The 461,373-nt window shown below is 41.5% G+C and carries 448 protein-coding genes, 2 pseudogenes and 4 riboswitches (2 of these 454 cut by a window edge); of the genes and pseudogenes, 314 read left to right on the top strand and 136 right to left on the bottom strand.

The annotated features are described in order from the left end of the window. Both MHH61_RS08395 and bglA read left to right on the top strand, forming a co-directional pair. Positions 1 to 432: the end of a beta-glucoside-specific PTS transporter subunit IIABC gene (locus MHH61_RS08395; RefSeq protein WP_368004470.1), read on the top strand. The gene continues 1,467 nt to the left of window position 1, outside the view; only the last 432 of its 1,899 coding nucleotides appear in the window; its start codon lies beyond the left edge, outside the window; it ends in the stop codon at positions 430 to 432. A gap of 9 nt (positions 433 to 441) precedes the next feature. After that, positions 442 to 1,881 (top strand): 6-phospho-beta-glucosidase BglA, encoded by a 1,440-nt coding sequence (bglA, locus tag MHH61_RS08390; protein ID WP_125586973.1) that lies wholly within the window; start codon positions 442 to 444, stop codon positions 1,879 to 1,881. A gap of 51 nt (positions 1,882 to 1,932) precedes the next feature. Here the strand turns inward: bglA and MHH61_RS08385 are convergent, their stop codons facing one another. Beyond that, entirely contained in the window at positions 1,933 to 2,094 is a 162-nt protein-coding gene (locus MHH61_RS08385; protein ID WP_024423995.1) for a hypothetical protein, read from the bottom strand. 160 nt (positions 2,095 to 2,254) lie between these two features. Between MHH61_RS08385 and MHH61_RS08380 the strand changes: the two genes are divergently transcribed. The 4 genes from MHH61_RS08380 (at position 2,255) to MHH61_RS08365 (ending at position 7,639) form a co-directional block, all read left to right on the top strand. Beyond that, positions 2,255 to 3,490 (top strand): TerD family protein, encoded by a 1,236-nt coding sequence (locus MHH61_RS08380; protein ID WP_125586971.1) that lies wholly within the window; start codon positions 2,255 to 2,257, stop codon positions 3,488 to 3,490. Between the two features lie 203 nt (positions 3,491 to 3,693). After that, complete coding sequence (locus tag MHH61_RS08375; RefSeq protein WP_241218577.1) at positions 3,694 to 5,298, top strand: T7SS effector LXG polymorphic toxin; 1,605 nt, start codon at positions 3,694 to 3,696, stop codon at positions 5,296 to 5,298. 2 nt (positions 5,299 to 5,300) lie between these two features. Next, the gene (locus MHH61_RS08370) at positions 5,301 to 5,552 is read left to right on the top strand and encodes a hypothetical protein (protein WP_125586968.1); all 252 of its coding nucleotides are present in this window, start codon (positions 5,301 to 5,303) and stop codon (positions 5,550 to 5,552) included. Between the two features lie 893 nt (positions 5,553 to 6,445). Continuing rightward, entirely contained in the window at positions 6,446 to 7,639 is a 1,194-nt protein-coding gene (locus MHH61_RS08365; protein ID WP_024427594.1) for an MFS transporter, read from the top strand. Between the two features lie 166 nt (positions 7,640 to 7,805). On the opposite strand, the gene MHH61_RS08360 is transcribed toward MHH61_RS08365, so the two are convergent. From MHH61_RS08360 to MHH61_RS08350, 3 genes are all read right to left on the bottom strand, one after another. Further along, positions 7,806 to 8,708 (bottom strand): shikimate dehydrogenase, encoded by a 903-nt coding sequence (locus tag MHH61_RS08360; RefSeq protein WP_024423990.1) that lies wholly within the window; start codon positions 8,706 to 8,708, stop codon positions 7,806 to 7,808. An 18-nt stretch (positions 8,709 to 8,726) separates the two neighbouring features. After that, complete coding sequence (locus MHH61_RS08355; protein WP_024423989.1) at positions 8,727 to 9,908, bottom strand: MFS transporter; 1,182 nt, start codon at positions 9,906 to 9,908, stop codon at positions 8,727 to 8,729. A 445-nt stretch (positions 9,909 to 10,353) separates the two neighbouring features. Next, on the bottom strand, positions 10,354 to 11,373 hold the full coding sequence (locus MHH61_RS08350; RefSeq protein WP_024423987.1) for a LacI family DNA-binding transcriptional regulator: 1,020 nt from the start codon (positions 11,371 to 11,373) through the stop codon (positions 10,354 to 10,356). A 264-nt stretch (positions 11,374 to 11,637) separates the two neighbouring features. Continuing rightward, a riboswitch (glycine riboswitch) is annotated at positions 11,638 to 11,717 on the top strand. 164 nt (positions 11,718 to 11,881) lie between these two features. Between MHH61_RS08350 and MHH61_RS08345 the strand changes: the two genes are divergently transcribed. After that, a complete protein-coding gene (locus MHH61_RS08345) occupies positions 11,882 to 13,228 on the top strand; it encodes an amino acid permease (protein WP_061110315.1) in 1,347 nt (448 codons plus the stop codon). Between the two features lie 41 nt (positions 13,229 to 13,269). Here the strand turns inward: MHH61_RS08345 and MHH61_RS08340 are convergent, their stop codons facing one another. Both MHH61_RS08340 and MHH61_RS08335 read right to left on the bottom strand, forming a co-directional pair. Beyond that, positions 13,270 to 13,950 (bottom strand): DUF3169 family protein, encoded by a 681-nt coding sequence (locus MHH61_RS08340; protein WP_024427588.1) that lies wholly within the window; start codon positions 13,948 to 13,950, stop codon positions 13,270 to 13,272. After that, positions 13,947 to 14,153, bottom strand: a complete 207-nt coding sequence (locus tag MHH61_RS08335) for a helix-turn-helix transcriptional regulator (protein WP_003215336.1) — start codon at positions 14,151 to 14,153, stop codon at positions 13,947 to 13,949. The genes MHH61_RS08340 and MHH61_RS08335 overlap by 4 nt, the downstream gene beginning before the upstream one ends. A 170-nt stretch (positions 14,154 to 14,323) precedes the next feature. On the opposite strand from MHH61_RS08335, the gene MHH61_RS08330 reads away from it, so the two are divergent. Further along, complete coding sequence (locus MHH61_RS08330; protein ID WP_125586966.1) at positions 14,324 to 14,947, top strand: CoA pyrophosphatase; 624 nt, start codon at positions 14,324 to 14,326, stop codon at positions 14,945 to 14,947. A gap of 11 nt (positions 14,948 to 14,958) precedes the next feature. On the opposite strand, the gene MHH61_RS08325 is transcribed toward MHH61_RS08330, so the two are convergent. After that, on the bottom strand, positions 14,959 to 15,441 hold the full coding sequence (locus MHH61_RS08325; protein ID WP_056765249.1) for a DUF4188 domain-containing protein: 483 nt from the start codon (positions 15,439 to 15,441) through the stop codon (positions 14,959 to 14,961). Positions 15,442 to 15,445: 4 nt separating this feature from the next. Beyond that, positions 15,446 to 15,997, bottom strand: coding sequence for a PadR family transcriptional regulator (locus tag MHH61_RS08320; protein WP_056765252.1), 552 nt, complete (start codon positions 15,995 to 15,997; stop codon positions 15,446 to 15,448). Between the two features lie 180 nt (positions 15,998 to 16,177). Here MHH61_RS08320 and MHH61_RS08315 point away from each other — a divergent pair. The 4 genes and pseudogenes from MHH61_RS08315 to MHH61_RS08300 all read left to right on the top strand — a co-directional run bounded on the left by MHH61_RS08315 (position 16,178) and on the right by MHH61_RS08300 (position 21,629). After that, positions 16,178 to 17,071 (top strand): annotated as a pseudogene (locus MHH61_RS08315) (hypothetical protein). Positions 17,072 to 17,419: 348 nt separating this feature from the next. Then, positions 17,420 to 19,279: a beta-glucoside-specific PTS transporter subunit IIABC gene (locus MHH61_RS08310; protein ID WP_125586964.1), complete on the top strand. Its 1,860-nt coding sequence runs from the start codon at positions 17,420 to 17,422 to the stop codon at positions 19,277 to 19,279. 4 nt (positions 19,280 to 19,283) lie between these two features. After that, complete coding sequence (locus tag MHH61_RS08305; protein WP_024423979.1) at positions 19,284 to 20,750, top strand: glycoside hydrolase family 1 protein; 1,467 nt, start codon at positions 19,284 to 19,286, stop codon at positions 20,748 to 20,750. Positions 20,751 to 20,780: 30 nt separating this feature from the next. Continuing rightward, positions 20,781 to 21,629, top strand: a complete 849-nt coding sequence (locus tag MHH61_RS08300; protein ID WP_125586962.1) for a PRD domain-containing protein — start codon at positions 20,781 to 20,783, stop codon at positions 21,627 to 21,629. 96 nt (positions 21,630 to 21,725) lie between these two features. Here the strand turns inward: MHH61_RS08300 and MHH61_RS08295 are convergent, their stop codons facing one another. From MHH61_RS08295 to MHH61_RS08275, 5 genes are all read right to left on the bottom strand, one after another. Continuing rightward, entirely contained in the window at positions 21,726 to 22,904 is a 1,179-nt protein-coding gene (locus MHH61_RS08295) for a Rap family tetratricopeptide repeat protein (RefSeq protein WP_125586960.1), read from the bottom strand. Positions 22,905 to 23,559: 655 nt separating this feature from the next. Next, positions 23,560 to 24,321, bottom strand: a complete 762-nt coding sequence (locus MHH61_RS08290) for an ABC transporter ATP-binding protein (protein ID WP_125586958.1) — start codon at positions 24,319 to 24,321, stop codon at positions 23,560 to 23,562. A 13-nt stretch (positions 24,322 to 24,334) separates the two neighbouring features. Beyond that, positions 24,335 to 26,662, bottom strand: a complete 2,328-nt coding sequence (locus MHH61_RS08285; protein ID WP_125586956.1) for an FtsX-like permease family protein — start codon at positions 26,660 to 26,662, stop codon at positions 24,335 to 24,337. After that, positions 26,659 to 27,912, bottom strand: a complete 1,254-nt coding sequence (locus tag MHH61_RS08280) for an MFS transporter (RefSeq protein ID WP_125586954.1) — start codon at positions 27,910 to 27,912, stop codon at positions 26,659 to 26,661. The genes MHH61_RS08285 and MHH61_RS08280 overlap by 4 nt, the downstream gene beginning before the upstream one ends. A gap of 69 nt (positions 27,913 to 27,981) precedes the next feature. Further along, on the bottom strand, positions 27,982 to 28,632 hold the full coding sequence (locus tag MHH61_RS08275) for a TetR/AcrR family transcriptional regulator (protein ID WP_024427578.1): 651 nt from the start codon (positions 28,630 to 28,632) through the stop codon (positions 27,982 to 27,984). A gap of 127 nt (positions 28,633 to 28,759) precedes the next feature. On the opposite strand from MHH61_RS08275, the gene MHH61_RS08270 reads away from it, so the two are divergent. The 7 genes from MHH61_RS08270 (at position 28,760) to MHH61_RS08240 (ending at position 35,511) form a co-directional block, all read left to right on the top strand. Beyond that, positions 28,760 to 29,872 (top strand): sugar diacid recognition domain-containing protein, encoded by a 1,113-nt coding sequence (locus tag MHH61_RS08270; RefSeq protein ID WP_025093736.1) that lies wholly within the window; start codon positions 28,760 to 28,762, stop codon positions 29,870 to 29,872. A 118-nt stretch (positions 29,873 to 29,990) separates the two neighbouring features. Beyond that, positions 29,991 to 31,262, top strand: a complete 1,272-nt coding sequence (locus MHH61_RS08265) for a GntP family permease (RefSeq protein WP_025093737.1) — start codon at positions 29,991 to 29,993, stop codon at positions 31,260 to 31,262. 28 nt (positions 31,263 to 31,290) lie between these two features. After that, on the top strand, positions 31,291 to 32,430 hold the full coding sequence (locus MHH61_RS08260; protein WP_125586952.1) for a glycerate kinase: 1,140 nt from the start codon (positions 31,291 to 31,293) through the stop codon (positions 32,428 to 32,430). Positions 32,431 to 32,523: 93 nt separating this feature from the next. After that, positions 32,524 to 32,862, top strand: coding sequence for a zinc ribbon domain-containing protein YjdM (locus tag MHH61_RS08255; protein ID WP_024423969.1), 339 nt, complete (start codon positions 32,524 to 32,526; stop codon positions 32,860 to 32,862). Between the two features lie 319 nt (positions 32,863 to 33,181). Further along, positions 33,182 to 34,111: an ABC transporter ATP-binding protein gene (locus MHH61_RS08250; protein WP_125586950.1), complete on the top strand. Its 930-nt coding sequence runs from the start codon at positions 33,182 to 33,184 to the stop codon at positions 34,109 to 34,111. Further along, entirely contained in the window at positions 34,108 to 35,058 is a 951-nt protein-coding gene (locus MHH61_RS08245; RefSeq protein WP_125586948.1) for an ABC transporter permease, read from the top strand. The genes MHH61_RS08250 and MHH61_RS08245 overlap by 4 nt, the downstream gene beginning before the upstream one ends. Positions 35,059 to 35,082: 24 nt before the next feature. Next, positions 35,083 to 35,511, top strand: coding sequence for a DUF4064 domain-containing protein (locus tag MHH61_RS08240; RefSeq protein WP_041087470.1), 429 nt, complete (start codon positions 35,083 to 35,085; stop codon positions 35,509 to 35,511). Positions 35,512 to 35,552: 41 nt separating this feature from the next. Here the strand turns inward: MHH61_RS08240 and MHH61_RS08235 are convergent, their stop codons facing one another. From MHH61_RS08235 to MHH61_RS08205, 7 genes are all read right to left on the bottom strand, one after another. Next, a complete protein-coding gene (locus MHH61_RS08235) occupies positions 35,553 to 36,881 on the bottom strand; it encodes a CitMHS family transporter (protein WP_024427570.1) in 1,329 nt (442 codons plus the stop codon). 278 nt (positions 36,882 to 37,159) lie between these two features. Then, complete coding sequence (locus tag MHH61_RS08230; protein ID WP_125586946.1) at positions 37,160 to 39,229, bottom strand: beta-galactosidase; 2,070 nt, start codon at positions 39,227 to 39,229, stop codon at positions 37,160 to 37,162. A gap of 23 nt (positions 39,230 to 39,252) precedes the next feature. Next, entirely contained in the window at positions 39,253 to 40,461 is a 1,209-nt protein-coding gene (locus MHH61_RS08225) for a glycosyl hydrolase 53 family protein (protein ID WP_125586944.1), read from the bottom strand. Between the two features lie 11 nt (positions 40,462 to 40,472). Beyond that, the gene (locus MHH61_RS08220; RefSeq protein ID WP_024423962.1) at positions 40,473 to 41,315 is read right to left on the bottom strand and encodes a sugar ABC transporter permease; all 843 of its coding nucleotides are present in this window, start codon (positions 41,313 to 41,315) and stop codon (positions 40,473 to 40,475) included. A gap of 1 nt (position 41,316) precedes the next feature. Beyond that, positions 41,317 to 42,534 carry a carbohydrate ABC transporter permease gene (locus MHH61_RS08215; protein WP_283241896.1) on the bottom strand — a complete coding sequence of 406 codons (1,218 nt, stop codon included), beginning with the start codon at positions 42,532 to 42,534 and terminating at the stop codon, positions 41,317 to 41,319. A gap of 167 nt (positions 42,535 to 42,701) precedes the next feature. Further along, positions 42,702 to 43,967 (bottom strand): extracellular solute-binding protein, encoded by a 1,266-nt coding sequence (locus tag MHH61_RS08210; protein ID WP_125586942.1) that lies wholly within the window; start codon positions 43,965 to 43,967, stop codon positions 42,702 to 42,704. A 172-nt stretch (positions 43,968 to 44,139) separates the two neighbouring features. After that, on the bottom strand, positions 44,140 to 45,135 hold the full coding sequence (locus tag MHH61_RS08205; protein WP_125586940.1) for a LacI family DNA-binding transcriptional regulator: 996 nt from the start codon (positions 45,133 to 45,135) through the stop codon (positions 44,140 to 44,142). Between the two features lie 172 nt (positions 45,136 to 45,307). Here MHH61_RS08205 and MHH61_RS08200 point away from each other — a divergent pair, with 172 nt between their 5' ends. Continuing rightward, complete coding sequence (locus tag MHH61_RS08200; RefSeq protein ID WP_024427566.1) at positions 45,308 to 46,207, top strand: LysR family transcriptional regulator; 900 nt, start codon at positions 45,308 to 45,310, stop codon at positions 46,205 to 46,207. A gap of 15 nt (positions 46,208 to 46,222) precedes the next feature. Here the strand turns inward: MHH61_RS08200 and MHH61_RS08195 are convergent, their stop codons facing one another. From MHH61_RS08195 to MHH61_RS08185, 3 genes are all read right to left on the bottom strand, one after another. Then, entirely contained in the window at positions 46,223 to 47,899 is a 1,677-nt protein-coding gene (locus MHH61_RS08195) for a hypothetical protein (protein WP_024423958.1), read from the bottom strand. Between the two features lie 82 nt (positions 47,900 to 47,981). Beyond that, positions 47,982 to 48,392 (bottom strand): hypothetical protein, encoded by a 411-nt coding sequence (locus MHH61_RS08190; protein WP_025093748.1) that lies wholly within the window; start codon positions 48,390 to 48,392, stop codon positions 47,982 to 47,984. A 12-nt stretch (positions 48,393 to 48,404) separates the two neighbouring features. Further along, complete coding sequence (locus MHH61_RS08185; protein WP_125586938.1) at positions 48,405 to 49,889, bottom strand: DUF2974 domain-containing protein; 1,485 nt, start codon at positions 49,887 to 49,889, stop codon at positions 48,405 to 48,407. A 134-nt stretch (positions 49,890 to 50,023) separates the two neighbouring features. On the opposite strand from MHH61_RS08185, the gene MHH61_RS08180 reads away from it, so the two are divergent. The 6 genes from MHH61_RS08180 (at position 50,024) to MHH61_RS08155 (ending at position 56,793) form a co-directional block, all read left to right on the top strand. After that, on the top strand, positions 50,024 to 50,530 hold the full coding sequence (locus MHH61_RS08180) for a DUF1433 domain-containing protein (RefSeq protein WP_125586936.1): 507 nt from the start codon (positions 50,024 to 50,026) through the stop codon (positions 50,528 to 50,530). 94 nt (positions 50,531 to 50,624) lie between these two features. Continuing rightward, complete coding sequence (locus tag MHH61_RS08175; protein WP_125586934.1) at positions 50,625 to 51,560, top strand: nucleoside hydrolase; 936 nt, start codon at positions 50,625 to 50,627, stop codon at positions 51,558 to 51,560. 93 nt (positions 51,561 to 51,653) lie between these two features. Continuing rightward, complete coding sequence (locus MHH61_RS08170; RefSeq protein ID WP_024423955.1) at positions 51,654 to 52,511, top strand: MurR/RpiR family transcriptional regulator; 858 nt, start codon at positions 51,654 to 51,656, stop codon at positions 52,509 to 52,511. Positions 52,512 to 52,696: 185 nt separating this feature from the next. Beyond that, a complete protein-coding gene (gene gntK / locus MHH61_RS08165; protein ID WP_125586932.1) occupies positions 52,697 to 54,241 on the top strand; it encodes a gluconokinase in 1,545 nt (514 codons plus the stop codon). A 24-nt stretch (positions 54,242 to 54,265) separates the two neighbouring features. Further along, positions 54,266 to 55,594 carry a GntP family permease gene (locus MHH61_RS08160; RefSeq protein ID WP_125586930.1) on the top strand — a complete coding sequence of 443 codons (1,329 nt, stop codon included), beginning with the start codon at positions 54,266 to 54,268 and terminating at the stop codon, positions 55,592 to 55,594. 257 nt (positions 55,595 to 55,851) lie between these two features. After that, positions 55,852 to 56,793: a hypothetical protein gene (locus MHH61_RS08155; protein WP_241218579.1), complete on the top strand. Its 942-nt coding sequence runs from the start codon at positions 55,852 to 55,854 to the stop codon at positions 56,791 to 56,793. A gap of 31 nt (positions 56,794 to 56,824) precedes the next feature. Here MHH61_RS08155 and MHH61_RS08150 read toward each other — a convergent pair whose 3' ends face one another. Continuing rightward, the gene (locus MHH61_RS08150; RefSeq protein WP_041108467.1) at positions 56,825 to 58,162 is read right to left on the bottom strand and encodes an amino acid permease; all 1,338 of its coding nucleotides are present in this window, start codon (positions 58,160 to 58,162) and stop codon (positions 56,825 to 56,827) included. A 314-nt stretch (positions 58,163 to 58,476) separates the two neighbouring features. On the opposite strand from MHH61_RS08150, the gene MHH61_RS08145 reads away from it, so the two are divergent. After that, entirely contained in the window at positions 58,477 to 59,991 is a 1,515-nt protein-coding gene (locus tag MHH61_RS08145; RefSeq protein WP_087975962.1) for a PAS domain-containing methyl-accepting chemotaxis protein, read from the top strand. 39 nt (positions 59,992 to 60,030) lie between these two features. On the opposite strand, the gene MHH61_RS08140 is transcribed toward MHH61_RS08145, so the two are convergent. Together MHH61_RS08140 and MHH61_RS08135 are read right to left on the bottom strand one after the other, a co-directional pair. Next, entirely contained in the window at positions 60,031 to 61,014 is a 984-nt protein-coding gene (locus MHH61_RS08140) for a Gfo/Idh/MocA family protein (protein WP_125586926.1), read from the bottom strand. A 128-nt stretch (positions 61,015 to 61,142) separates the two neighbouring features. Beyond that, entirely contained in the window at positions 61,143 to 61,502 is a 360-nt protein-coding gene (locus MHH61_RS08135) for a MerR family transcriptional regulator (protein ID WP_039182663.1), read from the bottom strand. Between the two features lie 301 nt (positions 61,503 to 61,803). Here MHH61_RS08135 and yidA point away from each other — a divergent pair, with 301 nt between their 5' ends. Next, entirely contained in the window at positions 61,804 to 62,616 is an 813-nt protein-coding gene (yidA, locus tag MHH61_RS08130; protein ID WP_125586924.1) for a sugar-phosphatase, read from the top strand. Between the two features lie 35 nt (positions 62,617 to 62,651). On the opposite strand, the gene MHH61_RS08125 is transcribed toward yidA, so the two are convergent. After that, the gene (locus MHH61_RS08125; protein ID WP_125586922.1) at positions 62,652 to 63,659 is read right to left on the bottom strand and encodes a helix-turn-helix transcriptional regulator; all 1,008 of its coding nucleotides are present in this window, start codon (positions 63,657 to 63,659) and stop codon (positions 62,652 to 62,654) included. Between the two features lie 129 nt (positions 63,660 to 63,788). Between MHH61_RS08125 and MHH61_RS08120 the strand changes: the two genes are divergently transcribed. After that, positions 63,789 to 64,496, top strand: coding sequence for a class I SAM-dependent methyltransferase (locus tag MHH61_RS08120; RefSeq protein ID WP_024427557.1), 708 nt, complete (start codon positions 63,789 to 63,791; stop codon positions 64,494 to 64,496). Next, a complete protein-coding gene (locus tag MHH61_RS08115; protein ID WP_125586920.1) occupies positions 64,493 to 65,590 on the top strand; it encodes a saccharopine dehydrogenase family protein in 1,098 nt (365 codons plus the stop codon). Before MHH61_RS08120 ends, MHH61_RS08115 begins: the two co-directional genes overlap by 4 nt. Positions 65,591 to 65,742: 152 nt before the next feature. Here the strand turns inward: MHH61_RS08115 and MHH61_RS08110 are convergent, their stop codons facing one another. After that, positions 65,743 to 67,566: an acyltransferase family protein gene (locus MHH61_RS08110; RefSeq protein ID WP_125586918.1), complete on the bottom strand. Its 1,824-nt coding sequence runs from the start codon at positions 67,564 to 67,566 to the stop codon at positions 65,743 to 65,745. Between the two features lie 225 nt (positions 67,567 to 67,791). Between MHH61_RS08110 and MHH61_RS08105 the strand changes: the two genes are divergently transcribed. The 11 genes and pseudogenes from MHH61_RS08105 (at position 67,792) to MHH61_RS08055 (ending at position 78,119) form a co-directional block, all read left to right on the top strand. Continuing rightward, positions 67,792 to 68,667, top strand: coding sequence for an aldose 1-epimerase family protein (locus MHH61_RS08105; RefSeq protein WP_125586916.1), 876 nt, complete (start codon positions 67,792 to 67,794; stop codon positions 68,665 to 68,667). Between the two features lie 60 nt (positions 68,668 to 68,727). Beyond that, positions 68,728 to 69,672 carry a sugar-binding transcriptional regulator gene (locus MHH61_RS08100; protein WP_034624115.1) on the top strand — a complete coding sequence of 315 codons (945 nt, stop codon included), beginning with the start codon at positions 68,728 to 68,730 and terminating at the stop codon, positions 69,670 to 69,672. 84 nt (positions 69,673 to 69,756) lie between these two features. Further along, entirely contained in the window at positions 69,757 to 70,428 is a 672-nt protein-coding gene (gene deoC, locus MHH61_RS08095; RefSeq protein WP_125586914.1) for a deoxyribose-phosphate aldolase, read from the top strand. A gap of 166 nt (positions 70,429 to 70,594) precedes the next feature. Continuing rightward, positions 70,595 to 71,776, top strand: a complete 1,182-nt coding sequence (locus MHH61_RS08090; protein ID WP_024427552.1) for a NupC/NupG family nucleoside CNT transporter — start codon at positions 70,595 to 70,597, stop codon at positions 71,774 to 71,776. Between the two features lie 25 nt (positions 71,777 to 71,801). Then, positions 71,802 to 73,103 (top strand): pyrimidine-nucleoside phosphorylase, encoded by a 1,302-nt coding sequence (locus MHH61_RS08085; RefSeq protein ID WP_024427551.1) that lies wholly within the window; start codon positions 71,802 to 71,804, stop codon positions 73,101 to 73,103. 151 nt (positions 73,104 to 73,254) lie between these two features. Continuing rightward, positions 73,255 to 73,739, top strand: a pseudogene (locus MHH61_RS08080) (MarR family winged helix-turn-helix transcriptional regulator). 13 nt (positions 73,740 to 73,752) lie between these two features. After that, positions 73,753 to 74,391: a nitroreductase family protein gene (locus tag MHH61_RS08075; protein ID WP_024427550.1), complete on the top strand. Its 639-nt coding sequence runs from the start codon at positions 73,753 to 73,755 to the stop codon at positions 74,389 to 74,391. A 25-nt stretch (positions 74,392 to 74,416) separates the two neighbouring features. After that, positions 74,417 to 74,710 (top strand): putative quinol monooxygenase, encoded by a 294-nt coding sequence (locus MHH61_RS08070; protein ID WP_024423933.1) that lies wholly within the window; start codon positions 74,417 to 74,419, stop codon positions 74,708 to 74,710. A 189-nt stretch (positions 74,711 to 74,899) separates the two neighbouring features. Continuing rightward, positions 74,900 to 77,281, top strand: coding sequence for an immune inhibitor A domain-containing protein (locus MHH61_RS08065; RefSeq protein WP_024427549.1), 2,382 nt, complete (start codon positions 74,900 to 74,902; stop codon positions 77,279 to 77,281). A gap of 206 nt (positions 77,282 to 77,487) precedes the next feature. Continuing rightward, positions 77,488 to 77,742: an ORF6C domain-containing protein gene (locus tag MHH61_RS08060; RefSeq protein WP_024427548.1), complete on the top strand. Its 255-nt coding sequence runs from the start codon at positions 77,488 to 77,490 to the stop codon at positions 77,740 to 77,742. Positions 77,743 to 77,747: 5 nt separating this feature from the next. Then, the gene (locus MHH61_RS08055) at positions 77,748 to 78,119 is read left to right on the top strand and encodes a DUF1304 domain-containing protein (RefSeq protein WP_125586912.1); all 372 of its coding nucleotides are present in this window, start codon (positions 77,748 to 77,750) and stop codon (positions 78,117 to 78,119) included. A gap of 34 nt (positions 78,120 to 78,153) precedes the next feature. On the opposite strand, the gene MHH61_RS08050 is transcribed toward MHH61_RS08055, so the two are convergent. Beyond that, positions 78,154 to 78,318 (bottom strand): hypothetical protein, encoded by a 165-nt coding sequence (locus MHH61_RS08050; RefSeq protein ID WP_003214630.1) that lies wholly within the window; start codon positions 78,316 to 78,318, stop codon positions 78,154 to 78,156. A 254-nt stretch (positions 78,319 to 78,572) separates the two neighbouring features. Here MHH61_RS08050 and MHH61_RS08045 point away from each other — a divergent pair, with 254 nt between their 5' ends. The 11 genes from MHH61_RS08045 (at position 78,573) to MHH61_RS07995 (ending at position 90,993) form a co-directional block, all read left to right on the top strand. Next, positions 78,573 to 79,229: a type 1 glutamine amidotransferase domain-containing protein gene (locus MHH61_RS08045; RefSeq protein WP_024427546.1), complete on the top strand. Its 657-nt coding sequence runs from the start codon at positions 78,573 to 78,575 to the stop codon at positions 79,227 to 79,229. Positions 79,230 to 79,369: 140 nt separating this feature from the next. Then, positions 79,370 to 80,497 carry a hypothetical protein gene (locus tag MHH61_RS08040; RefSeq protein WP_025093766.1) on the top strand — a complete coding sequence of 376 codons (1,128 nt, stop codon included), beginning with the start codon at positions 79,370 to 79,372 and terminating at the stop codon, positions 80,495 to 80,497. A gap of 56 nt (positions 80,498 to 80,553) precedes the next feature. After that, positions 80,554 to 80,657, top strand: a riboswitch (TPP riboswitch). A gap of 87 nt (positions 80,658 to 80,744) precedes the next feature. After that, positions 80,745 to 81,431, top strand: coding sequence for a thiaminase II (gene tenA / locus MHH61_RS08035; RefSeq protein WP_125586910.1), 687 nt, complete (start codon positions 80,745 to 80,747; stop codon positions 81,429 to 81,431). Continuing rightward, on the top strand, positions 81,428 to 82,027 hold the full coding sequence (locus MHH61_RS08030) for an ECF transporter S component (protein ID WP_125586908.1): 600 nt from the start codon (positions 81,428 to 81,430) through the stop codon (positions 82,025 to 82,027). Before tenA ends, MHH61_RS08030 begins: the two co-directional genes overlap by 4 nt. Beyond that, a complete protein-coding gene (locus tag MHH61_RS08025) occupies positions 82,002 to 83,600 on the top strand; it encodes an ABC transporter ATP-binding protein (protein WP_125586906.1) in 1,599 nt (532 codons plus the stop codon). Before MHH61_RS08030 ends, MHH61_RS08025 begins: the two co-directional genes overlap by 26 nt. Further along, on the top strand, positions 83,590 to 84,324 hold the full coding sequence (locus tag MHH61_RS08020; RefSeq protein ID WP_125586904.1) for an energy-coupling factor transporter transmembrane protein EcfT: 735 nt from the start codon (positions 83,590 to 83,592) through the stop codon (positions 84,322 to 84,324). The genes MHH61_RS08025 and MHH61_RS08020 overlap by 11 nt, the downstream gene beginning before the upstream one ends. A 149-nt stretch (positions 84,325 to 84,473) precedes the next feature. After that, positions 84,474 to 85,313: a methyl-accepting chemotaxis protein gene (locus MHH61_RS08015; protein WP_025093771.1), complete on the top strand. Its 840-nt coding sequence runs from the start codon at positions 84,474 to 84,476 to the stop codon at positions 85,311 to 85,313. A gap of 170 nt (positions 85,314 to 85,483) precedes the next feature. Next, positions 85,484 to 86,299 carry a YwqG family protein gene (locus MHH61_RS08010; RefSeq protein WP_125586902.1) on the top strand — a complete coding sequence of 272 codons (816 nt, stop codon included), beginning with the start codon at positions 85,484 to 85,486 and terminating at the stop codon, positions 86,297 to 86,299. A 235-nt stretch (positions 86,300 to 86,534) separates the two neighbouring features. After that, a complete protein-coding gene (licT, locus tag MHH61_RS08005; RefSeq protein WP_025093772.1) occupies positions 86,535 to 87,368 on the top strand; it encodes a BglG family transcription antiterminator LicT in 834 nt (277 codons plus the stop codon). A gap of 327 nt (positions 87,369 to 87,695) precedes the next feature. Next, on the top strand, positions 87,696 to 89,603 hold the full coding sequence (locus MHH61_RS08000; RefSeq protein ID WP_125586900.1) for a beta-glucoside-specific PTS transporter subunit IIABC: 1,908 nt from the start codon (positions 87,696 to 87,698) through the stop codon (positions 89,601 to 89,603). Continuing rightward, positions 89,575 to 90,993 (top strand): glycoside hydrolase family 1 protein, encoded by a 1,419-nt coding sequence (locus tag MHH61_RS07995; protein WP_061110275.1) that lies wholly within the window; start codon positions 89,575 to 89,577, stop codon positions 90,991 to 90,993. The genes MHH61_RS08000 and MHH61_RS07995 overlap by 29 nt, the downstream gene beginning before the upstream one ends. A 491-nt stretch (positions 90,994 to 91,484) precedes the next feature. Here the strand turns inward: MHH61_RS07995 and MHH61_RS07990 are convergent, their stop codons facing one another. The 6 genes from MHH61_RS07990 to MHH61_RS07965 all read right to left on the bottom strand — a co-directional run bounded on the left by MHH61_RS07990 (position 91,485) and on the right by MHH61_RS07965 (position 99,690). Beyond that, positions 91,485 to 92,474 carry a GNAT family N-acetyltransferase gene (locus MHH61_RS07990; protein WP_034667859.1) on the bottom strand — a complete coding sequence of 330 codons (990 nt, stop codon included), beginning with the start codon at positions 92,472 to 92,474 and terminating at the stop codon, positions 91,485 to 91,487. 1,063 nt (positions 92,475 to 93,537) lie between these two features. Beyond that, positions 93,538 to 94,659 carry a 5-methyltetrahydropteroyltriglutamate--homocysteine S-methyltransferase gene (locus MHH61_RS07985; RefSeq protein WP_024423919.1) on the bottom strand — a complete coding sequence of 374 codons (1,122 nt, stop codon included), beginning with the start codon at positions 94,657 to 94,659 and terminating at the stop codon, positions 93,538 to 93,540. A gap of 88 nt (positions 94,660 to 94,747) precedes the next feature. Then, positions 94,748 to 94,860, bottom strand: a riboswitch (SAM riboswitch). An 82-nt stretch (positions 94,861 to 94,942) separates the two neighbouring features. After that, on the bottom strand, positions 94,943 to 96,262 hold the full coding sequence (locus MHH61_RS07980) for a gluconate:H+ symporter (protein WP_125586898.1): 1,320 nt from the start codon (positions 96,260 to 96,262) through the stop codon (positions 94,943 to 94,945). Positions 96,263 to 96,311: 49 nt separating this feature from the next. Next, positions 96,312 to 97,733, bottom strand: a complete 1,422-nt coding sequence (locus MHH61_RS07975) for a four-carbon acid sugar kinase family protein (RefSeq protein ID WP_251215194.1) — start codon at positions 97,731 to 97,733, stop codon at positions 96,312 to 96,314. 7 nt (positions 97,734 to 97,740) lie between these two features. Next, entirely contained in the window at positions 97,741 to 98,634 is an 894-nt protein-coding gene (gene garR / locus MHH61_RS07970) for a 2-hydroxy-3-oxopropionate reductase (RefSeq protein ID WP_034624128.1), read from the bottom strand. A gap of 198 nt (positions 98,635 to 98,832) precedes the next feature. Beyond that, on the bottom strand, positions 98,833 to 99,690 hold the full coding sequence (locus tag MHH61_RS07965; RefSeq protein ID WP_024427535.1) for a MurR/RpiR family transcriptional regulator: 858 nt from the start codon (positions 99,688 to 99,690) through the stop codon (positions 98,833 to 98,835). A 161-nt stretch (positions 99,691 to 99,851) separates the two neighbouring features. Here MHH61_RS07965 and MHH61_RS07960 point away from each other — a divergent pair, with 161 nt between their 5' ends. Next, a complete protein-coding gene (locus MHH61_RS07960; RefSeq protein WP_024427534.1) occupies positions 99,852 to 100,529 on the top strand; it encodes a DUF3298 and DUF4163 domain-containing protein in 678 nt (225 codons plus the stop codon). A gap of 84 nt (positions 100,530 to 100,613) precedes the next feature. On the opposite strand, the gene MHH61_RS07955 is transcribed toward MHH61_RS07960, so the two are convergent. Both MHH61_RS07955 and pepT read right to left on the bottom strand, forming a co-directional pair. After that, entirely contained in the window at positions 100,614 to 100,793 is a 180-nt protein-coding gene (locus MHH61_RS07955; RefSeq protein ID WP_008345664.1) for a hypothetical protein, read from the bottom strand. A 289-nt stretch (positions 100,794 to 101,082) separates the two neighbouring features. Next, positions 101,083 to 102,315 carry a peptidase T gene (gene pepT, locus MHH61_RS07950; RefSeq protein ID WP_070326191.1) on the bottom strand — a complete coding sequence of 411 codons (1,233 nt, stop codon included), beginning with the start codon at positions 102,313 to 102,315 and terminating at the stop codon, positions 101,083 to 101,085. A 226-nt stretch (positions 102,316 to 102,541) separates the two neighbouring features. Between pepT and MHH61_RS07945 the strand changes: the two genes are divergently transcribed. From MHH61_RS07945 to MHH61_RS07925, 5 genes are all read left to right on the top strand, one after another. Next, positions 102,542 to 102,865 carry a WXG100 family type VII secretion target gene (locus tag MHH61_RS07945; RefSeq protein ID WP_024427532.1) on the top strand — a complete coding sequence of 108 codons (324 nt, stop codon included), beginning with the start codon at positions 102,542 to 102,544 and terminating at the stop codon, positions 102,863 to 102,865. A gap of 4 nt (positions 102,866 to 102,869) precedes the next feature. Beyond that, on the top strand, positions 102,870 to 104,066 hold the full coding sequence (locus MHH61_RS07940; protein WP_098677197.1) for a glycine zipper domain-containing protein: 1,197 nt from the start codon (positions 102,870 to 102,872) through the stop codon (positions 104,064 to 104,066). Positions 104,067 to 104,078: 12 nt separating this feature from the next. Further along, a complete protein-coding gene (locus MHH61_RS07935) occupies positions 104,079 to 104,837 on the top strand; it encodes a hypothetical protein (RefSeq protein ID WP_024427530.1) in 759 nt (252 codons plus the stop codon). A 21-nt stretch (positions 104,838 to 104,858) separates the two neighbouring features. Further along, on the top strand, positions 104,859 to 105,386 hold the full coding sequence (locus tag MHH61_RS07930) for a YfjD family protein (protein ID WP_024427529.1): 528 nt from the start codon (positions 104,859 to 104,861) through the stop codon (positions 105,384 to 105,386). A gap of 99 nt (positions 105,387 to 105,485) precedes the next feature. Further along, positions 105,486 to 105,950 carry a helix-turn-helix transcriptional regulator gene (locus tag MHH61_RS07925; RefSeq protein WP_024423909.1) on the top strand — a complete coding sequence of 155 codons (465 nt, stop codon included), beginning with the start codon at positions 105,486 to 105,488 and terminating at the stop codon, positions 105,948 to 105,950. A 54-nt stretch (positions 105,951 to 106,004) separates the two neighbouring features. Here the strand turns inward: MHH61_RS07925 and MHH61_RS07920 are convergent, their stop codons facing one another. After that, complete coding sequence (locus tag MHH61_RS07920; RefSeq protein ID WP_039182556.1) at positions 106,005 to 106,352, bottom strand: helix-turn-helix domain-containing protein; 348 nt, start codon at positions 106,350 to 106,352, stop codon at positions 106,005 to 106,007. Positions 106,353 to 106,557: 205 nt separating this feature from the next. Here MHH61_RS07920 and MHH61_RS07915 point away from each other — a divergent pair, with 205 nt between their 5' ends. The 6 genes from MHH61_RS07915 to MHH61_RS07890 all read left to right on the top strand — a co-directional run bounded on the left by MHH61_RS07915 (position 106,558) and on the right by MHH61_RS07890 (position 112,282). Continuing rightward, positions 106,558 to 107,547 (top strand): asparaginase, encoded by a 990-nt coding sequence (locus MHH61_RS07915; protein ID WP_024427527.1) that lies wholly within the window; start codon positions 106,558 to 106,560, stop codon positions 107,545 to 107,547. Positions 107,548 to 107,575: 28 nt separating this feature from the next. Then, positions 107,576 to 108,997, top strand: a complete 1,422-nt coding sequence (gene aspA, locus MHH61_RS07910) for an aspartate ammonia-lyase (protein WP_034624136.1) — start codon at positions 107,576 to 107,578, stop codon at positions 108,995 to 108,997. Between the two features lie 143 nt (positions 108,998 to 109,140). After that, positions 109,141 to 110,547, top strand: a complete 1,407-nt coding sequence (nhaC, locus tag MHH61_RS07905; protein WP_034281362.1) for a Na+/H+ antiporter NhaC — start codon at positions 109,141 to 109,143, stop codon at positions 110,545 to 110,547. Between the two features lie 295 nt (positions 110,548 to 110,842). Next, on the top strand, positions 110,843 to 111,268 hold the full coding sequence (locus MHH61_RS07900; RefSeq protein ID WP_025093782.1) for a DUF5082 family protein: 426 nt from the start codon (positions 110,843 to 110,845) through the stop codon (positions 111,266 to 111,268). Between the two features lie 37 nt (positions 111,269 to 111,305). Further along, positions 111,306 to 111,569, top strand: a complete 264-nt coding sequence (locus tag MHH61_RS07895; RefSeq protein WP_024423905.1) for a YwqI/YxiC family protein — start codon at positions 111,306 to 111,308, stop codon at positions 111,567 to 111,569. A 287-nt stretch (positions 111,570 to 111,856) separates the two neighbouring features. Continuing rightward, entirely contained in the window at positions 111,857 to 112,282 is a 426-nt protein-coding gene (locus tag MHH61_RS07890) for a DUF5082 family protein (protein WP_024423904.1), read from the top strand. Between the two features lie 47 nt (positions 112,283 to 112,329). On the opposite strand, the gene MHH61_RS07885 is transcribed toward MHH61_RS07890, so the two are convergent. After that, entirely contained in the window at positions 112,330 to 112,533 is a 204-nt protein-coding gene (locus tag MHH61_RS07885) for a hypothetical protein (protein ID WP_024427523.1), read from the bottom strand. A 137-nt stretch (positions 112,534 to 112,670) separates the two neighbouring features. Here MHH61_RS07885 and MHH61_RS07880 point away from each other — a divergent pair, with 137 nt between their 5' ends. The 6 genes from MHH61_RS07880 (at position 112,671) to MHH61_RS07855 (ending at position 119,093) form a co-directional block, all read left to right on the top strand. Next, positions 112,671 to 114,629, top strand: coding sequence for a BglG family transcription antiterminator (locus tag MHH61_RS07880; RefSeq protein ID WP_125586894.1), 1,959 nt, complete (start codon positions 112,671 to 112,673; stop codon positions 114,627 to 114,629). 89 nt (positions 114,630 to 114,718) lie between these two features. Continuing rightward, a complete protein-coding gene (locus tag MHH61_RS07875; RefSeq protein WP_125586892.1) occupies positions 114,719 to 116,029 on the top strand; it encodes a PTS sugar transporter subunit IIC in 1,311 nt (436 codons plus the stop codon). A gap of 31 nt (positions 116,030 to 116,060) precedes the next feature. Further along, positions 116,061 to 117,494, top strand: a complete 1,434-nt coding sequence (locus MHH61_RS07870; RefSeq protein WP_125586890.1) for a glycoside hydrolase family 1 protein — start codon at positions 116,061 to 116,063, stop codon at positions 117,492 to 117,494. Between the two features lie 12 nt (positions 117,495 to 117,506). Beyond that, positions 117,507 to 117,830: a PTS sugar transporter subunit IIB gene (locus MHH61_RS07865; protein ID WP_024423899.1), complete on the top strand. Its 324-nt coding sequence runs from the start codon at positions 117,507 to 117,509 to the stop codon at positions 117,828 to 117,830. Between the two features lie 19 nt (positions 117,831 to 117,849). Next, complete coding sequence (locus tag MHH61_RS07860) at positions 117,850 to 118,179, top strand: PTS lactose/cellobiose transporter subunit IIA (RefSeq protein ID WP_024423898.1); 330 nt, start codon at positions 117,850 to 117,852, stop codon at positions 118,177 to 118,179. Between the two features lie 65 nt (positions 118,180 to 118,244). Further along, a complete protein-coding gene (locus MHH61_RS07855) occupies positions 118,245 to 119,093 on the top strand; it encodes a polysaccharide deacetylase family protein (RefSeq protein ID WP_024423897.1) in 849 nt (282 codons plus the stop codon). Between the two features lie 1,004 nt (positions 119,094 to 120,097). Here the strand turns inward: MHH61_RS07855 and fosM are convergent. The 4 genes from fosM to MHH61_RS07835 are packed head-to-tail and all read right to left on the bottom strand — an operon-like array spanning position 120,098 to position 123,293. Beyond that, positions 120,098 to 120,523 (bottom strand): FosM family fosfomycin resistance protein, encoded by a 426-nt coding sequence (fosM, locus tag MHH61_RS07850; RefSeq protein ID WP_081125082.1) that lies wholly within the window; start codon positions 120,521 to 120,523, stop codon positions 120,098 to 120,100. A 59-nt stretch (positions 120,524 to 120,582) separates the two neighbouring features. Next, a complete protein-coding gene (gene ribD, locus MHH61_RS07845; RefSeq protein WP_125586888.1) occupies positions 120,583 to 121,674 on the bottom strand; it encodes a bifunctional diaminohydroxyphosphoribosylaminopyrimidine deaminase/5-amino-6-(5-phosphoribosylamino)uracil reductase RibD in 1,092 nt (363 codons plus the stop codon). Next, complete coding sequence (locus MHH61_RS07840) at positions 121,661 to 122,422, bottom strand: GTP cyclohydrolase II (protein ID WP_125586886.1); 762 nt, start codon at positions 122,420 to 122,422, stop codon at positions 121,661 to 121,663. Before MHH61_RS07840 ends, ribD begins: the two co-directional genes overlap by 14 nt. Positions 122,423 to 122,438: 16 nt before the next feature. Next, on the bottom strand, positions 122,439 to 123,293 hold the full coding sequence (locus MHH61_RS07835) for a VOC family protein (protein ID WP_044334348.1): 855 nt from the start codon (positions 123,291 to 123,293) through the stop codon (positions 122,439 to 122,441). 177 nt (positions 123,294 to 123,470) lie between these two features. On the opposite strand from MHH61_RS07835, the gene MHH61_RS07830 reads away from it, so the two are divergent. The 15 genes from MHH61_RS07830 to cydC all read left to right on the top strand — a co-directional run bounded on the left by MHH61_RS07830 (position 123,471) and on the right by cydC (position 139,997). Further along, the gene (locus MHH61_RS07830; RefSeq protein ID WP_024423893.1) at positions 123,471 to 123,803 is read left to right on the top strand and encodes a helix-turn-helix domain-containing protein; all 333 of its coding nucleotides are present in this window, start codon (positions 123,471 to 123,473) and stop codon (positions 123,801 to 123,803) included. A 369-nt stretch (positions 123,804 to 124,172) separates the two neighbouring features. Continuing rightward, positions 124,173 to 124,631: an NEAT domain-containing protein gene (locus tag MHH61_RS07825; RefSeq protein ID WP_044334343.1), complete on the top strand. Its 459-nt coding sequence runs from the start codon at positions 124,173 to 124,175 to the stop codon at positions 124,629 to 124,631. 20 nt (positions 124,632 to 124,651) lie between these two features. Beyond that, a complete protein-coding gene (gene isdC / locus MHH61_RS07820) occupies positions 124,652 to 125,305 on the top strand; it encodes a heme uptake protein IsdC (RefSeq protein ID WP_125586884.1) in 654 nt (217 codons plus the stop codon). A gap of 19 nt (positions 125,306 to 125,324) precedes the next feature. Next, the gene (locus MHH61_RS07815) at positions 125,325 to 127,187 is read left to right on the top strand and encodes an NEAT domain-containing protein (RefSeq protein ID WP_368004469.1); all 1,863 of its coding nucleotides are present in this window, start codon (positions 125,325 to 125,327) and stop codon (positions 127,185 to 127,187) included. 76 nt (positions 127,188 to 127,263) lie between these two features. After that, a complete protein-coding gene (gene isdE, locus MHH61_RS07810; RefSeq protein ID WP_125586880.1) occupies positions 127,264 to 128,151 on the top strand; it encodes a heme ABC transporter substrate-binding protein IsdE in 888 nt (295 codons plus the stop codon). 33 nt (positions 128,152 to 128,184) lie between these two features. After that, the gene (locus tag MHH61_RS07805; RefSeq protein WP_024427509.1) at positions 128,185 to 129,171 is read left to right on the top strand and encodes an iron ABC transporter permease; all 987 of its coding nucleotides are present in this window, start codon (positions 128,185 to 128,187) and stop codon (positions 129,169 to 129,171) included. Next, positions 129,158 to 129,928, top strand: a complete 771-nt coding sequence (locus tag MHH61_RS07800; protein ID WP_024423886.1) for an ABC transporter ATP-binding protein — start codon at positions 129,158 to 129,160, stop codon at positions 129,926 to 129,928. The genes MHH61_RS07805 and MHH61_RS07800 overlap by 14 nt, the downstream gene beginning before the upstream one ends. A gap of 26 nt (positions 129,929 to 129,954) precedes the next feature. Continuing rightward, positions 129,955 to 130,707 carry a class B sortase gene (srtB, locus tag MHH61_RS07795; RefSeq protein ID WP_034281345.1) on the top strand — a complete coding sequence of 251 codons (753 nt, stop codon included), beginning with the start codon at positions 129,955 to 129,957 and terminating at the stop codon, positions 130,705 to 130,707. 18 nt (positions 130,708 to 130,725) lie between these two features. Continuing rightward, positions 130,726 to 131,664 (top strand): ABC transporter substrate-binding protein, encoded by a 939-nt coding sequence (locus MHH61_RS07790; RefSeq protein ID WP_125586878.1) that lies wholly within the window; start codon positions 130,726 to 130,728, stop codon positions 131,662 to 131,664. Continuing rightward, positions 131,661 to 132,674, top strand: coding sequence for an iron ABC transporter permease (locus MHH61_RS07785; protein ID WP_125586876.1), 1,014 nt, complete (start codon positions 131,661 to 131,663; stop codon positions 132,672 to 132,674). Before MHH61_RS07790 ends, MHH61_RS07785 begins: the two co-directional genes overlap by 4 nt. A gap of 1 nt (position 132,675) precedes the next feature. After that, the gene (isdG, locus tag MHH61_RS07780; RefSeq protein ID WP_024427505.1) at positions 132,676 to 133,797 is read left to right on the top strand and encodes a heme oxygenase; all 1,122 of its coding nucleotides are present in this window, start codon (positions 132,676 to 132,678) and stop codon (positions 133,795 to 133,797) included. Positions 133,798 to 134,119: 322 nt separating this feature from the next. Beyond that, positions 134,120 to 135,535, top strand: coding sequence for a cytochrome ubiquinol oxidase subunit I (locus MHH61_RS07775; RefSeq protein ID WP_024423881.1), 1,416 nt, complete (start codon positions 134,120 to 134,122; stop codon positions 135,533 to 135,535). After that, positions 135,522 to 136,538 (top strand): cytochrome d ubiquinol oxidase subunit II, encoded by a 1,017-nt coding sequence (gene cydB, locus MHH61_RS07770; RefSeq protein ID WP_024423880.1) that lies wholly within the window; start codon positions 135,522 to 135,524, stop codon positions 136,536 to 136,538. Before MHH61_RS07775 ends, cydB begins: the two co-directional genes overlap by 14 nt. Continuing rightward, the gene (gene cydD / locus MHH61_RS07765) at positions 136,538 to 138,274 is read left to right on the top strand and encodes a thiol reductant ABC exporter subunit CydD (protein ID WP_125586874.1); all 1,737 of its coding nucleotides are present in this window, start codon (positions 136,538 to 136,540) and stop codon (positions 138,272 to 138,274) included. The genes cydB and cydD overlap by 1 nt, the downstream gene beginning before the upstream one ends. Next, on the top strand, positions 138,264 to 139,997 hold the full coding sequence (cydC, locus tag MHH61_RS07760; protein WP_125586872.1) for a thiol reductant ABC exporter subunit CydC: 1,734 nt from the start codon (positions 138,264 to 138,266) through the stop codon (positions 139,995 to 139,997). Before cydD ends, cydC begins: the two co-directional genes overlap by 11 nt. Positions 139,998 to 140,054: 57 nt before the next feature. On the opposite strand, the gene MHH61_RS07755 is transcribed toward cydC, so the two are convergent. Beyond that, a complete protein-coding gene (locus MHH61_RS07755) occupies positions 140,055 to 141,092 on the bottom strand; it encodes a polysaccharide lyase family 1 protein (RefSeq protein ID WP_042995243.1) in 1,038 nt (345 codons plus the stop codon). 461 nt (positions 141,093 to 141,553) lie between these two features. Between MHH61_RS07755 and sigY the strand changes: the two genes are divergently transcribed. The 11 genes from sigY (at position 141,554) to MHH61_RS07700 (ending at position 150,762) form a co-directional block, all read left to right on the top strand. Further along, on the top strand, positions 141,554 to 142,087 hold the full coding sequence (gene sigY, locus MHH61_RS07750) for an RNA polymerase sigma factor SigY (protein WP_056765404.1): 534 nt from the start codon (positions 141,554 to 141,556) through the stop codon (positions 142,085 to 142,087). Then, the gene (locus MHH61_RS07745) at positions 142,084 to 142,395 is read left to right on the top strand and encodes a YxlC family protein (protein WP_041108357.1); all 312 of its coding nucleotides are present in this window, start codon (positions 142,084 to 142,086) and stop codon (positions 142,393 to 142,395) included. The genes sigY and MHH61_RS07745 overlap by 4 nt, the downstream gene beginning before the upstream one ends. After that, a complete protein-coding gene (locus MHH61_RS07740; RefSeq protein ID WP_041108354.1) occupies positions 142,392 to 142,604 on the top strand; it encodes a hypothetical protein in 213 nt (70 codons plus the stop codon). Before MHH61_RS07745 ends, MHH61_RS07740 begins: the two co-directional genes overlap by 4 nt. 311 nt (positions 142,605 to 142,915) lie before the next feature. Then, entirely contained in the window at positions 142,916 to 144,286 is a 1,371-nt protein-coding gene (gdhA, locus tag MHH61_RS07735) for an NADP-specific glutamate dehydrogenase (protein WP_125586870.1), read from the top strand. 82 nt (positions 144,287 to 144,368) lie between these two features. Beyond that, complete coding sequence (locus tag MHH61_RS07730) at positions 144,369 to 144,482, top strand: hypothetical protein (protein WP_223251037.1); 114 nt, start codon at positions 144,369 to 144,371, stop codon at positions 144,480 to 144,482. Positions 144,483 to 144,831: 349 nt separating this feature from the next. Next, a complete protein-coding gene (locus tag MHH61_RS07725) occupies positions 144,832 to 146,775 on the top strand; it encodes a BglG family transcription antiterminator (RefSeq protein ID WP_125586868.1) in 1,944 nt (647 codons plus the stop codon). 122 nt (positions 146,776 to 146,897) lie between these two features. Further along, entirely contained in the window at positions 146,898 to 147,203 is a 306-nt protein-coding gene (locus MHH61_RS07720; protein ID WP_024423869.1) for a PTS sugar transporter subunit IIB, read from the top strand. A 14-nt stretch (positions 147,204 to 147,217) separates the two neighbouring features. Beyond that, entirely contained in the window at positions 147,218 to 148,567 is a 1,350-nt protein-coding gene (celB, locus tag MHH61_RS07715) for a PTS cellobiose transporter subunit IIC (RefSeq protein WP_025093803.1), read from the top strand. Between the two features lie 26 nt (positions 148,568 to 148,593). Further along, the gene (locus MHH61_RS07710; RefSeq protein WP_125586866.1) at positions 148,594 to 148,920 is read left to right on the top strand and encodes a PTS lactose/cellobiose transporter subunit IIA; all 327 of its coding nucleotides are present in this window, start codon (positions 148,594 to 148,596) and stop codon (positions 148,918 to 148,920) included. Beyond that, positions 148,917 to 150,245, top strand: a complete 1,329-nt coding sequence (locus tag MHH61_RS07705) for a 6-phospho-beta-glucosidase (protein ID WP_125586864.1) — start codon at positions 148,917 to 148,919, stop codon at positions 150,243 to 150,245. Before MHH61_RS07710 ends, MHH61_RS07705 begins: the two co-directional genes overlap by 4 nt. Before the next feature lie 118 nt (positions 150,246 to 150,363). Then, positions 150,364 to 150,762: a hypothetical protein gene (locus MHH61_RS07700; RefSeq protein WP_087977942.1), complete on the top strand. Its 399-nt coding sequence runs from the start codon at positions 150,364 to 150,366 to the stop codon at positions 150,760 to 150,762. Positions 150,763 to 151,078: 316 nt separating this feature from the next. On the opposite strand, the gene MHH61_RS07695 is transcribed toward MHH61_RS07700, so the two are convergent. Then, a complete protein-coding gene (locus MHH61_RS07695; RefSeq protein WP_024426445.1) occupies positions 151,079 to 152,170 on the bottom strand; it encodes a branched-chain amino acid aminotransferase in 1,092 nt (363 codons plus the stop codon). Between the two features lie 367 nt (positions 152,171 to 152,537). On the opposite strand from MHH61_RS07695, the gene MHH61_RS07690 reads away from it, so the two are divergent. The 5 genes from MHH61_RS07690 (at position 152,538) to MHH61_RS07670 (ending at position 158,761) form a co-directional block, all read left to right on the top strand. Continuing rightward, entirely contained in the window at positions 152,538 to 153,965 is a 1,428-nt protein-coding gene (locus MHH61_RS07690) for a right-handed parallel beta-helix repeat-containing protein (protein WP_125586862.1), read from the top strand. A 97-nt stretch (positions 153,966 to 154,062) separates the two neighbouring features. Beyond that, positions 154,063 to 154,172: riboswitch (SAM riboswitch) on the top strand. A 166-nt stretch (positions 154,173 to 154,338) separates the two neighbouring features. Next, positions 154,339 to 155,457: a sugar ABC transporter substrate-binding protein gene (locus MHH61_RS07685; protein ID WP_125586860.1), complete on the top strand. Its 1,119-nt coding sequence runs from the start codon at positions 154,339 to 154,341 to the stop codon at positions 155,455 to 155,457. 69 nt (positions 155,458 to 155,526) lie between these two features. Further along, positions 155,527 to 157,023 (top strand): sugar ABC transporter ATP-binding protein, encoded by a 1,497-nt coding sequence (locus tag MHH61_RS07680; RefSeq protein ID WP_125586858.1) that lies wholly within the window; start codon positions 155,527 to 155,529, stop codon positions 157,021 to 157,023. Continuing rightward, positions 157,020 to 158,033 (top strand): ABC transporter permease, encoded by a 1,014-nt coding sequence (locus MHH61_RS07675; protein ID WP_041108333.1) that lies wholly within the window; start codon positions 157,020 to 157,022, stop codon positions 158,031 to 158,033. The genes MHH61_RS07680 and MHH61_RS07675 overlap by 4 nt, the downstream gene beginning before the upstream one ends. Positions 158,034 to 158,128: 95 nt before the next feature. After that, a complete protein-coding gene (locus MHH61_RS07670; protein WP_003215004.1) occupies positions 158,129 to 158,761 on the top strand; it encodes a GTP pyrophosphokinase family protein in 633 nt (210 codons plus the stop codon). Between the two features lie 44 nt (positions 158,762 to 158,805). On the opposite strand, the gene MHH61_RS07665 is transcribed toward MHH61_RS07670, so the two are convergent. Both MHH61_RS07665 and MHH61_RS07660 read right to left on the bottom strand, forming a co-directional pair. After that, a complete protein-coding gene (locus MHH61_RS07665) occupies positions 158,806 to 158,949 on the bottom strand; it encodes a hypothetical protein (RefSeq protein ID WP_368004468.1) in 144 nt (47 codons plus the stop codon). Positions 158,950 to 158,965: 16 nt separating this feature from the next. Continuing rightward, the gene (locus MHH61_RS07660; protein WP_025093810.1) at positions 158,966 to 160,051 is read right to left on the bottom strand and encodes a Rap family tetratricopeptide repeat protein; all 1,086 of its coding nucleotides are present in this window, start codon (positions 160,049 to 160,051) and stop codon (positions 158,966 to 158,968) included. A gap of 518 nt (positions 160,052 to 160,569) precedes the next feature. On the opposite strand from MHH61_RS07660, the gene MHH61_RS07655 reads away from it, so the two are divergent. From MHH61_RS07655 to MHH61_RS07645, 3 genes are all read left to right on the top strand, one after another. Next, on the top strand, positions 160,570 to 161,334 hold the full coding sequence (locus MHH61_RS07655) for a transporter substrate-binding domain-containing protein (protein ID WP_024423857.1): 765 nt from the start codon (positions 160,570 to 160,572) through the stop codon (positions 161,332 to 161,334). Between the two features lie 70 nt (positions 161,335 to 161,404). Next, positions 161,405 to 162,049: an amino acid ABC transporter permease gene (locus MHH61_RS07650; RefSeq protein WP_024423856.1), complete on the top strand. Its 645-nt coding sequence runs from the start codon at positions 161,405 to 161,407 to the stop codon at positions 162,047 to 162,049. After that, complete coding sequence (locus MHH61_RS07645; protein ID WP_024423855.1) at positions 162,046 to 162,774, top strand: amino acid ABC transporter ATP-binding protein; 729 nt, start codon at positions 162,046 to 162,048, stop codon at positions 162,772 to 162,774. The genes MHH61_RS07650 and MHH61_RS07645 overlap by 4 nt, the downstream gene beginning before the upstream one ends. A gap of 84 nt (positions 162,775 to 162,858) precedes the next feature. Here MHH61_RS07645 and MHH61_RS07640 read toward each other — a convergent pair whose 3' ends face one another. Continuing rightward, positions 162,859 to 163,242 (bottom strand): VOC family protein, encoded by a 384-nt coding sequence (locus MHH61_RS07640; protein ID WP_024423854.1) that lies wholly within the window; start codon positions 163,240 to 163,242, stop codon positions 162,859 to 162,861. A gap of 118 nt (positions 163,243 to 163,360) precedes the next feature. Here MHH61_RS07640 and MHH61_RS07635 point away from each other — a divergent pair, with 118 nt between their 5' ends. Then, complete coding sequence (locus MHH61_RS07635; protein WP_125586856.1) at positions 163,361 to 164,542, top strand: class I SAM-dependent rRNA methyltransferase; 1,182 nt, start codon at positions 163,361 to 163,363, stop codon at positions 164,540 to 164,542. A gap of 60 nt (positions 164,543 to 164,602) precedes the next feature. On the opposite strand, the gene MHH61_RS07630 is transcribed toward MHH61_RS07635, so the two are convergent. From MHH61_RS07630 to MHH61_RS07620, 3 genes are all read right to left on the bottom strand, one after another. Further along, positions 164,603 to 165,753 (bottom strand): IS3 family transposase gene (locus MHH61_RS07630; RefSeq protein WP_098677243.1). Its coding sequence is split into 2 segments (ribosomal slippage): positions 164,603 to 165,480 and positions 165,480 to 165,753, totalling 1,152 coding nucleotides; the frame shifts between segments, so codons are not numbered across the junction. A 113-nt stretch (positions 165,754 to 165,866) separates the two neighbouring features. Further along, positions 165,867 to 166,547 (bottom strand): CidB/LrgB family autolysis modulator, encoded by a 681-nt coding sequence (locus MHH61_RS07625; RefSeq protein ID WP_024423852.1) that lies wholly within the window; start codon positions 166,545 to 166,547, stop codon positions 165,867 to 165,869. Continuing rightward, on the bottom strand, positions 166,541 to 166,924 hold the full coding sequence (locus MHH61_RS07620) for a CidA/LrgA family holin-like protein (protein ID WP_034621912.1): 384 nt from the start codon (positions 166,922 to 166,924) through the stop codon (positions 166,541 to 166,543). Before MHH61_RS07620 ends, MHH61_RS07625 begins: the two co-directional genes overlap by 7 nt. Before the next feature lie 165 nt (positions 166,925 to 167,089). Between MHH61_RS07620 and MHH61_RS07615 the strand changes: the two genes are divergently transcribed. From MHH61_RS07615 to MHH61_RS07600, 4 genes are all read left to right on the top strand, one after another. Next, the gene (locus MHH61_RS07615) at positions 167,090 to 167,977 is read left to right on the top strand and encodes a LysR family transcriptional regulator (protein WP_024426436.1); all 888 of its coding nucleotides are present in this window, start codon (positions 167,090 to 167,092) and stop codon (positions 167,975 to 167,977) included. Positions 167,978 to 167,994: 17 nt separating this feature from the next. Beyond that, a complete protein-coding gene (gene thiM, locus MHH61_RS07610; RefSeq protein ID WP_125585778.1) occupies positions 167,995 to 168,819 on the top strand; it encodes a hydroxyethylthiazole kinase in 825 nt (274 codons plus the stop codon). Further along, positions 168,806 to 169,474, top strand: a complete 669-nt coding sequence (gene thiE / locus MHH61_RS07605; RefSeq protein ID WP_125585780.1) for a thiamine phosphate synthase — start codon at positions 168,806 to 168,808, stop codon at positions 169,472 to 169,474. Before thiM ends, thiE begins: the two co-directional genes overlap by 14 nt. 133 nt (positions 169,475 to 169,607) lie before the next feature. Further along, positions 169,608 to 169,982 (top strand): nuclear transport factor 2 family protein, encoded by a 375-nt coding sequence (locus MHH61_RS07600; protein WP_125585782.1) that lies wholly within the window; start codon positions 169,608 to 169,610, stop codon positions 169,980 to 169,982. A gap of 27 nt (positions 169,983 to 170,009) precedes the next feature. Here the strand turns inward: MHH61_RS07600 and MHH61_RS07595 are convergent, their stop codons facing one another. The 5 genes from MHH61_RS07595 to MHH61_RS07575 all read right to left on the bottom strand — a co-directional run bounded on the left by MHH61_RS07595 (position 170,010) and on the right by MHH61_RS07575 (position 173,761). Further along, a complete protein-coding gene (locus tag MHH61_RS07595; protein ID WP_024423846.1) occupies positions 170,010 to 171,551 on the bottom strand; it encodes a cation acetate symporter in 1,542 nt (513 codons plus the stop codon). After that, on the bottom strand, positions 171,548 to 171,862 hold the full coding sequence (locus MHH61_RS07590; protein ID WP_125585784.1) for a DUF485 domain-containing protein: 315 nt from the start codon (positions 171,860 to 171,862) through the stop codon (positions 171,548 to 171,550). The genes MHH61_RS07595 and MHH61_RS07590 overlap by 4 nt, the downstream gene beginning before the upstream one ends. A gap of 107 nt (positions 171,863 to 171,969) precedes the next feature. Next, a complete protein-coding gene (locus MHH61_RS07585) occupies positions 171,970 to 172,638 on the bottom strand; it encodes a glycosyltransferase family protein (RefSeq protein ID WP_125585786.1) in 669 nt (222 codons plus the stop codon). Further along, complete coding sequence (locus MHH61_RS07580) at positions 172,631 to 173,320, bottom strand: bifunctional 2-polyprenyl-6-hydroxyphenol methylase/3-demethylubiquinol 3-O-methyltransferase UbiG (RefSeq protein WP_125585788.1); 690 nt, start codon at positions 173,318 to 173,320, stop codon at positions 172,631 to 172,633. The genes MHH61_RS07585 and MHH61_RS07580 overlap by 8 nt, the downstream gene beginning before the upstream one ends. A gap of 300 nt (positions 173,321 to 173,620) precedes the next feature. Then, positions 173,621 to 173,761 carry an anti-repressor SinI family protein gene (locus MHH61_RS07575; protein WP_008345506.1) on the bottom strand — a complete coding sequence of 47 codons (141 nt, stop codon included), beginning with the start codon at positions 173,759 to 173,761 and terminating at the stop codon, positions 173,621 to 173,623. A 455-nt stretch (positions 173,762 to 174,216) separates the two neighbouring features. On the opposite strand from MHH61_RS07575, the gene MHH61_RS07570 reads away from it, so the two are divergent. Together MHH61_RS07570 and MHH61_RS07565 are read left to right on the top strand one after the other, a co-directional pair. After that, on the top strand, positions 174,217 to 174,600 hold the full coding sequence (locus MHH61_RS07570) for a GtrA family protein (RefSeq protein WP_012011676.1): 384 nt from the start codon (positions 174,217 to 174,219) through the stop codon (positions 174,598 to 174,600). Between the two features lie 27 nt (positions 174,601 to 174,627). Continuing rightward, positions 174,628 to 174,885, top strand: a complete 258-nt coding sequence (locus MHH61_RS07565; RefSeq protein ID WP_024423842.1) for a hypothetical protein — start codon at positions 174,628 to 174,630, stop codon at positions 174,883 to 174,885. Between the two features lie 34 nt (positions 174,886 to 174,919). On the opposite strand, the gene MHH61_RS07560 is transcribed toward MHH61_RS07565, so the two are convergent. Then, positions 174,920 to 175,765, bottom strand: a complete 846-nt coding sequence (locus tag MHH61_RS07560; RefSeq protein WP_024423841.1) for an AraC family transcriptional regulator — start codon at positions 175,763 to 175,765, stop codon at positions 174,920 to 174,922. 175 nt (positions 175,766 to 175,940) lie between these two features. On the opposite strand from MHH61_RS07560, the gene MHH61_RS07555 reads away from it, so the two are divergent. The 8 genes from MHH61_RS07555 (at position 175,941) to qoxD (ending at position 185,221) form a co-directional block, all read left to right on the top strand. Beyond that, the gene (locus tag MHH61_RS07555) at positions 175,941 to 177,128 is read left to right on the top strand and encodes a galactokinase (protein WP_125585790.1); all 1,188 of its coding nucleotides are present in this window, start codon (positions 175,941 to 175,943) and stop codon (positions 177,126 to 177,128) included. Further along, positions 177,128 to 178,120 (top strand): UDP-glucose 4-epimerase GalE, encoded by a 993-nt coding sequence (gene galE / locus MHH61_RS07550; RefSeq protein WP_122631595.1) that lies wholly within the window; start codon positions 177,128 to 177,130, stop codon positions 178,118 to 178,120. The genes MHH61_RS07555 and galE overlap by 1 nt, the downstream gene beginning before the upstream one ends. Positions 178,121 to 178,155: 35 nt before the next feature. Continuing rightward, positions 178,156 to 179,667, top strand: a complete 1,512-nt coding sequence (gene galT / locus MHH61_RS07545; RefSeq protein ID WP_024426427.1) for a UDP-glucose--hexose-1-phosphate uridylyltransferase — start codon at positions 178,156 to 178,158, stop codon at positions 179,665 to 179,667. Between the two features lie 12 nt (positions 179,668 to 179,679). Next, on the top strand, positions 179,680 to 180,762 hold the full coding sequence (locus tag MHH61_RS07540) for a Xaa-Pro peptidase family protein (RefSeq protein WP_024426426.1): 1,083 nt from the start codon (positions 179,680 to 179,682) through the stop codon (positions 180,760 to 180,762). Between the two features lie 517 nt (positions 180,763 to 181,279). Then, positions 181,280 to 182,236 carry a cytochrome aa3 quinol oxidase subunit II gene (gene qoxA, locus MHH61_RS07535; protein WP_087977856.1) on the top strand — a complete coding sequence of 319 codons (957 nt, stop codon included), beginning with the start codon at positions 181,280 to 181,282 and terminating at the stop codon, positions 182,234 to 182,236. A 27-nt stretch (positions 182,237 to 182,263) separates the two neighbouring features. Next, a complete protein-coding gene (qoxB, locus tag MHH61_RS07530) occupies positions 182,264 to 184,222 on the top strand; it encodes a cytochrome aa3 quinol oxidase subunit I (RefSeq protein WP_024423835.1) in 1,959 nt (652 codons plus the stop codon). Then, positions 184,222 to 184,839, top strand: coding sequence for a cytochrome aa3 quinol oxidase subunit III (gene qoxC, locus MHH61_RS07525; RefSeq protein ID WP_024423834.1), 618 nt, complete (start codon positions 184,222 to 184,224; stop codon positions 184,837 to 184,839). The genes qoxB and qoxC overlap by 1 nt, the downstream gene beginning before the upstream one ends. Before the next feature lies 1 nt (position 184,840). After that, on the top strand, positions 184,841 to 185,221 hold the full coding sequence (qoxD, locus tag MHH61_RS07520; RefSeq protein ID WP_012011667.1) for a cytochrome aa3 quinol oxidase subunit IV: 381 nt from the start codon (positions 184,841 to 184,843) through the stop codon (positions 185,219 to 185,221). 78 nt (positions 185,222 to 185,299) lie between these two features. Here qoxD and MHH61_RS07515 read toward each other — a convergent pair whose 3' ends face one another. Beyond that, on the bottom strand, positions 185,300 to 185,563 hold the full coding sequence (locus MHH61_RS07515; RefSeq protein WP_008345491.1) for a spore morphogenesis/germination protein YwcE: 264 nt from the start codon (positions 185,561 to 185,563) through the stop codon (positions 185,300 to 185,302). 476 nt (positions 185,564 to 186,039) lie between these two features. Between MHH61_RS07515 and MHH61_RS07510 the strand changes: the two genes are divergently transcribed. From MHH61_RS07510 to MHH61_RS07500, 3 genes are all read left to right on the top strand, one after another. Then, positions 186,040 to 187,251: an FtsW/RodA/SpoVE family cell cycle protein gene (locus MHH61_RS07510; protein WP_125585792.1), complete on the top strand. Its 1,212-nt coding sequence runs from the start codon at positions 186,040 to 186,042 to the stop codon at positions 187,249 to 187,251. Between the two features lie 110 nt (positions 187,252 to 187,361). Beyond that, on the top strand, positions 187,362 to 188,111 hold the full coding sequence (gene nfsA, locus MHH61_RS07505; protein WP_024426423.1) for an oxygen-insensitive NADPH nitroreductase: 750 nt from the start codon (positions 187,362 to 187,364) through the stop codon (positions 188,109 to 188,111). Between the two features lie 56 nt (positions 188,112 to 188,167). Continuing rightward, positions 188,168 to 189,169, top strand: coding sequence for an LLM class flavin-dependent oxidoreductase (locus MHH61_RS07500; RefSeq protein ID WP_125585794.1), 1,002 nt, complete (start codon positions 188,168 to 188,170; stop codon positions 189,167 to 189,169). A 320-nt stretch (positions 189,170 to 189,489) separates the two neighbouring features. On the opposite strand, the gene MHH61_RS07495 is transcribed toward MHH61_RS07500, so the two are convergent. Then, on the bottom strand, positions 189,490 to 191,916 hold the full coding sequence (locus MHH61_RS07495; RefSeq protein WP_125585796.1) for a S8 family serine peptidase: 2,427 nt from the start codon (positions 191,914 to 191,916) through the stop codon (positions 189,490 to 189,492). A 500-nt stretch (positions 191,917 to 192,416) separates the two neighbouring features. On the opposite strand from MHH61_RS07495, the gene MHH61_RS07490 reads away from it, so the two are divergent. The 6 genes from MHH61_RS07490 to MHH61_RS07465 all read left to right on the top strand — a co-directional run bounded on the left by MHH61_RS07490 (position 192,417) and on the right by MHH61_RS07465 (position 198,381). Further along, positions 192,417 to 192,695 carry a hypothetical protein gene (locus MHH61_RS07490; protein WP_024423829.1) on the top strand — a complete coding sequence of 93 codons (279 nt, stop codon included), beginning with the start codon at positions 192,417 to 192,419 and terminating at the stop codon, positions 192,693 to 192,695. Positions 192,696 to 192,747: 52 nt separating this feature from the next. Next, entirely contained in the window at positions 192,748 to 193,581 is an 834-nt protein-coding gene (locus MHH61_RS07485; protein ID WP_024423828.1) for a PRD domain-containing protein, read from the top strand. 256 nt (positions 193,582 to 193,837) lie between these two features. After that, complete coding sequence (locus MHH61_RS07480) at positions 193,838 to 195,226, top strand: sucrose-specific PTS transporter subunit IIBC (protein ID WP_125585798.1); 1,389 nt, start codon at positions 193,838 to 193,840, stop codon at positions 195,224 to 195,226. Between the two features lie 19 nt (positions 195,227 to 195,245). Beyond that, positions 195,246 to 196,703, top strand: a complete 1,458-nt coding sequence (locus tag MHH61_RS07475; RefSeq protein WP_251215183.1) for a sucrose-6-phosphate hydrolase — start codon at positions 195,246 to 195,248, stop codon at positions 196,701 to 196,703. A 190-nt stretch (positions 196,704 to 196,893) separates the two neighbouring features. Next, positions 196,894 to 197,148: a hypothetical protein gene (locus tag MHH61_RS07470; protein WP_024423823.1), complete on the top strand. Its 255-nt coding sequence runs from the start codon at positions 196,894 to 196,896 to the stop codon at positions 197,146 to 197,148. 156 nt (positions 197,149 to 197,304) lie between these two features. Next, positions 197,305 to 198,381: a chitobiase/beta-hexosaminidase C-terminal domain-containing protein gene (locus MHH61_RS07465; protein WP_125585802.1), complete on the top strand. Its 1,077-nt coding sequence runs from the start codon at positions 197,305 to 197,307 to the stop codon at positions 198,379 to 198,381. 47 nt (positions 198,382 to 198,428) lie between these two features. Here MHH61_RS07465 and MHH61_RS07460 read toward each other — a convergent pair whose 3' ends face one another. Together MHH61_RS07460 and MHH61_RS07455 are read right to left on the bottom strand one after the other, a co-directional pair. Beyond that, entirely contained in the window at positions 198,429 to 199,238 is an 810-nt protein-coding gene (locus MHH61_RS07460) for a bifunctional hydroxymethylpyrimidine kinase/phosphomethylpyrimidine kinase (protein ID WP_024426411.1), read from the bottom strand. 125 nt (positions 199,239 to 199,363) lie between these two features. Then, on the bottom strand, positions 199,364 to 199,678 hold the full coding sequence (locus MHH61_RS07455; protein ID WP_024423820.1) for a general stress protein: 315 nt from the start codon (positions 199,676 to 199,678) through the stop codon (positions 199,364 to 199,366). Between the two features lie 128 nt (positions 199,679 to 199,806). Here MHH61_RS07455 and MHH61_RS07450 point away from each other — a divergent pair, with 128 nt between their 5' ends. Beyond that, positions 199,807 to 200,634, top strand: a complete 828-nt coding sequence (locus MHH61_RS07450; RefSeq protein WP_125585804.1) for a glycosyltransferase family 2 protein — start codon at positions 199,807 to 199,809, stop codon at positions 200,632 to 200,634. After that, on the top strand, positions 200,631 to 201,311 hold the full coding sequence (locus MHH61_RS07445; protein WP_024426408.1) for a uracil-DNA glycosylase: 681 nt from the start codon (positions 200,631 to 200,633) through the stop codon (positions 201,309 to 201,311). The genes MHH61_RS07450 and MHH61_RS07445 overlap by 4 nt, the downstream gene beginning before the upstream one ends. Before the next feature lie 33 nt (positions 201,312 to 201,344). Here the strand turns inward: MHH61_RS07445 and MHH61_RS07440 are convergent, their stop codons facing one another. Next, positions 201,345 to 202,703 carry an aldehyde dehydrogenase gene (locus tag MHH61_RS07440; RefSeq protein ID WP_125585806.1) on the bottom strand — a complete coding sequence of 453 codons (1,359 nt, stop codon included), beginning with the start codon at positions 202,701 to 202,703 and terminating at the stop codon, positions 201,345 to 201,347. 170 nt (positions 202,704 to 202,873) lie between these two features. Between MHH61_RS07440 and MHH61_RS07435 the strand changes: the two genes are divergently transcribed. The 3 genes from MHH61_RS07435 (at position 202,874) to MHH61_RS07425 (ending at position 204,988) form a co-directional block, all read left to right on the top strand. After that, positions 202,874 to 203,206, top strand: coding sequence for a YwdI family protein (locus tag MHH61_RS07435; RefSeq protein ID WP_125585808.1), 333 nt, complete (start codon positions 202,874 to 202,876; stop codon positions 203,204 to 203,206). Between the two features lie 32 nt (positions 203,207 to 203,238). After that, on the top strand, positions 203,239 to 204,546 hold the full coding sequence (locus tag MHH61_RS07430) for a purine/pyrimidine permease (RefSeq protein ID WP_024426406.1): 1,308 nt from the start codon (positions 203,239 to 203,241) through the stop codon (positions 204,544 to 204,546). Positions 204,547 to 204,616: 70 nt separating this feature from the next. Next, positions 204,617 to 204,988, top strand: coding sequence for a DUF423 domain-containing protein (locus tag MHH61_RS07425; protein WP_003215282.1), 372 nt, complete (start codon positions 204,617 to 204,619; stop codon positions 204,986 to 204,988). A gap of 41 nt (positions 204,989 to 205,029) precedes the next feature. Here the strand turns inward: MHH61_RS07425 and MHH61_RS07420 are convergent, their stop codons facing one another. From MHH61_RS07420 to MHH61_RS07410, 3 genes are all read right to left on the bottom strand, one after another. Next, positions 205,030 to 205,647, bottom strand: coding sequence for a cupin domain-containing protein (locus MHH61_RS07420; protein WP_125585810.1), 618 nt, complete (start codon positions 205,645 to 205,647; stop codon positions 205,030 to 205,032). A gap of 129 nt (positions 205,648 to 205,776) precedes the next feature. Continuing rightward, a complete protein-coding gene (gene gerQ / locus MHH61_RS07415) occupies positions 205,777 to 206,307 on the bottom strand; it encodes a spore coat protein GerQ (RefSeq protein WP_024426405.1) in 531 nt (176 codons plus the stop codon). A gap of 193 nt (positions 206,308 to 206,500) precedes the next feature. Further along, the gene (locus MHH61_RS07410; protein WP_024423813.1) at positions 206,501 to 207,175 is read right to left on the bottom strand and encodes a YIP1 family protein; all 675 of its coding nucleotides are present in this window, start codon (positions 207,173 to 207,175) and stop codon (positions 206,501 to 206,503) included. 175 nt (positions 207,176 to 207,350) lie between these two features. On the opposite strand from MHH61_RS07410, the gene MHH61_RS07405 reads away from it, so the two are divergent. Genes MHH61_RS07405 through MHH61_RS07355 form a run of 11 tightly spaced genes read left to right on the top strand, consistent with a single transcriptional unit; the run spans position 207,351 to position 217,504 of the window. Next, on the top strand, positions 207,351 to 208,121 hold the full coding sequence (locus tag MHH61_RS07405) for a glycosyltransferase family 2 protein (RefSeq protein WP_164512155.1): 771 nt from the start codon (positions 207,351 to 207,353) through the stop codon (positions 208,119 to 208,121). A gap of 6 nt (positions 208,122 to 208,127) precedes the next feature. After that, on the top strand, positions 208,128 to 209,540 hold the full coding sequence (locus MHH61_RS07400) for a CDP-glycerol glycerophosphotransferase family protein (protein ID WP_073207818.1): 1,413 nt from the start codon (positions 208,128 to 208,130) through the stop codon (positions 209,538 to 209,540). A 21-nt stretch (positions 209,541 to 209,561) separates the two neighbouring features. Continuing rightward, positions 209,562 to 210,740, top strand: a complete 1,179-nt coding sequence (locus tag MHH61_RS07395) for a DegT/DnrJ/EryC1/StrS aminotransferase family protein (RefSeq protein ID WP_125585814.1) — start codon at positions 209,562 to 209,564, stop codon at positions 210,738 to 210,740. Continuing rightward, positions 210,737 to 211,612, top strand: coding sequence for a GNAT family N-acetyltransferase (locus MHH61_RS07390; protein ID WP_034621873.1), 876 nt, complete (start codon positions 210,737 to 210,739; stop codon positions 211,610 to 211,612). Before MHH61_RS07395 ends, MHH61_RS07390 begins: the two co-directional genes overlap by 4 nt. Before the next feature lies 1 nt (position 211,613). Next, a complete protein-coding gene (locus MHH61_RS07385; protein WP_368004467.1) occupies positions 211,614 to 212,738 on the top strand; it encodes an N-acetylneuraminate synthase family protein in 1,125 nt (374 codons plus the stop codon). After that, positions 212,728 to 213,468: an NTP transferase domain-containing protein gene (locus tag MHH61_RS07380; protein ID WP_029707507.1), complete on the top strand. Its 741-nt coding sequence runs from the start codon at positions 212,728 to 212,730 to the stop codon at positions 213,466 to 213,468. The genes MHH61_RS07385 and MHH61_RS07380 overlap by 11 nt, the downstream gene beginning before the upstream one ends. After that, positions 213,465 to 214,493 carry a PseG/SpsG family protein gene (locus MHH61_RS07375; RefSeq protein WP_025093840.1) on the top strand — a complete coding sequence of 343 codons (1,029 nt, stop codon included), beginning with the start codon at positions 213,465 to 213,467 and terminating at the stop codon, positions 214,491 to 214,493. Before MHH61_RS07380 ends, MHH61_RS07375 begins: the two co-directional genes overlap by 4 nt. A 2-nt stretch (positions 214,494 to 214,495) precedes the next feature. Further along, the gene (locus tag MHH61_RS07370; protein WP_125585818.1) at positions 214,496 to 215,236 is read left to right on the top strand and encodes a sugar phosphate nucleotidyltransferase; all 741 of its coding nucleotides are present in this window, start codon (positions 214,496 to 214,498) and stop codon (positions 215,234 to 215,236) included. Further along, positions 215,233 to 216,198, top strand: coding sequence for a dTDP-glucose 4,6-dehydratase (rfbB, locus tag MHH61_RS07365; RefSeq protein ID WP_125585820.1), 966 nt, complete (start codon positions 215,233 to 215,235; stop codon positions 216,196 to 216,198). Before MHH61_RS07370 ends, rfbB begins: the two co-directional genes overlap by 4 nt. A gap of 3 nt (positions 216,199 to 216,201) precedes the next feature. Continuing rightward, complete coding sequence (gene rfbD / locus MHH61_RS07360) at positions 216,202 to 217,056, top strand: dTDP-4-dehydrorhamnose reductase (RefSeq protein WP_125585823.1); 855 nt, start codon at positions 216,202 to 216,204, stop codon at positions 217,054 to 217,056. Then, a complete protein-coding gene (locus tag MHH61_RS07355) occupies positions 217,049 to 217,504 on the top strand; it encodes a dTDP-4-dehydrorhamnose 3,5-epimerase family protein (RefSeq protein WP_034281274.1) in 456 nt (151 codons plus the stop codon). Before rfbD ends, MHH61_RS07355 begins: the two co-directional genes overlap by 8 nt. A gap of 66 nt (positions 217,505 to 217,570) precedes the next feature. Here MHH61_RS07355 and MHH61_RS07350 read toward each other — a convergent pair whose 3' ends face one another. Next, a complete protein-coding gene (locus tag MHH61_RS07350; protein ID WP_125585824.1) occupies positions 217,571 to 218,773 on the bottom strand; it encodes an MFS transporter in 1,203 nt (400 codons plus the stop codon). Between the two features lie 145 nt (positions 218,774 to 218,918). Here MHH61_RS07350 and MHH61_RS07345 point away from each other — a divergent pair, with 145 nt between their 5' ends. Continuing rightward, the gene (locus tag MHH61_RS07345; protein ID WP_024423795.1) at positions 218,919 to 219,398 is read left to right on the top strand and encodes an Lrp/AsnC family transcriptional regulator; all 480 of its coding nucleotides are present in this window, start codon (positions 218,919 to 218,921) and stop codon (positions 219,396 to 219,398) included. Positions 219,399 to 219,411: 13 nt separating this feature from the next. Here the strand turns inward: MHH61_RS07345 and MHH61_RS07340 are convergent, their stop codons facing one another. Both MHH61_RS07340 and hemQ read right to left on the bottom strand, forming a co-directional pair. Next, complete coding sequence (locus MHH61_RS07340) at positions 219,412 to 220,572, bottom strand: MFS transporter (protein WP_125585826.1); 1,161 nt, start codon at positions 220,570 to 220,572, stop codon at positions 219,412 to 219,414. A gap of 67 nt (positions 220,573 to 220,639) precedes the next feature. After that, complete coding sequence (gene hemQ, locus MHH61_RS07335) at positions 220,640 to 221,410, bottom strand: hydrogen peroxide-dependent heme synthase (RefSeq protein WP_024423793.1); 771 nt, start codon at positions 221,408 to 221,410, stop codon at positions 220,640 to 220,642. A gap of 240 nt (positions 221,411 to 221,650) precedes the next feature. Between hemQ and pta the strand changes: the two genes are divergently transcribed. The 17 genes from pta (at position 221,651) to MHH61_RS07250 (ending at position 235,332) form a co-directional block, all read left to right on the top strand. Then, positions 221,651 to 222,622 carry a phosphate acetyltransferase gene (pta, locus tag MHH61_RS07330; RefSeq protein WP_024423792.1) on the top strand — a complete coding sequence of 324 codons (972 nt, stop codon included), beginning with the start codon at positions 221,651 to 221,653 and terminating at the stop codon, positions 222,620 to 222,622. Positions 222,623 to 222,753: 131 nt separating this feature from the next. After that, the gene (locus MHH61_RS07325; RefSeq protein WP_056765504.1) at positions 222,754 to 223,605 is read left to right on the top strand and encodes a MurR/RpiR family transcriptional regulator; all 852 of its coding nucleotides are present in this window, start codon (positions 222,754 to 222,756) and stop codon (positions 223,603 to 223,605) included. 153 nt (positions 223,606 to 223,758) lie between these two features. Then, positions 223,759 to 224,430, top strand: a complete 672-nt coding sequence (locus tag MHH61_RS07320) for an RraA family protein (RefSeq protein WP_024423790.1) — start codon at positions 223,759 to 223,761, stop codon at positions 224,428 to 224,430. A gap of 13 nt (positions 224,431 to 224,443) precedes the next feature. Further along, positions 224,444 to 225,322, top strand: coding sequence for a prephenate dehydrogenase/arogenate dehydrogenase family protein (locus MHH61_RS07315; RefSeq protein ID WP_098677137.1), 879 nt, complete (start codon positions 224,444 to 224,446; stop codon positions 225,320 to 225,322). A gap of 43 nt (positions 225,323 to 225,365) precedes the next feature. Then, positions 225,366 to 226,700, top strand: coding sequence for a TRAP transporter large permease subunit (locus MHH61_RS07310; protein ID WP_125585828.1), 1,335 nt, complete (start codon positions 225,366 to 225,368; stop codon positions 226,698 to 226,700). A 13-nt stretch (positions 226,701 to 226,713) separates the two neighbouring features. Further along, positions 226,714 to 226,980: a hypothetical protein gene (locus MHH61_RS07305; protein ID WP_024423787.1), complete on the top strand. Its 267-nt coding sequence runs from the start codon at positions 226,714 to 226,716 to the stop codon at positions 226,978 to 226,980. Positions 226,981 to 227,155: 175 nt separating this feature from the next. After that, positions 227,156 to 227,554 (top strand): DUF5082 family protein, encoded by a 399-nt coding sequence (locus MHH61_RS07300; RefSeq protein WP_024426388.1) that lies wholly within the window; start codon positions 227,156 to 227,158, stop codon positions 227,552 to 227,554. A gap of 4 nt (positions 227,555 to 227,558) precedes the next feature. Then, positions 227,559 to 227,837 carry a YwqI/YxiC family protein gene (locus tag MHH61_RS07295; RefSeq protein WP_024423785.1) on the top strand — a complete coding sequence of 93 codons (279 nt, stop codon included), beginning with the start codon at positions 227,559 to 227,561 and terminating at the stop codon, positions 227,835 to 227,837. A gap of 11 nt (positions 227,838 to 227,848) precedes the next feature. Next, positions 227,849 to 229,516 (top strand): T7SS effector LXG polymorphic toxin, encoded by a 1,668-nt coding sequence (locus MHH61_RS07290; protein ID WP_251215181.1) that lies wholly within the window; start codon positions 227,849 to 227,851, stop codon positions 229,514 to 229,516. 15 nt (positions 229,517 to 229,531) lie between these two features. Next, positions 229,532 to 229,894 carry a hypothetical protein gene (locus MHH61_RS07285; RefSeq protein WP_125586242.1) on the top strand — a complete coding sequence of 121 codons (363 nt, stop codon included), beginning with the start codon at positions 229,532 to 229,534 and terminating at the stop codon, positions 229,892 to 229,894. A 174-nt stretch (positions 229,895 to 230,068) separates the two neighbouring features. Further along, the gene (locus MHH61_RS07280) at positions 230,069 to 230,341 is read left to right on the top strand and encodes a hypothetical protein (protein WP_098677142.1); all 273 of its coding nucleotides are present in this window, start codon (positions 230,069 to 230,071) and stop codon (positions 230,339 to 230,341) included. A gap of 69 nt (positions 230,342 to 230,410) precedes the next feature. Next, complete coding sequence (locus MHH61_RS07275; RefSeq protein ID WP_098677143.1) at positions 230,411 to 230,680, top strand: hypothetical protein; 270 nt, start codon at positions 230,411 to 230,413, stop codon at positions 230,678 to 230,680. Between the two features lie 19 nt (positions 230,681 to 230,699). Further along, the gene (locus MHH61_RS07270) at positions 230,700 to 231,095 is read left to right on the top strand and encodes an SMI1/KNR4 family protein (RefSeq protein WP_098677144.1); all 396 of its coding nucleotides are present in this window, start codon (positions 230,700 to 230,702) and stop codon (positions 231,093 to 231,095) included. A gap of 240 nt (positions 231,096 to 231,335) precedes the next feature. Beyond that, positions 231,336 to 232,181 (top strand): lipoate--protein ligase family protein, encoded by an 846-nt coding sequence (locus tag MHH61_RS07265; protein WP_024423778.1) that lies wholly within the window; start codon positions 231,336 to 231,338, stop codon positions 232,179 to 232,181. 40 nt (positions 232,182 to 232,221) lie between these two features. Next, positions 232,222 to 232,707 carry a tetratricopeptide repeat protein gene (locus MHH61_RS07260; RefSeq protein WP_125585832.1) on the top strand — a complete coding sequence of 162 codons (486 nt, stop codon included), beginning with the start codon at positions 232,222 to 232,224 and terminating at the stop codon, positions 232,705 to 232,707. 118 nt (positions 232,708 to 232,825) lie between these two features. Further along, the gene (locus tag MHH61_RS07255; protein WP_125585834.1) at positions 232,826 to 235,102 is read left to right on the top strand and encodes a glycosyltransferase; all 2,277 of its coding nucleotides are present in this window, start codon (positions 232,826 to 232,828) and stop codon (positions 235,100 to 235,102) included. Further along, on the top strand, positions 235,099 to 235,332 hold the full coding sequence (locus MHH61_RS07250) for a DUF5970 family protein (protein ID WP_125585836.1): 234 nt from the start codon (positions 235,099 to 235,101) through the stop codon (positions 235,330 to 235,332). The genes MHH61_RS07255 and MHH61_RS07250 overlap by 4 nt, the downstream gene beginning before the upstream one ends. A 33-nt stretch (positions 235,333 to 235,365) precedes the next feature. On the opposite strand, the gene MHH61_RS07245 is transcribed toward MHH61_RS07250, so the two are convergent. After that, a complete protein-coding gene (locus MHH61_RS07245) occupies positions 235,366 to 236,175 on the bottom strand; it encodes an RsfA family transcriptional regulator (protein ID WP_024423774.1) in 810 nt (269 codons plus the stop codon). 245 nt (positions 236,176 to 236,420) lie between these two features. Here MHH61_RS07245 and MHH61_RS07240 point away from each other — a divergent pair, with 245 nt between their 5' ends. From MHH61_RS07240 to MHH61_RS07230, 3 genes are all read left to right on the top strand, one after another. Further along, a complete protein-coding gene (locus tag MHH61_RS07240; RefSeq protein ID WP_003215259.1) occupies positions 236,421 to 236,642 on the top strand; it encodes a DUF1450 domain-containing protein in 222 nt (73 codons plus the stop codon). 170 nt (positions 236,643 to 236,812) lie between these two features. Beyond that, complete coding sequence (locus tag MHH61_RS07235; protein WP_007497716.1) at positions 236,813 to 238,114, top strand: HD domain-containing protein; 1,302 nt, start codon at positions 236,813 to 236,815, stop codon at positions 238,112 to 238,114. 30 nt (positions 238,115 to 238,144) lie between these two features. Further along, the gene (locus MHH61_RS07230; protein ID WP_024426378.1) at positions 238,145 to 238,645 is read left to right on the top strand and encodes a YwgA family protein; all 501 of its coding nucleotides are present in this window, start codon (positions 238,145 to 238,147) and stop codon (positions 238,643 to 238,645) included. 92 nt (positions 238,646 to 238,737) lie between these two features. Here MHH61_RS07230 and MHH61_RS07225 read toward each other — a convergent pair whose 3' ends face one another. From MHH61_RS07225 to ssuE, 8 genes are read right to left on the bottom strand one after another with little or no spacing between them, the layout of a single operon-like run. Then, complete coding sequence (locus tag MHH61_RS07225) at positions 238,738 to 239,481, bottom strand: amino acid ABC transporter ATP-binding protein (RefSeq protein WP_024426377.1); 744 nt, start codon at positions 239,479 to 239,481, stop codon at positions 238,738 to 238,740. After that, positions 239,478 to 240,188, bottom strand: a complete 711-nt coding sequence (locus MHH61_RS07220; RefSeq protein ID WP_025093854.1) for an ABC transporter permease subunit — start codon at positions 240,186 to 240,188, stop codon at positions 239,478 to 239,480. Before MHH61_RS07220 ends, MHH61_RS07225 begins: the two co-directional genes overlap by 4 nt. 16 nt (positions 240,189 to 240,204) lie before the next feature. Next, positions 240,205 to 241,047 carry a transporter substrate-binding domain-containing protein gene (locus tag MHH61_RS07215; RefSeq protein ID WP_024426375.1) on the bottom strand — a complete coding sequence of 281 codons (843 nt, stop codon included), beginning with the start codon at positions 241,045 to 241,047 and terminating at the stop codon, positions 240,205 to 240,207. Positions 241,048 to 241,064: 17 nt separating this feature from the next. Then, positions 241,065 to 241,826, bottom strand: a complete 762-nt coding sequence (locus MHH61_RS07210; RefSeq protein WP_024426374.1) for an amino acid ABC transporter permease — start codon at positions 241,824 to 241,826, stop codon at positions 241,065 to 241,067. A gap of 13 nt (positions 241,827 to 241,839) precedes the next feature. After that, the gene (locus tag MHH61_RS07205; protein ID WP_025093856.1) at positions 241,840 to 242,403 is read right to left on the bottom strand and encodes a GNAT family N-acetyltransferase; all 564 of its coding nucleotides are present in this window, start codon (positions 242,401 to 242,403) and stop codon (positions 241,840 to 241,842) included. Positions 242,404 to 242,429: 26 nt separating this feature from the next. Beyond that, positions 242,430 to 242,684, bottom strand: coding sequence for a glutaredoxin family protein (locus MHH61_RS07200; protein WP_025093857.1), 255 nt, complete (start codon positions 242,682 to 242,684; stop codon positions 242,430 to 242,432). Beyond that, a complete protein-coding gene (locus MHH61_RS07195; protein WP_098677148.1) occupies positions 242,684 to 243,709 on the bottom strand; it encodes an LLM class flavin-dependent oxidoreductase in 1,026 nt (341 codons plus the stop codon). Before MHH61_RS07195 ends, MHH61_RS07200 begins: the two co-directional genes overlap by 1 nt. Next, on the bottom strand, positions 243,693 to 244,244 hold the full coding sequence (ssuE, locus tag MHH61_RS07190) for an NADPH-dependent FMN reductase (RefSeq protein ID WP_098677149.1): 552 nt from the start codon (positions 244,242 to 244,244) through the stop codon (positions 243,693 to 243,695). The genes MHH61_RS07195 and ssuE overlap by 17 nt, the downstream gene beginning before the upstream one ends. Positions 244,245 to 244,393: 149 nt before the next feature. Between ssuE and MHH61_RS07185 the strand changes: the two genes are divergently transcribed. After that, positions 244,394 to 245,284 carry a LysR family transcriptional regulator gene (locus MHH61_RS07185; RefSeq protein ID WP_025093859.1) on the top strand — a complete coding sequence of 297 codons (891 nt, stop codon included), beginning with the start codon at positions 244,394 to 244,396 and terminating at the stop codon, positions 245,282 to 245,284. A gap of 39 nt (positions 245,285 to 245,323) precedes the next feature. Here the strand turns inward: MHH61_RS07185 and MHH61_RS07180 are convergent, their stop codons facing one another. After that, entirely contained in the window at positions 245,324 to 246,652 is a 1,329-nt protein-coding gene (locus MHH61_RS07180; RefSeq protein ID WP_098677150.1) for an LLM class flavin-dependent oxidoreductase, read from the bottom strand. 373 nt (positions 246,653 to 247,025) lie between these two features. Here MHH61_RS07180 and MHH61_RS07175 point away from each other — a divergent pair, with 373 nt between their 5' ends. From MHH61_RS07175 to MHH61_RS07155, 5 genes are all read left to right on the top strand, one after another. Beyond that, positions 247,026 to 247,838, top strand: a complete 813-nt coding sequence (locus tag MHH61_RS07175) for a zinc-dependent metalloprotease (protein ID WP_024423771.1) — start codon at positions 247,026 to 247,028, stop codon at positions 247,836 to 247,838. A gap of 328 nt (positions 247,839 to 248,166) precedes the next feature. After that, the gene (locus MHH61_RS07170; protein WP_098677151.1) at positions 248,167 to 248,484 is read left to right on the top strand and encodes an uberolysin/carnocyclin family circular bacteriocin; all 318 of its coding nucleotides are present in this window, start codon (positions 248,167 to 248,169) and stop codon (positions 248,482 to 248,484) included. Positions 248,485 to 248,569: 85 nt separating this feature from the next. After that, a complete protein-coding gene (locus tag MHH61_RS07165; RefSeq protein WP_098677152.1) occupies positions 248,570 to 250,309 on the top strand; it encodes a hypothetical protein in 1,740 nt (579 codons plus the stop codon). Continuing rightward, complete coding sequence (locus MHH61_RS07160; protein ID WP_098677153.1) at positions 250,306 to 250,827, top strand: stage II sporulation protein M; 522 nt, start codon at positions 250,306 to 250,308, stop codon at positions 250,825 to 250,827. Before MHH61_RS07165 ends, MHH61_RS07160 begins: the two co-directional genes overlap by 4 nt. 583 nt (positions 250,828 to 251,410) lie before the next feature. Further along, a complete protein-coding gene (locus MHH61_RS07155; RefSeq protein ID WP_098677155.1) occupies positions 251,411 to 252,070 on the top strand; it encodes an ABC transporter ATP-binding protein in 660 nt (219 codons plus the stop codon). A 320-nt stretch (positions 252,071 to 252,390) separates the two neighbouring features. Here MHH61_RS07155 and MHH61_RS07150 read toward each other — a convergent pair whose 3' ends face one another. Continuing rightward, positions 252,391 to 252,576, bottom strand: a complete 186-nt coding sequence (locus MHH61_RS07150; RefSeq protein ID WP_003214939.1) for a 2-hydroxymuconate tautomerase — start codon at positions 252,574 to 252,576, stop codon at positions 252,391 to 252,393. Positions 252,577 to 252,689: 113 nt separating this feature from the next. On the opposite strand from MHH61_RS07150, the gene MHH61_RS07145 reads away from it, so the two are divergent. Both MHH61_RS07145 and MHH61_RS07140 read left to right on the top strand, forming a co-directional pair. Continuing rightward, positions 252,690 to 253,346 (top strand): site-2 protease family protein, encoded by a 657-nt coding sequence (locus MHH61_RS07145; RefSeq protein ID WP_024423770.1) that lies wholly within the window; start codon positions 252,690 to 252,692, stop codon positions 253,344 to 253,346. Positions 253,347 to 253,358: 12 nt separating this feature from the next. Continuing rightward, positions 253,359 to 253,877, top strand: a complete 519-nt coding sequence (locus MHH61_RS07140) for a YwhD family protein (protein ID WP_024423769.1) — start codon at positions 253,359 to 253,361, stop codon at positions 253,875 to 253,877. 124 nt (positions 253,878 to 254,001) lie between these two features. Here the strand turns inward: MHH61_RS07140 and MHH61_RS07135 are convergent, their stop codons facing one another. Beyond that, complete coding sequence (locus MHH61_RS07135) at positions 254,002 to 256,071, bottom strand: transglycosylase domain-containing protein (RefSeq protein ID WP_125585838.1); 2,070 nt, start codon at positions 256,069 to 256,071, stop codon at positions 254,002 to 254,004. A gap of 224 nt (positions 256,072 to 256,295) precedes the next feature. Between MHH61_RS07135 and speE the strand changes: the two genes are divergently transcribed. The 5 genes from speE to argS all read left to right on the top strand — a co-directional run bounded on the left by speE (position 256,296) and on the right by argS (position 260,709). Continuing rightward, positions 256,296 to 257,126, top strand: a complete 831-nt coding sequence (speE, locus tag MHH61_RS07130) for a spermidine synthase (RefSeq protein ID WP_025093862.1) — start codon at positions 256,296 to 256,298, stop codon at positions 257,124 to 257,126. Positions 257,127 to 257,195: 69 nt separating this feature from the next. Further along, on the top strand, positions 257,196 to 258,068 hold the full coding sequence (gene speB / locus MHH61_RS07125; protein ID WP_039182190.1) for an agmatinase: 873 nt from the start codon (positions 257,196 to 257,198) through the stop codon (positions 258,066 to 258,068). A gap of 79 nt (positions 258,069 to 258,147) precedes the next feature. Further along, complete coding sequence (locus MHH61_RS07120; protein ID WP_025093864.1) at positions 258,148 to 258,492, top strand: hypothetical protein; 345 nt, start codon at positions 258,148 to 258,150, stop codon at positions 258,490 to 258,492. A 124-nt stretch (positions 258,493 to 258,616) separates the two neighbouring features. Further along, positions 258,617 to 259,039, top strand: a complete 423-nt coding sequence (locus tag MHH61_RS07115) for a DUF1934 domain-containing protein (protein WP_125585840.1) — start codon at positions 258,617 to 258,619, stop codon at positions 259,037 to 259,039. Continuing rightward, entirely contained in the window at positions 259,036 to 260,709 is a 1,674-nt protein-coding gene (gene argS, locus MHH61_RS07110; protein ID WP_034281247.1) for an arginine--tRNA ligase, read from the top strand. Before MHH61_RS07115 ends, argS begins: the two co-directional genes overlap by 4 nt. A gap of 295 nt (positions 260,710 to 261,004) precedes the next feature. Here argS and MHH61_RS07105 read toward each other — a convergent pair whose 3' ends face one another. Continuing rightward, positions 261,005 to 261,976: a S66 peptidase family protein gene (locus tag MHH61_RS07105; protein ID WP_125585842.1), complete on the bottom strand. Its 972-nt coding sequence runs from the start codon at positions 261,974 to 261,976 to the stop codon at positions 261,005 to 261,007. Between the two features lie 152 nt (positions 261,977 to 262,128). Between MHH61_RS07105 and cls (MHH61_RS07100) the strand changes: the two genes are divergently transcribed. The 3 genes from cls (MHH61_RS07100) to MHH61_RS07090 all read left to right on the top strand — a co-directional run bounded on the left by cls (MHH61_RS07100) (position 262,129) and on the right by MHH61_RS07090 (position 266,694). Continuing rightward, positions 262,129 to 263,631 carry a cardiolipin synthase gene (cls, locus tag MHH61_RS07100; protein WP_024423762.1) on the top strand — a complete coding sequence of 501 codons (1,503 nt, stop codon included), beginning with the start codon at positions 262,129 to 262,131 and terminating at the stop codon, positions 263,629 to 263,631. A 105-nt stretch (positions 263,632 to 263,736) separates the two neighbouring features. Then, positions 263,737 to 265,452, top strand: coding sequence for an ABC transporter ATP-binding protein (locus MHH61_RS07095; protein ID WP_125585845.1), 1,716 nt, complete (start codon positions 263,737 to 263,739; stop codon positions 265,450 to 265,452). A gap of 243 nt (positions 265,453 to 265,695) precedes the next feature. Further along, the gene (locus MHH61_RS07090) at positions 265,696 to 266,694 is read left to right on the top strand and encodes a S66 peptidase family protein (RefSeq protein ID WP_025093867.1); all 999 of its coding nucleotides are present in this window, start codon (positions 265,696 to 265,698) and stop codon (positions 266,692 to 266,694) included. Positions 266,695 to 266,923: 229 nt separating this feature from the next. On the opposite strand, the gene MHH61_RS07085 is transcribed toward MHH61_RS07090, so the two are convergent. From MHH61_RS07085 to cls (MHH61_RS07075), 3 genes are all read right to left on the bottom strand, one after another. Continuing rightward, positions 266,924 to 267,178, bottom strand: a complete 255-nt coding sequence (locus MHH61_RS07085) for a hypothetical protein (RefSeq protein ID WP_024423759.1) — start codon at positions 267,176 to 267,178, stop codon at positions 266,924 to 266,926. Between the two features lie 73 nt (positions 267,179 to 267,251). Further along, positions 267,252 to 268,214 carry a UV DNA damage repair endonuclease UvsE gene (gene uvsE, locus MHH61_RS07080; protein ID WP_125585847.1) on the bottom strand — a complete coding sequence of 321 codons (963 nt, stop codon included), beginning with the start codon at positions 268,212 to 268,214 and terminating at the stop codon, positions 267,252 to 267,254. 12 nt (positions 268,215 to 268,226) lie between these two features. Next, positions 268,227 to 269,423 carry a cardiolipin synthase gene (gene cls, locus MHH61_RS07075; protein ID WP_125585849.1) on the bottom strand — a complete coding sequence of 399 codons (1,197 nt, stop codon included), beginning with the start codon at positions 269,421 to 269,423 and terminating at the stop codon, positions 268,227 to 268,229. A 143-nt stretch (positions 269,424 to 269,566) separates the two neighbouring features. Between cls (MHH61_RS07075) and MHH61_RS07070 the strand changes: the two genes are divergently transcribed. From MHH61_RS07070 to pyrG, 8 genes are all read left to right on the top strand, one after another. Then, positions 269,567 to 271,678, top strand: a complete 2,112-nt coding sequence (locus MHH61_RS07070) for a heterodisulfide reductase-related iron-sulfur binding cluster (protein ID WP_125585851.1) — start codon at positions 269,567 to 269,569, stop codon at positions 271,676 to 271,678. Between the two features lie 103 nt (positions 271,679 to 271,781). Beyond that, complete coding sequence (locus MHH61_RS07065) at positions 271,782 to 272,975, top strand: acetyl-CoA C-acetyltransferase (RefSeq protein WP_087977767.1); 1,194 nt, start codon at positions 271,782 to 271,784, stop codon at positions 272,973 to 272,975. Beyond that, entirely contained in the window at positions 272,975 to 273,838 is an 864-nt protein-coding gene (locus MHH61_RS07060; RefSeq protein WP_024426355.1) for a 3-hydroxybutyryl-CoA dehydrogenase, read from the top strand. Before MHH61_RS07065 ends, MHH61_RS07060 begins: the two co-directional genes overlap by 1 nt. Positions 273,839 to 273,849: 11 nt before the next feature. Continuing rightward, positions 273,850 to 274,962: an acyl-CoA dehydrogenase family protein gene (locus MHH61_RS07055; RefSeq protein WP_125585853.1), complete on the top strand. Its 1,113-nt coding sequence runs from the start codon at positions 273,850 to 273,852 to the stop codon at positions 274,960 to 274,962. Between the two features lie 16 nt (positions 274,963 to 274,978). Further along, on the top strand, positions 274,979 to 276,121 hold the full coding sequence (locus MHH61_RS07050) for an acyl-CoA dehydrogenase (protein ID WP_125585855.1): 1,143 nt from the start codon (positions 274,979 to 274,981) through the stop codon (positions 276,119 to 276,121). A 146-nt stretch (positions 276,122 to 276,267) separates the two neighbouring features. Beyond that, complete coding sequence (locus MHH61_RS07045) at positions 276,268 to 276,465, top strand: hypothetical protein (RefSeq protein ID WP_024423752.1); 198 nt, start codon at positions 276,268 to 276,270, stop codon at positions 276,463 to 276,465. A 216-nt stretch (positions 276,466 to 276,681) separates the two neighbouring features. Beyond that, on the top strand, positions 276,682 to 277,221 hold the full coding sequence (gene rpoE, locus MHH61_RS07040) for a DNA-directed RNA polymerase subunit delta (protein ID WP_024423751.1): 540 nt from the start codon (positions 276,682 to 276,684) through the stop codon (positions 277,219 to 277,221). A 239-nt stretch (positions 277,222 to 277,460) separates the two neighbouring features. Next, positions 277,461 to 279,068, top strand: a complete 1,608-nt coding sequence (pyrG, locus tag MHH61_RS07035; RefSeq protein ID WP_024423750.1) for a glutamine hydrolyzing CTP synthase — start codon at positions 277,461 to 277,463, stop codon at positions 279,066 to 279,068. Positions 279,069 to 279,108: 40 nt separating this feature from the next. Here pyrG and MHH61_RS07030 read toward each other — a convergent pair whose 3' ends face one another. Continuing rightward, positions 279,109 to 279,639 (bottom strand): DUF2529 domain-containing protein, encoded by a 531-nt coding sequence (locus tag MHH61_RS07030; RefSeq protein WP_056765558.1) that lies wholly within the window; start codon positions 279,637 to 279,639, stop codon positions 279,109 to 279,111. Positions 279,640 to 279,819: 180 nt separating this feature from the next. On the opposite strand from MHH61_RS07030, the gene MHH61_RS07025 reads away from it, so the two are divergent. The 10 genes from MHH61_RS07025 to MHH61_RS06980 all read left to right on the top strand — a co-directional run bounded on the left by MHH61_RS07025 (position 279,820) and on the right by MHH61_RS06980 (position 290,215). Continuing rightward, positions 279,820 to 280,194 carry a response regulator gene (locus tag MHH61_RS07025; RefSeq protein WP_003214681.1) on the top strand — a complete coding sequence of 125 codons (375 nt, stop codon included), beginning with the start codon at positions 279,820 to 279,822 and terminating at the stop codon, positions 280,192 to 280,194. A gap of 178 nt (positions 280,195 to 280,372) precedes the next feature. Then, complete coding sequence (locus MHH61_RS07020) at positions 280,373 to 281,230, top strand: class II fructose-bisphosphate aldolase (RefSeq protein WP_024423748.1); 858 nt, start codon at positions 280,373 to 280,375, stop codon at positions 281,228 to 281,230. Between the two features lie 111 nt (positions 281,231 to 281,341). After that, complete coding sequence (gene fsa, locus MHH61_RS07015) at positions 281,342 to 281,980, top strand: fructose-6-phosphate aldolase (protein WP_024426351.1); 639 nt, start codon at positions 281,342 to 281,344, stop codon at positions 281,978 to 281,980. Positions 281,981 to 282,227: 247 nt separating this feature from the next. Next, on the top strand, positions 282,228 to 283,517 hold the full coding sequence (locus MHH61_RS07010) for a UDP-N-acetylglucosamine 1-carboxyvinyltransferase (RefSeq protein ID WP_024423746.1): 1,290 nt from the start codon (positions 282,228 to 282,230) through the stop codon (positions 283,515 to 283,517). Positions 283,518 to 283,549: 32 nt separating this feature from the next. Next, positions 283,550 to 284,515, top strand: a complete 966-nt coding sequence (gene glpX, locus MHH61_RS07005; protein WP_012011567.1) for a class II fructose-bisphosphatase — start codon at positions 283,550 to 283,552, stop codon at positions 284,513 to 284,515. A 365-nt stretch (positions 284,516 to 284,880) separates the two neighbouring features. Next, on the top strand, positions 284,881 to 286,164 hold the full coding sequence (gene rho, locus MHH61_RS07000) for a transcription termination factor Rho (RefSeq protein ID WP_008354975.1): 1,284 nt from the start codon (positions 284,881 to 284,883) through the stop codon (positions 286,162 to 286,164). 132 nt (positions 286,165 to 286,296) lie between these two features. Continuing rightward, positions 286,297 to 286,497 carry a 50S ribosomal protein L31 gene (rpmE, locus tag MHH61_RS06995; protein WP_003215407.1) on the top strand — a complete coding sequence of 67 codons (201 nt, stop codon included), beginning with the start codon at positions 286,297 to 286,299 and terminating at the stop codon, positions 286,495 to 286,497. 87 nt (positions 286,498 to 286,584) lie between these two features. Further along, positions 286,585 to 287,187 carry a thymidine kinase gene (locus MHH61_RS06990; protein ID WP_024426350.1) on the top strand — a complete coding sequence of 201 codons (603 nt, stop codon included), beginning with the start codon at positions 286,585 to 286,587 and terminating at the stop codon, positions 287,185 to 287,187. A 279-nt stretch (positions 287,188 to 287,466) separates the two neighbouring features. Next, complete coding sequence (gene malS, locus MHH61_RS06985; protein WP_024426349.1) at positions 287,467 to 289,167, top strand: oxaloacetate-decarboxylating malate dehydrogenase; 1,701 nt, start codon at positions 287,467 to 287,469, stop codon at positions 289,165 to 289,167. Positions 289,168 to 289,258: 91 nt separating this feature from the next. Further along, positions 289,259 to 290,215 carry an AEC family transporter gene (locus MHH61_RS06980; protein WP_024423743.1) on the top strand — a complete coding sequence of 319 codons (957 nt, stop codon included), beginning with the start codon at positions 289,259 to 289,261 and terminating at the stop codon, positions 290,213 to 290,215. Between the two features lie 35 nt (positions 290,216 to 290,250). Here MHH61_RS06980 and racA read toward each other — a convergent pair whose 3' ends face one another. Beyond that, positions 290,251 to 290,799: a chromosome-anchoring protein RacA gene (gene racA / locus MHH61_RS06975; protein ID WP_024426348.1), complete on the bottom strand. Its 549-nt coding sequence runs from the start codon at positions 290,797 to 290,799 to the stop codon at positions 290,251 to 290,253. A gap of 210 nt (positions 290,800 to 291,009) precedes the next feature. On the opposite strand from racA, the gene prfA reads away from it, so the two are divergent. The 21 genes from prfA (at position 291,010) to MHH61_RS06870 (ending at position 307,957) form a co-directional block, all read left to right on the top strand. Further along, on the top strand, positions 291,010 to 292,077 hold the full coding sequence (prfA, locus tag MHH61_RS06970) for a peptide chain release factor 1 (protein WP_024423741.1): 1,068 nt from the start codon (positions 291,010 to 291,012) through the stop codon (positions 292,075 to 292,077). Then, positions 292,067 to 292,951, top strand: a complete 885-nt coding sequence (gene prmC / locus MHH61_RS06965) for a peptide chain release factor N(5)-glutamine methyltransferase (RefSeq protein WP_024426347.1) — start codon at positions 292,067 to 292,069, stop codon at positions 292,949 to 292,951. Before prfA ends, prmC begins: the two co-directional genes overlap by 11 nt. Before the next feature lie 141 nt (positions 292,952 to 293,092). Continuing rightward, positions 293,093 to 293,572 (top strand): hypothetical protein, encoded by a 480-nt coding sequence (locus MHH61_RS06960; protein ID WP_024423739.1) that lies wholly within the window; start codon positions 293,093 to 293,095, stop codon positions 293,570 to 293,572. Between the two features lie 119 nt (positions 293,573 to 293,691). Further along, the gene (gene spoIIR, locus MHH61_RS06955; protein WP_125585857.1) at positions 293,692 to 294,348 is read left to right on the top strand and encodes a stage II sporulation protein R; all 657 of its coding nucleotides are present in this window, start codon (positions 293,692 to 293,694) and stop codon (positions 294,346 to 294,348) included. A gap of 63 nt (positions 294,349 to 294,411) precedes the next feature. After that, on the top strand, positions 294,412 to 294,855 hold the full coding sequence (locus MHH61_RS06950) for a GNAT family N-acetyltransferase (protein WP_125585859.1): 444 nt from the start codon (positions 294,412 to 294,414) through the stop codon (positions 294,853 to 294,855). Positions 294,856 to 295,016: 161 nt separating this feature from the next. Further along, positions 295,017 to 296,069, top strand: coding sequence for an L-threonylcarbamoyladenylate synthase (locus tag MHH61_RS06945; RefSeq protein WP_125585861.1), 1,053 nt, complete (start codon positions 295,017 to 295,019; stop codon positions 296,067 to 296,069). A gap of 60 nt (positions 296,070 to 296,129) precedes the next feature. Beyond that, positions 296,130 to 296,684, top strand: a complete 555-nt coding sequence (locus MHH61_RS06940; protein ID WP_024423735.1) for a manganese efflux pump — start codon at positions 296,130 to 296,132, stop codon at positions 296,682 to 296,684. A gap of 63 nt (positions 296,685 to 296,747) precedes the next feature. Continuing rightward, positions 296,748 to 297,206 (top strand): low molecular weight protein arginine phosphatase, encoded by a 459-nt coding sequence (locus MHH61_RS06935; RefSeq protein WP_024423734.1) that lies wholly within the window; start codon positions 296,748 to 296,750, stop codon positions 297,204 to 297,206. 133 nt (positions 297,207 to 297,339) lie between these two features. Then, positions 297,340 to 297,789 carry a ribose 5-phosphate isomerase B gene (rpiB, locus tag MHH61_RS06930; RefSeq protein ID WP_003214714.1) on the top strand — a complete coding sequence of 150 codons (450 nt, stop codon included), beginning with the start codon at positions 297,340 to 297,342 and terminating at the stop codon, positions 297,787 to 297,789. A 12-nt stretch (positions 297,790 to 297,801) separates the two neighbouring features. Further along, the gene (locus tag MHH61_RS06925; RefSeq protein WP_024423733.1) at positions 297,802 to 298,341 is read left to right on the top strand and encodes a TIGR01440 family protein; all 540 of its coding nucleotides are present in this window, start codon (positions 297,802 to 297,804) and stop codon (positions 298,339 to 298,341) included. A 177-nt stretch (positions 298,342 to 298,518) separates the two neighbouring features. Continuing rightward, on the top strand, positions 298,519 to 299,766 hold the full coding sequence (gene glyA, locus MHH61_RS06920; RefSeq protein WP_024423732.1) for a serine hydroxymethyltransferase: 1,248 nt from the start codon (positions 298,519 to 298,521) through the stop codon (positions 299,764 to 299,766). Positions 299,767 to 299,913: 147 nt separating this feature from the next. After that, complete coding sequence (gene upp, locus MHH61_RS06915; protein ID WP_003214553.1) at positions 299,914 to 300,543, top strand: uracil phosphoribosyltransferase; 630 nt, start codon at positions 299,914 to 299,916, stop codon at positions 300,541 to 300,543. A gap of 497 nt (positions 300,544 to 301,040) precedes the next feature. Then, on the top strand, positions 301,041 to 301,424 hold the full coding sequence (locus MHH61_RS06910; RefSeq protein ID WP_024423731.1) for an ATP synthase subunit I: 384 nt from the start codon (positions 301,041 to 301,043) through the stop codon (positions 301,422 to 301,424). Between the two features lie 7 nt (positions 301,425 to 301,431). After that, complete coding sequence (gene atpB / locus MHH61_RS06905; protein WP_087977757.1) at positions 301,432 to 302,166, top strand: F0F1 ATP synthase subunit A; 735 nt, start codon at positions 301,432 to 301,434, stop codon at positions 302,164 to 302,166. 48 nt (positions 302,167 to 302,214) lie between these two features. Continuing rightward, a complete protein-coding gene (gene atpE / locus MHH61_RS06900) occupies positions 302,215 to 302,427 on the top strand; it encodes a F0F1 ATP synthase subunit C (RefSeq protein WP_003214968.1) in 213 nt (70 codons plus the stop codon). 120 nt (positions 302,428 to 302,547) lie between these two features. After that, positions 302,548 to 303,069: a F0F1 ATP synthase subunit B gene (gene atpF, locus MHH61_RS06895; protein ID WP_008354935.1), complete on the top strand. Its 522-nt coding sequence runs from the start codon at positions 302,548 to 302,550 to the stop codon at positions 303,067 to 303,069. Beyond that, positions 303,066 to 303,611 (top strand): F0F1 ATP synthase subunit delta, encoded by a 546-nt coding sequence (locus tag MHH61_RS06890; protein WP_024426340.1) that lies wholly within the window; start codon positions 303,066 to 303,068, stop codon positions 303,609 to 303,611. The genes atpF and MHH61_RS06890 overlap by 4 nt, the downstream gene beginning before the upstream one ends. A 16-nt stretch (positions 303,612 to 303,627) precedes the next feature. Beyond that, positions 303,628 to 305,136: a F0F1 ATP synthase subunit alpha gene (atpA, locus tag MHH61_RS06885; protein WP_024423728.1), complete on the top strand. Its 1,509-nt coding sequence runs from the start codon at positions 303,628 to 303,630 to the stop codon at positions 305,134 to 305,136. Positions 305,137 to 305,224: 88 nt separating this feature from the next. Beyond that, positions 305,225 to 306,091, top strand: a complete 867-nt coding sequence (locus MHH61_RS06880) for a F0F1 ATP synthase subunit gamma (RefSeq protein WP_034622534.1) — start codon at positions 305,225 to 305,227, stop codon at positions 306,089 to 306,091. 24 nt (positions 306,092 to 306,115) lie between these two features. Continuing rightward, positions 306,116 to 307,537, top strand: coding sequence for a F0F1 ATP synthase subunit beta (gene atpD / locus MHH61_RS06875; RefSeq protein ID WP_008354929.1), 1,422 nt, complete (start codon positions 306,116 to 306,118; stop codon positions 307,535 to 307,537). A gap of 24 nt (positions 307,538 to 307,561) precedes the next feature. Next, positions 307,562 to 307,957, top strand: coding sequence for a F0F1 ATP synthase subunit epsilon (locus MHH61_RS06870; RefSeq protein WP_003214592.1), 396 nt, complete (start codon positions 307,562 to 307,564; stop codon positions 307,955 to 307,957). A 42-nt stretch (positions 307,958 to 307,999) separates the two neighbouring features. Here the strand turns inward: MHH61_RS06870 and MHH61_RS06865 are convergent, their stop codons facing one another. Then, on the bottom strand, positions 308,000 to 308,476 hold the full coding sequence (locus MHH61_RS06865) for a hypothetical protein (protein WP_125585863.1): 477 nt from the start codon (positions 308,474 to 308,476) through the stop codon (positions 308,000 to 308,002). A gap of 170 nt (positions 308,477 to 308,646) precedes the next feature. Here MHH61_RS06865 and MHH61_RS06860 point away from each other — a divergent pair, with 170 nt between their 5' ends. From MHH61_RS06860 to MHH61_RS06835, 6 genes are all read left to right on the top strand, one after another. Continuing rightward, entirely contained in the window at positions 308,647 to 308,877 is a 231-nt protein-coding gene (locus MHH61_RS06860; protein WP_024423724.1) for a DUF1146 family protein, read from the top strand. A 129-nt stretch (positions 308,878 to 309,006) separates the two neighbouring features. Continuing rightward, positions 309,007 to 309,741: a YwmB family TATA-box binding protein gene (locus MHH61_RS06855; RefSeq protein ID WP_047202548.1), complete on the top strand. Its 735-nt coding sequence runs from the start codon at positions 309,007 to 309,009 to the stop codon at positions 309,739 to 309,741. Between the two features lie 32 nt (positions 309,742 to 309,773). Next, positions 309,774 to 311,081, top strand: a complete 1,308-nt coding sequence (murA, locus tag MHH61_RS06850) for a UDP-N-acetylglucosamine 1-carboxyvinyltransferase (protein WP_024423722.1) — start codon at positions 309,774 to 309,776, stop codon at positions 311,079 to 311,081. A 255-nt stretch (positions 311,082 to 311,336) separates the two neighbouring features. Continuing rightward, the gene (gene spoIID / locus MHH61_RS06845; protein WP_125585865.1) at positions 311,337 to 312,362 is read left to right on the top strand and encodes a stage II sporulation protein D; all 1,026 of its coding nucleotides are present in this window, start codon (positions 311,337 to 311,339) and stop codon (positions 312,360 to 312,362) included. A gap of 323 nt (positions 312,363 to 312,685) precedes the next feature. Continuing rightward, on the top strand, positions 312,686 to 313,384 hold the full coding sequence (locus MHH61_RS06840) for a VWA domain-containing protein (protein ID WP_125585867.1): 699 nt from the start codon (positions 312,686 to 312,688) through the stop codon (positions 313,382 to 313,384). An 82-nt stretch (positions 313,385 to 313,466) separates the two neighbouring features. Beyond that, a complete protein-coding gene (locus MHH61_RS06835) occupies positions 313,467 to 314,144 on the top strand; it encodes a VWA domain-containing protein (RefSeq protein ID WP_024423719.1) in 678 nt (225 codons plus the stop codon). A 51-nt stretch (positions 314,145 to 314,195) separates the two neighbouring features. On the opposite strand, the gene MHH61_RS06830 is transcribed toward MHH61_RS06835, so the two are convergent. Further along, positions 314,196 to 316,544 carry an FdhF/YdeP family oxidoreductase gene (locus MHH61_RS06830; protein WP_125585869.1) on the bottom strand — a complete coding sequence of 783 codons (2,349 nt, stop codon included), beginning with the start codon at positions 316,542 to 316,544 and terminating at the stop codon, positions 314,196 to 314,198. An 82-nt stretch (positions 316,545 to 316,626) separates the two neighbouring features. Further along, on the bottom strand, positions 316,627 to 317,892 hold the full coding sequence (locus tag MHH61_RS06825; protein WP_024423718.1) for an OFA family MFS transporter: 1,266 nt from the start codon (positions 317,890 to 317,892) through the stop codon (positions 316,627 to 316,629). 134 nt (positions 317,893 to 318,026) lie between these two features. Between MHH61_RS06825 and fdhD the strand changes: the two genes are divergently transcribed. Both fdhD and moaA read left to right on the top strand, forming a co-directional pair. After that, positions 318,027 to 318,815 carry a formate dehydrogenase accessory sulfurtransferase FdhD gene (gene fdhD / locus MHH61_RS06820; protein WP_125585871.1) on the top strand — a complete coding sequence of 263 codons (789 nt, stop codon included), beginning with the start codon at positions 318,027 to 318,029 and terminating at the stop codon, positions 318,813 to 318,815. A gap of 10 nt (positions 318,816 to 318,825) precedes the next feature. Then, positions 318,826 to 319,833: a GTP 3',8-cyclase MoaA gene (moaA, locus tag MHH61_RS06815; protein ID WP_029707486.1), complete on the top strand. Its 1,008-nt coding sequence runs from the start codon at positions 318,826 to 318,828 to the stop codon at positions 319,831 to 319,833. 171 nt (positions 319,834 to 320,004) lie between these two features. Here the strand turns inward: moaA and MHH61_RS06810 are convergent. The 5 genes from MHH61_RS06810 to MHH61_RS06790 all read right to left on the bottom strand — a co-directional run bounded on the left by MHH61_RS06810 (position 320,005) and on the right by MHH61_RS06790 (position 323,666). Next, positions 320,005 to 321,155, bottom strand: a protein-coding gene (locus tag MHH61_RS06810) for an IS3 family transposase (RefSeq protein ID WP_125587610.1) whose coding sequence is annotated in 2 segments (ribosomal slippage) — positions 320,005 to 320,885 and positions 320,885 to 321,155 — 1,152 coding nt in all. Because the reading frame shifts where the segments join, the coding sequence is not laid out codon by codon here. A gap of 220 nt (positions 321,156 to 321,375) precedes the next feature. Then, the gene (rpsN, locus tag MHH61_RS06805) at positions 321,376 to 321,645 is read right to left on the bottom strand and encodes a 30S ribosomal protein S14 (protein ID WP_025093900.1); all 270 of its coding nucleotides are present in this window, start codon (positions 321,643 to 321,645) and stop codon (positions 321,376 to 321,378) included. A 16-nt stretch (positions 321,646 to 321,661) separates the two neighbouring features. After that, positions 321,662 to 322,858: a GTP-binding protein gene (locus MHH61_RS06800; RefSeq protein ID WP_125585873.1), complete on the bottom strand. Its 1,197-nt coding sequence runs from the start codon at positions 322,856 to 322,858 to the stop codon at positions 321,662 to 321,664. A gap of 82 nt (positions 322,859 to 322,940) precedes the next feature. Then, a complete protein-coding gene (rpmG, locus tag MHH61_RS06795; RefSeq protein ID WP_003214771.1) occupies positions 322,941 to 323,090 on the bottom strand; it encodes a 50S ribosomal protein L33 in 150 nt (49 codons plus the stop codon). A gap of 153 nt (positions 323,091 to 323,243) precedes the next feature. After that, positions 323,244 to 323,666, bottom strand: a complete 423-nt coding sequence (locus MHH61_RS06790; RefSeq protein ID WP_024426331.1) for a DUF5362 family protein — start codon at positions 323,664 to 323,666, stop codon at positions 323,244 to 323,246. Positions 323,667 to 324,190: 524 nt separating this feature from the next. On the opposite strand from MHH61_RS06790, the gene MHH61_RS06785 reads away from it, so the two are divergent. After that, the gene (locus MHH61_RS06785; RefSeq protein ID WP_024423711.1) at positions 324,191 to 324,586 is read left to right on the top strand and encodes a hypothetical protein; all 396 of its coding nucleotides are present in this window, start codon (positions 324,191 to 324,193) and stop codon (positions 324,584 to 324,586) included. Positions 324,587 to 324,632: 46 nt separating this feature from the next. On the opposite strand, the gene MHH61_RS06780 is transcribed toward MHH61_RS06785, so the two are convergent. Further along, a complete protein-coding gene (locus MHH61_RS06780) occupies positions 324,633 to 325,139 on the bottom strand; it encodes a hypothetical protein (protein ID WP_025093903.1) in 507 nt (168 codons plus the stop codon). A gap of 98 nt (positions 325,140 to 325,237) precedes the next feature. Here MHH61_RS06780 and MHH61_RS06775 point away from each other — a divergent pair, with 98 nt between their 5' ends. The 3 genes from MHH61_RS06775 to MHH61_RS06765 are packed head-to-tail and all read left to right on the top strand — an operon-like array spanning position 325,238 to position 328,123. After that, complete coding sequence (locus MHH61_RS06775) at positions 325,238 to 327,037, top strand: ABC transporter ATP-binding protein (RefSeq protein WP_125585875.1); 1,800 nt, start codon at positions 325,238 to 325,240, stop codon at positions 327,035 to 327,037. Between the two features lies 1 nt (position 327,038). Further along, positions 327,039 to 327,596, top strand: coding sequence for a MauE/DoxX family redox-associated membrane protein (locus MHH61_RS06770; RefSeq protein ID WP_044333378.1), 558 nt, complete (start codon positions 327,039 to 327,041; stop codon positions 327,594 to 327,596). Next, positions 327,593 to 328,123, top strand: coding sequence for a thioredoxin fold domain-containing protein (locus MHH61_RS06765; RefSeq protein ID WP_125585877.1), 531 nt, complete (start codon positions 327,593 to 327,595; stop codon positions 328,121 to 328,123). Before MHH61_RS06770 ends, MHH61_RS06765 begins: the two co-directional genes overlap by 4 nt. Before the next feature lie 32 nt (positions 328,124 to 328,155). On the opposite strand, the gene MHH61_RS06760 is transcribed toward MHH61_RS06765, so the two are convergent. Beyond that, positions 328,156 to 328,665: a GNAT family N-acetyltransferase gene (locus tag MHH61_RS06760; RefSeq protein WP_029706351.1), complete on the bottom strand. Its 510-nt coding sequence runs from the start codon at positions 328,663 to 328,665 to the stop codon at positions 328,156 to 328,158. Positions 328,666 to 328,781: 116 nt separating this feature from the next. On the opposite strand from MHH61_RS06760, the gene MHH61_RS06755 reads away from it, so the two are divergent. Continuing rightward, positions 328,782 to 329,678, top strand: coding sequence for a peptidoglycan DD-metalloendopeptidase family protein (locus MHH61_RS06755; protein ID WP_034281210.1), 897 nt, complete (start codon positions 328,782 to 328,784; stop codon positions 329,676 to 329,678). A gap of 84 nt (positions 329,679 to 329,762) precedes the next feature. Here MHH61_RS06755 and MHH61_RS06750 read toward each other — a convergent pair whose 3' ends face one another. The 5 genes from MHH61_RS06750 to MHH61_RS06730 form a co-directional block, all read right to left on the bottom strand. Beyond that, the gene (locus MHH61_RS06750; RefSeq protein ID WP_024423704.1) at positions 329,763 to 330,110 is read right to left on the bottom strand and encodes a P-II family nitrogen regulator; all 348 of its coding nucleotides are present in this window, start codon (positions 330,108 to 330,110) and stop codon (positions 329,763 to 329,765) included. Between the two features lie 18 nt (positions 330,111 to 330,128). Beyond that, positions 330,129 to 331,337 (bottom strand): ammonium transporter, encoded by a 1,209-nt coding sequence (locus tag MHH61_RS06745; RefSeq protein ID WP_024426325.1) that lies wholly within the window; start codon positions 331,335 to 331,337, stop codon positions 330,129 to 330,131. A 192-nt stretch (positions 331,338 to 331,529) separates the two neighbouring features. Further along, positions 331,530 to 332,270 (bottom strand): amino acid ABC transporter ATP-binding protein, encoded by a 741-nt coding sequence (locus tag MHH61_RS06740; protein WP_034622553.1) that lies wholly within the window; start codon positions 332,268 to 332,270, stop codon positions 331,530 to 331,532. A 10-nt stretch (positions 332,271 to 332,280) separates the two neighbouring features. Continuing rightward, positions 332,281 to 332,958, bottom strand: coding sequence for an amino acid ABC transporter permease (locus MHH61_RS06735; RefSeq protein WP_080652918.1), 678 nt, complete (start codon positions 332,956 to 332,958; stop codon positions 332,281 to 332,283). Positions 332,959 to 333,000: 42 nt separating this feature from the next. Beyond that, on the bottom strand, positions 333,001 to 333,846 hold the full coding sequence (locus tag MHH61_RS06730; RefSeq protein ID WP_224426795.1) for a transporter substrate-binding domain-containing protein: 846 nt from the start codon (positions 333,844 to 333,846) through the stop codon (positions 333,001 to 333,003). Positions 333,847 to 334,045: 199 nt separating this feature from the next. Between MHH61_RS06730 and MHH61_RS06725 the strand changes: the two genes are divergently transcribed. Continuing rightward, the gene (locus MHH61_RS06725) at positions 334,046 to 335,434 is read left to right on the top strand and encodes an MFS transporter (protein WP_125585881.1); all 1,389 of its coding nucleotides are present in this window, start codon (positions 334,046 to 334,048) and stop codon (positions 335,432 to 335,434) included. Between the two features lie 38 nt (positions 335,435 to 335,472). Here the strand turns inward: MHH61_RS06725 and MHH61_RS06720 are convergent, their stop codons facing one another. From MHH61_RS06720 to MHH61_RS06710, 3 genes are all read right to left on the bottom strand, one after another. After that, complete coding sequence (locus MHH61_RS06720) at positions 335,473 to 336,072, bottom strand: undecaprenyl-diphosphatase (protein ID WP_024423699.1); 600 nt, start codon at positions 336,070 to 336,072, stop codon at positions 335,473 to 335,475. Positions 336,073 to 336,186: 114 nt separating this feature from the next. Continuing rightward, entirely contained in the window at positions 336,187 to 337,374 is a 1,188-nt protein-coding gene (locus MHH61_RS06715) for an MFS transporter (RefSeq protein WP_125585883.1), read from the bottom strand. Between the two features lie 15 nt (positions 337,375 to 337,389). Then, entirely contained in the window at positions 337,390 to 337,803 is a 414-nt protein-coding gene (locus MHH61_RS06710; protein ID WP_024423697.1) for a MarR family winged helix-turn-helix transcriptional regulator, read from the bottom strand. 347 nt (positions 337,804 to 338,150) lie between these two features. Between MHH61_RS06710 and spoIIID the strand changes: the two genes are divergently transcribed. The 4 genes from spoIIID to MHH61_RS06690 all read left to right on the top strand — a co-directional run bounded on the left by spoIIID (position 338,151) and on the right by MHH61_RS06690 (position 341,428). Beyond that, positions 338,151 to 338,429 (top strand): sporulation transcriptional regulator SpoIIID, encoded by a 279-nt coding sequence (gene spoIIID / locus MHH61_RS06705; RefSeq protein ID WP_008343327.1) that lies wholly within the window; start codon positions 338,151 to 338,153, stop codon positions 338,427 to 338,429. A 184-nt stretch (positions 338,430 to 338,613) separates the two neighbouring features. Beyond that, positions 338,614 to 339,615, top strand: coding sequence for a cell shape-determining protein Mbl (gene mbl / locus MHH61_RS06700; protein ID WP_007497573.1), 1,002 nt, complete (start codon positions 338,614 to 338,616; stop codon positions 339,613 to 339,615). Positions 339,616 to 339,739: 124 nt separating this feature from the next. Continuing rightward, complete coding sequence (locus tag MHH61_RS06695) at positions 339,740 to 340,579, top strand: flagellar hook-basal body protein (protein WP_039182029.1); 840 nt, start codon at positions 339,740 to 339,742, stop codon at positions 340,577 to 340,579. Between the two features lie 30 nt (positions 340,580 to 340,609). Next, entirely contained in the window at positions 340,610 to 341,428 is an 819-nt protein-coding gene (locus MHH61_RS06690) for a flagellar hook-basal body protein (RefSeq protein WP_125585885.1), read from the top strand. Between the two features lie 14 nt (positions 341,429 to 341,442). On the opposite strand, the gene MHH61_RS06685 is transcribed toward MHH61_RS06690, so the two are convergent. After that, a complete protein-coding gene (locus tag MHH61_RS06685; protein WP_125585887.1) occupies positions 341,443 to 342,498 on the bottom strand; it encodes a tetratricopeptide repeat protein in 1,056 nt (351 codons plus the stop codon). Positions 342,499 to 342,717: 219 nt separating this feature from the next. On the opposite strand from MHH61_RS06685, the gene fabZ reads away from it, so the two are divergent. Beyond that, on the top strand, positions 342,718 to 343,152 hold the full coding sequence (gene fabZ / locus MHH61_RS06680; RefSeq protein WP_012011512.1) for a 3-hydroxyacyl-ACP dehydratase FabZ: 435 nt from the start codon (positions 342,718 to 342,720) through the stop codon (positions 343,150 to 343,152). 127 nt (positions 343,153 to 343,279) lie between these two features. After that, positions 343,280 to 343,675, top strand: a complete 396-nt coding sequence (gene mscL / locus MHH61_RS06675) for a large conductance mechanosensitive channel protein MscL (protein ID WP_041115532.1) — start codon at positions 343,280 to 343,282, stop codon at positions 343,673 to 343,675. Between the two features lie 222 nt (positions 343,676 to 343,897). On the opposite strand, the gene MHH61_RS06670 is transcribed toward mscL, so the two are convergent. Next, on the bottom strand, positions 343,898 to 344,308 hold the full coding sequence (locus MHH61_RS06670; RefSeq protein WP_024423692.1) for a YwpF-like family protein: 411 nt from the start codon (positions 344,306 to 344,308) through the stop codon (positions 343,898 to 343,900). 117 nt (positions 344,309 to 344,425) lie between these two features. Here MHH61_RS06670 and MHH61_RS06665 point away from each other — a divergent pair, with 117 nt between their 5' ends. The 3 genes from MHH61_RS06665 to MHH61_RS06655 all read left to right on the top strand — a co-directional run bounded on the left by MHH61_RS06665 (position 344,426) and on the right by MHH61_RS06655 (position 346,991). Further along, the gene (locus MHH61_RS06665; protein ID WP_024426317.1) at positions 344,426 to 344,782 is read left to right on the top strand and encodes a hypothetical protein; all 357 of its coding nucleotides are present in this window, start codon (positions 344,426 to 344,428) and stop codon (positions 344,780 to 344,782) included. Between the two features lie 406 nt (positions 344,783 to 345,188). Then, on the top strand, positions 345,189 to 346,049 hold the full coding sequence (locus MHH61_RS06660; protein ID WP_024426316.1) for a Cof-type HAD-IIB family hydrolase: 861 nt from the start codon (positions 345,189 to 345,191) through the stop codon (positions 346,047 to 346,049). 153 nt (positions 346,050 to 346,202) lie between these two features. Next, on the top strand, positions 346,203 to 346,991 hold the full coding sequence (locus tag MHH61_RS06655; protein ID WP_029706346.1) for a PAS domain-containing protein: 789 nt from the start codon (positions 346,203 to 346,205) through the stop codon (positions 346,989 to 346,991). Positions 346,992 to 347,059: 68 nt separating this feature from the next. Here the strand turns inward: MHH61_RS06655 and MHH61_RS06650 are convergent, their stop codons facing one another. Together MHH61_RS06650 and MHH61_RS06645 are read right to left on the bottom strand one after the other, a co-directional pair. Further along, positions 347,060 to 349,837 (bottom strand): DEAD/DEAH box helicase, encoded by a 2,778-nt coding sequence (locus MHH61_RS06650; RefSeq protein WP_125585889.1) that lies wholly within the window; start codon positions 349,835 to 349,837, stop codon positions 347,060 to 347,062. Continuing rightward, positions 349,824 to 351,431, bottom strand: coding sequence for an SWIM zinc finger domain-containing protein (locus MHH61_RS06645; RefSeq protein ID WP_041115535.1), 1,608 nt, complete (start codon positions 351,429 to 351,431; stop codon positions 349,824 to 349,826). Before MHH61_RS06645 ends, MHH61_RS06650 begins: the two co-directional genes overlap by 14 nt. A gap of 186 nt (positions 351,432 to 351,617) precedes the next feature. On the opposite strand from MHH61_RS06645, the gene MHH61_RS06640 reads away from it, so the two are divergent. Both MHH61_RS06640 and MHH61_RS06635 read left to right on the top strand, forming a co-directional pair. Beyond that, a complete protein-coding gene (locus MHH61_RS06640) occupies positions 351,618 to 351,761 on the top strand; it encodes a hypothetical protein (protein ID WP_003214884.1) in 144 nt (47 codons plus the stop codon). 116 nt (positions 351,762 to 351,877) lie between these two features. Next, positions 351,878 to 353,197 (top strand): UDP-glucose/GDP-mannose dehydrogenase family protein, encoded by a 1,320-nt coding sequence (locus MHH61_RS06635; RefSeq protein ID WP_125585891.1) that lies wholly within the window; start codon positions 351,878 to 351,880, stop codon positions 353,195 to 353,197. A 33-nt stretch (positions 353,198 to 353,230) separates the two neighbouring features. Here the strand turns inward: MHH61_RS06635 and MHH61_RS06630 are convergent, their stop codons facing one another. The 5 genes from MHH61_RS06630 to alsS all read right to left on the bottom strand — a co-directional run bounded on the left by MHH61_RS06630 (position 353,231) and on the right by alsS (position 357,500). Next, on the bottom strand, positions 353,231 to 353,767 hold the full coding sequence (locus MHH61_RS06630) for a chromate transporter (RefSeq protein ID WP_024423686.1): 537 nt from the start codon (positions 353,765 to 353,767) through the stop codon (positions 353,231 to 353,233). Then, a complete protein-coding gene (locus MHH61_RS06625; RefSeq protein WP_051149970.1) occupies positions 353,767 to 354,318 on the bottom strand; it encodes a chromate transporter in 552 nt (183 codons plus the stop codon). Before MHH61_RS06625 ends, MHH61_RS06630 begins: the two co-directional genes overlap by 1 nt. Before the next feature lie 46 nt (positions 354,319 to 354,364). Next, a complete protein-coding gene (locus MHH61_RS06620) occupies positions 354,365 to 354,841 on the bottom strand; it encodes an Lrp/AsnC family transcriptional regulator (protein ID WP_024426311.1) in 477 nt (158 codons plus the stop codon). Positions 354,842 to 354,993: 152 nt separating this feature from the next. Beyond that, positions 354,994 to 355,764, bottom strand: a complete 771-nt coding sequence (gene budA / locus MHH61_RS06615) for an acetolactate decarboxylase (RefSeq protein WP_024423683.1) — start codon at positions 355,762 to 355,764, stop codon at positions 354,994 to 354,996. Between the two features lie 35 nt (positions 355,765 to 355,799). Beyond that, complete coding sequence (gene alsS, locus MHH61_RS06610) at positions 355,800 to 357,500, bottom strand: acetolactate synthase AlsS (protein WP_024426310.1); 1,701 nt, start codon at positions 357,498 to 357,500, stop codon at positions 355,800 to 355,802. A 150-nt stretch (positions 357,501 to 357,650) separates the two neighbouring features. Between alsS and alsR the strand changes: the two genes are divergently transcribed. Then, on the top strand, positions 357,651 to 358,538 hold the full coding sequence (gene alsR, locus MHH61_RS06605; protein WP_024426309.1) for an acetoin biosynthesis transcriptional regulator AlsR: 888 nt from the start codon (positions 357,651 to 357,653) through the stop codon (positions 358,536 to 358,538). A 58-nt stretch (positions 358,539 to 358,596) separates the two neighbouring features. Beyond that, positions 358,597 to 359,214 carry a flavin reductase family protein gene (locus MHH61_RS06600; protein WP_024423680.1) on the top strand — a complete coding sequence of 206 codons (618 nt, stop codon included), beginning with the start codon at positions 358,597 to 358,599 and terminating at the stop codon, positions 359,212 to 359,214. Between the two features lie 36 nt (positions 359,215 to 359,250). Here the strand turns inward: MHH61_RS06600 and rbsB are convergent, their stop codons facing one another. The 9 genes from rbsB to MHH61_RS06555 form a co-directional block, all read right to left on the bottom strand. Further along, positions 359,251 to 360,168: a ribose ABC transporter substrate-binding protein RbsB gene (rbsB, locus tag MHH61_RS06595; RefSeq protein WP_024423679.1), complete on the bottom strand. Its 918-nt coding sequence runs from the start codon at positions 360,166 to 360,168 to the stop codon at positions 359,251 to 359,253. A gap of 13 nt (positions 360,169 to 360,181) precedes the next feature. Further along, positions 360,182 to 361,135 carry a ribose ABC transporter permease RbsC gene (rbsC, locus tag MHH61_RS06590; RefSeq protein ID WP_024423678.1) on the bottom strand — a complete coding sequence of 318 codons (954 nt, stop codon included), beginning with the start codon at positions 361,133 to 361,135 and terminating at the stop codon, positions 360,182 to 360,184. A 1-nt stretch (position 361,136) separates the two neighbouring features. Next, positions 361,137 to 362,618, bottom strand: coding sequence for a sugar ABC transporter ATP-binding protein (locus MHH61_RS06585; protein WP_125585893.1), 1,482 nt, complete (start codon positions 362,616 to 362,618; stop codon positions 361,137 to 361,139). Between the two features lie 15 nt (positions 362,619 to 362,633). Continuing rightward, positions 362,634 to 363,026, bottom strand: a complete 393-nt coding sequence (gene rbsD / locus MHH61_RS06580) for a D-ribose pyranase (RefSeq protein ID WP_125585895.1) — start codon at positions 363,024 to 363,026, stop codon at positions 362,634 to 362,636. Continuing rightward, positions 363,023 to 363,901, bottom strand: coding sequence for a ribokinase (gene rbsK, locus MHH61_RS06575; RefSeq protein WP_125585897.1), 879 nt, complete (start codon positions 363,899 to 363,901; stop codon positions 363,023 to 363,025). The genes rbsD and rbsK overlap by 4 nt, the downstream gene beginning before the upstream one ends. Continuing rightward, positions 363,898 to 364,884 carry a LacI family DNA-binding transcriptional regulator gene (locus MHH61_RS06570; RefSeq protein ID WP_024423674.1) on the bottom strand — a complete coding sequence of 329 codons (987 nt, stop codon included), beginning with the start codon at positions 364,882 to 364,884 and terminating at the stop codon, positions 363,898 to 363,900. The genes rbsK and MHH61_RS06570 overlap by 4 nt, the downstream gene beginning before the upstream one ends. Positions 364,885 to 365,002: 118 nt before the next feature. After that, on the bottom strand, positions 365,003 to 366,145 hold the full coding sequence (locus tag MHH61_RS06565) for a Ger(x)C family spore germination protein (protein ID WP_024426304.1): 1,143 nt from the start codon (positions 366,143 to 366,145) through the stop codon (positions 365,003 to 365,005). Then, positions 366,135 to 367,232, bottom strand: coding sequence for a GerAB/ArcD/ProY family transporter (locus MHH61_RS06560; protein ID WP_024426303.1), 1,098 nt, complete (start codon positions 367,230 to 367,232; stop codon positions 366,135 to 366,137). The genes MHH61_RS06565 and MHH61_RS06560 overlap by 11 nt, the downstream gene beginning before the upstream one ends. Further along, positions 367,222 to 368,703, bottom strand: coding sequence for a spore germination protein (locus tag MHH61_RS06555; RefSeq protein ID WP_024426302.1), 1,482 nt, complete (start codon positions 368,701 to 368,703; stop codon positions 367,222 to 367,224). The genes MHH61_RS06560 and MHH61_RS06555 overlap by 11 nt, the downstream gene beginning before the upstream one ends. Before the next feature lie 746 nt (positions 368,704 to 369,449). Here MHH61_RS06555 and pgsB point away from each other — a divergent pair. The 5 genes from pgsB to MHH61_RS06530 all read left to right on the top strand — a co-directional run bounded on the left by pgsB (position 369,450) and on the right by MHH61_RS06530 (position 373,780). Further along, complete coding sequence (gene pgsB / locus MHH61_RS06550; protein WP_024423670.1) at positions 369,450 to 370,631, top strand: poly-gamma-glutamate synthase PgsB; 1,182 nt, start codon at positions 369,450 to 369,452, stop codon at positions 370,629 to 370,631. 15 nt (positions 370,632 to 370,646) lie between these two features. After that, the gene (pgsC, locus tag MHH61_RS06545; RefSeq protein ID WP_024426301.1) at positions 370,647 to 371,096 is read left to right on the top strand and encodes a poly-gamma-glutamate biosynthesis protein PgsC; all 450 of its coding nucleotides are present in this window, start codon (positions 370,647 to 370,649) and stop codon (positions 371,094 to 371,096) included. 18 nt (positions 371,097 to 371,114) lie between these two features. After that, on the top strand, positions 371,115 to 372,281 hold the full coding sequence (locus MHH61_RS06540) for a CapA family protein (RefSeq protein WP_024426300.1): 1,167 nt from the start codon (positions 371,115 to 371,117) through the stop codon (positions 372,279 to 372,281). Beyond that, positions 372,278 to 372,448 carry a hypothetical protein gene (locus MHH61_RS06535; RefSeq protein ID WP_087976066.1) on the top strand — a complete coding sequence of 57 codons (171 nt, stop codon included), beginning with the start codon at positions 372,278 to 372,280 and terminating at the stop codon, positions 372,446 to 372,448. Before MHH61_RS06540 ends, MHH61_RS06535 begins: the two co-directional genes overlap by 4 nt. Positions 372,449 to 372,556: 108 nt before the next feature. Then, positions 372,557 to 373,780: a C40 family peptidase gene (locus tag MHH61_RS06530; protein WP_024426299.1), complete on the top strand. Its 1,224-nt coding sequence runs from the start codon at positions 372,557 to 372,559 to the stop codon at positions 373,778 to 373,780. A 56-nt stretch (positions 373,781 to 373,836) separates the two neighbouring features. Here MHH61_RS06530 and MHH61_RS06525 read toward each other — a convergent pair whose 3' ends face one another. After that, positions 373,837 to 374,718 carry a Cof-type HAD-IIB family hydrolase gene (locus MHH61_RS06525; RefSeq protein WP_024426298.1) on the bottom strand — a complete coding sequence of 294 codons (882 nt, stop codon included), beginning with the start codon at positions 374,716 to 374,718 and terminating at the stop codon, positions 373,837 to 373,839. A 361-nt stretch (positions 374,719 to 375,079) separates the two neighbouring features. Continuing rightward, positions 375,080 to 376,045 carry an LCP family protein gene (locus tag MHH61_RS06520; protein ID WP_025093927.1) on the bottom strand — a complete coding sequence of 322 codons (966 nt, stop codon included), beginning with the start codon at positions 376,043 to 376,045 and terminating at the stop codon, positions 375,080 to 375,082. A gap of 258 nt (positions 376,046 to 376,303) precedes the next feature. On the opposite strand from MHH61_RS06520, the gene MHH61_RS06515 reads away from it, so the two are divergent. Together MHH61_RS06515 and MHH61_RS06510 are read left to right on the top strand one after the other, a co-directional pair. Then, entirely contained in the window at positions 376,304 to 377,668 is a 1,365-nt protein-coding gene (locus MHH61_RS06515; RefSeq protein ID WP_101676542.1) for a sugar porter family MFS transporter, read from the top strand. Positions 377,669 to 377,804: 136 nt separating this feature from the next. Next, on the top strand, positions 377,805 to 379,202 hold the full coding sequence (locus tag MHH61_RS06510) for a bifunctional glycosyltransferase family 2 protein/class I SAM-dependent methyltransferase (RefSeq protein WP_125586244.1): 1,398 nt from the start codon (positions 377,805 to 377,807) through the stop codon (positions 379,200 to 379,202). A gap of 13 nt (positions 379,203 to 379,215) precedes the next feature. Here the strand turns inward: MHH61_RS06510 and MHH61_RS06505 are convergent, their stop codons facing one another. From MHH61_RS06505 to kduI, 5 genes are all read right to left on the bottom strand, one after another. Then, positions 379,216 to 380,361 carry a Ger(x)C family spore germination protein gene (locus MHH61_RS06505; protein ID WP_125585901.1) on the bottom strand — a complete coding sequence of 382 codons (1,146 nt, stop codon included), beginning with the start codon at positions 380,359 to 380,361 and terminating at the stop codon, positions 379,216 to 379,218. Continuing rightward, positions 380,358 to 381,458 carry a GerAB/ArcD/ProY family transporter gene (locus MHH61_RS06500; protein WP_125585903.1) on the bottom strand — a complete coding sequence of 367 codons (1,101 nt, stop codon included), beginning with the start codon at positions 381,456 to 381,458 and terminating at the stop codon, positions 380,358 to 380,360. Before MHH61_RS06500 ends, MHH61_RS06505 begins: the two co-directional genes overlap by 4 nt. 3 nt (positions 381,459 to 381,461) lie before the next feature. Beyond that, positions 381,462 to 382,928 carry a spore germination protein gene (locus MHH61_RS06495; protein ID WP_024426293.1) on the bottom strand — a complete coding sequence of 489 codons (1,467 nt, stop codon included), beginning with the start codon at positions 382,926 to 382,928 and terminating at the stop codon, positions 381,462 to 381,464. A gap of 103 nt (positions 382,929 to 383,031) precedes the next feature. Continuing rightward, complete coding sequence (gene kduD, locus MHH61_RS06490; RefSeq protein ID WP_125585905.1) at positions 383,032 to 383,805, bottom strand: 2-dehydro-3-deoxy-D-gluconate 5-dehydrogenase KduD; 774 nt, start codon at positions 383,803 to 383,805, stop codon at positions 383,032 to 383,034. Between the two features lie 5 nt (positions 383,806 to 383,810). After that, positions 383,811 to 384,638 (bottom strand): 5-dehydro-4-deoxy-D-glucuronate isomerase, encoded by an 828-nt coding sequence (kduI, locus tag MHH61_RS06485; protein ID WP_125585907.1) that lies wholly within the window; start codon positions 384,636 to 384,638, stop codon positions 383,811 to 383,813. A 259-nt stretch (positions 384,639 to 384,897) separates the two neighbouring features. Here kduI and MHH61_RS06480 point away from each other — a divergent pair, with 259 nt between their 5' ends. From MHH61_RS06480 to manA, 11 genes are all read left to right on the top strand, one after another. Then, the gene (locus MHH61_RS06480; RefSeq protein ID WP_125585909.1) at positions 384,898 to 385,908 is read left to right on the top strand and encodes a LacI family DNA-binding transcriptional regulator; all 1,011 of its coding nucleotides are present in this window, start codon (positions 384,898 to 384,900) and stop codon (positions 385,906 to 385,908) included. Between the two features lie 122 nt (positions 385,909 to 386,030). Beyond that, positions 386,031 to 387,011 carry a sugar kinase gene (locus MHH61_RS06475; RefSeq protein ID WP_051149969.1) on the top strand — a complete coding sequence of 327 codons (981 nt, stop codon included), beginning with the start codon at positions 386,031 to 386,033 and terminating at the stop codon, positions 387,009 to 387,011. After that, the gene (locus tag MHH61_RS06470; RefSeq protein ID WP_125585911.1) at positions 386,983 to 387,582 is read left to right on the top strand and encodes a bifunctional 4-hydroxy-2-oxoglutarate aldolase/2-dehydro-3-deoxy-phosphogluconate aldolase; all 600 of its coding nucleotides are present in this window, start codon (positions 386,983 to 386,985) and stop codon (positions 387,580 to 387,582) included. Before MHH61_RS06475 ends, MHH61_RS06470 begins: the two co-directional genes overlap by 29 nt. 121 nt (positions 387,583 to 387,703) lie before the next feature. Then, a complete protein-coding gene (locus MHH61_RS06465) occupies positions 387,704 to 388,159 on the top strand; it encodes a GNAT family N-acetyltransferase (RefSeq protein WP_125585913.1) in 456 nt (151 codons plus the stop codon). Positions 388,160 to 388,228: 69 nt separating this feature from the next. Beyond that, positions 388,229 to 389,230, top strand: coding sequence for a sugar-binding protein (locus MHH61_RS06460; protein ID WP_125585915.1), 1,002 nt, complete (start codon positions 388,229 to 388,231; stop codon positions 389,228 to 389,230). Next, a complete protein-coding gene (locus tag MHH61_RS06455; protein ID WP_125585917.1) occupies positions 389,227 to 390,669 on the top strand; it encodes a sensor histidine kinase in 1,443 nt (480 codons plus the stop codon). Before MHH61_RS06460 ends, MHH61_RS06455 begins: the two co-directional genes overlap by 4 nt. Continuing rightward, complete coding sequence (locus tag MHH61_RS06450; protein WP_125585919.1) at positions 390,663 to 392,081, top strand: response regulator; 1,419 nt, start codon at positions 390,663 to 390,665, stop codon at positions 392,079 to 392,081. The genes MHH61_RS06455 and MHH61_RS06450 overlap by 7 nt, the downstream gene beginning before the upstream one ends. Positions 392,082 to 392,184: 103 nt before the next feature. Then, complete coding sequence (locus tag MHH61_RS06445; RefSeq protein ID WP_101676531.1) at positions 392,185 to 393,450, top strand: ABC transporter substrate-binding protein; 1,266 nt, start codon at positions 392,185 to 392,187, stop codon at positions 393,448 to 393,450. A gap of 56 nt (positions 393,451 to 393,506) precedes the next feature. Further along, positions 393,507 to 394,478, top strand: coding sequence for a carbohydrate ABC transporter permease (locus tag MHH61_RS06440; protein WP_034624582.1), 972 nt, complete (start codon positions 393,507 to 393,509; stop codon positions 394,476 to 394,478). Then, positions 394,475 to 395,296 (top strand): carbohydrate ABC transporter permease, encoded by an 822-nt coding sequence (locus MHH61_RS06435; protein ID WP_024426281.1) that lies wholly within the window; start codon positions 394,475 to 394,477, stop codon positions 395,294 to 395,296. The genes MHH61_RS06440 and MHH61_RS06435 overlap by 4 nt, the downstream gene beginning before the upstream one ends. Before the next feature lie 147 nt (positions 395,297 to 395,443). Then, on the top strand, positions 395,444 to 396,394 hold the full coding sequence (gene manA, locus MHH61_RS06430) for a mannose-6-phosphate isomerase, class I (RefSeq protein ID WP_034624580.1): 951 nt from the start codon (positions 395,444 to 395,446) through the stop codon (positions 396,392 to 396,394). Positions 396,395 to 396,459: 65 nt separating this feature from the next. Here manA and MHH61_RS06425 read toward each other — a convergent pair whose 3' ends face one another. After that, positions 396,460 to 400,071, bottom strand: a complete 3,612-nt coding sequence (locus tag MHH61_RS06425; RefSeq protein WP_125585921.1) for a CDP-glycerol glycerophosphotransferase family protein — start codon at positions 400,069 to 400,071, stop codon at positions 396,460 to 396,462. Positions 400,072 to 400,394: 323 nt separating this feature from the next. Here MHH61_RS06425 and MHH61_RS06420 point away from each other — a divergent pair, with 323 nt between their 5' ends. Further along, entirely contained in the window at positions 400,395 to 403,025 is a 2,631-nt protein-coding gene (locus MHH61_RS06420; RefSeq protein WP_335374377.1) for a glucosaminidase domain-containing protein, read from the top strand. Between the two features lie 17 nt (positions 403,026 to 403,042). Here the strand turns inward: MHH61_RS06420 and MHH61_RS06415 are convergent, their stop codons facing one another. Both MHH61_RS06415 and MHH61_RS06410 read right to left on the bottom strand, forming a co-directional pair. Beyond that, positions 403,043 to 404,233, bottom strand: a complete 1,191-nt coding sequence (locus MHH61_RS06415; RefSeq protein WP_125585925.1) for a CDP-glycerol glycerophosphotransferase family protein — start codon at positions 404,231 to 404,233, stop codon at positions 403,043 to 403,045. A gap of 11 nt (positions 404,234 to 404,244) precedes the next feature. Beyond that, on the bottom strand, positions 404,245 to 405,015 hold the full coding sequence (locus MHH61_RS06410) for a WecB/TagA/CpsF family glycosyltransferase (protein WP_024426277.1): 771 nt from the start codon (positions 405,013 to 405,015) through the stop codon (positions 404,245 to 404,247). Positions 405,016 to 405,374: 359 nt separating this feature from the next. On the opposite strand from MHH61_RS06410, the gene tagD reads away from it, so the two are divergent. The 12 genes from tagD (at position 405,375) to tagH (ending at position 423,704) form a co-directional block, all read left to right on the top strand. Continuing rightward, positions 405,375 to 405,764 carry a glycerol-3-phosphate cytidylyltransferase gene (gene tagD / locus MHH61_RS06405; RefSeq protein ID WP_008343212.1) on the top strand — a complete coding sequence of 130 codons (390 nt, stop codon included), beginning with the start codon at positions 405,375 to 405,377 and terminating at the stop codon, positions 405,762 to 405,764. 97 nt (positions 405,765 to 405,861) lie between these two features. Further along, positions 405,862 to 407,328, top strand: a complete 1,467-nt coding sequence (locus MHH61_RS06400) for an alpha-glucosyltransferase N-terminal domain-containing protein (RefSeq protein ID WP_125585927.1) — start codon at positions 405,862 to 405,864, stop codon at positions 407,326 to 407,328. Positions 407,329 to 407,376: 48 nt separating this feature from the next. Continuing rightward, on the top strand, positions 407,377 to 409,644 hold the full coding sequence (locus tag MHH61_RS06395) for a CDP-glycerol glycerophosphotransferase family protein (protein ID WP_125585929.1): 2,268 nt from the start codon (positions 407,377 to 407,379) through the stop codon (positions 409,642 to 409,644). Positions 409,645 to 409,954: 310 nt separating this feature from the next. After that, positions 409,955 to 411,160 carry a glycosyltransferase family 4 protein gene (locus MHH61_RS06390; RefSeq protein WP_125585931.1) on the top strand — a complete coding sequence of 402 codons (1,206 nt, stop codon included), beginning with the start codon at positions 409,955 to 409,957 and terminating at the stop codon, positions 411,158 to 411,160. Positions 411,161 to 411,162: 2 nt separating this feature from the next. Then, the gene (locus MHH61_RS06385) at positions 411,163 to 412,458 is read left to right on the top strand and encodes a glycosyltransferase (RefSeq protein ID WP_125585933.1); all 1,296 of its coding nucleotides are present in this window, start codon (positions 411,163 to 411,165) and stop codon (positions 412,456 to 412,458) included. Further along, positions 412,455 to 412,757: a hypothetical protein gene (locus tag MHH61_RS06380; protein WP_125585935.1), complete on the top strand. Its 303-nt coding sequence runs from the start codon at positions 412,455 to 412,457 to the stop codon at positions 412,755 to 412,757. Before MHH61_RS06385 ends, MHH61_RS06380 begins: the two co-directional genes overlap by 4 nt. Before the next feature lie 6 nt (positions 412,758 to 412,763). Next, positions 412,764 to 414,926 (top strand): glycosyltransferase, encoded by a 2,163-nt coding sequence (locus MHH61_RS06375; protein ID WP_125585937.1) that lies wholly within the window; start codon positions 412,764 to 412,766, stop codon positions 414,924 to 414,926. Positions 414,927 to 414,935: 9 nt separating this feature from the next. After that, positions 414,936 to 417,068 (top strand): glycosyltransferase, encoded by a 2,133-nt coding sequence (locus tag MHH61_RS06370; protein ID WP_125585939.1) that lies wholly within the window; start codon positions 414,936 to 414,938, stop codon positions 417,066 to 417,068. Positions 417,069 to 417,080: 12 nt separating this feature from the next. Next, complete coding sequence (locus MHH61_RS06365) at positions 417,081 to 419,753, top strand: alginate lyase family protein (RefSeq protein ID WP_125585941.1); 2,673 nt, start codon at positions 417,081 to 417,083, stop codon at positions 419,751 to 419,753. Next, entirely contained in the window at positions 419,750 to 421,027 is a 1,278-nt protein-coding gene (locus MHH61_RS06360; RefSeq protein WP_125585944.1) for a nucleotide sugar dehydrogenase, read from the top strand. The genes MHH61_RS06365 and MHH61_RS06360 overlap by 4 nt, the downstream gene beginning before the upstream one ends. Positions 421,028 to 421,244: 217 nt before the next feature. Then, the gene (locus MHH61_RS06355) at positions 421,245 to 422,084 is read left to right on the top strand and encodes an ABC transporter permease (protein ID WP_039181868.1); all 840 of its coding nucleotides are present in this window, start codon (positions 421,245 to 421,247) and stop codon (positions 422,082 to 422,084) included. A gap of 18 nt (positions 422,085 to 422,102) precedes the next feature. After that, positions 422,103 to 423,704, top strand: coding sequence for a teichoic acids export ABC transporter ATP-binding subunit TagH (tagH, locus tag MHH61_RS06350; protein WP_125585946.1), 1,602 nt, complete (start codon positions 422,103 to 422,105; stop codon positions 423,702 to 423,704). A gap of 27 nt (positions 423,705 to 423,731) precedes the next feature. On the opposite strand, the gene galU is transcribed toward tagH, so the two are convergent. Continuing rightward, positions 423,732 to 424,613, bottom strand: coding sequence for a UTP--glucose-1-phosphate uridylyltransferase GalU (gene galU / locus MHH61_RS06345; RefSeq protein WP_095409693.1), 882 nt, complete (start codon positions 424,611 to 424,613; stop codon positions 423,732 to 423,734). Between the two features lie 241 nt (positions 424,614 to 424,854). Here galU and wecB point away from each other — a divergent pair, with 241 nt between their 5' ends. Beyond that, positions 424,855 to 425,994, top strand: a complete 1,140-nt coding sequence (gene wecB / locus MHH61_RS06340) for a non-hydrolyzing UDP-N-acetylglucosamine 2-epimerase (protein ID WP_024426271.1) — start codon at positions 424,855 to 424,857, stop codon at positions 425,992 to 425,994. Positions 425,995 to 426,027: 33 nt separating this feature from the next. Here wecB and MHH61_RS06335 read toward each other — a convergent pair whose 3' ends face one another. Beyond that, positions 426,028 to 426,948 carry a LytR family transcriptional regulator gene (locus MHH61_RS06335; RefSeq protein ID WP_024423641.1) on the bottom strand — a complete coding sequence of 307 codons (921 nt, stop codon included), beginning with the start codon at positions 426,946 to 426,948 and terminating at the stop codon, positions 426,028 to 426,030. A gap of 182 nt (positions 426,949 to 427,130) precedes the next feature. On the opposite strand from MHH61_RS06335, the gene MHH61_RS06330 reads away from it, so the two are divergent. The 14 genes from MHH61_RS06330 to MHH61_RS06265 all read left to right on the top strand — a co-directional run bounded on the left by MHH61_RS06330 (position 427,131) and on the right by MHH61_RS06265 (position 443,212). Continuing rightward, complete coding sequence (locus tag MHH61_RS06330; protein ID WP_025093953.1) at positions 427,131 to 427,454, top strand: hypothetical protein; 324 nt, start codon at positions 427,131 to 427,133, stop codon at positions 427,452 to 427,454. A gap of 24 nt (positions 427,455 to 427,478) precedes the next feature. Then, positions 427,479 to 429,587 carry a SpoIID/LytB domain-containing protein gene (locus tag MHH61_RS06325; RefSeq protein WP_125585949.1) on the top strand — a complete coding sequence of 703 codons (2,109 nt, stop codon included), beginning with the start codon at positions 427,479 to 427,481 and terminating at the stop codon, positions 429,585 to 429,587. 23 nt (positions 429,588 to 429,610) lie between these two features. Next, on the top strand, positions 429,611 to 431,101 hold the full coding sequence (locus MHH61_RS06320; RefSeq protein ID WP_024423639.1) for an N-acetylmuramoyl-L-alanine amidase: 1,491 nt from the start codon (positions 429,611 to 429,613) through the stop codon (positions 431,099 to 431,101). Positions 431,102 to 431,310: 209 nt separating this feature from the next. Next, a complete protein-coding gene (locus MHH61_RS06315) occupies positions 431,311 to 431,904 on the top strand; it encodes a hypothetical protein (RefSeq protein ID WP_241218530.1) in 594 nt (197 codons plus the stop codon). A gap of 199 nt (positions 431,905 to 432,103) precedes the next feature. Continuing rightward, a complete protein-coding gene (locus tag MHH61_RS06310) occupies positions 432,104 to 432,763 on the top strand; it encodes an exopolysaccharide biosynthesis polyprenyl glycosylphosphotransferase (RefSeq protein WP_024423636.1) in 660 nt (219 codons plus the stop codon). Positions 432,764 to 432,781: 18 nt separating this feature from the next. Next, positions 432,782 to 434,233 carry an MOP flippase family protein gene (locus MHH61_RS06305; RefSeq protein WP_125585953.1) on the top strand — a complete coding sequence of 484 codons (1,452 nt, stop codon included), beginning with the start codon at positions 432,782 to 432,784 and terminating at the stop codon, positions 434,231 to 434,233. After that, on the top strand, positions 434,230 to 435,414 hold the full coding sequence (locus tag MHH61_RS06300; protein ID WP_125585955.1) for a glycosyltransferase: 1,185 nt from the start codon (positions 434,230 to 434,232) through the stop codon (positions 435,412 to 435,414). The genes MHH61_RS06305 and MHH61_RS06300 overlap by 4 nt, the downstream gene beginning before the upstream one ends. Positions 435,415 to 435,493: 79 nt before the next feature. Continuing rightward, a complete protein-coding gene (locus MHH61_RS06295) occupies positions 435,494 to 436,831 on the top strand; it encodes a UDP-glucose/GDP-mannose dehydrogenase family protein (RefSeq protein ID WP_125585957.1) in 1,338 nt (445 codons plus the stop codon). Positions 436,832 to 436,845: 14 nt separating this feature from the next. Beyond that, complete coding sequence (locus tag MHH61_RS06290; RefSeq protein WP_125585959.1) at positions 436,846 to 437,775, top strand: NAD-dependent epimerase/dehydratase family protein; 930 nt, start codon at positions 436,846 to 436,848, stop codon at positions 437,773 to 437,775. 39 nt (positions 437,776 to 437,814) lie between these two features. After that, the gene (locus tag MHH61_RS06285; RefSeq protein WP_125585961.1) at positions 437,815 to 439,275 is read left to right on the top strand and encodes an O-antigen ligase; all 1,461 of its coding nucleotides are present in this window, start codon (positions 437,815 to 437,817) and stop codon (positions 439,273 to 439,275) included. A 61-nt stretch (positions 439,276 to 439,336) separates the two neighbouring features. Next, positions 439,337 to 440,014, top strand: a complete 678-nt coding sequence (locus tag MHH61_RS06280) for a hypothetical protein (protein ID WP_125585963.1) — start codon at positions 439,337 to 439,339, stop codon at positions 440,012 to 440,014. A gap of 24 nt (positions 440,015 to 440,038) precedes the next feature. Beyond that, positions 440,039 to 440,794 carry a glycosyltransferase family 2 protein gene (locus MHH61_RS06275; RefSeq protein WP_024423629.1) on the top strand — a complete coding sequence of 252 codons (756 nt, stop codon included), beginning with the start codon at positions 440,039 to 440,041 and terminating at the stop codon, positions 440,792 to 440,794. A 19-nt stretch (positions 440,795 to 440,813) separates the two neighbouring features. After that, positions 440,814 to 442,010 carry a glycosyltransferase gene (locus tag MHH61_RS06270; protein WP_041108506.1) on the top strand — a complete coding sequence of 399 codons (1,197 nt, stop codon included), beginning with the start codon at positions 440,814 to 440,816 and terminating at the stop codon, positions 442,008 to 442,010. A gap of 134 nt (positions 442,011 to 442,144) precedes the next feature. Next, on the top strand, positions 442,145 to 443,212 hold the full coding sequence (locus MHH61_RS06265; protein WP_024423627.1) for a glycosyltransferase family 4 protein: 1,068 nt from the start codon (positions 442,145 to 442,147) through the stop codon (positions 443,210 to 443,212). Positions 443,213 to 443,247: 35 nt separating this feature from the next. Here MHH61_RS06265 and MHH61_RS06260 read toward each other — a convergent pair whose 3' ends face one another. Together MHH61_RS06260 and MHH61_RS06255 are read right to left on the bottom strand one after the other, a co-directional pair. Continuing rightward, a complete protein-coding gene (locus tag MHH61_RS06260) occupies positions 443,248 to 444,339 on the bottom strand; it encodes an LCP family protein (RefSeq protein WP_024423626.1) in 1,092 nt (363 codons plus the stop codon). Continuing rightward, positions 444,324 to 444,992, bottom strand: a complete 669-nt coding sequence (locus tag MHH61_RS06255; RefSeq protein ID WP_012011434.1) for a YigZ family protein — start codon at positions 444,990 to 444,992, stop codon at positions 444,324 to 444,326. The genes MHH61_RS06260 and MHH61_RS06255 overlap by 16 nt, the downstream gene beginning before the upstream one ends. A gap of 220 nt (positions 444,993 to 445,212) precedes the next feature. Here MHH61_RS06255 and MHH61_RS06250 point away from each other — a divergent pair, with 220 nt between their 5' ends. The 21 genes from MHH61_RS06250 to raiA form a co-directional block, all read left to right on the top strand. Further along, positions 445,213 to 446,388 carry a sensor histidine kinase gene (locus MHH61_RS06250; protein ID WP_003213166.1) on the top strand — a complete coding sequence of 392 codons (1,176 nt, stop codon included), beginning with the start codon at positions 445,213 to 445,215 and terminating at the stop codon, positions 446,386 to 446,388. A gap of 64 nt (positions 446,389 to 446,452) precedes the next feature. Beyond that, positions 446,453 to 447,142 carry a two-component system response regulator DegU gene (degU, locus tag MHH61_RS06245; protein WP_008348273.1) on the top strand — a complete coding sequence of 230 codons (690 nt, stop codon included), beginning with the start codon at positions 446,453 to 446,455 and terminating at the stop codon, positions 447,140 to 447,142. Positions 447,143 to 447,357: 215 nt separating this feature from the next. Then, positions 447,358 to 448,200 carry a DegV family protein gene (locus tag MHH61_RS06240; RefSeq protein ID WP_024423625.1) on the top strand — a complete coding sequence of 281 codons (843 nt, stop codon included), beginning with the start codon at positions 447,358 to 447,360 and terminating at the stop codon, positions 448,198 to 448,200. A gap of 120 nt (positions 448,201 to 448,320) precedes the next feature. Then, on the top strand, positions 448,321 to 449,718 hold the full coding sequence (locus MHH61_RS06235) for a DEAD/DEAH box helicase (RefSeq protein ID WP_277600436.1): 1,398 nt from the start codon (positions 448,321 to 448,323) through the stop codon (positions 449,716 to 449,718). Positions 449,719 to 449,766: 48 nt separating this feature from the next. After that, entirely contained in the window at positions 449,767 to 450,060 is a 294-nt protein-coding gene (locus tag MHH61_RS06230) for a competence protein ComFB (RefSeq protein ID WP_024423623.1), read from the top strand. Between the two features lie 26 nt (positions 450,061 to 450,086). Continuing rightward, the gene (locus tag MHH61_RS06225) at positions 450,087 to 450,743 is read left to right on the top strand and encodes a ComF family protein (protein ID WP_241218534.1); all 657 of its coding nucleotides are present in this window, start codon (positions 450,087 to 450,089) and stop codon (positions 450,741 to 450,743) included. A gap of 56 nt (positions 450,744 to 450,799) precedes the next feature. Next, complete coding sequence (locus MHH61_RS06220) at positions 450,800 to 451,219, top strand: TIGR03826 family flagellar region protein (RefSeq protein WP_024423621.1); 420 nt, start codon at positions 450,800 to 450,802, stop codon at positions 451,217 to 451,219. Positions 451,220 to 451,298: 79 nt separating this feature from the next. Beyond that, positions 451,299 to 451,562, top strand: coding sequence for a flagellar biosynthesis anti-sigma factor FlgM (gene flgM / locus MHH61_RS06215; protein ID WP_024423620.1), 264 nt, complete (start codon positions 451,299 to 451,301; stop codon positions 451,560 to 451,562). An 18-nt stretch (positions 451,563 to 451,580) separates the two neighbouring features. Continuing rightward, a complete protein-coding gene (locus MHH61_RS06210) occupies positions 451,581 to 452,063 on the top strand; it encodes a flagellar protein FlgN (RefSeq protein ID WP_087977062.1) in 483 nt (160 codons plus the stop codon). A gap of 15 nt (positions 452,064 to 452,078) precedes the next feature. Beyond that, positions 452,079 to 453,599 carry a flagellar hook-associated protein FlgK gene (gene flgK, locus MHH61_RS06205; protein WP_024423618.1) on the top strand — a complete coding sequence of 507 codons (1,521 nt, stop codon included), beginning with the start codon at positions 452,079 to 452,081 and terminating at the stop codon, positions 453,597 to 453,599. A gap of 9 nt (positions 453,600 to 453,608) precedes the next feature. Beyond that, positions 453,609 to 454,517, top strand: a complete 909-nt coding sequence (gene flgL, locus MHH61_RS06200) for a flagellar hook-associated protein FlgL (RefSeq protein ID WP_034281095.1) — start codon at positions 453,609 to 453,611, stop codon at positions 454,515 to 454,517. Positions 454,518 to 454,563: 46 nt separating this feature from the next. Then, positions 454,564 to 455,142: a DUF6470 family protein gene (locus MHH61_RS06195; protein ID WP_024426253.1), complete on the top strand. Its 579-nt coding sequence runs from the start codon at positions 454,564 to 454,566 to the stop codon at positions 455,140 to 455,142. A 28-nt stretch (positions 455,143 to 455,170) separates the two neighbouring features. After that, on the top strand, positions 455,171 to 455,605 hold the full coding sequence (gene fliW, locus MHH61_RS06190) for a flagellar assembly protein FliW (protein WP_024423615.1): 435 nt from the start codon (positions 455,171 to 455,173) through the stop codon (positions 455,603 to 455,605). After that, the gene (csrA, locus tag MHH61_RS06185) at positions 455,599 to 455,823 is read left to right on the top strand and encodes a carbon storage regulator CsrA (protein ID WP_008360181.1); all 225 of its coding nucleotides are present in this window, start codon (positions 455,599 to 455,601) and stop codon (positions 455,821 to 455,823) included. Before fliW ends, csrA begins: the two co-directional genes overlap by 7 nt. A gap of 161 nt (positions 455,824 to 455,984) precedes the next feature. After that, positions 455,985 to 456,326, top strand: coding sequence for a flagellar protein FlaG (flaG, locus tag MHH61_RS06180; RefSeq protein WP_024426252.1), 342 nt, complete (start codon positions 455,985 to 455,987; stop codon positions 456,324 to 456,326). 20 nt (positions 456,327 to 456,346) lie between these two features. Then, complete coding sequence (locus MHH61_RS06175; RefSeq protein ID WP_125585967.1) at positions 456,347 to 457,876, top strand: flagellar hook-associated protein 2; 1,530 nt, start codon at positions 456,347 to 456,349, stop codon at positions 457,874 to 457,876. A 17-nt stretch (positions 457,877 to 457,893) separates the two neighbouring features. Beyond that, on the top strand, positions 457,894 to 458,298 hold the full coding sequence (fliS, locus tag MHH61_RS06170; RefSeq protein ID WP_024423612.1) for a flagellar export chaperone FliS: 405 nt from the start codon (positions 457,894 to 457,896) through the stop codon (positions 458,296 to 458,298). Then, the gene (gene fliT, locus MHH61_RS06165) at positions 458,295 to 458,636 is read left to right on the top strand and encodes a flagella biosynthesis regulatory protein FliT (protein ID WP_041115575.1); all 342 of its coding nucleotides are present in this window, start codon (positions 458,295 to 458,297) and stop codon (positions 458,634 to 458,636) included. The genes fliS and fliT overlap by 4 nt, the downstream gene beginning before the upstream one ends. 13 nt (positions 458,637 to 458,649) lie before the next feature. Then, complete coding sequence (locus MHH61_RS06160; protein ID WP_024426250.1) at positions 458,650 to 459,030, top strand: hypothetical protein; 381 nt, start codon at positions 458,650 to 458,652, stop codon at positions 459,028 to 459,030. A gap of 33 nt (positions 459,031 to 459,063) precedes the next feature. Beyond that, on the top strand, positions 459,064 to 460,749 hold the full coding sequence (locus MHH61_RS06155; protein ID WP_125585969.1) for a methyl-accepting chemotaxis protein: 1,686 nt from the start codon (positions 459,064 to 459,066) through the stop codon (positions 460,747 to 460,749). A gap of 188 nt (positions 460,750 to 460,937) precedes the next feature. Continuing rightward, positions 460,938 to 461,373, top strand: the 5' portion of a protein-coding gene (gene raiA, locus MHH61_RS06150) for a ribosome-associated translation inhibitor RaiA (protein WP_024423608.1). Its footprint extends 128 nt past the window's final position; the window shows 436 of its 564 coding nt (coding positions 1–436); the start codon lies at positions 460,938 to 460,940; its stop codon lies beyond the right edge, outside the window.

The following is a 461,373-nucleotide window of genomic DNA, read 5'->3' as shown; positions in this document are numbered from 1 at the left end:
CTTGCAGGGAAAGTGATCCCGTTATCTGAAGTGCCTGATGCCGTATTTAGCTCGGGGGCGATGGGCAAAGGGTTTGCGATTGAACCGACAGACAATAAGCTGTATGCACCGTTTGACGGCAGTGTCGTCATGCTTGCGCCGACAAAGCATGCAATTGGACTGCGTTCAGAATTCGGGGTGGAGTTACTCGTTCATGTAGGAATTGATACGGTTTCCCTAGATGGCTCAGCATTTACTCTTCATATCAAAGAAGGCAGCAAGGTGAAGAAGGGTGACTTGTTGATGACATTTGATCAAGAAGCCATTGCAAGCAAGGGATTAAAAACAATCACACCCGTCATCATCACTAATACACAAGCGTATGAAGATGTGATTGTAGAAGAACAATCGACATGTCAGCCAACAGACGTCATGATCACAATTGTGAAATAGGAGGAATGAATAATGACATTACCAAAAGATTTTCTATGGGGCGGAGCATTAGCTGCACATCAATTTGAAGGTGGATGGAATGAAGCAGGAAAAGGCCCAAGTGTTGTAGATGTGATGACAGCAGGTGCTCACGGAGTACCGAGACAAATAACTGAGACGATAGAAGAAGGAACATTTTATCCGAATCATGAAGCGATCGATTTCTATCATCGTTATAAGGAAGATATCGCGATGTTTGCCGAAATGGGTTTAAAATGCTTACGTACATCGATCGGCTGGAGCCGGATTTTCCCTAAGGGAGATGAAGCGGAACCGAATGAAGCAGGTTTACAGTTCTATGATGATGTTTTTGATGAATTGCTCAAGCATGGCATCGAGCCTGTGATTACGCTGTCTCACTTTGAGATGCCGCTTCATTTGGCAAGAGAGTACGGTGGGTTCCGCAGCCGAAAAGTCGCTGAGTATTTCGCGAAGTTCGCAGAAGTGTGCTTCAATCGATACAAAGACAAGGTCACATACTGGATGACATTTAATGAAATCAATAACAAAATGGATGTCAACAACCCACTATTCCTTTGGACAAATTCAGGGGTATCAGTCAAAGAAGGCGAAAATGCCAAAGAAGTCATGTATCAAGCAGGACACCATGAATTACTTGCAAGTGCATGGGCAGTAGCCAAAGGAAAAGAGATCAATCCTGCTTTCCAAATTGGAGCGATGGTGTCTCACGTGCCAATCTATCCGTATTCCTCAAATCCAGAGGATGTCATGCTCGCAGAGGAATATATGAGACAGCGCTATTTCTTCCCTGATGTACAGGTGCGCGGCTACTATCCGAGCTATGCATTAAAAGAATTCGAACGCGAAGGCTATCACATTCCATTTGAAAAAGGCGATGAAGAAAGCTTAAGAAAAGGGAAAGTGGATTATCTAGGCTTTAGCTACTACATGTCGACAACGGTTAAAAGTGATACGGTGTCTGATCACAACGGAGACATTGTCAACGGAGCCCTGCCGCATGGTGTAGATAACCCTTATATCAAATCAAGTGACTGGGGCTGGTCCATTGACCCGACAGGCTTAAGATATACATTGAATCGTTTTTACGATCGCTATCAAATCCCGCTATTCATCGTAGAGAATGGATTTGGTGCAATAGATCAAGTGGAAGAAGACGGTTCTATTCACGATCCAGAAAGAATTCAATATCTCGCTTCTCATATCGAAGCACTGAAAAAAGCGATTGAATATGACGGTGTGGACCTTATTGGCTACACACCTTGGGGCATCATTGATATCGTGTCATTCACAACAGGTGAAATGAAAAAACGCTACGGAATGATCTACGTTGACCGCGACAACGAAGGAAACGGCTCGATGAAGCGCCTTAAAAAAGATTCGTTTACTTGGTATCAAAACGTCATCGCAACGAACGGTGAAGAAGTGTAATAAAGGAAAATAGAAGCCCGGATGAGCGTGGTAAATGCTTGTTCGGGTTTTTCATTGTTTAAGTTTTATTAATGCCTGAATACAAAGAAAAAAGAGAGTAATAGCGACAAAATAGTTCATTGGATTGTGAAATATCTTAATGTTCAAGGATATTTGAAGAAGGATCCAAAAGCCGAATATCACCATAACAGCAGGAATGATTTTTTTATACATAATGATTCTCCTTTTGAGAGTAGTTTGTTTTTAATTGGCATTGTCTCATATCATTGCAGAGATTGAAATGAGATAAAGATATTCATAGGTTCTATTATATAATTTGGTATAATTGATCTATAAAAGCGATAAATGGTAGATAAAGAATAGGAGTGTTGAAATGAATCAAACTCTGCAAATGGGTGCCAATACCGTACTAAACTCTCCAAAGGGACAAGTATCCATCAGTTATGAAGTATCATCTGCAATTGATATTTCTTTAACAGCGTTTCTCTTAACAGATTCAGATTTAGTTCAAGGAGATAATGGCATTATTTTTTACAATCAGCCGGAGAGTGCCACGGGTGTCGCGACACTTTTACCAGCAGAGATATCTGGTCAGCTGAAAAGGCATCAATTGAATTTTGATATGAGCAAAGTGCCTGCTGGAATCACAAAGGTGGCGATTACACTAACAGAGGATCAAGGAATTGGCTTTTCTCAAGTGAAGAATCTGCAAGCAGAAATTCGAACAGGTGATGAGGTGCTATACCTAACACCAGTAAATTTTACAAATGAAAAGGGTATTGTCGTAGTAGAGCTATATATCAGAAATGGTGAAACGAAAGCACGATCCATCTGGCGTGGCTTCGATTCTGGATTGGAAGGGTTATGTAAGCTTTTTGGGGTAGAGGTTGAACCTGATGAACAGGGTGTTTCTATACCTCCCCAAATGACTTCTGAAAAACTAATTGATGAGCCTGCTCCAATGAAGCCAGCTGCTAAAGAGAAAGTCGCTGCACCTATCAGCTTAGAGAAAGTTCAAGGTAAAATAAGTCTAGACAAAGGTCATAAACCGATCATCATTGAAAAAACGCCTGAGATTACAGCTACAGTATCCTGGGAGTCTGGAACCGATTATGATATTTATGCATTGGTCTATACGAAGTCAGGAAAACAAATAGATGTGGCCATGTTTGGTGCAAAAGGTGTTCCTGCTCTTAAAAGTTACGGAAACGGAGCTGTGGAGCATATGGGAGATGTCGGTAGAGACCGTGAATCGATGAAAACAGAAGTCATTAAATTACGGTTAAATGACGATATCCTTGCTGTCGTTCCAGTTGTTTATTCTGCTCAATCAAACGGGACAGGTTCTTTTTATAGATATAGAGTATCTATGAGCATCGACAATCATCAAGGAACATCTGTGACGATTCATTCCAAACATGCCAATGACAATGATCGTATTTATTCTTGTGTGCCAGGTATGCTTCAAAATACAAATGATGGGGTGATCATCCGTCCGCTAGAGCTTTACAGCAAACCAAATTCCGAGCGCAGACCTAAATTAAAAATGAAGTCTTCTAATGAAATTGATGTTTTGATGGATAAAGGACCGATCAATGATTATAAATAAAATGAATGTATGGCTGGACAAAACAAAGTGCATTGTCTAGCTTATTTTATTTGATCGTTGAATAGAGAGTCTATTCCATTTTTTATGTCATTTAGCCTATTTTTCCGTTTTAATGGTCACGGTAAAATAGACTTTATGATCAATAATGGAGGGAGTGACTTCTTCTGGGCAAGATACTTGATGCAAAAGCACTAACCAGTGCCATGGACACAAGGGCAAAACACTATCAGGAACTCCGCGAACAAATGGTCGATTTAAAAAAGGCATTACAAGGTGTGGCCAACCTCGGTGACGATTTCACTGGGAAAGGTGCCGATAACATTAAAAGCTTTTATAAAGAGCTGGCTGGAAATGTAGACATGTTTATCAGCTTCATTGATAAGCAAAAAGCCTTTCATGAAGGTGTTTCTGGGACACTGGATGATACGAGTTTTGGCGGCGATACCTTTATAGAGGAACACTTTTTAGACAACGCAGTACATATGGGCATCAAAAACGCCAAAAGCATTGTAAAGGATCAAAAAAAGGCACTCAAAACGATTTTCCAAGACATTGATGACCTCATTTCCCTAGAGGTATTTGATAGCCAAACCTTTGATGAAAAAATAGAGGATGCGGAAGATGAACGAAAAAAGACGGTCAAAGACCTGAGAGAGCTTGATCAAAATTTAAAAGATGAATATGCTTTGTCAGAGACGGAACAGCAAGCTACAATGGCATTGTACGCTGAAATGATGAATGCGACAAATGACGGAAAAGCGATTTCGCCTATGAATTTTGACAAGAAAGCGTATCAAAATAGCGAAATTTACAAGGCAAAAAGCGATATTGAGAAGCAAACTGCTGAATATCTGAAAATCAAAAAAGAACAAGAAGAAGCCCGCAAGATCGCAAAGGAACAAGAGGCACTCGCCAACCGCCCTTGGTATGAAAAAGCGCTCGATTATGGTGGAAACATCGTCAATGAACTGACTGGTGTGAACGATGCAAAACGTGCCGCAACAGGCGTTGATCCAATCACAGGGGAAGAACTCACCGCAGGCCAGCGAGTCGCGGCAGGCGGAATGGCAGCAGCTGGCTACATCCCTATCGTTGGCTGGGCAGGACGCATTTTTAAAGGCGGGAAAGCCGTCTATAAAACCACCCAAGCCACGTCAGCTGCAGTCAGAGCGGTCGACATCTACAAGACATCACAAAAATCCTTTGACGCCTTAAAAACATCTCAAAAAGGTTTATATGGTCTCACAGCCACTAACGGCTTCAGCGAAGCGATCACAGGCCGAGACATGTTTGGAAACAAGATCTCAAAAGAACAGCAGGAAGCGAGTATGAACGCGGCGTTGGGAATGCTTTTGCCGTTTGGGGCGAAAGGGTTTCATGGTAAAATAGGGTTTAAGAGTGCTGATAGAGTTCAAACTGGTGCCAGGGAACTTTCAATAGATGCATATCTAAAACAACTTGATAAAGCAGAAGAAATGTATGAGTCTTTTAGAAAGACAAAAGCTGATATAAAGCCTATATCTAAGAATACTGGAATGCCCGAACACAGGATACAAAGAATAAAGGAGCATTTATTTATAAAAGAGCATATAAAAGAACATGGGGTTGGGCGTTTTGATTCAGATTATCAAATAGCACAAGCCTGGGATAGATTACAAAAAGGAACTTATAAAAAGAATGATATTGACTTGTTAAATCACGAACTTTTTGAATCAAAGTTTGAAGGGATATTCAAGACAGATTACAGGACCGCACATGATAAAACAGTTGAATCTGGGCGTCCATGGTATCCACCAAAGGAGGAATAAAATTGGCTTCGTATGTTTTATTATTAAAGGAATATGAGGATGAAGAAACTGTAGTTTACAAATTTGGACCTAATGAAGCGGTAATGGGTAAGATAGAGTTAAGTAAAATAACTAGGAAGTTTAGAGAGTTAGAGAGCTTACCAGATCAAAATATCCCCAATGAGTTTTATTTTGATCGAGCGGCTCAAAGGTTAGCAGTGTGCCTTGTAAGAGAAGGTGGCATATTTCCAGAAAAAACGGCTTTTGAATCTTAGTACCCACAAAAACCTTGATGGATAGTATCCTTTCAAGGTTTTTTTATTAAGGAAAACAAAATTCATCTTGGTTGAAAGGGTGATTAAATAAAAAAGATCGTACTTTTTTGATTGTGTGATACTTGAAAGGAGACATTTTAAAAGATCAAATATAAACGTAAAAATTTTGTTGGATTTAAAAAGAAAGGTAACTAGTATGAATAATAACCAAAAAACAAAAATCGAAACCTTAAAAAGAAAAAACAGAAGAAAGCATTTAATAAACGAATTAAGCTACATGACACTTCCAGAACACCCCTTTTTAGATATCGAGGAAAATCAATTGTTTTGTCAGAAGGTGTTTGCTTTCCTTCAATCGAGAGAACATAAAATCCAAATACATGGAGAACACTATCGAGAGCATGAAACTTAAAGTGAATGTGAATGAAGTCTTTATTCATTTAAATCGCCTTCTTGAGCAAACAAAATTTTTAAGTGGGTATGGGGATTTTATTTTAGTGGTAGAGGATTTCCGTTTTGGATTATGCATCGAGAGAACGGAATATTTTTATGAGCTAAGTATTTGGGGGCTGCGATGAACAGAATTGAGACATCATTTAAGGAGTGGAATGAACCACTCCTTTTTTCTATCGATGGTGTCATACGCTTGATCAATGAATTCCCTTCAAATTTAAGCAATTCACTATCTTTACCTTTCGCATTCGTATAAAATAAGAGCAGTGAAAAATTGAAGAAATGCTTGATACATGAAGGGCGTGTAAGCTGTGAGCTGCATGACATGATGAGATGTATGAACGTGAAGGCTGCAAAGCTGTTCTTCCTCACATATGAGATCTTGTAAGCGTAACCATTATTTGTCACTTCATTGCGATGGTGTTGAGGGGTGTGTCAGGATGAGGAATCCGTATGTGAGAACGGCTTCTAGTCTGTATATTAATTATTTTTTATTGGGTATGGTCAATATTATTTTGGCTTCAAATATGCCATTTTTAATCAAACAATTAGATACCAATAGTGCGGGAATTAGTTATATGATTTCGGCGCTTGGCATTGGCAGGGTGCTCACGTATGGTTTATCAGGCGTACTGTCAGATCGTTTTGGGCGTAAGCCGGTCATTCTGGTTTCTGGTGTGCTGATGGCGGTGTTCCTCATCGGAATCCCATTGTCTCCGAATTATCAAATCGCGTTTGCGTTTGCGATTTTGGCAGGGGTTGCGAATTCGGCAATGGATGCAGGAACGTATCCTGCGTTAATGGAGGCGTTTCCGCAAAACTCGGGATCTGCGAATGTGATGGTGAAGGCCTTTATCTCCATTGGGGCAACCATTTTGCCACTGGCGATTTACTTTTTAGCAGAGCATGATTTGTTTTATGGAATGGCATTTTTTGTTCCTGCTCTGATCTATCTTGTGAATGTCTTGATGCTGTGGACCTTGCCATTTCCGAATCATCGCAAGGTGGAGCAAGTCCAGGTAACGGAGCATGACGGACTTCCGCGCTTCTCGACAGAGCCTACATTTTGGAGAGAAGGGATCGCGCTCATTGTGATCAGCTTTACGTCAAATGGACTGTATGCGCTGCCGCAAATTTGGCTGCCTACGTACGGTGAGGCCATCTTGGGGATGACATCGGGCAGTGCTGTAAAACTGCTCAGTTACTATAGCATGGGCGGGCTGCTGTCTGTCGTGATGCTCGCGTTTCTGCTGCGCCGTTTTGTCCGTCCGGTCACTGTACTGCTGATCTATCCAATCATTACACTTGTTTCCATTTGTGTGCTCTTGGTCGTGAAATCACCAGTTATAGGAACCGTCAATGCTTTTGTATTGGGATTTTCAACGGCAGGAGTTTTTCAGCTGACGTTAACTGTGATGGCTGAATTCTTCTGGAAAAACAAAGGGACGATGACTGGGATTATCTCTACAGCGGGCGGCGTGTCGGCTATCGTCATCCCGGTCGTAACAGGTTTAATTCAGAGTCACGCGTCCATTTTACAAATCTTTATGTTCGATGCAGTGGTGGCTGTTGCGGCCATTATCGGCGCACTGTATATCCTGTATCGATACCGCCAAGTCATGGCACATGATTAAAAAAAGACGACCTCCGCAGGAAGTCGTCTCAGCGTGTAGGCAAATCCTCGCATCCTTTGTCAGGCCTCTGCGCCGGTACTCACGAATGTTAAATCCGTTCCTATCACGCTGAAAATAAAACAAAGGGCTAAAATGATCATCATTTTAGCCCTTTGTCTTTTTTATTTTAGAAACGGTCATTTTCAAAAAGAATTTGTTTTACTTGATCAACTGGCATATCTTCACCAGTAAAGAGTTTGTAAGCAAGTGCACCTTGCCACAGCATCATTCCAAGACCGTTAATAGTTTTGGCGCCAGCTTCCTGTGCTTGTGCAAGAAGCTTTGTTTTTTGCGGGTTGTACACAACATCTGTCACGATCAAATCTTCACGAAGTACATCAAGTGTATCATCGATAATGCTGAGCTGATCTAGTGGTTTCATGCCAAGGCTTGTCCCGTTTGCCAGGATCGCACTTTCTGCTACTTCACGGCGGAACGCGTCTTTGTCTTCAAGTGGGAAAATGTTTGCTTTGACACCGAAAGATTTCATTTCGTTGTTGATGTAATTTACATTTTCTTCTGCTTGAACAAAGTATTGGTCATTACGAGCAAAAATGCTAATTTCACGAATGCCGGACTGTGCAAGCTGAATCGCAATCGGAGTTGCCGCGCCGCCAGAGCCAACGAGTGTGACTTTTTTGCCGGCTAATTCAACGCCATGTTCAATTAAATTTCTCACATATCCAAGACCATCTGTGTTGTAGCCGATGAGCTTACCATCTTTGTTTACTACAGTGTTACTTGCACGTGTATATCTTGCAGAATCATCTAGTTCGTCTAAGTAATCCAGTACTTTCATTTTGTTCGGCATAGAGACGTTAAATCCAGCTGCACCCATTGCTTTCATACCGTTTACGGCTGCTTCTAGTTCATCATTCCCTACTTCAAATGCAAGGTAAGCATAGTTGATACCTGTTAGTGTATAGCCAAGGTTATGCATACGTGGTGAAAGGCTGTGCCCGATTGGTGTAGCAAGAAGACCGACTAATTTTGTTTTTCCATCAATATTTCGTTCATGTATGTTTGTCATGATTGACATCTCCTTTAATTATCTAAATAATTTTTTCATGCGTCCAAGAACAAAGACCGCTAGTAATACGCTAATAACCGCAATGATCATATCGAAAAATAACGTCATTTTAATATCGTACGAGCTGACCAATCCACTTGTAATGAGCGGCACGAGAATAAACGCTGAGCTTGCCGCAATGTTGACATAGGATGAAGCCGTTGCTTTGTTTGTCGGGAACAATTTCATCATAATACTCATCGCCAGCTGGAAGATTCCCGCTGTAAATAGTCCTAAGAAGAAGGTGCTGACAATGACAATGCTGTACGTTTCGATTTGGAAAAGTGAAAGCATTGCAAGGAACGCCCCAATTGGATAAATGATCGCCACCATAATCGGTGAAATGAATTTATCTAAGACGATCGAAAGCAATAGAACAGATACCAGTGCACCAATACTAAAATAAGAAAGAAGCTGTGTGGCTTGTTCTGTGCCAAGTCCGATTAATTTCAACCCGAGCTGCGGAAGCCATGTCTGCCATACGACAAACAATGCAGTCGATGTGAATCCCATCAGTACAACAGCTAAGCCTTCGCCAAGCATTTTTGGTTCTTTCTTCAGCTGATCCTGTACTGGAAGAGCGTCTTGTGAAGAAACTTGCTTATGGTTCGGGAATGGCATAAAGATTAAGTAAATCCCTACGAGTAAATAAAGAAGCCCTAGTCCAAAGAACGCCCAGCCCCAGAAGATGTCATGTGCCACTAGGAACGCCAAGATAAATGGAAGAACAGTCGCCCCAATGGATACAGACGCTTTTACTAAAACAGAAGCCGAACTTGCTTTTTTAGGAAATGACTCTGACAAAGCAGGATAGGTTCCTGAATCAAGCAGTGAGTTGGCAATACCTGCTGAAATCGCAAAGATAAATGCCAGTGTATAACTTGTTGTCGTTGGAATACCGATTAAGAATAATAAGTAAAGAAAATTTCCTGTAATAATGACAGGCTTACGTCCCCAGCTGTCGGCTAACCGGCCTGAGAAAAAGAGCGCAATGAGTTTACCAATTCCGATCGCCGATACAAGCAAGCTGATTTTCGGAATATCTACATGGTAGCGTTCAGATAAGCTGTCCATGTTGGAAGCTACAATAATGTTGATCATGCCAAGCATGAAGTAATTTAAATACATGCCAAGTGACGATTTTATATAAGGATTTTTCATGTTCCCACTCCTATATTTGAAACCCCTTTAAGGTCAAATTCTTTGTATACCCTTTGTTATTGTTTCCTTAAAAATGAATAATATGAAGCCCATCACAACACCCCTTATGTGATTGATGAAAAAATAATGAATATTCATCTGTTCTTCAATCGAGTACATCGTTCTACTAAAATGCAAAAAATAATAACAGCCTTGATTAGGAAGTGAAACTTCATGATTTGATCAGAATCATAAAAAAACACTTTTAACTGTTTTTTGATAGAAATAATGATATGACGAAATAGGTATAACGATATACTAAAAGAAGCAACGAGATAAATATACTCCTGCATTTTAAATGTGTCAAGTTTATGACTTTGTGATTTAAAAAAAGAAAAATGAAACAAATAAATAGTTGACTTGATCAATAAAAAAAGAGAATTGCTGCACACAATTCTCTTTTTCATCATGATGGAGAGGTTTCTCTAATATGAAGTTGAGGCTTTAAAATCAATCGCTGCAGCTCTTCATCCTGTTCGTTCATTTTATGATATAAAAGGTTCGCTGCTTTTACCCCGATAGATCGGGGAAATGAGGAAACAGTGGTGAGCGGCGGATGGTACATTTCCGCTTCAGGAACATTATCGAATCCAACGACATCGATATCTTCACCAGGCTGGATGCCCCGTGCTGACAGTGCTTGAATGACTCCAAAAGCGACTAAGTCACTAAAACAAAAAATAGCAGTAGGGGGCTCGGGCTGATCCATCACTTGGGCGAGTGCTTCTTTCCCGCCTTCGCGAGTAGGTACTATATCAATAATAAGCGACTCATCAATCGTCACATTTTCTTCGTCATGCGCTCTTTTGAAACCTTTCATCCGCTCAATCCAAGTCGAAGAGGTCTTAATGCCGCCTAAAAAAGCGATGCGGCGATGTCCCTTTTGAAGAAGATGATGAACCGCCATCCAAGTACCTTGTTCATAATCAACGCCGACATAGTCACATTGCACGTCTGATAATTCACGATTTGCCAGTACTTTTGGGGTGCGAATTTGATTTAATTGTTTGACCGTTCGAGCAGAGCTTTTCGAAGCTGGGTTTAAAATAATCCCGCCCACTCGGTGCTCTACCATGGTGGAAATGAGCCGCTCCTGTTTATCGACACTGTCAAAGGTTGTACCAAGTAAAACAGTATAGCCCAGCGATTCAAGTGTGGTCTGTACGCCAATTAAAAACTCCGAAATAAAGGTGTTAGAAATATCCGTCACAATCACACCAACGATATTTGAGCTTTTTGACCGCATGTTAGCAGCAACGCGGTCGTATACGTATCCTAAGTCCTCCATGGATTGCAGTACTTTGTTTCGAGTGGCTTCAGAGATTCTAGGATTATTTCGAACAACGAGTGATGCCGTTGAAGTCGAGACACCGGCATGCTTGGCGACTTCCTGTAATGTAACACGCTGTTTGTTCATTTTTTTCATTTATCTTCACCAACTTCCATGGATTGCTTAACTTTGTTCATGATCAAGAGGGATTTCTCCATCAAACGAGCCGAACATCTTTTGATTTATTATACATGAATCAGGGGGGATTGATGAAGTGAAGACATATGCGTACCGCCGTAAATCATAAAAGATTACCATTGACAGCTTTCTGAATGAGGCGTAAAATATGAAATTATTCAGAAATAGCAACATTTTAATTAAATAACGAAGGCTATGAATGCTGTGGGTCACACTATAGCAGGAGCAGCTTCTGGAGAGACCGCATGTGTGTGCGGCGCCGAAGGGTTCACAATCTCAGGCAAAAGGACAGAAGAGTACGAAATATTGTATTTGTGATGCATGGATGATGCCGTGTATGACTTTTCTCTATTTTGCTATTCTTTTATGACCGTGAGATTGGAGCGCATCCAATCTCTTTTTTTATGGACTTTTTTAAAGGGTTCATTATTTCAGTATAAGATCGTGTCGTAGGAGGGTGTTAGCATTGGCACAACAAGAATTAAAACGAGATTTATCAAACCGTCATGTGCAATTGATTGCCATTGGCGGAACCATTGGAACAGGGTTGTTTTTAGGATCTGGAAAAGCTATTCAATTGGCAGGTCCTTCAATCATTTTTGCTTATTTAATTGTCGGGATGGCTATCTTTTTTGTCATGAGGGCACTCGGAGAATTGCTATTATCGAAGGCGGGCTATCAGTCATTAACCGATATTGCTGAGGACTATCTCGGCCCGTGGGCATCCTTTGTAACAGGGTGGACGTATTGGTTTTGCTGGATTATGACAGCGATGGCGGATGTCATTGCGGTCGGGGTGTATGTGCAGTATTGGTTTGACATCCCGCAGTGGATTCCTGCCATCATTTGTTTGTTGATTTTACTCGGGTTGAATTTGTTGACGGTAAAGCTTTTCGGAGAAATGGAATTTTGGTTTGCACTCATTAAAGTAATTACGATTCTATTATTGATCGGGGTTGGAATGGTTCTTTTAATCATTGGTTTTCAAACAGATGCTGGACCGGTGACAGTAACGAATTTATGGTCTCATGGCGGGTTATTCCCGAATGGTGTCACAGGTTTCTTATTGTCATTCCAGATGGTGATTTTTGCGTATGTGGGAGTTGAACTGGTCGGTGTGTCCGCAGCAGAAACAGCCAATCCGCAAAAAAACATCCCTTCTGCGATTAATAAGATTCCATTAAGAATTCTATTTTTCTATGTGGGAGCGATCTTTGTCTTACTATGTATCAACCCATGGACTGAGCTCAGTGCATCAGAAAGTCCTTTTGTGAAAACCTTTGGACTCATTGGGATACCAGTAGCAGCAGGGCTCATCAACTTTGTCGTCCTGACATCTGCGGCATCAGCTTGTAATAGTGGCATGTTCTCGACGAGCCGCATTCTGTATAATCTCAGTCATCAAAAGCAGGGGCCAGCTTCCTTCGGACGTTTGAACAAGCACGCTGTCCCAAGCAATGCCCTGTTTGTTTCGACGATCGTGGTATCGGTTGGAGCTCTTTTAAGCAAGCTGATTCCCGAACAAGCCTTTGGTATTGTGACAACGATCAGTGCCATTTGTTTCATTTGGGTATGGAGTATTATTTTAATTAGCCATTTGAAATATAAAAAAACACGGCCTGAATTGCATGAAGCATCTACCTTTAAAGCACCGTTCACCCCTTTTGTGAATATATGTGTTTTGGTTCTCTTCGCTGCGATTCTAGTGATCATGCTGTTTGCAGATGCAACACGCCCCGCGCTCTTATTAACGCCGGTCTGGTTTGGTTTCTTACTATTGATTTATGCACGAAAGAAACGCCGCGCGTCATAATGAAAAGCACAGCCTTTGCATGAGGCTGTGCTTTTGTTCATTTAACGATTTCTAATCTTTAGCACATAATTTGCATTCAAAATGATTAAAACAAGTCCAATCACCATGATTGAGAACAGCTGAGAGTGATTGGCTCCAAGGGAATACACAATCAAAATAAACATGGCGCTGGTCAATAGGATATTCATCATTTGATACGTATGAAACAGTCCGCCAAGCATCACATGCTTTTCGCCTTCGTCCGAAATGGCGAGCAGCTTTTTACTGTAGTCTTTGTCAGATAGACTTGGCAGGTTCCGATTAGGGTAGACAAGCTTTAGAACAGATATTGATATATACGAACTGATAACGGTGACGATAAATAAAGCAGCATTGACGAGAATCAGCCAAAGTGGCTGCTCGGTGACGATCGCGATACCGATGGCAACAATGGAAAAAATGGTACTTACCGTATTGGCTAAAGTCAAATCAGTAAAAGTCCGATATTGTTTTGCTTCCAGTTCATCCTCCTCATCTCCAGAAACCGAAAGAGATACTCTTTTTTTCATACGTGAAATCCCTGAAAAACAATAAATAATCAATAAAATCGTCAATCCACTGATGACAAGAGTCGCTTCAAATGCAACATCAAGAAGTGTCATCTCAAATTCGGCTGCCAGCAGACAGTAAGCGCCGAGAAAGCCAAGGAGAGCACCTAAGAGCATTTTGTATACAGTTTTCATGAGAGTTCATCCTCCTCGAATAGAAAAATACGTTCAATGGGTTCCTGAAAAATTCGTGAAAGCTTAACAGCGAGCAAGAGAGACGGCATTAACTCATCTCTTTCCATTAAGCTGATGGTTTGACGAGAAACCTTTGCACGCTTTGCAAGCTCAGTTTGGTTTAAACCATCACGCGCACGAAGCTCTTTTAACCGATTTTTCATTCTGTCACCTCATTTTTGCTTGAAATCTTTCCTTGATTGTAAAGCATTATATTCATTTTGACAAGTAAAGTTGTCAAAATGATAAAAATAATTGTCAGAAGGATCATCTTTATTCAAAAGGAGAACCATGATACGCTAAAGGAAAGAGAAACAGAAAACAGGTGATGTCCGTGTTCATTGATCAATTAAAAAATGACTTACATCAATCACAATCATTGTTCATTGGAGAAGAGACAGCGTTCAAAGCAGCAGTCCTTATCCCTTTGGTGCAAGTAAATGGAGATTGGCATATATTATTTGAGGTACGATCGCTGACCATGAGAAAACAGCCGGGGGATATTAGCTTTCCTGGGGGCAAGCTTGACGGCAGCGAAACTGCACAGGAAGCTGCACTGCGAGAAACACATGAAGAGCTGGGCATTCCGCCAGAATCGGTCGAGATCCTTGGACAGCTTAGTCCTTATATCGCTTCTCCATCCTTCGTGGTATACCCATATGTTGGTATCATTGATGAGCAAAAAGTGAAACACTCCTTTAATCAAGAAGAAGTAGAGGAGACTTTTACCGTGCCTCTATCATGGCTCAGCCAATATGAGCCGTACTTACATCATGTATCCGTTCAGCCAACACCAGGCGAGGACTTCCCTTATGAAAAAATCATGAATGGTGAAAAATACAGCTGGGGAAGCCGTTCGATTGAGGAATGGTTTTATGATTACGAAAACTACACCATATGGGGATTAACAGCCCGCATATTAAAGCATTTTGTGACTGTTGCAAAAAGAAATTCCTAGAGAATCACTCTCTAGGAATTTGTTGTATTCAGACGTTCCTTCGCTGTTTGTTGTCCATTACTTATTGAAATAGGGGGTTTCGCTTGGCCCAGTCCGTAGGAAGGCATGTTCACATAGATGGATTCATACGAGCCGGCTTGAATTTGGTACGTTTCATGATAAATGCCGACCGCGTCATTATTTCGTGCTCTTTGGTTAAATTCTTTCCAAGCAGCCAAATGCTTCTCCATCTTCGCATAGGCAAGGAGGTCATCGGTTGATTTCCAATATTGAATCATCGCTGTCGTACGTAACCCGAAGTAATTCTCTGTCCCAAGAAACCCAAGCTCATCTTGATGAGTATACAGCTCCTTGATCATGCCAGGCATCGCCATGAACACAGGCAGCCATTGATGAATGGCCCAGCGTTTGTTGATCCTCATTCCGATGATGAACACAACAATCGAATCAGAATTATCCGTTGTAAATCTGCCAGCACGTATGTCTTTTTTCATTCATTTACCCTTCCTTCTTCATTGAATGGAATGTTTCCACGCACCAATCAATTCCTGCTTGAGCCACTCTTTTTCCATAATCTAAAGTAAACAGCCAATACTTCGCATCCGCTTCATCTGGATAAAGCTCTTGAATGTTTTGTTCAATTGAAACATAAGTTTCATAACGAATACGGAGCTGCCGCTCATAATCCTGTAAAAGCACCAATTTTTTCTCAAACGAAAGATACTGACCGAAGAATAACTTTAATAACACTTCATTACGCTCTGTTGGTAACTGATCGAGCGGCTGCGCCAGCCACTTTCTTAACGTATCCAGACCTTTTTCAGTCAAATGATATTCCCGCTTGTCTGAGCGGCCAGAAGCAGCAGCAGGTGAAACTTCCGCAAGCCCTTCCTCGACTATTAACCTTAAAGCTGGGTAAATTTGTCCATAACTGATTTTCCAAAAATGATGCAGGCTTCTATCAATTAATTGCTTCACTTCGTACCCCGACTTACAATCTGTCGTTAAAATACCTAAAATTGCATACGTCGTATCATTGTATTTTTTCATATCAGCACACCTATCTAAAAGATATATCATTTAGATATATATTATGCGATATCCATTGGTGATACAAGAAGTTTTAGAAAAAATCCAATGAAGGAGGTGAAGAGATCGCTAGGAGATGCATCACAATATATTGATAGAAAAAATAAAAATCCGTCAGATCAATGATCAGAGGAGGTATGTATGAATAGATCAAAAATCTGGATCGTAGCAATTTTAGCGGTACTAGTCATCGTTGCTGTCAGCTGGATAGCATACCAAGCAAATGCAAAAAAGAGTGTATTGAACAACTATTACGCCTTTGTATATAAGACAAAGGATCAAGTGAACTGGTTCAAGGTAACGGAGAGAAAAGGGAAAGTCACTGGTTATCTGAATGAAACCATTTTGGAGGAAAACCCAAAAAGACACTTTGATCCCAACCTATTTATCAACAAATATAAATTAACTGGTAAAACTGTTGAAAACGGTTACGAATTTCAAGTGAAGCATGAGAAAGAGACGATCACATATAAAGTTCACCTTGATGAAAAAGATCTTTCTGTGAAAAAACAAGGTGAAAAGTAAAGCATCACATATAAAGCAGTTGATCAAACAAAACTACGTGCTGTTCAAAAGGACATTCATGACCGATATGATGAATTGATGGAGGACTCTGAGAATAGATTCCATGATTATGTAAGAAACTTTATTAAGAAAGTAACAGGCGCTTATGGTTATCTGTATACAGCGGAGGATGGTTCATACCAGCAATTTCTAAAAGTAAAACGGATGTATATGCAGTCTGAATGGGCAGGTTCTTTTTTGATGAGAAAGGTCCCAGGAGATAGTGGTGAACCATATAAAGAAACGAAACATACAGCCGGTGGTGTTTCAGATGGGATAATGTTTGATTTGAGTACCTATCCTGCAATTGAAAAGGGGTTTATTTTAGGGGAAACTGATCGAGATGCAACATCAATTAAATTCCCTTTTAAAATGGCAGGCGGTACAATAGAATTTAAAGCTGTCACGAAAGAGGAATATCAAGAACAAACGGAAGCATTCAAAAAGCAGGCTGAAGAAAAGAAAAAATAGATGATGATAAACCAGATGGGTCATTTTAAACTTATCTGGTTTTTAGATGGAAGTAGTTTTTGGTGAGTGATAAAAGGATATTTATTGTATAAAAAAACAGGAAGGTTACTTCAACAATGAAAGAAGAGTAATTTGGGTATATAGACCTTAATAATTTTTAGAAAATTAAATGTTGACGCTTTCATATAATCAATATATACTAAAAGCAAATCCAATATGAATAAATTAGACATGTGACTGGTCATGCAGGCAGGATCTAAAAACGATGAATTTCTTTTATTTGTCGTTTTAGGTCCTTTTTTTATTGCCAAAATATAGGTCTCGTGTATGAGAAAAGGGGGAGGAAAAATGAATTACACACAAGTTGCCAAAGACGTTTTACAGCATGTAGGCGGCAAAGAAAACATTGCGCACCTTGAGCATTGTTCAACAAGACTTCGCTTCACACTAATCGATCAGAAAAAAGCAGATGTATCAGCACTAGAAAAAACACCAGGTGTTATAGCTGTCAGAATGTCAGGACAATGCCAAGTAGTCATTGGGAATGACGTCATTGAAGTGTATCAAAAGGTAACAAGTTTAATAGGCAGCAGCTCATCAGGCCAAGATGTGCCTTCCAATCAGCCAAAAGAAAAAAGAAAAGCAGGCACAGTTCTATTAGATTTCATTGTAGGTGTCTTCCAGCCGCTTGTACCAGCTATCGCAGGCGGAGGAATTTTAAAATCATTTCTTCTCCTTTTCTCTTTATTAGGCTGGATGGATGCAAAGGGACAAACCTATCAAATACTGAACATGGTAGGTGACGCACCACTTTACTTTCTGCCTTTACTAGTTGCTGTAACGACGGCGAATAAACTAAAAGTAAACCCGCTGGTCGCACTATCAGCAGTCGGTGCGCTCCTTCTGCCGAACATGACGGCGATGCTTACAGAAGGTGCGCAATTACTTTCATTCGATGTAAAAAATATAGCTTATGCGTATCAAGTGTTTCCGGCAATCCTTTCTGTATTGCTTTACGCGCAAATGGAAAAATTCTTTACGCGGTTTTCACCAAAACCAATTCGGATTTTCTTCGTTCCGATGATGTCATTGGTCATTACTGTACCAGTTACGCTACTTCTGTTAGGGCCGATTGGTTTTACAGCAGGGCAAGGTTTTTCATCTATTATTCTTGCGATGTTTAATACGGTAGGCTGGGTAGCTGTCGCCATTTTAGCAGCGGTTCTCCCGTTCATGGTGGCATCAGGCATGCACAAAGCAATGGTCCCTTATGCAGTCACAACGATGGGGAACCTAGGGAAAGAAGCACTTTATTTACCAGCATCACTTGCGCATAATATTGCGGAAAGTGGAGCTTGTTTTGCTGTCGCACTTCGAACAAAAGACAAGGTACTCAGATCAACAGCCATTTCGGCAGGAATATCAGCATTTTTTGGCATCACAGAGCCGGCGCTGTATGGTGTGACACTGCAAAATAAGCGAGTCCTTGGAAGTGTTATGATTGGTTCGTTTGTTGGCGGGATTTTCATTGGTTTAGTTGGTATACAAGCCTTTGTGCTTGTTGGCCCTGGATTAGCAAGCATGTCGATGTTTATATCAGATGAGCTCCCGCGAAATTTGATGTTTGCTATCATTGGAGCGGTCATTTCGTTTATTGTCGCCTTTATCGCTGCTTTTGTATTAGGTAAAGATCGAACTGTAGAAGAAAAGACAAAGGCCCAAGCTGGGTTTGCTGAAAAAATTGGAGCAGGAGAAACATTCAAAAGCCCTGTGATTGGTCAAATGATCTCTCTATCTGAAGTGAAAGATGATATTTTCTCTTCAAAGGTCATGGGAGAAGGAATTGCCATTGTACCTTCAAAGGGAGCACTTTATGCACCAGTAGATGGAGAGGTAACCTTACTGTTCGAAACAAACCATGCACTTGGTATGAAGACGGACCATGGAGTTGAAGTATTATTCCACATCGGCATTGACACCGTTCAGTTGGAAGGTCAGTATTTCCATCCAAAGGTGCAGGCTGGAGAGCGTGTTCAAGCGGGTGATTTATTGATTGAATTTGATCTAGAAAAAATCATGGAAGCAGGGTATGATCCAGTAACTCTTGCTGTAGTCACAAATACAGATCAATATGATATTAAGGTACAGCCATTACAAGAGGTCAATCGTCAAGATACATTGATGGTTGTTACACAATTAGGAGGATAATCATATGAAAAAAATCAAAGGTTTTCCAAAAGGATTTTTATGGGGCGGCGCCATTGCTGCTAACCAGGCAGAAGGCGCCTGGAATATAGATGGAAAGGGACCGTCTGTTGCAGATATTGCAATGTACCGTTCCAACTTGAGTGTAGAAGATTATGAAGGTCATCTTGCTGTTACCACTGAAAATATAGATCGTGCGATGAAAGATCCAGACGATAAAAAATACCCAAAGCGCAGAGGTGTTGATTTCTATCATCATTATAAAGAGGATTTGGCTCTCTTTGCTGAAATGGGATTTCAAACACTTCGCATTTCTATTGCATGGAGTCGTATCTTCCCTACTGGAGAAGAAGCGGAACCGAATGAAAAAGGGCTGCAATTTTATGATCGTGTATTTGCAGAAATGAAAAAACACAACATAGAACCGATCGTGACACTCTCTCATTATGAAATGCCATTAGCCCTTAGTGTGAAATATAACGGCTGGGTTGAAAGAAAAGTAATCGACCTCTTTGTAAAGTTCGCCAATGTTTGTTTCGAACGTTATAAAGATGATGTGAAATATTGGCTCACTTTTAATGAAATTGATAGTATTCACCGCCACTCTTTCATTACAGCGGGAATTATTCCTGATCGCTGTCCAGAAGGAAAAGTGGAAGAGACGGTGTACCAAGCACTTCATCATCAATTTATTGCATCTGCTCTTGTAACAGCAGATTGCCATCGTATCATCCCAGGTAGCCAAGTAGGATGTATGCTGACTAAATTGACAACGTATCCGCATACGTGCCACCCGAATGATGTGGAACAAGCTTTGAAACAAAACTTAGAAAACTATTTCTATGCAGATGTTCAGGTATTTGGCGAGTATCCACCGCTGATCAAGCGCATGCTTGAGAGAAAAGATATTCATATTCAAATGGAAGCAGATGATCTAACCATTTTAAAGGAAAACACAGTAGATTTTATCTCATTCAGCTACTATATGTCTTTAACGGAATCAGCCCAAGAAGGATTAGAAGAGACAGAAGGAAATACCATTCGTGGAGTCAAAAACCCTTATCTTCCTTCAACTGACTGGGGCTGGCAAATTGATCCGGTTGGTCTGAAAATTTCTTTGATCGAATTGTATGATCGCTATCAAAAACCTCTTATCATTGTCGAGAACGGCATGGGTGCAAAGGATGTAGTTGAAAGTGATGGCTCAATTCATGACGACTATCGTATTAACTATTTTAAGGAACATTTCCGTCAAATGAGAGAAGCCATTGAAGAAGGCGTCGATCTCTTCGGATATACGAGCTGGGGCTCAATTGATATTATTAGTGCAGGTACATCACAAATGTCAAAACGCTATGGCTTCATTCATGTAGATCAAGATGATGACGGGAACGGGACATTAAAACGATCTCGAAAAGACTCATTTTATTGGTACAAAAAAGTCATTGAGACAAATGGTGAATCGCTTGATTGAACACCACAATCATGAAAACAGGTGATGACGATGTTTAAAATCAAAAAAGTTTTAAACTCGAGCGTGGTCCTGGCTGAAGATCAGAACCAACAGGAGATGGTTTTGTTCGGCCGAGGAATTGGCTATGGACAGAAACCAGGTCAAATGATAGAAGAGAAAAAAGCGGACCAAGTCTTTATGTCAGTCGATAACATGAGAGCAAAAGAATTTCTTCAACTGTTAGATTCAATGCCTCAAGAATTTATCGATTTAACTCAACACATCGTCCAATATGCAGAAAAACGTTTAAACTCAAATTTAAATTCAGGTATTTATTTTACCTTAATGGATCATTTGAATTTTGCAGTGGAACGTCATAAAAAGAATATTAATATTACGAATCGCGTGTATTGGGAAATCAAAAATTACTATACAGAAGAATTTGAAGTAGGAAATTACGCACTTGAGTTAGTCAATGACACATTTGGCATACAATTACCAAAAGAAGAAGCTGCCAATATCGCCTTTCACTTAATTAATGCATTAGGTGAAGAGTCCGAGTCGAAAGATGGTATGAAATACGCCAAGATGATCGGAAGTATTGTCAATCTTGTGCGCTACACGTTGAATATGGAAATGGATCAAGAGAATATTCATTACAGCCGGTTCATTACACATGTGAAATTCTTTGTAGAAAGATTTTATGCTGATAAATTATTATCAGATCAAGAAAATGAGTTATTTGAACAAATTGCACACTTATATCCTCAAGCGATGGATGTTGCTTTTAAAATCAAAGACTATATTAAACAGGTGCATAGTATCGTCATTCCTAATGATGAGCTTACTTATCTTGCGGTACATATACACCGCCTCATATGTTATCAGCAACTAAAATAAATGTGGAACCACTTGCCTTGATGAGGCGAGTGGTTCTTTGTATGACCAATGTTATATTAAGTTCCGATAGGGCGTTCTGTTGTACCAGGATTGCCATCATTTAATGTATTGAAAGCCCCTGTTTGTCCTAAAACAACGATGGTCAAAGTGATGATCAATAAACTCATTTTTTTCATTAGAATTCCCCCAGTCAATGATAGGATGTTTCATGCGATCAGCTTCCTTTAAAAAGAGATAGGCTTGATGAATTGCTCCCAGCTCTTCAAAGTGTTTTGCAGCTAATGCACTTAATTCACAGACTCCTTCAGCATCTTTTAATTTTTTAAGAATGCTGATTTCATCGAAACAGGCTTGAGCTTTTTGAGCCATATCTTCAGTGAAGTATAGATGGTAAAGCAAATTCATTTTTGCTGTATAGGTGGGGCATTTCTCTGATTCATGTTTTTGGTTCACCAATTCGAAGTAATAGAGAGCTTGTGTCCTTTCATCGATAGAAAGCAGCTCTTTCATTAACATGTACATGGAGTGATGAAAGTAACACGAAGAGAGGTAGTCTTCATCACTAAGAGCCTTTTCTAGGGCATCAATACATTTTTTGGATTCGCCAGCTTCGGCGTACAAAATGCTGATATTATGATAAAGCTGTGATGTTAGAAAATGATCGTTGAGACTGTCTGCGATGTGTAATGCTTTTTTGTAGTAGTCTTCTGCTCTTATAAAGTCACCAATGTCCATATAATTAGCAGCGGCGATGACAAAGGCTGCAGCTAGTCTTCTCTCATATCCTTCATGACTTTTGAAAATATCAATAGCATTCTGAATATAGTGTAGAGAAATCAGGCTTTGACGAAGCAGCATATATAAGTTAGCGATTTTCGTATGAAATTCTGCTACTTCTATTTCATCAGGAATGTGTTGTAGTTTTTTCTCGGCAATTTTAAACAGTCCAATAGCTGATGCATAGTCTCTTTTATATGAAGCGTAAAGGGCTTTGTATAGGTAAAAGTAGTATTCAATTAAGTCGTTTGTTTTAGAGGGGCAATCTGGCTCTGGCTGTTCCTTCAGTTTTGTACCTCTCCGTTCATATAACATGAGCTTATACTTGCCTTCTAGCAATGAGTAATAGGTCAAGACTTCCTGATTTTCTTCCATTTTTTGAAGTAATTCTTTTAATTCTGTATACATTGCTTTTGCACTGTGTACATCATGCTTGCGAATTGCAATTCTCCAATCATTTAAACGATTCCCCACCTGTTCAGCAGAAATGATAGCCATGGAAATTTCACCTCTTTAAGATCCTTTCACCTGTTTCATAAAAAACGATATCACAATTTTTGGTAAAATATAATCGTTTCTGCGAAGTGATTGACAAGAGGTAATAAAAAGGACCTAAGGTCATGTGATGTACGATATTGTAAGGGTGAGTGCTTGTTAGCACAAATGAATAAAATCTCTTTTTGGAAATCTAAAAAAGGGATATATACAATGGATTTTATGATAATGAACGAAAATATCACTCGTATATTTGGAATAAAGCAGTTTTAACTATTTCAGAGGAAAAATGGAAGGTCGATCTAGGAAAGAAAATCATGTATGATGTTGCTAGATCATGAGATAAGAAACTGGTAGATGACGACAAAAGTAAGTATTAAACACAAACTCCGACCTTTTAGAAAGGATGTTGAAATGAAAAAAAGATTTCAAAGTTTAAATGACAAATCACAGTCATTATCGCGACTCTGTTACTTGTTTTAGTGACTGTTTATATGTCAAAGAGATACTTTTATAGCAAAGAAATTGAGCTGCTGACAGAATCTTGTCAACAAGCTGGCGGCAAAATCATCTTAGAAACAAATAGTTTGTCTATGGATTACTCGTTTGAGTGCCAAAAAAAGTAGAACAGGCAGTTTCCTGCCTGTTTTTACTCAAATTAAAAACCTAAATCTTGCAGCCATTGATTTAATCTCATTTCTCGGTTCTCGGCAGTTGAATGGACATATCTACCTAATTGTAAACTGTCTGCAATTTCTCCGTCATTCATAAACATGATTTTTTCAGAACGAAGAGCCACCTTAGGGTCATGTGTGACAAGCAGCAGTGTTGCTCCTTCAGCGTGTACTCTTGAAAAAATATTCATCACTTCCTTCGTTGTACTGGAATTAAGAGCACCTGTTGGTTCATCAGCAAAAAGTATGTCTGGTTCATTCATGAGCGCTCGGCAGATAGCGGCTCTTTGAAGCTGTCCTCCCGATACTTCTGTCAAATATCTATTTGCCAAATGATCAATATCAAGTTTTTCCATTAAATATTGAGCTCGTTCATTCAATTCTTGTCTTGTCTTTTTCTTTGCTAAATAAGCTGCAGTAATGATGTTGTCAAATAGATTAAGATTTTTTAATAAATGGCTGTGCTGAAAGACAAACCCCATCTCTGTTAAGCGCAGAGCAGTTAACTGTTTGTCTGTCATTTCTGATAGTGATCGGCCTTTATATTTGATCTCTCCTGTTGAAGCTTTTTCTATGCCGCTAAGCTGATAAAGTAGTGATGTTTTCCCGCATCCAGAAGGTCCCATAATGGTCACGAATTCCCCACGCTTTATCGATAAATGAATATTCTTAAGAATCGTTTGTTTCTGTCCTTTTAATGAATCGATATGCAATGACAATTGCTGCGTTTCAATCAAGTGTTCCATGTGAAACATCTCCTTATAAAAGTGTATGCCTTGTCGTTTGACTAGAAAAAAACGTCTTCAATAACCAGGTGGTCAAAGCTAAATTGACAATAACTAGTGTAACGGGGTACACAACTGACACCCATTGCGGTGACAGCCACTGGAGGCTCGATGCCCCTAATGTTGCTCCACCTATACTCATCAAAGCAGGACCAATGGTACTCACCGCGATTGTTCCAATAAAGGCGCCAAAACACAGAACAACGATAAAACTCGATATATATTGTGCTGTTATATCTGTTATAGAAAATCCAATTGTTCTTAGCATGTGGTTTCGGCTCGAATCTTTCGCCTTTAACATGTGCAGAAACATGAATAGCATTAAGCTGGCGGTTCCAAAGGCAGCTAATGCAGCAAAAAATGCAATGACTTTTACAATAGCTGCTGTGCTGCCGATCGTTTGATGAACGTATTCTTTCATATCTGTCACTTTTGCAGGAGATACCTTTTTTTCAAATATTGTCTTTTTCTCTGCAAGATTTACTCCTGGCTTTAGTTGGATTTGAATGGTTTGCCAAAGAGCTGGTTGAGGAAATGGCTGTGATATTGCTTTTGCTGTTTTGCCTCCATTTGTCACGTCCTGATAAATACCTGTCACCGTTCTTTGGATTTCATGCCCATTAGTTACGAGAGTGATTCTTTCTCCTATCTTTTTCTGAAGTGAATCTGCATTTAATACGGATAAGGCAATTTCTTCATTCTTTACAGGCTGCCGTCCTTGTAAATAGTTGAGGGGAAATGCTGAGAGCTTACCTGTTTCTAAATAGAGCGTTTCTAATGTGTTATCCTTTGATTTTGCCTGAAGAGATGTAGTTTCATAGATGGCTGCTGTTTGTATGCCTTGATCTTGACGAATCATTGATTCTATTTCGTTTGTATTTTTCGCTAGATGATTTCCTTGGCGTATATCCATTCGAAGGTCACTTTTACCAGAGCCAAGGTATGTGATGAAATCCGGTGATTGTAAGGTATGCCATAGCTGAATAGGCATGAGCATTAAAAATGTACAGAGTGCAATAATACAAGTAATCGTTGTGTACAACTTCTTTCGTGATATCAGGTCTTTTAAACCAAGCCAAATATTGATTGGTATGAACCTGCTTTTCTTAAGGTGCATAGGTATTTTTTTCTTATGATTCGGTGAATTGATAACGCCTTGAAGTGCTTGAGCAGCTGATATTTGACCAAACTTTCTTAGGACAGCATAGCTGCAAGAGATGACGATCATTGCCGTCGCAATAGAAACAAAAAGCGGGATTAACCAATGAGCAAAAGAAGGCTGTTTCCCCAAGTATCGGTGAATATTGGTTGTAAACATATCACCAAATATAAGCGTTAACACATATCCTGCTATACACCCTGCACAAGCAAGCGCGGCATACTTACCAACGTATAATTGCTTGATTCTTGTTAAAGGGATCCCAAGCACCTTCAGTATGCCAATTTCACGTTCATCCTCTTCTATTGAAGCCGTCATAGCAAGATGGAGAGAGAGAAGGGCTATACTGATGAGCAGCAGGCAAACAAGCAGGAGAATGGCAATGACCATTCCATCTGTCAATGCATTCAGCATACGCAGTAAAGGTAGTGTGACAGCTGGACCTTGTTGTGGCAGTTGTGATGATTGATAGATTGCTTGAAAAGTATCTGTCTGCGCGGCATCATGTAGTAAAAATTCGATTAAGTACTCTTTTTGTTGAAACACTTGATTTATTGCATCCCAATCCTCGTTATGAAGAAGAAATCTTTTTGAACTGACAAGACTGGGGTTCATTTGTGCATCTCGCAAGAACGCTTTGATGCGAAAGATGAATTGATTAGCTCCTTTCTCAATCAGTAATGTTTCACCTATGTTAAGCCGATACTTTTGTTGAAAATAAATTGGGACAGCCACTTCACCTTTATTGACAGTAAGCTTTTCGTTTTGTTCATTTAGAAGAAAATCAAAGTTGTGATTTTGCTTCACAAATAAATGATCCATCACACCTGCTTTGGCAGGCTCATGTCCGAACCTGATGTTTGCATGTTCAATTGGTATCATTGGGACGATTTGATGGGCTTTTACCATGGATTGCTTGCTTGAAAATACTTCAATGTCTTTTTCATTTAGGTCGCCGTCATGCATTTGGACAAAGTCTGGTGCTTTGGCAGAATGGAGCAGGTTAGAAATGGAACCATTCAGCTGTACGATCATTTGAGCTGCACTTGCTGCGAGAAATGAAGTCATCATGATGCAAATGGTTAAGCCGATTGAAATGAGACGGTGTCGGGTTAAGTCTTTCTTTATAAACGCTAATCTCATGAGGCTGCTTCTCCTTCATGCTGAAGCATATTTTTTGTTAAGCAGGCTAGTGCAAACATGAAAGTACTGACAATGAGCACCGTCACATACATGGTGGCTGAAAACGTATTGAACAAAAATCCATACATCATTTGGCCAAGCGGAGCAGCACATTGAGAAACCATTGTCAGATTGGCCATTACTTTTCCTAATTGATGATTTGGTGTTTTCTTTTGAACATGTGAAATCACAACGATTGAGATCATAGTTAGCAGCATAGCAATTGGAAGACATCCTGCTAAAAAGAGAAAATAAGCTGGATAAGTACCAAATTGAAGAGCTGTTTTGGATGTTGAAAGCGCCATAGGCAGCAAGATGACTGCGATGACAAGAAGCCAGCGATATAAAGTAGGAATGCGCCAATGCTTCGCTACAAGTCCAACTAGCAGAGCCCCCGCGATGACAGCGAACTCAATCAAGCCCATGCCTATTCCATACATGATGTCACTGCTCTTCATTGTGACCCTTAAAATGATTGGACCCCCAACAATAAAAAATGGTGTAAGGATGAAATTTAACATTGCGGCAAGCAGCATGGCTTTTTTTAAAAATGGCTGGCTGCCAATATAAGAAAATCCTTGTTTCATATCTTTTATGAGTACCTTGCTCATGGACTCTGTCAGCGGACTAGGGGAGAAGGAAATGTTTAGCCGTAAAAGCATGCAGGCTGATAGAAAAAATACGATGGCACTCGCACCGATGATGGCTTGGCTTCCAATCATTCCGTATAGAACTCCTCCGATAATAGGTGCGAGAACACCTGAAAGTGCCTGAACGCCATTGACAATGCCGTTTGCTTGTTCTAATTGCTCTTGTTTCACTAGCTGTGGAATGCTGGACATGACAGCGGGAGCATAGAACGTACTCATCACGCCAAGCATTATCATGACAGCTCCGATCATATAGAGTGAATCATTTCCCGAAAATAACCAAAAATAAAAGGCAAGAATCATCATGCCGGTGAGGACATCAAATAAAATCATTAAATTCCTTCTGTTAAATCGGTCAGCGATTGCACCAGCTAACGGTGAGAGAAGGAGCGGGATATTGGATAAAGCGAAAAGTAAGGCATATAAATCAACTCGATGCGTCATATCCAGTACGTGTAAAGATAGAACAAATCGAATGAGAGAAGATCCGAAAACGGAAATAATCTGTCCGAGAACGAGGTAGATAAAGTGGGATGACCCTCTTTTGGATAACAAAGACATGAATATCACTCTCCTTTTAGACCGACCGTCAGTCTATAATGTATGCAGGATTGGTATTGAAGTGACCAATCACTGATTATTTTCATCCAGCTCTCCAGATAATCGCTTCAGCAGGAATGAAAAGCTCCCCTTTTCTGCATGCAATGAGGATTCGAGTATATCTATAAAAGCTAAAGCGCGTTGTATACTTTCTTCGGCTGTCCATTGAAAAAGGCCTTCATCAAATATGACCTGTGCAGAAGCAAGGAGAAATTCAACCGTCTCTTGCGGATACTTCGTTTTGAATGTCCCTTCCTCTACACCTTGCTGAATGACATCTGCCAACACGGGTGATAGTTCTTTAATGGCTTTGATTAAGCTTTTTTGATGCATTTCTGCATTAGAAGGCTGATGGAACTGATCGATCATGCCCTGTTTATGGCTTCCTTGCTGAGGTGATTGCGCCATGATGATACGAAATAGTTTGTCAACGACTGGAAGGTCTGGCTCAGCTGCAATACGCTTTGCCACGATGATATCTTCTTTGATGATCCTGTCAATAATGGCATCCATTACTTCTTCTTTGGATGAAAAGTAGTAGTAAAAGGTGCCTTTTGCGATGCCAACGGCTTTTAATATGTCAATAATCGTTGTTTTCTGATAGCCTTTGGTTGAAAAAAGCGCTTCGGCTGCGTTTAATATGTCATTTTTACGTTCCTCAGGATGTTTAACGGTTCTCATAAAGCCATCCTTTCTTTTAACTAGACTGTCGGTCGGTTCTTGATTTGATTAAACACTTTTCAGGGTGTCTTTGTCAATGGCTGGTTATGATACATTGAATGAAAAAAACCTTCAGGGGAGATGACAAATGCAATTTTTGACCAGTGAATTGGCTCAAGAAATGGTTGAACGTACGATGCATATTTTACATAAAAACATCAATGTGATGAATGCAGATGGTGTCATTATTGGTTCTGGTGAACGAAACAGGATTGGCCATAAACATGATGGTGCACGGCTTGTGCTGACAAGCGGGAACAGTGTGGAAATTGACCAGGAGACCTCTTTGCGCTTAGAAGGGGTGAAACCTGGGATTAACTTGCCTATCTGCTTCCATGAACAAGTAGTTGGTGTGATTGGAATTACTGGTGAACCAGAGGACATTCGGCATCATGCCGAGCTGGTGAAGATGGCAGCTGAACTGGTGTTAGAGCAATCTTTTCTGCTTGAGCGGGTTCAATGGCGTCATCGAATAGAGAGTGAAATTGTCAATCAGTTGATTTCATATTCTGATGTTGGGGATCATCAGCTGAAAAATCGAGCTGCTTGGCTGGGGATGGATTTAGACAAGCGCCGAATGGCTATTGTTTTTCAGCCAGTTCCATCCTCAGAGGATGCTGTTCATAAATTGATGCATGCGATTCAATATGATAAGAATGCGGATGATTTACTTGGCATGACCTTTTGTCATGAATTGATTCTTTTAAGTCAGCCCATACCTGAACATCGAGTAAAGCAGGCGGCAGGTCATCTGCAAAAAACAATGCAAAGAGCAGTAGGAAGCCAAGTGTTAGTGGGGATAGGGACTGTCGCTGAAGACATCAGCCAGCTGCCAATTTCTTTTCAGCATGCGAGAGAAGCCCTGAGGTTAGGGAAGGCTCTTGATCCGGAAGAAAGTATGTATTTCTTTGAATCGTATCAGCTGGAAAGCTTATTCATGAAGGTGGGAATTGCTGAAAAGAACAGTCGATGGACTGACTTTTACAAGCCTTTGACACAAGAAGCAGAGCTCGCCCATACATTAAGGGTTTACATTGAAGAGGGCGGTGATTTGCAAAGAATTGTTGATCGTTTATTTATTCATCGGAATACATTGCGTTATCGTTTAGACAAAATTCAAGGATTGACCGGAAAAGACCCTCGTCATGTAAAACAGTTAATCGAGCTTTATATGGCGCAGCTAATGACTCAACTATCTTGATTGTGCAAATGCACAATTCGGTAGAGTGGTCAGTTAAAAAAGTTCATCCAGATTCACAACACAATCCCTTAGGGTAAACGCTTACAATTGGAGAAAGATATTTTTAGGGGGATTGAGAATGGGTGGAGATGTGACGGTAAGTACTCTGGGAGCCATGGCGGCGCTTGTGATCGCGATTGTTCTCATTCTAAAAAAAGTATCACCTGCTTATGGCATGCTGGCTGGTGCATTCATAGGCGGATTGGTTGGCGGGGTAGACATTGTTCAGACCGTCAACGTTATGATGGAAGGTGCTAAGGACATGATTCCGGCTGTCCTTAGAATTATGGCCGCAGGTGTACTAGCTGGTGTTCTCATTGAATCAGGTGCAGCGTTATCTATCGCTGAGGCCATCGTGAGAAGGCTTGGTGAGGCGAGGGCACTATTAGCACTCGCTCTTGCAACGATGATTTTAACAACAGTGGGCGTTTTTGTAGATGTTGCGGTTATCACGGTAGCGCCAATCGCACTTGCCATTGCCAAACGCGCAAAGCTCTCAAAAACGGGAATACTCCTTGCTATGATTGGAGGCGGGAAGGCAGGAAATATCATGTCACCGAATCCGAATGCCATTGCCGCTTCAGACGCTTTTGGTGTACCTCTGACTTCAATGATGGCTGCAGGAATCATTCCAGCTGTGTTCGGGTTGGCTGTTACATATGTATTAGCTAAAAAGCTTGCAAACAAAGGGACACCCGTTCTTGAAGAGGAAACTGGGCAAAGTAAAGTTCAAATACCTTCTTTTTTTCAAGCACTGGCTGGTCCGCTGGTTACCATTTTATTGTTGGCTTTAAGGCCGCTTTTTCAAATCAATATAGACCCAATGATCGCTTTACCGATTGGAGGGATTGTAGGTGCTCTTTTCATGAAAAAAGGGAAATTTCTCAATGATTATGCGATGTCGGGGCTTCATAAAATGTCAGGTGTAGCGATCATGTTATTAGGGACAGGTACATTAGCAGGAATCGTATCGAATTCTTCCTTAAAAGATGTGTTTATTCAGGCACTGGATGCATCGGGTTTACCTCCATATTTACTTGCGCCTACTTCCGGGATATTTATGTCAGCCGCGACCGCTTCGACAACAGCAGGAACGGCGGTAGCGAGTGGTGTGTTTAGCGGAACACTGATTGGGCTTGGTGTATCTGCTCTTTCAGGGGCAGCCATGATTCATGCTGGCGCAACAGTGCTTGACCATATGCCGCACGGGAGCTTTTTCCATGCAACAGCAGGAAGTGTTCAAATGGATATTAAAGAGCGTTTGAAGCTCATGCCTTTTGAATCGTTAATCGGTTTGACGTTAACCGTTGTATCGACCATTATTTTTGGCGTTTTCCAGCTGTTTGGCTGAGGACATGATAAGAAAAGAGGGCTTTAGGATGAAAATTGTGATCGCACCAGATTCATTTAAAGAAAGTTTATCTGCTTATGAGACAGCATGTGCCATTGAACGAGGATTTCGTTCTATTTTACCAAACGCAGAGTATATCAAACTGCCGATGGCAGATGGAGGAGAGGGGACCGTTCAATCGTTGGTTGATGCGACTGGCGGACACATTGTTCATCAAGTGGTCACGGGCCCGCTTGGTGAGCCAGTGAATGCCTTTTTTGGCATGTTAGGAGACGGTCAGACTGCTGTCATAGAGATGGCTGCAGCCTCTGGTTTACATCTTGTACCGCGAGAAAAACGTAATCCATTATGGACGACATCAAGAGGAACTGGTGAATTAATACTTGCAGCGCTGGATAAAGGAGCGAAGCACGTGATCATTGGCCTTGGCGGAAGTGCAACAAATGATGGCGGTGTTGGGATGATGCAAGGATTAGGTGCAGATTTCCTTGATAAAACAGGACATTCCCTGACGTCAGGCGGCGGGGCACTTCATCAATTAGCTTCAATTAATTTATCTGGACTCGATCCAAGACTGCAATCCGTCCGTCTGGAGGCGGCTTGTGATGTGGATAATCCTTTAACGGGTGAGAGAGGAGCGTCTGCTGTTTTCGGTCCTCAAAAGGGAGCAGATGAAGAAATGGTTCAAGTGTTAGACAAGAATCTGGCTCATTTTGCACTAGTAGCTGAAAAGCAGTTCAATGTCTCCTTTGGAGATGCAGCAGGGGCAGGAGCGGCAGGAGGACTTGGCGCGAGTTTATTAGGCTTTTTAAAAGCTGATTTGCAAAGAGGAATCGATATTGTGCTGAAGGCTGTTCATTTTGATGACGTCATCAAGGAGGCAGACCTTGTCATTACGGGAGAAGGCCAAATTGACCGGCAGAGCATTTATGGAAAAACCCCAATCGGCGTAGCCAAAGCAGCAAAGCAGTATAATCTGCCTGTGATTGGTATTGCAGGCTCTCTTGCAAATGACAGTGGAGTCGTACACGATCATGGAATTGATGCACTGTTTAGTATCGTTCCAGGTATTACCTCTCTGTCTGAGGCGATACGAGATGCGGCTCTTCATGTAGAAAGAACAGCCCGGAATATTGCGGCTGTGTTAGAAATTGGAATAAAAAAGTAAACGATGAAAAATGTTTCCTTTTCTATCACATTCCTTTCTATCGAAATGTGGTAAAATTGTTATAAATGATGTAGAAAGTTGGAGGAAACAAAAATGTCTAATCTACCGAATTGTCCTTCGTGCAGCTCACCTTATACTTACGAGGACGGCAGTCTGCTGGTTTGTCCTGAGTGTGCGCATGAATGGTCACTTGAACAAGAACAAGCGGCAGAGGAACAGCTTGTGGTCAAAGATGCGAATGGGAATCTGTTAAGTGATGGGGACACGGTCTCTGTCATTAAAGACCTAAAAGTAAAAGGTTCTTCATCCGTTTTGAAAATAGGAACGAAGGTCAAAGGCATTCGTTTAGTTGAAGGCGATCATAACATTGATTGTAAAATTCCTAGCTTCGGCGCAATGAAATTAAAATCAGAGTTTGTGAAAAAGATATAAAGTATGAAAAGAGGCTGTAAGAGGCCTCTTTTCTTTATTTATAGGTGAAAGGAATAATCTCAAACAAAATTCCATACATATATACCTGTTGAAAAAGGTTCATTTTTTAAAAAATCAAGCCTCTTTTCACATAAAAATCCGCAGTTTTCTTAACCCTACCTTAAAAAAGGCAGATGATTCGCTAAATTTTGGCTAATCCCCTTCACAACTTTTGGGCATTGCTGTACCATATGGAAGTGTTCTTCTATTTTTGACGGATCATGGTGTTTATCAGGAAATAGAATGATAGATGATACTTAGACAAAGAAGGAGAGGTAACGTGACGAACGTTTTAGAACTGCATAATGTATCTAGACATATTAGCGGGAAAAAGATTGTTCAAGACTTGAGCTTTTCTGTCCAAGCGGGCGAAGTCTTTGGCTTCTTAGGACCTAATGGTGCAGGGAAAACAACAACCATTCGTATGATGGTCGGTCTTTCTCCCATTACATCTGGTGACATTCTGATTAATGGACATAGTATTCAAACATCCTATCAGCATGCCATCCAACATGTCGGTGCGATTATTGAAAATCCAGAAATGTATAATCATTTAACGGCAAGACAAAATCTTGTTCACTTTGCCAGAATGAATGGGAAAGTGGATGAAGCGCGAATTGATGAGCTGTTAGAGCTAGTCAGCTTACAGCATGTGAAGCATAAACGTGTGCGCACATTTTCATTAGGAATGAAACAGCGATTGGGCATTGCGCAGGCACTCATACATAGACCGAAACTGCTGATCTTAGATGAGCCGACCAATGGACTTGATCCTGAGGGGATTCGAATGATACGAGATTACTTGAGAAGGCTTGCGAAGGAAGAAGGGCTGGCTGTAATTGTTTCAAGTCACCTCATGTCAGAGATGGAATTGATGTGTGATCGCTTTGCAATTATCCAAACCGGAAAGCTGATTGCGATTGAGGATCAGCGTGCTGAGACGAAGCAGGATGATTTGGTTAATTATCGAATGAAGGTAGCAGCCGGGGAGCTTGAAGAAGCACAGAAGCTCATTGATGCATTTGAGGAAGGCGTCTCTGTAAGAGAAGAGGAGCAGTACTTATTTTTCTCTATGCCAGAACAAAAAATGCCAGAATTAATCCGTCATTTGAGCAGCGCGTCTATTCATTTGTACGAGATCAAAATTGAAAAACAAACCTTAGAAGATAAGTTCTTAAGCTTAACAGGTAAAAAGGAGGCAGACGTATGATTCGCCTCATTCAAAACGAGTGGATGAAGATCAGTTATCGTGTTGGAACTTGGATTATGGTTGGACTTCTTGTGTTAGGTATGGTTGCCACGCTGATCTTTGTAGTGAAAACAAATGACAAAGATCAAGCTTCAGGTGATTGGAAAACCCAGCTAGAAATGATGAATAAGGAAAACAAGAAGGAGCTCAAAGAGACAGAGAATGGTTTCTTTAAAAGAGAGCTTGAAAAAGAGATCGCTATTAATGATTATCGAATCAAGCATAACTTGCCGCCGGCTGATCAGTTTAGCCACAGTGTATGGGATTATGTGAAAACAAACGCCAATTTACTTCAGCTAGTCGGTGTGTTTGTGATCATTATTGCTTCCACCATTGTATCGGCTGAATACAAGCATGGTACAATTAAATTATTATTGATTCGTCCACCATCAAGGCTAAAGATCCTAATATCTAAATATATTACGGTGCAGCTGTATGCTCTTTTACTTGTTGTGGTGCTATTTATCTTGTCATTCATATTGGGTGCTATTTTCTTTGGACTTAACACTGATTATGTGAATTTGGTGTATCAAAATGGTGAAGTGATTGAACGTTCACAGTTTGCCAATATGGTCTATTATTATCTCGCTCATTGTGCAATGTTTGTCGTTTTGGGAACCCTTTCGTTCGCCATTTCTACAGTGTTTAGAAGTGAGGCTATCTCCATTGCCATTAGTGTGTTAGCGTATATTGTGGGTGGATCAGTCACAGGTATTTTAATGCTCTTCTTTGATTGGTCAAAATATCTGTTATTTGCAAACGATCCATCCCAATACTTTATGGAACAGGTTACTGTTATCGAAGGTATGTCCCTAGGATTCTCACTAATCGTCCTAGTCATCTATTGGGCTATTTTCTTAGCCATTGCCTTAATCGTCTTTCAAAAGCGAGAAGTGAAAACAGGTTAATTTAACTTTTTAGGAGGTTTACACATGATTAAACGTAAAGGTGAAAAAATTATGGGGATTATTAGTATTGTCCTCAATGCCATTGGTGTCGGGTTTGGGGCATTAATCCTTTCTGTGGGTCCATCATTTTATGATGAAATCAATGAAGTGTTAAAAGAGGAAGGGGAAACATTGCCGATTGAAACGCTTCAGGCTTCGGTTCATGCGTTTGGTACTCAGTTCATGGTCGTTTCCGCAATTGCGGCTGTGCTGTCGATTGTAGGTGTGATTTTCTTGAAAACCGACCGTCGTGCCGTGCTTTCAGGTATTCTTTTCTTGGTTTCTGCTGTGACTCTTTTAATTGGAACAGTTGGCCTTGCATTCGCTCCAATGGTTCTATTGTTTATCATTGGATTAATGTCTCTTATTAGAAAGCCGAATACAGACATTCACACAAGTGAATATCCTTCATAATAAAAGAAAAGACATGCGCATATCCGCGCATGTCTTTCTTTTTAAATGATGCCAATCAGCATCGCCACGAACAGAAGGATAATACTGAATCCCCACATCCAAAAGAAGGAGTAGCGGATGTGTTTCCCCATATCAACCCCTGCAAGACCTACAGCGAGCCAAACAGCGGGAGCAAGCGGGCTGACAAAGGTTCCAATGATGTTCCCAATCATCATGGCATATGCCGCAGAAGTGCCTGGTACGCCAACTTCAGATGTAATGGATTCAACAATTGGCAGAAGAGCGTAATAATAGGCGTCTGTACTTGTCAGCATATCAAGCGGCACTCCAAGCATCCCAACAATGATATGTAAAAATGGCAGCAAGAAGGCTGGTAAAATGTGAATACTGTCAACAGCAATGGCTTTCAGCATCCCTGTGCCTTCAAGAATTCCTAAAAATGACCCTGCGGAAAAAATCACAGCCGCCATCATCAGCGCACTAGGTGCGTGTGCCTTGATCCTTTCCATTTGCAGATTCACATTCGGAAAGTTAATTAATAGTGCGAGAGACAGGCCAATCATAAACATAAAACTAGCAGGCATCACGTTCAACACGAGAAGCACCACAACACACAAAAACAGAACAAGGTTCACCCAAATGAGATGATAACGCTTTAAAGAGGCGTCTCCCGTTTCACTAATAGACTGAATGGCACGATCCCAATCTGCACCTTCTAGTTGAACCGCAGCTATTTCATTTGCAGCAATTTTCACCCGAATTCGCTTTTCTTCTCTCTTTCCTAAAATGAATGCCATTCCTAACACGAGTACAACGCCAATGAGCTGAATTGGAATGAGCGGCACCCAGAGTTCAGAGGGGTCCATATTCAGGACACTTGCTGCCCGTCCAGTCGGTCCAGCCCATGGAATCATATTGGTTAATCCAGCACTCGTCCCGATTAATAACAGCAGTAAATAAGGACTCATATGTAATTTTTTATAAAGCGGAAGCAGTGCAGGTACAGTTAATAAAAAGGTCGTAGCCCCTGCTCCGTCTAAGTGTGCGATAACCCCAATCAAAGCAGTTCCCATTGCAACTGTGACAACATTTCCTTTTGTCAGCTTGATTAAAGTCTTAATTACAGGTTCAAAGAACCCTGTATCTTGCAAAATACCAAAAAATAAAATGGCGAAGATAAACATGGTCGCCACCGGCAATACTTTGATAATCCCTTCCTCAAAGAAGGTTTGAATGTCATTGATCCCAAATCCCGCAATGAGCGCCCCTATTAAAGGCACCATGACCATGGCGACAATTGGACTTGCTTTCCCCCAAATCAGCAGCACAACAATCGTTAAAATAATCATCAATCCAACAAACGTTAACATAAGCCCCTCCCCCTACAAATAAAACGTTTACATTTGTCTATACTTTTCATCCAATGCATTCCCACAGGTGCATTGAAAAAAAGGGTATCAAATTTATGAGTATTAAGCAACCGCTTTCATACATATAAAATGGTAAAAAAGGATGGATGGACCAGTCGTGGCGCGGCATCAAATATTGTAAAAAAATTTAGATAAAAATAACGATTAAAGTTCACAATAATTAATATGGGTATTTAGACTTATTAAATTAAAAAGCGCCCAATAAATGGACGCTTCTTTCAACGATTTTTCAAGATGACATACTCGTAAGGATTAAGTTGAAGCTGCTCAGGCACTTGCTGTCCAGTCAGCATATTCTCATAGCTTGCCTCTGAATCTAGTGACATGTTCTGCTGCTCTTCTGTAAAATTCATCAAAAACACATAGTCCTGCGACCCGTCTGTTCGTTTTTGTACACTGACTCCTTCTGGAATTGCAGTGGATAGGACGGGCTGTATGCCAATACCTGCGATAAGGTCTTCGTAAAACTCATCATAAAAAGACTGCTCATTTTCTGAGGCCATATAGTATGCTTTCCCTTTTTCTAATGAACGGACAGTCAGGGCTGGCTGTCCTTCGTAGCAGCCATTCTCAAAATGCCCTAACACAGAGGCCGTTTCAGGATGTATAGATTCGCAATATTGTCCGACATGATAGGTGCGTCCATTCCCTGTGGTCATTAACACATGTTCATCAGGCATCAATGTGTTGATTTCCTCTGCCCAAATGCCAAGTACATGGCGGAGAGGACCAGGGAAACCGCCGAGGAAACAGAGATCATTTTCGTCGACTATGCCGCTCCAGTAAGTCGCGATAAAAATGCCCCCCTCTTTGACAAAGGCTTCAATTTTTTCTGCAACGCCTGGTTTGATCATGTAGAGCATTGGCCCAATGAGCACACGATAGGATGAGAAATCCTTTTCCATCCCGACTATGTCAACAGAGATACCTTTTTTCCAAAAGCTTCGATAGTGAGTTTGACAAGCCTCTACATAGCGTTTGTTTGTATTATTTAAGCCTTGCGCATCATCAATGGCCCAGTGATTTTCCCAATCATAAATGATGGCGACCTCTGGCTGAACGGATGTGCCCGCAATTGGGTGCAGCTGCTCCAGTTGTTTCCCTAGATCAGCTACCTCTTGAAACACGCGCGTATGTTCATGACCAGAATGATCGACAACGGCACCGTGGAATTTCTCAGAGGCGCCTCGGCCTTGCCGCCACTGGAAATAAAGCACGGAGTCTGATCCGTGGGCAATTGCCTGCATGGCAGAAAGGTGTGCCATGCCTTTATGTTTGACCTTGTTCACTTCATGCCAGTTTACAAGGCTCGGCGTACTCTCCATGACGAGAAACGGCTGTCCGTCCTTTAAGGAACGATACAAATCATGTACAAAGGCAACGTTCGATGCTAATTCGGCCGTTGTTTCTCTGCCGCTGTGCCAAGCAGGATAGCTATCCCATGAGATCACATCGACCTCTTTTGCAAATTGATGATAATCCAGCCCAAGAAATGGACGCATATGCGGATAGTCGCCCATAAAGTTCGTGGTTACTGGGATATGAGGCGTCAATTCCCGCAGCGGCTTAATTTCATTTTGATAAAAATTGATCGTTTGTGCTGTGACAAAGCGCTTCCAATCCAGGTTCATGCCGTGAATCATGTGCTCCCCGTGTGGTGCGGGTGACTCGATTTGTGACCAATCACTATACGTGTGGCTCCAAAATCCCGTCCACCATGCTTGATTCAAAGCCTCAAGATCGTGGTTGTATTTGTCCTTCAAATAGTCTCGAAATGCTTCCTGGCACAGGTCGCAATGACACTCGCCGCCGTACTCATTCGAAATGTGCCACATGATCAGTGCTGGATGATCCTTGTAGCGTTCCGCAAGCAGCCGGTTGAGTGTATTCGTTTTTTCTCGATAAACCGGAGAGGTGAAGCAATGATTATGGCGCAGTCCATGTAAGTTACGCTGACGATTCGCTTCGACGCGCAATACTTCTGGATATGTTTGTGACAGCCAAGCAGGTCTTGCTCCGCTTGGCGTTGCGAGAATGGCGTGTGCCCCCTGTGCTGCCAAGCGGTCCATGATGTCATCCAGCCATGCAAAGTCATACTGACCCTCTGCTGGCTCTAGCTTACTCCATGCGAAAATGTTGATGGAGAATGTTTGACAGTGTGCAAGCTTCATTAATCGAAAATCTTCGTCTATGATCTCGGGCATATGCAGCCATTGATCTGGATTGTAATCGCCACCATGCAAAAAACCTTTCACATTTGGGTGAACGAGTGGGTAACGCTTTCCCATTTTGTCACGTCCTATCCTTTTAGTTACGGTGTCATTTGTTTAAATACATCAAGAGAAGGCAGTGCTTTTCCGTTGAAATCAAACATCGCTTGATTTTCCCACGCATTTCCGACAGTCCCGGTTGTTTGGATATAAGCGAGCCCGTATTGACTAGACCACGGAGCACCTTTCGCTGGAATCCAAAGCGGCTCCCAATAAAAGAACCCCTTCCCGCGGTTGTTGTTTACTTGTGAAATTTTTTCGGATAGATCTCGTATAAAAGATGCCTGGCCTTGAGGTGAGGCTGGATAACCGGCTGTATTGACAGAGTCTTGGTTAAATGAGTTATCTAGGTTGTCACCGTTTGCTGTCGTAAAGCCGTAAGCAGTTTCTACCACGATCACGTCTTTATTATAGCGGGCACTGATATCATTCATATTGGACGTAAGACCGCTAAAGCCGCCGTCCCAATACGGGTAATAAGATAAACCGATCGTATCGAAGGAGACGCCTCGTTTTGTGATTTCATCAAACCACCAGCGGGATGCACCATTGTCTCCGCCATGTGCAAGGTGAAGCATGATTTTGATGTTTGAATCGACAGAGCGGACGGCATTTGTGCCAGCTTTTAGCAGAGCAGCGAGCCGGTCAAATTCACCACCGCCTTCACCCCAGCTTTTTCCGTTTGGCCACAGTATACCTGAGTTCAACTCATTCCCGACCTGAACCATATTCGGCAAGGCATTTTGCGCTCTCATCGCTTTGAGCACATCACCTGTGTAAGTGCCGACCGCTTTTTCTAAATCGCTTTGTGAGAGGGATGCCCACGCTTTCGGTTTGAATTGTTTACCGGGGTCAGTCCAGAAATCACTGTAGTGAAAATCAAGCAGCACTTTCATGTTTTGTGCTTTTGCACGTTTCGATAAAGCGATGGCTGTATTGAGATCATTTGTGCCGCCGTTATAGGCACGGCCTTGATTGTCATATGGATGGTTCCACAGTCTGATACGCACATAGTTGACACCTTTATCCTTTAATAGCTTAAGCGGATCAACCTGCTGTCCGTTCTGGTTGTAGTATTTGCCGCCGCTTTTCTCCACTTCTGCAAGCATCGAGATATCGGCTCCCTTGATGAAATCACCTTGCAGTCCATTGATCGGTTTCACAGAAATCGTATCGGCCCTTGCTTCAGGCAGAATACCTAATCCCATCAGAAAGAAAACGACAACAGTGACAAGCAACCATTTCTTCATCAAATCTCCCCTTATCCTTTTGTCCCGCCTTGTGTGAGACCGGACACAAATTGTTTTTGTAAAACAAGGAACAATAAAGCGACTGGAATCGCAATGAGTAAAGCCCCGGCTGCAAAGGTCGTGTAGCTTGCACCCATTTTGTCTGACACAAGATTGTACAGACCGATTGGGAGCGTATACATTTCGGGTGAGCGGACAATGACACTGGAAATGATGAAATCACCCAGCGGACCTGTAAATGAGTTGATTGCGACAACAGCTAAGATGGGCTTAGCGAGCGGCATAATAATTTGGATGAAAATCCGGAAATGCCCTGCGCCGTCCATTCTGGCTGATTCATCGAGATCCTTTGGAATCGCATCAAGATAGCCTTTCATTAAATACGTATTCATCGGAATTTGTCCACCTGCATAAATCAAAATCAGGGCAAGGTGGCTGTTAATGAGTCCAAGCATTTGAGCAAGAACAAAAATCGCTATCAGCGCTGAAAATTGAGGAATCATTTGCAGCAGCAAAAAGAGCATCAGCCCATTTTTCCGTCCTTTGAAGCGGAATCTGGAAAAGGCATAGCCTGTAAAACTGACAAGAACGAGCGTTAAAACCATTGTGGCAATACTGATCTTCATTGAGTTCCAATACCATTTTGCATAAAGTGCCCCCTGACCGAAGAACAGCTCGGTGAAGTGGCTGAACGTTGGATTCTTCGGAAACATGCTTGTACTCATGAGGCTGTTCCCAGGGTTAAAGGAAGCACCGATCGTCCAAAGCAGTGGATATAGAATACAAATGGAGGCAATGAAAAGGATAAAATAAGTGATGCTCAGGCGAATGAGCTTGTTTTGTTTTGATCCCATATCACATCATGTCCTCCTCTTTGAATGAATTCGTTCTCTTAAACTGCCAGAGTGCAATGGCGATGACAAAGATTGAAAGTAAGATCGTGACAGCGGCAGCGAGTGCATATTGAGAAGACTGCATCGTGAGTTTGTAAATCCAAGAAACCAAGATGTCCGTTCCCCCAGCAGTTGAGCCAGCGACAGGCGGTCCTCCGCCATTAAATAAGTAGATGATATTAAAGTTGTTAAAGTTAAACGTATATTGCGTGATTAATATAGGCGCAATGGAATAAAGGACAAGCGGTAACGTGATGGACCGGAATTTCTGAAAGAAGTTTGCCCCATCAATGGTCGCAGCTTCGTATAGATCCTCTGGAATTGCTTGCAAAACACCGGTTGTCATAATGAAAACAAAAGGAAATCCAAGCCAAGTCTGCATCGCAATGAGTGCAATTTTGCTCCAAAATGGATCTGTCAGCCATGGTTTTGGATCAATTCCAATCGATGCAAAAAGTGTGTTGTTAATGGCCCCAAATGTATCGTTGAACAGTCCAGCAAACACCAAAATGGTCACAAAACCCGGAACAGCCCAAGGGAGAATCAAAATGGTTCTAAAAAAACGTTTTCCTTTTAAATCCTTCTGATTGAGCAGAACCGCTAGAAAGATGCCGACAGCACATTGAAGGGTCGAAGCAGCCAGCGTCCATACGACGGTCCAGCCAAGTACATCAATGAAAGTGTCTCTCCAAATATCAATTGAAAAGATATTTTGGAAGTTCTTGATCCCTACCCAATCGATCAGATTGGCAGGAGGCGAGTGGTATAAATCGTAGTTCGTAAAGGCAAGCGCAAAGCTGAACATAATAGGAAAGACAACAGAGAATAGAAGTAAAAAGAAAGCAGGAGTGCTCATTAAGTAAGGAAAGCCTTGGTCGATCAGCTGATGATATTGAGCTCGGATGGAATGAAGCGGAATCCCTTGATCACGTTTCTTTCCGTTCATAAAAGCATCACGCATCATGAGTACGTAAAAGCCGATACCAAAACCAGCTGTTAACAGCGCAATAATCCCTTTTGCTAAAAGAAAAACAGAGTTGTCACGAGGCAGCATCGTACCAAGTGTGAACAGCCCCCAAAAGCCAATATTGAATAAATCATAAAATACGATGAAAAAAGAGACGCCAAACAGGAAAAAAAGTGCCCCTTTGCCGTACTGTTTGTTGTACATTTGCCCCATCCCGGGTATTAAGGAGAACATTAGCGCCCGTCTCCGGTGTGTCTTTGATTCCACTATGTGTGTGCGGTCTAGTTCAAGGTTACCCGTCACGTCTAACACCTACTTCATATGAAATTAGATCAAATACGGGCAGCTTGATAGACTTAAAGGCTACCCGTGTTTGATGATTACTTAGAGTGATTTGCTTTAATTTGAGAGTCGATTTGATTGACCGCATCATCAAATGCCTTTTTCACATCTGTCCGGCCTGTTGCAATGAGACCTAACGCGCTGTCAATCGGCTTCCACACTTCTGCCATTTCAGGGGTATTCGGTGTCAGCGTGGCATATTTCGTTTGTTTTGAAACAGCATCCGCATTTGCGTTTCCTGTGATGATTGGATCCTTCATCAGCTTTTTCACTGGTGGAATTTCCTCTGTTACTTCGAATCGCTTCTTCGAATTTTTTTCATTCGTGATAAATTCAACAAATTTCTCAGCAAGGTCTTTATTTTTAGAATAAGAGGAGACGTTGTAGCTCTTTACACCTAAGAATGAGCTCATATGCTTTCCGTTAGGGAGTATTGGCAGCTCTGTTACGCCATAGTCAATTCCAGCTTCTTTATATGGACCAAATGACCATGGACCAGAAATGACAGCAGCGGCCTTTTTCTCTGTGAATAAGGAGTTGAGGACATTGATTCCTTGTTCACCAATGATGCCTTTCGGGAAAAGTCCTTCGCTAAAGAATGTTTGAATGTATTTTCCGCCTTCAACAGCGCCATCGTTGTTCAGGCCAATATTGTTCACATCATAGGAGCCATCGCTTTTCTGTTTGAAAATATAGCCTCCTGATCCGCCTAACACACTTTGTGCATAGTAAATTTCATCCCATTTCGCTACAAAACCGTATTTCCCGTCTTTTGTCAGCTTTTTCGAAAGGTCATACCAGCCATCAAGTGTAGTTGGTGCCTTTTTGACAAGGTCTTTGTTATAGAAAAGTACTGTCGTTTCAACGGATTTAGGAAGGCCATACAGCTTGCCGTCTACCGTTTGTGATTGAATGGATTCGTCTGTAAAGGAATTGATCACTTTTTGATCAGGCTTGATTTCCTGTAACAGCCCCTCAGTGACAGCTGATCCAATTTGATCGTGAGGCATCGTGATGACGTCTGGGCCTGTCCCGGCTGCTCCATCAAGACGGAGAGCTTCGATTTGGTCGGCATACGCTTTTTCGACCACTTTGATTTTCACATCGTTTTGTTTTTCGAATTCTTTTACAGCGTCTTGAATCCCATCAGATTTTTTGACATCCTCCCATACTAGCAAGGTCTTTGTACCTGTAGATGCTGGCTGTGTCCCGCTTGAATTGTCATCTCCTGGCCCGCATGCTGAAAGCAGAAGCACAGCAGTACCAACGACTGCTGATAATGTCGCCCATTTTCCCTTTTTCATTGGTAATCCCCTCTCGTTCTTTTTTCACGGATGATAAGAAAACGCTTTCTTAATGTGAGAATATCAACTTAAGTAAAAAAAGTAAACATATTTTATTAAATTTATTAAGTAAAATTTTTTACTCGTATAGAGAGAAAAGAAGCCCTCCACATTAGGAGGGACTTCCAGTTGATTATATGGTGCTTTTTCGAAAGACAGGCTCTGAGGCAATCAGAACAGTTTTAGGTAGTGTTCTGCCGTCCACAAGTCTTTCTAAAAGTAAATCGATCGCCGTCTCACAAAGTAATGACGTATGGATGTGATACGTGGTGAGCGGCGGCGATACATATTGAGACACATGAATATCGTTGATACTAAAGACGCTGACGCGGTTCGGCAGAGAAAATCCTCGCTCATTTAATGCTTGTAAGCAGCCGATGGCAAGAGGGTCACTAGCGACACAAAAAGCGGTGGGCAAATCATCACCAAGCTCGTCGATCGCCTTCATCATCAGCGAATAGCCTTCATCTACTGAGAAATGGTGGCCGATATAGACCAATCGCTTATCAAGCATTTGGCGGGCCAGCATGTATTCACGGAAAGTCGTTTCACGAATATCTGGAATGTGCACATTCGTATTCAGATCAAGGTCTGTGCCGCCAATGAATCCAATGGATTGGTGCTCTTTTTCGATAAAAGAATCGATGATCTTTTCAACAATTCGTTTCAGGTTCGGCTTTACAGAATCAAAACGGTCTTCATCTGGCGTCGTATCAATAAAGACAATGTGCGGAGTGATCGCATATAATTGGTCAAGCTCTGACGTTTTAAAGCGGCCGATGGCGATGATTCCTTCTGTAGCAGAATCAATGGAATGTAGCCCATCAGACGGATTGTAAGCGGTGACATTTAAGCTCCGAGTATTGGTGAGTTCCTCAATGCCGAGTCGAATGGATTTAAAATAAATATCTTCAAGCTCTTCCTTTTCGGTCATCCAATAGAGAAAGGCGATTTTTTTTAATGAATGTTTGAATGTCTTCTTTTGGTAGGACAAAGCTTCTGCGGCGGCATATACTTTTTCGCGTGTTTGATCGGTGACAGATAGGTTGGGATCTTGATTCAGTACGCGAGATACCGTTGCAATGGATAAGCCTGCTTTTTCTGCAATGTCCTTTATTTTAGCTGCCAAATCAGCACCTCCTATAGAAAATATCTCCTCTTAGTATAGAGTCTTTAAAAAAATTAGTAAATATTTTTATTAAATTGTTTTCGTTTAGGCGGTTCTTTACGTGCTGGAAAGGAATTAGTAAGATATATATAGGTAAGGTGTTGGATTAAGATTTCTGATAGGAGAGGGACCGATGTATTACGATGCACTGAAGACATTTGTGACAGTGGTGGAGGAGAAGAACTTTACAAAAGCAGCCCAAAAGCTGCGGATTTCTCAGCCAAGTGTCAGTCTTCATATTAAGAACTTGGAGCAGGAATTCCAGACCGTTCTGCTGAATCGTTCGCCAAAGCAATTAACCGTTACACCAACTGGGGATATGCTGTACCATCGATCAAAACAAATCATTCGTCTCTATGAACAGGCGAAGCAGGACATTTATGAGCATCACCACCTGGCAAGAGGAAAGCTGACCATCGGGGCGAGCTTCACCATTGGTGAGTATGTGCTGCCGCAAATATTAGCGGAGTTTCATCAGCTCTATCCGCATGTTGATATTGAGGTGGTCATTGATAATACAGAGGCTATCGCCAGACATGTCCGTTTATTCCATGTCGACATCGGTTTGATCGAGGGACAGACCAATGACAAAGAGCTTTCTGTAGAAACTTTTCTAGAGGACGAACTTTATATTGTGGCGCCATTAGATCATCCTTTTGCCAAGAGAAAAGATGTCACCATTGATCAATTACAGAACGAAACATGGATCACGAGAGAAGAGGGATCAGGGACAGGAGAATATTTACAGCATGTCCTGAAATCAAATGGACTGAAAGCACGAACCTTTGTGACTTTTAGCAGCAATCAAGCGATTAAAGAAGCGGTGATCCATGGAATGGGTCTTTCTGTTTTATCTAAATATGTCCTCCAGCGAGGCAGCATTGGCGGTGAATTGGCTGTTATTTCTGTGAGAGGCATGGATTTCAAACGAAAGTTCTCCTATGTCGAGTCACCGATGACCGGGGGAAATAAAAATAAGGAATTGCTCGTTGAATTGTTAAGGAAAGAGAAAAAGGACGCTTCTCCTCAGTAGGAGAAACGTCTTTTTTTATAACCCTTTAATTTTGATTTCATCGACTGGAAGGAAAATCTCACCTGTATCTGTATATTTCATCGTGACCTGATCGCCTTCTTTTAAATAAATGACGAGAGGTTCTTTTTCAGATGACATGGTGTAGCTTTTTCCATCGTCTAGCAGGAAGGTGACGGTTGTATAATCACCAGTCTTTTCTTTGTAGACTCGTTTGACCTTCCCTGCTGCTTCTTTCTTTTCCTGCTTAGAGGAACTATTAACGGTACCGCCGCCTTTTTGAAGAGCTGTCTTATAGGCTCTCAGTGCTTCGTTTGGTGTAGAAGCATACGCAGCGATTTCTGGATTGGCTGCAGAAACGATAAAGTAGTTTTGCAGGAATCCATTTGAATCGAGAACCGGTGTGAGCCAGCTGGCTTCCCCATAGAAATTATAGAGAATTGGCATGCGGCCTTTCCATTTCTTCTCGATGAATCGTTTCTCAATAATTTGCAGAGCGCCCTGAGAATCCATGTAGGATTCTTCAAGATTTCCAGTATAATAAGTCGCTTTTCCTGTCCGGGCATTGGTCAGGGCATATCCGAGCATGGAATCAACGCCCTCTTTCGGACTTGTGAAATCTGTGAAGTAATACATATCTCCTTTTGAATCAAATACAGGGCTCACATTGGCTTCCGTTCCTTCATCGGAAGGCAGCTTGACATCTGACTTTCCAAACATACTGTTCCAGAACCCGTGAATATAGTTTCCGAAATAGCTGTTTTGCAGACTGACCGCCTCTGGTGAAACAGCACCGTCGATAAAGGCAGGTACTTGATCTAGAGCATATTTCTTCGTCGCACCTGTTTTGGCATCAACAACGACCACACCGGAAGCTTTAAAGCCGTTTCGGGCAGAGATGAAATCGCCATACGTTTGAATGTAATAAGGCTTGCCGTCATCATTGATTTCCAGCTGTGTACCGCCGTAGAAAATCAAATCTGGGTACTGGAGACGGATATGCCGCTCAATTTCTTTGTTGAAATAGGAGGAAGGCGTATAGACCATCTCCGTCTTCACGAACTTTGGATTAGCAGAGGAGTCGGTCGCACTTAATGTAAAGTAACCCGGCGTGCTGCCTGCACGAATCCATTTAAAGAAGTCCGAGAACTCCACTGGAGCGATGTATACATACTCACCGTTGACCTTCTGAATTTGCAAGCTGCCAAGCTCATAGTAGCTTGTGTTTGGCACCTGTCCGAACGATTTCTTCATTTTGTTCCGGGCAAATTGAGGCGGCACACTCGCAGGTGTTTCTTTTTCATCAAATGCTTTGATTTCTACTTTTTGCTCCATTTTGGAGACATCGAATTTCTCATTCGCATTGAATAGAAAAGCTGTCGCCATGTAAACACCGAGCAGCAATAGAATAAGAAACAGCACGCCTTTGATTTTACGCTCCAATCCAACTGACAAAAAGGCGCCTGCTGCTGTCACAACAAGTCCAATCAGCCATAGAGATGAAGGGTTACGGTCTAAATTGGTAATGTAATAGAAAACAAAAATACCGATCATGAACAGCAAAGCAAGGCCTGCAATCCACATGAGCGGCACCTGCTGTTCTGTTCCTTTCTTTCTAACGATCAACCTGAGCGGTGTGAGCAAAAGGGTCAAGACAAGACCGATCACAACCGAAAATAACAAAATATATCCCACAAACAGATCTCCTTTCAAATCAATCACTCTTTTAGTATATACGAGTGAGGCGGGGAAAAGATTCATCGGATGGAAGGCTCATCTAAATGCCAATCGAGTTGATGGCAGATTGAACATCTTCTTTCAGTTCGTAAAATTTGAGTCTTTGTTCAATTTTTTCTATTAAGGCGTCTATGGCTTCACCTGACATGTGTGTATGGATGCGCTGTTGCTGTTTATACACTTTGACCAGAAGGTCGTCAATTAGATCTAAAATTTTTTCCGCTTCTTGGCGATCTTCTGCAAATTCATTTTGAAGCTGATGCCGGATAGCTCTGATAAGTGCTGTTTTCTGTTCTTCTTTGATCTTTGCTTTCAAAGCTGCCAGCTCTGCTGGTGTCATGTCTTCCGTGTCAAAGTTTGCTTTTGAGAAGATGGAGCTTGATGTATGCGTATCTGTCATTCTTTGCAAAAAACGATCTGCATCTGTTGGTTGTTTCTTTGAAAATTCCATTTGTCGTTCTCCTTAAGAAATACCCATGTTCTTCGCCAGGGCTGTATCTGCATCGTGGTATTGTTTTCCTAGCTCGCTCATATCATCTGATATTGAGTCCAGCCATCTTTTTAAATTCATAGCGTTATCAATCGCTGTATCATACTTTTTGACCGAATAGAACTCATTCTCAAGACTCTCTGTTTTTAAGTGGCGAATCACAGTATCCACATCTGAAGCCGTCAGCTGATCATATGAACCAAAGCCAACAATTTGTTTATACCTTGAGCGTACCCGTTCCACAGATTGATCCACTTTGACATCGAGTTTCTCAATTTTACGAATGATTTGCTGCATATGATGATCGGCATATGTCGAGAATTTACGCCCTGTGTTCATGAGAACGTGGGATTTAATTAAAATCGCCACCACACTATGAGGATCAACATTTGATTGGCTCAACTGATGTAACATGGCCGTGGTAAGTGAAGGGTTTTTTCTCAACATATCATCAATGGTTTGAACGGAGCCGTCTGCCGAAAAGGTATAACGATCTAAGCCATGGCTGCCAGCGATTGCTTCAAGGAATAAATTCGCATCCAGTGAAGGATTCACACTCATTGCCCGATTGAGGAGGTCTTTCATGAATTGGACGGCTTTTGAGGAGTCCTCGGAGTAATCGACACCTTCGGGGAGAGCGGCATCATACATCACTTTCACTCGACCGATTTCTGTCGTATGGCGATTTAAAAGAGAAAGCCCGTCATTGAGATTGATATATTCTGTTAATCTACTGCGGTAATCGCCTTTTAATGCTTTAGACTGTAGACCATCCGATAGATTTGGATAAATATTTGGATTCTCAAATGTGACCCCGCCTTGAATAAAGTCGTTTTTGACAAGAACATAGGAAGCATTTGACCCGCCGAGTGAATGACCTGTCACATACATTTTCGCATTCGGCATTTTCTTATGTATTTCTTTCGCATATCGATCCGCTTGAACCATTTGATTCTCTGCACCATGCTCAAATGGAATATTTTTAATCAGATACTTTGTATCCGAAACCATCCAATCTTGAACAATTTCATTTGTATAGGCGGTCGTGCCTGTTGTCAACTTAGTCGTCACTTCCTGTGAACCCTTCGATCTACTAAAAGGAGGCAGCTTCGTCAAAATGGTAGAAAGAAGATCATCTGACTCTTTTTTTCCATGTTTTTTAATGGTATCTTTATATTGGCCTGCACCAATCGGTTCAGAACCACGGTATGCGATGACGGCGTTTTTGATTTTGGTGAGGTCTTTGCCTCCATTAGATCGAGTGAAATCCTCTTCAGAAACAAGAGTTAAGGCATTGAGCCCTTTTTCCGTCTCTTTATAATCAATGACGTACATGTTGTTACCATTACTTATTTTTATCATGTTTGAATCACTATAATTTTCTATTTTATAGGATTCGTCCGAAATTTTATTGTAGTCTTCGTCGCTAAGCATAATTCTTGATATCTTTTTAGACAAAACTGTCACTCCTGTAATATTTATCATAATAATTATATTATATAGTTTATTAAATATCTATTATGATCTGGGATTGAAAGAGTATAAAGTTTAAAAATATATTTTAAATTTTTAAAAGGTGGATATAGTTGCTAATGAAAAATACATTAAAGGTTTTATTTTCTCTAATTGTAATAATAATCATATCGTTGGCAGTGCTTTTAATCCAACATGATAAGCAAAATAAAACTAGCGATTCAGGAGGAAAGAATACTGTGCAAGAAAAAGAGAAAAGTGATCAACAAAAGGCAGAAGAACTAGCCGAAAAAATGAAACCGAAAATAGAAAAAGATCTTCATGAAATGGACATCCATCAATTTATAAAAGATATAACTTTTAAAAAGGGAGTTACCATTAGTCCTATGGGCTATATTATTGTTAAAGGATACGTTAACGATGAACCTGAGAAGTTCAATTTTTCTGCATCTTTAAAGTATAGAACTAAAGAAATTAGTTCAATGAGTTATTCATACGAGTTATCAATTCGATTCAGGGATTGGGAAAAATATAAAGATGAACCGGAATTAAAAGAGAATTTCCTAAAAAGCCTCCCCAAAAAAGAACGCGAACAATATCTTAAAGACATTGGAGAAAAAGAGTAATAACAAACAAGTAATTTCCGATTAACCCCAAATAGTTGAAACAGGCATATGCTATCATTCACCTAACAACACTTTTAAGGGGGAGATTTCACCCATGGCAAATACAAAGAAATTGATCTTAGATGTAGATACTGGAATCGATGATGCGATTGGGATTTTGCTGGCAGTGAAAAGTAAGCAGTTTGATATTTTGGGGATTACGACGGTATGCGGGAATGTGTCTGTCGATGCGGCTACATTGAATACGTGTAAAGTGCTTGAGCTGGTTGAGGCAGATAACATTCCTGTCATCAAAGGTTCAGCAACTCCTCTTTTAAGAACGCCTCACTATGAACATCGGGTACACGGAGAGGATGGAATAGGCGGGGCTTTAAAGGATGCCCGGCCAAAGAAAACAGCAGATGCTGGTTTTGCGCCTGATTTTATCATTGAACAAGTGCTGCAGTATTCGAATCAGGTCACGCTTGTGTTGACAGGGCCTTTAACGAATTTAGCCCTTGCGGTAAAAAAATGCCCTGAGCTGATTCATCATGTGAAAGAGGTCATTTTTATGGGTGGTGTCGTGAAGGGGCAGGGGAACGTCTCACCAGTTGCGGAATTCAATACATATGCAGACCCAGAAGCAGCGAAATTGGTGCTGGATGCTGAATTCCCTTCATTGACTCAAGTGGGGTTAGATGTCACCAGACAGGTCTTGTTAACGGATGAGAGAATCGATGCCATTCAAAATGAAACGTTGGCAGCTTATATCAGAGAGAGTACAAGCATTTACCGACAGCGCTATTTTGAGCGCAATGGTGTGTGGGCGTGTGCCATGCATGATCCGCTTGCTGTAAGTCTTGCCATTAACAAGGAGCTTGTAAGCACACAGGCTTTTCATGTAGAAGTGGAGACGAAGAGTGAGTTTTGTGACGGTCAAATGATCTGTGATTTTCAGCATCAGTGGGAGAAAGAGCGTAATGTCCAAGTGTGTATGGATGTAGATGATGAAGCTTTTTTCGATTTATTGATCAAAACGATGAATTCATAAAAAAAGAAGTCTGTGCAAGCAGGCTTCTTTTTTATAAGATGGGAACATGAGGAAATGTATGCGTTCACATGAATAAGGAAGGAGTGAAGTCAATTGGCTTCTGTCAGTTTAAGTAGTATTGAAAAAATACGCGCAGCAAGCAGAGGATTGCCGCCAAAGCTGAAAGGAATTGCAGAACATATTACGAGTGAACCTGGCGACATTATTCATTTATCAATTGTCGAGCTTGCCAAAAAAACAGCGAGTTCAGAGGCAACGATTTTTCGTCTTTGTAAAAGGCTTGGATTTGAGGGCTTTCAAGATTTGAAGATTGCAATTGCCCAGGAAATAGATCAAACAAAGCCTGATTATGTAGATGAAGAAATGAGTCTTGATGATGATACGGCCGTTTTTATGCAAAAGGTTTTTCAGGCGAATATATCTGCATTAAAGGATAGCTTTCAATTACTGAATCCAGAGGATGTAGAAAAAGCCATACAAATCATTCATGAAGCAAAGCGCTTAGAGTTTTATGGGAGTGGCGGGTCTGGCCTCATTGCAACAGACGCTTTTCATAAATTTATGAGGACAGGCATCAACTGTATTGTTCACACCGATTCCCATTTTCAAGCGATGTCTGCCGGTCTTCTCGACCAGCACAGTACAGTGATTGGTATATCTCATTCTGGCCGTAATAAAGATTTACTCGATGCAATGAAAACAGCAAAGGAAAAAGGAGCGAAAACCATCGGTATTACAAGTTATCAGCGCTCTCCATTGAGCCAGCTTGCCGATGTCACATTGTATACTTCGACGCAAGAAACGGCTTTTCGAACAGAAGCGATGTCTGCAAGACTTGCTCAGCTCACTGTCATTGACGTACTATACTTTGCACTTGCTCACTTAAGACAGCAGGAAACTTTAACAAATTTAAAACAAATGAGAGAAACCATTTCACAAAAAAGGGTGTAATGGTTTCAAAAATAAATTTTTCTATTAGTGAAAAATGCCGTTGTGGTAACGATTTTGAGCTTTTAAGTGAAAATAATTTTCTTTTTAGTCGTTGAATGTCGAAAAAATTATTCCTATAATGGGATTTAACAGGTATATCAAAACAATAAAATATGATTTCAAATCAATGATTGGGCGTGATACAGATGAAGGGAAACCAGGCGGTAATTGGTTTGGATATTGGAACAACAAGTACAAAGGCGGTTCTGTTTGGACCACAGGGGAAAGTGATAGCAAAGCATTCGGTTCCTTATGATCTCATTCAGCCCCAGCCAGCATGGGTTGAACAGGACCCTGAACATATATTAGAAGCCGTCATTGCAAGTGTAAGAGGTGCATTGACGAAAGCAGCATTTGATGCAAAACATCTCATAGGCGTCGGGATTAGTACAGCGATGCATTCCTTGATTGTGATGGATAAGCATGGCAAGGCGTTAACGAACAGTATCATTTGGGCAGATAACAGAAGTGCAGAACAAGCGAAGCGAATCACTTCAGAAATGGACGGCTTCCAAGTGTATAAAAGAACCGGTACACCGATCCATCCAATGTCACCGCTTTCAAAAATACGGTGGATCAAGGAAATGGCACCTGATGTCTTCAAGAAGGCAGCGAAATTCATTTCTATCAAAGAATATATTCTTTATCATTTCTTCGGTCAGTATGTCGTCGATTATTCAATCGCTTCAGCAACGGGACTGTTCCGTTTGGAAACGCTTCAATGGGATGAGCAGGCGCTGCGTATTGCTGGAATTGAGGCTGATCAATTGTCTGAACTTGTTCCCACGACGTATCAGCTGAGAGGGCTTCAGCCAGAGATCGCCCTGCGAATGGGCATTGCGGAAGATACACCATTTGTTGTTGGTGCGAATGATGGGGTTCTAGCGAACTTAGGTGTGGGAGCGATTGGAAAAGGTGAGGTGGCTGTCACGATTGGGACAAGCGGTGCAGTCCGTACGGTCGTGGACAAACCAATAACAGATGAACAGTCAAGAACGTTCTGCTATGCGTTGACTGATAAGCATTGGGTGGTTGGAGGACCGACGAATAATGGCGGGATCATGCTGAGATGGCTGAAGGATGAATTCGGATCCTCGGAGGTAGAGGTAGCAAAGCGTCTTGGAGTGGACCCTTACGACCTGATGATTGATATTGCGAAAAAAGTTCCAGCCGGCTCAGAGGGACTGCTGTTTCTGCCATTTTTAACAGGTGAGCGTGCACCATATTGGAATCCAAATGCGAGAGGCACTTTTTTTGGGATCGGTCTTCAGCATAAGCGGGAGCATTTTATAAGAGCTGTGTTAGAAGGCGTCATTATGAGTGTGTTCTCAATCGGTGTTGCCTTAAGGGATTTAACCGGTTCAGCAAAGGATGTCAGGGCGTCGGGCGGATTTGCGCGATCTCCGCTGTGGCGGCAAATTTTAGCGGATACGATGGGCAGGGAAGTACTTGTCCCAGAAAGCTACGAAGCATCAGCACTTGGGGCGGCTGTGCTCGCACTTCATAGTTTAGGTTATATGGAAGAGATAGAAGAGGTTCAAGATTGGATTCGAATCTCTGCCCGTCATGAACCAAATATGGAGAACAATGAAACATACATAGAACTGTTTTACTTATATGAGCGTCTCTATGACAAACTCAAGGATGAATTTGATGTCATTAGTGCGCTTCAATTAAAACAAAATCATTAAACATCAGGGAAAAGGTGGGAGAGCATGCTTTTATTCATCGTGATTGCCGCAATTGTCCTTTTACTCATCCTCATAACAGTTGCTAAGTTGAATCCGTTTGTGAGTTTAATTATTACCTCTATGTTAGTCGGCTTTGCCACAGGGATGGACCTGCAGGAAATCATTCAATCCATCAAAACGGGGTTAGGCAATACGTTATCATTGCTGGCCATCGTTCTAGCGCTTGGAACCATGCTTGGGAAAATGATGGCTGAATCAGGTGGAGCTGAGCGGATCGCTCACACATTAATCGGCCGGTTTGGGACAAAAAATGTGCATTGGGCGATGATGTTTGTTGCCTTTATTGTAGGAATACCTGTCTTTTTCCAGGTCGGATTCGTTCTTCTCATTCCTTTATTGTTTACGATTGCGATTGAAACGGGCATCTCGCTCGTGACAATTGGGATTTCGCTCATTGCTGGCTTGTCTGTCGTTCACGGTCTTGTGCCGCCTCATCCAGCTGCCATGGCAGCTGTCGGCATCTATCATGCCAACGTGGGGAAAACCATTTTCTTTTCCATTATTGTCGGTTTGCCGACAGCTATTATTGCTGGACCGCTGTATGGAAAGTGGATTGGAAAGCGGATTCATAAACCAGTTCCAGAGCTGCTGAGAAAGCAATTTACTGAACGCAATGAAGATCGAAAACTTCCCGGCTTTGCAAATACGATGTTTACGATTTTGGTGCCAGTGATTCTAATGCTTCTTGCCACACTGGCGGATATTATTTTACCAGAGGACAATATTTGGTATCAGGTATTTAAGTACGTTGGAGATCCAATTACAGCACTGCTGATTGCAACGGTGTATTCTTTCTTCAGTCTTGGCTTTGTGCAAGGGATGAGCCGTGACCGGGTGCTTTCCTTTAGTAATGAGTGCTTAGGACCGATTGCTTCTATTCTGCTTGTCATTGGAGCAGGCGGGGCTTTCAATAATGTGCTCATCGATTCGGGTGTTGGTGATTATATTGCAGATTTAGCAAAACACTCGCCGATCTCGCCGATTTTGCTTAGCTGGCTGATTGCTGCGGTTATTCGTGTGGCAACAGGATCTGCTACGGTCTCCATGATGACCGCAGCTGGTATTGTCGCACCGATTGCTGCATCTATGCCGGATGTGAGCAGAGAGCTTCTAGTGTTAGCTACAGGGGCGGGTTCATTGATTTTGTCTCACGTCAATGACTCAGGTTTTTGGCTGATCAAAGAGTATTTTGGGATGACCATTAAAGAAACGTTTTTGACATGGACGGCTATGGAGACGATCATTTCCGTTTGTGCCATTGCATTTATTATGATCATTAATATGTTTATTTAGTGAAACGCAACAGCCTGATTCTTCGGAATTGGGCTGTTTTTGCTTTTGGCAATACCACCTCTTTCAGATTGGGGTAAAATAAAGATATTGAGAAGCGGGAGGCGGACACGATCGAACCATTAAAACATGTTTATCATGAATTATTTATTGAAGAATTAGCGGAGAAACTTGCACAAGCGTCGACTGGGTTTGATGCTGGAGAATTCCAGCGGCTTGTGTTTCAAAAGGATTGGCAGCAGCTTGAGTTAAAAGGCAGAATGAGAAGAGTCACTGAATCGATGCATGCCTGTCTGCCTAAGGATTATGAGCAAGCCATTGAGGTGCTGCGTCAGACAGCCCCGCATTTTTCAGGACTTAGTGCGCTTGTATTTCCAGACTACGTCGAAACATATGGCCTAGCACATTGGGATATCTCGATCAAGGCGCTCGAATTCTTTACGCCTTTTTCCACTTCTGAATTTGCCGTTCGGCCTTTTCTGATTCAGGATCAAGACAAAATGCTGGCACAAATGCTTGTATGGTCACAGAATCAAAATGAGCATATTCGGCGGCTGGCTAGTGAAGGATGCAGACCACGTTTGCCATGGGGATTAACTGTTCCTGCACTTAAAAAGGATCCTTCGGTTACGCTGCCTATTTTAGAAAACTTGAAGTCGGACCCAGCGCGCTATGTGCAAAAAAGTGTAGCGAACCACTTAAATGACATTTCAGCGATTCAGCCTGATCTGATGAAGAAGACAGCTAAAAGCTGGTATGGAACGAATGAACATACGAACTGGATTATCAAACATGCATCTCGTACCTTACTAAAAAAGGGTGATCCTGATATCATGGCTTTGTTTGGCTATGGGGATGATCCATCTGTTCAAGTAACAGATTTGAAGGTAGTGCAAGACCCTATTCGTATTGGAGAGAAAATGACCTTTCAATTTACACTTCAGGCCGCTAAGCCACTAAAGCTGCGTATAGAGTATGCCATAGACTATGTCAAAGCTCGGGGTACCCGCAATCAAAAGGTATTTAAAATCACAGAGTTTGAAACAAGTTCAGCGTTACATAGAGAATTTATCAGATCACAGTCCTTTCAAAATATGACGACGAGAAAGCACTATGAGGGAACCCATACTTTAACGATTATCATCAACGGCATTCCAAAAGCGTCGATTGATTTTGAGGTAACAGAAGATAGCAGCTCATAAAAAAACCCGCCAATTCGGCGGGTTTTGGCGTTTAAGCCTTCTTTTTCATTAAGAATGAAGCGATGATGGCAGCGACTAAGAAACCAATGCTGATAATGGAGCTAGGCAGGTTTTCTTGTCTGAATAGGAACAAAACAAAGCTCAAACTGAGTACAAGACCTGCAAATAAAGTTAGATACGGAAACAGCCACACCTTGAAATATGGCTCCTGTGGATACTTTGGACGCAGTTTCAGATGTGCCATACAAATGCTGATCCAAATGAGTGAAACAGCAAAACCAGGAATAGCCAGCATGTAGCTGAAAATTTGGTCTGGATATAAGTAAGCAAAAAATGTTCCGATGAGAAGAAATAGAACGGTAACCCATAAACTTAAAATGGGTACGCCTCTTTTGTTGACCTGTGCCAGTTTTTTCGGACCGCCATCTGATTTAGCCAGAGAATGAATCATCCTCGTCGTTCCATAAATTCCGGAATTCGCCGCAGAGAGAACGGCTGTAATCAAGACGAAATTAATGAAGTGAGAGGCGCCTTGCATACCAGCAGCAGAAAAGACTTGGACAAAAGGACTGTTATTTGGGTCAATTTGATTCCAAGGAATAAGGCCGCAGATGATCAAAATCGGCAATGTGTAAAATAAGATAATCCGCCACATCATACTTTTGACTACTCCAGGCAGAACCTTCTCCGCATCCTTTGTTTCAGTAATGGTCAGCCCAATCAATTCAGAGCCTCCATAAGAGAAAATAACCACTAAAAGTGATGCAAAGATCGCACCCCATCCATTCGGGACGAAGTTTTGATAGTTGGTAAGCGCTGGTGTGCTTTGTTCGTTTGGAATGATCCCAAATAATAATGCTGCACCGAGAATAATAAAGACAATAATAACGAAAATCTTCATTCCAGCGAACCAAAACTCAATTTCACCAAAGTATTTTACATTATTTAAGTTAATTCCGATGACTAACAGTGAGCAAAGCAAACATAGAGACCATAGCGGCACGTTCGGCAGCCAGTATTGAAGCAGACTGCCAGCTGCAATAATCTCAATGACACATACAGTGAGCCACATAAAACAGTAAACCCAGCCGACGACAAATGAAAAACGTTGACCAAGCGCAATTTGTATAAGGTCGCGAAGATTATTACCCGGATACACAATGGCCATTTCGGCTAATGCTGCCATCACAATGAGGAGCAGCAATCCGGCAAATACATAGGAAAAAATGACCCCAGGGCCTGCTAAACCAATTGTATCGGCACTTCCTTTAAAGATTCCTGTACCAATGACCCCGCCCATCGCAATCATGCGAATGTGACGCGGTGATAAAAGCTTTTTTAATTCTTGTTGCTCCTGATTCGCGCTCATGACGTTCTCCTTTTTTAAAAATGCTTATGTTCCATTTTCTTTTTTCAAGACGTCAGTGTCAATATAAAAAAAGAGATTTTTCAGACAAAAATAGAGGTTGATTCTATCAAAACATATATTTATATCCATAATTACCTTATTTCATCCATATTCTAAAAACGAAACTTCAAATAAATGAACATTTGCCTTATTTATGACATAAACAATTTTCAGTTTTTGTCGATATATCATTTGTATTACTAAAGTCCTAATAAAGAATTGTTTATAACTGTAAAATATTTCAAGAATGTTAGAGTTGAAAGGAGTTATGAAAGATGTTTAAGAGAAAAGCAAATGATTCATCGGCTGGAATCCTTCTGAGTGAAAGCAGCCAATTAATAGAAAGAATCGAAAAAGGAGACCTTTCAGCAAGATTAGATACTGCTGCATTTTCTTCTAGCCAAACGATTGAAGCAGTGGCACAAATCAATGAAGCTTTGCAAAAGATGCAGGAAGCACATGAAAATATTCAAATGCGGGTGGAATTAGTGACAAAAGCCATTCAAGTTGGCTTATGGGATATGGTCGTCATCGCTGGAGATCCAGTCAATCCAAAAAATGAATTCACATGGACGGATGAATTCCGCAAAATGCTCGGCTTTCAAAATGAGCATGATTTTCCCAATCTATTAGACAGCTGGGCATCTCGAATACATCCGGATGAACAAGAATATACATTAGATGCATTTTCTTCGCATTTATTGGATCATTCTGGGCGTACGCCGTATGATATCGAATATCGCTTAAAGTTAAAAAACGGAGATTATCGCTGGTTCAAAGCAACTGGAACGACCGTTCGTGATCGAAATGGTGTCCCTCTTCGTGTGGCGGGAGCTCTTTTTGATATTCATGATCAGAAATTGAAAGAAGAAGAGCTGCAAGCATTTGTCACAAGATATGACTTAATCAACCGTGCGCTTGTCGAAGCTCCTTGGGACATGGTGGTAGAGGCAGGCGATCCAGTCAATCCAAATAACGAATTCTGGTGGTCTCCGCAGTTCAGAAAAACGCTTGGCTTTACAGACGAAAAAGATTTCCCGAATGTACTGAGCAGCTGGAGCGATCGTCTGCATCCTGAGGATCAAGAAATGGCTCTCCAAGCTTTTGCAGATCATTTAAATGATCACTCTGGACGTACACCGTTTGATATTGATTACAGATTGCAGCGCAAAAATGGGGAGTACCGCTGGTATCATGCCGGTGGTGAAACCATTCGTGATGAAAAAGGTGTGCCTCTTCGTGTGGCAGGAACCATTCGTGATATCACGTTAGAAAAAAACAAAGAGAAAACAGCGAATGAAATGGCTTCACAAGTAGAACAGCTTTCAAGTTCTATTAGTGAGATGGTATCAGGCATTAGCTCTGTGACCAATCAAGCACAGGAGCTTGCTGTTGCTCAAGAGCAGTCAACGTCTGCCGCAAACCTAGCAAAAAATAGTGCTGATGAGACGAAAAATATTTCTGACTTAATCAAAGAAGTGGCGAACCAAACGAACCTGCTTGGTCTAAATGCTGCAATTGAAGCAGCTAGAGCTGGTGAACAGGGCCGCGGATTCTCTGTTGTTGCAGATGAAGTACGGAAGCTGGCGCTACATAGTGCCAATGCAACGGAAAATATCGAATCTAGTTTAACGGAAATGAAAACACAAATTGATGAAATTCTTGAAAATATCTCGAATATGACAGCTCTCACGCAAACTCAGGCTGCTTTAACAGAGCAGGTGAATGCTTCAGTCGATGAAGTGAATCACATGTCTCAGCGTCTTGTGGCGTATTCAAAGAGTATTTAATCGTCAAAAACCGCCCTCTCATAGAAGGCGGTTTTTTCATTAAAATTGATCTGCTGGGAAAACAATACCTGCATCTTTTCTTGCGGCATCAAGAACTTTCATCACGGAGAGACTTTCATCAAGCCATGAATAGCACTGTTCATGATTTTTTGTTTCAATGATCTGCTGGAAAGCTTCTGCTTCATAAAACAGCCGATTTGGATTCGTTTGTGCATTGAGTGAGATGACCCTGTCATCAACATGCAACAGCACTTCCTCGCACCCATTCGCCCCATTTTTCACATGAATGAAGCCTTTTTCTCCTTGAATCAATGCAAAGTTCATGCTGCTTGTATCCTTACTGCCAACACTTGTCGCAATAAAATCATTGTAAGTGAACGTCAAAACACCAGATGTGTCAATACCGTTTGGATGACGGTTTGTCTGATATCGGACTTGCTCTGGTGATCCAAAGAGGTTCATGATGAAATGGACATTATAGATATTAATATCCATCAGCGCTCCCCCAGAGAACTCAGGGTTAAAGACATTTGGCGTTTCGCCGGCTAGCAGCTGATTATATTTGCTTGAATATTGACTATAGTTGCATTGAACCAGTTTGATTTTACCTAATTGATGAAGGTGCTTTTTGATCAAATGATAGTTTGGCATATGAACGGTCGTAATGGCTTCAAATAGGAGAAGCTGCTTTTCCTTTGCGAGAGCGATTAAGGCTTCCAGCTCTTTTACATTAGAGGTGAAAGGCTTTTCGCATATCACATGTTTTCCGTGTTTCAATGCTTTCGTTGCATGCTCGCTATGTAAACGGTTCGGTGATGCGATGTAAACGGCTTCTACGTGAGGATCTTCTAGCATAGCAGTTAGATCCGTATAAGTTGTCTGCACCCCAAATTTGTCTGCGAGCTTCTTTGCCGTTGCTTCCTTTCTTGAATAGACAGCGTGACAAGAAGCACCGTCGAGCTGTTCAATCGCTTGCAGGAAGCCTTCCACAATGATACCTGTTCCGATGGTTGCGATGTTCATTCTCAAAACCCCTTCCACTCGTTTAAGCTGACTCTAGTATAACCGATGTTTTCATTGAACGTGTACTGAGATACATGAGCGAAGTGTGCCAGTGATCAACACCGGCACACCTTTGGCAGCCCTTACAATCAGCTGATGTTTGCTAATGTTTGCTTTGTTAACAATTGAATGGCAGCCTTCCTTTTTTTTAACTCTTGAATAGAGTGCTGGATATCTTCGACTTTTTGCTCGAGCAGTTGTTCAGCTTCTGTTTTTGACTGTTTTTCGAAAAGTGACTTGATAATTTCACGAATTTCTTTAAGGGAGAAATCTAGCTTTCTCGCTTCAGTGATAAATGATAGCATGAGTACATATTTTTTATCATATAGACGATAGCCGTTATGTGCTCTCTTTGGCTCTGGGAGCACTCCCTCATTTTCGTAAAAACGAATGGTTTCAATATGTACACCAGACATTTTTGACAATTTACCTCTCGTAAACGTAATCATTCCCTGCACCTCCTTTCTTTGTTATTCATCATACAATTAGATTTACTCGTTTCAAAACATTCTATAGTGGTGGACAATTGTTCTGTTTTACTTGTTTCAAATGGGTGATCAGCACGATGATTAGAATGCGTTATAATAGAGTAGACTCATGTGATATTTGTTACAGATAAGAACAAGTAGACAGCGTGAAGAAAAAACGATAGGCTAAAATAGGTAAATAGTAATGAAATAACCTGTCATCATCGTAATGGTGGCTCAAAATAGTGACAGCACGTTTTTGCTGAGAAAAGGGGACCAGTGAATGTATAAATTAGTCGCAATTGATATGGATGGTACGTTATTAAATGATCAACATATGGTGCCGGATGAAGTGTTTGAAGCCATTCAACAGGCTAAGGCAGATGGAATTAAAATTGTTTTATGTACAGGCCGGCCAATTGGCGGGGTAAATCGCTATTTAGCTGATCTTCAGCTTGATCAAGAGGGAGATTATGTGATCGCCTATAATGGAGCGCTTGTTCAAAACAGCCATACAAATGAAGTGGTGTCAGAGCTGACATTATCCTATGATGACTTAACTTCGTTATATGAATTGAGCCGTCAGCTGGACACGCCGATGCATTATTTCGATTCAGCCAATTTATACACACCGAATCGCGATATTAGTGAATACACAGTGCTTGAATCCTACTTAACAAAACTGCCGCTGAAATATATGCCTGTTGAAGAGGCAGATTCATCGATGAGACTTCCAAAAATGATGTATATTGATCAGCCAGAACGTTTGGAAAAAACGATACAAGCCATTCCATCTGAAGTGAAGGAAAAGTATATGATGGTAAAAAGTACAGATTTCTTCCTTGAAATCCTGCATCCTGATGTGAGTAAGGGAAATGCCGTGAAGCTTCTAGCGAAGGAGCTGGGAATTCCTCGTGAAGAAGTCATGGCTATTGGGGATAACGGGAACGACGTCTCAATGCTAGAGTTTGCGGGCTGCGGCGTCGCTATGGGAAATGCCATTGATGATGTCAAAGCCGTAGCTGATGTTGTAACAAAATCTAATAATGAAGCCGGAGTAGCACATGTCCTGCATGAGCTGGTTTTAGGAAAATAAGAAAAGAGCGGTCTGCCAGTGCGGTAGCCGCTTTTTTATATATTGGAGAAAAAGTAAACAAGCATACGTCTGCTGCTTAAATTCGTCTTTTGCAGCATTGCTTTCACATGATCATGAACGGTATGGGGTGAAATATATAACGTACTCGCAATTTCCTTTGTCGACTGGCCCTTTAATAAGCAGTCGAGGACGTTCATCTCTCTTTCTGTCAGCCTGTACGTTTTCGCTGCATAAGGAAGAATATCATTTGTTTGGGCTCGTTTGATGTGAATCATGACAGCCTCCTCCTGCCTGTCAGACTGCGCCAATCGAAAGGCTTGAAGGGAAAGAAAGACCCCCGTAGGCATTCTTGTGATGATTGCTGCTGTTTGATCGGTCCCGCCGTATAAAAGTTTAGCGCCTAATGCTCTGAACGGGCGGGGCATGACGGCTTGGTCATGGATTTGTTCAAAGGCTTGAAATGTACGAAGCCAATGGAGCCCTGTCTCATTTCCATAAAGAAGCTTGTAATGAGTTGAAAGAATGAGAAATCCTTGCTGCTCCGCCGCATCATCATCTTCAGTGTCTCTTTTTTTGAAAAGCTCATTTCTCAGCTTGGCTGCAAGTGCCGGTGTTAGATCGATGACTGCTTGTATATCTCGTTTCTGAAAAGGTTCCTTGCCCTTTTGACGATAAAGGCTGGCGATACCCCAGCATTCTCCTTGAATCACAAGGGCTGCCCGCAATTCATCAGACCAACCGTTAGGTAACAAAATATGCTGATAGCGCTCGCTGTTCAAATATGCCCCGCTTTGGATGAGACTCGCAGCATGAATAGGGCCTTTGGCTAGAAACTCATGCTGATGCACGTCCCTTTTTAAAAATTCATTTTGAAAGAGCTGGTCATGAATTTCTTCAATCGGTTCATCAGTGTAGGAACCTGTCGAGAGGAGAGTGGCTGGATCGATGGTTGTGATACAGACGGCATCAAAATCAATGACAGTAGCAAGCTTGTCCCGAATGTGCTGCCTTATCTGCTGAAAATGAGTGGCTGGATTGACCACATGATCTCCTCCTCAAAAACCCCCACTTTTAGGGATCGTTTTTTCTGGTGCCTCTTTTTACAATAAAGATGTCATATCGTTAGTGTACAGGAAACGATGGAAAGCGGAAAGGAACTGGAGGAGAATCATATGAAAGGAAACCAGCATTGGCACGACCCTGTTGCTGAATCATACGCAGCAACGATTTCACATAAAGTACCCGGCTATCACCTTTTGCATGAGTTATCAGTAGATGTATTAGAAACTGAAATAAAGGGAGCGGCCTCTCGTATTCTAACTGTCGGAGCGGGTGGGGGCGAAGAGATCATCAACATGCTTCAGAGAAAAGAAGACTGGCTCATCACAGGAGTCGATCCGTCTGCATCTATGCTGGATATGGCGAAACAGCGGGTTTCACAGCTCCATATGGAGGCGCGTGTCACCTGGTATGAGACCGCATTAAACAAGGTGTCTGCTGAAGCTGTATACGATGCCGCAGTGAGCCTGCTCGTGATTCATTTTGTAGAAAATCGGCTGCCATTTTTACAGGAGATTGCCCGAAGGCTTCAACCAGGGGCCCCGTTTGTACTCGCATTTATACAAGGAGAGATGAATTCCAGCGCATTTCAGCAGGAGCTTCATATGCTGTCTCTTTTCATGAAGCGGCAAGGTCTAGGAAAAGAAGTGTTTTCGTCCTTTAATGACAGGCTGGGACGTGCAACATATCCTGTGCCTGAGGAGGAGATGAGAGGACATTTAATTGAGGCGGGGTTTCGAGACATCAGACCTTATTTTCAGGCAGGAATGATCAAAGGGCTTGTTTGCAAGCGAGGTCGTAGAGAGGCGGATGAGAGATGAGATCACAGGTGATGGTAATTGGCGGCTATGGACATGTCGGACAGCAAATATGTCTTCAGTTAAGTGAAGTGTATCCAGGGCAAATTGTTGCGGCGGGCAGGAGCTATGAGAAGGCCGAACAATTTTCACAGCAGACAAAAAGAAGAGTCCGTCCTTACAAACTAGATGTTAGTCAGCCATTACATTCGGACTGGATGGATGAAACAAAGCTGGTGATCATGTGTCTCGACCAAGATGACACGTCATTTGCTGAAACCGTTCTGCGGGCAGGCATTGATTATATCGATATTTCTGCAAAGGGGGCGTATATGGAGCAAATGGCACAGCTGGATCAGCAGCAAATCAGTGCTACGGCTTTGCTCAGTGTAGGTCTCGCGCCCGGTCTTACAAATTTATTAGCTGCAAAAACGGCATCTATGCTTTCATCAGTGGATCAAATAGATATTGGGATTATGCTTGGGTTGGGGGATCAGCATGGAAAAGCCGCGATTGAATGGACGATTGATCATGTCCATACTGAATATGAACTCACTGAGCATGATCAGCGGAAAAGAATGAAAAGCTTTACTGGAGGCAGACAGGTCAACTTTGGTGAACAGCTTGGAAAGCGGTATGCCTATCGATTCCCCTTCTCTGATCAACAGACATTGCCTTCCACACTTCATGTGCCATCTGTGACGACAAGGCTTTGTTTTGATTCACGTCTCGCGACGGGTGCATTGGCCTTCACAAGGAGCCTTGGACTGACGTCGTTTCTTACACTGCCGAAGATGAAGGACAGAGCCATTTCAATGATTCAATCTTCTCAAGTGGGAACAGATCAATATGCAGTCAAAGTGGAGGCGGCAGGGACGGATGGGAAAAAGGTTCATCATGCAGCGCTTGGTATAAAAGGACACGACGAGTCTCAAGCAACAGCTCAAGTCGCCTGTGCTGCGGCCCTGCATTTATTGAACAGACGGTTTCAGTCAGGAGTTTTTCATATTGAACAATTATTTTCACTAGCATATGAGAACGGGCTTTTTGCTTTGGTGGATCAAAAAACAAAGGAAGAGCAGACATTAGCGATAAGGGCCAGCCTTTTGACGGCATAAAAGCAGCGTGCAGACAAACCCTCGCATTCGGTGTCAGGTCTGCGTGCCGGTGCTCACGAATGTCAAATTCGCTCCGCGCCGGTACTCGCCCTTCCTCGACTGCAAAGGTTTTCTATCACGCTGAAAAAAAGACTAGCATTCTGCTAGTCTTTTTATGATGACGTCGACACATCTCCTTTTTTCTTAATGCTTGCTGTGATGAGCTGTGTCAATGTGTCAGAACCTTTTTTTGAAAGGTGGACACCATCGGACTGAAAATAGGATGGCTGTCCAGTAGCGGCTGAATGCCAATCGACCAAGGTAACATTTTGATCTTGATCGGCCACTCGCTGAATGACCGCATTCACATCATTTTCCCATGACCTTGGAACCCTCGTATTCACTAGGAAAATATGTGCCTTAGAAAAGTTTTGAATGAATGCTTTCAGCGTTTCCTCAGTAAAATAACCATTTGTGCCAAGTTCAATGATAACAGCAGCATCAGATTGATTAAATGATTTGTATTGAGGGGCGATGCTGATGGCTTCGTTCATCTGTCTGCCAACTTTCCCATCGATGGTGATTTGTTTATATGCTTTTTCAAGATTCGGCGCAATGTCTAGCATGACAGAATCACCTATGGCAAGAACTTGGTGAAATTGTTTTTGATCAGCTGCTTTTTTCTCGTGCTTTTCTTTCTTTTTCTTCGCTTTTGATTCCGATGGTTCGGCTGTTTTTTTCGGTGCTGTCTTAATTTGCGTCACTTCCTTCACATATGGGGAGGAAGTGGACGAGTTAGACATGCCAATGATAAATAAGATCAAAAGAGCTGCGGTGATTCCAAGGAACACCTTATTAGATGTAGACCACTGTTTGATTCCTTTTTTCCAAATAGACCAAGAGGAAAAATATTGTCTGAAGCCATGCTGGCGGATCGGTTGTTCGATGAAGCGATAGGAAGCCTCAGCAACTAGTAAAATGGCGATGAGCTGCAATGTGACACGCGCTATGGAAGGCTGTCCAATTTCAATGACCGGTGTGGTCAGTACGATAATGGGATAATGCCACAAATAAATACCATAAGACCGTTTACCTAGCCAGACGAGCGGCTGAAAGGACAGCCATTTCCCTATAAGACTTGCAGGGTGGCAGACGCACGCAATTAAGATGGCCGCATTCAAACAGAATAAAAGCATGCCGCCCTGATAGAGAAAGGCATCGAAATCGTCCACTGCATAAACACAAAGAAGAAAAATCGCAAACGAACCGAACCCGGCAATATGTAAAATACGTCTGCCAACAGGAAGTAATTTTTTGCTGGACAGTCTTTGCATAGGCCAAACAAATGCCAGGCTGCATCCAATCAGGAGCGCAAATGCACGAGTATCTGTTCCATAATAAACCCTGCTTGGATCGGTATCTGGTGAATAAAGAATCGCCATCCATAAGGCAGAGACAAGTGCAAGTCCAAAGGTGATCATGGGCAGATGCGATCTGTTTTTTACCCATTTCAGCCCTGCAATTAACAGTACCGGCCAAATGATATAAAATTGCTCTTCTATTGCCAGAGACCACAAATTTTTCAGTGGAGACAGGGCATTGAAGCTATCAAAATATGAAAGCTGATGAAAAATGTACCACCAGTTACTGACATAAAAAAAGGACGATATGGCATCGCCACGAATGGACAATAATGCGTTTGATCCAGCAATCGCGCACCAGCTGACGGTTATAAAAATCATGATGTAAGCGGCTGGAAGAAGCCTCCTGATCCGTCCCATCCAAAATGGCAAAAGCTCTTGATAGCCTAAATCCTGCTTATGTAACAAGATCGTTGTAATCAAGTAACCAGAAATGACAAAAAATAAATCAACGCCAAGAAACCCGCCGCTTGCGGGTCCGATATGTAAGTGATAAGCAATGACTGCCAATACAGCAACGGCTCTTAGTCCATCTAATCCTAAAATATAACGAAAACGATTTTCCTTGCTGTTCATGAAAATGAATCCCCCATCAATGTCAAACGCTTCTTTTTGTTGTTCATTCAAAAGAGCAACGATTCTTTTATTTTATATAAGATTAGACGAATCAGCATTACATTTTGTTGGCGAATTTCTGTCTTTTTTAAAATTTTTTTAATTGGTGAGTAAGAGATGTCGAATTTGATACTCAAAACCAAAATCCCTGTCATAATAAAAGAAGAAGGAAAGGGGATGTATTGAATGAAAACCATCGAAAATGATCAGTTATTGGTTCAGATTCATGAAAAAGGAGCGGAAGTCAGGGAGGTGCTTGACAAGGATAGCGGGCGTCACTATATGTGGTCTGGTGATCCAGCTTATTGGAGCAGGGTGTCGCCTGTCTTGTTTCCGATTGTTGGGCGATTAATGAATGATCAATACAAGATTGACGATCAAACCTTTAAGCTCACACAGCATGGGTTTTTACGTGATGTCAATTTTGATTTATATGAAGAAACGAAGCATACGGTGACCTTTCAATATGAATCAAGAGGCCGGCACGTGAAGCAATACCCGTATGAATTTACAGTGCGAATTCGTTATGAACTATTGGAAAATGGACTGAAGATTTCCTGGGAAATTGATCATGACGGAGAGGATCCGATGTATTTCTCCATTGGAGGACACCCAGCATTTCGTATTCCGCTTGTTGAAGGCGAGCAAACATCAGATTATTCACTCACATTGACACCTTCCACTGAACATCTCCCTGTGCAATATGAACTGCGGAATTCACTTGTCAGGGAGAAAGAAAAAGGCATTCAGCTTGAACCGATCCAGCTTCGCCCAGAGCTTTTTCAGCATGATGCGATGATCTTTAGCCATATCAATCGAGTGTCATTGACTTCAGGGGCAGGTCACGGAGTTGAGGTCGATCTCACTGGCTTTCCTTTCGTTGGCATTTGGTCGCCTTATGATCAAGAAAAAGGAACGATGGCTCCTTTTGTTTGTATTGAGCCGTGGTATGGCATCGCCGATAGGGAAGGGACGAATGGTCAGTATAAAGAGAAGTTTGGCATTCAAACATTAGAAAAGAATGAGACCTTTCATGCCGCTTATACAATTTTCTTTAAATGAACATTTGTGCATGATAAGGTGAACAATTTGTTATGATAGAAGAAAAAAGGGGGCGTATGAATGGATCGAGAGAAACAACAGCTGAGTATTGAAGCGGCAAGGCTTTACTATTTGTCTGATTACAGCCAGCAGGAAATTGCCAAACAGCTCAACTTGTCGAGACCGACCGTATCTCGGCTGCTTCAATATGCGAAAGAGAAGGGATACGTCCAGATTACGGTGATGGATCCGTTTGAGGATTTAAATGAGCTTTCTTCACTGCTCAAGGAAAAATATGACCTGCTCGAAGCTCATGTGGTGTTTTCGCCAAAGGACGACTATCCAACCATCACCGATTATTTGAGCCGATTTGGTGCAGATTACTTGCAAGAGACAGTGAAAGACGGCGATATTGTTGGCGTGAGCTGGGGAACGACTATGTATCAAATTGCACAAAAGATGCAACCTAAACAGGTAAAAGGTGTAGAGGTTGTCCAGCTCAAGGGCGGAATCAGCCACTCTCATGTGAATACATATTCGGCGGAAACCATCCAGCTGTTTGCTGAGGCATTTCAAACAGCACCGCGCTATTTGCCGCTTCCTGTTGTATTTGATAGTGCTGCTGTCAAAGAAATGGTGGAGCAGGACAGACATATTCAGCGAATTATTGAAATGGGCAAGCAGGCGAATATCGCTGTGTTTACTGTTGGAACGGTAAGAGATGAAGCACTTTTGTTTAGACTAGGTTATTTCCGTGAAGAAGAAAAAGCGCTCCTCAAGGAATCCAGTGTCGGAGACATTTGCTCGCGTTTTTATGATCAAGATGGACGCATTTGCAGTGAAGCCATTAACAATCGCACAATTGGCGTAGAGCTAGATGATTTAAGGACAAAAGAACGATCCATTCTTGTCGCTGGCGGTCATCGAAAGGTGGCTTCTATACACGGCGCACTAAGAGGAAAATATGCGAATGTATTGATCATCGATCAGCACACAGCGAGGGCTCTTTTAAATGTCACAAAATAGATGAACAAAATTTCATAACTATGTTTACAATTGTTCACTCGTCATATATGATGAAAGTATCATAATTAAAAGGAAGTGTGAAGCATGACGATAGCAAAGCTCATTGATCATACAGCACTAAAACCAGATACAACTAGAGCTGCTATTATGCAGTTACTTGAAGAAGCAAAGACTCATCAATTTGCATCTGTTTGCGTAAACCCAACTTGGGTATCTCTAGCGTCGAAAGAACTAGCAGGAACAGGTGTTGATGTATGTACAGTCATCGGTTTCCCGTTAGGCGCAAACACAACAGCGGTGAAAGCATTCGAAACAAAGGATGCCATTGAAAACGGTGCAACAGAAGTGGACATGGTCATCAATGTTGCGGCATTGAAAGACGGCGAATATGATGTGGTTGAACAAGATATTCGTGCAGTTGTAGACGCAGCAAAAGGCAAAGCATTAGTGAAAGTCATTATTGAAACATGTTTACTTACTGATGAAGAAAAAGTCAAAGCCTGTGAGCTTTCAGTGAAAGCGGGCGCTGATTTTGTGAAAACATCGACTGGATTTAGTACAGGCGGTGCAACGGCTGAGGACATTGCATTAATGCGTAAAACAGTAGGACCTGACATCGGTGTGAAAGCATCAGGCGGCGTGAGAACAAAAGAAGACGTTGAGGTAATGACAGCTGCAGGTGCTACCCGTATTGGCGCAAGTGCAGGCGTTTCCATTATCAAAGGGGATCAATCAGCTCCTTCGAAAGACTATTAATTCATACGATCCTATGGTAGGATAACATTCATGACTCATAAATGATGAAAAAGTCATATGCGGAAGGAACTCACTTCTGGGAATTTCTTCCGCGTTTTGTTTGCGAAATAGGGTTTGTTCCATACAAGCGCATTAATGTAAACGAATTCATTCAAGGAGGAAAAACATGAAATACGTGATTGGTATCATCGGTTTGCTAGTGATTCTCGCCATTGCATGGCTGGCTAGTAATGGGAAAAAACGAGTGAAATTCCGTCCAGTAATTGTCATGATTGTACTGCAATTTATTTTAGGTTATATTCTGCTCAATACAGGTGTTGGAAACTTTCTAGTCGGAGGCTTTGCAAAAGGATTCCAAATGCTTCTAGGCTATGCCGGCGAAGGAATCAACTTTGTATTTGGCGGGTTAATGAATGATAAAGCGTCCACTTTCTTCATCAACGTCTTACTGCCGATCGTCTTTATCTCGGCGTTAATCGGTATCCTACAACATTGGCGTATTCTTCCGCTTATCGTACGCGGAATCGGATATTTGCTTAGTAAAGTGAACGGTATGGGGAAACTAGAATCTTACAATGCAGTAGCGTCTGCGATTTTAGGTCAATCAGAAGTCTTTATTTCTATTAAGAAACAGCTTGGATTATTACCTCAGCAGCGTCTTTATACATTATGTGCATCTGCAATGTCGACGGTATCGATGTCGATTGTTGGTGCGTACATGCAAATGATTAAACCAGAGTATGTGGTTACAGCACTTGTGCTGAACCTATTTGGTGGATTTATTATCGCATCAATCATCAATCCGTATGAAGTGTCTAAGGATGAAGACATGCTTGAAGTCGTCGAGGAAGAAAGACAATCCTTCTTCGAAATGCTTGGCGAATACATTATGGATGGTTTCAAAGTAGCGATTGTTGTTGCTGCAATGTTGATTGGATTCGTTGCATTAATTGCGATGATTAACGGTATCTTTACAGCAGTTATCGGTGTTTCTTTCCAAGATGTACTTGGATACGTCTTTGCTCCATTTGCGTTCATTGTTGGTGTTCCTTGGAGCGAAGCGGTACAAGCAGGAAGCATTATGGCGACCAAAATGGTATCTAACGAATTTGTTGCAATGCAAATTCTATCCGGTGATGCTTTCCAATTCAGTGCTCGTACAGAAGCGATTATTTCTGTATTCCTTGTATCATTTGCGAACTTCTCTTCTATCGGCATCATTGCTGGAGCAGTCAAAGGCTTAAACGAAAAGCAAGGAAACGTAGTCGCACGCTTTGGATTAAAGCTGTTATTCGGTGCAACTCTTGTCAGCTTCTTAACAGCAGGCGTTGTCGGTTTGATTTACTAATTTAAAAAAAGGAATGGTGAAAACAATGAGAATGGTAGATATCATTGCGAAAAAACGTGACGGAAAAGAATTAACTTCAGAGGAAATTTCTTTCTTTGTCAAAGGTTATACGGACGGAACAATTCCTGACTACCAAGCAAGTGCCTTGGCTATGGCGATTTTCTTCCAAGATATGACGGATCAAGAACGTGCAGACTTAACACTCGCTATGGCGAACTCAGGAGATACAATTGACCTGTCTGCCATTGACGGTATTAAAGTAGACAAGCACTCGACAGGCGGTGTAGGCGATACAACAACGCTTGTACTCGCTCCTCTTGTTGCGGCACTAGATGTACCTGTTGCGAAAATGTCAGGGCGCGGTCTTGGGCATACAGGCGGTACAGTGGACAAGCTTGAAGCGGTCAAAGGCTTTCACGTAGAAATTACAAAAGACGAATTCATCGAGCTCGTGAACCGTCATAAAGTAGCAGTTATTGGCCAATCAGGCAACCTGACACCAGCTGATAAAAAGCTGTATGCTCTTCGTGATGTGACAGGAACTGTTAACTCAATTCCGCTTATTGCAAGCTCCATTATGAGTAAGAAAATTGCTGCTGGTGCAGATGCGATTGTACTTGATGTGAAAACAGGCGCAGGTGCTTTCATGAAAACACCAGAAGACTCAGAAAAGCTTGCAAAAGCCATGGTACGCATCGGAAACAACGTAGGCAGACAAACAATGGCGGTTATCTCTGACATGTCTCAGCCGCTAGGATTAGCGATTGGAAATTCCCTTGAAGTGAAAGAAGCGATTGACACACTCCGAGGCGAAGGTCCTGAAGACTTAAACGAGCTTGTGCTCACATTAGGAAGTCAAATGGTCGTTCTTGCGAAAAAAGCAGACACACTTGATGAAGCAAGAGAAAAGCTGATTGAAGTGATGAAAAACGGCAAAGCACTTGAGAAATTCAAGGAATTCTTAGAAAACCAAGGTGGAGACAGCTCAATTGTGGATCAGCCTGAAAAACTGCCGCAAGCACCTTACAAAATCGAAGTGCCTGCAAAAGAATCAGGTGTCGTAGCTGAAATCGTCGCGGACGAAATCGGTGTTGCAGCGATGATCCTTGGAGCAGGACGCGCAACAAAAGAGGACGATATTGACCTATCTGTCGGCATCATGCTGAACAAAAAAGTGGGCGATCGTGTTGAAAAAGGAGATTCACTTGTGACTCTGCATGCGAATCGTGAAGATGTTGCAAATGTCATGGAGAAAATTTATGACAACATCCGCATTGCTGATCATGCCGATGCACCAACATTGATCCACACAGTCATTACTGAATAAAGAAAAAGGACAAAAGTGATTCGTCGCTTTTGTCTTTTTTTATGGTCATTTTAGGCTCGTCTTTTTCTATTGAAATAAAAAAATTCACTTTATGAAACAAACCTCTTGCAATCATCAAACAATGGGTGTATATTAATTGACGAGTCAATGATTGATATATCAAGTAATTGATTTCTGAATAGAAAAGAGGGGATGGCATTGACTGCATTTTGCTCTGAAGAGGCAGAGGTATTATATCGTTTGCAGTGCGTGAACCGTATGATGGGCGTGAAGTTCGAAGCATGCACGGGCATCAGCCAATCAAGACTTGAGTTGCTATCGCTGTTATTCCAAGCCGATGAAATCAGCCAATCAGATTTGCAGAAAAAAGTAAATATTGATAGTGCAGCTGTGACGCGTCATTTAAAACAGCTAGAAACAAAAGGAATGGTCACACGCAGAAGAAAACCAGAAGATAATCGAGTCACACTTGTCCGCTTAACAGAAGAAGGCAGAACGAGAATCGAAGCTTCTAAAATAGAAAAAGAACGATTTATCTCAGAAATGCTTGAAAACGTAAGTGAAGAAGAACGAAGGCTTCTCACTGATGTGCTCATCCGTATACAACAAAACATCGAAAAGATTCAAACAACCTAAAGGAGTGTTACACATGGCTACAACATTAAAAACAAACGATTTTATGGAAATTATGAAAGGGCGCCGCTCTATTCGTAACTATGATCCATCTGTGAAAATCAGCAAAGAAGAAATGACAGAGATTTTAGAAGAAGCAACAACTGCACCATCATCAGTAAATGCACAGCCTTGGCGCTTCATGGTTATTGACAGCCCAGAAGGAAAAGAAAAGCTTGCACCACTTGCAAAATTCAACCAAACTCAAGTGTCAACATCAGCAGCTGTCATTGCAGTATTTGCAGATATGAAAAGCAATGAATACTTAGAAGAAATTTATTCAAAAGCAGTAGAGCATGGCTACATGCCGCAAGAAGTGAAAGAAAGACAAATTGCTGCATTAACTGCACACTTTGAGGTTCTTCCAGAGCAAGTGAACCGCGAAACCATCTTAATTGACGGTGGGATTGTGTCTATGCAACTTATGCTTGCTGCACGTGCACACGGTTATGATACAAATCCAATTGGCGGATATGATAAAGAAGTCATCGCTGAAACATTTGGATGGGATAAAGAACGTTATGTACCAGTCATGCTGCTATCAATTGGGAAAGCAGCCGACGAAGGCTATGCATCTTACCGCTTACCGGTTGATCGTATTGCTGAGTGGAAATAATATCTTTTCAAAAGGAGACGATCAAATGATTATTATTCATGCAGGGATGACCATTCATCCAGAAAAAGAAAACGTATTTTTAGAAGAAATCAACGAGTTAATGAAAGCTTCACAGGCTGAAGAAGGCAATGTTTCCTACAAGCTGTTCAAGGATACAGAAAAGGAAAATACCTTTTTAATGGTAGAAGTGTGGAAAGATGACGCTGCGGTTCAGAGCCATAATGCAAGTGCTCATTTCCAGGCTTTCGTAGCGAAGGCAAAAGAATTCTTAGCCGCTCCACTTGACGTGGTTGCCTTTCAAGGCCAGCAGCTTTCATAGAAAAACAACAAACACCCTAGGCGGTTATCGCCTAGGGTTCTTTTATTTTCGACATATGGTTCCACCCATTTCATTCACGTATTGTGCATTTTCCACAAAATTTCTGAAAATAAAATGTTTTTCGACTTAACTATATTGGAATATGCTAGAATTAGATATTATTTATTACCAAAATAGGGAGGAACCAATATGAAAAAAGGGAAATGGACGAAAATTGCACTAACCGCTGTCCTAAGTTTAGGCACATTGACAGCTTTCAGCACCCCTCTATCTGCCCACACCACAGAAAAATCAACATCCTCTGATGGCGGTCATTATTCAGGTATTCCATTTGACTCAAGTGTCGTGAATGAAGACCGTCTTGTCAAAGCCTTGAAAAAACAAGGAAAGATCAAAAAGAATGCCAATGAAGCAGAAACCCAAAAAGCATTAAAGAACTATCTAAAGAAAAAAGAAGAATCAGCAATGAAACAAAGTGCCAGCACCTTAACAGAAGAGCCTGAATTCCTGAAAGAATACAAACAAGAGGTACATAACAAACTTGCCAAAAAGAAAAAATTAAAGAAGCATAAAGGAAAAGAAAGCAATCAAGTAAAACCGGTCAAAAAGGAAAAGTATAAAGGTGACGTCCGCAATGATAAAGTATTGGTTTTATTAGTAGATTTTAAAGATTATAAGCATAATAGTATCAAAAAAGAAGAGACTGATATGTACTATGACAAGTACGATCAACAGCACTATCAAGATATGCTTTTCGGAAAAAATGGCTACATCGGTCCAGATGGGAAACGGAAAGTATCCATGAAGCAATATTATGAAAAGCAGTCCGGCGGGAGTTACACAGTCAGTGGAACAGTTGCAGGATGGTATACAGCGAAGCATGAAGCAGCTTATTACGGTGGGAACGTACCTGACGATTCAGGCAGTGACGGCAGACCGCGCGAATTGGTGAAAGAAGCACTCGAAGCAGCAGCAAAAGATCCGAATATTGATCTAAGCGAGTATGATCAATGGGACCGCTATGATATTGATGGCGACGGTGTTTATAACGAGCCAGACGGCATCATTGACCATCTGATGGTCGTTCACGCCGGCGTAGGTGAAGAAGCAGGCGGCGGACAACTTGGCGCTGATGCGATTTGGTCACACCGCTGGTCACTTGGTGATGTATTTGAAATTCCGGATACTGAATCTGAAGTTGGTCAAGGCGGGAAATTAGGCGCGTTGGATTACACCATCGAGCCTGAAGATGGCGCAGCAGGTGTGTTCACACATGAATTCGGACATGATCTTGGTCTTCCTGACGAGTACGATACACAGTACACAGGCAGAGGAGAGCCCGTTTCTTACTGGTCGATCATGTCAAGCGGAAGCTGGGCAGGTAAAGTTCCTGGTACGGAACCGACAGGCTTTAGCCCATATGCGAAAGAAATGCTTCAAAATCTGCATGGAGGCAACTGGCTTTCTGGACAAACCATCGATGGTAAAACATTAAAGAAAAGCAAAACAGTATTAATTGATGAAGCAGCAACAAAAGGAACGAACCATGATGCCGTTCGAGTCGATTTACCAGATAAAGAGATTGTCGTCACGACACCTGCTCAAGGGAAATATTCGTACTTCAGCGGAACGGGTGACAATTTGAATGCAACCATGACGACAACAGGTATTGATTTGTCAAAAGGAAGCAAAGCAGAGCTGACATTTAAAGCATGGTACGATATTGAAGAAGATTATGATTATGCGTATGTCGAAGTGCGTGAAACAGGGACTGACCAATGGAAGACCATCGCAGGTAACATCACGAATGATCGAAATGAAGCAGGTGCAAACGAAGGCAATGGCATCGACGGAAAATCAGACGGCTGGGTAGATGCAGCCTTTGACCTGTCTGCTTACGCAGGGAAGAAAATCGACCTACAATTCCGTTACACAACTGATGCAGGCTATTCACTTCCAGGCTTATTCGTAGATGACCTGAACATCACGGCAGATGGAACGAAAGTATGGTCAGATGATGCCGAGGGCACGTCTACTTTTACCTTTAATGGATTCTCAAAATCTAATGGAAAACAATATGCAGCACAATACTATTTACTAGAGTGGCGCTCTTATGCTGATGTCGATAAAGGCTTAAAGCATATTAAACGCGGGGCAAGTCTGATGAGCTATAATAACGGGTTGGTCGTTTGGTATGTCGATCAATCATACAGTGATAACTGGGTAGGAAAACATCCGGGGAACGGCTTCCTTGGCGTAGTAGATGCAGATCAGCAAGTATTAAAATGGAGTGACGGTTCCATTGCCGCAACAGGGTTCCAAGTACATGATGCAGCATTCTCTTTGAATCCAAGTACGAAGCTGAATATAGATTATACAGCAACAACGGGCTTAACTTTGCAAGATCGCTACATTCGCCCGGCTCGTACATTTAGTGATAAAAAGAATTATGTGAATCCAAACAACCCAGATGCAGGACGCGATGTACCGACATATGGGTTATCCTTTAAAGTCGTTGGACAAAGTAAGGATCGTTCTGTTGGAAAGGTGTTAATTTCGAAAAGTAACTAAATAGAAAGCCGGATTCTACCATTGAATCCGGCTTTTTGATATGTGAGAAAAGGATTGTGAGGGCACGATTGTTTTTTAAATCGAATGTCTGTTCTTTTTTATTTTGATATCCGAATGAAACCATTATATAATAGACACTGGAAGGTTTTTCTTTCAACCATGATTCTTTTTAGCTGTTAAAACAAAGGAAAGGATGAGCGTTACCAATGAGTTGTGTCACTGCCAAGCAATTAAAGGTGATTCGAGGGACGATGCAGACTTTTTGCAGCCATTTGGAGTATGCTGGCCACGGTAAGCTTCATATCAATACCATCATGGCTTTTATTAAAAAGGAATTCGGTGTGAGAAAAATGAAAGACATTCCACAAAGTCGCTTTACAGAAGCGCTAGAATTGATACAAGACTTTGATTTATACACGGACAAAATAGAGATTCGTGAACGTCTATCAGAAAGGAATTAACTAAATTGAATATTTTAGCAATCATTTTAGTAGGAATTGTCGCATTAGAACACATTGTCATCATGTTATTAGAAATGTTTTTTATGGAATCAAAGATGGCGAAGCGGTCTTTTAAACTGCCAGAACACTTGCAAAAAGATCCAAATGTCAAAGTAATGTTTGCCAATCAGGGGCTTTATAACGGGTTTTTAGCTGCAGGACTCATTTGGGGGCTCATTCTTGGATCGAATAACGTTGGATATATGATTCAGCTGTTTTTCATTCTTTGTGTGCTCATCGCCGCAGTATTTGGCGGTGTAACATCCAATAAATCAATTATCATCAAACAAGGAGTACCAGCACTGCTTGCACTCATTGCACTGATGCTGGCGATCTAATCTTAAATAAAGCCGCCCCTAGTGAGGGCGGCTTTTATCTTTTTCGAAGACCCATCAAACGAATAATGGATGTTAGACAAAGGGCTACGGCAACGGCCAAAATGATTTTTCCGTACATGACCCCCGTTAGGTTCATCAAAAAGACGGCCAATATAATACAGAGCGTGATGATGATCATCACAATCGAATAGGTTTTCATCTCTTTTCCACTCCTTTAAAAATCCCCTCATGTGACGAGAGAACTGTCAATCTTTCCTCATATTATATCACTCAATGACAATTTTACATGAAATTCCCTACCAATAGAATGTGACATATTGATTAGATTTGGAGTCATACCATATTTTTTAGAAAATCGGGTATAACATAATGAGCTGGCCTAAAGTCATATTGCTTGATATTAATTGTGCAAAATATAAAATAGCCACAGGATAAATCGAAAGGATGATCAAGATGAGTAAGAAAGTGTTATTAGTATCGACAAGCAGCCCGGAAATGAATGGACATCCAACAGGCTTATGGCTAGAAGAGTTAGCAGAGCCATTTCATATTTTTAAAGAAAATGAACTAGAAGTACAAATTGTCTCTATTCAAGGTGGCACTGTACCAATTGACAAAAATTCAATTCCTGAAGGTGTCCCAGCGCAATATCAAGATGTATATGAATTACTTCAAGACACAAAGGCGCTTACAGATGTGAATCCCGCAGATTATGACGGAATTTTCTTTGCTGGAGGGCACGGCCCTATGATCGACTTTGCGTCTAATCAACTGGTAGCGGATGCGATTTTAGCGGTTTCAGATAAAAATGGTGCGATCGGAGCCGTTTGTCATGGTGTTTCAGCATTCGTTGATGTGAAGGACCAAAATGGCAAATCATTTATCGAAGGCAAAAAAATCACAGGTTTCACAAACGAAGAAGAGGAAGCCGTGCAGCTGACATCAAAAGTTCCATTTTTATTGGAAACAAAACTTCGTGAGCAGGGGGCAGCGTTTGAAAAAGGAGATGCCTTTGCGCCATTTGCTGTCGTTGACGGACAAATCATCACTGGACAAAACCCGGGATCAAGTGCAGAAACAGCACGCTTGTTTGTCAAAACCATTGCATAAAACGATCAAAAACCAGTCGTAACTCATGCGGCTGGTTTTTTGTTATAAAAATGTCCCAAAAAAGACCAAAACAATAATTAGAAGAATGGTAAAATAATCACAGGGTAAAAAACCCAAATGAGGAAAAAGGGGATGTTCCTGTGAGAGCATTTTATGTCAAAATCACCGCAGCTTTACTGTCTGTTTTACTCGTCGCAACAGGTTTGTTTTCACCAGCATTAAAAGCAGAAGAAGCACCGAAATCAGAAGGGAAAATATCACCACTGACGGAAAAAGCGATTCAGCAAGTGCAAGAATCGTTTTTGAAGCAGGATGAAGGAACCGCTATTCAACAGAAGCAAGTGAAAAAATCATTTAAAGTGAATAAGAAGAAAGGAATCAGTATCAAACGAAAAGCTGCTAAAGAAGGCAAAATGCGCACGTCTGCCGTTCGCTCCATTGATGGACTAGCTATTAATCAATCGGCTGTCTTAACAGAGGACGACCCAGTTGATTTATGGTTTTTAAGCACATCTTCACCTCAGGCTCTCATCAGCCGGATTACCTCTTCAAACCCTGATTATTTTGTTCAATTATTTGTTGTTGATTATGAAACAGGACAAGCCTACCCGACAGATTTAATTCAACCGGCAGGCAGCCTGCTTGGATTGACCAATTTACCAGCAGGTGATTATGCATTCGGTATTACAAGCGGCGGAGAATTTGGAGACTCCTACACGATACAAGTGAATGCAAAAAACCCGCCCAATTTCACGGGGGCTGTATCCCTTTCGTCCACCTTGCAATATTTTGTAGCTGAGTATGCAAACGGTGATGTTTTCGCAAATGGTACAAAAGTGTACAATAAGCAAACAAAGACCGCCGATTATAAATGGGAGCGTGTGTTTTACTTCTCATATGATGGAAAATATGAACAGAGAACTCATTCTGTTGACAGTGTGAAAGTGAAAAGTATTTCGGCACCAGTGTCGTATTCCGCTCCATATGCAAGTTCCTCTGAGGCCATTCTCGTCTACTTAGATGTGGAGACTTTATTTATGTATCATGAATCATCGTTTGCTAGCGGGCAGTACTACCATAGTAGCTTTGTTGATACACTCGGGAAGACAACACCAAGACGCTTAGATATTGATGATATGACAAATTACGGTGATCATATTTTAGCTGTAGATTTAAAAACAGGAAAGCCGATTGATTTCTTCAGTGTGCTGAATTTCTACTATGCTGCAGGGATCGAGAAGCTGCCAACAATCAGAACGTTGAATTAAGAAAGGCGGTTGACATCAAATCGCCACATGTGTAGAGTAAAGATAATTAAATGACAAAAGTCCACTAGGGGAGTCATGTATGACTGAGACAAGAGAAAATCTTGGACCCTTTGAACCTGATCTAGTTCGTACTAGCGGAGGGAAGTGGAGCTGGACCTTGTCTTATTCATGATTGAATCGATAAGAAGGCCGCTCCATTTGGGGTGGCTTTTTCATTTATTCAACTGAAGAAGAGGAGGCTTTTTTTATGACATTTTCTACGCAATTAAGGAAAGAAGCAGAACTGTTATTTGAAGCCATTTATCAGCATCCGTTCGTCAGAGGCTTGGCAGCAGGAAAGCTGGAAAAGGAACAAATCATTCATTATGTCAAACAAGATGCAGAATACTTACAAGCATTCATTAAAATTTATGCAGCAGCGCTCAGCAGATGTACAGACAGGGAGGATATTGCGTTTTTCCATCAGCAGATTGCGTTTGTACTAGATAGTGAGACGCACCCTCATCAAAACCTTTGCCGAGTGGCAGGAGTCGCATATGATGAGCTCCAAGGTGCTTCTTTGGCTCCGAGTGCTCACCACTATATTCATCACATGCTGCAAGTTGCGCAAGAAGGCACGCTTGGTGAAATCATCGCTGTCCTGCTTCCATGTCCTTGGACATATTGGGAAATAGGGAAACGAATGCTTACAGATGTGCAGCCAGACCCGTCACATCCGTTTTATGAGTGGATCACGTTTTATGGAGGATTAACCGATTCTGTTACAGGTGAGCTTTGCAGGCGGCTCGATCAGTTGGCGGAAGCAGCAAGTGAGAAGGAAAAGGAAAAAATGAAACAGCACTTTATCTTAAGCTGCCAGCTCGAGTACAAGTTTTGGGAAATGGCCTTCACTGTTGAAGAGTGGCCAGTTCAACTGGAGGTGCATTCATCATGACATGGAAGATGAAAGAAGTCGTCCTTGCGGTGATTTTATCCGTTGCGTGTGGTGTGATCTATTTAGGATGGTCCACGCTATACTTACCGATTACAGCACTTGTTGGCCCAGCAGGAGGCAACATCATGTTTGGAATATGGGTCATTGCCAGTCCAATCGTTGCATATATCATTCAAAAGCCGGGGGCTGCTCTGATTGCGGAAACAGCCGCCGCGGCTGTGGAATTATTGACAGGCAGCCACTTCGGACTTTCAGCTCTGCTAATTGGTGTATGCCAAGGGCTTGGGGCAGAAATCGCCTTCGCTCTTTTTGGTTATAAACGGTATCGCATGTGGACATTGATGCTCTCTGGTGCCTTTGCCGCTATCGGAGCGATGGCGTACAGTCTCGTGGCAAATGGCTTTGGTTATTACACGCCTCAAGTTTTACTTATGACCCTTGTGACTCAAATTATCAGTGGAATGATACTTGGCGGCTGCCTTGCGAAAGTGGTGGTGGACGCACTATCCAAAACAGGTGTACTGAATCAATATGCCATCATGAAAGAAAAACGAAACAAAGGTGAACAGCATGAATTCATTTCTCACGTGCAATGAACTCTCTGTCCGTTTTTATGAACAGCCTAAGCCCGTTTTGCATCAAATCTCCCTTACGATTCAAAAAGGGGAAAAGGTGCTTATTTTAGGACCGAGCGGAAGCGGGAAATCCACGCTCATTTCGGTTCTGGCTGGAATCATTCCAGAGCATGTGGAAGCAGACATGCAGGGCGAAGTGGTGCTGCAAAGACATACAGGCGTGATGTTTCAAGATCCAGACTCTCAGTTTTGTATGCACCGCGTCAATGAAGAAATTGCCTTTAGCTTAGAGAACCGTTCCGTCCCTCGTGAAGAGATGGATGACCTCATTCAGCAGCTCATGCAAAAAGTCCAACTGAATGTCGATCCGCATACAGAGACTCACATTTTATCTGGCGGCATGAAGCAGCGATTGGCACTTGCTTGTTTACTCGCATTACAGCCGGATGTTCTATTCTTTGATGAACCAACCGCACAGCTTGATCCGGCAGGTAGAATGGACATATTTCAACTGCTGCAGCAGCTTGCAGCCGATCAGCAGCAGACCATGATTTTTGTAGAGCATGTGCTTGACGGTGTCATCGAATGGATGGACCGGGTGATTTTATTAGATGATCAAGGCAGCATTTTAGCAGATGGAGCTCCAAAAGATGTGCTCACGGCATATGAGGAAGAAATGAAAGAGGCTGGTATTTGGCGGCCCAAATTATTTCCCGAGAAATGGTCCACGATCATTCAAGATCCATTTCATCCACTGAGTCAAACCTTTATGCAAACTTTTAAAACACGAAAAGAGCAGCGAAAAAAAGTGCCATCAATCGAACGAAAGACAATGATACGTACAGAAAATCTTCAATTAAGCTACGGGAAAAAAAGGATTATGAGTGATCTCCAGCTTGATATCAAATCAGGGGATTGGGTGGCGATCATCGGGGAAAATGGAAGTGGGAAAAGCACACTTCTCAAACATTTGGTTCGTTTAGAGCCAACGAAAAAAGGCCACATTTTCTTAAAAGATACACTTCTAAAAAAGTGGTCAGACCGAGAACTATATGAAAAAGCAGGCTTTGTGTTTCAAAATCCAGAGCTTCAATTTATACAAGACACAGTATTCGATGAAATTGCCTTTGGCGGCAGACAGCGAAACTGGCCAGAATCAGTCGTACAAGAAAAAACGGTTCAGCTGCTGAAAGAGTTCGGTTTAGAGAATCATGCAAAAGCACATCCCTTCACCTTAAGCTTAGGGCAAAAAAGAAGATTAAGTGTTGCCACGATGCTCCTTTTTGATCAAGATGTATTGCTGTTAGATGAGCCGACTTTCGGGCAGGATGAAAAAACGGCGAAGGAATTGATGAGGCGTTTAAAAGAGCGTCAGCGCCAAGGTACGACCATTGTGATGGTCACACATGATATGGAGCTTGTCGATGAGTGTGCCGATCAAGTGCTTCTGTTTCATCAAGGGAAGCATGTTTATGATGGCACCCCTTATGATTTATTTTCAAATCAAGAACTTGTCGATGCTTATCAGCTGAGAGCTCCTTTACATTATCGCTATGTGGCAGAAAGAAAGGACGTGCTGACGATTGCAAAGTAATCACTCCTTTCTTTCTACTGTGAATCCAGTCATGAAATTACTCGCTCATCTGCTTGCGATGGGCTGTCTCATGTCGATTTCTGACCCTAAAACTACCTTTATCATTTGGCTGTTTGCTCTTGGCATTGGAGTTGTTTTAGGTGGATGGAATATGAAGTATCTCGTTACAAGGCTTGTCCCTTATTTGCTCTTTTTTATTCTCGTCTTTTGGATGATGGCGGCCTTCGGCAAGGGGGATCATACCGTTTGGAAGTGGGCGTGGTTTCATATCACAGAGGAGAGTTTAAGAAATGGGCTCACCATCGCTTTTAGAATGCTGGGATTTGTGACATTTGGTCTCCTTTTTACGTCCACAACAGATTTGACGGCATTTATGATGAGTCTGATTCATCAATGCCGAATGTCCCCAAAATGGGCGTATGGCATGCTTGCCGGCTTCCGGTTTATTCCGTTATTTCAAAGTGAATTAAAACAAATGAAAGCTGCACACAAAATCAGAGGCTACAAGCAAAAAAACAGCTGGAAAGCCTTTATGCGTTATGCATTGCCCCTTTTTACGCAAGGCGTACGAAAATCAGAACGCTTAGCGATTGCAATGGAAGCCAGGGGCTTCACAGGGACGAGAGAGCGAACGTATTATCATATCATCAGCACCTCATGGATTGACTATATGTATCTTTTTCTCATCGGTATCAGTGTCTTCATGTGCATTTACTTTGTTTAAAAAACACCCACATTCTCTTGATAGAATGTGGGCTTTTTATATGTCTTAGGTCATTTGATTGATATTAGTACACATTACAGGCTGTAATAGATCATATAACGAACCGATAAAGAAGGTGTACTAGAAAAAGAGAGGATGAACGTAAGCGAATGTCACAGAGAATCGATAACATAATAGACGCTTTACCAATCATTGGACTCGCTATGAGAGAGCAGCTAACCTTTTCTGTTTTAGGGAAAGAGAAGGTTCTTTACTATCAGCAGCATGGGAATATTGATTTAGGATTTAAAGCTGGTGATGCACTAGATGCTGGATTCCAAAACTTTGCGATGTTGAAAAATGGGAGAGAACCATCGTTTATCCAAATTCCGAAAGAAGTATACGGGATTCCAATGGATATCGTAGCCGTTCCAATTAATGATGAATCAGGTCAAGTGGTTGCTGCCTTCTGTGTGGCATATGACCAAACGAATCAACAACGATTAGATCACATCATGACGGAGAGCAACGAAGCTTCCGAAAAACTAGTCGCAATGGTACAGCAGGTTGCCGCACATTCAGAGGAACTACAAGCGACAAGTGAACAAATTCTACAAAATACGAAAACCACTGTCGAAAATTCCTCTAAAATCAATCAAGTGTCCAATCTCATCAAAGGTATCTCTGATCAAACGAACTTACTTGGACTCAATGCATCAATAGAAGCTGCAAGAGTAGGGGAAGCAGGAGCAGGCTTTGGAGTGGTCGCAACAGAAGTGAGAAAGCTGTCAACTCATGCGAAACAGGCGACGACTGATATTGAAACAGCCCTAAAAGATGTACAGGGGTCGATCAAAGGAATGGAAGAAGAAATTGCGCAAATTGTCGCTTCCTCTGAGCATCAAGCAGAACTAGTAGGCACTTTTACGAAAATTATTGAAGGTCTTCACGAAACAAACGAAACGATGAAAGCATTAGCAAACGACTTAGTAAACTATCAAGTGAAATAAAAGAACGACAAAACCTCCAGCTGAATCGGAGGTTTTTTTTATCATTTCAAGGTGAGAAACTTGTTAGGATTATGACCGTTTTATCGCTGACAGGCAGGATACACTTCTGTATGATAGAAAAAGAGAGACTAGTTTTGTCATTAGACCTATTCATAAGGAGGAAGATCATCGTGACACAATCAGCGAAGCTGAAAGAAATACTTGCACCCTACCGTCCGTTGTTAGATGAAACGGAAAAACCAATGATTCAATTGCAGATGAAACAAGGAAAAACAGGACCATACGACAGCAAAATAGCTGGTGATCCTTATTTTCCAAAAAACGACGAATATCCAGTTGACGGCGAAGGACATCCTATGAAACTTTTGGCGCAAATTAATTTCGGCCTGCTGCCCAAGATGAAGGATTATCCAGAAACAGGACTTTTGCAAGTTTTTATTTCTGTGCATGATGATCTTTATGGGATGAATATTGACCATAAAACAGAGCAAAAAGATTTTCGCATCAAATTTATTGAGGAACCTTTCTTGGCAGAAGAAGAGTTAATGACTGATTTTTCTTTTGTGAAAATTCCAGACGATTTTTATTTTCCTGTGACGAAGGAAGGCGCAATTACAGGTGAATTATCAAGCGAAACGATCAGTGTAGGAGATTTCCGCTTTGAAAAAGTCACAGGAAAGAACAGCTGGGACCTATTCGAAGATGCAGAAGGTGTTAATGGCGATGAAGCAGATGCCCTGCTGGATGAATTTTATGAAACAGCGAGTGGCTTTGGTCACAAATTGGGCGGGTACCCAGGGTTTACACAAGAAGACCCGCGTACCTATGTAGATCAAGAACATACCGTTCTGTTATTACAAATTGACTCAGATGATGAAGTAGATTTGATGTGGGGAGATTGCGGTATTGCCAACTTTTTTATCAAACCAGAAGACCTTAAACGAAAAAATTTCGAGAATGTCGTCTATAATTGGGATTGCTCCTGATTTTGTAAAAAACACACTATAAACACTCTTTTTAGAGTGTTTTTGTGTATGTTTTTAGACTTTTTTGCCCCTATTTCGTCATTTTTGAGAGGTAATATGTCATTCTTTCTAGTTGACCGGATCAAAAAAAAATGTAAAATCATCTTAAAGTCCTCTTTTTTGAAAATAATAATAACATGACATATGAATCAACGATAAAATGCTCGAAAAAGCGGAATGTACTGGGGGGTATCAATTGATCATTTCTAAAGTAATCAATAATAATGTTGTCAGTGCGTATGATGACGAGCAGCATGAGCTGGTCATTATGGGCAGAGGGATCGCGTTTCAAAAGAAAAGCGGAGACCCGATTGACGAAGAACGAATCGAAAAAGTATTTTCTATTCAAAATAAAGATATATCAGAAAAATTCAAAACCCTGCTTTATGATATTCCAATCGAGTATATGCAAGTGTGTGAGGCGATTATTGAGCATGCGAGAACAACCCTTAACAAAAATTTAAATGACAGCATCTATGTGACGCTGACGGATCATATCACCTTTGCCATTGAACGTCATCAAAAAGGAATGGATATCAAAAATGCCTTGCTCTGGGAAATCAAACGGCTGTATAAAGATGAGTTCAAATGCGGTTTAGAAGCTATTCGGATCATTGAGGACAAGCTGAGCATCCATCTTCCTGAGGATGAAGCTGGCTTTATTGCCATGCATATTGTCAATGCAGAGCTCAATGAGGAAATGCCAAACGTGATTCAAATCACCAAACTTATTCAAGACATTTTAAACATCGTTAAATATCACTTTCAAATTGATTTAGACGAGGAATCATTAAATTATTTCCGATTTGTGACGCATTTGAAGTTTTTTGGACAGCGTCTGTTTAACGAAACACAAATGGAAAATCAAAATGAGTTTCTGTATGAAGTGGTAAAAGAGAAAAACACTGCTGCTTTTCAATGCGCAGAAAAAATTAACGAGTATGTTCAAAAAGAATACAACCGAAGTCTCATAGAAGATGAAATGCTATATTTAACTTTGCATATAGACAGAGTAATAAAAAGAAAATAAATTCAAAAAGAAAGCGTTGACATCACAAAATTAACATGATAATTTATAACTATAAACTAAATAACCCACAATCTTTTAGGATTGTTACTGGTCAAGCAGGCAAAACCTAAATCATTGTCCCTATCTTTGATAAGGCATGATTTAGGTTTTTTTATATCTAAAGACTTATAAAAATTAAATAACGATCAATCGCTATGAAGGATTGTTACTGGTTAAGCAGGCAAAACCTAAATATCGATTAATGTCTGAATCGCTATTTCTCGGACATTAATGGATGTTTAGGTTTTTTCTATATCAAGATGAAATCAACGATTGGAGGGTAACACAATGAACCACAAACAAACAGCAAAAGAAGTGCTAGAACTTGTCGGCGGTGAAAAAAATGTTAAGCAAGTTACACATTGTATGACAAGACTTCGCTTCAACTTATACGATGAAAGCAAGGCAGATAAAGAAAAGCTGCAATCAACAGACGGCGTCGTGGGCGTGAATCAAAGCGGAGGCCAATATCATGTCATTATCGGCAATGATGTCTCAAATGTCTATCAAGCGATGATCGCTGACTCAGGTCTATCATCTGATGTAAAGTCAGGCGGTACAGAAGAAGCGTCAAAACAAAATGTGATATCAAAGCTATTCGATTTTATCTCTGGTGTCTTTACACCGATTCTTCCAGCCATCGCTGGGGCCGGTATGATCAAAGGGATTTTGGCACTGATGCTCACATTCCAGTGGATATCAGATAAAAGCAGTACGTATGCGATTTTAACAGCCATCGGAGATGGAGCCTTTTACTTCTTACCGATTCTGCTTGCTGTAAGCGTAGCCAAAAAAATTGGCACAAATCAGTATATCGCGGCTGCCATTGCAGCAGCAGCACTGCACCCGCAGTTAACCGCTTTACTGGGCGCGGGAAATACAGAATTTCTAGGCTTGCCAGTGGTTGCCGTTGTGTACTCTTCATCGGTGATTCCAATTCTACTCACCATCTGGCTTGGTTCATATGTTGAAAGATTCGCAGAAAAATATAGTCCGAAATCATTAAAGATCATTCTTGTTCCAACGGTCACACTTCTAGTCGTTGTACCAGTTATGCTCATCGCGGTTGGACCGCTTGGCGGGATTATCGGAAGTGGCCTTTCAGGTGGAATTGATTTATTGTTTAAACATGCAGGTCTTTTGGCCGGACTCTTGATCGGCGGATTCATGTCACCATTGATCATTACCGGCATGCACTATGCATTGCTTCCAATCATGATCAACAACATTACGTTAAACGGTTTTGACTACATTCTTCCAATGATGTTTGTAGCGAATATGGCACAAGCAGGCGCAGCATTCGGTGTCTTCTTAAGATCAAAAAACAAAACATTCAAATCATTGGCGATGTCTACAAGTATCACAGCCTTAATGGGAATTACTGAACCTGCTATGTATGGTGTGAACATGCGATTGAAAAAACCGTTCCTTGCAGCCCTTATTGGTGCAGCAGCAGGCGGCGTGTTCATGTCAATCTTTAAAGTAAAATCATATGTGATATCTGGATCAGCAGGCCTCCCAGGACTACCAACATTCATTGGACCAACATTTGTCTACTCAATCATCGGTTTAGTGATCGGATTTGTTGTAGCAACGATCATGACACTTGTTCTCGGATTCAAAGATGTACCAGTGAAAGATGATACAAAAGCAGACAAACCAGAAGAAAAGAAAGACACAGCAGCACTTCAAAATGAAGTGGTACAAAGCCCGCTTGAAGGTCAACTAAAGCCGCTCAATCAAGTAAATGATGCAACATTCTCTAATGAAATCATGGGTAAAGGAGCAGCTATTGTACCAACAGCTGGGCGTGTTGTAGCACCGTTCAACGGCAAGGTTGAAACCATTTTCCACACAAAACATGCCATTGGCTTGAAGAGTGAACAAGGTACAGAACTTCTCATTCATGTCGGGATTGACACGGTAAAACTTGGCGGAAAGTATTTCACAAGTCATGTGCAGTCAGGTGATCTGATTCAAGCAGGAGATGTACTCATTGATTTTGATATCGAGGGCATTCAGCAAGAAGGCTATGATGTCACCACACCTGTTATTGTCACCAACACGAATGATTATGCACAAGTTGATGCGAAAACAGATGGAACGATTACAGTAAAAGAGACACTACTTACAGTCAGTGTAGAAGAAAAAGAGGAGGGTATTCAACATGAACAAGTTAGAAAAAACATTTCCTAAAGGTTTCTTATGGGGCGGCGCTGTTGCAGCCAACCAAGTTGAAGGCGCATATAATCAAGATGGAAAAGGCTTATCGACAGCTGATGTGTCACCAAATGGTATTATGCACCCATTCGATGAATCAATGAAAGACCTTAACTTATATCATGATGCAATCGATTTCTACCATCGCTATAAAGAAGATATTGCACTCTTTGCAGAAATGGGATTCAAGTGCTTCAGATTATCCATTTCTTGGCCGCGTATTTTCCCAAATGGCGACGATGCGGAACCGAATGAAGCAGGCCTCGCTTTTTATGAAAAAGTATTTGATGAACTGCATAAGCACGGAATTGAGCCAGTTGTCACCATCTCTCACTATGAAATGCCGCTCGCACTTGTGAAAAACTACGGCGGATGGAGAAACCGCAAGCTTGTGGATCTTTATGAAACATACGCTAAAACATTGTTCACTCGCTTTAAAGACAAAGTGAAATATTGGATGACATTCAATGAAATCAATGTCGTGTTACATGCGCCTTTCACTGGCGGCGGACTTGTATTTGAAGAGGGTGATGACGAGAAAAGCATTCAATATCAAGCAGCACATCACCAATTTGTTGCAAGTGCTTTGGCTGTCAAGGCAGGACACGAAATCATTCCTGATGCGAAAATCGGCTGTATGATTGCAGCGATGACAACTTATCCGTACAGCTCAAGACCAGAAGATATGTTTGCTGCAATTGAGCAAGACCGTAAAACATTATTCTTCTCAGATGTACAGGCAAGAGGTTATTACCCAGGTTACATGAAACGTTATTTCCTTGAAAATGACATTAACATCGAGTTCCAAGAAGGGGACGAAGACATTTTAAGAAACCATACAGTGGACTATATTGGCTTCAGCTATTATATGAGCTTTGTGACAAGTACAGATCCAGAGATTCTTGGACAAGTGACTGGCGGTAACTTATTTGAAGGTGTGAAAAACCCTTATCTAGAAGCAAGTGATTGGGGCTGGCAAATTGATCCGAAAGGACTTCGTACAACACTGAATCAGCTGTATGACCGCTACCAAAAGCCATTGTTTATCGTAGAAAATGGATTGGGTGCTGTCGATCAAGTAGAAGAAGACGGATCAATTCAAGACGATTACCGAATTGATTACCTCAGAAGCCATTTGCTAGAGGCGAGAGAAGCGATCGCAGACGGAGTTGACCTGATCGGTTATACAAGCTGGGGCCCAATTGACCTTGTCAGCGCATCAACGGCTGAAATGAAAAAACGCTACGGCTTCATTTATGTTGACCGTGATAATGAAGGAAACGGTACATTAGATAGAAAGAAAAAGAAAAGCTTCGATTGGTATAAACAAGTGATTGCGACAAATGGGGAACATTTGGATTACTAAACAGAGAAAATATTGTTTCGCTCCTTTAAGAACATATAGTGTCTTGAAACGGTGAAAACAATTTGAATCAGGCATTATCATTCATTGGGTCTCCTCTAGGGGCTTGATGGTGATAATGCCTTTTTTATGAAAAAGACAAAATTGAACAAAAAATAAACCACACTTTAAATTGTTGCGTGGTTCATATAAATCATATAATGGTTTTAATTCGGTAATACCTATTCTTCAAGTATTTCTTTTATATCTTCAATGATTAGGGTATTTAAAATTAAATTCTAGTAGACTTAACCCTTTCCCAATTGTGGTCTAAGAAAAGAATCCTATTCTCTAGTGGTTATCAGCAGCAATTCTGTCTTCAATTCAGTAATTATACATCTGAATCTTTCTCCACTGTATGAATTCATAATCAATGTTATAAAATTTAACTAGCTCAGGATAGACTATTAATAACTTGGTAGTACTCATGGAACTAGTCAGTCAGCTTTTTATAGTCATTGTATCAACCTTTTTTCAAATTCTAATTCATCTTTGACATGTATTCCGTAATTTCCTATAGAGGGAATTGTAGGTTTAACCATTCTTGCTTTATCAATTGCACCAATATAGATGTTTTTGAAAGAATATCCCTTTCTTTGATAAAACCTAATTGCATTTAAGTTATCATTACTAGTGATTAAATTAATAGAGTGTATATTTTGTGTTTTTAGATTTTGTTCTAACTCAAAAAGTAATCTACTTCCAACACCATGGTACTTTTCTAGAGCCTCCAAAGTCAGGATTTCTGCCTCTTCTTTGAATATTTTGTAAACTAATATTCCTACTATATAATCTCCACGTTTAGCCAACAAAATGTTTTCATTTAAAACATTATAAGTTGTCCCTTTAGACACCATAGTCGTTCCACCCCAATGTTCATTAAAAAACCATGTTAACCACGAAAAGTCTTTTGAACTTGGCTGAGTTATTATCAATTCTTCTGAAAGAGAACATTTTTTTGACAGCTGGATATGGGCTATTTCTTTTTCATGCGCTTGATCCTCAGAAAAATGGATTGAGATGCCTAGTTTTTCGGCGTTTATTTGAGCAAGTTTTTGTGCATAGTTCGAAAAATCTTCAGGGTCAATACCAAAATAAAAAAAACTCTCAGGTGGATTCTTTTTGTACCACAGTTTGCTACTGATGACATATTCGTTTTGTTTTGTTTCAGTTATGCTGATATCATCATATAATAGTGCTCTTCCTTCAATAAACTCTAAGACAAATTCATCTAATTTGTTTTGAGTAAATATACGGTTTTTTTCTTGAAAATATCCTATTTCACTTAATTTGCTGTGAATCCAATTAATTAAATCATCCTCGTTTAGTTCATTATCTCTCGCTAGTGCCATTAGCATTGCAATGTAATTAACGATTGTTTTGCTTCTCTTAGTTGAAATGTTTTTATAGATGTTTTCTAAAATATCGTTGTTAAGTTTATTCATTTTACATATACAACTTCCTTTTCAATTAATTGTTTACTCAATGCTTGCAGGTCTTCGATACAAGTTTGAACATCTGTATCATATTCTTCAGTAATTTCTAACAAGTTACCAAGATTGTGGCTTTGGCTCGTTTGTATCCATACTTGTTGGAATATCTCCGATTTCATCATAACTTCCATAAACTCTTCAACGGAGAATTCTAAAGGATGGAATGAATAATTTGAATACCTGTGCTGGTGTAATGGGGGGTATGGTTTATAATTTTATTACCTATCGACGGATAGTTTATTTTCTTTGGCGAAATCATTATATAAATAACATTCATCATAAGGTAGCCATGAATGTACACTCCTTTCATAAAGTGTTAAGGTATGAAAAAACAAGTTTATAATACATGTCCATTAGCAATAACTACATTACTAAACTCAACAAGAAGAGTAGTTTTATAAACTTTATTCTTGTAATCATTTTTCTATTTATGTATTAAATTTCAAGTTAATACCCTAACGAAAGTCATAATATCACATTTTTCTTATTTTTTTAATTTAGATCAATAAATTTTTGACAAGTTTTTATATCGATACTCTCTATCTAATAAAGTGAATATCATTGAGGAGGCAGGGATCTTAACGAATTTTTAGTACCACCTGTAGGGGGCAATGAGTTGGTATGAAAAAGAGTTGCCTTAGCATTTGATTTCACCGATATATTTAAACCAAAGCTTCGAGACCCCATAAACTATAGTCACACTTTTAGGTTTGCTTGAGGGAACGATGGAAAAAGCAGTATTGTAATTTCTAATAATTAGGGTGGATTTTCAGTAGGAGATATTCTGTGCTAGGAAGATGACTTGAATGTATCAATCCACTTAACTTGTTAGACAACCTATGAGTATAAAAATGGTTTTTAAGAAGATAACGTATGTTCAATATCTTTTTAAACTCAACTATAGAAGTAATACGATTAAACTTAATATCAAGTTGATTGAGATGACAAAAAATAAAGAACCGCTTAAAAAAGCGGTTCTTTATTATGAAGGTCAGCTTTTTCTGTAAGTTTTCGCCTATTTCCACACTTGATCTGCAATCTCAATCACATGACGCAGCTTTTCCCATTGCTGCTCTTCTGTTAACAGGTTGCCTTCCTCTGTTGAGGCGAATCCGCATTGTGGGCTCAAACAGATTTGGTTAATGTCTACATATTGAGCCGCTTCCTCAATGCGTTTTTTAATCTGTTCAACTGGCTCAAGCTCTCCGTATTTTGAAGTGACAAGGCCTAGTACGATTTGAAGGTTTGGGTTCTTCACATATCGAAGGGGCTCAAATCCGCCAGAACGATCGTCGTCAAACTCTAAAAAGAGACCATCAAGATCTAAGCCGGCAAAAATAGTTTCTGCTGCCGCTTCGTAACCACCTTCAGCTGCCCAAGTTGATTTAAAGTTACCGCGGCAAATGTGCATCGTAATCACCAAATCCTCTGGGCGGTCAGCAACAGCTTCATTGATTGTCTTCGCAAACGATTCACGAAGTTCATCTTCTTCTCGGCCAAAGGCTTTGATTTGTTCGTGGCCTTTTTCAGAAAAGAACACCGCCCATGCCGTATCATCCAGCTGCAAGTAGCGGCAGCCTGCATCATAAAAAGCACGGATGGCTTTCTTATACGCTTGTGCCACATCATGGTGGAATTCTTCTAAGCTGTCATACACCCCTTCTTCAAGCTTTCCACGGAAAAAGAGCATATTCGGACTTGGAATCGTCATTTTAGCCGTATGATCACCAGCGATGCTGTGAAGGAAACGATAATCCTCCAGCATTGGATGATCTGTAAAATCGATCTTGCCTGTTACCTTGATACCTCTAGCTTTTGTCGTTGTGTTATGGAATTGAATGCCTTGATCTGCTTCAAATCCTTCAACTCCATCGAGTCCTTCAAGAAAGTCAAAATGCCACCATGCACGTCTGAATTCACCATCTGTGACAACCTCTAACCCAATTTCTTTTTGCTTCTCTACAATACGTGTAATTTCTTCGTTTTCAATTTGTCGGAGCTGCTCTGCTGTCAGCGTACCGTCTGCTTTTTGCTTGCGTGCTTCCTTGATGCGCTCTGAACGAAGTAAACTTCCTACTTGATCTGCGCGGAATGGTGGTTTCGTTGTTTTCTTTCCAATGGTTTGTACTTGTGTCATGCTGAATCCCTTCTTTCTTCAGGTTAAAAAATCAAATAAAAAAGCTCTTCCTTAGATAAGGAAGAGCATCATATACTGTGAGAACTCTGCCTTATCTTCAAACAAGCATTTGCTTGCTTAAGGAATTAGCACCATTCTGTTCCTAGGAACAGCGGTTGCCGGGTTTCACAGGGCCAGTCCCTCCACCACTCTTAATAAGGTTACCTTTTGATTCAATTTTCTTAATAAACACAATTATTCAACGTTTTCAGGGAAAAGTCAATGGTTTTTACAATTTAATTTCCTACATGACCAAATCAGCGACAAGAACACCAGCAAGTCCGACAAGTGAAAGCACGGTGACCATCAATGTCCACGTTTTAAAGGTTTGAGCCATTGATAGGTTAAAGTATTCTTTATAAATCCAGAAACCCGCATCATTCACATGAGAGAACGTGATACTGCCAGCACCTGTTGCGATCACCATTAATTCAGGGCTGACACCCGTCAGGCCAATCAGTGGTGCAGAAATGCCAGCCGCCGTGAGACCGGCGACAGTGGCTGATCCTAAAGAGACACGAAGGACAGCAGCAATGAGCCAAGTCAGAAGCAGGGGAGAAAGTGTGCTTCCTTGCATGATTCCTGCAATGTATTGATCGACGCCGCTATCAATGAGCACTTGTTTAAAGGCGCCGCCACCTGCAATAATTAATAGAATCATAGCAATAGAGCCGATAGAATCCGTGATGGACTTCATCACATCCTGCATGCTCTTTCCTCTTCCAAGCCCAAACGTGTAGATGGCAAGCAGCACTGAGATTAATAGTGCAATCGCTGGTTCGCCTAAAAACTCAGCGGTTGGCAGCAATGGGGAGGATGGGAAGAAAATTTCTAGAAAAGCTCTGAATGTCATAAGTAATACAGGCAAAACAGCGGTGAAAATGCTAATGCCGAAGCTAGGCATTTCTTCTTCTGTGAATTCCTTTGGATTAAATAAGTTCTTTGGGATATGTGCGTGCAACTGATCTTTTTTAAATAGTTTCGTAAACAGAAGTCCGCCTACTAAAACAGCAGGAATCGCTAAAATAATCCCAACCAATAAGGTTTGTCCCATGTTTGCCTGAAAGACATTCGCAATGGCAGTCGGTCCTGGGTGAGGAGGGAGGAAGCCATGTGTGGTGATGAGTGCAGCGACGAGCGGCATACCCACATACAGCACAGGAAGTCTTGCAGCCTGAGCGATCGTAAAGACTAATGGAATTAAGATAATGAATCCGGTTTCATAAAATAGAGCAATTCCAATCACAAACCCAGTCAGCATCGTCGCCCATTGGATTTTTCCGATGCCAAATCGGTCAATAAGTGTCATCGCGATCCGCTGAGCTCCGCCAGAATCAGCCATCAATTTCCCAAGCATCGCTCCAAAACCGAGAACGAGTGCCAGATGTCCGAGCGTACTGCCAAGTCCTTTTTCGACGGAAGCGATCGCTTCTAGTGGTGTCATCCCTTCTAACACAGCAACAATTAAAGAGACAATAATCAAAGAAATGAAAGCGTTTAACTTAAAGACAACCATGAGTAACAGCAATAACAAAACGCCAAGTCCAATAAACACTAATGACATGATCTTTCCTCCTTTGTGGTGCATAAGGGGGTGCAACACCCCCTATGCCTTATCCTTCAAGTATGTCTACAGCTTCTTTTAACGTATTCTTTGCCCCAACATTTCCCGGGAAAATCACATAAGACATGAAAGGGAATTTACTTTCTTCTCCTGTTTGCCAAACAGGGATCCCTGGTTTGATTTGACCTGCCACAGTCGCACGTTTCACGCTAAGTCCTCTTGTCCCAATATCGCTGGAGGTAATTCCACCTTTGGCAATAAGATACTTAGGACGAATGGTGAGACGCTGGACAATACTTGTCACAGCATCACTAATCTGTACAGAGAGTTTTAGTTCTTCCTCTTGGCGATCATCCCCAAGATCAAGCCGTTCTCTTCTTGTATAAACAGCCACAGATTGACCAGCTGCCAACAGTGTTTCAGTTTGCTGAATGACGCGGTCAATTTCTTCGCGAAAGGCATCAGGCTTTAACACGAGGTGGGTATTAAATTCAATAAAAGCCATCTCTTTATTTTGCTCAAGCGCTTGTAATTGTTCTGTTGTTTTTTTCACATGAGAACCGACCATAATAAGACCACCATGAGGGCTTTCTTCTTGTATCAAGTCATCTCTTGTTAATAAGGCTTGATCCCCTATACCGCCAAGTACTTTTGTGAGCGCCGCCGCACTTCTGAACATCAGCTGCTGTCCTGCTTGAATGGCTTCAATGAGAGCGGTGACAAAGACTTTGACATCATCATAATCCACCGCGTTTACAACCACCTTTTTGAAATCCTTCACACCCATGAGCTGTTGTTTGATTTGATCAATGCGTAAAGCCCGCAGATCAGCTAACGAAATGTAGGTCGTGTTCTCTTTTGTGAACATTCCTTCTGACTTTTCTTCAATCCATTCTCCAAGATGTGATGATTGAAAGCCGAATGTGCGGTCTCTTGCAAATTCTGTGTCACCAGCAGGAATTAATTCATGTCCTTCCTGTACGTAATGAATATTGTCGATCGTAAAGCGTCCACCTTCTTGGAAAAAAGGAAGAAGGATTTCACCATCGAAATGGCGGGAGCTTTGCTTTTCAATGGTCATTTTGAGTACTTCGGTTTCAAGCGGAAAGTGTCCGCGAAGAGTAGAATCCCCTCGGCTGACAATGACGAAGTCCTGATTAAGCCGTTCAGCCACCTTTACAATGGTTGCAGCGATTGTTTCGTGCACAGCGGCAGTTTCTTTCTCTGTCATACTGCGAGAATTGGTCAAAATAAAGAACATGCGGCTGTCTTCAAGAAAACCAGCTTCAATGCTTTCCTCTGACCAATCGGTGAAAACAGAGACGCCATGTACGGTTTGAATCCCTGTTGGATCATCGTCTAATACAATAACTTTATGCTGAAAGCTGCTCAGTGCTTGTTCGTATGCTGATTGAATGGCCTTTGAATCTGCTTTCGGAATGGCATTCAGTATGTCAGTGCTTTGTTTCATGACCATCTCATCCTTTCTTTACTTCGACATGAGCCATTTTTTCGTAATATTGAACGATGCCTCCATGATCAAGCCCGGATTTTCCGTCCGCTTTGAGGGCGTGGAAGATTTCGAGCAGCTGACTAGAAAGCGGAAGAGGAACACCGATATCATGAGCAGTTTCCATGACATTGGTTAAATCCTTCAAGTTGATGTCGATGCGTCCGCCAGGTTCAAAATTTCGTTCTAAGATGAGAGGAACTTTTGCATCGAGCACGGCACTTCCTGCCAGTCCGCCGCGGATGGCTTCATACATCTTATCAATGGCAATGCCTGATTTAGCAGCTAGAACGAGCGCCTCGGACATGGCCGCAATATTTAAGTTGACGATGATTTGATTGGCAAGCTTCGCTGTTGTCCCGCTGCCATTTGCCCCAACTAATACGACTTCAGTGCCCATTGAAAGCAGGACATCCTTCACTTGCTCAAAGATGGATTCTTCGCCGCCAGCCATGATGGCAAGTGTTCCGTCTATTGCCTTCGGTTCTCCGCCGCTGACAGGTGCATCGATAAATTCCACCTGATGCTGTTTGGCAAGAGCAGCTAAAGCCCTGGAGGTGACAGGAGAAATTGAGCTCATATCTACGATGACAGTGCCAGGTGCAGCTGTCGTTAAAATGCCTTGATCACCTGAAACGACTGCCTCTACATGCTCTCCTTTAGGAAGCATTGTGATGATGATATCGCTTTCAGAAGCTGCCTCAGCTGCTGAAACAGCACCTTTTGCTCCGGCTTCTTGTAACGATCGAATCGCTTCCTCATTTAGGTCAAAAACTGTCAAAGCATGACCAGCTTTTAATAGATTGAGTGCCATAGGTTTTCCCATAATACCTAGTCCAATGAATCCAATCTTCTTTGTCACGTTGTCCGCCTCCTATATAGAAAACCCTTACAAAAAGCGCTTTCTTTTCATTTTGTTAGTATATATACTATCTTTTAAATTTAATAGTAGGAAATAAACTATTGTTCATTTAATGTACATGACGTGATAGGAACGTGTCAACGGAAAATATGAAAAAAGTCACAAAAAAAGACCGGAATCAGCTCCGGTCTTTTGTGTTTATGTTTTATTTTTAGCTACGGCTAAACGAGATCGTTTCACGTTTTCAATGGCATTTGATCCTAGCTCTAAAACAGCGGTGACGTATAGTACATCAATGATCACAAGCTGGTTGATACGGGAGATCATGGAGTCTGATCGATAGGTTGTCTCTCTTGAAGAACTAAGCAGATGAAAGTCAGACCGCTTTGCGAGCTCAGATTTCGGATAGCTGGTGATAGAAGCAACCTTTGCCCCTTTTTCTTTTGCAAACTGTACGGCGTCAAGAATTTCTCTGCTCTCTCCTGAATGGGAGATTGCAACGATAAAATCGTGTTCCGTGGCGTGTGTTGCAATCATATTCATCATATGCGGATCACTGCATAGGCTCACTTCAAAACCAAGCTGCAGGAACTTATGATAAGCATCCCCAGCAATAAAGCTGGACGCGCCTGCTCCAAAAAAGACGGTTTTATGTGCCTGTTTCATGTGTTCAATGAATTGTGTGACGGCATGATCTTCTAAAATATGCTTCATATCTTGTATAGAGTTTGTTGTTAACTCTATGACCTTATGTTTAATGTCAGCTACACTATCGGTTGCCTCGATCTCACCGTATATGGATTGAGGTGTATTGGTCGCGATATCCTGTGCGACATGGACACGAAACACTTGATACGATTCATAGCCAATTTTTCTTAGAAACCGAAAGATCGTCGTTTCACTTGTGCTGCATTCAGCAGCGAGTGCACTTATAGAATGAAGCACAACTTTCTGAGGGTTTTGTAAAATGTAATTGGCAATCTTTTTCTGGGTTGGGGACAAACTATGAAACGTTGTCCGAATGTGACTAAAAATATTCTCTTCTATGATAAACACCACACTTCATCTAGCATTCTACATTAAGCATACAGGAACTTATGAAAACGGTAAACAAACCCGATGTGGAAAAATGAAGAATAATATGGAAAAAATACTTCTTTTGGTTCTTTTGTCATGGTATACTCATTTGGTAATAGACAAAAATGGGGGTTTTTACTATGACAATGAAAAAAGGCCTAACGATCAGCCTGCTCATTTTCTCACTGATTGTTTCCTTGTTTGCGCCAGTTGGATCTGCTGATGCCAAACAAGCAAAAAAAGCAAAAGTAAGCACACACTATTATAAGAAGAAAAAAACGTTCAAATATGCACAGGTGAAAAATCTAAGCAAGACGCATATGAAAACCATCAATCGTGATTTAAAAGAAGATATCGCCTTCTCTTATTCTACTTACTTGTACTTAAAGGACGAAGCGAAAAAAGAAGGCTTTGGGAAGATCACGTACGAGAGATCGTTTCAAACGAAATTTAACAATGGGAAGAAATTAAGTATCTTAAACTATGATTACATGAATGATGGGGGAATGCACGGAGACACAATGGTTTCCAGCATGAACTATGTGTTAACAAAGAAAAAAACAAAGCAGTTGTTCTTGACAGACGTTGTGAAAACAAAGAAAAAGCGTACGAAAGTAAGAGATTATATTTATAACTACACAAAGAAACATAAAAGCAAATTCTACGCGAACCTGAAAAAAAGCGACATTGAAATCAACTACAACACGCAGTATTACTTCACGAAAAAGGGAATTGCTGTTGTCTTCCAGCCATATGAAATTTCACCTTATTATGTTGGAATTCCTATGATTCAAGTTCCTGCGAAGGTATATAAATAAAAAGAAAAACGACCAGATTCAGTGGTCGTTTTTTGCTGTTTATTCAACAAAAAGAGCCCCCTCATGAGGCTCTTTTATTTGGATTTATACTTGTTTAGGTGCATCGTTTAGTGGGTGACGGCGTTTTCCGTTGTAGTGGCGGCGCATACGAAAGATTTCAAACTCCGAAAGCTCTGCGCTTTTTCTTTTTTGGGTGCGGTTATCTTTTTTGAAAGAGAATAGTAAGTAGCAGCAAAGTGAAGCGATAATCAATAAAATCATCATATGACATTCCTCCAATTCATCCTATTCTTTAAGTGTAGACAGGGTGAGTGATGTTTATAACTGAAAATAAGCAGCAGACTTGGTTTAGTTCTTAAGGTTCATTCAATCTGCTATTTTAGGTCTAAAATACTGGTTGTTTTTAACTATTATATTTCCAGTTATTTCACTCGTCAAGAAGAATTTTTTCTGGGGTTGTCTCTATTAGTACGAATAAGTGTCATAAAAGTTTCAGAAAATTGTAAACTTTTATTAAAAAACCGTTCCCGAACAGGAACGGTTGTAAACATGTTTATGCTTTTTCTTCAAATAAACGGGCAATTTCAACGATAACCTCGGTTGCTTTCACCATGTTTTCAACGGAAATAAATTCATATTTACCATGGAAGTTTTCCCCGCCAGTAAAGATGTTTGGCGTTGGGAGACCTTTATATGAAAGCTGGGAGCCGTCTGTGCCGCCGCGAATTGGTTCAATGACCGGTGTTACTGAGCGATTTTCCATGGCTTCATGAGCAATGTCCACAATATGTTTCACCGGCTCAATTTTTTCTCTCATATTATAATATTGATCCTGAATGCTGAGAGTGATGCTGTTTTCTCCGTATGTGGCTTTTAAGTCATTTGCTATTTTTTCAAACAGTGCCTTGCGATTGTTGAATTTCTCTTTATCAAAATCACGGATAATATATTGCAGCTCAGCCTCTTCTACTTCCCCTACAAATTTCGTCAGGTGGAAAAAGCCTTCGTAGCCTTCTGTATATTCTGGAGACTCGTCAGAAGGCAGTTTATTGTGAAAGAGCATCCCAATTTTCGCAGCGCTGACCATTTTGTCCTTTGCTGTTCCTGGGTGGACGTTGTTTCCTTTAATGGATACTTTCGCGCCCGCTGCGTTGAAGCTTTCATATTGCAGCTCGCCAAGCGGTCCGCCGTCAATTGTGTACGCATAGGAAGCGCCAAAGGCATCAACATCAAACTTGTGCGGCCCTCTGCCAATCTCTTCATCTGGCGTAAAAGCGACGCGGATTTTCCCATGCTTGATTTCTGGGTGTTCGATGAGGTAATGCATAGCTGTCATAATTTCTGCGATACCAGCTTTGTTATCTGCACCAAGCAGGGTTGTGCCATCTGTTGTGATCAGCGTATGTCCTTGGTACTTTTGTAAATTCGGAAACTGTTGTGGAGATAAAACGATATGTAGATCTTCATTTAAGGTAATGTCGCCGCCTTGATAGTTCTCATGAAGCTGCGGTTTTACATTTTTTCCGGTGAAGTCAGTGGCTGTGTCGATATGAGCCAGGAAGCCAATGGTCGGCACGTCTTTGTCTGTGTTAGATGGGATTGTTCCCATGACATAGCCGTTTTCATCCATAGTCACTTCTTGAATCCCGATGGATTTCATCTCTTCAACAAGCTGTCTTGCCAGGTTCAATTGTCCTTCAGTAGATGGGCAGCTTTCCTTTTCTGCATCTGACTGCGTATCTACCTTCACATAACTTGTGAAACGCTGAATCATTTCCTCTTTCATCTATACGTCACTCCTTTTGTAGAATACGTCCATTTTATCACGTCTTGAATGCGCTTCATAACAAGAAAGGCTTTCTCTGGCAATTAGAGAGGAAAAAGGCCTACTTTCATTAGGTAATGTGCTGAATGGTTCTTTAGGGTGATTTTTTTGGGTGTCTTTTTATTTATAATGAGGACATATAAAATCATCCATTTGTACGTTAAATTGGGAGAAAGGGGTGCGAAAGTTGGATTCTAGTCAAACGCTGGCACTCGCTCAAAAGTTTCAGGAAGCGGCTGATGAGATTCGGCAGTCAAAGCAGCTGCTGGAAAATCGGCTGAAGGCAGTAGGATCAGGCTGGCAGGGAGAAGCAAGGGATAAATTTGATCAAAGCTTTGAAGAAACAACGGCACGCTACGATCAATTTGAAAAAGATTTGCTTGAAACAAGTCAGGAACTGCGGGATGCAGCGGTCAAAATTGAGGAGCGTAAAGCTGAAATTGCCAGAATGGAAGAGCTTGAGCGAAAGAGACGAGAAGAACGGAGAGAAAGAAACCGAGAAGGGAGATGATGTGATGGCACGTGACATTGTGGTTGATCCAGATCAGCTGACTGGGCTGGCGAATGATTTTGTAGGCGAGCTGTCAGCCATTGAAACGAAGCACCGCGATTTACATAGTGAACTGGACGGGCTGATTTTAGGCTGCGATCCTCGGTATAGAAGCTGTTTTTCTGGTGTCGGGGATGCATGGGGAGCAGGACAGGCATTAATCAGCAAATTGAGCAGTGATGATATTGCCATTCGTCATGCAACCGATAAAATGGTCGAAGCAGATGATATATTGCGGAAATTGTACAGTATCTATGATCAATATGGTACACTCACGAGCTTAGCTGGTATCGTGATGATGCAGGCGAAATATTACGGGCTTGGGATGACGACTTTCATTAAAGAGAATGGCCGATATGCAGCGCAGCATTCAAAGCTGCTGCTTGATCTGACCAGCCGGGTAGAAGGAACGAGATTTGACCGGTTAGCAAGGATTTGGCTGAGTAAAAAAGAATTATTAAAACGATCGAACTGGCCGATGGCTGACTTGGTCCATAAGAAATTCACAAAATTTTATCCTGACGATACAGTTGCGTTCACAAACAGTGTTCGTGATTTTACAAAAGGAAGTATTAATTGGAAGGACACGGCTGCGATTAAGTCTGTTCTGAAAAATGGTGCAAGATTTGCGAAAGGAAATGCCATTATTGCAACAGTTGTCACTGGTGCAACAGAAACGGTTGGCTGTGGATTGAAAATTGCCGAGAACTATGCAGAATTCGGTGATCAGCCAGAAGTTCTTAAGCGTGAAAATGCAAAGGCTGTTGGAAATGCAGTGAACAATACGGTCTTTATCGCTGGCGGTTCTGTCGCAGGTGCCGTTGTCGGCGGTGCTCTTGGCAGCTTTGCAGGTCCGATTGGAACCGTTGTTGGGGGAGCCATTGGTTCAGCTGTAGGTGGATTTATTGGAGAAAAAGTCGCCAAGCTGACATCCGGTTTTGCTGAACAGATGGCAGTGAAATTAAAGGACCCGATTCATGCAGTCGTGGATAAAGGGAAAAAAGCATTCGAACTGGCGGGTCAAGGTGTGAAAGCAGTGAATGATACCATTGATCAGGCAAATCAGGTGATACATAAAGGGATAGAAAAAACAAAAGAAACCGCAGAATCGCTCATAAAGGGTGCAGGCGATTTCTTTAAGGGTGCATTTTCTTTTGGATAAGGAGAGATCAAGTTGGATCAGCTAAGTCTAAGTATTGAGGAACTCATCTTTAGTTTTTACAGTGAAGGCTATTTTGAACAAGGCATGTCCTTAAAGGAGGCCTATTATCCTGAAGTAGAGGACGAGCGCCTTGGGTTTTTATTTGAAATTGCGTGCCGCTCTTTGCTTGCAAAAGGTGTACTGGAATTTCGAAACAGACAATACCGTTATAAAGCGGAATACCGTCATTTCATCCAGGCGATGAATGATGCCTCTCACACGATCAAGGCATCTAAATTTGGAGACACAGATGAAGAAGTCAGCACCTCTTTTCACACAACACAGGCGGGTGTATATGCGCATCATACGCTTTATGATCAACAAGTACATCAGATTCGCAAACTGGAAGGCGATCAGCAGGCAGAGGAGCAAGTGACAGCCTTTTTCAATATACAGATGAATGATCACCCTGAACCTGTCATCAGCCTGCAGGCAGAGGAATTTGAAATGCTATTAGAACAGGCAGGCGAAGCGAAAAATGAGTGGCCATCCTTCCTGAATAAAGCGGAGAATCAAGAGCTCGTGAAGGCATTTGTTTCTGATGTACAGACGAGAAAAGGAAAGATGGACTCTCTCATGAAGGTCGTCTATGACAAAAATAATACGCCTGATGTGGAGTCCATGATATTTGTGATTCCAGGTGAGAACCAATCGTGGCTTGTATCAGGAATAAAAGAAAATCAATTTCGCATTGAGACGGCTCATCAAGACGGGTTACGTTCTATATTCTAATGGAGAAAAGGAGAATGACGCTTGAATCCAAGTGAAGTAATAGAAGTAAGGAGCAGACCTTTTTTAAGAGTATGGGCATTCTTAGCAACGGGCGGCTTCGGTATCATCGGTATTTGGTTATTTTCAGAAGCTCTTACATTTGAATCAAACTATACATTGTTTTTATTTTTAGGCGGACTATTAGGTATTGTCTATGGCTGGATCTCCTTTTTGATGATTTTGCCTGCTTTTACGAAGAGGGGAAATGTGATTTTTCGCATTCAGCGCGGAGAGAATGGCGCTGTGCTGCACCGGGAGCGAACGATCTCTTTTCAAGATATTCAATCAATTGACATGCGCAGGCATCGTTACAGTATAAGAGGATTTCTTTTCATGGATGTGCTCATTCGGAAAGTAGATGGGAAATTGATCAAAATTCCGGCGTACAGCATTTTAGATGAAGAAGTATTTGAGCAGACCGTCAAACAGGAGATCTATCCATATTTACATCAGACAGCCCAAGAAAATTGGAGACAGCAGCATGGCCAAGGAGAAGAGAAGACCGACTAAGCTGTTTTTGTCAGAATTCTATAGGATGAGGCGCCACTTTTTCGAAGAAATCGTGTATGATGTCAGTAAAGACTGAACACTCGAAAGAGGCGATGAGAGATGGATAAAGAGATGGTAATCGACCTCGTCACAGAACAAATGGCACGGATTCGAAAAGAAAAGGATTATACGCAGGATCGTATGGCGGAGGTACTTGGTCTATCGAAACGGCATCTACAGCAGGTTGAAAAAAACAGGCTGCGTCTCAACTGGACGCAATCCGCGGCCGTATGTGCATTATTCAGAGATAGTGACATTTTGAAAGGAACCCTAGGGGATGACCCGCTCGAGATTTTGGAAGTTGTGGCACATGATGAATTACATCTATCAGTAGAGCGTACGATTGGCGGCAAGGTTTGGTGGAGGACGTCTGTCAAAAAAGGCACGTTTCGCCTTCAGCAAAATGTACTTAGTCAGCATTACCGCATCTTAGATGAGGAGAATTATCGCTATTATAGTTCGTTTAATAAAGAGGAAGCGAAGCGGCGGCTAGAGGAATTAAGCCAGCTGTCTTCTCCATATTGAGATTGGAAAAGGAAAGAGAGGCACCTGTTTATAAGGTGCCTCTCTTTTCTGTGTTTATACTTTTAGAGTGTTTTTCGCCCGAATAAAGGCAACAAGCTGTTTGATTTCTTCATCATTTAGGGGAACGCCGTCTACATGAATGGTTCCTTCTTTTGCTTCCGTCAGTTCAATTTTGATATCAGAGATTTTGCGTTGTATCTCTGGCTCGTCCGTTCTACCAAGTAAAAAATCAATGGACGTATCATACAAATCAGCCAGCAGCTTCACTGCTTCAAGCGAAGGTCGTCGGTACCCAGATTCGTAACCGGCATAGGTGCTTTTGGCGATACCTAGGCGATCTGCCGTATGCTGGAGAGACCATTTTTTCTTTTTTCTAAGGGTGGTTAAACGATCGAGTATCATACATGAACGCTCCTTTATTTACAACAACAGTATATCATATTTTGACATAGAATGTACGCGTTATGCGTAACAATTTCTTGATTAATTCGCGTTATGTGACTATAATGGCAATGAAGGTACGCGTAAAGCGTATATTATAGAATAGCACAAGCTAGCTTATAATATGTGTGACAAACGAAGTAATTTTACGAAAGAGGTGGACCTGTTGAAGAAATTATTGCTTTTAACGACTGGTGGGACGATTGCATCTGTAGAGAGTGAAAATGGTTTAGCTCCAGGTGTTAAAGCTGAGGATCTTTTGAGCTATTTAAACGAAATTAATGCAGAATATACAATGGACACAAAGTCCCTAATGAGTATAGATAGTACAAATATGCAGCCTGAATACTGGGTTGATATCGCAACAGCCATTTATGAAAATTATGATCAGTATGACGGGTTTGTCGTTACTCATGGAACCGATACAATGGCCTATACATCAGCAGCGCTGTCTTATATGCTGCAAAACCCTGATAAGCCGATCGTGATTACAGGTTCACAAATTCCGATTACTTTTAAGAAAACAGATGCGAAGAAAAACATCACAGATGCCATTCGCTTTGCATGTGACGGTGTGGGCGGCGTGTATGTCGTTTTTGATGGCAGGGTCATCCAAGGAACACGTGCGATCAAACTAAGAACGAAAAGCTACGATGCATTTGAAAGCATTAACTACCCATATATTGCATCAATTGAAAACCATCAAATTGAATACAATAGCAAAGTAAAAAGAACACCAATGAAACCGCTTAAATTAGATGCATCCTTGAACACAGATGTGTGTCTGTTAAAATTGCACCCAGGCCTGAAGCCTGAGTTTTTAGATGCAGTCAAAAGCATGTACAAAGGCGTCGTCATTGAAAGCTACGGCAGCGGCGGAATTCCTTTCGAAGGAAGAAACCTTTTAGAAAAGATCAACGAATTGCTGGAAGAAGGCATTTCTGTTGTCATCACCACTCAGTGTCTGGAAGAAGGAGAAGACATGAGTGTGTATGAGGTAGGACGCAAGATCAATCAAGAATTGGTGGCACGTTCAAGAAATATGAATACAGAAGCTATTGTGCCGAAACTGATGTGGGCACTAGGCAAAACAACAGATCCAAGAGAAGTCAAAAAGATTATGGAAACGCCAATCGCAGAAGATTTAGTGATTTAACTATTCTATAGAAAGCAGGTCATAAGAGATGGTTCAAGCAACTTATCGCTATGAGAAGGATTTTCTTGGTGAAAAAGAAATTCCAGCAGACGTGTATTATGGGGTTCAAACCCTCCGTGCAAAAGAGAATTTCCCGATTACAGGATATCGGATGCACGAGGAACTAATTAGAGCCTTTGCCATCGTGAAAAAAGCAGCAGCTCAAGCCAATATGGAAGTTGGACGTTTATATGAGGGAATTGGAAATGCCATCGTTCAAGCGTCTGATGAAGTCATTGAAGGCAAGCTGCACGAGTACTTTATTGTCGATCCAATTCAAGGCGGCGCAGGAACGTCCATGAATATGAATGCCAATGAAGTGATTGGAAACAGAGCGCTAGAAATCATGGGACATCAAAAGGGTGAATACATCCATTTAAGCCCAAACACACATGTGAACATGTCGCAATCAACGAATGACTCATTCCCAACGGCGATCCACATTGCTGTGCTCAAGCAGTTAGACATTCTGCTTGAAACGATGCAAGTCATGCAGGACGTCTTTCAAAAGAAAGCGAAAGAATTCGATCATGTGATCAAAATGGGACGTACGCACCTTCAAGATGCTGTTCCAATCCGTTTGGGACAGGAATTTGAAGCTTACAGCCGTGTGCTGAGCCGTGATATTAAGCGGATCAACCAATCAAAACAGCATTTATATGAAGTCAATATGGGTGCAACAGCTGTTGGGACAGGCTTAAACGCAGATCCTCGTTATATTGAGATCGTGGTGAAGAAGCTCGCTGATATATCTGGTCTTCCTCTTGTAGGCGCAGAGCATCTCGTGGATGCAACGCAAAATACAGATGCTTACACAGAAGTATCCGCCGCTTTAAAAGTATGTATGATGAACATGTCTAAGATTGCCAATGACCTTCGCTTAATGGCATCTGGTCCGCGCGCAGGTCTTGCTGAAATCGCATTGCCGGCCCGCCAGCCTGGATCATCCATCATGCCTGGGAAAGTCAATCCAGTCATGGCAGAGCTCATTAACCAAATCGCATTCCAAGTCATTGGGAACGACCACACGATCTGTCTTGCTTCTGAAGCAGGCCAGCTTGAGTTAAATGTGATGGAGCCTGTTCTGGTCTTTAACTTGCTTCAATCTATTAGTATAATGAATAACGGATTCCGCTCATTCACAGATCATTGCTTAGCGGACATTGAAGCAAATGAAATACGTTTGAAAGAATATGTAGAAAAAAGTGCAGGCGTGATCACTGCCGTGAACCCTCACTTAGGCTATGAAGCAGCCGCTAGAATTGCAAGAGAAGCCATTTTAACAGGACAATCGATCAGAGATCTTTGCTTGCAGTACGATGTTTTAACGGAAGAAGAACTTGATATTATCTTAAATCCATACGAGATGACAAAGCCTGGTATTGCGGGTGCAGAGCTCCTAGAGCGATAATAATATCAAAAATTTTATTTTATTAATATGTGGAATTGCCTGTGAAAAAGAGAAAAACAGGCAATTCACTTTCTTTCGAATTGACACACTTTTTTCACAATATTTTGAAAACGCTTAACGCACGCACAAAGGGAGGAAACACAATGAAATCACCACGTCTACCATCTATTTTAGAAGTCGTAGCTGTACTTGGCTTGTTTTTAGCGATTGTTTTATCATTTACTCTTTACTTCAAATTAGATATTCAGCTAGCATTGTTTATCTCATGGTTTATGGTTATTGCTTTAGGTATTCGATTGGGGCATTCATACAAAGATCTTCAAAATGCCATTACAAAAGGGATATCGAATGGTTTAGAGGCTGTTTTGATTTTAATTGCTGTAGGTGCACTTGTTGGAACATGGATTGCCGGTGGAGTGGTACCCACATTAATTTATTATGGACTGGAATTTATTCATCCTAATATTTTCTTACTAGCTACACTGATTATCTGTTCCATTATGTCTGTTGCTACAGGAACATCATGGGGGACAGTTGGAACCGCAGGTATTGCCATGATTGCGATTGGTGAAGGTTTGGGAATTCCATTACCTATCGTGGCTGGAGCTGTTTTATCTGGAGCTTATTTTGGCGATAAGTTATCTCCTTTATCTGATAGTACTGTGCTTGCTTCCTCACTTTCAAAAGTGGACGTGCTCGCACATGTTAGAGCAATGATGGTCTTATCCATACCTGCATTTGTCATAACTGCTATTATGTTTACAATTACCGGGTTTATGTATGGCGGAAAAAATATTGATCAAGGAAAAGTAGAGTTTTTGAAACAAGCACTGCAAGATACATTCACGATTAATATTTGGATGATCATTCCGGCGCTTATTGTTGTGCTATTACTTGTCTTGAAAAAGCCTTCAATGCCTGTTATTGCGATTGGTGCGCTTCTTGGCGCAGTTTGGGCAATGGCATTCCAAGGAATGAATCCAGCCGATGCACTTGGTACAGCTTATAATGGTTTCTCTATTAATTCAGATGTAGAATTCTTAAATACATTGTTAAACCGCGGTGGTATCGTTAATATGTTAGGGTCTCTAGTGGTGATTATCCTGGGGCTTGGTTTCGGTGGAGTACTAGAATATTTAGGCGTATTAAAAGTCATCGTCGCGACATTTGAGAAAAAATTACATAATGCAGGGAATGTAACGCTATCTACACTCGTTGTTGCATTCTTCGCCAATATCTTTGGCTGTGCGATGTATGTATCGTTAATCCTTACACCGAAAATTATGGAAAAGAGCTACGATAAATTAAAGCTAGACAGACGAGTTTTATCCAGAAACTCTGAGGTCGGTGGTACGCTTACGTCTGGTATGGTCCCTTGGTCAGATAACGGTATTTACATGGCAGGAATTCTTGGCGTATCGACATTCTCTTATTTACCATTTATGTGGTTGAGCTTTGTTGCCATTGGTCTTGCGATCATTTACGGATATACAGGTAAATTCATTTGGTACGTGAAAGATCAACAAGAAAGAGAAGAATCGGCCTCATAAGCCGTTTGCAAAAGCCGCTCCTGAACGGGGCGGCTTTGTTTGTCCTAGGACCGAGAGACTATATGTGACAAATAGCAAATGGACAGGAACTTAGACCTCCTATAAAAGAGGTCAAAAGGGGCAGTGTGAAGCTGAATGAAAGCATATTTATCCCATAAAAAGGGCACAAATCCCTATTTAAACATGAGTCTTTGAACCTTATAATAACAATATTGGAAAAAGTGCTATTCACCTTACGCTCGTTTAGAGGGACTCTAAGCAGCGTTTTTATTTTTTGACAGGAGGAGGAACCCATATGAGCTTATCGGATATGCTGTCTGCCCTTAACGGTGGCATTTCAAATAAAAAAGCAGAAATTGAAGAGAAAATCGCTCGACTCAAAAAGGCGAAAAGCAAGGTTGAACGTGAACAAGATGCGGCAGAAACAGATTTAAAGCAAATCAAGCAGCCAAAGCTTGGGACCTCTTGGAAAGGTGAGCGAAGCCAGGATTTCAAATCAGATCGAAATGAAGCACATGATGCGCTGCAAACGATCGTGAATGATCAATACCCACGCTACGTGAGCCGCATCGAATTCAAAATCACTACATTAGAAGCAGAACAAGCTGCGTTATCCTTTGCCAGTTCCTTAGCTGGAGACGCCGCACGTCTTGCTGAAAAAGGAGAAGACGCAGTAGAGGACGCAAAACGCTTGATCTCAAAAGCATGGAGCAGCTTGTAAACGAGTTTCATGCTGAACAAATCTGGAGGATATCACAATGGGACAAATTAAGTTAAACTACCAAACAGTTATGGATAAACTAGATGAAGTCTCCCAAGCCGTCGAAGCTTTAGCGATGAAAAAAGCAGCAGATAAAGCGGGTGAAAACAGCCTTGAATTTGTAACCAAGTGGACGGCACGTGAAGCAGAAGTGAGCGAAATGGTCTCAAGCTTTAAAGAAGCCTTAATTAAAAATGTTCAGGATACACGCTCTAACGTGAAAACATTAAAAGAACAAGACGAAGCGATTGCTGCAAAATAATCAGCACAATCGCTTTTATTTATGGGTACCATTGACATAATGCGATTGTGGTATTAAAGTCTCATATAAAATTCAGGGTGTAAGACCTTGTATTATTCCGTTTTTCTTCCAAACGCGTCGCTAAAAGGACACCTTTTCCCTATTTAAGCCTGAGGCTTTTCGCCTTATACTATACTTAATGAAAGCAGAACGATAGAAATGTCAGGATTGGAAAAATCAAGTGAGTCGATGGTTTCCAAAGGCGCTCACGCCGTGCTTTCGTATGAGGTCAGATAGAGGTGGATGACATGAGTTTATCCGAGATGCTGCACCATCTGCATATGGGAATTGAGAACAAACGTGCAGAATTTGACGAAATGATCTCTCGGTTAAAGACAGCCAAAAGTAATATTCGAACAGAACAAGATCTTGCCCAGTCAGATATCAAAGAAATTAAGAAGCCTGCACTAGATTCGTCATGGAAAGGCGAGAGAGGAACCGACTTTCATCGCCACCGGAAAGATGCTTACAGCGTGATGCACGACGTCGTCAACAATGAATATGAAAAATATATAACAGAGATTGATCAAAAAATCTTACACTTTGAATTGAAAAAAATGGAGCTGGCTGTTGCCAGTAACTTTGCAGGAAGAGCTCAGGACGTGATGGAAAAGGGCGAGGATTTTGCAAAGGATGTTAAACATTTGATTGAACGGGGCTGGAAAGCTCTTTAAAACTATAAACGAAACAGCCGTCTCTTAAAAGGCGGCTGTTTTTTTGTTTAGTCACATCCACCACCGCCGCTGTCACCTGAATCACTCCCACAGGAGGCTTCAGAAGCGTGATGGGTATACGAATCAGTATAAGTGCTCGTCGTTGAGCTATGATGTGCAGAACGCTTAGCAGATGCACGTTTATCATTTGATGCGAACAAGCTGGCAATGATGGCTCCTAAAAAAGCTAATATGATAATGACAACAAACATAAAAGCATCCCTCCTCTAGTTTCATATTCATACGAATGAGCCATATCTAGGTTCCCGATTTGAAAGAAATACTGGGCAAAGAGTTCTATTTTCGTTTATGATGATAGGCAAAAGTAAATGCCAAGGGAGGAGAGCCCATGCTATCTCTACGTCAGGAGGAGCTTCTGAAACGATTGATGCAAGCGGAGCAGGAACTGACAAGTGAAGAAATTGCACGTGTGATCGGAGTCACATCACGAACCATCCGCACAGATATGAAAGCGCTTAAAGTGATCTTAGAAGAACATGGTGCCGCACTGCATATTAAACGCGGGGCAGGGTATACATTGAGCGTTGAAGATTATGGAGCATTTCGTACATTTTTGAAAACCTCACTGAGAGAAAGGAATGAGAAAAAGGAACCGTCCATTCCCAATCAGCCTGAGGACCGTGTGGCTTATCTATTAAAAAGGCTGCTTCTGTCAGAAGACTATATCAAATTAGAGGGATTGGCAGAGGAATTATTTGTGAGTGAATCTACAGTGAAAAATGATTTGAAAGCTGTCAGGCACTTGTTTTCATTGCATGGACTTTCTATATCGCACCGGCCTAAATATGGCCTTCGTCTGACAGGCGATGAAATGAAATTAAGATATTGTATGGCAGAGCATGTGTTTCAGCAGGAGCATGCGAATGCTGCACTGTTACCTGAAGAAACGTATCAATTGATTCAGGACATCGTGCGTTCACGTACAAAAGCTACCGGACTTCATCTATCAGAAATCGGTTTAAGTAATTTAGTGACCCACATTGCCATCGCATGCAAACGAATTGAAGAAAAAAAGCTGGTCAAGATGCCAGAAGCGGAATTGAGAGAAATTCAAGTGCAGCCAGTTTTTCAGGTAGCTCAACAAATGGCAGAAGATATTCGCCGCGTATTAGCGATTGATTTTCCGTTATCTGAAATGGCGTACATTGCGATTCACTTAATGGGAGCAAAGATGATGGCATATGGAGAGGCTGGCCATACGCTATTTCATCTGCTGGACGAAGACCATTTTCGTTTCACTCACCAATTGCTTGCTTATGTAGAGGAGCACATGTCACTTGATATTCAGTTTGATAAGGAGCTGATCGTTGGTTTAAGTCTTCATTTGCGTTCTGCCATTCATCGTTTTAGATACGATATGAACATCCGAAATCCTTATTTACCAGACATTAAAAGGCATTATCCCATTGCGTTTGAGGCGGGTGTTTATATGGGCAGATGGCTGAAGGAAAAAGAGGGTGTTGAGATTCCTGAGGATGAAATCGGATATTTGGCACTTCATATTGGGGCTGCAATCGAGCGGACAAAATCACAGCATGTAAGAAAGACATGTCTTATTGTGTGTGCGACGGGTGTCGCCAGCAGCCAGCTTCTTCTTCATAAACTCACGGCAGCTTTTAACGGAAGGCTGGAGATCGCTGGAACTGCAAGTGTCGGGGAACTTCCTTTGTATGATTTAAGAAGCATTGATTTTATTATTAGTACCATTCCGCTTCAGAATACATTGCCGGTGCCAGTCATTGATGTACATACGATTCTAAGTGACGATGATATTGTGCGGCTGAAACGATTTGTGCAGAATTCACAGGATACAGGAGTTTTGCGGTATGTGAGTCCGGCACTGACATTTTTTCAGCAAGATCTCCAATCAAGGGAAGAGGTTCTTCAATTTTTTGTGAACGTGCTAAAGGAGCAGCATCGAATCCCAGACGAGTTTGAACAATTATTGTTAGAAAGAGAGCAAGTATCACCCACATCTTTCGGTCATTTGGTTGCGATTCCTCATCCAATTAAACCGGCAACAGATGACACGTTTTGTGCGATCTGTACGTTGAAAAAGCCGGTACTGTGGGGAGAAGATCGAGTACAAGTCGTATGCTTGTTAAGCATCCAGAAGACGTATCAAAAAGAATTACAGTCGCTTTATCAATTTCTTGTGCGGCTGACAGAACGGAAGGAAGTGGTGGAACAACTCATCAAAGCTGCTTCATTTGAAGAACTGACAGCTGCGCTTCAAGTATTGGAGCATTCAAATGAAAAAACGCGGCACCCATTTCCGCATCTGTGAGGAAAAAGATTAGATGTTAATGAAAGCGCTTTTAAAATAACATCAAAAAGGAGGATGATCACGAGTTTTTGCAAAGGGGGAGACGGATCATGAGCTTCAAGGAGAAAGCGGCAGATGTCATGGAGCATGTGGCTTATCGCATCACCAACCAGAAATATATTATGGCGATTAAACAGGCATTTGTCACACTGATGCCGATCATCATTACAGGAGCTTTTGCTGTACTGGTGGCGAATATGATTATGAGCCCGGAGACAGGGCTTGCTCATTTTGAGATATTCAGGTTTTTAGCAGAGCTTCAGCCTATTATGAAGGCAATCAATTATGCCACGCTGAACTTTTTAACCATTGGGGCTGTGTTCCTCATTGGGATTGAGCTTGGGAAAATCAACGGTCACAAGTCTCTGTTCCCAGGATTGATGGCATTGATTTCATTTATATCTGTTATTCCAACGACACTTCTTCTTGAAGTCGATGGATCGATGCGTGAGGTTGTTGACGTGTTGGCAAGACAATTTTCTGATCCAAAAAGCTTATTTTTAGGGATGATCATTGCGATCGTATCTGTGGAGATTTTTTGTAAGCTGACCGAGGTGAAATGGCTGCAAATCAAGATGCCGGATTCGGTTCCGTCGAATGTGGCAACATCATTTTCGTCACTTTTCCCATCGATCATTACAATTACAATCATTAGTTCATTCGGCTTTGCATTTCATCGTGTGACAGGCATTTATTTGCATGAAGCAGTGTATAACGTGGTGCAGCGTCCATTAGAAAGTGTTGTACAGGGGCTGCCTGGGATTTTAACGTTGATGTTTGTGGCGCAATTTTTCTGGGTGATCGGCATCCATGGCAACCAGATGATTAAGCCGATCCGGGAGCCGCTCTTATTAGGATCGATTGCAGTGAATATGACAGCATTTCAAGAGGGAAAAGAAATCCCGAATATCATCACGATGCCGTTTTGGGATGTGTATATGAGCATCGGTGGTTCAGGTGTGACCATTGGTCTTTTGATTGCGATTTTTATTGCTGGGAGAAGGGAAGAGATGCGAAGCATTGCCAAGCTCTCATCAGGACCCGGACTGTTCAACATCAATGAACCCGTTATTTTTGGATTACCTGTCATGCTAAACCCTGTGATGGCGATTCCATTTATCGTCACACCGCTTGTGACAGGTACGATTGGGTATATTGCGACGGCTACAGGATTCGCTGGAAAAGCGGTCGTGATGGTGCCATGGACGACACCGCCGCTTGTGAATGCATGGCTGTCCACCGCTGGCAGTATGGGCGCTGTCATCACACAGCTTATCTGTATTGTGGTGGCTGTTTTCATCTATTTACCGTTTGTTCTCTTGTCTAACCGCAAGCCAGAAGCAGCACCAGATTCAGAATAAACATTCAGACGAAGAAAAGGGAGGCGGCGACATGAACAGAATTGAGATTCCAAGTGATTTTATCCTAGGTGCTGCGGCTTCTGCTTGGCAGACCGAGGGATGGAAGGGAAAGCGGGCGCATCAGGACTCGTACATCGACTTATGGTATAAGGAAGGATATCACGTGTGGCACGAAGGCTATGGTCCTGCTGGTGCGACAAACTTTTACGAGCGCTACCCTGAAGATGTAGCCTTAATGAAAGAGATTGGGCTGACACATTACAGGACATCGATCAATTGGTCGAGGTTTCTCATAGATTACGAGAATGGGATAGTAGATGAGGCCTATGCTCGTTACATTGATGATCTGATCAATGAATTAATCGCAGCAGGTGTAGAACCAATGTTTTGCTTAGAGCACTATGAGCTTCCTGCCGTTTTGTTTGAGAAGTACGGCGGATGGTCATCAAAGCATGTTGTCGAGCTGTTTGTTCTCTATGCAGAAAAGGTGTTTGAGCGCTACGGAGACCGGGTCAAGCATTGGTTTAGTTTTAATGAACCGATTGTTGTCCAGACACGTGTTTATCTAGATGCCATCCGATATCCGTTTGAGCAAAATACGAAGAAATGGATGCAGTGGAACTATCATAAAGCTCTGGCAACAGCAAAAGTGGTGAAGCTGTTTCAGGAGATGGGGTTGAAGGAATCGGCAGGAGCCAAAATCGGCGTGATTCTCAATCCAGAAGTGACGTATGCAAGATCGTCTGCCCCGCATGACCAAGAAGCGGCACGTATGTATGACTTGTTTTTTAATCGAATGTTCTTAGATCCTTCCATCAAAGGGGAGTATCCAGAGGAACTGATCGATGTGTTGAAAAAGCATGATATTCTTTTCGATTCCACAGAGGAAGAACTTCAGATCATCAAGAATCATACGGTGGATGTCGTTGGGCTTAACTTGTACTATCCGCATCGTGTCAAGGCACCGAGTAAGGCTTGGAACGAAGGAACACCTTTTCATCCATCCTATTATTACGATATGTTTGAGCTTCCAGGGAGAAAAATGAATCCTTTCAGAGGCTGGGAAATCTACCCGAAGATTGTCTATGATATGGGGATGAGAATAAAAGAAGAATACGGAAATATTGAGTGGTTTGTGGCCGAAAATGGCATGGGTGTCGAAAAGGAAGAACGGTTTAAAACAGAAGACGGTATCATTGATGATCAGTATCGCATTTCATTTATCAGCCAGCATTTGAAGCGGGCACTTCAAGCGAAAGCAGAAGGATCAAATTGCACAGGCTATATGCTTTGGGCATTTACAGACAATGTCTCACCGATGAATGCCTTTAAAAACCGCTACGGATTAGTCGAAATCCAGCTGGAGAATGAACGAAATCGTCAGCTGAAAGCATCTGCGTATTGGTACCAGACATTAATCAAAACAAGGGAACTGCAGGTTGAAACAGAAGTCATTTATCAATAGGAGTGATGAGAAATGAAACGAATCATTCTCGCTTGTGCAGCAGGAATGTCAACGTCCATTGTGGTGTCCAAAATGAAGGCTGCCGCAGAAGCTAAAGGGCTGGATTACTATATTTATGCTATACCTGAAGGAGCCATTGCGGATGAACTAGAAGAGCATGGAGAGGATGTACAGGCGATTTTACTTGGACCGCAAGTTAGTTTTATGAAAAAAGCAGCAGAAAAAACAGCGGCACCCTATCAAATCCCTGTCGATGTCGTCAATGTGAGATTATACGGAACAGCAAACGGAGAAAAAATTCTAGAGCATGCACTGAAACTAGCAAATGAATCTTGAATAATTGGAGGAGAAGCAGATGACGGTATTAGAGGAAATGCAGGGAGCAGCCTTTCAAATCATTGCCCATGCAGGCGAGGCAAGAAGTCATTATGTAGAAGCGATTCGTCTAGCAAGAGCTGATGATTTTGAAAAAGCGCAGCAGTTGATCGAAAAAGGGGAGGAAGCGTTTCGAAGCATCCACAACCTGCACTTGTCGCTGATTCAAAAAGAAGCGGCAGGTGAACAGCTTCCGTTTTCTTTACTGCTGATACACGCAGAAGATCAAATGCTCACAACAGAGACCATCCATCTGCTCGCCATCGAAATGATCGAAATGTGTAAAAAAATGAATACCCTGTCAAAATAGTTGTCAATGAATAACCAATTTCTGTTATAATCATTCGGTAGATAAAGAGAAAGCAGGATTGGTGAATGAAGAAAACATGTAGGCTGATGACGATTGGTCTTATGCTGCTGCTCATTTCGGGCTGTATGGGAATGAAGGAGCAGGCGGAAGGAAGCCAGCAAGTCGTCAAAGAGGAAAAGGGTCCATTACAAACAAAAGAGATTCAGCAGAAAAAAGAAACGGCAGTGATAGAGACAAAAACCTGGATGAAGCAAAAGGAGCCGGTCGAGCTCCCGATTTTGATGTATCATAGTATCTCAAGCGGCAACTCGTTACGTGTGCCAAAGAGCGAATTTGCATCTCATATGAAATGGCTGAAGGACAATGACTATGTCACACTGTCGCCAGAAGAGGCGTACCGCGTTTTCACAACAAATTCGATGCCAAGTAAGAAGAGTGTCCTCATTACATTTGATGATGGATATACGGATAACTATACAAAGGCATTTCCAATTTTAAAGCAGTATGGAATGAAAGCAACGATTTTCATGATTGAGCAATCCATTGGCCGTCCAAATCACTTAACGGATGAGCAAATGGATGAGATGATGGCACATGGGATATCGATTGAGAGTCATACGATTCATCATTTAGAGCTCAATCGATTATCAAAGCAGCAGCAGGAAGAGGAGTTAAAAGGATCAAAGACATTCTTCGATCAGCGGTTTTCTCAGCGTACGAGAATGGTCAGCTATCCTGTCGGGCGCTATAATGAAGAGACGTTGAAGCTGGCGAAGGAAGCTGGATATCAAATGGCTGTCACCACTGAACCAGGACATGCGAAGAAGGAACAAGGCATGATGTCCTTGCACCGCGTCCGCATTTCACCGGGACTTTCACCGGAAAGCTTTGGCAGGCTGGTCGAAGGGAAGTAACGATCAATGTTTCACATGAAACATTTTACGACAAGTTTCGCGGGACCTGAATAAAACTTGTTTAGGATTTAGATAGATTCATGCAATATAAGGAATCAGTTTTTTAATATACTGATTCTTTTTTATTTAGCTAAACAAGGTCATACAGTTGCCAATAGAAAGTAGGAGGGCATAAAGTAAATATGATTTTTAAGTTATATAGATTGTTGTTCAGTTTATTTGATCAATTGAACAACAAAAAAGCTGTATCATTCATTTTAAACATTGTGCAGGAATAAAAAAATAAATTAAGCTCACTCTAATTTAAAATTACTGTAACTAAAGCTCTTATAGTTTTTTACACATGAAGGTTAAAAAAGTATGCTTATCTATGGTAACAAATTGATACTTATGGTAACATGTAATTGCACAAGTTTTTTTGTTCAACTCGGACTAAGTTGAACTAGTTTTCAAACTGAAGCACGAGAGCTTCAAGGTGAATTTCTTGAACGTCACCATATAACTGAAAAGAAATTTAATTTGAGCACTCGGCTGACTACCGTGTGCTTTTTCTATGTATAAATTTATCATGTGATGAATATACTGAAGTAATATAGAAAAAATAAAGCAGCCCTCCAAAAAACAGAAACGAGATAGAACCAGCATTACCTTGACTAGGGGTAATGAAGGTGCCACTTTATTTTTCATTATCATTTTAAGGGTTAATTCAGAACGGTCTCTTATCTATCATCCATGCTATGAACTGGACTAGAGTTCGGATTGAATTTAAGATAAGTAACCAAAGCTTGTACTTGCAGGTACAAGCTTCTTTCTTTTTGTTCTTGCGTCTCTCAACGCGTGAACGCACAAGTTTTGTTCTCAAACTGACCCCTCCTTTCTCGGCATAAAAACACCTTTAGTATAGAAGGGGGGAGGACTATCGCTTGCTACACGTTTCTATGTATATTTTACCATCCTTTCTATTAAATGACGAATAGCACTTTGTTGTTTCCTCTTCGTTTTCATCATTTATCAAAAAACTCCATATGAGCTTTTTCTTCCTTGTAATAATCCATTCGGTCTTTTAAGGTTCCTGTATGAAACTCGAATTTATGTCCATCAGGGTCCGTAAAGTAGATGGAATGACGATCCTTTTTATCTCTCGGCCGGCTTGGTAAGATGTAGACGTTCAAATTTTTTAATTTGTTGTACATGTGATCTATATCCTCTTCATCAATTGAAAAAGCGATGTGTGTGTATGAGTGATGGATATCTTGGCGAGGAATATCCTTTTCTACATTGAGGGCAAGCCATAGCCCGTTCAAATCGAAGTAAGCTGTCGTTCGGCCCTTTGCTAACAATGTGGCGTCAAAGACCTTTGTGTAAAAATCAATAGATGCATCTAAATCAGAAACAGAAAATAACAGATGGTTTATTCCTTTTATTTTCAAATCAATCACCCCATTATAAATGATGAGAAAAAAGCTTGCAGATCCGATCTACAAGCTTTTTATTGATAAACGGGATAGCCCGTCATTTTGATATCTTTTCCGAGTGGTTCCACGGTGAGTTGATCCAGTTCAATGGCATCACTCATGAGGCGTATGCCTTCGCCTCCGAAAAAGGAAGGGGAAAGTCGTCCGCCAATGAGCTTAGGCGCCATATAGATGACCAATTTATCTACAAGCTGCTGTTCTAAGAACGAGGCGTTAATCTGGCCGCCGCCTTCAATCATGAGAGAGGAGATATTTTTTTCTCCCAGCACTTGAAGCACTTCCTGCAGGGGAACCCGCGTGTCGCTGTCTGTCATAAAGACACGGACGCCAGCTTCTTCTAAAGCCGCTCGTTTTTCCTCATCGGCTTGCTTTGTTGTAAAGATCCATGTAGGTGCCATCTGATCGGTGACGATCTTTGCTGTCAGTGGTGTTGACAGCTTAGAGTCTAAGACAATTCGAATCGGATTGTTCCCATTTGGAATCCGCGCAGTTAATGAAGGGTCATCGTGAATGACGGTTTGAGCACCGACCAAAATCGCATCATTGATACTGCGGATATGGTGAGCATCATAACGGGATGTCTCAGATGTAATCCACTTGCTGTCAGACGTGGAAGAGGCGATTTTCCCATCTAAGGTAATGCCCGCTTTGAGCGTCACAAAAGGTGTTTTTTTCGTAATAAAGTGATTAAATACTTCATTCATTAGAATGGATTCCTGTTCAAGTACGCCCGTGATGACTTGGATACCCGCGTCTTGTAAAATGGCAATCCCGCGGCCAGCGACAAGCGGGTTTGGATCAAGTGCCGCCACGACAACGGTTTCGACGCCGGCTTTCACAAGTGCTTCCGCACAAGGGCCTGTGCGCCCATGGTGGGAACAAGGCTCAAGGGTCACATAAATCGTGGCTCCTTTTGCCTTGTCCCCGGCCATGTTAAGTGCATGAATTTCAGCATGCGGTTCACCGGCTTTCATATGAGCACCGACTCCAACAATTTCATTCTCTCGCACAATCACAGCCCCGACGAGCGGATTCGGAGATGTCTGACCTTTCATTGCCCGTGCATTATCAAGGGCTAGCTTCATATATCGCTCATGATGTGGCAATCGTACGCACCTCTTGCTCCGCCTTCATGTGACCTGAGCGGTTGATTTTTGTCTGCAAGTATTTTTCGTTAAATTCAGAGACATCTCCCCAAAGCGGAATGCGTCCAGAAAGTGATAAACCTGCATGGCTGATCGCATCTGTCTTTTTCGGGTTATTGGTAATGAGTCTGACCGGCTTTGTACGAAGTGTTTGAAGAACGGCAATGGCTTCTTCGTATTGACGTGTGTCATCTTCAAAACCAAGTGCTTCGTTCGCTTCTACTGTATCGTAGCCGTTTTCTTGAAGAATATAAGCCATGGCTTTACTGAAAAGACCAATGCCGCGGCCTTCATGATTGGCTAAGTAAAACAGGGCTCCCGCTCCATTGTCCTCAATCATTCGCATAGACTGCTTCAATTGGAATCCACAGTCACAGCGCTTGCTTCCGAAAATATCGCCAGTGTGGCAAATGGAATGCATGCGGATAAGAGCTTCGTCAGCGTGCTCAAAATCCCCATATACAAGAACGCTTGACTGCTGATGATCAGCAAGCTGGCGGGACGAGAGGCTTTCAATTAAAGCTTCATCCGACAATGGCTCTTCTCCATCATCTTTTAACCATGAATACCAGTTAAACATGACGGTTCTGCCGTCTAAATTCACTGGCAGTTTAATGGGTCCAGTGATATATATATACCCGTCTTCTTGCTGTACTCGTTTGATTTTATCTTTTAATATGGCTGTTTTAAGCTCTGTGTGTTTGTCCATATTCTGCACCTTCTTTTTAGTCTGTTTCTTCAATCTGTAAACGAACGAGAACGCCAAATGGATCAACAAATTCGCTGCTTTTTCCTGTCGTGTTGACTTGAGTGCCTGCTTTTGTCAGGCGTTCGATGACGGATTGTCTGTCTGCTTCTTCTGGGAAAACCAGTGTATAGCTTCTAATTCCTGAGAAACGTGGATCAATGGCTCCTTTTCGTCCGCGTCCCCATGCATTAAAGGCAAGGTGGTGGTGGTATACACCAGCGGCGATAAATAGGCTTGCTGGTGGAGCCATTCGGATATGAAAACCGAGCGTATGGACATAAAAAGGATCTGCTTCTTCTGGGTTGAGATGGAAATGCAAGTGTCCCATCACTGTGCCCGCAGGGAGTCCTTCCCATGTGGTATCAGCGGCTTCCTGCAGGAGTCCATCTCCATCAAGCGGTGAATTTCCGCCACCTTTCAGTTCTCCATGCTCACCTACCCAAATGTCCTGAGGACGGTCCGCATAAATTTCTACGCCAATGCCGTCAGGATCACTTAAATAAATGGCTTCACTGAAAAAGTGATCGCTTGCTCCAATTAAAGGATAGCCTTTTTTGATCACATGTGCCAGCCATGTGCCCAGGTTTTTTCTGGTAGGTAATAAAACAGCAAAATGATAAAGTCCTGGCTCATGATCAGGCTTCTCTTTGAGCTGTGCATCTTCTTTTAACAAAAGAATCGGTTCCTTTGCATTGCTGCCAAGTGTCACCGTGGAATCTGTTTTTTCTAATATAGAAAATCCTAAAATGTCTGTATAAAAAGGTAAAGAACGATCAAAGCTGGACACATGTAATTCTGTCACACCCAACCTTAGCTGCTCAATTGTCTTCAAGCTCGGTCATCTCCTTCATGATATATGCATCGGCATGTTCAAATGTTTTTGAAAATCTATAAAAAATAAATACCTTGTTACTTTTAGTAACTAAACTATATAATAGTTAGTGACTTATTTCAAGTAATTAATTATGTTATAATGAAAAAAAGAGAAAAAAGCAGGAGGGAGTAAGATATGGCACAAGTAGATGGCTGCCCAATTACAGATGCCATGGAGATTCTAGGCAAGAAATGGGTCATTCTCATCATCAATCAGCTTCTGACAGGGCCTAAGCGTTTTTGTCAGCTTGAAAATGAAATGAACATCAGCGGAAGATTACTATCAGAAAGGCTGAAGGATTTAGAAGCTGAGGGACTTGTTGAGAAAAAAGTATATCCCGACATTCCAGTGCGGATTGAATACGAATTAACGGTGCAAGGGAAGAAAATTGAACCGATTATTCGTGAAATGTATGCTTGGTCTTTAGAGCGTAAAAACAGCAAAATAGAGGAACATGTTCCTTCTTAATCCATTTCGATCAGTGTGTCTGATCGAAATTTTTTTGTGTGATTTTCCAGAAAACTAAGACAATAGTATGAAAAATGATATTGACAATTATTTCACCCATTATATAATATCAAGGAGAAGAGGGTTCTTTTCCCTGTAATGGAATGGAGGTTATGCCATGGTATTATGAATGGGACAGATTGCCTAAAACTCTTATCAATCCATCATTTAGAAGCAGACATCTTTGACTTTAGGAAGCAAAGATTTATTTTTTCAACTCAATTGATAATGATTATCATAATCATCTATAAGTGTGTTCCAGCATTTATGAAGGTTATTTTTTTTATTGTCTATTGAGAATAATTATCAATATCATTTAGGAGGGCTCACATGAAAGTCATTCGTTCAACATCACCCGTATTATTATTCCTTAGTTTTGTTCTATTATTTGCTCTAGCTCCTGTTAGCTCAGCCTCAGCAGCTGGCTTAGCAGATGGTCAATATTCAGCGCAATATGTGGTTTGGAAGGCTGATAGCGATTCGACTTCAACAGCGAATACGTATTTCGAAAAACCAGCCAAGCTTGTCGTAAAGGATGGAAAAATCAAAGCACAAGTCACGTTAACGAATAGCTCTTGGATCACAAGCTTTAAGACGCTCGATCAAGGTGTCTACAAAGATGCGAAGGTGATTAGTACAAATACAGCTGCGAATAAGAGGACAGTAGAATTCAATGTGAACAGCCTGACTGAGGTCGTACCAGCAAAAGTGAGTGTGACTGTACCGGCTATCGGATATACAGGCAATTACGACATTCGTCTCAAGTTTGATGCGGCATCTGTTCAATAGAAAGGGAGGAAATTCGCTTGATGAAAATAAGAATGAGGCTGTCAGTCTTCATGGCGGTTTTTTTACTGGCACTTATGCTGCCTTTTTCAAACGCACAGGCTGCCGCATTAAAGGATGGTACATACTCCGTCAATTATACAGTGCTGAAAGCTGAAGGAAATGCGGTCTCAATGGCAAATGATTACTGGCTGAAACCAGCAAAAGTGATAGTGAAAAATGGGAACCTGACAGTGCAAATGACGATTAAAAATAGCAGCTGGGTAACGGAATTTAAAGTACCAGGAAATGGCGGCTATGTCGATACAACCGTTCTCTCAACAAATAAAAAAGCCAATACAAGGCTCGTTCAGTTCCAGGCTCAAAACTTGTCTAAACCAATCACGTCAAAAATTCATGTCACTGTGAAATCTGCTGATTATGATCATGATTACACCATTCAGCTGAAATTTGATGAAAGCAGCATCAAGTCACTTTCTTCTAACAGTGCAAATCAATCAGCGGGTGCAGCAGAAAGTCAGCAGCCATCAAAAGAATCAACGAACAAAGCTGATTCATCCACAACGAAACAAGAAGAAAATCCTCAAACTGGTGATACAAGCCAAATAGGATGGCTCCTTGTGCTTGTCTTATGTTCAGGCGGGTTTTTAGCAAGAAAGTGGATCATCAAGCATTAACGGAAGGAAGTGTCACCATTTGAAACGTCTTTTTCATCTAAAGGCAGCCATTCTGCTCGTTTTATTCAGTTTGTTGACTGCGTTTCAGATTCCTCAAGGAACAGCTCAAGCGGCATCATTCGTTGATGGTGAATACACAGTCGGATTCACCATTTTAAAAAATGGCAGCACAGAAGCGTCCATGATGGATACCTATACAGAAAAGCCAGCTAAGCTGATTGTGGAAAATGGCAAAAAAACAGCCTATGTCACACTGAAGCAAAGCAAAGAAATAACAGATTTCAAGGTCGAACAAAATGGTGCTCTCGTTACCACTGAAACGGTCAGTGAGGACGAAACAGCCAATACACGTGTGATCAAATTTAATGTCGACGACTTATCAGCGAAATTAAACGGCTGGGTGAAAATTTACTGGGATTTAGGCGGCTTTATTTATGACGAAGCATATGACGTACAGCTTGCATTTGATCAAAGCAGCCTAACACTCGTTACGCCTGCAAAACCAGACGATAATGAAACAAAGCCAGATGACCAAAACGGTACAAAACCAGACGATAACGAAACAAAACCAGATGACCAAAACGGTACAAAGCCAGACGATAACGAAACAAAGCCGGATGACCAAAACGGTACAAAGCCAGATGATAACGAAACAAAGCCTGATGACCAAAACGGTACAAAACCAGACGATCAACCGACAACACCAGGCAATAACAATGGCACAAAACCAAAACCAGATGATTCTGCGCAAAATCAATTAAAAGATGGCGTATATCGTATTAATTACAGTGTGCTAAAAGGGGATACGGATGAGGCATCTCGAATGAGTGATTACTTCTCACACCCTGCATCCTTAACGGTCAAAAATGGAAAGCAAACCATTTCCTTTACGGTGAAGGACCATAAGTCTGTCGCTTCTTTAAAAACAGAGAAAAACGGTTCTTATCAAGAAGCCAAAACAGTCAGCAAGGATGAGGCAAAGAATACTAGAGTGGTTTCATTTGATGTAGATGATTTGAAAAACGAGGTCAAAGGAAAAGTACACATTGTAGTAGCAGCCGCTAACTATGACCAAATCTACGATATTCTTTTTCAATTTGATTCAAAGAGTATCGCTCCAGTGAAGGACGGGCAGGTGGTAGAGGAAGAAAAACCAGCTGTACCAGAAACACCAAAACCAAACACACCAACAACAGAAACAAATAACGGCGAAGCAAATCAAGAGACGGCTCAGCTAAAAGATGGTGTATACAAGCTTCCTTTCTCAATGAAGAAAGCAGACAAGGATGAGCTTTCTCGTATGAACGATTACGTTGTGAGTCCTGCGACACTGGTTGTAAAAAATGGCCGCCATTTCGTTTCATATACAGTGAAGAACAGCTCAGCCATCACGTCATTCCAAGTAGGAACAGGCGGAAAGTTTGAAGAGACTCTTGTTGCGAAAACAGATGAAAAAGCAGATACACGCGTTATTCAATATGAAGCAAAAAGTTTAAGTGGAGCTCAGGCTGCACGCGTAAAAATTGATATTCCAGCTGCGAACTACCATGAGCAGTATGATGTCAAACTTGTCTATGACACAAAAGGAATCGCTCCTGGTGAGGGAAGCGGAATTTCAACAGTCATTGGAGACGATGAGAGTATCGGCTTTGTCAAAAATCCAAATGATCACGATTCTCAAACAAATCAACTTAAGAATGCAGCACCTGAGGAAACGGGTGCGGAGCAGATGACATTTACGCCATCAGATGATCAAACCAAATCTGAGTCTGGACAGCTGAATCCGAAAACGGGAGATACCTCTCTTCTTTGGGTGTATATTCTTTTATTCGGCGCTTCGTTATTCGTACTCGTTAGAAAATATCAAACACGGACAAGATAGTTCGTTTTATTTTAAGTGAGATGCGCCATTTATGTCGGCGCATCCACTCTCTTTTTTCGAAAGGAGGCTTCCGTTTTTGAAGCATCGAATGTTATGTACCTTGATCGCTGCTCTCAGTGTGTGCGTGATCTTATCGGGCTGCTCACAGTCAGCAGAAAGCTCAGCAAAAGGCAAAAAAAGCGCTGAATCAAGTGAGCGCATTGTAGCAACGACTGTAGCTGCTGCGGAGATCATGGATGCTTTAGAGGTGGATCTTGTCGGGGTGCCAACAAGTCAAAAATCCTTGCCAGCTCGTTACAAAGGACTGCCGGAAGTCGGCAACCCAATGAGCCCGGACATGGAAATCATCCAATCACTTCAACCGACAGATGTCCTGTCTGTCACAACCCTTCAATATGATTTAGAGACACCCTTTCAGCAAGCAGGTGTCCCTGCTACATACTTAAATCTTGAGAGCATGTCCAACATGGAGAAGGCCATCACGAAGCTTGGAGATCAGTATGACAGAAAGAAGCAGGCTGAACGCATTGTGTCTGAGTTTGAGCGAAAAAAGAAAGACATTCAAGAGAGGACGAAAGGAAAACGCAAGCCGTCCGTTCTGATTTTGCTTGGTGTGCCAGGCAGTTATTTGGTGGCGACAGAGAATTCATATATTGGTGATCTTGTGCGTATCGCAGGAGGAAAGAACATTGTGGAAGGCGAGAAAATGGAGTATTTGGCATCCAATACGGAATATTTACAAAAAGCCAATCCAGATATCATTCTCCGGGCCGCACATGGGATGCCAGACGAAGTCGTTCAAATGTTTGATGAAGAATTCAAAACAAATGACATCTGGAAACATTTCAATGCGGTCAAACAAGACCGGGTGTATGACCTCGAAGAAAGCTTATTCGGGACAACAGGCAATTTAAAGGCAGCAGAAGCATTAGATGAATTGACTCGTATGTTGTATCCGTCATAAGCGGCGAATCTTAATGATAAAAGGACGTTCAAGATGAAAAAAACAGGGATTTTATTTCTGATAGTCAGTCTCTTACTGGTCTGCGTGTTTATTTATTCAGCCATTACTGGGAGCATTCATGTCACCCCAATTGAATTATTAGAAGGGCTCATCACCGGTCAACATGCACAGGTAGAAATCATTAAAGATTTGAGAATTCCCCGCATGCTTATCGCGATGTTTACAGGGGCCGCCTTATCTGTCTCTGGTGTACTGCTGCAGTCGGTCATGAGGAATCCGTTAGCTGATGCCGGCGTCATTGGCATTTCATCAGGAGCCAGCTTCTTTTCATTAATGGCGATTACAGCGCTTCCTCAATTTTATTTCTACTCTCCTTTATTTTCGGTATTAGGCGGAGCTATTGCGTGTTTCCTCGTGTACGTTCTGTCTTGGAAGGGTGGTTTAAGCCCGATCCGCATGATCTTGGTTGGGATTGCCATCAATGCCATGTTTACTGGAATGGCTGAAGCATTTGTGACCATTTGCAGCTATTTCAATATCACAATTAATCAGTCAGGGCAGTCGAATCTCACGATGAAAACGTGGGGAGATGTCCGTTTAATCGGTGTCTATGGTGTCGCCGGCCTTGTCGTTGCACTCTTCTTCAGCAGATGGTGCAACCTCCTGGCTCTTCAGGACAAGACAGCGAAAAATTTAGGATTGCGTGTGACCAGAATGCGCCTTTTGATTTCCATCACAGCCGTTTTACTTGCGGCGGTGACAGCTGCAGTAGCGGGCGTGATAGCCTTTGTCGGCTTGCTCATTCCGCACATTTCAAGAAGGCTTGTCGGCTCGGATCACCGGGTACTGATTCCATTTTCTGCGTTAAGCGGGGCTTTGCTTATTTTGACGGCTGATACGCTTGGCAGGACGCTTGTGGCGCCAAATGAGATTCCTGCTTCTACGATCATGGCCGTGATTGGCGGGCCGTTTCTGATCTTTTTATTAAGAAGGGGGGACCGTCTCCATGGACATTCGTGAAGTGTCATTCTCATATGACCAGCAGAAGGACATCGTTCAATCAGTCACAACAAAGATTGAAAAGGGGAAAATCACAACCATTATCGGTCCAAATGGCTCGGGAAAATCCACGCTGCTTTCCTTAATGGCGAATAATCATTGTCCAAATAAAGGGCAAATTCACTTAGACGGGCAAACGCTGAATACGTTCAAGCCAAAGGAGCTGGCAAAAAAGCTCGCTGTCGTCCATCAGCAAAATGAAGCGCCGCTTGATTTAACGATCGAACGGGTCGTGGCATTCGGCAGAACGCCGTACCAGACGATGCGCGGAGGAGACAAGGAAGAGGATGAGAGAGCGATAGAGTGGGCGCTGTCCAGTACAAAGCTAACGGACAAACGAAAGGTGCCGCTCGCCTCACTGTCAGGTGGAGAGCGGCAGCGTGTATGGATTGCGATGGCACTTGCGCAAAAAACACCGATCCTTTTCTTAGATGAACCGACAACTTATTTGGATATTTACTATCAATTTGACATTCTTGAGCTGATCCGTGAACTGAATGCCGTGCATGGATTAACGATTGTCATGGTGCTGCACGACATGAATCAGGCTGTCCGCTACAGCGATATCATCATAGCAATGAAGGATGGACAGGTTATCAGTGAAGGACAGCCAAACGATGTGTTAACAGAGGAAAACGTGCGGCACATTTATGATGTGTCCGTCACGATTAGACAGGATGCAGAAACAGGGATGTACATCGTGCCTGTTGGTATATAAGCTGGGCAAAAAGCAGGTGAGACAGTGTGAAACGAGGAAAACGGCTTTGGCAGCGAATGCTGACGATCGTTTGTTTAGGCGTATTTATTTATAGCGGGACAGCCATCGGCTTCGAACTTTTCGGTTATTATCAAAATCGCCAGGTGCTTGCAAAGGCTCAGACGATGTATGGATATGAAGAAGATATGACTGAAAAACGGGAGCAGGGAAAGATCCGTTCGTCATTTGATGAGCTGCGGAAGGTGAATGAGGACATTGTCGGCTGGATCAATATGAAAGACACGATGATTCAGTATCCGATTGTTCAATCTCACGATAATGCGTTCTACTTAACTCGCAATTATTTAAAAAACGACACCCGGGCAGGCAGTATCTTTATGGATTATCGTAATGATGTCCTGCATGAAAGCCCAAATACAGTGGTGTACGGCCATCGGATGAGGGATGGATCCATGTTCGCTGGACTCACAAACTATCTAAAAAAAGATTTCTTCCAAGAGCACCGGACATTTCAGTACGATACGCTGTATCAAAGCTATGAAGCGGAGATTTTTGCTGTGTATGAAACGACGGTTGACTTTGACTATATTCAAACCGATTTTCAAGATCTTGGCGAATATGCGCACTACTTGCAAGCTGTGCGGAAGAAATCAATCTATCAAACGAAGACAGACGTGTCCACAGATGACCTCATCCTCACCTTATCGACCTGTGATCATGTGCTTGCACCTAAAAGCGGGCGTCTCGTGGTACAGGCAAAGCTAAAGAAAGTTTACTAGAAAAGGAGAGACAGACGGTTGAAATTTTCAGATGTGATCTTAGCGGGACTCGTCTTGATGCTTCTCCTCGGCGGATGCAGTCAGGCAGCACCTGTAGAGAAAGGAAGCGGGCAAGGAGCGCTGAAAATAAAGGATTTTACCGGAAGAACGCTGTCGTTTGATGAATCCCCTCAGCGTATCGTCGCCTTGTCGACCGGGGACATGAGTATTCTGTATGCTTTAGGCGGTAAGGCGGTCGGCCGGCCAACTGCTGAGCTACCAGCCAGCTTACAAAAGGCAAAGTCCGTACAAACGATTGGCACAACGCATCAATTTGATGTAGAGCTGATCACAAGCTTAAAGCCTGATGTTGTGCTTGGAAATGAACAATTAAACAGCAAGGACATCTCTACAATAGAAGGAATTGATTCACAGCTTCTTTTGACAAGTGCCAATTCAGTGAAGGACATCCAGCGTCAAATCTCGTTATTTGGGGAGTTGCTCGGAAAGCAGCAAAAGGCTAAAGCACTCAATGAGCAAATTGATGAGCGAAAAAAGCAGGTCAAGCAGCCTAAGAAAAAAGTGAAAACACTCGTTGTGTACGGTGCACCTGGCACATATATGGCGGCACTTCCTCAATCTTTAAGCGGAGATTTGCTGCACATCGCTGGGGGTGCAAACATTGCTGAGAATGAACCGACACTCGAAAAATTTCCTCAATACGCTCAAATTAATGCAGAAAAGGTGATCGAAGCCGATCCTGATCTCATTCTGCTCATGACACACAGCAATCCTGAGGATGTGAAAGCGGGCTTTATGAGTGAAATGAAACAGAATGCAGCATGGCACGATGTATCAGCTGTCAAGAATGGCCGCGTGGAGATTCTGCCTAGTGATTTATTCGGGACGAACCCAGGCGCAGACGTTATAAAGGCGATTGATGAACTAGAGAAGAGATTGAAGCGATTGTCATCATGAAGGTGAATGCAGAGTTAGATTTTCAAAAAAGACAGTCGAGACGAAGATGGCTGATACCGGGACTGCTTTTCTCGCTAGGTGTGGGCATATGTCTAGGGCTTGCATTAGGTTCTGTTCAATTATCGCTGCCAGATTTGATCGCTGCTTTGACGGGATCAGGCCAGCCAGTCCATGAAAAAATCGTCATGGATTTACGCCTGCCGCGCGTTCTCATAGGTTTTATCGTCGGGGCCTGTCTCGCAGCATCAGGGGCCATTTTACAAGGAGTCGTCCGAAATCCACTCGCTGACCCCGGGATCATCGGTGTGACTGCCGGCGGCGGGTTAGCTGCTGTACTCAGCATGATTGTGTTTCCGCAATTCACTTATCTGCTTCCAGCGGCTGCCTTCCTAGGGGCTTTATTAGCGGCACTTGTTGTGTATATTTTGTCGTTCGATCAAGGGGTTTCACCACTGAAATTGATTCTGGCGGGAGTGGCAGTCAATGCCCTGCTTGGTGCGGTCATGAATGGATTTATGGTGCTTTATAGTGAGCGTGTGCAGGCCGTTCTGCCTTTTTTATCAGGAGGATTAAATGGACGGAGCTGGCATCACCTGAGCTTTGTGTCACCTTATGCGATTGCTGGATTGTGTCTTTGTTTTTTTGCGATCAAGCCGGCAAATCTTCTTTTGCTTGGTGATGATTCAGCACAGCTGCTCGGCCTTAGAGTCGAGCGAACCCGATTTTTCTTAATTGCACTGGCGGCGCTTTTGGCGGGTGCAGCTGTAAGCGTGAGCGGTTTAATTGGATTTGTCGGTCTTGTCGTCCCTCATTTTATCCGCCTTTTAATTGGAGATGACTACCGGTACCTGCTGCCGATCTCAATGCTTGGCGGCGGCGTACTTGTGGTTTTTGCTGATACAGCAGCACGGGTATGGTTTACACCGGTTGAACTGCCTGTTGGTATTCTGCTTGCCTGTATTGGTGCACCTTTCTTCCTCTATTTATTAAAAAAGAAAGGGAGGGGTTAAGTTGGATGTGATTGCGATGGATGACGTGAGCCTCAGTCAAGGAGGCTTTCGATTGTCGTCTATTTCAGCAGCTGTGCCTAAAGGAAGTGTAACAGGAATTATTGGACCGAATGGGTCAGGGAAGTCGACGTTTATTAAAGCGGCCGCACGCCTTACGTCGATTGAAAGCGGCATGATTTATATTCACGATATCCCGCAAAAAGAAATGACAGCACAGGAGATTGCACAAGAAATCGCCGTTCTGATGCAGACGAGAACGGCCATCCCATCGATGACAGTACGTGAGCTGGTTGCACTTGGACGCAGTCCGCATCGTTCGATCTGGAAAAAGAGCTCGAAGACAGATCAGGAAGCGATAGAGTGGGCGCTTGATGTGACAAATAGCCGCGTGAATGAAAACAGGATGCTGCATACATTGTCAGGCGGAGAAAGGCAGAAAGCGTATATTGCCATGGCACTGGCTCAGAAGACAGAGACGATTATTTTGGATGAGCCTACCACTTACTTAGATATTGCACATCAGCTTGATTTACTAGAGCTGCTCAAACAGCTGAATGAAACGCATGGGATCACTATTTTAATGGTTCTTCATGACCTGCAGCAGGCAGCAAAATATTGTGATCGCCTGATTGCAATGAAGCGTGGTCAGGTTTACCAAATAGGGACACCAAAGGAAGTATTAACAGAAAACTTTTTCAAAGAGGTCTTTGGGATTCAGGCAGAGGTTCACCTAGATGGAGAGCATCCGCTCATTATCCCAATCGCTTCGATCCAACAACAAAAGGGAGATGAATCAAACATGATCATTGTAAACAACCAGGTTAGAGTAGAAAAAGGCAGTGCAGACCACCTCGTCAAGCGTTTTAACAAGCAGGGACAAGTAGAATTCATGGAAGGATTTTTAGGCATGGAAGTCTGGGTCACACAGCAGACAACCGATTACGATGAAGTGACCATTCATACCCGCTGGAATCGAAAAGAAGACTTTGTGAACTGGACAAAATCTCAGGCATTTGGAGATGCACACGCTCATGGAAAAGCGAAACCTGAAGGCCTATTAAAAAACAAAATTACGTACTATGAAGTCCAAGTGACAAGACCTGCTTTACAGAAAAAAGCTTAAAATAGAAACAAAGCGCTGCGGCTCACATGCAGCGCTATTTTTTTGCAGTTGTTTATTTCCCGTCACATATTCTTGACAAAGTATTCAAACAACTGACACAATACCATCCAAATTTTAGGTAAAATTTACTTTATTTTTGAAGCGTATGGGTGTAAAGTACAGGTATAAATAACTAACCGAATGAAAATCAAGAGTAAAATTTCACCGAGTGAACCATTTCAAATGGACTTTTATTTGTGAAACATTGAACAAATAGTGAATATTTTGTGAAATGGTGAGCATGAATCGTTCGGCATGTGAAAGTAAGGGAGGATGTAAGGCTGTGAGTGAGCTGTTTTTAGCAAGATTTCAATTTGCTTCAACGACATTATTTCATTTTATTTTTGTTCCTATGTCAATAGGTTTGGTGTTTATCGTCGCATTGATGCAGACCCTTTATGTCGTCAAGAAAAAAGACATCTATAAAAAGATGGCGAAGTTTTGGGGTCACCTGTTCTTACTTAACTTTGCAGTAGGTGTGGTAACAGGGATTCTGCAGGAATTCCAGTTTGGGATGAACTGGTCAGATTATTCAAGGTTTGTCGGTGATGTCTTTGGTGCACCGCTTGCCATTGAAGCACTTTTGGCCTTTTTCCTTGAATCTACATTTATTGGACTTTGGATATTCGGCTGGGATCGTCTGCCGAAGAAGATTCATTTATTGTGCATTTGGCTTGTTTCCCTTGGTACGATCTTTTCGGCGTTTTGGATTTTACTCGCCAACTCATTTATGCAGGAGCCAGTTGGATTTGCCATTAAAAATGGCCGTGCAGAAATGAATGATTTTGGGGCTCTTGTGACGAACCCGCAGCTTTGGGTTGAGTTCCCGCACGTTCTGTTTGGTGCGCTGGCAACAGGTGCTTTCTTTATTGCAGGAGTTAGTGCCTATAAAATGATCAAAAAACAAGAAATCGCCTTTTTCAAAAAATCATTCCAGATTGCGATGGTTCTCGCTTTAATTTCTGGCTTAGGTGTAGCATTTTCTGGACATGATCAAGCGAAGCACTTAATGAAATCACAGCCAATGAAGATGGCAGCAAGTGAAGCCCTTTGGAAGGATAGTGGAGATCCAGCAGCTTGGACACTATTTGCCAACATTGACACAGATAAAAAAGAAAACTCTGCGGAGATCAATATTCCGTTTGCCTTAAGTTATTTGGCATATTCGAAGTTCAGTGGAGATGTTCCAGGCATGCTGACACTTCAAAAAGAATATGAAGCCAAGTTTGGTCCCGGAGACTATATTCCGCCAGTGAAAACAACATTCTGGAGCTTTAGAATCATGGTCGGTGCCGGCATGCTGATGATTTTTGCTAGTATGATTGGTTTGTACTTGAGCTTTAGAAAGAAACTCGAAACAAACAAATGGTTTTTACGCTTCATGGTAGGGATGATTGCGTTCCCATTTATTGCGAATTCAGCCGGCTGGATCATGACTGAAATTGGGCGTCAGCCATGGACCGTCTTTGGTATGATGACGACGGCTCAATCGATTTCACCGAATGTATCGTATGGCATGCTGTTATTCTCAGTCATTAGCTTTACGGCGATGTATCTGATTCTTGCCATTTTGCTTGCCTACTTATTCATTCGAGAAATTAAAAAAGGTGCACATTCTGAAGAGGATACAGATCAAAAGGATGAAACGGACCTGTCTACAGATCCATTTGATGGAGGCGCATATCATGGCATATCTTAACGAGATTTGGTTTATTCTTGTCGCAGTATTGTTTGTTGGATTTTTCTTCTTAGAAGGATTTGATTTTGGTGTCGGGATGTCCATGCAGCTGCTTGGAAAGGACGCGCACGAGCGCCGCATTTTAATCAATACGATTGGTCCTTTCTGGGATGCGAATGAGGTCTGGCTGATTACAGCTGGCGGTGCTATTTTCGCTGCATTTCCTCACTGGTATGCCACGATGTTCAGCGGATACTATATTCCGTTTGCGGTTCTTCTCTTAGCGCTCATTGGGCGCGGAGTCGCCTTTGAATTCCGAGGGAAGGTTGAGAAAGCCTCTTGGATTAAGGCGTGGGACTGGGTGATCTTCTTTGGCAGTCTGCTTCCGCCGTTTTTGCTCGGTGTGTTATTCACGAGTATTTTACGCGGGATGCCAATTGATCAAGACATGAACATGTACGCTGGATTTACGGACTTTGTGAATCTTTACTCAGTGATCGGCGGGTTAGCTGTGACGGTTCTTTGCCTGCTGCATGGCTTGATTTTCGTCACACTTCGTACAGAGGGTGACTTAAGAGATCGTGCAAGAAAATTGGGCCAGCGTGTCCTGCTCATTGCACTCCCTGTTCTTGTTATATTTGTCGGTGTGTCCATCATTGAAACAGACATTTATACCGTACGCCCGATCATCACCATTCCGTTAACTGTGCTGATTGTGGTTTGTTATATAGCTGCCCTTGTTTTGATGAGAAAAGAACGTGATGGCTGGACATTCTTATTCACAGGCACAGGCATCATGGTGACGGTGGCCATGCTTTTCACAGCATTGTTCCCGCGCGTCATGATTAGTTCAATCAGCCATTCGTTTGATCTCACAATTCAAAACGCTGCATCTGGATCTTATTCACTGACGGTCATGACGATTGTTGCCGTTTCTTTGCTGCCCTTTGTGCTTGGGTATCAAATTTGGAGCTATTACGTCTTCCGTAAACGTGTGAGCGGTAAGGAGCCAATGACCTACTAATGGATAAACGTTTGCTTCAACTAAAAGGAATGAGAGGGCTACTTGCCCTCTTAGGTATTGTGTCACTCATCCAAGGAGCAAGTATTATTTTCCAAGCACAGTGGCTGGCACATGCCATTACAACGCTGTTTGACGGGAAAAGCCTCTCGCAGGCAACGCCTTATGTCCTGCTGTTTCTTGCTGCCTTTGTTGTGCGGCACGGTCTCACCTTGATTCGGGAGAAGGTCATGTTTACCTACTCTTCCCGAATTGGAGCAGACGTCAGAAAGCAGCTGCTAGACCAACTCTTTCGATTAGGGCCTGCCTTTGCAAAGAAAAAAGGGACAGGAAAGCTTGTCACATTAGCAATGGAAGGAATTGCTCAATACCGTCAGTATTTACAGCTGTTTTTGCCGAAAATGGTGAACATGGCAGTGATTCCGGCGATGGTCCTTATCTATGTGTGGACATTAGATGAAACATCAGCCGTCATTTTAATTGTGACGCTGCCAATTTTAATTATTTTTATGATTTTGCTAGGCCTTGTTGCTCAGCGTAAAGCGGCCAAACAATGGAGATCGTATGAGAAATTATCCAATCATTTTACTGACTCTCTCCGGGGCCTTGAGACGCTTCGTTACTTAGGTATCAGCAAAAAACACTCCCGTAATATTGCGGAGGTGTCAAAGCGATATCGAAAAGCGACCATGAGTACGCTGAAGGTCGCCTTTCTGTCATCGTTTGCCCTCGATTTCTTTTCCATGCTATCGATTGCAACCGTCGCTGTTTTTCTTGGCTTACGTTTAATTGAAGGAGAGCTTCTGTTATTGCCGGCTTTGACGGCGCTTATGCTGGCACCGGAGTATTTTCTGCCGGTACGTGAAGTGGGAAATGATTATCATGCGACGTTAAATGGAAAAGAAGCGAATGAAGCCATGCAGGTCATTTTAGAAGAAAAAGGCTTCCGCGCGCAGGAGACACAATCTGTGCATCTGAATAAGTGGGATGAACAATCCGTGCTCACCCTGCAGGATGTTTGTGTTCAGCATGATGAACATGCCCCTTATTCCATTCAGGATGTGGATCTCACTGTCAAAGGGAAGAAAAAAATCGGCATCATTGGTGCCAGTGGTTCAGGGAAATCGACATTAACCGATGTCCTCGGCGGTTTTGTTGAACCGTCTTCAGGTCAAATTACGCTAAACGGCCAGCCGCTTGTTCATTTACAGATGAACGAATGGCAAAAGGAAGTTGTCTATATGCCGCAGCATCCCTATTTATTTCACATGACATTAAGAGAAAACATTCGTTTTTATGAACCGAATGCAACAGACGAAGAAGTGGAAAGAGCTGTGCATGAGGCTGGCTTATCTCAGCTGGTTACGCAGCTGCCAAATGGACTGGATGAGGTCATTGGAGAACAGGGAAGAGAGCTAAGCGGCGGACAGGCGCAAAGAATTGCGCTTGCTCGAACTGTGCTGGGCCAGCGGTCCATTATGCTGTTAGATGAACCAACGGCGCATCTCGATATTGAAACAGAGTATGAACTGAAGAAAACAATGCTTCCATTGTTTGAACATAAACTTGTGTTCTTAGCGACACACAGGCTCCATTGGATGCCGGACATGGATGAAATCATTGTCATGGATCAAGGAACCGTCGCAGAAATGGGGACACATGAATCATTAATGCAAAGAAAAGGCGTGTATTATCAATTGGTACAGGAGCAAATGGGGGCGGTCACACATGGTCAGTAAAGGCTGGTTTATACCTTATATCAAGGAGAATCAAAAGCTGTTTGCCTTGGTTTTATTTTTAGGAGCCATTGCGGTATTCTCTGCTTCTATGCTGATGTACACATCGGGATTTCTCATTTCAAAAGCTGCGACAAGACCTGAGAATATACTCATGGTCTACGTCCCAATTGTGGCTGTACGTACCTTTGGTATTTCGCGCTCTGCTGCCCGCTACGCAGAAAGGCTGGCAAGTCATCAGCTCATTTTGACAATGATTGAAAAAATGCGTGTACGCCTCTATGACATGGCTGAACGAAGTGCCAAACGGACAAAGCTGGGGACAGGTGAAATGCTTGGTCTCTTGTCAGATGATGTGGAGAGATTGCAGGATGCCTATTTAAAAACCATCTTTCCATCCATCGGTGCACTGCTTTTATATGCCGCATCCATTGGAGCACTTGGTCTTTTCTCATGGCCTTTTGCTGGACTGATGCTGCTTTATATGGCACTTCTCGTATTCGTTTTCCCATACGTCACAGTGCTTGTGAACCGGGCAAGACAAATTCAAATGAAAAAAGGCAGAAATGAACTGTACAGCCATTTAACAGATGCAGTCATGGGCGTTAGTGACTGGCTGTTCAGCGGCAGGCAGAAAGATTTTGTGGATGGATATGAACAGAAAGAAGCACAGCTGTTAGCGCTTGAAGCAGCGAAACATCGATTTATCCGCGTGCGTCAATTTTTGGCACAGCTCTTGATTGGAGGAGCTGTCGTGCTTGTTGTGTATTGGAGCGGCTCGGTCGTTCAGTCAGGATCCATGTCACACACACTGATTGCAGCCTTTGTGCTTGTGCTGTTTCCGTTAACAGAAGCCTTTCTTCCGCTGTCAGATGCGGCAGGTGATATTCCCGTCTATCAGCATGCTGTCAGCAGGTTGCATCATTATGAAAAGCAGTCATATGAAGGAGAAGCTGAGAGCAAGGCAGTGGATCAGTCAGCCATTTCTCAAGATGAAGCTGTCTGTTTTGATCAAGTGTCCTTTCGGTATGACACGCATCGATATGTCCTTCAAGACCTGTCCTTTTCTCTGAAGCAAGGGGAATCACTCGCGCTTTTAGGAAAAAGCGGTGCAGGCAAATCGACCATTTTAAAATTGTTAGAAGGGGCAGTCGTTCCAAATCAAGGAGCGGTCAGCATTCAAGGGAAATCGGTTCAAAGCATTCAAGAGAAGGTGTCTGCCTATGTGTCTGTGCTCAATCAACAGCCTTATTTATTTGATACGTCTGTTTTAAACAATATTCGTTTAGGATCTCCAGAGGCGACAGAAGAACAGGTAAAAGAAGCAGCAAGACAAGTGCAGCTGCATGATTACATTGAGTCTTTGCCAGAAGGTTATCACACAGGTGTTCAGGAGACAGGGGTTCGATTTTCAGGTGGAGAAAGACAGCGTATAGCGTTAGCTCGGATATTGCTTCAGGACACGCCGGTAGTTGTATTAGATGAACCGACCGTCGGGCTTGATCCGCGGACAGAGCGTGAATTGCTTGAAACCATCTTCCGTGTGTTAAAAGGGAAAACAGTTATTTGGATTACCCATCACCTGACTGGCTGTGAGGCATGTGACCGCATCATGTTTATTGAAAACGGGCGCATTGAGATGCAGGGTCAGCATCAGGATTTACTAAAAGAAAACACGCGTTATCAAAAGTTGTATGAAATGGATCGTCCATTTTCTACTATTTAAATGAATGAAATGACAAGAACGTTCGGACAGGAAATCTCTGCCCGAACGTTTTGTGGTTTAAGGGTTTACTTTCCCAACACCTGCATTTGATATCACTTCTGATTTCACATTGTTCACGTTAAGCAAAGAGTAGTTATAAGGAGGGTTATACGTACCTGTTGAAGACGTAGGCAGACTGCCTGTGCTGTTAATATACGAGTTGTTGATGACATGCCATGTACCAACTTGACGGCTGTCCCAGCTTCCGATCGCATTTTTGGTGTTTTCAAATACGTTGTGTTCAATTCTCATCTTCGCGCCCATACGCGAGTTAATCGCTGTTGTGAGGATGTCTTTGTAATAGTTGTTATAGACATGTCCTTCCCCGAAGCGCATAGACGGTACACGAGAGTTCAGGTTTTCAAAGCGGTTGTTATGGAACGTAATTTTTCGATTGTAGTTATCGTTATCGGAGCTGCCCATGAGCATTGTTTTCCAGCTGTCATGTACATAGTTCCACGAGAAGGTAATGTAGTCAGAGTCATTTTTTACATCAAATAAACCATCGTAGTCATCCTTCCCGGAATTCAATGTATTGTACAGTTCATTATGATCGACCCATATGTTTTTAGCACCGCCTTCAATCCCGATGGCATCTTTGTCACCGATTTTGCTGTGGTGGATTTTCAAGTTGCGGATGATGATGTTATTGGCACGCCATACTTTAATGCCAATCCCATTCAATTCGCCGTTCGTCCCTTTCCCGACGATCGAGACATTATTTGTATCTTTCACATCGATTTTATTGGCTGATGTGTTAGAGGGGGTAATCGTCCCGTCTACAACAATTTTTAATTTTTCGTTTGTTCCTTTATTTTTGAGGGCAGCCAATAGTTCATTTCCAGTTTTGACTGTGACGGTTTTACCGCCTTCACCGCCTGTTGTGCCGCCATTTAATGTGGAGAAGCCTTGTTGATTAAAGTTGGCCATAATAGAAGGGCTTTCTGGATATTTGGCTGCTGCCTTTGCCTCCCCGTTTGGTGCAAATAACGAAGTGACGAGACCGACAGCTAATACACCGGCTAACATTGGAATTTTTCTCTTCAAAGTCAACATCTCCATTCTATTTTATTTTAATGAAAACGTTTCCAAAATAAGCTGTGATTCAACCACTCCTCCTTCCTTCACAAGCATCGCTTCATTCGGAATGTAGGATGAGCATAGCATGCAAAAAGGTATCATCGGCTAAGGATAGGCGCAGCTTATTCCATGATTTTCTAGGAAGCTAAGCCAATGATTATTTCATTTTCATCTTCATGAGATAAGGACCATTGACGATAGGTATGAGGATGACATCATGATTATGGAGAGAAGGCTCTCCGTTTGGTAGAAAAACAAGATGATTACGAACGCATCATTTTGTTAGAGAAGAAGGAATGCCATAATCATTACATAAGAAAAAATTGGATATAAAACGAAAATCATAGGAGATATGCTAAAAAATAAGGTCTATTTTAAACGATATTATCATCCGTGTCGTCTCATGAATAAGAGAAGAAAAGAAAGGAGGGGCGTGTTTGGAGCAGACAGAAGAGATATTATTGATTCAGCGGGCAAAACAGGGAGATGATGCCGCGTTTACAGCCCTTTATCGGCATCACTATTCCTTTGTTTACCGATATATGTTGAAGCTCACCCTTCAACAAGAGCTGGCAGAGGAAATCATGCAAGAAACGATGCTGAAAGCGTATATGAAACTTTCTTCATTTAGAGGAGATGCCTTATTTTCAACCTGGCTCATTTCGATTGCCTCTAGGCAATTTTTAGATCACCAGAAGAAAAGAAAACGTGAACAAATGAGAGAAGGAAAAGCGAATCAGGAAGCCATACGCCGCTTTAAATGGGACGTTCAGCAAAAGGGGAACACATGGCATGACATGTGGGATGCTTTAAATGAATTAAAGGCTCAGGAGAGAGCACCGATTATTCTGCACTATTATTATGGCTTTACCTATCCAGAAATGGCTTCAATGCTCGGAATGAGAGAAGGCACTGTGAAATCGAGGGTTCATCATGGATTAAAGAAAATTCGAAAGGAGTGGGATTTATGAAGGAAGATCGTTTGACCGAACGTTTAAAAGAAGAGCTCAAGCAGCTAGACGAACAAATTGAAGTGGAAAAGCCAAGTGAGCAGGCTGTCATGATGATGCTGAAACAGGCGAAGGAACAAGAGAAAAGGCGTTTTAAACAAGAAGTGCTGGCATACGTTTTAATCAGTTTGACTATTCTAGCACTCTTTGCAGCTGCCATTACCCATTTGCCTATCATCTTCATACTTCTCCAAATAGTGAGCGTCCCCATCTGCTTTGTTGTTGGCTACAAGGAATATCAACATATCAAAGGAGGGTCTTCCTTATGAGTCAGTCGGAAATGATCATCTTATTGTGCGTCTTGCCGTTATTGTTTGCACAGGGCTTTCTTTTATTTATGGATGCAAAGAAAAGAGGGCGTTACAAGTGGTTTTGGGGCATTGTCGGTCTCATTAACTTTCCATCGTCTTCTATTTTATATTGGCTTTGTGTCGTGTTACCTGATCGAAAAAGAGGCGGGAAGCCCCGAAAAGATTGAGTGCATCCGATCAAACTTTTGACCCTTTTTTCAATGGAAAACCAGCTAGAAATTCATCATGATTCATGTATTTGTCAAAGAAAACGGGACGAGAAACATCCGCTCGTTCGTTTCTAGCACATTAGTCATTCCTTGAGCGCTTATTTTTAAAGACAATCGCTGCGGCTGCTTGATCTATCTCAATTCGGCATCATTTTCATCTGTTATCAATATTGATCAGATTTTACAATTGGTGTTAAATTAGTCTCAATATGCGTTAGAAAATCTAACAATTAAATGTGTGAAGATATCTACAAGGAGGCAGATGCGACATGTTGACCTTAGATCGAGCAGCACAAACAGCACAAAGCTACATCCACCGTGTGTTAGAAGAGGTGGAAAAACGAAATCCCGGAGAAGAGGAATTCCAGCAAGCCGTAAAAGAAATTCTGGAATCACTCGTCCCAGTTTTTGCAAAGCATCCAGAGTATGAAAAACAAGGCATTTTAGAACGGCTCATTGAGCCTGAGCGGCTTGTGGTATTTCGAGTGCCATGGGTAGACGATGAGGGCAAAGTACAAGTCAATCGAGGGTTTAGGGTTCAATTCAATAGTGCCATCGGTCCTTATAAAGGAGGCATTCGTTTCCATCCAACCGTCAATGCAAGCATTATCAAGTTTTTAGGGTTTGAACAAATCTTTAAAAACGCACTGACTGGTATGCCGATTGGCGGAGGGAAAGGCGGATCGGATTTTGATCCTAAAGGGAAGTCTGATGGAGAAATCATGCGTTTCGTTCAAAGCTTTATTAGTGAACTCGGCCGATATATTGGACCTGATCAAGATGTGCCAGCAGGTGATATTGGTGTAGGAGCACGCGAAATTGGCTATATGTTCGGACAATACAAGAAAATGCGCGGTGCTTATGAAGCGGGTGTACTCACAGGGAAAAGCCCTGGATTCGGAGGCAGCTTAGCGAGAAAAGAGGCGACAGGCTACGGACTGGTGTACTTCATGGAGGAAATGCTGAAAGCACATGGGCTCCAATTTGAAGGACGTTCTGTTGTTGTGTCGGGCTCAGGAAATGTGTCTATTTATGCAATGGAAAAGGTAATCGAATTAGGCGGTAAGGTTGTGGCTTGCAGTGATTCAAGCGGAGCGATTTATGATCCTCAAGGAATTTCGCTTGAGACCATCAAGCAGCTCAAGGAAGTCGAGAATCAGCGGATTGGGGCATACATAGACATTCACCCGCATGCTGAATTAATTGAAGATTGCGAACAAATTTGGTCCGTTCCTTGTGATATTGCGCTGCCATGTGCAACACAAAATGAAATATCAGAGGCGCATGCACAGCAGCTTGTGGCAAATGGTGTCATCGCTGTAGGAGAGGGAGCCAATATGCCATCCACTCTTAAGGCAGTCAAAGTATTTGAAGAGAATCGTATTTTGTTTGCGCCAGCAAAAGCGGCCAATGCTGGAGGAGTAGGTGTATCAGCACTGGAAATGGCACAAAACAGTGCAAGAATATCTTGGACATTTGAAGAAGTAGATGCTCAGCTGAAACAAATGATGCAGTCTATTTATCGTCAGTGTACAGAGACAGCAGACGAATATGGACACTCAGGAAACATCATGGTTGGAGCAAATATTGCAGGATTTCGTAAGGTGGCAGATGCCATGATCGCACAAGGCGTGATTTAACTCCTGCTCTCCCGCACCTGTTTATTTCATGACAAGATGGGGAATCGTCCTTTAAGAATGACAATAAGGAGGCGCGGGAGAAATGAAAAAATGGCTGAAACAAATTGTCAAATGGGCACCTGTGATTTATCCATTGGTGAGAAAAATATATAAAGAGCGAAAAGCATCTAAACGTCGTAACGTATCAGCCGGATAATCCGGCTTTTTTTTATGCAAACATACAGAGCCTGTGTACAGGGACATTTGATCATGCAGCAGGTACGCATGAAAAAAGATTGGTTGTCTTTACCCAGCTGATCTCTTCATAAAAAAGGCGGGTACACGATGGTGTACGCCTTTTTTTCGTGGTTTTCGAAAGCATCTTCAAAAAAGATTCATAGGACATTAGATGTGGTTAGTTGTATAAATAGGGGCATTTGTCATATATATGAGTTGGCAATTTTTATTTCTTTTCAGTAGAATATGAGTAATGAAGAGAACTGCAAGCGTATACAACCTGTCCAAACAAGGCAGATTCTCCACCCCTACATAAGGAGGCCGATCTGATGCTGAGTAAAAGACTGGCGCACATCTTAAGTCAGCTCATGGCAGCTGAGACCCCGCTCACAAGCGCTGCACTTTCTGCCAGTTTACAAGTGACAAGCCGCACCATTCGTACAGACATAAAAGAACTGAACGACCGTCTTGCCCCTTATCGAGCGGCAGTAACGGCTGTTAGAGGAGCTGGTTATGAGCTGCTGATCAACGATGAGAATGCCTTTCGCCGTTTTATGAAGGAGGAGGTCGAGCAGGAAGAGCCGCTTGCTGTGCTGCCAGAGGAGCGTGTTCGGTTTATTTTAAAAAGGCTTCTTTTGGCAGAATCCTATGTGAAGCTGGAGGATTTACAGGAGCAGCTGTTTATTAGTAAATCAACGATGAGCAACGATGTGAAATCGGTCAAACGTAAGCTGGAGCCCTTTGATCTGAAGCTGGAAGCGAAGCCGAGCAAAGGCTGCCGAATCAAGGGATCAGAGATGAAAATCCGTTATTGTATGTCAGAATATTTATTCAATGAACGTCGTTCTTATCAAACGATGCTGAACACAGCTGTTACCATTTTGCCAAAGCATGAACTCGAATTGATCCAGAAAACAATGATCAATTATATCAATGAGGAAGGTATGAATCTATCAGACATTTGCATGAATAATTTAATCGTTCATGTCGCCATTGCCTGCAAACGAATTAGACACGGAAACTATGTATCTGTTCTTCCAGAGGAAATCAGTGAAATTCCCCGGGCAAAGGAATATAAGGTCGCTAAAAAAATGGTGGAGCGCCTTGAAGGGCTGCTGGATGTCTCATTTCCACAAGAGGAAATCGTCTATATCACCATTCATTTGCTAGGAACAGCCAAAATGGTACAGTCCTTTTCCTCGAGCGGTCAAAAACAAATTGTAGATGATGACACGAGCCGGCTTGTACAGCTCATGCTGAAGGCTATTGATCAAAAACTGCAGCTTGATTTAGCCGGTGATACGGAACTAATGATTGGATTGAGTCTGCACTTAAAGCCTGCCATCAACCGATGTAAATATGGAATGAACTTAAGAAATCCGATGCTTGATGAAATAAAAGCGGGGTATCCCCTTGCTTTTGAAGCGGGGATTATCGCCAGCAGGGTTCTTGAAGAAGAGGAAGGGCTGAGTATTCATGAGAATGAAATCGGATATATGGCGCTTCATTTTGGTGCGGCTTTAGAGCGGAGGAAAATGGAGATCCCGCCGAAGCGGTGTCTCATTGTCTGTGCGTCTGGTGCAGGGAGTGCAAGGCTGCTGCAGGATCGTTTGCGTTCACAATTTGGATCAAAGCTGACCATTTTAGGAACAGCAGAGCTATATTCGCTTCCGCATGTCTCTTTGCATGCCTTGGATTTGATTATTACAACGATCCCAATTCATATGGATTTACCGGTTCCAGTCATTCAAGTGAACACCATTTTGGGAGGCGGTGATTTTTTAAAAATTGAAGAAGCCCTGACGAGTGAAACAAGGGTGACATTGGCCTCTCAATATATGAAAAAGGAATTGGTTTTTACAAAACGCGCCTTTCAAACAAAGGAAGAGGTCATCACCTTTTTAACGCAAAAAGTCATCGATATGGGCTTAGCGCCAGCTGAACTCACACCATCTGTCATGGAAAGAGAAGAGGCTGCCCCTACCTCTTTCGGACATTATACAGCGATTCCGCACCCGATGACGCCGCTGACAGATAAGACGTTTTGGGCGATATGTACATTAGAAAAACCAATCATTTGGGGAGAGAAAAAGGTTCAATTTGTCTGCCTGCTTTGTGTCGAAAAAGAGAATGCCAAAGATTTAAAAGGCATGTACCGCCTGCTGGGGGAGCTTGTGCATAATGTGAAATTCATTCAGCATCTGATCGCCTGTGATACATTTGAAGACATGCTTGATATCATGTATAAAAAGGCTCCATCGTACAAGAACTAACTGTGTGATACTAACTTTTTCCGCTTCCTAAAGGAAAAAGTATGGGTGTTTATGAAAGCGGTTTCATAATATGATGAATGTGTAAAGAATAGCTTCACACTTTGAAAAGGGGGCGTTTACACATGAACATCTTATTGGTTTGCGCAGCAGGTATGTCTACAAGCTTACTTGTCACAAAAATGGAGAAAAGCGCACAAGAACAAGGAAAAGAATATCGTATTTGGGCAGTATCAGGAGATTCTGCGAAAAATCATATTGATCAAGCCGATGTGCTTTTATTAGGACCTCAGGTTCGATATTTATTACCGCAAATGAAAAAGCTCGGAGAAGAAAAAGGAATCCCAGTAGACGTGATTAATACTGTGCATTATGGCGTATGTAATGGCGCTGAGGTTTTAAAATCTGCTGAACAGTTAGTGAACGGATAAAGGGGGCGGAGGGGATGAATGGATTCAACCGATTTCTAGAAGAGAAGGTCATGCCGTTTGCAGGGAAGATTGCCGCTCAAAGACATTTACAAGCATTGCGTGACGGAATTGTTTTAACCATGCCTCTCATTATTGTCGGTTCACTGTTTCTCATTTTAGCTAACCTTCCGATCCCAGGATACAGCGATTTTATGGCAAGTATCTTTGGAGCAGAATGGGCCACGAAACTATCCTATCCTGTGAATGCAACCTTTGACATTATGGCACTTGTTGCGACCTTCGGGATTGCTTACAGGCTTGCTGAAAAGTATGCCGTTGATGCGCTATCATCAGGTGCGATCGCTGTTGCGGCTTTCCTTTTGGCTACACCATATCAAGTACCTTTCACACCTGAAGGCTCAACAGAAGCTATCCTAGTAGGCGGGGGAATTCCTGTCACACTGATGGGCAGTAAAGGTTTATTCGTTGCCATGATTATTGCCATGCTTTCAACCGAAATTTACCGCTTCATTGTACAGCGGAACATTGTTATCAAAATGCCTGATGGTGTACCGCCAGCAGTCAGTAAATCGTTTATTGCACTTATTCCAGGTTTTGTGGTCATCACCCTGATCTGGGTCGCTAGACTTGTGATTGAGATGACACCTTTTGAGAGTATTCATAATATCATCACGGTCTTAATTGGCACACCGCTATCGATTCTTGGTGGCAGCTTAGGCGGCAGTATCGTTGCGATGGGTGTGCAAATGCTCCTCTGGGCATGTGGTATTCACGGAGCAACCATTGTCGGCGGCGTCATGGGGCCAATTTGGCTCGGTGCAATGGATGAGAACCGTCTTGCATTCCAAGCAGGAGAAGTACTGCCGAATATTTTCACAGCGCAGTTCTTTGAAATCTTCATCAACGTCGGCGGAAGCGGAGCAACGCTTGCTTTGGTGCTGACCATGATCTTACGCGCCAGAAGTAAACAAATGAAACAGCTTGGCCGCCTTGCCATTGGGCCAGCCATCTTTAACATCAACGAACCGATCATTTTTGGAATGCCGATTGTCATGAACCCAATGCTCCTCATTCCGTTTATCCTTACGCCAATCATGATGATCATCACCACATATATCGGAATGAGCACAGGGCTTGTGGCAAAACCAGCCGGGATCGCTGTCCCATGGACCATGCCGCCAATCATTTCAGGCTATCTCGCCACAGGAGGCAAAATCTCTGGTGCTGTCATGCAGCTGATTAACCTTGCGCTGTCATTTGCTCTATACTACCCATTCTTTAGAATGTGGGATAAGCAGAAATTGAGAGAAGAAAGTGAGCTAGAAACAAAAGCATCAACTGATGAAAATGTCGTCAGCATGTAATAGAGGGAACAAGGGGGATGCGGCCGATGGAAATGGAAGAAATTGTGTTTCAACTCATCCTGCACGGCGGAAATGGCAGAAGCTCCGCGATGGAGGCCATTACATGTGCAAAACAAGGAAACTTTGATGAGGCGAAGCAAAAATTGCAGGACGCACAAGACGCGTTAAATGAGGCGCATCACGCACAGACAGAGCTGATCCAAGGAGAAATCAGGGGCGAAAAGACGGATATTAGCCTCTTAATGATTCATGCACAGGATCATCTTATGAACGCAATGACCGTCAAGGAGCTAGCAGCGGAAATCATAGAGCTCCATGAAAAAATGAAGCAACTCGGAGGTGTCAATTCATGAAAGAAGGAATCAAAATTGTCACAATAGGCGGTGGATCGAGCTATACGCCTGAGCTCGTCGAAGGGTTTATTAAACGATATCATGAATTACCTGTAAAGGAATTATGGCTTGTGGATATTAAAGCGGGTCAGGAAAAGTTAAACATCGTGGGCGCTCTGGCGAAACGTATGGTTGAAAAAGCGGGTCTGCCGATTGAGGTACATCTGACTCTTGACCGCCGGGAAGCCTTGAAGGACGCAGATTTTGTGACGACACAATTTCGTGTAGGACTGCTGGAAGCACGGGCAAAGGATGAGAGAATACCGCTTAAATACGGCGTCATCGGTCAGGAAACGAACGGACCAGGCGGTTTATTTAAAGGCCTTCGGACCATTCCAGTCATTCTAGACATTGTGAAGGATATGGAAGAGCTTTGCCCAGACGCATGGCTTGTGAACTTTACAAATCCAGCGGGCATGGTCACTGAAGCTGTTTTACGCTACACGAATTTAAAAAAAGTGGTCGGTCTATGCAATGTACCGATTGGGATCAAAATGGGGATTGCCAAGGCGCTTGATGTAGACGTTGAACGAATCGAGGTACAGTTTGCCGGTCTCAACCACATGGTCTATGGATTAGACGTATATTTAGACGGGGTCAGCATTATGGATCAAGTGCTTGATGAACTAGGAAATCCGAACAGCCAGTGGTCCATGAGAAACATTGAAGCGAAAAACTGGGAGCCTTCTTTTGTGAAAGGATTAGGGGTCATCCCATGTCCGTATCACCGCTATTACTATAAAACGAAAGATATGCTGGAAGAAGAGCAAAAGGCGGCTCAAGAGAAAGGAACACGAGCAGAGGTTGTACAGCAGGTTGAGCAGGAATTATTTGAGCTCTATAAAGATCCTGATTTGTCGATTAAACCACCGCAGCTCGAAAAAAGAGGCGGAGCATATTACAGCGATGCGGCCTGCAACTTAATCAGCTCCATCTATAATGATAAGCACGACATTCAACCAGTCAATACAGTGAACAGAGGGGCAATTGCTAGCATTCCGGCTGAATCAGCGGTTGAAGTAAACTGTATCATTACGAAGGACGGACCAAAACCAATCGCGATAGGTGATCTGCCTGTAGCTGTAAGAGGACTCGTTCAACAAATCAAATCATTCGAGCGTGTGGCAGCAGAAGCGGCTGTGACAGGAGATTACGAGACAGCTCTTGTTGCAATGACCATCAACCCGCTCGTTCCATCTGACGAAATTGCAAAGCAAATTTTAGACGAAATGCTTGAAGCGCATCGTGAACATTTACCGCAATTCTTCAAATCAGTCAATGCTTAACACATAATGGCCCCTTCATGGGGTCATTTTTTATGATTGCCCCATATGGAAACTGGAGAAAGAAGTGTATGATTAGAAAAAACAGCATGTATGGCTTCAAAGAAAGGACTGTTGGAATATGGTTGCAATTGGTTTAATGTTTTACGGGTTTGTCGTACAGCCTGTCATGAGTTATGGTACAGTGATCTTGTTTTTGTATGGCCTTATTGCTTCATTTGTTGGCCTCATTCGGCATAAGGAATATGTGTGGATCTATGTTCTCCGCCTGCTCGTTTGTTTTACCATTCCGGTGACCAATCTGTTGATGTATTTTGCAACGATTGGAGGAGATGCAAGAAAATTTGATTTCCGGCCAATGCCGCTTGTTTATTATCTTGTCTTTATCCTAGAAATCATGATCATCTTTTTGCCAGAGATCTTTTTACTGATCGAAAAAAAGCGGAGCATCAAAAGGAAACAGTGGATATACACAGGGGCGATTGTCGGGGTGTCGGTCTTGTTTTGGTGCACGATTTGATGGGAAGCAGACGGGTCAACTAAGTCTATTTCGCCTTTTTTTCTGTAACTTCTTTCGTCTGACCTTCACAAAAGTAATGGAAAGAGCAAGGATAGAAATCCCAAGCGCCTTAAATAGAAACCGGGTGAGGAACGGTGAATCGTCGAAACCAGTGGCGACGATCATCGATCCGATGCAGATCCCAAAGAACGCTAGTAGATAAGTAAAAAACATACCATCACTCTCCTTATGTATGTGCATTTACCATTATAAGGGATAAAGGAGAGGTGAATAAACAAAAAAGAACCCTTCATGATTGAAAGGTTCTTTTATATGCTTATGCTTGCTTGACGACTGAGTCAACTTCAACTGTCCAGCCGAAGATGTCTGGCTGTGTCCCTTTTTGGATGCCAGTGATAGCTTCGTACAATTTCTTCGATACTTCGCCTGTTTGACCATTTTGGATCACATATGGCTGATCATGATAAATTAATTCTCCTACAGGAGAGATGACAGCTGCCGTTCCAGTCCCGAAAATTTCTTCAAGCTCGCCAGATTGATGTGCTTCAATTAACTCATCAATTGAAATTTTGCGCTCTGTTACTGGAATTCCCCAATGCTTTAACAGCTCAAGCACAGAGTTACGTGTGATGCCTTCTAAAATGCTGCCGTTCAATTCAGGCGTCACGATTTCTCCGTTGATTTTAAAGAAGATATTCATGCTGCCGACTTCTTCAATGTATTTTTTCTCGACCCCATCAAGCCAAAGAACTTGTGAAAATCCTTTCGTTTCAGCAACTTGCTGTGCTTTAAGGCTTGAGGCATAGTTTCCAGCTGTTTTGGCATTTCCTGTTCCACCCTTAACGGCACGGACAAACTCATTTTCAACTGCAATTTTGACCGGATGAATGCCTTCTTTATAGTATGATCCCACTGGAGATAAGATAATGAGCAGCTTATACGTGCTAGACGGTGCAACGCCTAAATATGGCTCAGTGGAAATAATGAATGGACGAATATACAAGGAAGTGCCCTCTGCATCAGGTACCCAATCCTTATCAATACGAATGAGTTCATTTAAGCCCTCTAATACTGTTTCTGTATCAATTTGCGGAATACACAGGCGGTCATTGGATCTGTTTAAGCGCTCCATGTTTTTTTCCGGACGGAATAAGAGAATTTTTTGATCCTCAGAAACATAAGCCTTCAAGCCTTCAAAAACAGATTGACCATAATGGTAGACCATCGAAGCTGGGTCCATTGGAATGGCCTGATAAGGGATAATTCTTGGATCGTACCAGCCTTTATCAACTGAATAATCCATCACAAACATGTGATCTGTGAAGATTTTTCCGAATTCAAGTTGATCAGATTGAGGTTTTGGTTTTTTTGTTGAACTAAGTTCAACGCGGATGGGTTGTTTTGGCATTGTAAATCTCCTTGCTGTTTGATTATTTGAAAATTCTAATAATATGAAATAATTATGATTCTATTCTATACCTTCAAAAAATATTAGCAATAGGTTTTCTGGAATTCAGACAAGAAAAATCTGTTAAAGCGCTTTCCTTTTCTCTGCTGTCAGTTTGGCTCCTGTCACCCCTTTTTAAAAAGAAATAAAATCCAAATACATTATTAACTGATTAATCTGACAATTTAAAAACGAGTGGTTTTCCTGTAAGATATTCTTTCAACCATACACCTTTTGACTAGTACATTGCAAGGGACATCGTCATATTTTAATCCTCTTTTTTTTAACCGATAAAGGAAGAAGAGAAGAGAAAGGAGCAAACAACAAGATGAAACGAGCGATACCAGTCATTTTACTCATTTTATTCATGACCGTGATCAGCTTTGGCTGTCAGGCGATGACAGATGAGGCTGGCGCTAAGCAAAGCACAGCCTATTACGTAGCGGTAAACGGAAGCGACAAAAACCCGGGAACAAAGCAAAAACCTTTCCGCACGCTGAAAAAAGCAGCAAGTATGGCGAAGGCTGGGGCAACCATTTACATGAGAGGCGGTACATACAAAGAAAAATTGATTGTCCGCCATTCAGGAACAAAGAAAGCACCCGTTGTCTTTCAAGCTTACGGAAAGGAAAAACCTGTGATTAGCGGGGCTTCCCTAAAAGGAAATCAAGCCGATGGAGGTCTTGTCACGATCGATCAAAAGAGCTACATCACCATCAAAGGCCTGACTGTAGGACACCTTAAGACGAATAAAGAAGATTTGACACCAGTTGGTATTTTCATCAAAGGAAGCGGTAAAGGCGTCAAATTGCTTAATAACCGAGTGTATGATATTCAGACGAAACATAAAAATGGAAATGCACATGGAATTGCTGTCTATGGGACAAAAGCTCCTGCAGCGATTGAAGACATTGAAATCAAAGGAAATACCGTTGAAAAATTAAAGCTGGGCTTCAGTGAAGCGCTTGTGCTAAATGGAAACGTCAAAAAGTTCCGTGTGACACATAACACGGTCCGGCACAATGATAATATTGGCATTGATTTAATTGGTTTTGAGAACGTAGCACCCTCTAAAAAGTATGATCAAGTGAGAAATGGGGTCGTCTCTAGAAACAAAGTATATGAAATTACGAGTGCAGGGAACCCAGCCTATGGCAGCGACATCTCCGCTGGCGGAATTTATGTTGATGGCGGAAAAGACATTGTGATCGATCATAACATCTCACATCACAACGACCTGGGGATTGAAGTCACAAGCGAACATAAAGGAAAAATGGCGGACCGTATCCGTATCGAACACAATCAAGTATATTTAAACCGTTATACAGGCATTTCTATTGGCGGCTATGATAAGAAGCGGGGCGGTACAACCCATACGACGATTTCACATAATACTTTGTACAAAAATGACACAGCCGGCTTAGAAGGCGGTCAATTGCTGATGCAATATCAAGCAGTGAACAATCGAATCACGAATAATATCATGACAGCTAGTGCCTCGCATTACTTAGTCGTGAATCTTTATCAAGTGAACCAAAAGAATACCTTCCAGAAGAACGTTTATGATGACCGCAAAGGTGCGAAAGCATCACAGTGGGTATGGCGCGGGAAATGGTTGGAAGGCTACAAAACGTATCTTTCTAAAAGCGGCCAAGATAAAGGATCAGCACATCTCAACCCGCAATTTGTGAATGAGAAAAAATATGATTTCCGTCTGAAGAAATCATCACCTGCGAAGAAAATCATCGGAAGCTGATGATATTTTAGAAATTTTCAAAAAAGTCATTGACATTGATGTGACATCACATTAAAGTAAAGAAGACATTTCAACGAAAACAAATTTCATAACGGATCTCTTATCAAGAGAGGCAGAGGGACTGGCCCTATGACGCCCAGCAACCGTTTCTATTTTAGAAATTGGTGCTAATTCCTGCAAAGCTGTTACAGCTTTGACAGATAAGAGAGGAAGACTTCCCGATACATGTTTCATGCAACGGTGATCAAGCCTCTCTTTCCAAGAGAGGCTTTTTTTCGTCTCTTTTTCGAATCAAATGCCTGTTTTACAGGCGTATTTCTACTTTTTTACCTAGTTTTCCGATGTGAAAAAAACAACTCGAGGAGGAACAGCAATGAAGCGTAAGCATTTTACATCATTTCTTGTCTTATTAACGGCATTGACCGTCCTGTTAACAGGATGCGGCACCGGATCAAGTGCGGGCTCAAAGGCAAATACGAACGAAAAGGTTTCCTTTGATAATGTACCGAAGCGATTTGCAAAGGGACAGGGGGCAAAAATTAAAGTCATCCGCAAAATTGGAGGAGACGATCATACAGCTCAATTTTTAGCTGGAACGAAGGCAGAAGGTGAGGCACTCGGCTTTAAGGTAGATGTCTACACAGCAAATGGAGATACAGCGAAGTTTCATGATGCCATCTCTCAGGCGCTTGAAGAAAATTACGATGGCTTTATCATCTCTCACGGGGACGACGAGGCGACAGTCGCTGATGTGAAAAAGATCACAGCGAAAGGCATTCCAGTTGTAGCATTTGATTCGAATCCTAAGCTGAAGGACATCAAAGGGGTCACAGTGACATCTCAAGATGACGAACAACTAGCAAAAAAATCATTAGATGCGCTCGTGTCTGATTTTAAAGGAAAAGCAAATATTGCATACCTGTGGGTAGATGGATTCCCGCCAATGGTGAGACGAAATAAGGTCTATCAAGAAACGCTTAAACAACATTCAGGGATCAAGGAGCTTGACCGCTTTGGTATTGCCTCCTCTGATACCTCTGTTCAAACGCAAAATGCAGTAGCAGCCATGCTGAATAAGTATCCAAAGGGCGAGCTGGACGCTATTTTTGCCACATGGGATGCCTTTGCCATTGGAGCAGCAAGAGCGTTAAAGGAAGCAGGAAGAACAGAAGTGAAGATTTATGGGATTGATGTGTCAAATGCGGATCTTCAAGAAATGACGGCGAAGGACAGTCCGTGGAAGTACACAGCAGCGGTTGATCCGAAGCTCATCGGCGCCGTCGACGTGAGGATTCTTGCGAAGAAAATAGCTGATGAGAAAACACCATCTTCCTATGACCTTGAGGCCTCTCTCATCTCGCAAAAGCAGCTTCAGCAAGCAGGAAAAGCCATTAACATGGTCAATCTTGCAGACGAAGTGAAGGGATTCGGTTCATCGACTGCTTTTGAGGAAGATTGGATGAAGACCTTGAAGAAGCATTATACAAAATAAGTGACGTGCACTCTCTTTTCATAGAGGGTGTTTCGTTTTTCAGATGATATCAAGAGAAGGAGGACACCAATGACAGCGCCGCTTGTTCGTATGAAAAATATTTCAATTGAATTCCCAGGGGTCAAAGCGTTAGATCAAGTAAATTTCACATTAAAAAAAGGGACGGTCCATGCACTGATTGGAGCAAATGGTGCTGGGAAGTCAACGTTAATGAAGGTTCTTTCTGGCGCTCATTCCCACTTCGACGGGACCATCCACATCAATGGCCAGGCGGCAACCATTCAAACCCCAAAGGATGCGTCCTTATATGGTGTGCAGACGGTCCATCAAGAAGTAGATACGGCGCTTGTTCCCTACTTAAGTGTTGGTGAGAATATGATGATGCATGAAATTGAGAAAAAAACATTTGTCAGCTGGAAAGAGCTGCATCGCAGGGCGGCTCAGCTATTAAAAGAAATGGACATCGACATTTCCACAAAACGACTTGTCAGCGATCTGACCCTTGCTGAAAAACAGATGGTGCTCATTGCCAAGGCCGTTTCCATTAAATGCAGCATTTTAATCTTAGATGAACCAACGGCTCCGCTTAGTCATGCAGAAACAAGCAAATTATTCTCAATGATTGATCGGTTGAAACAGCATGGGACGGGGATCGTGTTTATTTCTCACCGCATGCCTGAAATTTTCACCATCTGTGATGAACTGACTGTGATGCGAAATGGAACGGATGTCGCAGCTCACCTTGTCAAAGACACAAATCCGCAGCAGGTCATTGAAGAAATGCTAGGTGCCCCATTAGAGGAGCAATTCCCGTCTCGCAGGCCACTGAAAGATGCACCTATAGTGCTTGAAGTGAAAGAGCTAAACGATCAACATAAATTAAACAACATTCACTTTTATGTCAAAAAAGGAGAAATTCTCGGGATCGCAGGACTTGTCGGTGCTGGTAAAACAGAATTGTGTAAAGCCCTTTTCGGTGCCTCAGAAAAAAAGACGGGGACCGTGCAGCTTCATGGTCAAACCATTCACATCACATCGCCTCATCAAGCGGTGAGAGCTGGAATGGCTCTTGTGCCGGAAGAGCGGAGAAAAGAAGGGATTCTGACCGAAGAGAGCGTGGGATGGAACTTAACGGCTGCAAGTCTTCACTCATTTTCACGGATATTCAGCTTCTTACATCGTTCGAAGGAAAAGCGGGAAGCAGGCGACATCGTCAAACGGCTTGGTGTCAAAACGCCGTCGCTTGAAGCAAAGGTGAAGCACCTATCTGGTGGAAATCAGCAAAAGGTTGCCATCGGAAAATGGCTGCTGGCTGAGGCAGATGTGTATCTCTTTGATGAACCAACCAAAGGAGTAGACGTTGGAGCGAAAAAAGATATTTTTACTCTGATTGCAGAGCTTGCTGCCCGCGGAAAATCTGTCATTTATGCGTCGAGTGAGCTGTCAGAGATTGCAGGTATCGCAGACCGAGTATACGTGCTATATGATGGCAGCATTGCCCGGGAAATGACCGCACCGACGACTGAAGAGGAGCTTTTATATCATTCAACAGGAGGACAATCATGAGCGAACAACAAATTCCAGCCCCTGTGCAGCAAATCAAAAAACAGCGGCCATCCTTTCATCTGTTTGATTTCTTTTATCAATATGGCACAATCTTAACCATTGTCGTGTTGATTGTGGTATTTGCGGCATCGAATCCAGCGTTTTTGCAATCAGGAAATATCATCAATATTCTACGATCTATCTCGATAGTGACCATCATTGCGGTGGGCTTAACCATCTCATTGGCAGTAAACGGCTTTGATTTATCAGTTGGATCAGTCGCTACGCTATCAAATGCGATTGTCATTTCTATGTTCGTATGGTTCTCGCAAAACCCACTGATTGCAATCCTCTCTGCACTAGCAGCTTCTATCATTGTTGGTTTGCTAAATGCATGGATGATCGTCAAAATGAAAATTCCAGATATGCTCATGACATTAGCCATGATGTTTATCATTCAAGGGCTGGCTCAAACGTATACGAAAGGGGCGACTATTTCTGAAAATATGGTGCTTCCCGATGGCACGTTCTCAACGGGAACGATTCCTGCCTTTTTCAGCAAAATTGGACAGGTGCCATATATCATTCTGATTATGGCTGTCATTGTACTATTTGCGCATGTTTTCATGACTTACACAAAGCACGGCCGATTCATGTACATCATCGGTGGGAATAAGGAAGCGGCTCGATTGTCTGGCATACATGTGAACAAATACAAAATTGCGGCCTATCTGCTTTCTGCGTTATTTGCAGCGATCGGCGGTATCGTACTGGCATCAAGGGTCATGACAGCAGAAATTAATGCTGGTGCACCATATTTAATGGATGGAGTAGCGGCTGCTTTTATCGGCTTTTCCGTCATGGGAGCAGGTAAACCAAACGCATTTGGCACTTTTATCGGAGCTGTACTCATCGGTATCTTACAAAATGGGCTTGTGATGATGTCTGTCCCTTATTATGCAATGGATATTGTGAAAGGCTCTGTGCTGGCCCTTGCGCTAGCGCTGACATATTACAAACAACGAGGCTAACTGCGTATTTTTTAAAACCATTCGAGTCCTCTCTCCGTCTAGTAAACGGAAAGCGGTGCAGCTGCCGTTTCCCAAAAGGAGATGACAAAAAGAAAATGAATATGTCAGCAACTCATGTAGAAGATTTGAAAAATGTCATGGAAGACTGGAAAAATGAACTATTAGTATATAAATTTGCGTTAGATGAAATGGATACAAAGTTTTCAATTATCAGCCAGGAGTATAATTTAATCCATGGACACAACCCAATAGAGCATACAAAATCACGAATTAAATCCTTTGAAAGCATAGTGAATAAACTAGCAAGAAAAGGATGCGACATCACGACACAATGTGCCAAGGAGTATATCCATGATATTGCAGGTGTCCGCATCATCTGTTCTTTTATTCAAGATATCTATAACATTATGGATGTATTGAGGCAAAGAGAGGATTTAAAGATCCTTGAAGTGAAGGACTACATTCAACATCCAAAACCAAATGGCTACAGAAGCCTTCATTTAATTGTTGAGATACCTGTCTACTTAACAAATCGTGTGGAGCATGTGAAGGTTGAGATTCAGGTGCGGACCATTGCGATGGATTTTTGGGCGAGTCTAGAGCATAAAATCTATTATAAACTGCAAAACGATGTTCCTCATCAGCTGACTGATGAACTGAAGGAAGCCGCAGATATTGCCCATTACTTAGATGAAAAAATGCAGAATATTAAACGAGAAATTGATTAGCATATCAAAAAGCAGCTGTTTTGATCACAGCTGCTTTTTTCATATTAAGGGTTGGTTCCACGGTCTCTCTTTTGAATAATATCTTGAGATTGTGCAGATTGACTGTCTTTTTGAATGAAAGTACCAACAGAAACACCTGTTATCAAGAGGGTTAAAATCGCACTTGTGATGAGCCATTTCTTCATCATACATCACTCCATTTTCTTAACAAGTTTTCAAGGACAACGCCTTGTTTCTAAAATAAGAGGATTCTTCATGAAGCCCAAGATCTGTTAAGTAAGCTGCTGCATCCTGACAAATAGCTTCAAGGTCAACAAGGAAATTCATTGATTCTAATTGATCGCAATAAGCCTTGATTTGCTCAATCATGTTGTCTGGCTGAATCATAAGTGTTTCTAAAATGGATAATTTAAGTGAAATGTTTCGTTGTTTTAAATTTTCTGCTTTTTGAAGTGAAAGCTGTACATAATAGTGGAACAAACCTGGCTTTTTCAGCTTAAATAGTGCTTTTGTGTAGGCGTACATGGCAAGTAAATAGCCGCCTGGAGAAGAAGTTTCGAATGATTCTATCATTAAAGCCTTTTCTAGGAGTGGCACAGCTTCACTGTATTCATTTCTTAGACTTTTAATAAAGGCTGCATTGCAATAGGCATGTCCAAGTAAATCTGGATCATCCATCTGTTCTAGTGAATGAATGACTTCTTCGAACAGCGATTCTGCCTCATCATATTTCGACTGATCCGCATAATTCAAAGCAAGCATCATTTGACAGCTGATTGATTTTTTCACATAACATGGATCTGCGTCATAAATAGATGAAGCCATCTTTAAGTGGTGGATGGAGAGAAGCGTGGACCTAATATTATAATAAAGACACCCTGTTTTATAATGAAATTCGGCTTTTTCAATGTCATCGTGCACGAGATCTAATTTATCCTCGGCCAATTTTAAATGGTGAAATGCCGTATCCTGATTGCCTCTGCGCATTTCATACATCCCTTTAAAGAAATAGAAATAATAGCTGAGCATATCATCCGTACGGATGGCATTTTCATCAACAAAAAGACTATGATCTAACGAAGCTGTATCTTCTATTAGATCTTTAAAACGGTACTCTAGCAGTTGATAGTAAAGTAAGACGTCTTGATTTTCTTCCATTCGATCAAACGCTTGAAGAATGTCTTCTTTTAACTGGATAGCACCTTGTATCTCTCTTTTTTTCATCATGACATACCAATCATTGAGCATATTCGCTACATCAACGGACGACAAAACACCTGCTTCTGCCAATTCATATCCTCCTTTCTTCATCTATCAGTAACCGTTCTTCTGAATCAACTTCCCATATTCCAGTATCTTCTTATATTTTAAGCTCTCTCGTGCAGTTTGTAAAACATGTTTTTTGATGTAAATTCAACCAGTAGTGAAAGAAATAGGGAGCCACTGCTCTTTTGTATACGCTTACATATTTTTAGGTAAAAAGAGGGTTTTGAAAAAAATATATTACAATATCAATAAAGAGACGAAGGAAGTTGTTGAGTTTGCCTTCGTATGCAAGGGAGAAACTTCATTTATCAAGGCGCTGACTCGTTTTTTGTGAGATAATCTCACATCATAATTGTGAATCACTCTTCTTTTAGAATAAAATGAGTTATTCGCAAAAAAGTAAAATTTAAAGAGACTATTGATCTAGAATTGTATGGATCTTTGGTATTGATAAAAAATATCACACACTATAGCTTTAGCGTGGTATAGTATTATTGTTATTGCGAATATTTAGACAAAACTGACAATGGGGGTCGTGTTTTATGAAGAAATCGATGTTATTGATCATGGGACTAATTGTTGTGCTTGTCATGGCAGCCTGTGGATCAAAATCGGACAGTGGTTCGGGAGAAGGCAAAGGCACATATAAAATTGGGATAGATACAACTTATCCGCCATTTGAATTTGAAAAGGGCGGTAAATATGAAGGGATAGACGTTGATTTAATTAATGCAATCGCGAAAGACCAAGGTTTCAAAGTGAAGCTTGAAGCCATGGACTTCTCAGGCATCATTCCAGCGATGCAGGCAGGACAGCTTGATGTTGGAATGGGCGGAATGAGTATTACAGATGAGCGTAAGAAGAAAGTAGATTTCTCAGATCCTTACTTCGACGCTGGACTGACAGTTGTTGTGAAAAAGGACAGCAGCATCAAATCTATTAATGATTTAAAGGGGAAAAAGCTAGCTGTTAAAAACGGGACGACTGGTGCAAAATTCGCATCTGATAACGCTGATAAATATGGGTATGAAGTCGTTCAATTTAATGACAGCCCATCTATGTTCCAGGAAGTATCAAACGGAAATGCAGATGCCTTAATTGAGGATTATCCTGTCATTACGTATGCGATCGCACAACAAGATTTAAAATTGAAAACAGTTGGAGACCGCTTGAATGGAGACCAGTATGGTATCTCTGTCATGAAGGGGAAAAACCAAGACCTATTGAAGAAGATCAATAAAGGTCTTGAGAACCTAAAGAAAAACGGTGAATATGACAAAATTATTGATAAATATTTGAAGTCATAACACAAGCGAGGCGCGCTCCGAGCGCGCTTTCTTTATGTGTCAGCCGTATGTGAATTAGGGAGGGAGAAACATGGATACTATTATTAATGCATTTCCGTATTTAATGGATGGTTTGCAAACCACTTTATATATCTTTGTTGTTGCCATCATTTTAGGGTTTATCATCGGGTTAATTGTGGCATTATTCCGTCTGTCACCATTTAAAATCTTAAATTTCATCGCACTCGTTTTTGTGAATGCCATTCGAGGTACACCATTTATCGTACAGCTATTCTTCATTTATTTTGGTTTGAATACACTTGAATTCATTTCGCTTGATCGAGTGCCTGCAGGAATTATTACAGTAGCGATTAATGCAGGGGCTTATTTCTCAGAAATTATTCGTGCAGGGATTCAGTCTATTGATAAAGGACAAACAGAAGCTGCGCGCTCTTTAGGCTTTACAGGGGGGCAAAACATGCGCTTTATCGTCCTTCCGCAGGCATTCCGCCGGATGCTCCCGGCGATTACAAACCAGGCCATCATCAGCTTGAAGGATACATCTCTCTTATCTATTATCGGGATTGCCGATATTATGCAGCGAGGACAAGTTCAAGCATCGGCTACATTTGATCCTTTGAATGTCTGGCTCATTGTCGGTGTCATTTATTTCGTGATCATTTATTTACTTTCTCTACTGGCTAGCTACGCAGAAAGGAGATTTGATATCAAATGAGTATGATTACGGTGAAAAACTTAAAGAAATCTTTTGGCGATCACGAAGTGTTAAAGGATATTAACGCAGTCATCGAGGAAAAGGAAGTAGTGTGTGTCATTGGTCCTTCTGGATCAGGGAAAAGCACATTTCTAAGATGCCTCAATAAATTAGAAGATATCACGGCTGGAGAAGTCGTTGTCCACGGACACACGATTACAGACCCAAAAGTGAATATCAATAAAGTTCGACAAGAAGTAGGCATGGTGTTTCAGCACTTTAATTTATTCCCTCATAAAACCGTTTTAGAAAATATCACGATTGCACCGATAAAGGTAAAAGGCATCGAGAAGAAGGCAGCAGTCGAAAAAGCGTTAGACTTGCTTGAAAAAGTCGGCTTAAAAGACAAAGCTCAAAGCTTTCCTAATCAATTATCTGGTGGACAAAAACAGCGTGTCGCCATTGCAAGAGCCTTGGCAATGGACCCGAAAGTACTATTATTCGATGAGCCGACATCGGCTCTTGATCCTGAGGTTGTGGGGGATGTATTAGCTGTAATGAAACAATTAGCTGTCGAAGGCATGACAATGATTGTGGTCACACATGAAATGGGCTTTGCAAGAGAAGTAGGTGACCGTGTCATCTTTATGGATGGCGGATATATTGTCGAGGAAGACAAACCGGAAGCTCTCTTTGGGAACCCGCAACATGAGCGTACAAAATCATTTCTTAGTAAAGTGTTATAAAAAAGAGTAAGGGCATGTATATGCTCTTACTCTTTTCTTTATGAATAAATGGAGAGATTTAGCGGCCCCATTTCCTAGGAAATATTAGCGCTGGAAGAATTCGATCCATTCTTGGTCTGGGCCTCTGAAAAAGAAGTAGCAATATCCATTGGGTAATGTCGTGATTTCTTCATCAATTAATTCAATTTGCAGCTTTTGAATACGATTGAATTCAGCATGAATATTGTCTGTTGTGAAAGCGAGATGATGGACCTTCCCTTCAGATGGCAGGTCACTGCTGTAGCCTTGGATAAGTTCAATTTCCGTTTCGGTTTCATCTTTAAAACCGAGAAAGGCAAGCTCAATCACTCCATTTGTATGAGTGATGCGGTCCTTTAATTTCATGCCCACCACTTTTTCATAAAAATCAATCGACTGATCAATATTTGAAACCATAATACCTGTATGATCTAAGCGTAATGTCGTCAAAGAAAGTGCCTCCTCTATGTCATGTTGATATTTTTCTCCTCATCTTATCATAATAGAAGTAACGTATACATTCATATGGTAGGATAGAGAGAGTCAATTTAGGATAAGGATGACACAAATGAAAAAAATCTCATTAAAACAAACATTTGCGGAACAAGTGAAAAAAGGATATCCGCTCATTTCCAAAGATGCAGTATCGCATGTGAACGGTGTACGGGAAGGCGAGCTCATTGAATGGGTAGATGAGCGGGGCGCTTTTTTAGGAAAAGGGTATTATGGTGTACAAAATAAAGGAATCGGCTGGGTACTAACCTTTGATGCGAACGAAAAAATAGATCAAGCTTTTTTTGTCTCTAGGCTTGAGCAGGCAGCGAAAAGCAGAACGCATTTATTTCGTGATGCACAGACGACTGCTTTCCGTGTCTTCAACGGAGAAGGTGATGGAATTGGCGGCGTCACAATTGATCATTATGACGGATTCTACCTCATCCAATGGTATAGCGAAGGAGTCTATACATTAAAGGAAGATGTATTGGCTGCACTTGAGCACGTATATCCAGACTATAAAGGCATTTATGAAAAGAAACGATTTGATACGTCTGGACAGTACATAGAAGATGATGATTTTGTGAAGGGAGAGAAAGGTGAATTTCCTCTCATCGTGAAAGAAAACGGCATGAACGTAGCAATTTACTTAAATGATGGCGCGATGACGGGTATTTTCCTTGATCAGCGTCATGTGAGAAAAGCGATCCGAGACCGTTATGCAAAAGGAAAGACTGTGCTCAATACGTTTTCTTACACAGGCGCTTTCTCAGTAGCAGCTGCGCTTGGCGGAGCGAGCCGTACGACAAGTGTGGATGTTGCAAACCGCAGCTTGAAAAAAACATCTGAGCAGTTTGAAGTCAATGGTATTGATGTGGAAGGGCAGGATATCAAAGTCATGGATGTCTTTAAATATTTTCCGTTTGCAGCGAAAAAAGGCTGGACCTATGATCTCGTCATCTTAGACCCGCCTTCCTTTGCACGAACGAAAAAGCACACATTCAGTGCGGCGAAGGATTATAAGAAGCTATTAAAAGAAGCCATCCAAATTACAGCTGAGAAAGGCGTCATTGTGGCATCAACGAATAGCAGTGCATTTGGCATGAAGAAATTTAAAGGGTTTATAGCACAGGCTTTTAAAGAATCAGGGCAAACCTATCGGATACTTGAAGAATATACACTTCCTGAGGATTTCCGTACAACGAAGAATTATCCCGAAGGAAACTATTTAAAGGTTGTCTTCATACAAGCATAAGAAAAAGCCATTTCCGATAAGGGACTGACCCCCGTTTTTGAGACAGGGATCAAAACACCTTTATACAGCCAATTGCCGATAGTTGATCGGTGATTGGTTGTTTAGTTTTGTTTGAATACGAATGTTGTTATAATAATAAATGTATTCTTTGACAGTGCGTTCTACAATGTTGGTTGTAGTTCGATCAATGCTGTTAAGATAGAACGTTTCAGACTTTAGCGAGGAATGAAACGATTCGATGGAGGCATTATCAGCGGGCGTCCCTTTACGGGACATGCTCATGGTAATGCCTTTTATATGAACAGCTTTCTGATACTCGTAAGATGTATACACAGAACCTTGGTCGCTATGTAACACACAGTTTTCAGGCAGTGCTGGGAGCTGATCAAGTGTGTTTAAAATAAAGTCTGTGTCCTGCTTATCACCAATCGTAAACGCAATTACTTCTCCATTATATAAATCCAATATACTGGAAAGGTACAATTGTTTCTGTCCATAAGGCAAATACGTGATGTCCGTTACTAGTTTTTCAAGAGGGCGATCAGATTGAAAGTTCCGATCCAGTATATTACCGGCCACGGCATAGGGCTGCCCATTCTTCTTACGCTTTTTCATTTTAACCCGGCACTGCCACTGGTTTTTCTGCATGATACGTTGAACAGTTTTATGGTTAATATGCATCCTCATTTTTAGTATGGCTGTGATTTTTCGATATCCATATCGATACTTGTGCTCTCGGCACAACGTGCCGATTTGTTCCTCTAGTTGTTTTTTAGAATGATTCTGAGTCAGATCTTTTTTCCATCTATAGTACGAAGCGCGTGAGACGCCTAAATGGACACAGATGTCCTGTACTGTCATTGTTTTGCACAATTCTTCTACCAGTTTGATTGACGTTTCCTTATCAACTTCCTTTCCAATTCGTTGTACTTTTTTAAAACTTCATTCTGTTGACTCAGATAGCGATTTTCTGCCTGCAGTCTCTCTAATTCGGAAGAGTACTCGGGACCCTTTCTATGGGTATATTGTTTTCCAACAGGCTGTTCGAACCGGTGTGTATCCCCAGCCTTATGCCACCTCACCCATGTCTGAACCTGCGTTTTATTTTTGATATTCAATTCCCGCAAAATCTCTTTCATTGATACGCCTGCCAATCTCATTTCTACAGCCTTCTGTTTGACTTCAACCGGATAACTCACTCTTGTCCCCATAGAAAAAACACCTCCATGTTTTATTTCGGATTACAACGATCCGTTTTCAAACTTGAAGGTGTTTTTTATTTGTCTCATCTTATGGGGTCAGTCCCATAAGGAATGGCTTTTTTCTATAAGGCAAACGACATAAGGATAGGCGCTGCACATAATGTAATAATGGCTGAAATAATCATCGATACACTTGAGATCGTCCCTGAGACGGAGCTCATTTCAAAGGCCTTCGATGTTCCTGCACCGTGTGCACCTGTTCCAAGCAGGACCCCCATGGCAATGTCATTATCGATGCGGAAATAACGGATCACCATTGGACCGATAATCGATCCAAACAGTGCGGTTAAAATGACAAATACGGCCGTAACGGACGGCATGCCGCCGATCATTTCTGACACACTCATCGCTACAGGTGTTGTGACCGATCTTGGGACAAGGCTCTCAATAAGGCCTGTGTCCAGATGAAACAACTTGGCGATAAATGCCGTTGATAAGATCGCAATGACAGAGCCGCAAGCCACATTCAAAATAATTTCCACTGCATGCTTCTTCAGGATATGAAAATACTTATATAAAGGAATGGCAAAAGCAACAGTCGCAGGCTGCAGCATATTCGTGAGCCATTTCCCGCCTTGATTATAAGCATCGTAAGGAATGTTGACGATTAACAGCAAGACGACAAGGACAAGCGGAGTGACAAGTAACGGTGAGACATAAACCTTCGGATGCCGTTTGTACACCGCTTTTGATCCGAGATATAAAAGAACTGTTAAAATCAGAAATAGTCCGCCAACTAACATAGTTTTTTCCGCTCCTTTCGTTTCGCAATCATTTGCGTCATGATACCAGTTGAGAGCATGACCACAAACGTACTAATTAAGACGACAAGGACAATACTTGTGCCAGATTGAGAAAGCAGTTTTCCATAATCAATGACACCAACTGCTGATGGAATAAAGAAAAGCAGCAGTTCTCCGAGCAGCCATACGGCGCCAAGTTCTATCCATTTTAATTGAATGATCTTAAAATGAAGTAATAAGAAAATGACAAGAATGCCTATGATCGTGCCTGGGATTCTTAAATGCAAAAAGGCCGCCAGCACATTCATGAATTTCGCAAAAATAAACAAGGCCATAATCTGAAGGGCAGCAATCAGCGGCTTTTTGAGCAATTTCATTTTCTGTTCACTCCTTTTTCTATATAAATTGTTCACTATTTCACAAAAACATGACAACGTTCCAAGTGATGAGCTTACTTTAAAGTGTACAGCACGTTCAGTTATAGGTAAAATACATATATCGAATAGTAATTATTCCTTTTGTCTATAGGAAGGATGAATCAGGTGGACATCAGACATTTAACATATTTCTTAGAAGTGGCAAGGTTAAAGAGCTTCACGAAAGCATCGCAGTCCCTTTACGTATCGCAGCCGACCATTTCCAAGATGGTCAAAAACCTGGAGGATGAGCTGGGGGTGCAGTTATTTTACCGCAATGGCCGGCAGGTTGAAATGACAGATGCTGGCCAAACCATGTATACACAAGCGAGTGAAATCGCACAGTCATTTCAGAATTTAACGAACGAATTAAATGATTTAATGAATGTGAAAAAAGGGCATATTCGAATCGGACTGCCGCCGATGATTGGGTCAAGTTTCTTCCCGAATGTCATGGGGGAATTCCGCCAGCAATATCCAGATGTCACATTTCAATTGGTTGAGCACGGCTCTATTAAAGTAGAGGAAGGGGTCGAGGATGGGTCGCTTGATATTGGTGTCATTGTTCTGCCTGCAAATGATAAAATTTTTCATACGTACACCATTATTAAAGAGAACATGAAGCTCGTGACGCATCCATCCCATCCGATGGCTGGTCGTGAGGAAGTACATTTAGCTGATTTAAGGGAAGAGTCTTTTATTTTCTTTAGAGAAGATTTTGTTCTGCACAGCCGGATTTTGAATGAATGTATGAATGCGGGATTCCGGCCAAATGTCATTTATGAAACGTCTCAGTGGGATTTCATTAGTGAAATGGTAGCTGAAAACTTAGGGATTGGACTTCTGCCAGAACGAATCTGCCGTGATCTTGATCCTGAAAAGGTAAAGGTCATTTCCCTAAACCCGTCGATCCCGTGGCATTTAGGTGTCATTTGGCGTAAAGACCGCTATTTGTCGTTTGCGGCAAGAGAATGGTTAAAGCATACGAAATCCTATGTGTGGGATGCAGAGTAAAAGGGAGGACGATACGGATGAAAACAAGCTGCGCGGCTCATTTATTGGAGAAGGTTCGAGAAAAAAATCCACTCGTTCATAATATTACCAATCAAGTCGTGACGAATTTTACAGCGAATGGACTGCTTGCTTTAGGTGCTTCGCCAGTCATGGCAAACGCCAAAGAAGAAGTGGCTGAAATGGCGCAATTAGCGGATGCACTTGTGCTTAATATTGGCACACTGACCAGAGAGACGGTGGAAGCTATGATACTCGCTGGACAAGCCGCCAATGAAAAAGGTGTACCTGTTATGTTAGATCCTGTCGGCGTCGGTGCGACAACGTTTCGAGCGAATGCCGCTAAACAGCTGTTAAAGAAAGTGAAAATGACCGTTGTCAGAGGAAATGCTGCTGAAGTGGCTCATTTACTTGGAGTGGATGGCTGGGAGTCAAAAGGCGTTGATGCGAAAGCCGCCAATGGAGATGTATCGGCATTAGCCAAACAAGCGTCCATTGCACTTCATACAATAGTGGTGATCACAGGGAAAGTCGATGTGGTGTCAGATGGAGATGAGGTGCTGTCCATTCATAATGGACATGAATGGCTCACGAAGGTGACGGGAACGGGCTGTTTGCTGACGTCTGTCATCGGAGCATTTTGTGCAGCGGGTGAACCGCCGCTTCATGCGTCGGCAGCGGCATTACTGTTTTATGGTGTCGCCGCTGAAAGGGCAGCTCTGAATGCAAAGGATAAAGGACCGGGAACCTTTCAAATGGAATTGTTAAACGCGCTATCACACACAACCGGCGAAGATGTGCTGACACTAGGAAAAATAGGGGGAATTTCACATGACAAAGGCTGAGCAACAGCAAATCAAACAGCAATTATCGGTTTATTTTATTATGGGCACAACGAATACAACGAGACTGCCGCTTGATGTTGTGAAAGAGGCCATTCAAGGCGGAATCACCATGTTTCAATTTCGTGAGAAGGGTGAAAAAGCCTTGCAAGGTGAAGAGAAGAAACAATTGGCACGTCAAATCCAAGCGCTTTGCCAAGAAGCAAATGTTCCTTTTATTGTGAATGATGATGTACAGCTAGCGATTGATCTTGATGCAGATGGCGTTCATGTTGGACAGGAAGACACAAACGCAAAAGACGTCAGACAAAGGATCGGGAATAAAATATTAGGCGTGTCGACGCATAACCTAGACGAAGTAAAACAAGCCATGAAGGACGGAGCAGATTATGTCGGGATGGGCCCAGTCTATCCAACGGAAACGAAAAAGGATACACGCAGTGTCCAGGGTGTGTCTTTGATCACTGAAGTCCGCCGTCATGGCCTTCAGATTCCGATTGTTGGTATCGGAGGGATCACATACGACAATGCTGCACCAGTCATACAAGCAGGGGCAGATGGCATTAGCATCATTAGCGCCATTAGCCAGAGTGCTGATCCAATAAAGGCAGCAGAAGAGCTAAAATCACTTGTTGTATCAGAAAAAGCATCTCTTTAATCTGAAGGAGACATGGATTGAATCAATTCATGTCTTTTCTTATGTCGGGGAAAATAGACAGGAGAAGAATCGTTATGTATAATCAAATAGTTCGATCATTATCGAAATGACAGGTAAATAAAGGAGAATGAACATGGATGTACTCGATACGTATTTTCGCCGGTATGATGAAGTGGGAAGAGGAGAGGAGCAATTGGAGGAATTGCTGGCATTGTTTTCTGACGATGTCAAAGTTGTCATAAATGGCGACAACAAGTCTGGTATCCAAGGGTTCACACAAATTTTAGAAAAATTTTTCCACGTACATGAAGAGATTAAGCATATGTGGGATGGATGGATTAAAAGAGAAGATGGAAAGTATGAAACAAACTGGGCTGTTTGTGGAAAACTTTCGGATGGGCGTGTCTATACAGCAGAAGGAATTGATATTGCAGAGCTGGACGACCAAGGGAAGATCGTTTATTTCGAAAACGTTCGGAAAAATCCAGAGTTATTACAGATCTATTAAAAAGCCGGCTGAGCAGCCGGCTTTTCCTTATGAATCAGTATCCATATGCATGCCTGTATGTGCCTTTACTTGAATTTCCGTAAAGGTGTCTTCATCTGCTTTTTCAGACGAGAATATCGTGCCTAAGTATGCGGCAAGGAATCCGAGTGGAATCGAGATAATCCCAGGGTTCGACAGCGGGATGAGCGGCTCTCCTGTGAAGATGGCTGCTCCTGACGGGTCCCAGACGCTTGGGCTGAGCGAGACAATGATCAGTGCGCTCAGAAGGCCTGTTAAGCTTCCTGCGATGGCACCCGTAGAGTTAAATCGTTTCCAAAAAACAGTGAAGATAATCAAAGGTAAGTTCGCACTTGCCGCCACTGCGAAGGCAAGAGACACAAGAAAAGCGACGTTTAAGGACTGGGCAAATAATGCAAGAATGATAGAGAGGATCGCCACGCCGATTGAAGCAAAGCGCGCCGCCTTCACTTGCTCCCGCTCACTCGCTTTTCCTTTGCGGATAATCTGACTATAAAAGTCATGGGCAAAAGCAGACGCGGCGGATAGGACGAGACCAGTTACCACCGCCAAAATAGTCGCAAAGGCAATAGCGGAAACAAAGGCAAATAATAAATCTCCTCCAAGGGCTTGTGCCAGAAGAGGTGCGGCCATATTCCCTGCTGCATCTGCTGCCGTGATCGCTTCTGTTCCAACAAAGGCAGCAGCGCCAAAGCCAAGGAAAACCGTCATTAAATAAAAAATCCCGATGATCCAAGTAGCAGAAAGAACCGATTTTCGCGCAGAAATCGCATCCTTTACCGTATAAAAACGGATCAAAATATGTGGCAAACCTGCTGTCCCAAGCACTAAGGCGAGGTTAAGAGACAGGGTTTCTAAAGGCACATCATATTTATTTCCCGGGTGAAGAAACGATTCACCAAGCGGGGTTGCAGTTTTCATCTGTTCAAACATCTTCAGCAGACTAAAATCAAATTTTGCAAACACAAGCAGAGAAATAATTAATGTCCCAAGCATGAGAAGCACAGCCTTTGTGATCTGTACCCAGCTGGTCGCAATCATGCCGCCAAACACGACATAAATGGTCATCAGGACACCTACGATCAGCACCGCGATCCAGTAATCAATGCCAAGAAGCAGCTTGATTAATGCACCTGCTCCAACGAGCTGTGCAATCATATAAAAAGTGGAAACTGTAATGGTATTAAAGGCGGCAACCCCTCGAATAGCAGGGCGTTTAAATCGTGCAGCGATCATATCGGCCATCGTATATTTCCCCAGATTTCGAAGCGGTTCAGCCACAACGTAAAGAACGACAAGATACGCTACTAGAAAACCAATGCTATAGAAAAAGCCGTCAAATCCGTTTAACGCGATCATTCCAGCAATCCCTAAAAATGATGCAGCAGACATATAGTCTCCAGCAATGGCAAGGCCGTTTTGAAACCCAGTCAGACCTCCGCCTGCTGTGTAAAAATCACTCGCATTGCTTGTTTTTTTCGCAGCAAAATATGTGATGACCAATGTGAGCCCTACGATCGCTACGAACAAAATAAAAGCGGTCATGCTCATTCGTCATCACCTCTTGATTCAATTTTTAAAGCGCTTACATGATTGTCGAACTTAGCTGCTTTTTTCGCATAAAGTCCACATAAAACCCAGGTCATGACAAATTGTGTGAGGGCGAATAACCAAGCCCATGAGATCGCGCCAATTGCCGGCGTGTTCAAAAAGGTGAAGTAGGATGTAGCAACCGGAAGTGAAAAGTAAAAGAGAAAAAAGAAAATCGTCATCGGTACGATAAATCTGCGTTTTTCCTCAAGAAGTTTTCGAAAATCCTCTGAAGCGGCAACCTTCTTATAATGAACTTTTTTGTCTGCCATTGTTTCCTCCTTTGTACGAATTAGGGACAAGGTACTCCAATGCATATGAGACGATCTGGCTGTTTATGACAGTATATCATAAAAAAGGCACCCGAAAAGGGTGCTTTCTATCGATAATTTGCAAGAAATGTTTCTCTCGCTTTTTCATACGCTTCTGCGTCAAAATGATCTCCGCATTGATGAATACACCAAGGCTCTTCTTGTCTTGCAATCCCAACTTCATAGCCCTTCTGAGTGAATTCAAAGGACTGCGAGACATCATAAAAATGAAAGCCGTCAAAGAGGTCCTCACGCCACCTCACATCGTATTGTGTTGCCATGAATAGACCATCAATGGCCGCAGCTTTGATATAATCTTGCGCTTCGGGCTGCTGACGGTCTCTTTCAAACGAAAGCAGCTGATAGGTGTCGTGACGATATTCAATGACTTTTCCCCTGCAATCAGAACTCTCCCACCAAATTCCATTGTCAGGCACGTTTTCTGCTCCAATCACGCCAACCATGCCAAGTGATGGATTTTGTAAAAAAAGCGGGATGAGTTCAAGCAGCATATGCTGTTTGACAATCAAGGTATCCTGATGAAGATAAATTTTAAACTGAGCTGGATGAGTGATGGCTTCATTGTATGCAGAGGTCATACTTGATGCATGTCTGATTGGTAAGACCTCCACATGGTATCCATGAGGAGCCGGAAGTGAAGCCAGCTGCCGGAAGCAAGCTTGAAACATCGATTCATCATTCACACATAAAACAAACAGAATCGTCGGATTACTCATGAAATGGAACCGCCTCGACCACATATTGATAGGCTGTAGCAGACTCGTGAAAATCAGAACGAATGCCGTGTTTCATGAGTAATTCATGTAGATCATTCAACACGCTTGCATAGGAAGGATGCTGTACGCGAATGGCCTCGAATTCGCGAATGCGAAAACCCGCTGAATGAAAGAGTGCATGTATTTCATGAAGGGTGAAGAAACGTAAATGTGTTTGATCCATTAACCCTGCATCTGTATAAGTAAATCTGCCGGCCAGTAATTCTAAAACCGTTGAAATGTGGCCGATATTTGGAATAGATGACAGGATGGCACCCTCTTTTTTAAGGAAGGGTTTCACCTTTTTTAAAACGGCCCAAGGGTCCAATAAATGCTCGAGGACGTCTCCGAAAATAATGCAGTCAAATTGTTCATGTTGATAAGGGAGAGCCATCTGTTCAATATTTCCGCAGAGAACATGATCCAGCTCTTGTACCGCCTCTTTTGCTGCATCTTCAAATGACTCAATGCCATAAATGGTCCGGCCCTTTTGTTTCAGGACTTTTCCAAGCTTGCCTGTGCCGCATCCGATATCCAATAAAGACGTCCATTCCGCGCGAATACGGCTGACGATGACCGGGTTTACCCCATGATAATACTGATCCTTTTTTTGGTGATAATACGAAAGGGAATCTGAACTCACGCTCTACCCACCTTTCTCTTTCTCGTTGTTTTCATGCTTAATATATGGGAGAGCAGCTTGGTTTTATAACGAGAGAAGGACAATTTTCATGAATGGCGGCTAAAAAGGGATCATATAAAGAACAGGAAATGGACTGTCCTCCTAATATAGAAAGACAGAACCCCATTGAGTGAAGGGATTGGTATGGAGAGGTGTTCAATTATTGTAGCGTATCGTCATGAAAGGATTTTCAAAAGGTCAATTGACAGGTCAGAACTTATAGCCAAAGCAGTCTGAAAGACAAAGGATAACGGCGTTGATTTACGGTTTGTTTATCATCTTCTGATCACCGTTGGATGTTAAAAAAGCTTGTATTTCTTCGATGCCTAGTCCAATTTTTTTCGCTTCCTGAATCAAATAAACCCACTCTTCGTCAACTCTTCTTTTCACTTGCGTATCCATAATATCCTCCAGTTCAATAAGACATATTCACTGCAACCAATGACTTGAACAAACCGTCTAGTAACTGTACGTGTGGTTGAAAACAGCGCAAAATAAATTTTGTCGAAAAATGATGACATTTAACCTATTTTGTAAAATCTATCACCTACCACGTCCCTAAAAAAATGACTAAAAAACCCATAAATATTGAAATCTTACTTCTAATAATAAACAATTGTAAAGTCAGTTGAAAGATTATAAATTAAAATAATGATAAAGACCTAAAACATTTGACTCATATAAACCAATTGCTTTGACATTTGCCATCGAGTAGAACAAATTTCATCTTTGCAGGACATACATATTGTTCGTTTGGGAAGTTCTTCTCAAGATGGTATTCTAAAAGAAACAGAAACCACCAAGAAGGAATGAAGAAAGACATGTATAGCCTTTTTCAAAAGTATCAAGAAGTTGTCATGTATCTTGTGATGGGTGTGTGTACAACCATTGTCAATATTGTCAGCTTCTATTTATTCGTTGAGATGTTTTCCATGGATTACAAAACAGCTACGGTTGTTTCATGGGTATTTGCTGTTCTCTTTGCTTATATCACCAATAAGAAGTATGTCTTCAAGCAAAAGGCTCGTGACACAAAAAGCCTCATGCGTGAGCTTTCTTCATTTTTTAGTGTCCGTCTCATGTCTCTAGGTGTAGATCTGGGGCTGATGATTTTATTTGTGAGCCAAATGGCGCTCAATGAAACCGTCGCAAAAATTCTCGTCAACTTTGTGATTGTGGTGGTCAATTATGTCGCCAGTAAGTGGTTCGTCTTCAAGAAAACAAAAGAAGATGCGATTTAACACATAAAAAAAGATAGGTGATGTGAAATGAGCAGCAGGCCAGACGACTTATATGATGCCATATATCAACAAACAGAAAAGCAGCATGAACAAGTGCTGAGGCTAGTCAAAGAAATGACCGCACATCCAGAAGCGTTTTCGGAACAAGAAAAGGAAAAGATCAACCGAATGGACATTGCGCTTCAAACGGCAACGGACATTTTAGAAAATTTAATGACCCCTGATACGCAAATGACCATTGTTTTAAGACAAGGGAGAATTCATGTTGACCTGTCAAAAGCGTAAAAGAAGCAGCCTATGATGCAGCGGCTGCTTTTTATTATGCATCGCTTGTTTCCCGCAGTTGCTTTGGAGACATGCCGATTTTCTTTCGAAAGACTTTATTCAAGTAATTCGCATTTCGGTAGCCGCACTGTATGGCGATTTCTTCAATCGAGTATTTCGTTGTTTTTAGTAATGTTTCCGCCTTTTCTAACCGGATATTGGTTAAGTAGTGAATAGGTGTGAAGCCAGTGGCCTTTTTGAATTCTCTCGTAAAATGACTTTTGGATAAACGTGCCGCAGCTGCCATATCGTCTGGGCCAATTTCCTCGTGAAAATGATGGCTGGCAAACAAGGCCGCTTGGACGATGGGCTCTGGCCATTTCTCCATTTGTCCCTCAAGCTTTGGCAAATATGAATACAGTTCCATGACAAATTGATAAGCAAGGCTAGACCCCTCAAATGGATTGGTAATCCGTCTTTCACTGGCTTCATCATAAATTTTCTTCAGCAGGCGGATCGGTTTGGAATGAGGATGAAAACGCATGACCTGCTTTCCTTGATCTATAAATTGGTCAAAGCAAAGATCACAGGCTTCCCCATAAAGCGTCAAATAGAGAAATTCCCAATGCTCACTGTCCTCTGGAAAATAATATTGATAGGCACTAGGGCTTTTCACAAGAAAGGCCTGCCCCGGCAAGACTTTAAACCGCTTCTGTCCGATTTCAATCATGCCATGTCCAGACAGTGTGAGCTGAAAGATGCACTTGCCCTGATCCTTCCGCTCCACGCCATTCCAGCTGTATAACGAAGATGATTGAACCTCCCAGCCAACAGACCATATTTGTGCCGGCAATGTAACATCAGAATGGTGAAAACGAAATGCAAATGCTTCCTTCTTCAAATTGGAAAACCTCCTTCACAGCAAAAAACAACCTTTTTCTATTTTGAATCATGGTACACCTCATATCACATCGTACCATTCACAGCAAAAAAAGGGTATTTTTTAACGATTTTTTTACCATTGAACTTACGCAGTTCAGGCAACTAAAATAAGAGTATCAGAAGAGAAAAGGGGAATGGATATGATCGATATGTTACGCACGGCATTTCACCAGCAATTTGGGGATAGAGAAGAAGAACTTCGCTATTTTTTTGCCCCGGGAAGAGTGAACTTGATTGGTGAACATACAGATTACAATGGAGGTCATGTATTCCCTTGTGCGCTCACTCTCGGTACATATGCAGCATGTGCAAAGCGGACAGATGGCCGCGTGAGAATGTATTCCTTGAACTTTGATGGCGATGGTGTGAAAGAATTCGACCTTTTTGAAATCGCTTACTTAGAATCGGATGGCTGGGCGAATTATCCGAAGGGGGTGTTCCATCAGTTTATCGAAGCAGGGATGAAGATAGAAGAAGGCTTTGACATTGTATACGGCGGCAATATTCCCAATGGCGCAGGCCTGTCTTCCTCTGCCTCGATTGAGCTTGTCACCGCTGTCTTCATCAATGAATGGCATTCATTCGGTGTTTCAAATGCCCGTCTTGCCCTCCTTTCGCAGCGTGCAGAAAATGAATTTATTGGCGTCAATTGCGGCATCATGGATCAGTTTTCAATTGCTCTTGGAAAAGAAGATCACGCCATTTTGCTCAATTGCGATACCCTTGATTTTCAATACAGTCCGTTTCGGCAAGAGGGACTGGCGCTTGTCATTGCCAATACAAACAAAAAGCGGACACTGGCAGACTCCAAATACAATGAACGCCGGTCAGAGTGTCAATCAGCTTTAAACGATTTACGAAAAGAAATCGATCTTGCCCACTTATGTGAGCTCACGGCAGATGAATTTGTCGAACATGCCCATTTGATTCAGGATAAAACATGCCGCAAACGTGCAAGACACGTAGTGACAGAAAACGAGCGGACGATGAGAGCGATAAATTTTTTGAAAGATGATAAAATTGAAAAGCTAGGCGCCCTCATGAAGGCATCTCATCTTTCTTTAAAGAATGATTATGAAGTGACTGGACTTGAACTAGATACACTTGCAGAAGCCGCTTGGCTCCATCCTGGAACGATTGGCTCCCGGATGACGGGTGCAGGTTTTGGCGGCTGCACGATCAGTATTGTGAAAGAAAAGCAGCTGGCATCATTTATAGAAGAAACTGGTGCAATTTATCAAGAAAAGACGGGTATGCAAGCCTCTTTTTACACAGCTGGAATTGGAGGCGGCGCAAGAGAACTCACGAAGGAGGAAGTGTAATGACGATTTTAGTGTGCGGGGGAGCAGGGTACATTGGCAGTCATGCGGTAGCGGCTCTTTTAGCGAAAGGTGAACAAGTGGTGGTAGTGGATAATTTGCAGACAGGCCACAAAGAAGCTGTTTTGAAGGGAGCTGTTTTAGAAGAGGGAGATTTACGAGATCAAGATTTTTTAAGACAGGTTTTCAAAACACATCAAATAGAAGCGGTGATGCACTTTGCTGCAGATTCACTTGTCGGCGAGAGTGTAACAGACCCGCTAAAGTACTATGACAACAACGTTGGAGGAGCGACAGCCTTACTTCAGGTGATGAATGAATTTGATGTGAAACACATCGTTTTCTCTTCAACCGCTGCCACATATGGTGAACCAAAGCGAGTGCCGATCGTTGAAACGGATGAGACGAATCCAACCAATCCTTATGGAGAAACGAAACTGGCCATTGAAAAAATGCTGAAGTGGTCTGAGCAGGCATATGGAATGAAATACGTTGTGCTTCGTTACTTTAATGTAGCTGGCGCTCATACAGAAGGACTTGTCGGAGAGGATCATCAGCCTGAGACACATCTCATTCCGATTATTCTGCAAGTGGCTTTAGGAAAACGAGATCAGATCATGATTTACGGTGATGATTATGAGACAGAGGATGGCACGTGTATTAGGGATTACATTCATGTCATGGATTTAGTAGATGCGCACATCTTAGCTGTTGATCGTCTGCGCGCTGGAAAAGAAAGTGCAACATATAACTTAGGGAATGGCACTGGTTTCTCCGTGAAGCAGGTAGTAGATGCTGTTAGAAACGTCACGGGACATGCGATCCCAGCACAGGTGGCTGACAGACGCGCGGGAGATCCAGCAAAGCTGATTGCTTCTTCTGAAAAAGCGTTGCAGGAATTAGGGTGGACACCTCAATATGCTGACCTTCACACCATCATTCAAAGTGCGTGGGATTGGTTTCAGAAGCATCCAGACGGCTACCAGAGTAAATAACGCATAACAGGCAGGCAAGAGAGGGGACAGAGAGAATGGCGGTTGATATTTTTGAAAAACTGGAACAGCTGATTCAATACGGGATCAATCATGAGCTGATCACACGACTAGATATCGATTATACGAGAAATCGGCTGCTAGAGGTGCTTGGGCTGGATGAAGCTGAGCCAAGAACAGTCTCAGGGGAGGCGGAGCTTGAAGACATCTTAATGCCGATGCTGGATTGGGCAGTTGAGACTGGCCTTATCCCTGAGGGGACGGATACGTATCGCGATTTACTAGATGCGAAAATCATGGGATGCTTGGTGGCGCCTCCAAGTGTCATCTACGCAAAGTTTGAAGAGAAACGCCAGCATGAAGGGCCAGAGGCGGCTACAAGCTGGTTCTATGAAATGCAGCAGCACGCACACTATATTCATACAGGCAGAATCGCCAAAAATGTGCAGTGGTTTACACCAACAGATGATGGCGTGCTGGAGATCACAATTAATCTATCAAAGCCTGAAAAGGACCCAAAAGCAATCGCTGAAGCCAAAAGGCTTAGTCAAAAGCAATATCCTCTTTGTCTCCTTTGTAAAGAAAATGTTGGGTTTGGGGGGCGGATCAACCATCCAGCGAGACAGAATCACCGGATTATTCCTGTGACACTCACAGATGAATCTTGGTTTCTACAATTTTCACCTTATGTGTATTACAACGAGCACTGCATTGTGTTCAAAGGCGAACATGAGCCGATGAGCATCACCAAAAAGACCTTTGAACGACTGCTTTCTTTCATATATATATACCCGCACTATTTCATCGGATCGAACGCCGACCTTCCGATTGTCGGGGGCAGTATATTAAGTCATGACCATTTTCAGGGCGGTGCGCATGAATTTCCGATGGCGAAAGCGGAGGTGGAAGAGGTCTTTTCTCTGAATGCCTTTCCGAATGTGAGGGCTGGCATTGTGAAATGGCCGATGTCTGTCATCCGGCTTCGAAGCAGCGACCGGCAGACGCTTGCAGACGCCGCAGACTTTATCTTAACCAAGTGGAAAATGTATTCAGATCAAGAAGTGGAGCTGCTAGCTCATACTGGAGAGACGCCGCATAATACCATTACACCCATTGCACGCCGCCATGGCGATGACTATGAATTAGATCTAGTGCTGCGCAATAATCGTACAAACAAGCGGCACCCGGATGGAATTTTCCACCCGCACGAAGAAGTCCATCATATTAAAAAAGAGAATATCGGATTAATTGAAGTGATGGGTCTTGCCGTTCTTCCTGGTAGATTAGCAGAGGAATTAAGCCAATTAAAAGAAGCGCTCTTATCCAAAAACCCCCTTGAAGAAATCAAAGCCCGCCCTGCTATCACGAAACACGAAACATGGGCAAAGCGCCTGCTTGAAGAGAACACCTTTACAGAGGACAATACAGAAGCCATTTTACAAAAAGAAGTCGGTATGATTTTTTCTCGTATTCTCTCACAGGCGGGTGTGTTTAAAAGAACCGAGCAAGGGAAAACAGCTTTTAAACGTTTCATTCATACACTCATATAGGCAGGTGATTAGATGATTGAACAAGTAAGAACATTAATGGAAGAAAAACAGCTCGACGGTGTCTTGATTCAAAAGCGTAATAACTTCTCCTGGCTGACAGGAGGAAGAAGAAATCACATCGTGTTAAATACACCAGAGGGCGTGTGCAAGCTGCTTGTGTTAAAAGATGACATCGTCCTCATTGTGAATCAAATGGAAGAAAAGCGGATCATTGAAGAAGAGATGGCCTATATCGATCACCCATTTCAAGTGGTAACGATGGATTGGTTTGAGGATGATACGGCACACATTCAAACACTCACAAAAGACAAACGGATCGGGTCAGACATTCAAATGGATGGATTCGAATGGATCGAGCCGGATTTGTCGCAAGTCCGATCCATTCTTTCTGCATCACAGCTCCGCCAATATGAAACGCTTTGTCATGAAACAGCAGTCATTGTAGAGAGTGTCTGTAAAGAAATCGTTCCAGGACAGACGGAGCACGAAATCGCTTCGCTTGCGGCTCAAAAAGCGATCGCGCAGGGAATGACGATAGAAGTACTGCTTGTGGCAACAGATGACCGGATTCATCAATACCGTCATCCAATTCCGACAGACAAAAAACTTCAAAAGCATGCGCTTGTTGTTCTTTGCGCTGAACGGCATGGACTCGTGGCGAATGTCACAAGGTCTGTTTACTTCGGTCAGCTTCCAAAGGAGCTTGAAGAGAACAAAGAGCGGCTTGCACGAATTGACACGGTCATGAATGCCGCCACGCGCCCTGGTAAGACATTGGGAGATGTATTGAAAGCAGGTATTGCTCAGTATGAAAAAGAAGGCTTCCCTGATAGCTGGAAAAAGCTTCATCAAGGGGGAAAAACGGGCTTTGTATCTAGAGAAATCATTGCAGTTCCCTCATCGAAGGAAGAAATTCAGCTGCAACAAGTGTTTACTTGGAACCCTTCATTGCCTGGATTGAAGTCAGAGGATACGATGGTCGTAGAGAAAGAGGGGAACCGCTTTTTAACCTATACAGGCAAGTGGACATACATTGACGTTGAGCATGAAGGGGACATGTATAGACGCCCTGATATTTTAGTGAGAGAAGAATAACTGCAGAATGCCGGCGCTGAGCCGGTTTTTTGCTGGAAGTCATTTAGCGGGATTCCACATATTCATCATGATTGCCAATTCTTACACCGCATAGTCAGAGGATCGATACTTTCTTTTCTTGTCAACTTGCGTTAAAATAAGTAAGGTTTTTGTTAAATGTGGGGATACCTATTTTGAAATTGTTTACCTAGATAAAATTTCATTAAGTTAAATTGAAATTTGACCAAACTTTTTTATTGTGGTAAACCTAAATTTGACAAAGTTCTTGATTGTTTGTCCTTTGCCTTCAACTCTCAACTTTTCAAAATCCTAGAAATTTATTGTGTGTGCAATAATATAAATTTATGTCGAATTTATGACATTTTGAGAGAAATCTGTTGAAAAATAAATGAACTTTTGAAAAAAGGGAAGCTAACTCTAACAGATTTTGATAGCATTACAAAGGGAAGAAAAGTTTTCGAAGGCAGATGGCTTTTCACAATTATTCAGCAATTTATACATTATTTAAGGAAGGATGGTGATCTTCTTGTTCAGAGCCATTAAACCTATGCTTTTATTAGCGATGCTCGTGAGTGTTTTTGTATTAGGAGGTTGCAGCAATATCGCTGTTTTAGATCCTAAAGGACCAGTCGCAGCACAACAAAAAGACTTAATCCTTTTATCTATTGGATTCATGCTCTTTATCGTTGGTGCGGTATTTGTACTGTTTACCATCATTTTGGTTAAATACCGTGAGCGTAAGGACGTTGGAAACGCCTCTTATAACCCAGAAATACACGGGAATACGCTTCTAGAAGTTGTCTGGACAGTGATCCCAATATTAATCGTTGCTGCTCTTTCGATTCCAACTGTAAAAACAATTTACTCTTTGGAAGAGGCACCTCAAGCAACAAGCCATAAAGATCCACTCGTCGTTTATGCGACAGCTGTTGATTGGAAATGGATCTTTAGTTATCCAGAGGAAAATATTGAGACAGTGAACTACTTAAACATTCCAAAAGATCAGCCGGTTTTATTCAAAATCACTTCCGCTGATACAATGGCATCACTATGGATTCCTCAGCTAGGCGGGGAGAAGTATGCGATGGCTGGAATGGAAATGGAACAATATCTTCAAGCTGATGAAGTAGGCACATACCAAGGAAGAAACGCCAACTTCACAGGCGAGGGCTTTGCTCAGCAAAAATTCAAAGTCAATGCGATGACGCAGTCTGACTATGATAAATGGGTAAACAAAACGAAGAAAGAAGCACCAAAGTTAACGAAGAAAACGTATGACTACTTGATGCTTCCTGATGCTGCAGATGTGCAGACATTCTCATCAACACATTTATCCTTTGCGAAGCACGGAGAAGATTCTGAATATGCACTCCAAGCACGCAAACGTTTAGGTTATCAAGCAGTTTCTCCGCATTCCAAGACAGATCCTTTCGAGAATGTGAAGAACTATAAAAGAAAATTAGAAACAGAATAAACTGACTAAGGAAAGGAGGAGGCCGTTATGCATTTAAAATGGGATGAGTTTTTTGTAACTGGAGACCCATTAATTCTTGGTGCGCAAATTTCTATCGCTCTTACTTCCATTGCCATTGTGTTTGTTTTAACCTACTTTAAAAAGTGGAAATGGCTTTGGAAAGAATGGCTGACATCAGTTGATCATAAAAAGCTTGGAATCATGTATATCCTTGCTGCTGTGATTATGTTCTTCCGCGGTGGGGTAGACGGACTGATGATGCGCGCGCAGCTGGCGCTTCCTAATAATACGTTTTTAGATTCAAACCACTATAATGAAATCTTTACAACGCATGGTACGATCATGATTCTATTCATGGCGATGCCATTTTTAATTGGTTTAATCAACGTCGTTGTTCCTCTTCAAATTGGTGCACGTGACGTTGCATTCCCTTATTTGAACAACCTTAGCTTCTGGACATTTATGGTCGGAGCAATGCTGTTCAACATTTCCTTCGTTATTGGAGGATCACCAAGTGCAGGCTGGACGAGTTACATGCCGCTCGCCGGAAATGATTTCTCACCAGGACCTGGACAGAACTACTACTTGCTCGGGCTCCAAATTGCAGGTATTGGTACACTTATGACAGGTATTAACTTCATGGTGACCATCTTAAAAATGCGTACAAAAGGTATGACACTTATGCGTATGCCAATGTTTACATGGACAACATTGATTACGTCTGTCATCATCGTGTTTGCATTCCCTGTACTAACAGTTGCTTTAGCACTTATGACATTTGATCGTTTATTCGGTTCTGCATTCTTTACACTCGAAGCAGGCGGTATGCCGATGCTTTGGGCGAACCTTTTCTGGATTTGGGGACATCCTGAGGTATATATTGTTATCCTGCCGGCTTTCGGTATTTTCTCAGAAATCTTTGCGACGTTCTCAAGAAAGCAGTTGTTTGGTTACAAAGCGATGGTTGTATCAATTGTGGCAATCTCTGTTCTTAGTTTCCTTGTGTGGGTTCACCACTTCTTTACAATGGGGAACAGTGCAGCGGTTAACTCATTCTTCTCGATTACAACAATGGCGATTTCTGTACCAACAGGTGTGAAAATCTTTAACTGGCTCTTTACGATGTATCGAGGCCGTATCAGCTTTACATCACCAATGCTTTGGGCACTTGGTTTCATCCCGAACTTCGTAATCGGTGGTGTAACTGGGGTTATGCTTGCGATGGCAGCTGCGGATTACCAGTACCATAACACGTACTTCCTTGTATCCCACTTCCACTATGTATTAATCGCAGGTACTGTATTTGCTTGTTTTGCTGGTCTTGTTTTCTGGTATCCAAAAATGTTTGGTTACAAGTTAAACGAAAGAATCGGCAAATGGTTCTTCTGGGTATTCATGATCGGATTTAACATCTGTTTCTTCCCGCAGTACTTCCTAGGACTGCAAGGAATGCCAAGACGTATTTATACGTATGGACCAGAAGATGGCTGGACTGCACTCAACTTTATTTCAACAATTGGTGCATTTATGATGGGTATCGGATTCATCATCCTTTGCTACAACATTTACTACAGCTGGAGACACTCAAAACGTGAAGTGTCTGGAGACAGCTGGGGAGAAGGACGTACACTTGACTGGGCGACATCTTCTGCAATTCCGCCGCATTATAACTTTGCAGCACTTCCAGAAGTGACAACACCAGATGCATTCCATCATTGGAAGCAAAACAATGTGGACGTTCATCCTGAAAAAGAATTCAAGAAAATTCACATGCCGCATAATTCAGGCAGACCGCTGATCATGTCTGCATTCTTTGGACTTGGTGCATTCGGTCTTGTATTTGAATGGTACTGGATTGGTGTTATTGGCTTAATCGGTGTATTCGCAACGATGATTTTACGTTCATTCGAATATGACGATGGCTACTATATTCCTGTTGAAGAAGTCATTGAAACAGAGAAAAAGAATAAGGAGGCGCAGAAGTAATGGGACATAATGATAGCAGCTATGCAAATGCACCGCTTGAATATCAGTCTGAAACCGGACGTTTAAACATCCTTGGTTTCTGGATATTCCTTGGCGCGGAAATCGTGTTGTTCTCAACACTTTTTGCGACCTACTTTGTTCTACATGGCAGAACAGCTGGCGGCGTTTTACCAGCTGAGCTGTTTGATATGAAGCTTGTATTGATCATGACATTCCTGCTATTGGTTAGTTCATTTACATGCGGGATTGCTGTTCATGAAATGCGCCGTGGAAGTACAAAAGGGGTTGTCATTTGGACGATTCTCACACTGCTTCTAGGTGCAGGCTTCGTTGGATTTGAGCTTTTCGAGTTCTTCCATTATGTACATGAAGGTGCGAGCATCCATACAAGTGCGTATTGGTCTGCATTCTTTGTACTTTTAGGAACTCACGGACTACACGTATCGATCGGTATCTTCTGGATTACCGGGATCTTGTTCCAAATTAAAAAGCGTGGATTAACTCCACAAACAGCAGCGAAGATTTTCATCTCAAGTCTATACTGGCATTTCCTTGATGTTGTATGGATTTTCATCTTCACAGCTGTTTACTTGATCGGATTAGGGGGGCTTTTGTGATATGGCTGGAAAAACACATTCCTCAGCAGAGCACGAACACTTCCCTTGGAAACACGTAGTTGGCTTTATCCTATCCATTGTGCTGACAGTCTTAGCATTCTGGATTGCGATTGGAGCTGAAATTGGCAGTTCCGCAAAACTATGGATTATCTTTGGTTTTGCGTTCATTCAAGCATTCTTGCAGCTGTTCATGTTTATGCACATGACAGAGAGCGAGAATGGAACTGTTCAAGTCGGAAATACTTTGTTTGGTCTGTTCTGTGCGATTATCTTCGTCATCGGATCTGTTTGGATCTTTGCGGCTCACTACAGCCACGGAGAGAACAGTAAAGACGGGTATTCACCGTCTGCGCCAAAGCAGTCTGAGCATTCAGAGAAATAATAAAAAAACCACTCATCTCTTGAAGGTGAGTGGTTTTTATCATGATGGGTGATAACGCTTCCAATAGTTGGGCGATATCTATCGGCTGCTGAATCTTTTGCGAATGAATGGAAGTCCGTAGATGAGGAACGCTGCAATGTGAGCCAAAATCACGTTAATGGCAAAGAATGCGATCATGAAGGTATGTCCTGCTGGAGATAAACTGCTTGTCATGTAAAGACCGAAGAAAATCCACATAATCATAATGGGTGGAATAGATGCTAATGCAATTTTTCTGTTTTCCAGCCATAAAAACAGGGGTGTAGCCGTTGCAATACATAGGTACGCAAAGAACATATCCATCGTATCCAACTCCTTTGTAAGTTGATATTCAAATCAAATGAGAGGTCAGGATGCAATTGTGTCTGTTTTTAGGAGATATTGTGAACATTTTGTTACAAGTATTATACCACAATTGACTTTGAAGTAAACGTAATAATTGGAAAATGGGCCTTATTCCATACAAAATGGTTTTATTCCTCTTTCCTCAGTGCAGCTTATCTCATCGGATGTTTACTTGTTATATCACCACATAGGTCATTGAATTTTTCCCTTAAAATCTGTAAAATAAACTTTTTAAAGGACTTGAGATCGATTGAATGAAAAGTGTATAGAGGGATTTTTTCCTATTGTTAGGATGAAAAGTATTTCATTTTTTGAAAATTGAATGGAACCTTTCGGATGTATCTTCCGTCATATTTAAGGTGAGTTGATTTTGTGAAAATTTCAATCTAATATAAATAAGGGCTTTTATGTTTTGTAATAAGGGTGGTTAGTTCATGAACAAGCAGAATACATCTCCTTACTATCAAGGAGATTTGATTTTTATATTTTTAGCCTTCTTTGCCATCAGTGTCATTGCGATTTATGCTGCGGGTCAATTTGGGCAGTACGGATCTAATGCATGGACCAGACAGATCATATACTATATGGTCGGAGTTATATGTATTGTTGCTATTAATTATTTTGACTTAGAGCAATTAGAGAAGCTAAGTCTCTATATTTTTATAGGTGGCATACTGTTGTTACTTTTTCTGAAAGTTGCTCCTGCAAAAATTGGAAGTCATGATTTTGCTCCAATTAAAAATGGTGCAAAAAGCTGGTTTGTGATACCAGGGGTTGGAACACTTCAGCCCTCAGAGTTCATGAAAATTGGTTTGATTATGATGCTCGCATCTGTTATTGGAAAGTCTTCACCTAGAGGAAAGCGGACATTAGAGGATGATATTTTCCTTCTATTAAAAATTGCCGGCGTGTCAGCTGTACCAGTTGGACTGATCTTCTTGCAGGATGCAGGGACTGCGGCTGTTTGTATGTTTATTGTTGTGGTGATGGTGTTTTTATCAGGGATCAATTGGAAACTGATCTCTCTCATCGGTTCAGTGGTTGTGCTTTTAATTGCTTCTGTTTTAGCTGTGATCATCTTATTCCCTGATTTTGCGAAAACAATAGGTATTCAGCAGTACCAGATCAACCGGATTACCGCTTGGCTGCCTGATAGTTCTTCGACAGCCAACCAAACACAGACGCAGGATGCATCTGGATCTGATAAATATCAAGTAGAGCAGGCGATTATGGCCATTGGTGCAGGGCAGATTTTTGGGAATGGCATTAAAAACTTAAAGGTCTACGTTCCTGAAGCACAAACGGATATGATTTTCTCCATTATAGGTGAAGCCTTTGGCTTTATCGGCTGTGCGTTTGTTGTGATCATGTTCTTCTTCTTGATTTACCGGCTTGTCGTACTGATTGACCGTATCCATCCTTATAGCCGTTTTGCGTCATTCTTCTGCGTAGGATATACAGCATTGATTGTAATCCATACGTTCCAGAACATTGGCATGAACATAGGCGTGATGCCTGTAACAGGGATTCCACTCTTATTTATCAGCTTTGGAGGAAGCTCTGTCTTGTCTGTTCTCATTGGATTCGGGATCGCCTATAACGCAAGCGTTCAATTAACGAAATATCAAAGTTATTTATTTAAATAAAACGAGTAAGGGCAGTCTAAGTATAGGCTGTCTTTTTTGATGCGAGTTTTAATTTTTGAAAAGCCCTATGTCTTTGCCTTATGATAGAAGAAGTGAAGGAGGTCTTCGAATTGAACAAAACGATAGAAACCATATTAAATCATCGATCCATCCGTTCGTTTACAGACGAGCGTTTGACAGAAGAAGAGGTGCTGACACTGATCAAAAGTGCACAGGCTGCTTCGACATCAAGCTATGTACAGGCGTATAGTATTATTGGGGTGACAGATCAGGGGAAGAAGGCCAAGCTTGCTGAACTGGCTGGGAATCAGCCATACGTTGAGAAGAACGGGCATTTCTTTGTCTTCTGTGCAGACTTGAAACGCCATGATCATATTGCAAAAAAAGCAGGGAAGAATCATCAGGAGGCGCTTGAGAATACGGAAGCCTTTCTCATTAGCGTCATCGATGCGGCATTGGCTGCACAAAATGTCAGTGTTGCTGCAGAATCAATGGGACTTGGGATCTGCTATATTGGCGGACTGCGTAATCAGCTGAGAGAAGTCTCTGAAGTGCTTGAAACGCCATCTTATGTGCTGCCGTTATTCGGTCTGGCTGTTGGCCATCCAGCTAATCAGTCGTCACAAAAGGAACGGCTGCCAGTTGAACTCATATATCATGAAAATTCATATCAGCAAGATGAAGCGCATGTGGATCGTTATTTAAAAGAATACGACGATCGTATTTCCGCATATTATGAAGCACGAACAAACGGTGAGAGAAAAGATACTTGGTCTGAGCAGATGCTGCGGGGCTTTAGCCAGCCAAAGCGTGCCTTCCTTGGAGAATTTGTGAAAGAGAAGGGATTTAATCGAAAATAAATAAGACATCCCCCTTTCCATTAAGAGAGGGGGATTTCTGTAAGAGGTGCAGCATAATGAAATTAAGTATACTGGATCAATCTCCTTTGATAGGAGGCGCTACGCCTGCTGAAGCACTGAAGCAGACGGTTGAACTGGCGAAGCAGGCGGAGAAGTGGGGTTATCACCGTTTTTGGGTATCAGAGCATCATTTTTCAAACCGGCTTGCAGGATCGAGTCCAGAGGTGCTTCTCGGCCATTTATCAGCCGTTACATCGCACATACGCATTGGCTCTGGCGGCGTTATGCTCCCGCACTACAGCGCCTATAAAGTAGCAGAGAACTTCAGGGTTCTCGAAGCGCTGGCTCCTGGCAGAATCGATCTTGGGATTGGACGTGCCCCTGGTGGTATGCCTATTTCCTCCATTGCCCTTCATCATGGTGAGCGAAAGCGTCTAGGCGACCAGTATCCTGAGCAGGTAGAGGAATTGAAGGTCTATTTACATGATCTAGCGGATGAATTTTACCCGCTGCCTCATTTGACTGCTTCTCCGAAGGTAGAGACCGCGCCAGAAGTATGGATGCTTGGTTCTTCTGGAGGGAGTGCAAGGCTTGCGGCGAAAGCAGGTGCAGGCTACACGTTTGCGCTTTTTATTAATGGTGAAGGCGGAGAAGACTCTGTGGAGCAATATATCAATCGATTTGAACCTTCAGTATTCGGTGATCAGCCGCGTGTCAGTCTGGCAGTCTTTGTTTTATGTGCCGAAACAGAGGAGCAGGCAGAAAAACTGGCTGTCAGCTTAGATTTATCTTTACTTGCCAATGAACAGGGGCTGAATCTTGAAGGCTTTCCTTCATATGAAGAGGCACAGTCGTATTCCTACAGTCCTTATGAACAAAAACGAGTGGCTGCCAATCGTCAAAGGATGGTCGTTGGAACACCAGCATCTGTGAAAAAGCAGCTGACCACACTCGCGAAGGCTTATCGGACAGATGAATTGATCGCTGTAACCATCACACATCACTTGCAAGACAGGCTCACATCGTATCGTTTATTAAAAGAAGCCTTTGATGCATAACGTATGTATATTTATCGCCTGCGGAGCCAGTACAAGGGAAAAAGGAGCATCATGGTGAGGAAGAAGGCGGCTGACACCAGCAGGCTGAGCGGATAGATACAGGAAGCATAAACAGTCAGCTCGCATGCTTGATGAAAAGGACGAGGCTGCTTCGTATGTAAAAAGGTTAGAAAATAAACCAATGTGATCGTCAGAAAAAAAGCAGTAAAAAAAGAAACGATCCATAGCAAAATCAACATGAGTTTCTCTTTCCTCCATATATGATCGAAAAGCCTTGATGAGCTTATCCGCTCATACAAGGCTTTTCTTGTGATCCATATTTATTCAGGGTAAATTTCGAAAGGTTCCTTCGTTTGTACGGTATCTGATTTTCCTTTCAAACTTGCATACGCAAGCATTGTATACTCACCAGCTTCAAGCTTCTGGCCTTGATTGATTGTGCCATTCCATTTTACGCGGTGCTCTCCTTTATCAACATGTTGATAAACACCAGCTTCACCTAAATACTCTCCATCGGTCGAGTAGACAAGGAATGCAAGGTTCTCAGCACCGCCAGGCAGGTAGCTGCTAATGACATAGCTTCCAGCACGATTGTCCGGCTCTACGGAAACAGAAGTGACGCGCGGATAATCAGGCTCTTTCACAATCAATAAAGTAGGGATTTCCGTGACCTTTCTGCCATTTTCGCGAATGGTGATGCTGCCTTGGTACGTCCCTTTTTTGGTTTTTCCGTAATTCACCTGGACTGCGGAAGTAAAGGATCCAGTGGAATTCCCTTTGACGGTGATTTTTTTCGTTCCGTTTGTACTAATGCCGCTGCCATTGAATTTGTAATCAATGGTATACGTTTTCGGTGCTTTTGAAAGGTTTTCTACCTTAAATTTCTTCGTTTTGATTTGAACGCCTTTTTCCTTTAAGAAAGTGCCGTATGAATAGCTCGCATCAGAAACGATAGAAGACGCTTGAAGTGATTCCATGATTCGAACGCTGCCTGTTCCTTGTGTGTTATGAGGGAATGGGCTGCCATTTGCGTCAAATAGTTTTTCTGCTGTATTCATCAGCAATGCTTTGATTTGTTCAGTTGTGTACGATGGTTTTGCTTGTTTGATGATCGCTGCAACTCCTGCCACATGCGGAGATGCCATACTTGTTCCTTGCTTAGAACCATATCCGTAAGGCTGAGAAGGATCATGTGTTGGGATCGTACTCACAATGCTGACACCGGGTGCTGATAAATCAGGCTTAATCATCCACGTATCCACAACCGGTCCGCGGGATGAGAAGTCAGCGACTTGCTCACTAAGTTCTTTGACAAATTGAATGGTGAAAGCCGTTGTATCGTTTCCAGCCTCAATGGCTTTGATAAGCGCTGTTCCTTCAGCTTTTGACAGCTTAATTGTAGGAAGTGCGAGACCTGGTACGTCGACTGGAATCTCTCCATCGGTATTGTTATACATCACAACGCCGATTGCACCAGCGGCTTTTGCATTGTCGACTTTATCCACAAAAGCAATGGCACCACGTTCAATTACGGCCACCTTTCCTTTAACATCGATGTCTTCAAATGCCTTTTCGTCACCGATTCCTGCTTGGACGAGTGTGACTTGTTTTTGGTCAAGCGCTTTTAAATCACTCTCTTGGTAGTAGCCCATGACTTTTGCAGTAGAATAATTCGGGAATTTCACATTGTAAAGGCTGTACGGAAGCTGAGTTGCTCCGACAGAAATGGCTTCTCTTGAGGTGCCGGGAGAACCGACAGTCCAGTTGTTAGGACCGCTGTTTCCATTCGAAGTAACAGCTACAACGCCTTCAGACATGGCCCAATCGAGTGCAATGCTCGTTGCATAATCAGGGTTATTGACACTGTTTCCAAGAGAGAGGTTCATGACATCTGCTCCGTCAGTAACAGCCCGGTCGATGCCTGCAAGAACGTTCTCAGTTGTTCCAGATCCACCTGGTCCCAGTACACGGTATGCAAGAAGCGTGGCATCCTTTGCGACCCCTTTAATTTGTCCATTTGCCGCAATCGTTCCTGCAACGTGTGTGCCGTGATCTGTGGATTCGCCTCTAGGATCTCCTTTAGGTGTCTCTTGCGGAGAATAATCATTATCAACAAAGTCATAGCCTTTGTATAAACCGAAGTTTCCTTTTAAATCAGGGTGGGTATAGTCTACTCCAGTATCAATGACTGCGACTTTGACCCCTTTTCCGGAATAGCCGGCATCCCATGCTTTTGGTGCACCGATAAATGGAGCGCTCTTATCCATAAGCGGGGAGACATCTTCGTTTGGAAGCTGGATGCTTTCCTTTTTCACTTCATCGGTTTTATATGTAACATCCGGATAAACGGCTTTTACTCCATCAACTGCGAGCAGCTTCGGGATTTCGTTTGCAGGAAGTTTCATAGAGAAACCAGAGAAGACTTTTTCATATTCTTGACGAACACTCGCTTTATCTACCTCTTTGAGTGCTGCGTTCTTTACTTTTGTTCGAGATTTTTTGAGGGAGGCTTTTGTTTGTGATTCGCCTTCTTGCTTGGCTTCAACTAAGGATTTTTCCTTTAATTCAACAATGACAGTGGTTTGTTTTCTCGAGTTGACATTGATTTCACCGAAGATTTCTGCTTTTTCTAGTTCCATCTTTTTGTTAGATGGAGCAGCAGCAGCCTGTTGACCGGTAAAGAATGTGGATAAAATAAAAATAGTGGAGAACAATAGAACAGAAGAACGAGATATGACCTTTTTCATTAATTTTCCCCTTTCTAGCTGTGTTTTTAGGGAGATAGCCTTTCTTTTTGTGGATAAATAGGAAAGATTCACTGCCCGTTATTAAGTATTCAATACGTTGAAAACAATTCCTTTACTAAAATGGTCTTATTTTACATAGTTATAAAGAACTATTTTGTTTATAAAGTCGCACTTATTCACAAATGTCTGTTGATAACTCGATTATTCAGATACATATATGGAAAATAAAAAATTTACATACACAAAATCTAGTAAGAGGGTGTTGATATGTGGATAAATCCTGTTGATAAGGTGTGCTTATCTTTGGGATAGCGTGTGTATAAAATTTTCAATGAAACATCCAGGCACATGATGATCTTCTGCACTTTTCAACAAAACTTCTGAAAACTAGTTGGTTTTTTCACCCAGATTGTGACAAACCTCTCTTTTTTCTCGGGATATGATAGGAGCAGTTGTTTTGCTAGAGCTGCTAGATTCTAAGAAAAGCGGAGGGATGTTCAGTGAAGAAATTAAAAAGCTGGTTGAGCGTATGGTTTGGTTTCATGATGAATGTGCTTGTGAACCCTGGTGTGATGATGAAGAATCAAGGGTTTCAGGCGGCCGCGGCGGATGCTGGATTCTTTCAAGTAGTGAAAGAGAGAGAGCTGGAGAAGCTGGCAGAAGAACATAAGAAGAAACGCAGGGCAGAGAAGCGGTTTACTCAAAGTCTGATGATGCTTGAAGAGAAGACGATGCGAGAGGCGCGTGCTGGTCCGCTCTTACCTTTACAGAAAAAGTGAAACAGGGTAAAATCCCACATAAGAAATGTTATCTGCTGGGAGAGGATACCCCTTGAAGATATATAAAATATTGAATAACAACGCAGTGGTTGTGAAGGAGGGCGATCAGGAGAAAATTGTGATGGGACCCGGAATTGCTTTTCAGAAGGGGAAAAATGACGTCGTTCCTCTTCAAAAAATAGAGAAAATCTTTGTTGTGCGTGAAGAAAATGAGAAATTCAAACAAATTCTTGCCACATTGCCAGAAGCGCATATTGAGGTGGCAGAGCATATCATCAGTTATGCAGAGGGGAAACTCATGATGCCGCTCAGTGATCACATTCACATATCACTGACTGATCATTTGTCCTTCGCCATTGAACGCCTTCAAAAAGGCATTGTGCTATATAATAAATTGCTTGGTGAGATCAAAGTCTTATATAAGCAGGAATATGAGATTGGAAAGTATGCCATTCGTTATGTAAAGGAGCGGCTTGGGGTTGAACTGCCGGACGATGAGGCAGGATATGTGGCACTTCATATTCATACGGCCAAAATGAATACGGAGTCCATGAAAAAGACCGTGAAATATACAACGATGATTAAAGAAATGATCGAGCATATTGAAAGCTATTTTCAGCATTCAATTGATGAGGATAGTATTTCCTATCAGCGGCTTGTGACACATTTAAGGTATGCATTAGGCAGGTTGGAATCGAATGAAGCATTTCAAATCATGGACGAAGACATGCTGATTTTTATCCAAACAAAGTATGATACGGCGTACCGGTGTGCACTTGGACTCGCTGATTTGTTAAAAGATGAATATGGACTTCATCTCCCTGAATCGGAGATCGGCTACATCACGCTGCATGTCCAGCGTCTGCAGGAAGCCGAATTGGTTTAAAATGATCGTGCCTGCATGCAGGCTTTTTTTTATGCACACTACTCTTATTAGTGTATATGGGTCATTGGATTTGAAAAAAGAGGTTGACGCATGTCACAGTCTTATACTATGATGAAAGCGTCATCAAAAATTGATATCGCGGGATTGTGACTGTCAGGCAGGCAAGACCTAAAATTTGCGTAACGAGGGGACGTGTATGTCCTTTACTCGTTGGTGAATTTTAGGTCTTTTTTGCTTTAAAAAAGGAGGAGACATCATGGATTATCAAAAAACAGCTAAAGAATTAATGAAACTGTTAGGCGGCAAGGAAAATGTCATCAGTGCAACGCATTGTGCAACAAGACTCAGATTGGTGGTGAAAAATGAGGATTTGATTGACAAAGAGGCCATTGAAGAACTTGAAGGTGTGAAAGGGGCTTTCTCAAGTTCAGGGCAATTTCAGGTCATTTTAGGAACGGGATCTGTCAACAAAGTATATGAACCATTTGCTCGTGAGACTGGTCTTGAGACTGGCGACGAGAAACAAAAGCCTGTCAGCCATGATGAAGCAGTGAAACAAAAAATGAATCCACTTGCGCGTTTTGCAAAGACGTTATCAAATATTTTTGTACCGATCATTCCAGCAATTGTGGCAAGCGGTTTGTTAATGGGTCTCTTAGGTATGATGAAAGCCTTCAAATGGGCTGATCCAAGCTCTGCGATCTTCCAAATGCTTGATATGTTCTCAAGTGCAGCCTTTATCATTTTGCCGATTTTAATTGGGGTCAGTGCAGCGAAAGAGTTTGGCGGAAATCCGTATTTAGGGGCTGTCATTGGGGGAATTATGATTCACCCGAATCTGCTTAATCCGTGGGGATTGACGGAAGCAAAACCTGAATATATGCATTTATTCAATGTTGATATTGCTCTTCTTGGTTACCAAGGGACGGTTATTCCAGTGTTATTGACCGTATATATCATGTGCCTTGTTGAGAAAAATTTAAGAAAAGTGGTTCCAAACAGTATTGATTTACTTGTGACCCCATTTGTGACCGTGATTGTCACTGGATTTGTGACATTTATTGCAGTTGGACCGCTTGGAAGAATGCTTGGTACAGGAATTTCGAATGCACTGACATTTATTTATGACCATGCAGGGTTCTTAGCAGGACTCATTTTCGGCGGTGCTTACTCTTTAATTGTGCTCACAGGGGTTCACCATAGCTTCCATGCGATTGAGGCAGGATTGCTGAATGATATTGGGCGTAACTATTTGCTGCCGATCTGGGCAATGTCCAATGTCGCCCAAGGCGGGGCAGGATTGGCTGTCTTTTTCTTAGCCAAGCGTGCAAAAACAAAAGAAATTGCCCTTCCTGCTGCCTTCTCTGCTTTTTTAGGAATTACTGAGCCTGTCATATTCGGTGTAAACCTCCGCTATCGTCAACCATTTATTGCGGCGATGATTGGAGGAGCATTGGGCGGGGCATTTGTCGTTTTCACGAAGGTAGCAGCCAATGCCTATGGTTTAACAGGCATACCGATGATTGCGATTGCAGCACCATTCGGTGTTCAGAATGTGGTCAATTATGTGATTGGTATGTTAATCGCTGTTGCTGTTTCATTTATTCTCACTATCATTTTTAAAATAAAAGAAGTCGAAAAATAATCAAGGAGTGGTCACAGTCATGACAACAACTGACGCAGCACTTCGTCAAAAGATAGCAGACCGTATTCGAAACTATGAGCATTTGGTCAAAAAGGATGTGTACCGGCAGCATTTTCATTTGATGCCGCCAGTCGGTCTTTTAAATGATCCGAATGGGCTGATTCAGTGGAAAGGAATTTACCACGTCTTCTATCAGTGGCAGCCATTCAAAACGGGGCATGGTGCAAAATTCTGGGGGCATTACACATCGACAGATCTAGTCAATTGGCAGCACGAAGAAGCCGCTCTTGCCCCAAGTGATTGGTTTGATCAAAACGGCTGTTATTCTGGCAGTGCATTTATAGACGATGGGCGGATGTATGTGATGTACACTGGAAACGTTCGGGATGAACAAGGGAACCGTGAGACGTATCAATGTTTAGCTGTTTCGGAAGATGGTATTCACTTTGAGAAAAAAGGTGTTGTGGCAACGCTGCCGGAAGGATTCACTGCCCATTTTCGAGATCCGAAGGTATGGAAGCGAAATGGCCAGTGGTACATGGTCCTTGGTGCACAAAGCTTAGATCTGAAAGGACACCTTGTCTTATTTACCTCTGATACGTTAGATAATTGGACGTTTCAAGGCACGATTGCAGGCAGCGGAAAGAATGGTTTAGACAATTTCGGCTATATGTGGGAATGTCCAGATCTGTTTGAATTAGACGGCCGGGATGTATTGATTGTGTCACCGCAAGGACTAGAGTCGGATGGCTTAAAATATCACAACACACATCAATCAGGCTATTTTGTTGGCACATTGGATGATCACTCCTATCAATATACACACGGAGCGTTTGAGGAACTGGACCGCGGTTTTGACTTTTATGCGCAGCAAACCTTTCTAGACGAAACAGGCAGACGACTTTTAATCGGGTGGATGGGGGTGCCTGATCAAGGAGAAGAGCATCATCCGACCATTTCTTATCAATGGATACACTGTCTCACGATCCCGAGAGAGCTCCATTTAGATGAGGACGGACATCTGATTCAAAAACCAGTAAGTGAACTTCAATCCATGCGGACCAATGAACAAGAGCATGTTTTTCATATTAAACGTTCTGTTCATTCCATCCCTGTAGAGGATATTACGAGCGCAGAGGTATTCATTGATCAAATTGATACACAAAAAGGGTTTGAATGCTGTATCCGTGCAGCAGCACGCATTATCTATGATAAAGAGGAAGGGAAGCTGACATTAGAGCGGGATCGATTTGAAGATCGATCAAAGGAAGTTCGTGAAGCACTTATAGAGGAATTACACGACCTTCATATCTTTATCGACTCATCGTCAATTGAGATTTTTGTAAACGGAGGCCGAGAAGTTTTTACTGCACGTTACTTTCCTTCCCCGGGAAATAAATCGATCTCCATCAGTGGCAGAAATGAAACAAAGCTGAAACTGAAGACATGGCATTTACAAAGAGAAGCAGATCAATGATCTGCTTTTTTCTAGTGAGATCAGCCTGTAACTTAAAGCCTAAAGCGTGTATATACAAGGTTGGCCTAAAGCGGTTTGATGACGTTTTACATATATGATAACAGGTGGAATTATGGTATCATTTTAAAATATATACAGCTGAGGCTGACGTTTATCCAAATGCGGTAGGACAAAAAAAGGGGTTGTTTACTTGAATTCAAAACAGCAGCCGACGACTAGAAAACGCTTGGAGACAATGGCAGATCATGTTGAAGATAAACGTGAAGAATATAAAGAATTGCTCATTCAAGTTCAATCTATTCTCGGTGAACCTTCTTTAGAGCAGGAAGAAGTGAAAGAGAAGCTGTCAGATACGTATAAACAAATGAAAGAATATGCTTTATTTGTTGAATCCATTGAAGCCTTTATTCGAAAAATGGCGAAAGAGTCCGATCAGCAAAAATAGGCATTCATGTATGGATAAAAGAGTGTACCTGCGTGCGGGTACGCTTTTTTGTATTCTGACTGATTATTCGGAAATTTAAATGAAAGCGTTGACATTTATATTGTCATGATCAATAATAAATAAAAATTTCATCTGAGCATGTACAGGAGGAACGATATGAACCATACAACCAAGAAATGCCTGATCACCTTTATGATTGTCCTATTTTCTATGAGTTTTCTCAATCCTTCCGTTTCATCTGCCCGAACTCAACACACGTCATTTTTTGCACCTACTGCCTCTGTACCATCTGGTGAATATTATCGCTCACAAGAGGTGGTTCTCCATTCTCCGGTGCCAAAAGCTTCTCTTTATTACACAAAAGATGGCAGCCAGCCGACAACTCAAAGTCAGCGATATAAAAAGCCTATTCATATTGATGCCAATACGACTTTAAAAGTAAACGCTTACATAAATAGGTATCGACTTGCTACGTCTACGTACAATTATCGTTTTGTCACACGAGAGGATATCGCATCATCCTTTTTATCTTTTGAATATCAAGGAATGCCTTATCGGCTGTATATTCCAAAAAACCATAAAAGGGGTAAAGCCTATCCTCTCGTCCTATTCTTACATGGAGGCGGGGAGAGGGGGCCAGACAATCAAAAGCAGTTACTTGCGAATGATGGTGCAGTTTTATGGGCTTCTCCTGAAGTCCAAAAGAAACATCCTTCGTACGTACTTGCACCTCAGGCGCGAGATGCTGTCGATGGAGGCTTTGCATTAACAAGAAATGTGCAAAATGAAATTGATCTGACAAACGTGTTTCAATTTTCACCAGATTTACACAAAGCTTATGATGTCCTTCAGCATGTGTTAACTTCTTATCAGATTGATCAGAAAAGAATTTATGCGACGGGTTTATCACAAGGTGGATTTGGCACGTACCAGTTGAACATCACATATCCTCGTTTGTTTGCAGCAATGATTCCTATTGCGGGGGGAGCAGATCCAAGCAAGGCAGGAATTTTAGCACACAAGCCAATATGGGCATTTCATGCAGAAGATGATTCCATTATCCCTATCAGCTATGCAAGAAATACAATTCAAGCTATTCAAAAAGCTGGCGGCCAGCCGCTTTATACGGAGTATGCTAGTAAGTATGGATATGACCATGCATCATGGACGCCTGCTTATGAGACGCCAGGCTTAACAGATTGGCTGTTTGCACAGAGACGAAGCTTTCGATAAACAAAAACCGATTCACCTCCTAACAAGGCGAATCGGTTTTTTCTGTTTTATTTGTCAAAACGATGAGCAGAATGCTTTGTTGGTCCAATGTATTCGTTTAGCTGGAAAGAGCCTTTAATGGCAGCCGTGATGAATTCTTTTGCTGCATAAATGGCTTCTTTCACGTCTGATCCATTCGCTAGTTCAGCTGTGACTGCTGCTGAGAATGTGCAGCCTGCGCCGTGTGTGTATTCTGTGTCAATTTTATCTGTTTCAAGGCGCTCGAAGGTTTGTCCATCATAAAGTAAATCGATGGCTTTGTCTTCGCTGAGCTTACCGCCTCCAGTGATAACCACATACTTTGCACCAAGTTCGTGAATGCGTTTTGCTGCTTCTTCCATTTGTTCGATCGTTTTGATCTCGCCGATTCCGCTTAATTGACCTGCTTCGAAAAGGTTAGGTGTGATAACGGTTGCCAGTGGCGTGAGCTTTTCACGCAGTGCTTCCGCGTGCTCTGGGTAAAGGACTTCGTTCGCACCCTTACAAACCATGACAGGATCAATGACGACATTTTTTAGGTCATATGTTTTGATGGTGTCAGCTGCAAGCTCGATCACGTCGACGGTAGGAAGCATACCCGTTTTCAGTGCATCTACACCAATGCCTTCTACAATGGTAGAGAGCTGCGCGCGAATTGTCGCCGTATCAATTGGAAACACCTGATGATCCCAATGATTATGTGGGTCCATTGCAACGACAACGGTTAAAGCTGTCATCCCGTAGACGTTTTTTTCTTGAAACGTTTTTAAATCTGCTTGGATACCTGCACCGCCGCTTGAATCCGAACCTGCGATGGTGAGTGCTTTATTCATAGACATAGTTGCTGAACCTCCAATGTGATGTGTAACAGTTATTGTTCTATCCCTTATTATAATCAGCTTTTCCGTTTATCACAATGAAACGGCATAAAAAAGCGTTCCTCTCTTCGGAACGCCTCTCTTTCTTACCTTTTACAAATCACCAATTTCCCTTTTTTCAGCTCGTCTAAAAGGGTTAAGGCTAACTCTTGATCGGCCCCAGTTGACATCATTTTGGCCATCAGTTCATCATCCCGGGTGCGAATGACATTGGCGACTTGATCCAAAATTCCTTGATCGACCGCTGTCATGCTTTTGGCGTCTGTATGCTCTGTTACGGTATCAGAGCGTTCTGGGTCGTAGGCAAAAACAAAAACAGCGTCCTTTGATGATCCCGATGAATGAATGTGGTCAATGGTCTGTTTTGCTTCTTTACTATTCTCCACCGTGATATATTCCATCATCATCACTCCTTTTCATCAAAAATTCCCATTTTCCCATCAAATCAAACCGCCTTTTATATCATGAGAAGAAAGTCAATTTATGTTTTAATGGAAAAAGACGAATCTATTAAAGGAGTAAGCTGCATATGAAGATTTCCTTATTAATTGTGACACATAACCGGCTCAGCGCACTGTGTGAGCTGCTTGAATCCATTACAAGACAAACCGTACAGCCTTTTGAAATTGTTGTCGTCAATGATGCAGGAGAGCGAGTCGACATCATTCGGGAACTTTACCCTGAGCTTCCGATCCGCTTGATTCATTTAGATAAGAATGTCCAGCATGTAAATGCCAGAAATGTGGGGGTGCGGGAGCTGACAGGCGACGTCATCATGCTGAGTGACGACGATGATTACTTCACACCTTGTCATATCGAACGCATGAGCAAGGCGCTGGAGGATGCCGATTTTGTCTTTTCTGATGCAGAAATTGTATCATTTGAAGAAAAAGGCGCGACCCGTTTTCCGCTGTCGAGACGTTTGTTTGCTTATACAGCAGATATTGAGGATATGCGTGTCTTTTCTACATATGTTCCTTCGGGCAGTATGTACAAACGCTGTATACACGATGAGATAGGCTATTTTGATCCAGCGATGCATCATTATTGGGACTGGGACTTCTTTTTGCGTGTATCACAGCATGCCCGAGTGAAACGAGTGCCAGCTGCGAGCGTGATTTATGCTTTTTTTGACGGCGGTGGAAATCAGTCTAGTGATCTTGGTGAAACAAGGAAAAACTACTTAGATGATTTAAGTGAAAAGCATGAACTGGGCGATCTGCCGACAGCGAACTTTGCTATATTATTAGAAGAACCAGCGATGAAAAAAAGAGAATCAGAGAGTGAGATTGTGTGGGATGGAAAACCGATGATCTCCAGACTAGCGCAGCAAGTAGAAGGAGGAAAACCACAATGAAGCCATTTTTAAATGATAGCTGGTGGGCTGTGATGAAAAGTGAATTTGAACAGCCGTATTATCAGGAATTACGTGAATGGATGAAGGAAGAATATCGCACGCAGACCGTTTTTCCAAAACCAGATGACGTGTATCGTGCTCTTCATTTGACGTCATATGAAAAAGTCAAAGTGGTGATTTTAGGACAAGACCCTTATCATGGCCCAGGGCAGGCACATGGATTAAGCTTTTCTGTTCAGCCGGGCGTCAAACATCCGCCATCTTTGAGAAATATTTTTCAGGAGCTAAAGGATGATCTTGGCTGTCCTGTTCCAAACCACGGCTCACTTGTCAGCTGGGCAGAGCAGGGTGTGCTGCTTTTAAACACTGTGCTGACTGTGAGAAAGGGGGAGGCGAATTCTCATAAAGGCAAGGGCTGGGAACGTGTGACAGACCGCGTGATTGATGTGCTGAATCAGCGTGAACAGCCCGTCGTTTTTGTGTTATGGGGAAGACATGCTCAAAACAAGAAAGAACGCATTGATCAAAACAAGCATTTCATCATTGAGTCACCTCATCCAAGTCCTTTTTCTGCAAGAAACGGCTTTTTTGGCAGCCGGCCGTTTTCAAAGGTAAACGCGTATTTAAAGCAAATGGGGATTGAAGAAATCAATTGGTGTATCAAGGATATTGAATGAAAATAGGACGAGGGGAGAGACCCTTCGTCCTGTTTATTTTAAAAATTTACGAACCAAGTCGAGTCCGTTTTTCGCATTTGGATAACGGAAGGAAAAATCGAAGCGATTGGTTTGCCGCAGGACGCTTTTTTCATGCGTAAAAGTAAAGAAGCTGTCCTTCCCGTGATATCGCCCCATGCCGCTTTCGCCGACGCCTCCGAATGGCAGGTAAGGTGTAGCGACATGCATAAGCGTGTCATTGATACATCCTCCGCCAAATGAGAGGTTGTCTAGAATATAGGTTTCTGTTTCTTTATTTGTCGTAAATAAGTAAAGCGCAAGCGGCTTTGGCCTTGCTTTGATCATATGAACTGCCTCATGCAGAGAATCAAAGGTCATGACAGGCAGAATCGGTCCGAAAATTTCCTCCTGCATGACGGGATCTTCCCATGTGATGTGGTCTAAAATGGTCGGAGCGATTTTGAGCTCCTGTTCATTGCGCTGTCCACCTGTGACGATCGTTCCATTTGAGAGAAATTGTGTAAGCCTGTCAAAATGACGCTGGCTGACATTTTTTCCAAAGTGCGGATGCGTTTCGGGATGTTCACCATAAAAGTCACGGATACAGGCTGTCATTTCTCGCAAAAGTTCCTCTTTGATGGATTCATGAACGAGCAAATAGTCTGGTGCAATGCAGGTTTGCCCTGCATTGGTGAATTTTCCAAAGGTGATCCGCTTCGCTGCTAACTTGATGTCGGCATCAGGCATGACGATGCTGGGACTTTTTCCACCAAGCTCAAGTGTGACAGGGGTCAAATGTTTTGCGGCGGCTTCCATGACGACTTTGCCAACTGCCACACTTCCAGTAAAGAAGATATAATCAAAGGGCAGTTTCAGCAGCTCTGTACTGACTTCAACACCGCCCTCTACGACAGCCGCATGGTCTTCTTGAAATACATGTTTGATGATAGTGCTGATCACTTGTGAGACTGCCGGCGTCAGCTCAGACGGCTTTAAAATCACAGCATTTCCCGCAGAAATCGCGCCGACTAATGGAGAAAGGGCCAATTGGAAAGGATAGTTCCAAGGAGCAATGATGAGCACACTTCCATAGGGTTCCTTGATGATCATGCTTTTTGATCCGATATGAGTCAGCGGTGTTTTCACGCGAGTTGGCTTCGCCCATTTGTGAAGGTGCTTGAGGGTATGATTGATTTCTTCATACACTATCCCGACCTCTGTTGTATAGGCTTCCTGTTCGGATTTATGTAAATCATGGGCTAAGGCCTGTAAAATATCCTTTTCATGCTGTTTGATTGCTGCTTTTAAGTCTTGAAGAATGCGGATGCGTTCTTGAACCGCCGGCTTCTGAAAGACTTTTTGTTTCTGAAATAGAGCAGTGAGCTTGTCCATTATTCAATCCTTTCATAGACGATGTTGTTTCTTTTATTATGTGTGAATGAAGATGACGGGTCAAATAAGAGAGTCGTGAGCGCACTGCTTTAAAAAAATGAACCCATTTGGTTTGTTCATTTGGTAAAATAATGTTGAAAAGAGATTTTTTTAGATTGGAGGGTCTACCCTTGAATATTCATATATCAAGCCTGCTTCAAAAAATGGAGGAAGCGGTTCAAAAAGCAAAACAAAGTGGAAATGATGAAGAGGTGAAACGTCAAGTAGCGGCCATTTCTTCACTATGTGATGTCATTCTCGACGCACCATCACAGGTGCAAATACCACAGTCGCCGGTTATCTCACCACCTCCATCGATACATACACCATCAGCGCCATCTGTGTCTACAGATCAAGCCATGCTGGAGAAACTCATGGGCACAAGTGGCGCGAAGAAATTTCAGCAAAATGATGACGGTCAAAAAGAGAAGGACGGGAATGGCGACTCTATTTTTGATTTTTAATGTCTTGTCACGACAAAGGGAAGGTGATCGGTTTGAAACTATTTTTGGGCGCCATTCAGTGGATGGCATTTTTTATCGCAGCTTCTATTGCCGTACCAATTGCGATTGCACAAGCATTTGAATTGAACCAAGTGCAATCGGCGGAGCTGATTCAAAGTACTTTCTTTTCACTTGGTCTTGTGGCAATGGTGCAGTGTTTATGCGGCCATATGCTGCCGATTAATGAAAGTCCAGCAGGGCTTTGGTGGGGTGTGTATACCCTTTATGCCGGCATGACAGGTACAATCTTTGCGACGTATCCTGAAACCCTGCAAGCATTACAAGGGGCTTTAATTTTTAGTGCTGTTTTCTTTTTTATTTTTAGTCTATTTAAAATCATCAATTGGCTCGCGTCTTTATTTACGCCAGTCGTCACAGGCATTTACCTGCTGCTGCTTGTTGTGCAGCTAAGTCAGCCAATTATGAAAGGGCTGATGGGCATCGGCTATCGGGGAAATCAAGTAGATGGGCTTGTCTTTTGCTTATCGATCTTGATCATTATCCTTACCTTCATGATCAGCCGCTCAAAATGGCATTACTTAAGACAGTTTTCAGTGTTATTCGCACTTGCAGGCGGATGGCTGTTATTCGCTCTACTCGGATTGGCGAAGCCGGTCCGAATTCCAGAACAAATCATCGAGTTTCCGAAGCTGTTTCCATTCGGTATGCCGGTCTTTGACAGTGGATTGCTTGTCACGTCCTTTTTTATAACGATTTTACTCATTGTGAACATGCTGGCAAGTATTCGAATTGTGGAAAGCTCAGTGAAGGCATTTGGTGAACTGCGTGAGCGGAAGAGAGCACGCCCTGCCGGTTTTGTCGCAGCATTTGGTCATTTATTAAGCGGGCTCATCGGGGCGATTGCGCCTGTACCTATTTCTGGGGCAGCCGGATTTATCCAGACAACCAAAATTCCTTCGAGAAAGCCTTTTTTCATAGGAAGTCTGCTTGTTGTTCTCATTAGTTTGTTTCCTCTGCTCATGAGCTTTTTCTCTGCATTGCCATCCCCTGTGGGGCTTGCTGTAAACTTTGTGGTCTTCTCTTCTATGATTGGGATTGCGATGTCGGAGTTTGATCAGTATGAGAAAGAAGAAATTCCGCGGATTCGCTTTGTTCTTGGGATTGCTGTTTTAGCAGGCGTAGGGGCGATGTTTGTGCCTCAGGGGGCCTTGAAAGGGATGCATCCTGTGCTCATTTCATTATTAAGCAACGGTCTTGTTCTAGGCACACTCATTGCGATCGTGGTCGACCAGGTCTTGTTACGAAAGAAAAAGAAATCCGACAATCTCGTGTCAACGTAAAGGGAAAGTTGAATGTCGCCCTTCACCCGCGCTATGATAAATATAATTGACGAGATAAGGAGAATGACGAATGAAACTATTTTTCATTTTAGGTGCCATTAACGCCATGCTTGCTGTTGGACTTGGAGCCTTCGGTGCGCACGGTCTAGAAGGGAAAATCCCTGAAAAATATATAGAAATATGGAATAAAGGTGTTCAATATCAGATGTTCCATGCGATAGGACTATTTATTGTCGCCTTTCTTGCAGATAAGCTATCAGGTGTTTCCCTAGTTCCAACCGCTGGCTGGGTGATGCTTGCAGGCATCCTTTTCTTCTCAGGAAGCCTTTATGTGCTGGCATTGACGCAGGTAAAGATTCTAGGTGCCATTACTCCTATTGGCGGAGTAGCATTTATCGCTTCTTGGATCATGCTTGTCATTGCAGCAGCAAAAAATTTATAAGCCAATAAACCGATGCTCTCATAGGGGCATCGGTTTTTTTCTTAACTCCAGTAAGGGGTATAGTTGGGCGGTGCTTGATAATAAGGGACGTAGTGAGATGGAGGGACAGGATGCGTTTGAGACTCTTCCTCCCGGTGGCAAAATGGTCCGATAAACACACTTGGTTTCACAGGCTTTATCGCCTGCTTCCACTGTGTTTCGTTCATGCAATAAGTATGGGCCATGATGTGAGAAGGGGTGAGGGTGAGAAGGTCTGAGCCTAGGATCACTTCAGGTGTAGATGCGTTAAAAATGGCTAACAAATGAGTTCTGTCTTGGAGAGCGACTTCATAGTGCCACCAGCCTTGAGGCACGTTTGCCACCTGTCCAGGTGTGATGGTGTAGGTGTGCAGTTTTTTTGTAAATGGATTCAGCATCGATACGGCAGCAGAACCGGCTATACAATAAACAAGCTCTGCCGCATTTTGATGATAATGAGGCTCTACGACTTTGCTTTTACTCAAATATATATCCAGCAGGGACACTTGATCCAACGAGTTTAATTGTTTTTTTCCTAATACATTAATCAGGTTATGCTCATCGAATTTCACAAGGGGGCTTTGATTCAGATCGTATGAAAATTTGACATTTGGTGATGTATAATCCAGCTCAACAGTCATTGATGTCACCTCTAGGCTTTTGATAAAAACTACTAGGCATCTTATGAGCAGCGCTCTAGAGGGGTGACAAAAACCTAGACAAAAGAAAAAAGCAAGGGCGCCTGAGCCTTGCTTTTGCCATGCTTGACGTTATCTCGGAGAATATGTTGACATCGAATAAGGATAATCATATTGAATTTCTCCATCAAATGTAATGTAATCAAGATAGATTGTTAATAGTAAGTATCGTGTTCCTGTCTTATTATCACTAATGATAATGTGGTCACGTCCTGCAGCTTCTATGACGCCTCTAAAAATCTTCGAATTCCATTCCTTACTCGCCTCAAACGTCATATAAATCGTGGCTACCTTGCCGCGGTTCAATCGTAAAATATTTTCAATATAGGACTGCTCAATAGGCAGCTGTCCTGTGACATTCTGCTGATAAACCGGTCCAGAAGGAATTTGATAGGGCTGACCGCCGCCCTGCGTTCCTTGGCCTCCTTGTGAAGTACCGGTTGACGGCATTGGTGAAAACCCCTGCTGCATTTGACCCTGCGTTTGGGGAGGGACTGAATAACCCATCTGCTGCGCAGGATACGGATTTGCTCCATATTGTTGCTGGCGGAAATCTTGACCTTCGAAACCCGAACCTTGCCCAAATTGATTTTTCAATTTCATAACGTTCCTCCTCTTTCCTCATGGTGTTCTAAACAGAAGGCGCTAAAGCACCTGTTGTTTCCATAGCATTCTTTCTCTCTTTCACACTATGAGACAGGAGGGGAGAATATGTACATTGAACGAAAAAAAGGAACTGCTATGCAATTCCTCAGCGTGAAGACAATCCCTCGTATTCTATCGGTACTCGTCCTTTTTACATGATCCAGTTTATAGCGTGCTGAATATCAAATAAAAGTGTCATGATGAGAAAAAAAGCGGCGAGCGGTGTGATCACAATGATGAAGGCTTGCCATAATCTGAGCTTCATCACAGCGACAATGCCTAAAACAGCCATTCCCAATATCCACGTCTTTGCATATGCTTCCGTAAGAGGTAAAAGATCGAGATAATACCATACTTCATAATGCTGATCTAAATATGGTGAGATTTTAACAAACGTATACGGACCAAGCATCCCAACAGTGAAAATCCAAGTAAGTGAAAATAAAGCAGAAGGGAAAAAGACCGTCAGTGTGCACGCTTTGAGTATATCTCGATACGCCGTTTGACAGCCGAAAAAGAGACGTCCTAACCACTTGATGATGAGGACACCGAAAAATAGAATCATATTGCCTGCCAAAATACCATATCCCGCTCCTTGTAACAGAATAAAAGGGAATGGAATATGATTGCCCATATACTCGCTAAAATACCCTTCATAGATCCAGCCCGTACCGGCGATACTTGCAAGGAGCATCATCAGCCAAATGGGAATATTGGAATGTTGATATGAGCGAATAATCGTTTTTGTTGCGACGAAAATTTTAAAAAATCGAAAAAATCCTTTTACTTCCTCTTCTTGGGAGTGATCATTCTTCATAGCTTCCAATGTTCTTTACTCCTTTAATACACACAAATGATTACTTATATTACCAAAAAGTTCGCATTTTTCAAAGATAGATCAATAAAAAAATACAATTTTATCAAAAATAGGTCACTCTACAGTCTCTTTAAGAGGAGACACATATGATAAACATAGTTTGAAAGAGACCGAGGTGAAAACTTTGACAAAAGTAACTGTCATTATGACGAGCTACAACAAGGCGGCTTACGTCGGCAGATCGATTGAAGCGGTCCTGCAGCAGACGCTGTCAGAATTTGAACTTTTTATCATGGATGATGGATCAAACGAAAAAACCCTTGCTGCTATTGAACCGTTTCGCAAAGATCCGCGCGTTCATTTTATCCAAAGCGGTGTCAAAACGCTGGAAGAGAGAACAGCGAAAACTCGCTACGCCGTGCTGATTAATCAAGCATTAGAACTGGCAAAAGGGGAGTATATTTCCTATGCCACAGATGACAATGTCTACGCCCCGGACCGTTTAGAGAAGCTCACTCATTATCTAGATGCCCATCCAGGTAAAGATATTGTCTATTCTAGTTCTAAAGTGATCTATTTAAATAGCAAAAAAGAGCCAGTGAAGGAAACGGTTCGGCCGGCGCAAACAGTTCAATGGAATGCCCCCTGCGCCATAGATCATTGCTCGGTCGTGCATCGTACATCCATTTTATCAAAAATTCATGAGGAATTTGGGTCTTACTGGGACGAGAGTCCGCATTTTTACCGAATAGGGGATGCCCGTTTCTTTTTCCGCTTAAATCATTTTTATCCGTTCTATCCCTTTGATGAAATATTAGATACAAATTACATTACAGAACAGTCCATTCATTATCAGCTGGCAGAAGAAGAGAAAAGTGCCTTTATTCAAGCACTTCCCGAGCAGTCCACCTGCTGGGAGCTTCGCAGTATATTAAAACAAAGACATGGGAGGTGACCTGAAGTGTCGCACTATATTCATCATTATTGGCAGGTGTACTTTGAGTATGTGAATCTGATGAAGGATTTGTCCTACAAGCAAATTCCTCTTGGGTTGATCAGTAATTTTTATCAATATATCAGTCCTGAAGTGAGGGAACGCATGGAAGATGAAGCATTCGGTCAAGAACTGACAACCGCTTGTCCATTACCGGAAGAGATTCAGCCATTTTTTGATCAGCATAAACAGCAGATCAAGCGTATTGCTTATCGTCCGGCGAATGGAAAGGTATTGCTTCACTTTGAACACCTGCGTTTTACGGAACAAAATTACATGCGGTTCCATCCAAACCAAACGGTGGTGCTCGCTCGCTGGAAGAAGGCGGATTATTACGGATTACCCGTGATCAGTAAGCCGGAATTAGCCGGAGAGGTTAATAAAGAAGCCCACGCTGAATATATTGAAAAAGCAAATGCTCTCCTTAAACCTTACGCTCACCACCCTGTCTTTGGCAATGTCTTTTTTAGAGAAAAACTGCGGAAGGACATTGTGCAATTTATTGATGTCATTGACCAGATAGAAATGCTATTTCAAATGCAGCCGATTGCAGCTGTTATTGTTGGAACGACAGAGGATGTCTACAGCCGCGTACTCGCTTTGCAAACAGTGAAACGCCAGCTTACGAGTATCTGTCTTCAGCACGGCGCGCTTATGGGAGACGAAGCCTTTTTACCGATTTTTACGACTTGTCATGGGGTGTTTGGAAAGTATGAAAAGGATTGGTATGTAGACAAAGGCTGTCAGCCGGAACAGGTGGAAATCACAGGTCATCCGAGGTTTGATTTGGTGAAGGAGCGAACGCCGCTTCAACAGGATCTCATTTTTCGTAAATTGAATTTCAGTCCGGCTAAAAAGACCGTGCTTGTGGCAACGCAGCCGTTTTCTGAAGCCTTTTATGGCGATGTTCTTAAAACGATCGCCAAACGGAAAGACATTCAGCTGATCATGAAGCCGCATCCTTGGGAAATTGCTCGAAATCGATTAAATGACTATGTGTCTATTGAACGAGCGGGAAATCATGTGAAATTGATTAAAAAAGAAATTGATCTGTATGACCTGCTGCCATATGTGGATATCGTGATTACGCTCACATCCACAGTGGGTCTTGAAGCAATGCTTTTTGAAAAGAGTGTGCTGATCGGGAAAATGACAGAAGGCAGAAGATACCCATATTACGAGTCGCTTGGCAGCTATCATATGGAAAACCCTGTTGAACTAGCTGAGAAAGCCATTCGTATTTTGTCGGATGAACAAGAGATGAAACTGGCAAAGCAGCAAGGAGCTCAGTTCATTAAACAACATTATCCGCATGCGCGATCTATCGATGTTCTGCTTTCTCTGCTCAAAACAAAAACTGGTGTGGATTTTCAGAGATGAAGATAGGGGTGTGCAAGCGATATGGGAAAAAAGAGAGCACAATTTCTTCCTTATGCTCTGCCTTTCATTGAGCAGGAGGAAATTGATGAAGTCATTGGAACATTAAAGTCCGGCTGGCTGTCAACTGGACCAAAAGTAAGACAGTTTGAAGAAGAATTTCAGCAACTGACAGGTGCAAAACATGCGATCGCTGTCAATTCATGTACGGCTGCTTTATTTTTAGCCTTAAAGGCAAGAGGGATTGGGGCTGGGGATGAGGTGATTACAACCCCTCTGACATTCTGCGCAACAGCTAATATGATTATCCATACGGGGGCAGCGCCTGTATTTGTCGATATTGATCCAGCGACCCTCAACATAGATGCAGAGAAAATAGAAGCGGCCATTACACCACATACAAAAGCGATTGTTCCTGTTCACTTTGCCGGTCAATCGTGCGATATGGACCGAATTTTAGCGATTGCCAAAAAGTATGATCTATTTGTACTTGAAGATGCTGCCCACGCTCTTTACACAACGTACCACGGTCAGCCCGTTGGATCCATTGGTGATGCGACCGCTTTTAGCTTTTATGCAACGAAAAACCTAGCGACTGGTGAAGGCGGCATGCTGACAACAAATGATGATGCGCTTGCTGCTCGGATTAGAAGACTAGCGCTCCATGGGATGAGCAAGGGAGCGTGGAATCGTTATGGAGAAAAAGGAACGTGGTATTACGAGGTCGAGGAACCAGGCTATAAAATGAACATGTTTGACGTGCAGGCATCGTTAGGGCTTGTTCAGTTAAACCGTCTGGATGACATGCAGGCACGGAGAGAACAGATTGCAAAAGCATACAATCAGGCTTTTCAAAAAGAAGCGGGTCTGATCCTGCCGCCTGTGCATCAAGATGGAAGACATGCATGGCATTTGTATGTACTACAAGTGAATCCAAAAGAAGCATTCATCACGCGGGATGAACTGATTGATCAACTGCAAAAGGAATATAAAATCGGCACGAGTGTTCACTTTATCCCTGTTCACTTGCATCCATACTATCAGGAAACATATCACTATTCACCAGAGGATTTCCCTGAGTCACTCGCATACTACAAGCAGACGCTCTCACTGCCGCTCTATCCAAGTATGACAGATGAAGATGTGCAGGATGTTATCACAGCGGTGTTGTCTATTTTAAAAGAACAGAGGGCATCATCATGAAGGTCGTTCATGCTGTAGATGATCAGGTGCTCGCTGCTTGGCTGGAGAAATACGGTCAACAAGCGGAACAAATGAACGGCTTCAAGCAGTTTGCTCTTGTTAATGGCGCCCAGCTCAAAGCAGTCCTGTTATATGAATGGTCAAAATGGGAAAGCGGCATTTTTGATCAGCATATTTTTCATGTGAAGTTTGTGGAAGCGGAGTCAGCGTCTTCTTTTCAAGAATTGATGGAGCGTTTCATCAATTGGATGAGAACTGAAAAATGCGATTTTTTCTTTTTACGTCTTGAAGCGTCTGATCTTGTAAAAAACCGTATCGTTCAAAGACTGTCACATGTGTACTATGTGGGAGGTCTCACTCGTCTTGAGGCGCCGCCTGTTCATATGGAGCTTCCATCAACAGGTGAAGATGTGGTTATTAGTCTGCCGGATGAAAAGGATTACGATGAGGCGGTCTCACTTGCTCATCAGGCGTTTGGGAAAAGCCGATACGCACTTGATCCTTTTTTAGATCAGAATGTCGTCCAGCATTTCTTTCAGGAATGGATGAGAAACAATTTACTCGGACGTGCAGATATCAATCTCGCGGCAAAGGTGAATGATGAAGTCATTGGTTTGATTCAAGGGGTGACAAAGGGAGATGAACTAGTGCTTGATTTATTGTCCATTAGACCGGATGCACAAGGAAAAGGGATCGGAAAAAAGCTCGTGATGGCGATAATAAAAGCCTCTTATGAGAGAGGGCATCGGTTTATGTCTGCCGGAACTCAGATGCATAACACAACCGCGATTCAGCTGTACGAAAAGCTAGGCTTTAGAACAAAAAATGCCTTCTTGTATTACCATGTGTGGCCGAAAAAAGGAGAGAGGTAAGATGGCGCATTTCTATATTGGAGATCGCAAAGTAGGGGATGGTGCGCCTGTCTTTATCATTGCAGAGGCAGGCATTAACCATGATGGAAAGCTGGATCAGGCGCTTGCTTTAATTGATGTGGCAAAAGAAGCAGGTGCCGATGCGGTGAAGTTTCAAATGTTTCAAGCTGATCGGATGTATCAAAAGGAACCGGGTTTGTACGAAACAGCCGAGGGGGAAGAGGTGTCTATTTTTTCTTTAGTGGAACAAATGGAGCTGCCGCCAGAATGGCTCCCGGTGTTATTGTCACGTTGCGCGGAAAAAGGGCTGATATTTTTAAGCACAGTGTGTGACGAAGAATCTGCGGATCTATTGAATCAAACCGATCCGCCGGCTTTCAAGCTGGCATCCTATGAAATCAATCATCTGCCTCTTATGCGTCACACGGCATCTTTTCAAAAGCCCATCATATTCTCAACAGCCGGGGCAACCATTTCGGATGTCCATGAAGCATACGAGGCGATTACAAGCGAGCAAAATCAGCAGGTCGCTATCATGCATTGCGTAGCAAAGTATCCAGCACCTAGAGCTTACACGAATCTGCGTGTGCTTCAAACTTTAGCTGCGGCATTTCCCGACGCAGTCATTGGCTTTTCTGATCATAGTGAGCATCCAACTGAAGCGCCTGTAGCTGCTGTGAAGCTTGGGGCAGCAATCATTGAAAAGCATTTTACAGTCGATAAAACGTTACCTGGGGCTGATCATTCCTTTGCGCTTGATCCTGAAGAATTGAAGGAAATGGTTCAGCATATTCGAGCGGCAGAAAAGCAGCGGAATTTAAAAGAAGCTGATATTCATTCAGTGCCAGAAGAGCTCCTTGGCAGTTCTTATAAAACGACAACAGCTATTGAAGGCAAGATTCGTGAATTTGCGTATCGAGGCATTTTTACGACAAAAGGCATTGCGAAGGGCGAGACATTGACCGCAGAAAATCTAGCCGTGTTACGTCCAGGACAAAAAAGCCAAGGTCTGCATCCAAGGTATATGACGGTTTTACTTGGCGCAAAGGCTGTCAGAGATATCCCAGCCCATACAGGGGTTTCGTGGAAAGATGTACTCATGAAGGAGACGTCAAATGATCAATGATGTCCTTTTTGTCATACAGGCGAGAATGGGCTCAACAAGGCTGCCAAAAAAGGTAATGAAACCGATCGGCGGTATGGCGCTGATCGACCTGATTGTTGAACGAGTAAAGCAATCAGATCATTACAATCACAAAACGCAGAATCTCATGATCGCCACAACAGTTGAGGCAGAAGATGATCTGCTGGCCCATTATTGTCTCTCCAAGGGCTATAAAGTATTTCGTGGCAGTGAGACGGATGTACTGCAGCGATTTGCGCAGATTGTCCGTCATTTTGAACCGCAAACCATTGTGCGTTTAACAGGAGATAACCCATTTATAGATCCGGTCCTTTTGTCGAAAATGCTTGAAAAACATAGACAAGAGAAGGCTGATTACACGTATACGGCTGGAACGCCACTGGGTATTTCCGGGGAAATGATCGACGCACAGATTTTAAGTGAAATCGACAATTTTCCCCTTACGCAGCCAGAGCGTGAGCATGTCACGCTCTATATCAGAAAGCATCCTGAGCAATTTCACCTGCAATTATTCACACCGCCCAAAGAACTTGCATATCCTGCTTATCGATTCACGATTGATACAGAAGAAGATTATGTGTTTGCGACCCGTTTACTAGAGAAAGCTGGCGGCTCCATTGCTGTGCCTACGGCTGAACTCATCACCATTTGCGAACAAGACCCTGATATTGTTCGGTTGAATCAATTTGTGAAACAGAAGGATGCTGAATGAACAAGAAAATCATGATTGTTGTGTATGGTGGGTTTTTAAGAGGGATGGGGCATGTCGTCAGAATGAAACGGCTGGCAAATCAACTGCTTCAAGAAGGAAACGACATATCTTTCTATACAAATGAACAGATCTGTGTAGAAATGCTCTCAGGTCCAGATTGGCACGTTCATTTGGTGCAGGAGTCGAAGGCATTCCTTCAGATGGAGCAGGACATAAAAGAGCTGAATCCAGATCTTCTGCTGATTGATGTACTTGATTGTGACCTCCAATTTCTTCGATTGATCAAAGCGTCCTCCGGCTCTGCAAGGCTGGTTTTATTTGAAGAAATAAGAGCAGAAGCTTGTCAGCTTGCCGATGCTGTCGTGAACGGCATTTATGGCGGTCTGGACGAAAAGCACATGCAAGTAGATGGGACAGAATATTTTTATGGAACACCTTATTTATTGTTAGATCAAGAGATAAGCCGATTAAAAGACACATATGAGGTTCGAAAAGAATGCAAAAAGGTGGTCATCAGCCTTGGGGGCAGTGACCCATGCGGATTGTTATCAAAGGCTGTATCAGCACTCCTCGAAGCTGACCACTTACACATCTTAGCGGTTACAGGAAAAGCCTCCCGCATTGAAGAACAAATAGAGGCTGAGCATATTCAATTCATTCGTCATACAGATCAATTACTTGCACGCCTTTCGGAAGCTGATCTGGCAATAGTGGCTGGCGGGATGACGTTATACGAGGCAGTTTGTATCGGAGTGCCCAGTATTGTCCTTTCACAAGTCGATCACCAAGCAGTGACAGCCGCTCGTTTTGCACAAAAGGGAGCCTGCCGTCATCTTGGATTAGGTGAACTTGTGGATGAAAAAGATATACGATGTGCTGTGGAAAGGCTGTCCGGCAGCTATTTTCTCCGCAGGAGCATCCATCTCAATGGACGGACACTCATCGATGGAAAAGGAACTGAACGAGTGAAAAACATTCTTATACACCTCATGAATCATCACCAAAAAGAACATAAGGATGTGTAGATGTGAAGGGAGTTATTTTAGCAGGAGGAAAGGGATCACGACTGGCGCCTTTAACGAAGATTTTCAATAAACATTTATTGCCGGTTGGTCCATATCCAATGATTTATTGGTCATTGTTCAAATTGAAGGAAGCAGGGATTTTAGATGTGATGGTCATATCACAAGAAGAACAAATCCCGCTGTTTCAAAAGCTGCTTGAAAGCGATCAGGAACTGGGGATGAACATCGTATATCAGGTACAGCCTGAAGCGTCTGGGATATCAGACGGCTTATCCTATGCAAAGCCCTTTGTTAAAGGGGAGAAGTTTGTGCTGATGCTTGGTGATAATGTATTTGAGGATTCGCTAAACCCTTTTGTTGAAGCCTTTCAGCGGCAAGATAGAGGAGCCAAGGTTTTGTTGAAAGAAGTGGCAGATCCAAACCGGTTTGGCATTGCAGAAATTGATGCCACGCGCCAACGGATTTTATCAATAGAAGAAAAGCCGGAGTATCCGCGCTCATCTTACTGCGTCACGGGCATCTATTTTTATGATCAAGAAGTCTTTCAATATATTGAGAGAATCTTGCCGTCAGATCGAGGCGAATTAGAGATTACAGACGTGAACAATCTCTATATCTCAAATAGCCAGCTGACCTATGATATGTTAAAAGGGTGGTGGATTGATGCAGGAACACATGAATCTCTCCACGAAGCATCTGCGAAAATGTTTGAAACGATGAAGAAAAAAGAGGGATCCGAATGACGAAGTCTTATTTAATTACAGGTGGAGCGGGTTTTATCGGACTGAATTTTGTGAAGCTGCTGCTTCAGGATACAAATATCAGGCTCACCGTTTTTGATAAATTAACATATGCCAGTCATCCAGACGAGATGGATGAATTATTAAAGTTGTCTCATTTTCGGTTTATTCAGGGGGATATTACCCTTCAGCATGAGCTGGATCAAGCATTTGACGAAGTCTATGATGCAATCATTCATTTTGCGGCAGAATCGCATGTTGATCGCAGCATTGAATCGGCAGAGCCTTTTATTCAAACAAATGTCCTCGGAACGTATCGTATGCTTGAAGCAGTCTTAAAAGGAAAGGCGAAAAAGCTCATTCATATTTCAACAGATGAAGTATATGGAGATTTGGAGCCAGATGATCCTGCTTTCACAGAACAAACACCACTTTCACCGAATAATCCTTATTCAGCAAGCAAGGCGAGTTCAGACCTGCTTGTGAAATCCTATATCCACACTCACCAATTACCCGCGATGATTACACGATGCAGCAACAATTACGGACCGTATCAGCATGAGGAAAAATTAATACCGACCATTATTAGAAAAGCAGTCAATGGAGAGAAAATCCCGATTTATGGAGACGGCCGACAAATTCGCGATTGGTTGTATGTAGAGGATCATGCGAGAGCTGTGAAGAAGGTGCTCGAAAACGGCACAGCCGGGCAGGTATACAATATTGGCGGCGGCAATGAGAAAACAAATCTCGATTTAACCAAAACGATTCTATCACAGCTTGGAATCAGTCATGATCAAATTGCGTTTATTCAAGACCGAAAAGGACATGACAGACGGTATGCCATTGATGCCAGTAAGCTAAAAGGCGATCTCGGCTGGACGCAGGAGACGTCATTTGAAGAAGGTATCGAAAAAACGATCAATTGGTATCGAACCAAATACGATCAGAGCGAAGAAGGGTGACGGATGAAAGTTTTAATCACCGGTGCAGGCGGCCAATTAGGGAAAGAATTGAGCAGACAGCTCAAAGAAAAAGACATGACCGTCATTGCCTTAACGAGGAACATGCTCAATATCACAGACCAGCAGGCAGTTAGACATGCGATGAGACACTATCAGCCTGATATTGTTGTCAGTGCAGCAGCCTATACATCTGTTGATCAATGTGAAACAGAAACCGAAAAGGCGTATCTTGTGAATGGCATTGGCGCCTACTATACAGCCCTGGAAGCAAAGCGCGCAGGCGCTGATGTGTTACATGTCAGTACAGATTATGTGTTTGACGGGCAGGCGGACACCCCTTACCAAGTCGATGCACAAGCAGATCCTCAAACCATTTATGGAAAGAGTAAGAAGCTTGGTGAGGAATTGATTCAGCTTGTGTCAGACGAAGTGAAAATCATTCGTACCTCGTGGCTTTACGGACATGAGGGGCATAACTTTGTGAATACCATTCTTCGGCTCGCTGAAACGAAGGATCATTTGCGCATTGTGAACGATCAAATAGGGTCTCCTACTTATACAAAGGATACAGCCGAGGCCTTGATTCATTTGTTTGATCAGAAGGCAGGCGTGTACCATGTCAGTAACCGAGAAAGCTGTTCCTGGTTTGATTTTGCGTCAGAAATTGTGATGAAAAGCGGCTTGTCCGCTACAATTGAGCCGATTTCCACGGAAGAGTACGGCTTCCAAACGCCTCGCCCAGCCTATTCTGTCTTAGATCTTCAAGCGATTGAAGCCACCGGCTGGCAGCCGAGGCATTGGAAGGATGCACTTTACGAATATTTGCAGAAAGAAGGGAGATGGCAACAGCATGATTGATGGTGTTCAAACGAAAAAACTCATGAAACATTGTGATGACCGCGGCTTTTTTGCAGAGCTCATTCGAGATGATGAACCGATGCTGAAACGCTTTGGTCAGGCGTCATGGTCGAAAAGCTTTCCAGGCGTGATCAAAGCCTTTCATTATCATGAAAAACAAGACGACGTTTGGTTCTTCCCGGCAGGTCATGCACAGGTTGTGTTATATGATTTGCGAGAGGACTCTCCCACAAAGGGGCAAACCGATGTGTATTATATGGGGGAAGACAATCCGATGCTGCTTCTCATCCCAAAGGGTGTCGCGCATGGCTACCGTGTACTAGGTGAGACGCCGCTGCAAATTGTGTATTTCACAACAGAATCGTATGACCCGAATAACCCAGATGAAAAGCGAATTGCTTGGAATGACGAAACGATCGGGTTTAATTGGGAAACGACATTTAAATAGAGAACGGGGGGCCTTTCGGAAAAGAAAGGTCTTTTTACTTTTATACAACAACAGTCCTTCATTTCTCTAAGCACCTCGTTCACGTTTATAGCTGACAAAACTGACGATACAACCAACAAGCGTAATGAGTGCACATACAAGCCCTACCGTATGATAGCCGAAATGGACATAAACAGGTCCCATCAGAGCGGACCCAAGCATAACGGCAAGATTGGAAGCAAGGCTGTAAAAAGCCATCACTTTGCCTCGGTGGGTTTGAGAGCAGTCGCTCAGGACGGTGCTCAAAAGCGTGACGGATAAACTTTGCATGGCACCCCAAATAAATAAAGCGAAAATGAGCAATGTCCATGAGAACGGTGCATAAGGAAGTAAGGCAAGAACGAGCGTAATGCCGCCCAGCACAAAGAAAAGTGAGCGTGTTTTGCCAAACCAATCAGCTAATTTCCCGGTAAATATACTCATGGAAAAACCAACGCCATAAGCCATGATCAGAAGTCCAGCTGTTGATTGCCCCCCAGAAAACAGACTTTGCAGGTAAGCCCCTAAAAATGAGTACATGCCATAAAATCCAAGCATGTTACAAAATGTCACGGTCAAATAGGCAGGGACTCGGTCGATTTTTAAAGCCCCCCAGATAGAGCCTGATTTCTCCCTAGCTTGAGATGCCTTCGGATCAGCTGCTGCGACTTGTTTTCGAGATTCAAGAATGACGAGCAGCAGGACAACGAGACTCATCATGGCGAAAATCCAAAATGTCCAGCGCCAGTTCAAACTTTGACCAATAAAGGCGCCAATGGGCACACCAAGAACAAGAGAAAGAGACCAGCTCGATACAATGAGTCCCATCACTTTGCCGCGATATTCATATGGAACCCGGTCGCCCACGAGAGCATAGGCTGTTGGCACAAATACACCAGTCGCCAGCCCAGAAATAGCTCGGCCTGCAAAAAACACGGCCAAATTGGGGGCAACAGCACACATCACTGTTCCAATCAAAAAGAAAGACAGCCCAATAATCAAACACAGCTCTCTTGAATACCGGTCCCCTAAAGGAACGAGCAGCGGAGCCCCAACCAGCACAGCTAACCCATAAATGCTGATGGAAAGAGCGAGAATATCAAGAGAGTGCTGAAAGGAGTTTGATAAATCAGGCAGCAGTGGTGAAATCACCAGCTCTTCCGATCCCGCCGCAAAAACGCCAAGTGTGAGTGCAATGGCAAGTGTGATGGGAAATGTTTTAGAAGCCTGGCTGTCTAAAGATTCTTTCATCAAGTGATCCCTCCATACTTGCTTTTTCATTCAATTCCGTTAAAATAAATTCTACCATTATTTAGTTTTATTTTACATTTCGCATCATAAGTATTATCATAAAATACTTTTCAAAAGGAACGATTTTTGGATAGGAGAGGTACGAATGAAAATCACCGATGTAGATGTGCATATTTTAAATGAATTGAGAGAAGATGCCCGCTTATCCATGAGGGAATTGTCCAAACGAGTGAATTTATCAGCACCTGCGGTAGCAGAAAGAGTACGTAAATTAGAGGATGCAGGGATTATCGAAGGGTATTCTGTTCAGGTCAATTATAAAAAATTAGGGCTTCTGATTGACTGCCTGCTGGAAGTTACGGTGTTAAATGGGGAGTATCAGCGTTTTGTGACTTTTATGAATGAGCATCCACGCGCCTTTTTTGCTTATCGAGTGGCAGGGCAGTCTTGCTTTTTCATTAAGCTGTCAGTTTCTTCTCTTGAAGAAATTGAAGCCTTTATTCAAGAAGTGTCTGGATTTACAAAAACCGTCTCCCATATTGTCTTGTCAGAGCACTCTTTTTCCCATCCAATTCAGGAACGCTTGAAACAAATAGAAGAGCCAAAAATGACCGTGGTGAAATAAAAAAGGACCTGACTCAGGTCCTTTTTGTTCGTCTATCTGACTGATAGCTCATAATTGTAATGATAAGACCAATAAATGTCACAGCTGCAGCAAATAACGGAACAAGCTGTAAATGTGTGATTTCGATAGCAAGACCGCCAAGCGCTGCACCGCCGGCATTCCCAATATTAAAGGCAGAATGGCTGAGCGTTGATGCGAGTGTCGGTGCTTCATGTGCCATGTTCATCGTGCGGTATTGCAAGGTAGGAACAAGAATAAATGAAATGATTCCCCAAACAAAAATGGTCAGCACGGCAGGCACTTTGAATTCGGAAGTGACTGTAAACAATAACAGGACAGCAATGAGCAGGATCAGTGTCACCATAATACTTGGCATCAGCCTCCAGTCAGCAAGCTTTCCGCCAACTAAATTCCCGATAGTGACCCCAAGTCCAAATAGGACAAGGATGAGCGTCACCCCATTTTCCTGAAAGCCAGTGACTTGCAGCAAGATTGGGCTGATATACGTAAAGGCTGTAAATACACCAGCAAAACCAAAGATGGTCATTGCAAAGGAAACGAGTACTTGTGGTTTTTTCAAAACGGATACTTCATTTCGAATATCGAGTACTTCTTCTTTCGACTGATTTGGGACTAAGCTGATGATACCAATTAAGGAAATGAGCCCAATGACGGCAATGACTAGAAAAGACATACGCCAGCCGAATTGATTTCCGATAAAGGTACCGAACGGCACACCGAGTACATTGGCAACTGTCAGTCCTGTAAACATGAAGCTGATCGCGCTTGCGCTTTTCTCTTTAGGCACAAGCCGTGCAGCCATAATGGCTCCGACGCCAAAGAAGGTTCCATGAGCAAATGACGTTAAAATACGGGCGGCCATTAATAGACCATAAGAGGTCGAGACAGCGGCAGCAGCATTTCCCGCAACGAAAAGAATCATTAACAGAATGAGGAGACGTTTCCTCGACATTTTTCCAGTCGATAACGTTAAAATAGGTCCGCCAACTGCGACACCAAGTGCATATCCAGTAATCAGCTGTCCTGAAGCAGAAATTGATACATGAAGGTCGTGTGCGACATTTGGTAAAAGTCCCATGATGACAAATTCAGTCATGCCAATCGAAAACGCACCGAGCGTTAACGCAAAAATAGCGATGGGGAAGTTTTTCATGATGTGATCACCTTTCTAAACAAATACATAAAAAAGCTTCGGAGAGATCCGAAGCTTTAAGATTTTATCATACATGGAAATAAGACGCCAGCTGCTCGTTTGCTAATCGGTTTCCAACAAAGAAGGAACCAAATTCGCCGTAGCGTGCACTGACTTCATCAAAGCGCATTTCATAAACCAATTTTTTAAATTGAAGCACATCATCAGAGAAAAGGGTAACGCCCCACTCATAATCATCAAAACCAACAGAACCTGTAATGATCTGTTTTACTTTCCCAGCATAGCTTCGGCCAATTAAACCGTGGCTTCTCATAAGAGATTTACGCTCATCCATGGAAAGCATGTACCAGTTGTCATTGCCAGAACGTCTTTTATCCATTGGATAGAAGCACACGTATTGAGAAGAAGGAAGCTCTGGATATAAGCGAGCACGTACATGCGGGTTCTCGTAAGGATCTCCGCCATCGCCGCCTCCTGCTAAGTAGTTGCTGAGCTCAACAACTGAAACATAAGAATAAGCTGGAATCGTAAACTCTGCTAGTCGTGTCTTGTTGAATTCGAGTTCAATTTCACCTAGTTCTTCCATTGTCGGACGTAAAATCATGAGCATAATATCTGCTTTTTGGCCGACAATACTATAGATTGTTTGGCTTCCAGCTTTATCTTGCTCAGCTGTTTTCCATTTTTCCAATAGACCTGTGAATTCATGAATGATGGCTTGGCGCTCATCACTTGTCAGCAGCTTCCAAGCTGTCCAGTCGATTGTTCTAAAATCATGCAGCGCATACCAGCCATCTAGTGTTTGAGCTGCTTCATTTGTTGTATGTTGTTCGCTCATTTCTTTCACTCCTATTAACAGTTTTCCATCTGTTCCAACTATAACATAGTTTGTCCAAATGGAGATGTGATCAAAACTTGAACGAGGAAAACAGCTTTTCTCAAAATTGATTAAATTAGTTTGAAAAATAAGAATTTAATTTGTAAGCGCTATAATATAAGTTGGTAGTTTGAATTTAGGTAGAAGAAGAGTATGCTTAAAAGAGAACGCTTTTTTTGTAAAATCAAGGAGGGTATTGAAGTGGCAGATATTTTTTCAACAGTTCAGGAAAAGGTTGCAGGTAAAGGAGTAAAGATCGTTTTTCCTGAGGGAATGGACGAACGCATTCTAACAGCCGTTCAAAAACTAGCAGATGGCAAAGTATTGCAGCCAATTGTGGTAGGAAAAAAACAAGAAGTTGAAGCTAAAGCAAAAGAATTAGGTCTTACACTTGATGGTGTTGACGTGTATGATCCTCATACATATGAAGGTTTTGAAGAGCTTGTACAAGCTTTCGTTGAAAGACGTAAAGGCAAAGCAACAGAAGAGCAAGCAAGAAAAGCATTACTAGATGAAAACTATTTCGGTACAATGCTTGTGTATAAAGGTCTTGCAGATGGACTTGTGAGCGGTGCGGCACACTCAACTGCTGACACAGTGCGTCCAGCACTTCAAATCATTAAAACAAAAGAAGGCGTAAAGAAAACATCTGGCGTCTTCATCATGGCTCGCGGCGAAGAGCAATATGTGTTTGCTGATTGCGCAATCAACATTGCTCCAGACAGCCAAGATCTAGCTGAAATTGCGATCGAAAGTGCAAACACAGCCAAAATGTTTGATATCGAGCCACGTGTGGCAATGCTTAGCTTCTCTACAAAAGGCTCAGCAAAATCAGACGAAACAGAAAAAGTATCTGAAGCAGTTCGCATTGCAAAAGAAAAGGCACCTGAGCTTGTACTTGATGGAGAATTCCAATTCGATGCAGCTTTCGTTCCTTCAGTAGCAGCGAAAAAAGCGCCAGATTCCGTCATCAAAGGCGACGCCAGCGTATTTGTTTTCCCTAGCCTCGAAGCTGGAAACATTGGCTACAAAATTGCACAGCGCTTAGGTAACTTTGAAGCTGTAGGTCCTATCCTTCAAGGTTTAAACCAGCCAGTAAACGATCTATCAAGAGGCTGTAATGCCGAAGACGTTTACAACCTTGCGCTTATCACAGCAGCTCAAGCACTATAATGATCTCGACAAAGGCAGCCAGTACGATAGATTCGTGCTGGCTGTTTTTTTGATGACAAATGTGTACAATATAGGGGGAAAAGAAAAAATTTTGATCGTAGATAAAGCCGATAGAATGGGCAGGTGCTATAATGGACGATTTAATACATAAGCTTCAGCATAAGGTCGCGGGATTAACAGAGGCACAAAGGAGAATTGCAGATTATATCGTGCAAAATCCAATGGAGGTTGCGTTTTTAACTGTAGATAAATTGGCGTCAAAAGTAGGGACGAGTACAGCGACCATCATGAGATTCTCTGCTGCTGTAGGGTATTCCGGTTTCTCCGAGCTTCAAAAAGAGCTTCAATCAAATATGAAGCATAAAGCTGCTCCTCAAACGAGACTTGAAGCGAACCTCAAGCATTCAAATAAAAGTAAGCTCCTGCATAATCATGTCGAGCTGCAATTTCAAAATATCCAGTACGCTTTAGACAATATCACAGAAGAAACCTTTCAGCATATTGTTGAAAAAATAGCCAGCTCTCGCCAGGTTCTGTGTACAAGTGTCCGAAGTGGAAGACCTGTTGGAGAGTATCTGTCACAAGGAATCAATCGCCTACTGGGGAACTGTCAATATATTGATGCAGACAAAAGTGACTGGGTCGACGAACTCGTTCATTTTCAATCTGATGATTTCATTATAGCGGTCAGCTATCCTCGCTATGCAAAGCGTATAAAGGATTTGCTGGAGGCAGCGAAGTCATATGGGGTGGAAGTGCTTTTAATTACAGACAGCTACAGCTCTCCACTAACCAAGTATGCACAATATGTATTACCATGTTCCTCAGCAAGTGCGGGCTCTCATAACTCTGTCGTATCTGCTATCTTTATCGTAGATTACATTTTAAGTGCCTTAGCCATTAATGACCCTGAAAGGACAAAACCTCGTTTAGATCAAATCAATCATATGTTAACGAAAATGAGTTATCACACAACACATTAGTCGTGTGGTGACTCATTTTTTTTATTTTAAAATTTTCTGAAAGCGCTTTACTAAATAAAAATGAGATGGTATGATCTTATCACAAAAGTAATATATATTACTTTATATAAAATTAAATGTAATGAATATAACTCAAAGGGGATGATGGAAACAATGGGTACTGTTCAATTCGTGTCAAATGATCTAATAGATCGGGCAAAAAAACTGAGCTCGACCTTGCTGGCAGATGTGATGGGAAGCACCGGCGCGATGGATCATCAAATCAAACCAGTTGCAAGAGGCATGAATATAGTAGGTACAGCTTTTACCGTCAGCTTACGGCCAGGGGATAATTTATTTCTTCATCAAGCGATCTATTCTGCGAAAGAAGGAGATGTACTGATTGTTGATGGAAAAGACCATAAGGGCCATGCATATTTAGGGGAATTGATGGCAGGTGTAGCAAAGGTTGCAGGAATAGAAGGAATCGTGATTGACGGGCTTGTTCGCGACAAACTCGCTTTAGAGGAACTGGCTTTTCCGATATACAGTAAGGGGTTTATGCCAAATGGACCTTTTAAAGATGGTCCTGGGGAATTGAATCAAATCATCTCTTGCGGCGGTGTCAAAGTAGCACCAGGTGACTTAGTCATTGCAGACGATGATGGAGTCGTCATCGTTCCAAAGGAGAAGGCGGAACATCTGCTGACACTAGCGGAAGAGAAACAAGCGTATGAAAATCAGAGATTAAAAACGATTCAACAGTATGTGGACGAAGGAAAGCAAGACATCAGTCTTTTAGCACCGGCATGGCTGGAAGGCAGAATGAAAAAATATCAGGGATAGGGGAGAATCGGTGATGAAGATAGGCTTTATTGGATATGGAGAAGCGGCATATGAGTTGTCAACAGGATTGAAAACAGAAGGATTAGATCAGTTTTATGCGTATGATGTACTTTTACAAAATGAGAAATTGTCTGGTGCGTTGAAGGAAAAAGCATCGCAGACAGGAGTTCAATTAACCAGCAGTATTAGTGAAGTCATTGAGAAATCTGATATTGTCATTGCTGCTGTGCCAGCAAATAAAACCTTAGAAGTGGCCCAATCCGTATCGGGAAGTTTGAAAGAGAATCAATTATATGTAGATGTATCGGCATCAACACCAGACATCAAAAAACAAGTGGCAAACGAAATTGAAAAGCAAAAAGCTCTATTCGTAGATGCTGCCATGCTAGGGCCTCTTCCAGTTAACAAACACAAGGTTCCGATCACGGCAAGCGGAAGTGGAACTGACCAATTCATGAAAGTAATGAATGCTTATGGCATGAATATCACAAAAATCAGTGACCAGCCAGGAGATGCTTCGGCCTTGAAGCTGATCAGAAGCGTTTATATGAAGGGGATCGTTGGTCTCATGGTTGAATTTTTGGAAATTTCAAAAAAGTATAACGTGGAACATCAAGTGATTTCTTCACTTAGCGATACAATGGACAGCAAAAGTTTTGAAGAGACCATGAACCGTCTTGTGACAGGGAGTGCACTTCATGCGAAAAGACGCGCGATCGAGCTTCTTGGCTCTATTGAAATGCTGGATGAAGCAGAGGTTGATGCCAGTATGTCTCGGGCAGCACAACAGAAGCTAGAGAGATTAGCAGAGTTTCAATTCGCTGAACGGTTTAATGGGAAAAAGCCGGCCAGCTGGGAAGAAGTCATTGACGTGATGCAGCAAGGGCAATAAATTGTAAGCGTTTTATTTAACGAAGGGGAGGCGAAAAAACGATATGGGTTTTATTGCGTTGATTGTATTCATAGCTGTCATCATTATATGGAATGTCGTCGTGAAGCGGAATATGGGAGAAGCCATGCTATTAGGCTTTATTGCAACCACATTATTTGGCGGATTGGATGCATTAAGACTGTTCTGGGATGGATTAAAATTTGCATCCACATATGAGGTGCTCTATGCAGCTGTTGCATTTGTACTCATGGCCTATTTAATCGAAAAGCTGGAATTAATTCATGCACTCTTGCGAATCTTAAATTCGGTTGTAGGAAAACTTCCCGGTGGAGCGGCTTATATGAGTACGTTAGGTTCAGCAGTCTTAGGTGCACTTTCAGGTTCAAATTCTGCAAACACAGCGGCCACTGGCTCTATCACAGCCTCTTGGATGATTAAATCAGGCTGGAGCCGAACGCATACAGCGACCATTTTAGCAGGGAATGGCGGACTTGGGGCGGCACTGCCTCCGAACTCTTCAATGTTTATCATGCTGGGGTTTGCACCAATTGCAGCCCTTGTATCTGAGGGAGATTTATATATTGCCCTGTTAATAGGAGGGCTGTATCAAGTCGTATACCGTTTTATTCTTGTGTATATTCTGGTGAAAAAGAATAAAATTCAGGCCATGCCGCCAGATGATATTCTTCCTTTTAGGGAAGCTGTGAAACAAGGGTGGAAGTCGATCTTTATTTTTTTCGGTGCCTTGATTCCTATCATTGTCACGATAGGTCCGCTGGCAAACTACTTGAAAAGTAATCCAAACATTGGACCAGAGGCAATGGATCAAATTTCTTTAATTACGTGGATTCCGATTCTCATGATGTTGATTAGTTTAACAATTGGGAGAAAAAAGGCGTCTGCACTAGATTGGTCTCAGTTTTTCAAGTCGGCTATACCTAAGTTTACAACGATCGGTGCCTTGATGCTGTTTGCTGTTGCTGCTAGTCAGGTGCTTGCTGAATTAGGATTGGCAGAAGATTTGACGCAAATCACATCAGTGCTTACCATTCCGAAATGGCTCATGGTGCTCATTGTGGGTATTCTTGTCACGCTGGTGGCTGGACCATTATCTTCTACAGCCACATTAACAGCTGTTGGACTTGTCTCATTTTCAGCTTTAGTCTCAGTCGGAGTGGATCCAGTTGTGGCTGTTGTCGCCATTCTTGCTTTTTCATCAACAGAAGGCGCTTCCCCACCGGCATCAGGATCAATTTTCATTGCTTCTGGTCTTGCAGGAGCCAGACCGGAGAAAACGTTTATACCGCTGATTCTCTACTATATGCTGCCGATCGTAGGAATTGGCTGGCTCATCGGAATGGGAATACTTCCAGTATAGAAAGGAGAAACACATGAGAGCATTGATGGAATTTTTATTTAAAGTGCTGCTTGTCCTGTTCTTAACGTCAGGAGCCCTGTTGGTATTCGGTCAAATACTAGGGATTCTTTTGCAAAAGGGAGATATGATCATTGCAAGTACAAACCTATTCAAAAACCCAACATTGGTGTTAAGTGCCTTTTTCAGTCTTGTTGGTTTCTCTCTAAATTATATTCCTGAAAAGAAAGACACCTCATTTAGCGATCATCCATCTGCATCAGCAGGTGAATCGCTCAAATAAGCAATAAAAAGCTGGGTTCAGTAAATGAATCCAGCTTTTTTGCGCGCGAGAAATAGGTATTAAAACCCAATACGTACGATTCATTTTTTGGTAAGTTCACTTTCAATCATATGCCTCTTGTGCTAGTAAATGGTAACATGACGGAGGACTATTTAAGGAATAGAGGTGTTTGACCATATCTGGAGCAATCATCGGATATAAAGCAGCCTTGTATTCATTAAAGGCAGATATATCTATCAAAAAAGAACAAATCATCGAACTCAATATGTGCCGAAAAGAAATCAAAGAGGCAAAGTGGGCCCTGTCAGATGCCAGCAAAAAAATCACACATCCAGACCTGACATCACATACATGGTTTGGCCATTTGGCAGACACGTTTGATGACATTCGAGACGAAATGGCTTCCGCCAGTCAGGAAATAAAAGGTGTACAGCTAACCAATCTATTAAATCGAATCAATGAGAAAATCAGTGATTTAACATCGGATATCCATTCGTTAGAACATGAAATTCATTCGGTTGAAAGAAAAATAGAGAAAGAAAAGCAGAAACAACTGGAAGAAAAAAGAGGGTAGTCACATGACAAGAGAAATTAAAATAGATGCCAGTCAGGTCAAACAAGTATTACAGCATGCAAAGCAATCAGGCGCTCAAATGAATGCAGCCCTTCCAACCACCATCAAAGGGAGAAATCATCTCCTGACGGCAGACACATTAGAAAAGATCAATCAGCAGCTGAACGAATTAAGTACATCCTATATAGGCATTCTTCAGAAACAGCTTGTACAAACAGAACAAGCGGTGAACACCATGATTGAAACGGACAAGGCGCTTGCTTCCAGCAGTAAAAGAAAATAAAGGAGAACGCAATGAAAACCCTTGACGCCTTTGCGCTAATAAACGGAATAGATCAAACGCTGAATGCGTTAAAGCAGCAGTCACAGCAAATCAGCTCCCTAGAAAAACAAATCAATCACATCATCTCACTCGATGGCGCACTAAAGGGAGAGGCGGGACAAGCCATCCGCGCCTTTTATACAGAATGCCATATTCCCTTCCTGCAATTCTTCCAGGTCGTCATTGAGGAATATAGCGCCGCATTGAAAAACACAAAGCAGGCTCTTAGCGCGCTAGAATCAAATGAGCACGGCTATATATCACAAGCATTTATCGAACATGATCTTGATCAAGGCTTAAAAAAAGCTGAACGAACGATTTCTGAAATTGTATCAGAGGTAAACCATGCCATCGGCAGAGTTGGTCATATTGTTCATTTGCCAAATGTAGACGAATCATTGTTTCAGCAGAACTATCAAAAGGCATGGCTTGAGACATCAAGAACTATTGGTCTGCTTCATGCATTTGACAGGGAGCAGACAAGTGCTTTACATGAAACCAAAAGCTCCCTTCAAACAATGAAGCAATACATAGATACCTTAAGTACCATGTTCACCGGCCCAAAAATCGACATCACGAGCTATCAAAAGGGTTCTATTTTCAAAGATGGAAAAGAAGAAAAAGTAAGCAGCACCATCAGTGGATTGAAAGATAAAATAGACAACCAAAAAGACAATCCATTGATGATCATGCTGAAGAAATTGAAAGAGAAACAACTGGCGAATGTGGAGACGGTTGTTCGGAATGACAACCATAAAAACATCCGTAAACAAGTCACAGCAAACGATCCATCGCTTACAACATTACAAAAGGAAGCTGTGAACGGGAAAAACAAGATTCATAGAGACATCAGAGTCATAAATGGTAGACTATACAACGTAAAAGACATTAAAAAGTTAAAAGAATTCGACATCGCAGATGAAGTCGTCACGGATCCGTCGGATATTGATTTTATTGGTGGAAGATACACCGTTTACGCCAATAAACAAATCATCCGAACGTATATCGCAAACGGCGAAATAAGAATAGAAGAAGTCGACAAAATTCCAGAAAGCCGCAGCCGTGGCAACGCTAAACGCATATTAGACGGTGAAGTCGTCTCAACCACTGAAAACATCATCTTAGAATACAGCGGCATCTACGACGGCTACCGAGCGGTTACTGGCAAAGACCCAGAAACCAGCCAAAATATCAGCAGCACAGACCAAGCTCTATCCGCCGCCTCTATCATCCCAATAACGAAAATAGTGAAGGTTGGGAAATATGTTTTTAGGTTGGATCAAGGGAAGAATGTGAAGAGGGTTGAGAAGACGGCTAAGGGTGCGGGTGACCTGATTAAATTCAAAGGTGATCAAGCTATTATTCATTATGAAAAGCATAGTAAAGAGATAATGGATGCAATGGGTAAAAATCAATACAATATCAAAAATTACCTTAAAGATGCAAATCACGTTATTCAGAAGGGGAAATATGTACCAGAACTGAATGGTTATGTGAGGCTTGTTGGTGGAAAGGGAAGTGCAAAATATGGTTTTGTTGGGCTTGATAGAAAAACAGGGAATATTACCACATTTCATATAAAATCGGTTAAAGAACTTTCTAAAAAAGCACCAAGTTTAGGGATAAAAACAAAGAAGTAAAAAAGGGTGATCGTATTGAAAATAAAAAAAATAAACTGGATTTCACAAGAAGCTTCAGAAGCTGAAGTGATTGTAACAGATGGTGAACTGGAAATAATGTGTTTTGCTCAACCATTAAATTACCTTGAAGAAAGTGAACTATTAGAGCCTATTTATTGTTTAGATGTGTCAGACCTAGTGAAAGCTGAATTGTCAGAGTATAGAATTGAAAAATTAGATGATAATTTTAGTTATAGTTTCTTAGGACAATTAATTGATAAGCGTGATGAAAAAGTGAGAGTGGGCGGATTTTTATTAGAATTGGATTACAATATACCAGGAGATATAAATGAAGGCGATTTTATAAGTTTTAATTGTCAACGACTTGATATTTATTAGTAAGAGATGATGTCTTTAAACCCTTGAAAGTCTATAAACTTTTAAGGGTTATTTGAAATATAATAATAGTTGAATCGATATACCTGCTTAAGAACGATAATGATCAGATACACTAAGGGATGGCTTGTTGAATTGATAAGAGAATAAAAATTGCAGATTCTTTAGGAGCGTTCAATGAACAAAAAACAACAACTAACGAAACAAATCCAAACCGTCATCAACATCCTAGAAAAAGAATATCCACAAGAAATCAATCAAGGTGTTCTCCAATTAATATACAAAAGATATAAAAATGCACAAAGGATCATTCAGAACAATGAAGATCTCCAAAAGATTTTGATCGTTGGCGGGGTGAGAGCTTATATGGATAGTTATAATGACTATCTAAACCCCTTTCTAGATGAATTACATAAAGCAGAGAGTTTGCTTAAAGAAATGCTGTCATAGATAGGACGGTTGTCTGTAGTACTGGAATCAAGTCTTGTATCGGGCAGCAAAACAGAGAAAGGAATGCCTATGGAACATAAACAACACAAAAACAAAAAAACATCCAACTGGCTATTAAGTATCAGTGTTCTGATTGTTATAGGAACAGCTTTGCTGAGAGGAGTTTCTTACTCAGATGCTGATTATCGCGGTTTCCCTATTGATTGGCTAGTTCTGCACGGACATCATGCTTTTGAATTTCTATTGTGGGGTTTTATACTTGACGTGGTCATTTTCTATTTTCTTTTAAAAATGCTTCTTCGTTTGTATAAAAGGGTGATGAAAAAATCAGCAACTTAAAATAGAGGAGGCCTTAAAAATGATCAATTTACCCCAAATCCCACATCTGCACGTGAACAAACCAGCCAGTGACATACATATCAAAGAGGCAGAATCCCAGCTAAACATGCTGCTGCCCCATGTTTATAAGGAACTGCTGAAACATACAAATGGATGTTCCATTGGCGGTGAGGTGCTTCTATACGGCACTGAGGACATTGCGGAACGAAATGCAACATGGGAGGTTCAGCAATATGCAAGCGGATATGTAGCCATTGGCGACGATGGCGGCGGGCAAGTATTTCTCATGCGGCTGGCTGAAGAGGAGAAAAAAGTGTGGATCGTCGATGCTGGTGTGATGGACCCTCAGCATGCGGAATTGGTCGCTGAAGACTTGTTTAGCTGGGTAAATGAGGGCTGTTTCATAGAAGTTTAGTCTATTAAGGAGATGATCGATTTGCCGTGGAATACATTGATCGCTGCATGCCTCGTGGTTGGGGTTCCTGTCGTTTTAATTGCAATTGTTTATTTCATCTCGAAAAGCAAGAACAAGAAAACCAAATCATCCAACTGAAACGCTCTGTGACGCCAAATGTCATAGAGCTTTTTTGCATTCTCCCCCCATTCATCCCATGGTATAATAAACACAGTTTATGAACGAGAGGATATGCAGGAGATGAAAAATGAACCTATTGAGTTACTGACACAGCCGAAATGGCGAATTATCGATCAGTCGAGTCTTGGTCTTTATGTGGACCCGAAGCAATCTTTTGCGATGGATGATACGCTTTGCGCGTCGGTGGGGAAGGGCCTTTCACCAGCGACAGCCCGTTCTTGGGTGCATCACAATACGATTGTGCTTGGGATTCAGGATACAAGACTTCCATTTCTCCAAGATGGCGTAAAGCTGCTTGAGGAAGAGGGATATCGTGTGATTGTGCGCAACTCAGGCGGTCTTGCTGTGGTGCTGGATGAAGGTGTACTGAATGTGTCTTTAATCTTTGCGGAACAAAAGAAGGGCATTGATATTGACCGCGGATATGATGCGATGGTGGAATTGATCAGCCGGATGCTGTCTATGTATGATGTGGACATTGAAGCCTATGAAATAGTCGGCTCTTATTGTCCAGGCAGCTACGATTTAAGTATCAATGGAAAGAAATTTGCAGGCATTTCTCAGCGTAGATTACGCGGTGGGGTCGCTGTGCAAATTTATTTGTGTGCAGATGGAAGCGGGCGTGAACGTGCCGACTTGATCCGCCGTTTTTATGATGCCGCCTTAAAGGATAAACGGCAAGAAGTGAAGGCAGTATTTCCTGATATACAGCCGGATACGATGGCATCCTTATCAGAATTAATCGGTGAACCGATTGATTGTACGCTTCTTATGCGTTTATTACTAGAGGAGCTTCAAAAGCTTAGTGATCAGCTGACAGCCTCGGGCCTGAATGCAGAAGAACAGCTGGAATTTGAGAAAAACATGACGCGGATGATTGAGCGGAATGAAAAGGTGTTTTCGTAAATATCAGTCTTTTTATCTTGAAAAGAGTAGAGGTGAAGTGATGGAAACAAAGCTTGAAAAAGCCATTGAACTTCGAAAAAGTGGACATCTTCAAGAATCAAATGAATTGCTGTCTCATCTTACAGAGGAGTATCCAGACGATGCCTCTATTCATTATCAATGTGCCTGGAGTTATGACCTGTTAGGAGAGGAAAGGCAAGCTGTCTTTTTTTATGAAAGGGCCATTGAGTTAGGATTGTCTTCAGAAGAACTAGAAGACGCTTTACTAGGGTTAGGAAGTACATACAGAACTTTAGGAGAATATGAAAAGTCAAAACAGATATTCCTAAAAGGGATGGAAACTTATCCGGACAACAAAGCCATTCAAACGTTCTATGCCATGACTTTGTATAATTTAAAGGAACATAGCAAAGCGATGGAAATATTACTGAACTGTTTAACTGAAACGACAAAAGATCCTGCTATTTTAAGTTATCGAAAAGCGATTGATTTTTATTCAAATCAATTAGATAGGTTATGGAAATAATAGTTGATTTGGCTGCTTGAATAGATTTGGAGGGGCAATGTGATGAAAAAATCCCCTCCTTTGTTATGGAATTTTATATGTGATAGTCATTTATGGCGTAAGAAAGAAGGTAAATTTGTTGTCATTATTCACCACGTATTACCCGCTGTTTATGCTTTGTGTTTTGTCTGTGTTGTATGTGATGTATCGGATTCAGCCGCTTGCCTCTACTGTTAAAAAAATCATCATTGTGCTCTGTGTGTTAACAAATGCTGCCTATATTTGCTGGCGTCTCTTCTTTACACTGCCGCATGAAGGTACATTTAATATGATAATGGGCATCTTGCTTGTTGCCTGTGAATGTATTGGATTTTTACAGCTGCTTGTGTTTTATACACTTGTTTGGAAGCCTTCAAATCGGAAACAAGTCACGATCAGTGATCTTGACAGGCTGCCAACAGTTGATATTTTCATAGCTACATATAATGAACCGATTGAAGTGCTGAAACGCACGGTTGCAGGCTGTTTGAATCTCTCTTATCCAAAAGACAGCGTCCATATTTATTTATGTGATGATGGCAAGAGGGAGTCTGTGGAGCAGCTTGCATCTGAGTTTGGCGTTCATTATCTGACAAGAACAGATAACAAGTTTGCTAAGGCGGGTAATTTAAACCATGCGATGTCTCAAACGAATGGGGAGCTGATTCTCACACTTGATGCTGATATGGTCCCCCTTCCTGCCTTTTTAGAAAAGACAGTGCCTTACTTTCATGATGGAGCGACTGCGTTTGTTCAAGTTCCACAGGCATTTTATAACGAAGATCCTTTCCAATATAATATGTTCTCGAAGGATCGAATTCCAAATGAACAGGACTTCTTCATGCAAACCCTCCAGGCTGGTAAGGATCGGTTCAATGCGGTGATGTATGTCGGGAGTAATACTGTATTTAGAAGAACGGCCTTAGAGGAAATTGGCGGATTTGCTACTGGAGTGATTACAGAAGACATGGCGACCGGAATGCTTCTCCAAGGGAAGTTCAAATCTGTGTCTGTCGGAGAAGTATTAGCCGTCGGTCTGGCACCTGAAAGCTGGCTTGATTTGTTAAAGCAGAGAGACCGGTGGTCGAGAGGGAACATTCAGTGCGCCCGTAAGTTTAATCCATTGAAGGTTCGCGGCTTAACGCTTATGCAGCGAGTTCTTTATTTAGATGGCATTGTGTATTGGTTTAACGGTTTATTTAAAATGATTTACATTCTTACACCGATTTTGTTTTTATTGTTTGGTATTCAAAGTTTCTGGGCCGATTTCCAGTCCATTTTCATGTTTTGGCTGCCGGCGTTCTTTAGTTCGTATTTAGCGTTTAAACTGGTGTCGAATCAAAAAAGAAGTATGTTTTGGAGTCATATTTACGAAAGTTCTATGGCATTCCATCTGGCTGGTGTAGCTTTAAGTGAGCTGTTTTTGAAGAAGAGGGTTGAATTCCTTGTCACGCCGAAGGGAATTCAAACGGACAAGAGACATTTTCATTTGAAAACGATGATTCCTCATTTGATCTTCTTGCTGCTCTCATTGCTTGTCCTTGTGAAAATAGGATACGATATGAAGGTAAATGGGACGATGAATGCTGATCTCACGTTGATTAATATTTTTTGGGTGCTTTATAACGGTGCAGGTCTATTCATGGCACTGATTGTGGCGTTTGATCGTCCACGTTATCGAAAATCAGAGCGGTTTGTCATAGAAAAAGAGGGGCAGCTCTGTTCTGATCGTCAAGATGAATCGATTGCTTGTTTTCTACTAGACATGAGTGATTCAGGTGCGCGTCTATCCATTCCATTGGATCAAGCTTCTTCTTTAAATCAAGGACAAATGCAATTGTTCTTTTCAGAGGATCAAAGTGTGGCGTGTGATGTGGTTTGGAGCCATCCAGATGGAGACAAGCTGATGGTTGGTGTTGCTTTTACTGATACAGAAAAATCAGAGTATCTATCACTGATCCGCTTCTTATTCACACGAGAACATGTATCGATAACGGATCGTGAGAAAAAATCCTATGCTGTTCGGACATTTCTCCGCTTTATAAGAGAAACGGAGAAAGTACCAAGGGCCTTGCGGCGCAAATGGGTGAGAAGACCGTTGCAAAGCGTGGCAGGCACGCTGTCCTATGAGGGCCGGTTAGAAGAGAAGGTGCCGGTGAACATACATGATATAAGTGTATCTGGGTGCAAAATCGAGTCTGAAGCTTCAATTGAATTACATGAGAAAGTGCTGATCACCATTGATACAGAATCTCTCACAGATCAGCCGGCGATTGCAGTCTGGACATCACAAAAACGCGGACGCACAATGGCCGGACTCAAGTTTGTTCAGCCTGAAATCAAGCAGATAGAAGAAAGAGAGGGAGTGGTTTCTTGAAATCCAAAAACGGCGGTTACCTCTATTTACTATGGCTTCCTGTCATCATGGGAGCCGGCTACGGCATTTCGCTTTTAGTGCCATTTCTTCAGCCTGTCCTGACACTTGGCATTGCAGGTCTTTATATTTTTGTGTTTGGTGATTTTCAAGTAAGGCAGGTCAGATATATTTTTATGTTCGTGTTTTTGATCAATGTCCTTTTTAGTGTGATGCTATTGTTGGGCATTTAAAAAAGTGCTTCCCGAGGCGGGGAGCACTTTTTGTTATTCTGCCATTTTTTCGAGGTTGCCGTTCCGGTCCATTTTAAAGGTTGGTGCGGCACTATCGTCCTCTTCAAATAAAACTAGTTTTCTTGCACGGTTCATGATTTTCACGAGTGTTTCATAATCTTCTTGAATCGTGAGCTGATCCTTTTCAAGCTTCTTCACTTCAGCTTCTAGCTGCGAGACTTTATGAGAAAGCTCATTGTTTTCTCGTTTTAAGCGGCTGTTTTCCATACGTAAGGCAGTGGATTGCTGACCATCGCCTTCATAACGGCGTAAGAAATCAATGATATCGTCGATGGTTAATTCTTGATGCTGCCTAAATGGATTTGCTTCCGGCTTTTTCTCTGCGGTATTTGGGGCAGGAGCAGCCTGTGACAATAAATGTGATAAACTAGCTAACTCTTCATTGTAGCTTTGATCCACAAACTGAAGCTGTTCAGCTGTTTCAGCTGCTGGTGCAAATGTTTCTTCCTTTGCTGGCTCCAATTCCTGTGAGAATTCCTCTTGAGTCACCGTTTCTTCTACTTGCGGCTGATAAAGTAATCGTTTTTTCGCTGGCTGGCCATTGCCAAGAGCGCGCATCCGTTGTTTTCGCTGTTTTTTGGCAAGTGCCAACGCTTTTTCATATTGATGTCTGACGACAGCGTTCCATCTAAATCCGCATGCCGCTGAGGTGCGGTTCAGCTTGTCTCCAACTTCTTCAAACGCATTTAGCTGCGTGCTGCCCTCTCTGACGTGACGTAAGACGGTTTCTGCCAGGAGGAGATCATTTTCCTCTGACCAAGCATCTTGTCTTTGTTTTGACATGTGTTTAAACCCCCATAAGATTTGATGGTATTAGATTAGCCAAGTTCAAGAAGGTTTATACAAGTTTGCTAAAAGGATAGTGGAAAATACTAGCTTTTATGTAAGCGGATGATTGGTGCGGCAAAGCGTCTTGCAAGTCCAGCCGCTTCGATGTACAATGTTGGGTGGTATATTATTCACGATTGGCTGTCCAACTGTTTCATATAGAAGAATGAAGTATCATCATTGAAAGGAAGCGTAAGACCATGGCTAATGAGTTTCGCGTATGTGACGATTGTGATGCGACGAACCTAAAGACGTTATTGCCTCGACTCAAATCGGTTGACCCTGATGCAAAAATTGAGATCGGCTGTCAATCCTATTGTGGTCCAGGACGAAAAAAGGCTTTTGCGTTTGTGAACAATCGCCCATTATCCGCACCAACAGAAGATGAATTACTTGAAAAGGTTCAAAAAAAAGTCAAATAAATGTCACTGAATGTGTTCAGTCGACCTAAAAAGAGGTCCGTCCCTGTCAGGTCGGGCTTTTTACGTCCGTGCAATCTTTGAGAACACATTCACCAGCAAATTCAAGGATGTTTTCGGGAAAAGTTACCCGATATAATAGAAACACGTCTTAAAAAAAGAGGGACGAAACGATGGCGTATCCAAAAGGGAAATTATCTGAGGAAAAGGTATTTAAAGATCCTGTACACCGTTATGTTCACGTAAGGGATGCATTAATATGGGATTTAATAGGAACAAGAGAGTTTCAGCGCCTGAGACGAATTAAACAGCTAGGAACTACTTATTTGACGTTTCATGGTGCAGAACACAGCCGATTCAATCATTCACTCGGTGTATACGAGATTGTGAGACGAATTGTGGATGATGTGTTTAAAGGGCGGCCTGAATGGGATGAAGGGGAGCGCGAGCTTGTACTTAGTGCAGCCTTGCTTCATGACCTCGGACATGGTCCATTTTCTCATTCCTTTGAAAAGGTCTTCCACTTAGACCATGAATCGTTTACAAGAGATATTATTTTAGGGCAGACGGAAGTCAATGAAGTGCTCCGCCGGGTGAGTGATGATTTCCCGAAGCATGTGGCTGAAGTCATTGCCAAAACGTATCAAAACAAGCAGGTGGTCAGTTTGATCTCAAGTCAAATTGATGCTGACCGAATGGACTATTTGCAGCGTGATGCTTACTATACAGGCGTCAGCTACGGCCACTTTGATATGGAACGTATTTTACGTGTGATGCGCCCGAGAGAAGATCAGATTGTGATGAAGCAGAGCGGGATGCATGCGGTTGAAGATTATATTATGAGCCGCTATCAAATGTACTGGCAAGTCTATTTCCACCCAGTGACACGCAGTGCGGAAGTCATTTTAACGAAAATTCTTCACCGTGCAAAAGAGCTGCATGAAACGGGTTATATTTTCACACACGCCCCCGTTCACTTTTATTCAATCTTTGAGGGGAATGTCACCACAGAGGACTATATTAAGCTGGATGAATCCATTGTCTTATTTTATTTTCAGGCGTGGGAAGATGAAGAAGATCACGTGCTGGCTGATTTGTGCCGCCGTTTTATGAACCGCCGATTGTTCCAATATACAGAGTTTAATCCAAATGAAGAAATGACGAAATATTTCAAGCTGACCGCCTTGTTCAAGGAGGCAGGAATTGATCCTGACTATTATTTAGTGGTCGATTCTTCCTCTGACTTGCCCTATGACTTCTACAGACCAGGCGAGGAAGAAGAGAGGCTGCCAATCCACCTTTTGACGCAAAGCGGTCATATTAAAGAACTGTCGAGACAGTCAGATATTGTTGACGCCATTTCCGGTAAACGAAGAACCGATCATAAACTTTATTTCCCGATGGACTTAATTGTAGATATGTCGGAAAAAGCTGAAGAAAAAAAGGCGATCATGAAGCTGCTTGGTTTGGGATAAGGAAGTACTGAAAAAGGAGATGTCGGGAATTTGTTGAAAGAGCATGCAAAGTTGATGAAGGTATTCTCTGAATCAGGGGAAATCGTTGGTCGGAAGAAGCTGCAAAAGATGATTTACATAGCAAAAAAGCTAGATTTGCCTTTTTACGAGAAATACGATTTTCATTTTTATGGCCCCTATTCAGAGGAGTTGACGCTCAGAATTGAAGAGCTGTGCAACCTTGGATTCTTGGACGAAATGAAGGAAAAAAAGGGCGGATACTATCAATATCGCTATTCGCTGACGGACAATGGGAAAGAGTTTCTCGATCAGTGTGAAGTGGACATGCCTGACCTCAAAGCGCTGACGCAGCAGATGAACGAGCAATCATCCCGTTTCCTAGAGCTTGTCTCAACGATTTTATATTTTGATAACCTGCCAGAAGATGAGGTGAAGGAAAAGGTCTTCACCATTAAAAGCAAGCAGCGCTATACGGACGAAGAATTTGAGGCGGCTCTTGCTTATATTGATCAGTTGAAGGAATTGAACTAACGAGAAGAACCAGTGTGTGATGGCTAATGGCTAGAACAGACTGGTTTTTATTTTGCGCAGAAACAAGCCGACCACATGGATCGACTTGTATTTTATGAATGGTGATAAGAGAATCTCGCTAAAAATTGTTTTGTACGTTCTTCTTTCGTCTGTTCAAAGACTTCTTCCGGCGTACCTGATTCGACAATGACCCCATCCTCCATGAAAATGACCCTGTCGGCAATATCATAGGCAAAGTTCATCTCGTGGGTGACGATGATCATAGTGACACCGGTTTGGGCTACCTGTTTAATGACATCAAGCGTTTCTCCTACAAGCTCGGGATCTAATGCTGAGGTCGGTTCGTCGAACAAAATGACTTCTGGATTCAAAGCCAGTGCCCGTGCAATGCCGACGCGCTGCTGCTGTCCGCCAGATAATTGATGCGGATAGGCATCCTTTTTCTCTAGTAGTCCGACCTTTGTGAGTAATTGGAGAGCTGTGTCATAGGCTTGATCTTTCGGTTGTTTACGGGCAATGACTAAACCTTCCATGATGTTTTCAAGTGCTGTTTTATGAAGAAATAGATCGTATTGCTGAAAGACCATGGCGGTTTTTCTGCGAAGTGCGAGAATGTCTTTAGGCCTTGCTTGATTGAACTTGACGGTCGTGTGATCAATGCTGATTTCTCCTTGATCCGCACGCTCAAGAAAATTCAAGCATCGCAGAAAGGTTGATTTCCCAGAACCGCTTGGACCTAAAATGACGACCACTTCGCCTCTTTCTACCGTTAAATCAATTCCTCTCAGAATCTGGTTTTTACCGAACGCTTTATGCACCTGTTTGATGTCAATCATGCCAATCGTCTCCTTTTGTTTTTGTGTCCATATTTCTCGTATAAGGCTGTAATGGCTTCGATAGAGGCACACAGTGCCCAGTAAATCAGAGCAACGGCGATGTAGGCTTCAAGATAACGATAGTTCACATTGGCTTTGATTAAAGCGCCGTTTAAAATATCGACCACAGACACCATTGAGACGAGAGAAGAGGCTTTGATTAAACTGATCAGCATGTTGTTCAAAAGTGGAAGGGCGATGGGAAAGACTTGCGGTATAATGACCCTTCGTAAAACCTGTTTGCTGGTGAAACCAACGGATAGAGCAGCATCGAATTGCCCCTTTGGAATAGATGCAAGAGAGCTTCGAAATATTTCAGATAACCCGCTTACGGCATATAAAGTAAGGGCGAAAATGGCAATCCATCGTCTGTCCAAATCACTGAAACGAATCTGAAGAGAAAAAGATGCAGCCAAACGATCCAGCGAATCAGAAAAAAGAAGATAAGATACGAGCAGAATGAGGACAACAGGAATTGCTTTAAAAATAGCCACAAACCATTTGAACAATGGAGACAATACAGGCACCTGATAAAAACGGATAAGGGCAATACCAAATCCAAAGACTGAGCCAAATAATAGCGGGAGAAAGCCTAACAGCAGCGTCGTTGGCAAATAATGAAGTGCGGCTAAAAAGGCCTGCAGCATAAAGGCAACATCAAAATCCACTCAGATCGCTCCTTTCTTATGATGTAGTAAAGTCTCCGCCCAATATTTTCTTAGACAATTCAGCGAGCTTGCCGTTATCGATCAGTTTTTGTAATGCTTGATCAATGTCTTTTTGAAGTTTTGTATTGTTTTTTTGATATAGATAATATGTTTTAGATACGTTTACAGGTTTTCCAGAGGTGACTAGATTGGCATTGAATTGTTTGTTTAGTTTGTTGACGTCATACTTTGTGAGCAATGCCGCATCGACTGTGCCATTTTGAAGGTTTTTGACGAGAATTTCGTTTCCGCCATCTCCGTAGACAATGTCAATTTTCCGATCATGCTTTTTGTTATATTGCTCTAAAAGATAAGCGAAATTACTTCCTGTAGAGGTGTGCACTTTGTGTCCAGCCAAATCGTCTAAGCTTTGAAAATCATGACCGGATGCTTTATCAACAACCACATAGCTTGTATAATCTGTGTAGCCAACTTTTCCAAATAGATATTTCTTCTGGCGCTCATCATTGATTTCATATTGATGGGCAGCGAGATCTACTTTACCAGCATCTAAAGCGGGCAGAATATTTTTAAATTCGAAGGATTCATATTTAAACTTATATTGTGGAAGCAGCTGATCCACTTCGTCTAATACAGCCTTCTCATAGCCTGTTAGTTGACCGTTTTCATCTAAGTAAACGAAAGGCTGATAAGCGTTCCCTGTGCCAACGATGATTTCTTTCGCATCTGGATCATTATTCGCTGCTTCTGCTTTGACTTCATTCGATTGTTCTGTATTTCCGCAGGCAGCAAGCAGCAATGAACCAAGTGTAAGCAGACCGATGATGTAATGTTTTTTGAATCGTTTGTTATTTTTCATGTGAAATCCTCCTCGTTTTACTTCGCACGCTTTTCGACAGTGAAGGCCGTTTCAGGTCTTTTTAAGGAAACGAATGTCGTCTGACGCTGTTTTCTCGTTTTCGGTGTATTGATCCGTTTTTCCAATAGATCAAACGCTTTTTCCAGCAGCATACTTAACATAATAAAAATGACGGCAGCAATAAAGTATCCTTCTAATACGCGATAGTATAAAGCCCCTAATGTTTGGACCTTTCCTATAATATCCATCACGCCTAGTGTAAAGGCGAGGGAGGTGTTTTGTAATAAGTTCACAATGGCCACGCCGATATTCGGGAGCGCAATTCTTCCTGCTTGAGGAATGAGCGTTCTTCTATAAATCTGCCATTTCGTCAGCCCAATTGAGGCAGCCGCTTCATATTGAGATGCTGGGACACTTGATAAGGCTGATCGGAATATTTCTGAAAAGTAGGCAGCTGTATTGAGTCCATATGTAATATAAAGAAAGATCAATTTGTTCCACATGGAGATATCAAGGCCAATTGCTGCGAGCACACCTGGCAGACCATAAAAGACAATAAACATTTGAACCAGGATAGGCGTTCCGCGAATAAATGAGACATAGACTGCACTGAGTTGATGCAGGACAGGAATGCGCTCAATTCGAAAATAAGCAAGGATGAATCCAAGAAAGCTGCCAATCAAAGTGGCAAATAAAACAATCAGCAAGGTCGTCGGAAGGGCTGATAATACTTTAGGAAAAAGTGTGACTACATACTCCCATTTGAAAAACTCACCCACGTTGAATCACCTCCTATGTAGAAGTCGTTTCGACTTTTTCTTCTGCGGGTGGTGCCCCTAAAATGGCTGGATCAAAGCGTTCAGGGATAAGCACTTTATACATCAAAACACCTAAATCTCCATTTTCAGCCTCGCGTTCAATATATTTTGTATATCCTTTTCGTTCGTACATCTCTAAAAGCCAAGGGTGTTTCCGGCCAGAAGTGCCTAGTGTATAAGCAGGCGCTTTATATGTCTGCCGGAGCAAGGTGTTTTCTACATAATCGAGCAGTCTATTTCCAATTCCTTGACCGGCTAAATCAGGAGCTGTCGCAAACCACCAGACAAATGGATAGCCTGAGACCGGCTCAGTGCTCTCCCAAGGAAAACGTATGGTGATGGTTGATATGAGCCGTCCGTCTCGTTCTAATACAACGGCAGCGGACTGTGTGATGTTTTCTGTGACCATTTCAAGTGTAGCGTTCGTGGAGGGCCAATCGATGCCCATTTCACCAAGCGGTTTAAATGCACTGGACAGCAATTCTAAAAAAGCTGGCGCATCTTCTTCGGTAGCGATGCGAAAAATATCTCGACTCATGACAAACCTCCATTCAGTATGTAATGTCAAATTAATGCTTTTTTTAAAGTCTCGATATCTGGATTCAGCAATGCTTGATACACGTGGGGATCATGACTGATCTCAACTACAGGTACATAGCGGACACCGTATTTTGCTTCTAAAATGTTTCTGTAATCATCATGTTCTGTGACATCAATCGTTGAAAAAGGGATCTGCTGATCGTTGAAGTAGGATTGAATGTCCTTGCAATAACTGCATCCATTTTTGCTCCATAATATGATTTTTTGATTGTTTGACATTAGACGTTCACCTCTTGATTGATTGGTTTTTGGTTTGTTTGTTCTTGATCAAGTGCTTCTTTTAATAAAGTGATAGACGTGATCCTTTCATCAATATTTACGATCGGCGACAGCACGATGAATTCATTGATATCGTATGACTCGGCTAGCTCAGTCAGCCTGTGATGAACGGTTTCTTTTGTGCCAGCGGTATAGCCGGTTTTTTGCACGTGAATGTTGTACTGTTCCTTCTCCGTTTCTTTCACCAGTTTTTCTGCATCCTCTAACGATGTGACATTCAGCTTTCTTCCATCAGAAAAGGAGACCTTTACTGTTTCCTTTTGTTTGATATGTGAGAGTGCTTGTTCGGGATCATCGGCTACAGAAACGGTGATAGCAAGAAGGAATTGCTGGCGGGTGCCCGCTTTCTGATATGTTTGGAAGGCCTCTCTTGCTTCTTTTAATAAGGCTTCATCTCCATTAATAAAAAAGGCAAAGACAAAGGAGATACCAAGTTTTGCTGCAAATTCAGCGCTCTCTATACTTCCCCCTAAAAGGAACATGTCAGGTGATAAACGAGGGATGGGCTGAGCATTCAATTCATTTGTGTGTTCTGTCAGATAGGTTTTGAGATCCACTAATTTTTGAGAAAAATCCTTCCGTGACGCCTGATAATCTTCCTGAAGAGCTTGTGTCGATAGGTTCAGTCCTCCAGGTGCTTTCCCAACACCTAAATCGACTCTTCCAGGCGCTAATGATGCGAGGACGTGAAATGTTTCAGCCACTTTAAACGGGCTGTAATGCTGAAGCATGACACCGCCAGACCCAATTCGTATGTTGTTTGTTTTTGCTAAGAGATAGCCGGCAAGAGCTTCAGGGGAAGAACCTGCTACTTGAGGGTTATTGTGATGTTCAGACACCCAAAACCTGTGATAGCCAAGCTGATCCGCTGCTTCAGCCAATCTGACAGTATGCTGAATGCCCGTCTCTGCGTTCTCGTTTTCACCGACAAGGCTTTGATCAAGAATACTAAGGGTGAACGACATTGGCTGTTCCTCCTATCAGACTTTGATATTGAGATAATGCGAGGTTTAACCTGTTTGTGGCATCTGAATCAAGTAAGTAATCACCTGACTCCTGCTTTGTGACCTGTTGATCCACAACATACACGCCAGATTGCACAACTGTTGCACCAAGTTGATGAATAATCGGTTTAAGAGCATATTCAATGACGAGCAGGTGGCCGTAGGTTCCTCCTAAAACAAACGGAAGGACGGGTTTTCCTTGTAACACTTTCTGTGGAAGTAAATCTAAAAACGTTTTTAAAATACCGGAAAATGACGTTTTGTAGACAGGAGTTAACACAATGACACCGTCACTCTCATTCACAAGTTCAATGGCCTTGACAACCTCTTCGTTTGAAAAGTCCGCACGTATTAGTGCGCTGCTAGGCAGCTGGTGAACTTGAATGATATGTACATCGATTCCATTGATCGTTAAATGCTGCTGAACATGATGCAAAACACCAGTTAATCGAGATTGGACGGAATGTCCGCCTGCTATAATCGTTACTTTCGTCAATTCGTCTCCTCCATTTCACATAATTCCTTCTAAACAACTTGGAATAGTTGATAATATAAATTATAATAAGGCAAACCAATTGAAAAGTATAATTAGTAATCATAAATACACGATTCAGTTATTTAAAATATAGAGAAAAGAGGGGTTTTATGGAGATTCGTGCGATCCGCACCTTTGCCACCATTGTGAAATATGGGAATTTTTTAAAAGCAGCAGAAGCACTGAATTATTCTCAGCCAACCATTACCTTGCACATCAAGCATTTAGAAGAGGAAATTGGAGAGAAGCTTCTAGAGAGAGGGAAGACCTTAAAGTTAACAGCTTCAGGACAGCTTTTTTATGAAAGAGCCAATTCTTTACTCAATGAATATGAGAAACTGACGAAAACGCTTCAAGATTTAGAAGTGGGCATTGCGGGATTCATTCGCATCGGTGTTTCTGAGCCTACTGCCAGTTTAGAATTCCCGGCGCTCCTTGCAGAATTCAAGGAAAGGTTTCCGAATGTAGAATTTTCGGTACAAGTAGCAGATGCGAATACCCTGAGTTCCTTGCTTTCGCATGATGAGATTGATTTTGCGATTTGCGGTGCACCAGAAGCTTCGATGGAAAATAGCTATAAGCCGCTTTTTCAAGATGATATTGTCCTGCTGGTTCCGTCCTCCCATCGATTGGCGGAAAAAGATGTCGTAGAGGTAACTGATTTAGAAAATGAGACTATACTATTCACACCTCACAATTGCCCCATCCGTATCCAAATTGAACAACAAATCGTTGATGTCATTGGGACAAATTACAAGAAATTAGAGATTACTAGCAGCATGTCCCATAAACACTATGTTCAGGCGGGCTTAGGAGTATCTCTGTTTACACGAACGGCTCATTCTTTTACACTCCCGGGTACGAAGGTATTAGAAATAAAGGGCATTCAAGTTTCCCCGCCAGTTGGTCTATTGAGGAAAACAAATGATACGCCTGGAAGAGCTGTGCTCCAGTTTATTGATCTCATTGAAAGTCGATTGCATCAGCACCAACCGTCATAAAAAGAGGGGTTAGCCTTTATGCTAGCCCCTCTTTTAAATTTATTTTACTGTTTGTTTCAGAAACTGATTCTTCTTCATCGGCAGGCCTAAGTTTTCGCGAAGGGTATGAGCTGGATAATTTGGGTCGTAATATCCTCTTTCGACTAATATCGGAATGACGTGCTCCGTCCATTCGGATAAACCGCTTGCTAAAATTGGAGCGCCAAAAATAAATCCATCTGCGGCGTCCTCTTCGATCCATTGAATTAATTTGTCAGCTACTTGTTCGTAAGTGCCGAAAAAAGCACTTTTTGATGTGGTCACTTGTAAAGCGACTTCTCTTAAGGTCAGGTTTTGATCTTTGGCCATTTTCTTAATGGACTCTGTTGTGGATTGGAAGCTGTTTGACCCAGCGTCACCTATATCTGGAAAAGGTTCATCAAGCGGGAATTGACTGAAGTCCAAATGGTCAAAGAATCGGCCGAGATAATGCAGAGCTTCTTCAATAGAGACTAGATGTTTAATGGCTTCATATTTTTCTTCAGCTTCTTCGACTGTTTTTCCTGTAATCGGGTGGATGCCAGGGAATATTTTGATCTCGGATGGTTTTCTTCCAAGCGCTGCCGCTCTATTTTTCACGTCGCGGTAATAGGCTTTTGCCTTTTCAAGTGAATCGGCATTTGTAAATACAGCGTCTGCTTCTTTTGCAGCTAGGTCTTTTCCTGCCTCTGAAGCGCCTGCTTGGAAAATCACGGGCTGCCCTTGTTCAGAGCGCTCAATATTTAAAGGACCTTTGACAGAAAAGTGTTTGCCATGATGGTTTAAGGTGTGCAATTTATCTCGGTCGAAGAAGACACCTGTTGATCGATCTCTTACAAAAGCATCTTCTTCCCATGAGCTCCAAAGCCCGTTCACTACATGTAAATACTCTTCTGCAATTTCATATCGAAGTGAGTGGCTAGGATGCGAACGGATGATGTGATTCTCAGCAGAGCCCTCTAATGGGGAAGTCACAACATTCCAGCCTGCCCGGCCTTTACTTAATTTGTCCAAGGAAGCAAATTGCCTGGCAATGGTAAAGGGCTCACTGTATGAAGTGGATACAGTACCCACAAGTCCAATCTGTTTCGTGACTGTGGCAAGTGCAGATAAGATGGTTAATGGTTCAAATCGGTTTAAGAAATGAGGAATCGAATGTTCATGAATATATAAGCCATCTGCCACAAAGACAAAACGGAAACCCGCTGATTCCGCTTTTTTGGTCATCTCTTGATAATAATCAATGTTAACACTTGCATCTGCTGGCACCGATTTATCCTTCCATGCATTCATGTGACCCCCTGGGCCATGTAACATTAATCCAAATTGTATGTGCTTTTTTCCAGACATGCCGATCGTCCCTTCCGTTTTGAGGTAGCAATGTTTTATGTTCTTCATCATAAGGCAGAACCGCAGAGAAGTATAATTGGTATCAGTAAAGTGTGACTTTATCTTTTCTAATATCATTTTTTGTTTCTTTCAGATGTGACATTAGGTCCATGATATTATTTCTTAAAAACATGAGTGTTTACTAAGTAAATGACCCAGACCAAAAGCGCTATTTTTCGATGAAATGTGTGTCAAAATATCCGAAAAATTAGTGAAAATGACGTAATTCGACTTTCTTCCTGTGCATCTAATTCCCTGTTTTTGACTGAATAGAAGGAAAATAGTGAATTTTCAGTGAATATATAACCTTGTGAAAAACAAAGGAGGGATAGGAATGAAAAAGCGTTCAGTCTTTTTGTCATTTTTATTGGTAGGTAGTTTGTTACCGGGGGTAAGTTCAGCTTCAGCACCAGTAGCGAGTGCAGGTCATGGGCATGATCATGGTCATGCGCCGTTCGAAACCCATATTAGTGAGGGGTTGCCAAAAGCAAAGGATTTTAAAGATTTGACGACAGCACCTCCAATTGAACGAGATGTGACAACAAAGGTATTAGATGAGTCTGGTAAGCAGGTAGGCTCAAGAACCTTTAAGGCCAATACAGGAGATTCAATTTCAACAAAAGCAAGTACAGGCAGTCAGAAGGTCACTGTCTATGCGGTTGCTGATGCGCAGTATCGTGCGAAATATAGTGACTGGCAAACACGGATTGTCAGCATCATTGAGCAAGCAGATGTCACGTTTAACCGTGATCATGATGTGGACTTTGTCGTACAAGCAGTAGGATCATGGACGTCTTCGGGTTCAAATGCAGAGCAAATTTTGTCTAACCTTGCGCGCAGCTTTGATGGCAGAGGATATGACTTTGTCACTGGATTTACAGCAAATCCAAACTTTGATGCTGGCGGAATCGCTTATGTCTACAATAGTGCACCAAGCGGAAGTGCATTCGCCGTTAACCTTGATCAAGGGACAGCGAACACTGCAAAAGCGGCTACGCATGAATACGGTCATAACTTTGGCTTACCGCACGACCCTCAAGGAAGCGGCATTGTCTGCCTAATGAATTATGATTATTCTTACACAGTCGATTTCTTCGATGCGGCTCATAAAAATCAAGTGAACCGTAATAAAGCGTGGTACAGATAAGATAGGAGTTAGTATGATTTAATTCAAGAACAAATCATAAACTATTTTCAAAGGGTTAGAGTGAAGTTATTTTAACCCTTTGAGTTCTCTTAAAATACTTATTAGAAAATAAATATATTTTGATTGGATGTTCAGAATATATAATTTGACAATGATCTCGCATCTAAAGTGTCTATATACTATTTGTAATAATGTGGTGTGAAAAATACTTATCATCAGTAAGGTTTTATTTTCAAAAAAAGTTAAATTTTACTTGTTTTTTAAATTAAACTATGATTAAATTCTATTATGTTTCAAATCTATAATCAGATGGAAGGGGTGAAATAAAATGACAGCAAGAGTGAATGCTTTCAAAATCTCAGGCTTACTTTTAGCGAGTATTGCATTATTATTTGCTTACTTTTTTGTGATGGGGAACTTACCTATTGCTTATCTGACTAAAGAGTTTGGTATTCCATCAGCAGTAGGTAGTACAATTACTTGGTATCTAGACATGGGGGCAACAGCTTCAGTGATAATTGGTATATTATCAGGTTTTTTAACCGGGGGATTAGGACTAATTGCAAATGCCGGCAGACAAGCACTTACAGTCTATCTTAAAGAAGAGCTTAGAAAAAGAGGCAAAAAGGCCTTTATTGCTTGGTAAGGTGAAATTATTCTAATAAGAGGAGAAATCCTCTTATTAGAATGAAATGAGATCAATAGGGAATATTATTTTAGGAGTTATTCATGTGATAACAAGATACATAAATATTTTAAAAATCCATTTGATTATGCGTGCTGAAAAAGACTATTCCTTTTTACTAAAGTTTATTCCTTTTTTTAAGAGGATAAAAAATATTGCTATATTTAAGATGGTTATTCACACTATTTTTTCAATCATCCTAATCCTTTTTTTATATAACAAGTACGGTGTTTTTGTTGATAGATGGAATGAAATGTTCTTATTTGGGATATTCCTTTTATTATTCTTCTTAGCTCTAACTAGTGGAATTTCAACATATAGAAGAACCCATTTTTCAATATATCAGGATCTATTGAGTACATCTCCACTAAGTCAGCGACAAATATATGTTTTACTACTAACTGAAGAACTTCTTTGGTTTTTGATGCAATATGGAAATATTTTAATAACTGCAATTGTATGTCTCTTTTTTATTTTGAAAATACCTTTAAGTTTGTTTTTGTTGCTAAATTCCAATCTCATTTTGTTTATTTTCTTCACATTTATAATTTCGAATCTTTTAATGGGGAAGTATCAAACATATAAAATTAAAAATAAAATTGGTTTCTTTAGATTTGCTATATATATGTTTTTTTCCTGTGTTTTAATGACTCTTGGATACATAATGAGTCATCAATTTGCAAAACTAATATTTGCTTTAAGAGAACCATTTAAAAATGTAGAACAGCTATTAAATGATTCCTATTGGATTCGTGTGAAAAATATATTTGTTCAAGAATTCAAGGGGGATTTTATTTATTTTAAAAAAATTATTGGGAGTATTTACGACGGTATTATATATTCTATTAACCTACCAATATTAATATTGGTATTCTTTGCTTTAACGATGTGTATTGTCTTTATCACACGTTATTTTTATCCAAATTATTATAAAAATGAACAAATAAAATCTAAGCAGGAATTATTTGATTGGTTAACACTTTATATAAAACTAGTAAATAAGATTTTCAGAACAGAGAATAATTTTCTGTTTAAAAAAGAGCTTATTAATTTAGAAAGAAAACGTTGGATCGTATCACCAGGAGTCTTTTCTATTATTATATATTCGTTAGAAGGCTTTTTTTATTGTGGGGTTTTATTAGGGATAGTGGAGAACTCTGATAACAGTTCATTCATTATGGCAATGCTGCTTCTCTTTAATGTTTTAACAATAATTATTCATTGCTTTGAAGTTTCTTATGAGTATCCTCAAGTATTCTTTTTAGGTTCTGAAGGTAAAAGTATTCATTTGTTAAAAACGTCTCCAAATGGTGTAGAAAAATTATTTGAATCTAAAATAAAATTGTTGGAAGTATGTTTATTTATACCTCTTGTTATTAATATCATCATATCTTTAATTGTTATCAATTTAGTGAAAGAATTGAATTTAATATCTTGTTTGCAAATATTTATATTGTTGTTTGCTGTGTATAAAATATCACCAATCATTCAATTGTATATGGCTCCTTTATTTTCTAAATTTTCTTTTGATGATATACAGGAAGTTGGAAGTACATACGATGAAAAAATATTGCATATTAAGTCTCAAAGTCTACCAAGAAACTTTATACTAGTTCCACTTTTAATTTTTAGCTTCATAAACATATTTGTACCTATTTATAAATGGATTCATTATATTGACTGGTACTATTTTATTTATTTCATGTTATCAATGATTGTGTTTAAAATAATATCTAAAAAAATTGTTGAAAAGGGAATTGAGAAGATAGAAAGAGGTATTTTTTGACTAGATTAATTAACATATTAAAAAGATGGAAGAATGTTTATATTTTATTCATAATAGTATTTTTTGCAGGCGTTTTTGGTGGTGTATTGTTCCGAAAAGGAGGTTCGGTTCAATCTAATTCTGATAGTGAATATTATGGAAGCATATTTCTAAATAATCTAGATGTTGGTTTACTTTGTCTAATTGGTGGACTATTTACGTGTGGTGCTATTCCTATATTTGTAATGTGTATGAATGGTTATGTTGTCGGTAATACAATTAATAGTTTGATAATTAAAGGAAATATAGAATCTTTGTTTACAGGATTACTGCCACACTTTTTTATTGAGTTGTTTGGTTTGTTATCCTTTTCAGTCCTTGGAACGTTTACAGGAGTGATATTTTTGAGATTTTTGCAAGGTGAAATTCGTAAAGTTAATTATTTAAAAATGATTAGAGAGGGTTTCATAATGCTCTTCATCGCAACATCATTTTTATTTCTTGGAGCGATAATTGAAGATTTTGTGAGTTGGGTTTGAATATAACTAGGATAACAAATTTCATTTTAGGAGGAAAAAATGCAACTTGTTTTTAAACCCCAGAATTATTTAACGCTAAATATAGAAAAAGTAACTAGTAGATCAATATTGTTTCAGAACTTAATCATTATTTTATTGAATATGTTTTTTGTAACTTGTATTATCGTGCAAATTCTCCCTAGTAGTGAAAATTACAACTTCTTCGCTCTATATGTCTTTATTGCTTTTGTTTTCACACCTTTTTACTTAATCATTAATTTTATTATTTCTTTGGTGTATTTAATAGTCATGATTTTTTTCCATCCTACATTAAAAATAAGTCATTTTTTTGTTGTCATTTTGACTTACAACTCATTAATATTTTTTGGGAATTCAGTCGGTATAAATTTAATATTTATGTTTGAGAATTCTTTTGTTATGTTCATGGTGGTTCTTTTAACTTTCATAACAGTAGTATGGGCTTCTCGAGTTTTGTTTTTAGGATTACTCAATTTTGTTGGATATTCTAAGAAAGCAAGCTTGAATTTTTGTATTGTACTTTTCCTCTTTAACATTGTATCTTTTGGGGGTGGATTCTTAATTAATGTCTAAATTACTAAGTTTAAAAAAGGTTTGTTTTTATTACAATAAAGGTAAGCCAATATTAGAGGACATAAATCTTGATCTCTATGCACATGAAATTATTTGTATTTTAGGTGCAAATGGTGCAGGAAAGTCTACTTTATTAAAGGTGATCGCAGGTATTGCTGAATTTCAAGGTGAACTTCATTTTAAGAATAACCCCGTTGATAATTTAAACGAATATAAAAGAAATATTGCTTACATTCCAAGCAATCATTTACTATATGATATTCTTACAGGCAAAGAGAATTTAGAGTTAATCAGAAATCTTTGGGATGTACCTAAAAAACTATTTTGGGGAAATGTTAGTTTCTATTCTGATAAACTAGGTATGAATCAGCATTTAGATACTAGGATTGAGCATTATTCTGAAGGAATGAAAGATAAACTTTTCTTCATTGGAAGTATTTCGAAACAACCAGATCTTCTTTTATTAGACGAGCCATTCATGTCTTGGGACATCCAATCACAGAGAATGGTAATTGATCTTATTAAAAAATACAAAGAAGAATATGCAAAATCTATCATTATAATCACTCATTCTGAGCACTTGAGAGAGACTCTAGCAGATAAGACTTATCTAATTCAAGACACTAAACTTATTAATCATTTTTCTAGTTAGGGGTAATTAAATTGAGGAATTTATTTATATTATTATTAATAATATCAATCACTGTCATAGCAATTGTTGTATTTACAGGTGGTTATAAAATTATTGTAGGAAAATTGATTATTGTTTTTTCATCTACTTTAGCTGCTACAAGCATTATGAAAATAATTGATAAAAAAAATCAGAAGAGAAAGGGCTAAAATGAACTTTATTTTTAGCCCTTTCTCTTCTTTTCAGTATGTGACACTCGTGATCACAGTGCTCAGGACTGCGGGGATGTCTACAAGCTAGCTGAAGGCAGGCCCTTTTAAAAAAGTCGTCTGTTAATATGCTTACAGATCGCTCATTCGCTTTCCTGCTACGGCATAGTGTTCTTTTTTCATTTCTTCAATAATAACAGAGACTTTTTCTGCACCTGCGCCTGTTGTTTCTACAACGGCATCAGTGACTTTCTCCACAAGAGCTCTTTTCTGCTCGTCTGTTCTTCCTTCAAGCATTTGAACGGTGACAATCGGCATGGCGAAAACCTCCTTTTTCCTTTAATGCTACGCTTCCCTTTAGTTTAAGGGACTTCTTATAGTATACTGAATGAAGTAAATCATTGTATAGAAAGAAAGAGGGATTCATGCCTTTGAACCAATTTCTTGTTTATCCATTAGAACTTATTCCATATGTCGCCATTACGCTTGTTGTTGCATTTACGATGCACGAGCTGGCGCATGCATATGTTGCGTACCGATTCGGAGACCCGACGGCTAAGAATCAAGGGAGACTGACGTTAAATCCACTGAAGCATCTCGATGTATTCGGGACGATTTTGATCTTTGTGGCCGGGTTTGGCTGGGCGAGACCTGTACCGGTGAATCGTTACCATTTTAAAAAACCGCGCTTAGCAGGGATTTGTGTCTCCATTGCTGGGCCATTAAGTAACTTAGTGCTGGCGTTTTTGGGCTTTTTTGTGTATGTGCTTCTTCAGAAATTTGGCGGGGAGTGGATCATGCGCTTTGAGCCGGGAGTCGATAATTTCTTTTTAATCTTTATTAACTTAAACGTCATCTTGTTCCTATTTAACTTATTGCCACTTCCGCCGCTGGATGGGTATCGGATTATTGAGGACGTCGTCAGCCCCCGTATCCGGGCGAAAATGACGCAATTTGAACAATATGGGATCATTATTTTTCTCATATTCGTGATCACACCGCTGGGACAGTTTGTGTTTGGTCCATTGATCGGAATGCGGGATCAAATCATACACTGGTTTAATCTTATTTTGAAGCCGCTGCTTTAGGAGGTTTAATAAATGGAAGGTAAAAAGAAGAAACCAATTGGTTTTAACATCATTAAAAAAACAGATGCAACCGACGGACATGGAGGCTTTGGGGCAGGTGCACTCAGCCTTGATAATATCTCGCCAGTCATCATTGATGTAGAGGAAAAGGAAGCTGTCATTGATATTGGTGCCATGCATGCAAGAAGTGCCGTCGAAAAAGGAATTAAATTTTTGAAAACAAAAGAAGAGGTGCCGAACGGAAAACCGTATTGGCTTGTATGGGTGACGATTGATCGCAGAGAAGAAGGGCCTTATTATGCAGGTGTGACGGCTTGTGAAATGACCGTTGACCGTTCGATCCGCCGCGGGTATAAGTCACTTCCAGAGCATGTGAATTTAATGGATAAATCGATGAAGCGAAAAATTGTCGTTAGTCATATGGATGACGTATCCAAAAAGGTGCTGGCTGATTTCTTAAAAGGTCATAATCAAGCGCTATGGGACGCATCAACAGATGAATTAAAAGAAGGATTGGCTGTCCCTGAATAATTGTGAAATTTTTGTGAAGATTGGCGGATGGCTACCAATTCTCTCCGGTTTTTGAGTAAACTGGTGTTAAAGCTAGGACATGGAGAATCCCGAGATGCAGATCTCGGGGTTTTTCATGTCTTTTTTAACGTTTCAGCCACTTTTCCCACCATTTCTTTGGCTTTTGATCTTGAACTGGTTCCTGCTCAGAGGCTTTGTCCTCAGCACCATAGCAGACACCTGTCGGCTCCGTTCCTTCTATAAAATAGGTGAATACCTTTGATTCACATCCTGGACCTGCGAGGTCGCCGGTTTTTGGATTAATATATACCCCTTTGACACCGTCTGGCGGCATGAAGGAAGAGGCTGGCTGCTTCGAGAGAGCTGATTCCATAAAGGAAGCCCATATTTTTTTCGCATAGGCCGTTTCTTCGACTGAGTCAATGGTGCGGCCTTTATCATAGCCTGTCCATACACCTGTGACGAGCTGGGGAGAGAAGCCGATCATCCAGCTGTCGGCGCCTGTAGTCCCAGACTTTCCTCCGTATGTTCTTGTAAGGTCCTTTATAATGGTGCGGCCAGTGACACTTGTATAGCCGTTTAATTGATCATTGAACATGCCTGACATCATGTCGGTGGTGACAAATGCTGCTTTTTCATCGAGGATTTGTTCTCGTTTTTGTTTCTCTTCAAAAAGCACATTACCTTTTGCATCGGTTACTTTCGTAATAAAGGTTGGTTTGACGCGTTTTCCGCCATTGACCAGCATGGCGTAAGCATTGGTCATTTCAATGGGTTTCACAGGAGACGTGCCCAGGGCAAGAGAGGGTACTTGATCTAGTTTCTCCTTGATTCCAAATGTCTTGCCAGCACGTACAAGCTGTTCCATTCCTAAAAATAGATGGGTCTTTACAGCGTAAATATTATCAGACAGTGCTAAAGCTTGAAGCATTGTAATGCCGTCATTGGCGTAATAGCCGTGATAATTGCTTGGTGAATAAGCGGCATCGCTGCCTTGATCATCTAATTCAAACACCGTTTCCTCACTGCGCATGACAGTTGCGGGTGTAAACCCGTTTTGCAAGGCAATGTAATAAAGAAGGGGTTTCATGGTTGAACCGGGCTGCCTTTTTGCTTGTGTCACCCGATTGAATGGACTTTTCTCATAATCTCTCCCGCCTATGAGGGCAAGTACATGCCCTGTTTGAGGATGGATGGCGGCAAAGCCGATTTGGATTTCTGATTTGGAATTCATCGTATTTTTTAACGTCTTTTCTGCGATTTTCTGTAATTCTGGATTGAGAGTCGTTTGGATATGAAGCCCATAGGTTTCAATCTGTTCCTCATTTAACCCCAAACTTTGTTTCAACTCTCGAATCACATCGTCATAAAAATACGGGGCTTGCTTTGCTTGCAGCTGCTTCTTTTGCAAAGGGCGATAGGACAGCTTTTCTTTCGCAGCGTCATCGGCTGCTTTTTTCGTAATCATGCCATCCTCGTGCATTTGTCTCAAAATCATATTCTTTCTTGCGCCGGCTTTCTCCTCATTCACATAAGGGGAATAGAGAGAAGGCCCCTTAGGGATACCGGCAAGCAGGGCAGATTCAGCGAGGGTTAAGTTCTTTGCTTTTTTCCCGAAATACAGACGGGACGCTGCTTCCACACCGTACGCTCCGTGACCATAATAAATGGTGTTCAAGTATCCTTCTAAAATTTCATTTTTTGTATAGTTTTGTTCTAAACGAATCGTGTAAAAGGCTTCATTCCACTTCCGCTTCCACGTTTTATCATGATCTAAATACAGATTTCGTGCATATTGCTGGGTGATCGTGCTGGCGCCTTGCACCTTAGCCATGGCACGAATATCGGCCACCGCAGCACCTGCCATCCGTTTCACATCAAAGCCATGATGTTCATAAAAGGTTTTATCTTCAACAGCGACAACTGCCTGTCTGATATGAGGAGACATCTCCTTTAATGGCACCCAATATCTCTTTTCTCCAAAGCTGGATTCTCCAAGCTTTGAGCCATCGGCTGCATAAATGGTCGTGGATTGGGGAACTTGAACAGAAGGGGCACCTTGCCATTTAGCTATTAATAGAATCGTCAAAAAGACGGTACCTGCAAATAGAAAAGCGAGCAAGCCGATAAAAAAACAGGCTCGAATCGTTTTCACGGTCATGCGGATTTTTTTATTACTCATGATTGTGTCCATGCAAAGCCCCCATTTTGACGGTTTTTTATCAGTATGGAACAAAGAAAACCGTTTTAAACAAGCGATTGCAGGAGCGCTTTAAAAAATGAAGAGAACTCATGCGGTTCTTTACAATTTGATATGAATCCACTATACTTTTTTCTTGGACAATCGATATAGTCAAAGCCGATATAAGGCGCTAACAATAGATGTTTGTTTATTATTGGATGAGAGGAAGATGAACAATGAGCGAACTTTGGTATACAGAGAAGCAAACGAAGAATTTTGGTATTACATTGAAGGTGAACAAAACCCTTCACACAGAACAAACAGACTTTCAGCATTTAGAAATGGTGGAAACAGAAGAGTTTGGCAATATGCTGTTTTTAGACGGCATGGTGATGACGTCTGAGAAAGATGAGTTTGTATACCACGAAATGGTGGCACATGTTCCTCTTTTCACTCATCCAAACCCAGAAAATGTGCTTGTCGTAGGCGGAGGAGACGGCGGTGTCATTCGTGAGATCCTCAAACACCCAAGTGTGAAAAAAGCGACACTTGTTGATATTGACGGAAAGGTCATCGAGTACTCGAAGAAATTCCTTCCTTCTATTGCTGGGAAACTAGACGATCCTCGTGTAGATGTCAAAGTCGGAGACGGTTTTATGCACATTGCTGAAGCTGACAACGAGTATGATGTGATCATGGTTGACTCTACTGAGCCAGTTGGGCCAGCTGTGAACCTGTTCTCTAAAGGATTTTACGCAGGAATCGCAAAAGCACTCAAAGAAGACGGTATTTTCGTTGCACAAACGGACAACCCTTGGTTCACACCTGAGCTGATTACAAATGTACAGCGTGATGTAAAAGAGATTTTCCCAATTACAAAGCTTTACACAGCGAATATTCCAACGTATCCAAGCGGTCTTTGGACATTCACCATCGGTTCTAAAAAATATGATCCACTTGCTGTAGAAGACAGCCGTTTCTTTGATATTGAGACGAAATATTACACAAAAGAATTGCACAAAGCGGCATTCGTTCTGCCGAAATTTGTGAGCGACTTAATCAAATAAATCAAGCGAAATGGACATGCGCAAATGACGGTTTGCGCATTTTTTGAAGCGTAAAAGGAGGAATCTTGCATGAGATTCGACGAGGCTTATTCAGGAAAAGTGTTTATTGGAAGTCATCCGACATGGGAAGATGCAAAGGTCATTTTATACGGCATGCCGATGGACTGGACAGTCAGCTACCGCCCAGGTTCACGTTTCGGTCCGAACCGCATTCGTGAAGTATCGATCGGTTTAGAGGAATACAGCCCTTATTTAGATCGTGAGCTGCATGAGGTGCCATTCTTTGATGCGGGTGACATCCCACTTCCTTTTGGGAATGCACAAAAGAGCTTAGATTTAATTGAAGAGTATGTCGACAGCATTTTAGAAAAAGGGAAGTTTCCATTAGGAATGGGCGGCGAGCATCTTGTGTCTTGGCCGGTTTTCCGTGCGATGTATAAGAAATACCCTGATTTGGCCATCATCCATATGGACGCACATACAGATCTTCGTGAGGAATATGAGGGTGAGCCGCTTTCACATTCAACACCGATTCGTAAAGTTGCAGGACTGATTGGAGCTGAAAATGTATTCTCTTTCGGCATCCGTTCTGGGATGAAAGAAGAATTTGAATGGGCAAAAGAAGCGGGTATGCACATTTCTAAATTTGAAGTGCTGGAGCCATTGAAGCAAGTATTGCCAAAGCTAAAAGGGCGTCCAGTATATGTGACGATCGATATTGATGTACTTGACCCAGCACATGCACCTGGTACAGGAACGGTAGATGCTGGCGGTATTACATCAAAAGAGCTGCTTGCCTCCATTCATGCGATTGCAGGATCTGACGTCCAAGTCGTTGGGGCAGACCTTGTCGAGGTAGCACCTGTATATGATCACTCTGACCAAACAGCGAATACAGCGAGTAAGCTTTTACGCGAAATGCTGCTTGGATTTGTGAAATAATCAGTTGATAGAGGAGCTTGTCATCTCATGTGGACAAGCTCTTTTTTTTACATTGGTCAAAAAATAAAGGAGGGAGCTCATGTTTTCGTCAATATTGATGGTGTTCCTCGCTTTATGTGTGTTAGGGGCAGGCTTTCTCACATTGAAACGAGAGCTCGCAGCTGATCCGCCTGTTTTTGCTTCAAAAAAGGAAGCAAAGGAAGAGATGCTGGGGCTGTTTCACGATCGAGGCTTTTTCTATCTGACGGCCATTGCGTTATTCATGCAGTTATTTAAAAAGGATCAAATCGCACCATTTGATTTTTTTCAGGCATTTTTGGCAAGTTCAGGCATACAGGCTCTTTTTTACTTAATGAAAAGAAAAGACTTAGGCGTAAAGGCTGGACTTGTCGTAGTGGTCAGTTGTATTTTTCTTTTTTTCTAAAGGGATGGCAGAAGATGAAAAACGAAGTTTAATCGCCGTGAAGAAGAGAAATGATGGTATGATAGACGATCATGATTATGGTATACTATTTTAGTTAAACGGGTCTTAGCAAAGGAAGTGCAAAATGACACAAAACCAAATTTCAATTCATGTAAAGTCAGTGATGAAACCAGAGACGGAGCCGGCTGAAACGATCGAATTCCGCACGACTGGAACGTACCAAAAGAAGAATGACAAAACGTATCTCACTTACCATGAAGAACATGAAATGGGTCAAGTAAAAACCGTTGTGAAAATGAGTGAAAAAGAAATTTTTGTGATGAGATCAGGGGCAATTCAAATGAAGCAGCGCTTTCTCATTGGAGAAACGACCGTCACACATTACACGATGCCATTCGGTACACTTCAGCTAGATGTGCACACACATGGTATTGATCTCGATGTGGACAAGGGGCTGCTGCACATTACGTACGATATGCTGACAGGAGAAGATCAAAAGCATTTACATACATTATCGATTTCGTATAAGGAGGATTTACGTTCATGAATATCGCAGAACAGGTCAAAGATGCGTTAAAAGAAGAAATCATAGCGGCAGTCGTCAAAGCAGGGCTTGCCGATGAAAGCCAGGTGCCAGATGTTCTTTTAGAAGTGCCGAAAGATAAAACTCACGGTGATTACTCTACCAACATGGCGATGCAGCTTGCCCGCATTGCGAAAAAAGCACCTCGTCAAATCGCAGAAGACATCGTCAATGCGTTTGATAAAGGGAAAGCTTCCATTGAAAAACTGGATATCGCAGGTCCAGGATTCATTAACTTTTATATGAACAATCAGTATTTAACAAAGCTCATTCCAGCTGTTCTTGAGGCAAAAGAAGCTTATGGCGAAACGAATACAGGCGGCGGTCAAAAGGTGCAAGTCGAATTCGTCTCAGCAAACCCAACAGGTGACCTTCACCTTGGACATGCCCGCGGTGCAGCTGTAGGAGATTCCCTTTGCAACATCCTTGATAAAGCAGGGTTCGATGTGAGCCGTGAATACTATATCAACGATGCAGGAAATCAAATCAATAACCTCGCTTTATCTGTAGAAGTACGTTATTTTGAGGCACTCGGTCTTGAAAAAGAAATGCCTGAAGACGGCTACAGAGGAGAAGACATCAAAGGCATCGGACAAAAGCTTGCGGATGAATTTGGTGACCGTTTCGTGCATGAGCCGGAAGAAGAGCGGATGAAGTTCTTCCGCGAATACGGCTTGAAATACGAATTAGAAAAATTACGTGTAGACCTTGAGAATTTCCGTGTGCCATTTGATGTATGGTATTCAGAAACTTCTTTATATGAAAACGGAAAAATCGAACCAGCGCTGGAAACACTTCGCGCTAAAGGCTATGTCTTTGAAGAAGACGGCGCAACATGGCTGCGTTCAACTGATTTTGGTGATGACAAGGACCGTGTGCTGATTAAAAAAGACGGCAGCTTCACTTACCTGCTTCCAGATATCGCATATCATAAAGACAAATTGGACAGAGGCTTTGACCAGCTCATTAACATTTGGGGAGCGGACCATCACGGCTATATTCCTCGGATGAAAGCGGCGATCCAAGCACTTGGATATCCAGCTGACAAGCTTGAAGTAGAAATCATTCAGCTTGTGCATCTTTACAAAAACGGCGAAAAGATGAAGATGAGTAAACGTACAGGAAAAGCCGTCACAATGCGTGATCTGATTGAAGAAGTCGGCTTAGATGCGACTCGTTATTTCTTTGCGATGAGAAGTGCGGCGACACATATGGACTTTGACCTAGACTTAGCGATTTCTACGTCTAACGAAAACCCTGTGTACTATGCACAATATGCGCATGCGAGAATTTGCAGCATGCTTCGTCAAGGTGAAGAAAAAGGCTATGAACCGAACCTTGAAAAAGCCGATTTCTCTCACATTCAATCGGAAAAAGAATACGATCTTCTGAAAATCATTGGCAGCTTCCCAGAAGTTGTAGCAGAAGCAGCTGAAAAGCGTATTCCGCACCGCGTGACGAACTATATTTATGACCTTGCATCAGCCCTTCACAGCTTCTACAATGCCGAGAAGGTCATTGACGCAGAAAATGAAACAAAAACAACAGCACGTCTTTCACTCATGAAAGCAACACAAATCACGCTTGCTAATGCATTAAAACTAATTGGTGTATCGGCTCCGGAGAAGATGTAATGAAATGAAAGAAAGCCCCACTCTATTGAATGAGTGGGGCTTTTTCGTATAAAAAACCCGCTATCCTTAAGAGATAGCGGGTTTTGAAAATTATCCAAGCGTATTAATTATGTTAGAAATAGAATCAAATAATTGGCTAAGTACATCAGAAAACATGTTTTTGCCTCCTCTCTTTTCTTTTTACATCTACTTAACGAAGGGAATGAAGGGTTGGATCACTTTTTCTAAAAAAATTTTAAAAAAGATAGTGTTATAGAAAAAAGCACCGCCTATTCGGGTGCTTTTTGGCCTTAAGTTATGAATGAATGCGCAGCTTCACGTCTCCATTTGTACACGCTAGCTGAACGTTTCCACCAATCGGGAAGGTGAAGACTGGCTGTGTATGTCCGATATCGACGTCGTAAATCACTGGGATGTGTTTGAGCATTGGATGCTTATCTAGGATGAATCTTAAGTGTTCCTCTGTCATGTTGGATTTCTTCTGAAAGCGCCCGATGATCAACCCTTTGATTGATTGTGCATGCTGCAAGAGGGAGGTAAGGTCTCTGGCGAACATTTCAGGGAACACCAACTCATCATCCTCGACAAATAAGACCGCATCCTTTACATTCGGCATAAACGATGTCCCTTGCAGTAAATTCAGTGTACAAAGGTTTCCGCCAAACAAGGTGCCTTCAGCTGTTCCTTCCTGATATATGTTCCATTTCGTCGGATGAAACTGCCTATTCGCTTGATCTAGATACCACGCGTCATCACTCCATTTTGTCGAAGGAATCACATCAAACGGTTCGCCGCCGTTCATCAAACAAGCTTGAAACATGGCGGTCTGCTCTTCCTGTCCCTGCTCCATTTGAAAGCTTGAGAAATGGGGGCCAGAATATGTCACCATATCACATTTCGCTGTAATGGCGTTTGCAAGTGCAGTGATGTCACTATAGCCGCAAAGGACTTTAGGATGCTGTCGGATCAAATCGTAATCAATATAAGGCAAAAGCTCATTGCAGTTAAAGCCTCCGATGGCTGTCAAAATACCATCAACCTCATCATCTTTGAACGCCTCATGCAGATCAGACAAGCGGTGTTCAATAGACGATGAGGAATGAATGTCACATTCAAACACATGCTGTCCAAAAGAGACAGTGAAACCTAAAGACTCTAAACGTTTTTTCGCTTGAGAAATTCCTTCTTTTGATAAAATGCTGGCACTTCGGCTTGGGGCGATGACACGAATATGCCCGCCTTTTTTTAAAGGTGAGGGTGTATGCATAAACAAATCTTCCTTTCCATCACGTATTTCTCCATTATATCGGATCAAATAGCGTTAGTCTGTAAAGGCTAGGAGAAAGGAATGGGTCGTGCGTTTCATACAAGCTGTGCAAAGGGTATGGAAGAGAAAAAGACAGAATGAGGGCGGAGAATGTGAAAAAGAGAAGACTGGAATTTTTATTTTTATATTTTATGATATTCGGGGCATATGTGGTGTATTGGTGGACTGTGCCGGCGTGGAGCGTTCAGCTGTACGCAGCGATTTATATCGCCATTATTTTATTTAGTATCATCTCACTCATGCTGGAGAACCGTACATCACAGCACACGTTGTTATGGATATATGTGCTCATTTTTTTCCCGATCATTGGCTATATGTTCTATCTGTTCTCAGGGCAGCTCTATGTAAAGGGTCATTTATTCAAATCAAAGAGAATGTATAACCGCGAGAAATTACGCAGAATCTCTGAGCTTGAGAGTAAGCCGAATGAGTCACGTTTAACCGATAATCAGCGTGCTTTTTTTCATTACACAGAAAAAGCAACAGGTATGCATGTGAACACAAATAGTGATATGGAGATTTTAAAGAATGGGGAGGAGACGTTCCCCAGAATTTTTGAAGAGTTAAAAAAGGCAAAATCGTTCATTCATATTGAATATTACATGTTCAAATCCGATTTCCTCGGCCACCGGATGATGGAGATTTTGATTGAAAAAGTGAAAGAAGGGGTAGAGGTCCGTTTCATATATGATGCGGCTGGCAGCATCCGCTTCTCGCGAAAAGATATTAAACGCTTGAAGCAGGCAGGGGTCAAGGTCGCTCCTTTTCTACCTTTAAAATATGGATTCTTTAATCAAAAATTCAATTTCCGAAATCACCGGAAAATCGTCATTATTGATGGAGAGACAGGGTTTGTCGGCGGGTTAAATGTCGGCAAGGAATACGTAGGACGGGATGAAAAGATCGGCTTTTGGCGTGATACGCATGCTATGTTAAAGGGTGAGGCTGTTCAGACCCTTCACTCCGTTTTTATGCTGGATTGGGAGTATGTATCAGATGAAGTATTAATTGATGATCCGAAGTATCATACGCCGCATTCTGTGACAGGCGATGATGTCATTCAGGTTGTACCAACTGGACCTGATATGAAAGAAAGTATGAGTGATTTATATGATGCTCTCATTTCTAATGCGAAACAATTTGTCTGGATTGCCACACCTTACTTTGTACCAAACGAATCGATTCGCACTGCGCTCAAAATCGCTGCCACAAGAGGGGTGGATGTGAGGGTGATGGTACCGGAGATCAATGACGGCTTTCTCACGCAATATGCCACAAGATCCTATTTTTCTGAGCTTCTAAAAGAGGGCATCAAGGTGTATCACTATCAAAAAGGGTTTATGCATCAAAAGGTGATGATTGCTGATGGAGAACTCGCCTCTGTCGGCACCGCCAATGTCGATATGAGAAGCTTTCAGCTCAATTTTGAGGTCAATGTCTTTACAGCTGCGAAAAAGCCAATTGAGCAATTGATGGCCCACTATGAGGAAGATATGAAGGAATGTGAGCAAATGGGTCCTGTACATTTTTATAAAAGAGGCTTAAAAGAGCGGTTGAAGGAATCATTTGCCCGGTTGTTTTCTGGCGTATTATGAGGATTTCCAGTCAATGAAATCATTTCCTGATCTAGTATTTTGAAGAGGATTCCTCTATAATTGAAAATGATTATCAATTATAAAGGAAATGAGGTTCTTTTACATATGCTAAAACGCTTTTTTGCCTATTACAGGCCCTATCGCGGTCTGTTCTTTTTAGATTTCTTTTGCGCTGTCGCAGTTGGATTAATGGAACTTGGTTTCCCGCTGATCGTGAACTACTTCATTGATACATTATTACCAACAGGGAATTGGACGGTCATTGCCTGGACCGCACTTGCTCTGTTTATCATTTATGCACTCAGCTCGGTTATGCAATTTATAGTGTCGTACTGGGGACACATGCTTGGCATCAATATTGAAACAGATATGAGGAAGAAGCTGTTTGATCATTTTCAGCGTCTCTCATTTAAGTTCTTTGATAACAACAAAACGGGTAAGCTTATGTCTCGAATGACAAATGACCTCATGTACATTGGTGAGGTAGCTCATCACGGACCTGAGGATTTGTTTATTGCAATTATGACGATTCTTGGTGCCTTTGCTGTCATGCTGATGATTAACTGGCAGCTTGCTATTTTAACCTTCTTGATCATGCCTGTCATCATCTGGCTCGCCCTTCATTTTAATAAGAAGATGACGCAGGCGATTACACAGCTGAACAATGACATTGGAGACTTTCATGCAAGGGTTGAAAACAATATTGGCGGCATTCGTCTTGTTCAAGCCTTTGCCAACGAACATTTCGAGAAAAAGCGTTTTGCTGAAAACAACAACCGCTTTCGAAAAGCGAAGCTTCTTTCATATAAAATCATGTCGGTCAACGGCTCAATCAGTTACATTCTCACCCGTCTTGTGACACTGTTTGTCCTTCTGGCAGGGACATGGTTTGTTCTGCAAGGGCAATTAACGGCAGGTGGATTTATCGCGTTTGTTCTCATTACAAACGTCTTATTCAGACCGATTGATAAAATCAACACAGTGATTGAAATGTATCCGAAAGGAATTGCGGGCTTTAAAAGCTATGTCGATTTACTTGAAACAGAGCCAGATGTGAAGGATACAGAGGGAGCTCGTGATGTATTCGGGCTAAAAGGTGAAATTGAATATCGAAACGTGACATTTGGCTACGATGAGCACAGCCATGTGTTAAAGGATATCGATTTGAAGATCAAACAAGGAGAAACTGTTGCGTTTGTCGGTCCTTCAGGAGCCGGGAAATCGACGATTTGCAGTTTGCTGCCACGTTTTTATGATGTGGATAAAGGGGAGATTACGATTGATGGTGTGAGTACAAAATCGATGACCTTGTCTTCTTTAAGACAGCAGATCGGCATTGTGCAGCAGGATGTCTTTTTATTCTCAGGCACCATTCGAGAAAACATCGCGTACGGCAACCTAGAAGCCAGCGATGCAGAGATTTGGGAGGCTGTACGTCGTGCACATTTAGAGGAACTCGTTCAGCGTTTCCCGGAAGGATTAAATACGGTGATAGGCGAGCGCGGCGTCAAATTGTCAGGCGGTCAAAAGCAGCGCTTGTCAATTGCGCGGATGTTCCTAAAAAATCCTTCGATTCTTATTTTAGATGAAGCTACATCAGCACTTGATACAGAAACAGAAAAAGCTATACAGGATGCACTGAGCGAACTGGCTGTCGGCAGGACAACACTCGTCATTGCCCACCGCCTGGCAACAATTAAACACGCCGACCGTATCATCGTCGTGACAGAGGAAGGCATCCAAGAACAAGGCCGCCACCAAGAGCTCATCCAAATGGGCGGCGTGTACAGCAGACTGCATGAAGCGCAGTTTGGTCATTGATCAGCGCTAGACAAACCCTCGTATTCACCCGCAGTTCTGCGTGCCGGTGCTCACGAATGTCAATTCGCTCCGCTCCGGTACTCGCCCTTCCTAGGGCTGCAAAGGTTTTCTATCACGCTGAAAAGAAGACAAAGGGCTAAAATAAAAATCATTTTAGCCCTTTGTCAACAATCTGAGAGCTCTTTTGTTAAAGGGCTTTTTTTGTTAGGATAGAAAAAATGCGTGTAGGAAGGATCTGATGGAATGAAGGGGCTTCGGCGATTACAAAAGGGCGATAAGATCGGTATATTTTCACCTTCTAGTCCTGCATCAGCAACCTCGCCTCTTAGGTATGAGCGGGCGAAGAAGTGGCTTGAGCAAAAAGGATTCATTGTGGTTCCAGGATCATTAACAGGGAAAGAGGATTACTACCGTTCAGGTACAATTCAAGAACGAGCAGATGAGCTGAATGAGCTGATGGCTAGAGAGGACTTGGCGTGCATCATGTCAATGATTGGCGGGACGAATTCAAATAGTTTGCTGCCTTATCTTGATTTTGACCTGCTGAAACAACATCCGAAAATCATGATCGGTTATTCAGATGCGACAGCGATTCTACTAGCGGCGTACGAAAAAACGGGACTGCCTGTTTTCTACGGGCCTGCGCTTGTTCCTTCTTTTGGCGAGTTTGAACCGTTTGTTAATAATACATATCAGTCATTTGAGGACATCCTGATGTCCCAACAAACCATTCCTTATCAGATTGAAAAACCGCCTTTTTGGACAGATGAACGAATCAATTGGGAAGAAAAGACGCGTGACAAAAAACAGCGTCCGAATGATTGGCTGTGCGCCATAGAGGGACAGGCAGAAGGCAGATTGATCGGCGGAAACTTGAATGCGATGTACGGCATATGGGGAAGTGAATTCATGCCAGCGGTGAAAAACGGAGACATCCTTCTCATTGAAGATTGTATGAAAACCGCGTCGGTTGTAGAAAAGAACTTCTCTTTATTGAAAGTAAATGGAGTGTTTGAACGGGTATCAGGGATTCTTTTAGGAAAACATGAGCTGTTTGATGATGAAGGAACGGGCAAAGAACCTTACGAGATTTTACTTGAGGTGCTCGGAGAGACAAAAAGACCACTCATCGCTGATTTTGACTGTGCCCATACGCACCCAATGCTTACGATGCCAATCGGGGCACAAGTGAAAATGGATGCATCCTCCAAACAAGTTTGGTTAACAAAAGAGTGGATATAGCAAAAGAGCAGCCCGCGGCTGCTCTCCCAGCATGTAGACAAATCCTCGCATTCGGTGTCAGGCCTGCGTGCCGGTGCTCACGAATGTCAAATTCGCTCCGCGCCGGTACTCGTCCTTCCTAGGCTGCAAAGGTTTTCTATCACGCTGAAAAGAAGACAAATGGCTAAAATCAACATCATTTTAGCCATTTGTCAACCAATCTGAAAGAGCAGGCTGAGGCTGCTCTTCTTTATGAAACCGTCTCTTTTTCAAACGGCTGAAGGAGATCTTGCGCTTTTTTCCCCTCTACGACAATTAAGTAGTCAGACTCTAAATGAGTGAGCCTGAAGGTTTCAAGCTCTACGATGTTCTTAATGCTGCACATTGTTTTTTTAGAATACACATATATACGATGCTGAGCCTGCTGGCACTTTTCATAAAGAGAAATAAGCTTATGTAAATTCAACGCTTTCGCAGCGATTCGGATTGAATAGATTTGAGACATCTTCATATCCTCCTGTTAATTACTTTCTCACAATAGCTTTGTTACCCCCATTTGCACAAAGGTAAACCTTTCTTTATGATTTCCACTCAATGGTTCCTCCGCCCGTCCGCCGATTGCCCCTTATCGCAGACAGCTCTTCGACTAGACGGAGCAGAGCCTGATCCTTTAATTTTGCTTCAATCATGAAATCTACATCCCGGCCATACGGTTTTAATGCTTGAAAAAGCGGTAAGACAAAATTCATATCTACTCCATCTGCATGACTGCGTATAGCTTTTTCTGATTTTGGTGAAGAAAAATGGATTTTGGGCGGAATCCCAGTGTTTGTCCACGTGTCGAACATTCTTGGCAGGATGTCATCGAGTGCGGCATCGTCATCTTTATTTGCCACGTGATGATGGTAATCAAAAACAAACGGAATGTCATGCTTTTCACATACACCAAGCGTTTCGAGCGACGTATATGTTTTGTCATCGTTCTCAAGTGTCATTCTCGCTTTGATATGAGCTGGAAGCTGTTTGATATTTTCATCAAAGCGTTGAAGAGCCGATTCTTTATCGCCGTACGCCCCGCCTACATGAATGTTCATGTAGCCTTCCTTATCGAGCTTCATCGCCTCAAGCATCTGATAATGGTACGTCATATCGATGACGGCATTTTCTGTAATGGAAGGTTTGGGGCTAGTAAACAAGGTGAATTGATTGGGGTGAAAACTGACCCGTAAGCCGTGCCGTTTCACCAGCTTGCCGATCTCAAGAAATTCTTTGTGAAAAGGTGTCACAAAGTCCCAGCGCACCTCTGGATGGGTCGCGAGCGGGACGATCGAGCTTGAAAAACGGTAAAGCGGGATATCATGAGCAATGGCGAAATAAAGCGTTCTTAATGTATTCACGAGATTGGCCTTCGTTGTTCGCAATAAAGCCTCTTTTCTTTCTCCCTTAGCGAGCTTGCTGTATCTTGCAAAGGTCAGCAACTTGGCAGGAGAAGCTTCCCACAAGGTGACGGCATTGGATACATAACCAAATCGATAACGCATAGGTCATCTCCTTTATAAAAAATACGAGAACATGGCGGCAACCCACTCAAGCGGCCGAGTGAAAAGCGGACGCTTTGACAATGTTTCTTCTGTCAGGATCTCAGAAACCTCCATATGCTCCCGAATCTTTTCTTCTAAGTGTACAGTAAAAGCAGGATCATCAATGGCTACATCTACTTCTTCGTTTAAAAACAAGCTGCGTTTATCAAAATTCGCGGTACTAATCATACAGCGGCTGTGATCAATCAAAATGGCTTTAGAATGATAAAACCCTTTATAAAAACGATAAACAAGACATCCAGAGGCAATGAGGTCCTTCAAATAATGAAAGCCAGCCTCTTTGACAAGTGGATGATCCGCTTTCATTGGAATGATAATTTCAACTGTGACGCCCCGCTTTCGTGCATCAAGCAGCGCCTTCAGAAGAGGGGCTGATGGAATAAAATAAGGCGTACAGATGATGATCTGTTTCCTCGCCTGCTGAATATCTTGGAGAAATAAAGCTTCTAAAGAAAAGCCAGCAGTCGCGCGTGTTGTGCATTGTAATGTTCCCGGTTCCAATGCAGGGAAAACCTCATATTGCAGCTGATGAATGCCAGACGAACGGTACAAATCATTCAGAAACACATGCTGGAGATCTGCGACAACCTGTCCAGTCATCCGCAAATGATAATCCTTCCAAATACCAAATCGGCCTTTCTTCCCGACATATTCATCACCTATATTAAATCCGCCAATATAGCCAATTTTCCCATCAATCACCGTTATTTTACGGTGATTTCTCATGTTTAGACGGTAAATCAAAAAAGGAAAACGAGGCTTATTTAAAAAGTAAAATTGAATGCCGCTTCTTTCTAGCATGTCAATCGCCTTTTGATCAAACGGATAGGAGCCTAATCGGTCGGTCAGCAAAAAGACGGAAACTCCTTGCTCCGCTTTGGCTTTCAATGCTTGTAAGACCCTTTGACCAATCTTGTCGTTCTTTACAATAAAGAACATCATATGAATAGAAGAAGAGGCCTGCTGTATATCGGTAAGCAGCTGATCGAAAAATGGTTCGCCATCATGATAAAAGGCAGCATCGCCGCTTGTTTGGTCAAAAGACCGTTCAAATGCGTGAGTAGAAAAATATTTTCTCCCCATATAAAGGTCTAACATCACGAGCAAAACGATGGCAATGAGTACGAGTAGGATGATCAATGCGATCATGAAACTTCCTCCTTTTTTGCATATTTCAATAGTGTACCCAAACGTGTAAAAAATATTGACTGAATACTCATTCATTATTTATGATAGAGGTACAACATGGAAACGGAACAAAGAGGGTTTTGGGGAATGAAAGGGGGAGCAAGATGAATAGCCTTTTAATCATCAACTTGATCGCATTTGCGGCGGTGACCGCTTACGCAGTGTATTTGTTTGTTTATCTCATTCGAACACGAGCGGCTTATATTCGTCTTGGTAAAAAAGAAGAGTTTCAACAAGACATGAAGAAACGCTTAGAGCGTGTTTGGGTCAATGTATTTGGGCAAAAGAAGCTGTTAAAGGACAAGAAGAGCGGCATCATTCACGTGCTGTTTTTCTACGGATTTATCCTTGTACAGTTCGGAGCCCTTGATTTTATTTTGAAGGGGCTTATTCCAGACAGCGGGCTTCCTTTAGGTCCGGTGTACGGCGTCTTTACGTTTTTCCAAGAGATTGTCACACTTCTCATTTTAGTGGCCGTTGTATGGGCGTTCCATAGAAGATACGTGGAGAAGCTTGTCCGTTTAAAACGAGGCTTCAAATCGGGTCTAGTGCTCTTATTTATTGGCGGCTTAATGCTGACAGTCTTACTTGGGAACGGCATGAACATCATCTGGCATGGACACTCTCTATCACCAACTGAGCCAATCGCTTCTGGTATTGCTTTCTTGCTGGGCGGAATTTCACCTCTTGCGGCTGCGATTGTTTTTTATGCCGCATGGTGGGTGCATCTTCTTATTTTGCTGACCTTCTTAGTATATGTTCCGCAGTCAAAGCACGCCCATCTGATTGCAGGGCCTGTGAACGTATTTGTCAGCAGATTAGACCCGCCAGGCAAGCTGCAAAAAATCGATTTTGAAGATGAGACACAAGAGACCTTCGGTGTGGGGAAGATTGAAGACTTCCGTCAGTCTCAGCTCATCGATCTTTACGCTTGTGTGGAATGCGGGCGCTGCACGAATATGTGCCCGGCAACAGGGACAGGGAAGATGCTGTCTCCGATGGATTTGATATTAAGGTTAAGAGATCATTTAACCAATAAAGGGGCCGCTATTACATCAAAGACACCTTGGGTCCCGCAGCTTGCCTTCAAGCAGACAACAGGAAACCAGTTGGCACTGCAGGCGAGAGGAGCAGGTGCGGAAGAGTCGGCTGTCAGCTCGATATATCATCCTTCTCTTATTGGAGAGGTCATTACAGAAGAAGAAATCTGGGCATGTACGACGTGCCGAAATTGTGAAGACCAATGCCCTGTCATGAATGAACACGTTGATAAGATTATTGATATGCGCAGATATCTTGTGCTGACCGAAGGAAAAATGGACGCAGATGCACAGCGTGCCATGACAAGCATTGAGCGCCAAGGGAATCCGTGGGGATTAAACCGGAAAGAAAGAGAAAATTGGCGTGAACTGAGAGAAGATGTGCATGTGCCGACAGTGAAAGAGCTGAAAAAAGCAGAGCAAACCTTTGATTATTTATTCTGGGTAGGTTCAATGGGGGCTTATGACAATCGAAGCCAAAAGATTGCGCTTGCCTTTGCGAAGCTACTCAATGAAGCGGGGGTCTCCTTTGCGATCCTAGGCAATAAAGAGAAGAACTCAGGTGATACACCAAGAAGACTCGGAAACGAATTTTTATTCCAAGAGCTTGCTGCAAAAAACATTGAAGAATTCCAGAAAAACGGCGTCACAAAGATCGTCACGATTGATCCGCACGCCTACAACTTATTTAAAAATGAATATCCAGACTTCGGACTTGAGGCAGAAGTGTACCATCATACAGAATTACTGGCAGAGTTAGTGAAAGAAGGGAAAATAACACCTGTACATGAAGTAAACGAAGTGATTACCTTCCACGACTCTTGCTACCTAGGCAGATATAACGAAGTGTACGACCCGCCAAGAGACATTTTAAAAGCCATTCCTGGTGTGACGCTGAAAGAAATGGAGCGCAATCGTGAAACTGGTATGTGCTGCGGAGCAGGCGGGGGCTTAATGTGGATGGAAGAAGAGACGGGTACCCGGATTAACACTGCACGAACGGAGCAGGCGTTACAGGTACAGCCGTCCATCATCAGCTCAGGGTGTCCTTATTGCTTAACGATGCTGGGAGATGGGACGAAGGCGAAGGAAGTAGAGGAGCAGGTAGGCACATTTGATGTCGCCGAACTTCTTGAAAAATCAGTGTTTGGTGAGCCTGGAAAGCAGGTGTCGTAAACATGACAGGCCGATGAATAGGATGTTCATCGGCTTATCCATGGCGCTGTTTCATCAGCTGCCTAAATGATATGTAAGCGGTAACAAACGGGGAGGGGCATATATGAGTACGACGGTCATTGTATCTGGAGCAAGAACACCATTTGGAAAACTAGGCGGTGCTCTCAGTGGTTTGACTGCCGCAGAACTAGGCGGTATAGCGATCAAGGCTGCACTGGAAAGAGTTTCGGGTTCTCATGAAATAGATGAGGTCATCATGGGATGTGTGTTACAAGGAGGGCAAGGGCAGATTCCTTCAAGGCAAGCAGCAAGATATGCTGATCTTCCTTGGTCTGTTCCAACACAAACCATCAATAAAGTCTGTGCATCCGGAATGCGCAGTGTGACTGCAGCAGATCAAATCATTCGAGCCGGAGATGCTGAGGTCATCGCAGCGGGCGGTATGGAATCTATGTCTCACGCTCCTTATCTGCTAAAAAAAGCGCGATGGGGCTACAAAATGGGAGATGGTGCAGTACAAGATGCGATGATTTTAGATGGGTTAACCTGTTCGTTTACAGGCGTTCATATGGGTGAGTATGGAAGTATGGCTGCAAAGGAGCTCGGCATCACGCGCGAAGAGCAGGATCTGTGGGCACTCAGAAGTCATGAACGGGCCATCGAAGCGCAAAAAAACGGCTTTTTTCAACATGAAATCACCCCCGTCACCGTCAAAATAAAAACGGGAGAACGGCTGATCACAGAAGATGAGTCTCCGCGGCGTGATACGTCATATGAACGGCTGTCTAAGCTCATGCCTGTTTTTGATCAGAAGGGGACCATCACCGCTGGAAATGCACCAGGTGTCAATGATGGTGCAAGTGCGCTCCTTTTAATGAAAGACACGTATGCTGCACGGCATGACGTAAAGCCAATGGCAGTCGTTCTCGGTCATGCTCAGGTTGCTGTAGAGGCGAAGGATTTTCCGAAAACACCAGCCTTTGCTATCGAGAAGCTTTTAAAGAAAACAGGAAAGCGCCTAGAGGATATTGATTTGTTTGAAATCAATGAGGCCTTTTCAGCTGTGGCTTTGGCATGTGAAAAAATAACCGGGATCGACCGGCGGAAAATGAATATCAACGGGGGGGCTGTCGCACTCGGTCATCCGATTGGGGCAAGCGGAACACGCGTCATATTGACATTGATTCATGCATTAAGACAAAGAGGCGGAGGCCTTGGCATTGCGGCGATTTGCAGCGGAGGCGGTCAAGGAGACGCCATCATGATAAAGGTAGATGAAAAGGGAGGCGTTTATTGATGAGTATAGAAGAGACCGTTATGGTCGTTGGGGCTGGTCAAATGGGATCAGGCATTGCCCAAGTGTTTGCTCAGTCAGGCTATACAGTCCTGCTCCATGATGTATCAGAAAAGCAGATTCATCGAGCGATTTCCTCCATGACCAAACAACTGACGAAGCGGGCAGAAAAAGGAAAGCTGGCACATCAGGCAGTCCGAGATATTACGCAGCGGCTTGCCGTTTCCACAGATTTAAAAGACATGCAACAGGCTCATTTAGTCATAGAAGCCGTATCAGAACAAATGAGTGTGAAAAAACAAATCTTTGAAACACTTGATCAATTTGCAGAGGCGGAGGCCATATTTGCGACAAACACGTCTTCCTTGTCGATCACAGAATTAGCAGCTGTGACGAGCAGACCGGAGAAAGTGATTGGCATGCATTTTATGAATCCGGTTCCTGTCATGAAACTGGTTGAAGTCATTCGAGCACTGCAAACGAGTGATGACACATATCAAGTTGTTTATGAAACAGCGAAGACATTAAACAAAACCCCAATTGAAGTGGAAGACTTCCCGGGGTTTGTATCAAATCGCATATTGATGCCAATGATCAATGAAGCCATTTACACCCTGTATGAAGGCGTAGCAGATGCAGAAAGCATTGATGACGTGATGACACTTGGGATGAATCATCCAATGGGGCCGCTTCGTCTAGCTGATTTCATCGGACTGGATACATGTTTATTTATTATGAATACCCTTCACGAGGGACTTGGAGACAGCAAATATCGGCCTTGTCCTCTTTTGAAAAAATACGTGAATGCAGGCTGGCTGGGCAAAAAGACAAAGAGAGGTTTTTACACATACCACGACCACTCATAGGGGGAGTCAAGATGGATGTTTTGCTTACGGATAAACAGCGTCTCTGGAGAGAACAGACAGCAGAATTTGCACGCCAGCGTATATTCCCTGAAGTAGAAGCCATGGAACAAGGCCGGTTTCCAAACACCCTTTTAAGTGAAATGGGGCGGAAAGGCTATCTAGGAATTCCAATACCAGCTTCGTATCAAGGCTTAGGAGCAGATTTTACAACGTATATCATTGCAATCCATGAATTATCGAAAGTGAGTGCGACCATCGGTGTCATTGTGTCCGTTCATACATCTGTTGTGACGATGCCTATTTTGACTTTTGGAACGAAGGAACAAAAAGAAACTTATGTGCCGCCGCTTGCATCCGGGAAGAAGCTGGGCGCCTTTTGTTTGACTGAACCAAAGGCTGGATCAGATGCCTCCAGTATTCAGTTAAGAGCAGAGCGGATGGGCGGCGATTATGTATTAAATGGGACGAAAATCTTTATCACAAGCGGCGGAGAAGCAGAACTGTATCTTGTCTTTGCGGTGACCGATCCCGCTTCTGAGAGAAAAAATATATCGGCGTTCATTGTCGAGAAAGATACGCCGGGATTTACGATTGGAAAAGATGAGAAAAAGATGGGACTGCACGGTTCAAAAACAGTCACGCTTCATTTTGATGGCGTGCGGATTCCAAAAGATCAGCTGCTCGGTGCAGAAGGAGAGGGCTTTCAAATTGCCATGTCCAGCCTAAATGCAGGGAGAATCGGAATTGCGGCTCAAAGCCTTGGCATTGCAGAAGCCGCTTTAACCGAGGCAGTGACCTATTTAAAGAAGCATCCAGCAGGTCTTGAAACGACCATTCGGCTGGGCGATTTGGCGGCGAAGCTTGAGGCAGCCAAACTACTCGTCTATCAAGCGGCTTCTTTCAAAGAGGCAAATCGACCGGTCACAAAGGAAGCATCAATGGCAAAGCTATTTGCTTCAAAAACGGCGGTAGAGATCAGTACAGAAGCGATCCATTTGCTAGGCATGGATGGTTATACGAATCGCTATCAAGCAGAACGTTACTTTCGTGATGCGAAAATTTGTGAAATCTATGAAGGAACAAGTGAAATTCAAAGGCTGGTCATCTGTAAACAGCTAATATGAAACGAGGTGGCTCACGATGCAGTTCCAATTAAGTGATGAACATGAAATGATTCAAAAAATGGTGAGAGACTTTGCGAAAAATGAAGTGGAGCCAACAGCAGCAAAGCGAGACGACACAGAGACATATGATCCATCTATTTTTCGCAAAATGGCGGAGCTCGGTTTAACGGGTATCCCTTGGCCGGAAGACGTGGGCGGAATTGGCAGTGACTATTTAGCCTACGTCATAACAGTTGAGGAGCTTTCAAGAGTGTGCGCCTCTACAGGTGTCACCCTGTCCGCTCATACATCTCTTGCTTCATGGCCAATCTATACATTCGGAACAAAGGAACAAAAAGAGACCTACTTAAAACCGCTTGCAGAAGGGCAGAAGATGGGAGCATACGCACTTACTGAGAGCGGTTCTGGTTCAGATGCTGGCGGAATGAAGACAACGGCCGTCAAGGCAGGCAGTGAATATGTCCTGAACGGGGCGAAAATCTTTATTACAAATGGAGGCATTGCAGATTATTATATTGTGTTTGCCGTAACAGACCAAGAAGCTTCATCTCGAAATACAACTGCTTTTATTGTAGAAAAAGAGACACCTGGTTTTTCCGTTGGCAAAAAGGAAAGCAAACTGGGCATACGTTCTTCGCCAACAACTGAAATTCGATTTGAAGATTGCCGAATTCATGAAAGGAACCGGCTCGGTCAAGAAGGAGAAGGGTTCAAAATAGCCATGATGACACTCGATGGCGGCAGAAACGGCATTGCTGCACAGGCGGTTGGGATTGCGCAAGGCGCTCTTGATGCGGCGGTTGATTATGCCAAGGAGCGTAAACAATTTGGCAAACCAATCATTCAGCAGCAAGGGATCGCCTTTAAGCTGGCTGATATGGCAACAGCGATTGAAGCATCAAGGCTGCTTACTTATCAGGCGGCATGGCTCGAAACGAAAGGTCTTCCGTATGGGAAGGAATCTGCCATGTCCAAGCTCTTTGCCGGTGATACAGCGATGAAGGTGACGACAGAAGCGGTTCAAATCTTCGGCGGGTACGGCTACACAAAGGATTACCCAGTCGAACGATACATGCGTGATGCGAAAATCACTCAAATTTATGAAGGAACTCAGGAAATCCAGCGTCTGGTCATCTCAAGGAAACTGCTAGATATGTAGAAAACAAGCAAAGACCGCCTGAACGTGAGGTGGTCTGTTTTTGTTCGTCATGCAGTTTTCAAATGTAAGCGCATTGTCAATGTTCATCCATATCATCATCGTATTATGTTAAAATTAGGGAAAATATCAATATGGAGGTTATGATGATGAACTCAACAATTATGGGCATTTTGGCAATCGTCACGATGGTGATCTGGATCATGGTGTCCGCGGAGCTTTCCAAATCTCCAAAAAAGCAGGAAGAAAAAGAAAACAGCCGCAGAAAACTAATCGTACTCATGTCTGCTGGAATGTTATTCACGATTCCTGTCGTTGTCTCACTCATTCAGAACATCCCATTTTAAAACAGACGAGAAAAAACTGAACGACAAAAAGCATACCGTACACACTCTAGGTGCTCCCCGTGAGAAAAATCAAAAATTAACATCAATAAAGGTGGCATAAACTCCCCTAATTTGTTTATAATGAGAGGTATGGTTTGTCGTAAGAATAAGGTATAAGTACTTATTATTTCACTGATAAATGGATACATACATGTAATAGAAAGGGAGTGTCTGACCTTGAGTTTGAAAGAATACTCACAGGAACAGCTCAAACAAATGTCTTTAGTTGAACTTGCTTATGAAATTTTCAGAGACAGTAAAACACCAATTACGTTTTCCGAGTTAATAGATGAAATTGTCCGTTTGCAAGGAATACAAAAATCCGATCTAGATGATCGACTTGCTCAATTTTATACAGACTTAAATATAGATGGCCGCTTTATTTCGTTAGGTGATCAGAGATGGGGACTTCGCAGCTGGTATCCAGTTGATCAAATCGAAGAAGAAGTTCAGCCAGCTGTGAAAACAAAAGCGAAAAAGAAAAAATCAAAAGCAGCTGTCGTTGAAGATGACTTCGATGAGATCGAAGAGGAAGAAGAAATCGACGAGCTTGAAGAAGATCTTGATCTTGTTGAAGACGACGATGATCTCGACCTAGACGATGATGAAGAAATTGAAGAAGATCTTGAAGACTTCGACGAAGATGATGATGAAGATGATGACGGCTTAACGGAGATTGATGAAGACGATTTAGACGATGATGAGGAAGACAAATAACCCTCTCAAACCGGTCTTCAAAACAGGACAAAACCGTCTTGACTTTCGAGAGCGAACTATGTAGTATGTATTTTGGGCTCTCTAAAAAAGAGTACGTAAAGATACGTTCATTTACGCTCCCTTTCATTTATTTGAAAGGGAGCTTTCTTATTTTTCAAGAGATTTAGGGATACACTCTAAAAAGGATGAAGCTGTGCATGTGTAGACATGCAAGGGTAAAAAAGAGAGGAGCATACGAAATGACAAAGTATATTTTTGTAACAGGAGGAGTTGTTTCCTCACTTGGAAAAGGAATCACGGCTGCATCGTTAGGCCGCCTTCTGAAAAATAGAGGGATGGATGTTACCATTCAAAAATTCGATCCATACATCAACGTAGACCCAGGGACAATGAGTCCATACCAGCACGGTGAGGTTTTTGTCACAGATGATGGTGCTGAAACAGACCTTGACTTAGGTCACTACGAGCGTTTCATTGATATTAACTTAAACAAGTACAGCAACGTCACAACTGGTAAAATCTACTCTACTGTTCTGAAGAAAGAGCGCCGCGGTGATTACTTAGGTGGAACAGTACAGGTCATTCCCCACATTACAAATGAAATCAAAGACCGCGTGTACCGTGCCGGAAAAGAAACGGGTGCAGATGTGGTCATTACAGAAATCGGCGGAACAGTAGGAGATATCGAATCCCTTCCATTCCTTGAAGCCATTCGTCAAATGAAGAGTGACATCGGCCGTGAAAACGTGATGTACATTCATTGTACCCTTGTTCCTTACATCCGTGCAGCGGGTGAATTGAAAACAAAACCAACACAGCATAGTGTAAAAGAACTTCGCAGTCTTGGTATTCAGCCAAACGTCATCGTGGTCAGAACGGAAATGCCAATGACGCAAGATATGAAGGACAAAATTGCGCTATTTTGTGATATTGATACAAAAGCTGTTATCGAATGTCAGGATGCGGACACGCTATACTCCATTCCGCTTGATTTACAAAAACAAGGGCTGGACAAGCTTGTATGTGAACATATGAAACTTGACTGCCAAGATGCGGACATGACGGAGTGGACAGCGCTTGTTGATAAAGTGCAAAACCTTTCGAAACAAGTCACAATTGGTCTTGTAGGGAAGTATGTTGAGCTGCAAGATGCTTATATTTCAGTCGTTGAATCACTTCGTCATGCTGGTTATGCGTTTGATGCAGATGTTCAAATTAAGTGGATCAATGCAGAAGAAGTGACAGCAGAGAATATCGCTGATTTCGTACAAGATGTTGACGGTATTATTGTTCCTGGAGGCTTCGGAGACCGCGGAGTAGAAGGCAAAATCATTGCTACACAATATGCCCGTGAAAACAAAGTGCCATTCTTCGGAATCTGCTTAGGAATGCAAGTGGCCTCTATCGAATACGCGAGAAACGTATTAGGCCTTGAGGGAGCTCATTCAGCGGAAATTGATCCTGAAACAGCATTCCCAATCATTGACCTTCTTCCAGAACAGAAGGATGTAGATGATCTAGGCGGAACACTTCGTCTCGGTCTATACCCTTGTAAATTAAATGAAGACTCAAAAGCATTTGCTGCATACAATGACGAAGTGGTCTACGAACGCCACCGTCATCGCTATGAGTTTAATAACGAATACAGACAGCAAATGGAAGCAGCAGGCTTTGTCTTCTCAGGTACAAGTCCAGACGGACGTCTTGTTGAAATTATTGAGCTGAAGGATCACCCTTGGTTCCTTGCTTCTCAGTTCCACCCAGAATTTGTTTCAAGACCGACAAGACCACAGCCGTTATTTAGAGATTTCGTTGGTGCTTCACTTCAAGCATCTGAATCAAAATAAAACAAAAAACTGCCGAGAATATCACTTCTCGGCAGTTTTTTTATTCATATTCCTCAACTATTTCCTTCACAGTAAACGATAGAGCGTGGTAGACGTATAAGCAGGTCATTAAAGCAGGATAACCAAACCTTGTCCCATCTTCAGCGGGCACAAGCGGTTTCTTGAGCTGGAAATCAATGTGGACATCACAATACTCTTCAATCGTGGACGGCTCCTTTTGTGCCGGTCCTACACCAACAACGGGCGTCCCTTGTTCATGCAGTTCTTTGACAAGAGATTGAATTTCTGGATCTTCTGGGTCTGAATAAAATAGCAGCACCCTGTCACTTGGATGAAGTAAGCTGCGCTCCTTTTGATCGAGCGGCAGTACCTTCGCACCGGGAAATGGCTCCTTGCTTTCAGATGCCTCTAGGGCGACAGCAGCCAGTTCATTCTTTCCGTGAAAATAAACGGCATGTCCACTGACCACAGCCTGTGCAAGAAGGCGTGCACCGTCCTCAATCGCTTCAGCCTGCTTTTCTCCAATACGTGAAAAAATACCTGATAACTGGGTCGTAAAAATTTTTAACAAGACTCATTTCCTCCTTCGGTCAGATCATTTTATAATAGAATATAAAGAGAATATTAGGAAAAATGCTCAGAAAATGTCGTAAAGTAAACTATTATAATTAAAGGAAATGTGAAAATCAAACAGAATTATTTAACAACAGCTCTTTTTATGGCGAAAAATGAAAGCAATGGGGTGTAACAGATGAATGAGAAAATTTTAATTGTCGATGATCAGTACGGTATTAGAATATTATTGAATGAAGTGTTTCATAAAGAAGGCTATCAAACCTTTCAAGCTGCCAATGGACTTCAGGCATTAGATATTGTGAAAAACCATAGACCGAACCTTGTCCTGCTTGATATGAAAATTCCCGGAATGGATGGTATCGAAATTTTAAAACGAATGAAATTAATTGATGAAGACATTCGTGTCATCATTATGACAGCCTATGGAGAATTAGATATGATCCAAGAGTCCAAAGAACTCGGTGCATTGACGCACTTCGCTAAGCCTTTTGATATTGATGAAATCCGAGATGCTGTTAAAGAATACCTGCCGCTTGAAACAAATGGCTAGATGGAAATGATTGAATCGAGTCATTCTGTTGCCGATTTGTCGAATAATTGGTATTCTAGAAAAGAAGAAGAAAGCGATCTGACTTTGAAAGTTTACATATGGCGAGAAATTCTGGTCATGCTAGGGTGGAGAGCTTTTTTTAGCAAGCAAATTAGCTACATAGGGAGGATTTTTCATCATGCCTTTAGTTTCAATGACAGAAATGTTGAAAGACGCAAAGGAAAAAGGTTACGCTGTTGGACAGTTTAACTTAAATAACTTAGAATTCACGCAAGCGATTTTACAAGCTGCTGAAGAAGAGAAATCTCCTGTTATCTTAGGAGTATCTGAAGGAGCAGGACGCTACATGGGCGGCTTCAAAACAGTTGTCGCAATGGTTAAAGCGTTAATCGAAGAATATAATGTAACAGTTCCTGTTGCGATTCATTTAGATCACGGTTCAAGCTTTGAATCTTGTGCAAAAGCGATTCATGCAGGATTTACTTCTGTCATGATCGATGCTTCTCACCATCCATTCGATGAGAATGTGGAAACAACTGCGAAAGTCGTTGAACTTGCACATTTCCATGGTGTGTCTGTAGAAGCTGAACTTGGAACTGTTGGTGGGCAAGAAGATGACGTCATCGCTGAAGGCGTTATTTATGCTGATCCAAAAGAGTGCCAAGAGCTTGTAGAACGCACTGGTATTGACTGCCTTGCACCTGCATTAGGTTCAGTACATGGTCCATACAAAGGTGAACCAAACCTTGGTTTCGCTGAAATGGAAGAAATTGGTAAAACAACTGGTCTTCCACTTGTTCTTCACGGCGGAACAGGTATCCCAACTGCTGACATCAAGCGTGCAATTTCACTTGGTACAGCAAAAATCAATGTAAACACTGAAAACCAAATTGCTTCTGCGAAAGCAGTACGCGAAACACTTGCTGCAAAAACAGAAGAGTATGATCCACGTAAATATCTTGGACCAGCTCGTGACGCAATTAAAGCGACTGTTATCGGCAAAATGCGCGAATTTGGTTCTTCTAACCAAGCATAATTTGATGAGAACCGAAAGCCGCCTGAGTCACAGGCGGTTTTCTCCATATCTTGAGAAAGCGCAATCAAATTTACATTTCAGACAATTTATTGATAGGAGAGTGGCACAGTTATGTTATTTTTCGTAGATACAGCGAATATTGAAGACATCAAAGAGGCGCACGAGCTTGGCATTTTAGCAGGCGTCACAACAAACCCTAGTTTAGTAGCGAAAGAAAAGGACGTCTCATTCCACGACCGCCTTCGCGAAATCACTGACGTGGTATCAGGTTCTGTCAGTGCAGAAGTGATTTCCTTAAAAGCAGAGGAAATGATTGAAGAAGGAAAAGAGCTAGCTGCCATCGCACCGAATATCACGGTCAAAATTCCAATGACTACAGATGGCCTTAAAGCTGTCAAAGCATTAACAGACCTTGGAATTAAAACAAACGTCACATTGATTTTTAGTGCAAACCAGGCACTTCTAGCAGCTAGAGCTGGTGCGACGTATGTTTCTCCATTCCTTGGCCGCTTAGATGACATTGGCCAAAATGGTCTTGATCTCATCAGCGAAGTGAAAACTATTTTTGATGTTCATGGATTAGATACACAAATCATTGCTGCATCTATTCGTCATCCGCAGCATGTGACAGAAGCTGCGCTTAGAGGTGCTCATATCGGCACAATGCCGCTGAAAGTCATCAAGCAGCTGACGAAACACCCATTAACGGATGCAGGCATTGAGCAATTTTTAGCAGACTGGAATAAATAAATGATTGTGGCAGGCGGGATCGTCTCTCGTTTGCCGCAGTTTTCCTTATAAACGCTAAGAAATGTTTTGTGCAAAGAAGAGAACATCACAGCCTCGCAAAGCTTCGATTATTTTTCTTCCGACAAATTTCGTTTAACCTGTATTCTTTCTCTTGATATTGGCTAAATTTTGGACAAGACCTTTTAAAGCGCGACATCCACAAACAGTATAACTCCAACAGTGATCTTCTTTAAGAAGGGAGACAAATATGGAAAAGTTAAACATTGCCGGCGGTGATCCCTTGCGCGGGACCGTACATATTAGTGGTGCGAAAAATAGTGCTGTGGCACTGATTCCTGCCACGATTCTTGCTGATTCTCCAGTAACCATTGAAGGCCTTCCGCATATATCAGATATCGACACATTGCGAGATCTGTTAGAAGAAATTGGCGGAAAGGTCACTTTTGAAAAAGGTGAAATGGTTGTGAATCCTGTTTCCATGATCAGTATGCCGCTTCCTAATGGAAAAGTGAAGAAACTGCGTGCATCCTATTATTTAATGGGCGCCATGCTGGGCAGATTTAAGCAGGCTGTCATCGGACTGCCAGGAGGATGCCACTTAGGACCTAGGCCGATCGATCAGCATATCAAAGGCTTTGAAGCACTTGGAGCCGAGGTGACAAACGAGCAGGGTGCGATTTATTTGCGCGCTGAAAAATTAGTCGGAGCCCGGATTTATCTTGATGTTGTCAGTGTAGGTGCGACGATCAACATCATGCTGGCAGCCGTACTGGCTGAAGGAAAAACCGTGATTGAAAATGCTGCAAAGGAACCCGAAATTATTGATGTAGCGACACTGCTTGCAAGCATGGGAGCCAAAATCAAAGGTGCGGGTACCGATGTCATTCGAATCGAAGGTGTAGAATCTCTTCATGGCTGTAAGCATTCAATCATCCCTGACCGCATCGAAGCAGGAACATTTTTAATAGCTGGTGCAGCGATGGGAGATGAAGTTGTACTTGATAATGTGATCCCAACTCATTTAGAATCAATTACGGCGAAACTTAGAGAAATGGGGTTCACCATTGAAACGAGCAACGATCAGATGCTGATCGTTGGCAGAAACGAAGGACTCAAGCCTGTCGATATCAAAACCCTTGTGTATCCGGGCTTTCCGACTGACCTTCAGCAGCCGATGACGGCGCTGTTAACAAAAGCAAAAGGCACGAGTGTGGTCACAGATACGATCTACTCAGCCCGCTTTAAGCACATTGACGAATTGCGTCGAATGGGTGCAAACATGAAGGTCGAAGGAAGATCTGCTATTATTACCGGACAAACACAGCTCCAAGGAGCAAAGGTCAAAGCAAGTGATCTGCGTGCAGGCGCTTGTCTTGTTGTCGCAGGGTTAATGGCAGACGGTGTGACCGAAATCACAGGGCTTGAACATATAGACAGAGGATATAGTTTGCTTGAGAAGAAGCTTGAAGGCTTGGGTGCAACCATCTGGCGTGAAAAGCTGAATGACCAAGAAATAGAAGAACTTCAAAATTCATAAGGCTTTGACTGTGAGAGGAGATTTGGACAAAAATGGAAAGAAGTTTATCGATGGAACTAGTACGGGTGACAGAAGCAGCTGCATTAAAATCTGCCCGTTGGATGGGAAGAGGATTAAAAGACGAAGCGGATGATGCTGCAACAAGTGCAATGCGTGATGTATTTGACACCATTCCGATGAAGGGAACAGTGGTCATTGGCGAAGGAGAAATGGACGAAGCACCAATGCTTTATATTGGGGAAAAGCTTGGGAACGGATATGGACCTCGCGTGGATGTCGCTGTTGATCCATTAGAAGGAACAAACATTGTGGCAAGCGGCGGCTGGAATGCCTTAGCTGTCATTGCAGTTGCAGATCATGGCAACCTGCTGAATGCACCTGATATGTACATGGATAAGATCGCAGTAGGTCCAGAAGCGGTAGGCTGCATCGACATTGAAGCGCCTGTCATTGATAATCTTCGCGCTGTTGCAAAAGCAAAAAACAAAGATATTGAAGATGTGGTTGCAACGATTTTAAACAGAGATCGACATGAGAAAATTATTGCTGAACTGAGAGAAGCAGGAGCAAGAATTAAACTGATCGACGATGGTGACGTTGCAGGAGCCATTAATACAGCATTTGATCACACAGGTGTTGATATTCTATTTGGTTCAGGTGGAGCGCCTGAGGGTGTCCTTTCTGCTGTTGCGTTAAAGGCACTTGGTGGTGAAATTCATGGTAAGCTTCTTCCTCAAAGTGAAGAAGAACTAAGACGCTGTGAGAAAATGGGACTGGATGTTGGGAAAGTCCTCAGAATGGAAGATCTCGTAAAAGGAGATGACGCCATTTTTGCAGCGACAGGTGTAACGGACGGAGAATTACTTAAAGGTGTTCAATTCAAAGGCTCTGTTGGAACAACACATAGTGTTGTCATGCGTGCGAAATCAGGTACGGTTCGTTTCGTAGACGGCAGACACAGCTTAAAGAAAAAACCGAATCTTGTCATTCGTCCGTAATCTGAAAGCGGGTATTCATTACCCGCTTTTCATATAGGTGTCAAATGTATATCATTTTCTTTTAAAAGTTGAATATTCTCTGCAAATGAGGTAAAACTAAAGAGTGCTGCGAAATTTTCTGCGAATTTACTTCTTTTAAGCTTCAACAAGTTTAAATACTGCCGCATCATGACGATATACTCATTATCCTTCTCTATGTTGACAAAGCTCTATTTCACATTGTTCCTATCTTTCACGATAAAACGAGTGGGAGCGTTACCATCAGAGCGAGGTCATTCCAACAACAACGGAATTAAAAGCTAATCAAATACAATGGTCATGCATTTGTAAAGAAATACATTGACTAGAAAAGTGTGGTGTCCATATTGAAAGATGTATCGATTTCATCTTTGGAAAATATGAAATTAAAAGAGCTGTATGAGTTAGCAAAACGATACAAAATCTCTTATTACAGCAAACTAACAAAAAAAGAATTAATTTTTGCCATCTTAAAGGCGAACGCTGAGCAAGAGGATCTCTTATTTATGGAAGGGGTTCTTGAAATTATTCAGTCTGAGGGATTTGGTTTCTTAAGACCGATTAACTACTCCCCAAGTTCTGAAGACATTTATATTTCAGCTTCACAAATCAGACGCTTTGATTTACGAAATGGAGATAAAGTGTCTGGAAAGGTACGACCTCCAAAAGAGAATGAACGCTACTATGGCCTCCTTCATGTAGAAGCGGTAAATGGGGACGACCCAGAATCAGCAAAGGAACGTGTTCACTTTCCTGCACTCACACCGCTATTTCCTGACCGTCAAATGATTCTTGAAACACAGCCTAATCACCTGTCTACTAGAATTATGGACATGATGGCGCCAGTTGGATTTGGACAGCGTGGTTTAATCGTTGCACCGCCTAAGGCTGGGAAAACCATTTTGCTTAAAGAAATTGCCAACAGCATTTCTGAAAATCACCCAGAGGCAGAGCTGATTGTCCTTTTGATTGACGAACGCCCAGAAGAAGTAACAGATATCGAACGTTCTGTTGCAGGGGATGTTGTTAGTTCAACCTTTGACGAAGTACCGGAAAACCACATTAAAGTAGCAGAGCTTGTCTTAGAGCGTGCTATGCGTCTTGTTGAACATAAGAAAGATGTCATCATCTTAATGGACAGCATCACAAGGCTTGCTCGTGCATACAACCTTGTGATTCCGCCAAGCGGCCGAACGCTTTCAGGCGGTATTGATCCTGCGGCTTTCCATCGTCCAAAACGCTTCTTTGGTGCTGCGCGTAACATTGAAGAAGGCGGAAGCTTGACGATTTTAGCCACTGCTCTTGTTGATACAGGATCACGTATGGATGACGTGATTTATGAAGAGTTTAAAGGAACTGGGAACATGGAGCTTCATTTGGACCGTTCTTTGGCCGAAAGAAGAATTTTCCCTGCGATCGACATTCGCCGTTCTGGTACGAGAAAAGAAGAACTGCTTGTGCCAAAAGAGCATCTTGATCGTTTATGGGCGATGAGAAAATCGATGTCAGATACACCTGACTTCGCTGAGAAGTTCATGCGCAAAATGAGAAAAACAAAGACAAACCAAGAATTTTTCGATATTTTAACGCAAGAATGGAAACAAGCCAATATGTCTGCATCAAGAAGATAGTTTCTCTGAAAAAATACATTTGCAATCATAGACTCACACTGTTATAATTTTATCATGTGCGTTTCAGAATTTATTTCTGAGATATTAACTCTGTTTCCGAATTGGATTCAGGGCGGAAGGAGATGACAGTAGATGAAAACAGGAATTCATCCTAACTACAAAAAAGCTACAGTCAAATGCGCTTGTGGAAATGAGTTTGAAACTGGATCAGTAAAAGAAGAGGTACGCATCGAGATTTGCTCTGAGTGCCATCCTTTCTATACAGGCCGTCAAAAATTCGCTTCTGCTGATGGACGTGTTGACCGCTTTAACAAAAAATACGGTCTTAAGTAATAATAGATACAATAAACAGGCAGGAATCCGTTCTTGCCTGTTTTTTTACGTGGATTGATGGAACTTTAAAACGGGGGAGAAGACCTTATGTATGTGATGAAACAAAGCGGTTGGCTTGAAGTCATCTGCGGCAGTATGTTTTCTGGAAAGTCGGAAGAATTGATTCGGAGAGCCAAAAGGGCCACCTTTGCCAAACAAGAAGTAAAAATATTCAAACCATCAATTGATAACCGATATAGTACAAGCTCAGTTGTGTCACATAACGGTTCATCATTAGATGGGATTGCAGTAGCCTCACCAAAAGACATAATAACGCACATATCAGAAAGAACCGATGTCATTGGCATTGATGAGGTGCAATTTTTTGATGAGACAATCATTGACATTGTCACTCAATTGGCTGACCAAGGCTATCGAGTCATTGTTGCAGGCCTGGATCAAGACTTCAGAGGAGAGCCATTTGGTGTTGTTCCGCATTTAATGGCATGTGCAGAGCTTGTAACAAAACTTCAAGCAGTTTGTTCGGTATGCGGCTCCCCAGCGAGTAGAACACAACGCTTGATCGACGGTAAACCCGCATCCTATGATGATCCTATTATTTTAGTAGGTGCGCAGGAATCATACGAAGCACGATGCAGACATCACCATGAAGTACCAAGACTTGATGTTGGTACAACACTTGACAAATAAAAAAATAGCAAATGCCGCTGTGTTTCGTTTTTCGAGATTTTGGCTGAACACCCATCATTTGTACTTAAATAAATTAAATAACACTACGATTAAATTATCTAATTTTCAACGCTTGCGTTTTGTCATAAGCAGGCATAAAATGACTAACTGTAGTGTAAAGCATTTAAACGAAAAGTTCGATTTCTTGTCATAATTTTTTTGATTAAGGATTTTTCTCCTTAATCGTTCTTTGGATTAATAGTTCACTTTATTTATATTTTAGAAAGAGGGTAGTTTTTGATGAACAACGTGAAGAAAACAAAAGAAGGGTACCTCGAAACCACTTTGACAGGTAAAGATGTATTATCGATTCCAACGTTGAACAAAGGCGTTGCTTTCTCTGAAGAAGAAAGACAAGAGCTTGGACTAGAAGGCTTACTTCCTCCAACGGTTCTAACTTTAGAACAGCAAGCGGAAAGAGCGTACAAGCAGTTTCTAGCTCAGCCGGATCGTCTTCGTCAAAACGTATACTTAAGTGATTTGCAAAACCGTAACGAAGTATTGTTCTACAAGCTTCTAACAGAAAAGCTTCGTGAAATGCTTCCAGTTGTGTACACACCAACTGTTGGTGAAGCGATTCAAGAATACAGCCATGAATACAGAAGACCTCATGGTGTCTATCTTTCAATCGATGACATTGACGGAATCGAGAAAGCATTTGAAAACTTACACGCAACTGCTGGAGATATTGACCTCATCGTTGCAACTGACTCTGAGAGTATTCTTGGAATTGGTGACTGGGGTGTTGGTGGTATCAATATCGCAATCGGTAAATTAGCTGTTTACACGGCTGCAGCAGGTATTGATCCTAGCCGCGTGATTCCAGTTGTATTAGATGTTGGAACAAACAATGAAAAATTATTGAATGATCCATTATACATCGGGAACCATCACAAACGTGTACAAGGTGAAAAATATGAAGAATTCATTGATGCTTATGTGAAAGCAGCACTTAAATTCTTCCCGAAAGCATTGCTTCACTGGGAAGACCTTGGAAACAAAAATGCGCGTAACATCATGAAAAAATACAACGATAACATCTTAACGTTCAACGATGATATTCAAGGTACTGGTGCCATTACTTTAGCGGGTGTTCTTGCAGCTGTCAAGAAAACTGGTACTCAATTGAAAGATCACCGTGTTGTCATCTTCGGAGCTGGATCAGCTGGTATCGGAATTGCAGATCAAATGCGTGACACAATGGTTCTTGAAGGTCTAACAGAAGAAGAAGCAAACAATGCATTCTGGACATTAGACTACAGAGGATTGCTAACAGATCAATTTGAAGATGAAGTACTTGATTTCCAAAAACCATACCTTCGTACTTCTGATGAAGTAGAAGGCTGGGCACGCGATGAAAAAGGACAAATCTCATTTGCTGAAACTGTTCGCAGGGTGAAGCCGACGATCCTTATCGGTACATCAGGTCAAGGCGGCGCATTCACTGAAGAAATCATTAAAGAAATGGCAGCTCATACAGAGCGTCCAGTGATCATGCCAATGTCTAACCCAACACCGCTTGCTGAAGCTGTGCCAGAGGATCTATTCAAATGGACTGACGGCCGTGCGCTTGTTGCAACAGGAAGCCCGTTCGAAAACGTTGAGTATAACGGAATTGAACATGAAATCGGACAATCAAACAATGCGTTCGTTTTCCCTGGACTTGGTCTTGGTTCAATCGTAACAGAATCAAAAATCATCACAAAAGGCATGTTCGTTGCTTCTGCGAATGCAATTGCTGAAATGGTTGATCATGAGAAACCAGGTGCTGGTCTTCTTCCAAGTATTGATAAATTGCAAGAAGTGTCAATTCATGTGGCTGTTGAAGTAGCGAAAGCAGCAATTAAAGATGGTGTCGCTAGAAAAACACCTGATAACATCGAACAAGCTGTGAAAGACGCAATGTGGATTCCTGAATATAAAAAAATTGTAAGAGCATAATAAAATGTGTAACGCGGCATTGCTTCGGGTAATTTAAGCAATGCCGCAATAAAAAAAGAAACACGTAAAGGATTTAAGGAGGAAGAGTAAGGTGGACTTTTTAAATATTTTGATCCTCCTAGCACCGATTTTTTTCGTTATCGCGCTGGGTTGGTTCGCAGGGAACTTCGGCAGCTATGACGCTAAATCTGCAAAAGGTGTAAGTACACTTGTTACAAAGTATGCTTTACCAGCGCACTTTATCGCCAGTATTCTGTCAACACCAAAAGATAAATTCTATAGTCAAATTCCATTTTTCGTTGCATTGATTTTCGGAATCGTTGGTTTTTATATCATTATCCTTTTAGTTACAAAATTTGCTTTTAAATATGATTTAACAGATTCTTCTGTTTTCTCATTAAACTCAGCACAACCGACCTTTGCATTTATGGGGATTCCGGTCTTGGGCAGTTTATTTGGGGCTCAAGAAGTCGCAATTCCGATTGCGATTACCGGAATAGTTGTAAATGCATTGCTTGATCCAATTGCTATTATTGTGTCAACTGTCGGTGAAAAAACAAAAGGAAAAGCCAAAGAAGGCGAAAGTTTCCTAAAAATGACGACAAAAGCAATTTTGCACGGTTTATCAGAGCCGCTTGCACTTGCGCCGTTAGCCAGTATCATTCTTGTTCTTTTAGGATTTAAACTTCCTGCAATCGGACATGAAATGTTAGAGGAAATTGGCAGCGTTACATCAGGGGTTGCGCTATTTGCAGTCGGTGTCACTGTTGGTATCCGAAAAATTAAATTAAGCTTGCCAGCCTTCAGTATTGCATTGCTAAAAGTAGCTGTACAACCATTACTTATGTATTTTATTGCCGTTCTTATGGGTCTTTCGGCTGATGAAATTACAAAAGCTGTATTGCTTGTTGCCTTCCCAGGTTCAGCTGTTGCAGCAATGATCGCAACACGATTTGAAAAACAAGAAGCGGAAACTGCATCCGCATTTGTGATCAGTGCCATCATGTCACTCATTACATTACCGATCATTATTGCACTTACCGTATAATATAGTAGAAAGGCTGCCAAACGAGGCAGCCTTTCTTAGCGAAAAGAATGAAACAGAGGGAAGAGTACACGCTTTTTTTTGATGTCGGGGTGTGCGATTTCCTTTTTTTCTTCTACTTGTGACGGTTGTTTCAAGGCTGCGGCGAGGCGGTCAAATTTTGTGGATAAGTCTTCAATTTCTCTGCGGTGCTGAAGCAGCTGATACGATACACCTTCATCTGCCTTTTTAGCCAATTTCCGTTCAAGCTCTTGCAGGCGGTCTTCTACATCAGTGACGTGTAATTGCTGCTGAATGAGCGCTTTCACTTGTTTTTCTAATGCTTCAATCCGCTGTATAGAGACATCAGCTTCGGCAGCAGGTGCTGATTGACGAACGGTTTCCTTATGGATTGGCAGTTGAATATCTTGGAGGATCACACCTTCACTCATTTGGTGTTTGACCTCTTTGAGCAGCTGTACAATATCTTCATGAAATTCATAATGTCCAAGTTCATTCCGGGCGACAGGGATGTTGAGCTGTTTGACCCAACGCTGAATCGTCTTTGAAGAAACACCAATTTCCTTTGCAACCTCATTTGTATTCAAACCAAATGCCCTCCCTTTTTTCAATTACAAGTACCATTCTCTTTAAGGAGTTCCTGTTCCTTCACGTTAGACAAAACAAGTAACCAATCGCCAAAGATCGTGTTTTCTAGCGAAAAATTGCAGGAATTCAATTGTTTTGGAAATTTTTTTGACTGTCATACCCCGCTATACTATAATTAGACTGTTACGCACAAAACAGAGGTGAAGACCATGTTAGACCGTTTAAAATCAATTGAAGAACGCTATGAAAAGCTAAATGAATATTTAAGTGACCCTGAAGTGGTGAACGACCCTAAGAAGCTTCGTGAATATTCGAAAGAACAATCCGATATTCAAGAAACTGTTGAGGTATATAGACAATATCGTGCGGCATACGACCAGCTGAATGATGCGAAAGCAATGCTCGAAGAGAAGCTGGATGCCGAGATGCGCGACATGGTCAAAGAAGAAATTTCAGAGCTCACAGAAGAAACGGAACGTTTAGAAGACGAGCTGAAAATCTTGCTGATCCCGAAAGATCCGAATGACGATAAGAACGTTATTGTGGAGGTTCGTGGTGCAGCGGGTGGAGAAGAGGCTGCTCTTTTTGCGGGAAATCTTTACCGTATGTACAGCCGTTATGCTGAAATGCAAGGCTGGAAAACGGAAGTTATGGAAGCAAGTGTCACTGGCACAGGCGGTTATAAAGAGATCATCTTTATGATCAGCGGGAAAGGCGCATACTCCAAACTAAAGTTTGAAAATGGTGCACACCGCGTGCAGCGTGTTCCAGAAACAGAATCAGGCGGACGGATCCATACATCTACTGCGACAGTCGCTGTATTACCTGAGGCTGAGGAAGTTGAAATTGATATCCATGAAAAAGATATCCGTGTGGATACATTTGCATCAAGCGGACCTGGCGGACAAAGTGTCAATACGACCATGTCTGCTGTTCGATTAACTCACCTTCCAACAGGTGTTGTTGTGTCCTGTCAGGATGAGAAATCACAAATTAAAAACAAAGAAAAAGCCATGAAAGTACTGCGTGCGAGAATTTATGATAAATTCCAGCGTGAAGCACAGGCTGAATATGATCAAACACGTAAATCTGCGGTTGGAACAGGGGATCGTTCAGAGCGTATCCGTACGTACAACTTCCCGCAAAACCGTGTAACAGACCACCGCATCGGATTGACGATTCAAAAGCTTGATCAAATTTTAGAAGGAAAACTTGACGAGGTCATTGATGCACTAATTATGGAAGACCAAGCAAGAAAGCTTCAAGATGCAAAATAAAGAGCGAACAATCTTCGAAGCCCTTAAATGGGCTTCTTCTTTGTTAACGGAAGCTGGCAGAGACCAAAATGCAGCAGAACTCCTGTTGATGCATGTGCTCGGCTGGAGCAGAAGTGAGCTTCTTGCACGATTTCATGATGCGCTGCCTGAGGAGCAAGATCAACTGTTCAGCAAATTTGTGACACAGCATAAGGCGGGTGTTCCTGTTCAGCATTTAACGGGTGTTGAATTCTTTTACGGACGTCCTTTCGAGGTGAACAAGCATGTTCTTATTCCTCGTCCTGAAACGGAAGAAGTTGTTCTGGCGGCGCTCAATTTGGTAGATGACGTTTTCCCGCCCGATCAGCCGCTTAAAGCAGTTGACGTTGGCACAGGAAGCGGAGCTATTGCGATTACGCTGGCTCTTGAAAAAAAATCACTATCTGTCACAGCGACTGATATCTCACAAGAAGCGCTTGCGGTAGCAAAACGGAATCAACAAGCGCTCGGTGCAGACGTTCATTTTTTACATGGAGATTTGCTTGAACCGGTTATAGCTCAAGGCATTAAAGTAGATGTATTTATTTCCAATCCACCTTATATTGCGGCGGAAGAAATGGATAGTCTGTCTGAGGTTGTGACGAAGCATGAGCCGGTGAATGCGCTGACGGACGGACGTGATGGCTTGTGGTTTTATCAGCGTCTCGTTCATGATCTTCCCAGCGTGCTGAGTGATCAGGCAGTTGTTGTCTTTGAAATTGGACATACGCAAGGTCAAGATGTCACAGCGCTACTTGAGCAGGCATTTCCTAAAGCGGATGTCTGCATCGTCAAAGATATTAACGGAAAAGATCGAGCTGTTTGCGCACACATTCAAAACGGAAAGTCCGGCTGAAGAAAGCCGGACTATTTTATTATGTAAAGATGAAACTTATGGTAAAAGAGAAACGTATATATAGAAGAATGAACATTCTGATCATGATTTTTTACATAAATTTGTTTTGAAGGAGCGAATGGTGTGAACAAAAGGTATGCGATGGTGTTGGTCATCGTCAGTGTACTATTGATTGTGAGTGCTTGTGGTAAACCGAGCTTTAAAAAAGAGGCAGCAGCATTTGGAGAAAGCTATAAAAAAGCACAATACACAGTGAATCGAACGGATGACCTATCTGACATGAAAGAGAAGCTGAAGGTTTATTTAACCGAACATGAATATCAAGAATATACACAAGACAGCATGTTCCCGAGCATATTAGAAGCGGCGAAGGATCAAGATTGTCAAATTAAGCTGAAAAAAATTATGTTTACGCCTTCAGATGAAAGCGATGACAGAATTGAATTTAACTATGAAATGGTGATCCAATTTATCGATCAAAAAGGGAAAGTCAAAAAAGAAATCGAGAAAAAAGGAGCCATGACTGTCATCAAAACAGAATCTGGTTTAAAAATCAGCCGAGATTGGGATGGGAGACTATACCCTTCTGACTACCAATCCTCACTCAAAAGTCGTTCTTAATGAGAACGGCTTTTTTGTTTTGACTCATAATCTATTAAAAAATTCATGTTGACTGTTTATGAGATGGGTTTCCTGGACACAATGTTTGTAGCGAAGAGAAAAAGTGGGGGGAACACACAATGTTGAAAAGTAAAACGATGATTTGTCTTTATATGTTTCTATTATTATGCGGTGCTTTTGCAAACCTTGGCAGAGAGGAGACAGCGGCTGCTTCTGCAAATCAGCCTGTTGTCATACCAGATGAAGCGATTCGATTACGCATTTTAGCAAATAGTGATCGTTCAGCGGATCAGGATGTGAAAAGAAGTATTCGTGACGAGGTCAATGCGAGTATGACGGAGTGGGTGAAAGACCTCACATCCATTGAAGAAGCAAGACGTGTCATTCGATCAAAGCTGCCAGAAATCAATCGTATTGCTAAAGCGAAATTGAAGGAACAGCACATAGATCAATCCGTATCGGTCAGTTTTCAAAAAGCTTCATTTCCAACAAAGCTCTATGGAAATTTCGTCTACCCTGCTGGGAAATATGAAGCCATTTTAATTACGCTTGGAGAAGGAGACGGAGCCAACTGGTGGTGTGTGTTATTTCCGCCGCTCTGCTTTATCGATTTTTCAAACGGAGAAGCCATCGCCTCACCAGAAGGGGATGATGATAAACAAGTGACAGCGCAGCAAAAGAAAGAGTCTGTTAATGAAGTGGTGAAAGAAGAGGAAGAAGAGACAGGTGAAGTGAAGTTCTTTTTGTTCGAATGGGTCTCTAGTCTTTTCTCTTAAAAAAGGTATAAATCGGTTTTTGCCTCATAGAGTTGAAGTAAGAGATCAAAAAGAGGTGAAAGCATGTATTATCAATTAAGAATAGCCAGAGAAGAAGATGTCCCGGCGATCAATGCTTTTCTTGAAAAGGGACAAGCAAAAGGCGGAGTAACACTTGCGGAGCGAACGGCATTTGTAGTGATGGAAGATGCGGATGGTCAGCTGGCAGGCTGCTTAGGTCTTGAAAAGCTCAATGAACAAGAGGGATTGCTGCGGTCTCTTGTCATATCAGATAAGCTCGGTCAGGGACACATTGTCTCTTTGTTCCAAAGTGTTCAAACGCTGGGTGAAAAAATGGGTGTGGATACTTTTTATGTTGTCGCAAACCATTCCTCTTCCCATGATTTTTTGGCATTAATGGGCTTTACACCTTTAAAGGAAATTCCAGAAAGCATATGGAGCTCTGCACATGCAAAAGAGACATTGGGGAAAGAACAGGCTGTGGTCCTGCAAAAAAAAGGCAGTTAATCACAAAATGATGGACTTATACACATACTTATCCACTACAAAACAAGCGTTATCCACAAATTGTGGACAACGCTTGTTTTATTGATCATCATCTTTTATACTTTCAAAAGGATAATTGAGACATATCAACAGTTTTATCTTTTTTAAAAGGAGTTTGTATGATGTTAAATACAAAAAGGTGGTCTGTGGATTTAGAAAAGGATTTATCCACATACTATCCACAAATTAAACAGGCGGCCGATCTGCTGCAGCAAAATGAAGTGGTTGCTTTCCCGACAGAGACCGTTTACGGACTCGGGGCAAATGCGAAAGAGACAGAAGCCGTTATGAAAATTTATGAAGCGAAAGGGCGTCCCAGTGATAATCCGTTGATTGTTCACATTGCGGAGGTTCAGCAGCTTCACGAATTTGCACAAATAGAAAGCGAAAAAGCGAAGGCGCTGATGGATGCCTTTTGGCCGGGCGCCTTAACCATCGTTCTTCCGTGTAAGCCAGGCACTTTATCAAAGCAGGTTACAGCAGGTTTATCCACAGTAGGTGTGAGAATGCCTGACCATCCCATTGCGCTTGAGCTCATCCGAGCAGCGGGTCTGCCAATTGCTGCACCAAGTGCCAATCTTTCGGGAAAACCTTCACCAACACAAGCAGACCATGTAGCGAGTGATCTCGAAGGGAGAATCGCTGGGATTGTGGATGGCGGTTCAACTGGTATTGGCGTTGAGTCAACGGTTGTATCCTGTATCGGTGAGACTCCAGTGATTTTAAGACCAGGCGGAATTACAAAAGAAGCATTAGAAGAGGTCGTGGGGACGGTGAGTGTGGACCCAGGGCTGACAAAAAAGGACGAAGCGCCTGTATCGCCGGGAATGAAATACACACATTATGCACCTGAAGCCAAGATGTATATCTTTCATGGAAGTGATGAAGACATGCAGCGTCACATACAGAAATACAAAGCTGAAGGGCTAAAAGTCGGAGTGCTGACAACAGAAGAAAAGAAATCGCTGTTTGCGGCAGATGTTGTGTACAGCTGTGGATATAGAGAAAAACCTGAAACGGTTGCTGCAAACCTCTATCGTGTACTGAGACAATTTGATGAAACGGATGTAGACTTGATTATATCAGAAGCCTTTTCAGAGCAGGGAGTTGGTTCTGCCATTATGAACCGTCTGCAAAAAGCCGCAGGAGGGCGTACACTCCCTTCGTTCCAATAGTTCTAACCTTTCTTGGACAAACATAGGTTAAAGGAGAATGTGTGTCCAAGGGGGATTTACATGAACGAACTAGCTGGCGAATTGCTGACACTCAGCATCATGGCTTTTGCACTTGGTATGGATGCTTTTTCGGTTGGACTTGGTATGGGGATGATTCAGCTGAGGTTCCGCCAGATCATTTATATTGGACTTGTCATTGGGATATTTCATATGTTTATGCCGCTTTTTGGCATGCTGACAGGTCAGCTCTTATCTGGATGGCTCGGTCTTCTTGCCACCTATATCGGCGGGGCGCTGCTTTTGGTGCTGGGACTGCAAATGATCGTTGCTTCTATCCGCAAAGAGGATAAGCCCTTTATCGCACCTGTTGGGGCTGGTCTCGTTCTTTTTGCGACAAGTGTAAGCCTAGACAGCTTCTCCGTTGGTTTAAGTCTCGGGATTTACGGTTCCCAGGTGTGGATGACTATTTTATTGTTTGGTTTTTTTAGTATGCTCCTCACATGGCTCGGATTATTACTCGGTAAACAGGTTCGGTCATGGGTTGGTTCATATAGCGGCGCGCTTGGCGGAATCATTTTACTAGCCTTTGGAATCAAATTATTATTTCCGCTCTAGCCAGTCTCCTTACATAACATGTAGAATGAAATGCTATATAATAGAAGAAAAGGAGGGCGAAAGATGAAAATCTTATTTGTTTGTACGGGAAATACATGCAGAAGTCCAATGGCTCAAGCCCTTTTTGCTTCCATTGCAGATGAAAAAGGTTTAGAGGTCACTGTAAAATCAGCGGGCATTTTTGCCTCCGATGAAGGGAAGGCTTCTCCTCAAGCGATCGAAGCATTATTTGAGAAAAGCATTCCACTGAATCACTCATCATCAAAATTGACAGAGGATCTTCTGCGCGAAGCTCATTACGTCTTCACGATGACGATGCAGCATAAACAGTTGATTGCAGAGCAATATGCGCATGCAAAAGGCAAGGTCTTCACTTTAAAGGAATTTGCGACAGGAACAGAAGGCGATGTATCCGATCCGTTTGGAGGAAGTCTTTCTGTTTATCAGGAAACTCGAGATGAACTAGAAGCCTTGCTGTATCAGCTCGCTGAGAAGCTGAAAAAAGATCATCATAATAGATAACTTGTAAAACCGTTGCCTCAACGGTTTTTCTGCTATTGTTTGCAAATCACTAGGCAGAGGTTAAAATATAACTGTGAATAAAGAATGAATGTAAGACATAACAGAACAACTCACCCTTAGGAGGAATTGCCCGATGAAAGTAGCCATTGCATCCGATCACGGCGGAACGAATATTCGTGAAGAAATCAAACAACTGATGGATGAATTGAAGATTGAATACATTGATATGGGTTGTGAATGCGGATCAGGTTCTGTAGACTACCCAGATTATGCTTTCCCTGTAGCCAATATGGTGGCAAACGGAGAAGTCGACCGCGGCATTTTAATTTGTGGGACAGGCATCGGCATGAGCATCTCAGCAAATAAAGTAAAAGGAATTCGCTGTGCATTGGCTCATGATACATTTAGTGCGAAAGCAACGAGAGAACATAATGATACGAACGTTCTTGCAATGGGAGAGCGAGTGATTGGACCAGGATTAGCACGTGAGATTGCGCACATTTGGCTGACGACAGAGTTTACAGCAGGACGCCATGCTGTGCGGATTGGCAAAATTGCTGATTACGAAGAAAAGCACCTATAAGGAGCGCTTAACATGAACATTGGTCAAGATTGGCTTGAAATGTTAAAAGAGTTTCATCAAACAGTTGAATTGCGTGCCGGGCAAATCTTAGTCATTGGCTGCAGTACGTCAGAAGTGGCTGGTGAGCATATTGGTACTGCAGGAAGTGAGCAAATTGCCGCCTCTATCTATCAAGAATTGGATCAGTTAAGACGAGAGACCGGCATTGAGCTCGCCTTTCAATGCTGTGAACATCTAAATCGTGCCCTTGTTGTTGAAGAAGAAGTGGCTTTCCGTTTTAACCTGGAGATCGTAGCTGCAGTACCTGTCCGTAAAGCGGGTGGTTCGATGGCGGCTCATGCGTATCAGCAAATGGAACATCCTGTATTGGTTGAATGCATTGAGGCACATGCTGGAATTGATATCGGCGATACGTTAATTGGGATGCACTTAAAGAGAGTCGCTGTACCTGTCCGCCTCAGTCGTCATCGATTAGGACATGCACATGTGACTTTTGCGAAAACGCGTCCGAAGCTGATTGGCGGAGAACGAGCCGTTTATACAAGATCATAGCTTCGATATATTTCTAATATAATGTTGAATGATGAAGACGCTTTACCACTTGAATATTCGGGTTTTCATAAAAAAGAAGTCGATTTTCCAAAAAAAACTTTTACATTTTACTCAAAAACCGTGTACAATGAGATGGTGAAAACATCGAATGGAAATAGATTGGAGAGGATTTCGCTGATGAAACATTTACCTGAGCAAGACGCACAAGTATTCAAAGCAATTCAACTAGAGCGGAAACGCCAGCAGGACAAAATCGAATTAATTGCATCAGAAAACTTCGTAAGCGAAGCAGTCATGGAAGCACAGGGCTCTGTATTAACAAACAAATACGCTGAGGGCTATCCTGGTAAACGCTACTATGGCGGCTGTGAACATGTAGACGTTGTGGAAGATATCGCACGTGACCGCGCAAAAGAAATTTTTGGCGCTGAGTATGTGAACGTACAGCCTCACTCAGGTGCTCAAGCGAACATGGCCGTATACTTTACAATTCTTGAGCATGGCGATACAGTACTTGGCATGAACTTATCACATGGCGGGCATTTAACACATGGAAGCCCTGTAAACTTTAGTGGTGTACAGTACAACTTTGTAGAATACGGTGTAGATAAAGAAACTCAGCATATCGACTATCAAGATGTACTTGAAAAAGCACGTGAACATAAGCCGAAACTCATCGTTGCGGGTGCAAGTGCATACCCACGCCAAATTGATTTCAAAAAGTTCCGTGAGATTGCTGATGAAGTCGGTGCTTACTTTATGGTCGACATGGCTCACATTGCTGGTCTTGTTGCAGCAGGTCTTCATCCAAATCCAGTTCCTTACGCAGATTTTGTGACAACAACAACTCACAAAACATTACGCGGACCTCGCGGTGGAATGATCCTATGCCGTGAAGAGTTTGGTAAAAAGATCGACAAATCGATCTTCCCTGGTATTCAAGGTGGACCACTGATGCATGTCATCTCTGCAAAAGCTGTTTCTTTCGGTGAAGTATTGAACGGAGATTTCAAAACATATGCACAAAACGTCATTAATAATGCAAAACAACTAGCTGAAACACTTTTATCTGAAGATATTCAGCTTGTATCTGGCGGAACAGATAACCATCTTGTTCTCATCGACTTGCGTTCACTTGGCATCACAGGAAAAATTGCAGAAAACGTTCTTGATGAAATCGGTATTACAGTGAACAAAAATGCAATTCCTTATGATCCAGAGAAACCATTTGTCACAAGCGGTGTACGTGTAGGTACAGCAGCAGTAACAAGCCGCGGTTTTGATCAAGAAGCGATGAAAGAAGTCGGTTCCATTATTGCACTTGCGCTAAAACATCATGAAGATGAAGCGAAATTAGAAGAGGCGAAAAAGCGTGTATCTGATCTTACGGCCCGTTTCCCTCTATATAACGAATTAGATTATTAAAAAACAGACCCATTTGCCTATTTTTGGCATGTGGGTTTTTTTTGTAGGATTTGCGAATCATATTGAAAGATGATGTCTTTTTATGTAGAATTGTAGGAAGTGTGCAAAGTTCACCGGAAGATGACAGAAAAGGAGTTGTAGCAAGCAATGGCAAAGGTTTATGTATTTGATCACCCGCTTATTCAGCACAAACTTACATATATTCGTGACGTTCATACAGGAACTAAAGAATTTAGAGAGCTAGTGGATGAAGTCGCAACATTAATGGCATTTGAAATCACAAGAGACTTACCGCTTGAAGAGGTAGATGTAGAAACACCTGTACAAGTAGCGAAATCAAACGTGATCTCAGGGAAGAAACTCGGGGTTGTGCCAATTTTAAGAGCAGGTCTTGGAATGGTAGACGGGATTTTGAAACTCATTCCAGCTGCTAAAGTGGGACATGTTGGTTTATACCGTGATCCGAAAACATTAAAGCCTGTTGAATATTATGTGAAGCTTCCATCTGATGTGGAAGAACGTGAATTTATCGTAGTAGACCCAATGCTTGCAACTGGCGGTTCAGCAGTCGAAGCGTTAAACAGCTTGAAAAAACGCGGTGCGAAAAACATTCGCTTTATGTGTCTGATTGCTGCCCCTGAAGGTGTAGAAGAAATGCAAAAGCATCATCCAGATGTTGATATCTACATTGCAGCATTAGATGAGAAACTAAACGAAAAAGGTTACATCATCCCAGGTCTTGGTGATGCTGGTGACCGTATGTACGGAACGAAATAAGAAAGTCTTAATAAAAGCCCACATGCAAACGTGCATGTGGGCTTTTTGAAATATATGACAAACGGTTGATACCGTTCTTAGAAAAATCAATGTATACTGAACATTGGCTGTTTTTTTCAATGAATGTCACATCTCTCCTAAAGTTTGATGAAATTGTGAACATTTTGTGTGCTCTATCACTATAGAAAAGTTTTTTAACTTTCAACCGATTGACACATCATAGACGCTATTGTATGCTAAACGAGGGTATTATGGTAAGGTTTTCATAGCCTATAGCACTCTACTAATCCTCATTGTGAACCCTTTAATAATCAGGGTTTGTATCAACGAATGAAGCAGCATCCCATAGATCTAAAGATTTCAAGTCTGATTGTGCAATTAGACCGATGGGTGATTGATTTTTTTCGAATAGGACGGCTTATCATCAGCGTCTTCTACGCAGTTTTCATCACCATTTATCACCTTTTTTACAATACTTTTCATCGGGAGTCAGATGAATGAACGATCCAAACGCGATTTTCCGCAGACAGAGTAAATACATGTTCTATCTATTGGCAATTTTTGTGTTTGGCTATGCCATGCCTGGTTTTAAACCACTGTTTCTTGGTTTCATTATCGGCACAATTTTTGCTTTCTTTAATTTATTCCTACTTATACGGAGAATGCACGCTTTTGATCGAGCGGTTAAAAAAGGAAAATCCATTCGTTCAATGGGAAGTACAGCCAGGTGGGCCAACGCGATTCTCGCAGTAGCGATTGCTTGGCGTTACCCTAATGAAGTTCATCTGGCAGGTGTTGTTATAGGATTAATGACAATATATCCTGTCATTATGATAGATTCCTTCATTCAACTTAAACGTTCTACTATGGAAGAGAGGTGAATACTCTTTGGGTCACAGTTCAAAAACTACAGAATTTTTAGGGTTAACGTTCAACTTATCCAATGTTCTCATGATTACGATTGCTAGTATCATCGTTCTTCTCATAGCGGTGCTGACTACTCGTGTTCTGTCTATTCGTCCGACTAAGGCGCAGAACTTCATGGAATGGATCGTTGATTTTGTTCGAAATATCATAGGTAGTTCGATGGACATGAAAACAGGAGCCCCATTTCTAGCGCTTGGCGTTACATTACTCATGTACATATTTGTTTCAAACATGCTTGGACTGCCGTTCTCGATTACGGTCGATCACAACTTGTGGTGGAAATCACCAACTGCTGATCCTGCAATCACAATGACACTAGCAATAATGGTCATGGGACTTACACACTTCTACGGTGTCAAGGCAAAAGGAGTCAAGGAATATACGAAAGACTTCTTCAGGCCAATCCCATATTTAGTGCCGCTGAAAATCATTGAAGAATTTGCAAACACGCTAACACTTGGTTTGCGTCTTTACGGAAATATTTTCGCTGGAGAGATTCTTCTTGGGTTACTTGCAGGACTTGCGACCAATTTCTACACGCAAAATATTGCGCTTGGTATCGTTGGTACATTAGGTGCCATCGTGCCGATGATTGTATGGCAGGCATTCAGTTTGTTTGTCGGAACAATCCAAGCATTTATCTTCACCATGCTGACAATGGTGTACATTTCCCATAAAGTCAGCGACGAACACTAAAAAATTGAGAGTCCAAAAAGGACGTTATTTTAAAGGAGGAGCTTTTTAATGAATTTAATAGCAGCAGCAATTGCAATCGGTTTAGGAGCACTAGGAGCAGGTATTGGTAACGGTCTAATCGTATCTAAAACAGTTGAAGGAATCGCTCGTCAGCCAGAAGCTGGTAGAGAACTAAGAACACTTATGTTCATCGGGGTCGCTTTAGTTGAGGCACTTCCAATTATCGCTGTCGTTATCGCATTCTTGGCATTCTTTGGTTAATATGTGAGAAGCGTTCTAATATGAATTTTAATGGCGAAGATCAGATTAGTTCGAAACTTCGCCATTCCTTTATGTTTTGTTTCTTAACATATTATTTAAAGAAGGGAGTTGCCGTACTAAATGTCTCAGTTACCAGTGGTTTTAGGAGCAGGGGGCTTAAGTTTCAACGCCGGTGATATGTTATTCCAGCTTATCGCTATGCTCATCTTGCTTGCACTTTTAAAGAAATTTGCGCTTAAACCTTTATTAGGTATTATGAAGCAGCGTGAAGATTATATAGGAAATGAAATTTCAAGTGCTGAACAAAAGCACGTTCAAGCTGAAAAGCTTCTTGAAGAACAACGTGTCTTATTGAAAGAAGCACGCGAAGAATCACATACACTCATCGAAAATGCGAAAAAGATTGGTGAGAAACAAAAAGAAGAGATCATTCAAGCAGCACGTCAAGAATCAGAGCGCTTGAAAGAGTCTGCTAGAACTGAAATCGTGAAAGAAAAAGAACAAGCTGTGGCTGCACTGCGCGAGCAGGTTGCATCACTATCTGTGCTGATTGCATCTAAAGTGATTGAAAAAGAACTTGATGAGCAGGCACAAGAGAAATTGATTCAAGAGTACCTTAAAGAGGCAGGCGAAAGCCGATGAGCGTAACTATTGTCTCTAAGCGTTACGCTTCTGCTCTTTTTGACATCGTTCTTGCTTCTTCGGCAGTAGACGAAACTGAAAAAGAGCTGAATGAGATCAAAAAAGTTCTAAAGGCTGATCAAGAACTCAATGACTTCCTTGTTCATCCAAAGATTACAGCAGACAAAAAGAAACAGTTGATTGCTGAAGCTTTCAAAGGTGTTTCTACTTATGTATTGCACACAATGTATTTACTGATTGACCGCGGACGCACGAATATTTTCTCTGAAATGACGTCTGAGTTTGTGAAACTTGCAAACCGTACGAAACAAATAGACGATGCGGTCGTGTATTCAGTGAAACCGCTGAGCGGTGCTGAAATTCAATCTTTATCTGAAGTATTTGCCAAAAAAGCCGGAGTCACATCACTGCGTGTTGAAAATGTGATTGACAAGGATCTAATAGGCGGAGTGAAAATCCGTATCGGAAACCGCATTTATGACGGCAGTGTCAGCGGAAAGCTTTCCCGCATTGAACGTCAGCTTGCAGGCGAAAATCGTTAGAAGGGGTGAAACCTTAGTGAGTATCAAAGCTGAAGAGATTAGCGCGCTGATAAAGCAGCAAATCCAAAACTATCAATCAGAAATTGAAGTAAAAGATGTCGGTACAGTCATTCAAGTAGGGGACGGTATCGCGCGTGTACATGGCCTTGACAACATTATGGCAGGAGAGCTGGTTGAGTTCTCTAACGGTGTAATGGGTATGGCTCAAAACCTTGAGGAGTCTAACGTAGGTATCGTTATTTTAGGACCTTACAAAGATATCCGCGAAGGTGACGACGTAAAACGTACAGGTCGTATCATGGAGGTTCCAGTAGGTGAAGAGTTAATCGGACGTATTGTGAACCCGCTTGGTCAGCCTGTTGATGGACTAGGTCCAATCTTAACAAGCAAAACACGTCCAATCGAAAGTGAAGCACCTGGCGTTATGGATCGTAAATCTGTACATGAGCCGCTTCAAACAGGAATTAAAGCAATTGATGCCTTGATTCCAATCGGCCGCGGACAGCGTGAATTGATCATTGGTGACCGTCAAACAGGTAAAACATCTGTTGCAATCGATACGATTCTAAACCAAAAAGATCAAGACATGATCTGTATTTATGTAGCTATCGGACAAAAAGAATCTACGGTTCGTGGTGTTGTTGAAACACTTCGTAAGCATGGTGCGCTTGACTACACAATCGTTGTCACAGCTTCTGCATCACAGCCGGCTCCACTTCTTTACCTTGCTCCTTATGCAGGTGTAACGATGGGTGAGGAATTCATGTATAACGGCAAGCACGTACTTGTTGTCTATGATGACCTTTCTAAACAAGCGGCAGCTTACCGTGAGCTTTCATTATTGCTTCGTCGTCCTCCAGGTCGTGAGGCATTCCCTGGTGATGTTTTCTATCTTCACTCTCGTTTATTAGAACGTGCAGCGAAGCTTAGTGACGAAAAGGGTGGCGGTTCTATCACAGCATTGCCTTTCGTAGAAACGCAGGCTGGCGATATCTCTGCATATATCCCAACAAACGTTATTTCCATCACAGATGGACAGATTTTCTTACAATCTGACCTCTTCTTCTCAGGCGTACGTCCAGCGGTAAACGCAGGATTGTCTGTATCCCGTGTAGGTGGTTCTGCACAAATCAAAGCGATGAAAAAGGTAGCAGGTACACTTCGTCTGGATCTTGCTTCTTATCGTGAGCTTGAAGCATTCGCTCAGTTTGGATCTGATCTAGACCAAGCCACTCAAGCGAAATTAAACCGTGGTGCAAGAACAGTTGAAGTCTTAAAACAAGACTTGAACAAACCGCTTAAAGTTGAAAAACAAGTAGCGATTCTTTACGCACTAACAAGAGGATACTTAGACGATGTAGCCATTGCTGATGTTAAACGTTTTGAAGCTGAGTTATTCTTGTACATTGAAGAAAACCATAAAGGCTTGTTTGACACAATCTCTCAAACAGGAAATATGCCTGCTGATGAAGAGTGGAAGACAGCAATCGAAGGCTTTAAACGTACGTTTGCACCAAGCAACTAATTAGTAATCTTTCCGAGAGAAAAAGATTCTCTTTTTCTCTCTTTTCACGTAAATGAACACGGATTCCTGAAAAAAGGTGGTGAAATCTTTGGCCTCATTACGCGATATAAAGTCAAGGATCACGTCAACGAAAAAATCGAGTCAGATCACAAAAGCGATGCAAATGGTATCAGCTGCGAAACTGAATCGTGCTGAAAACAATGCGAAGTCTTTTGTTCCTTACATGGAGAAAATCCAGGAAGTGGTTGCTGCAATCGCAACTGGAACAAGTGCTAAGCACCCAATGCTTCTTTCAAGACCTGTCAAAAAAACAGGGTATCTCGTTATTACATCTGATCGAGGGCTTGCAGGACCTTTTAACAGCTCGATTTTGCGTGCCGCTTACCAAACCATTCAAGCTCGTCATCAATCCGCTGATGAATATGCGGTGATTGTCATTGGTAAAATCGGACGCGACTTCTTCAAAAAGCGTGGTATTCCAGTTATTTCTGAAGTAACAGGGCTTGGAGACGAAGTAGCGTTTGCTGATATTAAAGAATTAGCAAGCAGTACAGTTCAAATGTTCTCTGATGAAGCGTTTGATGAACTTTACATGTTCTACAACCACTTTGTCAGTGCGATTTCACAAGAAGTAACAGAGAAGAAATTATTGCCGCTAACGGACCTTTCGGCCGCAGCGACACCAAATAAACGTTCCGCATCTTATGAGTTTGAGCCTTCTGAAGAAGAAATTCTTGAAGTTCTCCTTCCTCAATATGCAGAGAGTTTGATTTTCGGTGCGCTTCTTGACAGCAAAGCAAGTGAACATGCTGCAAGAATGACAGCAATGAAGAGTGCAACAGACAACGCAAAAGAATTGATCGACAGCCTGACACTCTCTTACAACCGTGCTCGTCAAGCAGCGATTACACAAGAGATTACAGAAATTGTCGGCGGTGCAGCTGCCTTAGAATAGAAATAATTGTCAGGAGGGAATGCAATGAAAACAGGACGCATCAGTCAGATCATGGGACCAGTCGTAGACGTTCGTTTTGAAGACGGTCACTTGCCTGAGATTTATAATGCGATCAAAGTTTCGCATAAAGCGGAAAGCGAAAGTGAAGTTGATATCGACTTAACTTTAGAAGTAGCACTACATTTAGGTGATGATACAGTGAGAACCATCGCGATGGCATCAACAGACGGTGTGAAGCGCGGTATGGAAGCTGTAGACCTTGGAAAACCAATTTCAGTACCAGTTGGTAACGTAACACTTGGACGTGTATTCAACGTACTGGGAGATAACATTGACTTAGATGAGCCACTTGGTGTGGAAGCTCAAAGAGATCCAATCCACAGACAAGCGCCTTCTTTTGATCAACTTTCTACAGAAGTTGAAATTCTTGAAACAGGTATCAAAGTTGTTGACCTGCTTGCTCCTTACATCAAAGGTGGAAAGATCGGTCTATTCGGTGGAGCTGGTGTAGGTAAAACCGTTCTGATTCAAGAATTGATCAACAACATCGCACAAGAACACGGCGGTATTTCTGTATTCGCTGGTGTTGGAGAGCGTACACGTGAAGGAAACGACCTTTACTACGAAATGAAAGATTCTGGCGTTATCGAAAAAACAGCCATGGTCTTCGGTCAAATGAACGAGCCGCCAGGTGCACGTATGCGTGTTGCCCTAACTGGTTTGACAATGGCAGAGCATTTCCGTGATGAACAAGGTCAAGACGTATTGTTCTTCATCGATAATATCTATCGCTTTACACAAGCAGGTTCTGAAGTATCAGCCCTTCTTGGACGTATGCCTTCAGCGGTAGGTTATCAGCCGACACTTGCAACAGAAATGGGTCAGCTGCAAGAACGTATCACGTCTACAAACGTAGGATCGGTTACATCGATTCAAGCGATCTATGTACCTGCGGATGACTATACAGATCCAGCTCCTGCAACGACGTTCGCTCACCTTGATGCAACGACAAACCTTGAGCGTAAGCTGACTGAAATGGGTATTTACCCAGCGGTTGATCCTCTTGCTTCAACATCTCGTGCACTTGCACCTGAGATCGTTGGCGAAGAGCATTATGCGATTGCGCGTGAAGTGCAGCAAACATTACAGCGTTATAAAGAGCTGCAAGATATTATTGCCATTTTAGGTATGGATGAATTATCTGAGGACGATAAGCTTGTGGTACACAGAGCGCGTCGTGTTCAATTCTTCCTATCTCAAAACTTCCACGTAGCAGAGCAGTTCACTGGCCAAAAGGGTTCTTATGTGCCATTGAAAGAAACTGTTAAAGGCTTCAAGGAAATCTTATCTGGTAAATACGATCACCTTCCAGAAGATGCATTCCGCTTAGTTGGACGCATTGAAGAAGTGGTTGAAAAAGCCAAAGAGATGGGTGTAGAGGCCTAATCTGGTCCTTAGGAGGGTAAAAGCATGAAGACCGTTCAAGTCAATATCGTTACTCCCGACGGCCCAGTGTATCAAGCGGATGTGGAAATGGTCAGTGTAAGAGCAGAAAGCGGTGAGCTTGGTATTTTAGCTGGCCACGTTCCAATGGTTGCTCCGCTAAAAATCGGTGCAGTTCGCTTAAAACATAGTGGATCAACTGAATTGGTTGCAGTAAGTGGCGGATTTGTTGAAGTCCGCCCTGAACAAGTAACAATTCTGGCTCAGGCCGCTGAAACATCAGACAAAGTTGATGTCGATCGTGCTAAATCAGCGAAACAGCGTGCTGAAGAGCATTTGAACCACCCGAATGAAAGTGATGTACGCCGGGCGGAACTCGCATTAAAACGGGCGTTAAACCGTTTAAATGTAGCAGGGAAATAAAACAGAAAATCCTTCTTATCACAGTGATAAGAAGGATTTTTTTTAGGATGACATGAGAGATTGATACATCGACACATAAGGATGAGATGCTTGCTTTTCTAGATATAAGTGCTCGCAAAATTGCGTACTACAATGCCATGTTTTATTGTTTCTGCGTAAGCCAAGCGTATATTTGTGCGGAGAATCCATATAAGGCCGCACCACCCAGTCAGCATCTGAATGATGACGGATGACAACCTCTCCTATATACACACTCATCATCGCTTCTAATGCATCTATTGGCATTTTCCACTCAGCGAACAGCTGCTTGGTCAATGCATCAAAGTATAGTGATTCTAACTGATACAGGCTTTCCTCAGAGTAATCCAAAGAAATGTTATGAAAATGACACAATTGTGCTAATTCGTCTAGCTGTGTCTGTCTATAATCAAAGTAGAAAGCAATGGCCTCCCATTCATGATCAAATGAGGGAACCAATTCTCCGTACAAATCAACAAAGTCAGGAAAAGAATCTTTCAATGTGTTCAGCTCCTTCCACACGCAGTATATCATCTCCTTGGCATCAGGATAAGAGGGGATTTACACTAAATGTAGCTCTTTTTTCCAAATGATTCATCTTTCCGATTTTCGAGGATATAATGAAAGGGAGTTTTCCTTTACAGAAATAAATAAAAGGAGGATTCAACTGTATGGAAGACGTAGGACAACAAGCAATCGTGGGCATTGTGATTCACCTATTTTTTATCGCGGTTACATGGTGGGCACTGCTTGCTGTAAATATTGATCCACTCATTAAAAAAGGGAAAATCGTTCAAGCAAGGCTGCTGATGATGCTCATTACTATTGCCATCGCATCTGCGGTCAGCAATTTCTTCCTTGATTACTTAAATTTCTCCAGACAAATTCCTTATATGTTCTAACATAAAAGGTTTGGTCACGGCCTTCTGCGGGAACATAAAATGAAGGGTCAAAAGGTTGGCCTTTTGTTGACTTTTCCACGTATGCATTGACCTCCTTGCGGCAACACTTGTAGCAAGGGGGAATGACAGGTGAGAAAGTATTTGAAAGGTTGGCCATTATTTGCGTTTATTCTTTTTTTTGTTCTAATGATTCAAGGTGTTCGTGCGGAAGAATCTTCTCCGCTCACTCAAATAGCAGAAGGTTTGAAAAATCAGCAAATTGAAGTCGATGGATGGACCCTTCATGCCAAAACAAATGTAGATATTTCATCCGAACAATTTTCAAAAAAAGTGAAACGTTTGAAAGACGAACTACGACAGTATGAGTGGACCGAAAAAAAAGAACAACATGTCACCAAAGTCACAGGAATTTACAAAGATGAAAAAAATGATACAGAATCGAAAATTTTACTCGTAAAGACCGACACAAAATCAAATCAAAAGTCGTATTTATTATATGAGCAAAAAGGTGCTCGCCCACTGAATACCTGGGAGCATACATATGATCAGTTCGTACGTCATGCAAAAAGCATATTACAAGAGAAAATTGTAATTTTTACTTGTCTCGATGGTCATGTAAATGGTATGATGGATGTTGTTTTGCAAAAAAAAGCTGAAACGTTAGCAAATGAATTTCAAGCAAAACCAGTTGAGTATCTCGTTGAGTCTAATTTTGTGTCGCTTTCCGCTTACACAGATAAGTGGGAACAGTTCATTATGACTTCAAATGATAAAATGAATGTTCAAATTGCCATCAGAAGTTCGGAAATGAACGAAAATCATACGATTACGGTTGGCACACCAATCGTAACGACTGAATATTAATATAGAGAATTTGGGACGCGGAGGGGAAGACCTTGGAAAAAATCATCGTCCGCGGCGGTCAAAAGTTAAACGGCACAGTTAAAGTAGAAGGCGCAAAAAATGCCGTTTTACCAGTTATCGCTGCATCTTTGTTAGCAAGTACAGAAAAAAGCGTAATTTGTGATGTACCTACGCTCTCCGATGTATATACAATCAATGAAGTGTTACGTCATTTAGGAGCAGAAGTACATTTTGAAAATAACGAAGTATCAGTTGATGCATCTCATGCACTAGAAACTGAGGCTCCGTTTGAGTATGTCCGTAAAATGAGAGCATCCGTGCTTGTCATGGGACCACTTTTAGCAAGAACAGGTCATGCAAGAGTTGCATTACCTGGAGGCTGTGCAATTGGTTCAAGACCAATTGATCAGCATTTAAAAGGCTTTGAAGCAATGGGAGCTAAAATTCAAGTAGGTAATGGTTTCATCGAGGCTGAAGTAAAAGGCCGTTTAAAAGGTGCAAAAATCTATTTGGATTTCCCAAGTGTAGGGGCAACTGAAAACATCATCATGGCAGCAGCATTAGCGGAAGGAACAACAATTTTAGAAAACGTAGCAAAAGAACCTGAAATTGTTGATTTAGCAAACTACATCAATGCCATGGGCGGTAAGGTTCGCGGTGCTGGTACTGGTACAATCAAAATCGAAGGTGTGGAAACACTTCACGGTGCAAAACACAACATCATCCCTGACAGAATTGAAGCAGGTACTTTCATGGTGGCAGCAGCCATTACAGAAGGAAATGTTCTTGTAAAAGGCGCAGTGCCAGAGCACATGACATCACTTGTTGCAAAAATGGAAGAAATGGGTATTCAGATCATTGAAGAAGAAGAAGGTTTAAGAGTCATTGGACCATCTGAGCTCAAGCCAATCGATCTAAAAACAATGCCGCATCCTGGGTTCCCAACGGATATGCAATCTCAGATGATGGCGCTATTGCTTCGTGCGAACGGAACAAGCATGATCACAGAGACGGTGTTTGAAAACCGCTTTATGCATGCTGAAGAATTCCGCCGCATGAATGGCGATATTAAAATTGAGGGTCGCTCTGTCATTATCAATGGGCCGGTTCAACTTCAAGGTGCTGAAGTGGCAGCGACTGATTTAAGAGCAGGAGCAGCACTTGTACTTGCTGGATTAGTGGCAGAAGGTCATACACGTGTCACAGAGTTGAAGCATATTGACCGTGGTTATGTGAACTTCCACCAAAAGCTTGCAGCAATCGGTGCAGATATCGAAAGAGTAAACGATGAATCAGCAGATGTGACACAAGAACAAGTTGTATCAGATCTGAACGCGTAATCATAAAGAAATCAGTGTGTCCATTGGGCATGCTGATTTTTTTTAGATTCATAGAATGCCTCATTTCACAAAGCTTATCATTAGTGTATCCAACCATCTTAAATTTTATTCATACAGACGAACAGTAAAATCCATTTGAAGAACAGCCTCATACCTTCATAAAAGACTTGTCCACTAAATGAAAGAAGCTGTCATATTAGCTTGTCCCTGCCCATAGGATAAAAGAGATTCAATGACAAATGGGGGCAGCCAAATATGAAACCAATGATATGGACAATCGCAGGAATATGTATCATCATTTTAATGATTCCAACATTACTTGTGTTGCCGACATTCCAAGGGAAGCCGGCGGCCAGCCAGCACGTAGCAGCGGAACCATCAGTTAAAAAAGAAGTGAAGGGTTCAGTCAAATTGAAGCAATCACCCGTCGCTATCCCCGTCTATCGCTCTGCTCATCAGCAGGTAGAAAACATCCCCTTAGAAGAGTATGTGATCGGTGTCGTAGCATCTGAAATGCCAGCTGATTTTGAAATGGAAGCACTCAAGGCACAAGCGCTCGCAGCAAGAACGTATATCGTCAGACAAATGATCAGTGATAAGACAGTCAAATCACCTAAGGGCTCGCTCGTAGATGATACCCAAATGTTCCAGGTGTACAAAAACAAACAAGAACTCAAGAAAATTTGGGGGAAAGCGTACAATTGGAAATTAAAAAAGGTCACGGAAGCTGTCGCCAGCACACAAGGAAAAGTGCTGACTTATGACGAGAAACCAATTGATGCTTCATTCTTTTCAACAAGTAATGGAAAAACGGAAAATGCTGAAGCCTATTGGAAAAACGAAATCCCTTATTTGAAAAGTGTCTCAAGTAAATGGGACGAAAAATCGCCAAAATTTCAAAACAAGAAAACCATCTCGGTAAGTGAATTTCAGCAAAAATTAGGCGTGACACTCACTCAGCAGGCTCAGGTCGGACAGATAGTAGAACGGACACCAGGAAACCAAGTAGCGAAAGTTGTGATCAACGGTAAAACACTGTCAGGCCGAGACATTCGAGAATCACTAGGCCTTCATTCAGCGGACTTCACATGGGAACGCCAGGGCGAGCAGATTGTCATTACAACAAAAGGATATGGTCATGGTGTAGGCATGAGTCAATATGGTGCGCATTATATGGCGCAGGCTGGAAAAAAAGTAGATGCCATCGTGAAACATTATTATAAAGGAATTCAAATCGAATCAGCCGATCGTTTTCTCAACACGTATATGGCTAAAAAATAAAGCAAAGGTGCCTCAGAAATGGGGCATTTTTTTTGTGTGGTCAAAGAGGTTTGAACAGAATGTGACAAATTGCGACTTAAGACGCACCGAAGGAAAACTTAAACATTTATGTCCCGATAAGAACTGATGGCCGATACAAAGCCCCTCAAAAGGAGGAGAAATCGAGAGGATAAAGGGTCTGTTAGGTGAAAATATCTAGACATCTGACAGAATTTTAGTGATTTTGATGAAAGAGAAAAAGGGACCGAGTCCTATACCATTCCAAGACAGAATATTTTACGATTAAGATGTTTCAATTAAATACATAAGGAGGAAGGAAAATTATGTTGAAAAAAGTATTCTCACTCGTAACCTTAGCTGTATTGACATTATCTATGTCAATCTCTTCACCAGTATTTGCAGAAGCATCTACAGTCAAAAAACATAATAAAGATGTAAGAGTCACAATCTTGCTTGATGCAAGTGGAAGCATGGCAAGAAAAGTTGAGGGAGAGCGCAAATTTGATCTCGCCAAACAAGAGGTATTTAAATTTGCTCAATCACTTCCAAAAGACGCTAAAATTCGTATGAGCTTGTTTGGTTCTGAAGGAAACAACAAAAATTCAGGTAAAGCTCAATCATGTGAAGTCATTAGAGGCGTTTACGGCGTACAGCCTTATGAAAAAGACAGCTTTGAAAACTCTTTAAACGGACTTGGGCCAAATGGCTGGACACCGATTGCACGTGCACTTGAAAATGCAAAGCAAGCGGATGAGCAGCTTACTGAAGGAACAAAGCATATTGTGTACTTAATCACTGATGGTGAAGAAACTTGTGGCGGAGATCCAGTAAAAGTAGCAAAAGAATTGCATAACTCAAAAGGATCAACTGTTGTAAATGTGATCGGGTTAGACTTTAACGATGGCTATGAAGGTCAATTGAAGCAAGTAGCCAAAGCTGGTAAAGGCCATTACTACCAAGCAAGCACAGGTAAAGAAATGGGATCTATCTTTTCAGCAGAATCATTAAAACTACACGAATAACTTGCTGAACAAAAGGGAAACGATTGATTCATGCTTTCGTTTCTCTTTTTCTGTACAAAAGTAAAAAAGGAGGTCTTTATTGATGAAAAGAAATATCGTATTAACCATTTTGGCTAGTCTTGTCCTGCTTCTTTCTTCACCAGCTCATGCTGTAACAAAACAGGAGCCGCCTGCTCATGTGGTGATATTACTCGATTTAAGCGGCAGCATGGCACAGTCAGTTGAAGGTGAAAAGAAAATTGAAATCGCCAAACGGTCTATTCAAAGCTTTGCGAGTATTTTATCAGAAGATACACAAGTTCTGCTTCGAGTGTTTGGTCATGAAGGAACCAATAAAAATGCAGGGAAAGCCGTTTCTTGTTCAAGCTCTGAAGCCGTTTACGGATTTGGATCATATGAGCCATCAACATTTCAACAAGCACTGAATGTGTATAAGCCAACTGGCTGGACACCACTTGCAAAAGCATTAACGGATACGAAACAAGATTTTGAAGATCACCAAGCTGAAGGGAAAAATATTGTCTATGTTGTCAGTGATGGTGAAGAAACTTGTGGTGGAAGCCCTTCACAAGCAGCAAAGGAATTACATGAAGACGGAATAGATACAATCGTCAATATCATTGGCTTCGATGTGAATGAAAAGGAAGCAAAAAGTCTTAAATCTGTTGCAAAAGCGGGTGGAGGACAATATCAACCGGCTGCAAATGCCGAAGAATTGAACCATATTCTTCAACAGGAAGCGAGCGCTTTTGGTCGGTAGAGAGTGAATGGCAGCTGGGGAAAACAACCCCAGCTGTTTTTAAGTTGACGATTAATTCAAAGTCGTTTCTAATTCATCAATTCGTTTCTCTACATAATGCTGATCCTTTCTTGCATGGAAGGTTTCGGCTTTTTCTAATATGGCAGCTGTATTATACTCGGGAATCTGTGAGTAGCTCTCATACACACCTTTAGGAATTAAAACGTTCCCTTCCGGCCAATAAACTGCGATATTGCCGCGTCTCAACTCTCCGAATTGAGCCACTCCTTGATAGGATCCATATTGATTAAAGAGAACCACTGGATCACCTTCTTGGACGTAAAGCTCTTTTGCATCTTCTTCATTCATTAGGATAGAATGACGTTTTCCACCATTAAAGGCATCCTTTTCACTGTAGATCATGGAGTTGAATTGCTTTCCTCTTCTTGTCGTGATATTGAAATGTCCTTCGGTTTTTCGATATTGAGGCAGCTGGGCAGGAAGAAGATGTCCCTTGCCGTCTGGTGTTGGACACACGCCATCTTCACAAAGCCATGCGCCTCCCCATTGAAAAACGTCTCCCTTGTGACGTAAATGCTGGATGCCATCATAATTTCGGTTGGCGACCGCAATCTCACGACGAATGTCTTCAGCTGTTTCAAAATGTATCAGCTCGGCATCTTCTGGCCGGACTCTTTTCGCAAGATCAACATAAATGTCCCATTCCGCTCTGGCTTCCTCAATACGAGGTCCTTCAATTTCTGGACTGAAATATACCATGCGTTCCGTACTGGTTGATGTGCCGCCGCCTGGTTGTTCATACCTTGTCATAGCAGGCAGCACAATCACCGCCTCTTCAGCGTCTACCAGCGTAGAGGTATTCAAAATGATATCTTGGTGAACACGGAGTTCAAGTTCAGATAATGCTTTTTCGATCGCTTCCGGATTTGGCATCGTTTCTAAAAAGTTTCCGCCACTCGTAAACAGCATTTTGAGTTTTTGTGGATGGTCTTTTGGGAGAGCCATCTTCTCAAAGGATTGCCCAATGGTGTCACCATGCCATTTAGGAATGTCAAACCCCCATATACGTTCGATTCTTTCAATATTCTCTTCATCAAAATCACTACCCGGCAAAACGAATGGATCAGCACCCATTTCACCAGAACCTTGGACGCCGCTATGTCCCCGAATTGGCATGACACCACAATGTTTTCTGCCGATAAATCCGCGCAGCATGGCAAGGTTGGCAACCTGTGATATATTATCAGTTGCAAAGCGGTGCTGAGTAAGGCCCATACTCCAAATAAAAACGCCTGAATTAGCATTGGCAAGCAGTGTCGCAAATTCCTTCATTCTTTCTTTTGATAAACCTGATGATGCTTCTAGGTCTTCCCACTTCAATTGTGTGACATGCTGCTTTAAATCCTGTATGCCCGTTGTATGTTTTTGAATAAATTCGTGATCAAGAGCCGAATGGGGAGCATGCTGCTCCATGTCAAACCAATGCTTGATGACGCCGTTCATAAATGCAATATCTCCGCCTATATTGACTTGGTAAAAATCATCTGCAATTTTTGTACCGAATAAAGCACTCTCTGGAATAGAAGGAACCCAATACTTTTCCATAGCAGGCTCTTTATACGGATTGATGACGATAATTTTTGTTCCCTTCTTTTTAGCAGCGTACATATATTTAGTGGAAACAGGCTGATTGTTTGCTGCAACAGATCCCCAAAATATTAATACATCCGTTCCAATCCAATCACTGTAATTACAGCTGGAAGCACCGATGCCAAGGGACCGTTTAAGAGCAGTTTTACTTGGTGAATGGCAAATGCGAGAAGCATTATCAATATGATTCGTCCCTATAAATCGAGCAGCCTTTGCAGCCGTATAATAAACTTCATTTGTAATTCCTCTGGCGGTTAAATAGAAAGCAAGCTGCCGTTTATCAATTGATTGGATTTTAGCTGCGATTTGATCTAGTGCATCATCCCAAGAAATACGTGTAAAGGCATTGTCACCTTTTTTTCGGATCAATGGATAAGGAATCCGCCCAAGCTTGCGAAGAGAGGTGCTGTCCATTTGCTTTAGCTGCTGAATATCTTCAAACCATTTTGGATCAATAGCTGGCATTGTGTTAAGACGAAGCACATTTAGTCTTGTGGTGCATATATGAGGTCCTGCGAGCGTTTGATCATACAGTCCTGAGACGCCAAGGGCACAGCCGTCACAAACACCCTGTGTTAAAATACGGTACGCGTAGGGAAGGTTATCTTTGTTCTCCCATGCCACTTTCATCGTATCTCGAATGTGTTTCGGTTTCACTTTGCCAAGCCCCATTGGTACAAAAGAGGCCCATAGCTTTGGTGAGGGTTTTTTATTGAGTTTAACAGGCCCCTTATGTTTTGTTTTCCCCATGAGATCATCACCCTCCTATTACTTTGTAAAGCGTTTTCATATCTAAAAATTACCTTTAGATTGTGATTCTGTCAAATTCAAATTAAGATCGGGCTGAGACAGAGGAAGCAGCAGATAGGTTTTTTTCTCTTAGCTGCTGAATATCCTTTCGAATGAGAAGTGATATGATAAAAGCAATGAAAAATAAGCCAGAGAACACCATAAGGCTTTGTGTGTAATTACCTGTTATATCTCGGATGAAGGATGAAAATAGTGGTCCTGCCAATCCCGCAGCGGCCCAAGCAGTCAAAATATAACCGTGTATGGCACCAAGCTGCTTTGTACCAAACAAATCCCCAATATAGGCTGGAATTGAAGCAAATCCTCCTCCATAGCACGTATAAATGATCGCCATAACGATTGAAAAGATGAGCGGTTCTTTTAAATAGGGGAGTAAAGGAAAAGCAATGAGCTGGATACTAAAAAAAATCGTATACGTATTCGGTCTTCCTATATAATCTGAAAACGATGCCCAGCCAATGCGTCCTAAACCATTAAAAGCACCTAAAATGCCCACAAGAGTAGCTGCAGCACCTGCAGTGAACCCAACACTTTCTTGAGCAAGAGGTGACGCTACTGAAATAATAGCGATTCCGCATGTGATATTAATAAAAAGCATAAGCCACAAATAATAAAAACGTCTTGTTTTGATCGCTTCATTTGCTGTAAGCTGTGATAAATCTTGAGGGATTTTTCTTTTCTTTGTTTTGAATACGTCAAATTGTTTGACGTCATCAGGCGTTGGTGGTGATAAATAAAGAGATGAGATCACCATGATGATAAAATAGGAGATTCCAAGAATATAAAAAGTATTTGCGATATTCACTTTTTCAATGAGATATTGAATAATTGGGCTGCAAATAAGAGAAGCAAACCCAAACCCCATAATGGCTAAGCCGGTTGCAAGACCTCTTCGATCCGGAAACCATTTGACTAGAGTTGATACAGGTGCAATGTAGCCTACCCCTAAACCAATTCCAGCGAGTACACCATAAAATAAATAGAGGAGAGGCAGTGAGGACATGTGGACAGCGAATCCTGACCCAGTCATTCCGATGCCGAAGAAAATAGCTGAGAAGAGCCCCGATGCCCTTGGACCATACCTTTCAACGAAATGTCCCATAAAAGCAGCAGATAAACCTAAAAATAAAATAGCAATACTGAAGGTGAGACTTATTTCTGTTAATGACCACTGAAAGGCTTCATGTAAAGGATTCGTAAAAACACTCCAAGCATAAACAGACCCAATAGATAAATGAATTCCTACAGCACTTGCTGCGATGAGCCAGCGATTTTTCGATTTGTTCATTTTGTTCCCCCCATATAAAGCAATCAAGAAGTTTGATAAGATAGAAATATGTTACATTTTTATGACTTTTTAAAATAATATCACAATTTGATTGGATCATATAACTAAATTTGCATTGAAAGGAAGATCATACAATGAATTCATCTGTTAAAAAGAAACGAGTCATACACCAATACCGTGAAGGCCAGTTTACCTGCAAAACTGATGAAATTGTAGAAGAATATCCTTTAACTGTGATGGTGAATGGAGAAGAATTTGTGACACTTGTTTGTTCCCCAGAGCACCTGAAAGAATTGGTTATCGGCTTTTTGGCTTCAGAAGGGGTCATTCGATTTGAAAATGAGATTAAAAGGTTTACAATAGATGAAAGTATGGGTTTTGCCTATGTTGATTTAGTTCACTCAAGTGGATTTGATTCATCAGATTTTACAAAACGAGTGATTGGTTCATGCTGCGGGAAAGGGAGACACTTTTATTTCCTTCAAGATGTGAAGACGGCAAAAACAGCCATTGATCGAATCAGTATTTCTGCTGAAACCTGTATGCATCTCATGAAGAGTTTGCAAGAAGAAAGCCAATTATTTCAACATACTGGTGGAGTGCATAATGCTGGACTGTGTGACACAGAGAAGCTATTCATCACTAGAACTGATATAGGAAGACATAATGCTTTAGATAAAATTTATGGATATTGTTTACTTCAGCGAATTCCACTTAGAGATAAAATCCTTGTTTTCAGCGGCCGGATATCGTCAGAAGTTCTATTGAAGGCAGCAAAACTAGGAGTGTCTATCGTCATTTCAAAATCAGCACCAACTGAGCTGGCGCTTAAAATGGCAGAAGAATTAAATATTACGACAGTTGGATTCGTCAGAGGGAAATCCTTTAACATGTACACACATCCTCAGCGTATTACAGAATAGGAGGCAAAGTATGGTCAGTATTTTAGATAAAAGACATCGACCACTGCGCGATTTAAGAATATCAGTAACTGATCGTTGTAACTTTAGATGTACGTACTGTATGCCTGCTGAAATTTTTGGACCGGATTATCCTTTCTTGAAAAAAGAAGAACTGCTTAGTTTCGAAGAAATTGAACGACTTGCTACCCTTTTTGTAAAGAACCTAGGTGTGGTAAAAATACGTATCACGGGCGGAGAACCTTTAATGCGGAAGGATCTGCCTGTCTTAATAGAAAAGCTCGCAAACATTCCAGGGATTGAAGACATTGCGATGACAACCAATGGAACGCTTTTACCTTTATATGCTGATCAGTTGAAGAGAGCTGGTCTTAATAGAGTCACCATTAGTTTAGATTCATTAAATCCCGACCGTTTTAAGCAAATGAACGGAAGGCATATTTCTATCCAAAAAGTGTTTGATGGTATTGAGGCTGCAAAAAAGGCTGGACTTGCTATCAAGATTAATATGGTTGTTCAAAAAGGTGTGAATGATCAGGATGTCTTACCAATGGCAGCTTACTTCAAAAAAGAAGGACACGTTCTCAGATTTATTGAATTTATGGATGTCGGTAATACGAATAAATGGAATCTAGAACATGTCATGACAAAGAAAGAAATAATTGAATTAATTGATTCAACATATCCTATCAAACCAGAACCTCCTCAATATACAGGTGAAGTAGCCAAACGATTTTTTTACAAAGATGGTTCAGGAGAGATAGGCATTATTTCTTCCGTTTCAGATGCTTTTTGTGGAACATGTAACAGAGCAAGGCTGTCTGCACGGGGGGAATTATTTACATGTCTGTTTGCATCATCGGGTTTTGATCTGAAACAGATGATTCGTACGACAAAAGATAATGAAGAATTAACGAACAGGTTAAAGGAATTATGGTCGAATAGACATGACCAATATTCAGCCGAGAGAGAGCAGAAAAAAGATCAGAAAAAGGTTGAGATGTCATACATCGGTGGGTAATGACAATAAAGTATCATGATCATGTATTTTTGAAAAGAAGAGAAAATGTCATAATCGTGGTTGAAAATCCTTTTTTGAAAACAGGTCTTTTTATCTTATGAACTCAGTCACTATAAAAAACCAGCAGAATCGGGACTGACCCCCGTTTTTGAGACAGGGATCAAAACACCTTTATAAAACAGCCAGTTGCCGAAACTCTTTTGGTGACTGGCTGTTTAATTTCAATTGAATTCGGATATTGTTATAATAATCAATATACTCCCTGACCGTTTTTTCTACAATGGCTGTTGTAGTGTTTGTCAGGTGGTGGAGATAGAATCCTTCTGTTTTTAAACTGGAGTGGAAGGATTCTATGGGGGCATTATCAGCGGGCATTCCCTTCCGGGACATGCTCATGGTAATGCTTTTTTCCTTTATCTCCTTTTGATAAGCATAAGAAGTGTAGACCGAACCTTGATCACTATGAAGTACGCAGCCTTTAGGTAATGTCTGTAACTGCTTCAATGTATCTAAAACAAGAGAAACATCCTGTTTATCACCAATCGTATAAGCCACAATCTCACTAGTATACAAATCCTTTATGCTGGATAGATAAAGTGGTTTTTGACCAAATGGCAAATACGTTATATCTGTCACCAGTTTTTCAAGTGGCTTTGTCGCAGTAAAATCCTGTTTTAAGTGATTTTCTGCAATATAGTAAGGTTGACCAGTCTGTTTACGCTTTTTTATTTTCACACGACACTGTAAACCGTAGGTTTGCATAATGCGTTGTACTGTCTTATGATTTATTCTCCTTTCTTTTCGCAGTAGGGCCGTTATTTTACGATAACCGTACGTATATTGGTGTGACTCACAAAGCGACGATATGAGGTCAATTAACACTTGCTGTTTTGGCAGGAGATCTTGTTTTTTCCAACGATAAAATGTTGATCTTGCGAGCTCAAACATCTGACAGAATGCACTTACACTTACTGTGTCTTTTACCGCATCATAAATCGACACGAATGCTTCTTTTTTCACTTCCTTTCCCATTCTATATACTTTTTTAATAGGTCAATTTGTTGCTTTAAATAAAGATTTTCTGTTTTCAACTTCTCGTTCTCATTTTGATATTCTGGTCCTTTCCCGTAGGTATACTGCTTTCCAACTGGTTGATGAAATCGATGGATTTCACCCTCGCGATACCATTTCATCCACGTTTTCACTTGTGTTCTATTCTTAATTCCTAACTTGTCCATGATTTCTTTTGTCGGGATTCCAGCTAACCTCATTTGAACGGCCTCTTCTTTTACACTAATCGGATAACTAACTCTTTTTCCCATACAAAAAACACCTCCAAATTGTTTTCAGATATGCTATACCCGATTTTTCAATTTAAAGGTGTTTTTATTTGTCTCACTTTATGGGGTCAGTCCCATCTCTGCTGGTTTTTAAATTGCTATTTTGCACCTCAAAAAGATTGAGATAAGATTGGAAAATAGATTTTCCCTCATTGTGTGCGGCTTTACTTTTACGAGTGCTGTGATAAGATCAAATCATTCTTTACCAGCTCGATTTTTTCACTCCAGGGATATGACCCTTATAGGCAAGCTCACGAAAAGCAATCCTAGACATTTTGAATTTTCGTAAATAACCTCTGGGACGGCCCGTTAATTCACAGCGGTTTTTTAAGCGGGTAGGGGAAGAGTCTCTAGGTAATTTTCGTAAAGCTTCATAGTCACCTTTTTCTTTTAACTCTTTCCTTAATTCTGCATATTTCAATACAAGCTGCTGTCGTTTTTTTTCTTTAGCAATCTTAGATTTCTTTGCCAATTAAAACCCTCCTGGCCTAATTTTGTATTTTCCATTGAAAGGGGTCCTCAAATGTAGTCCAATCTTGATCAAATTCCTCAGGTGTGAGCAAGCATTGATCAAGAGTACGAATGATTTCTGCTTTAGGCAAATCTACACCGATAAACACAAGTTTTGTATGGCGATCACCAAACTCTGCGTCCCACTCATCTAGAAGCTCTGGTTCTTGATTTAATATCCGTGCTTTTTCTTGTTCAGGCAAAGCAGCAATCCAGTATGCAATTGGTTCAATCGCAACAGATTTCCCAGCTTGTGAAATTAAAATGGTTAAATCATGATGTGTGGCAAGCCAAGTAAAACCTTTCGCACGAACGATCTGCTCAGGCATTTGATCTAACCAAGCATTCAGTCTGCCGGTATGAAAAGGGAGTCTTCTTTCGTAAACAAAAGATGAAATTTGGTATTCCTCTGTTTCCGGTGTATGCTGACCATGTCCTGCGTTGATTTCTCTGATCCACCCAGCAGAGGCACTTGATTTTTCAAAGTCGAATAAACCAGTATTCAAAATGTCATGTGGCTGTACTATACCTTTTGAGGTTTTGATGATAGATGCTTCTGGTTGTAGTTTGTTCAGCACATGCTCAAGTCGATCTAATTCAGAGGGAGATACTAGATCACATTTATTGATAATAAGCACGTCACAAAATTCAATTTGATCAATGAGTAAATCGGAAATTTCTCGCTCGTCGTCATCGGAAACCGCTTCTTTACGATCTAATAAAATATCTCCTGACTGGAAATCAGTCCAGAAACGATTTGCATCTACTACTGTGACCATCGTATCTAGACGGCAAAAGCGGGTCAAATCTATACCCATTTCTTCATCAATATAAGAAAACGTTTGAGCGACGGGAATTGGTTCACTAATTCCGGTTGATTCAATGACAATATAATCAATATTACCCGCTTTACAAAGGCGTTCTACTTCGATTAACAAGTCTTCTCTCAAAGTGCAGCAAATACAGCCGTTAGATAATTCAACGAGTTTCTCATCTGATCGAGAAAGCTCGCCGCCTTGTTTGACTAGTTCTGCATCAATATTAATTTCGCTCATGTCATTGACGATCACAGCCACTTTTAATCCTTTGCGATTTTGAAGAACATGATTTAATATCGTTGTTTTTCCTGCTCCTAAAAAGCCGCTTAATACTGTAACAGGTATACGCTTATTCATTTGTTTTTGTCCTTTTGAAAACGATCATTTTGTTTTCCGCCTCGCTTAAAAAGTAATCATTACGATTTATAATCTAAAAAATTTATTTTGTTTCTCTATGAAGGGTATATTTCTTTAATCGAGGAGAATATTTTTTTAACTCCAATCGGTCAGGATTCGTTCTTTTATTTTTTGTTGTGATGTAGTTTCTGTCACCTGTTTCAGTACAGGCCAACGTAATTTTCACGCGCATAAGTAATAGGATCCTCCTTTAATTCCTTTAATTCGTAATAGTTACGATTTGTATTTTAAAATGATCAAGACTGAATGTCAAGCATAGGAGAATGATCCAAGTCAAATGATAAAAACAAAAGGGGTATCGAATGACTATTGATACCCCTCTCCATTAATAAAAGTCACCGAGTTCTTGTTCGTAATCACCTTCATACTGCTGGACATCATAAGGAATTTCTTGGAGGAAAGCTAACCCGCCTAGTATAAGTATCAAAACGATAGCAATGAATGAAAGAATAACTGCGGCAATACTTGAAATGGCAAACAGTGTTTGCATTTTCATCATCTTAGCGTACTGTTCTAATAATTCTTCGTAAGAAGTATCTGGAGCCTGAATCAAGTGTTCAGCTGCTTTTACAGATTTTTGTACATGAATTCCCATCATAATGAGGAAGACGCCAAGGGCTGCAGGAAGAACAAGCCAAAAACCAATAAGAATAGCCAGACCGCCTGAAATATAGAGAAAGATACTACCAACCTTTCCCCACTTTACGATTGAATGAAGAGATTGAATGATTTTCTCAGTTTGTTGCAATGGTGTTCACTCCTTTATGTATTCACTCTTTATCATACTTGAGTAAGTAGTGCTTTAGGAAGAGTGAATGTTGTTTAATTAAAATGTTTCTATCTTCACTTCATCATTTACAGATAAATAAATTATTTTCAAATAAGAAAAAAGTAACATTTACTATAAAAATTATCAACAAATTATGTCATAAATAAGATTTGTAGTAAAAAATAATTAGTAAATTTATCAAAATATGTTGTTAGTTGTCTAGTAATTGGTTATTATTGTGTTGTGTTACCATAAAAATTGGAAGGTGGAATTCATATGTTAGATCGTTTCTTAAACAAGATGACCAATGTTCAACCGGCAGCTGCAAGATGTATTTTGCAAAAATTAGTCACTTCATGTAAATCAGCACCGACTTGTTTCCTTCAAGGTGTTGGAACTTTCCGTTACTACGTGGATCGTGACACAGGTGAGATTTGTACTAGTCAAGAACGCGTTAGATGTGGCTGCTAATCTAAGGATCATATTTAATAGGATGTGAACGCATGAGCATATCTTCAATTTCATTCTTAACAAATGCTATGCAGACGTCAAATAGACGTCAAGCGGGTCAAACATCAAATTCTTTTTTAACCCAAGCGGCTCAAATTGTTCAAGGTGACCATTCTCCAGAAGAGAGAAAGGCATTATTTCAACAACTTACTCTAGTTCAGCAAGGAAAAGATTTAGAACTTCATGTTTCTAAATTAAAGGAACTAGAGAAAGAGGCTCAAAAAGAGACGTCTTCTTCGTCTGTTACTGTGAATGAGCATGGTGACCAAGTAGACATTTCAAATGAGGCTCGGAGTGAGTTTGAACAAGCTGAGGAACAGGCTTCAGGTGAAGCGAGTGAAGCTGCTGCAGGAGAAAAAGATCAAGATGTTCAGTCAGATCCACAATAAAAAAATGAGGCATGTGTTTGATAGTCTTCACATGCCTCATTTATCTTTATTTTGCAGATATCCTTGAATAAAGACCATCCGGAAAAGGTGCTGCGTATGAGATGATTTCATCTTCTACCATAATGTAATAAGGAAATTCTTCAATTTGGAATGCGTCTATCATTTGCTCGTCCACAGGGATAATTCGCATGTTGGTTTTATTATCACGATATAATTCTTGATCCTCTTTTTGCCCATTCTTTAGCAAAATACTAAATGAAACGTCCAATTTACGCTGCTTTTTCGTTTCTAGGAATTGTTCAAGTGATGGGATGCAATGCGGACATGATGTATCAGTGAAAATAAGTAGCTGCTGCTTGTTGTTGGTTTGCAGTAAATCATTCACTGGAATAGGTGATGGTTTTTCAAGCAGCGGATGCACAAGTTTTTGTCCAACATGCTGTATCGGTAAGATGATCAGTTCCATTTGTTGTTTTAAATAGATGATGACTCCGATCGTTAATAATAGGCTGCAAAGAATAAGAGTGAGCTGTAAAAGTAGGATTGAATTCATCGTATATCGTCCTCTCAGAGTAAAGTTACGCAAAGCTATCATAATATAAATATCAAAAATATGTCAATTATACTAAATGGTGTAAGGTGGAGCGTTTGATGAGTACAGTGAACCATTGTTTATATGCAATTTCCTATACTTGGAAAAGAAGCCGATCGTATCTTCTTTTAACCTTGTTGATCCAAGTGATCGTTGGTTTTATGCCTTTGGCTAGTGTCTGGATTATTCAAACTTTGATTAATGAAATTATTTTATTCATGACGTCTTCAGGAGACATTCAAAAGGTTTTGTGGTTATTTGGGCTGCAAATGGTCATTGTGGTTTTAGGATATGGGCTTCAATTCATTCTTCAGCTTAGCCAGCAGAAAGCGACAAATTTGATTGGTCTGCATTTGAAGGGTGAATTGCTTCAAAAGGCGATCAGGCTGCCGTTTATTACATTTGAACACCCGTCTTTTTACAATGAAAGTCAACGTGTGATGAACAGTCATCAGCATGTTCTGAGCATGGTTAGAAGTATCTTTACCATCATGAGCGCATTGATTACTGTTGTATCACTTCTTATCTATATGATCGGTATCCATTGGGGCTTGGCGGTCATTCTGATCGTGTTTACCCTGCCTATCTTGTGGATTGAGCTTTTCTTTGGAGGAGCGCGTTATCAATTAAACCGTATGTTAACAGCCAATGACAGAAGAGAAATGTATGTGTCCGATCTTGTCGCACAACGGGATTCATTGAAGGAAATCCGTTTATATGGAATCGGGAATTATCTTCTTCAGAAATGGAAAGATCATTATGTAAAAAGTGCAGATGAAAAATATAAACTGCTTAAGCGGCAAGTCCGCTGGGAGATGGCGGGCGGATTGCTTATGACATTTGCCTATGTATGCTGCGGCCTTTTTATTGTTTTTCTTATTTTTCAAAAAAAATTAGCTGCCGGGACATTTGTCGCTGTGCTGCAAGCGGTGCAAAACATCCAAAGTGGTTTTCAAGACTTAACAAGAGAATGTTCTAGTTTATATGAAACAAGTCTTTATGTTGATGAAATGAGAGCTTTTCAAAAGAGAGAAGAAGAAATTCATGAGCAGACAGAAGAAGGAGCATCGCTTCGAAAAATCGAGTGTATTCAGTCCATTACACTTGAAAATCTCTCTTTTACTTATCCGAATATGAAAACACCTGCCATTGAGCATATACATTTTCATATCAATAAAGGTGAACGTATTGCATTGGTGGGGGATAACGGATCAGGTAAAACCACCTTGATCAAATGTTTGACCGGTTTATATGATCCAGATCAGTCGAACATGCAAAAAGTCAACGGTGAGTCCATTTCTACTATTCATAAAAAGTCATATCATGCGAGAATGGCTGTTCTTTTTCAAGATTTTATGAAGTACGAGTTCACTGTGAAAGAAAACATCGGGTTTGGCCGTATTGATCATATGGACGAGGGAGAGCGGATGATCTCAGCTGCCCGGCAAGCAGGCATAGAGAAAAGAATTCATCAAATGGAAGAAATGTATGATGCGCAGCTTGGCCGATTTTTTGAAGAAGGCCATGAACTGTCTGGCGGGCAATGGCAAAAGCTCGCGATGGCTAGAACCTTCTTTAGAGAGAGTGATTTTATCATTTTAGATGAACCAACTTCTGCTCTTGATCCACTATCGGAAATTTCACTTATTCGAAAGCTATTCGATCACACGCAGGATCAGGGTGTCTTGTTTATCACACATCGAATGGGAGCAGCCCGTTTAGCAGACCGTATAATCGTAATGAAAGATGGTGCTTTCGTTGAAGAGGGGAACCATGATGAACTGATGGTGTTAAACGGAGAGTACAAAAGGCTTTACGAGGCACAATCTCAATTATTTCAACAAAAGGAGATGGCGTAAGGTGAGTGTCTTTTATTACATAGGTGTCTATTTATTAGGTATCATTTTTGCTGGTGCTTGGCTTGATAAAGTAAAAAAACAGACGGCACATATGCAGCAGATGAATGCTTATCGGCTGCTGCCTTCTTCTTTCACGGGACCCATGTTTTATTTGTTTTTAACTGCAGAATTGGTTTGTACTGTTTTTTTATTCGTATGGCATATGACTCTTGTACCTGCGATTGGTCTTACAGCACTTTTAAGTATTTATACTGGAGCGGTGACCTTCAATTTATTGAGAGGACATCGTGATATTTCTTGCGGCTGTGGTGGACTGCTTGATAATGAACGCCTTCACTGGGGAATTGTGATTCGCAATGTGTCGATGCTGGCTCTTGTGATCGGATTGTTTTATGTGCATCCCTATGCAGAAACCATTCCATGGCAATATAACATCATTTGTTTTCTCATTGCCGTGGCTGTCTCTTTCATAATAGCGGTGGGTCAAGAAGTCTTAATGTTTAAAAGAAAATGGATCAATCAATTTGAATTATTTATAGAAGGAGACGATGTGAAATGACAGATATTCTATTGATTATTGTGTTATTCATTGTCATTGCTCAGCTGGCTGTGATATTTTTGCTCGCTCGTTTTATCGGAAAATTTATGAATAAGATCAAAACCCTTGATGGAATTGAATTAAAGGAAGCGGATGTGGGGGATCCTGCACCGTTATTTCGAAGCTATTCCCATTTAGGCGAGAAGGTCATTTTGAAGGAATATGTTCAAAGCGGGAGTGCTGTGATGCTGTTATTTGTGAACTCTACTTGTATGACGTGCAAAAGCATTTTAGCAGACTTGCAGCAGCAAATCGCTGTTGATGATACTCAATTCATTTTTATTAATGGGGATGAACAGGCGGATGATACGCAGATCCTTGAATTGCTGCCGTCCCAGGCTGTGTATACTCGTTCTTCACAAATCATGGAGCTATACGGGGTAACAGTTGTTCCACAAGCGATTCTCATTGATGAACATGGTATCATTCTGCAAAGAAAATCTCTTCAAAATGCGAAACAGTTTGAACAGCTGTTACATGCGTCATAAAAAAGCGTCTCTTTTTCAGGGAGACGCTTGTTTTATAATTCTTTTCCTAGGATATCTAAATCGTATCTGCTGCCGTCCATTTCTGCGATGCGTGGCAGGTGGCCCCATGTCTCAAAGCCGTGCTTTTTAAATAGTCGAATGCTGGCTTCGTTGTGCCCGAAAATAAAGGCAAGTAACGTTCGAATGCCTAATGAGGGTGCTAAATCAATGGCTTCTTGTAAGAAAAGTGATCCTAAGCCTTTTCCTCGATAGTCTTGGTTTAAATAGATACTCATTTCAACGGTCCCGTTGTATGCAGGTCTTCCGTAAAAGGTTTCAAAGCTGAGCCAGCCGTAGATATTTCCATCCTCATCTGTTTTCACATAGAGAGGTCTTTTCTCGGAATGATTCAAAAACCATTGCCGGCGATCCTCGACAGAAACTGGTTCTGTATCTGCGGTCACTTCTCTTGAAGCAATGGTTGAATTGTAGATATCAACGATCGCTTTGAGGTCATCTTCTGTTGCTATACGGTTGAAAGTTTTCACAATTAAGTCTCCCATCTTTTTTTCATTTATCATACATATTATTGATGCGATTGCGCAAAATAAAAAGAAAAATGATTTCGTGTGTATATATTTTTTGAAAAGTGTTCAGAATGTTGCTGAGGTGATGAAAAATGAGAGAGGAAGAAAAGAAACGTACTTCCAAAATCACAAAAGTTCAGCAATTTTTCCGTAAGCGCTGGGTATTCCCTGCTATTTACTTGGTCAGCGCAGCGGTCGTGTTAACAGCCGTTCTTTGGTATCAAGCTGTATCAAAAGATGTGAAAGACCAACTATCTGATGGAAATCAAACAGGGCAAGAACAGCGCGATGATGCCGTTGAAGTTGGAAAGCCAATTGAAAATGTCGCAATGCCGGTCCAGAATTCTGATAATGTTTCTGTCGTGAAAAAGTTCTATGAAGCAGATGCTGACCAAAAAGAAAAAGAAGCAGCACTTGTAAACTATAATAACACCTATACCTTGAGCAAAGGTATTGATCTTGCAGATAAAGATGGCAAAGTGTTTGATGTCACAGCTGCTCTTAGTGGAACAGTGGTTCAAGCGAAAAAAGATCCAGTTCTTGGTCACGTTGTTGAAATTGAACATGAAGATGGATTATCGACTGTTTATCAATCGTTGTCACAAGTGAGTGTCAAAGAAGGCGATGAAGTCAAGCAGAATGATGTCATTGGTGCTTCTGGTAAAAATCTATATGGTGCTGAAAGCGGCAACCATGTGCATTTTGAAATTCGTATGGAAGGTTTAGCGCTTAATCCGCTTAGCTTCATTGACAAGCCTGTTTCTACAATTGAAAAAGCAGCGCAAGAAGTGACGGAACAAGCAAAAGAACCTGCTCAGCCAAAGACTGAGGAAAAAACGAAAGAACCTGCTGCTGAAGATAAAGCCAAAGAGCCAGCTGGAGAAAAATCTGAAGAAAAGTCTGATGAGAAGGGGAAATCCTCTGATCAAGAAAAGTCTTCTGATTCCTCTAAAGACAGCAGTCAGTCAGAAGAAACAAAACAATCTTAATGTCTTACAAGGTCCTCTGTGTATATGAATATGCAGAGGTTTTTTCTGCTTAAAAAGATCCTCCGCCACTCGGCGGAGGATACACTATAGGGCGGCAGGTCCTTCTTCACCTGTCCGGATGTTGATTGTATTCGCTACCTCATATATAAAAATTTTCCCATCCCCTGGTTCGCCTGTACGAAGTACCTTTTGAGCTGTTTCAACGACCTGTTCGACAGGTACTTTGCTTAGGACGATTTCGATCTTTAATCGTTCGTACACGTTGCTTTCCTTTTTGACGCCGCGGTATAGCTCTGTATGTCCCTTTTGTAAGCCGCAGCCGTGTACATTTGAAAAGGTAATCGAGGTGACACCAATCTTTCCAAGCTCCACCTTTAATGTTTCAAAATTAGCTGGACGTGTGACAATCTCCACTTTATACATTTTGCTCATAGAGACACCCCTTTTTCTTTAATCTTGATAAGCTTTTTCACCGTGCATGGTTAAATCAAGACCCACTGATTCTTCTTCTTCGGTTGCACGAATTTTGAAGAAGACATTGACCACTTTGATGATTACGTATGTCACAACGGCAACAAAAGCGTACGTGGCAACAATCGCGACCACTTGCTTCCAAAGTAAGCTGGGATCTCCGTAAAATAAACCATTGGCTCCGCCGTCATTGACAGAAGTTGTGGCGAAAAGTCCTGTTGCAATTCCTCCCCAAGTACCGCCAATTCCGTGAAGGCCGAATGCATCTAGTGCGTCATCATAGCCAAATTTGGCTTTGAGTGAAAAGACTCCCCAGAAACAGACGATCCCGCCAATGATTCCTATTATAATAGAAGCAAACGGTGTAACAAAACCTGCGGCAGGTGTAATGGCGACAAGACCTGCGATGGCTCCAGAGATCGCGCCGAGCATGGTCGGTTTTTTGTTGATCATCCACTCTACTAACAGCCAGCCGATGATTCCTGCAGCAGCAGCTGTATTGGTGTTAATAAAGGCAAACATGGCCACGCTGTCTAATGTAAGAGCACTACCCACGTTAAAACCAAACCAGCCAAACCAGATGACTGCTCCGCCAAGAAGGGTGTAGATCAAGTTATGCGGAGAAGAGCTTGCCGCTTCTTTACGCTTCCCGAGCACAATTGCCACGACAAGACCCGCAACACCGGATGAGATGTGAACCACGTTTCCGCCTGCGAAGTCAAGCGCACCCATCTCGCCAATCCAACCGCCGCCCCATACCCAGTGTGCGACTGGAGCGTATACAAATGTGACCCAAAGGAGTGTAAATACAACGACTGCTGAGTAGCGGATCCGTTCAGCAAAGGCCCCTGAGATGATGGCTGTTGTTAAGACGGCAAAGGTCATTTGGAACATCATGAACAATGAATGTGGAATGGTCTCACTATAGGAACCAGGCTCAAAACCTACGCCTTTCAGGCCCACCCAGTCTAATCCTCCGATCCATGCATTGCCTGGTGCAAAAGCTAAGGAATAACCGAATACGATCCATACGATTGAAACGATCGCTAGTGACGTTAAGCTGTGCATGGTTGTGCTTAACACGTTTTTACTTCTCACGAGTCCTCCGTAGAATAAAGCTAAACCCGGTGTCATTAACCACACGAGTAGTGCGCAGAAGAACATAAATACTGTATCACCCATTTGCATGCTGCATTCCCCCGAATCATTCAGAATTATTGTTTTCTTAATTCTTCATTATAGAGAGAAAAGTCATATATAACATATACATGTAAGTTTATCTGACATGGTTTTTTGGTTAAGTTCAATATAAATGGATGAAAAGTTCGTAAAAAATGAGCAAAAACGTAAGTTAAGCACTAAAAATGAAGGGCGTTTGACCTATAAAATGGAGCTGAGAAACAGTTTTGTACGTTCCTCCCTAGGAGAGTCAAACAATTCCGAAGGGACGCCTTCTTCGACGATGCGGCCTTCGTGCATGTAGACGACACGATCGGCAACTTCTTTCGCAAAGCCCATTTCATGTGTGACAATGACCATGGTCATGCCTTCTTTTGCGAGGCTTTTCATCGTTTGCAGCACTTCGCCTACAAGCTCTGGATCAAGGGCAGATGTAGGTTCGTCAAATAACATGACATCAGGCTTCATGGCGAGAGATCTGGCTATGGCTACACGCTGTTTTTGGCCGCCTGATAGTTTAGAAGGATATACGTTGGCTTTATCCGCAAGTCCGACTTTTTCTAGCAAGGCGCTGGCTTCAGCGATGGCTTGTGCTTTCTTTGTTTTTTTCACCATAACAGGCGCTTCGATGATATTTTCAAGAACAGTTTTGTGCGGAAAAAGATTAAAATGCTGAAACACCATTCCTATTTTTTGTCTCATTTCGTTTAATTGATCGCGCTTTGGATGAACAGGACTGCCATCAATGATAATATCTCCATCATTTTTTATTTCTAAAAAGTTCATACAGCGGAGCAAGGTGCTTTTTCCAGAACCGCTTGCGCCAATTAAGACGACCACATCATTTTCATAAACAGTGAGATCGATATCTTTTAAAACATGAAGCTCTCCAAAGTATTTATTGAGTTTTTCAACACGAATGATTTCCTTTGATTCTGTCATGCTTCTCCTCCTATTGGTCACTGGCTGATAGTTTCTTCTCAAAGGTTTGGACAGCGAATGTTAACAGCAGGACAAGAACTAAGTAATAGACGGCGACAACAAGTAAATACGTCATATTATCAAAACTGTTGGAGCCTTGCGTGGTGGCGACGTTAAATAGTTCATTGACACTGATAAAGGCGGCGAGCGATGAATCTTTTAAGCCGATAATGAACTGGTTGCCAAGAGGGGGGAGGGCACGCCGCATCGCTTGCGGGAGAATGATGCGCCTCATTGTTAAAAAACGACCCATGCCAAGAGAGCGTCCTGCCTCTTTTTGCCCCTGATCGATGGATTGGATAGCACCTCTAAATATTTCGGCTATATAGGCCCCATTATGAAAGGCGAGCGCAATGGAAGCAGCCCAGAAGTCGGGTATATTCAATTCTGTGAGGCCGAAGTATAGGATGAAAATTTGAACAATAAGTGGTGTTCCGCGTACAAGAAAGATATAGGCATTGGCGATATAACCGAAAACGGCTATGCGGGATATTTTCAATAAAGCAAAGAAAAGCCCGATGAACATACCGATGAAGATGCTGATCACCGTCAGCTGTAAGGTGATCAGCATTCCTTCTAAGAAAATACCTCTAGAATCAATCAGCGTCTGAAAAAAGTGTGATAGGGTAGGCAAAACAATCATCTCCATTTGAAGAAAGTGCGCCTATAAAAAGGGCGCACAATCGTGGTTTTAATCTTGTTTGACCGTGATGTCTTCATCAAAGTACTTTTCACTAATTTGTTTTAATGTTCCGTCTTTTTTTAGTGCGTCAATCGCATCGTTGATCTCTTTTATGAGCTGTTCATTTTCTTTTGATACAGCAATTGCCTGCTCACTTTGTCCGAGTCTTTCCTGTGCTGTGATGTTCAATTTTTTCTTCATCGCTTCTGCACCTGTGGCGAAATCTGTTACGACTGCATCGTGTTTTCCGTTGGCCAGTGCTTCTAAGGCGACGACATCACTATCATAATATTTTGGTTCTTGCCCGCTATGTTCCTTAGCAATATCAGCGTAGGACGATCCTTTGGATACAGCAATTTCTTTGTCTTTTAAGTCATCAGCATGCTGAATGTCTGCTCCAGGTCTTGTGAAAATTTGCGGACCAGAGTAGTAATAGGGCTTAGAAAAAAGGACGTGTTTTTTTCGTTCCTCATTGATGGTATGACTTGCAACTGCCGCATCAAATTTACCTGCTTTCACGCCTTCGACGATGCCTGCGAATTTATATTTTTTCTGTATAGGTTCGAGACCTAGTTTGTCACTAATCGCATTGCCTACATCGATATCAAAGCCGGACATCTGATTTCCATCCATGTAACTAAACGGATGAAATTCACCTGATGCTGCAAAAATAAATTTTCCATCCTCCAAAATTGGCGACCCTTTCGCTGTAGAATTACGTTTATCTCCGTTCCCATTTGTTTCATTTGAACCACACGAAGACAGAAGTAATACTGCAACCGAGAAAAGGGCTGGGACCCAAAACCGTCTTTTTTTAATAATAAGCTTCTCCTCCTTTTCAGCCGTTCTCCATATAAGGAGAAAGTAGGCTTTTCAATATGTGTAGCATCTTACCATTTGTTCCTCATATTCTCAATTTTATATGTGTTATTCCAACAATCGTCCTTTTTAGAATGTATGTCTTGCTTTTCTAAGAGAGAACTTGAATTGATTAGGGTAAAAAAGGGAAATGAATCTCATAATAACGAAAGGGTTGCAAAAAGGAGGTCAGTGTATGAACAAGTGGAGAGACAATCGAAAAGTTTTTTTAACCGCTATTGCCTTTGGAACGATGTTGAATCCGCTGAATTCATCAATGATTTCTTTGGCCTTGCATCAAATTCAGCATGAATTCGGTTTGTCGTTTACGACCGTATCTTGGCTTATTTCTTCTTTTTATTTAGCAAGTGCAGTAACACAGCCAGTGAGCGGCCGGATTGGGGATCATGTGATGAGCCGGAGAACCTTATTTTTATTCGGTCTCGTTCTTGTCGCAGTCTCAGCCATTTGCGCGCCGTTTGCCCCAACGTTTGCGGTGCTGATTGTGATCCGTTTGTTACAGGCGATTGGAAGCAGTGCCATTTATCCTTCTGGAGTCGGACTCATTCGGGATCATATTCAAGAAAGACAGGCTTCGGCGTTAGCGGTATTATCCATTTTTGCTTCAGCGATGACGGCGCTTGGACCGACGCTTGGCGGATTTCTGATGACCATTGGCGGCTGGCCGGCTATCTTTTTAGTGAATCTGCCGTTTATTTTGATCAGTTTCTTTCTCGGTCTATTGTTGTTTCCGAAGGAGCAGAAAAAGAGAAAGCTGCGCATAGGCGAAACTGTGCGAACACTCGATTTGCCAGGGATGCTTCTTTTTACCGCCTGCATTGTTCTCCTGCTTTCATTTTTATTATCACTGGGTGATGGTATTCAATATGTTCAAGGCATTCTTTGTCTCCTGAGTGCAGGCGCTTTTATCTGGTGGGAGTATCAGGTGGATGAACCGTTTATTCAAATACGGATGTTCAGAGAAGAGCAGCGGCTGTCACTTGTGTATGTGCAATTTATCATTTTAAATATCTTTTTCTATTGTCTCTTTTTTGGTTTGCCGAGTTATTTTCAGGATGAGTTAGGCTGGCGTGTGGAGATGACGGGTCTTTTTATGCTGTGTATGTCAGGGGTGAGCATTATTGTGTCGCCGCTGACAGGAAAGTGGGTGGATCGCGGGGATGAACGCCATCCAGTTTTAGCGAGTGCTGTATTGATGCTGGCTGGAGCGTCTGCCATGACTTTCTTTTTTATTCCTGCGCCATTATGGGGAAAAGGATTGGTTCTGGCGCTGCTTGGGCTCAGTTACGGGATTGGGAATGTCGCGCTTCAAGCTGCGATGCTCAAGGCAAGTCCTCAGCAAATGATTGGCACATCCTCTGGACTTTTTCAAACATGCCGCTACCTTGGTTCTATTCTGTCGTCTGCTGTGCTTGGTATGCTGTTTGGGGATGAAATTGCTGGTGCTCATTTTGCGCAATTAGGCTGGACGTTGATCATCATTTCTCTTATTGGCATTGGCGTCAGTCTTTATTTTTCAAATATGGTTAGAGGGAGACAGCCAATAAAAAAAGCGGCGCGATAAGTGAGAGAAGAATCTTCATCACGTTATCGCAAGGCCGCTTAAGAGTTGGACAGGTCTGAGCCCTGATCCTTTGTCTTCCTTCTGAAAATTTTCCCTACAATTGTCTCGTAAAATGTCACGATGCGATCAATTGGAGAGTCAAAGAACTTCCATAATTTATTCATGATAAAGACAACCACAATCGATACGACCAAGCTGCCTAAAACATCAAATGGATAATGATGACCGACCCAGATGCGGGAGAATCCTGTAAGTAATCCAAAGACGAGCAAGATGTTGCCGAGCTTTTTATTACGGGATCGAATGGCTAGTGAAAGAGCCAATGCACCTGTTGTATGGTCACTTGGGAAGGAAGCGTCTGCTGAATGCGGGATGAGTGTGTCGACTTTATGCGCCACAAACGGCCGCTCTTCATAATGAAACAATGTAATGGCAAAGTTGACGATAAGTGCTGCAATGCCTGTTACACCGGAAAAGAAGACATGCTTCTTAAATTTGTGATTCCCTAAAAACCAGCAAATCAATAAGACAAGGGCGTACACAAGAATGGCCTTTTTCGTAATAAAGATCATGGCCTGATCTAAAAACTCAGAATGGTGAGCCATCCCGTGTATGACTTTAAACAATTCGTAATTCAAAACATCACCTATACTTTCGCTTAATGCTAACTATTTTTCAACAAAGCTTGTATGCTCTATTTGGAATATCCTATATATTAGCATGTTTCCGGCGAAGTTTAAAATAGTACCCTTTTATTCTGAAAGGGAGACCTTTTGTGCTTTTGATTCCTGGGGTTTTCGTTCGCTCCAATAAAAGACGCCCATACTCAGTAAGACCACAATGCCTGCAATGAGGTACACATTTGAAAAGTCTGTGAAACTGACAAGGAGTCCAAAGACAAATGAGCCAGCAGCAATACCTGTATCATACAGAGTAAAGAAAGTAGCCGTCGCATACCCCGTACGGTGAGCTGGTGAGTGCTGAATTGCAAGTGTTTGTAAACATGGCACGAGCGAACCGTAGCCAAGTCCAATCACAGCGCCTGATAGAAGAAGCATTGTAGCTGAATGTGTCGCTGTCAGCATCCATAAACCAATGGCAAAAAGGGCAATCGAAGGATAGATCACAACGTGAGCTCCAACCCGGTCAAAAAGTCTGCCTGTAAATGGACGTGATCCAAGCATTGCAGCCGCAAACACAATGAAGAAATAACTGCTTGCACCCATCAAATGGAGTGAATTGGCATAAACTGAAATAAATGAAATAATCGGCGAATAACAGAAGGAAATAATAATGCCGACGGCCGCTGTTTTTAATGCGCCTTTTTCAAACAGGTGAGAAAACGTGAATCGGAAGACGATGCTTCCATCGTTTTCAGGCTCTGGCTGTCTAATCAGTATCGTAAAAGCAGCTCCGATCGTCACGATAATGGAAAAGAGAAGAAATAAGGAATGAAATCCTATTTTTCCTACTTGATTCAGTGCGATAAACGGACCGATGACAACAGCGAGGTTCATGGACATCACAAAGTATCCGAGTCCTTCCCCGCGTTTATGTTTCGGGATCATATCAGCCGCAATGGCACTGGCAACTGTCGTCAAAATACTAAAAAAGATCCCTTGTACGAAACGCAGCACAAGAAGCGTTTGGAATTGATCAATCGGAATGTATAAATAAGTGAGTAAGGCAAAGGCTGTAGAAGAGAAAATCGCCATCCGTTTTTTGCCGAATTTTTCAATAATGGCGCCAGAAAACGGTCTTGTCACAATAGCAGATAATAAGAAGACCGTCACAAGGAGACCGCCCTGTGATTCTGTTCCATTTAGTTCATCCATTGTGTAAATGGGCAGTAATGTCAAAAGGGCATAAAAAGAGGTGAACGTAAATAAATTCACCAGGACAATCATGATAAAATCTTTTGTCCATATGCGTTCGTTCATGATGTATGTCACTTCCTATTCAGTTGATAATTTGTGTAAAAGTGTATGGAGGAGTTGTTTTTCTTCGTAGGTAAAATCTGAAAGACATTCTTCTTCAAATTGTTCCATCGTGCGTTTGATTTCTTCAAATCGGGCTTTTGCATCATCTGTCATCACGATCAGATTCTCACGTTTGTCTTTGCCTTGTACACGTTTCACCCAGCCGTTTGCTTCTAAGCGGGTGACGGTTCTGGTGATGGTCGGTGCTTCGACATTCAAATATGTCCAGATGTCTTTTTGGGTTTTTGGGCCGAATGTATCCAAACAAAAAAGCACAGTCCACTGGGACATGTACAAGTCATAAGCAGCAAGCGCTTCGTTCGCCTTTTTAGACAGCAGCCGTGCGCCTTGATGTATTTGATGTAAACACTCTCTATTTAACGTATCCATATGCTCACCTTTTTTAAATATTTAGCTAGGTAAATAAATTCACCTTTTCTATTTTACGTGCTGAACCCTTTCTTGTAAAGTAGAAATTTTCGCGCCCCGAAATGATTTTTTGTTTTGCCTTTTCTGATAAATCCCTTGTCCCATCTTCATTTTTAGCATATTCCCTATTCAATGCTAATACACTGTTACAAACCTGACAAAGAGAGTGTTTGAGGTGAGGGATCGTGTTTGGCATTTACTACCTAATGGATGAGAAATTACGACGAACAAGCGCCGCTGAAAATGGATAATCTTCATACGGATCTCATTTCACACTTCTCACATCCATTTTAGGGAGGTCGAGTGGTGTGCACGATTACATCAAAGAGCGAACAATCAAGATAGGAAAGTATATCGTGGAGACAAAGAAAACCGTTCGTGTTATTGCGAAAGAATTTGGAGTCTCTAAAAGTACTGTACACAAGGATCTAACAGAAAGACTGCCAGAAATTAATCCAGATCTGGCTAATGAAGTAAAGGAGATACTGGATTATCATAAATCAATCCGCCACTTGCGAGGGGGAGAAGCCACCAAGTTAAAGTATAAAAAAGAAGAAATTTTAGAAGGCGAGCCTGTGAAACAGTAAGCTTAGTTCTTTGTTCATAAACATGATATATATATCTTCCTCATATCGGTAGTTTCTAACCACAAATTTTGTAAAGACTTTTGTAAAGAAATATCTTTTTTTCTGCAAATTATGATAGAATATATAATTAGGGCAGAATGTGGTATTTGCTATGGAAACAGATTTTCAAGGAGGATATATATAGATGTTTGCTAGGGATATTGGAATTGATCTTGGTACTGCAAATGTACTGATTCATGTCAAAGGAAAAGGAATTGTGTTAAATGAACCATCTGTGGTAGCTCTTGACAAAAACAGCGGGAAAGTTTTGGCTGTTGGAGAAGAGGCTAGACGTATGGTTGGACGTACGCCTGGGAATATTGTTGCGATTCGTCCATTAAAAGACGGCGTAATCGCTGATTTTGAAGTAACTGAAGCGATGCTCAAGCATTTTATTAACAAATTAAATGTGAAAGGGCTGTTCTCTAAGCCGCGTATGCTCATCTGCTGCCCGACAAATATTACATCTGTTGAGCAGAAGGCGATCAAAGAAGCTGCTGAAAAAAGTGGTGGTAAGCATGTATTTCTTGAAGAAGAGCCAAAAGTAGCAGCGATTGGTGCTGGTATGGATATTTTTCAGCCAAGTGGAAACATGGTCGTAGATATTGGAGGCGGAACGACAGATATCGCTGTCATCTCAATGGGTGACATTGTAACCGCCTCTTCTATTAAAATGGCTGGAGACAAATTTGATCTGGAAATTCTAAACTACATTAAAAAAGAGTACAAGCTGTTGATCGGTGAGCGCACGGCTGAGGATATTAAGATCCAAGTTGCAACGGTATTCCCAGACGCACGTCACGAAGAGATTTCGATTCGTGGACGAGACATGGTGACAGGATTACCAAGAACGATTACCGTCACAAGCAAAGAAGTAGAAGAAGCATTGCGTGAATCTGTATCTGCGATTGTTCAGGCTGCGAAACAAGTTCTTGAAAGAACACCGCCTGAATTATCAGCTGATATTATCGATCGCGGCGTCATCATTACAGGTGGCGGAGCTCTTCTAAACGGGCTTGATCAATTGCTTGCAGAAGAGCTGAAAGTACCAGTTTTCGTTGCTGAAAATCCAATGGACTGTGTAGCAGTTGGTACGGGCGTGATGCTTGATAATATGGACAAGCTGCCGAAGCGTAAACTCAGCTAATGATTTCCCTCATTCTTTTTAGAAAGAATGGGGGATTTTTATTAAAGAACCCTGCTAATCAGCCGATATATTTCATAGAAGATTGTGTTTAGGTCGTGTGAAAGAATTTGAATGAGGTGAGCACGTGTTAAAAGGACTATACACCGCAACATCTGCCATGATCGCTCAAGAGCGGCGGACAGAAATGCTTTCAAATAATATCGCAAATGCGAATACCCCAGGCTATAAAGCGGATGAAGGGGCAATGCGTGCATTTCCAGAAATGCTGCTGAGCCGAATGGAATCAGGACGTTTCCAAACATCTTCAGGCAAAGGCTTTAGTGTTCCACTGCAATCGCCGATTGGTGGAATCAATACTGGGACATATATGCAGGAATTAATCCCTCAATTTACACAGGGAACTTTAAAAACAACAGATCAAACAACAGACGTAGCACTAGTTGAAAATAATGTGCCGATCAATCCGGAGACCAATCAGAAATCAGCGCTATTTTATGCGGTCAACACACCAGAAGGCGTTCGTTATACAAAAAGCAGCTCCATTACATTGAACGCACAAAATCAGTTGACCATTAATGGACGTGCTCTTCTTTCCGTGACCGGCCAGCCGATTACGGTTCAGAGTGAGAATTTCAAAGTGAATGCAGATGGTACTGTCACTGAAAATGGCCAAAATCTTGGTCAAATCGATGTACGAGTTGCGATGGATACAAGAAACCTAGCGCGTGAAGGAAATGATTTATACCGTACAGCTGATAATCAGCCCCTTCCAAGTGCAGTCAATAACGGTCAAATGTCCTATACGTTAAGCCAAGGCGTATCGGAGCTGTCGAACGTGGATGTGACGAAATCATATACAGATATGACAACGGCTTACCGAGCATTTGAAACAAACCAAAAAGTGGTTCAGGCGTATGATAAAAGCTTAGAAAAAGCAGTGAATGAAATTGGCAGAGTGTACTAATCAAGAAATGAAAAAGAAAGGAGGAAAATTATGCTTAGAACGATGATAAATGCAGCTGTATCGATGAATGAAGTGCAAAAGCAGCTTGACATCATCAGCAACAACATCGCGAACATTGAAACAACAGGATACCGTGCGAAAAACACCCGTTTCTCAGAGCTGATCAGACAGCAGTTTAATCAGGTAGATGAAAAAAATGAGCAGGTGGCAAACAGTCGTCTGACACCTGCTGGGTTAAGGCTTGGTACGGGGACAATGGTCAATGCGTCGATTAACTCGCTGCAAGGCTCGATTAAAGAAACAGGACGTGATCTTGATGTTGCATTCGGAGCGCCGTCGCAGTATTTACAGGTCAACGCCGGCGGTAATATCCGTTATACAAGAGATGGTTCACTTTACTTACAGCCGGGCAATAACCGTAACCAAGTGCAGCTTGTCACGAGCGAAGGCTATCCGATTCTTGATGAAAACGGAAATGCAATCGTCTTAAATGCGAATTTCCGTGATATTTCAATCGATAAAAATGGACGGCTTACGGCGATTTCAAGAGATAATCAACCGAATCAGCAAGTGAATCTAGGCGTTGTACAAGTTAATAATTCTTCAGCACTTGCCTCTGAAGGAGATAATTTGTTCTCAGTCGACGGAACCTATCAAGGTGCATTAACAGCACTAAATGGAGCAAACCGAGAGGCGATTCAGCTCCAGCAAGGTGCACTGGAAACGTCAAATGTGGACATGTCCAAAGAATTAACAGACCTCATGACAACACAGCGTTCCTATCAGATGAATTCAAGAACGATTACGATGGGCGATCAAATGCTGGGATTAATTAATACAATTCGATAATCAGCAGGCTGGTATCAGCCTCTCATGATAAAAAAGGCGGCTCGCTCAAAGTCGCCCTTTTTTTTATAAAAATCTGAGACATCAGCAAGCAGATCCTCAAGATCAATCCAGGCTTCTTTTCGTTCAAGACATGTGACGAGTGTGGCGATCTGCTCATCTGCCTTTGGCGTTTGGCTGTAGAGAAGAGATAAGATTTGAAACTTCATTCTTAATATATCAAACTGGGAAGCAACGGCTTCTTTCAGTCCTTTTTGAATATATTTCATCCCTTCATCGGTTAAATTTTCTTTAAAACAGGAACGCACAGTTTCGTATAGGCACGATACATAGGAGTGTGCTGACTTTCGGTATGCTGGAAGACGAAGTGCTTTTTTGAAGTATTCTAGCGCTTCCTTATGATGGTTTTGTCTTGACTGAATAAAGCCAGCATCATAATAAACGATACCGAGCAGCTCTTGATCATCAATCTTTTTCACATAATCAATAATTTCAATGAAAATATCTTCTGCTTCCTTATATTTTTTTTGGTCGCTATAGTTAAGAGCGAGCACAATTTTACACCGATAGATGCTATGGATATCTCCGTGCTTTGCAAAAATATCCATGGCTTTTTGAACATGACGAATCGATAACAACGAGTAACGGTTGTTATAATAAACACCGCTTGTACGGAAATGGAACTCTGCTTCCTCCAGCTCATCGTTAAGTAATGGCAGTCGTTCCTCTGCCTTTTCGAGATAATGAATCGCATCATTTTGATCACTTTTTAAAGATTCATATAATCCGAGAAAGAAATAAAAATAATATTGCAGTTCTTCGTTCATTTCATCTTTGTGGGGCAGCAGTTCATGTTTGAGTTTTTCTAAGTCTTCTGTCTGATTCATCCAGAGCTGATGACGGAAAAGCATCAGCTGATAATGGAAATAGAGTTCCTGTTTTTTTGATAATTTGCGTTTATATTTTAGCAGTGTTTTTTTGATTTCTTCAGCCTTCGAAAAATGTCGATGCTTTAGCATTGTATACCAGGAATGGAGAAGTTTTTTTATGGATTTATCGCTCATAAAATTCATTTTTACCCTCTTATTCAATCAATGTTGTAATATATATTACCATATTTGTGAAAAAACAATGAGTGTAGTGTGGATTATATTTGATGACAATTGGTAATGGTAGATTCTATTTTTTACCATATGCATAAGGCGAATATTGAAAAATGCCAGCATTCATAATATACTTCTATAGGAATCAAATGAAGATCAGCGATATAGAAAAGAAGGAGAGATCAAGATATGCTTGATGCTCAGCAAATTCAAGACATTATTCCACACCGTTATCCATTCTTATTGGTCGACCGTATTTTAGAGGTTGAGGGAGAAAAAAGAGCGGTTGGAATTAAAAATGTCACAGTGAATGAAGAATTTTTTAATGGCCATTTCCCTGGTTACCCAGTCATGCCTGGTGTGCTTATAGTAGAAGCACTCGCACAGGTTTTTGGTGTGATTATGTTAGGCAAGGAAGAAAACAAAGGAAAGATTGGTTTGTTTGCAGGGATTGACGGATGCCGCTTCAAAAGACAGGTCAAGCCTGGTGACCAACTTCGTTTAGAGGTTGAAGTGACGCGCCTCCGCGGGCCGGTTGCAAAAGGAAAAGCAGTAGCGACAGTAGATGGCGAAGTTGCATGTGAAGCAGAACTGACATTTTCTATCGGTCCTAAAGTATCATGATTTTCCTGGCGGTTCATTAAGCATGAATCGCTTTTTTATTTAGAAACGTTCAGTTAGAACGGATAAGGACTTGCAATTTTGACAAAAAAACGTCATATTAGACAAAAAAAGATGAAGGTGATAAAGGATGCTGAAAGAATTTAGAGAGTTTGCCGTCAAGGGCAATGTCATTGACTTGGCTGTAGGTGTCATCATTGGGGGAGCATTTGGCAAAATTGTCACTTCTCTTGTGAATGATTTAATCATGCCGCTTGTCGGTATTATTATTGGAGGGCATGATTTTAGCGGTTTATCCATTAAAATCGGAGCTGCTCAAATTTTATATGGGAACTTTATTCAAACAGTGGTTGATTTCTTAATTATCTCGTTTTCCATTTTTATCTTTATTCGCTATTTGAATAAGTTAAAACGGAAAAAGGTTGAGGAAGAAGAGGTTGTGGAAACGCCGGATCAAACGGAAGTTCTGCTAACTGAAATTAGAGATTTATTGAAAAATCAAAGCCAGTCTAAAGATTTGCAATAGAAAAAGAGCGGCTGATCCCGCTCTCAGCGTGTAGACAAACCCTTGCATTCGGTGTCAGGTCTGCGCTCCGGTACTCACGAATGTTAAATTCGCTCCGTTCCAGTGCTCGCCCTTCCTAGACTTCAAAGGTTTTCAAACACGCTGAAAAGAAGACAAAGGGCTAAAATCAAGTTCATTTTAGCCCTTTGTCAACAATCTAAGAGCGGCTGATCCCGCTCTTTTTTATGTGTTTTGTTTAAAAGCATCCAGTAGTTTTTCTCCTGACAGCCCCTCTTTGACGAGGTCTTTTAATACTTCTTCAGTTTCTGTTCTGTAACGATTTGTAATCATTTTACCATCGAGTAATACAGAAATGTTTTCTTCTAAGGCAACGATGTTTTTGACTTGGACAGATAGATGAACAGGGCGGTTGTTTTCTTTAGTGATCGTTACAAGAATCTTCACTTCTGTGTGCTGCTGAAAGAGTACCTCAAATACCTGTCTATGTTTCTTTGGAATGAGTGCCTCAATCATCCAGTGATTTTCACCGTCTTCTTTATTAATGATTAAACCGTCACGAAGGGGAATGCTGGACATTTTATCTTGCTGTGGATCAAGTTCAATTTTTAAATCAATCAGCCTAAAGGTTTTCATATTTATCACCTCACAAGCGTTCATTATTCGTAAGTATTATTATAGCATACAACATCTGTATAAATGAAACCGCTGCCTGCTTAGAACTAGCTGCACATGAGTGAAAGGAGATGTTTTATGGAGTCCTATCAATTGAGAAACATTCATATTGGCGACGACAAGGCAAAGAGTGATATACGTGTTTATTCGTGGGGAGACATTCTTTCATTTTGTGATGTGTATATGGAAGAAGGAGAGTCACTCACGTTTCAATATGTCACCAAGGATCAAATGGACTGTTTTGAGTTTCAGCTGTCGATTCATGATGGTCGGCTTTGTTTTTATTGGTTTGCGTGGGACGGATCTGATTATATTCACATGCCTTCTAGTAATTGGATTCATTCAGATATTTTTTATCAATTTATGAAAAATAAGTATTTCATCAAACAAAACAAGATGATGTTTTATACGCAAGCCGTAAAAAACAGAAATTAATGAGGATATAGAGAATTTGAAGGCCTATTTTGCTATTTTCCTGTTTTGTCACATACGGCCTTTCTCCGTAGACTAGGGGTAGCTGAAAGGAAAGGAGGCAAGTCCCGAATTAAAAGGTAACGTCTATCATCTGACAGCCCCCCTCTAGCTAAAGCTGATAGATGCTGCCTTGTTCATATGAACACTGCGTAATATAGAACCAATGCTTCTTTGTATAGGTCATGTGTCCCCTTGTGAATCCCCTATGTGTGTATCCGGTCATATTTGCGTGGCCGGATACCCTTTTATTCACTGTTTAACCGATCAGCTCTTGCAAATAGTGGATACTCATTTCATAATGATGATGGATTTTGTTAACGGTATGTCGGTTGAAAATAAAGACAAAAAGGAGAGAACGATGACAAACATTCAATTAATCGCAACGGATTTAGATGGAACTTTATTGAACAGTGAACACAAAGTGAGTCAGGAAAACGAGCAGGCATTAAAGGAAGCAGCTGCGAATGGAATTGAGGTTGTCGTGTCAACAGGGAGAGCGTATTTTGATGTGAGGTCTATTTTTGACCAGCTTGGTATGAATACATGGGTGATTAGTGCCAATGGAGCTGTGATTCATGATCCAACTGGACAAGTGTACCATTCAGCTGCTTTACAAGAAGAAAAGGCTAAACACATATTGTCATGGCTTGAAGAACGTGATTATTATTATGAAGTCTTTACAAACGAAGCCATTTTCACACCAAATCGCGGCAGAGAGCTTCTTGCGATTGAAATGGACCGTTTAAAAAGTGCAAATCCAGAAACGGATCAAAATGTCTTAAAACAAGCGGCAGAAGTTCAATACAGCCAGTCGGGTTTTTCTTATATTGATACATATAAAGAATTGTTTCGTGAGGATCGAAAGCTTTCATTTTACAATATCTTAGGTTTTTCTTTTTTTCAGGACAGATTGAAAGCCGGATGGGATATGTTTGGTGATGATTCAGATTTAACATTGGTCAGTTCGGCTGATCATAACTTTGAAATTGGTTCAAAGGACGCGTCTAAAGGGCAGGCATTAACAAGGCTGGCAGAAAGACTGGGTATTCCTTTAAGTAGGGCAGCGGCTGTAGGAGACAGTTTAAATGATGAATCAATGCTTCGAGCTGCTGGTGTTGGGGTTGCAATGGGGAATGCGAGACAGGATATAAAAGAAATCGCTGATCACGTGACGTTATCAAATGATGAACACGGTGTCGCGCATATGATCCGGCACCTTTTGAAATAGATGAATCAGATGTCGTGGTATAAATCACATAGGATGAAGCGCATTCTACAAAAGAGGAATTCAGAACCACTTCTATTTACACATGATGTGGAACATCATATAATTTAATTATGAATATAACCCGCTTGTAAGGAAAATAAGGAGAGTAAACGAATGGCGCTGGAATCTTATAAGTCCGAAAATCTGCATTTAATCAAGGAAGCCTTGGACTATACTCAGGTTGGCCTGACGGTGACGGACCCGTCTTTACCTGATAATCCTTTAATATATGTGAACAAGGGCTTTTTAGATATGACAGGCTATCAAGAAACCGAAGTATTGGGGAGGAATTGTCGTTTCCTTCAGGGAGATGAAACTGAACAAATCGCTCTCAAGCAAATTAGAACAGCCATTGAGAACAAAGAGGCTGTCACGGTTCAGCTGAAAAATTATAAAAAATCTGGACAAATGTTTTGGAACGAGTTAAGTGTCGCTCCCCTTTGGATTGACGAAAAGGAAGGAAAACGTCTTTATTTCGTTGGTCTGCAAAAGGATGTCACGAAAGAGAAGGAACAGCAGGAGCTTCTTGAGCAATCAATTGATGAAGTGCTGAATATTTCTGTCCCAATCGTTCCGGTGAAAGATGGTATCTCTGTGTTACCGATCATTGGTACGTTAACAGCGCCTAGATTTGATAAGATCATTTCAACGGTCTCCACCTATATCTCTCAATCCAAGGATGATTATTTTATTGTCGATCTGTCCGGATTATTAGAAGTGGATTCATTTGTGGCAGATGCGATCTTTAAGCTGAACGATTTGATTTTAATGACAGGTACTGAACTCATTGTGACAGGAATTAAACCGAATCTTGCAATGAAAATGGGAGAAATGAGAGAGGACTTCCGTGAATTAAATACGTATATGAATGTGAAATCTGCATTGAAAAAACTGAACATTTAGCGTACGTTATATGAAATGAAAAAGAGGACTTTTCTCAAGATTAATGAAAAGTCCTCTTTTTGCTGTGATTAAGATGATTGAGCGGCGGCACTTAAGGTAAATAAGTCTTCTAGTTCGTTTGTCGATAGCTCTGTAATCCAGCTCTCGCTTTGGATAATTTGATCGTTTAATGTTTGTTTTGTTTCGAGCATTTGATCGATTTTTTCCTCGATTGTGCCCGTTGTGATCATCTTATGGACGTGAACAAATCGTTTTTGTCCAATCCGATAAGCTCGGTCTGTCGCTTGGTTTTCCACAGCAGGATTCCACCATCTATCGTAGTGAATGACATGGTTTGCAGCGGTTAGATTGAGTCCTGTTCCTCCTGCCTTTAAAGAGAGAATTAAGATGTTGAATTCTTTCTTCTGGAAGCGGTCCACCATTTTGTCCCGCTCTTGTTTTGAGAGGCTGCCATTTAAAAATTGGACCGGTTCTCCAAACATCTTTTCTGCCAGCTGCTTGATCATGTTGCCCATTTCAATATACTGCGTAAAGATGAGACAGCTTTCTCCTTGCTCATGTATCACTTTTAACAGCTCTGCGAGTTTATCCATTTTTAACGAACGTTTCAGCAGTTTCACATCTGTTCCGCTCTCTTTTAAATAGAGCGCAGGGTGATCACAAATCTGTTTGAGTCTGCCAAGCATACTTAAAATAATGGCTTTTCGCTGCATCCCTGTTAATGATGCCATGTGTTCAAATGTATCCTTCACGAGCTGTTCATATAAAGACGCCTGCTCAGCGGAGAGCGGAATGAATTCTTTTTCTTCGAGTTTCTCAGGCAGGTTCAGGGCAACCTCTTCATCTTGTTTTGTTCGTCTTAATAAAAATGGTTTGATCAGCTGCTGGAGCTGTTCAATTCTTTTTTCTTCACGGTCTTTTTCAATCGGAAGGACGAACTTTTTATGGAAGCTGGTCAGGCTGCCGAGATATCCTTTGTTGACGAAGTCGAATATGGACCAAAGCTCTGTCAAACGGTTTTCCATTGGTGTCCCGCTGAGGGCAATGTGATGCTGTCCTTTGAGCTGTCTAATCGCTCTCGATTGTTTCGTATGGGCGTTCTTGATGTTTTGGGCTTCGTCTAAGCAAATGGTATTCCACTTTGCTGCCGTTAATTCATCACGATCAGAATGTGAGAGTCCATAAGACGTCAAAACAATATCTGTTGACTCATATGTTTTTGTGAAGTCCTCTCCCTGTGGACGCGATGGGCCATAATGCAGGGCAACCTTCAAATGTGGTGCGAATGTTTCGAGCTCTCGCTGCCAGTTTCCTAAAACAGAGGTCGGCGCAATGATGAGAGAGGGAGCGGCATTTTGCTCCTGCTCCTTCAAATACGTGAAATACGCGATCATTTGAATCGTTTTTCCAAGACCCATATCATCTGCTAAACAAGCCCCAAATCCATGAGATCTTAAAAATAAAAGCCAATTTACGCCATGCTGCTGATACGGACGCAGTTTGCCTTTGAAGGACTCACTCATTTCGTAAGAAGGCAGCTCGTGCGAATCATTTAATTGGTGGACAAGCCCTCTTAATTGCGATGAAAGTTCAAATTGAATATGGGCAAATGCTGAACTGTCTAGTAGTTCTGGAATCGATTCAGAGGAAGCTTCTTGATCTGCCAGTTCGCGTGACAAAATATCAGACATGTGAAGTCCTTCATTTTCGGCACGCTCCATCCACTTTTTCATTTGCTGAATGAAGGTCGGGTCTATTTTGATCCATTGTCCTCGAATGTTGACAAGGCGTCGTTTGCTTTGGACAAGTTCGTTAAACTCATCTTCTGTCAGTTCAATGCCGTTTGTAGCAAAGCGCCAATTAAAGTCCATTAATGCGTCCATTCCGACATGCGATTCGCCTCGCGGTGTAGAAGAAATCCTTGCTTTTAACATCATCGTGCTGTCTTTAACAATTTGCCACCACGATGGGAGCAGAATCTCAATGCCCATATTGACAAGTGTTTCACTTGCTTCAGATAGGAAGAGCCATGCTTCTTCTTCTGACATAAGTGTGGTGCCAGATGTGAAAGAAAGCCAAGGGACGATTTGACTGAATCGTTCCAGCTCTCTTGAAATTTTATCTTGATACGGATGCCAAGACCTTTTCAATGAACGAATGCCTTCAAAAAAGTGAAGGTCACTGTTTTTCTTGTCCCGCAAAAACAATTCGATTTTCCAATCATCTCCGTCAAAATCCGGTTCATTTAAGCGCAAGCCGACAGTGAACGGCGTCTCATCATCTATCCAGCCAATCGTCTCTAAGAAATCCTGCTCATCTAGAAAATGTCCTTGGAAGGTTGAGAGCGCAGGCGATTGTGCGTTCATGAGTTCCCATTTGTGCTGCAAGGCATCATCATACTGAATGTAATCCTGTACAGCAAAGGAGAACCAATCAGCCGTATAACCATCTAATAGGCCTTCTTTATCTTTAAACCGAAGCTCGCCTTTTGTCCACGCCTCATAATCGGGAACGAAATCTTCGTCCTCGATGAATTCGTAAATGGTGGAGGCAGTCTTCATCAGTGGTTCCGTTTCATCCGTTAATGTCACATGACTAAACGTATTAAATGAATTTTTTCCTAGCAATTCAACGGTCATCCAAGGGCTTAACAGAAAGGCAGGAGTGCCAATAAAGCTGACATCTTCTAAAAATGTTCCGTAGAAAGAAGATTCGTGCCATTGGAAAAGCTGCCTCTTCATTTCATTAAGCGGAACAGGGTGTCCGTCCTCTGCTTGCGCTGAAATGGTGAAAGAGAAATCTTCAGTTTGTTCTGCATGAATGACAATTTGTTTATGGCGTGTCATCAATCAATTTTCCTTTCTTCATTTCCTCTTGGAACGCACGCAGCCGTTTTGTTGAATCTTGCAGCTGCTTTACATACCTTTCCCAGATCACGGTTTTTTTCGTTTTATGATAAAGCGTACGCAGTTTCTTCAGCATTTTCACAGACTCTCGATAAGCACTTCGATTCTTTTGATCGAGAAGCAGTGAGATTTCACGGTGGTACGATGGAATGAGGGCTTCCGGCTCCTCTTTTGCAATCTGTTTGATCAAATCCTTCTCCAGTTCACTAATGGAGAAACCAACAAGGCTGTGAATCTCAATCCATTCCGCATAACGCTGCTGTGCATACAAAAGCTGACTGTATTCTGTAAACGCATAAGGCATACAGATTTGGAGATAACGTTCATATAAATGATGATCCTTCGTTTGCTTAAAGTATGCATCTAAATAAAAGAAGAAATCACTGACGGCTCCCCGCAGTTCTCTGTAGGAAAGGTCGAGCTGGCAATATTCCTCTAATATATAGGTGATTTCATGATACCAGAGCTTGAGCCGCTTCCAGTCCTTTCGGTTTGTGAGATCCTTCAGCCAATTGAGCACATTTGGCAGCATATCCGCATTAAGCAGCTGTAATTGCTGAAAGAGGCTTTCGTCTTCTTTCAGTAAATAATCCATGTGCATCAGCCCGATGGTACGTTCAACCGTTTGTTCTTTCTTCTGGGCGTTCTTTAGTAATTCTGTTTCTTTTTTGACCCATTTCCCTCTATTTAATATGGTGCCCCAAATCTCCATAAAGACCGCTACTCGTTCATGCTGGAAAGGTCCATTGATTTGAAGAAGTGTGCGAACGGCAGTTGGTGTGTTTTCAAGAAACGGATCGAGGGAAAAGGAAAGGGCGTATGTCTTCAAATGATCCACTGAATCGAAAATGGTGTTCATGAGCTGTTCTACATAGGGATTCATGGAATAAAAGTCTTTTTCGGCATCAAGCCGGCCGAGGTCGACGAGTTCATGAAGCCTCAGCCATACATCGATCGACGTATGAATTGCATACAAGCTCTTGAATTCAGGTGAAGCAGGTGCGTGTTTTTTTAGGATCGATAAATAGCCGTAATATAAATGCTGCGGTGTTTGCTGGTGCTTCGGTGTCCGTTTCAGCCAGAGGTTAAATTCCTCTTGGAAAAAAGTCAGCCAGCTTTGGAGTGATTGTTCGTCTGGGCGCTTCACTTGGAAGTGCTGGCGAATCAGTTCTTTGCTGCGCTGTAATTCATCTTTTTCTGACCAATGTTCTGTAAACCCGGTCACACTCTCTACTTGAGCGTATAGCGAAAAGAAGACAGCAAGAATGTGTTTACAAAGTCCATCTGCTGGACATGAGCAGCTGCTTCTCACAGGAAACAGCACATGAAGGTGGACTCTTGCTGCCACGACATCATGTACATAAGCTGACCATTCGGTATCAGACTCTTGCTTGAGCCGATATACGCTGTCCTGTCTATAAGTAATCAATGCTTTTTTGATGAGTTGTTTGTTTTCATCTGTTGCAGGAAGAAGTTCTTTGATCTGTTCGGCTGTTTGTTTGATTTCTTCTTCGTTGATGTTGTGCTGAAGCATTTGATCCGCTCCTAACCAAGTAAAAGATTCCAATTCTTTTATTATAGCTCAATGGGGATTTATAAAAAAGTTTTTCATGAAAATGGTCATAAATTTCAAAAGCTGTCGAATGATGTAATAGAGTATTGCATAAACCAACCTTACAGCATATAATAATGAAATTAGTGGAATCGAAAGGATACAGACATGGATAATAAGGGTTTAAATCAAGAAGAGTTTTTAAAGATTTTGATGTACGCTCATGATATTGGTGAAAATTCAAATGATGTCACAACAAAAGAAATGCTTGAAAATCTGATTGCTCATATTCGAAATGGTCTTGTTTCATAAAAGTGACCCCCTGCTAGTGATGGCAGGGGGTTTTTGTATGCTTTTAAGAATGGAATGAACGCTCCCGGCATACGATGTCATTACAAGCATAAGGAGTATGGGGAGCTGATGGTGTCATGAATATTGCGATTGCAGGCTGTGGGTATGTGGGGCTTGTGACAGGTGTGTGTTTAGCGGAGGCAGGTCATGATGTGGCGTGTATTGATATTGACCGCCGAAAGGTCATGCAGCTGAAACAAGGAAATCCCCCAATGTATGAGCCAGGGTTAAAAGAGCTATTGAAGCGCAACCTTGAGCAGGGACGAATTCATTTTCGCATAAATGGAGCGGAAGCCTACCCGCGGGCAGATGTGTTAATGATTGCGGTCGGCACCCCGCAGCAGGCAGATGGCCAAGCTGATTTACAGTATGTGTTTCAGGCTGCGAAAGAGATGGGTTTAAAAGCAAAGTCAGGGGCGATTCTTGTGGTGAAAAGTACGGTTCCTGTCGGAACGGGGGATCAAATCGATCAGTTGATCCATCAAGAATTAGGACGGAAGGAGCCACTAGCGATTGCATCTAACCCAGAATTTTTACGGGAAGGCTCTGCCATTTCAGATACATTGAGGGCGGATCGGCTAGTGATTGGAGCTGAAACAAAAGCCGTATTAGACAAGTTAGAGGACATGTATGCTGATTTCCACCTTCCGTTGGTGAAAACAGACCGTAAAAGTGCTGAAATGATCAAGTATGCATCAAATGCATTTCTTGCGACAAAAATCAGCTTTATGAATGAGATTGCCTCCATTTGTGAAAAAACAGGGGCTGATGTTGAATGGGTGGCGCAGGGAATGGGGCTAGATCAGCGGATCGGTTCTTCCTTTCTCAGAGCGGGCATTGGCTACGGAGGTTCTTGTTTTCCAAAGGATACAAATGCCCTTGTCCAAATTGCAGGGCATGTGTCCCATGATTTTGAGCTGTTAAAGGCTGTCATCAAAGTAAATAATGAGCAGCGGGCAGGTTTTATCCGCAATATTCAGGAGCGGCTGGGGGCAGCTCTTGAAGGGAAGCGAATTGCGCTTCTTGGTCTGTCCTTTAAACCGAATACAGATGATATGAGGGAGGCGCCATCTATTCCGATCGCTCATGAGCTCCATCAATTAGGTGCGGAGCTTGTGGCATATGATCCTGTTGCTGCCCGGCATGCAGCTCGCGAGCTGCCGGATCAAGTCTTATTTGCTCAAACGATTGAGGAAGCGATCAAGGATGCCGATGCGGTCTGTCTATTAACAGAATGGGCGGATATTCAGTCGTTTCCACTCGCTTCCTATAAGAAATGGATGAAGCGGCCGCTTATTTTCGATGGACGAAACTGTCATACACTTGAAGCGGCAGAAAAAGCGGGGGTCGAGTATCATTCGATTGGGCGCAGATCAGTTTCTCCAATTTATATGTAAAAGAAAACCGATAACAGTGAATGTTATCGGTTTTTATGAATGCGGCAGAATGAATCCGCCATATAAAAATGCAGCCACAATCAGAAAAGCAGGGTGCAGCTTGAATTTGGTCATCAAGAAAAAGGAGATCGCAGCAATGGCGAGCGATTGCGTCCAGCCGATGGCTTTCACAGCATCTCCGCCGATTTCCCATGTTAATAAAAGCATCATCATCGCAATGACAGGCTGAACGGATAAGGTCATGCCTTTTACGACGGGAGATTGACGAAAGCGGTCAATCAGCTTGAGCAATAAAATCAGCCCAACAGCGGATGGCAGGACAGTTGCAAGCAGTGCCACGATAAAGCCTGGCCAGCCCATGACGTCATAGCCGACATATGCTGCAATCTTCGTAGCGATTGGCCCCGGCAGTGCATTGGCTAAAGCCAGCATATTGGAGAATCCTTCGTTCGTCATCCAATGAAAATGATTGACGATTTCTTCATAATTGAGCGGGATGGATGCAGGGCCACCGCCATATCCTAATAGATTGGATAAAAAGAATGCCCAGAATAAAAAGAGAATCAGCATCATGAAGACACTCCTTTCTCTTTATTTGGCCGATTCCAGCGATTTTTCAGTTTAAAATGAAAGGCGCCATAAAGTAAAAAGATCATGACAATAATTCCTGGATGAATGGACAGCACTTGCAGCCCAATAAAGGCAAGAAGAAATAGAACGATCCCGAAGATCATGCCGAAGCCTTTCAGCGCTTTTTGTCCAAACTCATATGCCATGATGCCGAGCAGAACGGCAATGACAGGGGTCACAGCGCCAATCATATTTTGAATGATTTGTGAGGAGCTTAAGACGCTGACAAGTGTGACAAGGGCTACCATGGCGAGACATGTTGGTAAAATATGAGCAGCTGTGGCGACAATTGCGCCAGATACGCCCTTTAATCGATAGCCGAGGTATGCTGACATTTTCGTAGCGATCGGGCCTGGTAATGCATTGGCGATGGCGAGTGTTTCTCCGAATTCGTCATCGTTGATCCATTGGTATTTCACCACCGCTTCATGGCGAATAAGCGGTATGACGGAAGGGCCTCCGCCAAAACCGAGAATACCGGTTCGCACCATAGCGATAGTGAGTTCGATATATGATTGCAAGTGGTTCAACTCCTGTCTACAATTTCATGCCCATGCGGCTTTTGTATCGTTTAATGAGCATTTGGCAGTCCACACTGACAACGCCTTCTAGCGGGTATAGCTTTTTTGTCAGGAAAGTCTCCATTTCCTGTTCATGTTGAAAAATGCCATGCATATGCAGCTTGCTTGGTCCTGTCATGTGGTAAAGGCTTGTGACAGCCGTTTCCTTTTCAAGCTGAAGGGCTACCGCTTCTAAAAATTTCGGCTCTACCTCTACATTAAAGAAGACAGAGACATGAATGCCGACCTTCGCGGGGTTAATTACAGCGGTGAATCGTTCAATGACTCCTGCTTCAATGAGCTGCTGAATGCGGGCTTGTACGGCAACACGTGACAGACCGACCTGTTTGCCGAGATCTGTATAAGACATGCGCCCATCCTCGTGTAATAGGGATAAAATTTGTTTATCTCTTTCGTCTAATGTTAGGTTTGGAATGCTATAGTCTTTTGACACCGTATAACCACCTTTCTTCTGTTGATATTCTATCATATTTTATTACGAATAGAATGGATGATTTCTATTTTGGTATCGAAACGAAAACATTACGTGCGAGAAAACATCTTTGTGCATAAAAAAACACCCCGATCTCATCGGGGTGTCTTCATTTATTGATCCGGGCTGCTTTCTGCACTGGCAATTTGCTGTGCAAGATCAGCACGATCAATGTCTGCTTGGAAGAATTCCTGCGTATTTGGCAGGTGTAAATTCATATGGCGTTTTTGAGAAATGCGGATGGTGACTTGATCAACGGTGTAATCAAATACGTGTCCGCCAACACTTCGATCTTCATCAATAAAATGAAGATGATATCCACTCACCGCAATGCCATGTGCATACTGCGGTGTACGGAAGCCTGCGATCGTGCCTTGAATATCCTCGAAGTCGAAAATAGGCTGAGACTTGACTGCTTCTACCATTGGAACGTAAGGTTTTTCCTGTTTTTCAACCGTACGTGTTTGAACCTTTTTGAATGATCCATCAATGCGGACCGCATAAAAGATATTTTTACTTGGTAAAATGCGGTCGATTTCTTCTTCAAGTTCTTTAGACGTCATAGGTGCATCAATTCGATGAACGATATCTGTTTCAAAGAATGCTAGAGAGCAGAATGGTGAATAATCTTGATTGGTGACCGGTGTCGCTGTTCCGTCCGAGCGCAGCCGGTAGAATGCGCCGTCAAAGCCGATCAGTTCTCCATCTAATTGATTGAATGTACCGATGCCAAAATCACCGTGTTCAGGAATATGTGCGAGGGAGAAATCTCCATCATATACGGCTTCCAGCAGGGAGGTCATTGTCGATACTTGATAGACCTCTTGCTGTTTGTCATGCTGTCTTGTGTCATTCTGTTGATTCATTGGGTGCATCATACCCATAACCGCTCACTCCTTTAATGTAATGTATCGAAGTCTTATCTAACGTTCATTGCATGTTTTTTGCGAAAGACTTCTGGCCATTTTTGACTGGCGAGGTCAGGGTTGTCTTGATAGTCAATCGGAATATCAATAATCACGGGTCCTTCTATGTTTATACCCTTTTGAAGGACGGTTGAAAGCTCCTCAGGTGAGTTGACCCTTAGTCCAGTCGCTCCAAAGCTTTCCGCATATTTCACTAAATCGATCTGCCCGAATTCAACGCAGGATGTACGGTCATATTTCATTTCCTGCTGGAACGCGACCATGTCGTATGTGCTGTCGTTCCAAACAAGGTGAACGAGGTTTGTTTTCTTCCGGACTGCTGTTTCTAGCTCCATTGCGGAGAAGAGAAAACCGCCATCACCTGAGACCGAGATAATCTTTTCATCTGGATTCATGATAGAAGCCGCAATTGCCCATGGTAATGCGACGCCTAATGTTTGCATGCCGTTACTCACCAGGAATGAGTTCGGTTCATAGACGCGGAAGTGACGGGACATCCAAATCGCGTGAGATCCGATATCACACGTGACCTTCGTGTCATCAGGAATCAGACGTCTCAATGTATGAATGACATCCAGAGGGTGAGATCGATGACTTTCTCTTTCTGGTGTCTTTTCGATGTCGCTTAATAGTTCCTGTAATTCAGTGACGAATTCTATGTTCTCTTTGCTTAGAGAAAGGGGAACACTGTCATGCGCTAGATGTTTGACGGTTTCAGAAATATTGCCTACAAGCTCAAGAGCTGGCTCATAAAAATGGTCAATATCTGCCTGCATGTCATCAACATGGATGATCTGACGCTGCTGCGGCTGAAGATTCCAATGCTTCGGATCATATTCAATTGGATCAAAGCCAATGGTCAAAAGGACATCTGCATGTTCAATGAGAAGATCACCCGGCTGATTACGGAATAAGCCGATTCTGCCTACATATTGAGACTCGAGCTCTCTTGAGAGAACGCCGGCTCCTTGATACGTTTCAACAAATGGGATACCAAGTGTTTTTAATAATGCTCTTGTGGCATTTGCAGCAGCTGGACGACTAGCTTTCATTCCCACAATCGCAATAGGTAAGTGTGCATTTTGAATTTTGGCGATAGCCGAACTGATGAGAGCATCTGGTGCAGGACCTAATTCTGGAGAAGGGTGAGCAGACACTGGTGTTTGTGTGGTGTGTTCTGTCACGACATCTTGTGGAAAGCTGATAAATGCTGCTCCAGCCTGCCCTTTTTGTGCCGCGCGAAAAGCATTCGTTAATGCTTCTGGTATATTATGAACGTCTTGTACTTCAACGCTATATTTTGTGACTGGTTTGAATAATGCCGCATTGTCGAGTGATTGATGTGTTCGTTTCAGACGATCTGCACGAATGACGTTTCCGGCGATTGCGACAACAGGATCACCTTCTGTATTGGCTGTTAATAGACCTGTTGCTAAATTAGATGCACCAGGACCTGATGTGACAAGACAAACACCTGGTTTGCCGGTTAATCGTCCGACAGCAGCTGCCATAAAGGCTGCATTTTGTTCGTGTCTGCATAGGACAAGCTCTGGACCTCTGTCTTTTAATACATCAAATACAGCGTCAATTTTTGCACCTGGAATCGCAAAAACATGGGTCACACCTTGAGCAATCAGCGTATCAACAATCAACTCTGCTCCTCGTCTTGTTAGGGGTTGTGCTTGAGATTTCATTTACCCCGCACTCCTTTCGGCAAGTAAAATTTTTTATGAAAATATATTTTCATGATATGATTTACTATACATTTCATAAAATAAATTTTCCAATATATGTTTAACGTGGTTTTGATATGTTTCACGAATAAGTGTGTGAGGAGTGAAAGGATGGAACTGAGACATTTGCAGTATTTTGTCACAGTAGCGGAGGAGCTGCATTTTGGCAGAGCAGCCGCGCGGTTGAATATGACACAGCCTCCACTTAGTCAGCAAATTAAGCAGTTTGAGGAAGAATTGGGTTTTCCTTTATTTCACCGGTCGAAGAGGGTGGTGGAGCTAACAGCAGCTGGAAAGGTCTTTTTACATGAGGTTCGGGGAGTGCTGCAGCAGCTTGATAAAGCCGTTGATCATGCCCGTCATACAGCAAGAGGAGAGCTGGGGAAAATCATCATAGGTTTTGTTGGAACGGCGACGTACGATATTCTGCCGCCCGTTGTACGTGAATTCAGGGAGCTGTATCCCTCTGTCAGTATTGAATTGCAGCAGCTTTCTGTTCCGCAGCAGCTAGAGGCACTGTTAAATGGTGAGATTGATATCGGTTTTTTACATCCTACATCGCCGCATGAAGAGCTAGTCAGTCGTTTGATGAAGCAGAGTGAATGTATTTTTGCGATTCCAAAAAATCATCGATTGGCTAATAAAGAGACGGTCGCGATTGAAGATATCCGTCATGAACCGATTATTTCTTTATCACAGGAATCATGGCCGTCTCTTTATCAGCACTTTGTCCTGCTATGTGAAAAGTACGGGTTTTCTCCAAATATCGTGCAGGAAGCGGCGGAATATCAAATGATCATTGGCCTCGTCACAGCAGGGATCGGTATTGCAGTGATTCCAAAATCAGCCCGGCGTTTATTTAATCTGGATGTTGTATATCGGGCCATTGAGGATGAACAGCTTCTGGCGGAATGGACGATTTCCTATAGACGGGAAAATCATAATCCTGCTTTATTTCATCTTGTTCACCATATCCTGCATCGCACCGAGCTGGAATAAGATGTATAGGGAACGGGTTATGGTATGATGTCGTTACATTAAAAGGAGGCGTACCGAATTGATTACATTGCAAATGGATCAGCTGTCACGAAAAGAGGCATATAAATTATTATCTGGTTCTATCGTTCCAAGACCGATAGCGTTTATTACAAGTCTGTCTAAAGAAGATGTTGTCAATGCCGCACCATTTAGTTTCTTTAATGTCATCAGCGGACACCCGCCGCTCATTGCGGTTTCTATCGGACGACGTGATGGTCAGATGAAAGATACTGCGCAGCATATCATTGACAGGGAAGAGTTTGTCGTCCATGTGAGTGATGAAGACATGATAGAAGATATTAATGAAACAGCTGCTACATTGCCTCGGGAAGAGAGTGAGCTGGATCGCACCGGACTTCATCAAGTAGAGAGTCATGTCATTTCAGTGCCGGGAATCAAGGAAGCGCGCATTCGTTTTGAATGTCAGCTGGAAAAACATCTGACCTTTCAAAATGATGAAGGGGAGATCACAGTTGATCATATCATTGGCCGGGTTGTATGTGCACATTTAGATGAGGGTGTTTATGATGCAGAAAAAGGCTATGTTTCTACTAATGAACTGAAACCAGTTGCTCGCCTAGCAGGTAATGATTATGCCCATTTAGGCACGTCATTTGTGCTGAAAAGACCACAGTAATAGGAAAACCCCCGAGGGAAATCGGGGGTTTTCTGTTTATTTCTTCTGTTCTAGTTTGAGTGGAGCTGCGATGTTCTTTTGTACCTTTTTCCCTTTTAATACGTCGTTTGCAGCACCGACTGCCAGTTGACCGATCAGCTCTGGCTGCTGCGCAACTGTTGCAGAGAGCTTTCCTGCTTTGATTGAGCTGAGTGCATCTTCGTTGCCGTCAAAGCCAACGACAAGAATGTCTTTCCCAGAGCTTTGTATCGCTTCTAGTGCGCCAAGTGCCATTTCATCATTGTGGGCAAAAACGGCTTTGATGTCAGGGTTTCCTTGAAGGAGGTTTTCCATGACATTCAGTCCTTTTGTCCGGTCAAAGTCAGCAGCTTGTTTTGCTGTCACTTTTAAATCTTTATCCGCTATTTGATGGAATCCTTTTCCACGCTCACGTGTAGCGGAAGCGCCTGGTACGCCTTCTAATTCAGCGACTTTTGCTCCTTTGCCAACCTTGTCAATGATAAATTTAGCTGCCATTTCTCCGCCTTTGACGTTATCTGAGGCGACAAGTGCTTCTACCTTTCCACTTTCGGCTGAGCGGTCTAATGTGATGACAGGTATATCAGAAGCGTTTGCTGATTCGACAGCGGTTGATATGGCAGATGAATCCGCTGGGTTGATGAGCAATGCGTCGACGCCTTGCTGAATAAGGTCTTCAACATCACTTGTTTGTTTAGCTGAATCATTTTGTGCATCTGCAATCACGACTTCAATGCCTAGCTTTTTCGCTTCTTTTGTCACACCGTTTTTCAGAGAAACGAAGAATGGGTTATTTAACGTCGAGATCGACAGCCCAATTTTGATGTCCTTTTTCTTGCCATCCTTTGATGACTTGGCCCACTCCGGCGGTTCAAGTGAGCAGGCAGAAAGCATGAACAATGAGAGAGTCAGGATGAGAATAAGATATTTTTTCATAGCGGCTGCCTCCTTAAGCAGATTTCTTTCTGTCTAATAGGACTGCAATCAAGATGACAATCCCTTTCACAACAGATTGATAGAATGATGAAACGCCAAGTAAGTTCATACCATTGTTCAGGACACCGATAATGAGCACCCCGATGAGTGTGCCGACAATTCGTCCTCTTCCGCCGGACAGGCTTGTCCCGCCAAGTACGACGGCAGCAATGGCATCAAGCTCATAGGACGTACCAGCTGTTGGCTGCGCTGAATTTAGGCGAGATGTTAAGATCGCACCTGCTAAGGCAGACATGAAGCCTGCTAATGAATAGATCATAATTTTCACGCGTGGTACTTTGATTCCTGAGATGAGAGCCGCCTTTTCATTCCCGCCGATGGCATATGTTCTTCTGCCGAAAGGTGTTTTATGAAGCAGTACCCAAAGTACGATAAAGGTGAGAAGCATCGTGATCGCTGGAACAGGAATGCCTAAGAAATATCCGCGGCCGAATAACTGAAATGCATAGTTAGAGCCAAGCCCAGTAATCGGGTTTCCGTCTGTATAAACGAGTGTCAAACCTCTGAAAATTGTCATCGTGGCAAGCGTTGCGATAAATGGAGCCATCTTGCCTTTTGTGATTAAAAGACCGTTGATCATCCCAAGAACGGCACCGATGATACAGCCGACGATAATGGCTAAAATCGGATCCATGCCAGAAACGATAAAGCCGGCAGTCAGGGCACTGGACAGTGCAAGAATAGCACCGACTGATAAATCAATACCTCCAGTTAAAATAACAAACGTCATGCCAAAGGCAATGAGGGCATTAATGGAGATTTGTCTCAGTAAGTTTAAGATGTTTAATGGCTCTAAAAAGGCTGGGTTTAAAATAGAAACAATGGCGACAAGGATGATGAGTCCTAAGAATGGCCCAAGCTTTTGCATGATGTGATCAAATCGTCCATTTGAAGTAAGTGGTTTCATGTTACTTCCCTCCTGTAGCTAGTGTCATAATTCGTTCCTGCGTTGCTTCTGCTTTGTCTAATTCTCCGCTGATGGTTCCTTCATGAATGACGAGCACCCGGTCGCTCATCCCGAGTATCTCTGGGAGTTCAGAGGAGACCATTAAAATGGCAACGCCTCGATCGGTCAGCTCATTCATTAACTGATAGATTTCTCGTTTCGCTCCGACGTCTACGCCTCGTGTCGGTTCATCTAAAATCAATACCTTCGGCTGTATGCCGATCCATTTGGCGATGACGACTTTTTGCTGATTTCCACCAGACAGGCTTCGGGCAGAGATGTCAGAGGAAGCCGTTTTTATCGTCAGTCGTTTGATGAGAAGGTCGACAAAATCCTGTTCTGTTTTCTTATCAATCAGTCCCTTTGGAGAGAAGCTTTTTAAGTTTGGCAGACCGATGTTTTCTCGGATGGATGCATCAAGCATCAATCCTTCATCCTTGCGATCCTCTGTGATAAAGCCGATGCCGAGCTTGACGGCATCACTTGGTTTTTTAATAACAGCCTTTTTTCCATGAACCCATATTTCTCCTTGATCAAGAGGATCAAGACCAAAGAGCGACCGCATCATTTCGGTCCGGCCAGCACCCATTAAGCCTGCAACACCAACGATTTCTCCAGCTTTAACTGAGAAGCTGATATCTTGAAATTGTCCTTTTCTCGTTGCTTGTTTCACCTCAAGGACAATGTCTCCTGTAGAAGGCGTTCGCTCAGGATATCGATCTGTCAATTCACGGCCGACCATTTTTTTGACGACTTCATGGAAATTCGTTTCAGGTATGGCTTTCGTATCGACCGTTTTCCCATCACGCATGATCGTAATCCGGTCACAGATTGCAAAGATTTCCTCCATACGGTGAGAAATATAGACTATGGAAGCGCCTTCTTTTTTGAGAGATTCAATGACCTGGAAGAGCTTCTCGATTTCCCGTTCCGTAAGAGCTGCTGTCGGCTCATCCATGATGATGACCTTTGCATCGGTCATTAATGCTTTTGCAATCTCAATCATCTGTTTTTGTCCAACAGAACAGCTGCCTGCCTCTTGTTCAAGTGAGAGATTCACAGACAAACGGTCCAGCTGCGTTTGGGCGAGGGTCTTCATTTTCTTAGTATCTAGCAGTCCGAGTTTCGTATAGATTTCTTTCCCGATGAATAGGTTCTCCAAGACGGTCATATCCGGCCATATGTTGAGCTCCTGATGAATGAAGGCGATGCCGTGCTGCTCCGCTTCCTTCGGATTTTTGAAAGCGGTTTCTTTTCCGTCGATTTGTATCGTTCCTTGATCTAAAGAATAAAGACCTGTAAGCAGATTCATTAAAGTTGATTTTCCCGCACCATTTTCACCCATGAGTGCGTGGACTTCACCTGTTACGAGGTCAAAGGAGACCCCGGAGAGAACGGTGTTTTTTCCAAAAGCCTTATGGATGTTATGCATCTCTATGTTCATATCTGGCTCCTCCTTTTAAAAGATGACACCGGCATGAAGAATGCAGTTTGCGTATGGGGTGGCTTCACCCGTTCGAATGACTGCTTTTGCCTGTTTGGTCATGTCTTTGAACGTCTCGTGGTCTACTTCATGTAACGGTTTTGAGAGCGCTTTCCTAAGAAATAAATGATCTCGTTCATTGGCTTCTTTGATTTCACTAGCTACAGTGATGTTTTCAACGGCCATTTCCTGAAGAAGGAGGGAGGTGACCTCCTGAAAGGATGGTGTGCCGATTGATAATGCCAGGTCGATTTTGACTGGACCTTCTGGGATAGGGAGACCACAGTCTGCGATGACGATTGTATCTGTGTGGCCAAGGTCAGCAAGCACCTTGGCGATATGGCTGTTTAGGATGCCGTTTTTTTTCATTTCTTTTTCTCCAATTCTTCTCTTGTTGGCATGCCGCCTTGTGCGCCAAACTTTGTGACGGACATTGATGCTGCAAGGTTGGCAAAGGCAAGTGCGTCATAGAGGGATTTGCCTTCTGTTAGAGCGACAGCCAAGGCTCCGTTAAAGGTATCGCCAGCCCCTGTTGTATCGACTGTTTCGACAGGAACGCCTGGAACCAACACGTCTTTCGTTCCATCAAAATATCGAACCCCATTTTTTCCTTCTGTGATTAATAATTTGTTAGGGTATTGACGCAAGGCATCTTCAATTGGCAGACCATCAAACATCAGAACAGCTTCATGTTCATTCGGTGTAATGTAAGCAGCCTGATCTAAAACCTGCTTCGATACTTTACGGGCTGGTGCAGGGTTTAAAATGACAGGGATTTCTTTTTCACTGCAAATGGCGCAGACCGCTTCGACCGTTTCTTCAGGTATTTCCTGCTGGATGAGAACCATCCCAATATCATCAATTGTAGAAAGAGCATCACTTACATAGTCAGGAGTAACCTCGTCATTTGCCCCTTTGACCACTACAATGCTGTTATCACCTTCTGCTAAAATGATATGAGCTGTGCCGCTCTCCATTTCGGTAACCGGTTTCATATATGAGATGCGGACACCTTGTGCTTGTAAATTGCTGAGAATATCATGGCCATAAGCATCATCACCAACTCGGCCGACCATATATACATCTGCACCGAGTCTGGCGCTTGCGACTGCCTGATTGGCACCTTTCCCGCCTGGGACCGTTTTAAACGATTCGCCTAAAACCGTTTCACCGGCATTTGGCCGTTTATCTGAAGTGACGACTAAATCCATTGAACAGCTTCCTACTACAACAATATGACTCATTGTGAATCCACCTTTCTTGTGGTCTCTCGTTCAATAAAAGAGACGGGCATTTGAATAACTGGTTGATCTATCGGTTGTTTCTGAATCGCTTTGATTAACAGCTGTGCCGCTTCTTTTCCCATCTCATAGGCGGGCTGCCTTATGGTCGATAGGGAAGGGAAGAGCAGCTCACTTTGCGGAATATCATCAAATCCAATGATTTGAACGTCTCCTGGAATCGCTTTTCCGATTCGAAGCGCTTCATGGATGACCGCTGTTGCGACGATATCGTTGCTGGCAATGATCCCATCAGTTTCAGGGTACAGCTGGAAAAGGGCCTTGGCACTTTTTCGAGCTTCTTGAAAGGAAAAGGAAGCATTAGACATCACATGAAAGTCGACACCTGTTTCCGTGAGAACATCGAGTGCGCCTTTGAATCGCTGCCGCGCTGTTTGCAGATGGGCAGGTCCTTTTAACAGTGTGATCTGCCGGCTGCCGCGTCTGATTAATTCCATTGCCGCCATTTTCCCGCCAGCTGCAGCATCTGCAAAAACAGAAGGTGCATGTGGAACCGTTCGATCTAAAAACACAACAGGCAGATCATCATCATTGTATATATCTGACTCAGGTTCATTTGTGACCGCGATGACACCGACCACTTGATTTTGTTTAAAGGTTTGCAAGTATGCCATTTCTTTCTCTCGATCTTCATCACTGTTTCCGAATAATAACCGAAAACCGTGCGCATGAATCTCATCCTCAACGCCTCTAGCAAGCTGAGGAAAGAAGGGGTTTGTGATATCAGGCAAGATTAAGCCGATTAAGCGTGATTCTCTTTTGAAAAGGGATCTAGCCACTTCATTGGGAAAGTAGTTCAACTCCTGCATCGCTTGCGTCACGCGAGTTTTCGTATCTGAATGAACATATCCAGTATCATTGAGCACGCGTGAAACAGTGGCAACAGACACTTGTGCAGCTTTTGCGACATCTTTAATTGTAGCCAATGGAGAGCCTCCCTTCATGAATGTGTAACCGTTTACACACATAGATTATCACGAAAGCATCGAAATGACAATCTAAAAAAAATAAAAAAAAGAAAAGAAAGAAGGCTTCTTCCTTTTCTTAACTAATAATACCTGTTTGTGTAATGTTCACTTTCACTTTTGGAATGATTTTCACCTTCGGATAATCGGTGACCCAGTTCATTTTCATATATTCATCATAGTGTTTTACCCTATATTTTCTGCCAAGGCTTAGGACGTCAGAATTTGCTTCTTGCAGGGCCGCAATGACTCTTTCGGCGTCTTTAGTCAAAATAGCTGACAGCCTTTTATTTAACATTTTAATTTTCTTGTCTGTATCTAAATTATCTTTCGGATATTCAATAATAGAGGTATTGAATTCAAACTCAAGAGAGAAGGTTACGTTTCGATGATCAGGATTGACGATTTTAATGTCTCTCTTTGTATCGGTAACTTGAATGCTGATGTAATTGTTCTCCTTTGATTTCATATCACTTCTTACTTTTTTTGTGAAGTTTGCATAACTGCCCATTTTTCCATCCATGATGGTGAGCAGAATGGCATCTTGCGCATAAAGTTCACCTTTCTTTTTCTCATTATCAAATAAGGCGACCCCCCTTACACTCGTTAACTTTTTCGATTTATCGTAGTAGAGTAATGGCAGTGTGAAATCCTCGCCGGTTTGCAGCATTTTGGACCGGATATTTTGAATGTTCTTAGGTGCAACTTGTGAGGAGCGTGATGCAGAAGTGATCAGGTTGTTTAAATAGTCGCTCACAATGAGTTTTTCCTTGAGCAGAGAATTGATTAAGTCCACACAGCTCCCGCCTTGCACCACTGCCAAGTTTGCGAGCAAAGGGCTTTTGGGATCGCGATAAAACATATCTAAGTAAGGGAGCAGCCGGTTTTGGGCAAATTCATCACCGATCAGCAGGACCCTCATTTTCGACATATCAATTTTTTGGTCTACACTTCGGCTAAAGTTGCTTCTTGCTTTTCTTAAAGTAGGCGCATCGGTTGTGAGAACAGTGGTTAAATAGCTGCCAGAATTCCCTTGCTGCATACTTTGAGACTGCTGCACCTTTCGATAGGTAATCGAATATCTCGCATTGTCATCCTCTCCTTGATCAACAGCTGAAGTTAATACGAGCGAGATGTCTTTTAATAGGTTTTGATCCCAGCAGCCAGGCATGAAAATGAGGGAAACACACATAAGCAGTGTCAACATGTACCTATGATGCATGTGATTTCACCTTCTTTTTGCGGTGTTTGATAAAGATGATAACGGCCATCATGATCGGAAGTGTGTATATAAATGAATATTGTGCAACGGTGGTAAAGTCATTGAAGCGCTGAATTCTAAAGTTATCAGTTGAAAGAAAACAGCTTGCAGCATAAATCAAAATGGCAAAATAGTAGACATATTTTTTGTGATTTTTTTTCTTCAGCATACTGGACACACCATTTGCACAAAAGTACAGATAATTACTCAGTGTGGCTAAAATGACAAAGACCCAAAAGCTTAGAAAAATTAAATCCGTGCGCTCAATGACACCGAATGTAATGGTTTTTAATAGATACAAAACAGGATTCGGGATAACATCAAGCTCAGCTGGGCTGAAAAACATAAAACAAATTAATGTAATAAATAGGTAGTAAAGCGTCGTGCATATATTTGAAATGGTCATCACTTTATATCGTTCCTTAATGGTGCCCTTCATCAGTGGAGAGATGATTAAAATCATCTCAAATCCATTCAATGACAGCACCACGTCCTTCAATCCAAGCTGAAATTGAGAAATATCTGTTTGGAAAAAAGGCAGAAGGTAATCAATATTGGTTCCTTTCAATGAATAGAACATCAATAGAGAGAGCATAAGCAAAAAGGGAGTTAAGATAAAGTTAAACCTGACAATGGCTGTAATTTGCTCCTTTGAGATATAGATAATGCATATCATCAGTAATAGGTTAATCACCCAGTTTGGTGTGAGCGGGAGCACCCATATGCCAAGAATCCTTGTGAATATAGAAAGGACTACGATGCAGACCGAGGCAAAGTATACCGTATAGAGCACGACCAAGGCGCGTCCAATCCATTTTCCAAAGACCTCAATCAGCGCTTGGAAAAATGACGTTTCTGGATACTTGTAAATGATATAAAGAAAAATGGTATTGATGATTTGGATAAAAAAACACGCGACAATTATTGCCATCCAGCCATCGTGTCCCATGTCTTTCATTAGCAAATGGGGGAGCGCTAAAATACCAACACCAATTTGAGATTGGATGATAAAAAAAACAGCTTGAGGTGGAGATATTTTATTTTTCATTTTTCTTTTTCCACCCTCTCAGTTGTTCAATTTGTTTGTTCTTTTGCGGATTTAAATAAACAGGGCGGTTTTTGTACATCCACATTGGGAGTCGAACCACAGTATCTTTTAAGTCCTGCCAGTTAAATGGAGCAACAGGTGATAAATATGGCACCCCTAGTGATTCTAGGCGGCATAAATTCATGAGAATAATGGCGAGCCCAAATGAAATGCCAATAAATCCAAACATCGATGCCATAAACATGAGCGGGAAACGAAGCATCCTGATGGTGGACGTCATTTCAAACGACGGAAGTACAAATGAAGCGACAGCCGTCACAGCGACTACAATCACTTGGACATTCGAAATAAGTCCTGCTTGTACAACCGCATCCCCAATAACCAAACCTCCTACGATGCCAATGGTCTGCCCGATAGGTTTAGGCAGACGCACCCCAGCCTCACGTATAAGTTCAATTGTGATCTCCATCAGCATAGCCTCAATCAATGGAGGAAAGGGAATGCCAATAATAGAGTTCTTCATCGTAATAGCTAGTTCATCTGGGACAACCTCATAATGAAACGCAATAACAGCAATATAAAAAGATGGCAATATGACTGCGATGATGCAGGCAAGATAACGAAGAATACGAATAAACGTAGCAGGAATCCAGCGGCTGTTATAATCATCTGGCGACTGAAAAAAACTAAAGAACGTGATAGGCAGAATAATGGCCATTGGACTGCCATCCATGAGTACGACTATTCTGCCTTCAAGAATTGCAGATCTTACCTTGTCCGGACGTTCTGTATCAATCAGCTGCGGGAAAATAGAATATGAATCTTCCTCAATTGCCTCAACGATAGAGCCAGGACTTATCAGTGTGTCTACTTTAATAGAAGAAATCCGTCTGTTGACTTCTTCGACCTTTTCTTGATTGGCAATATCAGATATATAAACCGTTGCAAGCTTTGTTTCCGATTTTGTACCGACCTTATGATATTGAATGGCAAGCTTCCGATCATTTAAATGCGAACGCAGTAAGTAGATATTGGTATCAAGACTTTCAACAAAACCATCATGTGCACCCGCGATAATACTTTCAGAAGACGGTTCAGTAATAGAGCGCAGCGGCGGCTGTCCGACAGCAAACAGCTTGATTTGCGAGGAGTTTTCATCAAGAAAGGCAATACTTCCAGCAATAATACTGTCTGTGATCAGCGTCAAGTCGCCTGTTTCAAGTGTGCTAAGAGACTTTATATAATTCTGCTTTCCAGGAGAGCCTAATAAGTTACCGATAATGAAATCATTTAATTTGCCTTCATCAATTCTTGTTTTAATAAAGAACAGCACAGATTTTGTTTCATTCACCATTAACTCTCGATATTCAAAATCGCCGCTTTGCTGAAATGTTTTTTTTAGGATACGGATTTTTTCTTCGAAGCTGCCTGATAAAAAATGCAGGCGTGTCTGCTCATTGGTGTTTGGCATCTTTAGCCTCCTCTCACAGATTTTTTACCCATAGTGTAAGCGGAGAAGCGGATTTTATTCGTCTCCTTTGGGGAAAGCATGCCATAAGCTGACAACTTTCAACTAAATTCACATTAAAAATGTTAAGAAATGATGAATCTTGATAAAAACAAATGAATAATGTTTCATTGTTTAGGTCATAAGGTGCGAATCTCGTAAAGAGAAGGTACACCTAAATGATCAAAATTTTACATCTTATCCCAATTTTTCGTGACCTAAAAATAAGCAGATGACTTGATTTTTTTAGAGGTGACCTTTGTCATAGGCCAACACATAGCAATCTGACCAATGAGAATGACTTTCTAACCTGTTCGTTCAAAAATATAAAATATTCTAAAACACGCACTATTCATTTAAAGCGCTGATATGACTGATGTTATAGAGAAGAGCGGGCTTTAAAACATTGATTCAAAATACATCTTAATAATTGTCAAAAAATTTAGGGAGAAAAGGACAAAAGATTTTCGGATCATTGATGGTAACGCTTTCTCATGAATTCAGCAGAAATTCAGATTGATTTTTGTCCGCCTTTTGGCCTTTTCATTTAAAGGATGGGTAGGCAAAAAAGCCTTCTGATTAGAGGAATTTGGCATACGAGGAAGTGAAAGATTATGTTACATAATACCGATTGTGATTTTATGCTGAACAGATATACTGTTGATTGAATTTACATATCACACTCATAAAAAAAGGAGATGTAGATAGCGATGTGGTTAATCGTTATAGCCTGTGTCATCATGTTAGGGATTGGCTTTATTGAAAAGAAGCGTCATCAGAAAAATATCGATGCCCTGCCGGTGCGCGTCAATATTAATGGTATTCGCGGAAAGTCTACCGTCACAAGATTGACAACCGGTATCTTAATGGAGGCAGGTTATAAAACTGTCGGTAAAACAACGGGAACGGATGCAAGAATGATTTATTGGGATACGCCAGAGGAGAAACCGATTAAAAGGAAACCGCAAGGACCGAATATCGGAGAGCAGAAAGAAGTTATGAGAGAAACAGTTGAAAGAGGAGCAAATGCCATCGTCAGTGAATGTATGGCGGTAAATCCAGATTACCAAATTATCTTTCAGGAAGAGCTGCTTCAAGCAAATATTGGCGTGATCGTAAACGTTCTTGAAGACCATATGGACGTTATGGGGCCGACACTTGATGAAATAGCAGAAGCCTTTACAGCGACAATTCCTTACAATGGACACTTGGTTATTACGGATAGTGAATATACAGATTTCTTTAAAGAGATTGCGAAAAAACGCAACACAGAAGTCATTGTTGCGGATAATTCCAAGATTTCTGATGAGTTTTTGCGGAAATTTGAGTACATGGTTTTCCCAGATAATGCTTCACTTGCACTTGGGGTTGCCCAAGCATTAGGGATTGATGAAGATACGGCATTCAGAGGAATGTTAAATGCGCCGCCTGATCCAGGAGCGATGAGAATTCTCCCATTAATGGACGCGAAAACACCTGGACACTTTGTAAATGGATTTGCGGCAAATGACGCAGCATCTACATTGAACATTTGGAAGCGTGTGAAAGAAATTGGATATCCAACAGATGAACCGATTATTATTATGAACTGCCGTGCGGATCGGGTAGATAGAACGATCCAGTTTGCGGAGGATGTACTTCCATATATTGAAGCAAGTGACCTTGTCTTAATTGGTGAAACAACTGATCCAATTGTGAAGGCATATGAGGAAGGGAAAATTCCGGCTGACCACTTACACAACCTTGAATATCAATCTACAGAAGAAATTATGAATATGCTTGAGAAAAAGCTTCATAATCGAGTGGTTTATGGAGTCGGCAATATCCATGGTGCCGCTGAACCGTTAATCGAAAAAATTCAAGAATACAAAATTAAGCAGCTTGTCAGCTAGGAGGAAATATAGAAAATGTTCGGATCAGATCTTTATATCTCGTTAATTTTAGGTGTTCTACTTAGTTTAATCTTTGCAGAAAAAACAGGAATCGTACCAGCTGGACTTGTTGTCCCGGGTTATCTGGCACTCGTATTTAACCAGCCAGTCTTCATTTTAATCGTCTTATCTGTCAGCTTGCTTACGTATGTGATCGTTCGCTTTGGCTTATCAAAATTCATGATTTTATACGGACGCAGAAAGTTTGCTGCGATGCTGATTACAGGGATTGCCTTAAAGCTGATATTTGATTTCTTCTATCCAGTGGTCCCATTTGAAATAGCAGAATTCCGCGGAATCGGAATCATCGTCCCTGGATTGATTGCAAATACAATTCAAAAGCAAGGTCTTACAATTACCCTTGGAAGCACGTTACTTCTAAGTGGTGCAACATTTGCCATCATGTATGTTTACTATCTATTTTAAGATAAGGTGTGTCCAATGATGAATAAAAAATTGAGCTTTCAGGAAAAGCTGCTGAAAATCACAAAGAATCAAAAGAAAAAGACGAATAAACACGTACTCATTGCTTTACCGATCGTCATTGCTTGTACATTTCTATTTACGTTTATCGGGAAAGCACAAGTGCCAACTGTACAAAAGAATCCAGAAAACATCCTGACCGCTTCGTTTGTCGGTGACATTATGTTTGGAAGAAACGTAGAGAAAGTAACAGAACGCTATGGAAAAGAGCATCTCTTTCGTTATGCCAAGCCATATTTTGATGTGTCAGATTATGTGACAGGTAACTTTGAGCATCCTGTTGCATCAGATAAGGAACAGGCAGCCCAAAAGAATATTCATTTAAAAACAGATGAAGATTCTGTCCAAGCGTTGAAGGATTTAAATTTCTCTGTCTTAAACTTTGCGAATAACCATGCGGCAGACTATGGTGAAAAAGGGCTGAACAACACGATCAATGCCTTTGAACAAAATGGCATGGATTATACAGGTGCAGGTCGTAACCTCCAAGATGCGAAGCAGAACATTTCGTACAAAGAAGTAAATGGTGTCAAAATTGCTACACTTGGTTTTACAGATGTGTATGGGAAAGATTTCAAAGCAACGAATCGCCAGGCGGGTATTCTGCCAGCCGATCCATCTATCTTTATTCCGATGATTTCGCAGGCTGCTGAAAAGGCAGATCTCGTCGTTGTTCATGCTCACTGGGGACAGGAGTACAACAATGAAGTAAACGACAGACAAAGAGAATTGGCAAGAGCGATGTCTAAGGCCGGAGCTGATATCATTATCGGTGCTCATCCGCACGTCCTTGAACCAATGGAAGTCTATAACGGAACAGCGATTTTCTATAGCCTAGGCAACTTTATTTTTGACCAAGGCTGGTCAAGAACACGTGATTCTGCACTTGTTCAGTATCATCTGAATGAAGATGGAAAAGCGACATTTGAAGTTGTCCCAATGTACATCAAAGAAGCAACACCTGCTCCAGTAAAAGCAGGATCTCTAGAATCAAAAGCCATTATCCGTATGCTGACCAATGGAACGAATGCGGATTGGAAAGAAAAAGACGGACACATTTTCTTTGAAGTAGATCACGCTGATAAAGTTAAAAACTTAAAAGAAAACGGAGGGAAAGAGAAGAAATGAAATTCCTAAAAGCAAGCTGGCCGTTTGTTGCGTTAATTTTAGTCTTTGTCTTTATGTCTGCTTTTAAATTTAGTGACAGTCTGACAGATCACGAAAAACAAAAGATTTCGGTTGAAATGCAGAAAATTGAACAGCAAAAGCAGTCAAAAGCGGAAGCAGGTAAATAACCTAAAAAGGATAAAGGGCACGCACATCGCGTGCTCTTTTTTTGTCGAAAAAGGGTGTAAAATGAAAGGTGTCATGCCGAAACTATAGAAGATTGGAGGGAAAAGATCATGAAATGGAAAGGAATATTGATAGGAGGGTGTGCGCTTGTAGGGCTGATGTTCATGTCTCAATCAGCGGTATCTGCTCAAACACCATCTCTTTTGGAGCAAGCGGAAAAGCTGATTGGAACACCTTATCATAAAGGAGGAACCGATCCAAAAACGGGCTTTGATGCATCTGGGTTTATTCAATATGTGTACAAGACATCCGAAACATTTGATTTGCCGCGGAAGGTAATCGACCAATATCAGATTGGAAAAAAGGTATCATGGGATAAAGCGCAGCCCGGTGACCTTGTGTATTTCCGAAGCCTTGAAGAAACAAAGGATATCCCAACACATGTGGCGTTGTACGCGGGGAACAATCAGGTCATCCACATCACGCTTAGTCAAGGTGTGGTGAAAACAGATGTCAGCAAAAGCAAATATTGGACAGACCGATTTTATGCGGTCAAACGCCTGCCCGGCACGCAAGAAATTTCTGATGATCCTCTTGTGAAAGATGCGCTGACCTATTTAGGAATTCCTTATGAATTTGGAGGAGCAGATCCAAAGACTGGATTCGACTGCTCAGGATTTTTACAGTATTTATTTGAAAAATCACTTGGAATCTATTTACCTCGAAGTGCTGAACAGCAGTGGATCGTTGGAGAAAAAGTGGCATTAGACGATATCCGCCCTGGGGATTTTGTCTTTTTTAGCAACACATATAAGCCCGGAATTTCTCATGTAGGTATGTATATTGGAGGCGACCGCTTTATTCATGCGAGCCGTTCTGAAAGTGTGACAATTTCTTATTTGTCTGAATCGTATTGGCGCGAGAAATGGACAGGTGCAAAACGGTTAACAGATCTGGAGCTTGCGAAAGAGGACCCTATCGTATCAAAAGCCGCTACGTATATTGGTGAAGTCCCTTATGTCAAAGGCGGTACGAACCCAAAGGGAGGATTTGATACAGCAGGGTTCACGCAGTACGTGTATCAAGAAGTGCTTGGCATTGAGCTGCCCCGCTATGCATCAGGTCAAGTCAAAGCAGGTACACCTGTGAAACGTTCTGAACTTCAGCCGGGAGATCTTGTCTTCTTCAGCGGAACATCATTGATGCCGGCGATATATGCAGGATCCAATCAAGTCATTCATGTGACTGTCTCAAACGGTGTTGTCTTAACCAATATGAAAACAAGTACGTACTGGAAGGACAAATATGAAACGGCTGTTAGAATCAAAAAATAAAGAAAAAGCCCGATCAATACTTGTATCGGACTTCTGAACTTCTCTATAGGCGCTGATCAGACAAGCGTCTTTTTTTCATGGAATTGATTTTGTAAAAGAAGATCAATAAAATAAGCGACACCGTCTTCATGATTTCCTTTTGTGATGAAGGTGCTCTTTTCTTTAATGACATCAACAGCATTCCCCATTGCAATGCGGTGGCCTGCTTCTTCAAACATAGAAAGGTCGTTTGGGCTGTCACCAATTGCATAAATATGTGAGCGGTCTACACCATAATGGGCTGCGAGCTTTTTCAGGGCATGTCCTTTTCCAGACTCTTTTGGCAGCACCTCAATAATATGCTTTCCAGACGAGGTCAATGAAAGCTCGGGCATCTCTGCCAGAAGATTTCGTGCTTCGTTCAGTTTGTTCATATCAAAAGAGAAGCAGAGTAATTTATAGGTCGGTTCGTTCGACTCAAAAATCTCACGGATATCATCTACTGGTTTGATGCCAAATTGTTTAAATTGCGTCATGGCTCCTTCCCATAGATCAGCGAGATCCTCATTTGGGTTTGCGCTTTTGATCAGATCAAATTCTGCTTTCAGCTTCTCTTTTCCATCAAAAGGAGAGAGGAGAGCATCATCTGTATAGACTTCAAAGTAAATGTTTCGTTCCACTAATGCCTTTGCAGCCCGCTTGCCCGCTTCTTGGTCCAATGTGATACGGCTGAAGAGTTCGTATCCTTCTGTATGGACAGTCCCGCCGTTTGCCGCAATAATGGGGATGTCCAAATCACCAAGCAGCTCCTTTACATCAAAAGTTGCCCGCCCTGTACAGATGGTCACAATATATCCAGCTTCCTTTGCACGAATCAATGCCTCACGGTTTTGAGCGGATATTTCACTTTTTGTATTTAAGAGTGTACCGTCTAAATCAATCGCAATCATTTTTTTCATCGCTGTCAAATCCTCCTTCATTCATGCAATAGCCTCTTCAAAGTATGTACGATTTTCTTCATTCTCATAAAAAAGGAAGGTTGATTCCTCTCTATCAAGGCTAAACAAAAATGAGTGAATGATCAAGGAAATAAGAAAAAGCGCCCCTTAGGGACGCTTCCAGCGTGTAGACAAACCCTCGCACTCCGTGTCAGGTCTGCGCTCCGGTACTCACGAATCTCAAATTCGCTCTGTTCCGGTGCTCGCCCTTCCTAGATTGCAAAGGTTTTCTATCACGCTGAAAAGAAGACAAAGGGCTAAAATCAAGATCATTTTAGCCCTTTGTCAACAATCTAAAAGCGCCCCAAAGGGACGCTTTTATTTATGATAATTCAAGCTGCTTCTTCAATTCTGTTTTTACTTCGTTCAGCTGGTTTTGATCCAATTGGAAATAATAAACGCCGTTTGGCTGGTAATCAGATCCTTTAAGCTGAATGGTATCAACCGATTTCAATGAAGTCAGAAGCGGGAAAAGACCGACTAACTCCTTCATAGAAAGGGTGGTTGATACATTATCACCGAGTGTATCAATGATATTGTCGTATGACGGAATAGACGTTAATGATTTTGATTTATCAAAAATGGCTTTTAACACTTCCATTTGTCGCTGCCCACGCATTAAGTCACTATCTGCTTTTCTCGTTCTCACATATGCGAGCGCTTGATCACCATCTAGTGTATGAGTTCCAGTTTGAAGCACAACCTTGCCTTTTGTATCCTTTTTAATCTGTTTCACAAGATACTCATCTTTGATGTTAATAGGAACACCGTTTAATTCGTTGACGATTTCTTTAAACGCTACGAAATTACTTTGGATGACAAAATCGACCGGAATATCAAGTAAATCTTCAACTGTGCTCACTGTTAAATCTGCACCGCCAAATGCGTGTGCGTGAGTAATTTTATCAAAACCGTGTCCTGGAATATTAACGTATGAGTCCCTAGGAATGCTTAATAATTTAACGGTTTTATTTGTGCGGTTAATGGTTGCCAAAACCATTGCGTCACTTCGTGCTTGTTTCACTGTTTCGCCCGGTCTGCTGTCAATTCCAAGCAGCAAGACAGAAAAGCTGTCTTTTCCTGGATCGAATGCTTCAATCCGTTTCACAGATTGGGCGCCGCGATCAAGAGATACTTGAGCCTTTTTGGCAGCATTTGTTATTTTATAATAGGCATAGCCTGTGACTGAAGCAGTTGTCAGTAAAAGAATACTAATGATAAAAAGAGTGACTTTCACCCATGGTTTTAAACGCTTTTTTCCTTTGCGTTTACTTCGTGATTGATCCATATATTTTAAACCCTCGCTATGATTTTATAGTAAAGATGTCCTTCTTTCTGCTTACAAACTAAAACAAATATACCTTAAAACGGGATATAGTGCGACATTTTTTTCACTAACGCTTAATTGACGTTTTCTTCTCGTAAAAAGTTTCAAAGATACACAAATGAAATATATTTGTCATAAAACATCGAAATGTTTGAAATGACAGGAAGTGAGGAAAATGACTTTTCATAAGAGTACAGAGACAAAAGTGGGGTTATGTATATGAAAAATCGGAATGGATGGCTTTATTTCTTCGGCGCCCTTGGCGGTGCTTTATATGGCTATGATACAGGTGTCATCTCTGGCGCCATCTTATTTATGAAAGAGGATTTAGGTTTAAATGCGTTTACAGAGGGGCTTGTCGTCAGCTCGATTTTAATCGGGGCGATGCTCGGTTCCTCTCTTTCTGGAAAGCTGACAGACCAATTTGGGCGGAAAAAAGCCATCATCGCCGCAGCTATTTTGTTTATTATCGGCGGATTTGGTACAGCTCTTGCACCGAATACAGAAGTGATGGTCTTATTCCGAATTGTGCTAGGGCTCGCTGTCGGGTGCTCGACAACGATTGTTCCATTATATTTATCTGAACTTGCGCCAAAGGAATCACGAGGGGCACTGTCCTCTTTAAACCAGCTCATGATCACATTTGGTATTCTTCTTGCCTATATTGTGAACTACGCTTTAGCAGATGCAGAGGCATGGCGCTTGATGCTTGGAATTGCAGTTGTTCCTTCTGTTCTATTATTATTCGGGATTTTGTTTATGCCCGAAAGTCCTCGCTGGCTGTTTGTCCACGGACAGGCTGACCGTGCGAAGAAGATATTATCTCAACTCAGAAAAAGTAAGCAAGAAGTGGAAGAAGAAATTTCAGATATTCAAAAGGCGGAAAGTGAAGAGAAAGGCGGTTTTAAGGAATTATTTGAGCCGTGGGTACGCCCAGCATTGATTGCCGGTGTCGGCCTAGCCTTTCTGCAGCAGTTCATCGGTACAAATACGATCATTTACTATGCACCAAAAACATTCACAAGTGTTGGCTTTGGGAATTCAGCAGCGATTTTAGGAACTGTTGGAATTGGTGCAGTGAATGTCATTATGACGTTTGTTGCCATTAAAATCATTGACCGTGTAGGGCGTAAAGCGCTGCTCCTATTTGGGAATGCAGGAATGGTCCTTAGTTTAATTGTCCTGTCAGTGGTCAACCGATTTTTTGAAGGTTCAACAGCTGCAGGATGGACAACCGTTATTTGTTTAGGTCTCTTTATCGTCATCTTTGCTGTCAGCTGGGGGCCAGTCGTTTGGGTGATGCTCCCAGAGCTGTTCCCAGTACATGTCAGGGGAATCGGTACAGGTGTCTCGACCTTCCTTCTTCATACAGGAAATTTAATCATCTCGCTGACATTCCCAGCTTTATTAAGCGCGATTGGTATCAGTAATCTTTTCCTCATCTATGCGGTCATTGGCGTAGGCGCCTTCTTATTTGTGAAATACTTGGTGACCGAAACGAAGGGGAAAAGTCTTGAAGAAATCGAAGAAGATTTAAAAAAGAGAAATCGTGCCGTCGCAAGTGGCGAAGGAAAAACGGTATGAACAATGGCCAGCTGCTGTGTGCAGCTGGCTTTTCTATGTTAAACAAACGTTTAATCAAGAAAGGACATTCCCTCATCTTCTGAACGTGCTGCCTATCACATACATATGGAACAGGCGGGTGAAAGGTGGAAATGAGATGAAAGGGAAAACAAGCATTGTCATGCTGACGTACAACGAACTGCAATTAACGAAAACATGTATCGAGAGCATTAAACAGCATACGAACAGCGGCCAATATGAACTCATCGTCGTCGATAATGCGTCAACTGATGGCACGAAGGAATATGTAAGAGAGCTGGATGATGTGATTTTCATTGATAATGAAGAGAATAAAGGTTTTGCAAAGGGATGTAATCAAGGGGCAAAAAAAGCTTCAGGAGACAGCATTCTCTTTTTAAATAATGACACGATCGTGACGGAAAATTGGCTCCCTCCATTAAAAGAGGCGCTATTCGCTTCAGAACAGATTGGGATGGTGGGGCCCGTCTCTAATTATGTAAGCGGCCCTCAGATGGTCCAGCCATCGTATACAGATGTGAAGGAGCTCCCAGCCTTTGCTAAGGAGTATACGTCTAAGAGAAAAGGTCAGAGAACTTATGTGCACCGGCTTGTAGGGTTTTGCTTGCTCGTGAAAAGAAAGCTGATCGAGGATGTGGGGTTATTTGATGAGCGGTTTGTATATGGATCGTTTGAGGATGACGATCTATGTTTGCGGTCATTATTAAAAGGATATCAGCTGCAAATTGTGCATGATTCCTTTGTGCATCATCATGGTCATGCTACCTTCAATGCCAATCAAGAAACGAACATCTCTACACTGTTTACTGAGAATAGACTTCGATTTTTAGATAAGTGGGGCATAGATCTAAATTTGATCACTCCTCATCCGTATTTTGCGGAATTACTCCCTGAGGACGCTGCTCGCGTGCTGGATGTTGGGTGCGGAGCTGGCGCAACTGGGCTTGAACTGATGAATCGGCAGTCTGTACACATGTACGGGGTAGAGGCAGATACATTAAAAGCAGCGGTCGCAAAGGCGTATTATGAAGAAGTCTTCGAGGCAAATGCAGATGAATACCCATGGTCAGAAAAAGAGGCCTTTTTTGATGCGGTCATTTTTTCAGATGTTTTAGAGCATGTGTCAGATCCTTGGCACATCATTGAGCAAGCGCACGCCTCTTTAAAGCCAGGCGGCGTCATCATTTGCTGCCTGCCTAACATGATGCATGCAGAGGTGCTTCTTCCTTTGATGACAGGTGATTTTACTTATCAAGATGTAGGAATCTTAGACCGAACCCATATGCGGTTCTTCACACCAAACACCATGCGTGCGCTTTTCCCAGACCAATTATTTGAACGCGTGATCGAGCAGCGGATTAATGTGCAGATTGATCAAAACGTCCAATTGTTTTTTGACGAAGTGGCAAGAATAGGAGCATCACTTGGCTTTCAAACAAAAGCGTTGTCTGATCAAGTGACTTTGTATCAGCTTCTCATTGTCGTACGTAAAAAAGGCGGCTCTCTTTTGGGATAACCGCCTTTTTGTATTACCATTTGAAGCTTTTCGTTGCACCTTCTGCACCAAAGTTCAAGATGCTCACTTTGATGTCATACGTTATGTCTGCTTCTTGAAATAGTTTGTCCCATTCATCTCGATGCTGATCCCAATATTCAGGATACTTAATACGAAACTGCCGGCTAAAAAAAATAGGATCAACACCTACTTCATGTTGCATATGACTGACCGTTTTTTGTATGCGCTCTTTAATTTTATGAGAAAAAATCTTCTCAAATCGTTTAATGTACTGTTCATCGTATGAGTTTTCCGGGGGATATTGATCCTCTGACAATTTTCCATTTGTTTGTACACTAACGTTAAATGAAACCTTTCCGTCTTTCAGGTAGGGTTCAATCTTGGTTTTGGCTTTCTTAATTTCATACGTAATCGGAAAGCCTTTATAGGTGGCAGGTACAACGCCGCCTGCGATACGGTCCATCACCCAGTTTAAATATTGTACATCCTGTGCAGAGATGAAACCGATCAGCTTTCTTGTTTTTCCGTGAATGATACCTGCCCCATCATAAATAAGTTCACCGTCTACCGCATCTACACTTTGTACAAGGAAGCTAATGCCCATCTGGAAATAATCAGATGCCCGGCCAATACGTGTTGGCAGTGCGATCTTCCCGTTAAAGCTTCGGTTTTTGGATGTTTCGAAGATATGTTCAACCGGAACCTTTTGCTGTGATTTCAATTTTTGATTGATGACTTTTGACGCTTCACCTCGTGACACGAGGAGATAGCTGCTGCGCCGAACCTCATCATCTCGAATAAAATGATTGAGTGTTCCTTGAATATCGTGATGCTCCGCCTGGGTTTTGCCGAACAAGAAGATTTTCAGGTGATCACTATAGATCGGCGGGTCCTTCAAGGCGACATTACTGACAGCCTCCAGCACATTTTTTCCCTTCGAGACGACATTCACATAGCCGGGAGAATCGGCTTCTTGTGTTCCGCCTGTTTTCGGTACAAGGTTTTGATAGGTCAGCTTAACTCCATTCTCATCTTGTTCATCAATGCCAACACCGCGTACAAACGATAGTTTTTCAATATCCTTTAAGTCCCAGCAGCCTGCTGATAGAAGGAAAAGAAAGCAGGATAAAAAGAATAAAAGTACACGTCTTCCTCTCATGCAGAACGACCTCCCCATTTTTTGCGTATCATCAGCAGGACAGCTGTAATAAAAGGAATGGCTAAAACCGCGAACAATGCGTAGCCAAGTAAAGTAGAGTAGTAAAAGACTTCATTGATATTTCTTGGAAAAAGTGAGAGTGCTGATGTAATTAAAAATAACAGCCATAGCAGTCTCGTTATATTGGTTGTTTTAAAAACGGTGAAGCAGCCTTTAATCGCAAACTGGAAAAAGCCCAGCATACAAATGAACTGCTGGCACGTCCAAATTGTCAGCAAGAAAATATCAAAACGTTCGATAAACACCCCTTCAAGTTCAAGCGCTTGTATAAGGGAAACCGTCGGCCAAGTGAGAGATTTCGTTTCACCAACGGTCATGGAGCCAATCACTATAAAGAGGGTGAGGGAATATACAAGAGAAGTAATTCCAACCCCGATCGCAGCCGCCCATTTTGCCTTAGACCATTTGTCTTTATAAATGAGCGGGACAACAAACAAAATCACTTCAAACCCTGTAAATTGAATAAAGGTTTGAGAGAACAGATTACTAAAATCTTTAAAACCATGCGCCATCACAGGGCGCAAATAATCAAAATCAAATATTTTTAAACAAAACAGCATGAGCGCTATGTAAATGACCATGGTGATCGGATAAATATAGGTCACCATTTTGACGACTGGAAAGATACCGCTTTTCAAATGATAGATCGCCACAAGTAGAAAAATCATGACAATCACGGTCATGGGAGTCGATTGCAGCAGGAAAAACTGAACCACTTCGCCGAGAACACGTGCCTCAAAGCCGACAATGCCTAGTAAATAGGCGATCAGCATTAAATTAAAGATCGTGCCAAAAAATGCTCCTGCTCCTTTTGTATTTGACTCAAAAATGGTGTCTGGTGCATTCTTTTCGGCAATCCACCCCAACAAAAAAGCAACGAAAGCAAAGATGACTCCCTGTATTAATACAATGATCCAGCCATCAGGGTATCCTGAATTGGCAGAACTGCGTGGAATGGTTAAAATTCCAGCGCCTATCATTGTAGAGCTGCAGAGGATGGTGACTTGTAACAATGATAGCCTTTCAGGTCTGTACATCGTTTAATCTCCTTGTCTTTTGAGATTTTTTATTTTTGCTGTTTTCGGTCTGGATTTAAATAGCCCGATTGGTAAACGAACGTACGTATCCTTTAGATCTGAAAACGGTGAAGAAAGCACTGGTGTGAAATAGTCAAAACCAAAGGTCTTTAATTGCATCAAGTGACAAAGCACAAATAAATAACACATGATTAAGCCGTATAATCCAAACAATGCTGAACTAAAAATCGCCATAAACCGCAAAATACGCAGTGGAAAACTAAAGTCATATGACGGTGCTGTGAAATCAGCGAGTGCGGTCAGTGACACAATAATCACCATTAAGGCACTGACGATATTGGCTTGGACAGCTGCCTGACCAATAATTACGCCGCCAATGAGCCCAATTGTCTGTCCGATGGCTCTTGGAAGCCGTAGTCCAGCTTCCCGCAGCAGCTCTATCGTAAAAGACATGAGAATGGCTTCGACAACAGGAGGGAAAGGAACATTCTGCCTGCTGCCTGCGATGGTGAGTGCCATTCTTGTCGGTAATAAACCGGGATGATAAGAGACAAGTGCAATATAAAGCCCGGGTAAAAAAATCGTGAGCAGCACGGCAATATAACGAAGTAAACGTAAAAGAGTCGCGCTTGTCCACCTCTGATAATAATCTTCCGGAGATTGCATTAAAGCTGTAAGTGTCATAGGTAAAATAAGGGCAAAAGGAGTCCCATCGAGCAAAATGGAGACTTTTCCTTCAAGCACAGATGCTATCACCCGGTCAGGACGTTCTGTGTTTTGAATCTGTGGAAAAATGGAGATGTGACTGTCCTCAATCAGCTGTTCAATATAGCCGGTTTCAGGGATGTCATCCATTTTAATTTCGGTCATGCGCGATAGAACATCTTCTACTAGTTTAGGATCAGCAATATCGCGAACATACACAAGAGCAGCGGACTTTTTATTGCGAGTACCTATACTCACCTTTTGAATCACAAGATGAGGGTCGTTTGCCCGTTCACGAAGTAAAGCCGTGTTTTTTTCAAGATTCTCAATAAAGCCGATCCTCGGTCCTCTTACAAGAACTTCAGATTGCGGCTCTTCTACTTCTCTAAATTGAAAAAGATTCGTATGGAGCGCAAGCGCTTGAGCCGCTCCATCTACAAATAAAATAGCCTTGCCGCTATATAACTGCTCGATGGCAAGGTTCATATCATCCAGCACATCATTTTGAATGCCAAAGAACGTTTTTGAAAGGGAGGGAAGTGTAGTAGAACCAACCTCAGTGATGTCCAGTTCCTTTTGCATTGGTGAAATGATTTGCTTAGAAAGCATCTCAAATTCTGTGAGTCCTTCAACGTACACGAGACATGCAGAAATAGTGGAAGGACCAAATGAAAAAGAGTGGAACACGATATCATCACTTCTTCCGGCAAAGCTTTTGACACGCTTAATGACGGACGCTATATCTTGTTCAATACGACTTTTCATAATACCTCACCCTCATCACATGTTTTTTATAGAGTGACTCGGAAGGTGGAGAATTATGCAAATAGAAAAAAGAGAATCCCCGAATAGGAATTCTCTCGTTTGTTTATCTTGCAAGCCAGCCGCCATCAACGGCTAAAATGTGGCCGTTCATATAATCAGAAGCTGGTGAGCTAAGGAAAACAGCCGCACCGGCTAGATCCTCAGGCTTTCCCCAGCGCCCAGCCGGGATTCGTTTGAGAATCTCTTCATTTCGATTTTCATCGTCACGAATGGCTTGTGTGTTATTGGTCGCAATATACCCAGGCGCAATCGCATTCACCTGAATATGCTGCTGCGCCCATTCGTTTGCAAAAGCTTTCGTCAGCCCTGCGACAGCATGCTTACTTGCTGTATAGGCGGGAACAAAGACGCCGCCTTGAAATGATAGAAGGGAGGCGATATTGACGATTTTCCCTTGCCCATTTTTCAGCATCTGCTGTCCAACCTTTTGCGTGAGGAAAAAGAGACTGTTGATATTCACATCCATGACCGTATGCCAATCTTCCTCTGAATAGTGAGCCGCCTGCTCTCTTTTAATGGTTCCAGCATTATTGATTAAAATATCAATCGTATGCTTCTTTAATATGGCATCGACAGCCTGCTTTGCAGACTGAGGATTAGAAAAGTCAACCTGAACCGCATGAAATGATCGGCCTGCCTGTTCGACTAGCGCCTTTGTTTCTTCAAGCGGTGTGTGATGGTACGTACCGATGATATCTGCACCTGATTGGGCAAGCGCCACGGCAATGCCTTGCCCAATGCCGGTTCCAGGACCTGTCACAAGGGCTGTTTTTCCTTCAAGGGAAAAGAGGGACGCTGCATATGAAGTTGTCATCATCCTCGTTACCTCAGCTGATCCATTGGGACAAAGTCCATATCTTTGAATGTATAGTTTTCTCCCGCCATTGCCCAAATAAATGAATAATTCGCTGTTCCTGAGCCTGAATGAATGGACCAGGCAGGTGAAATGACTGCTTCCTCATTTGCCACCACAAGATGTCTCGTTTCAGATGGCTCCCCCATAAAATGAAAGACCCGTGCATCCTCTTCGATATCAAGATATAAGTACACTTCCATCCGGCGATCATGAATATGAGCAGGCATCGTGTTCCATGTGTTATTGGTTTCAAGCTGAGTGATGCCCATCATGAGCTGACAGCTTTGGATGCCGTCTGCATGGATGACTTGATACAGGTTTCGTACGTTGGAGGCAGCTGCTTCTCCTAAGTGGTTGGGTGTTAATTCAGCGATGGCTGCTTTTTGCGTAGGGTACGCCCTGTGAGCCGTGGCTGATACTAAATAGAACTTGGCCTGCTCGCCTGATGAACTAGCGAACTGTACATCTTCGTGACCAAGGCCAATATATAAGAAATCTTTATGCTCCAGCACAAAGGCCTCACCATCAACAGTGACCGTTCCTTGTCCGCCGACATTCACAATCCCGATTTCTCGTCTTTCAAGAAAATACTCCGTCCGTAAAAAGTCTCCGGCATCTAGTGTGATGGGCCCTGCTGCCGGCATCGCTCCGCCAATCACCACGCGGTCCTCATGCGAGTAATAGAGCTTTAATTCACCACTGACAAACAGCGTAGGAATATGAAAATGACGACGAAGTTCCTCTGTTGTAAAACGTTTGACCTGCTCAGGATGTACAGCATAACGATTTTCCATTTGGATAAGCCTCCCTTTCCATATGAAACAAATATTGATATTTATTTGGTATCGGTTTCAAGGAAAATTTTAGAGGAAAAAGGGAGCGTCGTCAACCGTTATTTTGAAATCGCTTTCTTTTCCTCTGATTAGACAAATTCTTTCTATCATCATGCAAAAAAATCTTCTGAAATGCGTTCAATTATGATATGCTCTTTTTAAGTTTATTTGAAATCGGTTTCGAACCAAATAAGAAGATCAATTGTGGGAGTTTTTTTGAATGAAAGAGAAAAAGCAAACGAAAGTCACCATTAATGAAGTTGCAGCTTATGCAGGGGTCTCAAAATCAACTGTATCCAGATATATCAATGGCAGAACAAATGAAATTTCTTCAGAAAAGGTAAAAAAAATCAAGAAAGCCATTGAGGAACTCCATTATCGTCCGAGTCAGCTCGCTCAAGGATTGAAAGTCAGAAAAAGCAAGGTCATTGGGTTTATTGTAGCCGACATTACGAATCCATTCTCTGTGGCAACACTTCGCGGAGTCGAAGAGATTTGTGATGAATATGGATACAGCATCATGGTGTGCAACACAGATAATCGTCCAGAAAAAGAACGAGAAATGCTCCTAAAGCTGAATGCACATTATATTGAAGGGCTCATCATCAATACGACAGGACAGAACAATGACATTCTGGAGGATTTTAAGAAAAACGGTGTACCGATTGTTCTTGTAGACCGGAAGCTGCCTGAACTGAAAGTCGACACAGTGACCACGAGCAACCGTGATATCACCATCCGGCTGCTTCAAAAAATGTATGAGAAAGGCTATGATCACATCGCTTTCTTTACTGAGCCTGTCGGTGGAATCAGCCCTCGTGAAGAACGAAAGGAAGCATATGAACAAACAGCTTTGAGTAAACATAAGAAACCGATCATTGCAGAAATTGATTTAAAGCAAAAGGAACAAATGCGCGAAGAGATTGTCCGTTTTTTACAATCAAACGAACAGAAAAAAGCGATTTTAGCCGGTAATGGATTACTCATGCTGAAGCTGATTAGTGAACTTGTAGAGCTTGGGGTGAAGATTCCTAAAGAGATAGGCATTGCAGGGTTTGATGATACAGAATGGTATAAGCTGATTGGACCTGGAATCACAACGGTCGCCCAGCCATCTCATGAAATGGGGAAAGCAGCCATGCAAAAAATCAAGACGCGGCTAGAAGGGGATGAAAGTGCGCCCCAAACGATTCAGCTTGATGGAGAAATCATAGTAAGGAAATCTTTATAAATGATAGGCAGAGAAGAGTATACATACGTGCATGCTCTCTCTTTTTCAACTGATTTGAAACCGGTACCGAGAAAGGGGAGAAATGAGTGAAAGCGTTGGATGCGGTCACATTTGGGGAATCAATGGCGATGTTTTATGCAAAAGAAGTTGGAGAGCTTCATCAAGTGCATACATTTCAAAAGGCGCTTGCTGGTGCAGAGAGTAACGTGGCTGTCGGCTTGGCGAGGCTGGGCTTTCATGTGGGCTGGATGAGCAAAGTCGGAGCAGATTCACTTGGCACATTCATTTTAGAAGAGCTTCAAAAAGAAGGGGTCGATACAAGTGCAGTGCTCCGTTCAAATGATGGATCTCAAACGGGAATCTTACTTAAATCAAAAGTGAAGGAAGGAGACCCTGACGTCACGTATTATCGGAAAGGCTCTGCTGCGAGCACAATGAGTCCAAGCGACTTTCCCGCCGCTTATTTCAAACAGGCAGGCCACCTTCATATGACTGGTATTCCGCCTGCCTTATCTAGTGAAATGAGAGCGTTTTCTTTTCGTGCTCTTCAAGAAATGAAAGAATCGGGCAAAACCATTTCATTTGATCCAAACCTTCGGCTTCAGCTATGGGAAGAGGAAGAAGATATGATTCAGACGGTGAATCATATCGCCTCACAATCGGATTGGTTTTTTCCAGGGCTTGCAGAAGGGCAAAGGCTCACGGGTTGTCACGAGCCAGAAGAGATTGCAGATGTTTATTTGCAAAAAGGTGTCAAGTTAGTGGTCATTAAGCTAGGGGCAGAAGGTGCCTTTTATAAAAGTGCAGCAGGTCAGGGGATTGTGAATGGATTTTATGTGCAGGATGTCGTAGACACAGTTGGAGCTGGTGATGGATTTGCAGTGGGGGTCATCAGCGGCTTGCTTGACGGCTTATCACATGAAAAATCCGTGACAAGAGGCAATGCGGTCGGGGCACTTGCAGTGATGTCACCTGGCGATAAGGACGGACTGCCTACCCGGAAGGAGCTTCAGGCTTTTATGAAAGAAGCCAAGCGATATCAAAGGCGGGAGTACATGAAAGGGGATGAGAGATATGGAAAAGTCAGCAAGTTTGAGCGTTAAAAAGCAGCTAGCGTCTTGTAAATTAATTGCAGTGGTAAGAGCAGGTAGTGAAGCAGAAGGCATTGAAATGATTGAGCGTTTAAAGAAAAAAGGGGTTCGTGCCATTGAAGTAACGTATACTACGCCAAATGCTGAACGCATCATCGCATCCTTCCAGCAGGAGCAGGATCTCATTGTAGGAGCGGGAACAATTACGACGCTGGAGCAGGCACAATCAGCCATTGAGGCAGGCTCACAGTTTATCGTTAGTCCAGGATACCTTCCTATGATTGGAGAACATCTTTCATTTTACGACACACTCTATGTACCAGGGGTTATCACCCCGAGTGAAATCATGCAGGCAAAAGCAGATGGCTATTGCTTGCTCAAGCTTTTTCCGAGCGGCTCTTTCGGTTTATCCTATATGAAAAACTTACAAGGTCCATTTCCAGAGATTGAATTTATCCCTACGGGCGGCATTCATCCAGCTGATGTTCCAAAGTGGCTCAAAGCAGGCGCGGTGGCTGTTGGTGTCGGAAGTCAGCTTGAAAGCAGTACAGCAGAGGAATTACAAGCCGTTCTTTCCTCATAAATACTTGTCAAACGAACAAACAACTGGCTCGTTGATGCCGGTTGTTTGTTCGTTTATCTGACATAACAGCAGGTAAACATGTGACTCTTCACGTACAATGATCGTGAAGGAGTGATTGAAAATGTACATTCTACAAGATGAACTCACGGATGGACGAATTGATCAGCTGATTACCACACATATAGAAGAGATGAAGGAGCATTCGCCGCCAGAAAGCATTCATGCCCTTCCGTTGACTGATTTAAAAAAGCAAGATGTCACGGTGTGGAGTGTGCGAGATGGAGAGGAGCTTCTTGGCTGCGGAGCGTTAAAGGAACTGTCAAGTGAACATGGGGAAATCAAATCGATGAGAACCGCAGCCCTCCATATGCGAAAAGGTGTAGCGAGATATATGCTGAATCATCTTCTCCAAGAGGCAAAACGGCGCGGCTACACACGTGTCAGCTTAGAGACAGGGGCAATGGCTTTCTTTGAACCAGCAAGAAAACTATATGAGAGCGCTGGGTTTCAGTATTGTCCGCCTTTTGGTACATATCAAGAAGATCCAAACAGTTTATTTATGACAAAGGAATTATAGAGGTCAAGAGAGTATGCTTATAAGCAGCTCTTTTTTTTATGCGGAAATAGTGGAAAGGAGGAGGACACGGTGAAATTATCTAAGTGGATTGGAATGAGCGCATTTCTCACATTTTGTGTGGTATCTGTCATCTTCTTAACGTTATTAGGTCAAGATTTATTTAAAATTGAAAGCGCTTCCGATAAAGCGGAGTCAACGTATCAATATCATTTTGTTCTTATACCGGAGGAACTTGATAATGAATATTGGCAGCTTGTACAAAAGGGAGCTGCGGATGCGGCAGACGTTCATCACGTGTATCTAGAATATTTGGGCCCAAAGCAAGCGGATGTAGACGATCATCTGAAAACCATTGATATGGCAATCGCTGGGCATGTTGATGGCATTATGACACAGGGACTTGATGCGAAAAAATACAAACCGCTTTTTCAGAAGGCGAGGGAAAAAGGAATTGATGTCGTCACCGTCGATACGGATGCAGAAGGGAGCAAGCGTCAAGTGTATGTAGGAACGGACAATTACTATTCAGGCTTTATCGCAGGACAGGCACTCATTGCAGATACAAAAGGTGAACAGTATGTAGGAATTGTCACAGGCAGGCTGGATGCCATTCATCAAAAGCTGCGTGTCAAAGGCTTTCGAGATGCCGTCTCCGCTGAAAAACGCATTCATATTGCTGGAATAGAAGAATCAGCCATTACGAAGTCAGGTGCCTCAGGTGCCGCTTATAAACTATTAAACGATCATGCGAAGCTCACCGCATTTTATGGCACAAGTGCATTAGATGGTGCAGGCATCATTCAAGCAATCGCACAGTATCAATCATCCACTGATTTTTATGTGCTTGCATTTGACACATTGCCTGATACGATTCAGGCGCTTGATGATGGAACGATTGATGCCGTGGTCGTGCAGCATCCTTATGAAATGGGCTATCAAGCGGTTGAATCGCTTGTTCGTTTGCAAAAAGGTGAAAAAGAAGAACCGCTTCAGTACACGGGAACGAGTGTGATCCGGCGCGGGGATCTGCCTCTTCAGCAAACAGACAGAAAGCAGGGGGTGCAGCCATGAGAAGGATTCGAAGTAAGCTGTTATTGGCATTTTTAATCCTTGTGCTTCTTGGCAACGTAGCCGCTTTTTTTGTCTACTGGAGCAGTTCAAAAATCACATTAGAATATAGCCGGAGCTTTCGTTCTTTTCTCCTGCTCAATGATATATCGACAGAGGCGAAAACGATGTATGAAAAGGTCAATGCCTATGCCATTGAAAAGGATCGTAAGTTTGCCAAAGAATATCTTACGTCAAAACAGAAAATGAAATCATACGATCAAGCGCTGCGAAAGGATGCCGGTCTTCATGCGGCAATTCCTTCTATTGAAAAATATCAATATATGATGCGGACGCTCATCAATGAAAGTGATGCGACCATGACACATGTAAAAGAAGGGAAAATCGAAGAATATGCTGCAAGTGTGAAGGAAGTGAGAACCGTCTCTTCCTATATACAAGAGCAGACGATGACCCTGCTTGATGATGAATTATCTGAGTATCAGATACTCTATCAATCTCTTCAAAAAAGGCATCAAACCTATGCGCTCTTTACCTTATGCCTGTTTACGTTATCAATCGGGGTCGCCTTATGGATGGCGTATATGATTGCTGGCGGGATCTCAAGACCCATCGTTCATTTGTCCCGAAGCGTAAAAGAAGTATCAGAAGGAAATTTTGATGGAGCGAATTTGCATGTTACCTCAAAGGATGAAATCTCTGTTTTAAATGAAGCCTTTCAGCGAATGCGGCAAGAGATGAAAATGATGATTGAAGAGATCAAACAAAAGGCAGCATTGGATCAAAAAATCAAAGATATGAAGCTAAAAACGCTGCAAAACCAAATGAACCCGCATTTTTTATTTAACACATTAAACATCGTTTCACGTATGGCTTACTTAGAATCAGCAGAAGCCACATCGAGGTTGATTCAATCCGTTTCCACGCTGATGCGGTATTCGCTGTCTGCTCTTAGTACATCCGTTACATTGGAACAAGAAGTGAAAGTGGTGAAAGAGTATTTTCATATACAAGAAACGAGATTTGCCGATCGTATTACGTGCAAAACGTCCATCGATGAATCGTGTTTATCTGTGCATATCCCAAGTCTAACCTTACAGCCGCTTGTCGAAAATGCCTTTATTCATGGCGTCGAGCCAAAGGAGGAAGAGGGACTTGTCGAGCTCTCGATCTATGAAGAAGGCGGCTATGTGATGATTCGGATTCGGGACAATGGGATGGGCATCAATGAACAGGAGAAAAGAAGATTGCTGTCAGAAAAAGAAGAGGAAGATCCGAACATACTGAGTAAAGGCCACTCGACAGGAATCGGTCTTCGAAATGTAATGTCAAGACTGCGCTTGTTTTACGGGGTGCAAGATGCCCTTCAAATTGATTCAAAGCCAAACGAAGGCACCACCATACAATTGGCTATTCCGATGAAGGAGGGACCGGCATGCTGAACGTGCTGATTGTCGATGATGAAAAAATAGAACGGCTAGCGATGCGGAAGTTCTTAACCGAATGGGTTCCAGAGTGTCATATAGCAGGAGAAGCGGAAAATGGAAAGAAAGCGGTTGAATTCGTGCGATCTGAGTCCATTCATCTTGTGCTCATGGATATTCAGATGCCTGGCATGGATGGACTGACAGCGATCAAACAGATCAAAGCAATCAGTCCTCATACAAAATTCATTATGCTGACAGCCTACGATACATTCGATTATGCCAAGCAAGCGATGCAGGAGGGGGTGAAACAATACCTCGTCAAACCAGCTGACAAAGATGAAACCATCGCAGCCATTCGATTTGTAGCAGCAGAGATTCAGCAGGAGGCGTCTCTGCGGCAGGCGGCAGCGGCCGATCAGCAGTCAAAGTGGCTTGAAGCGCATGTCATGAACGGTCAATCCTATACATCCATGGAGTTTCAACAACTTTTCTCCGAATATGAAGCAGGTCTTATCATCGCTGTGCAGCGGACAGAAGGAGATCAGCTGTTGATCGATTTACAGAAATCTGCACGATTTCATACGGTGCCGATTCAGATGGGGGGAGAACTGTTTACATGCCTCATTTATAGTCAGCAGGGACCAGGTCAGCTAAAGGCAGAGGTGCTGCAAGCCATTCGAGCTGCCATGACAAACGGTCAGCCTTCACCTGTCGTTGGCATAGGGCATCCAGTCTCAAACCCGCTTCATCTTCAAAAAAGTGCAGCAGAGGCGAAGCTTTCCTATTATCAGCGAAAAAAGAGTGGCGGCGTTGTTCGTTATGGCTTTTACCAAACAGAGGTGAAGCCCGGTCCATTGATTCATCTGCCGGAGCTTGCAGACAGCATGATGCAGGCGCTTGAGGAAGGGAGAAGAGAGGATGCGCTGGCTTTATTTGATGCCTTTCAATTAGAGGGGGCGACGATTTCGCAGGTAAAAGAACTGCTGATTCTCTTCAAATCACGCCTCCGTACAGACCTATCGATATTGACAATCAGCACCGCAGCTGAATGCCGCCAGTGCTGTGAACACCTATTTGATGTGTATGAAGCGAGAACCCAGACCATCAATGACATCGAGCGGGCAAAACGTTACATCAAAACATATTATTGTGAACAGATCACGCTTGAGCAAACGGCTGCTTATGTTGATTTAAGTCCCACCTATTTCACAAAACGATTTAAAGACGAGACGGGTCTGACATTTAAAGAGTATGTGACAGCCTGCCGGCTGGATAAAATCAAAAAGCTCCTCAAAGACAGCACGCTTAGCTTAAAAGAAATTACCTTTCAGGCAGGATATACAGATCCTAATTACGTCAGCCGTGTGTTTAAGAAGATGGTCGGCTGTTCACCGAAGGAATATCGAAAACAGGCCGTAAAAAAATGAAGAATTTCATAAAAAAGTGAAGAAGTTTGCCTGAAAAAAAGCAAGGATCTGCCATTATACTTATTTTGATAACGCTTACAAAATGGGGATAGGGGGATCAATTATGAAGTTCAAATTAGGCTTTACACTGCTGGCACTCTGTATGCTTATCGTCACTGCCTGCAGCTCATCGACGAACTCAGAGGCAAAAAAAGAAGGCGGAGCGGAAAAGCTCGAAATTTTCTCTTGGTGGACAGGAGCTGGTGAGGAAGACGGGCTAAAGGCACTCATTCAATTGTTTGAAGAGGAGAATAAAGACATTCCAATTGAAAATGCAGCCGTCGCAGGTGGTGCTGGTACGAATGCAAAGGCTGTCCTGACTAGCCGTATGCAGGGAAATGATCCGCCTGCTACGTTTCAAGTGCATGGCGGGGCGGAGCTGAATGAGAGCTGGGTCGCGGCAGGCAAAATGGAGCCTCTGGATGATTTATATGAAAAAGAAGGCTGGAAAGACAAATTTCCAGAATCACTGATTGACCTTGTCAGCAAAGATGGGAAAATCTATTCCGTGCCAGTGAACATTCACAGGGGCAATGTGCTTTGGTATAACAAGAAAGTATTTGATGATGCAGGCTTAGAGCCGCCAACGACATTTGATGAATTTTTCAAAACAGCAGATGCATTAAAGAAAAAAGGAATCACACCACTTGCACTTGGAGATAAGGAGCCTTGGGCAGCAACTCATTTGTTTGAAAGTGTTTTGCTGGGTGTATTAGGTGCAGATGGTTATCAAAAACTTTGGGCTGGCGACATGAAAATGGATGACCCGAAAGTGAAGGAAGCGGCAGACATCTTTGGACGTATGCTCGAATACGTCAATGACGATCACAGTTCACGTAACTGGCAGGATGCCTCACAGCTCGTGGCAAAAGGAGAAGCGGCGATGAATGTGATGGGCGACTGGGCGAAGGGGTACTTTGTGAATGATCTTGATTTGAAGGTGAATCAAGACTTTGGATACGCGGCGACTCCTGGAACGGAAGGAAGCTTTATGGTGATCACCGATACATTTGGACTGCCAAAGGGTGTGAAACAGCCAGAAAACGTGAAGAAATTCTTATCCGTTTTAGGATCTGTGGAAGGACAGGATGCGTTTAATCCGCTAAAAGGATCGATTCCAGCACGTGTGGATGCAGATGTATCAAAATATGATGAATACGGAAAATCGGCGATGAAGGCATTTAAAGAGTCAAAACTGGCGCCGTCTCTTGCTCATGGCTCAGCTGCTGAAGAAGGGTTTGTGACAAAAGCGAATCAAGCCGTCAATATCTTCGTGACACAAAAAGACAGCAGTCAGTTTGTTTCATCATTAAAAGATGCAATGAAATAAAGACGAAGGAGGCGGCGGCTAGGCACCGCCTCTTTTTTAGAAAGGAGTGCAGTTTCATGCGCATAGACACATCGCCGATGACAAAAACACCTGTGCCCAAAGTTAAACGTATGCGGAAAAAATGGAATGGAGACCAGCTGCTGGCGCTGCTCTTTTTAGCCCCGTCAGCGGTTTTATTATTCATCTTTGTTTACGGTTTTATTGGCTGGACAGGATATGTGTCATTATCAAACTGGACCACGCTTGTTCCTGATTTCTCTTTCGCAGGTCTTCGCAATTATGTCATGCTGTTTCAAGATTTCCGCTTTCAATCAGATCTTCGAAACACGGTCTTTTTCACTTTATTTTTTATTGGAGCGGTCATTGTCTCTGGTCTCGCACTTGCGATTTTACTAGACCAGAAGATCAAGGGGGAATCTCTTTTTCGGAATTTATTCTTCTTTCCGATGGCTCTTTCCTTCGTTGTCACAGGAGTCGTATGGCAATGGATTTTAAACCCGTCAACTGGGGTGAATTTATTTTTGAAAACGCTTGGTATCCAGCCTAAGTGGTATACGGATACGAACATATTGGCCGGATTTGTCTGGGGGAAAATTGAGTTTGGTGTACCTGCGGCCATGATTGCTGTTGTGATTGCAGCTGTTTGGCAAATGACAGGCTTCTCTCTGGCGATGTATTTGGCGGGGCTACGAGGAATTCCAGAGGAAGTAAGAGAGGCTGCTAGAATGGATGGCGCAACGGAGTGGCAGATTTACTGGAAAATCATTTTCCCTCTTTTAAAACCGATTACTGCAAGTGTTGTCATCATCATGGCTCACATTTCTTTAAAGATCTTCGATTTGATTTACTCGATGACAGGGCCGGGTGCGAACTTTGTCACGGATGTTCCGGGCGTGTATATGTTTGAAATGACCTTTAGAGGAAACCATTATGCAGGCGGTGCCGCCATTGCGGTTGTCATGCTGATCTCTGTTGCGGTCTTTATCGTGCCATATCTCCTGTCGAGCCGGAAGGGGGCTTCATCATGACAGCCAGATGGTTTGTCCGTCCAGTTCTTTATGCTTTATTGATTTTGTGCAGTCTCTTTTTTCTGATGCCTGTTTATGTCATGCTCGTCACAAGCTTGAAGCCATTAGGTGAAGTCACCCTTGAGCGAATGTGGTCGCTGCCATCTACTATCGATTTTTCAAGCTATCAAATCGCGTTTGAAAAGCTGGCGCCCAATTTAATGAATTCTCTTTATCTTGTCATTCCCGCTACTTTATTGTCTGCTGTATTAGGTGCAATGAATGGCTATGTATTATCAAAATGGCGTTTCAAAGGATCAGAAGTCGTCTTTACGCTGATGCTGTTTGGGATGTTTATTCCATATCAAAGTATTCTAATTCCACTTATTCAATTTTTGCGTGAAGTCGGATTGTATAATTCAATTCCAGGGCTTGTGCTTGTCCATGTCGTATACGGACTTCCGATCACAACACTCATGTTTCGAAATTTCTATGTGAGCATCCCAGATGAAATGATTGAATCGGCGAAAATGGATGGTGCAGGGTTTATCGGGATTTTCAGACATATGATTCTTCCGCTTTCGATCACAGGATTTGTTGTGGTGGCCATTTGGCAGTTCACAAATGTGTGGAATGAATTCTTATTTGCGGTCACGATGACCACTGCGGAGCATCAGCCGGTGATGGTTGCCTTGCAAAATCTATCAGGCAGTCAAATTGTGCAATGGAACGTCCAAATGGCAGGGGCGATATTGGCTGCGCTGCCGACACTACTCGTCTATATTCTTCTTGGAAAATACTTTGTCAAAGGGCTTCTTGCTGGCTCTGTCAAAGGGTAAAATATTTTTTGTGTTATCGTTTTCATTCGGTGTACTGAAAGGATTGACTTCTCTTTAGATAGCGTCATAATAAAAGTTGAGACTTACTAGTTTTCATCAAGCTAGGTAAGGATTATCAAAGGGTAGCAAAGGGAGGAGTCATTCTGAATGAAGCAGTCACCAATTTTTTTACTGCCTGAATTGAAGGAGAGAATATGGGGAGGTACAGCCTTAAGGGATCAATTTGGCTATGATATTCCTTCTGATCAAACGGGAGAATGCTGGGCAATTTCTGCTCATCCAAACGGACCAAGTGTCGTGCAAGACGGTCCATATAAAGGGAAAACGCTGATCGAACTTTGGGACAATCATAGAGAATTGTTTGGGGGGATAGAAGGCGACCGCTTCCCGCTGTTAACTAAAATATTAGATGCAAACCAAGACTTGTCCGTTCAAGTTCATCCAGATGATGATTATGCGGAAAGACATGAAAATGGCGAGCTTGGAAAAACAGAGTGCTGGTATATCATTGACTGCGAAGAAGGAGCAGAAATGATCTATGGGCACAATGCAAGAACAAGAACTGAGCTTGTCACCATGATGAATAGCGGAGATTGGGAAGGTCTTTTGCGGCGGGTGAAGATTAAGCCTGGTGATTTTTATTATGTGCCAAGCGGTACCATCCATGCGCTTTGCGAAGGAACGCTTGTCCTTGAAACGCAGCAAAGCTCAGATACAACCTATCGCGTATATGATTATGAACGAAAAGACCAAGATGGCAACGAACGTGAACTTCATTTTGCGCAAGCGATTGATGTCACAACAGTTCCTCATGTAGACGGGTATGCAGATGAATCAGTTGAAACACGCCGGGGAGTGACCATTCGTACATTTGTCGAAGCAGAATATTTCTCTGTGTATAAATGGGAAATTGATCAAAAAGTAGAACTTTCGCAGGATTATCCGTTTTTGCTATGCAGTGTGATTCATGGAGAAGGGTCTTTAGAGCATGACGGACACACATATCCACTGCCAAAGGGCGCTCATTTTATTCTGCCGGCTGAAACAGGAAGCTTCTCAATTGAAGGATCTTGTGAACTGATTGTGTCGCATATATAAATAAAAAGACTTTCAAGCATACAAACAGCTTGAAAGTCTTTTTTATTTCATCATATATAGAAAGGTTAGTTTAGAACTTTATAGAAAGTGTCCATTGCTTTTTTATTATACTCTTTATAATTGAATGAAGCATAAGAAGGGTGTGTCTGAGAGCTAAAGTTATTTAAACCTTCTATAAGTCCATCAATACTATTATTGACTAAAGCCCCGTATTTACCATTCTCTAAAACAGTTCTGTTGGCAATGATATCTGTTGCTAAAATATCCATACCTAGTGTCATTGCTTCTAAAAGGACCATTGGCTGCCCTTCATAATGGGAAGATAAAACAAAGCAATCACACATTTTTAGGATGGTAAATGGGTTTTCAACTTGGCCTACTAAGAACACATGGTTTTGCAATTCTAATTGGTCTATTAACTTTTGAAGGTTATTCTTTAGTGGACCATCACCGAGAATATATAGCCTGCTATTTGCGTTTGTTTCGACATGATGCTTAAACGCAGTGATTAAATTATCTTGCCCTTTCTCTGGTGATAAGCGTCCCATATTAACAAAATTATAGTGATGTTTTGATGGATAAGGGACAAATTCATTTTCTATTTGGAACCCGCGAATTTCGATAATTTCAAGTGCTTTTTTATCTACCCAGCCTATTTTTTCATTATTGAGCTCAATTGCACAGTATGTTGATATAGGTGTGGTGACCTCTTCAGTGACATCAATTTCTTTTTGATTATATAGATAATAATCTTCCACAACTTGAAATCGTGTATTTTCATTTGTTTTATTATAAATTTTAAACTCATTTAAATGAAGCAAAGCAGAATAACTCACTTCTTTACGATTTAAAATAGATTGAGGGTCTAATTGTTTAAATGCTTTTACGTTTAACCACCCAATCACTTTTCCATCATAAGAAAATTGATAATAGGTAGATGTGTTGGTTTTATGGCTCTTGGTTACAGTTACAATCGCATCTTTATAGAGATCAGCGCTGCAGACTTCAGCATAACCGAAATTTGGATATGCTTTAGACCATACTTTATGATTTTCTGTATGAACAATCTTCATTTTCTTGTTTAAATTTCTTTCTAAAAGTGTTCTATTATTCAAAGAGTGAATAAATTCTTCATGTCTATGGTAATTTTCAGTTAATAATGTGTGCTTTTCTTTTTCGATCAATGCTTGTTTATCTTTAGGGAGATCACTATTAACTTCGTAATTTTTCAGTATTTTTAGTGCTGAGGAATCTATCCATCCTATTAATTGTTTATTAATATAAAATCTGCTATAGACGGAGCGCTCAGTTCTAGCTTCTCTATCTATTTCCACCATAATATTCTTATATGGATGGCTAGAAGAAACCTTTTTAATTCCCTTCGTTTTATAGGGTTTTGTCCAAATATCATTGCGCTTAGGAGATGCAATCACTGCTAGTTTATGAACTTCTTCTTCACATATAATGCTATCTGGTAGAATCTTAAACGCTTCTTTATTTAACCATCCCACCACATGATCTTCATAAGTGAATTTATATAAAACTTCGTTTTGTTTTGTTACAGCTTGTCTTGTAATCATGACCACTTTATTTTCAAAATCTTTAGCTGAAAAAGTGGAAAAATTATTTTCAACTAATGTAGGGAGTATTTTATCGTGTTTATTGCTTAAAATTTTCGCCCTGGATTTAAAAGGTTTATTCGATATGATTGGGCTGTTATCTTCTTCGCTAGAAGTTAATTCTGTTCCTAAAATTTTGTCTGGGTTAATGGAGTTCATTACATAATCAAATTTACTTTCTTCTGCATATTGAGATAAATTCTGTTTGTTTAACTCCATTGTCCCTTTAGAGACACTCACTAACTTATCGAATTTATCATATATGGTGAATAAACCTCTCAGATTAATTCTATGAGGTTTCTTACCGTTAATCGTTCTTTCGCTATCTGAGAGAAGATCATTATGCATAAAACATATTTTTGTTTTCGCATCTGCAGAAACGAGATATTTAGCCCAGTATAAACTATAGCCACTAAAATCAATCACATGATCAAAAGTGGATTTTCCGAATAGGCGCTTGAATTCTCTGGAATAAGCTTCTTGTGGATAGAGTCTTTTTTCTAGTTTCCCTTTTGCTCCGCGATTATGAATTAATTTATCTTTATAAACTTCTTGCAGAGTATATACAGGTAAGCCCGGCTTGAAGATAAATCTGACATTTTTATTGACTTTTGCAATATTATTTAATACTTCTTTTGAGTTTGGTGTACTCATATAACAACTCACATCATATTTATCATAATCAATATTTTGAGTTAAGTTAATGAAAGAGGAAGTAATACCATTATTTTTCATACCTCCTGGATATATCAATATCTTTTCTTTCACTTTATTATGAGTATTGATGCAGCGAACGGTTTCAGTCTCATTATTGAAGATAGCCTCAACTACTCTTTCAGTCACTTTACCATCGTCGTACTTTGTGAAGTCATGTTTAAACTGCTCATACTTGGTTTTGAATTCTAAACTTATTTCCTTTATTCGACCAATTGATTCTGCCAGATCTCTTATATTATAGACACGAGGTCCTGGAAGGTCTTCAAGATTAAAATACATTCCCCGTTCTTCGTTATATTCATCTGCGTCCCACATATAAAATAGGACTGGTTTATTTGTAACTAAAAAATCAAAGAATATACTCGAATAGTCAGTGATCAATAAATCGGTCGCACTTAAAAGCACATTTGTATCAATAAAATCCGGTATAAGCCGGCCTTGTAATTCCGTTGATCGACTTGCTTGGTGATAAAGAAATGGATGAAGCTTAAGAAGAATATTATATTCTTGACCGCATCGTTCTTGTAAGTAATTCAGGTCAGAAGTGATCTGAGTTAAATTATTTTTAACCTTACCAACATTCGTCCCTTTCCATGTCGGTGCATATACAATAGTTTTTTTCTCTAAAGATAGGCTAACTCCAAAAGATTGAAGATTTTTTTTAAATGCGAGAGGATCAGTATTTAATGTTAGATCAATTCTTGGATATCCTTCTTCTATTATTTTCCCTGAAAAAATGTGTTTTAGCTTATAGCTATTTAAGAACATACTTGTTGTATGTTCATTTGGGCTAATAAGATAGTCTGAGCTTAAAAAATTTCTTAATACGTTCTGAGAATGTGCGGGATTTCCTGGAATATCAAAGCCCATATACTTTAATGGTGTACCATGCCACGTATTAATATAGACTTGCTCTTCTTTACATATAAAAAATGGTTGGAAAGTAGAGTTATTGATTAAATATTTTGCAGTGGCTAAATATTTCAAATAGTCTTTAGAATTTCTTTTGACAAAAATCACGTTTTTGTCATCTCTATACTTATTTAAAATTGGTTTTAATGTTTCAAAGTCTTCAATAGACCAAATGTGAGTATAGTCTTTAAAATTAGGCTGATGAAGCAAATATTCAAAAATGGCTAAAGGACTATCAGTCATGCTTTTTCCATCTCTAGATTCATAAAGTACGGTTTTATCAACAACATCAAGATGTTGATAATAATATGCATATAGGTTATTCCTTTGGTGTCTTTTATCTTTAATAAAATTCCTTAAAGGGTCTTTGAGAAAGTTTATTTTCCTTTTTAAAATCTTTTTGTTCCGTTTTAGGATCTTCTTATTCATGGTTGTGACTCCTTTTAATCTTCCTTTTTAAAAAGTCAAAAATTTGTTGTAATATACAGACAAGTGAATTTAAAAATTTCGATAAAAAAATACAAATGATGCTATATGATACCATATCTTTAAAGAGAAATTAATATGATACTAAATCTTTAATGGAAATTTAAGATGATGAAATGATATTTAGGTGAAAAACATCCTGAATATGTCATTTTTCATAGATAGATATAAATATAATGAGTCTTTTGTTGTTAAAATAATTAGGTGATTCTGTCGATAAAGAGATTAGTAAACTATTATGCAAAGTTAAGAGAGGGACAGGGAACATGAAAAAAACCATCAAGATTATGTTACTCGCAGCTGCCTTTGGTATGACATTACACACGGGTAAAGAAGCGCAAGCAGCCTCCTATGTCGATCAATCCATTTATACGATGAACACCTCAAAGGTATTTACAACAGAAGCAGAAGTGAAAAAAGCAGTGGAAACACTGAAGAAAGACAAAAAATGGACAGCCACTTATCAAACCTCAGGAAATACGTCGACCTATCAGCTCACTGCTTCAGGATATGATTCGCAAGCAGCAGCGAATGCAAGTGCAGCTGCATTAAAAAAAGAAGTGGGCATGAGCGGTACGGTGTCTCCAGTAGGTGACCGCCTTCCTTTACAAAAGGTGGTATCTGACCCAGTCAATGATGAAAGTCAGGCGAAAAAGCTCTCACTTGAACTAACGAAAACATCAGGGCTCAATAGCTCCTATGAAGTCATCAATCAAAGCAAACCTTCTTATCAGGTCATATCAGGAACCATTGATTCTGAAACGAAAGTGAAAAATATTCAAACTGAACTGCAAAAGCAGGCAGGCGTCACCAGTACATACCAAACCGAAACGAAAGCTGGCACTGTGTATCAGCTGATTTCAAGCGGTATTATTGGACAAAGTAAGGCGAATACCATTCTGCAAGGCTTTCAAAAGGCATCTGGTTTAAAACCAGTCCTTCAAACGGTGACAGCAGGTAAGCCGTATTACATCGTCACATCCGCTGCACAAGCGAATCAGTCGAAAGCACAGACGCTCCTTACCCAGCTGCAAAAAGAAGCAAAGATCAGCGGGAAGATTCAAAAGGCTGGTGCCTTAAAAAATGTCTACAGCTTGGAATCAGGCTATTTTAAAGACAACAAACAAGCAGCTTCAGCTGCAGCTCAGATTAAGAAACAAACCGGTGCTGCAGGTGCTGTCCAGCGAGTGGGAAAAACAAAAAATTATATCGTGAAGCTCAATCAACTGAACGATACAGCTTACGCCAAAACGGTAGCCTTTTTCAAGAAAAAGAAATGGCGCTACACGTCCAAAAAGATTTCTTCTACACAGCCATATCAAGTCGTGACGGGAAACCTTTTAGGAGATGAAGAGGCGAAAAAAGCAGCGGCTTTCTTCCAAAAGAAAAAAGTATCTGCGACAACGAAAAAAACTGGCAAGGTATCAGACAGCACATATCGACTCGTCGTCAATCAAGCAGTGGACCAAGCGAAAGTGAATAAAGGTGCCGCCTACTTAAAAACGCAGAAGCTGACAAGCAGCATCAAGACAAGCAAGGGACAGGCTGTCAGCAAAACATATAGTCTTAAGACAACACCTGTATATGAACAAACTAAAGTGAAGCAGGCTCAAGAGATCATCAAGAAAAATGGTATTGCCAGCAGTACAAAAACGCTGACAGAAGCGGTCAAGCAATACCGTATCACGACAGAGCCGACAGTGAATCAGACAAAACTGAATCAAGCACTCAGCTATTTGACGAAACAAAAAATGAAGGCCGCTGCTCAAAAAACAGGCGCAGCCGATTATGCTCAATATCAGATCAAAACAGGTGTCATCTCAACAGCTGCACTTCGTGACCAAGGCATGGCATTTTTCAAAAAACGGAATGAAACCGCTGTGTATACAACAACAACGAAACCAACTTACAAAATCAACATTACGCAGCAATTTACAGGATTACCAACTGTAAATGAAGCCATTGCTTTTGTGAAAAGCCAATATGGCTGGACCGCCACAGCCGTAAAAATTAAAAATGGCCCAATGGTCATGCAAACGAACTACAACCTTACTGTCAATGAGATGGTCAACAAACAAATGAAGGTGTCACCACAGACAGATGGTGCGGCCTATGTCTATGCAGCATATGTAGACCAAGCCACATCGACAGTGAATACGGATGGCTTAAATGTCCGTTCTACACCTGATTCGAGCTCTGCAAGCAACATTGTGGCACAGCTCAATAAAGGAGCAAAAGTGAAACAGCTTGGGAAAGAAGGGAACTGGATCAGGATCAACCTCGGCTGGAGAAATGCAAGTGCAGCAGAGGTGCAAAAATATGTAGATCCAGCTAATATTGCCGAAGGCACGCAATCTTATTTTCAATTTCTGAAACTCTCTGAAGCTGCGAATCTCAATCCAGCAGAGGTCAATTCAAAGATTTTAGCAGGAAAAGGGATTCTTGCGGGTAAAGGACAAGCCTTTATTACAGCAGCAAAAACGTATCATATCAACGAAATTTATCTTATTTCTCATGCGTTGCTTGAAACGGGTAACGGAAGTTCCATTTTAGCGAATGGTACAATGTATAATGAAAAGAAAGTTTATAACATGTATGGCATTGGCGCATATGACAGCAATCCGAATTATCTAGGTGCAAAGTATGCGTATGAACAACAATGGTTCACGCCAGAGGCTGCCATTATTGGCGGAGCAAAATTCATTGGCAACAGCTATATCAATAATGCCACATACAAGCAAGATACAATTTATAAAATGCGCTGGTCGGCTACAGCGACTCATCAATATGCAACAGATATTGGCTGGGCTTCTAAGCAAGTCACTCGCATGTATAGTTTGTATAACCTGCTTGATGACTATACGCTGTATTATGATATCCCGGTATATAACAAATAAAAAAACGTCCGTGCTTCCTAATGAGAAGCCGGACGTTTTTTGTGTAGGAGCAGCTGCTGTTCAATAAATGAGAGGAGCTGCTGACTGGATTGTCCCTTTGAATATTGGTTCCATTCCTCAGCAAAGGTTTTGATTCGTTCTTTATTGGTTGATCCGTTTAGGTGTAAAAGCTCCTGCAAAAGCATGTCTTGAGTGACGCAAGCCTTACCAGGAATGATATCTTCATACCGATCGACTAAGCCGCGTTTCTCTCGATAAGTGTCTAAGTCATAAGTGAAGAACAACACAGGCTTTTCGAGCAGTGCATATTCAAACACAATGGACGAATAATCTGTCACCAGGACATCACAAGCACAAAGCAATGGATAGAGCGGCTGATCGGACACATCAAATATCCATTCACCGTCTGTTTCTGCTTTCGCTAAATGTTTGACCGCAGGATGAAGCTTGACGAGCAGAATGTAATCGCCATTCATCTCAGTTTGCAACTGCTCTTTTGAAAAAGGCAGCACAAGACCGTCCATTGCAAAGTCTCGATAGGTCGGTGTATAGAGCAGGATCTTTTTCCCTTTTGGGATATCATTTAGCTTCAAGGAAGGCTGGTGCTGTTCATAGTACATATCCGTCAGTGGTACACCAGTTGGTAAAAAGCGTTCATCGTTGACCCCAAACGAGGTCTTGAAAATCTCACGCATGTGATCTGAGCCTGTCACAATGTAATCGAAAGACGCATAGACACGTTTGAAGCGTTCGATGTCACGGGGACTTCGTTCAGAATTTGAAGCATCTTCAAGCCCGAACTTTTTCAAAGCCCCATTGGCATGCCATACTTGAATACAGGTGGTAGAAGGCCGTTTTCTGAGCACACTCGTCATGAGAAAGTAATTATCCGTCACGACAACCTTGCTTTTAAACATCGTATATATACATTGAATGAGATGGAGAGGATTTTTTTCATGAAAATAGCGAAATGACAAATGAGGCTCGTCCTTTTCTATCGCAGAAGCATGCTTCGTATAGAGGACAGTAAGCTTCATTGTCATGTTCGCCTGTTGTTGATAAGTATGAATGAGAGCAGCCGCATTCTCTTGGAATGAAACAAGCAGCGTCACCTGGTTTTCACGCGGCTTCACGCCGCTCATCAGCCATCCAATGAAAGAAATAAAAGCTGCGTAACATGAAATCATCATTGAGCGTATATTCATCATTTATCAGTCTCTCACAGCTGCTTCGTCTGATCCTTTACCTGCTCAGGATAGTAACGTTTTTTTCCTTTGCTTTCCTTTAAGACGGCAAAAGCGTACTTAGGAATATTGAGCATTCGTTTCCATCTCCATGGATTCACAATCAATCTGTACAGCCATTCTGTATTTGTCTTAATCATCCAGCGTGGTGCACGCTTCACCGTTCCGCTAAATACATCAAAGCTTCCGCCTAAACCGATGCAAACAGCCTGCGGGAATAAATGGCGGTATTCATAAATAAAGTTCTCCTGGTTTGGATAACCTAAAGCAACGAACACCATATCAGGTTTCGAGCGCGCGATTTGCTTCGCAACGAAACGTTTATCGGCTTGATAGCCGTCACAGCTTCCTGCAAGGACCACATTTGGATATTCCGTATCAATTCGCTGTTTCACAGCCTCAAGCACTTCTTTTTTCGCACCATATAAAAAGATTCTTTTAGACTGCTTGTTTGCTAGATCAAGCATAGACATGAAGACATCAAAGCCAGCAATTCTTGACTTAAGCGGACTTTGGGTCATACGAGACATCAATACGACGCCTACACCATCCGGCAGTACATAATCCGCAGATGAGACAACTTGATGGTACGCATGATCCTTCATGACGGCATAGCCTATCTCTGGATTGACAGTCGCAATCATGGCGCCTCTTCTCTGAGAAATATGATGCTGGTTCATATAGCTGATAAATTCATCTAAGTCGCCGTTTACATAAGAAAGGTTAGAGACCACTTCTGTTTGCATTGTTTAGACCTCCTTTTTAACTTGTTATCTATGAACGTTCATTGTAAATTCATTCTTCACCTACTCATCATTTTATCACAGATGCTCCATGAAATATTAACAATAACTTTACAAACCTTTAAATTTCATGACATTTTCATCATTTCATCTGGACAATCCTTTGTGAAACATTGATTCTTCGGACTTTTCCTCCTGTGCCCAATAAATTGGAAATAGTTTGTCTTTACATCTGCTTAACGTTTGGTGGGCGCTGTGATATAATGAGGTTCCGAAGAGCGAATCGAATATCACAGGATTACGGATAAATTACTGCACGAGTGCAGTCGAATAAGGATTGAAGAAAGGAGTTTATGTTTACAATGAAGAAAGTTATTACTTACGGTACATTTGATTTATTACACTGGGGGCACATTAAGCTGCTAGAACGTGCAAAGCAGCTCGGAGATTACTTAGTGGTGGCCATCTCTACAGACGAGTTTAATTTACAAAAATCAAAAAAAGCTTATCACAGCTACGAGCATAGAAAGCTGATTCTTGAAACCATTCGTTATGTAGACGAAGTCATTCCAGAAAACAGCTGGGATCAAAAAGTCCGTGACGTGCAAGAGCACGATATTGATGTGTTTGTCATGGGAGATGACTGGGAAGGTAAATTCGATTTCTTAAAAGAACATTGCGAAGTCGTATACTTGAAAAGAACAGAAGGCATCTCGACAACACAAATTAAGGAAGAAATTGCAGGACTTTAATAGATCGAAAAAAAGTACTTCTTATCTTTTGGTGAGAAGTACTTTTTCATGTAAAATACAATGAGTAAGCCATCAATATTATGAAGGAGAGCTTCCTTTGTTTCAAAATTGGATGAAGAAAAAAGTTGAAGACACATTGGATCAACCTGAACAACATGAAACAATGGCATCAATGGACGTGCCTGATATGGACTACTACTTTATTATGGGTGATGTGCCAAAACAGGATGAGAGCTTAACGAAGTCTTTAAAGACAAGGATTAAGCCTTTGGCTGATCAACATAAACGTACTGCAATTTTAACTTTAAATTATGATGCAAATGTGAAAGAACGTATTCATCGCATGGGAGAGTTCTTTTCTCCTGAGGTTGACATATTGAATGTATATGAACACTATATTCTACCGGAAAGTGGTAGTAAAAGACGTTACTCGGAATTTATTGTTGGTGAATCATTGCATTCGATCAATGAAGCAGTGATTCCAGCAGATGAATCCACGATTCAAGTGACGAGATATGAATTGCCTGCTTCCCCCATTTGTTATATTGATCAATATAATGAAGAGCAGCAACTGGTGAAGAGGGAAGAATACAATTGGCAGGGCTTTTTATGCAGAGTACAAAGCTTTGTTCCCCATACAGGTGCACTATACTTAGAGGAATTAATCAATGAAGATGGCAGTATTTATATGGAGCTCATCTATCCTGGTGATGCAAAAAAGAATCCAGTCCGGCATATTAATTGGTATAAAAAAACAGGGATTCAAACATTTACAAAGAAGACGGATATTAAACAATTATGGCTATCCAGCATTCAATCACAAAATGACCGTTTGAAACTGATGATTACAGAAGACCGGGATCAAGACCGCCACCTGTTTAAAATCGATCAGCCTGAAACAACCTATTACGCTGCATTTGTGCATCACGCACATTATGAGGAAGATCTGCATCAAGTCAATTCTCAATATGGAGAATTATTTAAACAAATAAGAAAACAGCAAGTGGATGCTGTCTTTTTTGGGGATACTAAACATAAAGAAGATATCGAAAAACTATTGGGAGAACAAGCCTATTTTTATCTTGTTCCTTCTGACGAAGAGACTGTTTGGAATACGGCCATTCATCATATGCTCGAAAATCGTGAGCATAAAGATGAACTGAGAGGGATCGTTGACAGTATGAAATGGGTCTTGCGTGATCTAAGCTCTGAGCATCATGTTCTTCACCTTCAACTCGAGTTAAAAGATGAAATGAGTCAAGCGGATCATGTGCAAATTGATTTCGCAGGATATGATCGAGTGAATGGAGCTGAAATCATCTCTCAAACAATCGATGAGAACCATCAAGTCAGCTTCCCAATCGGCCATTTTCAAACAAAGAAAAACATTGAAATCAACCAAACGAAATTTGTGGATTTTTACATTCGTTTTAAAACAGAAGAACTTCAAGAGGTTTTGCAGCGACTAGAAATAGAAGGTGAGCTGCTTACGAATAAACCATCGTCCATCGATGGATGGTCATATCAAACGAAACAAGGCAACTATTCTTGGAAAGTGAAATAGTGATATAACATAACGGTAAGATTTCTGAACAGAGGAGATTAACGATTAATGATTGAAGAGGGAATTCATAAGAAGAGTGTCGTTGAAGGGTTAAAAAATCATCATGAGAAACTAGAAATGCTGATTCGCATATACGATGACATGCCATTAACAGATAGAGAATTTTATTTGTTTATGAGGGAGAGAGTTTCGAAACAAGAACTTTTCCTTCCGCTTGTTCATCAAGAAGAGAATCTATTCAAATTGGTATTGAATGAAGCATCACTGCCGCTTGCGTTAGAGCAAGGCCAGACATATAACTTGTATGTCACGGACTATTTAAGCACAAACAAAGAAGAGGATGAGGACGAGCTTGAGGACTCAGCTTATGATTCTGATTCCGAAGAAGAGGAAGAAGAAGTAAAAGAAGCGGATATCAATACAGATATTGAATCTGAAGAGAAAACGTCAAACTATAAACGCCGTTTAAAAATGGAAATAGAAAAGCCTGAGCTGACCTTTTTAGAAAATAAAGACGCCATGCTGTGTATCATTCCATACCGTACAGACAAAGGGAATGCTTCTTTGAAAATCAAGCGTGAGCTAAAGGTTGTGAAATTCAATCATATCGAGCTCAACAAAGGGTGTATGTTATCTTTATCCGGGTATGCAGGTGTATTAAGTGCAGAACATCCGTATGAGATCAAAGAAGCAAAGCTTTTATTGAAGAAAAATGGTGAAGAACCAATTGAACATCGCTTTCCGGTTAATATCACCCATATAAAAGACGAAGTGATCGAATACCGTGATGATCAACATGTACCACAGCTTTATCAATTTTTAGCAGAAGTCCCTTTAGAGGAATTGACCTATTCATTAAACAAACGCTTTGTATATCGCTTCTACCTTGAATTTATCTGCGATGTAAACGGCGTAGAGGAAACATTAACAACCACTTCTTTAGTGCTTGGAGACCGCTCGAACAAACTCAAAGGACTTGTTCAAATTCATAAACAAAACGATGTACCGATTCGATATGAAGTGTACCGAAAGAAAAAAAGACAAACGCTTGGCATCCGTGTTAATGATTACACAATGAAAACACGTGCCAAGTATTACGTCAAAAGTAAGTGGAAGAAATTCAAAAAGAAGATCAGTAAAATCAAAAAAGTCCGTAACCGTCTTGTGACAAGAACGTTTAAAACGACCTTTAAACTGGCGAGTAAGCTGTCTGTGAAAAAGAAAACGGTTGTTTTTGAAAGTTTTAACGGAAAACAATTCAGTTGTAACCCGCGTGGGATTTATGAGTATATGAAAGAACATCACCCTGAATATACGCTGATCTGGAGCGTTAAAAAGGGTCATGAAGCACCGTTTAAGGAAAAAGGTATCTACTATATCAATCGTCTGTCATTAAAATGGATCTTTGCGATGGCAAGAGCCGAGTATTGGGTCGTAAACAGCCGTTTGCCGCTATGGGTTCCAAAGCCAGATCACACAACATACTTGCAGACTTGGCACGGTACGCCGTTAAAACGGCTGGCAATGGACATGGACGAGGTGCATATGCCTGGAACAAACACGAAGAAATACAAAAAGAATTTCACAAAAGAAGCATCGAATTGGGATTATCTCATTTCTCCTAATGCCTACTCGACTGAAATCTTTACACGTGCGTTCCAATTCCAAAAGACCATGATTGAGTCAGGATATCCGAGAAATGACTTCCTTCACAATCAAAACAATGAAGAAACGATGAGAGCACTGAAACAAAAAATGAACCTGCCGCTCGATAAAAAATTGATCTTATACGCACCGACATGGAGAGACGATCAATTTTATAAAAAAGGGCAGTACAAATTTGATTTAGACCTTGATCTGCATGAACTCAGAGCTGCAATCGGAGATGAATATATCATCATTCTGCGTATGCACTATCTAGTTGCTGAAAACTTTGATTTAGGGCCGTATGAAGGCTTTGCCTATGACTTCTCTCATTACGAAGACATTAGAGACCTTTATATGATTTCAGATCTGCTCATCACAGATTACTCATCTGTGTTCTTTGATTATGCAAACCTCAAACGTCCGATGCTGTTCTATGTGCCAGACATTGAAACATATCGTGACAAGCTCAGAGGCTTCTACTTCGACTTTGAACAAGAAGCACCTGGACCACTTGTGAAAGAGACAGCAAGTGTCATTGACTGGGTGAGAGAAACAGAACAGCCGACCTTTACACTACCAGAATCATTCGCACCGTTTTATGAGAAATTCTGCTACTTAGAGAGCGGGGAGTCGTCGAAGCGGGTTGTGGACACTGTTTTTAATTATTAAATATGATATTGAAGGCATAAATCACTTTATACACGTTTTTTGTGTATTTTGACTGATTTATGCTTTTTTCTTTGAGTGAAACACCAACCTTGAACCCATTTTCTTTCTTAATTGTATTCAAAGTTTACGAGAAAAAAGAATTATTTTTATCGATTTTTATTTGCAATTGGTTAGAATATTAGGCTTAAGTATTGAAAAAATTGTTGTTTTTACACAAGTGAAAACCTATAATTGTATGTATAATAGAGAAATTGTTAAAATATGAATCTGTTTCTAAAATTGTCGTCAATTGAAAGTGAAGGGGATCATTTTGTCCAAAAAAATTTTGCTTATCACTCAAAACTTTTATCCTGAAATTGGTAGTGCTGGTAATAGGCTTAAAAATATATATTTAATGCTCCAGAGAAAAGGTTATGATGTTAGAGTTTTAACAACTCACCCAAGTTATCCTGAAAAGGACTTCTATCATAATGATAAGTTTTGGGATGAGGAAGAATTAAATAGTGAAGATAAGAGAATTATAAGAGTTGCAGTGAAAAATAAGAAATATGCATTTAGTTTTATAAATAGACTTATTTATTATCTAGAAATCATGTCGAGAATGATCATATTTATTTTTAGAGATAAAAATAAATATGATCTAATTTATGTTACAACTCCACCAATATTTGTCGCATTTTCGGGAGTAATTGCAAAACACAAATATAAGTCAAAAATGATTTTAGATATAAGGGATTTGTGGCCAGACTCATTAAAGGGTGTGGGTGTCTTTAAACATTCTTTAATTATTTGGTTTTTCAAAAGAGTTGAAAAATATATTTATAAAAAATCTGATCACATCGTAATAAATAGCAAAGGATTCCAAAATCATTTGATGGATCAAAAAGAGAAAATAACATTCATTCCAAATTCAGCAAGAAAAGAAGAGTTACCTAACAATGATAAGAAAACAACAGAACAATTTACAGTTGTTTTTGCTGGTAATTTAGGGTTAGCCCAAGATATAAACGTCTTTGAGAATATTATAGAGAAACTTAAAGATCATGATATTAAAGTGATAATAATCGGTTATGGGGTTAATAAACAAAAACTTGAGAAATCTATAGCTGAAAAAAAATTTCAACATGTTGAATTCATTATACCAATGTCAAGAAAAGAATGCCTGGAAATAATGGCACAATGTGATGTTGGTATAGCAACTCTTAATCACTCGGTTATCTTTGAGACAGTGCTCCCTGGGCGAATTATAGACTATTTAAGTTGTAAGTTACCTGTAGTTGCATCGGTCTCAGGTTATTCAAAAGAGTTAATTGAGCGAGAAGAAGTTGGATTAATCGCAAGTACGAAAACTAGTAATGAAATGGTTTCTCATATTCTTCATTTATATAAAAATCCTAAACTAGTTGAATCAATGAAACGTAATTGTGGCACGTTTATTGAAAAAAACTTTTTGTGGGATAATAATATACTGATATTAGATGAATTAATAAAAAAAATAATAAAAAAGGTTAATTAGTCATGAAAAAAAATATATGTATGTATGTTTGGAACCACTTTACAAATGATGCTAGAGTAATGAGAGAATGCACAGCATTGTCAGAAAAAGGATACACTGTAGACTTAATTTGTATACATGATCCGTCAATGAAAGATTTAAAGAGATATGAAGAAATGAATGACGGGTTTCATGTTTATCGAGTGAAGAGATTCCCACAATGGTTAGTATTATTTCAGACCATAATTAAATTGTTGAAAAGTAAAAAATATCTTTTATTTTTTATTTTTTTAATTTGGATTTTGAGCGTATATTACCAGCCGTTATACACGAGTATAGTTACAATTTTCTTAATACTTTTATTAAAAACAAAAATAAAAACTTTAATTATTCGAGGAAGCATTTTATGCAGAATGATATTGAAGGGTTTTAATAATAAATATGATTTTTATCATTCTAATGATTTGAATACATTACTGCAAGGAGTTATATGCTCTAAGTTTAGACTAAATAAGAAAAAACTAATCTATGATTCACATGAAGTTCAAACTAGTCGTACAGGATATGATAGTAAATTCTACGGAGTGATGGAAAGTTTTCTTTTAAGATTTGTTGATCAAATGATTGTAGAAAATCATACAAGAGCAGAATATAATAAAAATCTTTATGGATTTTACCCTAAGGTAGTTCACAACTACCCGTTTGTTCAAAATAAATCATTAGATCAAGTTAATTTACACAAAATTTTAGGAATTTCAGCAAAAGAAAAAATATTGTTGTATCAAGGAGGAATTCAAACCGGCAGAGGTTTAGAAAATTTAGTGAAAGCTGCTCCATATTTTACAGAAGGAATTTTGGTTTTTATTGGAGATGGGCGTATTAAAAATGAACTTATTCAATTGACTGAAGAAATGGATCTTTCTCATAAAGTTAAGTTCCTTCCAAAGGTTCCTTTAGCAGACCTCCCTAAATATACAAAGAATGCATATTTAGGTTTTCAAGTTCTTAATAATGTCTGTTTTAATCATTATTCAGCTTCTTCAAATAAATTATTTGAGTATCTAATGAGCGGAGTACCAGTAGTTGCTTGTAATTTTCCAGAGATAAAGAAAGTAGTTGAAGGTAACAACGTAGGAATGTGTATTGATTCTCATGATCATGAGGAAATTGCTAAAGCAGTAAATTATATGATTGAGCACCCTGAGAAAACTGCTGAATTTAGTAAAAATGCTTCTGAAGCTAGCAATCAGTACAACTGGGAAAACGAAAAGGAAAACTTCACGCGCATCTACGAATCATTAGGAGGAGAAACTGCTTGAAAAATGAAATTGACTACAGAGCAAAAAGTGTCGAATTAGAAAGAGAGTTAGTTAGTTTGAAGAAAAGGATGCTTCAATATATAGCTGTCATGAAAGAGATAAACAGTGAAGCGTTGTCCCGTGACAAAATAGATGTTTTTAATGGTATAGAAAAAGACCAGTTACTCTCTAAGTTACGCAGGGTAGAAAAGCAATTAGAAGTTACCGAACGCAAACTCTCTGCTTTGCAAAATTCAACATTAGGTAAATTGACGTTAAAGTATTGGAATTTACGTAAACGGTTGAGAAGAGGGGTATAAAAGGAAATGAAATTATTAGAACTACAGAAGGAGCTCGAAAGCTTCGAAACACAGTTAAAAAGAGAGCTGAAGCCAGAAGTTGTTGAAGAGGATGAGCTAGTTAATGCGAGTCTCTGGTTTACTAATAATGATTCTTCTGCTGAAACATTTAATCAAGGTGAAAAATTTATCATTGCAACAAATCAAAAAGAGAAGACTTATCTTTCATTTAAAGAGAAGAATAATAGTTTCAAGATACTTCCTCAACAAGAAATACGGATATATCCAGAGGAAAGAATCAGTGTTGATTTTAGGGTCAAGACATATGGAGATATCAGTGTTGATTTAATAGCGATTGAATATGATGAAAGTAAGAAACTAGGTACTGAAGTAGTGAGACCTAATCAATTGAAAGAATTTATCACATCAAAAAACTCGAGGAATCTGAGAATCGCTTTAAAAATTTCAGGAGAAGGTTTTATCGTTGTTGAAAGCATGAGAATTACTAGAAACCTTGATTTTGATGCCTCATCTTTTTCGAGAATGGACTTATTCCAACATCATACTCCTCGCCATGTTTCAAAACCTCTTAAAGAATTTAAGGTGGCATGTATTTTTGATGAATTCAGCATGACTTGTTTTAAAGAACAAGTGAAGCTCATTCCCTTTACAAAAGATAATTGGAAAGAGGTATTGACACAAACTCCGCCGGATGTACTCATCGTTGAATCTGCATGGAAAGGTAATTTTGGTTCATGGGAGTATATGGTTGGAAAATATAATAATCAAGACCAAAGCGAACTTATTGCGCTAGTTGAATGGTGTAAAAAAAGGGGGATTCCAACTGCATTTTGGAACAAGGAGGACCCGATTCACTTTGAAAAATTCATTCATTCAGCACAACTTTTTGATCATGTATTTACAACTGATCAAAATATGATAAGTGAATACGTAAAGGTTCTTGGAAGACCTACAGTGTATGCTTTACCTTTCTCAGCAGAGCCTAAACTGCATAACCCTATTCAATTAAAGGAGAATAGAATAGATAAGATTTGCTTTGCTGGTTCTTATTATGCAAACAGACATGAAGATAGAAAGAGAGACATGGAGAAAGTCCTGGATATTGCTGCTGAATTCGGTTTGGACATCTATGATCGAAACTATACCTTAAATCAAAAAAAAGAAGGAGATTTTAGTTTCCCTGAAAGGTTTCAACAAAGTATTAAAGGGAGCTTGAAATATGATGAAATAGCAAAGGCTAATAAAGGCTACAAGGTAATGTTAAATGTCAATAGTGTCAAAAATTCACCAACCATGTTTTCAAGGAGAGTATTCGAGGGGTTGGCCAGCGGGACCCCTATATTAAGCAGTTATTCAGAAGGTATTAAAAGAATCTTTAAAGATATTGTTATGATATCAGAAGATGAGGAGACATTAAGGCAACATTTGAAATCAGTGTTTAAAGACGAAACCTTCTATAGAAGCAAATCAATGGAAGGGATTAGGGAAGTACACTTGAATCATACCTACAAACATAGGCTTACTTATATGTTGGAAAAATTCGGATTTGATCTGGAAGAGGAAGAGAAGACTGTTGCAGTTATTTCAGTTGTCCGCTCCAAGGAAGAAGCATATCAAGTGATTAATCTGTTCAGAAAACAATCTTATGAAAATAGGAAACTCATCCTGCTATTGGATTTGTTCGATGGATATATTGATATCTTAAATCAATTTAATAATGTTAACGTCACTGCTTATGTTCTCTCGTACATGGATCATTATGACCGAATCGAGCACCTTGTTGATTCAGACTATGTCTCATATTTCTCACCTAATCATTTTTATGGGGAAAATTATTTGCTAGATTTATTGATTGCAACAGAATATAGTCAAGCTGAAATCATAGGGAAAGCAAATCATTTTGTCGGTGATGAAGGCCAAATTCATGAAGTAGGGCAGGGCGCAGAGTATGTGTATGTCAGCGACTTGAATATCCATAACTCTTTACTTCATAGACGGGTCTTTAAAGGAGTAGAACTAGTGAAAGTTATTTCAGATTTTGAAAACAATATCTCTTTGTACTCGTACTTCAAGCAGGGGTATAGGCTTTTCAGTTCTGATAAGTTCAACTTTGTAAAAAATCCTTCTTCAAATTCAACTGAAAAAATTGAGAATACTATAGAAATTTAGGTGGTTAGTATGAGGAAATTAAAGGTTCTTTTATATGGTGATGTAGACTTGAACATAATGGATGGTTCGGCAGTTTGGCTGACATCCCTGGCAAATGTCTTTAGTACAGATGTAAATATAAAAGTAGATGTCATTCTTAAGGCTCCTATTGTTAAGACTCAACTTATACAATCACTAGAGGGGCTATCTACAGTTAATGTGATTGAGACGTTCAAAGTATTCTCTCATAGAACATTTAAAAGTCGAAAGAGAATGAATGTAGTAGAAGCGAGAGAAGTTATTGAAGAAATGGATTCGACCAACCATTACGATTTAATAATTGTAAGAGGAAAAAATATTGTCAATGAACTTGCTCAAAGCAGCCTTACTCAAAAGATTATACCTTATGTGACTGATTTTAATCACGATCGAGAGTTGATTAGTGATGCGGAAATTTCTCAATTAAGAGATTTCTATGACGTATATCCGTATATGTTTGTTCAAACGAACAGTATGAAAGAAACTTTAAAATCCATACTGAATGTCAATGGTGAGAAATTTAAACTCCTTTCTCCTATGATTCCTAATTATAAAGGTACCCCATCTTTTAAAAATGAAAATAATTCATTAATTTATGCAGGTAAATTTGCCGAAGATTGGTATACAGAAGAAATTCTTGATGCATTCTCAAAAATCAGAAAGTTAGATTCTACTATTAGTTTAAATATAGCTGGAGACAAGTTTCAAGGTGCTCTTAGAGACAAAAAAGATGAAATTATAACCAGGCTTGAAAACCAAAATGGAGTTAACTGGAGAGGGGCAATCTCAAGGAGTGAGGTTCAAGATTTACTCGACCAAGCCGATATAGGGATTGCATGGAGAAGCAGCTTGATCGATAATGACCACAGTGTTGAGTTGTCTACTAAGTTGCTAGAATACGGAAGAATGGGGAAGCCTATTCTACTTAGAAGAACAAAGCTTCATGAAGAGGTATTGGGGAAAGATTACCCAATGTTTGTGGACACCCTAGGAGATTTTGTTGAAGCAACAATTGAGCTCTTATATAATCGCAAACTTTATAAAAAGAGTGCAAAAGCAGTTTATGAAGCATGTGAAAAATATACTTTTAAAGAAGTATATGAAGGATTAAAACCTCTGATTTGGAGCTTTTATAAGGGGAAAATCAAAATCGTATTTGCTGGTCATGACTTGAAATTTTTAAAGCATACAATAGCTCACTTTGAAAATCATTCCTCTTACGATGTAGAAATTGATCAGTGGAAGGGTCATAATAATCATGATCCTGAAAGGTCGAAAAAATTAAGAGATTGGGCAGACATCGTTTTTTGTGAGTGGGGATTAGGAAATGCTGTTTGGTATTCTCGAAATAAAAGAGAAGGTCAGAAATTAGTCGTTAGAATGCATTTGCAAGAGCGAGAAACAGATTATCCTAGTCAATTTAATATTGAAAACATTGATCGTTTTATTGCAATCTCACCATATATCTTTGAGGAGTTCTCAAGAGCTTGTAAGATTCCAAGAAACAAGATGACTATGATTTATAACATGATTGACACGAAGGCATTAAATCAACCGAAAGAAAACCTTAAAGAACTCAATTACACCTTAGGTGTTTGCGGAGTACTTCCTTCTCGTAAAAGATTGGATAAGGCAGTAGATATATTAGAAATCCTTTGGAGTATTGATAAGCGTTACAAACTTTATGTAAAAAGCAAACTTCCCAGCGATTTGCCGTGGATGAAAAATCGTCCAGAAGAAATGAAGTATTTCGAAAATTTATTTGATAGAATAGAGCAAGCCCCTTGGGGTAAAAATGTTATTTTTGAAAAGCACGGAGATGATATGGATGAATGGTTCCGTAAAATTGGATATGTATTATCAACCAGTGACTTTGAAAGCTTTCATCTTGCCCCTATGGAAGGGATGGCAACTGGTAGTATTCCAGTTGTTTTACATTGGAGAGGCTCTGAAACAATTTATCCAAGTGATTATATTTTTAAAGATAAAGAAACAGCAGCAAATTATATTGTTAGGAATAAAGCTACTGAAAATCAAGCTTCTAGAAAGATTTTCCCTGTAGAAAATTATGATGTTCAAGTTATTAATAATAAAATTGAGTCCTTAATTGCTAATTTGCTTTAATGGGGGATATACGTGAACAGTCTAAACAATGATTTTCTTAATGAAAGAGAGCAAAAGCTCTTATCCATTCTTCCCAAGAGTAGAAATAAAGACCCTATTTCTACTGCTAATACAATTTTAGAAAATAATCTTTATACTATTCCGCCATTTGGTTTACGTGATTACTCTCAAGGGGTGGACTGGACAGCAAAAGAGTCAAGAAGTTTCCTTAGATTGCTTCATGGATTTACTCCATTAGGGTGTCTTACTGAAGCCTTTGAACGTACTGGCAATGTAAAATATTTGATTAAAGGATTAGAATTCATTCTGGATTGGAGCAGCACCAACAAATATTCTGGGAATTCTAAGGAGATGGCGTTTCATGATGAGACTACTGCTCTAAGACTTCAGTATATTTTAAGATTCTATCTAGTGGGCCATCCTCATATCCAATCTTCTGACCAAAAAAAGCTAATGGAAATAATGGAGTTTACTTGCAACTTGTTAGCTAAAGAAAGCTTCCATTCAACGAACACCAATCATGGAATGTTTCAAGACATTGCGTTGTTGCAATATAGTTATTACAAAAATGATGAAGAAAAAAAAGAGCTGGCATTAAGTAGGCTGTTAAATTATTTTGAACATGTCTATACTACTGAAGGAGTACACAAAGAGCATTCACCTGCGTATCATTTGGTAGTATCAAATAACCTAAAGAAAACCGTTGATTTTATAAAGAATATTAATTTTAATCTTAGTAATACTTTGAATGAAATATTCTCAAAAACTGAGGAATATGCAACATTTATACTAAAGCCAGACAGCTCACTGCCACCTTTAGGAGATACTGAAAGTAAACCAATAAAGGAAACAGGCTTAATGGGTTTATATCAAGGAGAGTCATTCTTGTTTTCATCTTCTAAAGGAAGAAATGGAAACCCTCCGGAAGATTCGTGTAAGGTATTCAAAGAGTCAGGTTACGCTATATTTAGAGATAATTGGTTGAAAAAAGAGAAAGCTACTTACGTTTTATTTAATGCTGCTTATCATGGTAATTATCATAAACATAGCGATGATCTTGGGTTATTTATTTATGCAAATGGAGATTTGATATCTGAGGCTGGACCCAATGGGTATAATTATTCAGATCCGCTAACCCAATATGCTTATTCTTCATACGCACATAATACCTTAATTGTAGATGGAGTGGGTCTTGTACGTACGGATGGTCAATACGATAAGGTGTTTATTGAAGATTATGTTATTGCAGATGATTATGCCGAAGTAACTGGAATTAATGAACGATATGAAGATGTAACCCATAATAGAAATGTGTCGTTTATGAAAAGGGATCAAGTGATTCAAGTAAAGGATACTATTATTTCTGAAAAAAGACATAATTACAAACTTTTGTGGCATGTAGCTATTGGAGTAGATGTTCATTTAAGAGATCACATGGTTGAACTTTTTAGAGGCAGTGAGAAAGTAGCTGAAATAGAATTTGTGGCTGAGGTTCCTTTTAAAGTTTCTAAGTATGCTGGTCAGAAAGAGCCTATGGTGAAAGGCTGGATGTTCAGTAAAATGGAAAATGCAGTTCCTTCTACAGTTTTGGAAGTGGAGTTCGAAGGAAATACATGTGAATTTGAAACAATTTTCAGACTTAGTGAATTTAAAATCCAAACTCCAGTACCTCCATTTTGTTTAGAGGCTGAGTTTAGCAGTATGAGAAATGTACGGTATTACTTTCAGGAAGCCAAGAATGAAAAATTAAAAGACAAATTAGTTATTATCTTTTCAAGCCTTACTGAAAAAAATAAGTTTAGGTACAACTATATTAGAACGTTAGAAAACTTGCATGTTAATAAACTGTTCATCTTAGATGATTTTGGAGATCAAGGTGCCTACTACTTAGGAAGAAATAAAGATTTCTCAATAGAAACAACTGTAAATTCTCTAATTCAATATTTTCAAAGAAAACTTAAAATTTATAATGAAAACATTACAATGGTTGGATCATCTAAAGGTGGTTATGCAGCTATATATTTTGGATTAAAAAACTATGTAGGCAATGTTATAGCGGGGGCACCTCAAAGTAACTTAGGACACTTTCTAATAAATCAAGCGAAACATCCAAATATCGCTTCGTATATCTCTGGAAGAGCTGAGAAGGCAGATCAAGTTTATTTAGACGAACTTCTTTACAAGGTAATACAGCAACCTTCCGATGTTTCCCCATTTATAAAAATCATGGTTGGAAGTAAGGATCATCATCTTAAAAATCATGTTGAGCCTCTTGTAGCGGCACTTCAGGAAAGAAAGTTTGAGGTATCTTTAAAGATTGAGCAAGGCATAGATCATGAAGGTTTAAAAGATCACTTTCCTAAATATCTCATGGAGACAATTGTGAGTCAGTTAGGAATAGAGTATAAGGTTCCTGAGATTAAGAGCTCGAATATTAATTATTCAAATTCATTGCTCAACATAATGTGTGATGTTTCAGGGGATCAATTGAATTTTGCATATTATATATACAAAAATAAAGAAGTTATAGAAAAAATAATGTATGGTCCGAAATCAACAACTACGTATTATGTAAAAGAACCTGGTGTATATCAGGTTAGAATTTTTGTTCGTGATCAGTTTGGCAACAAGGTTACACAGTATACTAATGAACTAGTCATAAACCAATTGGAGGATACAAAATGAAAATTTGTACAGTAGGATTAGGATATATTGGTTTGCCTACATCAATTATGTTTGCAAAATATGGAGTGGAAGTAGTAGGTGTAGATGTTAACGAAGCAGTCATTGAATCATTAAATAAAGGGGAAATTCATATTGAGGAACCAGGTCTCCAAGAAGCTCTTGAAGATGTAATTGCTTCTGGTAAATTCCGTGCGTCCGTTTCACCTGAAAGTGCAGAGGCATTTATCATTTCTGTTCCAACCCCTAATAATGATGACGAATATAAATCTTGTGATTTGTCTTACGTATTGAGTGCTGTAAGAAATACTATTCCATTCTTGAAAAAGGGAGACGTGCTTATTGTCGAATCAACCATAGCCCCTCGGAGCATGGATGACCATGTAAAACCTTTAGTAGAGGCAGCTGGTTTAACAGTAGGGGAAGATATTTATTTAGTCCATTGTCCAGAAAGGGTTTTACCAGGACAAATCATGCATGAATTGATTCATAATAACCGAATCGTGGGTGGAGTAACCCCGGCTTGTACAGAAGCTGGCGCAAAAATATACAGTACCTTTGTTCAAGGAGAAATTATTAAGACGAATGCGAAAACTGCTGAAATGTCAAAATTGATGGAAAATACATTCCGTGACGTGAATATAGCTCTTGCAAATGAATTAACAAAAATCTGTAACGGGCTAGATATCAATGCATTAGAAGTTATTGATATGGCCAATAAACACCCACGTGTAAATTTACATACTCCTGGCCCAGGTGTTGGTGGTCATTGTTTGGCAGTAGATCCGTACTTTATTATAGCTAAAGCTCCTGAGAGTGCTAGGTTAATAGATACTTCTCGCTCAATTAATACTTCTATGCCTTATTATATTGTTGAAAATGTAAATAAAATTATGGAAAAGTCTGATGGGAAAATCATCACTATTTTTGGTTTGACATATAAAGGGAATGTTGATGACATTAGAGAAAGCCCGGCTATGGAAATATTACAACTAATTAAACAACAAAAAAAATATCAAGTTAGAGCTTATGACCCTCATGTTGAAAAAGATTTTGTCATGTATGATATTGAAGAGGCTACTGAAGATGCAGATTTAATCTTAATATTATCTGATCATGACGAGTTTGTTGAATTAGATTGGGACAAGCTTTCAAAAATGTCTAATAAACAAGTGCTGGATACTAAAAATGTAGTGAAGAATCGTTCAAGTGAATTTGATTATATCAATTTGGGCAATTTATATACAGCCATCCCAAAAGAGAATGTATTAATTTAAGCAATATGCTGTGAAAATTTTGAGCTTGTAGATACTGTCTATAAGCTTTTTTGTTTTAATAGCCAATTACAATTCTTTAAGTAGCATTCAATTTATATTTACAGTTGATGATTCTAGGATATTTGATTTAAGATGAAAAAATTAATGTAATCTGTTACAATTAAGAGCAGTGTTTTGAAATAGATTATGCCAATAATTAAATTTAAGGACGATTATTATGAATGCAATGTTTAAAATTCTTAAAGAGCAGTTCAATTCAACCACTTTAATTTTTAGACTGGCTATTTATGAAACAAAGTCTAAATATCAGCTTAATTATTTAGGTGTTTTTTGGCAATTGTTGAATCCATTAATTCAAATCATGGCTTATTGGTTTGTGTTTGGTTTAGGTCTTAGAGGATCTGGAAGAACTGCAGAAATGGCAGATGGTTCTCATGTAAGTATACCTTTTCTTATATGGATGCTAGCGGGGTTAATTCCATGGTTTTTCATTAGTTCGACAATTACAGAGGGTGCAAATAGTGTTTTTAAGCGTATAAATTTAGTATCGAAAATGAATTTTCCAATTAGTGCACTGCCCTCTGTTGTTATAACATCAAATTTATTTAGCTATTTTTTAATGATGGGTATCTATGTAATCATGCTCATTTCTCATGGAATATATCCCGATGTTCATTGGATTCAATATATATATTATTTTATTTGTTTGATAACGTTTATGTTTGCTTTCAGCCTGTTTAATTCAACTATTAGTGTCCTTGTTCGTGATTACCAAAACTTGCTGCAATCCTTGACAAGACTTCTAATGTTTTTGCTGCCTATTTTATGGGATATTGGAGATAAGTTCACCGGGAAGTATGAATGGATTGCGACTACGTTAAAGCTAAACCCTCTATATTATATTATTGAAGGGTTTAGGAAAAGTTTTCTTAGAGGAGAATGGTTCTACAATGATTTGAAGTATACGCTTTATTTTTGGTTGATTACTTTACTTCTCTTAACAATCGGTTCATTACTTCATATGAAATTTAGGGATAAATTTGTCGATTTTCTTTAAAAGTAAGGAGATTATACGATGAAACTAAAGGTTTCGTTTCGAAACGTATCCAAGCAATACGTCCTATATAAAAAACAGTCGGATAAGATCAAAGGACTGTTTTTACCTAATAAAAACGAAAAAGGTTTTTTTGCTGTTCGTAATGTATCTTTTGATGTATATGAAGGCGAGACGATTGGTTTTGTAGGAATTAACGGATCTGGAAAATCGACCATGTCGAACCTTCTAGCGAAAATCATTCCACCGACAAGTGGTGAAATTGATATGAATGGCCAGCCTTCGTTAATTGCCATTGCGGCAGGGCTGAATAACCAGCTAAGCGGGAAAGATAACATTCGATTAAAGTGCTTAATGATGGGGCTGACGAATAAAGAGATAGACGAGCTTTATGAAAAAATCGTAGAGTTTGCGGATATTGGTGACTTTATTGACCAGCCGGTTAAGAGCTATTCAAGCGGAATGAAATCACGTCTTGGCTTTGCCATTTCAGCGCATATCGATCCGGATATCCTGATTATTGATGAAGCACTGTCTGTTGGAGACCAAACCTTCTATCAAAAATGTGTAGACCGCATTACAGAATTCAAGGAACAAGGAAAGACGATCTTTTTTGTCAGTCACTCCATTAGCCAAATCCAAAAAATCTGTGACAGGGTGGCTTGGATGCATTATGGTGAGCTTCGTATGTTTGATGATACGAAAAAGGTCGTGAAGGAATATAAGGAGTTTGTTGACTGGTTTAACAAGCTTTCTAAGAAAGAGAAACAAAAATACCAAATGGAACAGAAGGAAGGCAGAAAAGGCGTACAAAAGACAGAAAAGGTGTCTCGCTATCAAGATAACGGAAAACGCCGCTCATTGTTCGGACCTGCATTTCAAGTGACAGTTTTAGCGGTTTTAACGATATTGCTAGCCTTATCGATGTTTTCAGATCGCCCGCTTCGTACACTGGCGACATTTGGTGCAATCCCATCAGATAAGACAGAAGCGCCTCAGTCGAAGAACCCAGAGACCAAAGAAGCGCCTGATATGAAAAAGGTGGATCAACAGGTGATTGTCACCGCTGATCCACTCAAGGTTTACAAAGACCAAGCCATGAAAAAAAAGGCTGATGCCACTTTGCCATTTGGGCAAGAAGTACAGGCTGTGGCTGAAAATAAACAAACCGTTCAAATTAAAACATCGTCAGAAACGTATTTTGTTAAACCTGCTGCGCTTCAAAATGAAGAGGATTTAAAGTCATTATCGATTGGACCAGGACAGTTTAATTCCTATGTATCACCTGCATCGGCAGGTTCGTATGAGTATTTACTTTCTTTCCTTGGAAAAGAAGAATCTGTGCTGAAACAGAGAATGCAAATGCTGAGTTCAGTGAAAAATGATCAAGGAGATACGATTGAACGTTTGACCACAGAGAAAACCGACTATGTCATTCAAAAGGGTCAGGCAAACACCATTGTGTTTCGCGATATTATGCCAATCTCTCTTTCCACACTTGGGCTGACAGAACAAAATGTCTGGATGAATAAGAAACAAACAAAATTCGCAGTGAAGGGCGAAAACAACCTGTTTGTCATTGATAATGAACAGCATACACTGACTATTTCAGTCATTAAATAAAAAAGCTGCCGATGCTGGCAGCTTTTTTTAATTCACTTCTTCTTTTTCGAGAAGCTGTTTCATAAATGGAATGAGTTTCTTTTTCAATTCTTCATCTTGAAGAGCGAATTCAAGCGTAGTTTCAATGAAGCCTTGCTTCTCACCGACATCATATCGTTTTCCTTCGAAATCATAGGCGAATACGCGCTGGATGTCATTTAGCTTTTGAATGGCATCTGTCAGCTGAATTTCTCCGCCTGCACCAATCTCTTGCTGTTCAAGGTACATAAAGATCTCTGGCGTGAAAATGTAGCGCCCTAAGATGGCTAGGTTCGATGGTGCTGTTCCTTGCGGCGGCTTTTCAACAAAGTTTTTAACTTGGTAGCGGCGTCCTTCTTGAGTAAGAGGGTCAATGATCCCGTAGCGATGCGTATCGCTGTCTGCTACTTGCTGAACACCAATGACAGATGATAAAGTTTTTTCGTATTCATCCATTAGCTGACGCAGTCCAGGTGTTTCGGCTTGAACAATGTCATCACCTAATAAAACAGCAAAAGGCTCATCACCGATAAAATTGCGTGCACACCAAACAGCATGTCCAAGACCTTTTGGTTCTTTTTGACGAATGTAGTGAATATCAGCAATGTTAGAAGATTTCCTTACTTTTTCTAACAGCTCCTTTTTCCCTTTTTCCTCTAGGTTACGCTCAAGTTCTGGAGCAAAATCAAAATGATCTTCAATTGCTCTTTTTCCTTTTCCAGTGACGATAATAATGTCTTCGATACCTGATTCAACAGCTTCTTCAATAATATATTGAATGGTTGGTTTATCAACGATTGGGAGCATCTCTTTAGGCATGGCTTTTGTTGCAGGGAGGAAACGTGTCCCAAGACCTGCAGCTGGTATAATAGCTTTACGTACTTTTTTCAATGTATTTTGCACCGTCCTTAAATACTGATGTGAAAATTAAGAGAATACCACTAAATTCTACCTTACTTTTAAAAGTAATCAAATAAATTTATGATGTTTAAAGTAATTTTAATAGAAAATTGTAAATATAAACAATCAGATCTGTGAAATTTTTATTAATTTTAGCATGGTTAGTTTATCATTCGAAGAGATCTTTTGTATAATAAAAACAATATGTATTGATGGAAAGAGGCGTAAACAAGTGAAAAAACTAAATGTAATGACTATTTTCGGTACTAGACCTGAAGCAATCAAAATGGCACCACTTGTCCTTGAACTGAATAAACATCCACAGATAAATTCGATTGTTACTGTAACAGCTCAGCATAGAGAAATGCTTGATCAAGTCCTTGAGGCTTTTTCTATTACGCCAGATCATGATTTAAACATCATGAAGCAGCGCCAGACATTATCCGAAATCACATCAAATGCACTCTTGAAACTAGATCAACTATTCCAAGAGGAAAAACCTGATATTGTCCTTGTTCATGGAGACACAACAACAACCTTTGCAGGAAGCTTGGCCGCATTCTACCACCAAATTTCAGTCGGTCACGTTGAAGCGGGTTTAAGAACACACAATAAATACTCGCCGTTCCCTGAAGAATTGAACCGACAAATGACAGGCACTATTGCTGATATTCATTTTGCTCCCACAAATGAGGCAAAGCAGAATCTTTTAATTGAAAATAAAAAAGAAGAGACGATTTGTGTGACGGGGAATACTGCGATTGATGCGTTGCAAACAACGGTTACAGAACAGTATGAGCACCCTATTTTAGAGAAAATAGGCACAGATAAAATGATCTTGTTAACGGCTCATCGCAGGGAGAATCTCGGCCAGCCGATGAAAAACATGTTTAGAGCGATTAGACGTATTGTAGAAGAGTTTGAAGATGTTCAGGTTGTATATCCTGTACATTTAAACCCTGCTGTTCGTGATGCGGCTCAAACAGAATTCAGTGATCTTGATCGTGTGCACTTAATTGAGCCGCTTGAAGTCGTTGATTTCCATAACTTCGCTGCTGCCTCACACTTTATATTAACGGACTCTGGCGGTGTACAAGAGGAGGCGCCTTCTCTAGGGAAGCCAGTATTAGTGCTGCGTGATACAACAGAACGTCCTGAAGGTGTGAAAGCTGGCACGCTTAAGCTCGCGGGTACAGATGAAGAGACCATTTACAACATGGCAAAACAGCTGTTAGTCGATCAGAAAGAGTACGACAACATGTCGAAGGCGTCTAATCCATATGGTGATGGACAAGCATCAAAACGAATTGTCGAAGAGCTTCTCCATCGTTTTGGATTGAGTGAAGAAAAACCAGTTCCATTTCAATCATAAAAAAAGAAGACTACATTTCTGTAGTCTTCTTTTTTACTGCTCCAAACTTTCCTTCAATTCCTTCTTCACATTCGCAAGGCTGCTGTCATCAAGCTGGTAGTAATAAATGTTATTGATACGTGTGCCTGATCCTTTCAACTCGTGCTGCTTCACATGCTGTCTTGCATCACGATAATCATTCATCATCGTCCACATATCATCAAATGACATGTTTGTCTTCATATTATTTTCTACGACTTTGAACATATCGCCGAATTTCGTAATAGATGAAATGTTGGCACCTTTTGCAATGATGCCTTCAATGACCTGACGCTGTCTTTGCTGACGTCCGAAGTCACCTTTTGGATCTTGCTTTCTCATTCTCGTATAGGCAAGGGCTTGATCCCCATTCAGGTTAATTTCGCCTGTACCAAATGAATGGCCGTCATAACTAAATGCAAACGTGCTATTTACTGTAATGCCGCCAAGTGTATCAACAATATCCTTGAAGCTTTCCATGTTCACTTTGACAAAGTAATCAACAGGTACATCAAGCAGTTCCTCTACAGTATCTGCTGCCATTTGTGTACCGCCGAATGCATAGGAGTGGTTGATTTTATCCATTGTGCCTTTTCCGACAATCTTCGTATACGTATCACGCGGGATACTCACCATCTCGGTCGTTTTCGTTTTCGGATTTACTGTCATGTATATTAATGTATCTGCACGGCCTCGGTCATTTTTTCGTTCATCGACACCCATGACTAAAATAGAAATCGGGTCTTTCTTACTTAAATCGACATCTTTGTCACGCTTATCTGACTTCTTTAAATTCTCCTGAATCCCTGCGACGGTCGATGCTGCTGTGTTCCAAAGATGATATGCGTATCCGCCAGTTGCTAATACGAATAAGCCAATAATCGATAAAACAATCCAAAGAACCTTTTTCTTCTTTCTTTTTCTTTCAGCTCTCATAATGTCCCTCACCTTTTCTATGATTCTTCCATGATTATAGGTTTACGAATCTTGATAAACAAGTTATTTTTTTACTCTGAACCTAGATATAGACGTTGTAACAAAAAAAAGGTTTCAAAAAACCTTAAATTTACCTTAAAATAATAACTTATAAGACGATACAAAGACATGAGGTGAAAAAAATGAAGAAAATCGTCGTTTTACCGTTCTTAATACTGCTACTAGGTATCGTGCTCACAGCATGTGGAACGGCTGAGCAGTCCTCAGGAGAAAACAAGACAAGCAGTTCAACTCCTCAGGTACTGGAAGAGAAAGCTGAATTTATTGGAATGGCTGATGCACATACAGTCGAAGTGAAAAAAGTGAATACGACCCTAAGCTATGAATTTACGGAAAATTTTAAAGATGTGTTAAATGAATTTAAACCAGGAGACACAGTAGAAATCTCTTACTTTATTAATGACAATGGTCAAAAGGAAATCCAGAAGATTGAAAAACAGAAGTAAAAAAGATGGGCGGGATGAACAAAATTGAAGAAAACAGGCGTTACACTAATCGTTCTCATGATACTGACTCTACTAATTGCACCCTTTCAGTCTGCCATGGCAAGCTCGGCAATTTCAGTGAAATTGTCTAATTATATCGGAAACAAAACAAGCATAGATATCTCAACAACTGGGGAATACAAGCTATCAGGATCAAATGTTGCTGTGACGAAAAGATATGACGGCAAAAATAGATACGAAGTAGCCAACAGCATCGCATCTGCTGGCTGGAAAAATCCATCAACTGTTGTCATTGTCAGTCGTGATGCATTTGATCATGCAATTTCTGTATCACCGTTAGCATACAAACTGGGCGCACCTATTTTGTATACGAATATTGAAAAACTGACGAAAACAACAGAAAACCAGCTCAAGAAAATGAAGCCGGATAACATTCTGATTGTCGGAAATACGAAAAGCATTTCAACAGCTGCTGAGAAGTCTATTAAAAAGTATGGCAAAGTCAGACGTATTAGTGGAAAAGATAAGTTTGAAATCTCCCAAAAAATCGCTAAAGAAATGGGTAACTATAAGCAAGCTGTCGTTGTCGGCGGGAACTCATTTATGAATGGGATTGCCATTGCATCCTACGCATCGAGAAAGGGATACCCTATCCTGTTAACAAAAAAAGATTCCATTCCGTCTTATAGAATGCCAAGTAAAGTGATCATCATCGGCAGTACGAAAAGTACTGGACAAAAAGTTGAAAATCAAATCAAAAAAACCTCACAGGTGACAAGAATCAGCGGTGCCAATCGCTATGAATTATCTGTGAATATTATAAAGAAATTAAATATTAATGCAGATAAAGTTTATTTGGCAAAAGCCTCTAGCTATATTTATGCGATGCCGCTGTCTCAATTGGCTGCAAAATCTAACAGTACGGTTGTGTATGTAAAGCCCGATTCTGTCACAGCGTCTTTAAAAGCACTGCTGAAGGAAAAAGGTACATATGCTTATCATCTTGCTGGCAGCACAAGTGCGATTAAAGATAGCTTGAAAAATTCATTAACCAAACAAGTCTATCTGAAAAAAAATCAAAACTACCAATTGAATATTTCTAACGGAAAAATTTCATTAAAAGGCATAAAGACGTATAACACAGTAAGAGTTGTTCCTGAGAAATATTCAACGAAAAATGTCCTTCAAATTGCAGGAAAGCCGTACTTGGGCAGTGTAAACTTTGCAATTGAATCAGGGTATATCAGGCCAACTCTCGAAAATATTCCATTTGAAGACTATCTAAAAGGTGTAGTACCAAATGAAATGCCTGCAAGCTGGAATGTTGAAGCGTTAAAAGCACAGGCGGTTGCCGCTAGAACGTATTCGGTGAAAAGTATTGGCAAAGTCGTCCCTGATACAACAGCCTTCCAAGTATATGGGGGATATAACTGGTACACAAATTCGACAAAAGCTGTCGATGCTACAAAAGGAAAGGTTCTGAAATACAACAATCAGCTCATTTCAGCAACCTATTACTCTAGCAATGGCGGTTATACAGAGGCAAGTGAAGAAGTATGGGGAAATGCACTGCCATACTTAGTGGCCAAAAAGGATCCAAAAGATCCAGTCAATCCATGGACACTGAAACTCTCTAAAAAACAACTAGGCACGACATGGACTGCTAGCACAGCAGCATCTGAGTGGTCTAAAGCAAAAGAGACAAATGCAGCTGACCTTGCAGGCCTGAAATCATGGCTGCTCAAAAACAAAGAAACTGCTGCATCTGATATGAAAATCGCATCGATCTCAAGCCTGACGTTCTCAGGGAAAACAAAAGGACAGCGTGCGAAGACGGTATCGATCAAACTGACATACCACCTGAAAAACAAAACAGGCACATATTCGGTAAACAAAAGCACAACGGCAAGTATGAAGATGACCGAGTTTCGATCAGTCATGGGCGCAACAAAGGTGAAAAGCACGTTTGCGTCAGTCAAAAACAATACAAATGACTTCACGATTTCAGGAAAAGGATATGGCCACGGCATTGGTATGAGCCAATACGGAGCTAAAGCGAGAGCTGAATCTGGAAACTCATATTCTTCCATACTCTCGTTCTACTATCCAGGTACAAAACTAACAAACTATTAAAGGGAAAAAGGAGGACATAGAAGATGCGCTCAATGATGAAAACAGCCATCCTCAGCCTCATCGCCATTTTCGTTATCGTTCCAACAGCATTGGCAGACAATTCAGTCTCAAGAATTGATGGCGGGAGCAGATATGCTGTAGCGGCAAATGTAGCGAAAAAAGGATGGGGAACTGCAAGTACAGTCGTTTTAGTAGGGAAAACTGCGTATGCAGATGCAACAGCAGGAATTCCACTTGCATATCAAAAAAATGGACCAGTTCTTTACACAAACAGTAAAAGCCTTTCGGGTGATACAAAGAAAGCCTTAACTTCATTAAAAACAAAGACGGTGATCGTTTTAGGCAGCACATCAAGTGTGTCAAACAACGTGGTCAACCAAGTGAAGAAAATGGGCATCTCCACACAGCGTATTTCAGGAAAAAACCGATATGAGCTATCTGCCAATATCGCGAAAAAAATGAAAAAGCCAGCAGGCGTCGTTGTCGTTGAGGGTTCTTTCTATGCACATGGGATTGCGATTGCACCTGTAGCAGCTCAAAAAGGATTCCCAATTCTATATACAGATAAAAAGGGACTTCGTTCTGAAATCGCTTCTGTTGCAAAAGCAAGCAATGTGAAACAAACCATTGTAGTCGGCGGAGAGAATTACGTCACAAAAGCAGCTTATAACCAATTGAAATCACCAACACGGATCAAAGGCTCGACTCGTTATGATGTCGCGGCAAATATTGTGAAAAAGTACAATATGAGTGTCAATAATACCTATGTAGGAAGAGGATTTGGTTATGCCACTTCATCTTCTGCTGCAGGCATTGCAGCGAAGCAAAACAAAGCATTGCTTCTAACGAATGAAAAGACACTGCCAAAAGTAACAAGAGCAACAGTGAGCAGTAAGAAAATCACCAAATTTACTGTCGTAGGCAGTACAAATACAGTGACACCAACTGTTGTGAACCAGTTGAAAAACCCGGCTGTTGGTAAAAAAGTATTCATTGATCCAGGTCATGGCGCGCATGATTCAGGAGCTGTAGGATACGGATTATATGAAAAGAATTTGAATTTAGATGTAGCAAAGCGTTTAAATACGAAATTAAACAACGCTGGTGCACTTGTGACCATGTCAAGAACATCAGACACATTTGATAGTCTTCAAACACGAGTGAGCAAAGGTGCGTCAGCAAATGCAGATATCTTTATCAGTGTCCATGCGAACTCAAACGATAACAGCAGTGCAAATGGAACAGAAACGTATTATGACAAAACCTATGCGGCTGCAAACAGCCTGAAGCTGGCGCAAAACATCCAGCCTAAAATGGTCAGCGCACTAGGTACAAGAGACCGTGGTGTGAAAACAGCTGGCTTCTACGTCATTAAATATTCTAAGATGCCGAGCGTTCTTTTGGAAACTGGTTTTGTTTCCAGTCCAGTTGATTCAAACATCTTGAAATCTGCTACGTATAAAGATCGATTAGCGTCAGGCATTTCAAGCGGTGTGTCAGGTTATTTTAGATAAGAAAACACAAACCTGAGGGGTGCCTCAGATACTCCTCTTAGGCTGCTCGAGAACGTACTCGGCAGCCTTTTTTCAAAAGTCGATGAAGAAACATTGTCAAGTTAAAAATACATTTCATTTTTGGTTATGTTTGTTATAATTGAAACATAGAAGGTGAATGGTTTACACATAAATCTTCAAACGACAGCAAACCGACAAATCATGAAGAGGTGACGATCTTGAAAAAATTAATCACAATGCCGTTTCTAGTATTGCTTCTAGGAGTATTGCTCACAGCGTGCGGCACAACAAATCAATCAAGCGATAACAAAAAGGATGACAGCAAAAAAGAAACAACTGAAGCAGCCGATCAAAACAAAGATAAGGCTGCGGACGAAAAATCAGAAGATCAATCATCAAATGAAAAAGCAGATGATCAAAGTAAAGAAACAGCTGCTCAAAAAGAAGAGCCGGCAAGTCAATCTGATGAAGAGGCAAAAGACAGCTCAAGCAAAGAAATTACAAAAGAAGAACCTGCTAAAGACCAATCAAAAGCTGACTCAAAAGGTGACTCTAAAACAAAGAAAGAATCAACGACTAGTAAGAAAAATGAAATCACCAAAGAAGGCACATATGTCGGTTTGGCTGATGGACATACAATTGCTGTCAACATTGACGGCAAAGAAGTAGCTATTCAATTCGGAAATACATTTTCTAAACAAGTGAACAGCTTAAAAGAAGAATCAAAAGTGAAAGTAACCTATACAAAAGATGCAAACGGAACACTTCGATTAAAAACGATCGAATCTGTAAAAGCAAAATAAAGAAAAGACCCGGAGACCCGCAGAATTGCGGGTCTTTTTTACGTTCAAAAGGGCATAACTTGATATAAGTGCACATTCTTAACACAGTTTTACAAGACTTAACAGCGCATTTACATTTGCTTAATGTTGCTCTGCTAAACTGACTTTCATAGAACATCTCTTTACACAACAACTACTTTGAATGGTGAGGTGCAGGTCAGTGAGTGCAGAGAAAGCGATGAATCTTTACAGAGAATATGAAGTGAGACGAAATCACTCTTTTGCCTTAACAGAACATATGGTTCGTTATTTATTTGCAAAACGTTTCATAGATTTAATGTTCTCGTTCATCGGATTGATGTTGAGTACGCCAATCATTTTGCTGTTTGCTCTTTTGATTAAGCTGGAAACACCAGGACCAGCCTTTTATATGCAGGAAAGGGTCGGGAAAGACGGTGTTTACTTTAAATTATGGAAGCTCAGATCGATGAGAATTGACGCAGAAAGCGGAGGAGCGAAATGGGCGCAAAAAAATGACCCACGTATCACCAAAGTGGGGGCATTCATCCGTAAAACAAGAATTGATGAACTTCCGCAATTTATCAACGTGTTAAAAGGAGAAATGAGTATCGTAGGCCCTCGTCCAGAAAGACCGATGTTTACCGCAGAATTTAATCGGACGATTCCAGGCTTCACAAAAAGATTGGCAGTAAAGCCGGGGCTGACAGGTCTTGCTCAAGTAAATGGCGGATATGAAATGAGTCCAAGTGAAAAATTAACACACGACTTACAGTATATTCAAAACTTGACATTTTCTCTCGACACGAAGATTATGGTAAAAACGTTAAAAGTCATCATGACTGGTGACGGAGCCAGATAAGTAAAGTAGGGAAGAGAAATGGCAAGTATGAAAAAACGCATGCTAGGCGGGGCAAAATGGACAAGCTTGTCCGCATTGATCATCACCATTATCCAAATCGCACAGTTCGCCTTTTTAGGGAACGTGATGTCACTCAAGGAGTTTGGACTTGTTGGCATGATCACAACTGTCACAATATTTACGCAGATTTTGCTTGATCTAGGAATTGGGGCAGCGATCATTCAAAAGGAACAAACGACAGAACGTCAATTATCTACATTATATTGGATTAACCTGCTCACAGGGATTATCTTGTTTTGTCTGCTCATTCTGCTAAGCCCAATGATAGCCGCTTTTTATAACCGGCCAGAGCTAGAAGGTCTGCTCAAGCTATTATCGATCATGTTTCTGATCGCACCGATTGGCCAGCAGTACCAGTATATGATGCAAAAAGACTTAGCCTTTAAAACATTAAGCACCATTGAAACCATTGCAACCATCATATCGCTGCTCGTTTTACTCGTTTTCGCCTTCTTTATGAATCCGATTATCGCCTATGTCATTTCTCAAGTGCTGCTGCAATCAGGAAAAGGTCTCATGTATGCAGCGGCTTATTGGAAGAAGTGGCGTCCAGCACCTGTTTTTGCATTAGGAGAGGTGAAGGAATTTTTCTCATTCGGTGCATTCCAGCTCGCATCCAGACTGGTCAACCGAGCAGGATCGAATATCGACATGATTTTAATCGGCCGGTTTCTTGGAGCGGAAGCGTTAGGTATTTACAGCTTGGCGTATCAAATTGTAACAATACCCGTGCTGAAGATAAATCCGATTGTGACGAGAGTGGCTTTCCCAGTTTTCGCAAAAAGTCAGCGGGATCACTCCATGCTGCGAGAGGGCTTCCTAAGTATGACGAATATGCTCGCATTGGTTAGTTTTCCATTATTAATCGGCCTTGCTGCCGTATCAGACAGCTTTATTGAAGTCGTGTTTGGAGAGAAATGGCTAGTAGCGGTTCCGGTTATAAATATATTGTGCATTGTCGGCCTGCTGCGTGTGCTGATGAATCCAAACGGTTCAATACTCCTTGCAAAAGGGAGAGCGGACTTAGCCTTTTATTGGGATACGGGGATGCTTATCGTATATGGCTGCGCATTATATGCAGGTGTCACTACAGGCAGTCTGCTCACAGTAGCTTGGATCTACTCAGGTGTCAGCCTGCTCAACTTTATTGTCGGCAGATGGCTCATGGCATATGTCATTCAGCTTGATATGAAGGTGTATTTAAAATCACTTGGAAAACCTGCTGTCATGACGCTGCTCATGGCTGTCTGTGCGGTAGCTTTACATCAAGGGATGAAGCTGACGACAGCAGATATTTCACTTCAATTACTACTGACTGTTTGTGTCAGTGCTGCATTGTATGGCTTGCTGCTCATCAAAATGTATCCGCAGGCTGCAGGCAAATTATTGAGAAGAGGTCGTTCGTCATGAAGGTGCTATGGCTGACAAGTGTATATCCTAGTGAAAAACATCCGAGTGAGGGCGTGTTTCATGAAACGCAAGTGCAGGAGCTGCTCAAACAAGGAATAGAAGTGACTGTCATTTGTCCTAATCCAGTGAATCCGCCGATTTTACGGATGCTCAAGGCATCCTATCGGCAGAAAAGGGATCTGCCTGAACAGGAAGTGAGGAACGGAGTGAAGGTTTACAGACCGCCTTATCCAGCGCTCCCTGGACAGCTGAAATGGGCGCAGCCGAGTAAACGAATAGCGGCTTCCGTTCTCAGAGCAATGCAGCGTCATCAGTTGTCACCAGATTTTATCCATGCGCACTTTGCCATGCCGTCTGGCGGAGCGGCGGCTGTTATTCAGAAAGAAACGAAAATCCCTTATCTTCTGACCTTGCACGGCAGTGATGTGAACGTATATCCGAACTATAGCAAAGGGGCGAAGGCAGCCTTTGAAACGGCGGTGAGGCAGGCATCTGCTGTTCTGACAGTGAGTGAGGAGCTGGCTAAAAAGACAAATGAGATGACGAAGGTAGAAGCAAAATGTCTTCCGCTTGGTATTCCGCTCCGATCATTTTCCGGAACGGAAGAAGGTCAAGAAGGCATCAGAAAGCACTTACGTTTACCGCTTCAAGATAAGCTCGTTGTTTTCGTCGGGCGTTTAGTGAAAGAGAAGGGCTTGCTTGAATTAGCTGATGCTGTCAGCAGCATGGATGGAGTGAAAGCAGTTTTTGTTGGAAAAGGCCCCCTTGCAAAGGAACTCAAGGAACGGGCGGGGGCATCTATTATACTCCCAGGGCAGGTGCCGAATGAGCAGGTGAGAGACTACTTAATGGCAGCTGATCTGTTTGCACTCCCTTCCTACAGTGAAGGAATGCCAACCGTCGTTCTAGAAGCGCTCGCTTTAAAAGTACCTGTCATTGCAACACGGGTTGGTGGTCTCCCATCCTTATTTTCAACCTATCAACACCTGCTCGTTGAACCGCGTTCGACGCGTCAGCTGAAAGAGGCGATTCACGCCTGCCTTTATGAAAACAGATGGAATGAAGAAGTGAAGAACGATCTTCATGAAATGGTTCATACAGAATATTCATCAGAACATAATGCGAAGCATCTCATTCAGCAATATGAGAAGGTGTTCAATCAATCAACATCCATCGTTTAAACAAGATGAAATGTGCAAAGAATGATAGATAGATAAACAGCTTGGAACGGACAATATGCTTTTACTGAGAGGATGAAAAATGTTGAAGAAAATTGCTGTGATTGGAACAGGTTATGTCGGGTTAGTATCGGGTACTTGTTTTGCTGATATCGGAAATCGTGTCATCTGCTGTGACATCGATGAATCAAAAATCAACAGCTTAAAAAGTGGTGTCGTTCCCATTTATGAACCAGGTTTAAAAGAATTGATTGAAAAGAATACAGAAGAAGGAAGACTGTTTTTTACAACGAATATTCCTGCCGCTATTAGGGAATCAGAGATTATCTATATTGCCGTAGGGACACCGATGACAACACAGGGGGAAGCAGATTTAACGTATGTGAAGGCTGTCGCTCAAACGATCGGTGAACAAATGAATGGCTATAAAATCATTGTCAATAAAAGCACAGTGCCCGTTGGAACAGGCCGTCTCGTTCAAGCCATTGTGGAAAAGGCATCGCGCAGTAAATATCCTTTTGATGTCGTATCCAATCCAGAGTTTCTCCGAGAAGGCTCAGCGATTCAAGATACGATGAATATGGAGCGGGCGGTCATTGGTTCGACTAGCACTCATGCCTCTAGCATCATCAAAAGACTGCATGATCCGTTTCAAACAGAGGTTGTAGAGACCAACTTAGAAAGTGCAGAAATGATTAAGTATGCTGCAAATGCCATGCTTGCCACAAAAATCTCATTTATTAATGACATTGCAAATATTTGCGAAAGGGTAGGTGCTGACGTTGAAAAAGTCAGTGAAGGAGTTGGATTAGACAGCCGAATCGGGCATAAATTTTTAAAAGCAGGCATTGGATTTGGAGGTTCTTGTTTCCCGAAAGACACGATGGCTCTTCTCAAAATTGCCGAAACATCCGGATACCGGTTCAAGCTGATTGAATCTGTCATTGAAACGAACAACAACCAAAGAGCCCACCTGGTCAGCAAATTGATGAGTGTGTTCGGTGATATTAAAGGAAAAACCATTTCTGTCTTAGGCCTTGCCTTTAAACCGAATACGAATGATATGCGTTCAGCGCCTGCACTAGATATTATCCCAATGCTGAGAGAGCTGGGGGCTTTTGTGAAAGCCTATGATCCGATTGCTTATGTAGAAGCTGAACGTGAGCTTGGCCCGCAGGCAGTTTTCAGCAACGACCTGTACGAAACAGTAAAAGATACAGATGCCTGTCTCATCCTAACAGAATGGGATGACGTACAGAGGATGGATAAAGACCAGCTCAAGCAGCTGCTTCGTTCGCCGATTGTAATTGATGGAAGGAATTTGTTTGATCCAGCAGAAATGAAAGAGAGAGGATTTATTTACCAGTCTATCGGCCGCCCAAGTGTATGGGAAGCAGAATTGGTATCGAAGGCACAATAACAGGGGGAGCTTGGATGAAGAAAGTATTGGTTACTGGGGGAAGCGGATTTATTGGATCACATACGGTAGAGGCTTTACTAGAAAAAGGCTATGAGCCCATCGTTCTTGATAACTTTTCAACTGGATCTCGAGAAAATATTGCCCATCTTTCCGTGCAATGCATGGAGGCAGATATCACAAAGCCAGCGACGATTGATTTGATCAAACAAATCGCACCGGATTATATCATTCATCTTGCAGCACAAGTAAGTGTAGCCGTTTCCGTTCAGGATTTCGTACATGACGAAGAGGTCAATATAAAAGGATCTCTGCACGTCATGAAAGCTGCGGCTGAAGCAGGAGTGGAAAAAGTCATCTTTGCCTCATCGGCAGCTGTCTATGGAGACCCGGTGTATTTGCCAGTAGACACCGCTCACCGGCTGAAGCCTGGTTCACCTTATGGCTTAGCAAAATTGACAGTAGAGCGGTATTTAGAAATGGCAAAATCACTCTATGATGTGGACTATTGTATTCTCAGGTATAGCAATGTATATGGTCCGCGCCAAGATGCACTTGGCGAAGGCGGTGTTGTCTCTATTTTCTCTGATAAGTTTGCAAAGGATGAGGCTCCTTTTATCTTTGGAGATGGGGAACAAACAAGAGACTTTATCTATGTGGGTGATCTAGCGGCAGCGAATGTTGCGGCTTTAACAGCCCAATCAAACGTTTGTTTAAATATTTCATGTGGTGATTCCATCACTGTGAATGAACTGTTTCAAACGATGAAACGGGTAACGAGATCACAGCTTGAACCGATTTACAAGCCGCAGCGTGCAGGAGATATCGTGCATAGTACATTGGCAAATGAGGAAACGAAACAAGTCTTAGCATGGGAGCCTGTTGTGAGTTTACAGGAAGGTTTGGCTCGTACCATTTCCTACTATAAACAGGAAGTCAAGGCTTAATCCCTCAAATCGGATGGGTTGCTTAGGAGGAAAATGGGTATGAGTGTGAAACAAACAGCATGGCAAATCATGATCGGATGTATATTATTTGCAGCAGGGCTAGGACTTGTACAATTGGCGTCTGCGCAGCCCGCCGGGTTAAAAAAGATCGTCGCCATTCCGGTCCTGCTTTTAGTCCTGACGGCTTTTCTCGTGTTAATGAAGCTATACATGAATGGTGAGCAAGTGTTCATGTCAGCCATATATCTTTTAATTGCATTGACCTTTCTCAACAACGCTTTCTTTTCAATTAGTGCCGGATTCTTTAGTCTTTTTCTCTACCGTATCATGCTCATTGCCGCCTTTGCTTTATTCATATGGCGGATGAGAGATAAGGGGACGTACATATCGCAGTGGCAGCAGATTCGTGTAAAAGGCATTCTTGGTTTTTTCGCTGCATGGTTTCTTTACGGGCTCATCTCACTGCTGTGGGCTCATTCGGTGACAGATGGTCTTAAATATATGTCCCTGCTTGCTATGGGGATGGGTTTTGTCTTTCTAGTGGTCATGTACATTCAGCGAATGGATCAAGTGGTCACCTTTTATAGCATTTGGCTTGTCATGACTGTATTTGTCATGGGGATAGGGTTTTATAATCACTTTACTTTGAACCATTTACCAAATACTTCATTGTATCTTGGGCCGGCGTATAAACAGCACTATCCTACAGCTGTCTTTTTTAACCAAAATGACTTTGCGACGTTTTTATCGATTAGCTTTTTCTTGTATTTAGCGTGTATGAGGCAAATGAAAAATGGTTATATCAAAGCATTTGGATTATTTGGCGCCATCGCAGCACTGTATCTCATTTGGTTAACAGAATCCCGCGCCAGCCTGCTTGGCATATTTGCAGGAGCTGCCCTCTATGTGTGGCTTCTCATGCCGCGCTTTCTCAAAAAGTGGTCACTCATCACAGCAGGCGGACTTGGTGTCATCTGTATCGCTGTTTTTTCAGCCAAGATTTATTCAGTCTTTTATGACTTGTTTCTCGCTTCTCAGGTCGCGCATTCTTTTAGTGAACCACTCCCATCCAACATTGCGAGAGCGAATTTGATCAAAAATGCATGGCATTTCTTTACGGATTCATACGGGTTTGGTGTCGGAGCGGGGAATGTGTCTTACTACTTAGCCCACTTTTCGATCTTTGATACAGATCAAGTCGTTGAAGTGCACAATTGGCTGCTGGAAGTGATGACGAACTTTGGATTTGCGGTCATGCTGGGCTATATCTCCGTCTACGCTTATCTCATGTTCACGCTGTATAAACAATACCAATGGGCTGACACAAGATCAGCAAAAATGATCATTGAAGGTTTGTTTGCTGCCATGCTGAGCTTTCTCGTTTCAAGTATCAGTCCTAGTTCTGTCTCGAATTTATATTTCCACTGGGTCTTTTTAGGACTCGTGATCGCAGCGGTGAATATGTTGAAAAACAAACAGCGCTTGGTAAACCGTGTGTGATGCTGCGCTGGTATGGCTACACTAATGAAAAAGCAAATACGTCAATGTTGGGAGAATGAACATGTCTGGTTTCATATCTAGAATAGGGAAGCGAATCAAAAAGTATATTGTATGGCTTGTGCTTCTGCCAGTCGTATTAGGCGCTTTTGGATTCTTTTTTGCCAAAGGAACAGTGCAGCAGTCTAGTTACACAGCTGCCGTTACGCTTACACTTGGTAAATATGATGACGGAGTGTATAACAATATCGCAGAAGTGACATCTCTATTAAAAAGCGATGCATTTTTAAATGAAGCACTCAGTGATGTGAAAGAAGAAGAAAGGCAGGATGTGAAAAGCCGCCTCATCCTCACCAATCAAACAGATACTCAATTACAGCTGTCCTTCACAGATGCTGATAAGGATCATGCTTTAGCTGTCGTGAAGCAGGTGTCGGATACATTTCTGAAGCAAGATAAAGCATTATTTACAAAAAGGCAGCAGGTGATTGAAAGTAGATTATCTGCTCTAGAAGACGAATCTGTCAGCAACGATTCCAAAGTAGATAAAGAGCGATTTTTATATGAATTGGAGTCTACAAAGCTTGGAATGAAGCAGGCGAAGATTGTTGATCCTGCTCAAGTTCTTGATGAAGGCAATAAAGGCATGTCAGCGAAAAAGCGGGCACTGCTTGGACTTGTCATTGGCTTTAGTATCTCGCTCATGTTTGTGGTCTTACCCGAAGTGTTCAAAGAATCTTAATGATGAACTGGAGATGAGTCTTAGGTGAACAATCAACCGTTAGTATCAATCATTACACCGGCCTATAATGCGGAACGCTATTTAACGGATACAGTTCATTCCGTCCTTGCCCAAACCTATTCTAATTGGGAACTGATCATCGCAGATGATTGTTCAACAGATGGAACAAGGAAGCTGCTTGGGGACTTAAGTGAAGCAGACGACAGAATCCACGTCATTTATTTAGAGCAAAATGGGGGAGCCGCCATCGCTAGAAACGCAGCCATCAAACAGGCAAAAGGCCGCTTTATTGCTTTTTTAGATAGCGATGATAAGTGGAAAGAGACGAAGCTTGAACAGCAGGTAGACTTTATGCTGACAAACGATTATGCCTTTACATTCACGGCGTATGACATCATTGCAGAAAATGGAGAACCTTTAGAAAAAACTGTCACTGCACCAGCAAGATTAACTTATGATGAAGCTTTGAAAAATACCATTATCGGCTGTTTAACGGTGATGCTTGATGTAGAGAAGATAGGACATGTAGAAATGCCGAACATCCGCACAAGACAGGATTTAGCTACGTGGCTGTCCATATTAAAAAGAGGATTTACAGCCTATGGAATGAGTGAACCGCTCAGTGAATACCGCATCGTTGGAAACTCGATCTCTAGTAACAAGTGGAAAGCAGCGAAAAAAACGTGGTTCGTCTACAGAGAAATTGAGCAGCTTCATTTTGTCAAAGCATCTTGGTGTTTTATGCACTATGCGACAAATGCTGTGAAGAAGCGCTTATAAACAGAAGGGAAAAAAGGTGATAAAGGTGAAAGCAGACTCGATCATACATGTTATCGTAGCGACGGGAGAATGGGGACAGGACGGCTTGAGGTATAGACGGCATCGACTGGCGGAATTTCTAGCATCTGATCCAGAAACGAAAGAGGTCATCTGGGTATGCCCATCTGCATCCCGTCATACAGCTCCCTTTCAGCCCATAACCGATCGAATGAAGCAATTGACCATTCCTGATGTGCTCAAGAGCAAATTTTTCCGCTTTGGCCGATATCAAGACATGTTCTATATTCATAAATTGTCCCCTCTTCTTGAGCATTTGCGGCAGGAAGAAAAGAAGGGAATCGCTGTTTGCTTATGGTATACGTTTCCGGGCTTTCCGCTCTTATCTTCTTTATTTGAATGGAAACATATTGTTTATGACTGCAGTGACCTGTGGGGAGAGCCGATAAGCGGCAAAAATAATTTGCTTTCTTATATGAGGCAGCGTGTCATTGTGAAAGCAGAAAATCGAATCATCAAATACGCACACAGCATTACATGCTCTTCTCAATACTTACACGATCAAATCAAAAAGCGTCTTATGGGCGAACCAAAAGATGTGTTTACAGTGGAAAATGGCGTTGAGTACGATGTGTTTGCAAAAAGCAATCTTCCATGTAAGGAGGATGTGCTGCAAGGTAGAGAAGGAACTGTTCTTGGTTTTATTGGAGGCATCAAGCCGAAACTGGATTTTGACATGATAGCAGAAGCTGCCCGCATGCAGCCTGATTGGACATTTTTATTTGTCGGTCCGGATGGAACAAATGGTGATCCGTCTTTTCAGCATGCACTTAAACTGCCGAATGTGATTTGGACAGGTGCTGTTGCACCAGAAGAAGTGCCTGCGTATATGAAGCTGATTGATGTAGGCATGATGCCATACAAACAATCTCCTTACAATCAAGCCGTGTTTCCGCTCAAGCTATATGAATTTTTAGCCGCAGGAATACCGGTTGTTGGTTTAAATCTTCCGTCAACGGAAAGGCTAAAAGAGAATGATGTGTATGAATATTTAGAAGGCGAGGATCCTGCGCTCTTCGTAGAAGCCTGCCAAAAAGTGATCAGCAAAAAAGACGACATGACCTATAGACATCTAAGACAAAGCCGTGCGAAGAAAAAAGATTGGCACGCGCTGTTCACAAATATGGTGGAACTAACGAATATTAAAGAAAACGCATAATTCATCAGGGATTGTGCGTTTTTATTTGTTTCTTCTTCACAGGGGGAGCTTGTGATCATCCTCTATTCAATTGTATAATGGAAAGAGCGGCCAATATACAAAATACAGATTTCAATTTAGAAGGAGACTGACCTATGGATTACGAACGCGCCTTATTAGCGTTTTTTGTCTCTCTGGCTACAGTTTTAATTGTGACACCAATCGTCAAAAAGTTTGCAATTAAGATTGGTGCAGTGGACCAGCCGAATAAACGAAAAGTTCATGATAAAGTAATGCCTCGAATGGGCGGTTTGGCAATTTTTATTGGGGTAGCGGCTGGAGCATTAGCAGGCGGGCTGTTTCTACATAATAAAATTACAGCAATTTCAGTTGGTGCCGTACTTATCGTCATTCTAGGTATATTTGATGATAAATATAATTTAAGTGCAAGATTTAAATTTCTCGTACAAGTTCTTGTTGCTTGCCTGATTGTAAGCACAGGCTTAAAAATGGACTTTTTCTCTGTTCCTTTCTTAACAGATCGAATTGAGTTAGGCTGGATGGCATATCCCCTAACCGTGTTATGGATTGTCGGAATTACAAATGCCATTAATTTAATTGACGGCCTTGATGGACTGGCTGCCGGTATTTCTGTCATCGGTTTATCAACCATTGCCGTGATGGCATTTTCAGCTGATAAAATTTTGATTCTTTCTTTATCACTTGTTGTCATTGGCAGTACCATCGGCTTTCTCTTTTACAACTTTCATCCGGCGAAGATTTTTATGGGTGACACCGGCTCGCTTTTTTTAGGCTATATGATTTCGGTGTTGTCACTATTAGGGCTGTACAAAAGTGTCACTTTGTTTAGTGTTGTTGTCCCAGTGATCATCTTAGGTGTCCCAATTTTCGATACCACCTTTGCCATCATTAGACGAATATTAAACAAACAGCCGATCTCAGCACCTGACAAGTCTCATATTCATCATAGACTGATGGCCTTTGGCTTGTCTCATCGCATGGCTGTTATCGTGATTTATATGATTGGCTTAGTCTTTAGCTTAAGTGCAATTTTGCTGACAAGCGCCACCATTTGGTTATCACTGATTATTATCTTTTTACTGGTCATGTTCATGCAGGTGATTGCAGAAGTCACAGGCTTGGTGAATGAAGAGTTTAAACCATTTACGAAATTTTATAAACGAATGGTCAAAAGACAGTAAAAAACAGCCCGTTCCTAGGAACTGGGCTGTTTTTATTATTGTCCAGGTGTGCTGGTCGATGAGTTAGTTGTATCAGTTGACCCTGTTTCACCAGAGGACGGATTGGTTTGTGAATCTGTTTCAGTTGAAGATTCAGTAGGAAGCTTTAAATGCGTCCGTAATTCATTTTGTACGTTAGCTAAATTGGTCGGATCTGGCTCAAAGTAATACGTGCGATTTGGCCCTAAATAAAGGTCTGATCCCTTAATAGAAAGAGTTTCTGTGTCGTCTCCTTTAAATCCGCTGTAGATTTGCTGAAGCGCAAGACCTTCTGTGATACGGAAATTGGTCGTAATGTGATCACTGACTTCTTTAGCAATGTTATCGACGTTCGCAATGTTATTTGGCTTCGCCATTTGATCAATCATTGCACGTAAAATTTGTTTCTGACGATCGTTACGTCCGAAATCACCGCGTGGATCTTGTTTTCTCATCCGTGCGTAAGCAAGTGCTTCTTCCCCGTTTAAATGCATATTGCCTTTTTTGAAGTAAATCTTTTTCGATTTTTTAACATCACTTTTTTCATTGAAGTCAAATGGAACATCGATATCAATTCCGCCTACTTCATCAATGACATCCTTGAATCCGTCAAAATCAACGGTTGCATACTTATCAATCGGAATATGCAAGAATTGTTCGACAGTTTCAATCGTTTCATCTTTACCACCTTTAGCAAATGCTGCATTGATCTTTTCTTTACTTCCTGTTGTATCACTTGCAAGCTGTACGCGTGTGTCACGAGGAATACTAACCATTTTCATCGTTTTGTCTTGAGGGTTAATCGTTGCGACAATGAGTGAATCTGAACGGCCATGATCACCCTTTGTGGCATAATCCTCAATTCCGACAAATAATACAGAGAAAGGTTTTTTCTTAATATCAATGACAGCATCACGAAGATTCGATTTCTCTCCACGGTTTAGTTCATCATATGTTTTGTCAGCAGCTTGAAGAGTATTGACGATTTTATATACTGCAAATCCGCCCATGCAGATGATAAGAAGCAAAAATAAGACCAGAATACGTTTGATAATTCTCTTCTTTTTACTCTTTTTCTTTCGTACACGCACTTTTACTCGTTGTGCCATTCATCTGTCTCCTTTATCGGACCAATGTCCTTTTCTAAATAAATCAGTTCGCCTTCTTTTGTAACACTCTTTCCATTTGTCAGCTCAGTCATCCACTCAATGAACTGCTCTGTTTGTGTTTCTTCGACATATGTCTCAAAAATAACATCTTCTGCATAATGGATTTCTTTTAGCTGAAAAGATGAGGCTCTAAGCTCATTCTCTACCTTTCCAAGCCATGTATAATCTATTGTTGTGTGCATTGTACGCATTAAACAGCGCTCTACCATTCCAACATGGTTGATAGCTTCTGATACAGATTTTCCGTAGGCACGAATCAATCCACCGGCACCTAGCTTGATACCGCCGAAATAACGAGTGACCACAACGACTGTATCTTTCAGCTTCCGTTTTTTTAGCACTTCAAGCATTGGCACACCTGCTGTACCGCTTGGTTCACCATCATCATTCGCTTTTTGAATCAGGTCATGTTCACCAATGAGATAGGCTGAACAATTATGTGTGGCATTCCAATGTTGTTTTTTAATGGATTGTATAAATGCTTGTGCTTCTTCTTCTGAGACAGCACGCTGTATATGACAAATAAAACGTGATTTTTCAATGACGATCTCATGCTCGCCACGACTTTTTACTGTAAGATAGCGATTCAGCAAAAGACATACCCTCCTGACAAGCAAATTGTAAGACTAGTGAAAATTTGCATTGGTTTTAGAATTTTACAGCGTATTTTGTTATGATGATAGGAGCGGAAAAAGGGTCGTCATAAAAACTTCATGATTATACGCATTCTTTCATTATAATTCGACATAAAATGCAGATCAATGACATTTATAATAAAAAAAGATGACATCACTGTTACGGGAGGGAAAAGCCATGACAACACCCAAAATGGATCCGAAATTATTGGATTCAATCATCATGAAAATGCTAAGTACAGTTGATGGCAGCAAGGACGAAGTATTTAGAATAGGCGAACAGTCCCGTCAACAATATGAAAGCCTAGTAGAAGAGCTGAAGCAAATCAAACAGCAAGTAAACGAAGTAATTGATTTTGGGGATAAGCTGGAAGTCCATACAAGACATGCTAGAAACCGCTTATCTGAGGTCAGCAGAAACTTCAACAAATTCAGCGAAGAAGAAATACGTGAGGCCTACGAAAAAGCACATAACTTGCAAGTGGAACTCACCATGATTCAGCAGCGCGAGAAGCAGCTGAGAGAAAGAAGAGACGATCTGGAAAGAAGATTATTAAGCTTACAAGACGTCATTGAACGTTCTGAAACGCTTGTGAGTCAGATTACAGTTGTTCTCAACTATCTCAACCAGGATTTACGCCAGGTTGGCGTTTTACTTGAAGATGCTCAGGCAAAACAAGATTTTGGGCTGAGAATTATTGAAGCCCAAGAAGAAGAACGCAAAAGAGTGTCTCGGGAAATTCATGACGGCCCTGCTCAAATGCTGGCAAACGTGATGATGCGTTCCGAATTAATTGAACGGATTTTTAGAGACCGCGGTACAGAAGAAGGTTTTAAAGAAATTAGAAGTCTCAGACAGAATGTGCGAAATGCACTGTACGAAGTGAGAAGAATCATTTATGATTTAAGACCGATGGCTTTAGATGATTTGGGTCTGATTCCGACACTGAGAAAATACTTAAACACAATTGAAGAATATGATGGGAAAACCAAAATTACGTTCCAATGCCTAGGTGATACAGAAAGCGAAAGAATTGCTTCTCAATTTGAAGTAGCACTGTTTAGACTAGCCCAAGAAGCTGTCACAAATTCATTAAAACATTCTGAAGCTGAAGAAATCTCTGTCAAAGTAGAAGTAACGAAAGACTTTGTGACCTTAATTATTAAAGACGATGGAAAAGGCTTTGATATGAAAGATGTGAAAACAAACAAAAACAAATCCTTCGGTTTACTTGGCATGAAAGAACGCGTAGACTTACTGGAAGGTAAAATGACCATAGACTCAAAAATAGGTCTAGGGACATTCATCATGATTCGCGTGCCACTAACATTGCAAAATAAAATTGTAAAATAGAGTCAAAAGACATATTGACCATAAAGTTCAGGTGTAGAACAATAAACATGGGGAGGCGTAGCTTGTGACTAAAGTAAATATTGTAATTATTGATGACCACCAATTATTCCGTGAAGGTGTCAAACGGATTTTAGATTTTGAACCTACTTTTGAAGTAGTTGCAGAAGGAGACGACGGTGACGAAGCTGCACGTATCGTAGAACACTATCATCCGGATGTTGTCATTATGGACATTAATATGCCGAATGTAAATGGTGTTGAGGCTACAAAGCAGCTTGTTGAGCTTTATCCCGAATCAAAAGTCATTATTCTATCTATTCATGACGATGAAAACTATGTAACACATGCATTGAAAACAGGGGCGAGAGGCTACCTGCTAAAAGAAATGGATGCAGACACACTTATCGAAGCAGTGAAAGTTGTAGCTGACGGAGGCTCTTATTTACATCCGAAAGTCACTCATAATTTAGTAAATGAATTCCGACGCTTGGCAACTAGCGGCGTTTCAGCACATCCACAGCATGAGGTATATCCTGAAATTCGCAGACCACTTCATATCTTAACTAGACGTGAATGTGAAGTTCTTCAAATGTTAGCTGACGGAAAGAGCAACAGAGGAATCGGTGAATCGCTCTTTATTAGTGAGAAAACAGTTAAAAACCACGTGAGTAACATTTTGCAAAAAATGAATGTAAACGACCGTACACAAGCTGTTGTTGTAGCTATTAAAAACGGCTGGGTAGAAATGAGATAATGTTCCGGACAAGTACTCCTTTTTCGCCTGTTTTTATTCTCTCACATTTTAGGTGGAGAGAAATGATAGACAGGGTAAGGAGTCTTTTTCGGATATAGCGGGCTTGCCTATTGATTAGGCAGGCTTTTTTGATTACTATTATAAATCTAATGAAAAAATGATCATTCTTTTAAAATAAAAAAGAGTAACTTAACGAATAAGGAAGGTATTTAAGAATGAAAATAGCCGTTGTAACAGACAGTACTGCTTATCTACCACAAGAGCTGCGTGATAAACATAATATTCATATGATCCCCCTTAACGTCATCTTTGGCAGTGAATCATACCGTGAAGAAATAGAAATGGACTGGAAGACATATTATGAAGAAATCAAAAAACACAAAGATCTTCCAACAACCTCTCAGCCTGCTTTCGGTGAATTAATAGCCTTATATGAAAAACTAAGTGAAACATACGACGCCGTGATTAGTATCCACCTTTCAAGTGGAATTAGTGGAACGTATAATAGTGCGGTCTCAGCGAATGATCTAGTTGACGGGATTGATATTTACCCGTTTGATACAGAAACAAGCTGTATGGCACAAGGTTTTTATGTGTTAGAAGCTGCTGAAAAAATCCAAGAAGGTGCTTCTTTAGAAGAAGTGTTAGCACATCTAAATTACCTAAAAGAAAGTCAGCGGGCGTATTTTATGGTAGACGATTTAACTCATTTGCAAAGAGGCGGCAGATTAAATGGTGCTCAGGCCTTTATTGGAAGCCTCTTAAAGGTAAAGCCTATTTTGCATTTTGACAACAAGCTAATTGTTCCTTTTGAGAAGATTCGCACACGTAAAAAAGCCATTTCACGTATTTTTGAATTATTTGATGAAGATGCATCACGTGGTGTTCCGATGAGAGCAACACTGATACATGGTAATAGAGAAGAAGAAGCAGAAGAATTAATTGCGCACTTATCAGAAAAATATCCTCATGTTGAATTTTATAAAAGCTACTTTGGTGCCGTAATCGGCACCCATCTAGGTGAAGGTTCTTTAGCCCTTGGCTGGGTGATTAGATAATTCCTAAAAAACCTCTTTTCTTATTGAAAAGGGGTTTTGTTTTTCTATTTTACCTGTTGGACGAAATGTCATGTCTTTGTGCATAATAGCCGAACATCAATTGAAAGGTGTTTGGTAATGTTGAATATGGACAAAGCAATGGAACTAATGCGGCAGCTGCATTCACGTCATCTGCTCACCGTTGAAACAAAGTGCCCACAGTCCAATTTAGATTGGCTGGAGGAGAAGGGCTTAGTCAATCGGTCTCCAGCCATTGAGAGGAAAGCAAATGGTTTTACATGCTGCCGGTGCGGTGTATCACACAAGCGGTATTTCGCTCATTCTCCATGTGAAGTGTGTCAAAAGGATTGTGTGTACTGTAGATCATGCATCATGATGGGAAAAGCAACGGAATGTGGGTTTCTTTATGAATGGACAGGTCCACAAATGGTAGAAACATGTCGAGCCGAATTAACATGGCAGGGAGAGCTGTCTAAAGGACAAAAAAGAGCGTCAGAAAGAATGATTGAAGCTATTAAAAACAAATTTGATCTACTTGTTTGGGCGGTTTGCGGAGCAGGGAAAACGGAAGTGCTTTTTCACGGAATCGAATATGCGTTAAATCAAGGAATGAGGGTCTGTATTGCGACACCTAGAACAGATGTAGTGCTTGAACTCGAACCACGGCTTACAAAAGCATTTCAAGGGGTGACAATTACCGTACTTTACGGAGGCAGTTCTCAAAGGTTTCAAATAACACCGCTTGTGATCACCACAACCCACCAGCTGATGAGATACAAGAATGCTTTTGATGTGCTCATTGTAGATGAAGTCGATGCCTTCCCTTATTCAATGGATGAGCGTCTCCAATTTGCTGTTCTAAAGGCGATGAGAAAGAACAGAGGGGTCAGGATTTATTTAAGTGCGACACCCTCTAAAAAAATGACGAGAGAGGTTTCTCGTGGAAAACTGGAAGCGATAAAAATTCCTTTGCGTTTTCACGAGCAACCATTACCCGTACCGACCTTTCATTGGATCGGTCATTGGAAAAAGAAATTAAAAAAGAACCAGCTGCCCCCTAAAGTGATGAATTGGATGCAGAGACATATTGCAAATAAGAGAAGAATATTACTTTTTGTTCCTTCAATTGCTACCATGAAGAAGGTAACGAAGATTCTTCGAGAACAATCCTTGAACGTGGAGGGGGTATCTGCCGATGATCCGGATAGAAAACAAAAGGTTCAGCACTTTAGAGATTACGTATACGATGTACTAGTTACAACCACTATTCTAGAAAGAGGCGTAACGATTCCAAATGTTCAAGTGGGGGTACTAGGTTCGGAATCTACTATTTTTACAGAGAGTGCACTTGTTCAGATTTCTGGGCGGGTAGGCAGACACTCGGATTATTGTACAGGAGATGTTTTCCTTTTTCATTTTGGTTTAACGAGAAGTATGAAACAAGCAAAGAAGCATATCGCAAAAATGAATGATACGGCTGCAAAAGAGTTTTCTGAAAAACAGTGTGGGTTCAACTAAATCATGGTACATTATATTCACAATACACAAATGGCAGGAGAGACAAATATGCTACTCAATGCAAAAGAAATACTACTCAAGGAAATTCTCAATCAATATCTCAACCAATTAAACATGATTTGTCATTGTGAAAAGTGTATGGAAGATGTATTAGCGATTTCACTGAATCAAGTGAAACCACAATATATAACAGATATCGATAAAATATCCTACAGTAAATCTGAGATGGTGGATAAACAGAAGAATACTGCGATGCTGGTCATTCTGACAGAAGCAGCTTCCAAGGTCTCTGCATTTCCAAGGTGTGAAAATCGTCTGTTGCTGAACAAGGAAACCAATTGATTTGCCAAATTTGCGAGGGACATTTTGTGCCTGCTTTTACATGGAAATCATTCCTACTATTAAATGATGATCGCCTTTGTGTAGCATGTAAGAATCACTTAGTAAAGATTGAGCGTCCTATTTGTCCAACATGCGGAAGGGCGCAGTCAAATGACCAATTGTGCCAGGACTGTAACAGATGGAATGAACGCTCTGATTCTATTAAAATCCTTGTGAAAAATAGGTCAGTTTATACTTACAACGAGTTGATGAAAGATGTCCTTGCCCGCTTTAAATTTCGGGGTGATACGGCTTTAGCTGAGCTGTTTCAAAAAGATGTACAAGCAGCATTTAAACATTCCTTCTGCATAAAAGACCCATTGCTGATACCGATTCCTTTAAGTCATGAAAGACTAAAAGAAAGAGGATTTAATCAGTCCGTGATAATCGCTTCTTTGCTAGATAAGCCAATATTGCAGCCACTCGTGAAAATACATCAAAGTAAGCAGTCTAAAAAAAAGAAAAATGAACGCCTAGATCAAAAAGGATTGTTTCAAATAAAGCAAACAGATGCGATTGTTCAAAGGGATATTATATTAGTTGATGATATCTATACAACGGGAGCAACCATCTATGATGCGGCAAGAATTTTGAAAGACGCAGGTGCTAAAAGTGTTTCTTCTTTTACGTTGATACGTAGTTAAAAATCATGATAATTAACCGATAATAAGAAAAGAAAATAACGTAAGGGGTTTTGGTTATGAATCAATTGGCAAACTGTCCACAATGTAATCAGCTATTTTTAAAAACCACCATCCAAACGGTTTGTAACAAATGCTTTGAAGAAGAAGAACGTTCTTTTGATATCGTATATAAATTCTTGAGAAAACAAAGCAATAGACAATCAACCATCGCTGAAATAGTAGAAGCAACAGAAGTTGATGAAGAATTAATCTTGAAATTTATTCGTTTGAAAAGACTGCAAATTAGTCAATTTCCAAATATTAATTATCCTTGTGAAAGATGTGGCAAAGCGATCAGGAAAAACAAGCTATGCAGCCAATGTGAACAGGATATTCATTCGCAAATCAGCCAAATGAACCAAGAAGAGGAGCGTAAAAGGGAGATTGAATCTAGGAAAAAAGACACCTATTATGCCATTAATCCTAAAAACGACTGATTCCCTAAACTAAGTTGCAGTTTGGTCGATAAAATGGATAGAATCAAGACAGACTGTAACGGAAAGCGAGAGGAATCCCGTGAAAATTAATCGATATGGAACACAACCAGTAAATCCTTACAAGAAAACATATGAGAAACAAACGTTGCAATCGAATCAAGCTAAATCAACTGATAAAGTCGAAATTTCTAAAAAGGCAATCGAAATGCAAAAGGTGCCGAATATTATGAGAGAACGCCAAGATAAAATTGACCAAATTAAAAAAAGCATTGAAGCCGGAACATATCAAGTAGATACAAAAGGCATTGCAGATAAAATGCTGAATTTCTATAAACAACAATAACAAAAGGGAGCAGCGTGAATGTCAGTTAAAATAATTATTGAAGAACTGCATCGTCTCTATGGATTGCATGAACAGCTTTTAAAGTTGTCTAAGGATAAAACAGAAATGCTGAAAAGCAATGAGATTGATGCTCTTTCAGAGGTCCTGAATTTAGAGCAAAAGTATATTCAGGCCATTTCTCAATTAGAAGAAAAACGAATTGAAGCGACCGTTCAATTTTTACAAAGTGATCAATCACCAACCATCACTGCATGTATCGAAAAGGCTGAAGGTACAGATCAAAAAGAGCTCATTTCATTATATGAGAAACTAAATGACATCATGGTGGAACTAAAAGATGTAAATGAACTGAACAAGCAGCTTATTCAGCAGTCACTTCAATTTATTTCACTGACATTCGATCTCGTTAACCCTAATAAAGAAAATATGAATTACGGACAAAATGGTCTTGAGAGTTCAAAGCCTAAACAGCAAAGGGCTTTGTTTGATTCAAAGGCGTAAACAAGGAGGATACCAATGGGTTCTACATTCATGGGACTAGAAACGGCAAAAAGAGGAATCACAGCCCAGCGTGCAGGGCTTTATGTCACATCAAACAACGTCTCCAATGCAAATACGGAGGGCTACTCAAGACAAAGAGTGACCTTTAAAGCAGAAAATCCTTATCCAGTCATTTCGGTTTATGACGGCAAGACGTATGGCCAAATGGGGACTGGCGTACAAGTTGGAACGGTTGAAAGAATTCGAGATAGCTTTTTAGATCTACAATACAGAGATCATAATAATAACTTATCTTACTACTCAACGAAGTCAGATGCCCTTTCACAGATGGAAGGGGTTATGAATGATTTGACGGATGAAGGCTTGAACAGAGCTTTTGATAATCTATGGAAATCATTACAGGTCTTATCGGAATCAAAAAATGCTGATACAGCTTCTGCACGTACAGTTGTTAAAACAAGTGCACAGGCTTTAGTTGACCAATTCCGTCTGCTCAACTCCTCTTTAACGACGATACAAAAGAATTTAAAAACGGAACTCGATTCAACAGCCAAAGATGTAAACACTCTTTTATCTCAAATAGATGAAGTGAACAAACAGATTGCAGCAGTTGAGCCAAATGGATATCTTCCAAATGATCTTTATGATACACGTGATACTTTGGTCGATCAATTATCCTCACTTGTTGATATTAAGGTCAGCTACAATCCTCCTGGCGGTAATGCACTCAAAATTGCTGAAGGAACTGTCAACATCGACATTATCGGTGCAAATGGACAATCTGCTGGAAACATTTTGAATGGTATTACGAACGAAAAGTCTGAACTGCAAATCTCTTATGATAATACAACGGGACTTGTTAACTCACTTCAATTCGGAACAACAACAATTGCAGCGGATCAATTACAAGTGAACGGTAAAGTAAAAGCACTTGTTGAGGCTTATGGCTACATGTCAAACGGTGCTGAAAAAGGCATGTATCCAGATATGCTTGCAGAGCTGGATGAAGTAGCAAAAGTATTCATGGATACATTTAACGATGTACATAAGCAGGGGTACACGTTAAATGGTGCAAGTGGACAAGACTTTTTTGATATCGAAAATAACAATGAGTTGAATAAAGGTTTGGCAGCTCGTATTAAAGTGAGCGATGTCATTTTAGCATCAACAGATAATATTGCTGCATCTCTCAATCAAACACAAGGTGACGGTTCGAATGCTACGAAATTAGCTAATATACAAGACTTAAAGTTACCAATCGGCGGCAATACAACGACAATTCAGGATTATTACCAAAATGTTATTGCTGAGATGGGGGTACAAGGGAAAAAGAACATGACGCTTGAAAGCAGTTCAGCTGCTCTTGTCAATTCAGCCAATGAACGTAGAATGTCGACTAGCGCTGTCTCCATTGATGAAGAAATGACGAATATGATCCAATTCCAGCATGCATATAATGCGGCTGCGAGAATTATGACATTACAAGATGAAGTATTGGATAAGGTCATAAACGGCATGGGTGTCGTAGGAAGGTAGGGATAACGGATGCGAGTCACACAAGGTATGATTTCTCAAAACTCACTTCGAAATATTAGTAAAAGTTATGAAAAACTTTCTAAAATTAATGAACAGGCACAAACAGGCAAACGTTTTACAAAAACGTCTGATGATCCTGTTGCAGCAGTAAAAAGCCTTCAATATAGTACTGCCTTGTTTCGAAATGAACAATATAAAAATAACTTAAATGAAGCACAAAACTGGATTGATACATCTGAAACAAGTGTCACTGAAATCATTGATATTATGTCAAATATACGAGATAAAGTGCTTGATGCGGCAAATGGAACAAAGCAGCCCGAAGATTTAGCAGCTATCGGAGTGGAAATTGGCCAGATGAAGAATCAAATCATTGATGCAATGAACACTCAAATGCTAGGTAAGTTCGTATTTAATGGGACAAATACAAATGTTAAACCAGTTGTTGAGAATGCAGACGGAACGTATACATTTAACTTCGAAAATTATACAGATGCGAATGCTGTTCAAGCGAATATTTCTGATGGTATCACTTTAAATGTAAACTCAAATCCAATCTCAGCGTTTGGCGGACAGGCTAACGGTCAAAATGTCATTGAAATGCTGACTGATTTAGAAAACTCATTGAAAAATGGAACGTTTGCGAATTCTGATGATGCATTAGGAAGTATCGATCAGTTTAAAGAAGTAATGAGTGCTGAGCGATCTGACCTAGGAGCGCGTTCGAATCGTGTTGACTTAGTAGGAAGTCGTTTGACTTCACAATTTCAAGTACTGAAAAATGCTAAATCAGATAATGAAGATGTTGAAAGTGAAAAGGCAATTCTTGATCTTCTTCAACAAGAGACGGTGAATAGAGCTGCTTTAGCGACAACAGCGAAAGTCATTCAGCCATCCCTTGTAGATTTCTTAAGATAATAAAAAGCATCCGATGGGTGCTTTTTTGCATCATGGAGGTGAACATATGCAAATCCCTAGATTGTTAATGCAGCAAACCTATGCAAAACTTCAAATGTCGACAACTCCTTCCCGGCAAGAAGTAGAGCAGCCACAAGCTGATCTTGAGATTCAGCAGCCACGAGCTGTCATGAATATCAAAAGGACACCGTCGAAATTAACCATTGATCAAACCGAGGCGTTTGCCGATATGGACATCAAGTCAATTTTTAGACGTTCTGAGGAATGGGCAGCTGAGGGGAAGCGTGCTGTTGGAGAAGGAATGGGTCGCAGAGCGGAAGAAGGAAGTGAACTCATCAAGATCGAGAATGGTGGGAATGCGATTGCTGAGTTTGCCAAAATCAATGGCAGTCCCCCAGCAAAACAATTCACCATTGGTGTGATACCTTCATTCTTTAGTGTGAAAATTCACTATCAGCCTTCTGAGCTTCAAATTGATGTGGAGCCGCAAAAAGCTATCATAGAGGCCACACCTCATAAACCAATCGTTAACTACCAGCCAGGTAAGGTCAATATTGATATGTTACAATATCCAGAATTAAAAATAGAAGTTGACGAAACGGGCCAAAATGGTGATAAGGTATAGTTAAGAAAACGAAAAAAGGTCGTGAATTATGATCATTCAAACAAAATACCATGGTGAAGTGACAATCAAAGAGGAGCAAATCATTCACTTCTCTAACGGGATACCAGGATTTCTGGATCAAAAACAGTTTGTCATTTTGCCTTTATCAGAAGAGTCTCCATTTTTAGTTCTTCAATCATTAAATAACTCGGCATTAGGTTTTATCGTCAGCAGCCCGTTTTTATTCTTCAATCAATACGAATTTGATTTAGACGAAACGGTTGTAGACATTCTGGAAGTAGAAGATGCCAATGATGTGGAAGTAATGGTTATTTTAACAATGGAATCATCTATTGAAAAAACGACAGCCAATTTAAGAGCGCCTATTATTGTGAACCGGAAAAACATGAAAGCCAAGCAGGTGATTTTGCATGATTCAGCCTATCATACAAAACATTTGTTAGAGGTGGCATCCTCATGTTAGTGCTGTCTCGTAAATTAAACCAGTCGATTCAAATAGGCGATGATATTGAAGTCAAGATTATTTCAATCGAAGGCGATCAAGTGAAAGTCGGGATTGAGGCTCCTAAGCACATCGATATTCACAGGAAAGAAGTGTACCTGTCTATTCAAGAAGAGAACAATCGTGCAGCGAGTTTATCCTTAGATCTTCTCTCTCAATTATCCTCACAAAAAAAGTGAGGATTTTTTTATCGCATCCAACTGTCCTTCTCCGTGTGAAAGCGTTTCGATACCGATGTTCATGATCTATAGGAAACTTTAACAAATCGGTCCATCTATATTTAATTTACAAATTCAAAGCCGATATAAAAGATAGATTAAAGCACAGGAGCTGAATAACTATGTCTGTTGGTAAGTTGACATCATTAGAGCCAATTATCGATGCATTTCAAACCCGTGTTTCTAATAACCAGAATGACAATGTAAACTCTGACTCACAAGCAAATGGTAGGACTGTTTCAAAAGAAGAAATTGAAAAAACGCTTCAAGGCGCAAACAAGCTGATTGAACCTACTCAATTTCATCTTCAATTTGAATTACATGAAAAACTCAATGAATATTATGTCAAAGTCGTAGATAACCAAACAGAAGAAGTGATTAGAGAAATTCCTTCCAAGGAATGGCTTGATTTCTATGCAGCAATGACAGAAATTGTCGGTTTATTTGTAGATAAAAGAATGTAAATGAAGGGAGAACATAAATAATGGTCAATCGTATTACTGGATTTTCAAATGTGTTCGATATTGATGAAATCGTATCAAAGCTGATGAAAACGGAGCAAGCACCACTTGATACAATGACGCGTCAGAAACAAACACTTGAATGGCAAAGAGACAGCTATCGCGAGGTTAACTCGAAAATTAAAGAATTAGATGATTTGATCAACAGTTTAAACTTAACGCGTCCAAGTACATATGGCGCCAAAAAGGTGACAAGCTCTAATGAATCTGCTGTCACAGCAACTGGATCAACAAATGCGACCTCTGGCTCTATTCATGTCACTCAACTAGCGACAGCTTCTGTCTTCAAGTCCTCTGGTACATCTGGATTTACACCAGCAAATGGCACGTTTACGTTTGAAGTGACGACACCAGATTCAACAAAACCGAAAATCGTGACGATCAATACTTCTGATTCCGATACAATCGATGACATCGTGAAAAAGCTAAACAACGCTCAATTAGGTGTGACGGCTTATAAAGGCCAAATCTCTGATGGCACTAACTACGTGGATACAATTGCTCTTACTTCTCGGACAACGGGTGAAGGCGTCAGTATTAAAGCAGCTGATGGCAATTCGGCTTCATTTTTAACGCAATTAGGCTTCCAAGTAGATGGAGATAACAAATTAGTTGCGACCACTCAAGGTCAGAAGGCGCAATACGAGATTAATGGTCTGAAAATGGAAAATAACAACAATACATTCACGCAGGCTGATATTACGTACGAGCTTAAAGGAACCACGGATCAGCCTGTCAGCTTAAACGTTTCAACAGATGTGGATGCAATCTATGATAAAATTAAACAATTTGTTGATAAATACAATGAGCTCGTTGAACAGATTAATGGTAAAGTCAATGAAAAGAAAAACAGAGACTATCATCCATTAACGGCTGAAGAGAAAAAAGCGATGTCTGAAAAAGAAATAGAGCTATGGGAAACGACCGCGAAGTCTGGCTTGCTGAGAAGTGATTCCATTTTACGATCTGGTGCCTCTAAAATAAGAAGTGATTTGTATGCTAATATTACGACAAGTGATGGGAATAAAATTCAACTCACACAAATCGGTATTTCGACATCATCCAGCTATAAAGATGGCGGAAAGCTGGAATTTAGTAAGGATATAAATGGAGTAGAGAAATTAAGAAAAGCCATTGAAGAAGACCCGGAGAAGGTCAGACAAATGTTCATATCGGGTAGTTTGAATGTGGATTCAAAGGATAAAGACAAAGCGAAGCAGCAATATCAAGAACAAGGAATTATCTATCGTGTCAAAAATTCCTTATCAGACTTTTCGAAGAGCATTCAAAAAAAGGCTGGCAGCACAACTATGGAATTAAAGGAATACGGACTTGGTAAGGACCTTGACTCTTTGACCAAACGAATGAGTACGTTCCAAGACCGTTTGAAGATGGTTGAAGCCCGTTACTATACGAAGTTTAACGCCATGGATAGTGCAATTCAAAAGCTAAACAACCAATCTGGCTACCTTTCTCAACTGCTTGGACAATAATTGGAGGTTTATAACATATGGCAATACAGAACCCTTATGCCGCCTATCAGAAAAATTCTATTGAGACCGCAACACCTGCCGAGTTGACGCTTATGCTTTATGAAGGCTGCTTAAAGTTCATCAGAATAGCGAAGCATGCCATTCAAAAAGAGGATGCAGAAACGAGAAACTTGAACCTAAAAAAGGCTCAAAACATCATTCAAGAATTAAATGTCACCTTAAATCGTTCCTATGACGTATCAAAGAGTATGGCAAGTATGTATGATTACATTTATCGCAGACTGATAGAAGCCAATCTTCAAAATGACGAAGAGATATTGAATGAAGTAGAAGAGTACGTAACTGACTTCCGTGATGCGTGGAAGGAAGTCATTCAAACCGATCGTAAAGGCCGTCACCACTCTATCGGGGGTTCTCTATGAGTATTGTGGACCAGCTGCATGATCAAACATTAAAAATGGCAGCCGAAATAGCGGAAAATCCGCAAAGTGAGACACTTGTTGAAGACTTTGATGCCTTTTTAATTGAGAGAGACGAATTAATGAGAGATATACAGCATGAATTGACGGATCAAGAAAAAGAGAAAATTCGAGAAATCATCCAAACAGATCAACAGATGGCGAAACAATTAACGGTTATCCAAAATGGGATAAAAGCAGATATTCAAGCCATTCAAAAAAAGAAAACAAAACAGCTGAATTATCAAAATCCATACCAGCCCATAACAAGTGACGGCGTATACTACGATAAACGGAAATAAATAGGTGAGACCTGTGGCGTATCGTTCAAATGACTATATTTTATTAACCACATATTATGAACTTCTATACACGATAGAAGAGAGTCTAAACTATTTAGATGAAATTGAGAAGGATTTTGACAAAACAGAAGGGGATCGGATCTTTAATGATCTGATCCATGCCTTCTTTCATTTAGACACAACACATCCTCTTCTGCTTTCAATTATTGAAAATGAACACTTTGCCAAAACGATTCGTTCGTTTGATCAAATATTTTTAAGTTTTGATATACTAGCTTTCTATACATTCCCTTCAAATCACTTCCAATCATTCCTGAAAACATACTTTATACCTGAATATAGAAAGTGGATGGATGAAATACATGCCTGTATGAGGCCGTATGTCATTCATTAATTTTTGTCCAATTCAGACCATTCGGAGGAAATTATGAGACTAAAAAATCAATTTTTATTTGGGCTTATTGTCATATGTGTATTGTTTGTCAGTATGTTAGGATTCTCAAGCTTTCTCTATTACAAAACAGATCAATCCTATAAAGCGCTATTAAGCAAGGAAGTGAAGCTTTATCAGACCTCGCTGGAATTAGAAGCGCTTCTTCAAAAGCAGGAAGCACAGATTAAAACATATGTCGTCGTGCAAGATGCTGAAAATTTGCAGAAAATTGAGCAAACATATGAAGATATTAATAAGAAAACAGCAGAAGCTTCGAAAATGAGTACGGTCAAACAAGCAAAAAATCTATTAGATCAAATCTCAGAAAAAAATTATCTCTACTACACCTCAACAAATCGATTATTTAATTCATTAAATATGCAAAATCAAAAAGAATTCAACACCCGCCTCAATCAAGAATTACAACCTATCGAACAAGAAATACATACCTTTACAAAAGAGTTCGCTCAAAATCAGCTAAAACAACGTGATCAAAAAATCAATCTGCTCAATCAAGATAGTAATCAATTATTGCTTACACTCATTTTGGTCAGTGCAGCGATTATTGTTGGCCTTTTGGTGATTGGGATCAGATTTGTTCATCGCATGACAAAACCAATTGTTTCTGTCACAAATGCCGCAAAAAGGATGGCAGATGGTGATCTTACCCTTGAAGAGATTGAAGTGACCTCTAAAAATGAGATTGGTCAACTCGGCACAGCCTTTAATCAAATGACGGCTCATTTGCGTCAGCTTATTTTGCAGGTGCAAAGCGGATCAAGACAGCTTGCTGATTCTGCTGCTCAATTTGAGGAAACCATCAGTCAAACGATATCGGCTAGTGAGCAGACATCTAGCTCGATTGAACAGGTCAGTGAAGCTTCACGTGAACAATCAGATGCGGTCGGAAAAGTAGCATCCGCCATTCAGGAAGTGTCGACTGGCATGCAAAATGCAGCTGTACACACATCCGATGTTTCGGGTCACTCAATTTCAGTGACTGAAAAGGCTGAAGAGGGCGCGGCCCTTATTCAACAGTTTGTGAAACAAATGAGTTCTATAAAAGAGTCTGTGAATGAACACCATTCCACAATGGCCAATGTGCAAGCACAGTTTACAGGCATTCAAGACCTGTTAGGTCACATTCATGCCATTGCTGACCAAACGAATTTGCTTGCTTTAAACGCAGCTATAGAAGCAGCAAGGGCAGGAGAACATGGAAGAGGCTTTGCAGTTGTAGCCGATGAAGTGAGGAAGCTGGCAGAAGAATCTAGTCAGCTGACAGATCAAATTAGCCAATTACTCGAGAACGTGAACAAAGATACAGAAAAGTCATCACAATCGATGACGAAGGTCGAGCGTGATGTAGCAGAGGGTGTAAAAGTATCACAATTATCTGAACAGAGCTTTCATGAAATCTTGGAATCTATTCGTGATATTTCAATGAAAGCAGAAGAGCTGTCAGCCACTGCAGAACAAATTTCTGCTAGTACAGAGGAAATTTCTCAAACGGTTGGTGTCATTGAAGAAGGTGCGAAACGAAACTCAGAAGAAACAGAGTACATGTCTGCTGCTGTTGAAGAATCATTAGCGGCCAATGAGGAGATGAAAGCCGCTGCGGAGGATTTAAAATCCTTATCTCAATCGCTGAAAACATCGATTTCGTCTTTTACCATTTAATGTGCGCTGGTCTTTTTCAAGAATCAGCCGAATATATATTCATCACCTATCAAGCAACAGTTGAAGCACCGCAAAATTCGACAAATTTCAATAAATATTCACATTTTTTTTACGTTTGAGCAGGAGAAAAGGAGGGAAAAGTAGAAATAGGTTTACATATCCTTAATTTTAAAGGAGGCGTTCTTTACATGAATTACAATGTCAGAGGAGAAAACATCGACGTAACACCTGCACTAAGAGATCATGTCGAGAAAAAAATTGGAAAGCTGGAGCGTTATTTTGAGACAGATGTAGATGCTTCAGTCAACGTGAACTTGAAGTTTTACAACGATCAAGAATCTAAAGTTGAGGTTACCATTCCAATGACTGATCTAGCACTTCGAGCTGAGGTGCATAATGAGGATATGTACAATGCGGTAGACCTAGCAGCCAGTAAATTAGAACGTCAAATTAGAAAGCACAAAACAAAAGTAAACCGTAAATTCCGCGAGCAAGGTGCCAAAAAGCACTTATTTGCTGGAGGAAATGGTACGGCTGAAGTAGCAGTTCAAGATGACGAAGAGATTGATGAAACAGAAATCGTCAGACAAAAACGTTTCAACTTAAAGCCGATGGATAGTGAAG

It is taken from the genome of Bacillus sp. FSL K6-3154, from assembly GCF_040869395.1.
Classification (GTDB): domain Bacteria; phylum Bacillota; class Bacilli; order Bacillales; family Bacillaceae; genus Bacillus; species Bacillus safensis.
This window is presented reverse-complemented; position numbering and strand designations above follow the sequence as displayed.

Bases quoted from the DNA above. Each gene is read 5' to 3' on its own strand.
- MHH61_RS08385 (WP_024423995.1), bottom strand. From the start codon at position 2,094: ATGTATAAAAAAATCATTCCTGCTGTTATGGTGATATTCGGCTTTTGG.
- MHH61_RS08380 (WP_125586971.1), top strand. From the start codon at position 2,255: ATGAATCAAACTCTGCAAATGGGTGCCAATACCGTACTAAACTCTCCA.
- MHH61_RS08375 (WP_241218577.1), top strand. From the start codon at position 3,694: ATGGACACAAGGGCAAAACACTATCAGGAACTCCGCGAACAAATGGTC.
- MHH61_RS08365 (WP_024427594.1), top strand. From the start codon at position 6,446: ATGAGGAATCCGTATGTGAGAACGGCTTCTAGTCTGTATATTAATTAT.
- MHH61_RS08360 (WP_024423990.1), bottom strand. From the start codon at position 8,708: ATGACAAACATACATGAACGAAATATTGATGGAAAAACAAAATTAGTC.
- MHH61_RS08355 (WP_024423989.1), bottom strand. From the start codon at position 9,908: ATGAAAAATCCTTATATAAAATCGTCACTTGGCATGTATTTAAATTAC.
- MHH61_RS08350 (WP_024423987.1), bottom strand. From the start codon at position 11,373: ATGAAAAAAATGAACAAACAGCGTGTTACATTACAGGAAGTCGCCAAG.
- MHH61_RS08340 (WP_024427588.1), bottom strand. From the start codon at position 13,950: ATGAAAACTGTATACAAAATGCTCTTAGGTGCTCTCCTTGGCTTTCTC.
- MHH61_RS08335 (WP_003215336.1), bottom strand. From the start codon at position 14,153: ATGAAAAATCGGTTAAAAGAGCTTCGTGCGCGTGATGGTTTAAACCAA.
- MHH61_RS08325 (WP_056765249.1), bottom strand. From the start codon at position 15,441: ATGAAAAAAGACATACGTGCTGGCAGATTTACAACGGATAATTCTGAT.
- MHH61_RS08320 (WP_056765252.1), bottom strand. From the start codon at position 15,997: ATGAAAAAATACAATGATACGACGTATGCAATTTTAGGTATTTTAACG.
- MHH61_RS08310 (WP_125586964.1), top strand. From the start codon at position 17,420: ATGAATTACACACAAGTTGCCAAAGACGTTTTACAGCATGTAGGCGGC.
- MHH61_RS08305 (WP_024423979.1), top strand. From the start codon at position 19,284: ATGAAAAAAATCAAAGGTTTTCCAAAAGGATTTTTATGGGGCGGCGCC.
- MHH61_RS08300 (WP_125586962.1), top strand. From the start codon at position 20,781: ATGTTTAAAATCAAAAAAGTTTTAAACTCGAGCGTGGTCCTGGCTGAA.
- MHH61_RS08295 (WP_125586960.1), bottom strand. From the start codon at position 22,904: ATGGCTATCATTTCTGCTGAACAGGTGGGGAATCGTTTAAATGATTGG.
- MHH61_RS08290 (WP_125586958.1), bottom strand. From the start codon at position 24,321: ATGGAACACTTGATTGAAACGCAGCAATTGTCATTGCATATCGATTCA.
- MHH61_RS08285 (WP_125586956.1), bottom strand. From the start codon at position 26,662: ATGAGATTAGCGTTTATAAAGAAAGACTTAACCCGACACCGTCTCATT.
- MHH61_RS08280 (WP_125586954.1), bottom strand. From the start codon at position 27,912: ATGTCTTTGTTATCCAAAAGAGGGTCATCCCACTTTATCTACCTCGTT.
- MHH61_RS08275 (WP_024427578.1), bottom strand. From the start codon at position 28,632: ATGAGAACCGTTAAACATCCTGAGGAACGTAAAAATGACATATTAAAC.
- MHH61_RS08270 (WP_025093736.1), top strand. From the start codon at position 28,760: ATGCAATTTTTGACCAGTGAATTGGCTCAAGAAATGGTTGAACGTACG.
- MHH61_RS08265 (WP_025093737.1), top strand. From the start codon at position 29,991: ATGGGTGGAGATGTGACGGTAAGTACTCTGGGAGCCATGGCGGCGCTT.
- MHH61_RS08260 (WP_125586952.1), top strand. From the start codon at position 31,291: ATGAAAATTGTGATCGCACCAGATTCATTTAAAGAAAGTTTATCTGCT.
- MHH61_RS08255 (WP_024423969.1), top strand. From the start codon at position 32,524: ATGTCTAATCTACCGAATTGTCCTTCGTGCAGCTCACCTTATACTTAC.
- MHH61_RS08245 (WP_125586948.1), top strand. From the start codon at position 34,108: ATGATTCGCCTCATTCAAAACGAGTGGATGAAGATCAGTTATCGTGTT.
- MHH61_RS08240 (WP_041087470.1), top strand. From the start codon at position 35,083: ATGATTAAACGTAAAGGTGAAAAAATTATGGGGATTATTAGTATTGTC.
- MHH61_RS08235 (WP_024427570.1), bottom strand. From the start codon at position 36,881: ATGTTAACGTTTGTTGGATTGATGATTATTTTAACGATTGTTGTGCTG.
- MHH61_RS08230 (WP_125586946.1), bottom strand. From the start codon at position 39,229: ATGGGAAAGCGTTACCCACTCGTTCACCCAAATGTGAAAGGTTTTTTG.
- MHH61_RS08225 (WP_125586944.1), bottom strand. From the start codon at position 40,461: ATGAAGAAATGGTTGCTTGTCACTGTTGTCGTTTTCTTTCTGATGGGA.
- MHH61_RS08220 (WP_024423962.1), bottom strand. From the start codon at position 41,315: ATGGGATCAAAACAAAACAAGCTCATTCGCCTGAGCATCACTTATTTT.
- MHH61_RS08215 (WP_283241896.1), bottom strand. From the start codon at position 42,534: ATGGGGCAAATGTACAACAAACAGTACGGCAAAGGGGCACTTTTTTTC.
- MHH61_RS08210 (WP_125586942.1), bottom strand. From the start codon at position 43,967: ATGAAAAAGGGAAAATGGGCGACATTATCAGCAGTCGTTGGTACTGCT.
- MHH61_RS08200 (WP_024427566.1), top strand. From the start codon at position 45,308: ATGTATTACGATGCACTGAAGACATTTGTGACAGTGGTGGAGGAGAAG.
- MHH61_RS08190 (WP_025093748.1), bottom strand. From the start codon at position 48,392: ATGGAATTTTCAAAGAAACAACCAACAGATGCAGATCGTTTTTTGCAA.
- MHH61_RS08180 (WP_125586936.1), top strand. From the start codon at position 50,024: ATGAAAAATACATTAAAGGTTTTATTTTCTCTAATTGTAATAATAATC.
- MHH61_RS08175 (WP_125586934.1), top strand. From the start codon at position 50,625: ATGGCAAATACAAAGAAATTGATCTTAGATGTAGATACTGGAATCGAT.
- gntK (WP_125586932.1), top strand. From the start codon at position 52,697: ATGAAGGGAAACCAGGCGGTAATTGGTTTGGATATTGGAACAACAAGT.
- MHH61_RS08160 (WP_125586930.1), top strand. From the start codon at position 54,266: ATGCTTTTATTCATCGTGATTGCCGCAATTGTCCTTTTACTCATCCTC.
- MHH61_RS08155 (WP_241218579.1), top strand. From the start codon at position 55,852: ATGAGAAGAGTCACTGAATCGATGCATGCCTGTCTGCCTAAGGATTAT.
- MHH61_RS08150 (WP_041108467.1), bottom strand. From the start codon at position 58,162: ATGAGCGCGAATCAGGAGCAACAAGAATTAAAAAAGCTTTTATCACCG.
- MHH61_RS08145 (WP_087975962.1), top strand. From the start codon at position 58,477: ATGTTTAAGAGAAAAGCAAATGATTCATCGGCTGGAATCCTTCTGAGT.
- MHH61_RS08140 (WP_125586926.1), bottom strand. From the start codon at position 61,014: ATGAACATCGCAACCATCGGAACAGGTATCATTGTGGAAGGCTTCCTG.
- MHH61_RS08135 (WP_039182663.1), bottom strand. From the start codon at position 61,502: ATGATTACGTTTACGAGAGGTAAATTGTCAAAAATGTCTGGTGTACAT.
- yidA (WP_125586924.1), top strand. From the start codon at position 61,804: ATGTATAAATTAGTCGCAATTGATATGGATGGTACGTTATTAAATGAT.
- MHH61_RS08120 (WP_024427557.1), top strand. From the start codon at position 63,789: ATGAAAGGAAACCAGCATTGGCACGACCCTGTTGCTGAATCATACGCA.
- MHH61_RS08115 (WP_125586920.1), top strand. From the start codon at position 64,493: ATGAGATCACAGGTGATGGTAATTGGCGGCTATGGACATGTCGGACAG.
- MHH61_RS08110 (WP_125586918.1), bottom strand. From the start codon at position 67,566: ATGAACAGCAAGGAAAATCGTTTTCGTTATATTTTAGGATTAGATGGA.
- MHH61_RS08105 (WP_125586916.1), top strand. From the start codon at position 67,792: ATGAAAACCATCGAAAATGATCAGTTATTGGTTCAGATTCATGAAAAA.
- MHH61_RS08100 (WP_034624115.1), top strand. From the start codon at position 68,728: ATGGATCGAGAGAAACAACAGCTGAGTATTGAAGCGGCAAGGCTTTAC.
- deoC (WP_125586914.1), top strand. From the start codon at position 69,757: ATGACGATAGCAAAGCTCATTGATCATACAGCACTAAAACCAGATACA.
- MHH61_RS08090 (WP_024427552.1), top strand. From the start codon at position 70,595: ATGAAATACGTGATTGGTATCATCGGTTTGCTAGTGATTCTCGCCATT.
- MHH61_RS08085 (WP_024427551.1), top strand. From the start codon at position 71,802: ATGAGAATGGTAGATATCATTGCGAAAAAACGTGACGGAAAAGAATTA.
- MHH61_RS08075 (WP_024427550.1), top strand. From the start codon at position 73,753: ATGGCTACAACATTAAAAACAAACGATTTTATGGAAATTATGAAAGGG.
- MHH61_RS08070 (WP_024423933.1), top strand. From the start codon at position 74,417: ATGATTATTATTCATGCAGGGATGACCATTCATCCAGAAAAAGAAAAC.
- MHH61_RS08065 (WP_024427549.1), top strand. From the start codon at position 74,900: ATGAAAAAAGGGAAATGGACGAAAATTGCACTAACCGCTGTCCTAAGT.
- MHH61_RS08060 (WP_024427548.1), top strand. From the start codon at position 77,488: ATGAGTTGTGTCACTGCCAAGCAATTAAAGGTGATTCGAGGGACGATG.
- MHH61_RS08050 (WP_003214630.1), bottom strand. From the start codon at position 78,318: ATGAAAACCTATTCGATTGTGATGATCATCATCACGCTCTGTATTATA.
- MHH61_RS08045 (WP_024427546.1), top strand. From the start codon at position 78,573: ATGAGTAAGAAAGTGTTATTAGTATCGACAAGCAGCCCGGAAATGAAT.
- tenA (WP_125586910.1), top strand. From the start codon at position 80,745: ATGACATTTTCTACGCAATTAAGGAAAGAAGCAGAACTGTTATTTGAA.
- MHH61_RS08030 (WP_125586908.1), top strand. From the start codon at position 81,428: ATGACATGGAAGATGAAAGAAGTCGTCCTTGCGGTGATTTTATCCGTT.
- MHH61_RS08025 (WP_125586906.1), top strand. From the start codon at position 82,002: ATGAATTCATTTCTCACGTGCAATGAACTCTCTGTCCGTTTTTATGAA.
- MHH61_RS08015 (WP_025093771.1), top strand. From the start codon at position 84,474: ATGTCACAGAGAATCGATAACATAATAGACGCTTTACCAATCATTGGA.
- MHH61_RS08000 (WP_125586900.1), top strand. From the start codon at position 87,696: ATGAACCACAAACAAACAGCAAAAGAAGTGCTAGAACTTGTCGGCGGT.
- MHH61_RS07995 (WP_061110275.1), top strand. From the start codon at position 89,575: ATGAACAAGTTAGAAAAAACATTTCCTAAAGGTTTCTTATGGGGCGGC.
- MHH61_RS07990 (WP_034667859.1), bottom strand. From the start codon at position 92,474: ATGAATAAACTTAACAACGATATTTTAGAAAACATCTATAAAAACATT.
- MHH61_RS07985 (WP_024423919.1), bottom strand. From the start codon at position 94,659: ATGACACAAGTACAAACCATTGGAAAGAAAACAACGAAACCACCATTC.
- MHH61_RS07980 (WP_125586898.1), bottom strand. From the start codon at position 96,262: ATGTCATTAGTGTTTATTGGACTTGGCGTTTTGTTATTGCTGTTACTC.
- MHH61_RS07975 (WP_251215194.1), bottom strand. From the start codon at position 97,733: ATGAAACAAAGCACTGACATACTGAATGCCATTCCGAAAGCAGATTCA.
- MHH61_RS07960 (WP_024427534.1), top strand. From the start codon at position 99,852: ATGACAATGAAAAAAGGCCTAACGATCAGCCTGCTCATTTTCTCACTG.
- MHH61_RS07955 (WP_008345664.1), bottom strand. From the start codon at position 100,793: ATGATGATTTTATTGATTATCGCTTCACTTTGCTGCTACTTACTATTC.
- pepT (WP_070326191.1), bottom strand. From the start codon at position 102,315: ATGAAAGAGGAAATGATTCAGCGTTTCACAAGTTATGTGAAGGTAGAT.
- MHH61_RS07940 (WP_098677197.1), top strand. From the start codon at position 102,870: ATGGCACGTGACATTGTGGTTGATCCAGATCAGCTGACTGGGCTGGCG.
- MHH61_RS07925 (WP_024423909.1), top strand. From the start codon at position 105,486: ATGGATAAAGAGATGGTAATCGACCTCGTCACAGAACAAATGGCACGG.
- MHH61_RS07920 (WP_039182556.1), bottom strand. From the start codon at position 106,352: ATGATACTCGATCGTTTAACCACCCTTAGAAAAAAGAAAAAATGGTCT.
- aspA (WP_034624136.1), top strand. From the start codon at position 107,576: ATGGTTCAAGCAACTTATCGCTATGAGAAGGATTTTCTTGGTGAAAAA.
- nhaC (WP_034281362.1), top strand. From the start codon at position 109,141: ATGAAATCACCACGTCTACCATCTATTTTAGAAGTCGTAGCTGTACTT.
- MHH61_RS07900 (WP_025093782.1), top strand. From the start codon at position 110,843: ATGAGCTTATCGGATATGCTGTCTGCCCTTAACGGTGGCATTTCAAAT.
- MHH61_RS07895 (WP_024423905.1), top strand. From the start codon at position 111,306: ATGGGACAAATTAAGTTAAACTACCAAACAGTTATGGATAAACTAGAT.
- MHH61_RS07890 (WP_024423904.1), top strand. From the start codon at position 111,857: ATGAGTTTATCCGAGATGCTGCACCATCTGCATATGGGAATTGAGAAC.
- MHH61_RS07885 (WP_024427523.1), bottom strand. From the start codon at position 112,533: ATGTTTGTTGTCATTATCATATTAGCTTTTTTAGGAGCCATCATTGCC.
- MHH61_RS07880 (WP_125586894.1), top strand. From the start codon at position 112,671: ATGCTATCTCTACGTCAGGAGGAGCTTCTGAAACGATTGATGCAAGCG.
- MHH61_RS07875 (WP_125586892.1), top strand. From the start codon at position 114,719: ATGAGCTTCAAGGAGAAAGCGGCAGATGTCATGGAGCATGTGGCTTAT.
- MHH61_RS07870 (WP_125586890.1), top strand. From the start codon at position 116,061: ATGAACAGAATTGAGATTCCAAGTGATTTTATCCTAGGTGCTGCGGCT.
- MHH61_RS07865 (WP_024423899.1), top strand. From the start codon at position 117,507: ATGAAACGAATCATTCTCGCTTGTGCAGCAGGAATGTCAACGTCCATT.
- MHH61_RS07860 (WP_024423898.1), top strand. From the start codon at position 117,850: ATGACGGTATTAGAGGAAATGCAGGGAGCAGCCTTTCAAATCATTGCC.
- MHH61_RS07855 (WP_024423897.1), top strand. From the start codon at position 118,245: ATGAAGAAAACATGTAGGCTGATGACGATTGGTCTTATGCTGCTGCTC.
- MHH61_RS07840 (WP_125586886.1), bottom strand. From the start codon at position 122,422: ATGGACAAACACACAGAGCTTAAAACAGCCATATTAAAAGATAAAATC.
- MHH61_RS07830 (WP_024423893.1), top strand. From the start codon at position 123,471: ATGGCACAAGTAGATGGCTGCCCAATTACAGATGCCATGGAGATTCTA.
- MHH61_RS07825 (WP_044334343.1), top strand. From the start codon at position 124,173: ATGAAAGTCATTCGTTCAACATCACCCGTATTATTATTCCTTAGTTTT.
- isdC (WP_125586884.1), top strand. From the start codon at position 124,652: ATGAAAATAAGAATGAGGCTGTCAGTCTTCATGGCGGTTTTTTTACTG.
- MHH61_RS07805 (WP_024427509.1), top strand. From the start codon at position 128,185: ATGAAAAAAACAGGGATTTTATTTCTGATAGTCAGTCTCTTACTGGTC.
- MHH61_RS07800 (WP_024423886.1), top strand. From the start codon at position 129,158: ATGGACATTCGTGAAGTGTCATTCTCATATGACCAGCAGAAGGACATC.
- MHH61_RS07785 (WP_125586876.1), top strand. From the start codon at position 131,661: ATGAAGGTGAATGCAGAGTTAGATTTTCAAAAAAGACAGTCGAGACGA.
- cydB (WP_024423880.1), top strand. From the start codon at position 135,522: ATGGCATATCTTAACGAGATTTGGTTTATTCTTGTCGCAGTATTGTTT.
- cydD (WP_125586874.1), top strand. From the start codon at position 136,538: ATGGATAAACGTTTGCTTCAACTAAAAGGAATGAGAGGGCTACTTGCC.
- cydC (WP_125586872.1), top strand. From the start codon at position 138,264: ATGGTCAGTAAAGGCTGGTTTATACCTTATATCAAGGAGAATCAAAAG.
- MHH61_RS07755 (WP_042995243.1), bottom strand. From the start codon at position 141,092: ATGTTGACTTTGAAGAGAAAAATTCCAATGTTAGCCGGTGTATTAGCT.
- MHH61_RS07745 (WP_041108357.1), top strand. From the start codon at position 142,084: ATGAAGGAAGATCGTTTGACCGAACGTTTAAAAGAAGAGCTCAAGCAG.
- MHH61_RS07740 (WP_041108354.1), top strand. From the start codon at position 142,392: ATGAGTCAGTCGGAAATGATCATCTTATTGTGCGTCTTGCCGTTATTG.
- gdhA (WP_125586870.1), top strand. From the start codon at position 142,916: ATGTTGACCTTAGATCGAGCAGCACAAACAGCACAAAGCTACATCCAC.
- MHH61_RS07730 (WP_223251037.1), top strand. From the start codon at position 144,369: ATGAAAAAATGGCTGAAACAAATTGTCAAATGGGCACCTGTGATTTAT.
- MHH61_RS07725 (WP_125586868.1), top strand. From the start codon at position 144,832: ATGCTGAGTAAAAGACTGGCGCACATCTTAAGTCAGCTCATGGCAGCT.
- MHH61_RS07720 (WP_024423869.1), top strand. From the start codon at position 146,898: ATGAACATCTTATTGGTTTGCGCAGCAGGTATGTCTACAAGCTTACTT.
- celB (WP_025093803.1), top strand. From the start codon at position 147,218: ATGAATGGATTCAACCGATTTCTAGAAGAGAAGGTCATGCCGTTTGCA.
- MHH61_RS07710 (WP_125586866.1), top strand. From the start codon at position 148,594: ATGGAAATGGAAGAAATTGTGTTTCAACTCATCCTGCACGGCGGAAAT.
- MHH61_RS07705 (WP_125586864.1), top strand. From the start codon at position 148,917: ATGAAAGAAGGAATCAAAATTGTCACAATAGGCGGTGGATCGAGCTAT.
- MHH61_RS07700 (WP_087977942.1), top strand. From the start codon at position 150,364: ATGGTTGCAATTGGTTTAATGTTTTACGGGTTTGTCGTACAGCCTGTC.
- MHH61_RS07695 (WP_024426445.1), bottom strand. From the start codon at position 152,170: ATGCCAAAACAACCCATCCGCGTTGAACTTAGTTCAACAAAAAAACCA.
- MHH61_RS07690 (WP_125586862.1), top strand. From the start codon at position 152,538: ATGAAACGAGCGATACCAGTCATTTTACTCATTTTATTCATGACCGTG.
- MHH61_RS07685 (WP_125586860.1), top strand. From the start codon at position 154,339: ATGAAGCGTAAGCATTTTACATCATTTCTTGTCTTATTAACGGCATTG.
- MHH61_RS07680 (WP_125586858.1), top strand. From the start codon at position 155,527: ATGACAGCGCCGCTTGTTCGTATGAAAAATATTTCAATTGAATTCCCA.
- MHH61_RS07675 (WP_041108333.1), top strand. From the start codon at position 157,020: ATGAGCGAACAACAAATTCCAGCCCCTGTGCAGCAAATCAAAAAACAG.
- MHH61_RS07670 (WP_003215004.1), top strand. From the start codon at position 158,129: ATGAATATGTCAGCAACTCATGTAGAAGATTTGAAAAATGTCATGGAA.
- MHH61_RS07665 (WP_368004468.1), bottom strand. From the start codon at position 158,949: ATGATGAAGAAATGGCTCATCACAAGTGCGATTTTAACCCTCTTGATA.
- MHH61_RS07655 (WP_024423857.1), top strand. From the start codon at position 160,570: ATGAAGAAATCGATGTTATTGATCATGGGACTAATTGTTGTGCTTGTC.
- MHH61_RS07650 (WP_024423856.1), top strand. From the start codon at position 161,405: ATGGATACTATTATTAATGCATTTCCGTATTTAATGGATGGTTTGCAA.
- MHH61_RS07645 (WP_024423855.1), top strand. From the start codon at position 162,046: ATGAGTATGATTACGGTGAAAAACTTAAAGAAATCTTTTGGCGATCAC.
- MHH61_RS07635 (WP_125586856.1), top strand. From the start codon at position 163,361: ATGAAAAAAATCTCATTAAAACAAACATTTGCGGAACAAGTGAAAAAA.
- MHH61_RS07625 (WP_024423852.1), bottom strand. From the start codon at position 166,547: ATGTTAGTTGGCGGACTATTTCTGATTTTAACAGTTCTTTTATATCTC.
- MHH61_RS07620 (WP_034621912.1), bottom strand. From the start codon at position 166,924: ATGAAATTGCTCAAAAAGCCGCTGATTGCTGCCCTTCAGATTATGGCC.
- thiM (WP_125585778.1), top strand. From the start codon at position 167,995: ATGAAAACAAGCTGCGCGGCTCATTTATTGGAGAAGGTTCGAGAAAAA.
- thiE (WP_125585780.1), top strand. From the start codon at position 168,806: ATGACAAAGGCTGAGCAACAGCAAATCAAACAGCAATTATCGGTTTAT.
- MHH61_RS07600 (WP_125585782.1), top strand. From the start codon at position 169,608: ATGGATGTACTCGATACGTATTTTCGCCGGTATGATGAAGTGGGAAGA.
- MHH61_RS07595 (WP_024423846.1), bottom strand. From the start codon at position 171,551: ATGAGCATGACCGCTTTTATTTTGTTCGTAGCGATCGTAGGGCTCACA.
- MHH61_RS07590 (WP_125585784.1), bottom strand. From the start codon at position 171,862: ATGGCAGACAAAAAAGTTCATTATAAGAAGGTTGCCGCTTCAGAGGAT.
- MHH61_RS07585 (WP_125585786.1), bottom strand. From the start codon at position 172,638: ATGAGTAATCCGACGATTCTGTTTGTTTTATGTGTGAATGATGAATCG.
- MHH61_RS07575 (WP_008345506.1), bottom strand. From the start codon at position 173,761: ATGGATACGCAAGTGAAAAGAAGAGTTGACGAAGAGTGGGTTTATTTG.
- MHH61_RS07570 (WP_012011676.1), top strand. From the start codon at position 174,217: ATGTATCTTGTGATGGGTGTGTGTACAACCATTGTCAATATTGTCAGC.
- MHH61_RS07565 (WP_024423842.1), top strand. From the start codon at position 174,628: ATGAGCAGCAGGCCAGACGACTTATATGATGCCATATATCAACAAACA.
- MHH61_RS07555 (WP_125585790.1), top strand. From the start codon at position 175,941: ATGGATATGATCGATATGTTACGCACGGCATTTCACCAGCAATTTGGG.
- galE (WP_122631595.1), top strand. From the start codon at position 177,128: ATGACGATTTTAGTGTGCGGGGGAGCAGGGTACATTGGCAGTCATGCG.
- galT (WP_024426427.1), top strand. From the start codon at position 178,156: ATGGCGGTTGATATTTTTGAAAAACTGGAACAGCTGATTCAATACGGG.
- MHH61_RS07540 (WP_024426426.1), top strand. From the start codon at position 179,680: ATGATTGAACAAGTAAGAACATTAATGGAAGAAAAACAGCTCGACGGT.
- qoxB (WP_024423835.1), top strand. From the start codon at position 182,264: ATGCATTTAAAATGGGATGAGTTTTTTGTAACTGGAGACCCATTAATT.
- qoxC (WP_024423834.1), top strand. From the start codon at position 184,222: ATGGGACATAATGATAGCAGCTATGCAAATGCACCGCTTGAATATCAG.
- qoxD (WP_012011667.1), top strand. From the start codon at position 184,841: ATGGCTGGAAAAACACATTCCTCAGCAGAGCACGAACACTTCCCTTGG.
- MHH61_RS07515 (WP_008345491.1), bottom strand. From the start codon at position 185,563: ATGGATATGTTCTTTGCGTACCTATGTATTGCAACGGCTACACCCCTG.
- MHH61_RS07510 (WP_125585792.1), top strand. From the start codon at position 186,040: ATGAACAAGCAGAATACATCTCCTTACTATCAAGGAGATTTGATTTTT.
- MHH61_RS07500 (WP_125585794.1), top strand. From the start codon at position 188,168: ATGAAATTAAGTATACTGGATCAATCTCCTTTGATAGGAGGCGCTACG.
- MHH61_RS07495 (WP_125585796.1), bottom strand. From the start codon at position 191,916: ATGAAAAAGGTCATATCTCGTTCTTCTGTTCTATTGTTCTCCACTATT.
- MHH61_RS07480 (WP_125585798.1), top strand. From the start codon at position 193,838: ATGGATTATCAAAAAACAGCTAAAGAATTAATGAAACTGTTAGGCGGC.
- MHH61_RS07475 (WP_251215183.1), top strand. From the start codon at position 195,246: ATGACAACAACTGACGCAGCACTTCGTCAAAAGATAGCAGACCGTATT.
- MHH61_RS07465 (WP_125585802.1), top strand. From the start codon at position 197,305: ATGAACCATACAACCAAGAAATGCCTGATCACCTTTATGATTGTCCTA.
- MHH61_RS07460 (WP_024426411.1), bottom strand. From the start codon at position 199,238: ATGTCTATGAATAAAGCACTCACCATCGCAGGTTCGGATTCAAGCGGC.
- MHH61_RS07455 (WP_024423820.1), bottom strand. From the start codon at position 199,678: ATGGAATATATCACGGTGGAGAATAGTAAAGAAGCAAAACAGACCATT.
- MHH61_RS07450 (WP_125585804.1), top strand. From the start codon at position 199,807: ATGAAGATTTCCTTATTAATTGTGACACATAACCGGCTCAGCGCACTG.
- MHH61_RS07445 (WP_024426408.1), top strand. From the start codon at position 200,631: ATGAAGCCATTTTTAAATGATAGCTGGTGGGCTGTGATGAAAAGTGAA.
- MHH61_RS07440 (WP_125585806.1), bottom strand. From the start codon at position 202,703: ATGGACAAGCTCACTGCTCTATTTCAGAAACAAAAAGTCTTTCAGAAG.
- MHH61_RS07425 (WP_003215282.1), top strand. From the start codon at position 204,617: ATGAAACTATTTTTCATTTTAGGTGCCATTAACGCCATGCTTGCTGTT.
- MHH61_RS07420 (WP_125585810.1), bottom strand. From the start codon at position 205,647: ATGACTGTTGAGCTGGATTATACATCACCAAATGTCAAATTTTCATAC.
- gerQ (WP_024426405.1), bottom strand. From the start codon at position 206,307: ATGAAATTGAAAAATCAATTTGGGCAAGGTTCGGGTTTCGAAGGTCAA.
- MHH61_RS07395 (WP_125585814.1), top strand. From the start codon at position 209,562: ATGGGAAAAAAGAGAGCACAATTTCTTCCTTATGCTCTGCCTTTCATT.
- MHH61_RS07390 (WP_034621873.1), top strand. From the start codon at position 210,737: ATGAAGGTCGTTCATGCTGTAGATGATCAGGTGCTCGCTGCTTGGCTG.
- MHH61_RS07385 (WP_368004467.1), top strand. From the start codon at position 211,614: ATGGCGCATTTCTATATTGGAGATCGCAAAGTAGGGGATGGTGCGCCT.
- MHH61_RS07380 (WP_029707507.1), top strand. From the start codon at position 212,728: ATGATCAATGATGTCCTTTTTGTCATACAGGCGAGAATGGGCTCAACA.
- MHH61_RS07375 (WP_025093840.1), top strand. From the start codon at position 213,465: ATGAACAAGAAAATCATGATTGTTGTGTATGGTGGGTTTTTAAGAGGG.
- rfbB (WP_125585820.1), top strand. From the start codon at position 215,233: ATGACGAAGTCTTATTTAATTACAGGTGGAGCGGGTTTTATCGGACTG.
- rfbD (WP_125585823.1), top strand. From the start codon at position 216,202: ATGAAAGTTTTAATCACCGGTGCAGGCGGCCAATTAGGGAAAGAATTG.
- MHH61_RS07355 (WP_034281274.1), top strand. From the start codon at position 217,049: ATGATTGATGGTGTTCAAACGAAAAAACTCATGAAACATTGTGATGAC.
- MHH61_RS07350 (WP_125585824.1), bottom strand. From the start codon at position 218,773: ATGAAAGAATCTTTAGACAGCCAGGCTTCTAAAACATTTCCCATCACA.
- MHH61_RS07345 (WP_024423795.1), top strand. From the start codon at position 218,919: ATGAAAATCACCGATGTAGATGTGCATATTTTAAATGAATTGAGAGAA.
- MHH61_RS07340 (WP_125585826.1), bottom strand. From the start codon at position 220,572: ATGAAAAACTTCCCCATCGCTATTTTTGCGTTAACGCTCGGTGCGTTT.
- hemQ (WP_024423793.1), bottom strand. From the start codon at position 221,410: ATGAGCGAACAACATACAACAAATGAAGCAGCTCAAACACTAGATGGC.
- MHH61_RS07325 (WP_056765504.1), top strand. From the start codon at position 222,754: ATGGACGATTTAATACATAAGCTTCAGCATAAGGTCGCGGGATTAACA.
- MHH61_RS07320 (WP_024423790.1), top strand. From the start codon at position 223,759: ATGGGTACTGTTCAATTCGTGTCAAATGATCTAATAGATCGGGCAAAA.
- MHH61_RS07315 (WP_098677137.1), top strand. From the start codon at position 224,444: ATGAAGATAGGCTTTATTGGATATGGAGAAGCGGCATATGAGTTGTCA.
- MHH61_RS07310 (WP_125585828.1), top strand. From the start codon at position 225,366: ATGGGTTTTATTGCGTTGATTGTATTCATAGCTGTCATCATTATATGG.
- MHH61_RS07305 (WP_024423787.1), top strand. From the start codon at position 226,714: ATGAGAGCATTGATGGAATTTTTATTTAAAGTGCTGCTTGTCCTGTTC.
- MHH61_RS07295 (WP_024423785.1), top strand. From the start codon at position 227,559: ATGACAAGAGAAATTAAAATAGATGCCAGTCAGGTCAAACAAGTATTA.
- MHH61_RS07290 (WP_251215181.1), top strand. From the start codon at position 227,849: ATGAAAACCCTTGACGCCTTTGCGCTAATAAACGGAATAGATCAAACG.
- MHH61_RS07280 (WP_098677142.1), top strand. From the start codon at position 230,069: ATGAACAAAAAACAACAACTAACGAAACAAATCCAAACCGTCATCAAC.
- MHH61_RS07275 (WP_098677143.1), top strand. From the start codon at position 230,411: ATGGAACATAAACAACACAAAAACAAAAAAACATCCAACTGGCTATTA.
- MHH61_RS07270 (WP_098677144.1), top strand. From the start codon at position 230,700: ATGATCAATTTACCCCAAATCCCACATCTGCACGTGAACAAACCAGCC.
- MHH61_RS07265 (WP_024423778.1), top strand. From the start codon at position 231,336: ATGAAAAATGAACCTATTGAGTTACTGACACAGCCGAAATGGCGAATT.
- MHH61_RS07260 (WP_125585832.1), top strand. From the start codon at position 232,222: ATGGAAACAAAGCTTGAAAAAGCCATTGAACTTCGAAAAAGTGGACAT.
- MHH61_RS07245 (WP_024423774.1), bottom strand. From the start codon at position 236,175: ATGTCAAAACAAAGACAAGATGCTTGGTCAGAGGAAAATGATCTCCTC.
- MHH61_RS07240 (WP_003215259.1), top strand. From the start codon at position 236,421: ATGGCTAATGAGTTTCGCGTATGTGACGATTGTGATGCGACGAACCTA.
- MHH61_RS07235 (WP_007497716.1), top strand. From the start codon at position 236,813: ATGGCGTATCCAAAAGGGAAATTATCTGAGGAAAAGGTATTTAAAGAT.
- MHH61_RS07225 (WP_024426377.1), bottom strand. From the start codon at position 239,481: ATGATTGACATCAAACAGGTGCATAAAGCGTTCGGTAAAAACCAGATT.
- MHH61_RS07215 (WP_024426375.1), bottom strand. From the start codon at position 241,047: ATGAAAAATAACAAACGATTCAAAAAACATTACATCATCGGTCTGCTT.
- MHH61_RS07205 (WP_025093856.1), bottom strand. From the start codon at position 242,403: ATGAGTCGAGATATTTTTCGCATCGCTACCGAAGAAGATGCGCCAGCT.
- MHH61_RS07200 (WP_025093857.1), bottom strand. From the start codon at position 242,684: ATGTCAAACAATCAAAAAATCATATTATGGAGCAAAAATGGATGCAGT.
- MHH61_RS07195 (WP_098677148.1), bottom strand. From the start codon at position 243,709: ATGTCGTTCACCCTTAGTATTCTTGATCAAAGCCTTGTCGGTGAAAAC.
- MHH61_RS07185 (WP_025093859.1), top strand. From the start codon at position 244,394: ATGGAGATTCGTGCGATCCGCACCTTTGCCACCATTGTGAAATATGGG.
- MHH61_RS07180 (WP_098677150.1), bottom strand. From the start codon at position 246,652: ATGTCTGGAAAAAAGCACATACAATTTGGATTAATGTTACATGGCCCA.
- MHH61_RS07175 (WP_024423771.1), top strand. From the start codon at position 247,026: ATGAAAAAGCGTTCAGTCTTTTTGTCATTTTTATTGGTAGGTAGTTTG.
- MHH61_RS07170 (WP_098677151.1), top strand. From the start codon at position 248,167: ATGACAGCAAGAGTGAATGCTTTCAAAATCTCAGGCTTACTTTTAGCG.
- MHH61_RS07155 (WP_098677155.1), top strand. From the start codon at position 251,411: ATGTCTAAATTACTAAGTTTAAAAAAGGTTTGTTTTTATTACAATAAA.
- MHH61_RS07150 (WP_003214939.1), bottom strand. From the start codon at position 252,576: ATGCCGATTGTCACCGTTCAAATGCTTGAAGGAAGAACAGACGAGCAG.
- MHH61_RS07140 (WP_024423769.1), top strand. From the start codon at position 253,359: ATGGAAGGTAAAAAGAAGAAACCAATTGGTTTTAACATCATTAAAAAA.
- MHH61_RS07135 (WP_125585838.1), bottom strand. From the start codon at position 256,071: ATGGACACAATCATGAGTAATAAAAAAATCCGCATGACCGTGAAAACG.
- speE (WP_025093862.1), top strand. From the start codon at position 256,296: ATGAGCGAACTTTGGTATACAGAGAAGCAAACGAAGAATTTTGGTATT.
- speB (WP_039182190.1), top strand. From the start codon at position 257,196: ATGAGATTCGACGAGGCTTATTCAGGAAAAGTGTTTATTGGAAGTCAT.
- MHH61_RS07120 (WP_025093864.1), top strand. From the start codon at position 258,148: ATGTTTTCGTCAATATTGATGGTGTTCCTCGCTTTATGTGTGTTAGGG.
- MHH61_RS07115 (WP_125585840.1), top strand. From the start codon at position 258,617: ATGACACAAAACCAAATTTCAATTCATGTAAAGTCAGTGATGAAACCA.
- argS (WP_034281247.1), top strand. From the start codon at position 259,036: ATGAATATCGCAGAACAGGTCAAAGATGCGTTAAAAGAAGAAATCATA.
- MHH61_RS07105 (WP_125585842.1), bottom strand. From the start codon at position 261,976: ATGCATACACCCTCACCTTTAAAAAAAGGCGGGCATATTCGTGTCATC.
- MHH61_RS07095 (WP_125585845.1), top strand. From the start codon at position 263,737: ATGCTAAAACGCTTTTTTGCCTATTACAGGCCCTATCGCGGTCTGTTC.
- MHH61_RS07090 (WP_025093867.1), top strand. From the start codon at position 265,696: ATGAAGGGGCTTCGGCGATTACAAAAGGGCGATAAGATCGGTATATTT.
- MHH61_RS07085 (WP_024423759.1), bottom strand. From the start codon at position 267,178: ATGTCTCAAATCTATTCAATCCGAATCGCTGCGAAAGCGTTGAATTTA.
- uvsE (WP_125585847.1), bottom strand. From the start codon at position 268,214: ATGCGTTATCGATTTGGTTATGTATCCAATGCCGTCACCTTGTGGGAA.
- cls (WP_125585849.1), bottom strand. From the start codon at position 269,423: ATGATCGCATTGATCATCCTACTCGTACTCATTGCCATCGTTTTGCTC.
- MHH61_RS07070 (WP_125585851.1), top strand. From the start codon at position 269,567: ATGAATAGCCTTTTAATCATCAACTTGATCGCATTTGCGGCGGTGACC.
- MHH61_RS07065 (WP_087977767.1), top strand. From the start codon at position 271,782: ATGAGTACGACGGTCATTGTATCTGGAGCAAGAACACCATTTGGAAAA.
- MHH61_RS07060 (WP_024426355.1), top strand. From the start codon at position 272,975: ATGAGTATAGAAGAGACCGTTATGGTCGTTGGGGCTGGTCAAATGGGA.
- MHH61_RS07055 (WP_125585853.1), top strand. From the start codon at position 273,850: ATGGATGTTTTGCTTACGGATAAACAGCGTCTCTGGAGAGAACAGACA.
- MHH61_RS07050 (WP_125585855.1), top strand. From the start codon at position 274,979: ATGCAGTTCCAATTAAGTGATGAACATGAAATGATTCAAAAAATGGTG.
- MHH61_RS07045 (WP_024423752.1), top strand. From the start codon at position 276,268: ATGAACTCAACAATTATGGGCATTTTGGCAATCGTCACGATGGTGATC.
- pyrG (WP_024423750.1), top strand. From the start codon at position 277,461: ATGACAAAGTATATTTTTGTAACAGGAGGAGTTGTTTCCTCACTTGGA.
- MHH61_RS07025 (WP_003214681.1), top strand. From the start codon at position 279,820: ATGAATGAGAAAATTTTAATTGTCGATGATCAGTACGGTATTAGAATA.
- MHH61_RS07020 (WP_024423748.1), top strand. From the start codon at position 280,373: ATGCCTTTAGTTTCAATGACAGAAATGTTGAAAGACGCAAAGGAAAAA.
- fsa (WP_024426351.1), top strand. From the start codon at position 281,342: ATGTTATTTTTCGTAGATACAGCGAATATTGAAGACATCAAAGAGGCG.
- MHH61_RS07010 (WP_024423746.1), top strand. From the start codon at position 282,228: ATGGAAAAGTTAAACATTGCCGGCGGTGATCCCTTGCGCGGGACCGTA.
- glpX (WP_012011567.1), top strand. From the start codon at position 283,550: ATGGAAAGAAGTTTATCGATGGAACTAGTACGGGTGACAGAAGCAGCT.
- rpmE (WP_003215407.1), top strand. From the start codon at position 286,297: ATGAAAACAGGAATTCATCCTAACTACAAAAAAGCTACAGTCAAATGC.
- MHH61_RS06990 (WP_024426350.1), top strand. From the start codon at position 286,585: ATGTATGTGATGAAACAAAGCGGTTGGCTTGAAGTCATCTGCGGCAGT.
- malS (WP_024426349.1), top strand. From the start codon at position 287,467: ATGAACAACGTGAAGAAAACAAAAGAAGGGTACCTCGAAACCACTTTG.
- prfA (WP_024423741.1), top strand. From the start codon at position 291,010: ATGTTAGACCGTTTAAAATCAATTGAAGAACGCTATGAAAAGCTAAAT.
- prmC (WP_024426347.1), top strand. From the start codon at position 292,067: ATGCAAAATAAAGAGCGAACAATCTTCGAAGCCCTTAAATGGGCTTCT.
- MHH61_RS06960 (WP_024423739.1), top strand. From the start codon at position 293,093: ATGGTGTTGGTCATCGTCAGTGTACTATTGATTGTGAGTGCTTGTGGT.
- spoIIR (WP_125585857.1), top strand. From the start codon at position 293,692: ATGTTGAAAAGTAAAACGATGATTTGTCTTTATATGTTTCTATTATTA.
- MHH61_RS06950 (WP_125585859.1), top strand. From the start codon at position 294,412: ATGTATTATCAATTAAGAATAGCCAGAGAAGAAGATGTCCCGGCGATC.
- MHH61_RS06945 (WP_125585861.1), top strand. From the start codon at position 295,017: ATGTTAAATACAAAAAGGTGGTCTGTGGATTTAGAAAAGGATTTATCC.
- MHH61_RS06940 (WP_024423735.1), top strand. From the start codon at position 296,130: ATGAACGAACTAGCTGGCGAATTGCTGACACTCAGCATCATGGCTTTT.
- MHH61_RS06935 (WP_024423734.1), top strand. From the start codon at position 296,748: ATGAAAATCTTATTTGTTTGTACGGGAAATACATGCAGAAGTCCAATG.
- rpiB (WP_003214714.1), top strand. From the start codon at position 297,340: ATGAAAGTAGCCATTGCATCCGATCACGGCGGAACGAATATTCGTGAA.
- MHH61_RS06925 (WP_024423733.1), top strand. From the start codon at position 297,802: ATGAACATTGGTCAAGATTGGCTTGAAATGTTAAAAGAGTTTCATCAA.
- glyA (WP_024423732.1), top strand. From the start codon at position 298,519: ATGAAACATTTACCTGAGCAAGACGCACAAGTATTCAAAGCAATTCAA.
- upp (WP_003214553.1), top strand. From the start codon at position 299,914: ATGGCAAAGGTTTATGTATTTGATCACCCGCTTATTCAGCACAAACTT.
- MHH61_RS06910 (WP_024423731.1), top strand. From the start codon at position 301,041: ATGAACGATCCAAACGCGATTTTCCGCAGACAGAGTAAATACATGTTC.
- atpE (WP_003214968.1), top strand. From the start codon at position 302,215: ATGAATTTAATAGCAGCAGCAATTGCAATCGGTTTAGGAGCACTAGGA.
- atpF (WP_008354935.1), top strand. From the start codon at position 302,548: ATGTCTCAGTTACCAGTGGTTTTAGGAGCAGGGGGCTTAAGTTTCAAC.
- MHH61_RS06890 (WP_024426340.1), top strand. From the start codon at position 303,066: ATGAGCGTAACTATTGTCTCTAAGCGTTACGCTTCTGCTCTTTTTGAC.
- atpD (WP_008354929.1), top strand. From the start codon at position 306,116: ATGAAAACAGGACGCATCAGTCAGATCATGGGACCAGTCGTAGACGTT.
- MHH61_RS06870 (WP_003214592.1), top strand. From the start codon at position 307,562: ATGAAGACCGTTCAAGTCAATATCGTTACTCCCGACGGCCCAGTGTAT.
- MHH61_RS06860 (WP_024423724.1), top strand. From the start codon at position 308,647: ATGGAAGACGTAGGACAACAAGCAATCGTGGGCATTGTGATTCACCTA.
- spoIID (WP_125585865.1), top strand. From the start codon at position 311,337: ATGAAACCAATGATATGGACAATCGCAGGAATATGTATCATCATTTTA.
- MHH61_RS06840 (WP_125585867.1), top strand. From the start codon at position 312,686: ATGTTGAAAAAAGTATTCTCACTCGTAACCTTAGCTGTATTGACATTA.
- MHH61_RS06835 (WP_024423719.1), top strand. From the start codon at position 313,467: ATGAAAAGAAATATCGTATTAACCATTTTGGCTAGTCTTGTCCTGCTT.
- MHH61_RS06830 (WP_125585869.1), bottom strand. From the start codon at position 316,544: ATGGGGAAAACAAAACATAAGGGGCCTGTTAAACTCAATAAAAAACCC.
- MHH61_RS06825 (WP_024423718.1), bottom strand. From the start codon at position 317,892: ATGAACAAATCGAAAAATCGCTGGCTCATCGCAGCAAGTGCTGTAGGA.
- fdhD (WP_125585871.1), top strand. From the start codon at position 318,027: ATGAATTCATCTGTTAAAAAGAAACGAGTCATACACCAATACCGTGAA.
- moaA (WP_029707486.1), top strand. From the start codon at position 318,826: ATGGTCAGTATTTTAGATAAAAGACATCGACCACTGCGCGATTTAAGA.
- MHH61_RS06800 (WP_125585873.1), bottom strand. From the start codon at position 322,858: ATGAATAAGCGTATACCTGTTACAGTATTAAGCGGCTTTTTAGGAGCA.
- rpmG (WP_003214771.1), bottom strand. From the start codon at position 323,090: ATGCGCGTGAAAATTACGTTGGCCTGTACTGAAACAGGTGACAGAAAC.
- MHH61_RS06785 (WP_024423711.1), top strand. From the start codon at position 324,191: ATGAGCATATCTTCAATTTCATTCTTAACAAATGCTATGCAGACGTCA.
- MHH61_RS06780 (WP_025093903.1), bottom strand. From the start codon at position 325,139: ATGAATTCAATCCTACTTTTACAGCTCACTCTTATTCTTTGCAGCCTA.
- MHH61_RS06775 (WP_125585875.1), top strand. From the start codon at position 325,238: ATGAGTACAGTGAACCATTGTTTATATGCAATTTCCTATACTTGGAAA.
- MHH61_RS06765 (WP_125585877.1), top strand. From the start codon at position 327,593: ATGACAGATATTCTATTGATTATTGTGTTATTCATTGTCATTGCTCAG.
- MHH61_RS06760 (WP_029706351.1), bottom strand. From the start codon at position 328,665: ATGGGAGACTTAATTGTGAAAACTTTCAACCGTATAGCAACAGAAGAT.
- MHH61_RS06755 (WP_034281210.1), top strand. From the start codon at position 328,782: ATGAGAGAGGAAGAAAAGAAACGTACTTCCAAAATCACAAAAGTTCAG.
- MHH61_RS06750 (WP_024423704.1), bottom strand. From the start codon at position 330,110: ATGAGCAAAATGTATAAAGTGGAGATTGTCACACGTCCAGCTAATTTT.
- MHH61_RS06745 (WP_024426325.1), bottom strand. From the start codon at position 331,337: ATGCAAATGGGTGATACAGTATTTATGTTCTTCTGCGCACTACTCGTG.
- MHH61_RS06740 (WP_034622553.1), bottom strand. From the start codon at position 332,270: ATGACAGAATCAAAGGAAATCATTCGTGTTGAAAAACTCAATAAATAC.
- MHH61_RS06735 (WP_080652918.1), bottom strand. From the start codon at position 332,958: ATGGAGATGATTGTTTTGCCTACCCTATCACACTTTTTTCAGACGCTG.
- MHH61_RS06725 (WP_125585881.1), top strand. From the start codon at position 334,046: ATGAACAAGTGGAGAGACAATCGAAAAGTTTTTTTAACCGCTATTGCC.
- MHH61_RS06715 (WP_125585883.1), bottom strand. From the start codon at position 337,374: ATGAACGAACGCATATGGACAAAAGATTTTATCATGATTGTCCTGGTG.
- MHH61_RS06710 (WP_024423697.1), bottom strand. From the start codon at position 337,803: ATGGATACGTTAAATAGAGAGTGTTTACATCAAATACATCAAGGCGCA.
- mbl (WP_007497573.1), top strand. From the start codon at position 338,614: ATGTTTGCTAGGGATATTGGAATTGATCTTGGTACTGCAAATGTACTG.
- MHH61_RS06690 (WP_125585885.1), top strand. From the start codon at position 340,610: ATGCTTAGAACGATGATAAATGCAGCTGTATCGATGAATGAAGTGCAA.
- MHH61_RS06685 (WP_125585887.1), bottom strand. From the start codon at position 342,498: ATGAATTTTATGAGCGATAAATCCATAAAAAAACTTCTCCATTCCTGG.
- fabZ (WP_012011512.1), top strand. From the start codon at position 342,718: ATGCTTGATGCTCAGCAAATTCAAGACATTATTCCACACCGTTATCCA.
- mscL (WP_041115532.1), top strand. From the start codon at position 343,280: ATGCTGAAAGAATTTAGAGAGTTTGCCGTCAAGGGCAATGTCATTGAC.
- MHH61_RS06670 (WP_024423692.1), bottom strand. From the start codon at position 344,308: ATGAAAACCTTTAGGCTGATTGATTTAAAAATTGAACTTGATCCACAG.
- MHH61_RS06665 (WP_024426317.1), top strand. From the start codon at position 344,426: ATGGAGTCCTATCAATTGAGAAACATTCATATTGGCGACGACAAGGCA.
- MHH61_RS06655 (WP_029706346.1), top strand. From the start codon at position 346,203: ATGGCGCTGGAATCTTATAAGTCCGAAAATCTGCATTTAATCAAGGAA.
- MHH61_RS06650 (WP_125585889.1), bottom strand. From the start codon at position 349,837: ATGACACGCCATAAACAAATTGTCATTCATGCAGAACAAACTGAAGAT.
- MHH61_RS06645 (WP_041115535.1), bottom strand. From the start codon at position 351,431: ATGCTTCAGCACAACATCAACGAAGAAGAAATCAAACAAACAGCCGAA.
- MHH61_RS06640 (WP_003214884.1), top strand. From the start codon at position 351,618: ATGGATAATAAGGGTTTAAATCAAGAAGAGTTTTTAAAGATTTTGATG.
- MHH61_RS06635 (WP_125585891.1), top strand. From the start codon at position 351,878: ATGAATATTGCGATTGCAGGCTGTGGGTATGTGGGGCTTGTGACAGGT.
- MHH61_RS06630 (WP_024423686.1), bottom strand. From the start codon at position 353,767: ATGCTGATTCTCTTTTTATTCTGGGCATTCTTTTTATCCAATCTATTA.
- MHH61_RS06625 (WP_051149970.1), bottom strand. From the start codon at position 354,318: ATGGTGCGAACCGGTATTCTCGGTTTTGGCGGAGGCCCTTCCGTCATA.
- budA (WP_024423683.1), bottom strand. From the start codon at position 355,764: ATGGGTATGATGCACCCAATGAATCAACAGAATGACACAAGACAGCAT.
- alsS (WP_024426310.1), bottom strand. From the start codon at position 357,500: ATGAAATCTCAAGCACAACCCCTAACAAGACGAGGAGCAGAGTTGATT.
- alsR (WP_024426309.1), top strand. From the start codon at position 357,651: ATGGAACTGAGACATTTGCAGTATTTTGTCACAGTAGCGGAGGAGCTG.
- rbsB (WP_024423679.1), bottom strand. From the start codon at position 360,168: ATGAAAAAATATCTTATTCTCATCCTGACTCTCTCATTGTTCATGCTT.
- rbsC (WP_024423678.1), bottom strand. From the start codon at position 361,135: ATGAAACCACTTACTTCAAATGGACGATTTGATCACATCATGCAAAAG.
- MHH61_RS06585 (WP_125585893.1), bottom strand. From the start codon at position 362,618: ATGAACATAGAGATGCATAACATCCATAAGGCTTTTGGAAAAAACACC.
- rbsD (WP_125585895.1), bottom strand. From the start codon at position 363,026: ATGAAAAAAAACGGCATCCTAAACAGCCATATCGCCAAGGTGCTTGCT.
- rbsK (WP_125585897.1), bottom strand. From the start codon at position 363,901: ATGAGTCATATTGTTGTAGTAGGAAGCTGTTCAATGGATTTAGTCGTC.
- MHH61_RS06565 (WP_024426304.1), bottom strand. From the start codon at position 366,145: ATGCATCATAGGTACATGTTGACACTGCTTATGTGTGTTTCCCTCATT.
- MHH61_RS06560 (WP_024426303.1), bottom strand. From the start codon at position 367,232: ATGAAAAATAAAATATCTCCACCTCAAGCTGTTTTTTTTATCATCCAA.
- MHH61_RS06555 (WP_024426302.1), bottom strand. From the start codon at position 368,703: ATGCCAAACACCAATGAGCAGACACGCCTGCATTTTTTATCAGGCAGC.
- pgsB (WP_024423670.1), top strand. From the start codon at position 369,450: ATGTGGTTAATCGTTATAGCCTGTGTCATCATGTTAGGGATTGGCTTT.
- pgsC (WP_024426301.1), top strand. From the start codon at position 370,647: ATGTTCGGATCAGATCTTTATATCTCGTTAATTTTAGGTGTTCTACTT.
- MHH61_RS06540 (WP_024426300.1), top strand. From the start codon at position 371,115: ATGAATAAAAAATTGAGCTTTCAGGAAAAGCTGCTGAAAATCACAAAG.
- MHH61_RS06535 (WP_087976066.1), top strand. From the start codon at position 372,278: ATGAAATTCCTAAAAGCAAGCTGGCCGTTTGTTGCGTTAATTTTAGTC.
- MHH61_RS06530 (WP_024426299.1), top strand. From the start codon at position 372,557: ATGAAATGGAAAGGAATATTGATAGGAGGGTGTGCGCTTGTAGGGCTG.
- MHH61_RS06525 (WP_024426298.1), bottom strand. From the start codon at position 374,718: ATGAAAAAAATGATTGCGATTGATTTAGACGGTACACTCTTAAATACA.
- MHH61_RS06520 (WP_025093927.1), bottom strand. From the start codon at position 376,045: ATGGATCAATCACGAAGTAAACGCAAAGGAAAAAAGCGTTTAAAACCA.
- MHH61_RS06515 (WP_101676542.1), top strand. From the start codon at position 376,304: ATGAAAAATCGGAATGGATGGCTTTATTTCTTCGGCGCCCTTGGCGGT.
- MHH61_RS06510 (WP_125586244.1), top strand. From the start codon at position 377,805: ATGAAAGGGAAAACAAGCATTGTCATGCTGACGTACAACGAACTGCAA.
- MHH61_RS06505 (WP_125585901.1), bottom strand. From the start codon at position 380,361: ATGAGAGGAAGACGTGTACTTTTATTCTTTTTATCCTGCTTTCTTTTC.
- MHH61_RS06500 (WP_125585903.1), bottom strand. From the start codon at position 381,458: ATGTACAGACCTGAAAGGCTATCATTGTTACAAGTCACCATCCTCTGC.
- MHH61_RS06495 (WP_024426293.1), bottom strand. From the start codon at position 382,928: ATGAAAAGTCGTATTGAACAAGATATAGCGTCCGTCATTAAGCGTGTC.
- kduD (WP_125585905.1), bottom strand. From the start codon at position 383,805: ATGATGACAACTTCATATGCAGCGTCCCTCTTTTCCCTTGAAGGAAAA.
- kduI (WP_125585907.1), bottom strand. From the start codon at position 384,638: ATGGAAAATCGTTATGCTGTACATCCTGAGCAGGTCAAACGTTTTACA.
- MHH61_RS06480 (WP_125585909.1), top strand. From the start codon at position 384,898: ATGAAAGAGAAAAAGCAAACGAAAGTCACCATTAATGAAGTTGCAGCT.
- MHH61_RS06475 (WP_051149969.1), top strand. From the start codon at position 386,031: ATGGCGATGTTTTATGCAAAAGAAGTTGGAGAGCTTCATCAAGTGCAT.
- MHH61_RS06470 (WP_125585911.1), top strand. From the start codon at position 386,983: ATGGAAAAGTCAGCAAGTTTGAGCGTTAAAAAGCAGCTAGCGTCTTGT.
- MHH61_RS06465 (WP_125585913.1), top strand. From the start codon at position 387,704: ATGTACATTCTACAAGATGAACTCACGGATGGACGAATTGATCAGCTG.
- MHH61_RS06455 (WP_125585917.1), top strand. From the start codon at position 389,227: ATGAGAAGGATTCGAAGTAAGCTGTTATTGGCATTTTTAATCCTTGTG.
- MHH61_RS06450 (WP_125585919.1), top strand. From the start codon at position 390,663: ATGCTGAACGTGCTGATTGTCGATGATGAAAAAATAGAACGGCTAGCG.
- MHH61_RS06445 (WP_101676531.1), top strand. From the start codon at position 392,185: ATGAAGTTCAAATTAGGCTTTACACTGCTGGCACTCTGTATGCTTATC.
- MHH61_RS06440 (WP_034624582.1), top strand. From the start codon at position 393,507: ATGCGCATAGACACATCGCCGATGACAAAAACACCTGTGCCCAAAGTT.
- MHH61_RS06435 (WP_024426281.1), top strand. From the start codon at position 394,475: ATGACAGCCAGATGGTTTGTCCGTCCAGTTCTTTATGCTTTATTGATT.
- manA (WP_034624580.1), top strand. From the start codon at position 395,444: ATGAAGCAGTCACCAATTTTTTTACTGCCTGAATTGAAGGAGAGAATA.
- MHH61_RS06425 (WP_125585921.1), bottom strand. From the start codon at position 400,071: ATGAATAAGAAGATCCTAAAACGGAACAAAAAGATTTTAAAAAGGAAA.
- MHH61_RS06420 (WP_335374377.1), top strand. From the start codon at position 400,395: ATGAAAAAAACCATCAAGATTATGTTACTCGCAGCTGCCTTTGGTATG.
- MHH61_RS06415 (WP_125585925.1), bottom strand. From the start codon at position 404,233: ATGATGAATATACGCTCAATGATGATTTCATGTTACGCAGCTTTTATT.
- MHH61_RS06410 (WP_024426277.1), bottom strand. From the start codon at position 405,015: ATGCAAACAGAAGTGGTCTCTAACCTTTCTTATGTAAACGGCGACTTA.
- tagD (WP_008343212.1), top strand. From the start codon at position 405,375: ATGAAGAAAGTTATTACTTACGGTACATTTGATTTATTACACTGGGGG.
- MHH61_RS06395 (WP_125585929.1), top strand. From the start codon at position 407,377: ATGATTGAAGAGGGAATTCATAAGAAGAGTGTCGTTGAAGGGTTAAAA.
- MHH61_RS06385 (WP_125585933.1), top strand. From the start codon at position 411,163: ATGAAAAAAAATATATGTATGTATGTTTGGAACCACTTTACAAATGAT.
- MHH61_RS06375 (WP_125585937.1), top strand. From the start codon at position 412,764: ATGAAATTATTAGAACTACAGAAGGAGCTCGAAAGCTTCGAAACACAG.
- MHH61_RS06370 (WP_125585939.1), top strand. From the start codon at position 414,936: ATGAGGAAATTAAAGGTTCTTTTATATGGTGATGTAGACTTGAACATA.
- MHH61_RS06360 (WP_125585944.1), top strand. From the start codon at position 419,750: ATGAAAATTTGTACAGTAGGATTAGGATATATTGGTTTGCCTACATCA.
- MHH61_RS06355 (WP_039181868.1), top strand. From the start codon at position 421,245: ATGAATGCAATGTTTAAAATTCTTAAAGAGCAGTTCAATTCAACCACT.
- tagH (WP_125585946.1), top strand. From the start codon at position 422,103: ATGAAACTAAAGGTTTCGTTTCGAAACGTATCCAAGCAATACGTCCTA.
- MHH61_RS06335 (WP_024423641.1), bottom strand. From the start codon at position 426,948: ATGAGAGCTGAAAGAAAAAGAAAGAAGAAAAAGGTTCTTTGGATTGTT.
- MHH61_RS06330 (WP_025093953.1), top strand. From the start codon at position 427,131: ATGAAGAAAATCGTCGTTTTACCGTTCTTAATACTGCTACTAGGTATC.
- MHH61_RS06320 (WP_024423639.1), top strand. From the start codon at position 429,611: ATGCGCTCAATGATGAAAACAGCCATCCTCAGCCTCATCGCCATTTTC.
- MHH61_RS06305 (WP_125585953.1), top strand. From the start codon at position 432,782: ATGGCAAGTATGAAAAAACGCATGCTAGGCGGGGCAAAATGGACAAGC.
- MHH61_RS06300 (WP_125585955.1), top strand. From the start codon at position 434,230: ATGAAGGTGCTATGGCTGACAAGTGTATATCCTAGTGAAAAACATCCG.
- MHH61_RS06295 (WP_125585957.1), top strand. From the start codon at position 435,494: ATGTTGAAGAAAATTGCTGTGATTGGAACAGGTTATGTCGGGTTAGTA.
- MHH61_RS06290 (WP_125585959.1), top strand. From the start codon at position 436,846: ATGAAGAAAGTATTGGTTACTGGGGGAAGCGGATTTATTGGATCACAT.
- MHH61_RS06285 (WP_125585961.1), top strand. From the start codon at position 437,815: ATGAGTGTGAAACAAACAGCATGGCAAATCATGATCGGATGTATATTA.
- MHH61_RS06280 (WP_125585963.1), top strand. From the start codon at position 439,337: ATGTCTGGTTTCATATCTAGAATAGGGAAGCGAATCAAAAAGTATATT.
- MHH61_RS06265 (WP_024423627.1), top strand. From the start codon at position 442,145: ATGGATTACGAACGCGCCTTATTAGCGTTTTTTGTCTCTCTGGCTACA.
- MHH61_RS06260 (WP_024423626.1), bottom strand. From the start codon at position 444,339: ATGGCACAACGAGTAAAAGTGCGTGTACGAAAGAAAAAGAGTAAAAAG.
- MHH61_RS06250 (WP_003213166.1), top strand. From the start codon at position 445,213: ATGACAACACCCAAAATGGATCCGAAATTATTGGATTCAATCATCATG.
- MHH61_RS06240 (WP_024423625.1), top strand. From the start codon at position 447,358: ATGAAAATAGCCGTTGTAACAGACAGTACTGCTTATCTACCACAAGAG.
- MHH61_RS06230 (WP_024423623.1), top strand. From the start codon at position 449,767: ATGCTACTCAATGCAAAAGAAATACTACTCAAGGAAATTCTCAATCAA.
- MHH61_RS06220 (WP_024423621.1), top strand. From the start codon at position 450,800: ATGAATCAATTGGCAAACTGTCCACAATGTAATCAGCTATTTTTAAAA.
- MHH61_RS06210 (WP_087977062.1), top strand. From the start codon at position 451,581: ATGTCAGTTAAAATAATTATTGAAGAACTGCATCGTCTCTATGGATTG.
- flgK (WP_024423618.1), top strand. From the start codon at position 452,079: ATGGGTTCTACATTCATGGGACTAGAAACGGCAAAAAGAGGAATCACA.
- flgL (WP_034281095.1), top strand. From the start codon at position 453,609: ATGCGAGTCACACAAGGTATGATTTCTCAAAACTCACTTCGAAATATT.
- MHH61_RS06195 (WP_024426253.1), top strand. From the start codon at position 454,564: ATGCAAATCCCTAGATTGTTAATGCAGCAAACCTATGCAAAACTTCAA.
- fliW (WP_024423615.1), top strand. From the start codon at position 455,171: ATGATCATTCAAACAAAATACCATGGTGAAGTGACAATCAAAGAGGAG.
- csrA (WP_008360181.1), top strand. From the start codon at position 455,599: ATGTTAGTGCTGTCTCGTAAATTAAACCAGTCGATTCAAATAGGCGAT.
- flaG (WP_024426252.1), top strand. From the start codon at position 455,985: ATGTCTGTTGGTAAGTTGACATCATTAGAGCCAATTATCGATGCATTT.
- MHH61_RS06175 (WP_125585967.1), top strand. From the start codon at position 456,347: ATGGTCAATCGTATTACTGGATTTTCAAATGTGTTCGATATTGATGAA.
- fliS (WP_024423612.1), top strand. From the start codon at position 457,894: ATGGCAATACAGAACCCTTATGCCGCCTATCAGAAAAATTCTATTGAG.
- fliT (WP_041115575.1), top strand. From the start codon at position 458,295: ATGAGTATTGTGGACCAGCTGCATGATCAAACATTAAAAATGGCAGCC.
- MHH61_RS06155 (WP_125585969.1), top strand. From the start codon at position 459,064: ATGAGACTAAAAAATCAATTTTTATTTGGGCTTATTGTCATATGTGTA.